Genomic DNA, 328,265 nt, shown 5'->3' with positions numbered 1-328,265 from the left:
CCGGAACACCACCCACAACTCATCCGGCACCAGCCGCTCAACCAGATCCGTCATGCACGGCTCAACGAACGATCACGCCATAAGAAACGGTGTCTAAGAGGGAAGACGCTGCGTCACCTGCGTCACCCGGCTCGGAAACCGACCGCTGACCTGCGGCAACAGCGATGACGCAGACGGCTTGCTCTGCGTCATCCTGCGTCACCTGCGTCACCCGGTGACGCAGCCGATGACGCAGCGGTGACGCAGCCCCGGTCCGCAGCGTCACCCAAAGCCGCAGGTCAGAGCCTCAAGTGACGCAGATGACGCGGTGACGCAGAAATCCGAACCTCGGACAGACACGCGCATCCGCCACCCCTGCAAGGCCCCCAAGCCCACTCCTTCGGTTCCAGGGAGAACTCCGCATGGACACGGCCCCTGTCGACGCGTTCGACAACACCCTCGTACTGCTCACCGTGGAGGAAGCCGCCCGCCGCCTCCGGATCGGCCGCACCGTCTGCTACCGGCTCATCAGCTCCGGAGAGCTGGAATCCATCACCGTCGGCCACCTCCGCAGGGTGCCGGTCGACGCCGTGCCCGAGTTCGTCACCCGCCGCCGCAAGAGGCAGCAACCCACCACCACCGCCACGGCGGCCTGAGGAGCACTCATGGAAGAAGACAAGAACAAGCGCACCCGGCAGCCCAACGGTCGTTCGTCCATCTACGAGGGCAAGGACGGCAAGTGGCACGGTCACGTCACTGTCGGCGTCCGCGACAACGGCAAGCCCGACCGGCGCCACGTCGAACGCAAGACCCGAGCCGAGGTGACGGCCGCTGTACGCGAGTTGGAGAAAGCGCGTGACAGCAAGACCGTGCGAAAGCCAGGTAGGGCATGGACGGTCGAGGCGTGGCTCACGCACTGGATGGAGAACGTCGCGCCCCTCGGCGTCAACGACAACACAATGGTCGGGTACCGCGTAGCCGTCCGGAAGCATCTCATTCCCGGCTTGGGGGCTCACCGTCTCGACAGGCTCAAGCCCGAACACATCGAAGTGTTCTACGCGAACATGCAGGCCAACGGCAGCAAGCCCGGGACCGGCCACCAGGTGCACCGCACCTTCCGCACCGCCCTCAATGAAGCAGTACGGCGAGGGCATCTCGGCAAGAACCCGGTTCAGTTGGCCAAGGCCCCGAAGACGGGTGAGTACGAGGTGGAGCCCTACAGCGTCCAAGAGGTGCAGCGGCTACTCAAGGCCGCTGACCAGCATCGCAACTCCGCACGGTGGGCCGTCGCGCTCGCCCTCGGACTGCGCCAGGGCGAGGTGTTGGGGCTGAAGTGGGAGGACGTGGACCTTGAGGGCGGGTTCCTCGTTGTCCGTCGTAGTCGCCACCGGCCGCAGTACGCCCACGGGTGCGCGGAGCCCTGCGGACGCAAGGCGGCCGGCTACTGCCCGCAGAGGCGACGAACCAACCCGGAGTTGTCCACCACCAAGTCCCGCGCCGACCGTCGCGCGGTTGGCCTCCCCGATCAGCTCGTGGACCTGCTTGGTACACACCTCAGTGCGCAGGGAGCGGAGCGAATGAGGGCCGGGACGCGCTGGGAGGACAACGGGTTGGTCTTCCCGGATGAGTTCGGCCGTAGCCCCTCCCACCGCCGAGACTGGTCTGAGTGGAAGGCTCTTCTGGCAGAGGCGAAAGTCCGAGACGGGCGTTTGCACGACGCGCGTCACACGGCCGCCACTGTGCTACTCATCCTGGGTGTCCCCGAGCGGGCCGTCATGGGCCTCATGGGTTGGTCGACCACTGCCATGGCCGCTCGATACCAGCACATGGTGGATGCCGTGCGGGCCGATGTCGCGAGGCAGGTGGACGGTCTGCTCTGGACGACCGAGGCGGACCGGCCCGACGATGGCGCGGCTGGCGCGCTCGTACCGGCTAACTGAGATGGGACCGAGTCACCAGTTGGTGCACCCAACGGACCTACTAGTGGGCTGCGGCATTGCTCCGCAGCCCACCAATCTGCTGGCCCATTGACATCATTGCGGTACGACTGCTCGCCACGTGCACCGTACTTTCCACGCCGCACGCGGCCTTGATGCGTTCTACTGTCGGGACTGGGCCGAGCAGGAGGCCGCTGTCGGCAGAGGCGAATGCCCGTAATGCCTCCAACAGGAAAATGCTAGAGATCAGTACTAGACTGAACCAGTCGAGCTCTTGAGTGAACGAGCAATCGGCCTCGGTGAGTTGCAGGTGGAAGTAGATGTGACGCCAAGTCAGCGGCCGGTTTTGGCTCCGATCTCCCACCCTTCGCGTCCCCGTCTTGAGGGCGTGGGGCAATCGCAGGTACTCCTCGTCAGGTCTATGCCTGTGCTTAGGAGATGAGTTATATGGCTGTGGGGCCGATGTACTACGGCGCCAGTCAGAATGCTGGCACAAATGAAACCTTCCTAGAGGCGGATCGCTTCGGAGGGAAGGCGTTGGTCGCCTCAAACACCCACAACATCCTCGAACCGCCGGCAACCAATGTGTCGGTTGGTGTAGGCGGAGTCGGGCAGGTGGGGACTGCCGGGTGGAGCTATGGCTGGGGCGTAATGGGCGCCAGTATGAAGGATGGCGGTTTGCAAGCCGGTGTCGTCGGTATGGGATGGGGCGCTGCCAACACTGGCGTCATTGGTGAAGCCCACACTGGGAATGCAGCCTGGGGGGTCTGGGGCAGGAGCAACCAGGGCTACGCAGGGTGGTTTAGTGGCAAGGTACATGTGAGGGATTCGTTGACGAAGGGTTCGGGGGGGTTCAAGATCGATCACCCCCTCGATCCAGAGAACAAGTACCTGGTTCACTCCTTTGTCGAGTCGCCCGACATGCTTAACGTCTACTCTGGCAATGTCGAAACCGATGGCAACGGTGAGGCGGTAGTGATCTTGCCTGGCTATTTTGAGGCGCTCAATCAGGACTTCACCTATCAGCTCACAGGTGTCGGCCAGTTCGCGCAGGCGATCATCGCCGAGGAAATTCGCGACAACAGATTCTCAATTAAGACCGACAAGCCGAACGTCAAGGTTTCGTGGCAAGTTACTGGGGTGCGCCAGGACCCCTACGCCGCCCGGAATCGAATCACTCCGGAAGAAGAAAAGCTTGAGGGGGAGCGAGGGCTGTACTTGCATCCAGAGGCCTACGGCCAATCGCGCAGCCGCGACATTACCTTCGAGCGTGAACGCGCTCACGAGGCAATGAAATCGAACCTGAGACATCAGGGAGCGGAACTCCTTGATTCACATGGCGCAAAACCTTGATCGCATGGCAGTGGCTGGTACGTGGTGGTTCAGCCTCGCTCCCGCGCGAGGTTGGTAAGGCGGCAGTCGCAGCGCTGAAGATCAGGGAGTGGCCAGAAGGGGGCAAGTGAGACGGAAACTGAGACGGTAGGCGGGGAGGGCGGTACCCGACGTGAGTGCCGCCCTTCCGTTCTTCCTGATCAAGGCAGTAGAGGCCGTGGCGGGAATCGAACCCACGTAACTCGCTTTGCAGGCGAGTCCCTGAACCACTCGGGCACACGGCCGGGTCTGAGGGAGCGTGTCGCTCCGTGCCGAACTCGGTGACCCGACCGTAGAGCGGGGCGGGGGAGGGGCTCAAGGGAATCGCGGGGGCCGCAACGGGACTGCCATACGCCGTTCACGAAGCGCCCGAACAGGAGGTCCACACCGCGGGGCGGACCGGTCGTACGACCAAGGTCCCGGCCGCTGCTCCGCCTCCCGACAGGGGTCAAAGCGGGTCGTGGACCTTACGCTGGCCGGCATGACCGTCCTCGAACCGCGCGACACCGGCGTCGCAGACCTCGCTCACCCCTCGTCGGCCGCCGAGCCCGACGACACCACCGTGCTGGGCCGGTCCTACCGGGCGCTCAGCATCGGCATCGTGTCGGTCGTGCTGCTGATCGCCTTCGAGGCGACGGCGGTGGGGACGGCGATGCCGGTCGCGGCGCGGGAACTGGACGGGGTGTCGCTGTACGCGTTCGCGTTCTCCGGGTACTTCACGACCAGCCTGTTCGGGATGGTGCTCGCCGGGCAGTGGTCCGACCGCAGAGGGCCGCTGGGGTCGCTGACCACCGGCATCGCCGCCTTCGCCGCGGGGCTGGTGGTGTCCGGCACCGCGGGCACGATGTGGCTGTTCATCGCCGGGCGGGCCGTGCAGGGGCTCGGCGGCGGGCTGGTGATCGTCGCGCTGTACGTCGTCGTCGGCCGGGCCTATCCGGAGCGGCTGCGCCCGGCGATCATGGCGGCGTTCGCGGCGAGCTGGGTCGTGCCGTCGGTGGTCGGGCCGCTCGCCGCCGGAGCGGTGACCGAGCAGCTCGGCTGGCGGTGGGTGTTCCTCGGGATACCCGTGCTGGTCGTGTTCCCGTTGGCGCTCGCGCTGCCGCAGATACGGCGGCGGGCGGCGGGCGCAGTGGACGGGAAGCCGTCGGCCGCCTTCGACCGGCGCCGGATCCGGCTCGCGCTCGGCATCTCCCTCGGTGCCGGACTGTTCCAGTACGCCGCCCAGGATCTGCGCCCCCTGTCCCTCGTCCCGGCCGCCGCGGGCACGGCGCTGCTCGTGCCGGCCGTCCTCGGACTGCTGCCCCGCGGCACCTGGCGGGCGGCCAGAGGGCTGCCCTCGGTCGTACTGCTGCGCGGGCTGGCGGCCGGGTCCTTCGTCGCCGCCGAGTCCTTCGTACCGCTGATGCTCGTCACCCAGCGGGGCCTGTCGCCGACGCTGGCCGGGTTCTCGCTCGCGGCGGGCGGCGGGACGTGGGCGCTGGGCTCGTGGGTGCAGTCCCGGCCGCGTGTCGAGCCGTACCGGGAGCGGCTCACGACCCTCGGCATGGTGCTGGTCGCGGCCGCCATCGCCGCCGCGCCGAGCGTGCTGATCCCCTCCGTGCCCGCCTGGACCGTCGCCGTCGCCTGGGCGTTCGGCTGCTTCGGGATGGGCCTGGTGATCTCCTCCACCAGCGTGCTGCTGCTCCACCTCTCCGCACCGCAGGAAGCCGGCGCCAACTCCGCCGCCCTCCAGATCTCCGACGGCCTCTCCAACGCCCTGCTGCTCGCGGCCGGGGGTGCCGCCTTCGCCGCGCTCGGCGGCGGTACCGTCGCCCACACCGCCACCACGGCCTCCGCCTCCCATCCGGCGGCCTTCGTCGCGGTCTTCCTGCCGATGGCGGGGGTGGCACTCGCCGGCGCCTGGGTGACCACCCGCCTGCGGGAGCGGTGAAGGGTGAGCGATGCGCCGTGTGCCGTGTGCTGTGTGCTGTGTGCCCTGAGCTGTGAGCTGTGAGCTGTGAGCTGTGTGCCGTCAGCTTGTGTGCTGTGAGCTTTGAGCCCTAAGTCGTTCGCCGAGCCACGTGCCCGCGCCCTACCCTCACGCACATGTACGACGCCATCCCGCACCTCGACCCGGCCACCGCCCGGGACCTCGACGACCTCGCCGACGCCCGCGGCCGCCTGCCGCGGGATCTCGTCGAGGAGGCCGTACGCGGGTATCTGCGCGCCGAGACCGAACGGGTGCGGTCCGTCGGGGAGCGGCTCGCCGTGGCGCACGCCGACCTGCTGAGGAGGCTCGGCGAATGAACCGGACCGACGCGGACACCCGCACCCCCAGCCGCCACCTCACCGTCGCCGAGGTCACCGCCCTCGCCGAGGTCGCCTTCGGCGGCCGCGCGCCCGAAGCCCGTGACCCCGGGCTGCTCGCCTCGGCCGTGCACCGGCCGCGCGCCCGGATGTTCGGCACGGCGGCCTACGACGACCTGTACGCACAGGCCGCCGCCCTGCTGCACGGCCTCGCCGCCAACCACCCCCTGGTCGACGGCAACAAGCGCACCGCCTGGCTCGCCACCGCGACCTTCCTCGCCCTCAACGGCGTCGATCTCGCCGACGTGAACCAGGAAGCGGCGTACGGCCTGGTCATCGACGTGGCCTCGGGCGTGGAGAGTGACGTCGCGGTGATCGCGGGGCGGCTACGGGCGCTGTGACGTGGGTCCCAACCGCCGGTGGCCCGGCCTCGTCCGCGCGTCGGCACCGCCGGGCCGCCGGTAGGGTGGCCCGGTTGTCATACGTAGCCGAGCCGCCCCTGACCCCCACCCGGAGACCGTGACTACCACCGCCGCCGCCAGCTCCAGTTCCTCGCACCACCTTTCACCCGCCTTCCCGGGCCGTGCCCCCTGGGGCACCGCCAGCAAGCTGCGTGCCTGGCAGCAGGGGGCCATGGAGAAGTACGTCCAGGAGCAGCCGCGTGACTTCCTCGCCGTCGCCACCCCCGGCGCCGGCAAGACGACCTTCGCGCTGACGCTCGCCTCGTGGCTGCTGCACCACCATGTCGTGCAGCAGGTGACGGTGGTCGCACCGACCGAGCACCTGAAGAAGCAGTGGGCCGAGGCGGCCGCACGGATAGGGATCAAGCTGGACCCGGAGTACAGCGCGGGTCCGCTGAGCAGGGAGTACCACGGCGTCGCCGTCACCTACGCGGGCGTCGGGGTGCGGCCCATGCTGCACCGCAACCGCGTCGAGCAGCGCAAGACGCTCGTCATCCTCGACGAGATCCACCACGCCGGTGACTCCAAGTCCTGGGGCGAGGCCTGCCTGGAGGCCTTCGAGCCCGCCACCCGGCGCCTCGCGCTCACCGGTACGCCGTTCCGCTCCGACACCAACCCCATCCCCTTCGTGACGTACGAGGAGGGCAACGACGGGATCCGGCGGTCCGCCGCCGACTACACCTACGGGTACGGCAACGCGCTGGCCGATCATGTCGTGCGGCCCGTCATCTTCCTCTCCTACAGCGGCAACATGCGCTGGCGCACGAAGGCGGGCGACGAGATCGCCGCCCGGCTGGGCGAGCCGATGACCAAGGACGCCGTCAGCCAGGCCTGGCGCACCGCGCTCGACCCGCGCGGCGAGTGGATGCCGAGCGTGCTGCGCGCCGCCGACCGGCGGCTCACCGAGGTACGCAAGGGCATCCCGGACGCCGGCGCCCTCGTCATCGCCTCCGACCAGGACTCGGCACGCGCCTACGCCAAGCTGATCCGCGAGATCACCGGCACCAAGGCCACCGTCGTCCTGTCCGACGACACCGGCGCCTCGAAGCGCATCGACGACTTCGCGGCGAGCGAGGACCGCTGGATGGTCGCCGTCCGCATGGTGTCCGAGGGCGTCGACGTGCCGCGGCTCGCGGTCGGGGTGTACGCCACCACCATCTCCACGCCCCTGTTCTTCGCCCAGGCCGTCGGGCGTTTCGTACGGTCGCGGCGGCGCGGCGAGACCGCGTCCGTCTTCCTTCCGACCGTCCCCGACCTGCTCACCTTCGCCAACGAGATGGAGGTGGAGCGGGACCACGCCCTCGACAAGCCGAAGAAGGAGGGCGAGGAGGACCCGTACGCCGAGTCCGAGAAGGAGATGGAGGAGGCGAACAAGGAGCAGGACGAGGACACCGGGGAGCAGGAGCAGTTCTCCTTCGAGGCCCTGGAGTCCGAGGCCGTCTTCGACCGGGTCCTCTACGACGGCGCGGAGTTCGGCATGCAGGCCCACCCGGGCAGCGAGGAGGAGCAGGACTACCTCGGCATCCCGGGACTGCTGGAGCCGGACCAGGTGCAGATGCTGCTCCAGAAGCGGCAGGCCCGGCAGATCGCGCACAGCCGCAAGAAGCCGGACGATGAGGCCGACCTGCTCGAACTGCCCGCCGAGCGGCGGCCGGTCGTCTCCCACAAGGAGATGATGGAGCTGCGCAAGCAGCTCAACACGATGGTCGGCGCGTACGTCCATCAGAGCGGCAAGCCGCACGGGGTCATCCACACCGAGCTGCGGCGGGTGTGCGGCGGGCCGCCCAGCGCCGAGGCGACGGCCGGACAGCTGCGGCAGCGGATCGCCAAGGTGCAGGAGTGGGCCACCCGGATGCGGTGAGGCGCGCGCGGTGCGGTGTGCGCTGTACGTACCGGGACAAACACAGGTAGTCCATACCGGCCAATGACCGGATTCTGGACGGAGCCTTCCGCTGAGCGAACCGGCTTCGCTACTGTCCCGCTACGCACACGCCCCGTGGCAGCGCCGCCGCGGAGCGCAGCCGTGAAGCGACCGCGCCCGGGACATCCGGGCCGTCCTGCCGATCGGCGGCCTCTGAAGCGCGTCACGTACGGGACTCCGGGACGCAACCGCCGCGAAGGGGTCGCCGGCCTCACCACATAAGGAGTGGGCGTCGTGACCGCGGAGACCTCTCAGACGCTCGACCGGGGACTGAAGGTCCTCAAGCTGCTGGCCGACACGGACCACGGGCTGACGGTCACCGAGCTGTCGAACAAACTGGGCGTGAACCGGACTGTCGTGTACCGGCTGCTCGCCACGCTGGAGCAGCACGCGCTCGTACGACGTGATCTGGGCGGGCGGGCCAGGGTGGGGCTGGGTGTGCTGCGGCTGGGCCGTCAGGTGCATCCGCTGGTCCGGGAGGCCGCGTTGCCTGCGCTGCGGTCGCTGGCCGAGGACATCGGGGCGACGGCACACCTGACGCTGGTGGACGGCGCGGAGGCGCTGGCCGTGGCGGTGGTCGAGCCGACGTGGACGGACTATCACGTGGCGTACCGGGCCGGGTTCCGGCACGCGCTGGAGCGGGGGGCCGCGGGCAAGGCGATCCTGTCGGCTCGGCAGCAGCCGGCGAGGGAACCGGGGTACACCCTGACGCACGGCGAGCTCGAGGCCGGGGCGTGCGGGGCGGCCGCGCCGCTGCTGGGTGTGACCGGTGTCGAGGGCAGCGTGGGTGTGGTGATGCTCGCGGACGCGGTACCGGAGCGGGTGGGGCCGCGGGTGGTCGACGCCGCCCGCGAGGTCGCCGAAGCGCTGCGCTGAACCGGCGACCGGGATTCGTACCGGCGGTGCCGCCCGGCGCGGTGGCCTGCCGGAGACGGACGTCGCACGCTGAGCGGCCTACCGGCGCCGGGGCGTTCGCCCCCGCCGCGTTAGATTGATTCCGTGCTCTCTCGTCTCACACGCCTCCAGGCCATCGCCGTCTGCGCCCTGCCCGTCGTGGCCCTGGTCGCCACGGCGGCCCTAGCGCCGCTGCCGTTCTCCGTGACGCAGCCCGGTCTGACGGCCAACGTCCTCGGCGACAACCAGGGCACCCCGGTGATCACCGTCTCCGGTGCGCCGACCCGCGAGACGAGCGGACAGCTGCGGATGACGACGATCGAGGCGACCGGCCCGGACGCGCGCGTCTCGCTGGGGGACGTGATCGACGGCTGGTTCGCCAGGAACCGGGCGATCATGCCGCGTGACTCGGTCTACCCGAGCGGTGAGAGCACCAAGGAGATCGAGCGGCACAACACCGAGCAGATGGAGGAGTCCCAGGACGCGGCGGCCGAGGCGGCGCTGAAGTACCTCGACCTCAGCGACAAGAACGTCAAGGTCACCCTGAAGCTCGCCGACGTCGGCGGGCCCAGCGCGGGCCTGCTGTTCTCCCTGGGGGTCGTCGACAAGCTCGACGGCGACGGCAGCGGCGGCGACCTCACGGGCGGCCGGATCGTGGCCGGTACGGGCACGATCACCGCCGACGGCGAGGTCGGCGCGGTCGGTGGCGTGTCCCTGAAGACGCAGGCCGCGCGGCGGGACGGAGCGACGGTGTTCCTGGTGCCGAAGGACGAGTGCTCCGACGCCAAGTCCGAACTGCCCAAGGGACTGCGGCTGGTTCCGGTGACCACGCTGAAGGGCGCGATCGGCGCGCTGGTCGCGCTGGAGAAGGGGAAGGGCTCGGTCCCGAGCTGCTAGGACCCGGACCGGAGCCGCCCGGACCGGAGCCGCCCGGACCGGAGCTTCCAGGACCGGACAGGCCCCGGCGACCCGGACAGGCCCCGGCGACCCGGACAGGCCCCGGCGACCCGGACAGGCCCCGGCGACCGGACAGGCCCCGGCGACCGGACAGGCCCCGGCGACCGGACAGGCCCCGCCGACCCGCCCGGACCCGCCTACTTCACGAACCCCTCCGCCTTCATCCAGTCCAGCGCCACCTCGTGCGGGTCCTCCCCGTCCACGTCCACCCGCGCGTTCAGCGTCTGCGCCACGGAGTTGTCCAGCTTCCTGGTGATCGGGTCGAGGATGTGCGCGATCGCCGGCCACTTCTTCAGGGCCTTGGAGTTGATCACGGGGGCCGCGTTGTAGTTGGGGAAGAACTTCTTGTCGTCCCGCATCACCACCAGGTTCATGGACTTGATCCGCCCGTCGGTGGTGAACACCTCCCCGTACGTGCAGCTGCCCTTCGCCACCTGGGTGTAGATGATCCCGGCGTCCATCTGTGTGATGTTCCGCGCCGGCACACTCATCCCGTACGCCTTCTCCATGCCCGGCAGCCCGTCCGCGCGGTTGGCGAACTCGCCCTCCACGCAGAGCGTCACGGCGGACGGGTCCTTCTCGGACAGCGCCGCCACCTCGGACAGCGTCGTCGTGCCGTACTTCTTGAAGTTGGCCTGGTTCATCGCCAGCGCGTACGTGTTGTTCAGCCGGGACGGAGGCAGCCAGGTCAGCCCGTGCTTCAGGTCGGCCGCGCGCACCGCCTCCCACTGCTTCAGCGGGTCGGCGATGGGTTTGCTGTTGCCCAGGTAGGTGATCCAGGCGGTGCCCGTGTACTCGTACGCGCCGTCCGCGTCGCCGCCCTTGACGGCCTCGCGGGCGCCGACGGAGCCCTGGATGCCGGTCCGGTCCAGGACGTCCGCGCCGGCCGCCTCGAACGCGATGCCCATGATCGCGCCCAGGATGAGCTGCTCGGTGAACTCCTTCGACGTGACGGTCAGATGCGCGCCGCTGAGCGGCTCGCCCTGTCCGACGGAACCGGGCGACACGTCGTCGACCATGGGGGAGCCGGAGGTCAGACCGCAGCCGGACATCAGCACCAGCGCCCCGGCGACCGCGGCACGGGCACCTCTCACGTCTCCACCTCCAGGCCCCGCGGCCGTAGCAGCAGCTCGGCCAGGGACGCCAGCCAGTCCACGAGCAGGGCCAGGGAGATGGTGAGGATCGCGCCGAGGACCAGCACCGGCATGCGCTGGGTGGTGATCCCGGTCGTGATCAGCGTGCCCAGGCCGCCGCCTCCGCCGAAGGTGGCCAGCGTCGCCGTGCCCACGTTCAGGACCAGGGCGGTCCTCACCCCCGCCAGGATCAGCGGGACCGCCAGCGGCAGTTCCACCCGCGTCAGCACGCCCAGCCCGGACATGCCGATACCGCGGGCCGCCTCGAGCAGCGTGGGGTCGTTGCCGCGCAGACCCGCGATGGTGTTGGACAGCACCGGCAGGATGGCGTAGACGGTGATGCCGATCAGAGCGGCCTTGATGCCGGTGCCGAGCCAGATCACCAGCAGGGCGAGCAGGCCGATCGCCGGGGTGGCCTGTCCCATGTTGGCGAACGTCATCGCCACCGGCGTCGCCTTCCGAAACGACCTCCGGGTCAGCAGAACGCCCAGCGGAATCGCGATGATCAGCACGAAGAAGGTCGAGATCGCGGTCAGTTCGATCTGTCGCCACAGCGCCTTGGACACCTGGCCGTTCGACAGCGCGTTCTCGGAGATCGTGTCCAGGTCGGCCTGCCGGAACCACAGCCAGGTCGCCAGCAGCAGCAGGACGAGGAACGTGGGCAGGAAGGTCAGCTTGCGCCAGGTGAGGTGCCGGCGCGGGCGACGCGCCGGTGGTGGCGCCGCCGCTCCGGTCCCCTCCGCTCCGGTCCCCTCGGAGCCGGTCGCGTGGGCCGCGTCGGTCGCCCCGGTCTCGTTCGTCTCGTGAGTGCTCACGCCTTCGTCTCCCCCTCCTCGCCGCCCTCCTGCTCGGCATGCGTCTGGGCGGCCCGCATCCCCTCCAGTTCGTGCTGTGCCTCCATGGCCTCCAGCCGGTCGGCCTCCAGCATCTCGTGCACGGAGTTCATGAGCGTCTCCATGTCGACGACACCGATGTACTCGCCGCGCCGCCCGGTGACCGCGACCCGCCCCGCGCTGTCCGTCAGCACCGCCTCCAGGGCGTCGCGCAGGGTGGCGTCCCGGGTCACCGTGTCGTGCACCAGCGTGCCGGCGCGGGCCAGTGAGCCCTTGGCGCGCATCATGTCGCCGCGCCGCAGCCACTTGTACGGCCGCCCGCGCTTGTCGAGCAGCAGGATCTCGTTGGTGCCGCTGTCGCGGAGCCGGTGGAAGATCTGCTGGAGCGGGTCGTCGACGGTCGCCGTCGGATAGCCGGTGACCTCCACGTCCCGTACGCGGGTGAGGTTGAGCCGTTTCAGCGCGGCGCCCGCCCCGACGAACCCGGACACGAAGTCGTCCGCCGGGTTGGTGAGGATCGCCTCCGGTGTGTCGAACTGCGCGATGTGCGAGCGTTCGCGCAGGACGGCGATCCGGTCGCCGAGCTTGATGGCCTCGTCGAAGTCGTGGGTGACGAAGACGATCGTCTTGTGCAGCTCGCGCTGGAGCCGGATCAGCTCGTCCTGGAGGTGGTCACGGGTGATCGGGTCCACCGCGCCGAACGGCTCGTCCATCAGCAGGACGGGCGGGTCGGCCGCCAGTGCCCGCGCCACGCCCACGCGCTGCTGCTGGCCGCCGGAGAGCTGGCGCGGATAGCGGCCGTGGAACTCGCCGGGGTCGAGCCCGACCAGGTCGAGCATCTCCTCCACCCGCTCTCTGATCCGCGCCTTGGACCAGCCGAGCATCCTCGGCACGAGGGCGATGTTCTGGGCGACCGTCATGTGCGGGAACAGCCCCGAGGACTGGATGGCGTAGCCGACCTTCCGGCGCAGTTTCACCGGGTCGATGTCGGTGACGTCCTCGCCGTTGATGCGGATGCGGCCGCCGGTCGGCTCGATCAGCCGGTTGATCATCTTCAGGGTGGTCGACTTCCCGCATCCCGACGGGCCGACGAAGATGACCGTCTCGCCCGCCTTGATCTCCATGGTGACGTTGTCGACGGCGGGGTGGGGGCTGCCCGGGTAGCGCTTGGTGAGGTTCTCCAGCTCGATCGTGGCCCCGGCGTTGCTCTTCGCGGACGCCCCGGGCCGCTCGGGCGGCGCGAGCATCTCGGGAGTCTCGGACACCTCAGGTGTCCCGGGCGTCTCAGGCACGGATCCCCCTGGGAATGGTCAGCCGCCCGAGCAGGACGTACGCCGCGTCGAACAGCAGCGCCAGGATGATGATCCCGAGGGTGCCCGCGAGTACCTGGTTGAGCGCGTTCTTGCTGCCCAGGGAGCCGATACCGCGGAAGATCTCGTTGCCGAGGCCGGGTCCGGAGGCGTACGCGGCGATGGCGGCGATGCCCATCAGCATCTGCGTCGAGACCCGGATGCCGGTGAGGATCGGCGGCCAGGCGAGCGGGAGCTCCACCCGTAGCAGGCAGGCCGGCCGCGACATGCCGATGCCGCGCGCCGCGTCCACCAGGGCGGGGTCGACGCCCCGCAGGCCCACGATGGCGTTGCGCACGATCGGCAGCAGCCCGTACAGGGTCAGCGCGATGACGGTGGGCGGCACGCCCAGCCCCACGATCGGGATCAGCAGGCCGATCATGGCCAGCGACGGGATGGTCAGCAGGGTCGAGGCGGACGTGGTGGCGAGGTTGCCGCCCCACTCGCTGCGGTAGGTGACGACGCCGACCAGCACTCCGATCAGGGTCGCCACCACCATGCACTGGAAGACGGCGCTGGCGTGCTGGTAGGCGTCGGTGAGCAGCTGCTGGTGCCGGGTGCTCAGGTACTCCCAGAAGTTCACGCTCGGTCACCCCCTCGCAGGTCAGGTCGTGTCCCCGTGCTCCGCCGCCTGTTCCACCAGCGGGATGATCCGCAGTGGAACGGGGTTCTCCATCACGATCGCGGTGGACGCCCGGACGATCCCATCAAAACCGACAACCAGGTCGATGACGCGCTGGAGATCGGCGTTGGAGCGGGCCACCAGCCGGCACAGCATGTCGCCGCTGCCGGTGGTCGTGTGCAGCTCCAGCACCTCCGGCACGGTCGCCAAGTGCGCCCGTACGTCGGCTCCTTGGCCCTGCCGGATCTGGAGGGTGGCGAAGGCGGTGACGGGGTAGCCGAGGGCCGCCGGATCGACCTGTGGTCCGAAGCCGCGGATGACTCCGTTCGACTGAAGCCGGTCCAGCCGCGCCTGCACGGTGCCCCGGGCGACCCCGAGCCGCCGGGACATCTCCAGCACGCCGATCCGCGGCTCGCGCGCCAGCAGAACGATGATCCGGCCGTCGAGTCGATCGATCGCCATGCCGAAGCCTCCCGGGTGGTCATCATGTACAGAAAGACCGCCGATGCCGGTCTGCCACTGCACAGATTGCCCAGTGGATACGCAAACTATTGCGCACCTTGCAGGGCGGGGCCAGGCTGCCGCTATGACGCAGACCACTGACCAGACCCCCGCCACGACCGCCCGGCAGGACGACCCCTTCCCGGTCAAGGGAATGGACGCGGTCGTCTTCGCCGTGGGCAACGCCAAGCAGGCGGCGCACTACTACTCCACCGCTTTCGGCATGCGCCGGGTGGCCTACTCCGGACCGGAGAACGGCAACCGCGAGACCGCGAGCTACGTCCTGGAGAACGGCTCGGCCCGCTTCGTCCTCACCTCCGTGATCAAGCCCACCACCGCCTGGGGCCACTTCCTCGCCCAGCACGTGGCCGACCACGGCGACGGCGTCATCGACCTCGCCATCGAGGTCCCGGACGCCCGCCGCGCGTACGCCTACGCCATCGAGCACGGCGCCCGCTCGGTCACCGAGCCCTACGAGGTGAAGGACGAGCACGGCACGGTGGTCCTGGCCGCGATCGCGACGTACGGCGAGACCCGCCACACCCTCGTCGACCGCTCCGGCTACGACGGCCCGTACCTCCCCGGCTACGTCGCCGCCGCCCCGATCGTCGAGCCGCCCGCCCAGCGCACCTTCCAGGCCGTCGACCACTGCGTCGGCAACGTGGAGCTCGGCCGGATGAACGAGTGGGTCGGCTTCTACAACAAGGTCATGGGCTTCACGAACATGAAGGAGTTCGTGGGCGACGACATCGCCACCGAGTACAGCGCCCTGATGTCGAAGGTCGTCGCTGACGGCACGCTCAAGGTCAAGTTCCCGATCAACGAGCCCGCGGTCGCCAAGAAGAAGTCCCAGATCGACGAGTACCTGGAGTTCTACGGCGGCGCCGGCGTCCAGCACATCGCGCTCAACACCAACGACATCGTGCGGACGGTACGGACGATGCGCGCCTCCGGGGTGGAGTTCCTGGACACGCCGGACTCCTACTACGACACCCTCGGCGAGTGGGTCGGTGACACCCGTGTCCCCGTCGAGACCCTGCGCGACCTGAAGATCCTGGCCGACCGCGACGAGGACGGCTACCTGCTGCAGATCTTCACCAAGCCGGTCCAGGACCGCCCGACCGTGTTCTTCGAGATCATCGAACGGCACGGCTCGATGGGCTTCGGCAAGGGCAACTTCAAGGCCCTGTTCGAGGCGATCGAGCGGGAGCAGGAGAAGCGCGGCAACCTGTAGTCCCGGCCCCGGCCTGTCCGGCACACCACGCCGGACAGGCCCCGGGCGGGACCCGTACAGGCCCCCGACAGGCCCCGGGCCCGGGCCCGGCCCCTCAGCCCTAGCGCCGGCCCGGCTCCACGTCGGCGGGCATCTCGTCGGCCGGCGGCTCGCCCAGCTGTGTCAGCGCCTCCCGTGCGGCGGGCGCCGCCAGGGGCGAGAAACCGGGGTTGATCCGCAGCGCCTCCTGGAGATGCCGGCGCGCGGTACCGGTCAGGTCCAGCTGCTGTTCGATGGTCCCCGCGTGGTACGCGTACAGCGCGCTGCGCACTCCGCCGCCCGCCGTCTTGTCCGTCGCGATCTTGGCGAAGTCCAGCGCCTCGTCGTCCTCCCCGACCCGGTGCAGCGCCCACCCCAGCGCGTCGGCCACCGCGATCCCCGGCTGCTTGCTCCACTCCTCCCGCAGCCGCTCCACCGCCGCCACCGGATCACCGTGGTCAGCCTCGAACTGCCCGAGCACCAGCTCCTCGTCCGCCCCGCCCGCGGCCGCCTCACCCACCCGCGCCCGCACCCGGTCGTACTGCTCGCGCGCCTCCTGTTCGAGCCCCAGCGACTGGTACAGCTCGCCCAGCTCCAGCGCGTACTGCGGCAACGGCTGCTCGGCCAGCGCCGCCCGGTACGCGGTCAGCGCCTCCCCTGTCCGCCCCAGCGCGGCCAGCACCCGGCCCTGCCCGGCCTGCGCGGTGCGCTGGTCGGGGTCCAGCCGCACCGCCTCCCGGAAGCGCCGCAGCGCCTCCTGAAGGTCCCCGCGCTCCCACGCCAGCTGCCCGGCCCGCTCCTGGTACACCGCCCGCTCCGCCGGGGTCTGCACACCCGCGGCCGCGTCGGCGATGGTGGCCGCCGCGTCCTCGCGCCAGCCCCGGTCCCGGTAGACGGCCGAGGCCCGCGCCTGCACGGCCGGGCCCTTGTGCAGCGCCATCAGCTTGTCGAGCGTGCTCCGGGCCTTCTTGTAGTCGCCGAGGCCCGTGTACGCGTCGATCAGCAGCGGATACGTCGTCCAGTGCTTCGGCGCCTGCTTCAGCGCCTCCTCGCCCCACTCCCGCGCGGCCGGGAAGTCGCGGCGCGCGTTCGCCAGCGCGACCAGCCCGTCCAGGGCCTCCGTGTTGCCCTTCGGGCGCGTCCGCAGCGAGGTGCGCAGCGCCTCCTCGGCCCGGGGGTAGTAGTAGGCCACCTCCGCCGTCCGCCGCCCCTGCTCCACGTACGCCGTCCCGAGCGCGGCCCACGTCAGGGCGTCCTTCGGGTGGACCCGCAGATACGTCTCGCGCTGTCCGATCAGCGTCGTCAGCTCGGGCAGCGTCACCGGCACCCCGCCCAGCACCGCGGCCTGCGCCCGCGCCAGCGCCCGGGCCCGGGCCTGGGCCTGCGCCCCGGGAGCCGGCGCCGGGGGCGCCTTGGCCGGCTGCTCCGCCGGCAGCAGCATCAGCGTCCCGCCCAGCGTGATACAGGCCACGCCCGAGGTGATCAGCAGCCGCCGGACGACACGTCTGCCGGTACCCGGCCGACCGGTCGAGGCCACGGAGGTCATCGGTTGTCCGTCCATGGCGCTCACTGTGCGCCAGTACGACGACCATATTGCGGCAGCCGAAGGGTGCCGCCGACGGGGTTCACACCGATGGCCCCGGGTGCGAACCTGTGATCATGAGCCGTATCGAAGCGCCTCGTGACGAAGTGACCGGCACCCTCGTCGACCGTCTCCGGGACGGGCTGCCCGCCGAGGCGGTCCTCACCGACCCCGACGTCACGGCCTCGTACGCCAACGACATGGCCAGCTTCTGCCCGGCCGGCGCCCCGGCCGTGGTCGTGCTCCCGCGTACGGTCGAACAGGTCCAGCACGTCATGCGCACCGCCACCGAACTGCGCGTCCCGGTCGTCCCGCAGGGCGCCCGCACCGGTCTGTCCGGCGGCGCCAACACCTCGGCCGGCTGTATCGCGCTGTCCCTGACGAGGATGGACCGGATCCTGGAGATCAGCCCGGTCGACCGCATCGCCGTGGTCGAACCCGGCGTCGTCAACGCCACGCTCTCCCGGGCGGTCGGCGAACACGGCCTGTACTACCCTCCCGACCCCTCCAGCTGGGAGACCTGCACGATCGGCGGCAACATCGGCACCGCCTCCGGCGGCCTGTGCTGCGTGAAGTACGGGGTGACCGCCGAGTACGTCCTCGGTCTGGACGTCGTGCTGGCCGACGGCCGACTGATGTCCACCGGCCGCCGCACCGCGAAGGGCGTCGCCGGATACGACCTGACCCGGCTGTTCGTCGGCTCCGAGGGCTCGCTCGGCGTCGTCGTACGCGCCGTCCTGGCCCTGCGGCCGCAGCCGCCGCGGCAACTGGTGCTGGCCGCCGAGTTCGCGTCCGCGGCCGCCGCCTGCGACGCGGTGTGCCGGATCATGGCGGGCGGACACGTGCCGTCGCTCCTCGAACTCATGGACCGTACGACGGTGAAGGCCGTCAACGCCCTCGCCCACATGGGGCTCCCCGAGACCACGGAGGCCCTGCTGCTCGCCGCCTTCGACACCCCCGACCCGGCCGCCGACCTGGCCGCCGTCGGCGCCCTGTGCGAGGCGGCCGGCGCCTCCCAGGTCGTCCCGGCCGACGACGCCGCCGAGTCCGAACTCCTGCTCCAGGCACGCCGGTTGTCGCTGACCGCGCTGGAGGCGGTCAAGGGCACGACGATGATCGACGACGTGTGCGTGCCCCGCTCGAAGCTCGGCGAGATGCTCGCGGGGGTCGAGCGGATCGCCCAGAAGTTCCGGCTGACCATCGGGGTCTGCGCCCACGCGGGCGACGGCAACACGCACCCGACGGTCTGCTTCGACGCGCAGGACCCCGACGAGTCCCGGCGCGCCCGTGAGTCCTTCGACGAGATCATGGCGCTCGGCCTGGAGCTGGGTGGCACGATCACCGGCGAGCACGGCGTGGGCGTGCTGAAGAAGGAGTGGCTGGCGCGCGAGCTGGGACCGGTGGGCCTCGAGATGCAGCGGGCGGTCAAACAGGTCTTCGACCCGCTGGGCCTGCTGAACCCGGGCAAGCTGTTCTGATCCCTCCCGACGGTTCACTCACCGCCCTTGGAGTCCTGGGACTCGTCCGACGGCCACGGATCCCACAGCCACAGGTCGTCCGCGGGCGTCGCCGCGAGCAGATCGGCCAGACCGTCGTCCAGGCCGAGACGCTCGCCCTCGGACCCCGGCGGGACCAGCCGCAGCGTGCGCTCCAGCCAGGCCGACACCTGCGCGGCCGGGGCCTCCAACAGGGCGTCCCCGCCGGGTGAGGTGAGCGCCATCAGCACCACGCTGCGGCCGGCCACCTTCGTCGGCCACACCCGCACGTCCCCGTGCCCGCAGGCCCGGAACACGCCCTCCACCAGCAGCTCACGGGCGAACGTCCACTGCACGGGGTGCTCGGAGTTGATGTGGAAGGCGACATGGACGGCGTACGGATCGTCGCTGTGATAGCACAGGCGGGCCGGGACGGGGATGCTGCGCTCCGGCGACAGGATGAGCCGGAGCTCCAGTTCGCGCTCCACCACGGTGTGTTGCATGGCTGGGGTCCTCTCTCGTGCGGGTCTCCCGCGGGGTCCCTGGTGTGGGCCCGTACGGGTGAGAGAGAGGAGAGCCGGAAGCATTACGCGGGTTCGCGGAACTTTTCTCCGGCCTTCCTTCCGAGCGTGTGAAGTACGTGCACGAGGTTGCCCGGAAAGGGGCGGGTCCGGCGGGACTGGCGGTGTGCGTTGCGCTCGTCTGATAGATGTGGAGGCCCCCATTTGACCCCCGAGCAGATACGGGACGACGGACATGAGCGCCCCAACCCCGGCACCCGGTGACGACAGGCCCCGCGAGGGGTATTACCCGGACCCGTCCATTCCTGGATATGTCCGGTACTGGAACGGTGCCTCCTGGGTACCGGGCACCAGCCGTCCGGCCCCGTCCGGCGGAGCGCCGCTCACGCCGCCGCCCGTCGGAGCGCCGGCGTCCGTGCCTGCGCCGGTCGAGGAGACCGGCCCGCACTTCTTCGACGAGGACCCCGGGCAGCAGCGGCCGGTCACCCCGGCCGAGGCCCAGCACGGCAGCCGTCCCGAGCCCGCGTCCGCCTGGGGCGCCGACCGCTCCCGGCAGTCCGGCTTCGGCGGCGACCAGGACCGCCGGGTCTCCTGGGGCGCGCCGCAGGGTGCCGACCCCCGGGTCGCCGCGGACCGGCCCGAACCGGGCGCGCCCGGGACGCCCGCGGACTCCGGCGACGTCCCCGCCGACGAGGCGTTCGTGTTCCGTCGGCCGACGGCCGGGTCCGGCGCGGCCGAGGGGTCCGGCGCCCCCGCTGATCAGGCCACTCCCGGCGACCCCCGCCCCGGCGGTCCCGCCGGGGACGAGGGCACCATGACCTTCCGCGCCGTCCCCCCGCGCACGGCGCGGCAGGACGGGGCGCGCGGAGCGCTGCCCGGGGGCACGTCCGCGCACGCGAGCGGCGTACCGGGCCCGGCCGGCGGCCCCGGGGCCGCCGGGTTCGGGCCGCAGGGGCCGGTGGGAGCTGGGGGCCAGGCGGGTGCCGCCGGGATGCCGGCGGCCGGTCCGCGGACCCCGGGCGCCGCGCCCGCCGAGGGGTTCGGGGCCGACGGCCACGGTCCACGGGGCCCCGTCGCGACGCCCGCCTCCGGCGCCGGTACCGGAGGCCCCGGTTTCGGTGCCGGGAAGGCCGCCGCGGCCCGTGCGGCGGCACCGGTACAAGCGCAGGCACCGTCGCAGGCGGAGGCCGCCGCTCCCGGCGTCCCCCAGCAGGCCGTTCCGCCCGCCGTCCCGGGCGCCGCGCCGATGATGCCGGTGACCAGCGGGCCGGGCGGCGGTCAGCCGTCCTGGGCACAGCAGGTGCACCGGCTGGCGGGCGCGGACGAGGGCCGGCCCGTGGCGCCCTGGAAGCCGCCGGTCGAGGACGTGTTCCAGGCGGCCGCCCGGCGCCGGGCGGCCGCCCGCCCCGCGGGGGTCGGCAAGCGCCTCGCCGCCCGGCTCGTCGACACGCTGGTCCTCGCGGCCGTCACCTCCGCGGCCGCCGTCCCGCTCGGCACGAAGGCGCTCGACCACGTCAACGAGAAGATCGACACGGCCAAGCTGTCCGGCCGGACCGTCACGGTCTGGCTGCTCGACGGCACGACGGCGGTCTACCTCGGCATCGTCCTCGCCGTGCTGCTCGGCTTCGGCATCCTCTACGAGGCGCTGCCCACCGCCAGGTGGGGCCGCACGCTGGGCAAGAAACTGTTCGGTCTGGAGGTGCGGGACATCGAGGGCCACGAGCCCCCGACCTTCGGCGCGGCCCTGCGCCGCTGGTTCGTCTACAGCGTTCCGGGGCTGCTGGGCATCGGTGTCGTGGGTGTCCTGTGGTGCCTGTTCGACCGGCCGTGGCACCAGTGCTGGCACGACAAGGCCGCGCACACGTTCGTGGCGGACTGACCGTATACGGGGGCGAGCCGCCGAAATCGGTACTCCGGACGGCCGCTCGCCGGATGCGGAGCCGTTGGGTTCGCGGTCGACTCGGGCCATGAGCAGCGAACCGCCCCCGGGCTCCGGTCAGCAGCCACCGGACGACGATCCGTTCAGGAAGCAGCCCCCGCCCGGGCAGGGCGCGGGCTCGCCGTACGACACCCCCCAGGGCGGCCAGGAACCCCCGCCTCCGGGCGGCGGTCAGCCGCCGTACGGCAGCGGCTCCCCGTACGGCAGCCAGCCGCCGCCCTACGGCGGCGACCCGTACGGCGGGGCAGGCCCCTACGGCGCGGGCGGCCCCCAGGGCGGCGGAGGTCCCTACGGCGGCGGCCAGTACCCGGCCGATCCGCTCGCCGGCATGCCCCCGCTCGCGGAGAGCGGCAAGCGCACCCTCGCCCGGATCATCGACCTCATCCTCGTGGGCATCGTCGTCTGGCTGGTCACCTGGCCCCTCGGGGTCCACGAGTACGACGTGAACGCCGACAAGATCTCCTACGGCAAGTCCTTCGTGCAGTCCCTCATCGCCGCCGTGCTCTACATCGCCTACGACACCTTCCTGATCGCCAGGTCGGGACAGACCCTCGGCATGAAGTGGCTCGGCATGCGGGTGGCCAATCTCGACAACGGCGCGACGCCCTCCACCCAGACCTCGCTGGTGCGCGCGGCGGTGCTGTGGATCCCGTTCGCCTTCTGCTGCGCCTGCATCTGGACGATCATCGCGGGCGGCTGGAGCTACTTCGACAAGCCCTACAAGCAGGGTCTGCACGACAAGGCGGCCAAGACGGTGGTGGTCAGCACCCGTTGACGCGACCGGCAGCGCATCCCGTCCCGTAGACGGCAGAAACGGCGGGTCCGTGTGAGCACGGGCCCGCCGACTGTGTGCCGGGGCGCCGGGGCGCCGCGGTGGAGCGGCGCCGCGGTGGAGCGGCGCCGCGGTGGGGCGCTGTCGCGGTGTCGAACCCCGTCAGGGAGCCGTCGGCACCCGCACCTCGACGTCCTCGGGCACCCGGACGGTCTCGGGTGCCTCGACGGCCTCGGGCCCCTCGGCCGCCGCGGCGGCGCGCGGCTTCGGCAGCGGGACCGTCATCGCCACCAGGAGTCCCAGCGCGAGTGCCGCGAGGGCGATGACCGCGATCCCCACACCCGAACTCGTCTGTGACAGCAGCAGCATGGCGAGCGTCGAGAAGATCACGGTGGATGAACCGTAGGCGAGCTGTGCGGCAGTCGGACGAGGCATGGCAATCGTGTCCTCGGATGAGAAAGGGGGGTGAGAGGGGGTATCGGCCTGGCTTTCCGCCGGCTTCCGGGTCTTCCGCCGGTCGACTCTAATCGGCTGCATGCCCGAGCGGAACGAACGGTAAGCGTGACCTGACGAACAGTGCCGGTGCACGGGGGGCGCACGGAGTCATGACGTCCAACAAGTGGACATTCGTACGCGCCTGTTGCGTTACGACCTCGTGTCCGCAATGCGAACGCCTGCTTCACATAATGCAGTTGTCCTGCTCAAGTCAAGGTCTGTCTTTTCTTCTAAACCAGTAGTCAAATGTCGTCACTTGACTACACGCGTATAACCCCGCGCGGACCTTCCATGAACAGGACCCCCCTCCGCGCGCCCGGTTTGCGTCAGGGGAGGACATCAAGTGAGCAGCAGACCATGGACGTTCAGAGCGGCCGCCACGGTCGTCGCCCTCGCGGCGGCCTCGGCGACGTTCTCGACCTTCGCGGTGGCGCAGGCCGCGGAGAACACCCCCGCGGTGGACCGGCACGACCCGCAGCCGGTGAAGAGCAAGGAGCACGACCTCGACGGCCCCCTGAGCAGGACCCAGGAGGCACAGCGCGAGGAGGCTCTCCAGCAGGTCATATCCGGCGAGGCCTCGGTGAAGGACCGGGACGGCTCGAAGGTCGTCCAGCTGAAGGGCCGCAAGGGCGACAGCAAGTACGTCGAGCTCGGCCGTGAGAAGACCGACAAGATCTTCACGATCCTCGTCGAGTTCGGCGACCAGGTCGACAGCCGCTACGGCGGCACGCCCGGCCCGCTGCACAACAAGATAGCCGCGCCGGACCGTGCCAAGGACAACAGCACGGCCTGGCAGGCGGACTACAACCAGAAGCACTTCCAGGACCTGTACTTCGGCGCCGGCAAGAACACCGAGTCGCTGAAGAAGTACTACGAGAAGCAGTCCTCCGGCCGCTACTCGGTCGACGGCGAGGTCACCGACTGGGTCAAGGTGCCCTACAACGAGGCCCGCTACGGCTCCAACAAGGCCTCCACCGGCGCCTGGTACGCGGTGCAGGACGGCGTCAACGCCTGGGTCGCCGAGCGCGAGGCCGCCGGTGACACGGCCGCCGAGATCAAGACGGAGCTGGCCCAGTTCGACCAGTGGGACCGCTACGACTACGACGGCGACGGCAACTTCAACGAGCCGGACGGCTACATCGACCACTTCCAGATCGTGCACGCCGGTGAGGACGAGTCCGCGGGCGGCGGCGCCCAGGGCGAGGACGCGATCTGGGCGCACCGCTGGTACGCCTTCGGCACCGACGCGGGTGCCACCGGTCCGGACAGCAACAAGCTCGGCGGCGCGCAGATCGGCGACACCGGTGTCTGGGTCGGCGACTACACCATCCAGCCGGAGAACGGCGGCCTGGGCGTCTACGCCCACGAGTACGGCCACGACCTCGGCCTGCCCGACGAGTACGACACCGCGGGCGGCGAGAACTCCACCGGTTTCTGGACCCTGATGTCGTCCGGTTCCTGGCTCGGCACCGGCAAGGACGCCATCGGTGACCTGCCCGGCGACATGAACGCCTGGGACAAGCTCCAGCTCGGCTGGCTCGACTACGACGTGGCGAAGGCCGGCAAGCGGTCCTCGCACACGCTGGGCGTCGCGGAGTACAACACCAAGAACCCGCAGGCCCTCGTGGTCACGCTGCCGAAGAAGACGGTCACCACCGACGTCGTCGCCCCGGCGCAGGGTGCCACGCAGTGGTGGAGCGGCAGCGGTGACGACCTGCGCAACACCCTGACCCGCTCGGTCGACCTGACCGGCAAGTCCGCCGCGAGCCTCACCCTCGACGGCTGGTGGGACATCGAGCAGGACTTCGACTACCTCTACACCGAGGTCTCCACCGACGGTGGCGCCAACTGGACGCCGGTCGACGGCACTCTGGCCGACGGCACCGCCGTCCCGCGTGACGGCAGCGGCAAGCCCGCCCTCACCGGCTCGGTGGACGCCTACCAGAAGCTGACGTTCCCGCTCGACGCCTACGCGGGCAAGAAGGTCGACCTGCGCTTCCGCTACCAGACCGACGGCGGTGTGGCGCAGAAGGGCTTCGCGGCCGACGAGATCACGGTGACCGCCGACGGCGCCGCCCTGTTCTCCGACAACGCCGAGTCCGCGGACGCGGCCTGGACGGCTGCGGGCTTCTCCCGCATCGGCGCGTCCATCACGGACGACTACGCGCAGTACTACATCGCCGAGAACCGCCAGTACGTGTCGTACGACAAGCAGTTGAAGACCGGCCCGTACAACTTCGGCTTCTCGACGACCCGTCCGGACTGGGTGGAGCACTACGCGTACCAGAACGGTCTGCTGATCTGGAAGTGGGACACCTCCCAGGCCGACGACAACACCAGCGCGCACCCGGGCACGGGCCTGATCCTGCCGATCGACTCGCACCCGACGCCGCTGAAGTGGTCCGACGGCACGCTGATGCGCAACCGCATCCAGGCCTACGACTCGCCGTTCAGCTGGTACCCGACCGACGCTGTCACGCTGCACCAGGCGGACGTCGCCACCAAGATCAAGTCGAAGCTCGGCGTCCCGGTCTTCGACGACCGCCGGTCGACGTACTACGACGTGTCGAACCCGTACGCCGGTGTCAAGGTCACTGACACCAACACCCGGATCTTGATCGTCCAGGAGCCGCTGAGCGGCTCGACGATCAAGGTCCAGGTTGGACCTTCCGCGAAGTAAGCAGAGTCTTCGCAGGTCAGAAGCGTATCGGCGGCAACCCCTTGGCGGGTTGCCGCCGGTCGTGTTTAGGTGCGTCCTGTGGATTTCTTATTGACACCGACGCTCACGGGGGTGTGACCGCATGGCCGCAGGAGGTTTCTGCAAACTGCCGAACGGCATGGTGGTGGTGGCACTGAATCTGCCCAGCCCCGCCGCCGACGGCTCGACGGGCGTCCGTGTCCTGGTCCACGCCCAGAACCGCGCGCGGGCCCTGACCAGGCTCCGCAACCTGGGCATGCGCGCCGTCTACCTGCGCGGCAACGCGGCTCCGCCGACCCCCGACGAGATCACTGCGGTCCTGCACCATCCCGACGGCCTGATATGGCGCACCTCGCCCGACAGCGCGGTCACCGTGGTGACGGAGCTGTGGCACCCCATCCGCGCCCTGCTGAGACGCCCGGCAGCCCCCGCGTAGGCCCCACGCGGCGGCCCCGCGGTAGCTCCTCGCAGTGGCCTCGCGGGCCGGACCCGATCGCGACCGCCCCGATCCCGATCGCGACCGCCCCGGCCCCGACCACGACCGCCTCGACGACCGGGGCCGAGCCCCGCCCGTGACCGGCCTAGACGACCGGCTTCCCGGTCAGTTCCACGCCCGCCGCCCGCAGCTCCTCCAGTGCCCGCTCGGTGGAGTCCTCGGCCACTCCCGCGGTCAGGTCGAGGAGCACCTGGGTGCGAAAGCCCTCCCGTGCCGCGTCCAGGGCGGTGGCCCGCACACAGTGGTCCGTGGCGATGCCCACCACGTCCACCTCGTCGATCTGCCGAGCCCTGAGCCAGTCGCCCAGGGAGACGCCGTTCTCGTCGGCGCCCTCGAAACCGCTGTACGCCGCCGCGTACGCCCCCTTGTCGAACACGGCGTCGATCGCCCCGGAGGCGACCACGGGCGCGAAGTTCGGGTGGAAACCCACCCCCTCCGTGCCGGCCACGCAGTGCGCCGGCCAGGAGCGGACGAAGTCGGGGTTGTCGGCGAAGTGGCCGCCGGGTGCGATGTGCAGGTCGCGGGTGGCCACCACGTGCCGGTAGCCGGCGGGCGCCTGCCCGATCAGCTCCGTGATCGCGGCGGCGACATCGGCACCTCCGGCCACCGCGAGGCTGCCTCCCTCGCAGAAGTCGTTCTGCACGTCTACGACGATCAAGGCGCGGCGCATGGTCGGTGTCCTTCGGCTATGGGGTCTTCGTGGGGAAGGGGTGCGGGGCCCGGCCGTGAAACTCCGAGCCTAGAGACTTCGGGGGCGATGCGGGAGGGGGCGGTCACGGACGGGGACGAGGGCGGCGAGGGCACTCGCTCTAGCTACCCGACCGCCCGTGGACGTACTCCGTAGGAAGGACGGGTTCCCCGCGCGAGAGCTGGGTGGCCGACAGCGGCAGCCGGGAGCGGACCGCGGCGTGGCGCTCGCGTGCGACGTCCAGGGGCTCGCGGGCGACCACCTCGCCGCTCTTGACCAGCTCGACCAGCAGTTGCCGGTCCGCCAGCTCGCCGGGCACCGCGCCCGTGCCGACGACCTCGGCCTCGGCGATCCCGTGCTCGTCCAGCCGTCGCGCGGCCCACTTGCGGCCGCCGACGGAGGTCTTGCCGCCGGTGGACTTCTTCGCCACCGGCAGCAGCGGCGCCTTCGGGTCGGCGGACTCGGCGCGGGCCACCAGCTTGTAGACCATCGAGCAGGTCGGGTGCCCGGACCCGGTCACCAGCTGCGTACCGACGCCGTACGCGTCCACGGGGGCCGCGGCCAGCGAGGCGATCGCGTACTCGTCCAGGTCGGAGGTCACGATGATCTTGGTGCCGGTCGCGCCCAGCTCGTCCAGCTGGTCGCGCACCCGGTGCGCGACCAGCAGCAGGTCGCCGGAGTCGATGCGCACGGCGCCCAGCTCGGGCCCGGCGACCTCGACGGCCGTACGGACCGCCGCGGCGACGTCGTAGGTGTCCACCAGCAGGGTCGTGCTCCGGCCCAGCGAGGCCACCTGTGCCCGGAACGCGTCCCGCTCGTGGTCGTGCAGCAGGGTGAAGGCGTGCGCGGAGGTGCCGACGGTGGGGATGTTGTAGCGGAAGCCGGCGGCCAGGTCGGAGGTGGAGGCGAAGCCGCCGAGGTACGCGGCGCGCGAGGCGGCGACGGCGGCCAGCTCATGGGTGCGCCGGGCGCCCATCTCGATCAGCGGCCGGTCCCCGGCGGCGGAGGACATCCGGGAGGCCGCGGCCGCGATCGCCGAGTCGTGGTTGAGGATGGAGAGGATCACCGTCTCCAGCAGTACGCACTCGGCGAAGGAGCCCTCGACCCGCATGATCGGGGAGCCCGGGAAGTACACCTCGCCCTCGGGGTAGCCCCAGACGTCACCGGAGAAGCGGTAGGCGGCGAGCCACTCCAGGGTCGCCTCGTCGACGATGGCCTGCTCCTGGAGGAAGCCCAGGACGTCCGTGTCGAAGCGGAAGTTCTCGATCGCGTCCAGGACCCGCCCGGTGCCCGCGACGACGCCGTAGCGCCGGCCGTCCGGCAGCCGCCGGGTGAAGACCTCGAACACGCTGCGCCGCTCGGCGGTGCCGGCCTTCAGGGCCGCCTGGAGCATCGTCAGCTCGTACTGGTCGGTGAAGAGGGCCGTAGAGGGAACGTCCACCGGCAGCCCAAAGTCCGCTACGTCCACCAAAGCTCTCCTCGCCGTGACTCTTCGGACACCCCCGGACGCCGCCGGGGGTCCGGAGGGCTGTCCCCCCGGGTGTGCAGCATGACGACGGATCGTACTCCCATTTCGTCAGTCTGACGATTTAAGGTTCGGGGGCGCTCGGGGCAGGGCGTTTGTGCGGCTGCCCCCCTCGGGTGGCAGCATGGGCTCTGTGACGTCACCCGCACCCCTGGAGATCGAACGCACCGAGTCGGCGGAGGAGGTTTTCGCCGTACCCGAGCCCGACGTCCCCTGGGTCACGATCGTCCACAACGACCCGGTCAACCTCATGAGCTATGTGACGTACGTCTTCCAGTCGTACTTCGGCTACTCCAAGGACAAGGCCACCAAGCTCATGCTCGATGTCCACCACAAGGGCCGGGCGGTCGTCTCCAGCGGCAGTCGCGAGGAGATGGAACGCGACGTGCAGGCCATGCACGGCTACGGTCTGTGGGCCACCCTCCAGCAGGACCGGAAGTAGCGAATCGCCTTCATGCCCGGACACTTCGAACCGCTTCCCGGCGGCGGCGCGGCCGTCGCCCTCGACGACGTCGAGATCTCCATCATCCGGTCGCTGACCGTGCAGCTCCTGGAGCTCATCGGTCCCGGCCCCGCCGAAGGCGCCGCGGACGACCCGCTCGCCGAGCTCTTCGCCGAGGGCCCGAGCGAACCGCCCGCCGACCCGGTCCTCAGAAGGCTCTTCCCGGACGCCTACGGCGACCCGGAGGGTCCCGCGGGTCCGAAGGAGGCCGAGGAGCAGCGGGCCCACTCCGCCGAGTTCCGCCGCTTCACCGAGAACGACCTGCGGGCCGGCAAGCGGGACAACGCCCTCGCGGTGATCCGCACCCTGGACGCGCTGGCCCCCGGCGCCGGTGACAGCGGCGCGGTGCTGGAGTTGTCGCCCGGGGAGTCCCGCCAGTGGCTGAACTCCCTCAACGACCTGCGGCTCGCGATCGGCTCCCGGCTGGAGATCAGCGACGAGGACGACACCGACGTCCTCTACCGCCTGCCGGACGAGGATCCGCGCAAGCCGATGGTGATGGCCTATCTCTGGCTGGGCGGGCTCCAGGAGACTCTCGTTTCCACCCTTATGCCCTGACATATCCGGCAACGTGTTCGCTCAGAGGACACTCAAATCCGGATAACGATCCCGTTACCGGGGCGGCCGACTGTGTCCACTTTGTGCACCCTTTGGTCGCCTCTTCTTGTGCGGTGCGCCACAAACCGCTCAGGTGATCGGCGTTGCGGGCGTGATAAATCTTCACGACCGCCCGGCGAACACCATCCATGTTCCGCCGGGTGCGCCACCGAGCCGACGACCGTCGGCCAGGCACAGCTCCATACATCCGGGGGGATCGCAACCCGATCCGAGGTCGACGAGAGGCCCGGGTCGGCATGGAGAAAGGCGCACCACACATGACCTCTGTGCAGGTCGACAAGGACAACACCCCCGAAGAGGGGTACGAGCGCGGGCTCGGCAGCCGCCAGGTCCAGATGATCGCGATCGGCGGAGCCGTCGGCGTCGGCCTCTTCCTCGGCGCAGGGGCGAACATCGCCAAGGCGGGCCCCAGCCTCATCCTCATGTACGCCCTCGCGGGCGTGATCATCTTCTTCATCATGCGGGCGCTCGGCGAGCTGCTGCTCTACCGCCCGGTCTCGGGCTCGTTCGCGGAGTACTCGCGCGAGTTCCTCGGCCCGTTCTTCGGCTACTTCACCGGCTGGACGTACTGGCTGATGTGGGTCGTCACCGGCATGGCGGAACTCACCGCCGCCGCGATCTACGTCAACTACTGGTTCCCCTCCGTCCCCCAATGGGTGACAGCACTGGTCTTCCTGGTCGTCCTGTTCGTGGCCAACCTGATCTCGGTCAAGCTCTTCGGCGAGATCGAGTTCTGGTTCTCGATGGTCAAGGTCACCGCGCTCATCGGCATGATCGTGATCGGCCTGGGCGTCCTCACCTTCGGCTTCAGCTCCGCCGGTGACACAGCCTCGGTCGCGAACCTCTGGCAGTTCGACGGCTTCTTCCCCAAGGGCATCGGCTCGTCCCTGATGACCCTCCAGGGCGTCATGTTCGCCTACCTCGCCGTCGAACTCGTCGGCGTCACGGCGGGCGAGTCCGAGAACCCGGAGAAGACCCTCCCCAAGGCGATCAACACGCTGCCCTGGCGCATCGCGCTGTTCTACGTCGGCGCCCTCACCGTCATCCTGTGCGTGGTGAAGTGGACCGAGTTCGCCCCCGGCGTCAGCCCCTTCGTCGAGGCCTTCGCGAAGATCGGCATCCCGGCGGGCGCGGGCATCGTCAACTTCGTCGTGCTGACCGCCGCCCTGTCCTCCTGCAACTCCGGCATGTACTCCACGGGCCGCATGCTGCGCACCCTCGCGGACAACGGCGAGGCCCCGAGGGTCTTCAACCGGCTCTCCTCGACGAAGACCCCGGCGATCGGCATCACCGTCTCCATGCTCTTCATGGGCATCGGCGTGGTCCTGAACTACGTCGTCCCCGAGAAGGCCTTCGGCTACGTCACCTCCGTCGCCACCGCGGCCGGCATCTGGACCTGGCTGATGATCCTGATCAGCCACGTCCTCTACCGCCGCGCGGTCGTGGCGGGCCGCCTGCCCGCCTCCTCCTTCCCGGCGCCGGGCGGCGCGGTGTGCTCCTACATCGCCATCGCGTTCCTCCTCTTCGTCACCGGCCTCATCGCCTACGACGCCGACTCCCGGGTCTGCCTCTACGTGATGGCCGGCTGGGCCGCCGCCCTGGCCATCGGCTGGTCGGTGCTCAAGACCCGCAACCCGCAGGTCGCCGAGCGCGGCGAACCGGCACTGGAGAACGCCGGCTGATCACCCCCGAGGACGTCCGGCCGCAGGGAGTGCTCGTGGCACCCCCTCCGGCAGCCGCTCAGGACGTCCGGCATACGGGCCCTGCCGTACCGACCCTCGGTACGGCAGGGCCCGTCTGTTTATCCTGACCGGCATGCTGACCATCACCCAGGACCTGTACGACCGGATCGTCGAACACGCCCGCCAGGACCACCCCGACGAGGCGTGCGGCGTGGTCGCCGGTCCGGTGGGGGAGGGCCGGCCCGAGCGCTTCGTCCCCATGCTGAACGCGGCCCGCTCGCCCACGTTCTACGAGTTCGACTCGCAGGACCTCCTCAGGCTCTACCGCGACCTGGACGACCGCGACGAGGAGCCGGTGATCATCTACCACTCCCACACCGCGACCGAGGCCTACCCCTCCCGCACCGACATCTCCTACGCCAACGAGCCCGGCGCGCACTACGTCCTCGTCTCGACCGCGGACACCGACGACGCGGGCGACTTCCAGTTCCGCTCCTTCCGGATCGTCGAGGGCGAGGTCACGGAGGAGGAGGTCAAGGTCGTGACGGCGTACTGACACCGGGGCCCGGAACACCGGGAGCGGGCCGCCCCGAACCGCGCTGTCTCACTCCCCGGCCGGAACTCGTCCGGAATGTGGGATCACATTCCGGGACCCGGACCGGGAATCGATACGATGAGCCCATGGTTTCCCACGACGTGAGTGACAGGACGCCGGGCACGCTGCTCGTGGCGCGGCTGCACGTCGACCTGTGCAGGCTCGCCAGCGCCATCTGTTGACGCAGACCCCTGCCGCCGTACGGCCGTGAGCCCTCGGCGCCCGACCCGTGTACGGACACCGAGCACGCCCCGCGCCGCCGCGCGCCCACCGACCTGACCACTCCCGACAGGAGCCCTGAGCCATGGCCATCGAGGTCCGCATCCCCACCATCCTCCGCACCTACACCGACGGCGCGAAGGCGGTCGACGCCAACGGGGAGACCCTCGCCGAGCTCTTCGCCGACCTCGACACCCGGCACACGGGTATCCAGGCCCGCATCGTCGACGGCGGCGAACTGCGCCGCTTCGTCAACGTCTACCTCAACGACGAGGACGTCCGCTTCCTCGACGGCATCAACACCAAGCTGTCCGACGGCGACAACGTGACGATCCTGCCGGCCGTCGCCGGCGGCATGGCCTGATCGGCTCCCGGTCACCCATGCGCTACGACTCCCCGCTGGCCGCGGTGGGCAACACCCCTCTGGTGCGCCTGCCGCGGCTGTCGCCGTCCCCCGACGTCCGCATCTGGGCCAAGCTGGAGGACCGCAACCCCACCGGCTCCGTCAAGGACCGCCCGGCCCTGCACATGATCGAGCAGGCGGAGAAGGACGGCCGCCTCACCCCGGGCTGCACCATCCTCGAACCCACCTCCGGCAACACCGGCATCTCCCTCGCCATGGCGGCCAAGCTCAAGGGCTACCGCATGGTGTGCGTGATGCCCGAGAACACCTCGCAGGAACGCCGGGACCTGCTCGGCATGTGGGGCGCGCAGATCATCCCCTCCCCGGCCGCGGGCGGCTCCAACACCGCCGTACGGGTCGCCAAGGAACTGGCCGCCGAACACCCGGACTGGGTGATGCTCTACCAGTACGGCAACCCCGACAACGCCGGCGCCCACTACGCCACCACCGGCCCGGAGATCCTCGCCGACCTCCCCTCCGTCACCCACTTCGTGGCCGGCCTCGGCACGACGGGCACGCTGATGGGAGTCGGCCGCTACCTCCGCGAGCACAAGCCGGACGTACGGATCGTCGCCGCCGAACCGCGCTACGACGACCTGGTCTACGGCCTGCGCAACCTCGACGAGGGCTTCGTCCCCGAGCTCTACGACGCCTCCGTCCTGACCAGCCGCTTCTCCGTCGGCTCGGCGGACGCGGTGACCCGCACCCGCGAGCTGCTCCAGCAGGAGGGCATCTTCGCCGGCGTCTCCACCGGCGCCGCCCTGCACGCCGCGCTCGGCGTCGGCACCAAGGCGGTCAAGGCGGGCGAGAGCGCCGACATCGTGTTCGTGGTGGCCGACGGCGGCTGGAAGTACCTCTCCACCGGCGTCTACACCGCGGCCACCACCGAGGAGGCCATCGCGACCCTCCAGGGCCAGCTCTGGGCCTGAGCCGGGACCGGTCTACGGGCCCTGACGGCCCAAGGGCACGCCCTACGTCGTGAGGTGGCGGACCTGGTCCCACAGGACCGGGTCCACCACACCCACCCGCCGCCGGAAGTCGACCAACGGCACCTGGCGCAGCTCGTCCGTCTCCAGGAAACTCGCCCGCCCCTGCGCGTCCCCGACCGCACCCGGCGGCAGCGGGATCACCCCGGCCCGCTCGTCGTGGTACCTGCTCGTGATCTTCGCGACCGTCGCCCGCCGCCCGCGCACCGACAGCACCAGACACGGCCGGTCCTTGCCCCCCGGCCCGTCCTCGTACGGCACGCTCGCCCACCAGATCTCCGCCGGCCGCGGCCGCCCGGCGACCCCGCGCCGCCCGGGCCGCCCCGGGGGTCGGCTCCTGCGCCGGGGCGGCCGGCCGCTGCGGCCCCAGCCGTCGACGAGCACGGCGACCAGCGCGAGCAGCACCACCGCCGCCAGTGCCAGCCACCATGACGTGTCCATACGACGACGTTACCGGCGTGCATTCACCATCGCGCGCCCTATCCCGCGCCCCTTGCACCGCACTTCCAGCCGAACCGGTGACACCACAGGTGAGTTCGCCCACAACGGCCCCTGGCGGAGGAGCGACCGGGGGTTTTGCGCCTTACGCTCGACGGATCGCACGACCCCCGTCTCCCTGTTTCCCAGCTGTTCCCCGCCAGCGGAGGTTTCTGCTTTATGAAGCTCACCGTCGTCGGCTGCTCGGGGTCGTTCCCGTCCGCGGAATCGGCCTGCTCGAGCTACCTCGTAGAGGCCGACGGCTTCCGGCTGCTGCTCGACATGGGCAACGGTGCCCTGGGCGAGTTGCAGCGCCATTGCGGTCTCTACGACCTCGACGCGATCTTTCTGAGCCATCTGCACGCCGACCACTGCATCGACATGTGCGCCTACTTCGTCGCGCGCTACTACCGCCACGACGGTGGCCGCTGCGACCCGCTCCCGGTCTACGGACCCGAGGGCACCGAACACCGTCTCACCACGGCCTACGCCGACACCCCCACCGCCTCGTCCATGAGCGAGGTCTTCGACTTCCACACCGTCAAGCCGTCCACCTTCGAGGTCGGCCCCTTCACCGTGCACACCGAACGCGTGGCCCACCCCGTGGAGGCGTACGCCATCCGGATCGAGCACGGCGGCCGCTCGCTGACGTACTCCGGTGACACGGGTGCCACCGCGGTGCTGGAGGAACTCGCCCGGGACACCGACCTGTTCCTGTGCGAGGCCGCCTTCACGCACGGCAAGGAGGACATCCCCGACCTCCACCTCAACGGCCGCGAGGCGGGTGAGACGGCGGCCCGGGCCGGTGCCCGCCGCCTCGTCCTGACCCACATCCCGCCGTGGACGGACCCCAGCATCAACCTGGCGGACGCGCGGGCGGTGTACGACGGGCCGGTGGAGCTGGCGGCGCCGAGGGTGTCGTACGAGATATAGCTCGGACACCGGCGACACCGGCGGACACACGAAGGCCCCGCAACCGAGTCGGTCGCGGGGCCTTCGTCATGCCCTGGGAGGGGGACTCACGCCTTCGTGAGGTCCTCGACCTCCTCCTCGGGCTCACGGCCCGGGGTGGGGAGGTTGAACTTGGTGATCGCGAAGCGGAAGACGCTGTAGTAGATCGCGGCGAACACCAGGCCGACCGGGATCATCAACCAGGGCTTGGTGGAGATGCCCCAGTTGATCAGGACGTCGGTGAGGCCGGCCGAGAAGCCGAAGCCCATGTGGATGCCCAACGCCCAGGTCACGGCCATCGACACCGCGGTCAGGACCGCGTGGATGGCGTACAGCACCGGCGCGATGAACATGAACGAGAACTCGATCGGCTCGGTCACACCGGTGACGAACGAGGTCAGGGCCAGCGACATCATCATGCCCAGCACGGCCTTGCGGCGCTCGGGGCGGGCGGAGTGCGCGATGGCCAGGGCGGCGGCCGGCAGACCGAACATCATGATCGGGAAGAAGCCGGTCATGAACAGACCGGCGTTCGGGTCGCCCGCGAAGAAGCGCGGCAGGTCGCCGTGGACGACGGTGCCCGCGGAGTCGGTGAAGTCGCCGATCTGGAACCAGGCGACGGAGTTCACGAACTGGTGCATGCCGATCGGGATCAGGCCGCGGTTGATCAGACCGAACAGGGCCGCGCCGAAGGAGCCCAGGCCGGTCATCCACTCGCCGAAGTCGGTGATGACGTCACCGATGGGCTGCCATCCGAGGACGACCAGGACACCGAGGGCGGTGCCGACGACGGCCGTGATGATCGGCACGAGCCGGCGGCCGTTGAAGAAGCCGAGCCAGTCGACGAGTTGCTTGCGGTGGTAGCGCTGCCACAGCACCGCTGTCAGCAGGCCGAGAATGATGCCGCCGAGCACGCCCGGGTTCTGGAAGGTCGCCGTCTGGGCGGCCTCGTTGCCCTTCTGCCAGAAACCGCCGAAGAGGCCGGTCGCCGTGTACGTGGCGCCGTCGTGGCCGTCCTCGATCGGGAACTGGTGGATCACCGCGTAGTAGGTCAGGAAGCCGACCACGGCGGCCAGGGCCGTCGAGCCGTCGGCCTTCTTGGCGAAGCCGATGGCCACGCCTATGCAGAAGAGCAGGGGCAACCCGAAGGAGCTGTCCAGGAGGGCACCGCCGGCTCCGGCGAAGACCTTCGCGACGTCCGTGGGGAGGTGCAGCTTCTCCTTGACGTCCGGCTGCCCCAGCCGCAGCAGAAGACTCGCCGCCGGCAGCACGGCGATCGGCAGCTGCAGGCTGCGGCCGACCTTCTGCAGGCCCTGGAACAGGCCGGATCCCCGCTTCTTTGCGGGGGCCGCCGGTACGGTGGCGGTGCTCATAGACTTCCTCCATCGGGGGGCATGGTCTACACCACTCAGTGGTGTAGACCTGTTGTACACGATGAAGGCGGTATAAGGAACCCGTCAAATTCGCAACCGGAGCACTACGCGCAGTGCCCCTCGCGCTACCCCCGCGGCGCCCGCCGGCGACCCTCGTCGACCTTCGCCGACCCCTCCGGTCAGACCTTGGTCACGTCCTCCACCTCGTCCTCCGGCTCCCGCCCCGGCGTCTTCAGATCGAACCGCATGATCGCGAAACGGAACACCACGTAATAGAGGACGGCGAAGCACAGCCCGATCGGGATGATCGCCCACGGTTTCGTCGCCAGCTGCCAGTTGATGACGTAGTCGATCAACCCCGCCGAGAACGCGAACCCGTCGTGCACCCCCAGCCCCCACGTCACCGCCATCGACACCCCCGTCAACAGCGCGTGGAACACGTACAGCAGCGGCGCGACGAACAGGAACGAGTACTCCAGCGGCTCGGTGATCCCGGTGACGAACGACGTCAGCGCCACCGACAGCATCAGACCCCCCACCTCCTTGCGCCGGTGCGGCTTCGCGCAGTGCGTGATCGCCAGCGCCGCCGCCGGCAGCGCGAACATCATGATCGGGAAGAAGCCCGAGGTGAACTGCCCCGCGTGCGGATCACCCGCCAGGAACATGTTGATGTCACCGTGCACCACCGTGCCGTCGGGCTCGACGAAGGTGCCGAACTGGAACCAGAGCGGCACGTTCAGGAACTGGTGCAGCCCGATCACCAGCAACGCCCGGTTCGCGACCCCGAAGATGCCCGCACCCCAGGCACCCAGGTCACTCAGCCAGTCGCTGAAGCTCTCCAGCGCGCCACCGATCGGCGGCCAGATCCACAGACACAGAGCCGCGAACACGATCGCCGCGAACGCCATGATGATCGGCACCAGCCGGCGGCCGTTGAAAAAACCCAGCCAGTCCACCAGCCTCGTACGGTGATAGCGCGCCCAGAAGAAGGCCGCCAGCAGCCCCACCACGATCCCGCCGAACACCCCCGGGTTCTGGTACGTGAACGCCGTCACCGACCCGTCCGTCACCTGACAGCCCGTGGCGACCGGCCGCGACCCCGGCGCGCAGTCCTCCGGGAACTGACGCAGCACATTGAAGTAGACGAGGAAACCCGCCACCGCCGCCAGCGCGGTGGACCCGTCGGACTTCTTGGCCATCCCGATCGCCACGCCCACACAGAACAGCAGGGGCAACCCCAGGGAACCGTCCAGCAGCGCGCCACCCGCGCCCTTCATCACCTGCGAGACATCGGTCCAGCCCAGCCCGTCGGCCCCGAACATGTCCGGCTGCCCGAGCCGGTTGAGGATGCCCGCGGCCGGCAGCACGGCGATGGGGAGCTGAAGACTGCGCCCCATCTTCTGCAGGCCCTGGAACAGGGTGTTCCAGCGCCGGCGCGCGGGACCGGCCAAGGCGTCGGCGCTCATCGGGCTCCTCCCGCGGGGACCGGGTTTGGCGACCGTCCGCGAGGTGGTGTAGACCAGTTGACGCACGGTTCCGCTGTCGTGACCGCCATCCTTCGGCACCCACGACACGACCGCTCGCGAAGATGGGCCAACTGTGGGTTACTGCGACAAAGCGGTTCGGATCAGGGAGAAGGAACATGGCCACGAAGGCTGAGAAGATCGTTGCCGGGCTCGGCGGCATCGACAACATCGAAGAGGTCGAAGGCTGCATCACCCGGCTCCGTACCGAGGTCGCCGACCCGGGCCTGGTCGACGACGCCGCGCTCAAGGCCGCCGGCGCCCACGGCGTCGTCAAGATGGGCACCGCCATCCAGGTCGTCATCGGCACCGACGCCGACCCGATCGCCGCGGAGATCGAAGACATGATGTGAGGCACCCCCTCACCACCTGAGGCACCCCCTCACCCGGACAGGGGCCCTTCCCACCATGGGACGGGCCCCCTCCTTATGTACGGCTAGGCTCAGCGCCATGTCTCGAATCGACGGCCGCACCCCCGAACAGCTCCGCCCCGTCACCATCGAACGCGGCTGGAGCAAGCACGCCGAGGGCTCCGTCCTCGTCTCCTTCGGCGACACGAAGGTCTTCTGCACCGCCTCCGTCACCGAAGGCGTCCCCCGCTGGCGCAAGGGCAGCGGCGAGGGCTGGGTCACCGCGGAGTACTCCATGCTGCCCCGCGCCACCAACACCCGCGGCGACCGCGAATCCGTCCGCGGCAAGATCGGCGGCCGCACCCACGAGATCAGCCGCCTCATCGGCCGCTCCCTGCGCGCGGTCATCGACTACAAGGCACTCGGCGAGAACACCATCGTCCTCGACTGCGACGTCCTCCAGGCCGACGGCGGCACCCGCACCGCCGCCATCACCGGCGCCTACGTCGCCCTCGCGGACGCCATCACCTGGGCCCAGGGCCGCAAACTCGTCAAGGCCGGACGACAGCCCCTCACCGGCACCGTCTCCGCCGTCTCCGTCGGCATCGTCGGCGGCGTACCCCTCCTGGACCTCTGCTACGAAGAAGACGTCCGCGCCGAGACCGACATGAACGTCGTCTGCACCGGCGACGGCCGCTTCGTCGAGGTCCAGGGCACCGCCGAGGCCGAGCCCTTCGCCCGCGACGAACTCAACTCCCTCCTCGACCTCGCCGTTTCCGGCTGCGTCGAACTCGCCGCCGTACAGCGCACGGCACTTGATACCGTCCTCGGAAAGTAAAGGGGACACCAAGCAGGCCGGCCCGGACGGGCAACCACACCTCCGACCTCGGCGTCCCTACCTGTACGGGCGCACGGCACACCACCGTGCGCCCGACATCGCAACGGGGGCCCTCGGGCCCGAACAGGGGAGGGAACCACCCATGGGCGCGAGCCGACGCAGAGGTCGCCGTACCGCCATAGCCGCCGTCATCGCGGCCGTCGCACTCACCACCGGCCTGACCACCGGCTGCGACGCCGTCAACAAGGCACTCGACTGCGTCCAGACCGCGGACACCATCGCCGACAGCGTCACCGACCTCCAACAGGCCGTCGAGAACACCTCGAACGACCCGACCCAGCTCGGCGAATCCCTCACCTCCATCGAGAACGACCTCGACCGGATCGGCGACAAGACCGACAACACCGACGTCAACAAGGCGGTCGACGACCTGCGCAAGGCCGTGGGCAACGTCCGCACCGCCGTCGACAACGGCGACAACACCCCCGACCTCAGCCCCGTCACCGACGCCGCCGGCGAACTGACGAAGGTCTGCACACCGTAAGAGACGTCTTACCGGCCACCGGGCGAGGCACCGGACGGGCCCCGGGATACTGGACCCATGACCCGCCTGATCCTCGCCACCCGCAACGCCGGAAAGATCACCGAACTCAGGGCGATCCTCGCCGACGCAGGCCTGCCCCACGACCTCGTCGGCGCGGACGCCTACCCCGACATCCCCGACGTCAAGGAGACCGGCGTCACCTTCGCCGAGAACGCCCTCCTCAAGGCCCACGCGCTGGCCCGGGCGACGGGCCTCCCGGCGGTCGCCGACGACTCCGGCCTGTGCGTCGACGTCCTCAACGGCGCACCCGGCATCTTCTCCGCCCGCTGGGCGGGCCGCCACGGCGACGACCAGGCGAACCTCGACCTCCTCCTCGCCCAGCTCTCCGACATCGCCGACGAACACCGCGCCGCGCACTTCGCCTGCGCGGCGGCCCTCGCCCTGCCGGACGGCACGGAGCGAGTGGTCGAGGGCCGGCTGCGGGGCGTCCTGCGCCACACCCCGTCCGGCACGAACGGCTTCGGCTACGACCCGATCCTCCAGCCGGAGGGCGAGTCACGCACCTGCGCCGAACTGACCCCGCAGGAGAAGAACGCGATCAGCCACCGGGGGAAGGCCTTCCGGGGGCTGGTACCGGTGGTCCGGGAGCTGTTGGGCTGATAAACGCAAGAGGGCCGCCCGGCTGGGCGGCCCTCCGTGTGTGCGGCCGATGGGAGTCGAACCCACATGGGCAAATGCCCCGAGGCACCTAAAACCTCTGCTTATACCATTCAGCAACGGCCGCCGGCCAAGCCATGGTAGCGGGCTGACGGCCGCCGCGCGGAAGCCGCTCTAGCCCGGGCGTCGCAGACGCCCACCTCTGCACCACGTGCTCGTGACCGCGTGGCAGTTAGGGCACAGCAGCCGCAAGTTCTCCCGCCGGTCGTCGCTCCAATCCCCGTTGATGTGATCGACCTCCAGGGTCATGGACTTCCCGAGCCACTCGGGGCCGACGCCGCATTCGGCGCACTCCTCAGGCTCGCCCACTTCCAGGAGGGCTCTGCGCAGCAGGTGGGTTCTCGTCCGACGGCTTCCGTCGTGCTGGATCAGGATGTCCGTGGCGCGCTTGAGCGCCGTGGTGCCTGGTCCGCCCCGCTGATGTGCCTGCCCCAGGAAGTGGGAGGTGTCGGATCCGTCTTCCGCCACCCACTGGCGGAGCAGGCTGCGCAGCCTGTTGTTGTAGGGCTCCATTCCCAGGGCGCGGAGCGCCTCCGCCACGGAGATCGATCCCTCGACCGCGCGGCGCAACTTCTCGGCGGTCGGCCTGGTGGGTGCGGCTCGCGTTCGCCGCCCGCGGGGCATGTGGGAGACGTCGATCCCGAAATGGTCGAAGCGCCGGAAGAGGTGGCGGCGGAGATTGCCGTAGGGACGGGTGCCGAAGAAGGCGATGACTTCCTCGATGTCGGAACACTGCGCGGCCGCTGTCGCCAGCCGTTCCCTGGTGTACCGCGTGCTGACGCTCACGACTCCCGCCCCTTGCCGCGTCCTCGGTAACTGTCCGTCGTCGAATGGCAGTTGGGACACAGGAAGCGCAGGTTCTCGATTCGGTTGTCGCGCCAGTTGCCGTCGACGTGGTCGACTTCAAGCGGTAGTGGTCGCCCTCGCCAGACCGCTTCGATCCCACACAGGGCGCAGCGCTCCGGCATACCCGAAGTCGTCATCGCCCACTTGATTCGGTCGCTCGGGATGCGTCGGGCGTGTCCCTCCGGTTGCTCGACGAGCAGGCCCTCAGGCGTCCGGGGACGCCACGGCTTGCCGCGCCGGGTCGGCTGGCGGAAATGCGAGGTGTCGATCCCGTACGCCTTGATCCTGCGGCTGATGTGCGTGTGATGGCCGCCGACGACCTCGAGCCCGAGGCGGCGCAGCACCTCGCACATGTTCGTCGACACGGAGACCGCTGCCTGGAGTGCTTCCCTGGTCCACCGCACGCCCTCCCGCTCGAAGTGTGACGTGTCCACCCCGAGCTTCCTCATCCGCTCCCGGATGTAGCCGCGCGTGGAACTCTTCGGATCCACCCCCAGGAGCCTTAACGCCTCCGACAGCGTCCGGGCCCCCCGAGCCGCATCCTCCAGCCGCTCCCTCGTGTACGCGCTGGCGACCATCGAAACCCCCTCCGTCCCCGACCACCCGTTCGTGGTCCGTACGGAATAACGAACCGTTGATCGGACAGTCACGTCCGGAACGGGAAGCGGCCCGCGCCGGGATCACTCGGCGCGGGCCGCTCGCAGGCAGCGGGAGGGGGGATTCTCAGATCCCCAGGTCCTTGATGATCTTGGCTACGTGGCCCGTCGCGCGGACGTTGTAGAGGGCGTGTTCGACCTTGCCCTGTTCGTCGACCACGATCGTGGAGCGGATGACGCCCATGTACGTCTTGCCGTAGTTCTTCTTCTCGCCGAAGGCGCCGTACGCGTCGAGGGCCTTCTTGTCCGGGTCCGCGAGGAGCGTGACCTTGAGGGACTCCTTCTCGCGGAACTTGGCCAGCTTCTCCGGCTGGTCGGGGGAGATGCCGATGACGTCGTACCCGGCGCCGGCCAGCAGGTCGAGGTTGTCCGTGAAGTCGCAGGCCTGCTTGGTGCAGCCGGGAGTCAGGGCCGACGGGTAGAAGTAGACGATCACCTTGCGTCCCTGGTGGTCGGCCAGTGACACCTCGTTGCCGTCGGCGTCGGGCAGGGTGAAGGCGGGGGCGGTGTCCCCGGCCTGGAGTCGCTCGCTCATCGGTCTAGCGTAACCGGGGGTCCTGACAGTGCGGGGCGGTGTGAAGCTGACAGACTGTCCGGAACAACGCATCAGCAGACTTCGGAGGCCGTACGGTGGCGGACACGTCGGACACCAGAACCCCGGCGCAGATCGAGGCGGACATCAAGAGCCGCCGCGAGGTGCTGGCCGAGACCCTCGACGAGATCGGTGTGCGGGTGCACCCGAAGACCGTCGTCGGTGATGCCAAGGCCAAGGTCGTCTCCAACATCGATCACACGCTCGGGCGCGCCTACGTCGGTGTCAACCGGGCCGTGAGCGATGTGCGGGCGCGCTTCGTCGACGAGGAGGGCGCGCCGCGCCTGGAGCGGATCGTGCCGGTCGCGCTCGTCGCCGTCGCGCTGGTGGGGCTGCTCGCCGTCGGGGCGAAGCGCCGCAAGGGCTGAGTGGCGGGCGACCCACCCGCGTACGGATCGGCTTCGGGCAGGTAGGTTCAGTGGTGTGAGCGCCAACAGAAACGAGCACAACCCCCATCACGACAAGCTGCCCATCCGGATGCTGCACGATCGCGTACTCGTGCGGCAGGACACCTCCGAGGGTGAGCGACGTTCCGGCGGTGGCATCCTGATTCCCGCCACGGCCGCCGTGGGACGTCGGCTGGCCTGGGCCGAGGTCGTCGCAGTGGGGCAGAACGTACGGACCGTGGAGCCGGGCGACCGGGTGCTGTACGACCCGGAGGACCGTGCCGAGGTCGAGGTGCGGGGTGTGGCGTATGTGCTCATGCGTGAGCGTGACCTGCATGCCGTGGCGGCGGACCGTTTCGAGGGGTCGGAGGATTCGACCGGGTTGTACCTCTGAATCCACGGTGAGAGAGGGCTGGTGACCATCGTCACCGGCCCTTTTTCTGTTCTTTTGCTACGTTGGAGAGGAACCCGACGAGACGCGCCGTACCGGGACGCAGGCAAAGACGACGCAGCCGTATTCGTTCCGTACGTCTCGGAGGTGTCTCATGGCCTGGGTTCTGCTTGTCGTCGCCGGTCTGCTCGAGGTCGGCTGGTCGGTCGGGATGAAGTACACCGACGGATTCACCCGGCTGGTCCCGAGTCTGCTCACAGGATCGGGCATCGTCGCGAGCATGGTGCTGCTGTCGTACGCCGCGAAGTCGCTGCCCATCGGTACCGCGTACGGGGTGTGGGTGGGGATCGGGGCGGCTGGTGCGGCGATGGTCGGCATGGTGGTGCTGGGTGAGCCGGCGACCGCCGCCCGGATCTTCTTCGTGGTGCTGCTGCTGGTCGCCGTGGTGGGGCTGAAGGCGACCTCCGGTCACTGACCGGGGGGCCGGTCACTCCCTGCGGGTGCCGAAGACGCCTGTTCCCAGGGTCGTGCCGTTGGTCGCGCCGCCGTCGGTCGGGCCGCCGTCGGTGGTGCCGCCGTCGTCCGTGCCGCCGTCGGTGGTGCCGCCGTCCGTGGTCGTGCCCTCGTCGCTGCCGCCGCCGTCCGTCGTCCCGCCGTCCGTGGAGCCGCCGTCGTCCGTGCCGCCGTCGGTGGTGCCGCCCTCGTCGCTGCCGCCGTCGTCCGTGCCGCCGTCGGTGGTGTCGCCCTCGTCGGTGCTGCCGCCGTCGGTGTCGCCGTCGGTGGTGGCGCCGCCGTTGTCCTGGCCCGTGCTGTCATGCCGCTCGTGGAAGGGGTCGTCGCCGCGGGGCTGTTGCCGGTCGGCGCCGGGCTGGAGCTGGAGGTCGAAGTCGGTCACCGGCTTGCCCTTGAGGGCGGCCTTGGTGAACTGCGCCCAGATCTCGGTGGGCGCGCCGCCGCCGTTGACGCGCTGGAGGCCCATGGCGCCGTAGAGCGGTTTGTGGGCCGCGGTGACGGGGTCCTGGCCCATGACGGAGACGACGGTGGCCAGTTCGGGGGTGTAGCCGGCGAACCAGGCGGCCGTGTCGTTCTCGGCGGTTCCGGTTTTGCCCGCCGTCGGGCGGCCCGCGGCCTGGGCGGCGGTGGCGGTGCCGTTCTCGACGACGCTGCGCAGGACGGAGGTGGTGGTGTCGGCGGCCTCGCGGCTGACGGCCTGGCGGGGCTTCACCTTGGGCAGCTCCATGACGTCCTGGCCGTCCTTGGTGAGCTTGTCGATCATCGTGTACGTGCCGATCCTGCCGTGGTTGGCAAGGGTCGCGTACGCCTCCGCCATGTCGAGGACGCTGGCGGTGGCGGTGCCCAGCGCGATCGAGGGGTAGGGGTTGAGGTCCTGGGTGGTGGCGGGGATGCCGAGAGCGACGGCGGTTTCCTTGACCTTCTCGGGGACCACGTCGACGGCCATCTGCGCGTACACCGTGTTGACGGACTTGTCGGTGGCGGTGCGCACGGTGATGTTGCCGTAGGAGGTGTGGTCCTCGTTCTCGGGCGCGTAGGTGCCGCCGCTCCAGCCCTGGACGGGGCGTTCGTTGGTGCCGTCGTAGTACGTGTTGGGGGTGATGGTGCGGCCGTCCTGGGTGACGGAGCCGTTCTGCACGGCGGAGGTGAACACGAACGGCTTGAAGGTGGAGCCGACCTGGAAGTCGCCGCGGGTGGCGTTGTTCGTGTACTGCTTGGTGTAGTCGATGCCGCCGTACATCGCGACGACCTTGCCGGTCCTGGGGTCGACGGCGGCGCCGCCGGCGCGGACGTAGGTGTCGACCTTGCGGTTCTTCTTGTCCAGCTTGGACATGAGCTTGTCGTCGACGGCTTTGACGAAGGCGTCCTGCCGGTTCTTCTGGAGCGTGGTGGTGACGCGGTAGCCGCCGGCCTCGAGCTGGTCCGAGGTGACGATCTTGTTGTCCTTCAGGTAGTCCTTGATCGCGTCGACGATGTAGCCGCGCTGTCCGGACATGCCGGCCGCGGCGGCGCTGGCTTCCCTGGGTGTCGGGAACTTCATCCCGGCGCGTGCGGACGCGCTGATCCAGCCCTTGGTGACCATGCCGTCGAGGACGTAGTTCCAGCGGGCCTGGGCGGCGGCCTTGTTCTCGGGGTGGGCGATGACGTCGTACTCGCTGGGCGCGTTGAGCAGGGCGGCGAGGTAGGCGCCCCTGGCGGGGTCGAGGTCCACGGCGTCGACGCCGTAGTAGGCCTGGGCGGCGGCCTGGATGCCGTAGGCGTTGCGGCCGAAGTAGCTGGTGTTGAGGTAGCCCTCGAGGATCTGGTCCTTGCTCTGCGTGCGGTCGAGCTTGATCGAGATGAAGAACTCCTTCACCTTGCGCGTGACGGTCTGCTCCTGCGCGAGGTAGTAGTTCTTGACGTACTGCTGGGTGATGGTGGAGCCGGACTGCTTGCCCTTGCCGGTGGCGGTGTTCCAGCCGGCCCGGACCATCGCCTTGGGGTCGACGGCGGACTCGGTGTAGAAGTCGCGGTCCTCGGCGGCGAGGACGGCGTGCTGGGCGTCCTTGGAGACCTGGGCGAGGGTGACGTTCTCGCGGTTGATCTCGCCGTCGCGGGCGATCTCGGTGCCGTCGGCGTAGAGGTAGACGTTGCTCTGCTTGGTGGCTAGCGCGTTGGCCGGCGGGATCTTGACCAAGGAGTAGCCGAGGAAGAACAGGCCGATCAGCAGCAGTATGCCGAGGACGAAGGTGCCGAGCACCATGCGCCAGGTCGGGAAGATACGGCGCCAGCCGGTGCGTTTGGCCTTCTTCGGCTTCTTCTCCTGCATTACGACCGTTTCGCCACCTTTGTCCGTCTCGTCCGCCCCGCTTCCCGGCGCGGCGGCCGGCTGCGGCTCTCTCGAGGCCACCGTGCCCTGGGTCGGCTGCTGCGGCTGCGGCTGCGGCTCGTCACTCATGTCGTGCACGGACTCCTGTTTCGCGTCGTACGTTCCCGTACGCCCTCGTACGCCTTCTGCGCCCCCTGTTGAAGACTGTCGCACCATGCGTTCCGTTCCCGACAATCGGCACGCGTTGCGCCCGGAAAATGCGTAGAGGTCCGGGTCGGCCGCGCAGTAGGCTCCGTCGCTTCGTGTCGGGGCGGACCTGGAGGGCGGTGAGCGTGGGCACGGGACGGGTGTACGTGGCCGTCGCGGCGGGGGGATTCAGACGGTACGCGACATATCGGGTGGCCACGGCCGCCGGCGTGTTCACGAACACGGTTTTCGGCCTGATCCTGGTCTACACGTATCTGGCGCTGTGGGACGAGAAACCGCACCTCGGCGGCTATGACCAGGCGCAGGCGGTGACCTATGTGTGGCTGGGGCAGGCGTTGTTGTCGACGCTCGCCCTGGGGGGTGGCGGGGTCGAGACCGAGTTGATGGAGCGCATCCGCACGGGTGACATCGCGATCGACCTGTACCGGCCGGTCGATCTGCAACTGTGGTGGCTGTCGGCGGACTTGGGGCGGGCGCTGTTCCAGTTGGTGGGGCGGGGCCTGGTGCCGTTCGCGTTCGGCGCCCTGGTCTTCCCGACCGCGTTGCCGCGGGACGTGGCGTCCTGGGCGGCTTTCCTGGTCGCCGTGGCGCTGGCGATGGTGGTCGGTTTCGGGTTGCGGTTCCTGGTGGCGTTGAGCGCGTTCTGGCTGATGGACGGCACGGGAGCGCAGCAGATGTCGTGGATCGTGGGGTTCTTCTGCTCGGGGATGATCGTGCCGTTGAACGTGTTTCCGGGTGCGCTCGGCGAGGTCGTGCGGGCGTTGCCGTGGTCGTCGCTGCTCCAGGCGCCGGCGGATGTGCTGATGGGGGAGGCCGATCCGTGGTCCACCTTCGCCTTCCAGGCGGTGTGGGCGGTGGCGCTGCTGGGCGCGGGGCGCCTGGTGCAGGCGGCCGCGACGCGCCGGGTGGTGGTGCAGGGTGGCTGAGCCGGGGCGGCTGGCGGAGGGGGTGCGGACGTACCGGCTGATCGCCGGGATGTGGATCCGCTCCACGATGGCCTACCGGGCCTCCTTCGTCATGACGACGGTGGGGAACTTCGCGGCGACCGGGCTGGACTTCGTCGCGATCCTGCTGATGTTCTCCCGGGTGGACGCGCTCGGCGGCTACTCGCTGCCGGAGGTCGCGTTCCTCTACGGCCTGTCCGGGATGGCGTTCGGGCTGGCCGACCTGGCGATCGGGTCGATGGACCGGCTGGGCAGCCGGGTGCGGGACGGCACGCTGGACACGCTGCTGGTGCGGCCGGCGCCGGTCCTCGCGCAGGTGGCCGCCGACCGGTTCGGGCTGCGCAGGCTCGGCCGGGTGATCCAGGGGGCGCTGGTGCTCGGGTACGCGCTGGGGGCGCTCGACATCGACTGGAGCGTGCCGAAGCTGCTGCTGATGCCGGTGATGGTGGTCAGCGGCAGCGCGATCTTCTGCGCGGTGTTCGTCGCGGGTGCGGCCTTCCAGTTCGTGGCGCAGGACGCGTCGGAGGTGCAGAACGCCTTCACGTACGGCGGTACGACGCTGCTGCAGTACCCGCCGACCGTCTTCGCCCAGGAGCTGGTGCGCGGGGTGACCTTCGTGCTGCCGCTGGCCTTCGTCAACTGGCTGCCGGCGAGCTATGTGCTGGGGCGGCCCATGCCGCTCGGGCTGCCGCGCTGGATCGGGTTCGCGGGGCCGCTGGTGGCGGTGGCCTGCTGCGCGCTGGCCGGGCTGGCCTGGCGGGCGGGACTGCGGGCCTATCGGAGTACGGGAAGTTAGGGGTCTTCGGGCATGAACGGCTTGGACGGCTTGGACGGTATGGGTGGCGTGGCCGGTGGGGGCGGCGTGGCCGGTGGGGGCGGCGTCGGCGGAGGGGGCGTCATGGACGGCGTGGCCGGCACTGCCGATGCGGTCGGGGCGGCCGGCGCGGACGGCCGCTTCATCGAACTCGACCGGGTCGAGAAGGTCTTCGACGTGCGCAGGAGGACCGGTTTCCTGCGGCGGGAGCTGCGCCAGGTGCGGGCGGTCGACTCGATCTCCTTCACGGTGGCGCGCGGCGAGATGGTCGGCTACATCGGTCCGAACGGCGCCGGGAAGTCGACCACCATCAAGATGCTGACCGGCATCCTGACGCCCAGCGGGGGCCGGCTGCGGGTCGCCGGCATCGACCCGTCCCGTGAGCGGGCCCGTCTGGCACACCGCATCGGGGTGGTGTTCGGGCAGCGTACGACGCTGTGGTGGGACCTGCCGCTGATCGACTCCTACCGGCTGATGCACCGCATGTACCGCATCCCGGACGCGCGTTACCGCCAGAATCTCGACCGCTGCGTCGAACTCCTGGAGCTGGAAGACCTGTTGGACGTGCCGGTGCGCCAGCTGTCGCTGGGGCAGCGGATGCGCGGCGACATCGCGGCGGCGCTGCTGCACGACCCCGAGGTGCTGTACCTGGACGAGCCGACGATCGGTCTGGACGTCATCTCCAAGGCCAGGGTGCGGGAGTTCCTGCGGGAGCTGAACGCCGAGCGGGGCACGACGGTGCTGCTGACCACGCACGACCTCCAGGACATCGAGCAGCTGTGTTCGCGGGTGATGGTCATCGACCACGGGCGGATGATGTACGACGGTCCGCCGGCGGGGCTGCACGAGGTGGGGGAGAGCGAGCGCACGCTGGTGGTGGACCTGGAGCGGGAGCTGCCGCCGATCGAGGTGGCCGGGGCGCGGGTGGTGAAGGTGGACGGGCCGCGGCAGTGGCTGGCCTTCCCGGCGGCGGAGTCGGCGGCCCCGCTCGTGGCGCGGATCGCGCAGGCGTACCCCCTCGTGGACCTGTCGGTGCGGGAGCCGGACATCGAGGCGGTGATCGCCAAGATGCTGCAATCGCTCGCGGATACCGCCAAATCCCCTGCCGGGCAGGGGCACCGCGTAGTGCCGGGCGCCGGGAACTCGTAGGCTGCTGGGTATGACCGACGATGCCCCGGAGCTGCGTGCCTCCGACGCCGATCGTGAGCGAGTTGCCGAGGTCCTGCGCGACGCTGTCGCGGAGGGCCGCCTCGACATGGAGGAGTTCGAGGAGCGGCTGGAGGCGACCTACAAGGCCCGGACCTACGGCGAACTCGCCCCGATCACCCGGGACCTGCCGGCCGCGGGTGTCACGCCGCCGTCCGTGTCCCTGCTCAAGGAGCCTGAGGGTGACGGGAGTTGGGCCCGGCGGATCGTCGGCGGCGAGGGTTCGTCGGCGTGGGCCGTGGCCGTGATGTCCGGTTTCCAGCGCAAGGGACGCTGGACGGCGCCGAAGCGGTTCAACTGCTTCGCCTTCTGGGGCGGCGGGGAGATCGACCTGCGCGAGGCGGACTTCGCCGACCGCGAGGTGGAGATCAACTGCATCGCGATCATGGGCGGGATGAACGTCGTCGTGCCGCCGGGTGTCGAGGTCGTCGTGCGCGGCATCGGCGTCATGGGCGGCTTCGACCACAGCGAGGCCGGCGTGCGGGGCGATCCGGGGGCGCCGCGGGTGATCGTGACGGGCTTCGCGTTCTGGGGTGGCGTCGGCGTCGAACGCAAGGTGACCCGGGCGGAGCGGCTGCGGCTGAAGGAGGAGCGGCGCCAGGAGAAGCTGGACCGCAGGGCCGCCGCGAAGGAGCTGCGCTCGTCGTTCCGCGACGACATGGAGAGCGCGCACCGCGAGATGCTCGACGGGCACCACGACCTGATGCGGCGGCGGCACGAGGAGCGCCGGGAGCTCCACCGGGAGCGGCAGGAGGAGCGCCGGGACCGGCGTGACGCCCGCCGCGAGGAGCGGGACAGGCGGCGCCACGACGAGTAGTGGCCGACGCCACGACAGGCAGGGGCCCGGCGGGGCCCGTTCACAGCCGGGCCGGTGCCGAACCCTTCAGGTCTGCCAGGTCGACTGCGTCCGCCATCGTCCGGTAGCCCTGGTCGCTGGGGTGGAGATGGTCCCCGGAGTCGTAGTACGGGCGCAGCGCGCGCGGGTCGTAGGGGTCGCGCAGCGCCTTGTCGAAGTCGACGACCGCGTCGTACACCTTCCCCGCCCGGATCTCGGCGTTGACCTCCCGCCGGACCTCCTCGCGGGTGTCCGTGTAGCGGGCGTGCCCGTGAAACGGCATCAGGGTCGCGCCGACGACCTTGATGCCCCGGGCGTGGGCCCGGCCCACCAGGGTGCGCAGGCCGTCGAGGATGGCCTGCGGGTCGGCGCGCCGCTCGCTGCGCAGGATGTCGTTGACGCCGAGGTCGATGACGACGACCTTGACGTTCGGGCGGTCCAGCACGTCCCGCGCGAAGCGGTTCAGGCCGCTGGTGTTGTCGGCGGGGCGCCCCGGCCCGTCGGCGAGGACGCGGTTGCCGCTGATGCCCGCGTTGACGACGCTGTAGCGCGGCACGTCCGCGCCGGACCCGGCGGCCGCGCGCAGCCGGTCCGACAGGACGTCCGTCCAGCGGCGGTTGGCGCCCTCGGTGGAGGTGACGCCGTCGGTCAGCGAGTCGCCCAACGCGACGACCGTGCCGTGGGACTCGTTGCTCAGCACGTCCACGGCGGTCAGGTAGCGCCAGTGGTCGGTCTGTTCGCCGTACGCCGTGGCCGTCACGTCCTGCGTGTGGTCGCCCTCGGCGAGATAGCTGGTCTGGCGCGCGTGCTCGTGGAAGGTGACCGGGCCGGCCGAGGTGGGGGAGTAGGTGGTGACCAGGAGGTCACCGCCCTGCGGGACGGGCAGGAGCACGGCGTCGCTGGTTGTGCGCCCGCCCGCGGGTATGACGACCGAGACGGCGCCCGCGAAGGTGAGCCGCCGCATGGTGGCGGGGACCGCGGCGGCGGTGCCGGCGGCGGCCGCGACGGCGATCGAGCCGTGTGCGACGGTCAGCGGCTGTGTGCCGTAGACGTTGGACAGCGTGATCCGGGCGCGGGTGCCGCCGACGTCCGTGTGCACGACGTTGCGCACCGAGCGGCCCGCCATGCCGTTCGTCTCGGTGTCCGGTTCCGCTCCCGACGGGGCGGTCGACCAGGCGCCCACCCAGACACCGGTCGAGACGGGGGCGGCGGAGTTGAACGGGGCGCCGGCGGGGACGGGAGCCAGGCCGTTCTCCGCGCTCGTGTCGCCGTCGTCGGCCGCCACGGCGGCGTATATGGCGGCGGACAGGGCCACGACCAGGGCGATGATCGCGGACAGCAGGGCACAACCGTGACGCTTGGTCATGCGGTGCGGGTCTCCTCGGGCGTGGGGAGCCCGAGGCTCCGCTGTGATCACCTCATGATGTGTCATGAGGCCGAGCCCGTACCTGGGCCCCCTTTGATACAGACGACGGGAACTCTTGTTCCGTTCCAGGAGTCGGTCACTGAGGGACGAGAAAGGGACAATGGGCCCGAGGGGCCGCGAACGGGTGGAGTGGATGAGTGTGACGAATCCGGACGAACCGATCGAAGAGGGGTCGCGTGCCGCGGGCCGGCGCACGATGACCACCTTCAGCGCCGCCGACGAGGAGAAGCAGCGCGGGGTGCGCAGGATGAAACTCACCGCCACCGGCCTGCTGCTCCTCGTGGCCGTCGTCTACGTCCTCGCCACCTGGGCCCGCCACTCCGGCGCCGGCACCTGGACGTCGTACGTCGCCGCGGCCGCCGAGGCCGGCATGGTGGGCGCGCTCGCCGACTGGTTCGCGGTCACCGCCCTCTTCCGTCACCCCCTCGGTCTGCCCATCCCGCACACCGCGATCATCCCCAACAAGAAGGACCAGCTGGGCGTCTCCCTGGGCGAGTTCGTCGGCGAGAACTTCCTCTCCGAGGACGTCGTACGGCAGCGGCTGCGCGCCGTCGGCATCGGCAGCCGCCTCGGCACCTGGCTGGCCGAGCCCGAGCACGCCGACCGGGTGACGGCGGAGCTGGCCACGGCCCTGCGCGGCGCGCTGACCGTGCTGCGCGACTCCGACGTCCAGGCCGTGGTCGGCGAGGCGATCACCCGGCGGGCCGACGCGCAGGAGATCGCGCCCGGCATAGGGAAGATGCTGGAGAGGGTCGTCGCCGACGGCGGTCACCGGCGGGCGGTCGACCTGGTGGTGGCGCGGGCGCACGACTGGCTGGTGCTGCACAGCGACTCCGTGATGGACGCGGTCCAGGGCGGCGCCCCCGGCTGGACCCCACGGTTCGTCGACAAGAAGGTCGGCGAGCGCGTCTACCGGGAGCTGCTGCGGTTCTGCGCGGAGATGCGCGACATGCCCTCCCACCCGGCCCGCGGCGCCCTCGACCGCTTCCTCACCGACTTCGCCTCCGACCTCCAGTCCGACACCGACACCCGCGCCCGGATCGAGCGGCTCAAGGGTGAGGTGCTGGGCCGCGGCGAGGTCCAGGACCTGATCGCGTCCGCCTGGACCGCCGTACGGTCCATGATCGTGTCGGCGGCGGAGGACGAGCGCAGCGAGCTGCGGCTGCGCGTACGGGCCTCGCTGCTGTCCCTGGGGGCCCGGATGGCCACCGAGCCGAAGGTCCAGGACAAGGTCGACCGCTGGGTGGAGGGCGCGGCGGTGCACGTCGTGACGACGTACCGGGGGGAGATCACCTCTCTGATCACGGACACCGTGGCGAGCTGGGACGCCGGCCACACCACCCGGAAGATCGAGGCCCACATCGGCCGAGACCTGCAGTTCATCCGGATCAACGGCACGGTGGTGGGATCGCTGGCGGGGCTGTTGATCTATGTGGTGTCGCGGGCGCTGGGGGCTTGAGGCAATCGATCGACCTGGTGTTCGAATCGGCTTGAGTTCGCCGGTCCGGGGCACCCGGTCGGGGTTCCGCTCGACGAGGAGGGGGCCCATGGCCACCGCGCAGGCAGCAGCCGGCCGTACCTTCACCACCGACATCCCCGCCCGCCTGGACCGCCTACCGTGGTCACGCTGGCACTGGAGCATCGTCATCGGCCTGGGCACCGTCTGGATCCTCGACGGTCTCGAGGTCACGGTCGTCGGCAACATCGCCAGCCGCCTGTCGGAGCCCGGCAGCGGACTGCCGATCTCCTCCGGACAGGTCACCGGCACCGCGGCCGCGCTCTACGTGGCCGGAGCCTGCGTCGGAGCCCTGTTCTGGGGCCGCCTCACCGACCGCCACGGCCGCAAGAAACTCTTCATGATCACCCTCGCGGTCTATCTGGCGGCCACGGCCCTGACCGCGGTCTCCTTCAGCGCCTGGTGGTTCTTCCTCTTCCGCTTCCTCACCGGCTTCGGCATCGGCGGCGAGTACGCGGCCATCAACTCCGCGATCGACGAGCTGATCCCGTCCTCCTACCGCGGCCGCGTCGACCTCGTCATCAACGGCAGCTTCTGGATCGGCGCGGTCGGCGGCTCACTGCTGTCGATCGTCGCGCTGAACACGGACCTGCTGCCCGAGAACGTGGGCTGGCGGCTGACCTTCGCGCTCGGCGTCGTCCTCGGGCTCGTCATCCTCCTCGTCCGGCGCAGCGTCCCGGAGAGCCCACGCTGGCTGCTGATCCGCGGCCGCGACCGGGAGGCGGAGGAGATCGTCGCCTCCATCGAACAGAAAATCGAGGCGGAGAAGGGTGAGCCGCTCCCCGAACCCGCCGGCGAACTGGTCATCCGGCAGCGCGAGAGCACGAGCTTCGCCGAGATCGCCCACACGGTGTTCTCCGCCTACCGCCGACGGGCCGTGCTCGGCTTCTCCCTCTTCGTCGGCCAGGCTTTCCTCTACAACGCGATCACCTTCGGCTTCGGCACGATCCTGATCAAGTTCTACGACATCCCCGCCGGCGACACCGGCTACTACTTCGCCGTCATCGCGGCCGGCAACTTCGTCGGCCCGCTGCTGCTCGGCAAGCTCTTCGACACCGTGGGCCGCCGGGTGATGATCTCGTCGACGTACCTGCTGTCCGGTGTGCTGCTCTTCGGCACGGCCTGGCTGTTCTCCCGCGGCTCGCTCAGCGCGGTGACCCTCACGGCCTGCTGGTGCGTGGTGCTGTTCTTCGCCTCGGCGGGCGCGTCGAGCGCCTACCTCACGGTCTCCGAGATCTTCCCGATGGAGACCCGGGCGATGTCCATCGCCTTCTTCTACGCCCTCGGCACCGCGGTCGGCGGCATCAGCGGACCGCTGGTCTTCGCCGACCTCACCGGCTCCGGCGTGGTCGGCGACACCGTCCTCGCCTTCCAGATCGGCGCCGGCCTGATGTGTGCGGCCGGCCTGGTCGCCGCGTTCCTCGCGGTGAAGGCGGAACGCCGCTCGCTGGAGGACATCGCGACGCCGCTGTCGGTGGAGAAGGCGCCGACGGCCGAGGCGGTCACGGAATAGAGCCCCTCGTGCCGCCATGGCCGGCCGGCGTACCTCACGCCCCGGTCGTGGACCCCGGCCGGACGATCATCAAGACGGTCACCGCCGCCCACAGCAGGTTGAACACCCCGGTGAACATCGCCAGCCGTACGGTCGCCTCGCGCGTCCCCCGCCCCTCGGCGAGCGCCTCCTGCCGGGGCAGCACCAGCGCGGCGAGCACCACCGCGGCGAGCGCGGTCAACGCGATGGACACGACGAGCCACACGTCACCCAGCACCCCCATGTCGCTCGCCGTGCCGAACCCGAAGACGGGCACGGCGACGCCGACGACGGCGTACACCCGGCAGATCCGGTGCAGCAGCCGGACCGTCTCCACCGCCCGCGTATCGTCCGGCGCGGCCAGGGCCCGCCGCGCGGCGGGCGGGAACATGCTGGCGGCGACGGTGACGGGCCCGATCGCGACGATCGCGGCGAGGACGTGGACGGCGAGGAGGAACTTGGTCACGGGCCGACGGTAGGCGGGGCGCGGAGGGCGCAGAAGTGGCGGTAGTGCCAGGGTCCGACGGATTCTCGCCAACTGCTGTGGCAGGGTGCCGGGGCGACCGGTGCCGGTGGGCGGTGTCGGCGGGAATCCGTCGCAGGCCTACGCTCCTGCCATGCACACCGTGGCCGTACTGGCACTGGACGGGGTCATCCCGTTCGACCTCTCCGTCCCGATCGACGCCTTCGGCTGGGCCCGGCTGCCCGACGGCCGGGAGGCGTACCGGGTACGGGTCTGCTCGGCGTCCGGGTCCCGGGAGGTGAGCGCGGGGGCGTTCACGATGCGGGCGCCCTACGGTCTGGAGGCGCTGGCAGAGGCGGACACGATCATCCTGCCGGGCGTGCAGGAGCCGCCGGACGAGCTGCCGCCCGGTGTCGCGCAGGCCCTGTGCGCGGCCGCGGCGAACGGCACGCGCATCGCCTCGATCTGCGTCGGCGCCTTCCTGTTCGCCGCCACCGGCCTGCTGGACGGACTGCGCGCGACGACCCACTGGATCGCGGCGGGCGACCTGGCCGAGCGGTACCCGAAGGTCACGGTCGACCCCAACGTCCTCTACGTCGACAACGGCCGGTTCCTCACCTCGGCGGGCGCGGCCGCGGCCCTGGACATGTGCCTGCACATGATCCGCCGGGACCACGGCTCGGCCGTCGCCGCGCAGGCCTCCCGCATGTGCGTCATGCCACTGGAACGGGAGGGCGGCCAGGCCCAGTTCATCGTCCAGGACCAGCCGCCGACCCCGGCGGGCGCGACCCTGGAGCCGCTGCTGCGCTGGCTGTCCGACCACTGCGCGCGCGACCTGACCCTGGACGACATCGCGGCCCACGCCGGCATGAGCACCCGCACCCTCAACCGCCGCTTCCGCGAACAGACCGGCACGACGCCCCTGCAGTGGCTGCACCGGGCCCGGGTACGGCACGCACAACACCTGCTGGAGACGACCGCCCACCCGGTCGAACGCATCGCCGCCCAGGCGGGCTTCGGCTCACCGACGGCCTTCCGTGAACGCTTCCGACGCGTGGTCGGGACGAGCCCGGTGGGCTACCGCAGGGCGTTCAGATCGAGCCAGGAGCCGCCGGCGCCGACGCAGGGCGCGCTGTAGTTCGGGCCTTGGCGTCCGGCAGTGGGCCGGGGCGTGCTGTAGTTCAGGCCCTGGCGGCCGGCACTCGCCCGGGGCGTGCTGTAGCTCAGGCCCTGGCGGCTGGCATTCGCCCGGGGACCCTGTAGCTCAGGCCCGGGCCGCCCGCACTCGCTCAGGGGGTTCCGTAGCTCAGGCCCGCCGGTCGGCGACCGCCCAGGACGCCAGCGCGACGGCCCCCGCCACCCCGAACACGGCGGGCCAGGCGCCCACCTTCTTGGCCAGCGGGTGCGACCCGGCGAAGGCGGCGACGTACGCGGCGCCCAGTGCCCCCGCGGCCGGACCGCCGGCCCGCTCCCGCCACTGCCGGGCGGCCGCGACCCCGGCCACGGCCAGTACGGCCCCACCGAGCGGCCGCTTCTTCGTCCACCGCGCCACGCCGTACCCGCCGACAAGCCCACTCGCGGCGACCACGGAACTGGGAACCTTCGCCATGCCTACCTCCTCGTACGTCCCCCGAGGCTAACGCTCGGCCCGAGCCCGGCGGGCCCGACCCCTGGCCCGGAGCTCGGTCACATAGCCCGCGGAGACGGCACACCCGGCACCGGCGAGGGCGAAGCCCACAGCGGCGGGATTGACGTAACCGGGGACGACGTCGTAGGTCCCGCCGTCACTCGTCTCGCACACGAACCCCAGGGGGACGTAGCTCACGGAGTACCCGGAGATCTCGATCCCCCTCTCATGCCGCTCCAGCCACCCCGAGGTACGACAGGGCCGAGCGGGCGCCGAGTCGGTACCCCCGTCCTCCGCCTCCATGAGCGAACCGGCGACGTGAAGCAGCCCCCACGCGTACACGGCGACGGCGGCGGCGCCCGAGAGTGCGGCCAGCGTCCGAAGCGCCATGGTCGGCTCGACGCGCCCCTCGCCGCGCCGGGCCAGGGCGCTACAGACGTACCCGACCAGGCCGAAGACGGTGACGGCGGCGATGACGAGGAACAGCAGGCTCAGAAACCACATCGCGGCCCCCAGGTGTCGGTCGATCGGTGGGTGAGCCGAGTTGAGCACGACGATCAGGGTCTACGTGTGGCGGAGCCCACAGTTCCGGCAACAGTGGGGTCACAGTCCGTGCTCGCCTCGCGTCACGGCCCAGGATGCCACCCGACGCGCCGCCCGGTCGGTCGTCCTGTCGAGGACGTGAGGAACTCACGCCATGCCGCGGCCGACACCGTGACGTGAGGTCCGCCGGCCGCTTTGGAATCCCGCACCAGCACACCTGCGGGTACGAAGGCGGCTTCCACGCATTCTCCTCCCGCGCCGTTGCTGTACGACGAGGTGAACCACGTCGGACGGTCGTGGTTCGTCGGCTCTGCGATGCTCACTGGGCGTATTCCTTCAGGGCGGACTCGATCAGCTGGGTGGAACGCTGAGGACTCAGGGCCGCGGCTCGAAGTCCGTCGAACGCCCTTGTGTACTCGCGAACATGATGCTCGCCCTCCAGGTACACGGCATCGGTGATGCCGTCCCGATACACAAGGTCAGGCGCTTCCTGTGCCGGGAAGCCCAACATGGTGAAGGAGCCCGTGGCGGGGTAGGTGCCCGAGTCGAAGGGGAGGACCTGCAACGTAACGGTCGGCAATGCCGCTGACTCCAGGATGCGTTCGAGCTGGTCACGCATCAGCGCCCGATCCCCGATCACGTGCCGCAGTGCGGCCTCGTGCACGATGAACCAGGCGTCGGGTGCGTCGGCCTGCGACAGCATGGTCTGACGTTCCACGCGTACCCGTACGGCCCTGTCGATGTCCTCGGCGGACAAGTGGGCGCCGGTCGTGTGGAGTTCGCGGATGTAGGGCTCGGTCTGCATCAGGCCCGGGATCAACTCGCACTGGTACTGCCGGAACGTGGATGCGTCCTGCTCCAGGCCGATGTAGATGTTGAACCACTCGGGCACCCCGGCGCCATGCACCTGCCACCAGCCGCGTGTATTGGCCTGTCGGGCAAGTGACTTGAGGAACTCGCGAAGCTCGTCCGGGGTGGTGTAGAAGCGGCACAGAGCGTCGATGTCGGACGGCTGGACCCGACCGGTCCCGGTCTCCATCCGGTTCACCTTGGACCCGCTCCAGTCCAGGGCCGCGCCGACCTGCGCGCAGGTCAGCGCGCTCCTCTCGCGAAGCTTCTTCAGCTCGATCGAGAGACGACGGCGGCGTGCCGTCGGTGAACCAGCCATCTCAACCACCCCTGAAAAGTAGGTGTTCAGTCTCACGCCAAGCCCTGTGTCTGCCAATCACTCGTAAGTGGGAATCCCGTCCTGCACATTGCACGGCGGGATATGCGCACGCCACTCTTGACCGCGACGCAACTCACCGTGAGGGTGCGTGACGCTCCGCTGATCGAGCGGAGTTGGAGCATGCGACGAGAGGGGTCTTCGTGATCCAGGAAGCGTGTATGTCACGGAAGCGGTGGGTGCTGAACTTCACCGCCGAACCCGAGGAAGTGGCAGCCTTGCGACGCATCATGCGGCTGCACTTGGGGGTGTGGGGCCTGCACGAGGTCAGCGACGCAGCCCAACTTTGCGTCAGTGAGCTGGTGTCCAACGTCATTACTCATGTTGGCGTCGGGACCCCGACCATGCTCGCGGTCTCCGTGAACGGCGCTCACCTGCGTATCGAGGTCCACGACCCCGATACCCGCTCTCTCCCTACCCTCGCCGCAGCCAGCTCGGAATCCGAAACGGGTCGCGGGATGGCTCTCGTCGATGCCCTCGCCGACCGCTGGGGTGTCCTGCTGCGCGCTGACCAGAAGGTGATCTGGTGTGAACTATCGACGGTGCTGGGCTCCACGAGCGAACACTGCTGTGGTAGCCCGCCGCCGGCCGCGACCTAGCCTGTGGCGATAGCTGCGTACGTCCAGACGTCGGCGGGCAGTGCATGTTCCAGCTGCCACGTAATAGCCATGGGCTTGCTGCCCGCGTGCTCCACGAACGTTGCCGGCCCCAAGAGCATCCATGGCTGCGGGCCGCCGATGTCATTGTTCTTGTAGCGGCGTACGAAGAGCAGGACATGGCTGCCTTCGGCGACATGATGCTGATAGCGGAGACCTGTGCGGGAGGTCTCGGAAATCTGGTTTTGGGACTCCCAGTGGAAGAGAGTCTCACTCCGAGCGTAGTCGTGATATCGAGTTTGTGGAGAAAAGTCCTTTTCGTCCTTCTCTAGTGTGATGCAGAGAGCGTCGGTCTTGAACGACTCACACCACCGCACACCTTCGCGGAAGTCGCCCGGCATAAAGCCGCCAACGTAGGACTCTCCGAGGGCGGGCAGGATCTCTTCTCGGCTGTAGGAGGCGTGAACGGTGAGAGGGACGCCGCCTCGTCCTCCGATTCCGACTAGCGGGATGGGGACATGTTCGGTGTGGGCGAGGTTGTACGCCAGCACCTGACGCAACTCGCTACGGAATGCGTGTTGTCTGCGCAAGGTCGTGAACCCGGCGTCGTAGCTAGCAAAGTCCTTGCGGGTGATGCCGCCCAGCGGCCATAGCTGGAAGAAGAGCATGCGGGCGTAAGCCTGCCCCTGCGCGTCGAGATCGCTATAGGTAGGGGCGTCGTCTCCCAGCATGCGTGTGTATGCGGCCACCCGGAGCGGGTCGTCCACATGTAGGAAGGAGGAGGCACGCTTGAGAAGTGCTTCTTCGCCCGCAGGTGCCTCCCTCGGCAGGAGGCCAGATCGGCGCAAGAGGCCGGTCCATGAGTTGCCATTGCCTCGGTAGAGCTCTTTGAGATCTCGTCCGCTCTCATACAGGTAGCGGCTGAGCTCCTGCTCGGCGTAGTCGGCTACCTCGCGGGCCAGAACCGTGACATTGACGCCTATCTGTGCCTTGATGTTGGCGATGATGGTCTTCCTGGCCTTCTCCTCCAGGAGGATTTCGCAGCCCGACGGCAAGTGAGGGAAGCCGTGTTCGACGCTGTGTAGAAGCCGCTTTCGGGTCAAGTTGGTCAAGGCCCGGAACTGATTCTCGAAGCGGAACTCCTTGCGATGTTGCCCGATGAAATCCAGCACGGTCAGTACGGCCTTGTCCTCGGTGCGTCGAAGGCCCCGTCCGAGTTGCTGGAGAAACACCGTGGCGCTGGAGGTAGGGCGGAGTAGAAGCAAGGTGTCTACGTCCGGGATGTCGAGTCCCTCGTTGAAGAGATCAACCGAGAAGATGACCTGTAGCGCACCGGACTTGAGATTGGCGAGCGCCTGCTTGCGCTCCTCGGCTGGAGTCCCGCCAGAAAGGGCCACCGCTTGGAAGCCGGCCTTGCGGAAGTACTCCGCCATGAATCGTGCGTGTTCGACCGAAACACAGAAGCCCAGGGCCCGCATGGCAGTCGGATGGGCGACCTTCTCCATCACGGCTTGCACGATCAGTGCTGCACGGTCTCCGTTGCCACCAAGGACCTCGTTCAGGCTGTCTGCATCGTAAGACCCCCGTTCCCACTTCACAGCGGTCAGGTCGGTGTTGTCGCTGATGCCGAAGTAGTGGAATGGACTGAGGAGATCATTCTCCAATGCCTCCCAGAGTCGCATCTCGGCGGCGATCCGGCCGTCGAAAAATTCGTCCTGAATGTTCTTGCCGTCCATGCGCTCAGGTGTGGCGGTCAGTCCCAGAAGCTCCAAAGGCTTGAAATGGGCCAGGATCCTTCGATAGGTAGGCGACGTCCCGTGGTGGAATTCATCAATCACGATCACGTCGAAGTGATCCGGGGCCAGTCGCGCCAGCGCACGGGCGTTCAGAGACTGAACACTCGCGAAAACGTTGGTCCAATGCTCCGGAATTTCTCGGCTATGGAAGGACTCGCCGAAGTTGGCATCTCTGAGGACGTCTTGGTACGTCCGTAGGGATTGCTGCAAGATCTCCCTACGGTGGGCCACGAAGAGGAGCCGCAGATCTCGGCCGTGCTTCTTACGCAGCGCCTTGTAGTCGAGGGCAGCCATCACGGTTTTACCAGTGCCAGTTGCCGCCACCAGGAGGTTCTGATGGCGGTCATGCACTTCCCGCTCTACCTCCAACCGCTCCAGCATGTCTCGCTGATGTGGATACGGCTGTACGTCGAGGCCGGATAGCGTGATCCTGTGCTCGGCTGCTGTTGATGAGCAGGCGCCTCCGGCGATGGCCAGCGCTTCCTCCAGGCGGCTTCCATCTGCGTCAGGATCGTACGTCTCGAAGGAGCGGTCACTCCAATACGCTTCGAAGGTTGCTTCGAACTTTCGCAGCACATCAGGCGTTGCGACGGAGGACAGTCGGACGTTCCATTCCAAACCATCGAGCAGTGCGGACTTGGAGAGGTTGGAGCTGCCAACGTAGGCCGTGTCATAACCGCTCCGGCGACGGAACAGCCATGCCTTTGCATGGAGGCGTGTAGTGCGAGTCTCGTAGTTGACCTTGATTTCGGCGTTGAAATCCTTGATCAACCGGTCCAGAGCGCGCCGCTCAGTCGCGCCGATGTACGTCGTGGTGATTACGCGTATGGGTACTTTTCGTTCATGCGCTGCCTTGAGAGATTGCTCGATGATGCGCAGACCGTGCCACTTGATGAAGGCGCAGAGCAGGTCTACGCGATCCGCCGTGGCGAGCTCGGCGCGTAGTTCAAAGCCGAGACTGGGGTCTTCGGGGGCATTGGTGATGAGCGCGGTGTCGGAGAGCGGTATCGCGGGACGCACGGCAAAGACACCGGGCGCTTCCTGGCGCGTCAGCGCTAGCAGTTGGCGGGGGCCATCGGCGACGAGGTCCACCCACTCCTGCGCCCCTTCGAGGGTGCTGATGGCCTCCAGGATGTGGTTGGCCGCATAGACCCGCTCTTCGGGCTTCAGGTTCTGCAACACGTGCCGCACGGTCCCGGCAACGTGCCGGGCCAGGATGTGGGGAACGGACTCGATTCCCACAGCATCGCTCACGGGGCGCCAGCCGAGCTTGCCCAACTCCTTCAACTGCTGCTCAACGCGCAGGGTGATGAGCTGTTCGTACAAGCCTGCGACAGGCTGTGACATCTCAGTTGGCTCGGTCACGCTGGCTCCCCCGGTTGCTCAGAACTGCACCCATGTGTAACAGAGGCCGCCGACAGCGAGGCGGGGTGATACCGCCGACAAGTCCATGCGCCACAACCGGTCCACTGTGATTACTTATTTAAAGCAAGTGATCTACGGCTGGGTGGGGTGCCTCATGACTCCACCCCGTGACACCCCTCATACCCCCGCCCCGACCCGCACCAGCACAACGCCCCCCGCTCCGGCGGCCAAGCCTCCGCGCGGCCCCGGGCCGCCAGTGTCGTCGCGTACTGGGGGAGCAGGTCGGTGTCCGCCGGGGACGTTCCCTCCGAGGCCGCGAAGGCCTCGTAGGACGGGACCGTGCCCGTGACGATGCCCAGGTTGGGGGTGCCGGAGGCGGACAGTTCCCGCAAGGACGCCTCTATCGTCGCGAGGTGGGTCTCGTGGGACGGGTACTCCTGCGCCAACGCGGGATACGCGGCGACCAGTTCCGTCAGTTCGCCCGTCGGCCAGTGCAGCACCGCCACCGGGAACGGGCGGGACAGCGCCTCGCGGTAGGTGCCCAGTTCGGCTCGGAGGCGGGAGATCTCCGCGGCCAGTTCCGCGGGGTTGTCCGAGCCCAGGGACCAGACGCGCTTGGGGTCGTGGAGTTCGTCCAGGGAGACCGGGGACGAGTGCAGGGTGTCCGCCAGGGCGTCCCACTCGTCGTGCGGTACGCCCAGCATGCGGCGTACCCGGTGGCGGCCGAAGAGGAGGGGGTGGGTGGCGTACGGGGGTTCCGACGTGTCGGCGAGGAGAAGTCCCGCGCCCTCCGTGAACGTCTCCTGCGCAGCCTCCAGCTCGTCGTGGGACTCCAGGGACTCCGCGACGATCACCCAGGGGGCCGGGTCGCGCGGGGCCGCGGTGCGGATGCCGTCGATGATCGCTCGGGCCTCCGCCTCGTGGCCGTACTCCCAGAGGTTCGAGGCCTTCAGGGCCCGGACCAGGAGGGGGTTCTCCAGGGTCTCGTGGGAGTTCAGCAGGCGGTCGTAGAGGGTGGACGCGGCGGGGCGGTCGCCGGCCAGTTCCAGGTGGGCCGCGGCCTGCAACAGCAGGGCTTCCGCGTCCTCGGGATACAGGCCGGCGGTCCGCTCCAGGCGAGCCGCTTCGGCGGTGTGGTCGACGTTCTCGGCAGGCGTGTCGGGGCGCATGGTTGACACCGTACTGCCGGGCCGCGCAAAAAGTGAGATATCTGCAGGCCAGGGACCCAGAGAGCAGGAGACCCGGGGGCGAACGGAGTCGGGGCTAGGCCGTCACTCCGTCCACCTGGATCGTCTGTACCGATTTCGCCGTGAACGGCATGCTCACCGTCTTTCCGCTCAGATGTGTGTCCGAGTGGGGCGTGTAGAGGTCGCCGCCGCCGGTCGTCAGTGTGTTCCAGCGGGGGACCAGGCCGCCGGAGCCGCCCGTCACGGTCGTGAAACGGGACAGGTCGAAGGTCAGCGTCTGGGCGGACGCGTCGGTGTTCGCGGCGACGATCACGAGGCGTCTCGCCGCCGCGTCGTAGGCCGCCACCGCGTTGCTGACGCCCGTGTCGATGATCTTCATCCCGGGGCGGATGTGGCGACTGAACTGGGCCATCACGTAGTACTTCGTCGTCACGGCGCCCGCCGCCAGCGTGTTCGCGTCGTACGCGATCATCGCCCAGTTCGTGGACGGGTCCATGACCTGCCAGTAGACCCACGCGGTCGGGTGCAGCCAGCGGAAGTCGTAGAGCAGGTTGCTCGCCATGGTCAGGCCCGTGCCGTCGCCGTCGCCCGTCTCCGAGTTCCACAGGGCCTTGCCCGACGTCGTCACCACGTCCGTGTACAGCAGGTCCCTACGGCCGCCCGAGCCTTGGTAGCCGTGGACGTTGACCCGGTTCACGTACCCCTTCGTCGTCGAGCTGAAGGAGTTCCAGGTGGTGCGGGCCAGGTCGTAGCTCGTCTCGTCGGAGGCCGAGATCTTCGTGGCCGTCAGGCCCCGCTTGTCCAACTCGCTGCGCAGGTGGGGGAGTACGGCCGACTGGACCGTGGCGTCCAGGTGGCAGCCCTCCTGGGTGCCGGTCGCCGTCCACCAGCTGGAGCTTGGCTCGTTGAAGGGATCCACCGTCGCGAAGTTCACGCCCCAGTTCGCCTTCGCGTACGCCGCCACCGCGGCCAGGTGGGAGGCGTGCCGGCGGTAGTTCCAGGACTGGAGGTTGTTGCCGCCGCCCGCCGCGCCCGACGGGTTGTGGTTCAGGCACATCCACCACATCGGGGAGTTCGCGAACAGTTCGCTCACGGCGCCCCGACGGGTCGCCTTCACCAGCATCGCGCGCTGGGTGGCGTCCGCCGTCCAGTCCCAGGCCGAGGATGTCGGGTCCTCGTTGTTCCAGTCCTGCCAGTAGCCCTCGATCTGCTTGAAGGCGGGGATGTTGGCGGAGGCCGCCATGCTCTCGCCGTTGACGGAGTTCCAGCTGCACGCGCCCAGGTTGTAGCGGGCGATGTTGAGGCCCAGGCCGGGCAGCGTCGTGCCGTTGTACGTCACCGATCCGGTGGTGAAGAACGCGTCGGCGAAGTCGTCCCGGGCGCCGAAGACGTTGGCCCACCAGGCGAGTGAGGTACCCCAACCCTCCCAAGTTCCGTACCCCACCGTGGGGTTGACGGTGATCGTCGCGTCCGCGTGGGCGGTGCCCGTCGTCAGGGTGCCGCCCAGGACTCCGGCCCCCGCCGCAGCCAGCAGGGTTCTGCGTCGGATCATGGCTTCTCCGCTTCCCGCGACGCCGCTCGTCGTCGAACCGGCCTCGTCGCCTGTCCTGTCCATGGCAACAGGAAGCATCGGGTGCGGCGCGCGGGTTGTCGAGGGATCCGACAGCCCTTTCGCCAACCTGTGGAAGAAGTCGTGGCGGGTGTCGACCGGCTACCAGGCGACCGGCAGCGTCCTGGGACCGCGGATCAGTCCCTGGAACTGGAACTCCACCTCCGTCGCGGGTACGGCGAGCCGGATCCCGGGGAAGCGGGTCAGGACCGAGCTGATGATCACCTCGGCCTCCATCCGGGCCATGATGGCGGCCAGGCAGTGGTGCGGGCCGTGCCCGAAGGCGACGTGACCGGCGCCGGTGCGGTCGAAGTCGAGGGCGTCCGGGTCGGGGAAGACGGACGGGTCGCGGTTGGCGGAGACGTAGGCGTTGTAGACCACCTCGCCCGAGCGGATCAGATGACCGCCGACCTTCACGTCCTCGGTGGCGATGCGGGGGATGCCGACGCCGTTGCGGTGGGGGACGTAGCGGAAGAGCTCGTCCACGGCCTTCGGCAGCAGTTCGGGTTCGCGGCGCAGCCGGTCGAGCTGCTCGGGGTGGGTGAGCAGCGCGTACATCATGGAGCCGCTGTTGTTGCGTACGGCGTGGCCCCCGCTGACCTGGATGGCCATGGCGAGGGAGATCGCCTCGGCGTCCGAGATCTCACCGCTCGAGGCGGCCTGCGCCAGGACGCCGGCGAGATCGTCGCGGGGGTCCTCGCGGCGGCGCGCGAGGAGGTCGACGACGCGGGCCCGGGTCGACTCCCGGGCCGCCGCCGCGCGTCCCTCGGAGTCCGCACCCGCGGACAGCAGGTCCTCGCCGGTCCGGGCCCAGAGGTGCCAGTCGCTCTCGTCCACCCCGAGGAAGTCCCGGATCACCGCGATCGGGAAGGGACCGTGCAGGTGCTGCATGAGGTCCGCCGGGGCCCCGGCCCGCTCCATCCCGTCGAGCAGTTCCGCGGCCGTGCGCTCCGCCATCGGGCGCAGCCTCATCATGCTCCTGCCGGTGAACGCCCGGGCGACGACCCGGCGCAGCTGGGCGTGCCGGGGCGCGTCGATGTACTGGAGTCCAGCCGTCTGGGACGCCACCGGCGTCGGCCGCATGGTGGTCACGGACCGGCCGACGAGCGCCGAGCGCGAGAAACGCGGGTCGGAGGTGACGAAGCGGACGTCCTCGTAACGGGTGACCAGCCAGGCGTGTCCCTCGCCGTGCGGCAGCCTGATCCGGGTGACCGGTTCGTCGCGCAGGATCTCGTCCAGGAACGGATCGGGGTCGAGGGCGGGCAGATCGTCCACGGACCAGGACCGCACGGCAGGGGGTGGTTCGGCCGAGGCCGCGGCGGCGGGGTCGGGGTCGAAGGGCATGGCACACCACTCCCGTGCGTCCTGATGTTCCGGGAGCCGTCCGCGCTTTCGGTCCGGCTTCCCGTCCGGGCTTTCCGTCCGGTTTCCGTGCGCCCAGCCTGCATCGGCCCGTGGCCGTCCGCGCGCCCGGCGCCGCCATTCGCGTGGGCCCGGCGAGTCCGCCTTCGCCGTCCGTCGCGTGGGCCCGGCGAGTCCGCCTTCGCCGTCCGTCGCGTGGGCCCGGCGAGTCCGCCTTCGCCGTCCTTCGCGTGGGCCCGGCGAGTTCGCCTTTCGCCGTCCTTCGCGTGGGCTCGGCGGCTTCGTCCTTCGCCGCCCGTCGTATGGGCCTGGCGACTTCGTCCTTCGCCGCTTATCTTGCGGGCGGCCCCGGCGCGCGCTCCACCCACGGGCGCTTCGCCACGGGAGCTCCACTGTGGGCGCTCCACCACGGGCGCTCCGGTGTGCGAAGGAGGCGTTATGCGGATACGGCCCCCTGACCGGGCGCGGGCCCGGGCAGGGATACGAATACGAACGCGCCCCCGTGTCGTCGAGCACCGCACCCGTCGTCGACGTGCCCGGCGCCGGCGGGCACTGTGGGGAGTGGGCGAGGTCCTCGTGACGGCCGGGCTCCTGCTCCTGCTCCTCGTCGTCCACCAGCTGTGGTGGACCAACCGGGAGGCCCGTCAGGGCGCCGACCGGAAGGTGGAGGCGCTGGAACGCGAGTGGGCGACGGAGGACTCCCCGTACGGCGGCGACGGCGACAGCGGCGAGGAAAGCGCCACCGGCCGCGGAACGGCCCCCTCGCCCGCACCGCCGAGCGGAACCGGCCACCACCCCGCCACCCGCCGACAGCCCGCCCCCGCAACCGCGTCGGCCCCCGACTGGTCCCAGGCCTACGCCGTCCTCACCATCCCCCGCCTCCACCTGCGTGTACCCGTCGCCGAGGGCACCAGCAAGCGCGATGTCCTCAACAAGGGGTACGTCGGTCACTACCGGGGCACCCAGCAGCCCGGCCAGGCGGGCAACTTCGCCGTCGCCGGGCACCGCAACACCCACGGCGAGCCGTTCCGGTACGTGAACCGGCTCAGGAAGGGCGACGAGGTCCGGGTGGAGACCGGCAGCGCGGTGTACACGTACACCGTCGACCGGACGCTCCCGCAGACCTCGGCCCGTGACTCGGGGGTCATCCGGGCCGTGCCCCGGAGCCTGACCCGGCCCGCCTACGGTTACCGCAGCCCCGGCTACTACCTCACCCTCACGACGTGCACCCCGGAGTACACCTCCCGGTACCGGCTGGTGGTGTGGGGCACGCTCACCTCCATGCGGCCGCGCTGACCGTTCACTTCCACGCGGTCACGCCGACCGTTCACTTCCGCGCGGTCACGCCGACCGCGCCCAGCACCGCGAGCCCCGCCGGGACCGCGAGGGCGATGTCCGCGCCCTGGGCCAGGTTCTGCGAGGACGTGGCGATCGCGATGGTCAGGGCCACGCCCGCGCAGGAGCCGAGGTAGCGGAACGTCCGCTGCGCGCCGGAACCCATCGCGGGCCGCTCCGGCGGTACGGACTCGACCGACAGCAGCGCCGCCAGGAGTCGCCGCCGCGCGACGAGTACGTCGTCACCGAGCGCGGGACGGCCCTGTGGCCGACGCTGCGGTCGCTCGGCCGGTGGGGGCGTGACCACATCGACGGCTCCCGGTTGCGCGAGTTCCGGCACGCCGAGTGCGGCACGGAGCTCGGTGTGTACGGCGAATGCGCCGCCTGCGCAACCGTCGTACCGGTCCCGGACGTCCTCATGGTGCCGGGACCCGATCTCGGCCCCGACCCGACGGACCCGGTCAGCCGGGTCCTGCTGAAGCCCCGGCGGCTGCTGGAACCCGTCGTCGTCGATCGCGCATGACGGTCGAGGGCCGACGGCCGAGGGCCATCGGTCGACGGCGTCGGTCGACGGCAAGGGTCGAGGAAGGCTCGCGTACGAGAGGAGAGGCAGCGATGATCCGCAGCTGGGCCGCCATGCGCCCCGCCGCCGTGCTGCTGCTCCTGGTCCTGGAGGTCGCGCTGCTGGACGCCGGCAGCCTCTCGGCCACCGTCGCGCTCGCCGCGACCGCCGCGGCCGGGTCCGCCCTCGCCCTCTGCTGTCTCCTCGCCTCGCGCTGCGCGCCCGCCGTGCCGCCCACCCGGGTGCGTACGGCCATCCGCGACCGGGCCCGCCGCACGGCGTTCCTGCCCCAGCGCGATCCTGACGCCCGTGGCCGGCGCAGGCCCCGGGCACCCGGTCGCGCCCTCCCGGCGATCTCCGCGTAGGGCGACTCCTTCTGTCGTAGGTGACCCCGCGCGGGTCGTCATGCCGTCGCACCTTCACCACACCCGGCACGACGAGACCCCCGGAGGGCTCATCCATGTCCGTATTCGCGCGCCTTGTCGAGCAGTTGGCCGATCTGCTCGAACCCCTCTTCCACGCCTCGGCGGCCGCCGCCGCGATCGTCCTGTTCACCGCCCTCGTACGGCTCCTCGTGCATCCCCTGTCCCGGGCCGCGGCTCGTGGCCGACGGGCCGGCGCCGCGCTCCAGCCGCGCATCGCCGAACTGCGGAAGAAGCACGCGAAGAGCCCCGACAAGCTCCAGCAGGCGGTGCTGGAACTGCACGCCGAGGAGAAGGTGTCGCCGCTGTCGGGCTGCCTGCCGAGCCTGCTCCAGCTGCCCGCCTTCTTCCTGCTCTACCACCTGTTCTCCAACCGGACGATCGGCGGCGCCCCCAACGACCTGCTCACCCACCAGTTGTTCGCCGCGCCGCTCGGGGACCGCTGGACCGACGCCCTGGCCGACGGCGGGGTGTTCGGGGCGCCGGGACTCGTCTATCTCGGGCTGTTCGCGCTCGTCACGGCCGTCGCCACCTTCAACTACCGGCGTACGAAGCGGACGGCGGCGGCCGGTCCGCTCGGGGCGGTGGGCGACGGCGAGCAGGTGCCCGGACTCGGCGCGGTCGGCAAGGTCATGCCGTTCATGTCCTTCTTCACGCTCGTCACCGTGGCCGTGATGCCGCTGGCGGCCGCGTTGTACGTGGTGACCAGCACGACGTGGAGCACCCTGGAACGGGCGGCGCTGTACCGCTGAGACGCCCGCGCCCCGGCGGGACCGGCAGGGGTAGGCCGGGGCGCGACCGGGTCCAGTCCGTGAACACGGTATTGCGGACTGGACGCGGAACTTGGAGGATCGACCAGTCCTCCGATGGCTGCACACATCGGCCGGGCGCCCGCGATCGAGGGAGATGGTGACCATGAAGTTGCTGCGAGTCGGTACGCCGGGAGCGGAGCGGCCCGCGCTGCTCGACGACCGTGGGGTCCTGCGGGATCTGTCGGGCATCGTGACCGATGTCGACGGGGCGCTGCTCGCCGACGAGGCGACGCTCGGGCGTATCCGGGCCGCCGCCGCAGCGGGTGAGGCCGATGACGTCGCCGGTGTCGACGCGGCCGGTGACGCCGATGGCGCCGCTGCGCTGCCCGTGCTGGACGCGACCGGGCTGCGGGTCGGGCCGCCGCTCGCGCGGATCGGCAAGGTCGTGTGCATCGGGCTGAACTACCACGACCACGCCCGCGAGACAGGGGCAGAGCCGCCCGCCGAACCCGTCGTCTTCTTCAAGGCGGCCGACACCGTGATCGGGCCGAACGACACGGTGCTCGTGCCGCGCGGCTCCACCAAGACCGACTGGGAGGTGGAGCTGGCCGTCGTCATCGGCCGGACCGCCCGCTATCTGGAGTCGGCGCAGGACGGGCTCGCGCATGTCGCGGGCTACGCGGTGGCGCACGACGTGTCCGAGCGCGAGTTCCAGATCGAGCGGGGCGGGACCTGGGACAAGGGGAAGAACTGCGAGACGTTCAACCCGCTGGGGCCGTGGCTGGTGACCGCCGACGAGGTGCCGGACCCCCAGACCCTCACGCTGCGGCTGTGGGTCAACGGCGAGCTGAAGCAGAACGGCACGACCGCCGAGCAGATCTTCCCCGTGGGCGAAGTGGTGCGGTACGTCAGTCAGTTCATGACCCTGTACCCGGGTGACGTCATCAACACCGGGACTCCGGCCGGGGTCGCCCTGGGGCAGCCCGAGCCGAAGCCGTACCTGCGGGCCGGTGACGTGGTGGAGCTGGAGATCGACGGACTCGGCCGGCAGCGCCAGGAACTGAAGGACGCCTAGCCCGACCGGTCGGCCCGCCCCGACCGGTCAGGCCGGGCCGACCGACCACGTCGGTCCGTTCGGTCAGACCAGTACGGCCGCGAGCCTCCGCCACGCCTCGCGCGGCAGGTCGTCTCCCGAGCCCCCGTCCACCACCTGGATCGCCACGTGGTCCGCGCCCGCCTGGTGGAAGGCGTCGACCCGGTCCCGGATCCGGTCCTCGTCGCCCCACGCGTACAGCGTGTCGACCAGGCGGTCGCTGCCGCCGCCGGCCAGATCGTCCTCGGTGAAGCCGAGGCGCAGGAAGTTGCCGGTGTAGTTGGGGAGCGAGAGATACCGCTCGAGGTGCGCGCGGGCCAGGGCGCGGGCGCGGGACGGGTCGGTCTCCGGGACGACCGCGAACTCCGGGGCCAGCAAGGGCCCTTCACCCAGGAGCTCACGGGCCTGGGAGGTGTGCTCGGGAGTGACGAGGTAGGGGATCGCGCCCGCCGCCCGTTCGCGGGACAGCTCCAGGGTCTTCGGCCCGAGGGCCGCCAGCACCCGGCGCCCGGCGGGCACTCCGACCGCGTCGAGTGCGTTCAGATAGGTGACCAGCGCCGAGTACGGGCGGCGGTACTGCTCGGCGAGCTTCGCGTGGCTCACGCCCAGGCCGAGCAGGAAGCGGCCGGGGTGGGCCGACTCCACCTCCGCGAATCCGGCCGCGCTCGCGTCGGCCTCGTACTGCCAGATGCTCTGGATGCTCGTGCCGACGACGAAACGGGACGTCGCCTCGAGGAGCGGGACGGCGTGCCGGGCGGCGCTGTTGCTGCCCAGCCAGGCGGCCCCGTAGCCGAGTTGTTCCAGTTCCGCGGCCGCCTCGGCGATGTCGCCGCGCCGGGCCGGATCCTCCGAGCGGAGCCCCGCGCTCCAGACGCCGTACCGGCCGATCGTTTCCTTGATGGTGCGCGCGCTGCTCGTCGCCTCGGTCATCGGGTCCGTTCCCTCCGGGTGGGTGTCGTGCCGTGATCGTCGTGCACGTCGGTTCCAACCGGAGGGAGCCGCGCGGTAATCCCGCGGACGGACCATGCGCTCAGGAACCGCGAACTACTCGCTCAGGAACTGCTCCAGCGCCTCCACCACGAACCGGTGGTCCTCCAGCTGCGGCAGCCCGGACACCGTCACCGAGCCGACCACGCCGACCCCCTCGATGTTGATCGGGAAGGAACCGCCGTGTGCCGCGTACGCGTCGGGGTCGAGGCGGGAGGAGTCCTCGAACGTGGTGCCCTTCGCCCGGAACCGGGCGCCGACGAGATAGGACGCCGCGCCGTAGCGTTCGACGACCCGGCGCTTGCGGGCGATCCACGCGTCGTTGTCGGGGGTGGAGCCCGGCAGCGCCGCGTGGAAGAGCTGCTGTCCCGCGCGGTGGATGTCGACGGCGACCGGGGCCTGACGCTCCCGGGCCAGTTCCACCAGCAGCGAGCCGAGGGCCCAGGCGTCGTCGTGGGTGAACCGGCGGAAGACCAGCCGCCGTTCCTGGGCCTCCAGGTCCGCCACGCTCGGGGTGATCTCGGCGGCGAACCTCGGGGTGATCTCGCGTCCGCTCATCACAGGTTCACCGTCACACCGTCGCGGGCCGAACGGCGGGCCGCCTCCAGGACGTCCAGGGCGGCGGCCGCCTCCAGCGCGGTCACCGGGTTCGGGCCGCCGTCGGTGAGCGCCTTCGCCACCGCCGCGTAGTAGGCGGGGTAGTCGCCGGGCAGGGTCGGTACGGGGCTGCCGCCGCCGGTCAGCGGGGACTCCCCGGAACCGACACGGCCCCACAGCGCCTCGGGCTCCGTGCCCCAGCCGGCGCCGGGCCGCTTCCCGTCCCGCAGCTCCGCCTCCTGCGGGTCCAGGCCGTACTTGACGTAGCCCGCCCGCGAGCCCAGTGCCCGAAAGCGCGGGCCGAGCTGGGCGGTCGTGGCGGAGACGTAGAGGTGGGAGCGGACGCCGCCGGCGTGCGTGAGGGCGATGAAGGTGTCGTCGTCCGTCTCGGCGCCCGGCCGGCGGATGTCCGACTCGGCGTACACCTGTGTGACGGGACCGAACAGGACCAGCGCCTGGTCGACGACATGGCTGCCGAGGTCGTAGAGGAGACCTCCGATCTCTGCGGGGTCGCCGGACTCGCGCCAGCCGCCCTTGGGCTGCGGACGCCAGCGCTCGAAGCGCGATTCGAAGCGCCATACGTCGCCCAGCTCGCCCTCGTCGACCAGCTTGCGCAGGGTCAGGAAGTCGTTGTCCCAGCGGCGGTTCTGGAAGACGGAGAGGAGCAGACCGCGCTCCTCGGCGAGGGCCGCCAGCTCGCGCGCCTCGGCCGCCGTGCCGGCGATCGGCTTGTCGACCACGACCGGCAGACCGGCCTTCAGCGCGGTCGTGGCGAGCGGCACGTGCGTCTTGTTCGGGGAGGCGATGACGACCAGTTTGAGGTCGTTGGCGCGGTCGAACAGCTCGTCCGGCGTGGCGGCGACGCGGACGTCCGGGAACTCCGCGCGGGCCTGCTCCTGCCGCTCGGGGTTCGAGGTGACCACGGTGTCGAGGACCAGGCCCTCGGTGGCGGCGATCAGGGGGGCGTGGAAGACGGAGCCGGCCAGGCCGTAGCCGATCAGGCCCACACGGAGGGGAGTACCAGTCGTACCAGTCATGCCCCCCACTTTCGCAACGCTGTTGCCAAAGTGCAAGCGCGGGGGAGAATGGCGGGGTGAACAGGACGAAGAGCGGCAGTGGCGGGGGCGGCGGCGGTCGCGGTGTCGGTGTCTCTGTCGGCGGCAGCGTCGGTGTCGGTGTCGGCGGTACGGGCGCGGTGGCCGGGGCCAACCTGCTCGCCGTGCGCAGCCACAACACCGCGCTGATCCTCGACCTGTTGCGCACGGCGGGCACCGCGGGCGCGGACGGCATCAGCCGGCTCGAACTCGCCGAGCGGACCGGGCTGACCCCGCAGGCCGTCAGCAAGATCACCGCTCGGCTGCGGGCGGAGGGTTTGCTGACCGAGGCGGGGCGGCGCGCGTCGACCGGCGGCAAGCCGCGCACGGTCCTGCGGCTGGTGCCCGAGGCGGGGTACGCGGTCGGCGTGCACCTGGACCGGGACGAGCTGCGGGCCGTGCTGGTCGACCTCGCCGGGAGTGTGGTGGGGGAGCGGGGCGGGCCGCTGGACCTGGGCGCGGGGGCCGATGCCGTGGTGGCGGCGGTGGCGCGGGAGGCGGAGCTGCTGGCGGCGCGCCGGGGTGCCGGGTCCCTGCTCGGGGTCGGCGTGGCCCTGCCGGGGCCCCTCGACCACGCCCACGGCGTGCTGCACCGCGTCACCGGCTTCCCCGAGTGGGACGGGTTCCGGCTGCGGGAAGCGCTCGCCGGGCGGCTCGGGGGCGTACCGGTGGTGGTCGACAAGGACACCAACGCGGCGGCGCTCGGACTGGCCGTCGGCGGCGAGGACGGCTCCTTCGCCTATCTGCATCTGGGCACGGGACTCGGCGCCGGGCTGGTGGTCGGCGGCGACGTGCACCGGGGCGCGCGGACCGGGGCGGGGGAGTTCGGGCACCAGGTCATCCAGCTCGACGGGCCGCCCTGCACCTGCGGCGACCGCGGCTGTATCGAGGCGCTGTGTCTCGGCGCTGTGGCGCGCGGTGATGTCGAGGAGGCGGCACGGGTGCTGGGCGCGGGCGCGGCGAACCTGGTGGGGCTGCTCGACATCGACCAGGTGCTGCTCGGCGGGCGTACCGTCGCCGCGGCGCCGGAGCGGTTCGTGCGCGGGGTGGCGGAGGTGCTCGACGCGCGGGCCCGGCGCGAGGGCGCGGCCGAGGGTGCGGTGCCGGTACGGCTGGCGCCGGGCGGGGCGCGGGCGGTCGCGGAGGGCGCGGCGCAGTTGCTGCTGGGACCGCTGTTCGGACGGGGCGACATCTGAGGGGGGCTCCGGAGGGCGGCTCCTGAGGGGCGCCCCTGGGGGACGTCTCCTGGGGACGCCTCCTGAGGCTGGACGGTTTCCGAGCTCGAAGTGGACGCCACCGAGACCGACGTTTTCCGAGGCGGCAACCGGGGTGCGCCGATCGGACGGAATTGCACACTCGTTCGAGTTCTGTCGCCCTCCGCCCCGGCATGGCGCCGCCACCCGGCGGTCTTCTCCCGGCAGGGTCACTTGACCATGCGACCGTGCACGCCCGCCTCCCTCTGCCTGGCGGCAGCCGCCGCCCTCCTCCCCGGACCCGCGGTGACCGCCTCAGCGGCCTCCGTCGACACCGGCACGGCCTGCGCCGCCGCCGGCGACAGCGCGTTCCCCCTCACCACCCGCATCCACGGCGGCCCCGCCTCCTACGAGGCCGGCGGTGAATACGGCATCTGGTACCTGGACCTCACCAACACCACCGACCGCTCCTGCTCGGGCATCCACCCGGTCGTCGTGCTGGTCGACGGGCAGCACGCCCTGAAGCCGACACAGCCGCGCATGGAGTTCTACGACGGGGTGCGCCCCCTTCCCGTCGCCTTCGAGACGACCGACGAGGCCGAACTGGTCGGCGCCTTCGGTGCGGAGGGCAACGGAGCCGACACCTTCCCCGGCTTCACGGTGGGCCCCCGTGCGACCGTCACCGTGAAGATCCGGCTCGCCCTCACCTCGGACGCCGTGCCCAACCAGGTCACCGTCAACGCCGCCGTGGTCCAACGCCACGAGGACGACGGCGACTGGGTCGGCGAGTCGAACGCCTACAGCTTCCGCATCGAGCCCGAGGCCGACGACGACTCCGATTCCGATTCCGATTCGGACTCCGATTCCGATTCCGACTCGGACACGAACACCGACGAGGACACGAATACGGACGAGGGCACGAATACGGACGAGGGCACGGACTCGGACCCGGGCGCCCACACCGCCCCCACCACCGGTCCCACGGCCGCCCCCACCGCCGGCCGCACTCCCGCCCCCGACTCCCCTTCCGCGCCCTCCACCGCCCTCAACCCCGACGCCTCCCCGCACGCCGCCCTCACGTCCACCCCCACAGGCACCGCTCTCACCGTCCCAGGCACCGCCCCCACCGGCTCCCCCACCGCCGAGGACGATCTCCCCTTCGCCGACCAGCTCGCCGGTACCGGGCTCGGCGTCCAGGGCGCCGTGCTCGCCGCGACCCTCGTCCTGCTGGCGGCCGGTGGCGTGCTGGTGCTGGCGCGCAGGCGGCGCTGAACGCGGGGGGTGAGACGGCCGTTCCCCGAAGATCGGGCCTGTGTCTAGGCTGGGGCTCACGTACCGCGTACGGCAGGAGATCCCGCACATGGCAGACCGCAGGCCCATCGAGTCGTGGCTCACCGACATGGACGGTGTGCTCATCCACGAGGGGGTCCCGATCCCCGGCGCCGACGCCTTCCTCAAGAAACTCCGCGAGTCCGGCAAGCCCTTCCTGGTCCTCACCAACAACTCGATCTACACCCCGCGCGACCTGCACGCCCGGCTGCGGCGCATGGGCCTGGACGTGCCCGTCGAGTCCATCTGGACCTCGGCGCTGGCCACCGCCCAGTTCCTGGACGACCAGCGGCCGGGCGGCACGGCGTACGTCATCGGCGAGGCAGGCCTGACCACCGCGCTGCACGACATCGGTTACATCCTGACCGACCACGAGCCGGACTACGTCGTCCTCGGCGAGACCCGGACGTATTCGTTCGAGGCGATGACGAAGGCCGTGCGGCTGATCCTCGGCGGCGCCCGCTTCATCTGCACCAACCCGGACGAGACCGGCCCGTCCACCGAGGGCCCGCTGCCCGCCACCGGCGCCGTGGCCGCGCTGATCACCAAGGCGACCGGCAAGAACCCGTACTTCGCGGGCAAGCCCAACCCGCTGATGATGCGTACCGGGCTCAACGCGATCGGGGCCCACTCCGAGACCAGCGCGATGATCGGCGACCGCATGGACACCGACGTACTGGCCGGCATGGAGGCCGGCATGCAGACGTTCCTGGTGCTCACCGGCCTGACCCGGCCCGAGCAGGTCGAGGACTTCCCGTACCGGCCGTCCCAGATCGTGGATTCCATCGCGGATCTCGTCGAGCGGATCTGAAACCCCCGGGACCGGCAGGACAACCCGTTCGGAGCAATGCGGCCCCGCAGCGGATGCGGGGCCGCGCCCCCGGGGGGAGCCTCCTGATACCAGGAGGTTTCACGATGGGTTCATGGAAAGTCACTCTCTGCGCCGGATTCGCGGTCGCGGTGACGGCACTGACCTCGGCGGCGTACGCGGCGGACGGAGGGAGCGTCTCCGTGACCCCCTCGTCCGCCGCGCCCGGCGCCGATGTCGCGCTGCGGGTCAGCGGCTGCGAAGGGACGACGGCCACCGCCGTCTCACGGGCGTTCGTCGCGGACGCCCGGCTGGCCGGTGCCGACGGCGCGATGGCCGGAGAGGCCCGGATCCGCACCTCGGCCGGGCCCGGCTCGTACGACGTGCGGATCACCTGTGCCGACTTCCAGGTACAGGGCACGGTCACCGTCTCCGGCGATGGCGCGACGGTACCGTCCGGCGCCGCCTCCCCGATCGCCCCGGTCGCCGCGGGCGGCGGGGGCACCGCGCACTTCGCCTCGGTCGACACCTACACCTACGCGGACGGCCCGGGTACCGCGGACACGGTCACCGGCCTGGTCCTGGCGGGCGTCGCCGCCACCGCCGTGACGCTCCGCAGTGCCCGCCGGAGCCGCCGGACGGGCTGAGCGGCCGTGCCCGACAACGGAGCGCGTTCCTCCGGCGGCGGCCGACTGCTGACCGGGTCGGCCTGGGCGCTGCTGCTGCTCGGACTCTGGCTGTGGGGGCGCGCGGCGACCGACGTACGCCAGGGGACATCCACGCCGGCCACCGGTGACCCGGCGGCCGTCGGCCCGCCGCCCGGTGCCTCGCTGCCGCCCGCGGCCCGGCCACTGCTGCCCGCGCTGCCGCAGCGCATAGACATCCCCGAACTCGGCGTGCGGGCGCCGGTCGTGGCCCGGGGACTGGATCCGCGGGGGGCGATCGAACCGCCGCCCTTCGACCAGGCGGATGCGGTCGGCTGGTACGGGGGCGGGGTGAAGCCGGGGGCGGCCGGAACCGCGCTGATGGTCGGGCACGTCGACACCGAGACCCGGCCCGCCGTCTTCTACAGGCTCAGCACGCTGCGGCCGGGCGAGACGATCGGGGTGGCCCGCGACGACGGCGCGGTCGCCGAGTTCACCGTCGACGACATCCAGGTGGTCGCCCGCGACCACTTCGACGCCCACCAGGCCTACGGCCCCCGCGAGTCCGGGCGGGCCGAACTGCGGCTGATCACCTGCGGCGGCAGCTACGACCGGCTGCGCGGCGGCTACACGGCCAACGTGATCGTCTCGGCGTACCTGTCGGGGACCGCCGGGTGAGCGGCGGGGCGCGACCGTCCGTCGGGACCGGCACGGCGGACCGTGGGGTCACCTGGCCCGGTCGGCGGCCCGCTCCCCCTTGGGACCGCCGACCGGGCCGGTCCTCGACCGCGTGCGCACGGGCTGCGGGAGTAACCCGGCGACCGACGCGGGAGGCTGCGCGAGCCCCGGTGAGCGCGAGGCCGACCGGGGCTCGGGCCGTCCGAGAAGACTGTAGAACGGATGTGCTTCCGGGCCTAGAGGGCGTATGACACCAAGTCCCCGACCAGTGACTCTCCGTCATCCCCGCAGGTGGCCCACGCACTACGGCGGGTCGCGCAACTCGCTGTCGTCCAGGCGCCCTTCGGTGACCGCCCGCGCCACGTCGTCCAGCGGCAGCCGGCGCCGGCGCGCGTACCGCCGCAACGCCGCGAACACGGTGTCGGCGGAGGTTCCCCAGCGCTCGGCGAGCATGCCCTTGGCCCGCTCGATCAGGCCCCGGCCGGACAGGGCCGCCTGCAACTGCGAGGAGAGAGCCCGGTATTGCGCGTACGTGCGCTGGTTCTGCACGCCGACGGCGGCCGCGTCGGCTAGGCACTGGGCGACCGGGAGGTGCTTGTCGCCGTCCGCCGCCACGGAGCCGAACACGTTGAGCGCGCCGAGCGGTGTGCCGCGGCGGCGCAGCGGGACCGCGAAGGTCACGGCGATGTCGTGGTCGAGTGCGGCGGCCGTGAAGTCCGGCCAGCGCGCGTCCGCGTGGGCGGCCCGGACGGAGAGGGGCGCGACCGGCCGCCCGGTGCCGTAGCTCTCCAGACAGGGGCCACCGCCGTGCTGGGCCCGCAGCAGATCGACAGCCACCTCCTGGCGGCGGCTGCTGCCGGCCAGCGACACCGCCCCGCCACCGTCGATCAGCATGATCCCGGCGGCCCGCGCCTCCAGCAGCTCCGCGCAGTGGTCGCAGACCCGTTGGAGATAGTGCGCGGTGTCGAAGCCGTCGGTGAGCGTGTCCGCCGCCTCCACCAGCGCCGCCGCCAGCCGGAGTTCCCTGGTGGTGTCACGCATGGCGGCGCACTCCCTCCCGCTGGGCCGGCCTCCTCGCCGAGGCCCCCGATGGCGCGCGCCTACCCAGCTGCGGCGCCCTGTAACAGCTGTCGGACAAGCCCGCGCGATCTCGTGGGCGTACGGAGACGTATGTCAGGATTGAGACCGGGAAAAACCGCGCAGAACAGTGCACCCGAGGGGGAGTTGGATGTACGGCACGAGGGGGGCGCGGTCTCCGGTACGGGGTGGGATCCTCGCGGTGGCGCTGGGGGCGGCGCTGACCATCGCGGGATGCTCCTCCGGAGGCGGGGACGACGGCGGACCCGGCGGTGGCACGAGCGCCGGAGTCACTCAACGGCCCGAGCGGACCGACCCGTTCTGGGTGAACCCGGACGGCAACGCGGCACAGCAGCTCGCGGCCTACGCGAAAGCCGGGAAGGACGACGAGGCCGAGCAGATCCGCAAGATAGCCGAGCAGCCGACCGGCGAGTGGATCGGCCCGGAGAGTCCGGAGCGGGAGGCCCGCGGTTTCACCGAGGCCGCCGACCGGGCGGGCCGCACGGCACTCCTGGTCCTCTACAACATCCCGCACCGCGACTGCGGGCAGTACTCGCAGGGCGGCGCCGCCGACGGCGACGCCTACCGGAACTGGATCGACGGCGTGGCCAGGGGGATCGGGGACCGTCCCGCCACGGTGGTCCTGGAGCCGGACGCCCTCCTGCACCTGGTGGACGGCTGCACCCCGGAGGAGTTCCACGAGGAGCGCTACGACCTCCTGAAGGGCGCGGTCGGCGCTCTCACGTCCCTGAAGAACACCAAGGTCTATCTCGACGCGGGCAACGCCGGCTGGGGCCACCCGGACCAGGTGGTCGAGCCGTTGCGGTCGGCGGGCGTCGACGGGGCCGACGGCTTCGCGGTCAACGTCTCCAACTTCTACTCCACCCAGGAGTCCCTCGACTACGGCAAGGAGCTGTCGGCGAAGGTCGGCGACAAGCACTTCGTCATCGACACCAGCCGTAACGGCAACGGGCCGTACACGGGCGGCGATCCGGACGAGCGCTGGTGCAACCCGCCGGGCCGGGCCCTGGGCGAACCCCCGACGACCAGCACGGCGGACCCGCTGGTCGACGCCTACCTCTGGGTCAAACGACCGGGAGAGTCGGACGGCGAGTGCAAGGGCGGCCCGAAGGCAGGCCAGTGGTGGCCGGACTACGCCCTGAACCTGGCGAAAGCCTCCAAGTAACCCCACCCCGCGCCCCCTCAGGGGCGCGGGGACCCACGATCCAGGCCCCGCCCTGTTCAGGCGCGCGGACCACCCGCGTAGCCCCGCCCTGTCAGGCGCGCGGACGACCACACGCCAAGCCACGACCTATCAGGGGCGTGGGGAACTGCGCGCCAGGCCACGACGCTCCCGCATCCGACGACGCTCCCGCATCCGACAGAGCTCCGTCCCGACAACACCCGCCCCCGAGAACGCCCCCGCATCGGACAACGCCCCGCCGGCGCAGCCCTAACGCACCTTGACCCACTGCGCCTCGCTCGGCGTTCCCTGATCGTCGTCCACGAACAGCATGTACCACCCCGACTGGACGAGGTTCACGTTCTTCGGCACGGTCACCGTGATCTTGTCGCCGGACGTCCTGAAGTCCAGCGCGATCGACCGCTGGTCGACGTCCGTGACATGCGTCGAGGCGCTCGGCCGGATCAGCCGCACCTTCCTGATCGACGTGGCGTGCTGCGAGGTGAACGTGCCCGTGTCGCCGCGCGAGACGGTCTGCGGGCCCCCGGACAGCGACGGCCGCGAGTCCCGGTAGAGGTACGGCGGTGTGTAGATCTCGATGCGCTGCTCGAACGTGCCCGGCTTGGTGTTGGCCCTGTCGCCGTACAGCGAGTCCGAGCCGAAGAACATCACCCGCCCGTCGGGCAGCAGGATCGACCCCGAGTGGTAGTTGCGGCCCACCAGCGGGTCGGCGACCCGGGTGAAGGTGTTGCTGTCCGGGTGGTAGATCCGCGCCTGGAGGATGTCGGAGTCACCGCGGCCCCGGTAGTCCTCCGAGCCGCCCGACACCAGCACGGTGTCGTCGGGCAGGATGGAGGACTGCGCGTACCGGGTGCCCTTCTCCAGCGTCGGCCCGTCCACGAACGCGGGAGCCGCGTCCTTCAGGTCGATCAGCCGCGTCCTGTTGCTGGACAGCTTGGACTCACCGACCCCCCCGCCGCCGATCACCATGTACGTCTCGTTCTGCGCGGGCGGCAGCAGCACCGTGCCGGACGTCTCCATCCGGTCGGCGTCGCTCAGCCCGGGCAGCTTGACGAACGCGTTGGTGGCGACGTCCCAGATGCCCGGCTCACGGCCCACGTTGTCCGGTCCGTAGCCCGCGTTGGACCCCGAGTAGAAGATCTTGCCGTTCTGCATCAGGAACAGCGCCGGATACGTGGGGAACTGGCGGATCGTCGAGAGGTAGCTCCACTTCTTGGTCTTCGGGTCGAAGGTCTCGTTCTTGCCCGGGACCAGCTGACCGATGTCGTCGAGGCCGGAGACGCTGAGGATCCTGCCGTCGCTCAGGGTGGTGAGCGTCGGGTACCAGCGGGCCTCGTTCATCGGGTCGACCTTGACGTACCTCTCGGCGACCGGGTCGAACTCGTAGGCGTCCCTGATCCCCTGGAAGTCCTTCTTGTCGAGGGCGAGCTTCTGCGCGATGCCGTAGGTGTTGCGCGCGTCGGCCCCTGTCAGACCCGCGATGCCGTAGTTGTCCTGGGTGCCGGTCTGGTACCGGGCGCCGCTCTTCTGCGCCTCCACGTAGATCCGGCCCAGACCGGGGTCGTTGCGCAGGAACTTGCCGGTCTTCGGGTCGAAGACCTTCTTGGCGCGCGGCACGAGCACCGGGTCCTTGGAGACGAAGGTCCTGCCGTTCTCCTTGCCGGTGAACTTCGTGCCCGCGGGCAGCGTGATCGGCTGGTCGGGGTTCTCGTTGTGGACGATCATCAGGCCGCCGGCCTTGGTGACGTCACCCTTCAGCTTCTCGTAGCGCTTGGTGCCGCCCGCGATGAGGATGTTGCCGTCGGCGAGCTGGGTGTGGCCCGTGCAGAACAGGTCGCTCGGGGTGGGCACCTTCTTGATGGTGCCCTTGACCGGGTCCCAGATCCGGCTGTCGAACTTCTTGGCGTCGAAGTTGTCCTGGTTGTTGCCCGATCCCGCCACGAGCAGGACCTTGCCTGTGTGCAGGAGGACCGCGTGGATGGTGTCCTGGCGGTACTCCTCGGGGAACTCCACGATCTGCCAGCGGCCGTTGTCGGCCTTGTACTCCGGTCTGTTGATCGCGTACTCGTGATATTTCTCGGTTCCGACGCGGTACACCCAGGGGCCGTTCATCCCGGCCAGGGCGAGGACCACCGCCGCACCTATCGCGAGTCGACGGGCGCGTCGGCGGCCGGCTCCCTCGTTCATTCCTTACGTCCCCCCAGTCCACCCAGGGCGATCTGCATGGTCTGGTCGCCGCTCGCGTTCGAGGCGGCCCAGGTCGGCCTGGGCGCCGGGCCGTGTGCCGCGTACGGCGTGGGCACCGGCGCGGCGGCCGGAGCCGGAGCCGGCGTCGGCGCCGGGACCGCGTCCTGCGGCTCCGGGGCGGCCTCGGCGGTCCGCTTCCGCGCCTGCCGGAGCGTGTACCGCCAGGCGAAGATCGGCGACGCGGTGATCAGCAGGGCGAACGAGGCCCAGACGAGCATCGCGGGGTGGGAGTGCCCCTGGAGGAAGCCGGCGGCGATCGACCCGGCGAAGACCAGGATGAAGAACAGGTGGATGCGGAACGTGCCGAACAGGGTGTCCGGGCTGGCCGAGTCGCCCTTGGGCGTCACCACGAACCTGCTGCGGCGGCGCAGCACCGTGTCCATCAGCGAGCGGGCGTAGACCGGCGCGGACAGCGCCGACATCACCATGCCGGCGACCCCGCCCGAACCCTCCGGTTCGTGCGGGGAGACGTTGTGCCTCCGGTTCCAGATGTACAGGCCGATCTGGAGTGCGGAGGCGTTGCCGTAGAGCATCAGCCACACGGTCGGGTCGATGTTCACGCCCGAGGCGCCCAGGCCCAGGAACAGCGCGCAGCTCAGGGCCGCGAGGATCCAGTTGAGGGCCGACATCGGGTAGAAGATGATCATCATCGTGTAGTTGAAGAGCTTGCCAGGCGGCAGCGAGAAGAAGCCCTTCCAGTACTGCTTGAGGATCGTCTCGTAGGTGCCCCGGGACCAGCGCAGCTGCTGGGTGAAGAAGTCCGTCCAGGCGTTCGGCCCCTCGCCGACCGCGAGCACGTCGGGCGTGTAGACCGACCGCCACTTGTGGCCGGTGGCCGGGTTGCGGTGCCGGTGGATCTCGAAGCCGGTCGCCATGTCCTCGGTGATCGAGTCGTACAGACCGCCGATCTGCTTCAGCGCCTTGATGCGTACGGCGTTGGAGGTGCCGACGAACATCGGCGCGCCGTAGAAGTTGCCGGCGCGCTGGATCAGCGCGTGGAAGAGGAACTGCTGGGACTCGGCGGCCTTGGTGACGAACGTGTCGTAGTTGCCGTACACCTGCGGGCCGATGACGAAGCCGACGTCCGGGTCGCGGAAGAAGCCGAGCATCCGCTCCAGGTAGTTCGGCAGCGGCACGTGGTCGGTGTCGACGGAGGCGAAGTACTCGTACGCGTCGCCGTGCGCCTCCAGCCAGGCGTTGTAGTTGCCGTGCTTGGTCTTGGCCCGGTGCGCGCCCTTGGGCCGGTTCCACTTCTCGACGCCCTTGCGGGAGAAGTGGTGCACCCCGAGCCGGGCGCAGACCTCCTTGACCTCGGGGTCGTCGCCCTCGTCGAGGAGCCAGACATGCAGCAGACCCCGGTGGCGCAGCCGAACGGCGGCCTCCAGGGTCCTGGTCACCATCTCCAGCGGCTCCTTGCCGGGCACGAAGGAGGTCAGGAAGGCGACTCTGGTGCCGGTCTCGGGCACGACCGGGATCGGGTCGCGGGCGACCAGCGTGGCGTGCGCGTTCGACAGTACGTTCATGCAGCGGAAGAACTCGATCAGACCGATCGAGACGAGCATGACGATGTCGAGCGCGGGCAGCCAGGAGAAGGCGGGGTAGTCGCGCGAGGTCCAGTGCTCCGGCCGCAGCAGCCAGGCCAGCAGGATCAGCGACAGCAGTGGGGCCGCGCCCAGCATGAGGGCAGCCCGGATCCGGTGCGGCTCCTGCGAGAGCAGCGAGCGGTACTGCACCTTGTACGGCTGGTTCGGGTCGGGCTGTGTGAGGGGTCCCGCCAGTCGGCTGTAGTGCTCGTAGTCGTATCTCGGAAGCGTTTTCTTCATCCGGCGGAACTGGCCGGTCGAGTGCGAAGGTGTCCGGAGCTGGGTGGTTTGTGACGGGTCGAAGTTGTGCCGGGCGCCCATCGGCGTCGACGTCATGAGTCATCCCCCCACACGCGGATGACCGCGTGTCTGTCGGTTCCTTGCACCTGCTCCGACCCCCCTCGGCCTGCACAGGTGCTTCAGTGGCGGGGCACAGCTACCGCACAACTCATGAACAGGGAACTGCGCCCTTCCGGTCGCAGGGTGCCCCCCTCGGCACGCCTCCAGGAACGGGGTCCCTCTCCCCGCATCGGCCGCAACCGGCTTCTTGCCCCCCAAGTGCCGCCAATCGACAGCATCTTGAGAAACAGGGTTCTACGGTGTTCGGCATGATCGCAAGATGCGAAACGCGGTGTTTACCGGTCATACGCGTTCATTGTGGCGCCTGTGGGGGAGTTGTGGATCAGTTGTGGACAGTCGGGCGCGAATATTGCCGAAGTGATCCCTTATGGACTCCTCCGCTCGAACCGCGTCGCCGGAACGCACCGCCCGCACGATGTCCCGGTGCTGACGGCAGGTGACCAGCGGATCCTGCGGAACGTCCGCCAGATCGGTGCGGACGCGGTGGAAGGCGTCCCAGAAGGCCTCCAGCACCTCGCGCAACAGCACGTTTCCCAGGCCCCGGTAGAGGGTGGCGTGAAAGGCCCGGTCGGTCTCGGCGAGGCCGGCCCCCCGCTCGGCCTCCTCTTCCATACGGTCGACGAGCGCGTCCAGTTCGGCGAGGTCGGCCTCGGGGATCCGGCCCGCGAGCCGGGAGACCAGTCCCGTCTCCACCGCCTCGCGCAGCTCCAGCAGCTGAAGCAGGCTGTCCTCGCCCCGGTAGTGTCCGGCGACCGTGCGGAAGGCGAGGCCTTCGATCATCGGCGCGAGGGACATGGGTCCGACATACGTGCCGAAGCCGTGCCGGATCTCGACGATGCCCATCGCCTGGAGCGCCTTCAGCGCCTCGCGCACCGAGTTCCGGCTCGCGCCGAGGAACTCCATCAGCTCGGGCTCGGTCGGCAGTGGGGCCCCGGAGGGCAGCCGACCGTCGATGATGAGCTTCTTGATCCGCTCTTGGAGGTCTCGGGCTGCCATGGCCAGAGGGTATCCGGCCAAACAGCGAAAAAGCCCCTCGCTGCTGCGAGGGGCTTCCTCCGTCTGTGCGCCGCCAGGGACTCGAACCCCGGACCCGCTGATTAAGAGTCAGCTGCTCTAACCAACTGAGCTAGCGGCGCGTGCTGACGTCGTTAACTCTACATGACCTGCGGAGGTGCTCCGGACCGCCTCGCGACCACCTCACGGCCGCCTGGTGGCCGCTTTCCGCCCTTCCGCTCCCGTCGCCCGGCCGCCGTACATCATTCGGACCGTCAACATGCGCACCCGGAAGACAGTTGGGAAACTGACGAGGTGATCACGCGCGGGCATTTCCATCTGGAGTGTGAGGGGAATCGCATGGAGACTCCGGTATTCGAGGAATTCGATCCCGCGAGCGACTGCGACTGCCCGGGCTGCGTCCACTGGCGCCGTGTCCTGCCGCGTTCCGCCAACCGCACCATCGGCCACCCGGCCGCCCACCGCGCCCTGGTCGTGGCCGCCGCCGCGTCCGCCGCGCTCGGGGCGGCGGCCACGACACCCGCGCTCGCCGCCCCGCCCGCACCCGGCCGCCCGGGCGTTCCCGCAGGTGACGAGCCCGACACCCCTCAGGGCGGCAAGGCCCCGCTGCACGGCCCGGGCGGCCGGCCGGCCAAGCCCGCGGCCTCGGTCAAGGCCCCCGCGACCACCCGCACGGAGATCATCAACCGGGCGAAGAAATGGATCGACGCGGGAGTGCCGTACAGCATGGAGGCCTACTGGTCCGACGGATACCGGCAGGACTGCTCGGGCTTCGTCTCCATGGCCTGGAAGCTGGCGGGGAACGAATGGACGGGCAGCCTCAACCAGTACGGGGAACGAATCGCCAAGGAGGAGATGCAGCCCGGAGACATTCTGCTGTTCCACAATCCGGCGGACCCGCAGAAAGGCTCGCACGTCGTCCTCTTCGGCGGCTGGACGGACTACACGCACACCTACTACAGCGCCTATGAACAGACGCCCCCGCACGCCCGCCGCCAGTCCACCCCCTACGCCTACTGGAGCCACTCGGAGAAGTACCTCGCCTACCGGTACAAGGGGCTGGCGGCGGACACGGCGGGCCCGCAGCCGGCCACGGGTGGCGCAAAACCGGTCGGGACCGCGACCCCGTACCCGGGAGCGGCGTACTTCGGGCCCGGCGCGGACAACAAGTACGTCACCCTGTTGGGCCAGATGCTGGTGAGCCGGGGCGCCGGCGCCTACTACACCTCCGGTCCCGGCCCCCGTTGGTCCGACGCGGACCGCAAGGCCACCGAGGCGTTCCAGCGGGCCCAGGGCTGGACCGGCGCGGCGGCGGACGGACTGCCGGGCCCGCGCACCTGGGAACTGCTGGCCACCGGCGCCGGCCGGGACATCGGGGTCAAGGCGGCGGGCCCGACCGCGCCGCCCGCCCAGCCCCCGGCCTACCCCGGTCGGGCCATGTTCCGGCCCGGCGCGGACAACTCGTACGTCACCCTGCTCGGCCGGCAGCTGGTGAAGAAAGGGTTCGGCACCTCCTACCCGACCGGGCCGGGGCCGCGCTGGGGCGAGGCGGCCCGGCGCGCCGTCGAGGCGTTCCAGCGCTCCCAGGGCTGGCGGGGCGGCGCCGCCGACGGCTACCCGGGGCCGGAGACCTGGCGTCGGCTCTTCTCGTAGACCGCCGGCGGACCGGCATCCACGCGCAGATCGGCATCCGTCGGTCCGGCATCGACTCGCAGGACGGCAACCGTCGGACCGGTGTCCACTCGCGGACCGGCATCCGTCGGACCGACATCCACTCGCAGACCCACTACTCGCCCACTGTTGTGACGCATCTGGCGCGGAGGCTGGAGGCACGCATGAGCAGTACGACCACGTCACAGACGCCCGAGTCCGAAGGGCCGGGGCCGGCCGAGGGACAGACCCGGCCGGTCCGGCTCATCCAGAACGAGGTGACCACCGAGATCCCTGTCCATCTGTTGTTCCGCGACGAACCCGACCCGGTGTCCGTGCCGCTCGGACCCGCGGTCGTGGGGCGTCGGCAGGGCACCGGTGAGCAGCCGCGGTTCCGGCGTCCGGGGCCGGTGAAGGCGCGCCCGGTGCCCCAGGTCGACCCCGATCTGGTGGAGCGGCCCGGCCGGGTGCTGCCCGGCGCGGTGGGCGTGCTCGCCGGGGCCTGCGGGATGGCCGGGTGCGCGGCCACCTCCTGGTGGGCGGGTCTGCTGCCACCGCTGGCGGCGGAGGCGCTGCGGCTGCCGGCGTCGGCCGGGGCCGGGCTCGGCCCGGCGCAGTGGGCGGCGTACGCCGGGGCCGGGGCGCTCGGGCTGTTCGGGTTCGGCGGCCTGGCCCGGGGCCGGACCGGGCGGGCCTGGGTGCTCGACCTGTTCGGCCGCTACCGGGGCACGGTCCGGCGTACCGGACTGCTGTGGGTCAACCCGCTGCTGCTGCGCCGCCGGGTCGACGTGCGGCTGCGGCACTGGCGCAGCGAGCCGATGCAGGCCGCCGACGGCAACGGGGTCGCGCTGCGGGTGGTGGTGCTGGTGGTGTGGCGGGTGCGGGACACCGCGCGGGCCACGCTCGCGGTCGAGGACCACGAGACCTATCTGCGCGAGTGCGTGGAGGCGGCGCTGGCCCGGGTGGCGGTGGAGCTGCCGGGCGCGGCGCGGGGCTCGATGGACGCGGCCACCGACGCGCTGACCCGTCGGGTGGCGCAGGACGCGGGGCCGGTCGGTCTGGAGGTGTTCTCGGTCCAGCCGGTGCGGGTGGAGTACGCGCCGGAGGTCGCCGCCGCGATGCACCGCCGCCGGATCGCCGCCCTGGACGCCCAGCACCGGGCGAGTGTGCTCACCTCGGTCGTCGACTCGGTGGAGGACACGGTGACCCGGCTGACCATGCGCGGACTGGTCGAACTGGACGACTACGAACGCAAGGCGTTGGTGAAGGACCTGACGGTGGCGTTCTGCGCGGGCAGAGGGGAAGCGGCCCCGTGATTGGTATGGACATGTTCAAGAGGCAGCAATAATCTGAGACTTGGTCTAGACCTGCACGGCTCAGTGAACTTCCCCCACGTTCTCCAGGAGCGGCAGCATGCGCAGAAAGACCAAGTGGTACGCCGCCGTGGTGGGCCTCGCCACCACCGGAGCCATCGTGCTCTCGTCGGGTGGTGCCAGCAGCCACGGCTACACCGACCTGCCCATCAGCAGGCAGAAGCTGTGCCAGAACGGCACGGTGACCAACTGCGGCGACATCCAGTGGGAGCCGCAGAGCGTCGAGGGCCCCAAGGGCTTCCCGGCCGCGGGTCCGGCCGACGGCCGCATCTGCTCCGGCAACAACACGCGGTTCGCCCAGCTCGACAGCCCGAAGACCCCGTCGGGCGGCGCCTGGCCGACCACCAAGGTGACGGGCGGACAGAGCTACACCTTCCGCTGGCAGTTCACCGCGATGCACGCCACGACCGACTTCAAGTACTACGTCACCAAGGCGGGCTGGAACCAGAACCACAACCTGGCCCGCTCCGACCTCAACACCACACCGTTCCTGACGGTGCCCTACAACAACCAGCGTCCGCCGTCCACGCTCTCCCGCAGCGGCACGCTGCCGTCCGGGCTGAGCGGCCACCACGTCATCGTCGCGGTGTGGACGATCGCGGACACGGCCAACGCGTTCTACGCCTGCTCCGACGTCACCTTCTGATCCCCCCACGGGCAGGGTCCGGGTGCGACGGGACCTCTGGTTCCGGCGCACCCGGGTGCGCCCCGACGAGTTCTGAGCGTTCCTTGAGCTGCTCGGGCGCGGCCCGGGGGTAGGTTCCTGGCACGCCCCGCCGATGGCAGGGCGTACCGGAGATCGGGGGATCCCATGGACGTGATGTTCTACGTCGTACCCGGCCTGATCATGGCCGTGACTGTCTTCGCCGCGTACCGCGTGCTGCGCCGCACGGTCCAGCTGCGCATGGCCTGGAACAGCGGTCTGACCGCGGAGGCGCGCTGTCTGCGAGCCTTCACCACGGTGCACGGCGGAACCAACGACAGCTCCGTGCGCACGACCCTGCACCACGTGTACGAGTTCACCGCGCGCGACGGCCGCACCGTCCGCTTCGAGGAGGAGGACGGCCCCGCCACCGTCGTCGAGGGCGACTACATCACCGTGCATTACAAGGAGGGGCCTCGCGAGGTGATCGCCACGGCTCTCGCGCCGCGCAAGGCCAAGCAGGCGGCGGCCACCGTCGCCATGCTCGCGTTGCTCGGCGTGGTCCTCGGGTTCTGCGTCGCCTTCATGGTGACGTACACCCACGCCGCCGCCTCCGCGGGCGACGTCGGCTTCTAGGGCGGGTTCCGGGAGCTTCCCGGCGCACGACCCTCCCCTTCTGACGGTACGTCAATTACCGTGCGCGTTCATGGAGTCCACGAGGGGTACGGTCGCCGAACTCGTAGCGGCGAGGTGGGGCGACCACCGGCCGGGGCTGTGGTTCGAGGAGCGGGTGCTGACCCACCACGAGGTGGCGGCCGGGGCGGCGGCCCGCGCGGCGCTGCTGGCCGAACTGCTCCCACCGGGCGCCGCACCGCATGTGGGCGTCCTGCTCGACAACACCCCGGAGTTCCCGTTGTGGCTGGGCGCGACCGCCCTGGCCGGAGCGGCCGTCGTCGGCGTCAACCCCACCCGCCGGGGGTCCGAACTGGCCCGGGACATCCGGCACACCGAGTGCCGGGTCCTGGTCACCGAACGGGCCCACCTGCACCTTCTCGACGGACTCGAACTCCCCGGCGTGCGCCTGCTGGTGACCGACGGCGAGGCCTACGCCGACCTGCTCACCCCGTACGCGGACGCCCGGCCCGACGCCTCCCGGGCCACCCCGGCCGACCGGGTGCTGCTCTGCTTCACCTCCGGCTCGACCGGCGCCCCCAAGGCCGCGATCTGCTCCCAGGGCCGGCTGGCCGCCGCCGGACGCTCGCTGGTGGACCACTTCCACGTCCGCCCGGACGACGTGCACTACGTCTGCATGCCGATGTTCCACGGCAACGCGGTGATCGCCGACTGGGCGCCCGCGCTGGCGGCCGGGGCGGGGGTGGCGCTGCGGCGGCGCTTCTCGGCGTCGCGGTTCCTGACGGACGTGCGGCGCTACCGGGCGACGTACTTCACGTATGTGGGACGGGCCGTGCAGTACCTTCTCGCCACCGAGGCGCGCCCCGACGACCCGGACAACCCGCTGCGGCTGGGCTTCGGCACGGAGGCGGGCGCGGTGGACGCGGCGGCCTTCGAGCGCCGGTTCGGGGTGCGGCTGGTGGAGGGGTACGGCTCGTCGGAGGGCGGGGCCGCGGTCCAGTGGATGCCGGGAACCCCGACGGGGGCGGTGGGGCGCGCCGCCCGCGGGGGTGACCTCGTCGTCCTGGACCCGGGGACGCACGCGGAGTGCCCGCCGGCCGTCTTCGACCCGGGCGGGCGGCTGCTCAACGGGGACGAGGCGATCGGCGAACTGGTCAACCGCGGGCCGAACCCCTTCGAGGGCTACTGGCGCAACCCCGAGGCGGACCGCGAGCGGCGCCGCGGCGGTGGCTGGTACTGGACCGGCGACCTCTTCTACCGGGACCGGGACGGCTTCCTCTACTTCGCCGGGCGGGCCGACGACCGGCTGCGCGTCGACAGCGAGAACCTCGCCGGCGCCCTGATCGAGAACATCCTCGCCCGGTACGAGGGTGCCGCGGCCGTCGCGGTGTACGCGGTGCCGGATCCGGTCGCCGGGGACCAGGTGATGGCGGCCCTCGCCGGTGACTTCGACCCGCTCGGTTTCGCGGAGTTCCTGCTGGACCAGCCGGACCTGGGGACGAAGATGGCGCCGCGGTTCGTCCGGGTGGTGGAGCGGATGCCGGTGACCGCCACGAACAAGATCCATCGGGTGGGGCTGCGGCGGGAGGGGTTTCGGTGCGCGGACCCGGTGTGGTGGCGTCCACCCGGGGTGGCCGCGTACCGCAGGCTGGACGCCGCTGACCTGGCCGGGCTGGTGGCGGAGTACCGGGCGCGGGGGCGGGAGGAGCTGATAGCGAAGGAGCCCCCCGCTGTCGCGAGGGGCTCCTCATCTGTGCGCCGCCAGGGACTCGAACCCCGGACCCGCTGATTAAGAGTCAGCTGCTCTAACCAACTGAGCTAGCGGCGCATGACTCCCGCCGTCCGCACTCGGCGGGCGACGACGAGGAAAATATTACATGGTCCGCGGGCGTGCTCGTGACCACGGACGGGCCGCCCGGTCCGGGCCCTGGCTCAGATCGCCAGCGACAGCAGCACGGGCGCGGCGTTCCGGTTCAGCGCGTCCGCCGCCTGCCGGAGCCGGTGCGCGTGCTCCAGCGGGAGGGAGACCGCGAGGCAGCCCACTGACGAACCGGCCGTGATCGGGACGGCCGCGCAGACCGTGCCGATCGCGTACTCCTGGAGGTCGAGGACCGGCACCGTGGGCGGCTGCGCCTCCAGACGGGAGAGCAGGAGTTTGTCGCTGGTGATGGTGCGCGAGGTGAGGCGGGCCATCTTGTGCCGGGAGAGGTGGTCGCGCCGGCCGTTGTGGTCGAGCTGGCCGAGCAGGCTCTTGCCGACCGCGGTGGCGTGCGCGGAGAAGCGGAAGTCGACCCATTCGTTGACCGCGGGGGTCGTGGGGCTGTCCGCGTACTGGGTGACCTTGACCTCGCCGTCGACGTACCGGCTGATGTAGACGGCGGCGCCGACGGAGTCGCGCAGCCGGTCCAGGGTGTGCTGGAGCTTCTCGTGCAGGGCCTGCTCGCGCTCGTGGGCGGAGCCCAGCCGGGCGAGGGCGTGGCCGGTGACGTACGCCCCGTCGGTGATCTGCTCGACGTAACCCTCGCGGCGCAGCATGAGCAGGAGCGCGGTCAGTCGCTCCGTGCCCAGGCCGGTCTCGCGGGCGAGCAGGGTGTCGGTGACACCGCTGGCGCGCCGTGCCACCGTCTCCAGGACGCGCAGGGCGTCCTGAGCCGAGTGGTACGGCGCGGTCGGCTCGTGCTTCAGCGCCACGGTGTTTCCCCCCGGTCGCTTCCTGGGCCGTGATCCGGACAACGGATCCCCTCCACGATAACCGCCAAGAGACGGATCGGGAGGGGGTGTTGGCGAGAATGTGGCCCTCCCAACTGCGGCTCTGGCTCTCTGGCATATGCCAGAGTCAGGCCACGGTGTCGAGACCTGGGGTGATGTCGCGTTCACTTCGTGTAATTGCACGCCGGGATTTCCACGCTCTCGGCACCGCGGTCACAGCACCGCGGTCACAGCACCGCGCCGAGGAACTCCCGGGTGCGTTCGTGGTCGGGATCGCCGAAGAGCTTCTCCGGCGGCCCGGACTCGATGACGCGACCCGCGTCGAACATCAGTACCTGGTCGGAGATGTCCCGGGCGAAGTTCATCTCGTGGGTCACGCAGAGCATCGTGATGTCCGTGCTGCCGGCGATGTCCCTGAGCAGGTCGAGGACGCCCGCCACCAGCTCCGGGTCCAGCGCCGAGGTCACCTCGTCGAGCAGGAGCACCTGCGGCCGCATCGCGAGGGCGCGGGCGATCGCCACCCGCTGCTGCTGCCCGCCGGACAGCTGCGTCGGCCGCATGTCGCACTTGTCGGCGAGACCCACCAGGTCGAGCAGCTCGCGGGCGCGTACCTCCGCCTCGTCCCGGGACAGCCCGAGGACGGTGACGGGCGCCTCGGTGAGGTTCCTGAGCACGGTCATGTTCGGGAAGAGGTTGAACTGCTGGAAGACCATCCCGATCTTCTTGCGGACCTCGCGGAGCTGCTTCTCCGGGGCCGGGTGCAGTCGTTCCCCGGCCACCGTGATCGTGCCCTCGTCGGGCTTGGTCAGCGTCATCAGCAGCCGCAGGATCGTCGTCTTGCCGGAGCCGGACGGGCCGATCAGCGTCACGTGCTTGCCTGAGTCGACGGAGAAGTCGAGCCGGTCGAGGACGGTGTTGTCGCCGAACCGCTTGGTGACCTGGTCGAAGCGGATCAGTTCGCTGCCGTCCACCGGCGGATTGCTGTGGGCGTCGGGATCGTTCAGCAGGGGGGTCTCAGCGGACAAGGCGTCGCTCCAGGGCTCGCAGAAGAAGGGAGGCCAGATAGGAAATGAGGATGAAGGCCACGCCGATCACCGTGAGGGGCTCGGTGAACTGGAAGTGCTGCTGGGAGAAGAGCCGGGCCCGGCCGAGCATCTCCAGCACGGTGATCACCATCAGCATCGGCGTGTCCTTGAGCATGGCGATGACGTAGTTGCCGAGGGCCGGCACCACCCGCCGGATCGCCTGCGGAAGGATCACCGCCCGCCAGGTCCTCATGGCCGGCAGGCTGAGCGCCGTCGCCGCCTCCCACTGACCGGCCGGCACGGCCTCGATGCCGGCCCGGTAGACCTGCATCGTGTACGTCGAGTAGTGCAGGCCGATGCCGATCACACCGGTGGCCAGCGCGGAGAGGGTCAGGCCCCACTCGGGCAGCACGTAGAAGAGGAAGAACAACTGCACCAGCAGCGGGGTGTCGCGCACGAACTCCGTGACGACCCCCACCGGCCAGCGCACCCAGCGCGTCGGCGTCCGCATCAGCAGCGCCCACACCAGCCCGAGGGCGAACGAGATCAGCGAGCCGAGCGCCAGCGCTTCCAGGGTGACCACCAGGCCGTCCCAGAAGCGCGGCATGAAGTCCTGTACGGCGTTCCAGTCCCACGTCACGCGGCGACACCTCCGACCCCGGTCGTCTCGGCCCGCTTGAGCTCACGCGCGGCCGCGCCGCGTTGCGGCTCCTTGCCGATTCCTGCTTTCAGCCGGTTCTCCAGCCCGTGCATGAGGCGCGTGAGCAGGAAGGCGATCACGAAGTAGATCAGCAGCACATAGGTGTAGATCTCCGCGCTCTCCTGGAGCGCCAGCCGCACCAGGTTGGCGCTGAACGTCAGGTCGCCCATGCCCATCACGGACACCAGCGCGGTGCCCTTGAGCAGTTCGATCAGCAGGTTGCAGAAGGGCGGGATCATCTCCGGCACCGCCTGCGGCAGCAGGATCAGCCGCATCCGCTGCCAGGGCGTGAAGCCGAGCGCGATGCCGCCCTCCCTCTGGGCCGGATCGACCGCGTTCAGCGCGCCGCGCACGATCTCAGAGCCGTACGCCCCGTAGGTCAGCCCCAGCGCCAGCGTGCCCGCCCACATCGGGACGAGCTGCCAGCCGAAGGCGACCGGCAGCACGAAGAACACCCAGAAGATCATGACGAGGGCCGAGGTCCCGCGGAACACCTCGGTGTAGAGGCCCGCGAGGAAGCGGACGATCCATAGCCGGTGGGTGCGGGCGATGCCGACGGCGAAGGAGACGGCCGCGGCCAGCAGAGCGCCGTAGACCAGCAGTTGGAGCGTGGTGCCTATGCCCTTGAGTACGAGTTCCCAGAGTCCTGGAGTCATCCGCCGCACAGCTCCTTCGCGGTCAGATCGGTCATCTCCGCCTCGGTGAAGCCGAACGGCCGCAGGATGCGGAACAACTCCCCGCTCTTCTTCAGCTTGTGCAGTTCCACGTTGAAGGCGTCCCGCAGCCTCGTCTCGGTCGGCCGGAACGCGAAGGCGCCCCCGTCGACGTGCGGCTTGCCGTCGACCACCGGCGCGAACGCCTTCGTCGCCTCGGCCTTGCTCGACTTCTTGACGACCTCGCGGGTGGTGAGCGCCGTACCGGCGAAGACGTCGACCCGCCCCGCCTCGACCGCGTTGAGTCCGGCGACCTGGTCCGGGACGACGAGGATGTCGCTCTCCTTGTAGCCGGCCTCGACCGCGTACTGGATCTCGGCGTAACCGGTCCCGGTCGCGAACCTCGCCTTCTTCGCGACGACGTCCTTGTACGTGTGCAGGCCCTTCGGATTGCCCTTGCGCACGATGAACGAGTCGAGCATCTGATAGTCCGGGTCGGCGAAGACGACCTGCTCGCAGCGGTCCGCGTTGACGTACATCCCGGCCGCCACGACATCGAACTGCTGCGAGTTCAGGCCCGGAATGAGCGAGCCGAACTCCGTCGGCACCGGCTGGACCCGGTCGATGCCGAGCCGTTTGAACACGGTTCTCGCCAGTTCCGGCGCCTCGCCGGTCAGATCACCGTTCCTGTCGATGTAGCCGAAGGGGATCTCGCCCGCGATACCGAGCCGTACGACACCCTGTGCCCTGAGCCGGTCGAGCAGATCACCCCCCTCGGTGGTGGACGCCGTGGCCACGCGGCTGCAGCCGGCGGCACCCAGCGCGCCGAGTGCCGCGACCCCCGCGAGCAGCGATCTGCGGGTGGGCGAGGCTTTGCGTTCGTCGTTCCCGTGAGGTGGAGCCATGGCCGCGCGGCTACCCGAGACCATGCGACCTATGCGGACGAGTTTCGGTCGCGATCGCGAACGAGGCGCCCTTGACCGGCGCGGGACCATGGAACGCATGGCTGATCGCTACATCGAAATCTCGCTGGTCAAGCGGGGAATCCACTGCACGGCGAAGCTGCTGGACGACCGCGCGCCGATCACCTGCGCGGCCGTATGGAATTCCCTTCCGTTGTCCGCCGACGTTTACCACGCGAAGTACGCGCGCAATGAGATCTACGCCCTTTTCCCGCCTTTCGCGAAAACAGAGCCACCCCTGGAAAATCCGACGGTCACCCCCATCCCGGGAGATCTCTGCTATTTCTCCTTCGCGGGCGCGGAACTGGGTACGAAGGCGTACGGCTACGACGCCGAGGTCCGCCCCGGCACCACGGTCGTCGACCTCGCCCTCTTCTACGAGCGCAACAACCTGCTCCTCAACGGCGACGTGGGCTGGGTGCCCGGCATCGTCTGGGGGCAGGTGGTGGACGGCCTGGAGGCCATGGCGCAGGCGTGCAACGACCTGTGGCGGTCGGGGGCGGCGGGGGAGACGCTCAGCTTCCGGCGGAGCGCAACGACGCCGTGAACCCGGCCTCGTACAGGGCGTGGGCCGCGCGCAGCACCAGGTCGTCGCGGTGCCGGGCGGCCACGATCTGCATCCCCACCGGCAGACCGGCACCGTCCGCCCCCACCGGGACGGTCGCCGCGGGCTGCTGCGTCATGTTGAACGGGTAGGTGAACGGCGTCCACCCCGTCCAGCGGCGGTAGCCGGAGCCGTTCGGCACCTCGACGCCCGCCTCGAACGCGGTGATCGGCAGGGTCGGCGTGACCAGCAGGTCGTACGACTCGTGGAAGCGGCCCATGCGGCGTCCGAGTTCCATCCGGACGTCCACCGCGGCCAGGTAGTCCAGCGCCGACCGGCGGGCCCCCGTGGCGCAGATCTCCCGCAGCCCCGGATCCATCGACTGCCGCTGCCGCGGCCCGAGTCGCTGGGCGACGCGGGCCGCGCCGGTGAACCACAGGGTGTGGAAGGCGTCCACCGGGTCGGTGAAGTCGGGGTCGCGCTCCTCGACGTACGCGCCGAGCCCGGCCAGCCCCTCCACCGCCCCCCGGACCGCCGCCGCGACCGCCGGGGCCACCGCCACCTGCCCGCCCAGACAGGGTGAGTACGCCACTCGCAGCCCGCGCACACCCCCGGCCAGAGCGTCGCTGAAGGACACCCCGGCCGGCCCAAGCGCCGACCAGTCGCGCGCGTCCGGCGCGGAGATCACGTCCAGCAGCACCGCCGCGTCCGCCGCGTCCCGGGTCATCGGCCCGACGTGCGACAGCGTGCCGAACGCGCTCGCCGGGTACAGCGGCACCCGCCCGTACGTCGGCTTCAGCGCGAAGATCCCGCAGAAGGCCGCCGGGATACGCACGCTGCCCCCGCCGTCCGTGCCCAGCGACAGCGGGCCCGCGCCCAGGGCCACGGCGGCCGCGCTGCCGCCGCTGGAGCCGCCCGCGGTGCGCGAGATGTCGTAGGGATTGCGGGTCGTTCCGCTCAGCGGCGAGTCCGTGACGCCCTTCCAGCCGAACTCGGGTGTCGTGGTCTTGCCGACGAAGACCGCGCCCTGCTCCCGCAGCCGGGCCACGGAGGGCGCGTCCTCGTCCCAACTGCCCTCCTCCGCGATGCTCTTCGACCCGCGCAGGGTCGGATGGCCGCGCAGCAGCAGGATGTCCTTCACCGTGACCGGCACGCCGTCCACCGGGCCGCGCGGTTCGCCGCGCCGCCAGCGATCGGCCGACTCCCGGGCCCGGGCGAGCGCCTCGTCCGCGAGCAGCCGCACGAACGCGTTCACCTCCGGCTGGATGCGTTCGGCCCGCTCCAGCACCGCCCGGGTCGCCTCCACGGGGCTGAACTCGCCCTTGCGGAAACCCTCGACGAGTCGTACGGCGGTCAGTTCGGTGAGGTCGGTCGGCTCCGTCATGCACCCTCCTGGCGGCGTCAGTGTCCGGGTACGTATCCGCGTTTCTTGTCGACCACGTTCGACAGGCTCCGGCCCGCCGCCCAGCGCTCGTACAACTCGACGAACTGGGCGCCGAGGTCGTCCCGCCAGCCGACCGTGTCCCCACTCATGTGCGGGGACACGATCAGACCCGGGACCTGCCACAACGGGCTGTCAGGGGTGAGGGGTTCGGACTCGAAGACGTCCAGCGCGGCCCCGGCGATCCAGCGCTTGACGAGCGCCTGGGCGAGCGCGTCCTCGACGACCAGCGGCCCCCGCCCGACGTTCACGAACCGGGCCGAGGGCTGCATCACGCCGAACCGGCGGGTGTCGAACATGCCGCGCGTGTCCTCGGTGAGCGGCGCGGCCGAGATCACCCAGTCGGCGCGGGCCAGCAGCCGGTCCAGGTCCTGGGGGCCGTGGATCCCGGTGCGCGGCACCCGACCGACGACCGCCGTCGTGACGCCGAGCGCCTTCAGCGTGCGGGCGATCGCCCGGCCGATGGGGCCCGACCCGACGACACACGCGCGGGTGCCGGCCAGCCGCTGCCCCTCCCGGTGGCGCCACTCGCGCCGGCCCTGCAACTCCAGGGTGCGCGGCAGGTCCTTGGCCATCGCCAGGACGAGTGCGGCGACGTACTCGGCGATGGGCTGCTCGAAGATGCCGCGCGCGTTCGTCACCACCGTGTCGGACGCGGCGAGTTCCGGGCACATCAGATGGTCCACGCCCGCGCTCGCCGTGTGCACCCAGCGCGGCCGGGGACCCCCGCCCGGCCATGCGTCGCGCACCGCCGTGGAGGTGAAGTCCCACACGAGCAGCACGTCGGCGTCCGGGAGATGCCGGGCGAGCGAGTCCTCGTCGGCGTGCACGATCCGGGCGCGGCCGGTGAGGCGGCCCAGTCGGGGCCGGGGGTCGGCGTCGAGGACAAGGAGCGTGGGGGCGGTCATGGGCAGCCGTTCTTCGCCGGGTGCGAGCGTCTGACATGCGCGGATTGACCACGCTCGCACCCGAACCTACCTTCGTCAACACGGGCGTGCGTACGGTCCGTTGTCCCCTCCTTCCGCACGGTGAGGCAGGTGCCTGCCATGGAGTCCCCGGACATCACCTTTCTCGGTGGCCCGCGTCCGCAACGAGGCGTCGGCGTGGTGGCCCCCTTCGACTTCGCGCTCGACCGCGAACTGTGGCGCTGGGTGCCCGACGACATCTCGCTCCATCTGACCCGGACACCGTTCGTGCCGGTCGAGGTCAGCCTCGACCTGGCGCGCCGGGTCAGCGAACACGAGACGCTGGACGAGGCGGTGCGCACGCTCAACGCCGTCTCGCCCGAGGTCGTCGCCTACGCCTGCACCTCGGGCAGCTTCGTCGGCGGGATCGCCGGTGAGCGCGCGATGTGCGAGGCGATGACCCGGGCGGGCACGGTGCCCTCCGTGACCACGTCCGGCGCGCTCCTGGAGGCGCTCGCGGAGCTCGGCGCGGGGCGGGCGGCGCTGGTCACCCCGTACACCGAGTCCGTGACACGGGCGCTCGAGGAGTACGTCGCCCAGGCGGGCGTCGCGGTGACGGGCTGCGCCTACATGGGGCTGACCCGGCACATCTGGAAGGTCCGGTACCGGGACGTGGCCGACATGGCGCGGCGCGCGGCCCGGGGGCGGGCCGCGGACGTACTGTTCATCTCCTGCACGAACCTGCCGACGTACGACGTCATCCCTCAGCTGGAGGCGGAACTACGCATACCCGTCCTGTCGGCCAACCAGGTAACGATGTGGGCGGCGCTGCGCAGGCTGGGTACCCGAGCCGTGGGGCCGTATCAGGCGCTGCTGGAAGAGTCGGCGCGTGAGTGGCCCGTACTGCCGGAAGAACAGCAGGAAGGCTGGACATGACCGCACTCGGATTCCTCTACCCGGGCCACTCGGCCGAGGACGACTATCCGCGCATCGAGCAGCTCCTGGGCAGCGACATCCGGGTGGACGTCGTCCACACGGACATCGGCGAGGACGCGCACCGGGTGGACGCGCTGCGCGAGATGGGCTCACCTGAGCGGCTCGCGGCGGGCGTCGAGGAGCTGCGGCTGTCGGGGGCCGAGGCGATCGTGTGGGCCTGCACCAGCGGCAGCTTCGTGCACGGCTGGGACGGCGCCCAGGAGCAGGTGCGCGGCCTCGCCCGGGCGGCCGGGATGCCGGCCTCCTCGACCTCCTTCGGCTTCGTGCACGCGGTGCGGGAGCTGGGGGTGCGGCGGATCGCGGTCGGGGCGACCTACCCGGACGACGTGGCGGAGCTGTTCGCGGACTTCCTGCGGGCCGCCGGCGCGGAGGTGGCCGGGGTCCGCGGCGCCGGGATCGTCACCGCGGCCGAGGTCGGTACGTGGGGCGAGGAGGAGCTGTTCGCGCTGGCCAGGGCGGCCGACGAGCCGTCCGCCGAGGCGCTGCTCCTGCCGGACACCGCCCTGCACACGGCCGCGCACCTCCCCGCCCTGGAGAAGGAGCTCGGCAAGCCGGTCCTCACCGCCAACCAGGTCACGGTCTGGGAGGCCCTCCGCCTGGCGGACCGACGCGTGAACGCCCCGACACTGGGGGCACTGTTCACCCGGGAGCCGATCGTGCAGGTGTGAGGGGGGCAAGGCTTGAGTCCGGGCTCCGCGCCGGGTTTCGGGCTGGGTTCGCGCCGGGCCTCGCGTCTGACCCGGGGCGGTTTTCGGGCCGGGTTCCGCGCCGAGCCTCGCGTCTGACCCGGGGCGGTCCTCGGGCCGGGTTCCGCGCCGAGCCTCGCGTCTGACCCGGGGCGGTCCTCGGGCTGGGTTCGCGCCGGGCCTCGCGTCTGACCCGGGGGCGGTCCTCGGGCCGGCTCCGCGCCGAGCCTCGCGTCTGACCCGGGGCGGTCCTCGGGCTGGGTTCCGCGCCGGGCCTCGCGTCTGACCCGGGCCGGTCCTCGGGCCGGGTTCCGCGCCGGGCCCGGCCCTGGGCTTCGGGTCGGATCGAGGGCCGTCCCTCGTGCGCGCCCGGCACTGGACCCGGCGCCGCGTCCGGCCCTGGGTCGGGCTTCGGGCGCGCTGCGGATCGGGCTCGGTGTCGGGCTTCGGCTCGGACCCCTGTGGCGGGCCGCGCGATCGATCCCGTGCCGGGCATCGCCTTCGATCCTGTGCAGGGTCTCGCCTTCGATCCTGTGCCGGGCCTCGCGCCGGGCCGGATCCCTGGTCGGACTGCGGGTCGGGTTCCGGGCCGGATCCCGGACCGCTCGCGATGGCCCCGTCGGTGCGTCGGGCCTTGCTTCTGCCCCCGGGTCGCGCCTCGCGCCGCGCCCCGGCTCGGGCTTCGGCTGGGCCTCCCGCCGAACGCGGGGCCGGGTTTCGGCCGCGCCTCCTGCCTGGCCCGGGGCGGGGCTCCGCCGCCACTCCGAGAGCCTGGCGCTGAGCAGACCCGGAGACCCGGGTACCGCGCCGGGCCGAGACCGACGCCGGCTGAGAGCCGCGCCCTGCGCCGGACCCTTGCGCCCCCGCCCAGAACCGCGCCGTGTCCCGCGCCGCACCCCGCCCCGAAGCGCGCGCCGCACCGCGTCCCGCGCCGTGCCGTGTCCCGCGCCGTGCCGTGTCCCGCGCCGTGCCGTGTCCCGCGCCGCACCGCGTCCCGCGCCGAACCCCGCCCAGAACCGCGCCGCGTCCCGTCCCGCACCGTGCCTCGCGCTGAGCCCCGCCCGAACCGCGCCCCGGCCCCCCTTCCCGCCCCGCCTCCGGGAATAAACGGCGACACCCTCCTGTTAGCGCTGGCACGACAGCGTAGGCCGGAAAACAGGAGGCACTCACCGTGACGGCAGACGAGACCCGGGGCGACGCGCAGGGCATCCGGGGCGAGGCGCGGGGTACCGCCCCCGTGCCCCTCTCCGTACTGGACCTGGTGACCGTGGGCGCGGGCAGCACCGCGACCGACGCCCTGCGCACCAGCGTCGAGCTGGCCCGGCTCGCGGAGTCCCGTGGCTTCCACCGCTACTGGGTCGCCGAGCACCACTCCATGCCGGGCGTCGCCTCCTCCTCGCCCGCGGTGATCCTCGCCCACCTCGCCGCCCACACCGAGCGCATCCGGCTCGGCTCGGGCGGTGTCATGCTGCCCAACCACGCGCCGCTGGTGATCGCCGAGCAGTTCGGCACGCTGGAGGCGATGGCCCCCGGCCGCGTCGACCTCGGCCTCGGCCGCGCCCCCGGCACGGACGGCGCCACCGCGGCCGCCCTGCGCCGCAGCGACCGCCTCGACGAGAGCGCCGACGACTTCCCCCAGCAGCTCGCGGAACTGCTGCGCTTCCTGGACGACGACTTCCCCGACGGCCACCCCTACGCCCGTATCCACGCCATCCCGGGACCGATCCAGGGCAGCTCGCCCGGCGGTGTGCAGTCCCCGAACCGCCCCCCGGTCTGGCTGCTGGGCTCCTCCGGCTTCAGCGCCCGGCTGGCCGCCATGCTCGGCCTGCCCTTCGCCTTCGCGCACCACTTCTCCGCGCAGAACACCGTTCCGGCGCTCGACCTGTACCGGGAGCAGTTCCGCCCGTCCGCCGTCCTCGACGAGCCCTACGCCCTCATCGGGGTCTCCGCGCTCGCCGCGGACGACGAGAAGGAGGCCCGCCGCCAGGTGCGCGCCACCGCCCTGAACATGATCCGGCTGCGCTCCGGCCGTCCCGGGCTCTTCCCCAGCCCGGAGGACGCCGAGGCGTACGAGTTCAGCCCGCTGGAGCAGGAGTTCACCGACTCCTGGGCCGCCAACATCGTCCACGGCACGGTCGACGAGGTCCGCTCCGGCCTGGACGAACTCCAGAAGCGCACCGGCGCCGACGAGTTGATGCTCACGTCCCACGCCCACCGCGGTGAGCTGCGCCTGCGCTCCTACGAACTGATCGCGGACGCCTACGGGTTGCCGACGGCGTAGGACGTCGTCCCCAGCAACTCGTCGATGCGGTCCGGCGGCACCGGCCGGGAGTACAACCACCCCTGGCCGGTGTCGCAGCCGATGTGCCGCAGCCGGGAGGCCTGGGTACGGGTCTCCACGCACTCGGCGGTGACGGTCAGCCCGAGACGATGGGCGAGTTGGATCATCGCCTCGACGACGACCTCGTCGGCGGGGTTCGGACGCTCGCCCGCCTCGTCGTACTGGAAGCCCCGGACGAAGGAGCCGTCCAGCTTCAGCACGGAGACGGGCAGCCGGCTGAGGTAGGCGAGGTTGGAGTAGCCGGTGCCGAAGTCGTCGATGGCGATCCGCACGCCCATGTCGCTCAACGCCTGGAGGGTCTGGAGGGGGCGCCCCGCGGATCCCATCACCGCGGACTCGGTGAGCTCCAACTGAAGCAGGCTCGGCGCGAGTTCCGTCTCGGCGAGGACCTTCGCCACGTCCGCGACCAGGTCGGAGTCCCAGATCTGACGGACGGCCACGTTGACGCTCACGAAGATCGGCGGCTCGTCCGGGTGGTCGAGCTGCCAGCGGCGGGCCTGCCGGCAGGAGGTGGTCAGCGCCCAGCGGCCGAGCTGGACGATCGAGCCGTCCTCCTCGGCCAGTGCGATGAACCGATTCGGCGTCAGCAGGCCGAACTGGGGATGGTTCCAGCGCGCGAGGGCCTCGACCCCGCGCAGCCGGCCGTCCTCCATGCCGACCAGCGGCTGGTACTCCAGGACGAACTCGCCGCGCTCGATGGCGGGCCGCAGCGCGGAGGCCAGGGCCTGCCGGGTCATGCGGTGGGCGTTGCGCTCCGGGTCGAACAGCGTCCAGCGGGACTTGCCGTCGGCTTTCGCCCAGTACAGCGTGGTGTCGGCGGCCTGCATCAGACCGGTGGCCGTGGTCCCGGCCGCGTGCCGTTCCACGACCCCGATCGACGCGGACAGCGACAGCCGCCGGCCGGCCAGGTCGAAGGGGGCCTGGAGGGCCGTCAGCACGGATTCGGCGAGCTCGGCCAGCTGGTCGGTGCCGGTGGAGTCCTCGACCAACAGGGCGAACTCGTCGCCCCCGAGCCGGGCCACCAGCGGCGTGCCGGTCCGGGACAGTCCGGCCGCCTCGGCGACGTGGGTCAGCCGTTCGGCCACGGCGGCCAGCAGCCGGTCGCCGACGCGATGGCCGAGAGTGTCGTTGACCGCCTTGAAGCCGTCCAGGTCCAGATAGCACAGACCGATCCGTCCGGTGCCGCTCTGCTCGTACGACTCCGCCTCCAGCGCGGCCGTCAGGCGCTCGAAGAACAGGGTGCGGTTGGGCAGCCGGGTCACCGGGTCGTGCATCTGCAAGTGCCGCAGTCGGGCCTGGAGTTCACGGCGGGCGCTGATGTCGGCGACGGACAGCAGGACGCCGGGTTCGTCGCCGCTCAGGGGCGCGACGGTGACCTGCACCCACACCGACTGGCCGTCGGGGTGCTTGAGCCGCCGGGTGCAGCGCAGCTTCGCCTGCCGGCCGCGCAGCACCTCGCGGTAGGCGTGCCAGGTACGGGTGTCGGAGGTCAGGTCGACCAGGTCGGCGGCCGGACGTCCGGCGAGCGCCGCCGGGTCGCCGCCGAGCAGGACGCCCAGCATGTCGTTGGCGTCGACGACGAGGCCGTCGCGGTCGACGACGGCCATCGCGAGGGGCGCCGTGGTGAAGACGGAGCGGTACGGCGACTCGCCGCGAGGCGATCCGTCGCGTGGTGATCCACCGCGAGGCGATCCTTCACGGGTCGCCGCGTCGCGAGGCGATCCCTCACGAGGCGACTCGTCGCGAGGCGATCCCCCACGGGGCGCCGTGTCACGGGTCGCCGTGTCGCGAGTCGACCCGCCACGAGGGGGCGCGTCAAGATCACTGTCTGTGACGGCCGACCGATCGAGGTCTGCCGCGGGCGTCGGCCCTTCGGACGTTCCGCTCACCGCTCGCTCCCGCAGTGCACTCGATCTCTGTCCGCGCAGCAAAGTGTGCCGATCATAGAGGGTGGTCCCAAGGCCTTCCAGCCACTGTCCAGTGTCCCCGACGGGGTGCCCTTTCTGACAGATCGTTTCTGCCCGCACCTGGGCGGGTTCTTCGAGTGGCGGACCGCTTGTGACGTTCCGTGAGTACTTCGGGGGTGTCGTTCTTTACCCAGATTCCGGGCCTCTCACTCATCCGGGTCAGATAAACAGGACATAGGACAGCAAAAGTACACAGTCTGGATGCGGCGTCGTCCCGTGAACCGCATCCGGAGGTCCTGTTGCCGCGTCAGCTGCTCCGCAAGGGACTCGGGCGTCGGACCTGCCGGGGCCTCGGCCGGGTGGCGGCACATTCCCGACTGCGCAGTACCGCCGCCGTGTTCACCACGATGTCGGCGCTCGCCGCGACCTCCCTGTTCGGCGGTCCGTCCGTCGCCGAGCCCTTCTCGGTCGAGCCCTGCGAGTTGCAACGCACCGATGCCCACCACTCGGAGGGCCTGGACACCTGGAACGCCGCCTATCCGCGTCCGGTCCACCGGCTGGACGCGGTGATGATCTTCCTGTCCTTCCCGGACTCGGTCCCGCGGACCACACCCGCGCAGCTCGCCGCCGACCACTTCCCGGCCACCAGCCGCTTCTTCGAACGCGCGTCCTACGGCAAGTTCACCCTCCGCCCGCATCCGCTCCAGCGCTGGATCCGGATGCCGAAGCCGTCCACCGCGTACGCCATACGGCGTGACTGGAACGCCGCGGACCGGGCCGCCTACCTGCGTGACGCGCTCGCCGGCGCCGACCCGCAGGTCGACTTCTCGCGCTACGACATCGTCTACTTCGTCGCCGACCCCGACGCGCCCGGCGTCGACTCGGACGCCACGAAGGTCGTCAATCTGGACACCCCCCTGCGGGCGGACGGCACGGACCTGCGCCGGGTGGTGACCGTCTTCGAGCAGCACCCGCCGGACCGCCTGGTGCTCGCGCACGAGACGGGCCACGTCTTCGACCTGCCGGACCTCTACCACCGGCCGGCGGACGGCAAGGGCGACTGGGACACCTACGTCGGCGACTGGGACCTGATGGGCAGCCAGTTCGGACTGGCCCCCGATCTCTTCGCCTGGCACAAGTGGAAGCTGGGGTGGCTGGAACCCCGCCAGGTGATGTGTGTACGGGGTGCCCGTCCGACCCGGCTGACCCTCGAACCCCTCGGCGCGGGCCCCGGCGTCCCGGTCACCGGCGCCGCCGGATCCCCCGCTTTCGGCCTCGGTGACGGCACCAAGCTCGCGGTGGTGCGCACCGGTCCCGACAGCGTCCTCGCCTTCGAGGCGCGCGGCCCGATCGGCAACGACCGCGCGGTCTGCGACGCGGGTGTCCTCGTCTACCGCGTGCAGAGCGGCGCGGCGTCCGGCCGCGGCCCCATCGAGGTGGTCGACGCCCACCCGCGCGGCGAGGCCTGCTGGGAGGACTCGGTCTACCCGCCCCTCGCGGACGCCCTGGTGGGCCTGGGGGAGAGCTTCACGGTACCGGGCGAGAACGTCCGCGTGGACGTGGAGGGGCGCACGCCGTCCGGCGCGTGGACGGTGAAGATCACGACGGGAGTCACGGCGGCCCGGTGAGGCGCCGACGTCCCCGTTCCGCGCCGTGCGCAGACGGGCACACGGACAGACGGGCACACGGACAGGCGGGCATACGACGACGGGGTTCGCGGAAACCGCGAACCCCGTCGCCATCATCATGGTGCGCCGCCAGGGACTCGAACCCCGGACCCGCTGATTAAGAGTCAGCTGCTCTAACCAACTGAGCTAGCGGCGCCTGCTGACGTCGTAGACCTTAGCATCCTGATCGGCGGGAGGAAAAATCGATATCCGCACCGCCGAGCGGGCCGCGCGGACGGCCGCCCAGAGCAGGATCTCGGGGCCCGGCAGCCATGGGTGCCGGGTGTCGGGGGCGACGAGCCAGCGGGCGGCGGACGTGGTCGTGGCGCCTGTCACGGGGGCGAGGGCCGGCACGGTCACCGCGTCGCCGCCGCCGTGGCACAGCAGCGGCGGCACGGACCCCGTACGGCCGTCCGGGCGGCCGTGGGCCCCCCACTCCTCCCACTCCATCAGGGAGGGCAGCCGCTGGGCCGTGCCGGGCGCCGCGAACAGCAGCATCCGCCCCCGGAACGCGGCCACCGGCCCCGAGCCCGGCCCTTCGTCCCACAGCCGGTCGAGCATCCGGCGACCGAAGATCGCGGGGGCGCTGACCACGTCGAAGACGGAGCCGCAGGGCAGGACGACCGGGGCGTCCGGCCGCTCGTGCCACAGTGCGAGGGTGCTGCGCGGATACGTTCCGGCGGAGGCCAGCCAGTCGGCGCCGTCCGCGGTGACTCCCGAGACATCGGAGCGGTCGCGGCCGGGGAACGGCTCATCCTGTGTGCTGCTCATGCCACCTACATCTACCGGGCGTGAGCGAGTGATTCCCGAGGGTTGCGGGAAACCGGGACAGGGAGGGACGGGAGGGGGTATCTTGCCCGCCTGGCATATGCCGTGGAGGTGGTCCGCCCGCGCCGCTCAGACCGGGTCGACGTGTCCCCGGCCCTCGGTGCCGCCCCGCATCAGGTCCCGGCCGAACTCGACCATCTTCTTCGCGTAGTCCTCGGTCCACTCGGCCCGCTCGGCGATGTCCGCGGCCGTGAGCCGGTCGAACCGGCGCGGATCGGCGAGCTGAGCGGCGGCGATCGCCTGGAACTCCACCGCCCGGTCGGTGGCCGCCCGGAACGCGAGGGTCAGCTCCGTGGCCCGGGCCAGCAGCGCCGCCGGATCGTCGATCGACTCCAGGTCGAAGAAGTGCTCCGGGTCGGTCGCCACTTCCGTGGGCTCGAAGAGCAGGGGCGCGGGGCGTAGCCGCGGTTCGGTGCGACGCGGCGTGGGCTCCGCCATGTCTTCTCCTCCTCGTACGGTTGTCGGTGGCACCCCCTGTCAGGAAGTCCACCCTCCATTCTCTCCCCGGGGCGCAAGGGCACACCGGACAGGCGTCACCGCCCCGCACTCTCAAGCCCGCGGGACCGCACGATGTTCCCGCAGTCCGCGCACGGCCGCCAGGTGAGCGGGTGCTCCCGAGGCGCTCACGGCCGCCAGGTGACCGGGCGCTCCCGACGCGCTCACGGCCGCCGGGCCACCCTGCCGTGCATCCGAGGCCGCCCGCTCACGGTCGCCAGCTCACCCGGTGCTCGCTCAGCCGGGCCAGGACCGCGTGGTTCGCCTCCCAGCCGTCCGGGAACTTCACCAGCGTGCCCAGCTGGACCGGTTCCGTCGACGGGTAGTCGTCCAGGAGGTCGCTCACCCCCGCCCGGCACACCACGATGCACGCGTGCCGGTGACGCGAGGCGAGGACGCACAGGCGGCCCGTCTCCAGGTGGAAGGCGGTGGCGTCGGGGCGGCCGGAGAGCGGGTGCAGGACCACCGTGACGTCGAACTCCCTGCCCTGGAGCCGGTTCGCCGTGTCCACGGTGACGTCCGCGACGCCCAGGTCGGCCAGCGCGGCCCGGACCGCCGCGGCCTGGTCCCGGTGCGCCGTGCCGACGGCGATACGGTCGGCCGTGAGGGGAGCGGCGTCGGGCGAGCGTTCCGACGTCGCCGCGCCCCCGCGGTCCAGCAGCCGCCGTACGACCGTGGCCAGCGCGCGCACCGCCTCCGGGTCCGTGCGGGGTGTGTGCCGGGCGGGCAGTTCGAGCAGTCCCCAGCCCGAGAGCGCGGCCTCGTCGATCACCCGGTCCGGGCCCGAGCCGTCCGACGGGACGGCGAACGCGAGCCGGCGGTCGTCGTGACCCGTGCCGCTGCGGAAGGGGGTGTACGGGTAGAACGCGTCCGAGACCAGGGGCGCCGCCGAGGCCGGCAGCCGCCACGAAACCGGCAGGCGGTGCTGCGGCAGCTCCGGGTTGTGGGCCAGCAGGGTCGTCACGGCGGAGGCCGAGGGGTCGTACGACAGCCCCGCCCACTGCTCGCTGCCGACCATCGCGAAGGGGTCCAGCTGCCCGGGGTCGCCCACGAACAGCGCCCGCTCGAACAGTCCGGCCACGGCGAGCAGCGCGTCGGAGCGCATCTGGTAGGCCTCGTCGACGATCGCGTGCCGCCACGGCTCGTCGACCTTGACGTGGGCCCACTTGGCCGCGGTGGAGACGACCACCGGGAGGCCGGTGAGATCCGCCGCCTTCGCCGACTTGCGGACGTTCGGCAGGTCGTCCAGCGCCTTGTCGTACGGGTCGGCGTCGCTGCTGTGCAGCCGGCCGACCGGCAGCTCCGCGTTCTTCTCGGCGAGCCGCGCGACGAGGTCGTCGACCTGGGCGTTGGTCTGCGCGACGACCATCAACGGGCGCCCGGCTTCGGCGAGCTCCAGCGCGGCGCGCACCACGAGCGTGGACTTCCCGGCGCCGGGCGGGGAGTCCACGACGACTCCGCGGTGCGTGCCGTGCAGGGTGTCGCGGAGGATCGAGTCGGTGGCCCGCGCCGCCGCGGCACCAGGGTCGAAGGCGGCCTCGACGGTCACAGCACGTCCTCCTCGGTCACGGGGTCGGCGGCCTCCGGCAGGGTGGCCGTCTCGCCGGGCGGTCCGCCGTGCGTCCACGGCGTGTTCTCCGGGTCGGGCAGCTTCGCGCCGCCGCGCTGCTCGTGCTCGAAGAGCGTGAAGCAGACCGGATCCCCCTTCTCGGGCACGGATCCGGCCTCGGGTTCCTTGCCGCGGCCCATCTTGTCGACCACCCGCAGCACGAGCAGCCCCTCGCCCTCGTACCCGACGAACTCCGCCGCCTGCGGCTTCCCGCCCAGCGAGCGGTGCACCTTGACCCGTTCGCCCAGGTGCGGGCGGTCGTCGGTGCGGACGGTCACCAGCGGGCGCGGACTGGGCCGCTTGCCCTCGCTGTACGCCATGACGACGTCCGTGACCTCGCCCGCGAACGCCTCCCCGGCCAGCCGCCTGCCCGCCATCACCAGCGGGTCGTCGAGCGCCTCCTGGGCCTCCAGCCGGGCCTGTTCCCGCTCGCGCGAGGCGAGCTTGTTGGCCGCGGTCACCGCGTCGTCGCGGCGCGGCTGCGGGGGCTCACCGGCCAGGACGCGGTCGCGGTGGGCGGTGAACGACCAGCGGTCGCGTGTCCACCGCTCCTCGACGTGCGCCCCCTCGGGCAGCGTGCGCAGCAGTTCCAGGCCGTCCCACACCTTCTCCCAGGTGGGCCGGGTGCGGCTGTCGACCAGGGTGCGGATCTCGCGCTCGGCGGTGGTCACTTCACCGAGCCGGTCGTCCGCCTCCAGCCCGTCCTCGGCGGCCGCGAGGGCGGTACGCGCCCGGTCGTAGCGCTCGATCGCGGGCGCGAGCAGTTTGTTGTCGAACGCCGGGTCGGTCGCCGGGCCCGCGGGCGGGCACACCAACTGCCCGCCGCTGTCCCGCGCGAGCTCGGCGCGCAGCGCGGCCTCGGCGCCGGAGACACCCTCCGGCGGGTCGATCCAGGCGAGCAGCGCGCCCAGGTGCTGGTCCTCCAGGCTGGACTGGCCGGTCGCCCAGTGCCGGCCCAGTACCTCGGTCAGGGCCAGCAGCAGCGCGGAGCCGGGCACCCGGGACCGCTCGCCGAAATGGGTCAGCCAGCGCCCCAGCAGCGGTACCCGCGGCGGCGCCGGATGCGGGGTCTCCGGATCCTGCTCGGCGGTGCGGCGGAAGCGCGTCGAGCGCCCCAGCAGTCGTACGAGGTCGATGCCCGCGCGGCTCGGCACGATCAGCTGGGGCGCGTCCGCGCACAGCTCGACCTCGACCTTGACCCGCTTGCCCGTCTCCGGGTCGGTCTCGTTGCGCTCGGCGGCCTCGACGACGTCCGCGTACGCGTCGACGTACGGCAGGACGACGTCGGCCAGTTCGGCCAGGAACGCGAACCGCAGATCGCGGTCGCGCGGCTGCGCCACCACGAGCAGGCGTGGCGCGTCCCGGTCGGTGCCGACCAGCGCGCCGAGCGGGGCACCGGCCTCACCGGCGGTGACGAGCGGCACGAGGACCAGCGGCCGTTGCGACAGATGCCGGTGCCGGACGGTGGCGGTGGGCTGGGCGCGGCCGGTGGAGACGGCCTCCAGCCGGGCGAGGGTGGAGATCAGCGACAAGGTGCCGCCTCCCGGCCCAGAGCCTCGGCGCGCAGCCGGGCCGCCCTGCGCAGCGCCGCCACCGCCGGATCCCGCGGGTCACCGGCCTCGCCGCGGGCCGCCGCGAGGACGTCCTCGACGGTCGACAGAGAGCCCAGGTCGGCCCGCACCGAGCGGCCCAGCGAGGTCACCGCGCCCTCCGCGCGCGAGCGGTCGCGGCAGTGGAACGCCAGCTCGCAGGCGGCCAGGCACTCCGGCGCGTACACGGCGGGGACCGACTCGACGGCGGCCGTGAGTTCCTCGGCGGGCAGCTCGGGAGAGAAGCAGGTGCCCTCGGGGAGGGCGTCGGCGATGTCCTGGACGCGGGTGAGCCGGGCCAGCTGGCGGCTGGTGACCGCGCGCTGCTTGCGCACGTCGACGGCCGAGGCGGTGGGCAGGTTCGAGAAGTCCTTCGGACACACCAGCAGGACGCGGTGGCGCACCCGTGGAGCCGGGTCGAGCCGGGCGGCCACCTCCTCCAGCGCCAGCACGTACACCGCGGCCTGCCGCGCGGCCGCGCCGACCTTCGCCGGGTCCGCCGAACCGTCGAGCATCGGGAAGGACTTGATCTCCACGACCGTCCAGCTGCCGTCCGGGTGCACGACCACCGCGTCCGGTTCCAGGAAGGCCGGGGAGCCCGCCACGTCCAGCGCCAGCATGGGGTGGTCGAGCAGCGTCCAGGTGCCGGGGGCCTCGGCGGCCTCGCGCAGCGCCAGTGCCGTACGCGCCGTGCGGCCTTCCGGTCCGCTCGCCGCGAGGTCGGGGGTGTGGGCCCGCTCGGGCGGCTCGGCCGACCGGTCCAGCCGCTCGTGCGCCAGCCGCAGCAGCTCCGCGCCGCCGTCCGCCTTGACCCGTGCCTCGAACGCGTTGCCGCGGGTGAAGGCGAACTGCGACTGCCCGAAGACCGAGGGCGAGCCCAGCGCGCCCGCCAGCGCCGCCTTGTTCACCCCGGCGCCGTCGAGGATCGCGCGCCGCTTGCACCCGGGGTTGGCGGCGAGCGCCGCGAGGGCGCGCGCGTCCAGCGCCTTGGCCGGTACGTCCGGACCGCGCAGCTCAGCGAGCCGCTGCCGGAGTGCCCTCCCCGGCGTCCGAGGGGGAGGCACCCGGCTCGGCTCCGGGCCCGAACCGCGCATCGCGCTGCCGTGGAAATCGCTCACCCGCGGAAGTCTGGCATCCGGCACTGACAATCGAGGAACCTGCGTCGGCGGAGGCCGTCGAGCCGGACGGGACAGGTGCCCCGCGCTGTGCCTCGAAGCGGGCCCGGAACCGGTCCGCGGCCCGCGTCACCAGTGGTGCCAGCAGCAGTCCGGCGCCCATCACGGCGGCGCCCGCGACCGCGTCGAGGAAGTAGTGGTTGGCGGTGCCCATCACGACGATCGTGGTGAACAGCGGGTAGACGATTCCGGCGGCCTTCGTCGCGCGGGTGCCGCCGAACCGCCAGAGCATGACCCCGCACCACAGCGCCCAGCCCACGTGCAGGCTCGGCATCGCCGCGTACTGGTTCGTCATGCCGCCCAGGCCGCGCGGCGCGCTCGCGTCGCCGCCCCACCAGCCGTACGAGCTGTACTGGGCCATGGTGTCCACGAAGCCGTGGCCCGCCGACAGCAGCCGGGGCGGGCAGGTGGGCAGCAGGGTGAAGCCGATCAGACCGAGGAAGGTGGAGGTCATCAGCCAGGTGCGGGCCGCCCGGTAGTGCACCGCGCGGGAGCGGAACAGCCAGACCAGGAGCACGGGCGTGACCAGGTAGTGCAGCGACGCGTACCAGAAGTCCGCCGGCACCCCGATCCACGCCTCACGGGTGAACAGCCGGTTGAGCGGGTGCTCGGCGTTGAGGTGCAGGATCTTCTCGATGCGCAGGATCGTCACACCGTGGTCGACGGCACTGGAGACGTCGCCGCGCGCGAGGAGGCGGCCGGCGGAGTAGCAGGCGTACACCAGCAGGATCAGCGGCAGCTCGGTCCACCAGCGCAGCCGGGTCCGAGGGGCCGTTTCGATGCGAGGTGTCTCGGTCTGCGACATCCGATCGTCCTCCCCCTTCTTCGTCCCTGCGACGCCTGCTGGCGCGGTCGTGACACTTTACGGCGTATGTGCGCACCCGCTCCGGGCGCCCCCGGCCCTCAAAGACGCAGAGATCGCCCCCCGGGTTGCCCCTGCCCGGGGTGAGCGATGATGGAGGGGTCCCGTTCGAAGATTTCTCCCGGAAAGGTCCCTCATGGCACCGCGCATCCTGCTGGCCCGGCACGGACAGACGGAGTGGTCGCTGTCCGGCAAGCACACCGGCAGGACCGACGTGCCCCTGCTCGAAGAGGGCCGGCGCGGCGCGAAGCTCCTGGGCGAGCGGCTGCACCGGGCGCCGTTCGACGGGCTGCCCGGTGTCGAGGTGCGCACCAGTCCGCTCGTACGCGCGCGTGAGACGTGCGAGCTGGCCGGTTTCGGTGAGCGCGCGCGTGCCTGGGACACGCTCATGGAGTGGGACTACGGAGCGTACGAGGGCATGACCCCGGCCGAGATCCAGGCCGTGCGGCCGGGCTGGCTGATCTGGCGGGACGGTGTGCCCGAGGGCGAGAGTCTCGCCGAGGTGAGCGCGCGGGCGGACGAGGTGGTCGCCTGGGCGCGGGCGGAGGACCGGGACGTGCTGGTGTTCGCCCACGGGCACGTGCTGCGGTCGATCGGTGCCCGGTGGCTGGGGCTGCCGATCGGGTTCGCGGCGCGGATACGGCTGAATCCGACGTCGCTGTCGGTGCTGGGGTGGGCCTACGGGGAGCCGGCGATCGAGGCCTGGAACGACCTGGGGCACCTGGCGGCCGCCTAGGGCGTGTTCGGAAGTGGCGTCGTCCGCCCGGAGGGCGGGGTCCGCGGCGTCCGGTGCGGTGCGTCGCAAGGCGGAGGGGCGTCCGCGTACCGGGCGTACGCGGGCGATCCCGACGACGCGGCGGGGGGCCGTGCCAGGCGTCGCGGGCCGGACGGGACTTTCGGAACACGACCTGGTGCCGTGGCAGGCGACGTTCGCCCGTGCAGGAGCGGCGTCCGGTGCGTGCTCCCGGCGTGCCGGCCGGAAGTCCTCGTACTGGTCGTACGTGGGCTTTCGGCCGGTGCGGCGAGAGGGCGTGCCGGGCGTCGCGACGGGGCCAACGTTGCCTGCCACGGCACTAGCTCGTACCCGGTCCGAGGCAGGGGCGCACGGCCCGGTGCTGCGGCTGGGGTGTGTACCGCGGGATGTGTTCCGCGGCGCTGCGGTGCTGTGGCCGGGGGCGGGTCGCGCGGCCCGGCGCTCGCGGGGTGCCGCCCTCGGCGGCACGACGGTCAGTGGTGACGGCGGTCACGCCTTCCGCGGGAGCGACGCGTGCCGGTCCAGGAATGTCGAGACTCCCGAGGCCCGTCGGTGCGGGAGCAGGACCCGGGCCGTGGCCGCCAGCATCGTCTGGATGCGTGACGACTGGACCTCGTCCAGGAGGTCCAGCACCCGCATCCCCGCCGTCGCCGCCTCGTCGGGGCGGCCGCCGCGGGCCAGGTCGTCCGCGAGCTCGGCCGTGTAGAGGGCGATGTTCCGGGTGAAGTGCGGGTCCTGGAGGTGCGCCGCCCGCGCGGCGTGCCGGGCCGCCCGCTGCCAGTCGCCCAGGGTGGACCAGCACTGTGCCTCCAGGCCCTCCAGCTCGGCCTCTCCGTAGAAGCTCATCCACTCGGGGTCGGCTTCGCAGGGGCCCCGGTCGTAGAGGGCCTGGGCCCGCACCAGTGCCTGTTCGCAGCCGGTGCGGTCGGCGAGACCCGCCCAGCCGCCCGCCTCGCGCAGCGCGAGCAGCGACATCAGGCGTGCGGAGCCCAGCGGGCGTGCCACGCGCTGCGCCGCCTGGGCCGCCCGGACCGCCTCCCGGGGGCGGCCCGCGTCGCGGGCGAGGAAGGCCGTGTTGCAGAAGGCGTGGGCCTCCAGCGCGGGGTCGCCGGTCACCCGGGCGGTGGCGAGCGCCTCCGCGTAGTGCGAGCGGGCGTCGTCGTAGCGGCCCGAGTCATGGGCCAGCCAGCCCACGGAGATGGCCAGTTCACCGGCGCCCGAGTGCAGTCGCTCGGCGGTCGTCTGCCGGGTCGTGTTGGCGTCCAGCAGCGCGTACGCGGTGCGCAGCGGGGCCGCCGCGCGCCGGTAGAGGCCGTCGGCGCCGTGCCGGTCGTCCAGCAGCCGGATGCGGCGGACCGCGTCTTCCAGGGCGCTCGCCTCGCGAACGCCGACGCGCGGGGACGGGCGGCCCGCCGCCGCGGCGTCGTGGGCGAGGCCCAGGGGGGCCAGCGAGACGGCGGCCATGGTGGCGCCCCCGCCGGTCATGAATGCGCGACGCAGCACGTCGCTCTCCTCGTGGTCGTGGTGCGTTTCGTACGGGTCCTGCGGATCGTGCGTGTCCTGCGTCTCATACGGCTCGTACGCCTCGTCCGTCTCACTCGCCCCGTGCGTCGCACTCGTGGCATGCGCCGGGCTCATGGCGTGAACCGGGGGCGCTTCCTCGTCCGGGCGCGCGCCTCGTCCGCGCACGGACGAGCGGGGCGCGAAGCCGAGGTCGGTGAGCGTGCGCCCGGGGTACATGTGCAGGAACACCCGTTCGTACGCGTAGTTGGGGCAGCGGATCTCGCCCGCCTCCACCCGGCCGATGTAGCGCGCGTCGCAGCTGACCTGCTCGCCGATCTCGCGAGCGGCCCGCCGTACCAGCGCGGCGAACTCGGCCGGCGAGCGCTGTCCGCGCAGCCGCCGGAAGGCGAGGTTGGGCCGTGTGGGCCGGTTGGGCTGGGGCAAGGGCACCGTTGACGACGCCATGGCCGGGTCCTCTCGTGCGAACCGACGAACCATGCCGGAATCGGGGCGAGTTGTCCGTGTGACACCCTGTTTCCGGCGGGCAAGAACGTACCTGCTGTGGTCGGCCCACCACGCAGGGTTTAGCTACAAACCGGATATCTCATCCACGATCTGCCATGAACTGCCATCCTTTGCGGCGGACTTCCGCCGTAGCCCTTGACGCCGCGACGCGTTGAACCGCACGGACTGCAAGTGGGTTCTGTGGTGGAGGCCGGGATGGAGACCAGCCGGAGCGTCGATCCTCGTACGCCGCCGACGACGGTGGGGCGCCCGTCGGCCCCGGAGTGTGCGGAGTGTGCGGTGCCGCCGACCGGGGCCGCGGTGTGCGACCTCGTCACGGTGTCGGCCCGGCAGGGGCTGGAGGCGGTCGACATCCTGCGGCGTGGGGCCGGGGACGCGGTGGGACCCGTACTGCACGACGACGGGTGCGACACCCTCGGCTTCCTCGTGCCGTCGGGGACCGCGGCCGCGTGGGACGTCCCCGGCAGCACGTGCACGGAGACCGACGGGCGAGGACTCAGGCTCCACCCGGAGCCGCCGGTCGAGGGCTCGGACTGGCTGCTCCCGCCCGGCGAGGCGGACCTCGCGACCGACCCGGCGGTGCTGCGCCGGGCGCTGGGCGAGGCGGCCCGGCTCATCGAGGCGGCGGACAGCTGCCGCTGAGCGGCACGAGTACCAGGGGCTTGCGACAATGACCCCATGGGAAAGTCCAGGAACCCCCGGCGCCGGCCGGACGCCGACGACGCCGTCGTCGAGGCCGTCGACGGCGGGCTCGCCGAGCTGATACCCGACCGGGACCGGGCGCGGGCCTGGACACTGCTGATCGACGGCGCCCCGCAGTCGCACGTCGACCTCGACGACCCCTCGTACCTCTCCTTCGAGTACCAGCGCCGCCTCGGCCACGTCATCGACCTGGCCGCCCCGCCCGGCAAGCCCGTCCACGCCGTCCATCTCGGCGGCGGCGCCCTCACGCTCGCCCGCTACGTCGCCGCCACCCGCCCCCGTTCCACCCAGCAGGTCGTCGAGCGGGACGCGGCCCTTGTCCAACTGGTGCGCCGAAAACTGCCGTTGGAGCAGAACGCGCGGATACGGGTCCGGTCCACGGACGCCCGGGACGGGCTCGCCAAGGTGCCGGACGGCTGGGCCGACCTCGTCATCGCCGATGTGTTCAGCGGAGCCCGCACCCCCGCCCACCTGACCTCGACCGAGTTCCTCGACGAGGTACGCCGGGCGCTGAAGCCCGGCGGGCTCTACGCCGCCAACCTCGCCGACGGCCCGCCGCTCGCCCATCTGCGCGGCCAGATCGCCACCGTCGCCGCCCGGTTCGCGGGACTCGCCCTCGTCGCCGATCCGACGGTGCTGCGCGGCAAGCGCTTCGGCAACGCGGTGCTCGTCGCCTGCGACCTCCCGCTGCCGGTCACCGAACTGACCCGCCGCGCCGCCTCGGACCCGCACCCGGGGCGGGTCGAACACGGCCGGACGCTCGCCGACTTCACCGGCGGGGCCGTCCCGGTCACGGACGCGGCGGCGGTGGCCTCACCGGCCCCACCGCCGTCCGTCTTCCGTTAGGACCCGTCCCGATACCTGTCCAGGACCGTCCCGATAGCCGTCCAGGAGCCGTCCTGACGCCCGGTCCGGTGGCTCAGTACGTGCCGACCTCCACCCGGGGCGGGCCGTCGTGCCAGGTGCAGAACACCGACACCCGGTCCGCGCCCGAGCTGAACTCCACCCGGATCCAGCTCTCCGTCGTCCACACCTGCATCGACCAGCCGGAGCCGGGCGTCGCCGACACGAGCGTCGCGGAGGTCTCGCCGATGTCGAAGACCGCGCGGCCGCCGTCGGTGTCGTAGCTCTTGACCCGGCCCGTGGCCGTGGCCGAGGGGGTGGGGGACGCGCTGGGGCTCGCGGTCGGTGCCGACTTCGAGGGGGTCGGCGTGGGGGTCTTCGACTCGGCCGACCGGGTCTTCGAAGGGGTCGGCCGACGGGTCGACGAGGCCAGTGGCTTCGACTCCTGCGTGGTCGCGTCGGCCGCCGTGATGGGCAGCGCGCGCGGCGGGTCGTAGGCCGTTCCCGTCATCACCGTGTGGACACCCCACCACGACAGCGTGACCGCCGCGCCCGTGGCGAGCGACCAGGCCAGTACGTGTACGAGTGCTCTGCGCATCGCGGGCCATACTGCCTCACACGTCCCACGGTTCGCACATGCTCGGAGTTATCCACAGGCGCCGGACGGTGCGGCGCCCATGGCGTACGGTGCGGCGCATGGCAAGTGTGCTCGTGGTCGAGGACGACCAGTTCGTACGCTCGGCGCTCATCCGGCACCTGACCGACGCCGCACACATCGTGCGCAGCGTCGGCACCGCGCTGGAGGCGCTGCGCGAGGTCGCCCATTTCCGCTTCGACGTCGTCGTTCTGGACCTCGGCCTGCCCGATCTCGACGGGTCCGAGGCCCTGAAGATGCTGCGCGGGATCACGGACGTCCCCGTGATCATCGCCACCGCCCGGGACGACGAGACGGAGATCGTCCGGCTGTTGAACGCCGGAGCGGACGACTACCTCACCAAGCCGTTCTCGGTCGAGCACCTCTCGGCACGGATGGCCGCGGTCCTGCGCCGGTCCCGGGCCGCGGGCGGCGAGCCCGCGCCGTCCACCGTCCTGCGCGTCGGCGGCCTGACCGTCGACCCGCTGCGCCGCCAGGCCGAACTGGACGGCGTACGGCTCGACCTCACCCGCCGTGAGTTCGACCTGCTCGCCTTCCTGGCCGGGCGGCCCGGTGTCGTCGTCCCCCGCAGGGAGCTGCTCGCCGAGGTCTGGCAGCAGTCGTACGGCGACGACCAGACCATCGACGTCCATCTCTCCTGGCTGCGCCGGAAGCTGGGCGAGACGGCGGCGCGGCCGCGCTATCTGCACACCCTGCGGGGCGTCGGCGTGAAGCTGGAGCCGCCCGGCGCGGACGCGGAGCGGGTCCGATGAGGTGGGCGCTGGTCAGGGTGTGTCTGGCGGTCACCGCGATGGTCGTGGTCGCCTTCGCGGTGCCGCTCGGGCTCGTCATCAAGGAGATGGCCCGGGACCGTGCCTTCTCCAACGCGGAGCGGGAGGCCGCGGCGATCGTCCCCGCCCTGTCCATCACCACGGACCGTGACCAGCTGGAGCGCGTCGTCGCCTCCGCGGGCTCCGACGCCGGGATGGCCGTGCACATACCCGAGGTCGACGGCAAGGCGGCCGTCGACCTGGGACGACAGCGCGCCGCCGACGAGGACATCGCGACCGTACGGAAGCTGGGGCGCGCCTCCACCACCGAGGTGCCCGGCGGCTCCACCCTGCTCCAACCGGTCGCGCTCAGCTCCGGCGCGATGGCCGTCGTCGAGGTGTACGTCCCCGAGTCCGAGGTCAGCAACGGGGTCGGCACCGCCTGGGCGGTGCTCGCCGCGGTCGGCGCCGCGCTGGTCGTCGGCTCGGTGGCGGTCGCCGACCGCCTGGGGGTGCGGATGGTGCAGCCCGCGCAGCGGCTCGTGGAGAGCGCGCACGAACTGGGGGAGGGACAGCTGGGCGCGCGGGTGCCGGAGGAGGGGCCGACCGAACTGCGGCTGGCGGCGGTGGCGTTCAACTCCATGGCCGACCAGGTCGTCCAACTGCTCGCCAACGAGCGGGAGCTGGCGGCCGATCTGTCCCACCGGCTGCGCACACCCCTGACGGTGCTGCGGCTCAACGCCGCCTCGCTCGGTGACGGGCCGGCCGCCGAGCAGACCCGGGCCGCGGTCGCCCAGCTGGAGCGCGAGGTCGACACCATCATCCGCACGGCCCGCGAGGCCAAGCCGCAGACCGCGGCGGCCGGGCCGGGGGCCGGGTGCGACGCGGGCGAGGTGGTGCGGGAGCGGATGGCCTTCTGGTCGGCGCTCGCGGAGGACGAGGGCCGCAAGGTGCGGGTGGCCGGCGTCGACCGCCCGGTGCGCATACCCGTGGCCCGCTCCGACCTGGCCGCAGCGCTCGACGCCCTGCTCGGCAACGTCTTCCGGCACACCCCCGAGGGCACGGCCTTCGCGGTCGACGTGCACAACGGCGAGGACGCGGTGATCGTGCTGGTGTCGGACGCGGGCCCGGGGATCCCGGACCCGGCGGCGGCGATGGCACGCGGGCGGGGCTCGGGCAGCGACGGCTCGACCGGGCTCGGCCTGGACATCGTGCGACGGCTCGCGGAGTCGACGGGCGGGGACGTACGCATCGGCTCGTCCGTGCTCGGCGGCACGGAGGTGCGGATCTGGATCCAGCTGGACGGGCGCGAGCCGGTGCGCAGGGGGCATCGCGGCACCGTACGGCGGCGGAGACGCGGGGCCGGGGTGCGCTGAATCGGTCTCTGCCTTTAACCGTCCCCGATCCCTTCCTTAAGCGCACCCTAAGATCCTCAACAGCCGTCCGGATGAACCGGCTTGTCCGATTCCGGATCGCTAGCGTGCTGCCGCGTCCCAGGTCTGGGAGTCCCCCCGTGAGCAGTGAAGGCAGGCACGTGATGAGCACGCACCGGCGCAGGATCAGTGGCAGGAACAAGGCGATCGGCGGACTGGTCGCCGCGGCCGTGGTCGGCGGTGGCGCGCTCGTCCTCACCGGCACCGCGCAGGCGGCCGGCATCGGCGCCGCGTACACCAGGACCAGTGACTGGTCGACGGGTTACACCGCGCAGTACGTCGTCACGAACACCAGCGGTCAGGCGGAGAAGGACTGGACCCTGGAGTTCGACCTGCCCTCCGGCGCCACGCTCAGCTCCCTCTGGAACGGCGAGTCGAGCGTCAAGGGCATACACGTCACCGTGAAGCCGCCGAAGTGGGACACGGACGGACTGGCGGTCGGCGAGTCGACCACCGTCGGCTTCGTCGTCAACGGCGCGGGCGACCCGACCGGTTGTCTCGTGGACGGCGCGAAGTGCTCCACGGACGACGGCGCGACCCCGGAGCCGAGCGGCCGTCCGACCCGGTCGGCGACCCCCACCCCGTCGGCCACCCCCACTCCCACCCGGACGGCCACGTCGCCCCCGTCCCCGTCCCCGTCCCAGAGCACGGGCACGGGCACCGGAACAGGCACCGGCACGACGGCGGCCGCAGGCTTCGCCCCGTACGTCGACACCTCCCTCTACCCGGCCTTCGACCTGCTCGCGAGCGCCGCCGCGACCGGCGTCAAGGACTACAGCCTCGCCTTCGTCACCGACGGCGGCGGCTGCACCCCGAAGTGGGGCGGTGTCACGGACCTGGCGAGTGACGGGGTCGCCGCGCAGATCGGCGCGCTGCGCGCCAAGGGCGGTGACGTCCGCGTCTCCTTCGGCGGCGCGTCCGGCTCCGAACTGGCCACGACCTGCGCCTCGGCGGACGCGCTGGCGGCGGCGTACGGCAAGGCCGTGGACGCCTACAAGCTCACCAAGGTCGACTTCGATGTCGAGGGCGGCGCGCTGCCCGACACGGCGGCCAACACCCGTCGCGCCCGGGCCATCGCCGAGCTCCAGGCCCAGCACCCGGGCCTGGACGTCTCCTTCACCCTCCCGGTGATGCCCGAAGGCCTGACCCAGGACGGCGTCAACCTCCTGTCCGACGCCAAGTCCAACGGCGTGAAGATCAACACCGTCAACATCATGGCGATGGACTACGGCCCCTCCTACAGCGGCGACATGGGCACCTACGCCGAGCAGGCCGCCACCGCAACCCAGGCCCAGATCAAGAGCGTGCTGGGCCTCTCCGACAGCGCGGCCTGGAAGGCGGTCGCCGTCACCCCGATGATCGGCGTCAACGACGTCGCGTCCGAGATCTTCAAGGTCGACGACGCCACCCAGCTGGTGAACTTCGCCAAGTCCAAGGGCCTGGGCCGGCTGTCCATGTGGTCCGCCACCCGTGACAAGCAGTGCGACGGCGGCACCAGGCCCACCGCGGACGCCACCTGCAGCTCGATCACCCAGGACCGGTTCGCGTTCTCCAAGGCGTTCGGGACGTACAACTAGTCACGCGTTCCACCGGCAGCCGGTCATGCGTTCCACCCGCAGCCGGTCACACGTTCCACCGATGCGCGCACAGCAGGGCGCGGTCCGCCCCCACGGCGGACCGCGCCCCTCGGTCGGACGTCGGCCGCCCCCACGACGGGCCGCGTCCGGCCGGTCAGGAGGCGGACTCGACGCTGGGCAGTGCCCCCGTCCGGGCCGCCTCCCCGTACCAGCGGGCACTCGACTTCGGCGTACGGGCCAGGGTCGAGTAGTCCACGTAGACCGCGCCGAACCGCTTGCCGTAGCCGTAGGCCCACTCGAAGTTGTCCAGCAGGGACCACAGGTAGTAGCCGCGGACGTCCGCGCCGTCGGTGATGGCGCGCCGGACGGCCGAGAGATGGCCGTGCAGGTAGGCGACGCGCTCGGGGTCGTGGACGCGGCCGTCCGGGTCGGGCTTGTCGTCGTAGGCCGCGCCGTTCTCCGTCACGTACAGGGGCAGGCCCGGGGCCTCCCGCGTGTACCGCATGATCAGGTCGTGCAGGCCCGTCGGGTCGATCGTCCAGCCCATCTCCGTGCGCTCGCCCGGGGTCTGGTGGAAGTCGACGTCCTCGGCGCCCGGCCACGGGGAGTGGTCGCTCGCGCCGTGCCCGTCCGCCCGCGCGCCCTGGCCCGTCGGCTGGGCCGCCGACACCAGCGTGGGCGTGTAGTAGTTGAGGCCCAGCGCGTCCAGGGGCTGGTGGATGGCGCGCAGGTCGCCGTCGAGGACGTAGGACCAGTCCGTGATCGACGATGTCGCCGCCAGCAGGGTCTGCGGGTACGCGCCGTGCAGGATCGGCCCGTGGAAGACGCCGTTGGCGAGGTCGTCGATGCGGCGGGCCGCGGCCAGGTCCGCCGGGTCCTGGGTGAGGGGGCGGACCACCGAGGAGTTGAGGCTGATCGCGACCGAGTTGCGGGCCGGCATCACCGAACGGAGTGCGGTCGTTCCCAGGCCGTGTGCCAGGTTCAGGTGGTGCGCGGCCCGCAGGGAGGCTTCCGGGTCCGTGCGGCCGGGGGCGTGCACGCCGGAGCCGTAGCCGAGGAAGGCGCTGCACCAGGGCTCGTTGAGGGTGATCCACTGCTCCACGCGGTCGCCGAGCGCCTCGCCGACGATCCGCGCGTACTCGGCGAAGCGCAGCGCCGTGTCGCGCTCCGGCCAGCCGCCCGCGTCCTCCAGTTCCTGCGGCAGGTCCCAGTGGTAGAGGGTGACGGCCGGCTTGATGCCGTGGGCGAGCAGGTCGTCGACCAGACGGCGGTAGAAGTCCAGGCCGACCTGGACCGCCGGGCCCCGGCCGGTCGGCTGCACCCGTGACCAGGAGATCGAGAAGCGGTAGGCGTTCAGACCGAGGTCGGCCATGAGCGCCACGTCCTCGGGGAAGCGGTGGTAGTGGTCGACAGCGATGTCACCGGTCTCGCCGCCGGCTGTCCTGCCGGGCGTATGGCTGAAGGTGTCCCAGATCGAGGGGGTGCGGCCGCCCTCCCGCACCGCCCCCTCGATCTGGTACGCGGAGGTCGCGGCACCCCAGAGGAAGGCGGACGGGAAGGTCTCGGGCGTAACGGACTCAGACATGGAAGCGCTCCCATGGGAGGTCGGGGCAACCGACGGAAGGAAGAAGGAGGAAGGGAGGGAGGGAGAAAGAGGAGACAGAGGAGACGAGGGAGGGGAGGAGGGGCCGGGGCGGCGGTGGCCCGGCCCCCGGAGGAGGGCGGGGGCGTCAGCCCTTGATCGCGCCCTGCATGATCCCGCCCACGATCTGCTTGCCGAACAACAGGAAGGCGATCAGCAGTGGCAGCGTGCCGAGCAGGGCACCCGCCATGATCACGGCCTGGTCGGGGATGTAGCCGGTGCCCAGCGAGTTCAGGGCGACCTGCACCGTCGGGTTCTGCTGGTTGAGCGCGATGATCGGCCACAGGAAGTCGTTCCAGGCCATCACGAACGTCAGCAGGCCGAGCACCGCCATGGCCGGCCGCGCCGCCGGGAAGACGACGTGCCACACGACCCGCAAACTGCTGGCGCCGTCGACCCGCGCCGCCTCGATCAGCTCGGTGGGCAGCGCCTGCACCAGGTACTGCCGCATGAAGAACGTACCGAAGGCACTGACCAGGGTGGGCAGGATGACCGTCTGCAGCTGGTTCGACCAGCCCAGGTCGCTCATCCACAGATACAGCGGCACGACGGCCAGCTGCGGCGGGATCATCATCGTGCCGATGGTCAGCAGCAGCAGAAGGCCGGAGAACCTGAACCGCAGCTTGGCGAAGGCGAACCCGGCGAGCGTGGAGAAGACGACCGTACCGACGGTGATGGTCCCGGCGACGATCGTGGAGTTGACCATCGCGGTGCCGAGCCCGGCCTGGTCCCACGCGGTCTGGAGGTTCTTGAACAGGTTCCCGCCGAACCACAGCGGCGGCGGTGTCTGCGCCAGCCGCGCGTTGTTGCGCGAGGCGGCGACGGCCGTCCAGACCAGCGGAGCGAGCGAGACCAGCGCGAAGACGGTCAGCACGACATAGGTGACCGGACCCGCGTGCAGCTGCTTGCCCGCGCCGAGCACCCGGCGGCGTCCGGTACCCCGGCCGTCCGGGGTCCCCTTCGCTCCCGTCTTGGGGACAGTCAGTTCAGTGGTGGTCATTGGGATTTCCTCAGCCGTCGGGTGACCAGCAGGTTGATCGCGGCGACGATCAGCAGGATCAGGAACATCGTCCATGCGATCGCCGACGCCTTGCCGAGGTTGCCGATGCCCCAGCCCTGGTCGTACATGTAGAGGCCGAGCGTCTGGTACTGGTGCGCGGAGCCGCCCTTCGAGCCGCTGACCCCGCCGAACAGGAGCGGCTCACCGAACAGCTGCGTCGCGCCGATCGTCGACACGACCACCGTGAACAGGATCGTGGGCCGCAGCATGGGGATCGTCACGTGGCGGAACTGCTGCCAGCGGCCCGCGCCGTCCAGGGCCGCCGACTCGTAGAGGTCGGTGGGGATCGCCTGCATCGCCGCGAGGTAGATCAGCGCGTTGTAGCCGGTCCACCGCCAGATCACGATCGACGAGACGGCGAACTGGCCGCCCCAGTCGGACTCGCGCCAGTTGATCGGGTCGACCCCGACGAAGTGCAGCAGCCAGTTGATCATCCCGCCGTCCCACGAGTACAGCAGCGTGAAGACGAGCGTGGCCGCCGCCACCGAGGTGGCGTACGGGGTGAGCATCACGACCCGCCACACGGTCGAGCCGCGCAGCCGGTAGTTGAGCAGGTGGGCGATACCGATCGCCATGAGCAACTGCGGCACCGTGGAGATCACACCGATGGTGAAGGTGTTCTCCAGGGCGTTCCAGAAGAACTCCGAGGACAACAGGTTCTTGTAGTTGTCCAGCCCGGCCCAGGTCTGGTGATCCAGGCCCGACAGCTGCACGTTGTGCAGCGAGTACCAGGCCGTGTACAGCAGCGGCACGAGCCCGAAGGCCCCGAAGACGATGAAGAAGGGGGCGACGAACGCGTACGGAGACGCCTTCATGTCCCAGCGGTACAGCCGGCTGCGCCAGGAATTCGGGCCCGGCGGCGGCGTACCGCGACCCTGAGCGCCCCGGGCCGCGCCCGGCTGGGAGCCGGGCGCGGCGTCGGCGCTCGTCGCGGGGTGCGAGAGAGCCTCCTTGGAGCTGGTCACTGGCCGAGCACGTCCTTGATCTCCGCCTTGGCCGCGTTCCAGCCCTGCTCGGGAGACTTGCCCTTCTGCTCGACCTGGAGGATGCCCACGTCGGTGATCGCGGTGCCGATCGGCTGGTCCTTGGTGCCGAACGTCTGGACGGGGATGGTCTTCGCCGAGTCGGCGAAGATCTGCGTGATCGGCGCGTCCGAGAAGTACGAGGTCGTCGCGGCCGCCGGCTGCAGGCTGTCGTACGCCGCCGGGGTCGACGGGAAGCTCGCCTGCTTGGCGAAGACCTTCGCCTGCTGCTCGGGCGCGGTCAGCCACTTGGCCAGGGCGATGGCCTCCTTCTGGTGCTTGCCCGCCGTCGGCACGCCGATGAACGAACCACCCCAGTTGGCCGCGGTCGGCGCGGCCGCCACGTCCCACTTGCCCTTGCCGGCGTCACCGGACTTCTCCTGGATGTAGCCCATCATCCAGGCGGGGCAGGCCACCGTCGCGAACGAACCCTTGGCGAAGCCCTGGTCCCATGTCGGGTCGAACTGCTTCAGCTTCGCCGACATGTCGCTGGTCGCCACCGTCATCGCGGCGTCCCAGGACTTCTTCACGCCCGAGGACTTGTCCCAGATGACGCTGCCGTCCTTGTCGTAGTACCGCTCGCTCTCGCCGCCGAGCGCCGCGTTGTAGACCGAGGAGGCGGAGTCCACGAACTTGGTGCCGCTCGGCGCCTTCTTCATGTACTGCTTGCCGAGGTCGACGTACTTGGCCCAGTCGCCCTTCCACTGCGCGGCGAGCTTGGCGCGGTCGGTCTCCAGGCCGGCCTTCTCGAACAGGTCCTTGCGGTAGCAGATCGCCATCGGGCCGATGTCCGTACCGAGCCCGATGGTCTTGCCGTCCTTGGTGGTGGCCTGGGCGAGCTTCCAGTCCAGCCACTGGGACTTGTCGACCTCCTTGCCGAGGTCGACGAACTTGTCGGCCTGGGTCTCGACGGCCTCGGTGACGTTGCCGACCTCGATCGCCTGGATGTCGTCGGTGCCGGAGCCGGCCTGGAGGCGGGTGAGGGTCTTCGGCCAGTACACGTCGGTACGGGTGGTGACGTTCTCCTTGATGGAGATGTCCGGGTGGAGCTTCATGTACTCGTCGTAGAGGCCGGCCTGCTTGTAGCCGAAGACGCCGAAGGTGCCTATGGTCAGGGTGGTCTTGCCGTTGGCGTTTCCACCACCGTTGTTCGAGTCCGACGAGCCGTCGTCCGAGTCACTGGCACAGCCGGCCAGCAGCCCCGTAGTCAGCGCGGCGACGGCGGCGAGGGCCATCAGCCGGCGGGACCGGCGGGTACTCGTGCGCATTGCGTCCTCCTGTTGCCTGACGTGCCGACCCCCCGGCCAACTGCATTGGTGGCGCCCGTTGTTCTCGCTGCGGCTCGGGCGGGGAACGTGCGGGATGTGTATGTGTCAGGTACCGTGGGAGCGCTCCCACAGGTGATGTGTTGAAGAGTCGTCGGTCCGCGCGGGGGTGTCAAGGGACCGGACACGGAGAGATGCGTTCAGTTATCGGCCTGTTAGCTAACCGGAGTTGGCGGAGCGCAAAATGAACAGGTCGGTGCATTTCGGTCCGGCTCGGGGCGAAGGCTGAGATCATCGACGCCGGAGCAGGACTGTTAGATTCCAGGCCAACGTAAGGTCGACGGGGAGGCGGAGCCCATGGCAGGCCACGGAACGCGGAACCGGAGCGGCGGCCGGCCGACCCTCGAAGAGGTCGCCGCGCGTGCCGGGGTCGGCCGCGGCACGGTCTCCCGGGTGATCAACGGTTCGCCCCGGGTCAGCGACGCCACCCGGGCCGCCGTCGAGGCCGCCGTCGCGGAACTCGGCTACGTTCCCAACACCGCGGCCCGCGCCCTCGCCGCCAACCGCACGGACGCGATCGCCCTGGTCGTCCCCGAGCCGGAGACCCGGTTCTTCGCGGAGCCGTACTTCTCGGACATGCTGCGGGGCGTCGGGGCCGCGCTCTCGGACACCGAGATGCAGCTGCTGCTGATCTTCGCGGGCAACGACCGGGAGCGGCGCCGGCTCGCCGAGTACCTGGCCGCGCACCGGGTGGACGGCGTCCTGCTGGTCTCCGTGCACGCCGACGACCCGCTGCCCGACCTGCTGGCCCAGCTGGAGATCCCGGCGGTGATCAGCGGCCCGCGCTCGGCGGCGGAGACGCTGACGTCGGTCGACTCCGACAACTACGGCGGCGCCCGCTCGGCGGTGGAGCATCTGCTGTCCCGGGGGCGCGGCCGCATCGCCCACATCACCGGCCGGCTCGACGTGTACGGCGCCCAGCGGCGTATCGACGGCTATCGGGACGCCCTGCGTGACGCGGGCCACGATCCGGACGAAGGCCTCATCGAGGCGGGTGACTTCACCGAAGGGGGCGGCAGCCGGGCGATGGCGGCGCTCCTCGCCCGTCGCCCCGATCTGGACGCGGTGTTCGCCGCCTCGGACGTGACGGCCGCGGGCGCCCGGCAGGCACTGCGCGAGGCGGGCCGTCGCATCCCGGACGACGTGGCCCTCGTCGGCTACGACGACTCGGCCATCGCCCGGCACATGGAGCCGCCCCTCACCAGCGTCCGCCAGCCCATCCAGGAGATGGGCCGGTCCATGATCGACCTGCTCCTCAACGAGATCGCCGACCGCCGCCCCTCGGTCTCCCGGGGCCTGGAGCGACGCCAGATGGTCCTGGCGACGGAGTTGGTGGCCCGGGCGTCCTCGTGACGGCCCGGCCCGGAGAGCCGCGACCCGACGGCCGGGCTCTGCCCGGAGAACCGCGACCCCCCTTGCCCGGAGATCCGTGACCCGACGGCCATGTCCTGCCCGGAGATCCTCGACCTGACGGCCGAGCTCTGCCCGGAGATCCGCGCCCCCCTTGCCCGGAGATCCGTGACCCGACGGCCCTGTCCTGCCCGGAGATCCGTGACCCGACGGCCTTGTCCTGCCCGGAGATCCTCGACCTGACGGCTTTGTCCTCGTCCGGAGATTCCTTGCGGGGTGGGGTGGGGTGGGGTGGGGTGGGGTGGGGTGGGGTGGGGTGGGGTGGGGCGGGTCTCGGCTATGGCGGCCCAGGTGCGGTGGGCCTGCCAATGCGTCCCGCACCCCGGCGAACGCTTCCCGGGCGCGGGGGAGTTCAGGCGCAGGTGGTGGAGGGTGACACCGGTCGGGTCCCGGTGGCGCCTCCGGACCCCGGCGTGGACCGGTCGGGGTCGCGGCCGGGACCGGTCACCGGCCTGGCGCCGATCTTGGGGGTTCCGTCGTGGACCGGTCGGGTCCCTACGTGGACCGGTCGGGATTTCGGCGTGGACCGGTCGAGGTTCCGGCCGGTCCGTCGGCGGGTCTAAGGCCGGTCCGCGGCGGGCAGGCGCCAGCGGATCTCGCCGTCGTGCACCTCGTCCGTCGGGGCGAGCCCGGCCGCCGACGCGACGGCGGCGGAGGCCCGGTGGTCGGGGTGGATGTGGGCGACGACCGTACGGACGGACCGTTCGTGCAGCCAGGCGACGAGTCCCCGCGCGGCTTCGGAGGCGTATCCGTGGCTCTGCCAGGGTGTGCCGACGACCCAGGCGATCTCCGCGCGGTGCGCTTCGGTGACCGTGGCCTGGACGGTGCCGACCAGACGCTGGTCGTCGCGCCGGCGCAGCACCCAGTTGCACCAGGTGACGGTCGGGTCGGGGGAGCCGGCGACGAGACGCTCGTAGCGGGACCGCAGGGCCTCGGCGGTGTCGGGCGAGCCGCCGATGAAGGCGTGCAGGGCCGGATCGGCCAGGACGCCGGCCATCTCCCGGGCGTGTGCGACGCGCAGGGGAACGAGGTCGAGGCGGGCGGTGCTGACGGGCTCGATGCGCACGATGGTGGAGGTCTCCCGAAAACGCGTCAGCCGGTGACCTTCGTGAGAAGGCCACCGGCTGAACGATCAGGGTGAGTGACGGGACTCGAACCCGCGGCATCCTGGACCACAACCAGGTGCTCTACCAGCTGAGCTACACCCACCATGGACCGGCGGTTGACTTTTCGGTTTCCCCGACCGGCCGAGAAAAAGTGTACAGGGTCCGAAGGGGTGCTCGCGCACGGCTTTTGCGGCGCCCCTCCGAAGGACCCTGCTAGGCCTGCTGAGCAGGCAGGACGTGCTTCGCCGCGATCGTCTTCGCGGTGTCCGAGTCGGGGCCGGGCTGGGGGACGAAGATGGCCTCGCGGTAGTAGCGCAGTTCCGCGATGGACTCACGGATGTCGGCGAGGGCGCGGTGGTTGCCGTTCTTCTCGGGGCTGTTGAAGTACGCCCGCGGGTACCAGCGCCGGGCCAGCTCCTTCACCGAGCTGACGTCCACGATCCGGTAGTGGAGGTAGTCCTCCAGGGTCGGCATGTCGCGGAGCAGGAAGCCGCGGTCGGTACCGACCGAGTTGCCGCACAGCGGAGCCTTGCCGGGTTCCTTGACGTGCTCGCGCACGTACGCCAGGACCTGTGCCTCGGCGTCGGCCAGCGTCGTGCCGCCGGCCAGCTCGTCGAGCAGTCCGGACGTGGTGTGCATCTGGCGCACCACGTCGGGCATCGTCTCCAGTGCTGAGTCCGGCGGACGGATGACGATGTCCACACCTTCGCCGAGCACGTTGAGTTCGGAGTCGGTGACGAGGGCGGCCACCTCGATGAGAGCGTCGTCCGACAGCGAGAGGCCGGTCATCTCGCAGTCGATCCACACCATGCGATCGTTCATGTGTCTAACCTTACGGCGCGCCGCCGCAGGTCGAACCGTTCGTGCGGTGAGCTTGTGGTGGGGAGGATGGGAAGGGCGGGACGAGCCCGGGCTCCGGAACCAGCCGACCCACGCGGCGCGGGGCGGCCGTGACCGGAAATCCCGGCCCTGACCGCCCCGCACCCCGTTCAACCGCTCACTTCACGCCTCGACCGGTCATCACGCCCGGTCACCTCACGTCACGTCGCATCGCGGCACGTTCCTTCCGTCACATCCCGCTCCGCTGTCCGGGCAGGCTGGCCCGGCTCGACAGGTACGGGTCCCGGCCGTTGTCGCCGGGCCCGGACGCCGATGCGGCCAGCGCCGCGGGTGTGCGCCGGGTCTGGGGCGGGACCGGTCCGCTCTCCGGATGCAGCGTGGTCGGCGGACCCGCCTGGACGGGTGCCGTCGGGCCCTCGTTCTCCAGCTGCTTCTCGCTCTGCGGCCGGCGTGCCCGGTACGCGGCCCGGTACGCGGCCGGCGAGGAGCCCAGCTGGCGGCGGAAGTGCCCGCGCAGCGCCACCGGCGAACGGAACCCGCAGCGGCCCGCGACCTCGTCCACCGAGTAGTCCGACGTCTCCAGCAGGCGCTGCGCCTGAAGCACCCGCTGGGTGATCAGCCACTGCAGGGGAGCGCTTCCGGTGAGCGAACGGAACCGGCGGTCGAAGGTGCGCCGGCTCATGTAGGCACGCGCGGCCAGGGTCTCCACGTCGAACTGTTCGTGGAGGTGCTCCAGCGCCCAGGCGACGACCTCGGCGAGCGGGTCGGCGCCGATCTCCTCGGGTAAAGACCGGTCGAGGTAGCGCTCCTGACCGCCACTTCGGCGCGGCGGGACCACCAGACGACGGGCCAGCGCGCCGGCCGCCTCGTTGCCGTGGTCCGTCCGCACGATGTGCAGACAGAGATCGATTCCGGCCGCGGTGCCCGCCGATGTCAGCACATCGCCGTCGTCGACGAACAGTTCGCGTGGATCGACGTGTACCGACGGATAGCGCTTGGCCAGCGTCGGCGCGTACATCCAGTGGGTGGTCGCCGGACGGCCGTCCAGCAGACCCGCGGCCGCCAGGACGAAGGCACCGGTGCACAGCCCGACTATGCGGGCGCCTTCCTCGTGCGCCCGGCGCAGTGCGTCGAGCGCGTCCTCCGGCGGCGGCGAGGTGATCGAACGCCAGGCCGGCACGACGACCGTGCCCGCCCGGGAGATCGCCTCCAGGCCGTGTGGTGCGGTGAGTTCAAGGCCCCCTGTGGTCCGCAGCGGGCCGTCCTCACCTGCGCACACCAGCAGTCGGTAGCGCGGTACGCCGGCGTCCTGGCGGTCGATCCCGAACACCGACAGCGGTATGGAACTCTCGAAGATGGGGCCGCCGCTGAACAGCAGCACCGCAACGATCTCCTTGCGGCGTCGCCCGGAAAGCTTCCGGGCCGTGGCTTCCGGCGCGGCAGCGGAGTCGTGGCTCATACTGCTAAGCCCCCCTCGGTGGTCGCGGCTCCTCGGTTGTGTCGCTCCTGCACGTTTCCCCTCGGTCCTGCACGAGTCCCCCGCCGTAAGACAGTCAAGATCGAATCTACTGTGTCGCACGGTGCCGGCGTGACCAGTTCACCACCCGGCACATTGTCGACATGGCAACTTGGCGTGAAGCATTCGATCACGAAGCGTTGCACTCGTGGGCCGTGCAGGGAAGTGCGCCTTGTCGCAGTGGCCAATCCACGTAGGGTGCGCAGTCCCCCTGAGGCCCTTTCCGTGCAGGTGGAACGGGGGGTAGGGGGTGGTTCCGGTACGGGATGCACAGTCTCAAGAAGTTGGCTGAAAAGAGGCGGGCGCGTGCATAAAAACCGGTCAGCCGACCGGTGTACTCCCTCCCGAGTGCCGCCCGCCTCTGTGCGCCCCCGTTCCACCCCGGTGATGGCGCCCGCGCGAGGGCGCCGACGGTACGCCCTCCTCGGCGCGCAGCCGGGCCGCGCCACGCTCGGACCGGCGCAGCAGGACACGGCAGGCGGACGTGACGGCGGCGAGGCCGAGGGCCGTACCGGTGGCACCCGCGAGCGAGGAGCCGAACCAGAGGAGTACCACCGGGACCAGCACACAGCTGAACGCCGCCCACCGGACCACGTCGGTCACGGTGTCCGGCGTCGGCGGGGTGGCGCGTTGTGCCTCGGGGCCGGAGCTGGGTGAGGGCATGGCGTGCTCCCTGTGACGGTCGTTCACGGGGGTTCAACGCCGGTTCGGGCACGGGGTCACCGAGGGCGGCCGAGTGAATCCTGTGCAAACCTCCTGTACGGGGCAGCAACCATTGCGTTACGGGCGCCCCCTCGTGCATGCTCCGGGGAATCCCGCGGAGCCTGCACGGGATCTGGGCGAAGGAGGCGTGCCGCCGTACCCTTGGGGGTATGGGGTTGGGAAGATGATTCCCGGACACGCCTCCCGTCGCACACTGTCGTCCCCATCCACGAGGATCAAAACGCCGAGACACTCATGGCCGGTCACGAATTCTTCGAACCAGCGGACCGCAAGCGGCCCGTCGCCGATCCCACGGCGGCCGAGCCCCTGGCGGCGGAAGAGCCACGCCACTCGTGCGACCCCGCCTTCAAGCACGGCGTGGTCGTCGGCTTCGACGGCTCCACGTCCAGCGAGCGTGCCCTCGCGTACGCCATCGGCATGGCCCACCGCTCCGGGTCGGGCCTGATCATCGTCCATGTCGCCAACCGGCTGCCCACCACGGTGTGGGCGGGCTGCGAGCCACCGGTCTTCGTGGACGTGCCGGACCACCGGACCGAGGTGCTCGGACTCGAACTCGCCTGCGCCGAGTACCTCGCGGAGGTGCCCTGGATCCTGGTCGAGCGCGGTGGCGACATCTGCCACGAACTCGAAGAGGTGGGGCGGGAGTACGAGGCCGACGCGATCGTCGTCGGGTCCACGCACGGCATCGTCGGACGGATCTTCGGGTCCGTCGCCGGGCGGCTCGCCAAGCGGGCCAAGCGGCCCGTCATCGTCATCCCGTAACGCGCCCCCAGGCTCGGCGAGATGACGGCCGGACGGCATCAACTCCCTTTGTGCGCAGCATAAATCTACTCGCGCGTAGAAAGTGTTTGTGTCCTTGTGAAGGGCATATATCGCTCACCGCGCACCTGCACATGCATGAAGGGAGCCCGCCGTGGACAACGACGTCTCTGCGGGAAGCAACACCACCATCGTCGGCCGACTCGCCCTGGGAATCACCCTGTTGGCGGTCGGACTCGGCTACACGGACCTGATCGACGGCGTGACGGCGGCCGACTCCGTCTCCCTCGCCCACTACGTCGGCGGCGTCGCGCTGTTCGTCGCCGGGCTGCTCGCCCTGCGCGACCGCGACACGGCCGCCGGCACGGCCTACGTGGTCATCGGCGCACTCTGGTTCACCTGGGCCGTCTCGGCCGGCGCCCAGGTCACCGACAACGCCGCGGGACTCTTCCTGCTGCTGTTCGCCCTGGTGGCGCTCAGCCTCACCCTGGCGGGCGGCGACCGGCTCGGCCAGGGCACCTACGGCCTGTTCACCGTCTCGCTCCTGCTGCTGGCCGTATCCCGCTTCGCGGACAGCGGCGCCCTGGCCAAGGCCGGCGGCTGGTTCGCCGTGGCCGCCGGAGCGGTGGCCTGGTACGCGGCGACCGCGGCGCTGGCCCACTGGCCCACCGCACTTCCGCGACGTGCTGCCCCCGGCCGGGGGGTGACGGCCACCGGCTGACCGGCAGCCGCCGCCGGGGCGACGGGCGGCCCCGGCGACAGAGCGGACCCTCACGTGCGGGTGGCACACGTGAGGGTCCGTTCGTTCTGTCGTGACGATTCCGCGGGCCGCGAGGGCGCGGGTTCTACTCCACCGTCACCGACTTGGCGAGGTTGCGGGGCTTGTCGATGTCCCGGCCCAGGGCCTTCGCCGTGTGGTAGGCGAGGAGCTGGAGCGGAATGCCCATCAGGATCGGGTCCAGCTCGTCCTCGTTCTTCGGCACGACGATCGTCTCGTCGGCCTTCTCCTGCTCGCGGTGCGCGACCGCGAGGATCCGGCCACTGCGGGCCTTGATCTCCTCCAGGGCCGCGCGGTTCTTCTCCAGCAGGTCGTCGTCCGGGACGATCGCGACCGTCGGGAGGGCGGGCTCGATCAGCGCCAGCGGACCGTGCTTGAGCTCCGAGGCCGGGTAGGCCTCCGCGTGGATGTAGGAGACCTCCTTGAGCTTCAGCGAGGCCTCACGGGCCACCGGGTAGCCCCGGACCCGGCCGATGAAGAGCATCGAGCGGGCCTCGGCGTACTGCTCGGCCAGCTTCTTGATCTCGTCCTCCCGCTCCAGGATCTCGGAGATCTGGGCCGGCAGCCTGCGCAGCCCCTCGATGATCCGCTTGCCGTCGCGCACCGACAGGTCGCGGGTGCGGCCCAGGTGCAGCGCGAGCAGTGCGAAGGCCACCGTGGTGTTGGTGAAGCACTTGGTGGAGACGACGCAGACCTCGGGACCGGCGTGGACGTAGACGCCGCCGTTCGCCTCGCGGGCGATCGCCGAACCCACGACGTTGACGACACCCAGCACCCGCGCGCCCTTGCGCTTGAGCTCCTGCACGGCCGCCAGCACGTCGTACGTCTCACCGGACTGCGAGACGGCGATGTACAGCGTGTCGGGGTCGACGACGGCGTTGCGGTAGCGGAATTCCGAGGCGGGCTCGGCGTCCGCGGGGATGCGGGCCAGCTCCTCGATCATCTGGGCGCCGATCATGCCCGCGTGGTACGAGGTGCCGCAGCCGAGGATCTTCACCCGGCGCACGGCACGCGCCTCGCGGGCGTCCAGGTTCAGGCCACCGAGGTGGACCGTCGAGAACCGGTCGTCGATGCGGCCGCGCAGCACGCGGTCCACGGCGTCGGGCTGCTCGAAGATCTCCTTGTGCATGTACGTGTCGTGGCCGCCCATGTCGTACGACTCGGCCTCCCACTCCACGGTGGTCGGCTCGGCGGTCGTGCGGGTGCCCTCGGTGGTGTACGTACGGAAGTCGTCCGCCTTGAGGGTGGCCATCTCGCCGTCGTCCAGCGTGACTATCTGCCGGGTGTGGGCGACCAGCGCGGCCACGTCGGAGGCGACGAACATCTCCTTCTCGCCGATGCCGAGGACGACCGGGGAGCCGTTGCGGGCCACCACGATGCGGTCGTTGAAGTCGGCGTGCATCACGGCGATGCCGTACGTGCCCTCGACGACCCGCAGCGCCTCGCGGACCTTGTCCTCCAGCTTTTCCTGCTGGGAGCGCGCGATGAGGTGGACGAGCACCTCGGTGTCGGTCTCGGAGAGGAACTCGACGCCGTCGGCCTCGAGCTTCCTGCGCAGGTCGGAGGCGTTGTCGATGATGCCGTTGTGGACGACGGCGACCTTGTTGTCGCCCGACATGTGCGGGTGCGCGTTGACGTCGGACGGGGCGCCGTGGGTGGCCCAGCGGGTGTGGGCGATGCCCGTGGTGCCCTTGAAGCGCGCCGGGACCTTGGCCTCCAGGTCACGGACCCGGCCCTTGGCCTTGACCATCTTGAGGCCGGCCGTCTTCGGCGAGGTGACGACTATGCCCGCGGAGTCGTAGCCGCGGTACTCCAGGCGCTGGAGGCCTTCCAGGAGGAGGGGGGCGACATCACGCTTACCGATGTATCCGACAATTCCGCACATATATAGGGATTCCTCAGCCGTAGACCATGCGGCGCAGCTGCCTGAGCGAGAGCTCCGGCGGCGCCACCGCCCGGTATTTCAGGTCCGCCTCGATCCGTTCGAAGATCGTCGCGTTCACCAGGCCCTGGGCCTGGAGCTCGCGGTGGCGGCGACGGACGAACTCCTCGGTCGTCTCGTCGAAGTAGGCGAGCACGTCCTGGACCACCCGCAGCGCCTCGCCCCGGTTGAGAGGCGTGGACCGCGTCAGATGATCAACGAGTTCGTCGTGCACCCGGTAGATCCTGGAGTACCGGCGACGGTTTCGCAAGAAACCTGCCCGATTCCGGGCAGAGCCCTGTTGAAACTCTTATGAGGCGCTGTTCGCGAGTTGTCCATCCGGCGTCTTGCGCTCCGTTGCCTTGGGAGACGAGTTTCACTCGCCATGGACATTCCTCGCATGGGAGTACCTGACCGGCTTGCCGAGCGCATGAGCATGGCCGAGCAGCACGAGTACCTGCGCGCCAGATTCTCGCGGCGCACGATGATCAGAGGCGGCGCGGTCACGCTGGGCGCCGTCGCGGGCGGCGCGTTCGTGCCTGGCGCCACCGCCCAGGCCGCCGTGCCGACCCAGGCCTCCGCCCCCGCGACCGAGACGGTCGACGGCGCCCTCGTCGCCCCCTTCGGCCGCCACCTCGCCTACGGCAACGACCCGCGCACCGAGATCAGCGTCTCCTGGCAGGTCCCGACCGCCGTCCGGAAGCCGTTCATCCGCATCGGCGCCCACCCCTGGGACCTCTCCCGCAAGATCGAGGCCGAGGTCCGCACCCTGTACACCCCGGCCGGCGTCGGCGCGAGCGGCGACCACACCCAGTACTACCTGCACGCCGAGCTCACCCACCTGCGTCCGGGCCGCACCTACTACTACGGTGTGGGCCACGCCGGCTTCGACCCCGCCGCGCCGCACCTGCTCGGCACCCTGGGAACCTTCACCACCGCGCCCGCGCACGCCGAGCCGTTCACCTTCACGGCCTTCGGCGACGAGGGCGTCGGCTACCACGGCCTCGCCAACGACAGCCTGCTGCTGGGCCAGAACCCGGCCTTCCACCTGCACGCCGGTGACATCGCCTACGCGGACCCGGCCGGAGCGGGCAAGACCGCCGACACCGGCTTCGACTCGCGCATCTGGGACCAGTTCCTCGCCCAGACCGAGTCCGTCGCCAAGTCCGTCCCGTGGATGCCGGCGTACGGCAACCACGACATGGAGGCCTGGTACTCGCCCAACGGCTACGGCGGCGAGGACGCCCGCTGGAACCTCCCGGACAACGGGCCCGACAAGACGAACCTGCCCGGCGTGTACTCCTTCGTCTACGGCAACACGGCGATCATCTCGCTGGACGCCAACGACGTGTCCTTCGAGATCCCGGCCAACCTCGGCGTCTCCGGCGGCACCCAGACCAAGTGGCTGGAGGCCCAGCTCAAGAAGTACCGGGCCAGCAGGGACGTCGACTTCGTCGTGGTCTTCTTCCACCACTGCGCCTACTGCACCTCCACCGCCCACTCCTCCGAGGGCGGCGTGCGCACCGAGTGGGTGCCGCTGTTCGAGAAGTACACCGTCGACCTGGTGATCAACGGCCACAACCACCAGTACGAGCGCACGGACGTCATCAAGGGCAACGCGGTCGCCAAGAAGCTGCCGATCGGCGGCACCGCCTACCCCGAGACGGAGGGCGTGGTCTACGTGACGGCGGGAGCGGCCGGCCGCAGCCTGTACGCCTTCAGCGCCCCGGACTCGTACGAGGGGCACGTCAACGACGTCGACTCGGTGGCCGCGTTCATCAACACCAAGGACGGCAAGGTCAACGAGACCGTCGCCTGGTCCCGGGTGCGCTACCTCAACTACTCGTTTCTGCGCGTGGACGTCACCCCCGCCTCTCGGGGCCGGCTGGCCACGCTGACGGTGCGCGGCATCGCCGAGACCGGCGCCGAGGTCGACCACTTCACGGTGGCCCGCAGGGCGAAGTAGGACCGGCCGGGCGGGCGGTCCTCACATGCCCTTGAGGATCGCCTGCTTGGCCAGCGTGAACTCCTCGTCCGTCAGGACCCCCGTGCGGTGCAGCTCGCCGAGCTCGCGCAGGCGCCGCAGCAGTGCGTCGTGCCCGTCCTCGGCGGAGGCGGGCACCGGCGGCCGGGTCGTCTCGGGCGCGGACTGCCGTACGTCCGCGGTGGGGGCCGCGGCCGGATGCGGCAGCCGCGCCTGCACGGCCGCCGCGACCAGCGCCATCAGCGGGTCCTTCTTGAAGCCCCACAGCTCCACGGCGTTCGGGTCGTACTTCGGCGGGGCCTTGGTGGGCGCGTTGCGCACGGTGAAGCGCAGATACCCGTTCTCCAGGCCGGCCGCCGGATGCCACTCCACGGCCACGAGGTCGGCGACGGCCAGCGTGCGGGCGCCGGCCGCGGCCTTGGCGTCCTCCGTCTTCCAGTTCCACTCCAGGCGCACCTGGTCGCCGTCGAAGCTCGCGGTGCCGTCCCCGGCGGACACCGACACCGGCACGGACGGGCCGGGCAGCAGGAACTGGGCCACGGGGTCGGACGGCACCTCGTCCAGCAGCAGCGCGTTGCGGACCTCGTCCGTGAAGTACTCGGCGACGCCGTAGCGGTCGGACTCCACGAGCAGCTGGTAGGGGTCGTGCGGCTCGGTGAGCCGGCCACCGGTGGCGTGCAGCAGAGGGTCGGCGCCGTCCCGCAGCCGCAGTCGCAACCGCCCCGACCTGCGGCCCTGTTCGAACGAGACGCCCGCCAACGCGCCCAGCGGGATCACGAGTTCACCCAGGGTTCTGCGCAACAGGCCGACGTTCTTGTCCCGTCCCGGGGTCAGCCGCAGGGCGTCGCCGTCGAAGGCCCAGGTGCCGTCCTTCTGGATGATTTCCGCCATGAAGGGAATTCTTCCACCGGATGCCGACGGGCACCCCGGGGGACCGTACTCCGGGGTGCCCGTCCGTCCGTGCGGGGCCGCTACCGGCCCGCGAGGGGGTTGTCCAGGGTCCCGACCAGCTGAAGCGCGCCGGACGGGTCCGTCAGGTCCACCATCTGCTTGTTGTTGCGCAGCTGGAGCCGGTTGAGGCAGGAGAGGGCGAACTCGGGGGCGAACATGTCGTACTGACGGAATTTGTCGGCCAGCGCGGGGTTCGCCTCCTGGTAGTCACGGGTCACCTCGGCGACCGTGCCCCAGAAGCCGTCCTCCGTCAGGATCCCCTCCGTGGCGAGGTCGGCGGCCAGGAAGCGGAAGAAGCAGTCGAAGACGTCCGTGAAGATGGACAGCAGCTTCTTGTCCTCGGGGACCTCGACCCGGATCCGCCGGACCTCGGGCGGCAGCACCGCGTGCGGGTCCATGACCGCGATCTCCTCGGCGATGTCCTTGTAGATCGCCCGCTGCACGACCCCGTCCTTCAGCACCAGGATCGTGTTCTCGCCGTGCGGCATGAAGACCAGGTCGTAGGCGTAGAAGCTGTGCAGCAGCGGGGTGTAGTACGCCTGGAGGTAGACGCGCAGCCACTGCGTCGGGGTCAGGCCGGACTGCTCGACGAGCGCCCCGGCGACCGACCTGCCCTCGTGGTCGACGTGGACCAGCGAGGCCATGGTGGCCAGCGACTCGCCCTCCTGGAGCGAGGGCACCGGGCTCTCCCGCCACAGCGCGGCGAGCATCTTGCGGTACGCCGAGTAGCGGTCGGTGGCCGCCTCGTACTCCAGGTGCCGGTAGCCCACGGCCGCCCGCTCGCGGATGATCGACAGACCGGCCGACTTCAGCACCGGGTCGTTGTCGATGAGCTGCGCGAGCCAGTCGTTGATCGCCGGGGTGGCCTCCATGTACGCGGCCGAGAGCCCGCGCATGAAGCCCATGTTGAGGACCGACAGGGCCGTCTTCACGTAGTGCTTCTCGGGGTGCGAGGAGTTGAAGAAGGTCCGGATGGACTGCTGGGCCAGGTACTCGTCGTCGCCCTCGCCCAGGCAGACCAGGTGCCGGCGGGCCACCTCGGCGGCGAAGGTGACGGTGAGCTTGTTCCACCACTGCCAGGGGTGGACCGGGATGAGGAGGTAGTCGGCCGGGTCGAGTCCCTGGCCGGTGAGCTGCCCGTGGAAGCGCTCGACGGTCGCCTCGCCCAGCTCCTGGCGGACGAACGACTCGTACTCGATCCCGACGCCCGCCGTGAACGCGGCCCGTGAGCGGTGCGCGGCCAGCCAGACCAGCCGGACCGGGCTCGCCGTCTCGGGGGCGTACGACAGGTACTCGTGGACCCCGAAACCCAGCCGCCCGTTGTTGGCGACGAAGCAGGGGTGGCCCTCGGTCATGCCGGTCTCGATCGCCTGGAAGCCGCCGCGCGCGAGCTCGGCGGCCGGGATCTGCGGCTTGGTGAGCTTGTAGCAGGTGCCGGAGAGGGTGGAGGAGATCTCCTCCAGGTACACCGGGAGGATCTCGTCGCTCAGCCCCAGGGACGCCTTCAGCTCGATGAAGAAGTCCAGCGCGGCCAGCGGCAGGTCGGCGCCGTCGCGCCGGCGGGTGATCGAGCCGGCGTCCACCTGCCAGTGGTCGAGAGCGTGCCGGGTGGCGGCGAAGCGGTAGCTGGTCAGTCCGTCGTCGCTGCGGACGACGTAGCGGTCGCCGTCCGGTTCGGGGCTGATCAGCCGTTCGTGCGTGAACTCGGCGAGGGCCTTGCGGATCAGCAGGCGGTTGGCCTGCTCCCAGCGCTCGGGGGAGAGGTGGGCCACGGCGTCGGCGAGGGTCATGCGGTCACCGCCTTCTCGAACTGCGCGCGGGTGCAGAAGCTCAGCAACGCCTTCTTCTCCGGCTTCTGGATCTCGTGGTCGGGCACGAACCCGACGGCTTCGTTGAGGGCGTGCACGGCCTTGTTGTCGACGTCGGGCTCGACGACGACCCGGGCGGTCGCCGGGTCCTCGAAGAGGTGCGCCATCACAGTCGTGATCACCGCGCGGGTGAAGCCGTGCACGGGCCTGTCCGACGGGGCGACGAGGAAGTGCATGCCGACGTCGCCGGGCTCCGGCTCGTACAGGCCGACCAGCTCGCGGTGGGCCGGGTCGTACTTCTCCATCAGGAAGGCCGGTACGCCGTCGTGCAGACCGAGGAAGGCGTGGTGGTGCTCGTCGGCCGCGATCTCCATGTAGGCGCGCTCGACGTCCTCCAGCCGGGCGTCCTGCATCATCCAGAAGGCCGCCTTGGGATGGGTGACCCAGGTGTGCAGCAGCTCGGCGTCCTTCAGGGGGTCGAGGGGGCGGACGGTGAAGGTGCCGACGCGGGAGGTGCTGAGGGTGTTCATACCGAGAACTCCTGGAACGCGATCTTCTTCTCGACCGGGTAGTACTCGGCGCCGAGCAGCTCACGGATGATGTACGCGTTGCGGTACGCGCCCATGCCCAGGTCGGGTGAGGTGATGCTGTGCGTGTGGACGCCGGCGTTCTGGAGGAAGACGTCCCGGCCCGTCACGTCGATGGCGTAGTTGCGGCCGACGTCGAAGCCGCCGTGCTCGTCGTAGCGCAGCCGGTCGCGGACCGGGGCGAGGAACTCCGGCTCGGCGTACTTGTAGCCGGTGGCCAGGATCAGGCCGTCGGAGTACAGCTCGTAGTCCTTCTCCTGCTCCTCCTGGCGCAGGGAGAGGATGTACGTGCCGTTGTCGTACCGCGCGCCGTGCAGGGCCGAGTTGGTGAGCAGACGGGTGGGGACCGGGCCGCCGAGGTTCTTCTGGTAGAGCAGGTCGAAGATCTCGTTGATCAGGTCACCGTCGATGCCCTTGAACAGGCCCTTCTGTTCGGCGGTGAGGCGGTAGCGGGTGTGTTCCGGCAGCTCGCGGAAGTAGTCGATGTACTCCGGCGAGGTCATCTCCAGCGTGAGCTTGGTGTACTCCAGCGGGAAGAAGCGCGGCGAGCGGGTGACCCAGTTCAGCCGGTAGCCGTGGACGTCTATCTCGCTGAGCAGGTCGTAGTAGATCTCGGCGGCGGACTGGCCGCTGCCGACCAGCGTGATCGACTCCTTGCGCTGCAACTCCGCCTTGTGCCGCATGTAGCGGGAGTTGTGGATGAAGTCGCCGTCCAGGTCCCGGCAGGCCTCGGGCACGTAGGGCGAGGTGCCGGTGCCGAGGACCAGGCGGCGGGCGCGGTAGGTGTCGCCGGCCGTGGTCCGCACGAGGTAGTGCTCGTCCTCGTACGTCACCTCGGTGACCGTCGTGCCGAAGCGGACGCTGGTCAGTTTGTTCGCGGCCCAGCGGCAGTAGTCGTCGTACTCGACCCGCAGGGGATAGAAGTTCTCGCGGATGTAGAACGAGTAGAGCCGGCCCCGCTCCTTGAGGTAGTTCAGGAAGGAGTAGGGGGAGGTCGGGTCGGCGAGGGTGACCAGGTCCGACATGAACGGGGTCTGGAGGTGGGCGCCGTCGAGGAACATGCCCGCGTGCCACTCGAAGTCCGGCTTCGACTCCAGGAAGACGCCGTCGAGTTCGGAGATCGGCTCGGTGAGGCAGGCGAGGCCCAGGTTGAAGGGGCCGAGCCCGATCCCCACGAAGTCGTGCGTCGTCACTCGGGACTCAGGAAGCGCGGTCAAGGGACTCTCCCAGGTACTGCTCGGCGTGGCCGGCGATCAGGTCGAGGACGGCGGCGATGTCGGCCGCCGTGGTCTCGGGGTTGAGCAGGGTGAACTTCAGGTAGTGGCGACCGGCCACCTTGGTGCCCGCGATCACCGCGTCGCCGGAGGCGAACAGGGCCTTGCGGGCGTAGAGGTTGGCGCGGTCGATCTCGGCCGGGTCGGTGACGGCGGCCGGTATGTAGCGGAAGACCAGGGTGGACAGGGACGGCCGGACGACCACGTCGAAGCGCGGGTCGGCGGCCAGCAGCTCCCAGCCCTCGGCCGCGAGGTCGCAGACCTCGTCGAAGAGGCCGCCGATGCCGTCGGCGCCCATCACCCGCAGCGTCATCCACAGCTTGAGCGCGTCGAAGCGGCGGGTGGTCTGGAGGGACTTGTCGACCTGGTTGGGGATACGTTCCTGCACCATGCGGCGCGGGTTGAGGTACTCCGCGTGGTAGGTGGCGTGCCGCAGGGTGGCGGCGTCGCGGACCAGGACGGCGGAGGAACTCACCGGCTGGAAGAAGGACTTGTGGTAGTCGACCGTGACGGAGTCGGCGCGCTCGATGCCGTCGATGCGGCCCCGGTACTTCACCGAGGCGAGCAGGCCGCAGCCGTAGGCGGCGTCGACGTGCATCCACACGCCGTACCGTTCGCACAGCTCGGCGATCTCGGGCAGCGGGTCGATGGAGCCGAAGTCGGTGGTGCCGCCGGTGGCGACGACGGCCATGGGGACGAGGCCGTCCTGCGCGCAGCGCTCCAGTTCCCGGGCGAGCGCGACGGTCTGCATGCGCTTGTCGTGGTCGACGGGGACCGAGACCACGGCGTCCTGGCCCAGGCCGAGCAGTTTCGCGGACTTCTTGACGCTGAAGTGGCTGGCCTCGGAGGCGAAGATGCGCAGTCTGCCGAGCCCGTCGGTCTTGGCCTCCTCGCGCGCCAGCAGCAGCGCCTGGAGGTTGGACTGGCTGCCGCCGGAGGTGAACACGCCGTCGGCGGCCGGGCCGAGGCCGATGCGGGCGGTCGTCCAGTCGATGAGCTTGCGCTCGATGAGGGTGCCGCCGGCCGACTGGTCCCAGGTGTCCAGGGAGGAGTTGACGGCGGAGAGCACCGCCTCGCCGAGCACCGCCGGGATCACCACGGGGCAGTTGAGGTGGGCGAGGTAGCGCGGGTGGTGGAAGTAGATCGCGTCGCGGAGGTAGACCTCTTCGAGCTCGTCCAGGGCGGCCGAGGTGTCGTGCAGCGGCCGGTCCAGGTCGATCCGCTCGATGCGGGGGGTGAGGGCGTCGACCGTGATGCCGGTGAACGGCCGGTCTGTGGTGGCGAGTTTGGCCGCCACCCGCTCGACTCCTTCGGTCACGGAGCGACGGTAGTCCTCCGCGGTGAGGTCATTGAGCAGGTGCGAGCGCATGCGGGGGTCCTCCGGATGGGGAGAGTTCCGTGTGGGACGGGGGCGAGGAGCGGCGAAGTTCCTTCATCAACTTAGGTAAGCCTAACCTAATTGACGACTGGGAGGCACCGCCCCTCCCGTGACCGTGATCACTTACCGCCCGGTCACCCCTCTTCGCGCAGCTGTTCCTCGGTGAGGCCCTGGCGCCAGTAGCCCACGAAGGTGACCCGGCGCCGGTCGATGCGGCGCTCGCCGACGAAGTGGCGCCGCAGCTGCTTCACGCAGCCCGACTCGCCCGCGATCCAGACGTACGGATGCTCTGCGGGTGGGAGTCGGGCCGCACGCAGGGCGCCGAGGGTCATGGGGGACCCCTCGGCGCGGCTCTCGTCCTGGACGAGCCAGGTGATCTCGGCGTCGGCCTGTGTCGTCAGGTCCTGGACGGTGCCCGCGTGGTGCACCTCCAGCCAGACCCGGGCACGCGTGCCGGCCGGCAGGGACTCCAGGATCGCCGCGACGGCCGGCAGTGCGGTCTCGTCGCCCCAGATCAGCACCAGGTCGGTGTCCTCGGGCGGGCGGAAGCGGATCGCGCGGTTGTCCGCGACCGCCGGGCCGAGCAGCCGGACGCGGTCGCCCGCGGCCGCCCGGGACGCCCAGCGGGAGGCAGGTCCCGCGGGGGCGGTCGCGCCCGGCTCCACGCCGTGCAGCACGAAGTCGATGTCGATCTCCGTGGTCTTCCCGAGTGTGTCCCGCCGCAGCGAGCGCAGGGTGTACGAGCGCATCACCGCCCGTACGTCGTCGGGGAGTTCGCGCCAGCCCCGCCACCAGTCGTCGCCCAGTTCCACCGGGACGACGGGCTCGCTCTGGCCGGGGTGCGGCAGGAACAGCGACAGGCTCTGGTCACGTCCGTGCGAGTGGAAGAACGCGAGGTCGGGCCCGCCGAAGGTGATCCGGACCAGAGACGGGCCGAGCCGCCTCGTCCGTACGACCCGGAGGGAGAAGAAACGGAACGGGGCGGCCACGGCCGTCGTCATCAGTGCTCCTGGAGCTCAGGAAGGGGGGCTGTCAGCTGACCTTCTTCGCCTTCTCGAGGGCCTCGGCGAGGTTGTCGAGCAGCGGCACGCACTTGTCGTAGGACAGGATCGGCTCGGGCGAACGCGCGATGACCTGGCCCGCCTTGACCGCGGGCAGCTTCTTCCAGGTGGCCTCGGCGATGTCGGCCGGCTGGATGGTCGAGGAGCGGTCGTCCATCATGATGATGTCGGCCGCGTACTTGTCGACGTTCTCCCAGCTGAGGCTCTCGTACCAGCCGCCGCCCAGCTTCTTGGCGCTCTCCGGGGGCTCGACGAAGTTCACGCCGAGGGACTTGAAGTACTCCAGGTCGATGGAGAGGTTGGTGCCGGAGACGTAGAACAGCTCCGTGCTCGCGGAACCCGCCATCACCTTGATCTCGGGCTTGGCCTTGGCGGCCGCGCGCAGCCGGGCGGCCGCCGTCTCGAAGCGCTTCTTGGCGTCGGCGACCTCGGCGGCCTTCATGTCCGCGCCGAGCGACTCGGCCAGCTCCCACATGCGCTGGAGCGGCTCGATGAGCTGGCGGTCGTAGACCGAGACGCCGACGCTCGGGGCGAGCTTGGCGATCTTGTCCTTGGAGGTCTCCGGGACGTACCAGAGGGTGCCGGCGGTGTCGAACATCGTGGAGATCAGCACGTCCGGCGCCAGGGCCGCGTACTTCTCCACGTTGAACTGGTCCCAGACGTTGCCCAGGATCGTGAGCTTGCTGATGTCCATGTCACCGGCCTGGACGTCGGCCTTGCCGTCCGCGGTCCTGGTCGGGCCGAAGACGCCCTTGACCGAGATGCCGTAGTCGTGGAGGGCGGCGCCGACACCGGTGAACGCGACGATGTTCGCGGGGATCTTGTCGAGCTTCACCGTGGTGCCGCGGTCGTCCTTGAACGTCCAGGGGCCGGACTTGGCGGCAGCGGCCGTCTCCTTGTCCGAGCCACCGCTTTTGGCGTCGTCGTCCCCGCAGGCTGCGAGCGCGGCACCGAGGCCGAGGGCGCCGCCCGCGGCGAGGATGCCGCGGCGAGTGAGGTGGGTGGCTCTGGCGTTGGGCATGGCTACGCTGCTTTCGAACGGGGCGGATCACCGCCGGACAATTCGAAGGTAGGTTAGCCTAACCTCAGCTTGTGTCCAGGGTCGGGGGCGCGTCGCCCGGCCCGACCGGCGGCCGAGGCGGGGGTGCCCCGTCCGCCCCGACCGGCGGGCGGGCGACGGCTGCCGCCCGCCCGCCGGACGGCTCAGCCCACCAGCCCCAACTCCCGGGCGATCAGCATCCGCTGGACCTCGCTCGTGCCCTCGCCGATCTCCAGGATCTTGGAGTCGCGCCACATACGGGCCACCGGGTACTCGTTCATGAAGCCGTAGCCGCCGTGGATCTGGGTGGCGTCACGGGCGTTGTCCACGGCGATCGTGGAGGAGTACAGCTTGGCGAGGGCCGCCTCCTTCTTGAAGGGGTCCCCGGTCACCAGCCGGGAGGCGGCGTCGCGCCAGGCGAGACGGGCCGTGTGGGCCTTCATCTCCATGTCGGCGATCTTGAACTGGATGGCCTGGTTGGCGCCGATCGGCCGGCCGAAGGCGTGCCGTTCCTTCGCGTACTTCACCGACTCGTCCACACAGCCCTGCGCCAGCCCGGTCGCCAGGGCCGCGATGGCGACCCGGCCCTCGTCGAGGATGCGCAGGAACTGCGCGTACCCGCGGCCCTGTTCGCCCAGCAGGTTCGCGGCCGGGACCCGCACGTCCGAGAAGGACAGCTCGCGGGTGTCCGAGGCGTTCCAGCCGACCTTCGAGTAGGGGGCCGCTACCGTGAAGCCGGGGGTGCCGGACGGGACGATGATCGCGGAGATCAGGGGCTTCCCGTCCGGCTTGCGGCCGGTGACCGCGGTGACCGTCACCAGACCCGTGATGTCCGTACCCGAGTTGGTGATGAAGCACTTGCTGCCGTTGATCACCCACTCGTCCGTGTCCGGGTCCAGCCGCGCCGTCGTCCGGGTCGAGCCCGCGTCCGAGCCGCCGTCCGGCTCGGTGAGACCGAACGCGCCGAGGATCTCGCCGGAGCACAGCCGGGGCAGCCACTCCCGCTTCTGGTCCTCCGTGCCGAAGAGGTGGATCGGCATCGCGCCCAGGGAGACCCCGGCCTCCAGGGTGATGGCCACGGACGAGTCGACCCGGGCCAGTTCCTCCAGCACGATGCCCAGGGCGAGGTAGTCGCCGCCCATGCCGCCGTACTCCTCCGGGAAGGGCAGCCCGAACAGGCCCATGCGGCCCATCTCACGGACGATCTCGTACGGGAACTCGTGCCGTTCGTAGAAGTCGCCGATCTTGGGAGCCACGACGTCGTGGGCGAACTCCTCGACTGTGCGGCGGAGTTCGTCGAGTTCGGGGGAGAGCTTGTGGTCCATCGTGTTCACTGCTCCTGGTGGGAGAGGGCTCGTACGGTGCGGGACGGGCTGGGTCGGCCCAGTCGGTCGGCCATCCACACGCTGGTGGCGACGAGACGGCCGAGGTCGACGCCGGTGTCGATGCCGAGGCCCCGCAGCATCCACACGAGGTCTTCGGTGGCGAGGTTGCCGGTCGCGGACTTGGCGTAGGGGCAGCCGCCGAGGCCGCCGGCGGAGGCGTCGACGGTGGTGACGCCCTGCTGGAGCGCGGCCAGGGTGTTGGCGAGGGCCTGGCCGTAGGTGTCGTGGAAGTGCACGCCCAGCACGTCGGCGGGGACACCCTGGGCGTCGAGCGCGGCGAGCAGTTCGCGCACCTGGCCGGGGGTCGCGACCCCGATGGTGTCGCCGAGGCTCAGCTCGTCGCAGCCCATGTCCAGGAGCGCCGTGCAGACCCGGACGACCTGGTGGGCGGGCACCGCCCCCTCCCACGGGTCGCCGAAGCACATGGAGAGATAGCCGCGGACGTGCCCGCCCTCGGCCTTCGCCCGCGCCACCACCGGCGCGAACATCGACAGCGCCTCGTCCACCGTCCGGTTGAGGTTGGCCTTGGCGAAGGACTCGGTGGCGCTGGCGAACACGGCGACCCGGCGCGCGCCGAGCGCCAGCGCCCGTTCCAGGCCGCGTTCGTTGGGCACGAGCACCGGAAGGTCCACCGGCAGCCCGGCGACGAGCGGGAACAGCTGCTCGGCGTCGGCGAGCTGGGGTACCCACTTCGGGTGCACGAAGCTGGTCGCCTCGATCGTGCCCAGGCCGGCGTCGGCCAGCCGGCGCACGAACTCCGCCTTCACCTCGGTCGGCACGGTCGTCTTCTCGTTCTGCAGCCCGTCGCGGGCGCCGACCTCGTGGATCCGCACCCGCGTGGGCAGGCCCGGGGCCGGTACGACCATGGGCAGTGCCTGGACGGTCATTCCGCCTCCTCGTGCGGTGCGACGACGGCGAGCACCTGGTCCATCGCGACCGTCGTGCCCGGCCGGACGTCCAGCTCGGCGACCGTGCCGGCGTGCGGGGCGGAGATGACGTGCTCCATCTTCATCGCCTCGACGACCAGCAGACTCTGACCGGCGCTCACCTCGTCCCCGACGGCCACCTTCACCACGGTGACCGTGCCCGGCATGGGCGCGGTGAGCGAGTCGGCGCCGGAGTGGGCGGCCCGGTCGAGGGACGCGGCGACCGGGTCGTGGTCGCGCACGTGCCAGGCGTCGCCGTCCCGGCCCAGCCAGTCGGCGGCGCGATGGAAGGTGTGGCGGACGCCGTCCAGGGTCACGTGGACCCGGTCCTCGGTGACGGTGTGGGTGCCGCGCGGCACGTACTCCACCGGGTCCTGCACGCGCAGCGGGAAGCCGACCGGCCGGGGCGTCCCGCCCAGCCGCCACCCGCTCGGCACCGAGAACGGATCGGTCCAGCCCTCGTCCTTGGGCCGCAGCGCGTCCAGGCGCACGGCGGCGGCGGCCTCGTAGACCTCCTCGGGCACGTCCGTGCCGACGAGGTCGCCCGCCACCCGCTCGACCAGGCCGGTGTCCAGCTCGCCCGCGACGACCGCCGGATGGGCCAGCAGCCGGCGCAGGAACCCCGCGTTGGTCGGCACGCCCAGCGTGACCGTCTCCGCGAGGGCCGCGCGCAGGCGGCGCAGCGCGGTCGCGCGGTCCGGCCCGTACGCGATCACCTTGGCCAGCATCGGGTCGTAGAGGCTGCCGACCTCGGTGCCCTCGCTGAGCCCCGAGTCGGTGCGCACGCCGTCGCCCTGCGGCTCGACGAGCCGCAGCACCGTGCCGCCCGACGGGAGGAACCCGCGGGAGGGGTCCTCGGCGCAGATGCGGGCCTCGACGGCGTGCCCGGTCAGCCGGACGTCGTCCTGGGTGAACGGCAGCCGTTCGCCCGCCGCCACCCGCAGCTGCCACTCCACCAGGTCCAGGCCGCGACCGGCGCCGGCCGGACCGATGGACACGGCGAGCTCGGTGACCGGGTGCTCCACCTGGAGGCGGGTGTTCATCTCCATGAAGTAGTACGAGGACGGGTCGCTGCCGGGAACGATGAACTCCACCGTGCCCGCGCCCCGGTACCCGCAGGAGCGGGCCGCCTGGACCGCCGCCTCGCCCATCGCCGCTCTGGTCCGCTCGTCCAGGAGCACGCTCGGCGCCTCCTCGACGATCTTCTGGTGCCGGCGCTGGAGCGAGCACTCGCGCTCACCCAGGTGCACCACGTTCCCGTGGGCGTCGGCGAGGACCTGGATCTCGATGTGCCGGGGCCGGTCGATCCAGCGCTCGACGAGCAGGGTGTCGTCGCCGAAGGAGGCGCGGGCCTCGCGGCGGGCGGCGGCGATCTCGTCGGCCAGCGCCGACGCGTCCCGCACCAGCCGCATGCCCTTGCCGCCGCCGCCGGCCGACGGCTTCAGCAGCACCGGCATGCCGATCTCCCGGGCCGCGTCCGCCAGTTCGGCGTCCGTGAGCCCGCTGCCGCTCGATCCGGGCACGACCGGGACACCGGCCTTCTGCACCGTCTCCTTGGCGCGGATCTTGTCGCCCATGAGGGAGATCGCGTCCGCCGGGGGGCCGATGAAGGCCAGTCCCGCGTCGGCGCACGCGCGCGCGAACGCGGCGTTCTCCGCGAGGAAGCCGTATCCGGGGTGCACCGCCTGCGCTCCGGTCCGGGCCGCGGCCGCCAGCAGCCGCTCCACCGACAGATAGCTCTCGGCCGCCGGTGCCGGACCGATCCGGACCGCCGTGTCGGCCTCCCGGACGTGCCGGGCGTCCGCGTCGGCGTCGGAGAAGACGGCCACCGAACGCACGCCCAGCGCGCGCAGCGTCCGCACCACGCGCACGGCGATCTCGCCCCGGTTGGCCACAAGGACTGTGTCGAACATGGTCTGTGGTCCCCTCACATCCGGAAGACGCCGAAGGCGGGCTCGCCCAGGGGCGCGTTGGCACACGCCGTCAGGGCCAGGCCCAGCACCTGCCGGGTCTCCAACGGGTCGATCACGCCGTCGTCCCAGAGCCGGGCCGTGGCGTAGTAGGCGTGGCCCTGGTGCTCGTACTGGGCGCGGATCGGGTCCTTGAAGGACTCCTCCGCCTCCAGGGGCCAGGACTCCCCGCGCGCCTCCAGCTGGTCCCGCTTGACGGTCGCGAGAACGGAGGCGGCCTGCTCCCCGCCCATGACGGAGATCTTGGCGTTCGGCCACATCCACAGGAAGCGGGGCGAGTACGCCCGCCCGCACATGGAGTAGTTGCCCGCGCCGTACGACCCGCCGACCACGACCGTCAGCTTCGGGACCCGGGTGCACGCCACCGCCGTGACCATCTTGGCGCCGTGCTTGGCGATGCCACCCGCCTCGTAGTCCCTGCCCACCATGAAGCCCGAGATGTTCTGGAGGAACACCAGCGGGATGCCGCGCTGGTCGCACAGCTCGATGAAGTGGGCGCCCTTCTGGGCCGACTCGGAGAACAGGATGCCGTTGTTGGCGACGATCCCGACCGGGTGGCCGTGGATCCGGGCGAAGCCGGTGACCAGGGTCTGCCCGAACTCGGACTTGAACTCGGCGAACCGCGACCCGTCGACCACGCGCGCGATGATCTCGCGTGCGTCGTAGGGGGTGCGGGAGTCGACGGGAACGGCGCCGTAGAGCCCGAACGGGTCCACCTTCGGTTCGACGGCCGCGGTGACCTCCCAGGGCAGCGTGCCGCGCGCGGGGAGGGTGGCGGCGATGTTCCGAACGATCCGCAGCGCGTGGGCGTCGTCCTCCGCGAGGTGGTCGGTCACGCCCGACACCCGCGCGTGCACCTCGCCGCCGCCGAGCTCCTCGGCGGTGACGACCTCGCCGGTGGCCGCCTTCACCAGCGGCGGGCCGCCCAGGAAGATCGTGCCCTGGTTCCGGACGATCACGGCCTCGTCGCTCATCGCCGGGACGTACGCCCCGCCGGCCGTGCACGATCCGAGCACGGCCGCGATCTGCGGGATCCCGGCGCCGGACATCCGCGCCTGGTTGTAGAAGATCCGCCCGAAGTGCTCGCGGTCGGGGAAGACCTCGTCCTGCATGGGCAGGAAGGCCCCGCCGGAGTCCACGAGGTAGATGCAGGGCAGACGGTTCTCCAGCGCCACCTCCTGGGCGCGCAGGTGCTTCTTCACCGTCATCGGGTAGTACGTGCCGCCCTTGACGGTGGCGTCGTTGGCGACGATCACGCAGGCGCGGCCGCTCACCCGCCCGATGCCGGCGATGACACCCGCCGCCGGGGCCTGTCCGTCGTACATCCCGTCGGCGGCGAGCGGGGCCAGCTCCAGGAAGGGCGAGCCGGGGTCCAGCAGCGTGTCCACGCGGTCCCGCGGCAGCAGCTTGCCGCGCGCGGTGTGCCGGGCCCGCGCCTTCTCACCGCCGCCCAGCCGGGCCGCGGCCAGCTTCGCGCGCAGTTCCTCCACGAGGACGCGGTGCGCCTCCTCGTTGGCCCGCCAGGCCTCCGACGCGGGGTCTGCCGCGCTCGTCAGCTCCGGTGCCTCTTGCATCCTGCGGTCCCCTCACCCAGCGATCGACTGTTAATGAGCGTTAACCATTTCCTTCAGGTTAACGACCGCTAACCTCCCTGTCTAGAATCGATTGCATGGCCACGAGAACCGACGCCCCCACGCGGCGCGAACAGATCCTCAAGGAGGCCGCCCGGCTGTTCGCCGAGCGCGGGTTCCACGGTGTCGGAGTCGACGAGATAGGCGCCGCGGTCGGCATCAGCGGCCCCGGTCTCTACCGGCACTTCGCGGGCAAGGACGCGATGCTCGCCGAGCTGCTGGTGGGCATCAGCGGTCAGCTGCTGACCGGCGCGAGGCAGCGCCTGAAGGAGGCCGGCGGGATTCCCCCGGAGGCGGTTCTCGACTCGCTCATCGAGGGGCACATCGACTTCGCGCTCGACGACCGCCCCCTCATCACGCTGCACGACCGTGAGCTGGACCGGCTGCGTGACAGCGACCGCAAGCTGGTGCGCCAGCTCCAGCGGCAGTACGTCGAACTGTGGGTCGAGCTCGTCCGCGAGGTGTATCCGGCGCTGGCCGAGCCGGCCGCCCGCTCGGCGGTGCACTCGGTCTTCGGCCTGCTGAACTCGACGCCCCACCTCGGCCGCCCGGGCGCCCTGCCGGGGCGCGCGGTGACGGCGGAGCTGCTGCACCGGATGGCGCGCGGCGCCCTGGCCGCGGCGGCCGGGCCGGAGCAGCCCGAGCAGGCGTGACGAGCGTTACGCTCGAGCCCCTCGACGCCCCTCCCTACCGGCCGGTACGGTTGATCTGAGCAAGCGCTTAGACAGCTGACGACGGCCGAGACGTGGAGGTGGCGGCGTGCGCCGTACGGTGTTCAACGAGGATCACGAGGCGTTCCGGGAGACCCTGCGCGCCTTCATCGAGGCCGAGGTCGTACCGGAGTACGACGCGTGGTTCGCCGCGGGCCAGGCGCCGCGCGACTTCTACTACAAGCTCGCCGAGCTGGGCGTCTTCGGCATCAAGGTCGACGAGGAGTACGGCGGCGCCGGCATCGACTCGTACAAGTTCGAGGCCGTCCTGTACGAGGAGACCGCCCGCGCGGGTGTCTCCTTCGGCGGCTCCGGCGTGCACGTGCTGCTCGGCCTGCCCTACATCAAGCTGCTCGCCACCGACGAGCAGAAGAAGCGGTACCTGCCGAAGTTCGTCTCCGCCGAGGAGATGTGGGCCATCGCGATGACCGAGCCGGGCACCGGCTCCGACCTCGCGGGCATGAAGACCACCGCCAAGCTCTCCGAGGACGGCACGCACTACGTCCTCAACGGCGCCAAGACCTTCATCACCGGCGGTGTGCACGCCGACCGCATGATCGTCTGCGCCCGCACCTCGGCGCCCACCGCCGAGGACCGCCGCCACGGCATCTCCCTCTTCGTGGTGGACACCAAGGCCGAGGGCTACTCGGTCGGCCGCAAGCTCGACAAGCTGGGCCTGAAGACCTCCGACACCGCCGAGCTGGCGTTCGTCGACGTGAAGGTGCCGGTCGAGGACCTCCTCGGCGAGGAGAACAAGGGCTTCTACTACCTCGGCCACAACCTGGCCTCCGAGCGCTGGGGCATCGCCTTCGGCGCCTACGCGCAGGCCAAGGCCGCCGTCCGGTTCGCCAAGGAGTACGTCCAGCAGCGCACCGTCTTCGGCCAGACCGTCGCGTCCTTCCAGAACACCAAGTTCGAGCTGGCCGCCTGCCAGGCCGAGGTGGACGCGGCCGAGGCCGTCGCCGACCGCGCCACGGAGGCCCTCGACGCGGGCGAGCTGACCCCCGCCGAGGCCGCCAGCGCCAAGCTGTTCTGCACCGAGGTCGCGCACCGCGTGATCGACCGCTGCCTCCAGCTGCACGGCGGCTACGGCTTCATGAACGAGTACCCGATAGCCCGCCTGTACGCCGACAACCGCGTCAACCGCATCTACGGCGGCACCAGCGAGATCATGAAGTCGATCATCGCCAAGAACATGGGTCTGTAAGGTCCGCGTAATTACTCGCCGGTAGAAATGGCCGCATGAGTCAGGCTCTTCAGTCGCTCCTCGATCTGCTCGACCTCGAGCAGATCGAGGAGACCATCTTCCGCGGTCAGTCCCGGTCCGCCGTCGTCCCGCGCGTCTTCGGCGGACAGGTCGCGGCCCAGGCGCTGGTCGCCGCCGGGCGGACGGTCCCCGCGGACCGCCTCGCCCACTCCCTGCACGCGTACTTCCTGCGGCAGGGCGACCCCGGCGCGCCCATCGTCTACGACGTCGACCGCATCCGCGACGGCCGTTCCTTCACCACGCGCCGCGTCGTCGCCGTCCAGCACGGCAAACCGATCTTCGGTCTGTCGGCGTCGTTCCAGACGTACGAGGACGGTCTCGACCACCAGGCCCCGATGCCGGCCGCGCCCGACCCCGCCACGCTGCCCACCTCCGAGGAGCGGCTGAGCGGCTACGGCCACCTCGGCGCCGAGGTGGTGGAGAAGTTCCTCGAGGCCCGCGAGGCGATCGACCTGCGGTATGTCGACGAGCCGCCCTTCGGGAAGTTCGGCGAACCGCGCGAGCCGCACTCCCAGGTGTGGTTCCGCACCAACGGCAAGCTCGCCGACGACCCGCTGCTGCACGTCGTCCTCGCCACCTACGTCTCCGACATGACCCTCCTCGACTCGGTCCTGCTCGCGCACGGCCGCGGCGGCTGGGCGGTCGGCGACGTCGTCGGGGCCTCCCTGGACCACGCGATGTGGTTCCACCGCCCGTTCCGGGCCGACGAATGGCTCCTCTACGACCAGGAGTCGCCGTCGGCGCACGGCGGCCGCGGTCTGGGCCAGGCCCGGATCTACACCCAGGACGGACGGCTGGCCATTTCGGTGATTCAGGAGGGCGTGGTGCGCGTGCCTCGGCAAGACTGAGGGGCATGGCGGCAGCGGAGGCACCACAGCAGGACAACGGCGGCGGCGAGAGCACCTTCACGGTGATCGTCGCCGCGCTCGCCAATCTGGGCATCGCCCTCGCCAAGGCGGTCGCCGGCGTGCTCAGCGGCTCCAGCGCGATGCTGTCGGAGGCCGCGCACTCCGTCGCCGACACGGTCACCGAGGTGCTGCTGCTCACCGCCCTCAAGCGCAGCGAGAAACCGGCCGACGAGGACCACCCCCTCGGCTACGGCCCCGAGCGCTACATCTGGGCGATGCTGGCCGCCGTCGCCACCTTCGTCGGCGGCGCGGTCTTCTCGATCTACGACGGCGTGCACACGCTGGTCGCCGGCGAGGAGCTCGGCAACCCCCTGATCTCCTACATCGTCCTCGCTGTCGCCTTCCTCCTGGAGGGTTTCTCCCTGCGCACCGGCGTGCGCCAGGCCCGCGGGGAGGCCGCCCGCATGGCGGTGCCCTTCGCCCGCTACCTCCGGCGCACCGCCGACACCGCCGTGAAGGCCGTCGTCATGGAGGACGCGGCCGCGCTCGTCGGTCTCGTCCTCGCGGCGGGCGGGCTGCTCGGCGGGCAGCTCACCGGCTCGGGCGTCTGGGACGGCGTCGCGTCCCTGCTCATCGGCCTGCTCCTGCTGTGGGTCGCCTGGGTCCTGGGCCGCTCCAACGCCGAGCTCCTGATCGGCCGACCGCTGCCGAAGCCGGTGCGGCAGGGCATCCGCGAGGAGCTGTTGAAGGACGAGCACATCGAGGCCGTACTGGAGCTGACGACCCTGGTGCAGGGGCCGCGGGCGGCGCTGGTCGCCGCCAAGGTCGACTTCCGGGACGTGTCGACCGCGGCCCAGATCGAGTGGGCCTGCGAGCGGGCCGAGCAGCGGCTGCGGACGGCGTTCCCCGTGGTCAGCCGGGTGTACCTGGATCCGACGCCGGGCCCCGCGCAGCGGGCGGCCGCACGAGATGACGAGTTGCGGGTCGGGGATTAGGCTCGATGGGTGAAAGCCACGCACCGCACGGCGTGCCCCACCGACGTGGTCTCCGGTAGCGCGGGACCACAGCCGCAGCTTCCGCCCGTATGACTTCGCGCGGGTGGCCTGAAGGCGTCGGGGGGCGGTCCGTGCCTCTTGTCGGAGCGCGGTGACAACAAGACCGTGCCGCATCCCTGGTGATTGCGGCGGCGGCCATCAATGCTCGTGCGTTCCTCCGGGAACCGCGCGGGAACGATGGAACGAGGTTCTTCCATGCAAGCCCAACGGATCAGGCGTCTTCTCGCGGCGTCGGCTGCCGGCCTGCTGCTGGCCGGTGGTGCCGCGATCGGAGCGGCGGGCACCGCTTCGGCCGCGCCTAGCCATGATGTGAGTTCCTTCGGACGCTACTGCAATGACGGTCGTTACAGCTGGTGGAACTGCAACTACCGCGGCGCCGGCTTCTACAACGGCTACGGCTACGGCAACGGCTGGGGTTATGGCAACGGCAACGTATACGCCGTGTACGGCCTATACGGAAACGGCTACGGCAACGGTTGGGGCGGCTACGGCAACGGCTACGGCTACGGCAACGGATGGAGCGGCTACGGCAACGGTTGGGGTAATGGCTGGGGCGGCGGCGGTTGGGGCGGCGGCGGCCACGGCGGCTGGGGTGGCGGCGGCCACGGCGGCGGCTGGGGCGGGCGCTGACACGACGGTCGCGACCACGCGGCCCCTGCGGTGATGTGCGGCTCCGGGTCCCGGAGCCGCACATCACGGCAGGTCACGCCAGGCCCGCCTCCGCCAGGAGATACGCCGTCAGCGGGTCGTAGTACCTCGGGCTGACGACGTGGTCGTCCAGGGGCACCGCCACCTGGAGGGTGCCTTCCGACTCGGCCAGGAACAGCGCCGGGTCGTTGCAGTCCGCGTAACCGACGGAGTCGATGCCGTGCTGACCGGCGAAGCCCGCCCAGCCGTGGTCCGCGACGACCAGGTCGGGCAGGGCGCGGCCCTCGCGCTCCAGACCCTTGAGGATCGCGCGCATCGGCTCGCCGGAATGGGTGTGCCAGAGGGTCGCGCCGTGCTCCAGCACCGCCACGTCCGCGAACTGCATGACATAGCCCTCGTCGGTCTGCAGCAGCTCCGGGACGACGACGATCTCGCAGCCGGCGGTGCGCAGCGCGGCGGCCGTGGCACGGTGCACGTCGAGCAGCCCACCCGGGTGGCCGGTGGCGAGCAGCACGCGCTGCCGGCCCTCGGCGGCCTTGCGCAGCCGGCCCGCCATCCGCTCCAGCGCGGCCACCGTCAACTCGGGGTCGATGGTGTCCTGGCCGTACCGGTACTCGGCGTCGTCGTTGACGCCGACCCGCTCCGCCATCACCGCGAGCACGTCCTGCTCGTCGGTCCAGCGGTCGCCGAGCTCCAGCCCGAGCCAGAAGTTACGGTCGCCGTTGGCCAGCTTGCGGTAGTGGGAGAGATTGTTCTCGCGGGGCGTGGCGACGTCGCCCGCGATGCGCGTCCGTACGAGATGGTCGACGAGTTCGGCGCGGCTGGGTGTCCCGGATATCGGCATGGTGCCCATTGTGAGGCAGGCGGACGTGCGAGCACCCGACGTCCCGCACGCTGGGACACGCGTCACTCACCCGCTTCACCGCCGGTCCGTCACCACCCGCGCGTCACTGCTGTTTCAGCGCGAACCACAGCTCCATCCGTACGTCCGGGTCGTCCAGGTCCGCCGTCAGCAGCGAGGCACACCGGGCGATCCGCTGCCGCACGGTGTTGCGGTGCACCGCCAGAGCCACCGCCGTGCGGTCCCAACTGCCGTGCAGGGACAGCCAGGTGCGCAGGGTCTCGGTGAGGGCGGGGGTGGCGGCGATCGGGGCGAGAAGGGTGCGGGCGTGCGCGGCGGCCTCGTCGTGCGGGACCAGTTCCGCGAGGCCGGGGCGGTCGCCGTGGCGGACCAGCGGGACGCGGGTGGCGCGGGCGCGGGCCAGGGCGCGCGCCGCCCGGAGGTCGGCGGCCGGCCAGTCCCGTGGCGCGACGGGCGCGCTCACGCCCAGCGTCCAGCCGGGCTGCGCGGCCGGTTCACGGTCGCCGGGCACCAGGATCCGTACGACGCCTTCGGCGAGGTCGACCAGGGCGGACCCGAGGGCCGCGCCCAGCGCGGAGGCGGCCACCGGGTCGGCGGCCTGGGCGTCCGGACGGGCGTGCACGACACTCCAGCGCTCGGCCCCCAGCAGCGGGGCCACCGCCTCGGGCTCGGCGCCCAGCAGCAGTCGGACGAGCGCCGACGAACGGGCCGCCCCCGTGCCGCTCTGGTGCTCGCCGGTGAGCAGGGACAGCAGGACAGCCGCCACCGAGGCGATGGTGTGGTCGCCGGGGTCGCGCTGCGGCGCAGCGACCCCGAGCACGAAGCCCTGCCCCGTGCCGAGGGCGTAGGCCGCGAGGTGCGCCCCGGCGGCGGTGTCGGTGGCGGTGGAGGACGGCCCGTCGGCGACGACCCGTGCGAGCCGGGCGAGCGCCGCTCGCTGCGGGCCGCCGGCCGCCGGGGTGGCGGGCTGCGCGGGTCCGCCTTCGCCGTCCCGGCCGGCGGGCCCGGAAAGCACTGAAAGCCCAGCAGGCCCAGGGGGTCCCGGAGGCCCAGGAGGTCCCGGAGGTTCAGGAGGTTCAGGAGGTCCCGGAGGCCCAGGGGGTCCCGAGGGGCCGGAGAGTCCCGAGAGTTCGGGCTCCTCTCCGCGCAGGCGCCCCGCCGTCGCGAGTTCCGTGCCGTCCGGGCCGTACAGCACCGTCCGGCCGCTCACCCGCTGGGCCAGCTGGCGCAGGACCGAGGGGACCGGGTCCGGGCGGGAGGCCGCGGCGGCCAGGCTCTGCTGGGCCTCGGTGACCCGGCGCAACTCGGCCAGCCGGGCCTGGGCCATCAGCTGCCAGACCGCCCGGGCCACACCCGAGAACGTGGTCTGCACAGGCACCTCCACCAGCGGCAGCTCGTACGCGTCGCAGGCCGCGACCAGCGCCCGCGGCACGGTGTCGTGCACCGGCGCCAGCCCGAAGCCGAGGGCCGCGCCGCCCGCCGCCACGATCCGCGAGACGTAGTCGTCGAAGTAGGTGCCCGACCCGGCCGCCTCCGGGATGTGCACCCCGGCCGTCAGCAGCAGTTCGCCGCCCAGCAGATACGGATACAGGTCGGCCATCTCCGAGGTGTGCACCCAGCGGATCACCAGGCCGGGGTCGGCGGGCCCCGCGATCTGGCGCAGACCCAGGTCCTCGCGGGCCAGCAGGGCCGACAGCGGGACCGGTGGGGTGGGTGGGACTGCTGATGCGGGAGTGTCCGGCATGATGTGCGTTCCCTCCATTCCGAACGGTCGGAATGGATGAAACGTACACTTCGCAGTCGCTTTCCGGCCACCTAGGGTCAGTGCAGACCGGCAGCCCGGGTACGGGCGGATGTCCCCGAGGAACGCTGCCGACCGTCCCCGGTACTGCACGACACGCCACCGAGAGTGCGCGAAGGAGGCCCCACATGGCCGTCGATTACACAGTGATCGTCCTCTATCTGGCCGGCATGCTGGCCATGGGCTGGTGGGGCATGCGCCGCGCCAAGTCGAAGAGCGACTTCCTCGTGGCGGGCCGACGCCTCGGACCGGCGATGTACTCCGGCACCATGGCCGCGATCGTGCTCGGCGGCGCGTCCACCATCGGCGGGGTGGGGCTGGGCTACCAGTACGGGCTGTCCGGCGCCTGGATGGTCTTCACCATCGGCCTGGGGCTCCTCGCCCTGTCCGTCTTCTTCTCCGCCCGTATCGCCCGCCTCAAGGTCTACACCGTCTCCGAGATGCTCGACCTGCGCTACGGCGGCCGGGCGGGCGTCATCTCGGGTCTGGTCATGTGGGCGTACACCCTCATGCTCGCGGTCACCTCGACCATCGCGTACGCCACGATCTTCGACGTCCTGTTCGACATGAACCGGACCGTCGCGATCATCCTGGGCGGCTCGATCGTCGTCGCGTACTCGACGCTCGGCGGCATGTGGTCGATCACGCTGACCGACATGGTGCAGTTCGTGGTGAAGACGATCGGCGTGCTGCTCCTGCTGCTGCCCATCGCGGTCGTCAAGGCCGGCGGCTTCAGCGAGATGAAGGCGAAGCTGCCCACGGCGTACTTCGACCCGCTGGGCATCGGCGGCGAGACCATCTTCACGTACGTGCTGATCTACACCTTCGGCATGCTGATCGGCCAGGACATCTGGCAGCGCGTCTTCACCGCCCGCAACGACCGCACGGCGAAGTGGGGCGGCACGGTCGCCGGCACCTACTGCCTGGTGTACGCCCTCGCCGGCGCCGTCATCGGCACGGCGGCCAAGGTGATGTACCCCAAGCTCGGCAGCCCGGACGACGCTTTCGCGACCATCGTCAAGGACGAGCTGCCCGTCGGCGTCCGGGGCCTGGTGCTGGCCGCCGCGCTCGCCGCCGTGATGTCGACGTCCTCCGGCGCCCTCATCGCCTGCGCCACCGTCGCCAACAACGACATCTGGTCGCGGCTGCGCGGCGGCCTGGGACGGCGGTCCGGGGAAGCGCGCGACGAGGACGCGCACGACGAGGTCAGGGGCAACCGCGTCTTCATCCTGATCATGGGGGTCGCCGTCATCGCCACGGCCATCGCCCTCAACAACGTGGTCGAGGCGCTGACCGTGGCGTACAACCTCCTCGTCGGCGGACTCCTCGTCCCCATCCTCGGCGGGCTGCTGTGGAAGCGCGGCACCGTGCACGGAGCCCTGGCCTCCGTCGTGGTCGGCGGCCTGACCGTGATCGGCCTGATGGCGGCCTACGGCATCCTCGCCAACGAGCCCGTCTACTACGGTCTGCTGGCCTCCCTGGGCGCCTACCTGGTCGTCTCCCTGGCCACCCCGGCCACCGACGCCGCCGTGCTCGCCGCCTGGCGCGACCGGCTGGCGGGCCGTGCTCCCGAACCCGTGTCCGAACCGGTCCCGGCCGCCCAGTAAAGTCGGAGCGCAAGCAGCGCATACGCGACGAAGCGTAGGAAAGAAGGCAGTTCCATGAGCAGCAGCGAGACGCCCCGCGGGCCCGTCGACTCCTCCCGCATCCCGCGGTACGCCGGCCCCGCGACCTTTGCCCGGCTGCCCCGCCTCGACGAGGTCGGCACCGCAGACGTCGCCGTCGTGGGCGTGCCGTTCGACTCGGGCGTCTCGTACCGGCCCGGTGCCCGCTTCGGCGGCAACGCCATCCGGGAGGCGAGCAGGCTCCTGCGCCCCTACAACCCGGCGCAGGACGCCTCTCCCTTCGCGCTCGCCCAGGTCGCGGACGCCGGTGACATAGCGGTGAACCCGTTCAACATCAACGAGGCCGTGGACACCGTGGAGGCGGCCGCCGACGACCTGCTCGGCACGGGCGCCCGTCTCATGACCCTCGGCGGCGACCACACCATCGCGCTGCCCCTGCTGCGCTCCGTGGCCAAGAAGCACGGGCCCGTCGCACTGCTGCACTTCGACGCGCACCTGGACACCTGGGACACCTACTTCGGCGCCGAGTACACCCACGGCACCCCCTTCCGCCGGGCCGTCGAGGAAGGCATCCTCGACACCGAGGCGCTCTCCCACGTCGGCACCCGCGGCCCGCTCTACGGCAAGCAGGACCTCACCGACGACGAGAAGCTCGGCTTCGGCATCGTCACCTCGGCGGACGTCTACCGCCGGGGCGCCGACGAGGTCGCCGACCAGCTGCGCCAGCGCATCGGCGACCGCCCGCTGTACATCTCCATCGACATCGACTGCCTCGACCCAGCCCACGCCCCCGGCACCGGCACCCCCGAGGCGGGCGGCATGACCTCCCGCGAACTGCTGGAGATCCTGCGCGGCCTGGCCTCCTGCCACCTGGTCTCGGCGGACGTCGTCGAGGTGGCGCCCGCGTACGATCACGCCGAGATCACGTCGGTGGCGGCGTCCCACACGGCGTACGAACTGACCACGATCATGTCCCGCCAGATTGCCGAGGCTCGCGCGAAGTGACTCACGACCACGACCTGGAACTCCGTCCCACGCCCGCCCAGACGGAGGCCGCGCTGAACCCTCCCCCCGGCCGCAACGGCGGAGACCTGGTCGTGGAGACCCTGGCCGGGCTCGGCGCGACGACCGTCTTCGGCCTGCCCGGCCAGCACGCCCTCGGCATGTTCGACGCGCTGCGCCGCTCGGATCTGCGCTACATCGGCCTGCGGGTGGAGAACAACGCCGGGTTCGCGGCGGACGCGTACGGCCGGGTCACCGGTGAGGCGGCGCCCCTGCTGCTGTCCACCGGCCCCGGAGCGCTGACCTCGCTCGCCGCGCTCCAGGAGGCGGCCGCGGCCTCCGCCCCCGTGCTGGCGATCAGCAGCCAGATCCCCACCGCGGGCCTCGGCGGCGGCCGGCACGGCTATCTGCACGAACTCCCGGACCAGGCGTCCTCGTTCCGGGGCGTCGTCAAGTCGGTCCACACGGTCCGCGCCGCGTCGCAGATCCCGTCGGCGATCGCGGCCGCCTGGAAGTCGGCGCTGACCGCCCCGCACGGCCCGGTGTGGGTGGAGATCCCGCAGGACGTGCTGCTGGCGCAGACGTCCCTGCCGGTGGTGACGGCGGTCGACGCGACCCCCGACGAGCTGCTGCCGCGCCCCGAACTGACCGCCGTGGCGGCCGATCTGCTCTCGCGTGCCGCCCGCCCGGCGATCATCGCGGGCGGGGGAGTGGTCAGAGCGGACGCCTCCGGCAAGCTGAGGCAGCTGGCCGAGAAGCTGAACGCCCCCGTGGTCACCACCTTCGGCGGCAAGGGCGCCTTCCCCTGGAACCATCCGCTGTCGCTCCAGTCCTGGCTGGAGGACCGGTACACCACGGACCTTCTGGAAGACGCGGACGTCCTGCTGGTGGTGGGCTCGGGTCTGGGTGAACTCTCCTCGAACTACCACACGTTCAAGCCGCGCGGCCGGGTGATCCAGATCGAGGCGGACCTCGGCAAGCTGGAGGCCAACCACCCCGCGCTCGGCATCCACGCGGACGCGCGGATGGCGGTGCAGGCGCTGCTGGAGACGGTGGCGGAACGGGCGGACGACACGGTGCGGGAGCGGGTGCGCACCCTGCTCTCGAAGGTCGCCGAGCGGATCGACGGCCAGGAACTCGCCCTGGAACAGCAGGTGCTGGGATCGGTCCGCCGGGCCCTGCCGGCCGACTCCCCGTCCTTCTGGGACATGACGATTCTCGCCTACTGGGCGTGGTCGGCCTTCGACGCGAAGGCGCCCAACGCGATGCACTCCGCGCAGGGGGCCGGCGGCCTCGGCTACGGCTTCCCCGCGGCCCTCGGCGCGGCCGCCGCCGACCCGACCCGCCCGGTGCTCGCGGTGTCGGGCGACGGCGGCGCCCTGTACTCGATCGCCGAGCTGGCGACGGCCCGGCAGTACGACCTGAACGTCACCTGGCTGATCGTCGACGACGGCGGCTACGGCATCCTGCGCGAGTACATGACCGACGCCTTCGGGCAGGCGACGGCGACCGAGCTGAGCCGCCCGGACTACGTGGCGCTGGCGGAGTCCTTCGGGGTCCCGGGAGTCCGTACGACCCCCGAGAGCCTGGCGGCCGACCTGGCCGAGGCGCTGGCGTCACCGGGGCCGGCGGTGGTCGTCCTCCCGGCGCTGCTGCGCATGTTCGCGCCGACGCACCTCGGCTGAGGCGACGCTTCGAGCCAGGAGCATCATTGGTACGGTCCCGCCATGCCCGAAGCGCATCGAACATCTGATCCGATCACCGCCGCCGACGTGACCCGCGCCGTGCGGCTGGCGGTGAGCGTCCTGCGGGCCGCGGAGGCAGCCGACTGGGACGCCAAGGCGGGCTCCCTGGAGTGGAGTTGCTGGGAGACCGTCGAGCATCTCGCCGACGATCTGTTCTCCTATGCCGCCCAACTCGGCCCCGAGCGACCGCCGTCGGACAGGGAAGTCCCCTTCGTCTGGCGGCGCGCGAAGCCTGGAGGCCCGGCGAACGTCATCTTCGCCGATCGGGACGCCGGGCCGGCCGGGCTGGTGCAGGTGCTGGAGGCCAGTGGTGCTCTGCTGGCGGCCATGGTGCGTACGACGGCGCCGACCGTCAGGTCGCATCACGTCTTCGGTGTGTCCGACCCCGAGGGCTTCGCCGCCATGGGGGTCGTCGAGACGCTGGTGCACCTGCACGATGTCGCCGCGGGGCTCGGTGTCGAATGGGCTCCGGATGCCGGCCTGTGCGATCGGGTCCTGGCCCGGCTCTTTCCGAGCGCCCCGTCCGACACCGACCGGTGGCCCACCCTGCTGTGGGCCACCGGCCGAGGGGAGATCCCGGGGCACGCGCGCCTCACGCGGTGGCGTTGGTACGGCGCTCCCGGGGACGGTGGCGACGCGCGGTAGGCCTCAGCAGGCGCCCGGGCCCACCCCGTCGATCCGGCCGCCGAAGTCGCCGAGGTAGCGCGAGCGCCAGTCGCCGTTGAAGACGTCCCGCTTCTCGACCGGGGACCAGTTGACGAAGCAGGCACGGGTGCTCGCGACGGCGGAACCGACGTGGTCGTGCAGGCGGGGCGGCATGTCGCGGTAACCGCTGCGGGACGTCCACTCCCAGTAGTCGCCGCTGAATCCCTCCCCGCTCCAGAAACACACCGAGCCGTCGGGACAGGCGGGGGGCGCGGCCTGTGCGGAGGCGTTCTGCGCGGGGAGCACCAGGGCGGTCAGCGCGAGGGCGGCGGCCAGGGACCAGGAACGCAGCTTCATGAGCATCTCCAGGAAAGGGAGTTGGGGCACCCCGGCGGAGCTGCCGGGATGCCCCCATGCTCTTGTGCCGGGGCGGTGACACGCCCGAGTCCAAGATCGACTTCACTGGTGTGGGGGAAGTAGTAGGACCGGGCGCCGCGGCAGGGTGATGGCGTCAGCGCCCTGCTCCGGCGCGCCGGACCGGAACTACCAGATCGCCTCGACCCACTCCGGGTGGTCGATGAACGGGTTGCGGTTGTGCTGGTAGGTGTCGTAGATGACCTGGTTGCGCTTCTCCTCGAAGGCGCTCGGCGGGTCCGCCTCGTTCCACGCCTTGAGGACGGAGAGCTTGCCCATGTAGGGGTTGCTGCCGTTGCCCACCTTCTCGTTGGGCTCCAAGTCGGCGAAGCCGTCGTCACCCTCGTAGCGCACGGCCATGTAGAGGATCATGCGGGCCACGTCGCCCCGGTCCGCGGCGCGCGGCTGGAAGGAGTCGGAGTCGACGAGGCTGCCGCCGCCGTTGGTGACCGTGCTGCCGCCGTTGTCGAAGTCCAGGTTGCCCCGGATGCTGTTGACCTGGACGTCCGCGGGGCGCAGGTGGTGCAGGTCCGTGCCCGGACCGGTCACCTCGCCGAAGTCGCCGTGGGACTTGGCCCAGGTGTGCTCGCGGTTCCAGTCGCCGACGTCGCCGCCGTTGAGGGACTTGCTGCGCGAGACGCCGCTGTACAGCAGGATCACGTTGTTGCTGTTGTTCGGGTCCTGGTCGGTGACCTTGAGCGCGTTCCAGACCGCCGAGTACGAGATCTTGCTCTGGCTGCTGATGATCGTGTGCAGCGCGGACTTGAGGCTCGTACCGGTCTTGCCGACCGCGTTCTTGTAGTACGTCGAGTCGTAGGCCGTCGTGGTCGCCGCGGCGGGGGTCGCGGTGAGCGCCGGGGCGGCGAGTCCGACCAGGACGGCTGCGGTGGTGAGCGCCACTGACTTCCAGCGGCGGATCCGTGTCGCCAGCATGTGGGGAGTCCGATCTACGCGGGTTGAATGGAGGCGGCACCCGGGATCGTGACATGCACATGCGGTCATGTAAATGAACCGGACGTGTCGATCGCGTGAGCGGAACCGGCAATCCGCCCTGTGTCTACGTGGGTTGACGTGTCGATGCGGCCCCCGACCGGGTGGTCGGGGGCCGTACGGGTCCGCCGTGGATCAGCTCACGTCCGACGGGTCGAGCCTGTAGAGCGTCGACGCCGACCGGGCGCTCTGGGAGGTCGCGTCCGACTCCGCGTCCGCGTTCGACTCCGCGTTCGACGCCGAACTCGACTCCGACGCCGTGGTCTTGCCGTACTCGCTCTCCTCCACCGCGGTGCCGTGCTTCTGCACCCACGCGGTGACCGCGGCAGAGGCGTTGTTGCCGCCGCCCATGCCTGCGCCGCCGACCTGGATGTAGTGCAACTCGCCCTTCCTCACCAGTTCCTTGAGCTTGGCGACCGTCATGCCGTTGTCGCTGCCGGTGAAGCCGTACATGGAGATGACGGGCTTGCGGGTGCTCAGGATCAGCTGTCCGGCGCTCTGCGAGTTGGACACCGCGAGCAGCCACTTGGCGCCGTCCTGGTGCTTCTCCAGGTAGGCGACCAGCTCGCTGCTGGTGCCGCCGTCCATGCCGCCGCCACTGTCCATGCCTCCGCCGCCTGGCCCGCCGCTCTCACCGCCCGGCGCCGTACCGTTCGCGCCGCCGGGGAAGCCGCCGGTCTGGCCGCCTTCGCCGCCCGGGAAGCCGCCGTTCGCGCCGCCCTGCGGGGCACCGCCCGGCAGCTCGCCGTTCGCACCGCCGCCGGGCGTGGTCCCGCCGCCTTCCTGGCCGGCCGCCTGACCGCCCGGCCCGGTGCCGGCGGGCAGTTCCCCGCCGCCCGGGCCGCCACCGTTGCCGCCGAAGCCGCCCCGACCGCCACCGCCACCGCTCCCGCCGAAGCCGCCGCCGTTCGACGGACCGGCGGTCGGGTTGGTGCCGCCCATGCCGCCGCCGGTGCCGCCCGCACTCGCGGGAACGGCGACCGCGTACGCCGTCGGACCCGCAAGGGCCGCGACCGTCGCGGCGGCCACGGACGCCGTCAGCAGCCGCGCGCGGTTGCCGGAGCGGAACAGGAACAGGCCCACGATCGCCGGCACCATGACCACCGCGACGACCGGCCACAGCCAGGTGTTCCAGTCGGTGGCCCGGCGCAGCAGCACGACCGCCCACACGCCGGTGACCGCGAGCCCGGTGGGCAACACCCACGACCAGCGCGCGTCGCCGCCGCGCAGGGCACGCAGGAGCATGACGCCGCCGCCCCCGCACAGCACCGCGATGCCCGGGGCGACCGCGGTCGTGTAGTACGGGTGCATGGTGCCCTCGGCCATGGCGAACGTCAGGTAGTGCAGGGCCAGCCAGCCGCCCCACAGCACCAGCGCGGCGCGGGTGAGGTCGGTGCGCGGGGCGCGGCCGCACAGCACCAGGCCGCCGACGAGGGCGACCGCCGCGAAGGGGATGAGCCAGGAGATCTGGCCGCCGAGGATGTCGTTGAACAGCCGGCCGAGGCCCGCGGCGCCGGAGAAGCCGCCGCCTCCGCCTCCACCGCCCCCGCCGTTGCCCTCGCCGCCGAGGACCCGGCCGAGGCCGTTGTAGCCCATGATCAGGTCCCACGCGGTGCCGTCCGTCGAACCGCCGATGTAGGGCCGCTCGTCGGCGGGCACGAGTGAGACGGCCGTCGCCCACCAGAAGCTGGAGACGGCCAGGACGACCCCGGCGAGCAACAGGTTCACGATCCGCCTGGCGAGCTTCGGCGTGGCCGCGTACAGATAGGCCGCGAAGACGGCGGGCAGCGCGATGTAGCCCTGGAGCATCTTCGTGTTGAACGCGAGGCCGAAGCAGGCGGCCGAGCCGAGCAGCGGCAGCAGCCTGCCGTTCGTGGTCGCCCGCAGGGCGAGGGCCGCGCCCGACACCATGAGGAACACCAGCAGGGTGTCGGGGTTGTTGTCCCGGTTGATGGCGACCGTGATCGGGGTCAGGGCCAGGACCAGCGCGGCGACCGCCGCCGCGCCGTGGCCCCAGACCCGCTTCACGGAGCTGTGCAGGATCCAGATCGTCGCCAGCGCGACGAGGATCATCGGCAGCATCATCTGCCAGGTGCCGAAGCCGAGGATCCGGCAGGACAGGCCCATGACCATCAGCGCGAACGGTGGCTTGTCGACGGTCATGAAGTTGCCCGCGTCCAGCGAGCCGAAGAACCACGCCTTCCAGCTCCGGGTGCCGCTGAACACGGCCGAGCTGTAGAAGCTGTTCAGGCCGGAGCCGGAGAGGTTCCAGGAGTAGAGCACGGCCACCAGGACCAGGATCGCGATCAGCGCGGGCGGCGACCAGCGGGGCGACTTCTCCGGGGGTGCCGCGGGTGAGGCTTGCGGCGGGTCGGGGGTCACGGTCGGGTGGGGGAGTGGATCGGTGGCAGATGTCACGGCCGCATCGTGCACAGCGGGGGTGGGTGCGGGCTGTGCCCTGCCTGGCCCCTGCCTGTGAATCGGCCGGGGGGCGGGCGCGGTCGGCACACCGTCGCCCGGTCGTCACACAATCGCCGCGCATGCCCGTACAACCATTCGGTCGAACTTGTGAGTCATAGATGCATGACTCACGGGATATCCAGACGCGCGAGAGTAGTAGCGGGGGGCCTTACGGCCGGGGTGCTCATTTCGGGTGTGGCCGCCGCGACGCCCGCCGCCGCGGCGGCACCGGCCGTCGCCTGCACATCGTCGAAGGCGGCCCTGGCCGCCAAGCTCAAGACGGACATCACGGCCGCGCTCGCCCACCGCTCGGGCACCGTCGCCGTCGGCCTCTACGACCGCACCACCAAGACCAACTGCACGCTGCGTGCCGGCAGCGCCTACGACTCGGCCAGCGTCGTCAAGGTCACCGTCCTGGCCACGCTGCTGTGGGACGCGAAGAAGCACAACCGCTATCTGACGAGCACCGAGAACTCGCTCGCCACCGCCATGATCACCAAGTCGGACAACACCGCGACCAGCAAGCTCTGGAAGCAGTTGGGCCTGACGAAGATCAAGGGCTTCCTGACCGCGGCCAAGATGACCCAGACGAAGCCGGGCGCGAACGGCTACTGGGGGCTGACCCAGATCACGGTGACCGACGAGCAGAAGCTGCTCGCTCTCGTCACCGCCAAGAACACGGTGCTCAGCGACAACTCACGGGACTACATCCAGAAGCTGATGGGGAAGGTCGTCTCCTCCCAGCGCTGGGGCACGCCCTACGGAGTGCCCTCCGGTGTCTCCGTGCACGTCAAGAACGGCTGGCTGCAACGCTCCACGCAGGGCTGGCGGGTACACAGCGTCGGCACCTTCAAGGGGCGCGGCCACGACTACACGATCACCGTGCTGACCCACGGCAACAGCACGATGAACTACGGCATCACGACCATCCAGGGCGTCGCGAAGGTCGTGCACAGGGACCTCATGTCCTGAGACGGCGGATCCTTCACGGCGCGGCCCACCGGGCGTCACCGAGCCGTCCTACGGTGACGCCCATGCGTCTGCGAACCGTACTCGCCACCGTCACCGCCTGTCTGGCGGCGGCCACCTCCGTGGCCGCCGCCGGCCCGGCCGGCGCCCGGGAGAACCAGGCCTGTTCGCCGTCCGTCACCATCGACCGCTTCTCCGACGCGCTCGACAAGACGACGTACGACGGCACCTTCGTCGGCAACTTCTCCGCCCTGGCCATGGACCGTTCCGGGCGGCTCGCCGCGCTCTCGGACCGTTCCGCGCTGTTCACCCTGGACGCGCGGACGCTCCGGCCGACGGGCGTGACCGCGCTCGCCGACGAGAACGGCGCGGCGCTCGACTCCGAAGGACTGGTCGTCGACCGTGACGGCACCCGTCTGATCACCTCCGAGACCGAGCCGTCCGTGCGCCGCCACCGAGCCGACGGCACGATCCTCGACCGCCTCCCGGTGCCGGCCTCGCTCCAGGTCGCCCCGGCCGGCCGCGCCGTCTCCAACGGCACCTTCGAGGGGCTGACCCTGCTTCCCGGCGGCCGCACCCTGCTGGCGTCGATGGAGTACCCGCTCGCCGGTGACGGCGCCGGCATCGTCCGCTTCCAGACCTGGCGGCGGACGAAGGGCGACCACTTCCGGCTCGGCGCCCAGTACGCCTACCGCACCGACACCGGCCTCGGCGTCCCCGAGGTGCGGGCGACCCTCGACGGCCGTCTCCTGGTGCTGGAGCGCGGCTTCACCGCCGGCGTCGGCAACACGGTCCGCCTCTACCTGGCCGACCCGCGCCGCGCCACGGACACCAGCGGCGTCGAGAACCTCACGGGCCAGAGCGGCGTGCGGCCGATCAGGAAGACCCTGCTCACCGACATGGTGACCTGCCCGTCACTGGGTGCGACCGCCGAACAGCCGCAGCCGAACCCGCTCCTCGACAACATCGAGGGCATGGTGATCACCGGCCGGTCCCGGGGCCGCCTCGACGTCCTGCTGGTCAGCGACGACAACCAGAACGCGGCGCAGACGACCCGCTTCTACCACCTGCGCGTCCGCACCTGACCACGCTCCGCCCGAATGTTGCGGAGGGATGAAATCCGCTTCGTTCCGTGTTGGTGCCTTCCGGTAGACCAGGACGAACGGAAGGCACCGGCGTGGCAGCGCAACAGGGGGAGAAGCAGGGCTGGGCGCGGAGACTCGCGGGCTACGCCTGGCGCCACCCGGGAGACGTCCTCCTGGCTCTCGGATCCTCCCTGGGCGGCATGGCCGTCACCGCGCTGGTCCCGCTGGTCACCAAGGTGATCATCGACGACGTGATCACCGGCCACAGCCGCGCCATGACCCCCTGGGCCGGCGCCCTGATCGTCGCGGCCGCCCTCGTCTACCTCCTCACCTACGTCCGTCGCTACTACGGCGGACGTCTCGCGCTCGACGTCCAGCACGACCTGCGGACCGAGATGTACGACACGATCACCCGGCTCGACGGCCGCCGCCAGGACGAGCTGTCCACCGGGCAGGTGATCGGCCGGGCCACCAGCGACCTCCAGCTGATCCAGGGTCTGCTCTTCATGCTGCCGATGACCATCGGCAACCTGCTGCTCTTCGTGATCTCCCTCGCGATCATGGCCTGGCTGTCGCTGCCGCTGACCCTGGTCGCCCTCGCCGTGGCCCCCGCGCTCGGCTGGATCGCCCGCCGCAGCCGCGGCAGGCTGCATCCCTCCACCTGGTACGCCCAGGCCCAGGCCGCCGCCGTCGCGGGCGTGGTCGACGGCGCCGTCAGCGGCGTACGCGTGGTGAAGGGCTTCGGGCAGGAGGACCAAGAGACCGGCAAGCTGCGCGAGGTCGGCCGCCGGCTCTTCGCCGGGCGGCTGCGCACCGTCCGGCTGAACTCCAGGTACACCCCGGCGCTCCAGGCCGTGCCCGCCCTCGGCCAGGTCGCGATGCTGGCGCTCGGCGGCTGGCTCGCCGTCGGCGGACACATCACCCTGGGCACCTTCGTCGCCTTCTCCACCTACCTCGCCCAGCTCGTCGGCCCGGTCCGCATGCTGGCCATGGTCCTCACCGTCGCGCAGCAGGCCCGCGCGAGCACCGAACGCGTCCTGGAGCTGATCGACACCGAGCCGACCATCAAGGACGGCACCGCTGAGCTGCCCGCCGACGCGCCCGCGACCGTCGAGTTCGACGACGTCGCGTTCGGCTATGACCAGGCCTCCGGCAGAACCAGCCCGGTGCTGGAGGGCCTCTCCTTCGAGATCCGGGCCGGCGAGACCCTCGCCGTCGTCGGCTCCTCCGGCTCCGGCAAGTCCACCCTCTCCCTGCTCCTGCCGCGCTTCTACGACGTCACCCACGGCGCCGTCCTGATCGGCGGCCACGACGTCCGCGAACTCACCCTCGACTCGCTGCGCGCCGCGATCGGGCTGGTCCCCGAGGACTCCTTCCTCTTCTCCGACACCGTCCGCGCCAACATCGCCTACGGCCGTCCCGACGCGAGCGACGAGCAGATCGAGGCCGCCGCCCGCACCGCCCAGGCGGACCGGTTCATCGCCGAGCTGCCCGACGGCTACGCCACCATGGTCGGCGAGCACGGCCTCACCCTCTCCGGCGGCCAGCGCCAGCGCGTCGCACTCGCCCGCGCGATCCTCACCGACCCGCGCCTGCTCGTCCTCGACGACGCCACGTCCGCGGTGGACGCCCGCGTGGAGCACGAGATCCACGAGGCGCTGGCGCAGGTCATGCGGGGCCGCACCACCCTGCTCATCGCGCACCGCCGCTCCACCCTCAACCTCGCCGACCGCATCGCCGTCCTCGACGGCGGCCGGCTCGCCGACCTCGGCACCCACGAGGAGCTCCAGGAACGCTCGGACCTCTACCGGCGCCTGCTCACCGACCCGGACGAGCTGGGCGGGGTCTCCCCGGGCCACACCCCGCCCGCCGAGCCGCAGGAGGACACCTCGGTCCGCGACGAACTGGACGCCGAGTTCGACGCCGAACGCGGGCTGACCCCCCGCCTGTGGACCGGTGACCGCGAGCCCAAGGACAACGCCCTGGCCGGCATGCCGGCCACCCCCGAACTCCTCGCCCAGGTCGAGGCGCTGCCCCCGGCGGCGGACACCCCGGACATCGACGAGGCGCGCGCGGTGCGCCCGGAGGAGTCGTACGGCCTGAAGCACCTGCTGCGGGGCTTCGGACGGCCGCTGCTGATCAGCCTGGCGCTCGTCGCCGTCGACGCCGGGGTGGGCCTCCTGCTGCCCGTCCTGATCCGGCACGGCATCGACCAGGGCGTCAGCCGGATGGCGCTCGGCGCGGTCTGGGCGGCCTCCCTGCTCGGCCTGCTCACGGTGTTCGTGCAGTGGGCGGCGCAGATCGGCGAGACCCGGATGACGGGACGCACCGGCGAGCGCGTCCTGTACTCCCTGCGCCTGAAGATCTTCGCCCAGCTCCAGCGGCTGGGACTCGACTACTACGAGCGGGAGCTGACCGGCCGGATCATGACGCGGATGACGACCGACGTCGACGCGCTCTCCACGTTCCTCCAGACCGGCCTGGTCACCGCCTTCGTCTCGGTCGTCACCTTCTTCGGCATCATGGGCGTCCTGCTGGTCATCGACGTCCAGCTGGCGCTCGTCGTCTTCGCGACGCTGCCCCCGCTGGTCGTCGCCACCTACTTCTTCCGCCGGGCGAGCGTGAAGGCGTACGAACTGGCCCGCGAGCGCGTGTCGTCGGTCAACGCCGACCTCCAGGAGTCGGTGTCCGGGCTGCGCATCGTGCAGGCCTTCCGGCGGGAGCGGGACGGCGGGCGGCGATTCGCGCAGCGCAGCGACAGCTACCGGCGCGCCCGGATCCGGGGCCAGTGGCTGATCTCCCTCTACTTCCCCTTCGTGCAGTTCCTGTCGTCGGCGGCCGTGGCCGCGGTGCTGATCGCGGGCGCGAGCCGGGTCGACGCGGCCACCCTCACCACGGGCGCCCTGGTCGCCTACCTCCTCTACATCGACCTGTTCTTCGCCCCTGTGCAGCAGCTCTCCCAGGTCTTCGACGGCTACCAGCAGGCGACCGTCTCCCTCGGCCGCATCCAGGAGCTGCTGCGGGAGCCCACGTCCACGAAGGCGGCCGACGAGCCGCTCGCGGTGCGCTCCCTGCGCGGCGAGATCGCCTTCGAGGACGTCAGCTTCGCCTACGGCGACGACGAGACGGCGCTCACCGGCATCGACCTGACGATCCCCGCCGGCCAGACCGTCGCCTTCGTCGGCGAGACCGGGGCCGGCAAGTCGACCCTGGTCAAGCTGGTGGCCCGGTTCTACGACCCGACCGCCGGCCGGGTGACGGTCGACGGCATCGATCTGCGGACGCTCGACATCACCTCGTACCGCCATCGGCTCGGTGTCGTCCCGCAGGAGGCGTACCTCTTCCAGGGCACCGTGCGGGACGCCATCGCCTACGGCCGCCCCGACGCCACCGACGCGCAGGTGGAGGCGGCGGCCCGCGCGGTCGGCGCGCACGAGATGATCGCCACGCTGGAGGGCGGCTATCTGCACGAGGTCGCCGAGCGTGGCCGCAACCTCTCCGCCGGGCAAAGGCAGTTGATCGCGCTGGCGCGCGCGGAGCTGGTCGACCCCGACGTCCTGCTCCTGGACGAGGCGACGGCCGCCCTGGACCTGGCCACCGAGGCACAGGTCAACCAGGCGACGCAGCGGCTCGCGGGCCGCCGTACGACGCTCGTGGTCGCCCACCGGCTGACCACCGCCGCGCGCGCCGACCGGGTCGTGCTGATGGCCCACGGCCGCGTCGCCGAGGACGGCACGCACGACGAACTGCTGGCCCTGGACGGCCAGTACGCGCGGCTGTGGCGGACCTTCGTGGGCGAGCCCGTCCCGACGGTGTAGCGGGGCCCACGCGACGGGTGGCGGGGCCCGGCGCGGGGTGCCCCGAGGCCCGGGGGCGAGGCGCGCGCAACCGTCGTACACCTGTCCTGCGTCCGTACACCAGTACGGTGATGGTCGCGTGACAGGAGGGACGACCGTGGACAGTGGTGCGATACGCCGGCGGCTGGCACTCGGCATGACCGTGCTGGCCGCCTCCGGACTGCTTGCGCTCGCGGCGCCGGGCAGCGCCGACGCGGCCCCCACGCAGTGCGCCGGGCGGAAGGTGAAGACCGTCACCTTCTCGACCGGCGTCGTCCACCTCTACAAGCGCGACGGCTACGTCTGCGCCGTCACCCTCGCCGACCACCCCGGCCGCAGGACGGCGATGTCGGTCAGCGTGCAGGCGCGCGGCACCCGGCCGGTCGTCGACAGCGGGCAGTACACCCTGCGGGCCGGTCCGGTGACCGTGCACGCCGGGCACCGCTGCGTGCGGATCAAGGGCACCGTGGGGCGGGGAACGGTCAGCACGGGCTGGATCCTGTGCTGACGTGGCCGACCCGCCGACCCGCCGAGTCTCAACCCCCTCTGGTGTGAAGGGTGTTGCTGGGATAGCTTCCGGCGCACATCCGTTTCACAGGGAGGGTGCATGCGCAAGGCGCTCAGATGGCTGCTGGCGCTCACCGTGCTCATAGGCACGTTGAGCACGGCCGGGGCGGCCACCGCCGCCGTGCCGGAGGCCACCGGAACGACCGACATCAAGGAGCGGCTGCTCTCCGTACCGGGCATGAGCCTGATCGAGGAGAAGCCGTACGCCGGCTACCGCTACTTCGTCCTCGACTACACCCAGCCGGTCGACCACCGGCACCCGTCCAAGGGCACGTTCCAGCAGCGGATCACCGTGCTGCACAAGGACGTCGGCCGACCGACGGTCTTCTACACCGGCGGCTACAACGTCTCCACCACTCCCAGCCGCCGTGAGCCGACCCAGATCGTGGACGGCAACCAGGTCTCCATGGAGTACCGCTTCTTCACGCCGTCCCGGCCCGACCCGGCCGACTGGTCCAAGCTCGACATCTGGCAGGCGGCGAGCGACCAGCACCGCATCTTCAAGGCGCTGAAGAAGATCTACACCAGGAACTGGATCGCCACCGGCGGCTCCAAGGGCGGCATGACCGCCACCTACTTCGAGCGCTTCTACCCCCACGACATGGACGGCGTGGTCGCCTACGTCGCCCCCAACGACGTCGTGAACGACGAGGACGCCGCCTACGACCGCTTCTTCGCCTCGGTCGGCACCAAGGAGTGCCGCGACCGGCTGAACGCGGTGCAGCGCGAGGCGCTGGTGCGCCGCAAGCCGCTGGAGAGGAAGTACGAGGCGTACGCCGCCGAGAACGGCTACACCTTCACCACCGTCGGCAGCCTGGACCGGGCCTACGAGGCGGTCGTCCTCGACTACGTCTGGGGCTTCTGGCAGTACAGCCTGCTGTCCGACTGCGACACGATCCCGGCGGACGCGGCCACCGCGACCGACGACGAGATCTGGAACTCGGTCGACACGATCTCCGGCTTCTCCTTCTACACGGACCAGGGCCTGGAGCCGTACACGCCGTACTACTACCAGGCGGGCACCCAGCTGGGCGCACCGACGATCCACTTCCCGGCCATCGAGCGGAAGTACGTCCGCTACGGCTACCAGCCGCCCCGGAACTTCGTCCCGCGCGACATCCCGATGCGGTTCGAGCGGGGCGCGATGCGTGACGTGGACGGCTGGGTGGCGCACAACGCGCGGCACATGCTGTTCGTCTACGGCCAGAACGACCCGTGGGGCGCGGAGCGGTTCCGTGTCGGCAAGGGCTCGAAGGACGCGTACGTCTTCACGGCACCCGGTCTGAACCACGGCGCGAACGTGGCCGGTCTGGTCGCCGACGAGAAGGCGCTCGCCACCGCCCGGATCCTCGCGTGGGCCGGTGTCGCGTCCCCCGCCGTGCAGGCGGACGCGGCGGCGGCGAAGCCGCTGGCCGGGTTCGACGCGAAGCTGGACGTCCGGGACGTGGAGCGGGAGCCCGCGCTGCGGCCGTAGGGCGGCGGGGCGGTCAGACCGGGCGGGCGCAGCCCACCGGGTCGGTGCCGCCGAGCCGGACGTAGAGGGCCGTGGACGCCGGGCACTTGACGCGGGCGTCCACGGCCTTCACCACCTTGTACTGGGGTTTCTTCGCCCCCGAGCCGTCGCAGGCCGTCTCGCGCACCTGGCCGGTGCCGGAACCGTAGACGCAGTCGCCGACGATGGTGCGCGGGCCGCCCCCGCCGCCCGGGTCGCCGGGATGCGGCGGTTCCAGGTTGCGCATGCAGGCGTAGCCCTGCCGGATCGTGCCGTCGCCGTCCTCGTCGGAGGCGGCGGCCTGTTCGCTGATGTGCAGCACGAAGTCGGTGGTCGCCGGGCACGGCGGCCCGTCGGTCACCGTGCCGTCGTGGCGGGCCACGACCCGGGCCGCCGCCCGCTCGCCGGAGCACGGCACCTCGGTGAAGCTCGTGGTGCCGAAGGAGCTGCACTCGTCGGCTCCCAGGAACTCGGCGCCGTAGCCGGCCGGCACGCTGGGGCTCGGCCGCGCGCCGAGCCGGCCGTCCTGCGCGCCCGGGTCCCCCGCGCCGCCGGACCCCTGGCATCCCGTCAGCAGGGCGGCGAGCAGCGCCGACAGGGCGCACACCACCGCCACGGACCATCTCCCGCGCATCGCCATCCCCCGGCCACCCCCGTCCAGCGTGACCCGCGACAGCGGGGCACGCCAGACATCCGGGGGTCTTTGCGCCCTTCGGGGGTGGTATGCCGGGCGTGGGGCGTACGCCTAGTACGTCAGCCCGTGCCCGATCGGATACAGCACCTGCGCCGGGTCGCCCGCCCGTGGTACCGGCACCGGCAGCTTCCCGTGCGGCGCCACGTGCCCGGCGATCACCCGCGCGGCCGCGCGCAGTTCGACGTCGGTCCACGAGTACGTCGCCAAGTACGCCTTCACAGCGGGCAGTTGCGCGATGTCGTAGGGGTTGCGGACGGCGATCGCGACGACCGGCTTCCCGGTCGCGAGCAGCTGCTCCACCAGCGTCCGCTGGCCGCCGGCCCCGGTGACGTTGTACGTCCCGACGACGACCGCGTCCGCGTCACCGGCCGCCGCGACGGCCTGGGCGACGACCGCGGCCGAGGGCGCGGTGCCGGTGGACAGCGCCTTCGCCGTGAAGCCCAGTTCGGTGAGAGCGGCCGCGAGGACGCCCGTCGGCGGGCCCGTGGTGCCCGACGGGGACGCCGGGTCGGCGCCGACGACCAGCACCCTGGGGTGGGTGCGGCGGGACAGCGGGAGCACCCGGCCCTCGTTGACCAGCAGCGTCGTCGTCCGCTCGGCGATGCGGTCGGCCGTCGCGAGGTGCGCCGCCGTGCCGACCACGCGGTCCACGCCCGCCCGGCTGACGTACGGCCGCTCGAACAGGCCGAGCTTCGCCTTCAGCCGCAGCACCCGCAGGATCGATTCGTCGAGCCGGGCCTCGGTCAGCTCGCCGCCGCGAACCGCGTCCAGGACGGCGTTCCAGGCGACGTCGAGGGAGGGCGGGTCGAGGAGCTGGTCCACGCCCGCCTTCAGCGCGAGCACCGGCACCCGGTCGTCGCCGTACTTGGTACGCACGCCCTCCATGGTGAGCGCGTCGGTCACCACCACCCCGTCGTAGCCGAGTTCGCCGCGCAGGATGCCGGTCACGATCGGGTGGGAGAGGGTCGCCGGGTCGCCGGAGTCGTCCAGCGCCGGGACCATGATGTGCGCGGTCATGATCGAGTCGATGTCCGCCCGGATCGCCGCCCGGAAGGGCACCGCGTCCAGCTCCTGCCACAGCTCGCGGCTGTGGGTGATGACCGGGAAGCCGAAGTGGCTGTCGACGGCCGTGTCGCCGTGCCCGGGGAAGTGCTTGGCCGTCGCGGCCACGCCCGCCGCCCGGTACCCCTTCACCTCGGCCGTGACCAGGCCCGCCACCGCGTGCGGGTCGGCGCCGAAGGACCGTACGCCGATCACCGGGTTGGCCGGGTTGACGTTCACGTCGGCCACGGGGGAGTAGTCCTGCCGGATGCCGATCGCGCGCAGCTCGGCACCGGAGATCCGGCCGAGCGTACGGGCGTCGGCACGCGAACCGCCCGCCCCGACGGCCATCGCGCCCGGCAGCAGCGTGGCGGGCTTGCCGACGCGGCAGACGATGCCGTGCTCCTGGTCGGTGGAGATGAGGACGGGCAGGCCGCGCGGCTGCTCCAGGGACGCGGCCTGGATGCCGTTCGACAGTTCCGCGATCTGGTGCGGGTCGCGGGTGTTGTGCGCCCAGGCGAAGTAGATGATGCCGCCGACGCGGTACTTGGCGATCAGCTCGGCGGCGGTGCGGACGCCGATCTCGCTGAGGTTGGCGTCGATGTCGGCCTGGTCGGGCGCGGTGGCCGAGTGGCCGTAGACCCGCATGACGAAGAGCTGGCCGACCTTCTCCTCCAGCGTCATACGGGAGAGGAGGGCGTGCAGGTGCCGGTCGTCGCGTTCGGCGGCGTACCCGGGCACGCCGACCGTCAGGGACGCGGTGACACCGGCCGTGGCGGCGAGGACGGTACGTCTGGACGGACGTGCGGTGCTTCCCGTGCTGCGTGAACCACCTGTGTTTCTCGAACTTTCCGTGCTTCCCGCGCTGTTGTCGGGCACGTGCGCTCCCTCCCAAGGAGATCCGCTGAAGGAAACTTCCAAGGAGTCACCAATATCCGGGAAGTTTCTTCCGGTCAAGGGAGTGCACAGTAACCAGCGGGGCGCCGCCATCGGCGCAGTTGGAGGGGGGCGCGCCGATGGCGGCGTGCTGCCGGCCGTGGTACGGCGGAGAGGGGCGTCAGCGTTCGCAGCCAGCAGCGAGGCCGACACCGCACCACGGTGACTCGTCCGGCAGTTCGGTCGTTGGACGCGGGGTGCGAAGGCTGGGTTCCCGCCTGCCGCCCGATTTCCGTAAGTTGGTACGGGTGTGTTCAGCGGGGTGCGTGCGCCGATACGTCCGGCCAGCGGGCCTGGAGCGCGCGCACGGTCTCCGCGATCGCCGGCCGCCGGGCCGCCCCCGTGCGCCACAGCGCGTACAGGCGGCGCACGGGCATCGGGTCCATCGGCACCTCCACGACCCCGTCCGGCAGCGGGCCGCGACCGAGCCGGGGGATGAGGGCGACGCCCAGGCCGGCCGCGACGAGCGCCACGATGGTCGGGTTCTCCTCGGCCTGGTGCACGAGGTCCGGCTCGTGCCCGGCCGCGCGCAGCGTGCGCACGAGCCAGTCGTGGCAGACCCGGCCGGGCGGCTGGCAGATCCACCGCTCGCCGCCCAGCTCCTCCCGCCGCACGTCCGTCCGCCCGGCCAGCGGATGCCCCTCGGGTACGAGCAGATCGCACAGGTCGTCCCCGATGACCGCCTGCTCCACCCCCGCCGGGGCGGGCAGCGGCGCGATGTCCCAGTCGTGCGCCACCGCGAGGTCGACGGCGCCCTTGGCGACCAGGTCGACGGAGAGATGCGGGTCGACCTCGCAGAGCCGGGCGTCCAGCGCGGGGTGCCGCTCGGCCAGGTCGGCGAGCACGGGCGGCAGCAGCCCGCGGGCCGCCGACGCGAAAGCCGCCAGGGTCAGCCGCCCGGCGGGCAGCCCGCGGCGCTCCTCCAGCTCGGTCTCGGCCCGCTCCACGATGGCCATCAACTGCCGTGCGGTGGCGGCCAGCTGATGTGCCTCGGGGGTGAGCCGCACCCCGCGCCCCTCCCGCTCCAGCAGCACGGTCCTGGTCTCCCGCTCCAGCTTGGTGATCTGCTGGGACACGGCTGACGGGGTGTACCCGAGCGCGGCGGCGGCCGCTCCGACCGTGCCGTGCACGGAGACGGCGTGCAGCGCGCGGAGGCGCTGGAGATCGAGCATGACCCCTCCTGGTGCTCGGCGTCGGCCGCTTAGCGTTCCTTAATCCGACCGTGCAGCAATCATCGCTGGTGCTTCATGGTCGTGGGAAGTGATCCTCGACGTATGAAACCCGCGCACCTCGCCCTCGCCGTCGCCGTGGCCGCCGTCTGGGGCGTGAACTTCACGGTCATCGAGATCGGCCTCGACCACTTCCCGCCCCTGCTCTTCTCGGCCCTGAGGTTCCTGGTCGCGGCCGTCCCGGCGGTCTTCTTCGTCGGACGCCCGAAGGTGGCGTGGAAATGGATCGTGGCGGTGGGCCTGGTCCTGGGAGTGGCGAAGTTCGGGCTGCTGTTCGTCGGCATGGACGCCGGAATGCCGGCCGGCCTGTCGTCCCTCGTGCTCCAGATACAGGCGGTGTTCACCGCGCTGATCGCGTTCGCGGTGCTCGGCGAGCGGCCCACCGCGGTCCGCGCGGCGGGCATGCTGGTCGCTCTCGCCGGCATCGGCGTCGCGGCCGTGGACGAGGGCGCCTCGGGCCCGCTCGGCGCCTTCGCGCTGGTCGTCGCGGCCGCGGTCTGCTGGGGCGCCTCGAACGTCCTGACCCGCAAGGCGGCACCCCCGGACGCCCTGAACTTCATGGTGTGGGTGAGCACGGTCCCGGTCCTGCCGCTGCTGGCCCTGTCCCTGCTGCTGGAGGGCCCCGCCCGGGACTACGACGCCCTGGGCGCGCTGGACCGGCAGGGCGTCGGCACGGTCGTGTACGTCGCCTGGGTCACCACGGTCTTCGGCTTCGGAGCCTGGGGCTGGCTGCTGCGCCGTCACCCCGCCTCAACGGTCGCCCCCTTCTCGTTGCTCGTCCCCGTCTTCGGGATGACGTCCGCGGCCCTCTTCCTGGGCGAGTCGGTGAGCCCGCTCAGATGGTGCGCGGCGGCACTGCTGGTCGGTGGGGTCGCGCTGACGTCCGTGGCACCCGCGCGCCCCACCGCGCGGCTGGACGGCGCGCGCCTCGGGAGCCGTCGACCGGTCTCCTGACCTCGGGAAGCGTCGGGCCGGCGGCGTCGCCGACGAGGGTGACGCCGTCCATGAAGCGGCTAGGAGGTGGCGCGGACCCGGGAGAACAGGCGTCCGGCCAGGTCGACGCCCGTCACCGTGCCGCTGTCGTCGCGGCCGAAGAAGCCGCGCTGCCCCTTGAAGGCCCCCTCGGTGATGACGTACTCGTCGCCGTCCCCCGGCAGCAGACCGAAGGGGAACGGCGCGTGGTCCGGCGGGAGCTCGGTGTCGCAGGCGGCGCGCAGCTCCGGCTTGATCCGGACCTCCAGGGTCAGACCGGTGCCGTCCGTGCCGACGGCGAAGGTCATCGCGTCGTTCTCGTACGCGCCGGTGACCTCCCGCGCGCGGGCCGGGTCGTACGGGATCGGCTCGGGGTCGCGGTCGACCACGCCGAGGTACGTCTCCAGTGCCCAGCGGACGATCGTCCGGTTGCAGGGGATGCCGTCCGGACCGGCGTTGGACAGCGCGACCACCGCGAAGTCCCGTTCGGGGACGAGGAGGAGCTCCGCGAACTGGCCGTTCGCCGAGCCGCCGTGGCCGACGGTGCGCACCCCGTCCACCTCGCGCAGGAACCAGGCGATGCCCAGCGCGTCCCCGAGCGAGCTGGCCCGCAGAGCGACCGTCCGCTCCCGCATCCGGTGCAGCGTCCCGGCCGACAGGACCCGCTCACCGCTCTGCGCCCGGCCGTCACCGAGGTGGAAGCGGGCCCAGCGCAACAGGTCCGAGACCGAGGTGACGAGTCCGCCGCCGGGGTTGTTGGCGCGGGTGCCCTTCCAGGGGCGGGCGACGGACAGGGTGCCGTCCGCGTCGAGGTTGTGGCCGACCGCGAAACGCCGGGTCAGTACGTCGTCGGCCCGGTAGAAGCTCTGTGCCAGGCCGAGCGGTTCCAGTACGAGGGAGGCGACGGCCTGTTCGTACGTCAGCCCCGTGACGTTCTCCAGGAGATGCCCCAGCAGGTTGAAGCCGGCCTGGCTGTAGGAGGAGCGGGCGCCGGGCGGGGCGATCAGCTCGTGGCCGGCCAGCTTCGCCACGAAGGAGGCCAGGGCGTCGTCGCCCTCGCCGGTGTCGACGAGGAGGTTCCAGTCCAGGCCGGCCGTGTGGTTGAGCAGCCGCCGCACGGTGACCTGGGCGGCGGCCTCCTCGTCGGCGAGCGCGAACGAGGGGGCGTAGCGGCTCACCGGGGCGTCCAGGTCGACCCTCCCCTCCTCGACCAGCCGCATGAGTGCCGTCGCCGTGTGGGTCTTGGTCACCGAGGCCACCTGGAACAGCGTGTGCTCGTCGACCGGCAGCGGGTTCTCGATGCTGGTGATCCCGTGGGACGCGGTCAGCTCCCGGCCCCCCGCCAGGATCCCGACGGCGACGCCGGGGATGCCGTACCGCCGCGCCGTCGCCCCGGCGATCTCGGCCGCTGTCTCGTATGACATCGCGTTCCCCTTCCGGAGGACTCCCCAGCCGACTTGCACTTTGTTCAAGTCGGTGCGGCACGACTGTAGGGCAGGACTTGAACAAAGTGCAAGCGGGTGTCGTGGATCCGGGCCGGGACGCTCAGCGGGACGTGCTCCGGTCGTAGATCCGCGCCTTGGTTCCTCGAAGGTCTACCGACGGGCCTTCGGCGATTCCCGGATCGTCCCGGGCGCCGCTCACCTCCACCCGGACGCGGGGTACGGCTCGTGGCCCGCGGCGCCGGAGTGGTGCCTCGCGGGCGACGGCGAGTTCAGTCCCCGGCCCCCGGCCCGGTGGCGCCGCGCAGCTCGGGTGTCGAGGCGGCCACCGCCGTCACCGCCGCCAGGCACAGCAGGCCCCCACTGATCAGCGCCGTCGCTCCGGACGTCCAGCCGGCGATCAGGCCGCCGCGCAGATTGCCCAGGTTGGGGCCCGCCTGGCCGACGATCTGCTCAGCGGCCGTGACCCGGCCGAGCAGGGCGTCCGGGGTGCGGGTCTGCACGATGGTGCTGCGCGAGACGACAGCCGTGGTGTCGGCCGCCCCGGCCAGCACCAGCAGGGCGAGCCCCGTCCAGGCGCTGGTGGTCAGACCGAAGAGGACCAGGGCGGCGCCCCAGGTGGCGGACGCGCACAGCATCACCGGCCCCGGGCGCCCCAGGCGCGTGATCGAGCCGGAGAACGCGGAGGTGGCCAGGCCGCCCACGGCGAGGGCGGAGAGGAACAGGCCCAGCGTGCTCGGGTCGTCGCCGAAGCGCTCCGCGTTGACCAGCGGGAACAGACTCACCGGGAACGACAGCACCGTCGCGGCCAGATCGGTGAGCAGGGCGCCGCGCACCGCGCGGTGGCCGGTCAGGAACCGCAGCCCGTCCAGCACCCCGCGCAGTCCCGGCCGGGAGCGCTCGCCCTCGGGCGGCAGCGCGGGCAGCCCGAAGGCGCCGTAGAAGGACAGACCGAAGCTCAGGGCGTCCAGGAGGTAGCAGGCGCCGATGCCCAGCCGGCCGAGCAGCACGCCCGCGAGCGCCGGGCCGAGCAGCATCATCGCCTGGCCGGTGATCTGGTTCAGGGCGAGCCCGGCCGCCACCTGTTCCTTGGGCAGCAGCCGTGGCACGAACACGCCCGCGGCCGGCGCCCCGACCGCCCCGCAGGACGACTGAGCGGCGACCAGGCCGAGCAGCACGACCACCGGCACGTGCCCGTTGAAGCCCTGCACGGCGAGGAGGAGGGAGCAGACCGCCTGGCCGACCGTGGCGAGCAGGAACACCCGGCGGCGGTCGGCCCGGTCCACCCAGGCCCCCGCGAACAGCCCGACCGCGACCATCGGCAGCGCCTGCGCGAGACCGACCGCGCCGCTCCAGACCGTGCTGTGGGTCATGTCCCAGACCTGGTACATGACGGTGACCATGGTCATGACGCCGCCGAGCATGGACACCGTCCGCCCGATCAGCAGCCGCCGGAAGACAGGGGAGGTGCGCAGCGGACGTACGTCGATCAGCGCGTGCGTCAGACTCATGAGGGGGCGACGGGGCCGGGCGGGTTCACGGCCGTGAGGCTAACCGGCCGGGCCGGGCTCCGGCGAACCGATTTCCCCGGACGCCCGCACGACGAGCGGCGCCACCGCCCTACGCCGACTCGTTCAGCAACCGCCCCAGGTGCTCCCGCCCCGCGCCCAGCAGCTCCGGCAGCGGCGCGGCATCCTCGTACCAGCGCTTCTCGTACTCCCAGCACAGCCAGCCGTCCCAGCCGTGCCGGGAGAGCACCTCCACGCACTCGGTGAGCGGCAGGACCCCGGCGCCCAGCGGCAGCGGCGCGGTGTCGTCGGCGGCGGCGATGTCCTTGACCTGGACGTAGCCGAGGTACGGCGCGAGGGCCGCGTACGTCTCCGCGGGCTGCTCGCCGCCCAGCCAGGTGTGCATCACGTCCCACAGCGCCCCCGCCTGCCGGTGGCCGACCGGGCCCAGGATCCGGATCGCGGCGGCCCCGGTGCGGTGCGAGTCGTGGGTCTCCAGCAGGATCCGTACGCCGACGTCGGCGGCGTACTCGGCGGCCGTGCCCAGCCGGCGCGCGGCGACGGCGTCGGCCTCCCGCGGGGACTGTCCGGTGGCGGCGCCCGGGAAGACCCGCACGAAGGGCGCGCCCAGGTCGCGGGCCAGGTCGAGAAGTCCGCGGATCTCGTCGAGCACGGCGGTGTCGTCGCCGGGCGCGGCCACGCGCGCGTACCCCGCCAGACCGAGGATCTCGACGCCCGCCGCCTTGAACCCGGCCGCCACATCGGTCCGTTCGGCGGCGGTGAGGCCCGGATGCACCGGCTCCTCCGGATGCGCGCGCAGCTCCACTCCGTGATAACCGTGCTCGGAGGCCAGTCGCAGCACGTCCGGGAGCGGCAGGCCGGGGACACCGAGGGTGGAGAAGGCCAGCTTCATGTCCATCGACCCTACTCGTCGCCGCCGTCCCGCGCGCCCCCTCGTGCCCCGCTCACCCGGCCGTCCCGCGCAGGTCCAGCCGCCAGTCCTGGCCCACCAGGTCCTTGCCGAAGGAACGGTGCGGGGTCTCGGCGGTGAGGACGAAGCCGTGCCGCCCGTAGACGCGCCGGGCGGCGGCGAGCACGTCGTTGGTCCACAGCACGAGGTCCCGGTAGCCGACCTCGCGCGCGAAGGCGACGACGGCCGTGACCAGCCGGTCCCCGAGCCCCAGGCCGCGCGCGTCCGGCTCGACCAGCAGGAGCCGCAGCCGCGCGGTGCCGGGCGCCTCGTCCCGTACGCACATCACGCAGCCCACCGGCCGCCCGTCGAGCTCGGCGATCCACACCCGTTCCAGGTGCGGGTCGTGGTCCTCGGCGAAGTCGGCGACGATCCTCGCCACCAGCCCCTCGTAGTCGGTGTTCCACCCGTACTCGGCGGCGTACAGCGCCGCGTTGCGCTGCACGATCCAGCCCAGGTCACCGGGTCCCGGCTCGCGCAGGACCACGTCCTCGGCGCGGGGCGGGCGGCGCTCGTCCAGGATGGTCCGGATCGTGCGCATCGCCTCCGCGAGACGCGGACGGTCGCCGGGCGCCACGCTCCCCAGCAGGGAACCGACCGTCTCCCGGGCCCGCTCGTCCAGCAGTTCGGCGGCCTCCCGCCCGTGCGCGGTGAGCGTGACCCGGCGACGGCGCGGATCGTCCTTGGACGGTGCGCGCTCGACGAGCCCGTCCCGCTCGAAGCGGTTCAGGATCCGGCTCAGATAGCCGGAGTCCAGGGAGAGTTCGGCGCGCAGGTCGGCCGCGTCCGTACGACGGGAGTGCGCGAGTTCGTACAGGACGCGGGACTCGGTGAGGGTGTACGGGGCGTACAGGTGGCGGCCGTAGTCGAGGGCGCCGATGACGTTCGTGTAGAAGCGGTTGAAGGAGCGGATGTCCTGGACGCTCATGGCTCGACCCCGGTGATCCGATGGCTGACTCAGTCAGAGATACCTCGAACCGAGCGTAGGCCGCCCACCACGCCACGACCAGCCCCGAGACAGCCTGTCCGCGGTCCGCCCGAGTCGGCACCGGTTCTCGCCGCAGCCCGTCCGTCGTTCCGCTTCAGTCCGTCCGGCGTTGCGATTGGGTCCGTCCGTCGTTCGGCTTCAGTCCGTCTGGCGTTGCGTTTGGGCCCGTCCAGCGTTCCGCTTCAGTCCGTGCGGCGTTGCGATTGGGTCCGTCCGTCGTTCGGCTTCAGTCCGTCCGGCGTTGCGACTGGGCCCGTCCGTCGTTCGGCTTCAGTCCGTCCGGCGTTGCGACTGGGCCCGTCCGTCGTTCCGCCTCAGCCCGTCCGGCGTTGCGACTGGGCCGGCCAGGAGTTCTTCAGCCCGTCCGGCGTTTGAGGACGAGGCCGTTCAGGCCGAAGCGGGGGTCTGGGGGCGGCAGCCCCCAGCGAGACGCCCGCACCAGCGCCGGGGCGAGTCACACCGACGGTACGGTCACCCCCGCGGCACCCCGGAGGACCCCCGCACCATCAGCTCCCCCCGAACCGTCGCGATCTCCCCGGGCGGCGGCTCCTCCCGCCCCATCGCGATCCGCCCGGCCCGCGCACCGGCCTCGGCCAGCGGCAGCCGCACCGTCGTCAGGGACGGCACCGCGTCGATGCTGAAGGGGAGGTCGTCGAAGCCGGCCACCGACACGTCCTCCGGGATCCTCCGCCCGGACTCGCGCAGCGCCGCGCAGGCGCCCAGGGCGACGGAGTCGTTGGCCGCGACGACCGCCGTGAGGGACGGGTCGCGGCGCAGCAGTTCCAGGGTCGCCTCGTGGCCGGAGCGCCGGTCGTAGCGGCCGTGCACGGTCCAGCGCGGGTCCTCGTCGATGCCCGCCGCCGTCAGTGCCGCCCGGTGTCCCTCCAGCCGGTGCCGGGTGGTCGTCCGCTCCTCGGGTCCGGCGATGTAGCCGAGCCGCCGGTGCCCGAGTCCGATCAGGTGGTCGGTCAACTCCCGCCCGCCGCCCCGGTTGTCGAAGGTCAGCGCGACCGCCCCGGTGTCCGGCGCGGGCGGTCGCCCGCACAGCACCACCCGGGTCCCGGCCGCCGCCAGCTTGCGCAGCTTCGCCGCCACGGCCGCCGCGTGCGGCTGGTCCTCCACGGCACCGCCGGTCAGCACCACGGCCGCGGCGCGCTGCCGCTGGAGCAGCGTGAGATAGGTCAGTTCGCGCTCCGGGGAGCCGCCCGTGTTGCAGACGACCGCCAGCCGCTCGCCGCCGGCCCGGCCGCCCGGACCGCCGATCTCGGACTGGATGGCGCTCGCCATGATCCCGAAGAACGGGTCGGCGATGTCGTTGACCAGGATCCCCACCAGGTCGGAGGTGGCGGCGGCGAGCGCGCTGGCCGGTCCGTTCAGCACGTAGTCCAGCTCGTCCACCGCCCGCAGCACCCGTTCCCGGGTGGAGGCCGCCACGGGGTAGTTCCCGTTGAGTACGCGCGACACCGTCGCGGGGGAGACCTGGGCGCGGGCCGCCACGTCCGCCAGGGTCACCGTCATCTCGTTGTCCTCCGGTCGCGCATCGAGTCGCACCTCGCCGTACGTCGTCGCACACACAGACCGTCCGCAGGGCATGTACAGGGAGTGCACAGGCCCACGATCCACAGCGACGGCGTCGTGCGGTCCGAGCAGACCTTACGGCCCCACACCCGAGTTGTTCGCCCCCTCGAACAACTCGAAGTGGACACGGCCTTGTCCGGACCACCGGTCAGAGGCTAGCTTCTCACTACATAGAAAGCGCTTGCTGCGGTTGCCCGTTAACACCAGAATCCGGGCGCTCGGCGCCCACGAAGGGACTGACGTGACACGCAAGACGGTGCGTATCGCCATGAACGGCGTGACCGGTCGCATGGGCTACCGCCAGCACCTGGTCCGCTCCCTGCTGGCCCTCCGTGAGCAGGGCGGGCTCGACCTCGGCGACGGCACCGTGCTGTGGCCGGAACCGATCCTCGTCGGGCGCCGCGAGCACGCGCTGCGCGCGCTCGCCGAGCGCCACGGCCTGGAGCACGTCTCGACGGACCTGGACGCGGTCCTCGCCGACCCGGCCGTGGACATCTACTTCGACGCCCAGGTGACGTCGGCCCGCGAGGAGGCGATCAGGAAGGCGATCACCGCCGGGAAGCACGTCTACACGGAGAAGCCGACCGCCACCGGCCTCGACGGCGCCCTGGAACTGGCCCGCCTGGCCGAGGAGAAGGGCATCAGGCACGGCGTCGTCCAGGACAAGATCTTCCTGCCGGGCCTGCTCAAGCTGAAGCGCCTGATCGACGGCGGCTTCTTCGGCCGGATCCTGTCCGTCCGCGGTGAGTTCGGCTACTGGGTCTTCGAGGGCGACTGGCAGCCCGCGCAGCGCCCCTCGTGGAACTACCGTGCCGAGGACGGCGGCGGCATCGTCGCCGACATGTTCCCGCACTGGGAGTACGTCCTGCACGAGCTCTTCGGCCGGGTCAAGTCCGTCCAGGCCCTCGCCACCACCCACATCCCGCAGCGCTGGGACGAGCAGGGCAAGCCCTACGACGCCAGCGCCGACGACGCCGCGTACGGCATCTTCGAACTCGAAGGCGGCGCGATCGCGCAGATCAACTCGTCCTGGGCGGTCCGCGTCAACCGGGACGAGCTCGTCGAGTTCCAGGTGGACGGCACGGAGGGCTCGGCCGTCGCGGGTCTGCGCAGCTGCCGCGCCCAGCACCGCTCCGCCACTCCCAAGCCGGTCTGGAACCCGGACATCCCCGCCACCGAGGTCTTCCGCGACCAGTGGCAGGAGGTCCCGGACAACGCCGAGTTCGCCAACGGCTTCAAGGCCCAGTGGGAGCTGTTCCTGCGGCACGTCTACGCCGACGCCCCCTACCACTGGGACCTCCTCGCCGGCGCCCGTGGCGTGCAGCTCGCCGAACTGGGCCTGCGGTCCTCGGCCGAGGGCCGCCGCCTCGACGTACCGGAGATCTCGCTGTGACCATCCGGCTCCCCGGCCCGGCGGGCGGACTGCGGACCTACGAGCCCCGCACCGAACCCCTGGACGTCACGCCCGGCATCCCCTTCACCTCCCGTACGGTCTTCTCGGCGGCGCACGTCGTCGCCGACCCGTTCGCCGATGTCGGCCCCGACTCCCCGGCGGCCGTCGACTGGGACGCCACCCTCGCCTTCCGCCGCCATCTGTGGTCCCACGGGCTCGGGGTCGCCGAGGCCATGGACACCGCCCAGCGCGGCATGGGCCTGGACTGGGCGGGCGCGGCCGAGCTGATCCGGCGCAGCGCCGCCGAGGCCAGGTCGGTCGGCGGCCGCATCGCCTGCGGCGTCGGCACCGACCAGCTCACCGGCGGCGGCTCACCGGCCGAGATCCGCCGGGCCTACGAGGAACAGCTCGCCCTGGTCGAGGAGTCGGGCGCCCAGGCGATCCTGATGGCGTCCCGCGCGCTGGCCGCCGCCGCCTCGGGACCCGAGGACTACCTGGAGGTCTACGGCCACCTGCTGCGCCAGGCCGCCGAGCCGGTGATCCTGCACTGGCTGGGCCCGATGTTCGACCCGGCGCTGGAGGGCTACTGGGGGTCGACGGACCTCGACGCGGCCACCGAGACGTTCCTGGACGTCATCGCCGCCCACCCCGGCAAGGTCGACGGCATCAAGGTCTCCCTCCTGGACGCCCGGCGAGAGGTCGACCTGCGCCGCCGGCTGCCCGAGGGCGTCCGCTGCTACACCGGCGACGACTTCCACTATCCCGAGCTGATCGCGGGCGACGAGCGGGGCTTCAGCCACGCCCTGCTCGGTGTCTTCGACCCGCTCGGCCCGCTCGCGGCGGAGGCCGTACGCGTCCTGGACACCGGGGACGTGACGGGATTCCGCGGGCTCCTCGACCCGACCGTCGAGCTGTCCCGCCACCTCTTCCAGGCGCCCACCCGCTTCTACAAGACGGGCGTGGTCCTGCTCGCGTGGCTGGCCGGCCACCAGACCCACTTCACGATGGTCGGCGGCCTGCAGTCGGCCCGCTCCCTCCCGCACCTCGCCCGCGCCTACGAACTCGCCGACGGACTGGGCCTGTTCCCCGACCCGAAGCGGGCGCAGGAGCGGATGCGGACCCTGCTCGCCCTGTACGGAGTGAACCAGTGACCGACGAACTCGCCCGCTTCAGCATCAACCAGATGACGGTCAGGCAGCTGTCGCTGCCCGAACTGGCCGACGCCTGCCGGGAGCTGGGGGTGCCAGGCGTGGGCCTGTGGCGCGAGCCGGTCCAGGCGTACGGCGTGGAGGCGGCGGCGAAGCTGGTCCGCGACGCGGGTCTCGCCGTCACCACCCTGTGCCGGGGCGGCTTCCTCACGGCGATCGACCCGGCCGAACGGGCGGCGGCCCTCGCCGACAACCGTCGCGCCGTCGACGAGGCGGCCACGCTGGGCACGGACACCCTCGTCCTGGTCGGCGGCGGCCTCCCCGCCGGCTCCAGGGACCTGTACGGCGCCCGGGAGCGGATCGCCGACGCCCTCGCGGAACTGGGCCCCTACGCCGAGTCCCATGGCGTCCGCCTCGCGATCGAGGCCCTGCACCCCATGTACGCCTCCGACCGCTGCGTGGTCTCCACCCTCACCCAGGCCCTGGACCTGGCGGAACGCTTCCCCGCGCACCAGGTGGGTGTCACGGTCGACACATACCACGTCTGGTGGGACGACCGGGCGCCCGCCCAGATCGCCCGCGCGGGCGCCGGAGGCCGTATCCACTCCTTCCAGCTCGCCGACTGGACCACCCCCCTGCCCGAGGGCGTCCTCGACGGCCGTGGGCAGCTCGGCGACGGCGCGATCGACCTGCGGGAGTGGAAGGCCCACGTGGACGCGGCCGGCTACACCGGACCCATCGAGGTCGAACTCTTCAACGAGGGCCTGTGGGCACGCGACGGCCGCGAGGTCCTGACGGAGACGGCGCATCGATTCACCGAACACGTGAACCGGGGCACGTGAGTGCCTCGGACCTGAGGACCTGAGGGGCTGCGGGGCTGCGGGGCTGCGGGGCTGCGGGGCTGCGGGGCTGCGGGGCTGCGGGGCGCGGGCCCGGCCGCGCCGGCGGTCGCCGTGCGGGCGCACGGCGACCAGCGGCCCGCTCGGTGGCCGCTCACCACGCTCTGCACGACATCGGGCGGAAAAAAATCCCGGAGACCGTGCAACCCTTCCCGCGCTTGGCGGGTCGTACTTGGCATCAGGACCTTTGGAGGGGGATCTGGGGGGATCGCGGGGGTTCTGATACGGAGGGGAAGAGCCGAGGGGGTCAGGTCGACGGACCGGGCCCCCTCGAAGCTTTCACGCGGGCGACCCCGGCACGGGCGCACCGGCACGAGCGACCCCGGCGCGGGCCACGGCGCCACGAGCGACCCCGGCACACGCGACAGCGGCGACCCCGGCACACGCGACAGCGGTCAGAAGAACACGCCGCAGCGCAGCAGCACGTTCGCGTACGGCCGTGCCTCGCCCGTGCGGACCACCAGCCGGGCGCCCGCCGACAGTTCCTTGAGCCGCTCGTGCGACACCAGCACCAGCCCGGGGAAGTACCCGTCCAGCAGCGCGGCCGCCGCCGGATTCGCCGACCGCACCTCCGTCGCCGCCGTGCCGCCCTCGATCACCAGCTCGGCCATCAGCCCGTCCAGGACCTCGGCGAAGGACGGCACCCCGGCCCGGAACGCCAGGTCCACCACGCGCGGTCCGTCCGGTATCGGCATGCCTGCGTCACACACCAGCACCCCGTCGCCGTGCCCCAACTCGGCCAGCGCCGCCGAGAGATGCCGGTTCAGGATTCCAGCCCGCTTCACCGGGAATCACCTTCCGGCGAGGTTCCGGCCGCGCTGCCCGAGCCGCTCGTCCTGCCGGGGGTCCGGGGGTCTTCCTCCGGAACGGCACGGCAGAGCGCCTCCGCCTCCGCCGCCGTCGGGAACGACTCCTGCGCGCCCCGCTTCGTCACCGCGGCCGCGCCGACCCGGGCCGCGTACGTCGCGGCCTGCGCGAGGGACGAGCCCGTGCCCAGCTTCCAGGCCAGCGCCGCGGTGAACGCGTCACCGGCGCCCGTGGTGTCCACGGCCTCCACCCGCACGGAGGGGATCCGGGTGACACCCTCCGCGTCGGCCACCAGCGCGCCCTCGCCGCCCAGGGTGACGACCACCGAGCGCGGCCCCTTCGCCAGCAGGGCGCGCGCCCAGTCGGCGGGCTCGTCGCCCGCACCGGACCCGCCGAGGATCACCTTCGCCTCGTGCTCGTTCACGATCAGCGGGTCGCACGCCGCCAGCACCTCGTCCGGCAGCGGACGCGGCGGCGACGGGTTCAGCACGAACCGGCTGTCCGGCGCCAGGTTCCGGACCGCCTCGACGACCGTCTCCAGCGGGATCTCCAGCTGCGCCGAGACCACTCGCGAGGCCCGGAACAGGCTTTCCGCGCCCCGGACGTCCGCCGGTGCGAGCTTTCCGTTCGCGCCCGGCGACACCACGATGCTGTTGTCCCCGGACGGGTCCACCGTGATCAGCGCGACCCCGGTCGGCGCACCGCCGGCCAGGACGCCCACCGTGTCCACCCCGGCGGCCCGCTGCGCGTCCAGGAGCAGCCGGCCGTACGCGTCGTCGCCGACCCGGGCCAGCAGCGCCGTACGCGCCCCGAGCCGGGCGGCGGCGACCGCCTGGTTCGCGCCCTTGCCGCCGGGGTGGACGGCCAGGTCGGAACCGAGCACCGTCTCACCGGCCCCCGGCCGTCGCTCGACACCGATCACCAGGTCGGCGTTGGCCGACCCCACGACCAGAAGGTCGTAGTCGTACATGAGATGACTCCCTAAGCACATGGGTTGAGACGGCCGGGCGGCCCCTGGTGAGGGCCGCCCGGCCGGTGGCCGATCCGTCAGCCGGTGAAGCCGGCCACGTTCTCCTTCGTGACCACCTTGACCGGCACCTTCACGGTCGTCTCCACCTTCTTGTCCTGGGCGGCCTTCAGGGCGTTGTCCACCGCGATCCTGCCCAGCTGGCTCGGCTGCTGCGCCACCGACGCGTACAGCGTGCCGTTCTTGACCGCCGTCAGGCCGTCGGGGGTGCCGTCGAAGCCGACCACCGAGACCGACTTGCCGGCCTTGGAGCCCAGCGCCTTGATCGCGCCGAGCGCCATCTCGTCGTTCGCGGCGATGACGCCCTGGACGTCGGGGTGGGCCTGGAGCAGGTTCGACATCACGTCGAGCCCCTTGGTGCGGTCGAAGTCGGCGGGCTGCTGGGCCACGACCTTGATCCCCGGGTAGGCCTTGAGACCTTCGGCGAAGCCCGCGGCGCGCTCCCGGGCGGCGGAGGTGCCCGGCTGCCCCTGGAGAATCACGATCTTGCCCTGACCGCCCAGCTTCTCGGCGATCGTCTTGGCGGCCAGCGCGCCGCCCGCGACGTTGTCGGAGGCGACGAGCGTGTCCGTCTTGGCCTTGTTGACGCCACGGTCGACGGCGACGACCGGGATGTCCGCCTTTTCGGCGGCACGCACGGCGGGGCTCGCCGCGTCCGAGTCCACGGGGTTGACGATGATCGCCTTGTAGCCCGAACTGGTGAAGTTCTGAAGCTGGTTGGCCTGCTGGGAGGCGTCGTTCTGGGCGTCCGTGACCGTCAGGTCCACGCCCAGCTTCTTCGCCTCGGCCTGGGCGCCGGACCGGATCTGCACGAAGAACGGGTTGTTCAGCGTGGACAGGGACAGGCCGACCTTGGGGTTGGATCCGGCCGAGTTGCCGCCGTGCAGGAAGGTGGTGGCGCCCACGATCGCCACCGTGATCACGGCCGCCAGCGCGTAGGTCGTCGCCTGCTTGCCCCTGCCGCCCTGCGAGGCACCGGCCACCGGGGTGGCGCCCGCCTTGCGGCGCAGGGTGTCGAGGAGCACCGCCAGCGCGATGACGACACCGATGACGACCTGCTGCCAGAACGCCGACACGGACAGCAGGTTGAGGCCGTTGCGCAGCACCGCCAGGATCAGCGCGCCGATCAGCGTGCCGGACGCCTTGCCGGTGCCGCCCGCGAGCGAGGCACCGCCGATGACGACGGCGGCGATCGCGTCCAGTTCGTAGCCGGAGGCGGCCTGCGGCTGGGCGGAGGAGAGCCGGGAGGCGAGCACGATGCCCGCGGCGGCGGCGAACAGACCGGAGAGGGCGTAGATGGCGAGCTTCTGCTTGTTCACGCGCAGACCCGACAGGCGGGCGGCCTCCTCGTTGCCGCCGATCGCGTACATGGACCGGCCGATGTACGTCCGGCCGAGCACGACCGCGGCGATGAGACCCATCACGATCATCACGAGGACCGGCACCGGCAGCCAGCCGCCGAGCGTGTCACCGAGGTGCGAGACGGAGGACGGGAAGGGGATCGGCGATCCACCGGAGATCACCAGCGACAGGCCGCGGCCCACCGAGAGCATGGCGAGCGTCGCGATGAACGGAGGCAGTTTCCCGTACGCGATCAGGAAGCCGTTGACCAGGCCGCACACGATGCCCGTGGCGATCGCGAGCAGGACCGCGAGCACCACCGGGACGCCGTGCGAGGTGGCGCTCCAGGCGAGCACGGTCGCCGAGAGCGCGGCCACCGAGCCGACCGACAGGTCGATGCCCGCCGCGACGATCACGAAGGTGACGCCGAAGGCGAGGATGGCGGTGACGGCGGCCTGGACGCCGACGTTGAGCAGGTTGTCCGTGGTCAGGAAGTCCCCGGACAGCGCCGACATGGCGACGACGAGGACGATCAGCGCGGTGAGGGCGCCGTTGTCGAGCAGGAGGCGACGGACCGCCCCGGCGCCGCCGGCGCCTGTCTTGCTCTTGAGCGTGTCAGTGGCCACGGTTGGCCTCCTTCTCGGTCTTGTCGTTGTTCGTGCTGACGGCCAGTGCCATGACCGCGTCCTGGGTGGCCTCGTCGGCCGTGAGTTCGCCGGCGATCCGGCCCTGGGCCATCACCAGCACCCGGTCGCTCATGCCGAGCACCTCCGGCAGGTCGCTGGAGACCATCAGGACGGCGGCACCGGCCGCCGTGAGCTCGTTGATGAGCTGATAGATCTCGACCTTCGCGCCGACGTCGATACCGCGCGTCGGCTCGTCGAGGATCAGGACCTTGGTGTCGGCGAGCAGCCACTTGCCGATGACGACCTTCTGCTGGTTGCCGCCGGAGAGCGTGCGCACGTGCTGGCCGAGACCGGCCATCCGCACCCCGAGCTGCTCGGCGATCCGGGCCGCCGCCTCGCGCTGGCCCTTGAGGTCGACGAGCCCGGCATGGGTCGCCGCCCGCATCGTCACCAGTCCGAGGTTCTCCTCGACGGACGCGTCGAGCACCAGCCCCTGACCCTTGCGGTCCTCGGGGACGAGCCCGATCCCGGCGGTCATGGCGGCGTTGACGTCGTGCCGGCGCAGCTTGGCACCGGCCACCTGCACGGCGCCCTTGTCGTAGGTGTCGGCTCCGAAGACGGCCCGTACGACCTCCGTACGGCCGGCGCCGACCAGCCCCGCGATGCCGACGACCTCGCCCGCGTGCACCTGGAAGCTCACGTCGTGGAAGCCGCCGTCTCGGGTGAGCCCCTCGACCGTGAGCAGCGCGGGGCCCGTGTCGGGCCGCTTCCGCGGGTACTGCTGTTCGATCGAACGCCCCACCATGAGCCGTACGAGTTCGTCCTCGGGCGTGGAGGCCGGGACCTGCCCGACACTCTTGCCGTCGCGGATGACGGTGACGCGGTCTCCCAGAGCGGCGATCTCCTCCAGGTGGTGCGTGATGAACACGATCCCGACGCCGTCCTCGCGCAGCTTGCGCACGATGGCGAAGAGCTTCTCGACCTCCTCGGAGGTGAGCACGGCGGTCGGTTCGTCCATGATGAGCACGCGGGTGTCGAGGCTGAGCGCCTTCGCGATCTCGACCATCTGCAGACGCGCGATGCCGAGCTCACGCACGCGGGCGCGGGGCGACACGTCGACGCCGACCCGTTCGAGCAGTCCGGCCGCGTCCGCCTCCATCCGCTTGCGGTCGATCATCCCGAAGCGGCGTGGCTGCCGCCCCAGGAAGATGTTCTCGGCGACCGTCAGATCGGGAACGAGGTTGAACTCCTGGTAGATGGTGGCGATCCCGAGGCGTTCGGAGTCCTGCGCCCCGTGGATGCGCACCTCCTCGTCGCCGACCAGAATGCGCCCGCCATCGGGGCGGTAGGCGCCGGAGAGCATCTTGATCAGCGTGCTCTTGCCCGCGCCGTTCTCACCGAGCAGCACATGCACCTCGCCCCGGCGCAGGTCGAAGTCGACTCCGTCGAGCGCGACCACACCGGGGAAGGTCTTGCGTATGCCTTCGATGCGCAGCAACTCGTCCGCGTTGCTCACGACTGGCTCCTGTTCGTTACGGGGGACTGCTCCTGGGGAGCCGGCTCGCCGCACGAACGGCGTACGACGAGACGGGCGGTGAGGGCGACGGACTCGGGGGGCCGTCCCTCCATGCGGGCGACGAGCGCGCGCACGGCGGCGCGTCCCAGATCGCCCGTGGGCTGGGCGACCGCGGTGATCGGCGGATCGGTGTGCACGAACCACGGGATGTCGTCGAACGCGGCGAGCGCGATGTCGTCGGGAACCCGCATCCCGCGCGCGCGGACGGCGTCCAGCGCGCCGAGCGCCATCAGGTTGTCCGCGGCGAAGACGACCTCGGGCGGTTCGGCGAGGTCGAGGAAGCCCTCGGTCACCCGTCGTCCGCTCTCGGCCTGGAAGTCGCCCTGGCCTATGTAGGCGTCCTGGAGGGGGAGTCCGTACTCGGCCATGGCCTCCCGGAAGGCCTGGACGCGCTCGCTGCCGGTGGTGGTGGCGGCGGGGCCCGCGATGATTGCGAGCCGGCGGTGTCCGAGCCCGTGCAGATGGGCGACGAGGTCGCGTACGGCCGCGCGTCCGTCCGCCCGGACGACGGGCACGTCCACGCCGGGTATCCACCGGTCCACGAAGACCATCGGCGTCCCCGCGCGCGCGGCGTCCAGCATCAGCGGCGAGCCGCCGTCGGTGGGGGAGACGAGCAGCCCGTCGATCCGGCGGTCCAGCAGGGTCCGTACGTGGTGGTCCTGGAGGTCGGGCCGCTCGTCGGCGTTGCCGATGATGACGCTGTAGCCGAGCGCGCGAGCCTCCTCCTCGACGGAACGGGCCAGCTCGGTGAAGTACGGGTTCATCACATCGCTGATGACCAGGCCGAGAGTGCGGGTCTGATCGGTGCGCAACGACCGGGCGACGGCGTTCGGGCGGTAGCCCAGCGCCGCCACGGCGGCCAGCACGCGAGTGCGTGCGTCGGCGCTGACCGACGGATGGTCGTTCAGCACGCGCGACACCGTGGCTACGGAGACGCCTGCCTCGGCGGCGACATCCTTGATGCTCGCCATCGCCGTTCCACCTCCTCGTGGAATCGATTACATCGACGTGTACGGAGGATTGGAATCGATTACACGCGGGTTAATCAAGACCTCAACCACATGCTGAGACCAGATCGTGATAATTCCCGCTCAGGTGAGCGTGGTCCACGGGCCGCCCGCGCTGTCAGAGCGCGCCGGTACCGTCGGATCATGTCCAATCAGGCGGGGAGCCAGGCGGGGAGCCAGGCGGGGAGCGCGGAGCGGGGCCTGGCCGTGCTCGAAGGCGTCCTGGAGCGCATCACGTACGCCAACGAGGAGAACGGCTACACGGTCGCCCGGGTCGACACCGGCCGAGGTGGCGGCGACCTCCTCACGGTCGTGGGCGCGCTGCTCGGCGCCCAGGTCGGGGAGTCCCTGCGGATGGAGGGCCGCTGGGGCTCGCACCCCCAGTACGGCAAGCAGTTCACGGTGGAGAACTACACGACCGTGCTCCCCGCCACCGTCCAGGGCATCCGCCGCTACCTGGGATCCGGCCTGGTCAAAGGCATCGGTCCGGTCTTCGCCGACCGCATCACCCAGCACTTCGGCATCGACACCCTCCAGATCATCGAGGAGGAGCCCAAGCGGCTCATCGAGGTGCCGGGGCTCGGGCCCAAGCGGACCAGGAAGATCGCCGACGCCTGGGAGGAGCAGAAGGCGATCAAGGAGGTCATGCTCTTCCTCCAGAGCGTCGAGGTCTCGACGTCGATCGCGGTGCGCATCTACAAGAAGTACGGCGACGCCTCGATCTCCGTCGTGAAGAACCAGCCCTACCGGCTGGCCTCCGACGTCTGGGGCATCGGCTTCCTCACCGCCGACCGGATCGCCCAGTCCGTCGGCATCCCGCACGACAGCCCGGACCGCGTCAAGGCGGGTCTGCAGTACGCCCTTTCGCAGTCCGCCGACCAGGGTCACTGCTATCTGCCCGAGGAGCGGCTGATCGCCGACGCGGTCAAGCTCCTCCAGGTCGACACCGGGCTGGTCATCGAGTGCCTCGCCGAACTCGCGGGACCCGCGCAGGACGGCGAAGACCCCGGTGTCGTACGGGAGAAGGTGCCTGGACAGGACGGCGGCGAACCCGTCACCGCGGTCTACCTCGTCCCGTTCCACCGCGCCGAACTCTCCCTCTCCGCCCAGCTGTTGCGCCTGCTGCGTACGGACGCCGACCGGATGCCGGCCTTCCACGACGTGGCCTGGGACAAGGCGCTCGCCTGGCTCAAGGGGCGTACGGGGGCCGAACTCGCCCCCGAGCAGGAGGCCGCGGTCCGGCTGGCGCTCACCGAGAAGGTCGCCGTCCTCACCGGGGGCCCCGGCTGCGGCAAGTCCTTCACGGTCCGCTCGATCGTCGAACTGGCCCGCGCCAAGCGGGCGAAGGTCGTGCTGGCCGCGCCCACCGGCCGGGCCGCCAAGCGCCTGGCCGAGCTCACCGGCGCCGAGGCCTCCACCGTCCACCGGCTGCTGGAGCTCAAGCCCGGCGGGGACGCGGCGTACGACCGGGACCGGCCGCTGGACGCCGACCTCGTGGTGGTCGACGAGGCGTCCATGCTGGACCTGCTGCTGGCCAACAAGCTGGTCAAGGCGGTGCCCCCGGGCGCCCACCTGCTCTTCGTCGGCGACGTCGACCAACTCCCCAGCGTCGGCGCGGGGGAGGTGCTCAGGGACCTCCTGGCCGACGGCAGCCCCGTCCCCGCCGTCCGCCTCACCCGCGTCTTCCGCCAGGCCCAGCAGTCGGGTGTGGTGACGAACGCGCACCGCATCAACTCCGGACAGCACCCGCTCACCGACGGCCTGAAGGACTTCTTCCTGTTCGTCGAGGACGACACGGAGGAGGCCGGCCGGCTCACGGTGGACGTGGCGGCCCGCCGTATTCCCGCCAGGTTCGGGCTCGACCCGCGCCGGGACGTCCAGGTGCTGGCGCCCATGCACCGCGGCCCGGCAGGTGCCGGCGCACTCAACGGCCTGCTCCAGCAGGCGGTCACGCCCGGCCGCCCCGACCTGCCGGAGAAGCGGTTCGGCGGCCGGGTCTTCCGGGTCGGCGACAAGGTCACCCAGATCCGAAACAACTACGAGAAGGGCGCCAACGGCGTCTTCAACGGCACCGTGGGCGTGGTCACCTCGCTCGACCCGGTCGACCAGCGCCTCACCGTGCTGACGGACGAGGACGAGGAGGTGGCGTACGAATTCGACGAACTGGACGAGCTGGCCCACGCCTACGCGGTGACCATCCACCGCTCGCAGGGAAGTGAATATCCCGCCGTGGTGATCCCCGTCACCACCGGTGCATGGATGATGCTCCAGCGGAACCTGCTGTACACGGCGGTCACCCGGGCCAAGAAGCTGGTCGTGCTCGTGGGTTCACGCAAGGCGATCGGCCAGGCGGTGCGCACGGTGTCGGCGGGACGGCGCTGTACGGCGCTGGACTTCAGGCTGGCCGGCTCCTGATGTGCAGGTCGGCCCACCCGGTAGCCCCCGCCGGCCCTGGTGTCCGCCCTGCGTCGACCTCACTCCGGGGCGCCGATCACAAAAAATGATCGATCAAATGAGTCGTGAAGGTCACAGAGCACTTCCAGATGCGCGATGAAGGGGGCACGATGTCCAAGTTGACGGCACTGAGTGCCGCCGATAAGCCCAATGGTCGACCCCGAGTGCACTCTCGTGCGCCAAATGGGGGATGGTAGAGACAGTCAGGGCAACCTCGAAGATGAGGCACAACGTCGGTGAGGGAAGACGTGAGCGACAACTCTGTAGTACTGCGGTACGGCGACGGCGAGTACACCTACCCGGTGATCGACAGCACCGTCGGTGACAAGGGCTTCGACATCGGGAAGCTCCGGGCCCAGACCGGCCTCGTGACTCTGGACAGCGGCTACGGCAACACCGCAGCCTATAAATCCGCGATCACCTACCTCGACGGCGAGGCGGGAATTCTCCGGTACCGCGGCTACCCGATCGAGCAGCTGGCCGAGCGCTCCACCTTCGTGGAGGTCGCCTACCTGCTGATCAACGGCGAGCTGCCGACCGTCGACGAGCTCACCTCGTTCAAGAACGAGATCACGCAGCACACCCTGCTGCACGAGGACGTCAAGAACTTCTACAAGGGCTTCCCGCGGGACGCCCACCCGATGGCCATGCTGTCGTCGGTCGTCTCGGCGCTGTCGACGTTCTACCAGGACAGTCACAACCCGTTCGACGAGAAGCAGCGCAACCTCTCCACGATCCGGCTGCTCGCCAAGCTCCCGACGATCGCGGCGTACGCGTACAAGAAGTCGATCGGCCACCCGTTCGTCTACCCGCGCAACGACCTCGGCTACGTCGAGAACTTCCTGCGCATGACGTTCTCGGTGCCGGCCCAGGAGTACGAGCTCGACCCGGTCGTCGTCTCCGCGCTCGACAAGCTGCTGATCCTGCACGCGGACCACGAGCAGAACTGCTCGACGTCCACGGTCCGCCTGGTCGGTTCCTCGCAGGCGAACATGTTCGCGTCGATCTCGGCCGGCATCAACGCCCTCTGGGGCCCGCTGCACGGCGGCGCCAACCAGTCCGTCCTGGAGATGCTCGAGGGCATCCAGGCCAACGGCGGCGATGTCGACTCCTTCATCCGCAAGGTGAAGAACAAGGAGGACGGCGTCCGCCTGATGGGCTTCGGCCACCGGGTGTACAAGTCCTTCGACCCGCGCGCCAAGATCATCAAGGCCGCGGCGCACGACGTCCTCTCGGCTCTCGGCAAGTCCGACGAGCTGCTGGACATCGCGCTGAAGCTGGAGGAGCACGCGCTCTCCGACGACTACTTCGTCTCGCGCAACCTCTACCCGAACGTGGACTTCTACACCGGCCTGATCTACCGCGCCATGGGCTTCCCGACCGAGATGTTCACGGTCCTGTTCGCCCTCGGCCGGCTGCCGGGCTGGATCGCCCAGTGGCACGAGATGATCAAGGAGCCCGGCTCCCGCATCGGCCGCCCGCGGCAGATCTACACGGGCGTGGTCGAGCGCGACTTCGTTCCGGTCGAGGGGCGCTGAGCCCCACAGGGGCCCGAAGGCTCTGAAGACAGCAGAAGGCGCCCTGCCGCCGGTCCCCCCACGGGCCGGCGTACAGGGCGCCTTCCCATGTCCCGGTGCGGATTCCCCCCACGGGATCCGGCCGGGCGTCTGAAGACAGCGCCTGAATCGCTGCATTGCTGTGTGCGGTTGTTGAACGCGACGAGCAGGACTCGTCGTATTACTGCGTGTGCGGTCTGCCGGGACAACGCACGCTGGGAGGGCCGCTCAAAGCTCCCCGGTGTGCGTGCCCCGGCAACGCATCTCTGAGGAAGTCCCCCAAGACATCCTCAGATGCCAGAAGGCGCCCCCCAAGACGCTTCCTGACATCGCCAACTTAGACCTTCGAATCCCTTCGATGGTTACCTTCGCATCACTGTGATCTGCGTCTCTTGCATATGTCCTATAGATGCGCAAGAGCCCTGATATGCGGATCGGGGCTCGTGCGTAAGGATGATGCGCGAGCCTTGTGAAGAGCTTATGTGAGGCTCGCGCCTGACTCCAGGGGGACCGTCACTTCCGATGGGTCGAACTCCCGGTAACCTCGGGTAACTTCGGCTTGGCTCAGCGGAAGGACCGCAACCGCAGGCTGTTCGTCACGACGAACACCGAGGAGAAGGCCATCGCCGCCCCCGCGATCATCGGGTTCAGCAGCCCGGCGGCGGCCAGCGGCAGCGCCGCCACGTTGTAGCCGAACGCCCACACCAGGTTCCCCCTGATCGTGGACAGCGTCCGCCGGGACAGCCGGATGGCGTCCGCGGCCACCCGCAGATCCCCGCGCACCAGCGTCAGATCGCTCGCCTCGATCGCCGCGTCGGTCCCCGTGCCCATCGCCAGGCCCAGGTCGGCGACGGCGAGCGCGGCCGCGTCGTTGACGCCGTCGCCGACCATGGCGACGGTCCGCCCCTCGCCCTGGAGCCGCCGTACGGCCGCGACCTTGTCCTCGGGCAGCACCTCGGCGATCACCTGGTCGATCCCGACGGTGCGCGCCACGGCCTCGGCCACCGCCCGGTTGTCCCCGGTCAGCAGTACCGGCGTGAGCCCCAGCGCGCGCAGCTCGCGCACCGCCTCGGCGCTGGTCTCCTTGACCGCGTCCGCGACCGCGAGAACCCCGCGGGCCGCTCCGTCCCAGCCGACCACGACGGCCGTACGGCCACCCCTCTCGGCCTCGTCCTTGGCGCGGGCCAGTTCCTCGGGCAGGGTCGCGAAGAGGCGCCCCACGGCCACCTCGAGACCCTCCACGCGTCCGCGTACCCCCCGCCCGGGCACGTTCTCGAAGCGCTCGGCGGCCGGCAGCTCCCCGGCCCGTTCCTCGGCGCCGGCGGCGACCGCCCGGGCGACGGGGTGCTCGGAGGCGTGCTCCAGGGCGCCCGCGAGCCGCAGCAGCTGCTTCTCGTCGGTGCCGTCGGCGACGTACACCTCCTGGAGGGTCATCCGGCCGGTGGTGACCGTCCCCGTCTTGTCCAGGACGACCGTGTCGACGCGTCGCGTGGACTCCAGCACCTCGGGGCCCTTGATCAGGATGCCGAGCTGCGCGCCGCGCCCGGTGCCGACCAGCAGCGCGGTCGGCGTGGCCAGGCCCAGGGCGCACGGGCAGGCGATGATCAGCACCGCGACGGCCGCCGTGAAGGCGGCGCCGGTGTCGCCGGTCGCCACGAGCCAGCAGGCGAAGGTGGCGGCCGCCAGCAGCAGCACCACGGGCACGAAGATCCCGGAGATCCGGTCGGCGAGCCGCTGCACCTCGGCCTTGCCGTTCTGCGCGTCCTCGACCAGCCGCGCCATCCGCGCGAGCTGGGTGTCGGCGCCGACCCGGGTCGCCTCGACGACGAGCCGGCCCCCGGCGTTGACGGTCGCGCCGGTCACCCTGTCCCCGGGCGCCACGTCCACCGGCACCGACTCGCCCGTCAGCATGGACGCGTCCACCGCCGACGCGCCCTCGGTGACCGTCCCGTCGGTCGCGATCTTCTCCCCGGGCCGTACGACGAACCGGTCCCCGACAGCCAGCTGCGCCACCGGTACGCGCACTTCCCGGCCGCCCCGCAGCACGGCCACGTCCTTCGCGCCGAGCTCCAGCAGCGCCCGCAGGGCCGCCCCGGCCCGGCGCTTGGAGCGGGCCTCCAGATAGCGGCCCAGCAGGATGAAGACGGTGACCCCGGCCGCCACCTCGAGGTAGAGCGCCGAGGCGGCGTCCGTACGGGACAGGGTGAACTCGAAGCCGTGCCGCATGCCCGGCATGCCCGCGTGGCCGAAGAACAGCGCCCACACCGACCAGCCGAACGCGGCCAGCGTGCCGACCGACACCAGCGTGTCCATGGTCGCCGCGCCGTGCCGCAGGTTCGTCCAGGCGGCCCGGTGGAAGGGCCACCCGCCCCAGACGGCCACGGGGGCGGCCAGGGTGAGCGAGAGCCACTGCCAGTTGTCGAACTGCCACGCGGGAACCATCGAGAGCAGCACGACGGGGACGGCGAGCGCTGTGGAGACGAGGAGGCGGTGGCGCAGGGCCACGAGCTCGGGGTCCGCCGCCGGTGCCTGCTCCAGCGGCTCGGGCTCCGGCGGGGCCGGTTCCTCGGCCGTGTACCCCGTCTTCACGACGGTCGCGATCAGGTCGGCGACCTGGAGCCCGGCGGGGTAGGTGACCTTCGCCTTCTCCGTCGCGTAGTTGACCGTGGCGGTCACGCCGTCCATGCGGTTGAGCTTCTTCTCGACGCGGGCCGCGCAGGACGCGCAGGTCATCCCGCCGACGATCAGCTCGACCTCGGCGGTGGCGGTGGTCTCCGCCGTGTCGCCGAGAGCGTCTATCGGGGTGTCTGTGACGGTAGTGGTCATGGTGTCCGTACTCCAGAGAACGGAACGGGCCGTGCGGAGCCAGTATCAGCTGGTCGGCACGGCCCGTTCGGGAAAACGTGTACGGGGTGCCGGTCAGGCCCTGGCGACGAGCTCGAAGCCGGCCTCGTCGACGGCGGCGCGCACGGCCTCCTCGTCCAGCGGGGCCGCGGAGACGACGGTGACCTCACCGCTGGAGGCGACGGCCTTCACCGAGGTGACGCCGGGGAGTCCGGAGAGCTCACCGGAGACGGATCCCTCGCAGTGTCCGCAGCTCATCCCGCTGACCTGGTAGACGGCGGTCACGGAACCCGGGGTTTCGGTCTGGGCGGTCATGGCGCTACTCCTCGTCGAGGCGGGTGGGGCCGCTGGGGCCCACGGGGGTTCACACTCTTCACACTATACCCCTAGGGGGTATGAATCCAAGGAAGGTCCGGCGGGTTCGGGCGCGTCGGGGTGCAGGTGGGGGTGGGGCGGGCGGCCGGGGTGCGTCGGGGCGGGCCGGGGCGCGCCAGGGGAGTCGTCCGCCGGTGGCGGTGGCGGTGGCGGTGGCGGTGGCGGTGGCGGATCCGGCGGGCGGCGTCACGTGTGTGGTGTCGGTGTGGCGTCGTGGCGTCCCGAGGTGGGGGTGGCCGTGCGGTGCGCCTGGGTGGCGCGGCAGGTCAGCAGGTCAGCCGTTCGGCGGCCGGTCGGTCGGTCAGCCGGTCGGTCGGTCAGCGGGTTGCGGTCGCGGTGTGGCCGGGGCGGCCGAGCCGGTCGCCGACCAGCGGGGCGAGGTAGCGGCTCAGGGCGTTCTTCAGCTCCTGGACGTACGCGTCGCGCTCGGCGCCCTCGTGGGCCAGGATCAGCTCCAGGCCCGCCTTGTACATGCCCAGGCACATGTGTGCCGTGCGGGCCAGGTCGGCGGGGGGCGCCTCGGGCAGGAACGAGGAGAGCAGACCCTCTATCCGGCTGAGCAGCGTGGCGTGCAGCGCGTCGTGCTCCTCGGCGATCAGGCCGGGGATGTCGGGACCGTGCATCAGGGCGAAGAACACCGGATGGTCGCAGTTGAAGGCGATGAAGCGGTCGACGGCGGCGCCGACGGCCTCGTCCAGCGGGGTCGCGGGGTCGACCGGGGCGAGCGCCTCGCCGTACGTCTCGCGCATCTCGTGCATGAGCCGGTCGCCGAGTTCGATGGCGATCGCTTCCTTGTTCGGGAAGAACTGGTAGAGCGTGCCGGGCGAGACGCCCGCCTCACGGGCGATGGCGTTGGTGCTGGCGGCCGTGTAGCCGGTCGCGCAGAAGACGGTGGCGGCGGCCTCGAGCAGTTGGGCGACGCGGCGCTCGCCGCGCGCCTGCCGGCGGCGCGGCTGCCCCTGTGCGGGGGGCTTCTCCTGCTCCGGGTGGTCGGACTTGTCGGGCACGCGATATCCCCAGCTTTCGGCATGCGATTGACAAACGCGAGCGGCCGCTCGCATTCTGGGTAAACGCGAGCGATCTCTCGTGTTTGTCAGTCTATGGCAATGACCGACCCATGCTCCTGCCTGCGTACAGCACGGATCACGGATCACGGTGAAGGGGACACCGCACAATGACCGAAGTCAACAGTCCACCCCGCGTCGGAGGATGGACGCGCTTCGTGACCGCGCGCCCACGGCTGTCGCTGCTGGCGGCCCTGGTGCTCACCGTGCTCGCCGTGCTGGCGGGCAGCGGGGTCGCCGACCGGCTGGGCAGCGGCGGCTGGGAGGACCCGGACGCGCAGTCGACGTACGCGACGAAGGCGCTGGAGCGCGAGTTCCCCGGCTCCCAGCCCAACTTCCTGCTGCTGCTCGACACGGGCGGGGCCTCCGTGGACGATCCGGCCGTCGTCGCCGAGGCGAACCGTCTCACCGCGCGCCTGGCCGAGGAGAAGGGCGTGACCGGCGTCGGCTCCTACTGGCAGGCCGACCCCTCGGCGGCGCCCGCGCTGCGCGCGAAGGACGGCCACGAGGCGCTGATCGCCGCCCGCATCACGGGCGACGAGAAGACGATGGGCGACACCCTGGACCGCATCGAGCCGTCCTACCGGGGGACCCAGGGCCCGGTGGAGGTGAAGGTCGGCGGCATCGTCGCCGTCCGGCACGAGATGCAGACGATCATCCGCGAGGACCTGACCCGGGCCGAGATGATCGCCCTGCCCATCACCCTGGTGCTGCTGGTGATGGTCTTCGGCAGCGCGGTCGCGGCCCTGCTGCCGCTCGGCATCGGCATCATCGCGATCCTCGGCACCAACGCGGTGCTGCGCGGCATCTCCGAGTTCACCGACGTCTCGGTCTTCGCGATGAACCTCACCACGGCCCTCGGCCTGGGACTGGCCATCGACTACGCCCTGTTCGTCGTCCGCCGCTTCCGCGAGGAACTGTCCAGCGGCGCCGAACCGCTGACCGCCGTCGCCACCACGCTGCGCACGGCGGGCCGCACGGTCCTGTTCTCCGCGCTGACGGTCGCCGTGTCCCTGGCCGCGATGCTCGTCTTCCCGCAGTACTTCCTGCGCTCGTTCGCCTACGCCGGCATCGCGGTGGTGCTGCTGGCCGCCGCGGCCGCCCTGATCCTGCTCCCGGCGGCGCTGGTCCTGCTCGGCCACCGGGTGGACGCGCTCGACCTGCGCCGTCTGCTGCGCCGCGGACGGCCCCCTAAGGTCTCGGGCGAGGAGGGCACGGCCTGGGCGCGCACGGCGACCCTGGTCATGCGTCGGGCCCCGTTCTTCGCGCTGGCGACCACGGCCGTCCTCGTCCTGCTCGGACTGCCCTTCCTCGGCGTGCGGTTCGGCACCGCCGACGACCGCCAGCTGCCTTCCACCGCCGAGTCCCACGTCGTGCAGCAGCACATCCGCGACGACTTCCCGGGCAGCCCCGGCGGCGGCCTGGAGGTGCTGGCCGAGGGTGACGCGACCCAGGCGCAGTACGCCGCCTACAAGGCGCGGATGTCCGCCCTGCCGGAGGTGGCGGGCGTGGACGGCCCCCTGGTGCGCGGTGACTCGGCGTACTTCACGGTCCTGCCGAAGGGCGAAGCCGTCGACGACGCGGCCCAGCGACTGGTCGGCGACCTGCGCGCCCTGGACGCCCCCTTCGACACCAAGGTGACCGGCACGGCCGCGGTCCTGGTCGACTCCAAGCACGCGATCGCCGAACGCCTGCCCTGGGCGGCCGTGTTCATCACGGTGGTCACCCTGTTCCTGGTCTTCCTGCTCACCGGCAGCGTGCTCATACCGATCCAGGCCGTGCTGCTGAACGCGCTCAGCCTGACGGCGATGTTCGGCGCGGTGGTCTGGGTCTTCCAGGACGGCCATCTCTCCGGCCTGCTCGGCTTCACCAGCCCCGGTTCCATCGAGACCACCCTGCCCGTCCTGATGTTCTGCGTGGCCTTCGGCCTCTCCATGGACTACGGCGTGTTCCTGCTGTCCCGCATCAAGGAGGAGTACGACCGCAGCGGCGACCACCGCGAGGCGGTCCGGCACGGCCTTCAGCGCACCGGCGGCCTGATCACCGCGGCCGCGGTGATCCTCGCCGTGGTGATGGTCGCGATCGGCACCTCCCGCGTGACCAACACGAAGATGCTCGGCCTGGGCATCGCGCTGGCGGTGCTGATGGACGCGATGGTCGTCCGCAGCCTGCTGGTTCCGGCGATCATGCGGCTCACGGGCCGCGCGACCTGGTGGGCCCCGGCCCCGCTGCGCAGGTTCCATCGCCGGTTCGGGCTGAGCGAGGGGGAGCCGGCGGCGGTCACGGAGACCGACCGGGAGCGGGACAGGGCCGGAGTGCCCGGATAGCGTTCCGCCGAGGGCGCGGGTTGATCCCCGGAGTGGCCGGCTCCGGGGCCCGTACCCGGCGGAGGCGAGGACGGACGCATGCGAGCTGTGGTGTTCGAACGGTACGGGGAGCCGGCCGAGGTGCGGGAGGTGGCCGACCCGCGGCCCGCGGAGCACGGGGTGGTGGTGCGGGTGGCGGCCACCGGGCTGTGCCGCAGCGACTGGCACGGCTGGCAGGGACACGACCCGGACATCACCCTCCCGCACGTCCCGGGGCATGAACTGGCCGGTGTGGTGGAGGCGGTGGGGCCCCGGGTGACCGCCTGGCGCCCCGGCGACCGGGTCACCGTGCCGTTCGTCTGCGCCTGCGGCACCTGCCCGGCCTGCGCGGCGGGCGACCAGCAGGTGTGCGAGCAACAGACCCAGCCGGGCTTCACCCACTGGGGTTCCTTCGCCCAGTACGTGGCCCTGGACCACGCCGACGTGAACCTCGTCGCCGTCCCCGACGGGATGTCCTTCGCGACCGCGGCCGCCCTCGGCTGCCGGTTCGCCACGGCGTTCCGTGCGGTCGTACGGCAGGGCCGGGTGGCGGCGGGGGAGTGGGTCGCGGTGCACGGCTGCGGCGGCGTCGGCCTGTCGGCGGTGATGATCGCGGCGGCGTCCGGGGCGCGGGTGGTGGCCGTCGACGTGGCACCGCAGGCGCTGGACCTGGCGCGGAAGTTCGGCGCGGCGGAGTGCGTGGACGCCACCCGCACGGCGGACACGGCGGCGGCGATCCGCGCGCTCACCGGCGGCGGCGCCCATCTCTCCCTGGACGCCCTCGGCTCCCCGGCGACCTGCGCGGCCTCCGTGAACTGCCTGCGCCGCCGCGGCCGGCACATCCAGGTCGGCCTGCTGCCCTCACCGGACGGCACGACCCCCGTCCCCATGGCCCGCGCCGTCGGCCTGGAGCTGGAACTGCTCGGCAGCCACGGCATGCCGGCGCACGGCTACGCCGCGATGCTGGAGCTCGTCGGCGCGGGTGTCCTGCGCCCCGACCTGCTGGTGACGTCGACCATCCCGCTGGACGCGGTGCCGGACGCGCTGGCCGCGATGGGGACGGCACCCGGGGCCGGGGTCACGGTCATCGACCCGTGGAGCTGACCGCGCGGTCCTCGGGCCGGCCCCGGTGGACGGCCCACTCCCGGTCGAGAACCCCCATGATCACCTCGTCCACCCATTCGCCGTCCCGCAGCGCGGCCTCCCGCCGCGCCCCCTCCACCACGAATCCGGCCTTCTCATAGACGCGCCGGGCCCGGTGGTTGTTGCCGTACAGCTCCAACTGGACCCGGTGCAGACCTAGTTGCTCGAAGGCGTAGCCGACGATCAGCCGGGTGGCCTCGGTGCCCAGGCCGCGGCCGCGACCTCGCGGGCCCACCAGGGTGCGGAAGGTGCAGCCGCGGGCCTGCGGGTCCCACTCGTACAGGACGACCTCGCCGACGAGTTCGCCGGTGGCCCGGTCGGTGACGGCGAGGTCGAGCCGGTCGGGCTGCTCGGCCCGGCTGCCGTACCAGGAGCGCACCCGGTCGAGGGTGAGTTCGCTGTTCGGCGTGAAGGTGAAGCGGACGACCTCGGGGTCGCCGATGATCTCCCACATGGTGTCGGCGTCGTCCTTGGTGAAGGGTCGCAGCACGGTCCTCGCACCGGTGAGCACGGGTTTGACGGAGAAGTCCATACGACGCACTGTGCCCCACGCGAGGGTGGGGCACAGAAGGGTTTTTCGGGGTGCGGGCTCGCCCCCGGCCGCTCAGTCCGGCCGGCGGCCCCGGTTCCCGGGCCGGGACGCGACCCACGCGCGGACGGTCTCGGCGTACCAGTAGGGCTTGCCGCTCTCCACGTGGTCGGGCGGCGGCAGCAGTCCGTGCTTGCGATAGGACCGTACGGTGTCCGGCTGCACCTTGATGTGCGCCGCGATCTCCTTGTACGACCAGAGCCTTCGGTCGGTCATGAGTTGCACCTCCCTGCGCGCGCCGCAGCGGCGGCCGGGGCCGGCCGTCGGGGGAGCCGGGCGCGGCGCTGGCGATCACCAGCGTGTGTCCCATGAACGACACAGAGTGAGGGCGGGGCCTTGCCTGTCGACCGGGTGTGACACGAAACCCGCGTACACGCGACATCTGTGACAGAAGGGAGGCCTTTGTGACAGACCCAACGCACAACCACCCTTCGTCAGGGGCGCGGGGAACTGCGCGACAAGCCACCCGCGACCCGCGCCCGCCCGACTCCCCGTCAGGGGTGCGGGGAACTGCGCGACAAGCCACCCGCGACCCGCGCCCGCTCGACTCCCCGTCAGGGGCGCGGGGAACTGCGCGACAAGCCACCCGCGACCCGCACAGGCCCACTCGCGGAACCCCGCAGACGAGAAGCCGCCCCACCCCCGGAGGGTTACGCCCCGCAAGACCTCAGGAACGCCCGCGTCCGCTGAGCGATCGGCAGCGGCCGATCCGGCTCGCACGGGTACATGTCCTGCTCGACGATCGCGAAGAGGTCCACGTCCAGCCTCTGCGCCGCCTCCAGCACCGGCCCCAGCGCGGGCACCCCGGACGGCGGTTCGCACATCACCCCGCGGGCCACGGCCGGCCCGAACGGGATCTCCTGCGCCCGCACCTCCGCCAGGATCTCCGGGTCGACCTGCTTCAGGTGCAGATAGCCGATGCGCTCGCCGTACGTCTCGATCAGCTTGACGCTGTCGCCGCCGCAGTACGCGTAGTGCCCGGTGTCCAGGCACAGCGACACCAGGTCGGAGTCCGTGCCGTCGAGGAAGCGGACGACGTTCTCCTCGCTGTCGATGTGGGTGTCGGCGTGCGGGTGGACGACGATCTCCAGCCCGTACCGCTCGCGCACCTCCCGGCCCAGCCGCTCGGTCTGCGAGGTGAGATCACGCCACTGCCCCGGCGTCAGCGTGTCCGGCTCCAGCACCTCGCCGGTCTTGTCGTCCCGCCAGAAGGACGGGATGACGACCAGGTGCCGGGCGCCCATCGCCTGGGTCAGGGCGGCGATGTCGGACACGTGGGCCCAGGTCTTGTCCCAGACGTCCGGCCCGTGGTGCAGCCCCGTGAACACCGTGCCGGCCGACACCTTCAGGCCGCGCCGCGCGGTCTCCTCGGCGAGTACGGCGGGGTCGCTCGGCAGATAGCCGTACGGACCCAGTTCGATCCACTCGTAGCCGGCGTCGGCGACCTCGTCGAGGAAGCGCTGCCAGGGCACCTGCTGCGGGTCGTCCGGGAACCAGACGCCCCACGAGTCGGGCGCCGAACCGATGCGGATACGGGAGAGTGAGGACTGAGGTGACGACGAAGTCATGGCCGTCAGCGTGCGGTCCCCGGCAAGGGGGTGTCAAGCTCTGGTCCGAATGTCTGGACAAAACATTGACAGGGCTCGGGGTCCGGCATTAGAACCGGTGGAAGTCGAAGCGAAGGGAACCCGATGGCGTACGACCTGATCACCATGGGGCGGATCGGAGTGGACCTCTATCCGCTGCAGGCGGGTGTCCCCCTGGCCCAGGTGTCGGCCTTCGGGAAGTTCCTCGGCGGTTCCGCCACGAACGTGGCCGTCGCCGCGGCCCGGCTCGGCCGGCGGACGGCCGTGATCACCCGGACCGGTGACGACCCGTTCGGCGCCTATCTGCACGAGGCGCTGCGCGGCTTCGGCGTCGACGACCGCTGGGTCACCCCGGTCCCCGGGCTGCCGACCCCGGTCACCTTCTGCGAGGTCTTCCCACCGGACGACTTCCCGCTGTACTTCTACCGGCAGCCCAAGGCGCCCGACCTGGAGATCCACGCCCACGAACTCGACCTCGACGCGGTCCGCGAGGCGAGCGTCTTCTGGGTCACCGGCACCGGCCTGAGCGAGGAGCCCAGCCGGACGGCGACGCTCGCGGCCCTCGCCCACCGCGCCAAGGCCGGCACGACGGTCTTCGACCTCGACTGGCGCCCCATGTTCTGGAGCGATCCCGACACCGCCCGCCCCTTCTACGCCGAGGCCCTGCGCCACACCACCGTCGCCGTCGGCAACCTCGACGAGGTGGAGGTCGCCACCGGGGTGCGCGAGCCGCACGCCGCCGCCCGCGCCCTGCTGGCGGCCGGCGTCGAACTCGCCGTCGTCAAGCAGGGCCCGAAGGGCGTCCTCGCAGTCAACCGCGAGGGTGAGTCCGCCGAGGTCCCCCCGCTGCCGGTGAACGTCCTCAACGGCCTGGGCGCCGGCGACGCCTTCGGCGGCTCGCTGTGCCACGGCCTGCTCAACGGCTGGGACCTGGAGAAGACCATGCGCTACGCCAACGCGGCCGGCGCCATCGTCGCCTCCCGCCTGGAGTGCTCCTCCGCGATGCCGACGCCTGACGAGGTCGACGCGGCTCTCGCCGCCGGAGCGGTGCTGTGAGGGCGGGCCACGTCGGAGGGGTCCGGCACGAGGGCGGCTCCGGAGCCGGCCTCGCGCGCGTGGACGTCGCCGAACTCGTCCGCGTCCGCACCCAGCACCCCGAGGCGATCGCCGAGGCCGCCGCCCGCCGCCACCGCAGGTCGCTGCTCGGTGACAACGGCCGGCTGATGATCGTCGCCGCCGACCACCCGGCCCGCGGCGCCCTCGGCGTCGGCGACCGCCGCCTCGCCATGGCCAACCGCGCCGACCTGCTGGAACGCCTGTGCCTGGCACTGTCCCGCCCCGGCGTGGACGGGGTCCTCGCCACCGCCGACATACTCGACGACCTGCTGCTGCTCGGCGCCCTCGACCACAAGGTCGTCATGGGCTCCATGAACCGCGGCGGCCTCCAGGGCGCCTCCTTCGAGCTCGACGACCGCTTCACCGGCCACCGCCCCGAGGACATCCACCGCCTCGGCTTCGACGCGGGCAAGCTGCTGCTGCGCATCGACTACGACGACCCGGGCTCCCTCACCACGCTGGAGTCCACCGCCCGCGCCATCGACGCGATGGCCGAGCGCAGGCTCCCGGTCTTCGTCGAGCCGTTCATCAGCCGGCGCGGACCGGACGGACGGCTGCGCAACGACCTGAGCGCGGACGCGGTCACCAGGTCCATCGCCATCGCCTCCGGCCTGGGCGGCAGTTCGGCCTACACCTGGCTGAAGGTGCCGGTCACCGAGAACCCCGACGACATGGCCCAGGTCATGGAGACCTCCACGCTGCCCGCCGTCCTCCTCGGCGGCGAGGTCGGCGGTTCGGTCGAGGAGCAGGTCGCCGCCTACGAGAAGTGGCGCGGCGCGCTCCGACTCCCCACCGTGCGCGGCCTGGTCGTCGGCCGCTCGTTGCTGTACCCGGCGGACGGCGATGTGGCCGCCGCCGTGGACACCGCCGTAGGACTGCTGTGAGGGCCGCATGACCAGCACCGACCTGCACCTGCCCCGAGGTGCCACCGCGAACGCCTGGTACGCCGTCGACATCGACCCCGAGCGGGCCGGCTGGACGCACAGCAGCCTGCGCATCGTGGAGTTGTCACCGGGCGGTACGCATGCGTTCACCGCGGGGGACAGTGAATGGATCATTCTTCCGCTGGAAGGCGGATGTACCGTACAAATTGAGCACGACGAGTTCCAACTCCTGGGCAGGGACAGCGTGTTCGGCGGGGTCACCGACTTCGCCTACGTGCCCCGGGACACCCAGGCACAGATCGCCTCCGGCGCGGGAGGCCGCTTCGCCCTGGCAGGAGCGAAGTGCGAGCGACGACTCCCCGCCCGCTACGGCCCCGCGCCGGAGGTCCCCGTCGAGCAGCGCGGCAGCGGAGGCTGCGCCCGCCAGGTGCGCAACTTCGCCTCCGCCGACGCGTTCGACTGCGACCGGCTCATCGCCGTCGAGGTCGTCACACCCGGCGGCAACTGGTCCTCGTACCCGCCGCACAAGCACGACGAGCACCGGCCCGGCGAGGAGTCGCAGCTCGAGGAGATCTACTACTTCGAGATCGACGGCCCGAACGGTTTCGGCTATCAGCGCGTATTCCCCTCACGCGCGGGCGGATCCGACGTCCTCGCGGAGGTCCGCTCCGGCGACGCCGTCCTCGTTCCCGACGGATGGCACGGCCCGTCCATCGCCCAGCCCGGTCACGCCATGTACTACCTCAACGTCATGGCCGGTCCGGGCGGGACGCGGGAGTGGCGGATCTGCTTCCACCCGGACCACGTAGAAAGCACAGGGGGTTACCGATGACCTCGACGACTTCGACGACGAGGCTCACGGTCGCGCAGGCGCTCGTGCGTTTCCTGTCCGCCCAGTACACCGAGCGGGACGGGCACCGGCAGCGGCTGATCGGCGCGACCTGGGGCATCTTCGGCCACGGAAACGTCGCCGGTGTCGGCCAGGCGCTCGTCGAGTACGCCGACGACATGCCCTACTTCCAGGGCCGCAACGAGCAGTCCATGGTGCACGCGGCGGTCGGCTACGCCCGCCAGTCGAACCGGCTGTCGACGCACGCCGTGACCACCTCCATCGGACCGGGCGCGACCAACCTCGTCACCGGTGCCGCGCTCGCCACGATCAACCATCTGCCGGTGCTGCTCCTGCCCGGCGACGTCTTCGCGACCCGCGCCGCCGACCCGGTCCTCCAGCAGCTGGAGGTGCCGTACGCGGGCGATGTGTCGGTCAACGACTGTCTGCGCCCGGTGTCGAAGTACTTCGACCGGATCACCCGCCCCGAGGCGCTGATCCCGGCCGCCCTCCAGGCGATGCGGGTGCTCACCGACCCGGTGGAGACGGGCGCGGTCACGCTCGCCCTGCCGCAGGACGTGCAGGCCGAGGCGTACGACTGGCCGGCCGAGTTCCTGGCCGAGCGCACCTGGGTGGTCCGCCGTCCGGGCGCCGACCCGACCGAGCTCGCCGAGGCGGTCCAGGTGATCCGCGCCGCCCGGCGGCCGCTGCTGGTCGCGGGCGGCGGTGTGCATCACAGCCGGGCCGAGGAGGCGCTCGCGGAGTTCGCCGCGGCCACCCGCATCCCGGTCGCCTCCACCCAGGCGGGCAAGGGCTCCCTGCGCTACGACCATCCGCAGGACGTCGGCGGCATCGGCCACACCGGCACGGCGACCGCCGACGAACTCGCCCGCACGGCCGACCTGGTGATCGGCGTGGGGACCCGGTACACCGACTTCACCACCGCCTCCCACACCTTGTTCACGGGCGACGGCGTGCGTTTCCTCAACCTCAACATCGCCGCCTACGACGGCCACAAGCTCGGCGGCCTGCCCCTGATCGCGGACGCCCGCAGCGGCCTCCAGCAGCTGGCCGAGGCCCTGGCCCTGCACGGGCACGGGGTCGGCGACGGGTACGCCGCCGAGTACGGCGAGGACAAGGAGCGCTGGGAGCAGCGCGTCGACGCCTGCTACGAGGCCGACGAGCCGGACATACGGCCCACGCAGCCGCAGGTGCTGGGGGCCCTGGACGCCCTCGTCGACGACACGGACGTGATCATCAACGCGGCCGGCTCCCTCCCCGGGGACCTGCACAAGATGTGGCGCGCCCGCTCGCGCGACCAGTACCACCTGGAGTACGGCTACTCCTGCATGGGCTACGAGATCCCGGCCGCGATCGGCGTGAAGCTCGCGGCGCCCGACCGCCCGGTGTGGGCGCTGGTCGGCGACGGCACGTATCTGATGATGCCGACGGAGATCGTCACGGCCGTGCAGGAGGGCATCGCGATCAAGCTGCTGCTCGTGCAGAACCACGGCTACGCGTCCATCGGCGGTCTGTCGGAGTCGGTCGGCGGCGAGCGGTTCGGCACCGCCTACCGCTACCGGTCCGGCGAGGGCACGTACACCGGGGCGCCGCTGCCCGTCGACCTCGCCGCCAACGCGGCCAGCCTCGGCATGCGGGTGCTGCGCGCCAAGACCGTCCGCGAACTGCGCGCGGCGCTCGCCGAGGCGCGGGCCGCCGACACTCCCACATGTGTCTACGTGGAGACCGAAACCGCAGACACAGTGTCGGGCGCGCCTCCGGCGCAGGCCTGGTGGGATGTACCCGTGGCCGCGACCGCGACCCGATCGTCGGCGGTCAAGGCACGTGAGCTGTACGAACGGCACGTCTCCACCCGACGCCGCCATCTGTGAAGGAGCAACTGGGCATGACGAAGATCGTCAACCACTGGATCGGCGGCAAGACCGTCGAAGGCGCGTCGGGTACGTTCGGGCCGGTCACCGACCCGGCGACCGGCGCGGTCACCACGAAGGTCGCGTTCGCGACGGTCGACGAGGTGGACGCCGCCGTCGCCGCCGCGAAGGACGCCTGGGCGACCTGGGGCACCTCGTCGCTGGCCAGGCGGACCGCGATCCTGTTCAAGTTCCGCGCCCTGCTGGACGCGCACCGCGACGAGATCGCCGAGCTGATCACCGCCGAGCACGGCAAGGTCCACTCGGACGCGCTGGGCGAGGTCGCGCGCGGTCTGGAGATCGTCGAGCTGGCGTGCGGGATCACCGTGCAGCTGAAGGGCGAGCTGTCGACCGAGGTGGCCTCCCGGGTCGACGTGTCCTCGATCCGGCAGCCGCTGGGCGTCGTCGCGGGCATCACGCCGTTCAACTTCCCGGCGATGGTCCCGATGTGGATGTTCCCGATCGCCATCGCGTGCGGCAACACGTTCGTGCTGAAGCCGTCCGAGAAGGACCCGTCGGTCTCGCTGAAGCTCGCCGAGCTGCTCGCCGAGGCGGGCCTGCCGGACGGCGTGTTCAACGTCGTGCACGGTGACAAGGTGGCCGTCGACCGTCTTCTGGAGCACCCGGACGTCAAGGCCGTGTCCTTCGTCGGCTCGACCCCGATCGCCCGCTACATCCACACCACGGCCTCCGCGAACGGCAAGCGCGTCCAGGCTCTGGGCGGCGCCAAGAACCACATGCTGGTCCTGCCGGACGCCGACCTGGACGCGGCCGCCGACGCCGCCGTGTCGGCCGCCTACGGCTCCGCCGGCGAGCGCTGCATGGCCATCTCCGCCGTCGTCGCGGTCGGCTCGGTCGGCGACGAGCTGGTGGCGAAGATCCGCGAGCGCGCCGAGAAGATCAAGATCGGCCCCGGCAACGACCCGGCCTCCGAGATGGGCCCGCTCATCACGAAGGCGCACCGCGACAAGGTGGCCTCGTACGTCGAGGGCGCGGCGGCCGAGGGCGCCGAGGTCGTGCTCGACGGCACCGGATACACCGTGGACGGCTTCGAGGACGGCCACTGGATCGGTATCTCGCTGCTCGACCGGGTGCCGACCGCCGCGAAGGCCTACCAGGAGGAGATCTTCGGCCCGGTGCTGTGCGTGCTGCGCGCCGACACCTACGAGGAGGGCGTCGCCCTCATCAACGCCTCGCCGTTCGGCAACGGCACCGCGATCTTCACCCGGGACGGCGGTGCCGCCCGCCGCTTCCAGCTGGAGATCGAGGCGGGCATGGTCGGCGTGAACGTGCCGATCCCGGTGCCCGTGGGCTACCACTCGTTCGGTGGATGGAAGGACTCGCTCTTCGGCGACCACCACATCTACGGCAACGACGGCACGCACTTCTACACCCGCGGCAAGGTCGTCACCACGCGCTGGCCCGACCCGTCCGAGGCCCCGGCGGGCGTCGACCTGGGCTTCCCGCGCAACCACTGACCGCGGCCCGGCCGTAGGGCCCGCGATGCCCCGTCTCCCCGTGCCGGGAGGGCGGGGCATCGCCGGGCCGGGCTCAGCTCTGCTGCTCCTGGGCCTTCTTGATCGCCTCGGTGAGGTCACCGGTCTGCGCGGCCGGCGGCGCCTCGACCTCGGCCGTGGCGCCGAACTTCTCGAAGTCCATGGTGACCGTGGCCGTCCCGAACTTCTGCTTCATGCGCACCGGCAGGTCCTTGTCGCCGACCCACACGTCCATGGTGACGGAGGCGGCGCCGCCGGTGGCGGAGCCGAAGAGGTTGTCGGTGTTGCCGTAGGCCTCCTTGAACTTCCCCATGTGCGCCTTGTCGACCACGGCCCGGTAGTGGGTCGTGCTCTGCCCGTCGACAGTTTCCTTGCCGAGGTCCTCGACGTCGTTGGCGTACTTGAGGCCCTTCATGGACGCCGAGGGGCTGCCGGCGGAGCTGCCGCTGAGCGCCTGCGAGCCCTTCTCGCCGAAGACGGCCGACGCGTCGACCTTCATCCACTCCTTGCCCTTGAGGGGGCCGGTGGCCTGCGGGTCGACGTCGTAGTAGTAGGCGCCGTCCACGAACAGCATGCGGATCGTCGGGGACGTCGTCAGCTGCTGCATCTGCGCGGCCTGGGCGTCCATCTCGACGTCGAAGGCGTACCCGTCGCCCCAGCTGTACGTGCCCTCCATGGTGACCGGCTTGCCCGTGCCCAGGTCGGTGGACATCTTCACCTCGGCCGAGCCGACCTGCTCGGTGCGGTCGGTCGCCCGGGTGAGCGCCGCCATGATCTTGTCGGTGTTGCCGGCGACCCCGTCGGCCGCCTTCTTGGCCGTCTCTCCCGCGCCGCACGCGGAGGTCGCCATCAGCGCGGCGGCCGTGAACCCCACCCAGGCCGCTGTGTACCGCAGCTTCATCTGTCCCCACCCGTAACTGTGATTCGACTGTGCTGCGGACTCTAGTGGTACCTACTGACATTCTCGCGACCGTATTTGCGGTACGGATACGTAAACCGGACGTTTCTCTCGTCCGCATTCCGGACGCCTTCACGTTTTTTTTGACGCGACCGCTGCGATTCTCGTACGGACGTCAGGCGGGCAACGGGCTGGCCCAAGTCATGTATTCGCGATCAATCGCCGCTTCGGGCCACGAATTCCGAAGGTAAACAGCTATTGACGCGCCGGTTTTCGTCGGGGTTCCATGCGGCATCGGGAGCGACCGAAGAGATGAACGACCCAAGCCGCCGGAGGCGATAGCGCTCCCGCCCGCAGCACCTCGCACAAGTCGATCGGAACCGCCGCATGACCGACACGCTCCGCCCTGTCGCCACCGCCGTCGCAGAGGCCCCGGACAGCAGTCCCCGGACACTGAAGCGTTCCATCGGAGTCGTCGGCGGCACGCTGCTCACGCTCTCCTGCGTGACGCCGGCCTCCACGCTCTTCGTGGTCGTTCCCGATCTGTTCGGCTCGCTCGGCACGGCCACCGCCCTGACGATCGCCATCGGCTCCCTGCTCTGTATCGCCGTGGCGTTCTGCTACTCGGAACTGGGCACCCTCATCCCCAGCGCCGGCGGTGAGTACGCCATGGTGTCGACGATGGCCGGCCGCCTCGCCGGCTGGCTGGTCTTCGTGCTGTCCCTGCTGGTCGTCATGATCGTCCCGCCGGTGATCGCGATGGGCACCGCCGACTACCTCGCGCCGATCGTCCACCTCGACCCCTCCCTGGCGGGCGCCGGTGTGATGCTCCTCGCCACTCTGGCCGGCCTGCTCGACCTGCGCGCCAACGCCTGGATCACCGGAATCTTCCTGGTCCTGGAGGTCATCGCGGCGGCCGTCGTGGCGGTCCTGGGCTTCGCCCACAGCGAGCGCGGCGCGGGCAGCCTGGTGTCGATGCAGGTGGCGGGCGCGCACGGGCACACGGACACCGTGACGGCCATGCTGGTCGTCTCCGGCCTCGCCATCGCCCTCTTCGTCACCCAGGGCTTCTCGACCGCCGTCTACCTCTCCGAGGAGCTGGAGAACCCGCGCCGCAACGTCGCCCGCACGGTCCTGGCCACCCTCGCCATCTCCACGGTCATCATCCTGGTCCCGGTCGTCGCGATCACCATGGGCGCCTCCGACCTGTCGACCCTGACCGGCGGCGACATCAGCTCCATGGTCACCGCCTGGTCGAACTCCGCCGTCGGCACCTTCGTCAGCCTCTGCGTGGCCCTCGCGATCATCAACGCGGGCATCGTCATGGTCATCCAGAACTCGCGGGTGCTGTTCGCCTCGGCCCGCGACAAGGCCTGGCCCGAGCCCGTCAACAAGGGCCTCTCGCGGCTCGGCCGCTTCGGCTCGCCCTGGGTCGCCACCCTGCTCGTCGGTGTCCCCGGCGCCCTGCTCTGCTTCGTCAACCTGGACACCCTGTACGGCGTGACCGGCGTGTCGGTGACGGCCATGTACCTGCTCGTCGCGATCGCCGCCCTGCTCGCCCGCCGCGGCGCGCACCGGCACACGCCCGCCTGGCGCATGCCGCTGTGGCCCGCCATGCCCGTCCTGCTGATCGTGGTCCTCGCCTACGTCCTCAGCCGCCAGGAGACGAGCTACCTCCTGTGGACCGGCGGCATCACCGCCGTCGCCACTCTCTACTGGGCCTTCTACCTGCGCCCGCGCCGCGACACCCGCTGGCTGGTGTCCATCCCGGAGGACGCGCGCGCCTGAGCCCGGCGCGGCGGCTCAGCCCGGCGCGGCTCCCTCGAAGTCCCACGTCACCACCGCGCACGTCCCGTCGTCCTCGCCACCCGCGCTGCGGTAGGTGGCGAGGGCGACGTCGTTCCCGGTGTCGATCAGCACCCACATGCCGTAGCAGCCGAGTTCACGCCCCAGGGCCGCCAGCCGCCCGATCAGCGCCCGCCCGATCCCCCGGCGCCGGTACGGCCGGGCGACCGCGAGCTCGTACAGGAACATCTCGGCGCCCTTGTCGGGATGGACGGTCTCCACTCCGCTGACGAAGCCCACGGGCGCGACCGTGCCCTCCTCGTAGGCGAGCAGGAGATGGTGTCCGGCGGCGGTCAGGAACCGCTCGGCCCACTCGGTGCGGACGGGATGGTCGAAGAGGTGCTCTGCGGCGGCGACTTCGGCGACGGTGGCGGCCCGGCGAATCGCGTACTGGTCGGAGTTCACCGACGGTTCGTACCACGACTGCGGTACGGAACCACCCGCCTCTACGCCCGGGGGAGGGGCGGGCGCTCCGCCCCGGGGCTGCTTCGGATGTCGGTCGCGGCCCGTACCGTTGACGCATGGATCTTCGACTGCCCGTGCTGCGAGGGCCGCGGAAGCCACGGCGGCTGCCGGCCGCCGTGGCCGCCGTCGCCGTGCTCGCCGGTGCCGGGACATGGACGGCCGTCGCCTCCGACGCCGCGCCCGCGGTGCACCGCACCGACCGGGTCATGGCCGTCGACGGGGTGCGCCTGGACACCTCGTACTTCACCTCCTCGGCGTCCGGCCGCCGTCCGGCCGTCCTGCTGGCGCACGGCTTCGGCGGCAGCAAGGACGACGTCCGGCAGCAGGCGGAGGACCTGGCGAGCGACGGATACGCGGTACTGACCTGGTCGGCGCGCGGCTTCGGCAGGTCGACCGGCAGGATCGGGCTGAACGCCCCCGGGGGCGAGGTCGCCGACGTCTCGAAACTGATCGACTGGCTGGCGCGGCAGCCCCAGGTCCGGCTCGACAAGGCCGGTGACCCGCGCGTCGGCGTCGCGGGCGGCTCCTACGGCGGCGCGATCTCGCTGCTGGCCGCCGGACACGACGACCGGGTGGACGCCATCGCCCCGGCCATCACGTACTGGAACCTCGCCGACGCCCTGTTCCCCGACGGAGTGTTCAAGAAGCTGTGGACCGGCGTCTTCTTCAACGCCGGCGGCGGCTGCGACCGGTTCGAGACCGCGCTGTGCACGATGTACCAGCGCGTCGCCGAATCGGGGACCCCGGACAGCGCGGCCCGCGCGCTGCTGGAGGAGCGCTCCCCGTCCGCCGTCGCCGGCCGCATCAAGGTGCCCACCCTCCTGGTGCAGGGCCAGACCGACTCCCTCTTCCCGCTCGGCCAGGCCGACGCGGCCGCGCGGGCGATCCACGCAGGCGGCGCCCCCGTCGACGTCGACTGGATCGCGGGCGGCCATGACGGCGGCGACCTGGAGGGCGGTCGGGTCCGGGCCCGCGTGACGGCCTGGTTCGACCGCTACCTCAAGGGCGACAAGGGCGCGGACACCGGCCCCGCCTTCCGCGTCACCCGTACCGGAGGCGTCGACTCCACCGACGGCGCGGCCCGACTGCGCGGCGCGAGCGGCACCAGCTACCCCGGCCTGGAGAGCCACGAACGCTCGGTCGCGCTCACCGGACCTGAGCAGCGCTTCGACAACCCGGCGGGCGCCAGTCCGCCCGCGATCTCCGCCCTGCCGGGCCTCGGCACCGGCGGGCTCGCCCAGCTGTCGGCCCTGGGAGTCGGGGTGTCGTTCGACTTCCCCGGCCAGTACGCCTCGTTCGACTCGGCACCGGTGACCGACGACCTGACCATCACCGGCTCCCCGACCGCGACCGTCCACGTCACCTCGACCCGCGACGACGCCGTGCTGTTCGCCAAGGTCTACGACGTCGGCCCGAACGGCACCCAGCAGGTGCTGCCCGCGCAGCTCGTGACACCGATCCGGGTCGAGGGCGCCAGGTCCGGCAAGGACGTGGCGATCACCCTCCCGGCGATCGACCACCAGGTCCAGAAGGGCCACCGGCTCCGCCTGGTCCTCGCCTCGACCGACCTCGGATACGCCTCTCCGGCGGCCCCGGCGACGTACACCGTCTCCCTGAAGGGAGACCTGAGGGTACCGACCGCGCCCGCCGTGACGACCGCGGCCGCGACGCTGCCCGCATGGGTCTGGTGGCTGCCCCTGGCCGGTGCGGCCCTCGCCCTCGCCCTGCTGCTGACGGCCCGCGGGCGCACCACCACCCCCGCTCCCGACCCCGAACTGGCCGACGTCCCCCTCCAGATCACCGACCTCGGCAAGCGGTACGCGAAGTCGAGCGACCGGTACGCGGTCAAGGACCTGTCCTTCCAGGTGGAGAAGGGCCAGGTGCTGGGCCTGCTGGGCCCGAACGGCGCGGGCAAGACGACCACCCTGCGCATGCTGATGGGCCTGATCACCCCCGACCACGGCGAGATCCGCGTCTTCGGCCACGCGATCCGGCCCGGCGCGCCGGTGCTGTCCCGGGTCGGCGCCTTCGTCGAGGGCGCGGGCTTCCTGCCGCACCTGTCGGGCCGCGAGAACCTCGAGCTGTACTGGGCGGCGACCGGCCGGCCGGCCGAGGACGCCCACCTGGACGAGGCCCTGGCGATCGCCGGACTGGGCGACGCGCTCGCCCGCGCGGTGCGCACCTACTCGCAGGGCATGCGCCAGCGCCTCGCCATCGCCCAGGCCATGCTCGGCCTGCCGGACCTGCTCATCCTCGACGAACCGACCAACGGTCTCGACCCGCCCCAGATCCGCGAGATGCGCGAGGTGATGATCCGGTACGCGGCCGCAGGACGCACGGTGATCGTCTCCAGCCATCTGCTGGCGGAGGTCGAGCAGTCCTGCACCCACCTCGTGGTCATGGACCGTGGCCGGCTCGTGCAGGCCGGCCGGGTCGGCGAGATCGTCGGCTCCGGCGACACCCTGCTCGTCGGCACCGCCGGACCCGTCGAGGAGCCGGTCGTCGAGAAGGTGGCCGCGCTGCCCGGCGTCGCCTCGGCCGTACGCACCGACGACGGACTCCTGGTCCGGCTCGACGCGGACGGCAGCGCCCGGCGCCTGGTCGCCGAACTCGTCCGGCTCGACGTGCCGGTGGAGTCGGTCGGCCCGCACCGCAGGCTCGAAGACGCCTTTCTCACCCTGATCGGTGGTTCCGCATGAGCACGCTCACCGGGCACACGGAGCCCGTGGAGGTCGCCTCCGGCTACCGGGCGCACCGCACCCTGCCGTTGCGGGTCGAGCTGGTCCGCCAGCTCAAGCGGCGCCGCACGCTGGTCATGGCCGGCATCCTCGCCGCCCTGCCCTTCGTCCTGGCCGTCGCCTTCGCCATCGGCGGCGAACCGGGCGGCCGGGGCAACCAGGTCACCCTGATGGACACGGCCACCGCGTCCGGCGCCAACTTCGCCGCGGTGAACCTGTTCGTCTCCGCGGGCTTCCTGCTGGTGATCCCGGTGGCCCTGTTCTGCGGGGACACGGTGGCCTCGGAGGCCGGCTGGTCGTCCCTGCGCTATCTCCTGGCGGCTCCGGTGCCCCGCGGCCGCCTGCTGTGGTCCAAGCTCGTGGTCGGACTCGGCCTCAGCCTGACCGCGATGGTGCTGCTGCCGCTGGTCGCCCTCGCGGTCGGCACGGCCGCCTACGGCTGGGGCCCGCTGGAGATCCCCACCGGCGGCGAACTCGACGCCGGCACCGCCGCGCAGCGCCTCCTGGTGGTCGTGGCGTACGTCTTCGTCTCCCAACTGGTCACCGCCGGACTGGCGTTCTGGCTGTCGACGAAGACGGACGCCCCGCTCGGCGCGGTCGGCGGCGCGGTCGGCCTGACCATCGTCGGCAACGTCCTGGACGCCGTCACCGCCCTCGGCGACTGGCGCGACTTCCTGCCCGCGCACTGGCAGTTCGCCTGGGCGGACGCCGTGCAGCCGCGCCCGGAGTGGTCGGGCATGATCCAGGGGACGGCGATCTCATTGACGTACGCCCTGGTGCTGTTCGCCCTGGCCTTCCGGGGTTTCGCCCGCAAGGACGTGGTGTCCTAGGGCGTGTTCGGAAGTAGCGTCGTCCGCCCGGCGGGCCGGACGGGACTTTCGAAACACGCCCTAGCTGTGCTGTCCCGACAGGTTGGTGACGCGGCTGGCTGGGGTGTGGCCGCTGATTCCGGTGTGGGGTCGGTGGTAGTTGTACCAGTCCAGCCAGTCGGGGAAGGCTGCTTGTCGTTCGCTGTCTGAGGTGTAGGGCCGCTGGTAGGCCCACTCCTCGAGCAGGGTGCGGTGGAAGCGTTCGACCTTGCCGTTGGTCTGTGGCCGCCAGGGGCGGGTCCAGCGGGGGCTGATGCCCAGGTCGTGGCAGGTCTGACGCCAGGTGTTCTTGGTGTAGGCCCAGGCGTTGTCGGTCAGGACCCGCTCGACGGTGATGCCGTGGGCGCCGAACCAGGCCGTGGCGCGGGCCAGGAAGCCGGCGCAGGTGGCGGCCTTCTCGTCGGGGAGGTCTTCGGTGTAGGCCAGGCGGGAGTGGTCGTCCAGGGCGGTGTGCAGGTAGGCGAGTCCGACGCCGGTGCGGTTTTTGCGCCCGGCTGCCCGGCCGAGGGCTTTGTGGCCGCCGCCGTCGGGGATGCGGCCGAGTTTCTTGACGTCGATGTGGACCAGTTCGCCGGGGCGGGCGCGTTCGTAGCGGCGAACGGGTTCGCCGGTGGCCCGGTCGCAGGCGGCCAGAGCGGGCAGGTGGTGACGGGTCAGAATCCGGTGGGCGGTGGATGCGGTGATGCCGCAGCGAGCTGCCAGACGGACGGGCCCGATCCGGTGTTCGCGGCGCAGGCGGACGACCTGGGCCTCGATGGCGGCCGGGGTGCGGCGTGGCTGGTGGTGCGGGCGGCTGGAGCGGTCGTGCAGGCCCGCGGCGCCCAGTTGCCGGTAGCGGCCGGCCCAGCGTGCGGCGGTGGTGTGGCTGACCTGGAAACGTTCCGCGGCTCGGCGCAGCGGCCAGCCGTCGTCGACGACACACCGGGCCAGACGCAGCCTGCCGGTCGGCGTCAACGGGGCATTACGGTGGGACACGAGGGCCTCCTGAGTACCGGTGGAGATGTCGCAGTCCACACCGAACCCAGAAGGCCCTCACTTGTTCAAGCACCCAGCACGCGTGTCACCAACGTTCCGGGACAGCACACCTAGCACCCCCCAGCCGTACCCCGTGACCTGCCGGCGCCGGTGCCGGTGCCGGTGCTCGGGCCGGCCTCGCCGGCCGGCCCGCTGTGGACACGTGCCGGCGGCGGATCCGAAATCCCCTTCGGCGGCGTGACCCGGAGCTGACGACGTGTCGGCAGTCCCGGAGAGCAGGAGACGTCGAGCCGTCGCGACCTCTCCCGGGCAGCCGGGGCGGCTCGGCTCGCCCGTCCGGCATACCCGGCGGGCGGTCCGGGACAGGGCGTACTAGCGTCATCCGCGTCGCTCCAGCCATGACCAGAAAGTGACGACAACGGGGGAGTGTGTGAGCACCGCCGGTTCAGCGCAGGCAGGTTTTCCCGACCCCTGGAACAGCGCCGCGTGGGCGGACGCGGTCGGTGCGGGGGAGGGCGACCTGTCACTGCGCGACGGCGAGGGCTGGTGCATGCCTCTCGACGTCGAGAGGTGGTCCGGGCGACCGGACACCGGGGACCGGTCGGTGGTGGAGCGGTGCGCGGGCAAGGTGCTGGACATCGGCTGCGGTGGCGGGCGGTTCGTCGAAGCCCTGGCCTCGCGCGGGCACGACGTGCTCGGGATCGATGTGTGCCCCTCGGCCGTGATCTCGACGGTCTGCCGGGGCGGCGCCGCACGAAGCGGGTCCGTGTTCGATCCGCTGCCCGAGGAAGGCGCATGGGACACGGCACTGCTCATCGACGGGAACATCGGCATCGGCGGTGACCCCCGCCTGCTCCTGCGACGCGTCCGGGATCTCGTGAGCGACCAGGGACTGCTGATCGCGGAGACTTCCCGAGCCGACGTGGACGAACGCCGCCGGGTCCGCATCCACGCCGGGCGGCGGGCGGTGAGCCCCGACTTCCCCTGGGCCACCGTCGGCACCCACACGTTGACCCGGTACGCCGGCCTGTCCGGCTGGACGGTCGCCGAGCAGTGGATCACCACCTCGGTGGAGCGTCACTTCGTCGCCCTGCGCGCTCGCGCCTGAGCCCGGGCCGCCTTCCGTCGGGGCCGCAGACGCAGCCAGGTCCGCACGATCAGCACGAGGGCCGAGGCGAGGAACAGGGCCGCGGTGATGAGGAGCCAGCGGGGCAGGAACACCTCCGCGGACAGGCCGGTGGCCGGCGTGTAGTGGCCGTCCTGGCGCAGGATCAGCGGCCACCACACCAGGAACAGGGTTCCCGCGACGAACGCCGGCACGCGGACGTGGTTGACGCTCGGCCGGTGGGTGCCGCCGCCCGGCTCCTGCCTGCCACGGAACAGCCACTGAGTGCCGCGGTCGGTCACCGAGTAGCAGGGCAGCAGGACCAGGTCGTGCAGGAGCGCGGCCCCGACGAACCAGATGACCACGCCGAGGGTGTCGCCGTTCAGCAGCCTGATCCCCGCGTAGACGGCGAGGGCGAAGGAGGCGAGGACGAGCAGCAGATGGAGGGGGGAAGCGCCGTAGCGGTTGCGCAAGGCCGTGGCCCGGCCGCTCGCGGAGTGGTTCACGCGCGCTCTCCGAACGTGAGGCGGTGAACCCACTTGGTGTTGTGCACCCCTGGGGCGGCCGGGAGGATCACGCGGGCGGGATAGCCGTGGTCCGGTGAGAGGACTGCTCCATTGACGCGCAGCGCGAGCAGGGAACGGTGATCGCGGGTCTGGTTGGCCGCCAGCATGACCGAGGTGAACGCTCCGCCGCGCTGGACCGACTCCACCAGAGCCGGCGGGGTGTCCGTGCCGAGTCCGACGAGGGCGGCGAGATCCGTGAGGCGGATGCCGCTCCACCGCTGGTTCGGGGTGGACCAGCCTTCCACGCAGGCGATCGGCAGCTCCGCATCGCTCTGGGGCATCGCGAGGAGCATCTCGCGGGTCAGGACGACCTGCCGTCCACCGCCGCGGACGGTCAGCCGCCAGGCCGGGCCGATGTCACTCGGGCGGATCCCGACCGAGGCCGCGGTCTTGTTGATCGGGAAGCCGTTCGGCCCCGTGCCGGGGTCCCGGCCGTGCGGGGCGAGCAGGGCCGTCCGGCGCCACCAGCCGCCGACGCTCTGCCCGGCCGTCACCGCGAACAGCGCGAGCGACCCCGCTCCGACCATGGCGACCGCGCCCCGACGGGAGATCGTCGGGGATGACGGACGCGGTGACACGAGGCCTGCCGCCGTGTCCGAGTCGGGTTCCGGCTGGAAGCCGCGCCCGGCCCGTACGGCGCGCACCGCGCGGGGGAACCGGGCGGCGACGTGCACGACGAAGGCGCCGATGAACACCCACGCGCCGTAGAAGTGCAGGGGGTAGAAGGAGCCGGGGAAGACGTAGTCCAGCTGAATGTTCAGGATTCCGGTGACGAAGGTGAATCCGGCACCGCCCACGAGCAGCAGCAGCGACAGCCGCTCGAGAGCGTGAGCGGCCGAGCGTACCGGGGGCCATTCGAACAGTTTCGGGATGACCGACCACAGCTTCGCCAGGAGCACCGGGACCAGGACCACGCCCAGCACGGTGTGGACACCCTGCGTCAGCCGGTAGATCCAGTACGGCGATGTCGGCCAGGTGAACAGGTAGAAGCCCAGCAGGCCCTTGTCCGGCGTCGGGTCGTTGCGCGGGTCGAGGTCCGGGTTGTAGGACGCGTACGACAACAGGCCGGTCACGAACAGCAGTGTGACGCCGACCAGCAGGACCAGCCCGAACACCCCGGTCAGCCAGGGCCCCCGCAACGGACTGCGCCAGAACCCCGGACGGGCCGGCCCCGGCGGTGGACCCGCCGAGCGTGCCCGGTCCACGGCGCCGCGCAGCCGGTCGAGCGACGTCACACGGGGCAGAGCCGACGGCTTCGGTGCAACCGCGTCCGGCGGCCGCGCGGATCCGGCGTTCGGCCGGTCCCGCCCGCCGTTCGGCCGGTCTCGCCCGCCGTCGCCCGCCTCCATCCGGAACACCTCCACCATGCGCGAAAGCCACTTGACGGACATCGCTCGTGGGAGAACATTTCGTATCCGGGGCCCGGAAGGCTTCCGCGACACGCGCGATGCGGCGCCCAGGTCGACGGAAGGTCACCCACCGGTCTCGACGGGCCCCCGCCGTGCCCTCTTCGAGATTCATCCGCAACGCTCCATGACGCACGTTCCGGCACCCTCCGCCGTCACAGTCGCAGAAGGCCGTCGTCCACGGACGCCGGCGTCGACGACCGTAGGGGGCACGGCAGATGGGGACCTACCGAACTCGGCGGCTGCGCGGCGCGCTGCTCGCTCTCGCCGCCACCGGAGCACTGCTCACCGGTTGCGGCGCCGCCGGCGACGACAGCAGCGCGGACGGTGCGAACAAGGCCGAAGGAGGCCTGCCGGCACCCGCGCCCGCGCAGTCGCAGGGCGGCGGCGAACAGGGGCGGGACGACGGCAGCGACAGCGACGAGTCCCGGGACTTCGCCCCCGCACCCGACTACCTCTCCACCTTCGCGCTCGACGTCGACACCGCGTCGTACGGCTACGCACGCCGCTCCCTCGCCGACGGCCGCCGCCCGGACCCGTCGACGATCCGCCCGGAGGAGTTCGTCAACAGCTTCCGCCAGGACTACGAACGCCCCGACGGCAACGGCTTCTCGGTCACCGTCGACGGCGCCCGCACCGACCAGGACGGGTGGTCCCTCGTCCGCGTCGGACTCGCCACCCGTTCGGCCGGGGACACGGCCGAACGTCCGCCCGCCGCGCTCACCTTCGTCATCGACGTCTCGGGCTCCATGGACGAGCCGGGTCGCCTGGACCTCGCCCAGGAGTCCCTCGGCGTGATGACGGACGAGCTGCGCGACGACGACTCCGTCGCGATCGTCACCTTCAGCGACGAGGCCCGGCCCGTCCTGCCGATGACCCGGCTCGGCGGCCATCGCGGCCGGGTCCACCGGGCGGTCGACGGCCTGGAGGCGCTGGAGTCCACCAACCTCGGCGCGGGCCTGCGCACCGGCTACGCCACCGCCGTCGAGGGCCTGCGCGAGGGCGCGACCAACCGGGTCGTCCTGATCTCCGACGCGCTCGCCAACGAGGGCGACACCGACCCGGACTCCATCCTGGAACGGATCTCCACCGCCCGCCGTGAACACGGCATCACGCTCTTCGGCGTCGGTGTCGGCAGCGACTACGGCGACGCCCTGATGGAGCGCCTGGCCGACAAGGGCGACGGCCACACGGTGTACGTCTCGGACGAGGACGAGGCCCGCAAGGTGTTCCGTGATCAGCTCCCGCGGAACATCGACCTCACCGCCCGCGACGCCAAGGCCCAGGTCGCCTTCGACCCGCACACGGTCGCCCGATTCCGTCTCGTCGGCTACGACGACCGGCGGGTCGCCGACGAGGACTTCCGCGACGACCGTGTCGACGGGGGAGAGGTCGGGCCCGGCCACACGGTGACCGCCCTGTACGCCGTCCGCACCCGGCCCGGCGCCGACGGCCACCTCGCCACCGCGACGGTGCGCTGGCTCGACCCCGAGACCCGCGCACCGCACGAGGAGTCCGGCCGGTTGGAGACGGGCTCCCTCGGCCGCTCCGTGTGGAGTGCCGGCCCCCGCTTCCAGGTGACCGCGGTCGCCGCCTACTTCGCCGACGCCCTGCGCGCGGGGGACGACCGCTGGAGTTCCCTGCCCGGCGCCCCTTCCCTGGACGAGCTGGCCAGGCGCTCCGCCCGGCTGGCGTCGATCACCGAGGACGACGACGTGGCACAGCTCGGCACGGCCATCGCGTCGGCGGCCCGCCTCGACGAGTAGCGCGCGGCGCGGACGGCCGGGCGCCGCGCACGCAGAACGGCGGGCCACCGGAGGACCGGTGACCCGCCGCGCGCGGAGTGAACGACTCAGTTGTTGTTCTGGCCGTTGCCCGACAGCGCCGAGATGTCGTCCAGGATGTGCGACAGCGGCTCGTCACCCTTGGCCTGGGTCGAGTTCTCGACGCACTGCTGGTTCTGCGGGGAGGACAGGACGTTGATGTCCTGGACGGCGATCGGGGCGGCGCCGAGGAGCGAGCCCAGGTTGGCCTTGAGCGGCAGGCCGACGCAGGGCTTGTTCAGCGAGCCCTGGACGAGCGAGAGCTGCGGGCTCATGTCGCCGAAGGTCGCCGAGTTGCCGAACGCCTGCGAGGCGCCGTTGCCGCTCGCGGAGTTGGTGCCGTCGTTGCCGATGGCCAGCGCCTGCGGCGCGGCCGCGGCCGAGACACCGGCGACGGAGGCGGCGATAGCCGCGGTTGCCCACAGCTTCTTCATGGTCTTTCCCTTCGAAAGGCGGACTCCGGGGGGCGGAGCTGCATGATCGTCAACTGTCCGGACCGGGTGAGGGTTGCGATGAGTACTCCGTTCGGCCCAGCGCAGTCCGATGAGGCGACGAGCGCCCGCGCGCTCATCCGGTCGCTCTTCGTCCGGACCTCGCTCGCACCTCGAACCGTCGCTCCTCCATGCAGAGTTGAGCTCGACACTCGGAACCGCCGGAACGCGCGAGGCACTTGGCCACTCCACGCACAACAGAAGAGCGGGCCGCCCGGAGTTCGGCGGCCCGCTGGTCGGAGCCGGGAGGATCAGCCCCTGGGCTCAGTGCAGGAGCCCGCTGTCACGAGGTGGGGCTCAGCGGTTGCCGGTGCCGTTGCCCGCGAGGACCGCGATGTCGTCCAGGATGTGCGACAGCGGCTCGTCACCCTTGGCCTGGGTGGAGTTCTCGACGCACTGCTGGTTCTGCGGGGAGGACAGGACGTTGATGTCCTGGACGGCGATCGGGACGGCGCCGGCGACCGAGCCCAGGTTGGCCTTGGCCGGCAGGCCGATGCAGGGCTTGTTCAGCGAGCCCTGGATGAGCGCCATCTGGGGGCTCATGTTGCCGTACGTCGCCGAGTTGCCGAACGCCTGGTGAGCGCCGTTGCCGCTGGCGGACGAAGTGCCGTCGTTGCCGATGGCCAGCGCCTGCGGCGCGGCCGCGGCGGAGACACCGACCACGGAAGCGGCGACCGCGGCAGAGGCCAGAACCTTCTTGATCACTTACTAGTCCCTTCTGAGGAAACGCCCGTCCACCGGAGCGCTATCGGCTCAACTGGCCACGCCGCGCTTGGTTGCTGCCCTTCACCCCGATGGCCTAAGCGTGTCGGGACTTCCCACCCGATGGGTGAAGGATCGCAATCAATCCGCAACCGATCACCGTGAATCCGGTTGATGCGGGGGCAGGAACACACGTCTTGGCGAAAGCCGGGAAAGGAAACGAAATGCTGAAGAAGGCAATGGCTGCGGCGGCGCTGGCCGCCTCCGTCGTCGGCACATCCGCGGCGGTCGCCCCGCAGGCGCTTGCCATCGGCAACGACGGCACCAACTCCGCCAGCGGCAACAAGGCCACCTCGAAGTTCGGCAACTCTGTGACCAGGGGCGACCTGAGCCCCCAGGCCAGCCTGGCGCAGGGCTCGCTGAACAAGCTCTGTGTCGGTCTGCCGGTCAAGGCCAACCTGGGCTCGGTCGGCGGCGCCGTCCCGATCGCCGTCCAGGACATCAATGTCCTCTCGGCGCCGCAGAACCAGCAGTGCGCGGAGAACTCCACCCAGGCCAAGGGCGACGAGCCGCTGTCGCACATCGTGGACGACATCTCGGTTCTCACGGGCAACGGCACGGGCAACGGCTGATTCCCCGCTGATTCCCGGCTGATTTCCGTCCGGGGCGGCGCCCGAGACGCCGCGTCTGATTCTCGTTCAAGAAATAGCTCGGGCCGCCCGGTTCCTTCCGCGGGCTGTCCGAGCTTTTTCGCGTGTGCTCTGCCGAAACCCTTCCCCCCCACTCAGGCGAACCGTTTCCGCCCGCGTGTATGCCGAGTGCCGCTTCTCTGAATGCGTTCGAGTGAATTCCCCGGCGGCCCACGTTCCGGAGTTTCTCCGGCCGTCTATCTCTCGTTTGCAGCCTGCGAGTCATGTGCGAGCCGTTCCGACTGCGCTCGCTCGGTTTCGACCGTCACAGGAGCATGACCGCGGAGAAGGGAAATTCCATGAAGAAGACCGCTGCTGTCGTCGCGGGTCTGATCCTGGCGCTGGGCGGGGCCGCTCCGGCCTTCGCCGACGCCGACGCCGACGCCGCCGCTTTCGGCTCCCCGGGTGTCCTGTCCGGCAACGTGATCCAGTTCCCGATCCACATCCCGGTCAACCTGTGCGGCAACACCGTCAACGTGATCGCCGCGCTGAACCCGACAGCGGCCAACGCCTGCGCCAGCGACTGACGACGCAGGCAGCTCAGCCACTCGGCTGTCTCAAGGCCGGCCCTGGACCAAGGCGCTTTGTTCCAGGGCCGGCCTTTTTCCCACGCCCCTTCGAGCAGGAAGACCACGAGATTGCGCCAGACCCTGAGCAGGGGAATGGTCGCGGCAGCGGCCGCGACAAGCATTCTGTCGCTGTACGGCACTTCTGCCGTCGCCGACACGCACGCGAACGGGACCGGAGCCGGATCACCTGGGGCCGTGTCCGGCAGCAGCCTCTCCGCCCCGGTCGAGGTTCCGGTCAACGCCTGTGGCGACACGGTCGACGTGACCGCCGCGTTCAACCCGTCGTTCGGCTCCTGCGTCCGCGCTGCGGCCGCGCACCGGTCGGAGTCGTACGGCGACGACGACCTCGGGTACGGGACCGCTGACGACTCCGGCTACGGAGCCGACAAGGACTCGGGTTACGGAGAGCAGAGCGGGTACGGGGATCACACCACCCCGCCTTCGCATGATTCCGGGTACGGGGATCAGACCACCCCGCCTTCGCATGATTCCGGGTACGGGGATCAGACCACCCCGCCGCCGTCCGACTCCGGGTACGGGGATCAGACCACCCCGCCTTCGCACGATTCCGGGTACGGGGACCAGGCCACCCCGCCTTCGCATGATTCCGGGTACGGGGACCAGGCCACCCCGCCGCCGTCCGACTCCGGGTACGGGGATCACACCACCCCGCCGCCGCACGACTCCGAGTACGGGGCTGACGCGGATTCGGGTTACGGAGACCAGGGTGGGTACGGGGATCACACCACCCCGCCGCCGCACGACTCCGAGTATGGGGCTGACGCGGATTCGGATCACGGAGACCAGGGCGGGTACGGGGACCAGACCACCCCGCCTCCGTCCGACTCCGGGTACGGGGATCACACCACTCCGCCTCCGCATGGTGGTGGCGAGACGCCTTCGCCTCACTCCGGGTACGGAGATGACGACGACTCGGATCACGGAGATGAGGGCGGGTACGGGGATCACACCACCCCGCCTCCGTCCGACTCCGGGTACGGGGATCACACCACTCCGCCTCCGCATGGTGGTGGCGAGACGCCTCCGCCTCACTCCGGGTACGGAGATGACGACGACTCGGATCACGGAGATGAGGGCGGGTACGGGGATCACACCACCCCGCCTCCGCATGGTGGTGGCGAGACGCCTCCGCCTCACTCCGGGTACGGAGATGACGACGACTCGGATCACGGAGATGAGGGCGGGTACGGGGATCACACCACCCCGCCTCCGCATGGTGGTGGCGAGACGCCTCCGCCTCACTCCGGGTACGGAGATGACGACGACTCGGGCTACGGGGATGAGGGCGGGTACGGGGACCACACCACCCCGCCCGGTGGGCCGCCGCCCAGCCTGCCGGACACCGGGAGTGAGGCCATGCTCGCCGCTTCCGGCATCAGCGCCGCGCTCATCGCGGGCGGAGCGGTTCTGTACCGGCGGGGCAGGGGCAGGGTCGCGTCCCGGCGGTGACGTGCCGGGTGCCGGACGGGTGGTTCCGTCCGGCACCCGTGTCCAGCCCGTACGCCGTTCGCCGTCAGCGTCGTACGGCGTCCACCATGTTCCGGCCCGGCGCCGGGACCGGCGCACCGCCCGGCCCCGTGTGCAGCCGTCGCCGTACGCCCCGTACGAGCGTGCCCGCCGTGAAGGTGGCGCCGTGCACGAAGCGCATCGCCGGGCCGAAGTCGGCGGCCGTCACCAGGCCCGCCAGGAACAGCCCGGGGTGCGAGGACTCGAAGTCCCCCCGACCGCCGGCGCGCCGTCGGCCCCCGTGGCCAGCGTCCCGCGCAGCCCGTCGGCGAGCAGCCCGAGCCGGTCGCGGGTCGCCCGGAACCCCGTGGCGGCGATGACGTGTTCGGTCTCCAGCGGGCGTAACCGCGCCCGCCGGTTCCAGCCGGACCCCGCCCGGCACCGCGTGCGCCGCCGCCACCTCGTGGCCGAGCAGCACCTCAACGGACCGCTCGACCCGGTCCCGTACCCACCAGGCGCCCGCCGGGCCGAGTGCCGTGCCCGCGATCCGCGCCCGCGTCCGCTCCGGGAGGCGGCGGTAGAGGCCGGGGCGCTCGGCGTAGAACCAGTTGCGCCAGCCGCAGCCCAGGCCGCTGTGCGGGGAACGCGCCGACTGCCACCAGGGGCGCGCCCAGGGCGGTGGCACGTCGTTCCAGCACAGCCGGCCGGCCCGCGCCAGCACCCGTACCCGGGTGCCCTGTTCGGCGAGCAGCGCCGCTGTCTCCAGGGCCGCCTGGCCGCCGCCGAGCACCGTGACGTCCTTGTTCCGGAAACGGCCGAGGTCGCTGTGGTGGCTGCTGTGCGAGACGAGACCGGGGGCGAGGCCGCGCAGCGCGGACGGGATCTCGACGAAGGGCAGTACGCCGATCGCGAGCGCGACCGTACGGGCGTGCAGCACCTCCCCGTCGTCGGTGACCACCTCGAAGCCGCCGGGTTGGGCCGCCACGTGGACGATCGCGCGCTCGTCCACCGCCGGCACGGCATGCCGGGCGAACCACAGGCCGTACTCCGCGAACATCTCCACCGGGATCGGTTGCCCGTGACGCGCCGTCACCCCCTGCCCGGCGCAGTACACGTCGAGCCGCCGACGGCCGTCCGGGTCGGACAGGTGGGAGGCCCACGGCTCCGACTTCAGGAACATGCCGCGGGGCATGTGGTCGCGCCAGGACGCCATGGGCCGGCCGAAGACGCGCAGCGTCAGCCCGGCGGCGGCGGCGTGGGACGCGATGGACAGGCCGTACGGGCCCGCGCCCACCACCAGCAGGTCGTACATCAACGGCTGCCCGCTCTCTCGTCGTCGGTCGGTTCGGTCACGGCCGACACACCGGGCACGCTCGGCACAGCGGCCGGCACAGCGGCCGGCACAGCGGCCGGCACACCGGTCGTCCCGGCGGTCATCGACGGGAGGGAGGGCGCGGACGCCTGGCGCACCACGCGCGGCCGTACCTCCGTGTCGCGCTTCGCGCACAGCCCCCGCAGCCGGCCCAGCAGCCGGCGTGAGACATGGCGGCACCACAGTCTCCACATCGCCCGCCCGGGGCCGGGATCGTCCGGCGCGTACCACGCCAGCTCCCGGCGCGCCGGTGACGATCCGCGAAGCGCGGCCAGCGGCGCGTAGTTCTCCACCACGAATTCCCGTTCGGGCCGCGGCGCTCCGTCCGGCAGTGGACGGTGGGTCAGGTCCAGGTGCAGGGCGCGGACGACGTCCAGCCCGGCGGTGTCGGAGAACAGCCGGAACTGGGCGCCGGGGCGCGGATTGAAGTCGAGCAGGTGGTAGCGGCCGGTCGTGCCGCAGCGACGGAAGTCCAGGTCGAGGATGCCGCGGTAGCCGAGCTCTCCGGTGAGCCGCTCGGCGAGCGCCTGCACCTGGGGGTTGGGGGTCCACCGGCCCACCGCCGTGAGGCCCGCGCCGCGCGGCCAGGAGCACAGCTTGCGGCCGGGGCCGCCGCCGCGAACGGCACCGGTACGGTCGGCGTACCCGTGGAAGAACCAGTCGCGGTCCGGGCCCGGCGGCAGGAACTCCTGGAGCAGCAGCCGGCTGCCCGCCTCCTCGGCGCGCAGAAACAGCTCGCGGGCCTCCTGGGTGGAGCGCACCATCACCGTGCTGCGCAGACCGCGGCCCGCGGGCAGCAGCCAGGGCCGGCTCCACTTCGCGACCACCGGCAGCCCCAGCTGCCAGGCGGCCCCGGCGGCCTGCGCCGCGCTCTCCGGAATCACGGTGGCCGGGTGCGGTACGTCCACCGCGGCGCACACGGCGGCCAGTTCCGCCTTGTCCGCCACCCGCTCGGCCAGCACACCGGGTTGCCGCGGCAGCAGATACGCGGGCTCCAGATCCTCGCGCAGCCGGCCCACCGCGACGGCGCCGGCGTCGTCCATCGGGATCAGCACGGCGGGACGGGCGATCCCGGCCGCCACCTGACGCAATGTCATGGCGAGCTCGGTCAGGGACGCGCCCGGCGGGGGCGGTGGGTGCAGCCGGGTCACGAAGCGCGACCTGCGTACCGGGCTTCCGACGGAGTCGGCGACCACGTGCACGTCCACGCCGGCCCTGCCGAGTGAGCGCACGGCGCCGAGCGTGCCGTGGTGAAACGGATTCCGGTCGACCCGCAGCAGAACGGCGGGGACGCGGATGTCGAGCAACGACACGGACTTCTTTCCTTAGCGTCGGTTCACCCGTGCGCCGGAGCGGATCACCCGAAGGACCCCACCGCACTGGCCGAGTTCATCTTCATATGACTGAGTGTCAGTAATCGGAACGTCGGAATGTCAGAGAAGGCGCCAGACGTCAGCACGCGAATGGAGAAAGGAGCAGGCATGGCCCCACAGCAGCGACACGCCCGGTCCAGGCGGCTGGCCGTCATCGCGGCCACGGTCGCCGCGTCGGCCGCCCTGGCCTCGGGTCCTGGATTCGCCGCGGGCGCGGGGGTGGTGCGGGTCGGCGATCCGCCCGCTCCTACGCCCACCGTCCCGGCCGCCGCGGCGACCACCCCGGCCCCCGCCGTGACCGAGCCGACCGTCCCGCCGGCACCGGCAGTCCCGCCCCAACCCGTCGTCCCGCCCCAACCCGTCGTCCCGTCCGAGCCGGCGGTCCCGTCCACATCGGCCGTCCCGTCCACCCCGGCAGTCGTCACGACCCCGATGCCGGCGGAGACGACGAAGCCCGCGGAGGCGGGGAAGCCCGACGAGGCCGAGAAGGACGTCCCCGCCTTCGGCGCCTACCTCGAGTACGACGCCGGTGGTGTGGCCCGGATGGCCGAACTCGGACGCTGGCTGGGCGGCGCGGACCTGCGCGTCGGGCACACCTATCTGCCGGGGGACCGGTGGCAGAACATCGAGGGCGACGTCGACTTCCTCGACGCGTGGGCGCGCTGGCGCAACGAGAAGGACGACCGGATGTTCGTCCTCAACGTCCCCATGCAGGAGGGCAACGAGGCGGGCGTCTCCGACACGAAGGTGGGGCTGCTGCTGCGGGAGGGTGCCGCCGGGGCGTTCGATCACCACTTCCACGCCCTCGCCGAGCGACTGGTGAAGCTGAAGGCGCCGGACACGGTGATCGTGCTCGGCTGGGAGATGAACGGCATCACGTACACCCATCGCTGCGGGCCGGACCCGGAGGCCTGGAAGAAGTACTGGAACAGGATCGTCACCACCATGCGTTCGGTGCCGGGCCAGAAATTCCGGTTCGACTTCGCGCCGAGCCGGGGCCAGGACGCCGTTCCCTGGACGGAGTGCTATCCGGGGGACGACACGGTCGACATCATCGGCATGGATTCCTACGACCAGCCGTCCGGGCTGACGTTCGAGGAACAGGTGAATGAGCCCTACGGTCTGCAGAGACACGTGGACTTCGCCAAAGCCCATGGCAAACCCATTTCCTATCCGGAATGGGGACTCTTCGGCAACGGTGACAACGCCGACTACGTGCGTCGCATGATCACCTGGATGAATGAGCACCGGCCGCTGTACAACACGCTGACCGACTACTGCCCGCACGGCGTGTGGCAGTGCTCGGCCAACCCCGAGTCGTCCGCGGTCTACCGTGCCCTCCTCTCCAAGCCCACCGAACCGAGCACGCCGCCGACCGAACCCCCGACCACGCCGGCCGAACCCACCACTCCGCCGCCCACGGCGACCTGTTCGCCGCTGGATCTCGGCGACTGGGTCGAGTACTGGCTCGGCGGGAAGCTGTGTCTGCGGTTCGACTGGTGGTCGCACACCCGGTAGCGCCTCCGGGTGGCGGCGGGCCAGGTCAGGACCTGTCGCCACCGTCGCGCTCCCGCAGGCGGCTCAGCAGTTCCTTGCCGCGCCGCCGGGCGGCCACGTCGCACACCACCGCCGACATCAGCGCGGCCGTGCGCCGCCGGGCGAGCAGCAGCCGCTGGTTGACGACCGGTTCCGGACGCCAGTGGTGCTTGTACGGCTCGTTGCCGCGCAGCAGGCTCAGCGTGCCGCGCCCGCCCCCTCGCGTGTGTTCGGAGCACGCGTCGAGCAGCATCACCGCCACGTCCGCCTTGCGTTCGCGCAGCCGTGGATGGGCACCGTAGAGATAGCCGCCCGCCAGCCGCCGCGACAACAGCGTCAGATCCACGGCGACCACGTCGTCGTCGAGCCGGAACTCGGTGACCACCGCGTTCCCGGAACGCACCATCGGACCCACCGACCGCACCAGATGCTCGCAGAACCGCGTCTGGAGGTGCTCGGACGTCACCTTCCGCCCCTGCCACTGGAGCCGGTGCAGTTCGAGCAGCCGCCGCAGCGCCGGATCCACCTCGTCCGGCCGGACGACCTGCCGCTCCACACCCAGCGCGGTCAGCTTGCGCAGTTTGGCGCGCACCCGCTGGGCCTTCGCCGCCGGCAGCCGGGCGACCAGCTCGTCCATCGGCACGGCGGGCAGCTCCAGGCACAGCGAGTCGTTCTCCCGGCGCCGCGGCCCGCGCCAGCGGTCGTAGACCCGCTCGACCGCGCCGCCGGGCCGCACCTCGCGGAAGTCGATCAGCGCGGTGCGGGCGGCCGCCGCGAGCCCCTCGGTGAGCGCGGCCACGGCCTCCTCGCCGCGCTCGTCGTCGACCAGCACGTCCCCGTAGTCGGAGATCGCCCCGCCGAGCGGCACCAGCGCGGGCACCGGACGGCGTACGGCCATCAGCGGGGCGACGGCGACGAGTTCGGCGCCGTCGCGCACCAGCAGCAGCCGCAGCCGGCCCGGCCTGCCGTACGACAGCCACCACGAGTACAGCCAGGCGTGACTCTGGAAGGGCGTCGCCGCCTGGCACCGCTCGTACAGCCGCCCCCAGGCCGGAGCCAGCGCGGCGAAGGAGCCCTCGTCGGTGACCAGGTCGGTGGTGTACGTGGGTCTCACCCCCGTTCGTGCCGTCACAACTGCCCGTGCACGTCGGCGGCGAGAGCCGGTCCGGGCACGGAGGCGGACCGTGCCGTGCCCCGATCGGCCCGCCGCGGCCGGACCAGCGCCAGCAGCCCGCCCAGCAGCCCGCCCGCGCTCGCGCCCACCAGACCGGTCACCGCGGGCGACGCCGAGGACGGCGCGGTCGGCCGGACCGCCCGCGCGAACTGCTGGAGCTCGACATGGGTGGAGTTCTTGTTGTCGTTGGCGTGCCGGGTCAGCGCCCGGGAGACCGCGTTGGCCATGTCGGTGGCCTGGTCCGGGCGCGAGGAGGTGGCCGTGACGGAGACCATCGGGGCGTCCGGCGAGGTCGCCGTGCGCACGCTCGACTGGAGGGTCTTCACCGGCACGCCCGCCGACACCTGCGCCTGCCCGAGCACCGCGAGCTGCGTGGCGACCCGCCCGTACGCCTGCGCGAAACCGAGCGCGGACGCCGGATCGGACTTCTCGGTCGGTACGACGACGACGTAGGCCGTGGCCGTGTACGACGGCGGTTCGAGCAGCCCGTACGCGCCGCCGAGCAGGCCGCCGGCCACGGCGCCGGACGCGAGGAGGGACCAGGCCGGCAGGGCCCGGGTGCGGGACAGGGGGGAGGCCGGACGGTGTGGTCCGGTCGGGTTCTCGGTCATGAGGAACTGGCTCCCTGGGGTGACGGGGACTGCGGGGACGGGGAGGAGAGCGACGGGTCGGTGCGGGAGACGGCCGCCGCGTAGACGCCCATGAGCCGGGCGGCACTGCGGCTGATGCTGTAGTGATGGGCGGCGTCCGGGGCGATGCGCGGCTGGGGGCCCCGGGCGCGGGCCGCGGCCAGCGCCCGGGTGAAGGCCTCCGGGCCGCCCGTCACACGCAGGGCGCCGGGCGCGGTGCGCGGGGGCAGGTCCTCGATCGCCGGGCAGGACGCGTAGAGCACGGGCAGCCCGCAGGCGAGGGCCTCCACGATCGCCAGGCCGAAGGCCTCCTCCGGGGACGGCGAGGCGAGCAGGTCCATCGCGGCGGTCAGCGAGGGCAGGTCGGGGCCGGGGGTGCCGTCGGGCACGTAGGGGCGTTCGCCGGTGAACAGCACCCGGTCCGCCACCCCGGCCTCGTGCGCGGTGCGGCGCAGGACGCTCTCCTCGGGGCCGCCGCCGACCAGCAGCAGCCAGTAGTCGCCGGGGAGTCCGGCGAGGGCGCGGACCAGGACGTCGAAGCGTTTGCCGGCGGTGAGCCGGCCGATGCCGCCGACGACGTAGGCGCCTTCGGGCAGGCCGAGCCGCTGGCGGGTGCGCAGCCGCTGGACCGGGTCGAAGCGGAAGCGGGCCAGGTCGATGCCGTTGGGAACGATCTCGATGCGCGGGGCGGGCACGCCCCAGTGCTTCAGACGGTCGGCGACCGTGGGGGAGACGGCGACGGTCGTGGAGCCGAGGCGCTCCCCGGCGAGGTACAGGGCACGGACCCCGGACGTCAGTCTCCGGCCCTCCATCTGGGAGTCGCCCAGGGAGTGTTCGGTGGCGACGATCGCGCGGACGCCCGCGAGCCGGGCGGCGAGCCGGCCGTACAGACAGGCGCGGTAGAGGTGGGTGTGCACGAGGTCGTAACGGCCCCTGCGGATGAGCCGGACCAGGCGGGGCAGGGCCCCCAGGTCGCGGTTGCCGGTCATGCCCAGGTGGACCACGCGCACCCCGTCGGCGAGCAGCCCGTCGGCGACCGCGCCGGGGTTGGTGAGCGTCACGACGTCGCAGTCCACGGGGAGATGGCGCAGCAGGAGCCGCAGCTGCTGCTCGGCGCCGCCGACACCGAGGCCGGTGATGATGTGCAGGGCCTTCATCACAGCCCCTCGACGGGCCGGCGGCGCAGCCGGTGCAGCCGGTGCTTGAGGAACAGCCGTACGGCGTTGTCGTTCTGGCCGATGTGGACCCGGGGCAGGGCCAGCCGGCCGCCCAGCGGACCGGGGTCGATCGCGCAGGCGTAGGCGTATCCGGCGTCCCGTACGGCGTCGACCGCGCGCCGGTCGATCGTGCCGTACGGATAGCAGAAGCCGTCGACGGGCGCACCGCTCAACTCCGAGAGCAGCGCTCTGCTCTCGATGGTCTCGCGCTTCAGGGTGAGGTCGTCCGCCTCGGTCAGGTCGACGTGGGTCATGCCGTGCGAGCCGATCTCGACGCCCTCGTCGGCGGCGTGCCGGATGCCGGCGGCGGTCAGCAGCGGTTTGCGCGGGCCGAGCGGGTCCCAGGCGTTGTCGCCGCCGAGCCGGCCCGGCAGGACGAAGAGGGTGGCGCCGAAGTCCATGCGGCGCAGCACGGGAAGGGCGTGGTCGACGAAGTCGGCGTACCCGTCGTCGAAGGTGAGCCCGACCAGGCCCCGCCCCCTGCCGCGGGTCCGCGCGGCGAGCAGCGCGGCCATGGACACACCCCGCAGACCGCGTCGGGCGAGCCACTTCAGCTGCCGCTCCAGCCGGTCCGGCGTGACGGTGACGCGGTAGGGGTCGTCGGAGCAGTCGCCGACGGAGTGGTACATCGCGATGAACGGGACGGACCCCGTCTCGGCGGGGTCGGCTGGATCAACGGAAGAGGCCATGAGCAAGCCTTCGGGTCGCGGAACGTACGGATCTCAGTGCGGGGGCGAAGCCCTCGGTGTGCAGGGCCAGGCCGATCAGGACGAAGACGCAGACCACGGTCAGCGAGCCCATCGCGAGGCCGGCCACCGCGGAGTGCGGCCGGTTCGCCACGAACAGGCCGGCCGCCGTGGCGACGACCGCGGCGCGGGCCGGCTTGCTCAGCTCGCGCAGGACGCGCCGGGTGCGGATCGGGACGCTGCGCGGGCCCATTCCGGCGAGCAGCAGCGCGGCCGTGACGGTGATCCCGGCGGCGTTGGCGGCGGCGATGCCGGTCACGCCCCAGGGGCCCACCGCCCACGCGCCGATCCAGGAGGTGGCGATGACACCGCCGGCCATCGCGCCGACCGGGTACCAACTGGGCCGTCCCGCCGAGAAGTACGAGCGGACCAGGGCTCCCACCAGAGTCTGGCCGAGCAGGCCGAGCGCGTACACGCGTATGACGTCCGCCGTCGCCGCGGTGTCCCGCGCCGTGAACGCGCCGCGCTGGAAGAGCAGTTCGACCAGCTGGGGGGCGCAGGCCACGACGGTGGCGGTGCCCAGGAGCACCATGCACGCGGCCAGCGACAGGTCCCGTTCCACCCGGCTGCGGGCTCGCTCGGTGTCTCCCTCGGCCAGCGCCCGCGCGACCACCGGGAAGGTGACCGTGCACAGCATCAGCGACAGCGTCATCGGGATCTGGGCCACCTTCTGGGCGTAGTTCAGGTGCGAGATGGCACCTGCCGGGAGGGTGGAGGCGAGGAAGCGCTCGACGAGGACCTGGGACTGGCGGCACAGGGCGAAGAGCAGGACGGTCGCGACGAGGGCGAGGTCCATCGGCCGGGCGTCGGACGCGGACTCCGGGACACCGGTTCTCGGGACGCCGGCTCTCGGGACACCGGCCCTCGCGGCGTGGGCCCCCGCCTTCCTCCGTCTCTTCCGTCTCCGCCGCAACTGCTTCCGCAGCGAGGGCACTTGGGTGAGCACCATCAGACAGCCGCCGACCGCGACCCCGGCCGCAGCCGAGCGCACCCCCCAGCGCCCGCCGAGAACGAACATCCCCGTGATGATCCCGGAGTTGTAGGCGACGTAGATCGCGGCCGGCGCCAGGAAACGGCGGTGTGCCCGCAGGGCCGCGCTGCAGTATCCGGCGAGCCCGAAGCTCAGCACACAGGTCGCGGTCAGCCGGGTGCAGTCGACGGCGAGGGCCGGGTCCGGCAGGCCGGGGGCGAGGGCCTCGACGAGGTAGGGGGCGGTGCCGATCAGCAGGGCCGACACCGCGACGAACGCCAGCGACAGCCGGGGCAGGGTGGTGGCGACCAGGGAACGCACCGGGTCGCCAGGCACGCCCTGCGCCCGCCGCGCCAGTGCCATGCTGAACGCCGGGATCAAGGCGAACGCCAGCCCGTCCTCGATGAGCAGCGTGGCCGCGAACTCCGGCACGGTCCACGCGACCAGGAAGGCGTCCGTCTCGCTGCCCGCCCCGAACAGCCGGGCCAGCGCCTGGTCGCGCACCAGGCCGAGCAGCGACCCGGCGATCGACAGGGCCGCGGTGACGAGCGCCGCCCTGGCGAGGAACCGCCGGGAGACGGCGGCGTTGTCGGTGCCGTCCCCGGCCGGCCGCGCGGACCGGGGCGGCGGTACGGTCACCGCCCCGTCGGTGGCGGCCCGGGGCGGCCGGGAAGGCGTCACCGTCATCGGGCCCCGGCCTCCTCGGTGTCCCGGTGCCCGGGTACCGGCATCCCCGCCGCGGCGTCCTCGCGCTCGCCCGCGGCCAGCGCCCACCGGGCCACCAGCCCGAAGCAGACGGCGGTGAGCACGGTGGAGGGGCCGCCGATGTCGGCGTACGCGAAGTCGACGAGCTGCCACACCAGCAACCCGCAGGCGACGAGCGCGCAGTCCAGGCCCGGACCGGCGCGCCGAACCCGCAGCAGCCCCCGCAGCGCGCACACCAGCAGTGCCAGCCAGCTCCCGGCGAGCGTCAGCAGCCCGATCAGGCCCTGCTCGGCGAGCAGCAGCAGATACATGTTGTGCGGGGACAGCAGCGGCTGCCTGCGGAAGGCGGCGCCCGCGCCCTCCGTGTCGCTGCCGGACGACAGCGCCAGCGAGGCGTGGGCGTCCCGGTGATCGGGGAAGCCCTTCAGTCCCACGCCGGTCAGCGGGTGTTCGCGCCACATGCCGGCCGCGGCCGCCCACATGGTGTAGCGGTCGGTGACCGACTGGTCGGGGGCGTTCGTCACCTGCGTGATGCTGTTGACGCGTTCCTGGAGCATGGCCGAACCGACCCCGAAACCGCCCACCAGGATCACGCCCGCGGCGGCGGCCACGGCGGCCACCTTCAGCGCACGCCGCATCCCGGCGAGGACCAGCTGCACCGTGCAGGTCGCGGCCGTGGCGATCCACGCCCCACGGCTGAAGGACAGCGCCAGCGGCAGCAGCAGCGCCGACGCGCAGGCGGCGGCGACCACCCGCTGCCGCAGCGGCGTGCGCCCGAGCGCGAGGCCGAGCGCGCACACCAGCCCGAAGGAGACGACGGTCGCCATGCCCATCACGTCCTGCGGCCCGAAGGTGCCGACGGCCCGGATCTCCTCCCCTTGGTAGGAGGCGCCGGTCCCGGTGACGTACTGGTGCACGCCGACCGCCCCCTGCCATCCGGCGAGCACCACGAACGACCAGGCCAGCAGCCGGAAGTCGGACCGGCCGCGCACCAGCAGCACGACGGCCGCCGGAACGAGGACGAAGATCTGGAGGTAGCGGCCGAGACCGGTGATCCCGGCCCCCGGCGAGGACGCCCCCATCGCGGCTAGCGCGAGCCCGACGACCGGCAGCCCCAGCACGAGGGCGGCGGTGCCCGACAGGGGGCGCCGCCGCTGCCGTACGAGCCGGACCACGCAGAACAGGACCACCAGCGCGGAGACCGCGTCGGCCGGACCGGCCCCGCCCTCGCCGCCGGGGGAGAGGGGCAGGCCGAGCAGGGCGACCACGGCCACCACGGGCAGGACCGGGGACAGCCTGGCGAAGCGGGGCGGTGGCGGGGAGAGCGTGACGGAGCGGGACGGCGGGGCGAGGCTCATCGTCGTCAGCTCCCCGTCGGACGCACGAGTGAGGCGGCGGTGCGCAGCAGGATGCAGACGTCCTGCCACAGCGACCAGTTGTCGATGTAGGCGTTGTCGAAGCGGGCACGGTCCTCGATCGAGGTGTCGCCACGCAGCCCGTTGATCTGGGCCAGCCCGGTGATCCCGGTCTGCATCCGGTGACGGGCCGCGTAGCCGGGGTGGTGCTGGCTGAACTGGGCGACGAAGTAAGGGCGTTCGGGGCGCGGGCCGACCAGGCTCATGTCGCCCCAGAAGACGTTCCACAGCTGGAGCAGCTCGTCCAGCGAGGTCTGGCGCAGGAAGCGGCAGAACGGGCTCATCTCGCGTTCGCCCGCCACGCTCCACCGGGTGGCGGCCTCGTGCTCGTCGACCGGGCGGTGCGTGCGGAACTTCAGCAGGGTGAAGGGGCGCCCGTCCTTGCCGATCCGCTCCTGCCGGAAGACCACCCCCGGCCCGCCGGTGATCCGCAGTACTACTGCGCACACCAGCAGGAGCGGGCTGACCAGCAGCAGCGCGGCCCCGGACAGCAGCACGTCCAGCACCCGCTTGCCGAGACTGCCCGGCCGCCGCACCCCCATGTCCAGCCGCCGGCAGGAGAAGCCCGCGAGCTGGTCCCGGGTCGCGTACGACGGGGGGTCCGCGTCGATCTCCCACACCGTGCAGCCCGACTCGGCGAGCGCCCGCAGCAGGGGGCCCTGCGCGGTGCGTACCGAGGGGTGGACGGCGAGCACGTCGCGCACCCCGTTCTGGATGAGCGCCCGCTGCACCTCCTGGCCGGAGGTCAGCACCGGCAGCCCCCCGGCGCCCTCGGGCCGCTCGGCCACGATCCCCACCGGTCGCACCCCGCACCGCGGGTGGCGCAGCACGGCCGCGGCCACCCGCTGCGCGGCCGCCGCGGGGCCGATGACCAGCGCGGTGCGCGGCCGGCGCAGCAGCGCGGCGCGCCGCCGCCCGTGCACGATCCCGCGCCCCGCGCAGTCCGCCGCCGCCTGGAGCAGTAAACCGAGCACGAGCGTGCGCGCGGACAGCGCGTACTGCGGCGTGTACGCGGCCACGAGCGCCGCCAGGGTCAGCCAGCCCACCGCGATCCGCCCGCAGACGGCGGGCAGTTCGTCGAGCACGCCCGGCACGGGCCGGTTGCGCGCGGGGCGCAGCAGTATGGTGGCGGCCACCAGCAGCGCCACCACGAGCGGCCGTCGCTGGGCCGGGGTGAGCGCCAGGACGGCGACGAGCGCGGCGGCGAGATCCGCGAGCAGCAGCGGAAGCGGTGAGGCGGGCCGTGCCGGGGGACGGCGGGCCGGGAACCGGAAGCCGGCGCCGCCCCCGCGCGGCGGCATGACCGAAACGGGCGAGAATCCGTGGTCCCGTGGCAGCGCGCCGGGGGAGGGGACGGTACTTTCCGCAGTCACGGGTGGATGGACTCCCTGTACTCGGTGGGCACGACGCGCCCTGTTGCCTGGTCCGGCTCGCCGCCGAGCAGGTCGTGGTAGAGGGCCGCGACGGCCGCGGCCGTGTGCCGCACGTCGTGCGTGGCCAGGACGTGCCGGCGCCCTCGGTGGCCGAGCGACTCGCGCAGCGGCGGGTCGAGCAGCAGCCCGCCCACGGCCGTGGCCAGCGCCCCCGGGTCGCCGGGCGGGACGAGACAGTGCCCGGCGAGCGCGGCCGGCAGGCTCTCCCGGGCGCCGTCCACGTCCGTCACCAGCACCGGACGGCCGCAGGCCATCGCCTCCAGCGGGGCCAGCGCCATGCCCTCCCAGCGCGAGGGCAGGACCACCAGGTCGGCGGCCTGGTACCAGGGCACGGGGTCGGTGACGGCCCCCGCGAACAGCACGGACCGCGGTGCGCGGGCGCGCAGGCGGTCGCCCTCCGGCCCGGCGCCGACCAGCACGAGCCGGGCGGCGGGCACCCGCCGCAGCACGGCGTCCCAGGCGTCCAGCAGGACGTCCTGGCCCTTCTGCCGGCACAGCCGCCCGACACAGACGACCAGCGGCGCGCGCGGATCGCCGTCCCCGCCGTCCCCGCCGTCCGCGCTGTCCCCGCCGTCCACACCGAGCGCGGCCCGTACGGTGTCGGCGGTGGCGGGTCGGAAGCGGATCGGGTCGATCCCGTTGGGGATCACCGACCACCGCCCGGTGATACCGGCGCGCTCACCGGTCGCGCGCTCCGCCTCGCTCACACACACCACCCGCGATGCCCAACGCGCCCCCCACCGCTCCCACTTCGACGCCAGCGCCGAGGTGACGCCGCCGACCGCCTCGAACGACCAGGCGTGCGGCTGGAACACGGTCGGGATCCGTCCCCGCACGGCGATCCGCCCGGCGAGCCCGGCCTTCGCGCTGTGCGCGTGCACCAGGTCGGGCCGGACCTCCCCGAGCACCCGAGCGAGCCCGCGCACCTCCGCGAGCAGCGTCGGACCGGGCGAACGTGTGGCCCGCCAGTTCCGTACGTCGGCGCCCGACGCGCCCAGCACGGCGGACAGTTCGCTGTCCGGGCAGGCGACCGCGACCCGCAGACCGGCCGTGAGCTGGGCCCGCACCAGATGCGTCACGACCTGGGCGACTCCCCCGTCCACGGGCTGGGTGAGGTGGAGGACCCGTGGCCGGGCGTCGGTTGCTGGCAGGTGCATTGCGCGGTTTTCCTCGCTCACGGGTGGCGCTCGGGACGTGCGGGAACGCGCCGTCTCACTGCCGGGCGTCGACGGCGACGAAAAGCGCCCCGGACCACGCCGCGTCCCGCTGGGAAACGAGCCGGACCGTCAGCTGGTCACCACCTCGCTGCAAACCCCTGGCCAGATCGAACACGTCGGAGTCGTGGCCGAGGGTGTTCACATGGGCCGGCACCCGCTCCGCCGTGGCCTCGGCAGGCTCGCTGATCGTGGAGTTCGGCACGTCGTCCCCGGGATCGGCCGGGTCACCGAGCACGGTTGCGGCCCCGGAAGCCGTCGAGAGCGTGAGCGAATCACCCGTACGGCCGCGGTCGCCGTCGTACGCCACCGGACCCGCCTGGCCGCCGGTGCCGCGCGGGAAGCGCGGCCCGGACAGCCGGATCCCCTGCGTCGTAAGGGAGTTCAGCGGGTCGAAGCCGTCCCGGAGCAGGTGCCGCAACGGCTCGGCCGCGCGCTCGTACGCCACCACCAGCGTCCAGCCGCCCCAGGCCCCGGCCGCCGACCTGCCCGTCGCCCCATTGACCCGCGCCACGGTGTACAGCCCCGAACCGCTCTCCCGCACCAGCCGGGTGACGTCCGCGGAGGCCCGGAAGTCGTCGGCGTCCCCGTCCGCCCGGTGACCCACGACCGTGTCCGCGAGCACCTCCTCGTACTGGCCGCCGGGCTCCGCGACCAGCACCCGTTCGTTGTCCCTCGGCGGCTTCTGCTCACCGACGCGCAGGCCGCCGCTCCAGTACAGCCGGGCGTACGTCGCCCGGGCGCCGGCGGGCAGCCGGACCTCCGCGCGCGAGGAGTTGTAGGTGTTCGGGTCGCTGTCGACGTCGATGCCGGACATGTCGAAGTCGCCGTAGACCGCGGTCCCGCCTCGGAGCGCCTGGTACCGCTGGGCGAACGAGAGGCGCGTCGCCTCCGGCGCGGGCGATGCGGCGGTGCCGGGTGCCCAGATCGTCGCGAGAGTCGGAGCGCTCACCGTCGCACGGCGCAGCAGCGGACCCAGGGAATGGCGCATGACCGGCGGTGGCCCTTTCGAGGAGGTTCGTCGACCAGGGGATCAGCGGAATCGGCTGCTCGTAACGGCGCGTGGGAAGGTCCGCAACTCTAACCACTATCCGTATTAATCAGCAGAAACCGGACAAGTGTGTCGGAATCGTGAAGCCCTCCTTCGGTGGGATCACTCCAATGGCCGCACACCCCGCGGGTGCCCGGCGCGTTGACACAGCGCCGGTGCATCCCCGCCCGGCTGTTTGTGTCAACCCCCCCAAGGAGCACCTCTCCATGTCGCGTATCGCGAAGGGCCTGGCCCTGACCTCTGTTGCCGCCGCGGCCGTCGCCGGGACGGCCGGCATCGCCGCCGCCGACAGCGACGCGCACGGCGCCGCTGCCCACTCCCCGGGCGTACTGTCGGGCAACGTCCTGCAGGCTCCGGTCCACATCCCGGTCAACGTCTGCGGCAACACCGTCAACATCATCGGGCTGCTGAACCCGGCTTTCGGCAACACCTGCTTCAACGACTGACGTCGGACGCACCCCCTGCGACCGGCCGCTCTCGGGACGGAGAGCGGCCGGTTCCGCGTGCCCGGGGTTCCTGCGCCGGTTCCTTCGTGGGTGCCATCGCCGCGGTCCAGCGTCTTCGCGGGTGCCCTCAAGTGGTCCGTGGTTCGTCGCGGGTTCCTTCGCGGGTCCGTGCCGGTGCTCGTGTTGCCCCGAACAGGGGGAGGGGGGCCCGGCCCGGCGGAGGGCCTCGGCGGGCCTCTCACCAGCGATGATGTCGATGGAGTGGCGATGGGTCGGTGACCGTTGGCACTCTCGCGGTTGCAGGGTGCGACGCACGATTCCACGGTGGATGCGAGTCCCGATGCACCACGAAAGGAACCTCCATGCGTGGCCTGCCCGTCCGGCGTATCGCCTCCACCGCAATCTGCGCCACCCTTGTCCTCGGCATCGCCGCACCGACCGCCATCGCAGCCGACGCCGACGCGGCCCGTGAGCGCACCCAAGCGGCGTCCCGAGCGCCTGTCCCCGGCGCGGACGCGCTTCTCGCCCAGGCCAAGGCGCTGGGTGACCTGGGTACCGTGCTCACCCCCGTCACCGACCTGCTCACCGCCGCGCTCAAGGCGGACGCCGGCCAGCTGTCCCCCGAGGAGGCGACCAAGCTCGTCGACGCGGTGAAGGCCGCCATCGCCAAGATCACCGCGTCGGCGCCGGTCTCCCCGCCCGCGCTCCCGGTGACCCCGCCCGCGGTGGCCGTCCCCGCCACCCCGGCCCTGCCCGCCGTGCCGACGCCGCCCTCGCTGAACCGCGGCGCGGACGCCAAGCCCGGCGCACCTGCTCCGGCGCGCGCCGCCGACGTCGCGGGCGACGCGCTCGCCGCCCTCCAGAAGGCGGTCGACAAGCTGCTGGCGGCCGTGACCTCCGGCGACGTCTCCCAGGTCGCCCCCGCGGCCACCGCCGTCGTCACGGGTCTGGTCGACCTGCTCGCCGCGACCCTGCTGGGCGGCGGCCTGCCGGCGCCTGACCTGGCCGGCCTGCCGACGCTGCCGAGCCTGCCCGCCGCCGCCCCGGCCCTGCCGGTGGAGGCGCCGGCTGTGCCCGCCGCCCCGGCCCTGCCGGCGGAGGCACCGGCTCTGCCCGCCGCCGCCCCGGCCCTGCCGACGGGGAGCCTGCTGCCCGCCAAGTAGCCCTCGCGGCGCCACCGCACCGCCGCACAGTCCCATCCGGCCGCTGTGCCGTTCGTGTCGGCTGTCCGGGCCGCTGCGCCGGTCGTCCGGCTGTCGTGTCGGCTGTCCCGGCCGCCGTCGATCGTGTCGGCCGTCGTGTCGGCTGTGGGGCCGTCGTGTCCGCCGATCCGGCGGCCGCGGTCGGCCCCTCCGTTTCCCGGGAGGATCCATCCCCTCCTCTCCTCGGGAGGGTTCATCCGAGTAGGGGTGCAGGAAGTTTCTGCGCCCGGGGTTTCCGCCCCGGTCAGGGCTCGTTAGGCACGGCGTCAGAATTCCCTGAGGTGACCTGAGTCGCCGAAGAGAGGAACAGGATGAAGTCCCTGAAGGCTGCCGCTGTCGTTGCCGGGTCCATGGTCCTCGCCGGCGCCGCCGCGCCCGCGTTCGCCCACAACACCGCCGACCTCACGCCCACCAGCCTCAACGGCGCCGTCGACACGCTCACCAAGGGCCCCCTCGGCGTGCACGACGTGATGCCGCTCCAGCACCAGTCAAACGCCCTCGACACCGAGAACAAGGGCTCCGCGCTCAATACGGTGAAGGGCGCGACCACCGCCCTGAACTCCCACAACCCGCTGCTCGGCGGCCTGCCGCTGCAGGGCTGACACGCCTCGGGGGCCGTGGCCCAGCGCAGGGGACCGGCCCCCGGCCCGCTGTTCGAGGCGCGTCCCCCGCCGCGTCCCTCGATCGTGTGGAGCAACCCCGGGCCGTCGTCCGGTCGGGTGAGAACGTGCCCGGCGGCCCTCCGCGGCGTCGGTAGGGTCGCGCGGTGACTTCAACCTCAAGCGAAATCCGCCCCCTTCGCGTCGCCGACCTCGGCACGCTCGTCGTGATCCCCTGGAGCGGCGAGACCTCCGACGGCGGCGACATGCCCTATCTGCTCGCCTACTCGCTCGGGGACGCGGCGGACGGCCCCGAGGCCGCGACGGCCGCCGTGACACGGCTGCTGAACGACAACGGCCTGCGCGTCGGCGGCGACCTGGTCGACGGCAACGTCAAGCCGAGCATCCCGGTCAGCCTGCTCGTCGAGTCCGGTCATGCCGTCGTCGCCATGCCCCCGCACCTCAACGCCCAGTGCACCCCGCCGCCGGAGTGGCTGGAGGCGGTCGCCGCCCGCGGCTACGCCTACTTCGTGTTCACCACCCGCCCCTGGCCCGAGGCCGCGCCCGGCGCGCCCATCACCCCGGAGGCGCTGGCCGCGTTCGCCGGTGCGGACGAGACCCTGAACGCGGCGGCACACATCGTCGTCCCGGCCCGCAGCCTGCGCGTCTGACGGCGAGGACCGGTTCGGGACCGGGCTCGGGGCGCGGCTCTGGGGCCGCCCGGTGGCGCCCGTTCCCCTGTCGTACTACTACGGCGTTCGGGGGAATCTTGAGCTGATGTCGTTTTCCGGCTCGTTACTCGGTACGCACGCAGAGCACCCCGACATGTGAAAGGTCCCGTACCGGAGATGAAGTCGACCACCCGAGGAACCCTGGCCGCCGTGATCACGTGTGTGGCGGCCGCGGCCGGCGCCGCCGCGACCCCCGCCGCCGCGGTCGGCATGGTCCCCGTTCCCGTCCCGCTGGACGGCGTGGAGAAGTCGCTCGGCCTGGAGCTGCCCAAGGTCGCCGGGGAGCTGCCGCTGCCCATGCCGGGCGCGCCCGAAGGACCGCGGTACGTCGAGGGCCGGCTCATCCCGGAGCATGTGGTCCCGCGGCTTCCCCTCGACGCCGGACTCCCCGGCGCGGACCTGCGCGCACCGCTGCCGCACATCCTCGGCAGCGGCTACGACCACCTCGGCATGGACGCGCCCTCCTCCAACCTGCGCACGCTGGGCCCCGGCCTCTCCCTGGACGCCCCGCTCACCGCGCCGAACCCCGACAGGTTCGGCCTCCCGGACACGCAGCTGCCCCAGGCGGGCCTGCTGACCCCGGTACTGCGGACGGTGCCGGGAGCGGACCTGGGCATGGGGTCCGGTCGGTAGGAAACGTGCGGTGCGGGGCTCGGGCGCGGGGCCCGCGGATCCCGGGCCCGGGCCCGATGCCGGACTTGGTGCCGGTGCCGATCTCCGTTCGCAGCGTGCGGCCATGTGGACCGCGGATCGGCGGCGCGAGTGACCAGGTGGGCCGCCGGACGGTTACGTCTACCGACAACCGAACCCGGACCGAGGAGCACAGCATGGTCGTCAGTGTGGGCGGCAGTGTGGCAGTGGGCGCCGAGCGCGCGGCGGCGAGACCCGGACCGCGAACACGACGAGGTCTGCTGCGTGGGCTGCTGGCCTGCGCCGCGGCCGTCGCGCTCACTCCCCTCGTCGCGGCCTCCCGGCCCCCGCGGTCCGTGGACGGCGTGGACGTCGACGGCGTGGCCTTCGACGAGACCTACCATGGCCGCCGCATTCAGGGCGTCCAGCTCTCCGGCGGCCAGCACATCAGCGCCGTCGGCGCCTCCACCCTGGGCACCGCCACCGAAGGCTCCGCCGAGTGGCAGGTCACCGTGGACGGCCGCCCGCTGCACCTGATGCGCCGGGCCGACGGCAGCTGGCTGAGCCTGGTCGACCACTACCGCTCGTACGCCACCCCGCTGGAGGCGGCACGCGCCGCGGTCGACGAGCTGGGCCCGGGGCAGCAGTTGCGCGAGACGGGTCCGGCCCACGGGAGCCACTCGGAGATGGCGCGCATGGGGCTCATGGGGGCGATGGGGGGCCGGCATGGTCTACACGCGTAAGGACGTCAGCACGCTGACGGCCGCCGAGAAACGGCGGTTCGTGAAGGCGATGCTGGAGGTCAAACGACGCGGCGAGTACGACGAGTTCGTGCGGATGCACATCGAGTACTACGTCGCCGACGGCGATGACGCCCTGCGTACGGCCCACATGGCGCCGTCCTTCCTGCCCTGGCACCGCCGCTTCCTGCTGGAGCTGGAGCGGGCGCTGCGCCGGGTGGACTCGTCGGTGACCGTGCCGTACTGGGACTGGACGCGTGACCGTTCGACGACGTCGGCGCCCTGGACCAAGGACCTCCTCGGCGGCAACGGGCGGCTTTCGGACCGCCAGGTGACGACGGGCCCGTTCGCCTACGCGGCGGGCAACTGGACGATCCGGGAGGGCGTGACCGACGGCGAGTACCTCGCCCGGGACCTCGGGCGCGCCCGGGCGCCGCTCACCCTGCCCACGCGCGGCGATGTGGAGTGGGCGATGTCCGACCCCGTCTACGACGTCTCGCCCTGGGACTCGACGGTCACGAAGGGCTTCCGCAACAAGCTGGAGGGGTGGGGGACCGGAAGCGGTGACGCCTCCTGGCGCAACCACAACCGGGTGCACCGCTGGGTCGGCGGGGCCATGCTCGGCGGGGCGTCCGTCAACGACCCGGTCTTCTGGCTGCACCACGCTTTCGTCGACCTGCTGTGGTCCCGCTGGCAGGCCCGGCACAGGCAACACCGCTACCTGCCGGCCAACCCCCCCGGCCCCGGTACCCCGCAGCACGGCCGGATCGTCGCCCGGACCCAGAAGCTGCCGCCGTGGGACGTGACACCGGACGCGCTGGAGGACCACAGCCGGGTGTACCGGTACGCGTAGCCGGGCGGCCGCCTGCACGGGAGCTCCGCAGGCGGCCGGTCCCGTACACGGGGAGAGCCCCGGCGCTCTGGGTGCCGGGGCTCTCCGTTCCCTGTGACCGTTCCCGACAGCCTCGGGTCGGGGACCGTCGGGCCGGCGGGCGGTGGGTCAGCTGCCGTAGCCGTAGCCCGAGTCGTCGCCGTGCTTGTCGTGGCCACCGTTGTTGACACAGGTGTTGGCGAACGCCGGGTTGAGCAGGCCGACCACGTTGACCGTGTTTCCGCACACATTGACCGGGATGTTGACCGGCGCCTGGATGACGTTGCCGGACAGCACGCCGGGCGAACCGACCGCCGCACCCTCGGCACCCGCGTCCGCCATGGCCAGGCCGGCGCCACCGAGCGCCATGGCACCGGTGCCGAGGGCGACGACGGCTGCCTTCGTGATGCGAGACATACGTTCTCCTTATTACTGGGTGAGCATGAGTGCGACGGCCGGACTGGGCGCCGCACTTCCCGTTCAACGCGGCGGTCCGAGGCTGGTCACGGCGACAGCGGAGCGGATCACTCTTTCTGAACGAGAGTCAGGCCCGCGCGGAGCAACGAGCCACCGGTTCCGCGTAATTCACTCGGCCCGCGCCGGGAACGCCACTAGCCTCCCGCCATGCCTACCAACGGACCTGACCGACTCGACCAATCCGACCGGCCCGACCGGCCCGACCCGTCCGAGGATTTCGGCCGTGTCGATACGTGCGGTCGCCGACCGGAGCAACTGATCCGTCTGTTCGCCGAGGAGAGCCGCGTGCGCGTCTTCGCGGCGGTGGCGCTAGGGGCGGGCACGGCCGAGCAGGTCGCCGCGGTGGCGGGTCTGTCCGCGAAGGAGACCGCCGGAGCGCTGCACCGGCTGCGCGTGCAGGGAGTGGTGGCGGCCGGGGAGGACGAGACCCTCGGGGTGGCGTACGGCCTGTTCCGGGAACTGGCGAGAACGGGTCGGGAGGAGCGGGAGCGAGAACGGGAGCGGGAGCGGCCGGGGTCTTGGCCGTCGGAGTCGGCCGACGGGGTTCCCGGCGCGGGCGACGAGCGGGCCGACATGGTCCTGCGGACCTTCGTACGCGACGGGCGGCTGGTACGGCTCCCCGCCCGGTGGAGCCGCAAGAAGCTGGTGCTGCGCCACATCGCCGAGCAGACCTTCGAACCCGGTGTCGCGTACCCCGAGCGGGTCGTCAACGACAGGCTGCGGGCGTGGTGCGACGACGGCGACGTCGACCATGTGACGCTCCGGCGCTATCTGGTGGACCTGGGCCACCTGGACCGGAGCGAGGGGATCTACCGGTGGACGGGGCGGACCGAGGCGGCGCGGGCCGAGATGGCTCGGACTGAGGCGACGCGGGCCGAGGCGGGGCGGGCCGAGGCGCGGCGGACCGAGGCGGGGCGGGCCGAGAGCGGCCGACCGGTACCGTCCGCCTGACCGAGTCCGGTCACGGCAGTCGGCGTAGGGGAGCGCCCGCCAGGTACGCCTGGATGTTCTCGACCGTCTGGCCGTAGTACGTACGGTAGTTGGCCTGCGACACATAGCCGAGGTGCGGAGTGGCGAGGAGTCGCGGCGCCGTGCGGACGGGGTGGTCGGCGGGGAGGGGCTCGATGTCGAAGACGTCGATGCCGGCACCGGCGATCCGGCCCTCGCGCAGGGCGGCCAGCAGGGCGTCCTGGTCGACGATGGCCGCGCGCGAGGTGTTGACGAGATAGGCCGTCGGCTTGAGGAGGGCGAGCTCGGCGGGTCCGAGCAGGCCCCGGGTGCGCTCACCGAGGGCGAGGTGGACGGAGACGAAGTCGGCGGTGGCCAGCAACTCCTCCTTGGAGGGGGCGAGTTCCACGCCGACCTCGTCGGCGCGCTCCTTCGTGAGGTGACTGCTCCACGCGCTGACGTGCATGCCGAAGGCGAGCCCGATCTGCGCGACCCGGCTGCCGATCCTGCCGAGCCCCAGCAGGCCGAGCCGGCGGCCGTGCAGATCGGCGCCGACGGTGGACTGCCAGGGCCCGCCCGAACGCAGGGCGTCGTTCTCCTCGACGATGCCACGGGCGAGGCCGAGCAGCAGCGCCCAGGTCAGTTCGACGGGCGGGGTGGAGGAACTGGCCGTACCGCACACGGTGACGCCGTGTGCCTCGGCCGCGGCGTAGTCGATGACGCTGTTGCGCATGCCGGAGGCGATGAGCAGCTTCAGCCGCGGCAGCCGGGCGAGCAGTGATCCGCGGAACGGCACGCGTTCCCGCAGGGTCACCACGATGTCGAAGTCGGCGAGGGCGGCTGCCAGGGCGTCCTCGCCGTCGAGGTGGGTGCGGAAGGGGACGACTTCCACGTCGTCGGCGAGCGGTGACCAGTCGGCTAGTGCGGTCGCCGCGTCCTGGTAGTCGTCGAGGACGGCACAGCGAAGCCGCACGTGATCTCCTCAGCGGTCGGTCGTCGGTCTTGGGGCGTCAGTAGTAGTGCCGCATGATGTCGGTGGCCCAGTCCGGCTGGGTGGTGGCACCCTGCGGTCCGAACTCGTCCATGTACGGCTTGAGGTCGAGGACGGGGGTCCCGTCCACGGCGTCCAGTCCCTGTACGCGCACGTCGAGTCCGTCGACCCGCAACAGGCGGCACCGGGAGACGCCGAGCCGGTTGGGACGGTTCTTACCGCGCTGGGCGAAGATGCCGACCAGGGGCCACTCGGGGTTTCCGCGCGGCCGGCGGGCACCGGTCTCGATCCGCTCCGCCGGGACGCGGTCGAAGTGGTAGACGACCTCCAGGTGCGAGAAGGCGTCGAGCCCGGAGAGCGCGTCGGGGCCGAACTGCTCGCCGTCCAGCCGGATGACGGCCGTCTCCATACCCCATTCGTCGTCACGGACCTCGGCGCGACCGCCGACGACACGGGCGACCGGGACCACGGCCACGTGTTCGAGAGTGCTCTCCTCGGACATGGGCACACCTTTCGGCTCGGTGACCGGCAGATCACCGGCCACCGTATCCGAGGCCCCTGGGCACCCCGCGCTCAGGGAGCGCCCGCGGGACGGGCACCCCGTCGCTCAGGGAACGTCCGCGGGAGGGACGGCCCGCGGAGCCGGGTAGCACGGAGTCCGGCGCGGTCGGTCAAGCCGTCACAGATGCCGAACGGCGTACCGCCACAGATGCCATCAAGGCGGGTTGGCCGCCATCCGGCAGGCTCCGTTCGCGGCGCCGCCCGGCACACCGGCCCCGGTCAGGGCGCTCACACAGCCCTGCAGGTCACGGTGCACACCCTGGGTGCACGCCGTTCTGACGGCGTCCGAGACTTCGACACCCGCTTTCTGGACCATGTTCGTGCAGGCCGGGATGTCCGCTTGGGCGGCGGGGGCGGCGAAGGCCACGCCCCCGACTCCGAGCGTCAGACCGGTGAGGACACCAGCGATACGCGCCGCCACCTGCATGGGAGACACCTGCTCTCCGGGGTTGGTCGGGGATTCGCGAATTCGACGCACCGCGCAGCAGAGGCGACCGCGCAAAACCGTGGACCCGGGCAGGCACCCGTCGGCTCGGCAGGACAGCCCCTTCCCCGTCCGAGACTAGAACAGCCCACCCGCGCGCGCACTCCGACCGCGCATGGCCCGCAGTCGGCTGTCCGCGCCTTCGTGAGTCCAGGTGCTGCGAGTGCGAATTCTCGCACCTACGGATACTCCGTCTGTATGGATTTCAGGATCCGCCATTTTGTCGAGCTCTGCGTTTCATCGCGCCGCGCTCCTCGCCGCCTACCCTGTGAGCGGTTCGGTGAGCGCCCTCAGGGCGGCGGGAGGAATGACCGTCTCGACCGGGCGCTCCTGCTGCCCGCCCGCTCATGGCCAGGAAATCCAAGCAGTGCAAATCGAAGCAGTGCAAATCCAAGCAGTGTTCATCAGGAGTGGAGCCAACGCATGAGCGAGGACAAGAATTTCGCCGGGTTGCCTCGGCGTCAATTCGTCGCACTCACCGGTGCCGCCGGCGCGGCGGCGCTCCTGGCCGGTGCGGGAGCAGTCTCGAGTGCGGCCGCGGCAGCCCTCCCCACGCACGGAGAAACCTCGTCCGACCCGTGTCCCTGCACGCCTCCCGACTCAGGGCCGGGCGCAGAGGCGAGCCCTTGCCCCCCTGCGCAGCTCCAGTCCGTCTGCGGTCATCCCAGTGACAGGGATCCGCTGTGGAACGATGTCCAGTACTGCACGAATGGGACACCGCCACCGGCACCGCAGCGCGCGCCTGACTGCTTGAAAACAACGTCAAATTACGTCGTGTTGCACGGCAAGCCCGAGAATCAGCACAATTATCTGCTGTGCCCCAGTTGTCGAATCACGGGTATCGAATGCCCGTTTCTCGAGTCCGCTTCGGCGGCGAACTACTGGAACGATGCGTGGGAGAACGCAAAGCACGGGGGGAGCGTCCCCGTGAATTACAGCAATATCGGATTGGGGATCAACTCGAAGTCCGCCCGGCGCTTCGATCAACTGCATATCCACATGGCCGGCGTGCGAGACAGTACGCAGAAGCGACTGCAGGACCTCGAAACGGCGGGCCGTGTCGCCGCCCACCCGGCGCAATGGAACGATTCGCACTACCAGGTACCCATCACGGGTTCCCAAGGGGATCGCACGTACCGGGCGCTCGTTCTGACCAGCCTTGGTCGGAATCTTTTCTCCCTCCTGAATCAGTATGTGGTGACGCCGTCCAATCTGGACATGGCGGAGCAAACGTTGATCGTGGTGCCGAAGATGACGAATGGGGTCTTCGCCGACCGCTTCTATGTCCTGAGCAGCGATACGTCGATCCACGGCGGCACGAGAACGTGTGACTTCCTGCTCGTGTATGCCTGACGCTCCGCGCCGAGCACTTCGACACGTATGCGATACGGCCACCTGCGAAAAACCCGGTGACAGCCGGACGGCCCCGGAACCTTCCCTTGATCGTCGGGGGAGTGTCCGGGGCGTTCGCCGTGTCGCAAGGGACCGGCTCTGACCGTGACAGGGTGCTCCACGGACGCCGAGCGCGACAGAGCGGCGCCTTCGACACGTTTTCGACAGGGGGCGCCAACGTCCACTGGCTACGGCCGCTCCCGCCGGGTATCCGGCTGAGCATGCTCGCTCTGATCTATACCTCGCACAGCGCGGCAACCAGCGGTGGGGGCCTTCGTGGGAGCCGTTCTCATCGTGCCGGCGGTGGGTTGGCACATCCGGATGAATCTCACCTGAGGCGCGATCCGGATCTTCGGAGTTCGGCGGTCCGCGGATGTCGAGAACGTGCCGCCGGCTCCGTCCCAGGGACATCAGCGGCCACCACCGGCCGCACGAGGAAGAAGGAGAGACCGGCATGGCGATTCAGCGGATGGACAACGTCGGCATCGTCGTCGAGGACATGGACGCCGCCATCGCGTTCTTCGTGGAACTCGGTATGGAGCTGGAGGGCAGGGCGGAGGTCGAGGGCCTCGTCGCCGACCAGTGCACCGGACTCGACGGCGTCCGCTGTGACATCGCGATGGTCCGGACCCCGGACGGTCACAGCCGGCTCGAGCTGGCGAAGTACCGCAGCCCCGCGGCGATCAGCGCCGGGCCGCGCAACCGGCCGCACAACATTCTGGGCACGCACCGCGTCATGTTCGCCGTCGACGACATCGAGGACACCGTTGCCCGTCTGCGCCCTCACGGCGCCGAACTCGTGGGCGAGATCGCCCGGTTCGAGGACAGTTATCTGCTCTGCTACCTCCGCGGCCCGGAGGGCATCATCGTCGGACTGGCCGAGCAACTGCGCTGAGAAGGACGAACCGCACCATGCGGCCGAACGGAAGCCATGAGATGGAGCAGTGCCTCGCCCGGCTGGGGTGATGCCGCAAGCCACGGTTCACCCAGGCGTGTTGCCGGGTCCGTGCGGGCCGCCTGCATCAAGTAGGGGGCCGCATAGGCGGCAACCCGGCGGTCAGCGGCTTCTGGACGTCAGTCCGAGTACTGCCTACGGCAGGGCAGGCCCCTCGTTCGCGTGGCTGACGACAGCCCGGCCCGCGTAGTCGCGAAGCCACCGGGTGCGGCGGACACACTGCTGGAGGCGGGCAGGGAACCCACCGACCTTTCCCGGCGCCGCTCGCCGCGCCGCCCCCGGCGCCGCTCGCCGCGCCGCCCCCGGCGCCGCTCGCCGCGCCGCTCGCCGGGCTGCGCGGCGTGCCCGGCCGCCATCCCGATCGGGACTGAGCGGCGGCGGCTCAGCGGTGAGCGATGCCGCCCGGCGCCGAGGGTGACTCCCTGGCGTGCGCCCCGGGGCCGGTGGGGCGCGAAAGCGACGTACGCCCATCTTCTATGACGTCGGTCACAGCACTCCGTCAATCAACCGGCATGCTTAGTAGACGCGACTTGGCGGACATCTGAGGATTTGTCCGTCTTGGCCCTGATGTGGATCCTGCCGTGCGTCCCGTAATTCCGCCCGGGCGGCCCGCGCGCCCACTGCCCCGTGGTGTAAGGCTTCTGACGGCGCGACAGCTTTCCCGCCTGCCGCCAGGCGCGGACCGGAGGCCCGCGAACTGCCCTGGCGAGGTCCCGGGACCTACGAGGCGTCGTAGTGGCGAGACCCTTTGCGCTCCCTGTCGAGCCGTTCTAAGAATGTCGACCCACAGGACGTCGCTGCAGTTCGGAACCTGTGTTCACGCAGGTCGACCGCGCACCGGGTGCTCGGCGTCACCGAGTGAGTAGGAGCCCCCCACATGAAGTCGTCCCGAACGTCCGCGAGACTCCTCGCCCTCGCTCTCGGCCTGGGTCTGGCCTCCAGCGTGCTGGGCGTGGCGGTGCCGGCGAGCGCCCAGACGGCCGCCACCCCGTCCGCTTCCGCCGGTACCTCCGTGGCGCGGTACGACAGGTCGGTCGAGGAGGCCGCGAACAACAAGGCGTTCTTCGAGGCCGTCCTCAAGTCGGTCGCCGAGAAACGCGCCGCCCAGCCCGGCGCGCAGGCGGTGACCGTCTACTACGACGCCTCCCGGGCACCGAGCTTCCGTTCGCAGATATCGAGCGCGGCCTCGATCTGGAACAGCTCCGAGTCCAACGTCAAGCTCCAGGAGGCTTCGGGCAGTGCCGACTTCTCCTACTACGAGGGCAACGACCCTCGCGGGTCCCACGCCTCCACCGACGGCCACGGAAGCGGCTACGTCTTCCTCGACTACGCCCAGAACCAGCAGAGCGACTCGGTCCGCGTCGTCACCCACGAGACCGGGCACGTGCTGGGCCTGCCGGACGACTACAGCGGGCCGTGCAGTGAGCTGATGTCGGGCGGCGGCCCCGGCCCGTCCTGCACCAACCGCTACCCGAACGCCACCGAGCGCTCGCGTGTCGACCAGCTGTGGGCCACCGGACTCGCGCAGGCCCCGGGCACGGTGAACCAGCCCGCTGACCCCCCGAGCGCTGCACCGCCGGTCGGGACCGCGACGCCGGGCAACGGTGCGGGACGTCCGCTCCGCGGTCCGTCCTGGAGTTGGCGCGGGTGATCTTCGACGTCCGCCCTGGACGGGTCCGATTCAGATGAGGCGCGCACGCGATCCGGCGCCGTGTCCTGCGGACCGATCCCCCCAAGGGGACGGAGGCGACGGCTGTCGCCAAGACCGGACACGTCTTCGAGTCGCCCACGGGGCGGCGGGTGTACGACAACCGGCACACGCGCCTGACGAAGTGGCTCAACGACGGGATCCCGCCCGCGCGGGTGGCGGAGTGGGCCGGAAACAGCGTGCCGGTGCTGCTGGCCACTTACGCGCGGCGTGTCGAGGGGCAGCTGCCTGACTGGGAACGGCGCCTGGAAGCCGCGGGCGGCCTCGCCGAGCGGGGCCGACGCGGACTGAGGCTCAGCGCCGAGAACTTCGACACGTGTTCGACACGGCCACCCGCTAAAACCCGGTGACAGCCGGACGGCCCCGGAACTTCCCCTTGATCGTCGGGGGAGTGCCCGGGGCTTCGTCGTGTCGTGTGGGACCGGCCCTGGAACAGCAAAAAAGCCCTCCCGAGGGGAGGGCGAGGCGTGGCGCCCCCGGCAGGACTCGAACCTGCGGCCAAGCGCTTAGAAGGCGCCTGCTCTATCCACTGAGCTACGGGGGCCTGGTGTGGTGGCCTCGTCGGTGGTGGCCCAGGTGCGGGCCGACCCATGACGATGCCGGGGACAAGGATAGGGCTCCCGGATCCTTGTCCCTATTGCTTCGCCTCCGTGGCTCGATGTGGAGGTTCAGTGAAGCGGTCCTGATAATCGCAGGCAGGTACGAATCGTGCATCGCTTTTGGGGCCTCGCGCACCGGGTGTTGTGCACTCGTTATGCCTGAGCTGTGCCCATGTCCCGGTCGTACCTTCCGTCCCTTGTGTTCTATCGGCGCGCAGACATGCCCATATGCTTCAGAAATCCCCTAAAATTGGGCATTCTTCGCATGTGGTGACCTTGGACGTACGGCCTCAGCTGCTCGACGCACTCTCCGCCCTGCGCGACCGTGTCGCCGCCGCACGCTTCCCGCTGCCCCTGGCGGGGGCCCCGCGCGCGCGTGCCAACCGCGACGAACTGCTCGCCCAGCTCGACGACTACTTGGTGCCCCGGTTGAGGGAGCCCGAAGCGCCCTTGCTGGCCGTCATCGGGGGATCCACCGGGGCCGGCAAATCGACGCTCGTCAACTCACTCGTAGGACGCCGGGTCAGTGAAGCGGGGGTGCTGCGGCCCACGACCCGCACTCCCGTCCTGGTGTGCCATCCGGAGGACCATCACTGGTTCAGCGGGATGCGCGTCCTACCCGACCTCACGCGCGTGTGGGTGCCCCATCAGGACCCCGGGGACGAACTGCTGGTGTCCGGGGAGGACGGCAAACGCGTCCTGCGCATCGAGACCGCCGACACCCTGCCGCGCGGCCTCGCCCTCCTCGACGCACCCGACATCGACTCCCTGATGGCGGACAACCGCGTACTCGCCGCCGAACTCCTCTGCGCCGCGGACATCTGGGTCATGGTCACGACGGCCGCCCGCTACGCCGACGCCGTGCCGTGGCACCTGCTGCGCACCGCCAAGGAGTACCGCGCCACGCTCGTGACCGTGCTGGACCGGGTGCCCCACCAGGTCATCTCCGAGGTGTCGCGGCAGTACGGCGCCCTGCTCACCAAGGCCGGACTCGGCCACGTACCCCGTTTCACCGTGCCTGAGCTGCCCGAGTCGGCCTGGGGCGGTGGGCTGCTTCCGGCGACCGCCGTGGCGGCCCTGCGTACCTGGCTCATCCAGCACGCCCAGGATCCGGCCTCCCGGCAGGACGCCATGGCCGGCACGGCCCACGGCGTCCTCGACTCCCTCAGGTCGCGGATGCCCGAACTCGCCGGCGCCACCGCCGCACAGCACGCGGCGGCGCTCCGGCTCACCGCCGCCGTCGACGGGGCGTACGACAGCGAGTACACGCGCGTACGGGGGCGGTTGCAGGGCGGTGCGGTACTCGCGGGGGGTGCCCTGAAGCGGTGGCGTGCCTTCCCGCTCGACTGCACCGCGAGCGAACTCCTCGACGCCCTCGCGGAGAGCCTCGGCTCACTCCTCTTGTGCGCCGTCACCGCGGCGGACGAGCGCATCGACGACGCCTGGCGGCGGGAACCCGCGGCGGGCGCACCCGAACTGGCCGGACGAGATCAGTCGCCGGAGAGCGCCGAGCACCGGATCGGGATGGCCGTACGGCGCTGGCGACGGGAGCTCGTGGAGTACGCCGAGGAAGAGGTACGTGCCCTCGACCGCGGCACCGCCCCCGACCCCGAGGTGATCTCCGCCCTGGTCGCCACCGCCCTGCTGGGCGGCCGCAGGGCGCGGTCCGCGGGCGAGGGCCTCGCGGAGCGGCTCGGAGCGCACGGCGCGCTGCGGCTGCGCGACCGGGGCGGGCGACTGCTCTCCGATCACGTGGACCGGGTGCTGCAAACCGAACGCGAGCGCCGCCTCGCGCCCCTGGACGGGCTCGACATCCAGGTGGAGCCCCAGGCCGAACTCATCGCCGCGCTGTCCGTACTGCAGAAGGAGAGGTGACCGGTGACCGCCGTCACTGACCAGGACCACACGGAACATGCCGATCACGGCGGGGAGGCGGCCCCCAAGGGCGACCACGCCGAAAACCGGGCCCCTGGGGAGGGCGATCACGAAACCGGCCTCCCCGCGGAGGGGTCTTCCGCCGGACAGCCCCCGCGGCAGTCCTCCGAAGAGGACTCCGAAAGGGACCCCGGCGAGGACGCCGGGGAGGGCCGTTCGGAGGAAGTTCGCGCTCGTCAGGGAGGTGACGCCGACTGGGACGACCGTTGCGAGGGGCGACGGGAGAATGCGGACCGGGCCGATCAGGTGAATGGCGCGGGTCGAGTGGACCGTACGGATGACACGGATCGCTCGGATCGCACGGATCGTACGGACCGCTCAGATCGCTCGGACCGAGCCGACCGCACCGATCGCGAGGACCGAAGCGACCGGAGCGACCGAAGTGACCGAAGTGACCGAAGTGATCGCGAGGACCATGCCGATCGCGAGGACCGTGCCGAGTCCGCCGGTGCCTGGGACGACGGACTGATCGCGCGGCGGGTGACCGAGGAAGGTGCTGCCGAGGCTGCTGCCGCGGCCGCTGCTGCCACCGCCGAGAGCCGGAAGCAGACGCCGCTGATCGCCGCCCCCCTCGCGTACGACGGACCGCTGCGCTCACGCCTCGACGCGCTGCGGGAGCTCGTGGGTCTCTCCCGCACCCGGCTCGACAGCAAGACGCTCGCAGAGGCCGGCCGGGTCCTGGACGAGGCGGCGGCCCGGCGCAGGCTCTCCGGGCAGCACACGGTCGTCGCCATCGCGGGTGCCACCGGCAGCGGCAAGTCGCAGCTGTTCAACACGCTCGCCGGTGTGACGATCTCGGAGACGGGCGTACGGCGGCCGACCACCGCCGCCCCCATCGTGTGCAGCTGGAGCGACGGCGCGTCGCACCTCATCGACCGGCTCGGCATCCCCGGGCGGCTGCGGCGGCGCCCGCTGCAGAGCGCCGAGGCGGAGGCGCAGTTGCGCGGGCTGGTCCTGGTCGACCTGCCCGACCACGACTCGGCGGCGGTGCAGCACCGTGAGCAGGTGGACCGCGTCCTGGCGCTCGTCGACGCGGTCATCTGGGTGGTCGACCCGGAGAAGTACGCCGACGCCGTACTTCACGAGCGCTACCTGCGGCCCATGGCAGGCCACGCGGAGGTCATGTTCGTCGTCCTCAACCAGGTCGACCGGCTGCCCGGAGAAGCCGCCGAGCTGGTCCTCGACGATCTGCGGCGGCTGCTCGACGAGGACGGGATCGCCCTCGGGGAGTACGGCGAACCGGGCGCGACCGTGCTCGCGCTGTCCGCGCTGACCGGGGACGGCGTCGGCGACCTGCGCGAAGTGCTCGGCCAGTTCGTGACGGAGCGCGGGGCGGCGGCCCGTCGCATCTCGGCCGACGTCGACGCGGCCGCGGCCGGGCTGCGACCGGTGTACGCGACGGGACGGCGTATCGGGCTCAGTGAGGAGTCGCGCGACGAGTTCACCGCCAGGCTGGCCGACGCGGTGGGTGCCACGGCGGCGGGCGAGGCGGCCGAGCGCGCGTGGCTGCGCAACGCCAACCGCGCGTGCGGGACACCGTGGCTGCGGCTGTGGCGCTGGTGCCAGGCGCGCTCCGGACCTCTCACCGGGCGGCTTCCGCTGCGGACGCAGGCCGACGAGGAGGCCACGGCGCGCCAGCGCGTCGAACAGGCGGTGCGGATGGTCTCCGACCGGGCGTCGGCCGGGCTGCCCACACCGTGGGCGCAGGCGGTGCGTGAGGCGGCCGTACGAGGATCCCAGGGTCTGCCCGAGGCGCTGGACGAGCTGGCGGCGCGGGCCGGGCTGCCTCCCGGGCGGCCGCCGCGGCCGGGCTGGTGGCCGGCTGCCGTTCTGACGCAGGCGGCGATGACGCTGCTGCAGATCGTCGGCGGGCTGTGGCTGGTGGGGCAGATCGTCGGGGTCATGGCGCCGAATCTGGGTGTGCCCGTGCTGCTGATGGTGGCCGGCATCGTCGGCGGTCCGCTGGTCGAGTGGAGCTGCCGGATGGCGGCGCGCGGACCGGCGAAACGGTACGGGCTGGAAGCGGAGCGGCGATTGCGGGAGGCGGCCGCGGGCTGCGGGCGGGCCAGGGTGCTGGATCCGGTGGCCGCGGAGCTGCTGCGGTACCGGGAGGTGCGGGAACAGTACGCCCGGGTCGTGGGGGTGGGGGCCGCGGCGCGGTGAGGCCGCGGCCGTCATCGACGGCGAGGGGCGCGAACACGCCGAGGCGCGCCGTCACGGCGTGAGGGGAGGCGGGTCACCCGTCCGGGTGGTGGGGTTTTCCCCAGGCGGGCGGTGGTCCACAGGGCTCGGCGGGCTCGTCCCGGCGGAGGCAGTCTGGCTTCGCGGCGATCGCGACGGACGTGGTCGTCACGGCAGCGGCGGTGCGCGAGTGATCGCGGCCGGCGCGGCAGACGCAGCCGTACGGGACGGGCCCGTACGTGTGCCCGCCCGGGGGTGAGCGCCCGGGTGAGGGAGGGGTTCGCGATGAACGAGACGATCGTGTGCACGGTGGGCAACGTGGCCACGCAGCCGGTGTACCGGGAACTGGCGTCGGGACCGTCCGCGCGGTTCCGGCTCGCGGTGACCTCGCGCTACTGGGACCGCGAGAAGAGCGCCTGGACCGACGGGCACACCAACTTCTTCACGGTGTGGGCCAATCGCCAGCTCGCCACGAACGCGGCGGCGTCGCTGTCGGTGGGCGAGCCCGTGATCGTGCAGGGACGGTTGAAGGTGCGCACCGAGGTGCGCGACGGGCAGAGCCGGACGTCGGCGGACATCGACGCGGTGTCGATCGGCCACGATCTCGCGCGGGGCACCTCCGCCTTCCGGCGCTCCGGCAGGCCGGAGACGGGAGGGGCGGCCGCCGCGTCGTCGCGGCCGGAGCCCGATTGGGAGACCCCGCCGGCCGACGAGGCCGAGGCGGATGCCACCCAACAGGAGCCGGAACCGGTCGTGGTGACGTGATGTCGGGCGTCACCCCGAGCTGACCGGACTACGGCGTGTCGATGAACAGGCCTGGAAGCCACCCCTGGCGCCCCGGTTGATTTGTCGATAAGCCCTGCTCGGGGACGGCCTCGGCGATAACGATTCCGAGTCGGATCTCTTGTCTGACGATATGACGGGGAAAGGCGGCGCGCCGCTTCCTTAGGATGCCGAACAGAGCTCTTGAGGCTCCTGATTCTGCTGGTGGGACCGGTACCCCCACGTCAACCGGTCCTGCTCGAAGGGGAATTCTGTGTTTTCTTCGCTCTCCGCGCTGTCCCTGCGTCGCCGGCGAGGGGCGGCCCGCCTCGCCGCCGCGACACTGGTGTCCGGGTTCGTCGCCGCCGGTGCGGTGGCCGTCGCGGGACCGGCCGTCGCCGTGGAGACGTCGCAGAACCAGGGCGGGGCGATCGCCACCATGGGCAGCCTGAAGACGTACGGCGGCGCCGTGATCCACGGCGCCGACGGGGACCAGCAGGTGTCGGCGGGCCTGTTCGAGATGTCCGTGGACGGCGGCGGCACGCTTCAGACGTACTGCGTCGATCTCCACAACCCCACGCAGCGGGACGCCAAGTACCACGAGACGCCGTGGAGCGGCACGTCCCTGGGCGCCAACAAGGGCGCCGGCCGGATCCGCTGGATCCTGGAGAACTCCTACCCGCAGGTCAACGACCTCGCGGCGCTCGCCGACGAGGCCGGTATCGACGGCGGCCTCACCGAGCAGGACGCGGCGGTCGGCACCCAGGTGGCCATCTGGCGCTACTCGGACGACGCCGACGTGGACGCCGTCGACCCGCAGGCCGAGAAGCTCGCCGCCTATCTCCAGGAGGCGGCCCGGACCGTCGCGGAGCCCAAGGCGTCGCTGACCCTCGACCCGCCCGCGGTCTCCGGTCGCCCCGGCGGCCTGCTCGGCCCGGTGACGGTCCACACCGACGCGGACAGCGTGACGGTGACTCCGCCGGCGGACTCGGCGATGAGCGGGGTACGGATCGTCGGCAAGGACGGCAAGGTCGTCACGTCCGCGCGGGAGGGCAGCCAGCTGTTCTTCGACGTGCCCGAGGACGCCACGGACGGGACGGCCGAACTGACCGTGCAGGCTTCGACCACCGTCCCGGTGGGCCGCGCCCTCACCTCCGAGAGCAGGAGCCAGACGCAGATCCTGGCCGGTTCCAGCGAGTCGACGGTCTCGGCGACCGCGAGCGCGGCCTGGGCGACGCGGGGCGCCATACCGGCGCTCTCGGCGGTGAAGAACTGCGCCAGGAGCGGTGTGGACATCACCACGGCCAACGAGGGCGACGAGGACTTCACCTTCGAGCTGATGGGGATCGAGCACAGCATCCCGGCGGGGGCGTCGCAGACGGTCACGATCCCGTTGCAGGAAGACCAGGCCTACGACTTCACGATCACCGGCCCGGCCGGCTTCGAGAAGCGATTCACCGGCGTCCTGGACTGCAAGACCCAGAGCGGCGCCGACGGCCTCACCGCGCAGACCCTCAGCGAGCCGAGCCCCGCCACGGTCGGCGGCAGCGCCACCGGCACGAACCTCGCCGAGACCGGCGGCTCCAGCGCGACCCCGCTGATCGCCGGAGTGGCCATCGGCCTGGTCGTCATCGGCGGCGCGGCCCTGCTCCTCTTGGGCAGAAAGCAGACGCCGACACAGCAGTGAGGCGGACCCCTGCTCCTCCACCCTCACGCGCTCGGCCCGATCCGGGCCCCTCATAGAAGGTGAGGGAACGGCTACGACGACGAGTGACAGGTCGGCGGGGTGTCGGGCCTTGGTTGCCGAACTCTTCATGCGGGTGCCGGGTGTGTGCCGCAGCCGTGCCGCACCGGAGGGTCGACCATGGCCGACGATGGTTCGCCGCAGTCGAGAAGCGCGCCGAGCCGGGGACTCTCCGAACTCGGCGTGATCCGTGTACCTTCGCCACCCCGTACAGCCGCCCTGGCGCTGGGCCGTCCCTGGGCGGTGCGGGGGCGCTCGACAGCGACCGTCGGCGACGACCGTGACAGGTCGGCTACCAGCGCGGTCGGTGAACGGCCAGGTCACGGGCGCCTGGCGGAACGGGTTTCCCCCCAGAGGTGGCAGTCAGGCAAGATGGGGTGTATCTGCCCTCTGCCCACTGCCAGACTTTCAAGCTGCCGGACGGTTTCTCTTGGCTGAGTACATCTACACCATGCGCAAGACGCGCAAGGCACACGGCGACAAGGTGATCCTTGACGACGTCTCGCTGAACTTCCTGCCCGGCGCGAAGATCGGTGTGGTCGGCCCGAACGGCGCCGGTAAGTCGACCGTCCTGAAGATCATGGCGGGCCTCGAGCACCCCTCGAACGGCGACGCGTTCCTCGCGCCCGGCTACAGCGTCGGCATCCTGCTCCAGGAGCCCCCGCTGAACGAGGCGAAGACGGTCCTGGAGAACGTCCAGGAGGGCGTCTCCGAGGTCAAGGGCAAGCTCGACCGGTTCAACGAGATCGCCGAGCAGATGGCGACCGACTACTCGGACGCGCTGCTCGAGGAGATGGGCAAGCTCCAGGAGGACCTGGACCACGCCAACGCCTGGGACCTCGACGCCCAGCTGGAGCAGGCCATGGACGCCCTGGGCTGCCCGCCCGGCGACTGGCCGGTCAACAACCTCTCCGGTGGTGAGAAGCGCCGCGTCGCGCTGTGCAAGCTCCTGCTGGAGCAGCCCGACCTGCTGCTGCTCGACGAGCCCACCAACCACCTCGACGCCGAATCCGTGAACTGGCTGGAGCAGCACCTCGCCAAGTACGCGGGCACCGTCGTGGCCATCACCCACGACCGGTACTTCCTGGACAACGTCGCCGAGTGGATCCTCGAACTCGACCGCGGCCGCGCCTACCCCTACGAGGGCAACTACTCCACGTACCTGGAGACCAAGACGACCCGTCTCAAGGTCGAGGGGCAGAAGGACGCCAAGCGGCAGAAGCGGCTCAAGGAAGAGCTGGAGTGGGTGCGCTCCAACGCCAAGGGGCGCCAGGCCAAGTCCAAGGCCCGGCTCGCCCGGTACGAGGAGATGGCCGCCGAGGCCGACAAGATGCGGAAGCTGGACTTCGAGGAGATCCAGATCCCGCCGGGTCCGCGGCTGGGCAGCGTGGTCGTCGAGGTCAACAACCTCAACAAGGCGTTCGGCGAGAAGGTCCTCATCGAGGACCTGAGCTTCACCCTCCCGCGCAACGGCATCGTCGGCGTCATCGGCCCGAACGGCGCCGGCAAGACCACGCTCTTCAAGATGATCCAGGGCCTCGAGGAGCCGGACTCCGGCTCGATCAAGGTCGGCGAGACCGTCAAGATCTCCTACGTCGACCAGAGCCGCGAGAACATCGACCCCAAGAAGACCCTGTGGGCCGTGGTCTCCGACGAGCTCGACTACATCAACGTGGGCCAGGTGGAAATGCCCTCGCGGGCGTACGTCTCCGCCTTCGGCTTCAAGGGCCCGGACCAGCAGAAGCCCGCCGGCATCCTGTCCGGCGGTGAGCGCAACCGCCTCAACCTCGCGCTCACCCTCAAGCAGGGCGGCAACCTGCTGCTCCTCGACGAACCGACCAACGACCTCGACGTCGAGACGCTCTCCTCGCTGGAGAACGCGCTGCTGGAGTTCCCCGGCTGCGCCGTGGTCGTCTCCCACGACCGGTGGTTCCTCGACCGGGTCGCCACGCACATCCTCGCCTACGAGGGCGAGTCCAAGTGGTTCTGGTTCGAGGGCAACTTCGATTCCTACGAGAAGAACAAGATCGAGCGGCTCGGGCCGGACGCCGCGCGTCCGCACCGTGCCACCTACAAGAAGCTGACCCGGGGCTGATCGACCTTGCGGCACATCTACCGCTGCCCGCTGCGCTGGGCGGACATGGACGCGTACGGCCACGTCAACAACGTGGTCTTCCTCCGCTACCTGGAGGAAGCCCGTATCGACTTCCTCTTCCGTCCGGACAAGGACTTCCAGCAGGGGTCGGTGGTGGCGCGCCACGAGATCGACTACAAGCGGCAGCTCGTCCACCGGCACTCGCCGGTGGAGATCGAGCTGTGGGTCACCCAGATAAGAGCGGCGTCGTTCACGATCACCTACGAGGTCAAGGACCCGGACCAGGTCTACGTCCGGGCCTCGACGGTGATCGTGCCGTTCGACTTCGACAAGCAGCGGCCGCGGCGGATCACGGCGGAGGAGCGGGAGTTCCTGCAGGAGTACATGGACGAGCACGAGAACGCCGATGAGGGGGAGGCCGTCGCCGCATGACGGTGCTCCACCTCGCCGACGAAGGGGAGGCGGCGGACCTCGCGGCCTTCCTCTCCAGGCTGCTCCACTACGACCGTTCGGCCGCGGTGCGTCTCCAGGCGGCCGGCACCGCACTCGCCGTGTTCGGCCGGCCGCCGTCCTTCGAGGTGCTGGTGATCCGCGCGGTGCGGCTGGCCAAGCCGTACGAGAACGGCCTCGACGTCACGCTCGACGTGACCGTGTCCGCCGGTGAACTCCTCGAATCGGTGGACGAGAAGGCGGCCACGGCCGCCGTCCCGGGCGCGGTGACCGGACCGCCGTGGGCGGGAGTGCTGCCGCCGCGCGGCGGATGGCTGGCCGAGACCGGGCTGCCCGCGCCGGACGCCCTGCGCGGGCTGGTGGCCGCCGCCGTCGCCGAGTTCCGTTCCCGTACGGCGGAGCTGCCGGACGATCGGCGTACCCGCGCCGAACTCGACCGCACAGGGCGGGAGATCTGGTCCCGGACGGTGGGGAACACCCGGCTCCCCGTGCGGGTCGTGCACGCGGCGCAGTCGCTGGGCTTCCTGCGGGCCGCGCAGGAGTCCGGCGAGCCGGAGTCCAGGCTGTACTCGTCGGGGGCGTGGCTGCGGCTGCGCACGCCGTACGGGTCGGTCGCCGTGCGGACCGCGGGGCTCGGGGCGCTGGGCGTCAGCGTCCGCTGACCTGCCCGAACGAGAGAACCCTGGCCGTGCTGAGCAGGACCGGGGCTTGAGAGGAATGTGGCCGGATTCCGGCGTCGGACGACCGGAATCCGTGCGTCACACCGTGTGGATCACTCCGCCGTGTTCACCATCGAGGCGGCCGCGTACGTCAGGTAGTTCCACAGCGTCGTCTCGTGTTCCTCGGACAGGCCTAGGTCGTCGACGGCGTCCCGCATGTGCCGCAGCCAGGCGTCGTGCGCGGCCCGGTCGACGGTGAACGGGGCGTGGCGCATCCGCAGGCGAGGGTGGCCGCGGTTGTTGCTGTAGGTCGTGGGACCGCCCCAGTACTGCATCAGGAACAGCCTGAGGCGCTCCTCGGCCGGGCCCAGGTCCTCTTCCGGGTACATGGGCCGCAGGATCGGGTCCTCGGCGACGCCCTCGTAGAAACGGTGGACGAGCCGACGGAAGGTCTCCTCCCCGCCGACCTGCTCGTAGAAGGTCTGCTCCTGAAGCGTGCCGCGCCGAATCTCATTCACGTACCCCATGGTCTCAGACGGGATGACCGAGGACTCAAGGCCTAGGACCTCACGTCACCGCACCCTGGTCAGCCGCTTCGTCCGCCGCGCGCAGGTTCGCCTCACGCCCCGTCCCGCAGGACAGTGGAGCTATGAGCACGCGGGCGCTCGACAAGGAACTGGCCGGCCTCGCCGCCTCGGCGCGGGCCACGATGGTGCGCGGGATCGAGGCGAGCGGGGCCTTCGACGCGGATCCGGCGTGGAAGGAGGCGTTCGAGGCGGTCCCACGGCACCTCTTCGTGCCGTACTACTACGTCGGTGTCCTGGGCGGCCACGAACGCTGCTGGGGCGAGAGCCCCGACCCGGGCGCCCGGGAGCGCTGGCTGCGCGGCGCCTACGCCGACGCCCCGCTCGCCACCCGGATGCGCGACGGCGACCTGGTGTCCTCCAGCAGCCAGCCGTCCCTCATGGCGCTCATGCTGGCCGACCTGCGGGTCACGGACGGCGACCGGGTGCTGGAGATCGGCGCCGGCACCGGATACAACGCGGCGCTGCTGTCGTACCGCCTGGGCGACGACCTGGTCACCACCGTCGACCTGTACCCGGAGATCACCGAGTCGGCCCGCCGGCATCTGGCGGACGCCGGGTACCACCCCGCCGTCGTCACCGGTGACGGCGCTCGCGGAGTCCCCGAGCGCGCCCCGTTCGACCGGATCATCGCCACCTGCACGCTGGCCTCGGTCCCGCGCGCCTGGGTCGCCCAGTGCCGGCCGGGCGCCCGGATCCTGGCGCCGCTGGCCACCGGCCTCATCGCGCTGACGGTACGCGACACCGGGTACGCCGAGGGCCGCTTCCTGCACACGCCCGCCTACTTCGTGCCGCTGCGCGGCGAGGGCCGTCCGGAGCCGGAGCAGCCGCCGCTCGGCGGGGTGCCGCACCGGGCCCGGGACCACGAACTGTTCCGGTTCCTGCTCACCCTGAGCCGCGGCAGCCTCGAACCGCAGGAGGCCTACACGCTGTGGGAGCGCGAGGACGCACCGCAGCGCGAGCGGTACGGCGTCACGGTCGGCCAGGAGCGCGAGTGGGCGTGGCTGGACGATCCGGAGGGGCCGTACGTGTGGCCCCTCCCCGGCTGACGGTTTCCCGCCGGACGGCTACCCGAGGGACGGCTCCCCGTCTGTCGGCCATCCGTCCGACGGCCCCCGGTGGGCCGACCGTCCCCGGTGGGCCCACCGTCCCCGCTCCGGTCCGACTAGCCGCGCCGGATGGTGATCGTCGTCCAGGCGCCCACGTGCACCTGGTCGCCGTCCTGGAGCGGCACCGGCACGAAGGGCTGGATGGGCTCCTCGGAGCCGTTGACCGTCGTGCCGTTCGTCGAGTTCTGGTCGACGACCGCCCAGGTGCCGTCGGGCTGCTGCACCAGTACGGCGTGCTGGTGCGAGACGCCCGGGTCCTCCGGCGGCACCGACAGGTCGACGTCGGGGGTCTCGCCGGTGGAGTGGCGTCGGCGGCCGATGGTGAGCTGGTTGCCGGTGAGCGCGCGCTGCTGCTCGGGCGAGTACGCGGGCAGGTTCAGGCCCGCGGCCTCGGGGCCGGAGCGCTGCATCATCGCCATGAAGTACGCGCGGTCCGGGCCGATGGTCGCCGTCCACGTCGTCGGCTGCTGCTGGTAGGCGGGGCCGGGCGGCGGGGCCTGGGTCGCACCGGGCTGCGGGTAGCCGTACCCACCGCCGGGCGCACCGGGACCGCCGGGGCCGCCGCCAGGACCGGGGCCCGACGGCGGGGAGATCACCCAGTCGTCGTCACCGCCGCCGAAGGACTGACCGCCCTGCTGAGGGCCGCCCTGCTGAGGACCGCCCTGCTGCCGGCGGCCCGTCTCCTGCGGGAACATCGGCGGGGCCTGCGGGCCGGACTGCTGGAACGCCTGCGGAGCCCCGCTGGTCGCACCAGGACCGGCCCCGGGACCCCCGGGACCGGAACCAGGACCCCCGGGACCGTAGCCCCCGGGACCGGGACCGTTGGGCGGCGTGGGGCCGGGCGGTGGCGGCACCGGCCGCGAAGGGTCCGTACCGAACACGGACGGGCCGGAGGGACCGGGCCGGCCGGAAGGACCGGGGAAGCCCGACGCGCCCTGCGAGCCGGGCTGTCCGGGCTGTCCCGGCGTCCCGGGACGGCGCGAGGGGTCCGCGCCGAACGGCGCAGCCGACGGGTCGCCGCCGAAGGGCGGGATCGGCTCGGCCGGCCGGTTCACCTGCGAGGGCCGGGAGCTCTGGTAGTCGAACGAGTCACCGCCGCCGAAGGACGGTCCGGGAGCGCCGGGACCACCCGGTCCGCCGGGGGCCCCGGGCGGCTGCTGGAAACGCACGGCGGGGCCGGGCGCCGGCGGACGCGGGGCGGCCGGGGTGTACGAGGTCGCGGTGTTGGTGAGGAAGTTCCACCGGCACTCCTCGCAGAACGGCGCACCGCCCTCTCGGGGCGTACGGCACTGCGGGCAGAGCTCGGGCTCGTGGTTCGGTACGGCGGACAGATGCCGGCCGCCGGGACCCTGCTGGCCGCCGGAACCGGGCGGCGGGGGCGGGAAGCCGTAGCCGCCGCCGGGCGGCGGCGGTGGCGGAGGCACGGCACCGGCCATGCGGTGACCGCAGACCTCGCACCAGTCGTCGGAACCCGACTGATGTCCGTTCGGGCAGGTCGGCATGTCGGCGCTTCCCCCTCTCCTGTTCCGGCCGCTCTGACCGGATTTACTCCAACCCCAGAAGGGGTCGGGCTCGCTGCTTCCAGTGTCCTGCTAGGTCACTTCTTTACACGAACAGTCTTTGTGGACCGTGTTTCGAGAGTCATCTCGTCGGCCTCAGCGACTTTTGCCTTCAATCGCACAGTACCTGTCGTCGCGTCGACCACGTCCACCACCTTCGCAAGCAGTTTCGCAGTATCCGCGTTCCCGGAGGCACTCGCGAGCTGAACGGCCCGGCCCAGTTTGGCCGTTGCTCCATCGAAATCGCCCGCTTTGCGAAGGTCCAGGCCCTGTTGGATGGCCTGGGCCAGTTCCGCCTGGCCCGTGTAGTGCGCGACCTGCGGGTTGATCGACGTCGAGGCCGTCATGTCGTCGGTCCACACGGCTCGTACGAGCCCCTGCGCGCCCAGGTTCTGGACGCTGCCGTCGGGTTGCGGGACGACCAGGGAGACGCGGGCGGCCAGCATCTCCTGGCCGATGTTCGCGGCCGGGACCTCGACGCAGACGTGGTAGTCGCGGGACTCGTCGCCCCAGGATCCGGTGGGGTAGTCCCCGGCCCGCGGCCCGGCCTCGGACCTGCGGTCGGTCAACTCCGCGACGGTGGGCGCGACCTGCTTGACGTACTTGATGGAGGTGCCGACCGGGGTCCACAGGCGCAGCGCGACGTCGGCGACCTCCTTGCCCATGGCCGTCTCCATCATCCGCGTGAAGTCGGAGGCGAGCCCGGCCGGATCGGCGACGATGTCGGCCGTGCCGAGCAGGGCGGAGGCGATGCCTGTGACTTCTTTCACTTCCCAGTCGGTGCCGACACCGCGGGCGTCACAGGTGAAGCGCCCGGCGCAGTGGTCCAGGGACGCCTTGAGGTCCTGCGCCGACTCGTGTTCGTTGCGGCCGTCGGTGAGCAGGATGCCGTGGCGTATCGCGACGTCGGCCGAGGACAGCAGGCGCTCGGCGAGCCGCAGCCAGGTGCCGATCGCCGTACCGCCGCCGGCGCTCAGCTTGCGCAGTGCCTGTTTGGCCTGGTCGCGGGTGGTGGCGTCGGCCACCGCGAGGCGGCCGCCGCCCGGATAGACCTCCTTGGCCACATGTGTGCCGCCGATCACCGCGAAGTGCACGCCGTCGCGCAGGGTGTCGATCGCCGCGGCCGTGGCGTCACGGGCGTTGCGCATCTTCGTCGGCGGGTAGTCCATCGAGCCCGAACAGTCGACCATGATCGCCACGCCCGCGGACGGGCCCTGCCCCGGCGCGTACAGGTGCGGCGCCGCGACCGCGGTCCCGACCGTTCCGCCGCCCGTGGCGGTCACCGTGACGATCGCGTTGACCTCGCGGCCGCCCTCCGGAAGGTACTCGTTCTGGTAGACGTCCACCGAGAACTGCGGCACGTTCGACTTAGAGAAATTGGCCATACCTGCTCAAATCCCCCTTGGAACCCCCACGGTTGTGGGGCGATGGCTCGGTACGGACCGGTCCCCTCCGGTCCGTCGATGCTTGTGTGCGTTCTGCCCCGTTCGCGGCCTCAGGCCGATCCTGCCCCGGGCGGTGGCGCGGGGAACGGCAGTACGGCCACTGTTACGTTGTCGTGGCCCCCGCCGTCCAGGGCGTGGCCGACCAGGACCCGGGCGCTGTGCAGCGGGCGTACGGCGGCGTCGAGCGGGACCACCTCGGCCATCTCCTCGGCCGCCTCCGCGTAGTTCCACAGGCCGTCCGTGCACACCACCACCACGCCCGGCCGGTCGGGCTTGAAGGACGCGGTGTGCGGCTCCAGTTCGTAGGCGTCCGCGCCGAGCCAGCCGGTGATGGCGTGGGCGCGTTCGTCGGCGTAGGCCTCCGCCTCGTTCATCAGGCCCGCGGCGACCATCTGCGCGGCCCACGAGTCGTCCTCGGTGAGCCGTGCCGGGGGTGTACTGCGGTCGGCCGGCACCCAGTAGACGCGGCTGTCGCCGACCCAGCCGACGATCAGCAGACCCGTGGTGACCACGGCGCCGACCAGGGTGCAGGCGGGCGCGTTCTGGTGCGGGGCGTGTTCGCGGGCGGTCTCCGGTTCCCGGGCCAGCGCGTTGACCGCGTGCGAGGCGGCGACGATCGCGTCGTGCATCGCCTGCTGCGGGTGCGTGCCGTGCGGCAGGGCGGTCAGCAGGGACTCGCTCGCCGCGCGGGAGGCGGCGAGCGAGGCGTCGTCCGGGCGGGTCGCCGAGGAGACGCCGTCGCAGACGATCGCGACCAGCGCGGGGGTCCCGTCGGGCAGCGCGCTCTCGCGGACGGCGAACGCGTCCTCGTTGCGGTGATGGCGCAGACCGCGGTCGCTGACGGCCGCGATCGGGCCCGACTCCTGCTCCATGTGATCGCGTTCACGCGGCTGGGCGTGCCCGCAGACCTCGCAGTAGCCGTCGTCGTCGACCCGGCCGGCCCGGCAGGCGACGCACACCCTGGCCTCCTCGGCCGCCGCCGCGAGCTCGGCGGCCACCCGGGGGTCGGGCGCCTGGAGGGCGTACTCGTCGGGCTCGGGCGGCCGGTCGAACCGTACGCCGGTGGCGGGCGAGACCGGGGAGCCGGACTGCGTTGGGACCGCGGCCACCGCTGCGGCGGGCGCCGCGGCCACCGGGGTGCCGGGCTTCGTGGCCGGCTGGTTCGCCGGCTGCGAAGCCGCGCCGTTCATCGTGAGCGTCGGGTGGTCGTCCGGCTGCGGCGGTACGGCGGACAGGTCGTATCCGCACGCGCCGCAGAACCGGTCGCCGGACTCGAGCGGCTCCGCGCAGCTCGGACACCGCGACAAGGCGGCCTGCTGGGGCATCTGCGACATCAACTACACCCACGTCCGGGGGCGGTAACGATTGGCACGTTCCACCAGGTCGATCCTTTCATCGCCGCCGGTCGCCAGCCGGGCCAGCGTGCGGTACGAGCGCTCCAGGCCGAACCTGAGGCCACGTTCGTCCAGGCCACTGCCGAGCAGCGCCCGTTCCCCGGCGGCGGTCGGGGCGGAAGTCCGGCCCCCGGAGAGTATCCAGTCCAGGGCGCAGCCGAGCACCTCCGTGGACAACTGCTCCCGCCGCGTCGGATCCAGACCATACGCGTCCAGCGCCTCGATCTGCGCGGCGGCGGCGGTCAGATCCTCCAGGAACGGGGCGTCCGAGGCCGTCGCCGTCCGCTGCCGCAGCCGTGCGCGCACCGCCGCCACCCGGGCGGCCGTGTAGTGGATGGACGACTCCGGCACCGACTCCAGCGTCCGTACGGCGCCCCTCCGGTCCCCGGCCGCGAGCTGGACGCGGGCCAGGCCGAACGCGGCGCTCACATAGCTGGGGTCGGTCGACCACACCAGCCGGTAGTACTCGGCCGCGTTGTCCAGCTGTCCCAGCACCTCCGCGCACAGGCCGAGGGCCAGCTTGGGCGCGGGTTCCCCGGGGAAGGCGTCGTAGATCGCGTCGAAGGCGAGCGCGGCGCCCTCGTGGTCGCCGGTCACCAGCGCGGCCGCGCCCCGGTACCAGACCACACGCCAGTCGTCCTGGCGCTCCTTCTCCAGCGCGCCCAGGGCGTTCAGCGCCGTCGCCGCGTCGCCGTTCTCCAGCCAGGCCCGGATCATCCGCAGCCGCGTCTCGACGGACGGGGCGGGCGCGGCCGACAGGGCGCTGATCAGCTCGGCGGGCGCGGAGGTCATCAGGCCGGCCAGGAAGCCGGCGTTGGGGTCGGAGGGGTCGACGTGGGGGACGGGCAGGGCGAGCGCCGCGGCGGGCGCGGCGACCGGCTTGACGAGACCGGGCGGGGGAGCGGACGCCGGACCGGGCACGAGGTCGGTACCGGAACCGGGCGACAGCGCCGCTCCCGCGCCGGCCGGCAGCGCCGCTCCCGCGCCGGGCGAGGAGGCGGCGGGTGCGGGGGACCGCCGTACCGGGGCCGTCCTGGCTCCCAGCCGGGACACGTCCCCGTTCATCCGTGGGAACAACTCCGCGTCGGTCACCTTCAGTTCGGGCCCGAACAGGGTCGACAGGGCAGGTCGGGCCTGTCCCGTCTGGAGGGATACGACCTCCCGCAGGACGCCCGTCAGCTGCTCCGCCATCTCCTGCGCGGAGGCGAACCGGCGCGCCGGGTCGGGGTCGGTCGCGCGCACCAGCAGCCGGTAGAAGGACTCGTACTGGCGGAAGACCTCGATGTTGTCGGGGTCGGGCAGGGAGTCCACGAAGACGCTCGTGTAGCCCTGGAAGTCGAAGGTGAGGACGGCGAGCGTACGGCCCACGGTGTACAGGTCGCTGGCCACCGACGGGCCCACGTCGGCCACCTCGGGCGCCTGGTAGCCCACCGTGCCGTAGATGGCCGACTCCTCGTCGTCCAGTCTGCGCACCGCGCCCATGTCGATCAGCTTGAGCTGGTCCTCGGTCTGGATCGCGTTGTCGACCTTGAAGTCGCAGTACAGCAGGTTACGGCTGTGCAGATGCCCGAGGGCCTCCAGCGCCTCGATGCCGTACGCGCACGCCTGCTCCACCGGCAGCGGGTCGCGCTTGCCCCCGGCCGTGCGGCGGTCGTTGGCGATCTCCTTCAGCGACTTGCCGCCGACGTACTCCATGACGATGTACCCGTCCAGCGAACCCGTCCGCTGGTCGAGGTGCTCCACGAAGTTGTAGATCCGCACGATGTTGGAGTGCTCGATCTCGGCGAGGAAGCGGCGCTCGGCGACCGCGGCGGCCAACGCGTCCTCGTCACCGGTGTCCAGCAGGCCCTTCAGCACCACCCACCGGTCCGACACCGCGCGGTCCACTGCCAGGTAGACCCAGCCCAGCCCGCCGTGCGCGAGACAGCCCATGACCTCGTACTGGCCGTGCACGATGTCACCGGTCTGCAGCTTCGGCACGAACGAGTACGGGTGGCCGCACTTCGTGCAGAAGCCCTCCGTGCGCCCCACCCGCTCACCGCGCGAGCGGCCCACCGGCGCACCGCAGTCGGAGCGCGAGCAGAACCGCTTGCGCTCGGGCACCTCCGGGTTCTCCAGGACCATCGCGTGCGGGTCGGGCCGCGGCACCTGCGGGACCGTGACCAGCCCGGCGCCGAGCCGGCTGCGGGTGGAGCCGCCCGTGCTGGAACCGGAGCTGCGCACCGACACCGAGCGGCCGGTGGAGCGGCCCGACACCGAGCGCGAGAGCCGTCCGGACACCGAACGGCGCGACTTCGACGACTGCGACGACGTGCGCGCACTGCGGCCGCTGCGCGCGCTGGCGCGTGAACTGCCGCTGCCCGCCGAGCCCTTGCCGCTGCCGCTGACCCCGCTGGGCAGGGAGCCGACCAGGCCTCCCGCCGAGACGACCGGCGCGAGACCGCAGGTGTCGCAGTAGATCTCGCCCCCGCCCACGTCCTCGTACGACCCCTCGCAGCCCGGCCGCTGACATGCCTGACCCGCCTGACTCATGGCTACTGCTCCCCCCTACGGTCCTGAGGTCCGCCCTGCTCCGGCACGCGGGGCGTGCTGAGCAGGTCGACGGCCGCGTGCTGGTAGCGCAGCACGGCCTGTTCGGCGACGCGCAGATCGCAGGGCGCGCTCCACAGCATGCGGCGGGCCGCGTCGTACCGCTCGATCAGGAACGGGTCCTCCGCCAGGCCGTGCCGGGCGACCTTCGCCTTGTACGCGTCGAGGCGGCCGCGCAGCTCCGCGCGGACCGCCAGGGGCGCGGTGACCGCGGTCAGCGACTCGCGGGCGCGCAGGAGTTCGTCCTCCGCCTTCTGCTCCAGGGACTCCAGGAGCGGCGACAGACGGTGCCACTGGGCGTGCCTGCGGTACTCGGCGGCCGTCGCCAGCTGTTCCTGGAGCACGGTCGGCGGTCCGCTGACCACCGGCACCTCCGTGGCGGCGATCTTCGCGAGGACCTCGCCGCGCGCGGTGCGCGCCTCGGCGAGCGTGCGGTCCGCGCGGGAGAGCACGTCACGCAGCCGCACCAGCCGCTGTTCGGCGTCCTGGCGCACGGTCAGCACGGCGTCGATCTCCCGGCGCACGTCCTCCAGCGCCCGTGCCTCCCGGTCGTACACCGTCGTGTCGGGCCGGCCGCCGCCCGGCGCCGAACTGCCCTGCGCAGGCACCCAGAAGGCGAGCGGGTCGGACACCACCCTTTCGCGCAGCGCCGTCAGGACGCGCGTGATGCGCTCCAGGTCGTCGCCCGCCGGGTGCTCGCCGGGGCGCACGCCCACGGAGTGCGCGAGCCGACGGGTGCGCTGGAGCTCCGCGGCCAGTAAATCTATCCGGGCGGGCAGCGCCGACCAGACCGCGTCGGAGGTGACGACCATGTCCAGCGAGGACGCGTACAACTGGTTCATCCGCTCCACCAGCGTGACGAGCGAGAAGCTCTGGCTGAGCCGGCCCGAGCCGGACAGCGTCGGCGCGTTGGCCGTGGCCGTCGCGCTGCCGGCGACCGTGACGGACTCGCCGCGCAGCAGCTCGGTCAGCTCCACCAGGTCCTCGCGGCTGGACCAGCGGCGGCGGGCGCGGATGTCACGCGCCGAGCGCAGCGCGTCCGTGTAGGCGTCGAAGTACGCCCACAGCAGGGTGATCGACGCCTCCGCGGACGCCCAGCGCTCCCGGGTGGTGCCCGTGAGCGTGGCGCCTTCGAGGAGTCTGCGGCCCGCGTGGTCCTGGAGGGCGAGGAGGGAGGTCTCGATCGCCTCGTGCTCCGCGTCGAGCCGCGCCAGCGCACGGTCCACCTCGTCCCGGTCCATCACCGGCCCGGCGGGGTCCGTGACGCCCATCGATCACCTCTCGCTGCTGAATCGGGTTTCGGGGTCGTTCTGTTCGTGATCCTTCTGGCCTTCGTCGACGTACGGTCAGCTCGTGCGCAGGTACTGCGGTGCCGACGGCTCGGACGCCGTCGCGTCCTTCCCCAGTGTCGCCGACAGCCAGGTGTCGTAGGAGGCCTGCCAGCCGTCGCCGCGGTAGTCCACCAGGATCTTGTTGACCCGGCGCACCAGGTCGTCGGCGTCCTTCTTCATCGCCACGCCGTAGTACTCGGTGGTGAAGGCGGCGCCCTTCAGTTCGAGCGTGGGGTCCTGGGCGGCCTGGCTCGCGGCCAGCGCGCCGTCGGTGACCACCGCGTCGACCTCGCCGAGCTGGAGCCGCACCAGGCAGTCGAGCTGGTTGGGAACGGTGGTGGAGATGTCCACGGAGGAGGCGAGCCGCCCCGCTTTCCTGTCCTCGTCCAGCTTGGCGTACGCGGTGGAGCCCGCCGCCGTGCAGATCCGCTTCTTCGCCAGCGTGGGGTTGTAGCCCGTGATCGTCGACGACTTGGGCGCCAGGACCTGCTGGCCGGTCTTGAAGTAGGGCGCGGAGAACGCCACGTCCGCGAGCCGGGCGCAGTTGATGGTCATGGTGCGCACCACCATGTCGACCCGGCCGTCCTTGATCGCCGGTATGCGCTCGTTGGTGGGGATGGCCTTGAACTGGATCGCGTCCGGGTCGCCGAGGATGTCCTGGGCGATCCGGTGGACCAGGTCGATGTCGAAGCCCTCCAGCTCGGAGCCCTGGTTGTTGGGGTCCCGGTAGCCCCAGCGGTAGCTGTTCTGGTCGACGCCGACGATCAGTTTGCGCTTCTCGCCCGTGCGGTTCTTGATGGCCTCGATGGTGGCGCCGTCCGCACCCGACGGCGACAGGGTCTGCTTCTCCGGGGCGTCGCAGTCCTCGGCCCGTACCGGGCTGCCGTCGGCGACGCCCTGGCCGCCCAGGCCCGCGCTGCCGTCGCCGTGCGACCGGGCCAGCGGCAGCAGCAGCACGAAGGCCAGGGCCAGGGCGCAGACGACCGCCATGGCGCCCACCCCACCCCAGCCCTTCAGGCCGGCCCGCACTCGTCGCACATGCATCGTCACGCCCCCTTTCACCGGTACTCCGAAAGCCTGCGTCCGATGCCGAGCACCGCGCCCGTCGCGCCCAGCACGGCCAGGACGGCGGCGCCCAGCGGCAGTCCGGTCATGGCGCCCAGGCCGTCGCCGGCCGCCTGCCGGAACTCGCTCTGCTCGTGGGTGATCGCGTGGGCGAGGTTGGTGTCGACGCTGTCGAAGCACTCGCCGGTCGCGCCCTTGCCGCCGATCACCTGGTCGAGAGCCTGCTGGTAGTTGCCGTTCTCGTCCTGGTCGCGGGCGGCGGTGTGGCGCTTCTTCCACTCCGTCATGTTGGCGACGGCCGAGGTGACCGGCTCGGCGCCGTTCTTGTCGTCGGCGAGCTTCTCCGCCGCGGCCAGGCCCTTGCCGAGGGCGTCCATGTCCTCGGTGAAGTCGTGGTCGTAGGCGTCGACCTGCTCGGTGCCGACCTTGACCGTCTCGGCGCCGCGCGCCACCAGGGTGAGGTTCTCGTTGCCCCGGGCCTTGAGGGAGGCGATCCGGGCGTCGTGCAGCACGTTCAGCGAGCGGACGCCGTGGTCGTAGGAGTCGGTCAGCTCCGCCCGGGCCACGGTGTGGCCGACGACCAGCCAGAGCAGGACGACCGTCGCGGTGGCCGTGGCGGCGACCAGGCCGTGGTTCAGCACCCGGTTCGTGCGCCGGTAGTTGCGGTGCTGGGCCCAGGCGAGCGCGGCGAGGACGAGGACGCCGAGGGCGATCGCCGCCCACGGGTAGGGCGTGGCCTTCGCGTAGTCGTCGCTCAGGCGCCGGTTCTCCTTGGTGTAGAGGTCCTGCGCGGCCGGCAGCATCTCGTGCTGCATCTTCTCGTTGGCGTAACGCAGGTAGGCGCCGCCCACCGGGAAACCCTGCCGGTTGTAGGTGCGCGCGCGCTCGACCAGGCCCTTGTACTCCGGCAGCAGCGTGTTGAGCTTGGCTATGGTCGCCGCCGCGGGCGAGCCCGGGTCGGAGTTGGCGGCGGCCGTGACGAGCTTGGCGGCGGCCGTGTCGATGTCCGCCTCGTACCGGTCGCGGGACGCGGCCGTCTCCTGGCCGCCGGCCAGGAAGCCGCTGGAGGCCGCGGTGTTGGCGTCGGCGAGCGAGCGGTAGATGTCGGCCGCGGCGGAGGTGAGGGGCTGGCTCTTGTGCAGGACGTCGTCGGCCGCGGCCGTGCGGTCGGTCATCTGCCAGGCGGTGACGGCGCCGAACGCGACGACCAGGAGGGCCAGGAGCGCGCCGATGACACGCAGCCGACCGGGTTCGGTGGTCGCCGCGGCGCGCAGCCGGTCGACGCCCTCCGCGAACGCGGTTCTGCGGGGCGGTGCGGGGTCGGAGGCGGCCAGGTCGGGCGGGCCGGGGCGGCCGGCTCCGGGCTGCGGTGGGACCACCGGCATCGCCGGCACGCCCGAACTCGGTGGTGCCGCGCTGCTCTTCGGTGCTTGAGTCACTGCTGACCTCCCCCGTGGTCATCCGTCGACGCAAGTATCGCTGCCGGGACCGACATCCGCACCGGGCTTCGCTGGATCTTGATCGGATCGCAGCGGAAGCCGGTGGGGCGCCGGAACGCTGTCCGACCCCCTGCCCATGAATACGCTGCGGCAATCTGTTCGGTTCCCGGCCCGTGGACCGGCGGGAACCGTCTGCCTCACGGCACGTAGAACGCCCGCAGCCTCTCCTGCGCCCCCGCCGTCACGCCCTCCCGGTCCAGCCCCAGCAGTGCCGCCCCCAGCACCGGCGGCGCCGTCACCACCGTCGGCACCGCCTTGGGGGCCCGGGCGGCGAGCAGGTCCCGTACCGCGTCGTCCAGTCGGGCGTGGCCGGCCGCGAGGACGCCACCGCCCAGCAGGACCGGCGTCTCCTCGTCCAGCAGGTCGAGCCGGGTCAGGGCGACCGTGGCCATGACCACGATCTCCTCGGCCAGCCGGTCGACGACCGCGTGGGCCACCGGGTCGCCCGCGGCAGCCGTGGCGAAGAGCACCGGGGTCAGCTCGTGGCGGCGGTGGTGGGGCACGTGCTCCAGGTGCAGTGCCTCGATCAGCGCGTACATCGAGTCGAGGCCGAAGTGCGCGGGCAGCGTCCGGGCCAGTGCCGAGGGGGCGCCGCGGCCGTCCTCCGCGCGGGCCGCGTGCCACAGGGCCTCCTCGGCCAGATGCCAGCCGCCGCCCCAGTCGCCGGAGATCTTGCCGATCGCCGGGAAGCGGGCGGTGCGGCCGTCGGGGCGCATGCCGACGCAGTTGATGCCCGCGCCGCACACCACGGCGACGCCCCTCGGTTCGGCCGCGCCCGCCCGCAGGATGGCGAAGGTGTCGTTGCGGACCTCCACGGTCGTGCCCCACGCGCGCGCGTGCAGCGCGGCCGCCAGCTGCTCCTCCTCCACCGGGAGGTCGGCGTTGGCCAGGCAGGCCGAGACGTGGGCGACGGAGGTGACGCCCGCCGCCGCGTACGCCCGCTCGACCGCCTCCGCCAGCGCGTCCACCGCCGCCGTCACCCCCACGGCGGGCGGCCGGAACCCGCCGCCGCGGGCCGTGGCGAGGACGTTTCCGTCGGCCGCCACGACCGCGACGTCGGTCTTGCTGTTGCCGGCGTCGATGGCGAGGACGCATGCGGTCAGGCCCACGCGAGGTGCTCCCGGTTGTGTGCGATCAGCTGGTCGGTGAGGGTCTCGGCGTACTCGTACTGCCCGACCAGGGGATGGGCGAGCAGGGCTTCGAAGACGCGGTCGCGGCTGCCGTGCAGGGCGGCCTTCAGGGCCAGGTCCTCGTAGGCCGTCACGTGCGCCGTCAGGCCCGCGTACAGCGGGTCGACCGGCGGGACGGGCAGCGGGGTCGCCCCCTTCGGGCCCACCGCCGCCTGCACCTCGATCACCGCGTCCGCGGGGAGGAAGGGGAGTGTGCCGTTGTTGTACGTGTTGACCACCTGGTACGGGCTTCCGGCCCCGCTCAGCAGCGCCGCCGCGAGGTCCACCGCGGCCTCGGAGTAGTAGGCGCCGCCGCGCTTGGCGAGCAGCTCCGGCTTCTCGTCCAGGGCCGGGTCGCCGTACATCGCCAGCAGTTCCCGTTCCATCGCGGCCACCTCGGCCGCCCGCGACGGCTTCGTGCGCAGTTCCCGTACGACCTCGTCGTGCGCGTAGTAGTAGCGCAGGTAGTACGACGGGACCACGCCCAACCGGTCCAGGACGGGGCGGGGCAGGCGCAGGTCGGCGGCGATCGTGTCGCCGTGCGCGGCCAGCAGGGCGGGCAGCACGTTCTCGCCCTCGGGTCCGTGCAGACGGACCGCGGTCTCCCAGGTCAGGTGGTTGAGGCCGACGTGGTCGAGGTGGATGTCGGCGGGCGTGACGCCGAGCAGCGCGGCGAACTTCCGCTGGAGGCCGATCGCCACGTTGCACAGGCCGACCGCCTTGTGCCCGGCCTGGAGCAGGGCGCGGGTGACGATGCCGACCGGGTTGGTGAAGTCGATGATCCAGGCGTTCGGGTTGGCCCGGCGGACCCGCTCGGCGATGTCCAGGACCACCGGCACCGTGCGCAGTGCCTTGGCCAGGCCGCCCGCGCCGGTCGTCTCCTGGCCGATGCAGCCGCATTCCAGGGGCCAGGTCTCGTCCTGCTCGCGGGCCGCCTGTCCGCCGACGCGCAGCTGGAGGAGGACCGCCTCCGCGCCGTCGACGCCCGCGTCGAGGTCGGCGGTGGTGACGATGCGGCCGGGGTGGCCCTGCTTCGCGAAGATCCGCCGGGCCAGGCCGCCGACCAGCTCCAGCCGGTCCGCGGCCGGGTCGACCAGGACCAGTTCCTCGATGGGCAGGGTGTCGCGCAGCCGGGCGAAGCCGTCGATGAGTTCGGGTGTGTAGGTCGAGCCGCCGCCGACCACGGTGAGTTTCATACTTGGTTCAACCCTTCACTCCGGTGAGCGTGACGCCCTCGACGAACGCCTTCTGGGCGAAGAAGAACACGAGGATCACGGGGGCCATGACCAGCACCGTGGCGGCCATGGTGAGGTTCCAGTCGGTGTGGTGGGCGCCCTTGAACGACTCCAGGCCGTAGGACAGGGTCCAGGCGCCGGGATTCTCGGACGCGTAGATCTGCGGGCCGAAGTAGTCGTTCCAGGCGTAGAAGAACTGGAAGAGCGCCACGGCCGCGATGCCCGGCTTCGCCATCGGGACGATGACCTTCAGCAGGGTGCGCAGGTCGCCGCAGCCGTCCACCTTGGCCGCGTCGACGTACTCGTTCGGGATCGTGGTGAGGAACTGGCGCAGCAGGAAGATGGAGAACGCGTCGCCGAACGCCATCGGGACGATCAGCGGCCACAGCGTGCCCGAGAGCCCCAGCTGCTTCGCCCAGAAGAGGTACATCGGGATGATGACGACCTGTGGGGGAAGCATCATCATCGAGATCACCAGCATGAGCGCCAGGTTCCGGCCGCGGAAGCGGAACTTGGCCAGCGCGTACGCCACCGGGATCGACGACACGACCGTCAGGACGGTGCCGAGACCGGCGTAGATCAGGGTGTTCTTCCACCAGGTCAGGAAGCCGGGGGTGTCGAAGACCTTCTTGTAGTTGGCCCATTCCCAGGTGTGCGGGATCAGGTCCCGGCTCAGTGCCTGGGTGTCGCTCATCAACGAGGTCAGGAAGACGAAGACGAAGGGCAGGACGAAGAAGAGGGCGGCCGCGATGCCGAGGGAGTGCACGGCGATCCACTCCAGGAGCGCCCGGCGCCGGGCGGTGCGCTCGGCGGGCGTGACGGGCTCCTTCAACTCCACTGGTTTGTCCAGTACTTGGGCCATGGTCAGTCACCTGCCTGGATGAGACCGCCCCGGCGTCGCATCAGGAACGCGGTGAACACCATCGACAGGGCGAAAAGGACGAGTGCCACCACGCACGCGGAACCGTAGTCGAAGCGCTGGAAGCCGAGGTTGTAGACGAGCTGGGGGAGGGTGAGGGTCGACTTGTCCGGGTAGCCGGGCTCGAACTGGGTGCCCGCGCCCTGGATGACGCCCGAGGCGACCTTCCCCGCGATCAGCGGCTGCGTGTAGTACTGCATGGTCTGGATCACGCCGGTGACCACCGCGAACATCACGATCGGGGCGATGTTCGGGAGCGTGACGAAGCGGAAGCGCTGCCACGCCGACGCTCCGTCCAGCTCGGCCGCCTCGTACTGCTCCGTCGGCACGTCCAGCAGCGCCGCCATGAAGATGACCATCAGGTCGCCGATGCCCCACAGGGCGAGCAGGGTGAGCGCCGGCTTGGACCAGGCGGGATCGTTGAACCAGCCGGGCGCCGGGATGCCGATCTTCTCCAAGAGCGAGTTGACCGGGCCCGTACCGGGGTTGAGGAGGAAGGCGAAGGACATGGTGGCCGCGACGGGCGGGGCCAGGTAGGGCAGGTAGAAGAGGGTGCGGAAGACACCCGTAGCCGTCTTGATCTTCGTGATGAGCAGGCCGACGCCCAGTCCGAAGACCACGCGCAGGCTCACCATGACGAGGACCAGCCACAGGGTGTTGCGCAGGGCGGGCCAGAAGAGGGGGTAGTTCTCGAAGACGTACGTCCAGTTCTTCGTTCCGCTCCACGTCGGCGGCTTGAAGCCGTCGTAGTGCATGAACGAGAAGTAGACCGTCGAGATCAGCGGGTACGCGAAGAAGACCGCGAAGCCGATCAGCCAGGGCGAGAGGAAGGCGAGGTTGCGAAGGGCCGCGCGGCGGTGCTTCGACGCCAGGGTGACGGTGCTCATCGCCGTGCTACTTCGCCTGCGCGATGTCCGTGTCGATCTGCTTGGCCGTCGCGGCCAGGCCCGACGCGAGATCCTTCGCCTTGCCGCTCTCGTAGTCGTAGCCGAACTGCTGGATCGTCACCAGGTACACACCGCCGTTGATGGAGGCGGGCGTGGTGGTCGAGTTCGGGTTGCCCGCGATGTCGAGGAAGGTCTTGAACCGCGGGTCGTACTTCAGCTTCGGCGACTTCAGCGCCTCCAGCGTGGAGGGCACGTTGTGGATGGCGTTGGAGAAGCCCACGACCGCGTCCGTGTCGGTGGTCATGTACTTCACCAGTTCCCAGGCCGCGTTCTGCTTCTTGCTGTTGGCTGCTATGCCGGCGATCGTGCCGGTGATGTAGCCCTTGCCGTACTGGTCGGCCCGGTCGTCGGGCACGGGCAGCGGGGCGACGCCGATCTCGAAGTCCGGCTTGGCGTCCACGGCCATGCCCAGCCGCCACTCACCGTCGAGCTGCATCGCGACCTGGCCGGTGTGGAAGGGGTGCTTGGGGCCCCACTCGTCGCCCAGCGTGGAGCGGAACTTCTCCAGCTTCTGGAATCCGCCGAGTTCGTCGACGAGCTTCTTCTGCAGGGTGAAACCGGCCGTGAAGGCGGGGTCCTTGGCGAGGTTCGACTTGCCGCTGCTGTCGAAGTACGTCGGCGAGAACTGCCCGAAGTAGTGCTCGGTCGTCGACTCCCAGCCGTGGTAGTTCGGCATGAACCCGAGCTGCGTGTACGAGTCGCCCTTGGCGATCGTCAGCTTCTTCGCGTCGGCCTCGAACTCGGACCAGGTGCGCGGCGGGCTCTTGATGCCGGCCTTCGCGAACGCCGTCTTGTTGTAGTAGAGCCCGTACGCGTCACCCAGCAGCGGTGCCGCGCAGCGGTCGCCGTCGAACTGGGTGTACTCGTTCATCGCCTTCGGGAACGTCGTCTCGGGGTCGATGCCGGACTTCTTGAAGAAGGGGTTGAGGTCGACCAGCGCGCCCGAGGAACAGAACTTGCCCACGTTGTTCGTGGTGAAGGAGGAGATCACGTCGGGTGCCTTGTCGCCGCCCGCCCGCAGCGACTGGTTGATCTTGTCGTCGGTCATGTTGCCGACGACGTTGACGTGGATGTTGGGGTGCGCTTTCTCGAAGCCGTCGACCAGCGTCTGCACGGCCTTGACCTCGGAGGGCGCGCTCCAGGCGTGCCAGAAGTTGATGGTGGTGTCCTTCGACGCGTCGTCGCTCGCGCCGGAGCCGCTCTGGCCGGTACAGGCGGTGGTGAGGAGGATCGCGGACGCCGTGAGGGCGAGAGCTGCCTTGCGTGCCACTTCGGGCATGACTTCGGGCATGACGGTGTCTCCCTGGGACGGGGCGGGGTGAGAGAAGGACGAGGTGGGGCCTGGGGATCAGCGCGAGGTGTCGAAGATCTCGTCGCGGGTGGCTGCCAGCGCGCTCTCCAACGCGCCGCGCAGCACGGGGTGTTCGGTGACGTCGCCGACGAGGAGCCGGGGCCGGGCGGCGGCCAGCTCCTCCAGTTCGGCCTGGACCAGGGCGCGCAGCACCTCGCCGCCGGCGGTGAGCGAGACGCCGCTGAGGACGACGAGTTCGGGGTCGAGGACGGAGACGAGGGAGGCCAGACCGGTGGCGAGCCGGGTCGCGTACGTCTGGAGCAGCTGCCGGTGGGGGCCGTCGTCGGCCTCGGCCGCGCGGGCGACGAGGGCGGCGGCGACCTCGGCGTACGGGCCGGTCGGAATCTCCGTGATGCCCAGTTCCCGGGCCAGTCGGGGGACGGCCTGGGAACCGGCCAGCTCCTGGTAGCCGCCGCTGTTGGCCTTCGTCACCTGACGGACCAGGGGTGCGCCGGGCACCGGCAGGAAGCCGACCTCGCCGGCGCCGCCGGTCCAGCCGCGGTGCAGCCGACCGCCGAGGACGAGGGCGGCGCCGAGGCCGCCCTCGTTCCACAGCAGGACGAAGTCCGCGTGCCCCCGGGCCGCGCCCAGGCGCTGTTCGGCCACGGCGACGAGGTTGACGTCGTTCTCGTACTCGACCGGCATGGGCAGGGCGGCGGCGAGTTCGTCGAGGAGGGCGGGGGCGTGCCAGCCGGGCAGGTGGGAGGCGTAGCGCAGCCGGCCGGTGTTGGGGTCGAAGGCGCCGGGGGTGCCGATGACGAGCCGGCGGACGTCGTCGCGGGCGAGGCCGGCCGCCTTCACGGCGCCGTCGAGGGCGTCGGTGACCTGCTGGACGACGGGCTTCGCCGGCCGCCTGCCGGGGGTGGGCAGTTCGTAGGCGCCGACCGTGCGGCCGGTGATGTCGGCGACGGCGGCGTGGATGCGTTCGGGGGTGACGTCGAGTCCGGCGGCGTACGCGGCGGCCGGGTTGACCTCGTACAGCTGGGCGCTGGGTCCGGGCCGTCCTTCGCTGGTGCCGGTGGCGAGCACGAGTCCGGCCGCCTCGAGGCGGGCCAGCAGCTGGGACGCGGTCGGCTTGGACAGGCCGGTGAGCTTGCCGATCCGGGTGCGCGACAGCGGCCCGTGCTCCAGCAGGAGGTCGAGCGCGGCACGGTCGTTCATGGCGCGCAGGACGCGCGGAGTGCCCGGCGTACCGGCGGTTCCTGCCATGGGATCGACACCTGCCCTTCGACTGAGCCGCTTCCCCGCGATCTGACGGGGACGTCCCCCGGAAGATCACTGTTAGGAAGGTTTCCTATTCGGTGGCAGGAACGTAAGCCCGTGGGGAAGGGGGCGTCAAGAGATCCCGTACCCGAGGCAACGCACTCGTTACCTGCGGGGGGCGGTGGGTTGGCGCTGTGCCGTGACTACGGCAGGAACGGGGCCGTGTCCAGGGTGGGGTACGGCGCCGGGAGGGGGAGGGGCTCGCCGAGGCCGACCTTGGTCTCGTCGTCGTAGCGCGCCCCGGTGGGGTCGTCGCCGGGGAGGACGGGAGGGGTGTGGCAATGGGCCGTCTTGGCGTCGCGGTCGACCAGGACGTAGCCGGGGATGCCGGCGGCGGCGTAGGTCCGCAGCTTGGGTCCGGTGTCCGCCCAGTGGTTCGTCGAGGTCACTTCGCCGACCAGGGCGATCATGTCGGCCGGATACCAGCCTTTGTGAACCTTGCGGTACGACTCGTCGAGTTCGGAGGCTTGGCGGCGCCGAACGTAGAAGTCCGGAATGAGCAGGGCCATGGTGCTGCCGTCCTTGTGGGCCGCACGGTAGCCGTTGCCCATGCCCGCCAGGTCGAATCCGGCATCGAAGAACTGGACCGCGAGCTGGAAGGCGCCGTCGTCGTGCATGTCGTTCGGCTGCGGCGGCACGATGACCGTCCCCTCGACGTACTCGGGTCGAATCGGCACCGGCGATGCTGCTTCGATCGCGATCAACAGGTCGATGGGGTCCACGTGCGTCATCACCGGCTCCAGGATCGGTTCGGCGCTCATCGCTCGGTCTCCTCGTCACGCTGCTGCCAGGCCAAGCCCGCGCCGGGTGCCCCGGCAGAACGATGGGGCACCCCGCGCGCTCCCCGCGCCAAAATGCCCAGACCGTTCACTCGAACGAGCGTGCTGAAGCGTTTTGCTCTCCGGCACGCGAGAGGGGCGGCACCCGGGGAACTCCGGGCGCCGCCCCTCTCGCGTACCGCCTACTTGGTAGGAGCCGGCGACCGCGGCTGGGCGAGCGGTGTCGCCGCCGCCGACTGCGGGGACTCCGCGTTGGCGAAGACCGACGGGGCCGCGACCGCGGCGGTCGGATCGACGGGGTCCTCCTCCAGAGGGGCGGTCGCGCCGCCCACGATGCGGATGTCGGCCGCGTCGAAGGCCCGCTTGACCCGCCAGCGCAGCTCGCGCTCCACCGCCAGGGACTTGCCGGGCATCGTCTTCGCCGAGACGCGGACCACCATGGAGTCCAGCAGCACGCTGTCCAGGCCCAGCACCTCGATCGGGCTCCACAGGAGCTCGTTCCAGGGCTCTTCCTTGCTCATCTTCTCGGCGACCTCGTCGAGGGTGGCCTTCACCCGGTCCAGGTCCTCCGAGGCGCGCACGGTCACGTCGACGCCGGCCGTCGCCCAGCCCTGCGAGAGGTTGCCGATCCGCTTGACCTCGCCGTTGCGGACGTACCAGATCTCACCGTTGGCACCGCGCAGCTTGGTCACCCGCAGGCCGACCTCGATGACCTCGCCGGAGGCCACCCCCGCGTCGATCTGGTCGCCGACCCCGTACTGGTCCTCCAGGATCATGAACACGCCGGAGAGGAAGTCCGTCACCAGGTTGCGGGCGCCGAAACCGATCGCCACACCCGCGACACCGGCGGAGGCCAGCAGCGGGGCGAGGTTGATCTCGAAGGTGGCCAGCACCATCAGGGCGGCCGTGCCGAGGATGAGGAAGCTCGCCACCGAACGCAGCACCGAGCCGATCGCCTGCGAGCGCTGCCTGCGCCGCTCGGTGTTGGCCAGCAGCCCGCCCAGCGCCGTGCCGTCGACCGACTCCACGGTCCTCGTCATCCGGTCGATCAGCTTGGTGATCGCGCGCTGCACCACCACTCTGAGCACCGCCGCGATCACCAGGATCAGCAGGACCCGCAGGCCGATCGCGAGCCACGTCGACCAGTTCTGCTCGACCCAGCTCGCCGCGTTCGTGGCGCCCTCCTGGGCGTCCTGGAGGGACGGGACGGTCACGGTCGGCGACTCCGAGGGAGTCGGCGACGGCGACGAACCGGCGGCCAGTAGGACGGCGGGCAAGGACACGGCAGATACCTCCAGGTGCTGCGCTGCTCCGTTTGGTCCGGCGGTCAAGGGCGACACGCGCTTCAAGGTCACGGAAGGGTCACCGGACGGACAGAACCACCACACTAACGGGGCATTGTGTGTGGCTCGGCGCGATGCGCGAAGGAGAGACGGTACTCACCCGCGCTTGAACAGGGCGTGGTCCTGGGGATGAATCAGGATGTGGTCGAAAACACTCCCAGCCCGTTACCGGGACATGGTGGCGCGTTCACCAGGCATGAGGGGACACTGACCACAGATCGTCCCGGCGCGAGCCACGCGCCGCCGACGCACAAGGAGGCATCCGTGCCGCATGTCCTGGTCCTCAACGCGTCGTACGAGCCACTCGGCGTCGTACCGCTCCGCCGCGCGCTCATCCTCGTCCTCGAGAACAAGGCCGTCTGCCTCGAGGAATCCGGCGCCTTCATGCACAGCGCGACCGTCACAGTCCCCGCACCCAGCGTGGTCCGGCTCAAGCGATTCGTCCGGGTTCCCTATCGGGGTCCCGTTCCGCTCACCCGTCGTGCGCTCTTCGCCCGTGACGGGGGCCGGTGCATGTACTGCGGTGGCGTCGCAACCAGCGTCGACCACGTCATCCCGCGCAGCCGCGGGGGCAAGCACGTCTGGGACAACGTGGTGGCCTCCTGCCGCCGCTGCAACCACGTGAAGGCCGACCGGCACCTCTTCGAGATCGGCTGGCGCCTGCGCCACAAACCCGCCCCGCCCACCGGTCTCGCCTGGCGCATCATCGGGACCGGGCACCGGGACCCACGCTGGCTGCCCTACTTGCAACCGTTCGGCGCGGACGACGCCCTGGCCCGGATCGACGGCATCTCCGCCTGAGACGATCCGGGCCTTCGCATTGCCGCGGACGACCGGGTACCGGCCCCGGGGGTCCCCTGTGCCCCCGGGGCGGGACACTCACGCGTGGCGCAGCTCCGCGGGACGCACCGAGCGGCGGAGCAGCGGCAGCGAGGTGGCCGCCGCCAGCAGGCAGCAGGCGTACACCGCCGGCGGGACCAGCAGGGCCGCGTACGGCACGGGGGACGTGCCGTGGTCGGCGGTGGCGGAGGCGTACCAGACGCCGATCGCCATGCCCCCGGCGCCCGCCAGCAGGACCGCCGGCGCGAGCGGCAGCGCGGTTTCCAGCAGCAGCGCCCGGCCCAGTACGCCCCGCGGTACTCCGGCCGCGGTCTGCGCCGCCAGGCCACGGCGGCGGGTGGCCAGGGACTCGGCGGTACCGACGGCCAGCGCGCCCGACACGATCGCGAGCCCGACGAGGACGCCGACGGCCGTGAGGTCGAGCCCCGTCGTGTAGAAGGCCATGTCCGCACCGAGCTGATGGCCGTGGCGCATCTGGCGCAGATCGGAGAGCAGGCCCTGCCGTACCCCGACGAAGCCCGTGCCCACGACCGTCACCAGCAGCACGGCCGCATGGGTGCGGGCCGCGGCCCACGGGTCGTCGCGCAGCCGCTCCGCCGCGATCAGCGCCGCCGTCGACCGGGCACGGGGTGCGAGCAGCCGGCCGGTGAGCCCGGACACCGCTCCTGCCAGCCACACCGCGCCCGCGCCGACGGCCACCACCAGGCTCAGCAGCATCAGCGGCACCCGCCCGGCCTCTCCTCGGGCCGGCCCGCCCGAAGCGGTACCGCCCAACGCGGCCACCGCCAGCACGACCACCAGCAGCAGGCCGCCCAGGAACAGCAGCCCCGGCCCCCGCCCGGAGGTGGGGCGCACCCGGCGCACCCAGCCCAGCGGCGAGGTCACCACCCGGCGCAGTGCCAGCGCCCCCGCCGCCGCGCCCAGTACCGGCACACCCGGCGCGACCAGCGCGAATCCGACCCAGGTCAGGGCGGTCGGCTCGGTCCACAGCCGCAGCAGGCCCCACATGGATCCGCCCGTGGCGAGCACGGAGCCCAGCAGACAGGCGAGCCCCGTCTCCAGCGCCGCGATCCGTCGCACCTGCCCCGGCGTGGCCCCGGCCAGCCGCAGCCCTGCCAGCCGCCGGTCGCGGTGCAGCGCCCCGATCAGGGCGCACTGGCCCAGGAAGCCGAGCACCGGTACCAGCAGGAGCAGCAGGCCGGCGATCACCCCGGCGCGCTCGCCGGGCTGGTCGAGGAGCCCGTTCCCGACGGTGAACCGGTACTGGCCCCGGACGGAGGCCAGGACCACCGCCGCGAGCAAAAAGCCCGTCGCCAGCGCCGCCCCGGCCGCGGTCAGCCCGACCCGCCACCACTCCCGCCGGTCGGACCCCCGGGTGAGCTCCCAGGCCAGCCGGATGTCGGTCCTCACGAGGTCACCTCCGCGGCGAGCGTCGCGCCGTCACTCAGCCGCACCTCGCGGTCCGCGTAGGCCGCCGTCCGGGCGTCGTGCGTGATCAGCAGGACCGCCGTGCCGGAGTCGCGGGCCGTGTGCGCCAGGGCCGTCATGACCTGCTCGCCGGCGAGGGAGTCCAGCGCTCCCGTGGGCTCGTCCGCGAAGACCGCCTTCGGCCCGGTGACCAGGGCACGGGCCAGGGCGACCCGCTGGGCCTGGCCGCCGCTGAGCTCGCCCGGCCGCAGCTCCTGCTGCCCGCGCGCCCCGAACCGCTCCAGCCACTCCCCGGCCCGCTCCCGGGCCGCGGCCCGCGTGGTCCCGGCCAGCAGCAGCGGCAGCGCCACGTTGTCGACCGCCGTCAGCTCCGGGATCAGCTGCCCGAACTGGAAGACCACGCCGAAGTCGGTGCGGCGCAGCTCGCTCAGCCGCTTCTCGGGCAGCAGGTCGAGCCGCTGTCCGCCGTACGTCACCGAGCCCCGGTCCGGACGCACGATGCCGGCCAGGCAGTGCAGCAGCGTCGACTTCCCGCTGCCGCTCGCGCCGGTCACGGCGAGGATCTCGCCGGCCCGCACGTCCACCGAGGCGCCGCGCAGCGCCTCGTTCCTGCCGTGCGCCTTGACCAGGTCACAAGCCTGGATAAGTGGCACGGGTGCCTCCCCCTTGGTGTTCACGGTGCATCGACCTCCGCGGTCAGAGTGGTCAGCCGGGCCGCTGTCGTGATCATCCAGCGGAGGTCGGCGTCGAGGTGGTTGAGGGCGAAGTCCGCCGACAGCACGGTCGCCAGATCGGCGCCCGGGTCGGTCTTGAGGGCGGTCAGCCCGCGCATCCGCTCCATGTGGGCGGCGCGCTGCGCCCCGAGGTACGCGGCCGGGTCGCCGCCGGCCAGGATCGAGACGACGACCTTGGCGAAGATCTCGTTCGTCACGAAGGGCGCGGGCGGCGCGATCTCCCCGGCCCACGCGGCCAGCTCGCGCGCGCCCCGCTCCGTCGAGCGGTACGTCGTACGCTCCGGGCCGCCGTCGGATGCGGTCCCCTCCACCTCCGCGAGACCGTCGCGGACCAGGCGCTGGAGGGTCGTGTAGACCTGCCCGTAGGCCAGCGGACGGGCCTGCGGGAAACGTTCGTCGTGGCGTCGCTTGAGGTCGTAGCCATGGCTCGGCCCTCCGGCGAGCAGGCCCAGCAGGATGTGGCGGGTGCTCATGGCGATCATTATGCACTCGATATATGTACTGAGTGAATAGCTGGCTGAGCGATGTCTGCCGGACGGGCGGCGGAACGCCCGCGAGGGCCGGGATCCCGGTGCGGAATGTGACGACATGCGCCTTGCCCGCGACCCGGACGTCTGCGGTCGCGTTCGCTGGGTAGGGCTGCGGTAGCCCGTAATCGACAAAATTCCGCGTCATCCGCACCCGCACCGACACGTGCCGCGTCACCCGCACCCGACAGGTTCCGCGTCACCCGTACCCGACAAGGAGACCCCCGTGGCCGCACCCGCCCCCACCCGTCCGCTGCTCCCCGCCCCCTCCAAACGTGAGGTCGGCCGCGCCTTCAGCGCGGAGCCGACCTACACCGAGGCCCCGCTGACCAGCGAGCCCCCGCTGCCCGACGCGGAGCCCCTGACCAGCGAGCCGCCCCTCGCCGCCGCGGACTCCGACGTCACGAGGCCGTAGATGACCGCACCCCGGTCGGCCGCGCCCCTCACCGAGGACCTGTCCAGGCTCGCCGCACTGCACGGCGTCGCCACCTCCTACAGCCCCTCCCCGGACCGCACGGTCGCGGCCTCGGCCGCCGCGGTCGCCGCCGCCCTGGCCGCCCTCGGCGTGGACGCCGGCACCCCTGAGGCCGCCCGCGCCGCGCTCGCCGCCCGGGAAGGCGAACTGCGCGAACGGCTGCTGCCGCCCACCGTGGTCCTCTGGAGCGGCGCCACCTCGCAGGCCCTCGCCGCCCTGCCCGAGGGCACCCGGCTGCGCATCGAGACCGAGCAGGGCGAGACCCGCGCCGCCGCCGAACAACTCCCGCCGGGCATCCACCGGTTGACCGCCACGGCACCCGACGGCCGGACGGCACAGGCGCATCTCGTCGTCGCCCCGCCCCGCCTGCCCACGCCCCGAGGACGCTCGTACGGCCTCCTCGTCCAGCTCTACTCCCTCCTCTCGCAGCGCTCCTGGGGCATGGGCGACCTCGGTGACCTCGACGAACTCACCGCCTGGGCCGGACGCGCGCTCGGCGCCGGATTCGTCCAGGTCAACCCGCTGCACGCGGCCGTCCCCGGGCCGCCCGCCGACCCGTCCCCCTACCGGCCCTCCTCGCGCCGCTTCTCCGACCCGGTCCATCTGCGGGTCGAGGACGTGCCCGAGTTCGCCTACGTGGAGGACCGAGAGCGGCTGCGCTCGCTGCTGGAGCGGGCCGCCCGGCTGCGCGAGACGGTGCTGGAGAAGGGGGCGCTGATCGACCGGGACGCCGTGTGGGAGCTCAAGCGGGAGGCGCTGGAGCTGGTCGCGGACGTACCGCTCGGGCCCGGCCGGCGCGCCGCCTACCGCGACTTCCTCGCCGAACAGGGCGAGGCCCTGGAGGACCACGCCACCTGGTACGCCCTCGCGGAGGTGCACGGCTCGGACTGGAGCCGCTGGCCGGCCGGGCTGCGCGACCCCCGCTCGGCGCAGACCGCCCGCGCCCGCGCCGAACTCATGGACCGCGTCGACTTCCACAGCCGCCTCGCCTGGCTCACCGACGCCCAGCTCACCGCCGCCCAGCGCACCGCGCGCGAGGCCGGCATGCCGGTCGGGCTCGTGCACGACCTGGCGGTCGGGGTGCACCCCGGGGGCGCCGACGCCTGGGCGCAGCAGGAGTACTTCGCCGCCGGCATGTCGGTGGGCGCCCCACCGGACGCCTTCAACGCCCACGGTCAGGACTGGGGTCTGCCGCCCTGGCGCCCGGACCGCCTCGCCGAGTCCGGCTACGCCCCCTACCGCCGCCTCCTGCGCGCCCTGTTCCGCCACGCCGGCGCCCTGCGCATCGACCACGTCATGGGCCTGTTCCGGCTCTGGTGGGTCCCGCAGGGACTTCCGCCGACGGAGGGCACCTACGTCCGCTACGACGCCGAGGCCATGCTCGCCGTCCTGGTCCTGGAGGCCTCCCGGGCCGGAGCGGTGGTGATCGGCGAGGATCTGGGCACCGTGGAGGCCGGGGTGCGCGAGGCGCTGCGCGAACGCGGGGTGCTCGGCACCTCGGTGCTGTGGTTCGAGCGGGACTGGGACGGCGACGGCCGCCCCCTGCCCCCCGAACGCTGGCGCTCCGACTGCCTGGCCACCGCCACCACCCACGATCTGCCGCCCACCGCCTCCCGCCTGACCGGGGACCACGTCGAACTCCGCGACAGCCTGGGCCTGTTGGCCCGCCCGCTGGCGGAGGAGCGGGCCGAGGCGGCCGCCGACACGGGGGAGTGGCTCGCCCTGCTCGCCCGGCTCGGCCTGTTGCGGAGCTCCGGTGGTGGCGTCGACGCCGCCTCGGAGGAGGCCGAGGTCCAGGCCGTCCACCGCTTCCTGTTGCGCACCCCCGCCCGGCTGATCGGCGTCTGGCTGCCCGACGGCGTCGGCGACCGGCGGCCGCAGAACCTCCCCGGCACCTGGGACCAGTACCCGAACTGGCGCCTGCCGATCGCCGACGGTGAGGGCCGTCCGGTGACGCTGGAGGAACTGGCCGCCTCACCGCGGGTGCACGCCCTGATGGACGCGGTACGGGAGGCCCGGAGCGGACGGACGAGGAACGCCCCGGACCCGGGGCGCGCAGCGGGGAACGGCGAGGCGACGGCCGCGGCAACGCACGAGGTGGTGGCTGAGCCGGCTGGTGATGCGGCTGGTGATGCGGTGGGTGATGCGGTGGGTGATGCGGTGGGGGAGGGGCGTTGAGTGGCTTCGCGGATCGGTGCTCGCACCTCGTACGGCACCCCGGGCGCGCGGTCACGTCGGGCGTTCGCTACTTTTGCACCGTGGACAAGAAGAACGCCCTGCGCGCCGGCGCCCTGGCTGCCGGTACGACGCTGATGATGCTGCTCATGTCGTCCCCCGCGCTCGCGCTCGCCCGCGACGACGGCGACGACCCCGGTCCGGGCCTGAGCGTCATCGAGACGCTGGGCCTCTACGTCCTGGCCCCGCTGGTGGTGTTCGGGGTGATCACGGGTCTGGTGATGGTTCTCGACAGGTCGACGGACCGTCGGCCGAAGGCCGGCACGAAGGCCAAGCTGGCCGCGAAGGCCTGACCAGGCGCGACGCGTGATCCCGCACGGAGTCTGACGCGGGATCCTGAACAGAGTTCTTCGAGGGCGCCGTCCTCGCCGCACGTACCGGCCGCTGCCGTACGTGGGTGAGGACGGCGCCCTCGGCGTGTTTCCGGGGCCGGTTTCCGGGATCGGGATCGAGGCCGGGGACCAGATATCGGGGTCGGGGGACCAGACATCGGGGTCGGGGACCAGGGATCGGGGACCAGCGGGGTCGCGGTCCAGGGATCGGGGACCAGCGGGGTCGGGGACCAGGGATCGGCGTCGAGGGCGGGCCGGGGTGGGGCCGGGGTGACAGGGCCTAGGCCGACGGGTGCGGCGCGGTCAGATACCGCTGCACGGTGGGGGCCAGCCAGGCCAGGATCTCCTCGCGGGTGAGCTCGACGGCCGGCGGGAAGCGCAGCACGTAACGGGCGAGCGCGAGCCCGAGGAGCTGGGCCGAGGCCAGTGCGGCCCGGGAGGGAACCTGCTCGGGGTCCGGGCAGACCATACGGGCGACCGGCAGGAGCTGCTCCCGGAAGATGCCCTGCATACGTTCCGCGCCGGACCCGTTGGTGACGCCGACCCGCAGCAGAGCCGTGAGCACCTCGTTCTCCTCCCACATGTCCAGGAAGTGGGTCACGAGCACCCGCCCGGCCTCGTCGCGGGGGAGGGCGTCCAGGTCGGGCAGCTTGAGGTCGACGGAGACGGCCGCCGCGAAAAGGCCCTCCTTGTTGCCGAAGTAGCGCATCACCATCGAGGGGTCGATGTCGGCGTCCTTGGCGATGGCGCGGATGGTGGCTCGCTCGTAGCCGTCCGCGGCGAAGCGCTCGCGTGCGGCGTCGAGGATGGCGGTACGCGTGGCGTCGGAGCGGCGGGGAGCGGCTGCGGGCTTGCTGTCGGGCATGTCAACGAGCGTAGGCCAACATCTGTTTGCCAACAAGGGTTGGCCGATCGGAGTCGTTGAAGGTTCATAGGTCGCGACGGGTCAACGACGGTTGGCCAACAATTGTTTGCCAACGCGTGTTGACTGCCTCGTGACGGCCATTCTATCGTTGCCAACAAGCGTTGACCAACAGCTGTTGGCCAACGGCTGTCGACCAGAGCTCGTATGTACCCCAGGAGGCCAAGATGAACGGCACCGCCGACACCACCTCCCGCCCCGTGATCGTCGTCGGCTCCGGCCCTACCGGCCTTCTCCTCGCCGGAGACCTCGCCGCCGCCGGGGTGCAGGTCACGCTCATCGAGAAGCGCCCGCACAAGATCAGCAACCTTTCCCGCGCCTTCGTCCTGCACGCCCGCACCCTGGAGCAGCTCGACGCCCGCGGCCTGGCCGACGAGATCGAGGCCGTCGGCCGCCCCCTCGACCGCCTGCGTCTCTTCGGCCGCCTCACCATCGCCCTCGACGCCCTCCCCTCCCGCTTCAACCACCTCCTGGTGATCCCGCAGTACGAGGTGGAGAAGGTCCTGGAGCGCCGCGCGGTCGCCGCCGGGGTGGACTTCCGGTACGAGACCGAGGTCACCGGGCTGGCCCAGGACGCGGCCGGAGTGACGGTCCAGGTGCGTGGTCCCGGCGACGAGGTCGCGGAGCTGCGGGCGGCGTACGTCGTCGGCAGCGACGGGATGCGCAGCGCCGTGCGGGACGCGATCGGGCTGCCCTTCCCCGGTCGGTCGGTCATCCGTTCCGTCGTCCTCGCGGACGTGCGGCTGGCCGAGGAGCCCGAGGACCTGCTCACGGTGAACACCGCGGGCGACGCCTTCGCCTTCATCGCGCCCTTCGGTGATGGCTATCACCGCGTGATCGGCTGGAACCGTGCCCGCGACGTGCCCGACCACGAGCCCCTCGACCTGGACGAGGTCAAGGAGATCGCCCGGCTCGCCCTCGGACGCGACTACGGCATGCACGACGCCCGCTGGATGTCCCGCTTCCACAGCGACGAGCGCCAGGCGCCCGCCTACCGGGTCGGCCGGGTCTTCCTCGCCGGTGACGCCGCCCATGTGCACACCCCGGCCGGCGGCCAGGGCATGAACACCGGCCTCCAGGACGCGGCCAACCTGAGCTGGAAGCTCGCCCAGGTGGTCAACGGCCACGCGGGTCCGGAGCTGCTCGACACCTACCAGGCGGAACGGCACCCGGTCGGCAAGTCGGTTTTGCGCAGCAGCGGCGGTATCGTCCGCCTCGCCATGGCCAAGCGGCCCTGGACGCTGGCGCTGCGCGCGGCGCTCACCACCTTCCTCGACGTCGTCGGCCCGGCCCGCCGCAAGGCGCTCGGTCAGGTCACCGGCATCGGCTACCGGTACGCGACGCCCAAGGGCGCCCACCGCCTCACCGGCACGCGCGTCCCCGATGTCGCCCTCGCCGACGGCACCCGCCTCTACGAGGTTCTGCGCGGCGGCCGGTTCGTGCTGATCACGCCGGAGGTGTGCGAGGAGCGGAACGCCCGCAAGGACCGGCTGGCCCTGGCTCGTTGGGCGAGTGACCGCCGTACGGCACTGCTGGTGCGGCCCGACGGATACGTCGCCTGGGCGGCCGACTCCGCCGACCCGGCGGCGATCGAGAGTGCGCTCGCGGCGCACGTCGGCGAGTGCGGCGAGCGCGGTCAGGGAGCCGCGTGGAGTTAGGCCTCCGGTCCCTGTGTCCCGGCGAGCAGTTCCCGCAGTAGGTCGGCCAGTCGGCCGGCCTGCTCGGCGTCGAGGGCCGACAGGGCCTCCGTCTGGACCGCGAGGCCCGCGCCGACCGCCTCGTCGATCAGCTCCAGTCCTTTCCCGGTCAGCGTCACCTGAAGGCCCCGGCGGTCGTGCGGGTCGGGGGAGCGGCGCAGCAGTCCGGCCCGTTCCAGTTTGTCGAGGCGGCCGGTCATGCCGCCGGTGGTGAGCATGAGCGTGGACGAGAGCTGCCGTGGGGAGAGGGTGTAGGGCTCGTCGGCGCGACGCAGGGTCGCCAGGACGTCGAACTCGCCGCGGGAGATCCCGAACCGCGTGTACGCCTTCTCCATCCGGTCGCCCATCGTGCGCGAGAGCCGGAAGACGCGTCCGAACACCTCCATCGCGGCGGTGTCGAGGTCGGGCCGTACGGCGGCCCACTGGCCGACGATCGCGTCGACGGCGTCCTTGCGCTGCTCCGGGCGTGCACTCATGCGCCGAGTATCCGGCCCGGGCCGGTCACCCGCAAGAAAGTAGCTTGGCTGAAAGTAGATTGAATGAAAGTAGCTTAGGGCTAAGCTACTTTCCATCGACCTACTTGAAGGGTGTGCGTCCCATGGCCGTCGAGCGCCCCGCCCCCGCCCCCGCCGTGTCCCACGCGGCACAGACAGCTCTCACCGCCCTCACCGCCCTCGCCCCGGTCTCCTGGGGCACCACCTACGCCGTCACCACCGAGTTCCTCCCGCCCGACCGGCCCCTGTTCACCGGCCTGATGCGCGCGCTGCCGGCCGGGCTGCTCCTGCTCGCCCTCGCTCGGGTGCTGCCGCGCGGCACCTGGTGGTGGAAGGCGGCGGTGCTCGGCGCGCTGAACATAGGCGCCTTCTTCCCGCTGCTGTTCCTGTCCGCCTACCGGCTGCCGGGCGGCATGGCCGCGGTCGTCGGCTCGGTCGGCCCGCTGTTCGTCGCCGGGCTCGGGACGGTGTTGCTGGGGCAGCGGCCGACGGTACGGACGCTGCTCACCGGGTTCGTGGCCGCACTCGGGGTCAGCCTGGTCGTGCTGCGGGCGGCGGGGGCGCTGGACACGCTCGGTGTGCTGGCGGCGCTCGCCTCCACCGCGTCCATGTCCACCGGCACGGTGCTCACCAAGAGGTGGGGCCGCCCCGACGGCGTGGGCCCGCTCGCGCTCACCGGCTGGCAGCTGACCGCGGGCGGCCTGCTCATCGCCCCGGCGGCCCTGCTCGTCGAGGGGGCGCCACCGGCGCTGGACGGCCGTGCCGTCGGCGGCTACCTCTACCTCGCTCTGGCCAACACGGCGCTCGCGTACTGGCTGTGGTTCCGCGGCATCGGCCGTCTCACCGCCACCCAGGTGACCTTTCTCGGACCGCTGTCCCCGCTGACCGCCGCGGTCGTCGGCTGGGCGGCGCTCGGCCAGACGCTCACGCCGGTGCAGCTCGCGGGCATGGTGCTGGCGTTCGGGGCGACGGTGGCCGGGCAGATCGCGCCGAGGGGGGCGAGAGAGGCGAGGGAAGCGAGGAGGGAGAGGAGGGAGACGAGGGAGACGAGGGGGAGGAGGGGGAGGAGGCCACCCCGTGCCGGTCGGCTCCGCCGGGGCAGGTCGGCGACGACGCGGTGGCGAAGCCGCGCCCTTGACACTCCTGTTCGCCGGCGCGACTCTTGCCTGCTGTGTCAAGTGCCTTGCGTGACAAGCGAGTTGGGTCGAAAGGATGTCTGTTGTATCCGTCCGTCGGGGAACTGGAGCGGCAGGCCCGTACCTTGGCGGTGGCGGCGCCCGGGGTACTGCGACTGCGCGCCGTCGGTGAGAGCCGGGCCGGGCGTCCGCTGTGGCTGCTGTCCGCCGGGCGTGGCGACCGGCAGATCCTGACCGTCGGCGGCGCGCACGCCAACGAACCCGTGGGCGGGGCCTCCGCACTCCGTCTGGCCCGGCTGCTCGCGCGCACACCGCGCGTGCTCGAACGGCTCGGCTGCACCTGGCACTTCCTGTTCTGCCTCGACCCCGACGGCGCCCACCTCGCGCAGGGCTGGACGCCCCGGGAGCCGGAGCCGTCGTTGGAGGAGTGTCACCGCCACTTCTACCGGCCCGCGTTCGCGCGTCAGCCGGAGTCGCTGCCCGCGCCGGGCGAGGAGCGGGAACCACTGCCCGAGTCGGCGGCGCTGGTACGGCTGCTGGACGAGCTCAGGCCCGTCGCGCAGTTCACCCTGCACGGAATCGAGTTCGGCGGCGCCTTCGCGATGCTGACGCGGGAGGTCGCCGGTGCCGCCCGCGCCTTCCGGGAGACGGCGGCACGCCTGCGCGTCCCGCTCGACGACCACCCCTGCGACGGCCCCGACTGGCACCCGGACCCGCCCGGCGTCCTGCTGCTCCCCGGCCACGGCGGGGGGAGCGAACGCGATCCCAGCGGCTTCGTCGCCGGAAGCACCTGGCTGCACCCGCTGCGGCACGGCACCCTGACCGCCCTCGTCGAGGCGCCCGCCTGGGCCGTTCCCGCGGTGAGCGACGCCCGCCCCGCCCCCGACCCGGAACGGGAGGTCGCCCGGGTCGGCGAACTGCTGCTGGCCCGCACCCGGGAACTCGAGGCCGTACTGTCCGACGGCCGGGCCGCGGCCGTCCCCGTCGCGGAGGACCTGACGCCCCTGCACGACGCAGCCCGGGAGCTCCTCGACGTGGCGCCGTCGATCGTCGACACCTGGACGACGGAGGAACGCGGCGGTTCCCGGGGCCACTTCGCGACCCTCGGCACGGCCGCCCGCCGCATCCCGCTGCGGATCGCCGCCATGACCCGCCGCACCCTCGCCCGCACCGACCCCCGTACGGCCGAGGCGCTCGGCGACCTGGTGCGGGAGTGGTGCCAGGAGCTCGCCAAGACGTACGAACTGCGCTGGGTGCCCGTCTCCGCGCAGACCGGCCTGCACGTACGGACGATGATCGACATCGCCCGCCGGGTATGCCCGGAGGGCGGGTGACCGACCCGGTCACCCGCCCTCCGTCCCTGCCTGCCAGAACCGGTCATGGCCAGTCAGGACCGGTCATGACCAGCCGCTATGGGCCACTACCCCCTAGGACGCGGCCGCGTCCGCCGCCTGCGCCCGCAGCGCGCGCTCGACGCCCGAGCGGGACTCCGAGATCAGCCGGCGCAGGGCCGCGCCGGGCTCGGCGGCGGCCAGCCACTCGTCCGTCCTGCTCAGGGTCTCCTCGGAGACCTGGATCGACGGATACAGGCCGACCGCGATCTGCTGGGCCATCTCGTGCGAACGGGAGTCCCAGACACCCCTGACCGCCTCGAAGAACTTCTCGGTGTACGGGGCGAGCAGCTCGCGCTGGTCCGTCTGGACGAAGCCGCCGATGACGGCCTCCTGGAGGGAGTTCGGCAGCTTGTCGGACTCGACGACCGACGCCCAGGCCTCCGCCTTGGCCTCCTCGGTCGGGCGGGCGGCGCGGGCGGTCGCCGCGTGGCGCTCACCCGCGGCCGTCCTGTCCCGCTCGTACTCGGTCGCGATCTCCGACTCGTCGAACCGGCCGACCGAGGCGAGACGCTCTACGAACGCCCAGCGCAGCTCCGTGTCGACGGCCAGGCCCTCGACCGCCTTCGAACCGTCCAGCAGCGATTCCAGCAGGTCCAGCTGCTCCGGCGTACGGGCCGTCGCCGCGAACGCCCGGGTCCAGGCCAGCTGGTGGTCCCCGCCCGGCGTGGCCGACTGGAGGTGCGCAAGCGTCGCCTCCGTCCAGCGGGTCAGCAGCGCCTCGCGGGCCGTCGGGTCGGCGTACAGGTCGATCGCCAGCTTCACCTGGCGGTGCAGTGACTGCACGACACCGATGTCGGACTCCTTGCCGATGCCGGACAGCACCAGGGACAGGTAGTCGCGGGTGGCGAGTTCGCCGTCACGGGTCATGTCCCAGGCCGACGCCCAGCACAGGGCGCGAGGCAGTGACGCCTCGAAGTCGCCCAGGTGCTCCGTCACGAAGGCCAGGGACTCCTCGTCCAGGCGGACCTTCGCGTACGACAGGTCGTCGTCGTTGAGCAGGATCACGGCCGGGCGACGCCTGCCGGCCAGCTGCGGTACGGCCGTCAGCTCGCCGTCGACGTCCAGCTCGACGCGCTCGGAGCGCACCAGCTTGCCGGTGTCGCCGTCGAGGTCGTACAGGCCGATCGCGATCCGGTGCGGGCGCAGGATCGGCTCGCCCTTGGCGCCGGCGGGGAGCGCCGGGGCCTCCTGCCGGACGGCGAAGGAGGTGATCACCCCGCTCGCGTCCGTCTCGACCTCGGGACGCAGGATGTTGATGCCCGCCGTCTCCAGCCACTTCTTCGACCAGGTCTTCAGATCGCGGCCGGAGGTCTCCTCCAGGGCGCCGAGCAGGTCGGACAGGCGCGTGTTGCCGTACGCGTGGCGCTTGAAGTACGCCTGCACGCCCGCGAAGAACTCGTCCATGCCGACGTACGCGACGAGCTGCTTCAGGACGCTCGCGCCCTTGGCGTACGTGATGCCGTCGAAGTTGACGAGGACGTCGTCGAGGTCGTTGATCTCGGCCATGATCGGGTGGGTGGACGGCAGCTGGTCCTGCCGGTACGCCCACGTCTTCATGGAGTTGGCGAACGTGGTCCAGGAGTGCGGCCACCGGGAGCCCGGCGCGTACGCCTGGCAGGCGATGGACGTGTAGGTGGCGAACGACTCGTTCAGCCACAGGTCGTTCCACCACTCCATGGTGACCAGGTCGCCGAACCACATGTGGGCCAGCTCGTGCAGGATCGTCTCCGCACGCACCTCGTACGCCGCGTCGGTCACCTTCGAGCGGAAGACGTACTGGTCGCGGATGGTCACCGCGCCCGCGTTCTCCATCGCGCCCGCGTTGAACTCCGGCACGAACAGCTGGTCGTACTTCTTGAAGGGGTACGCGTAGTCGAACTTCTCCTGGAACCAGTCGAAGCCCTGCCGGGTCACCTCGAAGATCGCGTCCGAGTCGAGGAACTCGGCGAGCGAGGGACGGCAGTAGATGCCGAGCGGCACCGTCTGCCCGTCCTTCTCGTACACGCTGTGCACCGAGTGGTACGGGCCGACGATCAGCGCCGTGATGTACGTCGAGATGCGCGGTGTCGGCTCGAAGGCCCAGACGTCGTCCTTCGGCTCGGGCGTCGGCGAGTTGGAGATGACGGTCCAGCCACCCGGCGCCTTCACGGTGAACCGGAAGGTGGCCTTCAGGTCCGGCTGCTCGAACGAGGCGAAGACGCGGCGGGCGTCCGGCACCTCGAACTGGGTGTACAGGTAGGCCTGCTGGTCGACCGGGTCGACGAACCGGTGCAGACCCTCGCCGGTGTTGGTGTACGCGCAGTCGGCGACGACCCGCAGCACGTTGCGGCCGGCGAGCAGGCCGGGCAGCGTGATCCGGGAGTCGGCGAAGACCTCGGCCGGGTCGAGCTCGTCACCGTTGAGCGTGACCTCGTGGACGGCCGGGGCCACCAGGTCGATGAAGGACTCCGTGTCTCCTTCGGCGACGTCGAAGCGCACCGTGGTCACGGACCGGTAGGTACCGCCCTCCTGAGCGCCGGAGAGGTCGAGATCGATCTCGTACGAGTCAACGGTCAGCAGCTTCGCCCGCTGCTGCGCCTCTTCGCGAGTCAGGTTTGTGCCAGGCACGCGGTCATCTCCTCGTTATGTGTGGGTTGCGTCATCCTTCCACGGGACCCGCACGGAACGCGATGTCCAAAACCCGCCGGTGAGCGGCGCGGACTCGCGCGAGCCTGGAGGACATGACGACGGACACGACCGCGGAAGCGGTGCACCTGAGGAAAACGGCCTACCCGGTACGGCCCATCGACCCGCGGGCCCTGCGGGAACTGCGCGCCGTCGACGACGCGGGACGGCCGACGGTCGCCGTGACGGACGAGGAGGGCGGTGCCCCGCTGCGCTGCTGTCTGCGCCGCAGCGCGCCCGGCGAGCGGATCGCTCTCGTCTCGTACGCCCCGCTGCGCCGCTGGGCCGCCGAAACGGGCGTCGATCCGGGGGCCTACGACGAACAGGGCCCCGTCTTCGTCCACGCGCGGGAGTGCGAGGGGCCGGCGGGGGACGGGTATCCGTTCGCGAACGCCCGTCGTACGGTCCGCCGGTACTCCGCCGCCGGACACATCCTGGGCGGAGGCCTGGTGACGGAACCGGACGGGTTCGACACGGCCTTCGACGAGGCGTTCGCGGACCCGGCCGTGGCCCTGGTCCACGTGCGGGCCGTCGAGTACGGCTGCTTCCTCTACGAGGTGCGGCGGCCCTGAACCGTGCCGGCGGCCGACGGCGGGCGGCCCACGGCCGCGGACACGCGCCAGGGGCGGTCCCTCCCCGACGAAGTCGAGGGTGACCGCCCCTGGCGCGGAGCGTCCTACCGGCCGGCCGTCAGTTCGGCCGCCACCAGCTCCGCGATCTGCACGGCGTTCAGCGCCGCGCCCTTGCGGAGGTTGTCGTTGGAGACGAACAGGGCCAGGCCGTTGTCGACCGTCTCGTCGGTGCGGATCCGGCCGACGTACGAGGCGTCCTGGCCGGCCGCCTGGAGCGGGGTCGGGATCTCGGAGAGGGCCACGCCCGGGGCGCCGGCCAGCAGCTCCGTCGCGCGCTCCACGCCGATCGGGCGGGCGAAGCGGGCGTGGACCTGGAGGGAGTGCCCGGAGAAGACCGGGACGCGCACGCACGTGCCGGAGACCTTCAGCTCCGGGATCTCCAGGATCTTGCGGGACTCGTGACGGAGCTTCTGCTCCTCGTCCGTCTCGTTCAGACCGTCGTCGACGACGGACCCGGCGAGCGGGATCACGTTGAAGGCGATGGGGCGCTTGTAGACCTGCGGCTCGGGGAAGTCCACCGCCGCGCCGTCATGGGTGAGCCTGTCGGCGTCGGCGACCACCTTCTGCGCCTGCCCGTGCAGCTCCGCCACGCCCGCGACGCCCGAGCCGGACACCGCCTGGTAGGTGGCGACGACCAGCGCCTCCAGACCGGCCTCCTCGTGCAGCGGCCTGAGGACCGGCATCGCGGCCATCGTCGTGCAGTTCGGGTTGGCGATGATGCCCTTGGGGCGGTCGGCGATCGCGTGCGGGTTCACCTCGGACACCACCAGCGGTACGTCCGGGTCCCGGCGCCAGGCGGAGGAGTTGTCGATCACCACGGCGCCCTGCGAGGCGACCTTCTCGGCCAGCGCCTTCGAGGTCGCGCCGCCCGCGGAGAAGAGCACGATGTCCAGGCCGGAGTAGTCGGCGACCGCCGCGTCCTCCACCGTCACGCCGTCCAGGACCGTCCCCGCCGAACGGGCCGACGCGAACAGACGCAGCTCGCTGACCGGGAAGTCCCGCTCCTTGAGGATCCTGCGCATGACCGTGCCGACCTGACCGGTGGCTCCGACGATTCCGACCCTCACGGCGACTCCCTCTGCGTGCGTTTGCTCGTGTGTGACTGACCGGGGCATTTCCATCATGGGGCCGCCCCCGGCCCGTGTGTCCAGTTCTTTCCCCGGCGCGCCCGCCGAAGTGGACGCGACGGCCCCGCGGCCGATGGCGATCCTGCCTACCGAACCTCCGCTGAGCTGGAGAAATTCCCCCGGCGAGGGCCCCGCGCCGCAAGCTGTGCTGCTCCGGCCCCTGCCCCCGGCCGCCACACCCACACGATGATGTGACGTACGCCTCTGCCCGCCCGCGGACACCGGGCCGAACGTTTCGGCCCCCGCCGGCGTCCTAGGGGAAACGTGCTGAGGGGGTGGCTTGTGCTGCGCAGAAAGGCCCGGCGCGTCCGGGGGGCGGACGCCGCGACCGGCGACGACCCGCTGGACGCGGCCCAGGAACGCCGGGTGCGGGCGGTGCTCGCGCTGGGCGGGGTACCGCAGGCGGACCTGCCGGACGGCGTGCAGCAGGTCCGCCTGCGACTGCTGGAGCGGGCCGCGAGCGGGCGGGAGGCGCCGCGCGACGTGTCGGCGTGGGCGGCGGTCGTCGCCTCCAACCTCGCCATGGACTGGCACCGCGCCAAACGCCGCCAGGAACGCATCGGAGAGCGCCTGGCCTCCCTGCGGCAGCCCGAACCCCATTCCGGCGAGGACACCAGCCTGCTCTCCCTCGCCGTCGCCCGGGGCCTGGACGAGCTGCCCGACGCGCAGCGGCAGGTCCTGGTCCTGCGTTTCTACGCCGATCTGCCGGTCCGTTCGATCGCCGACGAACTCGGCATACCCGAGGGCACGGTCAAGAGCAGGCTGCACACGGCGGTACGGGCCCTGCGCGCCCGCCTGCACGAGGACGAGGTGGTGTGACATGACCGCCGAACACGACGGCCACGACGCCCGTGAAGCGGGCCGGGAAGCCCTGCTGGCCGCGATCACCGGCGACCCGCTCTCCGAGCGCGCCCGCACGGACCCCGCCTTCCTGGCGGCTCACCGCGCCGCGACGGCCGACGTGGCGCTGCTGCGGGAACAGCTGAGCCTCATCGCGGACGCCTTGACCGCGCCCGACTCCGATCCCGCGCCCGACTCCGATCCCGCGCCCGCGCTCGACCCCGCCCCGGTGTCCGCACCCGCGTCGCCCCGGCCGTCCGGGACCCGGCCCAGGCACAGGCCCCGGCCCCGCAGGCTCACCGTCGCCTTCCGTGCCGTCGCCGTCGCGGCCGCCGGGGTGATGGTGGTCGGCCTGGGCTGGCTGGTCGTGCGGGTCGGGAGCACTGCGGGCGAGGGCTCCGCCGCCTCGGACAGCGCCGCAGGGTCGGACGACAAGGCGGCCGAGGCGAGCGCCGGAGCGCGTCTGGAGAACCCGGACTACCTCGCGTGCGCCCGGCTCGTCGTCGAGGGTGACGTCGAGGACGTGGAGCCGGTCCCGGGCACCACTCAGCGGCGCGTCACGCTGCGGGTGACCCGTTCCTACAAACCGGACAAGGCCCAGGCCGAGATCAGGTTCCTGCTTCAGCCGGAGGTCGGCCAGGATCTCCGCGCGGGTGAACACGCCCTCGTCGTCGTGCCGCAGCACTCCGCCTACGCCGACGCCTGGATCACCGGAGACGACGCCGTGGCCCGGGAACGGGACGGCGTCGTCCGCGCCCTGCCCGGCTCACGCACCCTCGGCTGCGAGTGACCACGAGCGCCGCACCCGGCGTATGCGCCGCACCCGGCGTACGCGCCGCACCCGGCGTACGTGCCGCACCCGGCGTACGTGCCGCACCCGGCGTACGTGCCGCACCCGGCGTACGTGCCGCACCCGGCGTACGTGCCGCACCCGGCACATGCGCCGCACCCGGCACATGCGCCGCCCGCGGCGTGTGAGCGCATGAGAAAGGGGCGGGCGCCCGTACGGACGCCCGCCCCCGCTGTCGTGCCGGAGGTTACGGCGTGACCTTCTCGATCTTCACGCTCGCGACGCCCGCGACGGTGCCGCGCGCGTTCACCAGCTGGGCCTGGCCGAAGAACTCGCGTCCTTCGGGGGCCGGGGCCAGCGCGGTGACCGAACCGGAGAGCGTCGCCGACGCACCCGTGCCGAGCTTCACCGGCGCGGACGCGTCGACGCTGACGGAGCCCAGGGCGGCGGAGAAGAAGATGTCCTGGTAGTCGTAGTCGGTCGAGCCGGCCGGGACGGAGTAGCCCACGACCTCGATGGTGTACGTGCCGGCGGCCGGCGAGGCGAGGGAGACCGCCTCCTCCGAGTCGCCGTCGGCGGACTGGCCGACCTGGGTGCCGGCCGCGTCGTAGACCGTCAGGTCGAGGTCGGCGGACGTGTCGGAGACCTTGCCGATGGCGACGTCCAGCGACTTGGCGCCCGCGGGCACCTCCACCGTGGTGATCTGCTTCTCACCCTCCTTGATGGCGGGGCGGGCCGACTTGGACGAGCCGAGGGGCCCGCCCACCAGCGTGCCGTCGAGGGCCGCGAAGTTGTTCGTGACCTTCCAGGAGGCGGCGGACGGGACGCCCACCTTGGCCTCGGGCACGGTCACGGTCGCCGGGTCGAAGGCCGCGCCGAGCACGGCGACGTCGAGCTTGTAGGGGTTGTCGAGCAGCGGCGACGTACGGCGCGACTCGACGTCGATCTCCCACACACCCGGCTGCGGGTCGGCGTACGCGCGCACGTCGGGCTTGCAGCCGTTGCCGTCGAGGTAGTTGTTGTAGCAGTACGGGGTACCGGTGTTGTCGACCGGCGTGCCGTACGGGTGGATGGCCAGGAACCGGGTCTGGCTCTTGTCCTTCAGCCCGCCGATCGCGACCTCCAGCGACTTGGCGCCCGCGGGCACGGTCACGAAGTACGACTGCGAGCTGTTGCGCTGGACGGTGTTCGACGCGGAGTAGGTGTACTTCACCGGCGCCGAGACCACGACCGTGGTGAGGATCTGCTTGTCGAGGCCCTCGGTCTTCGGGTCGTCGAGCTCCAGGACGGCGCTCTTGATGCCCGCGGACTTCGGCGCGGCCTGGACCTTGACGGTCACCGGCTGGTTCAGCGGCAGCTTCACCTCGTCGGAGCCGACGATCCGGAAGGTGCCACCGGCGTTGTTCTCGAAGTGCAGCTCGTGCCGGATCGCCTTGTCCGCACCGGACGTACGGGTGAGGGTGATGTCGTACGTCTTCTTCTCGCCCGCCTTGAGGCCGCCCTCGCGGTCGTAGAGGCCGGTGCCGAAGCCCGGCGTCTTCAGCGCGAAGTCGATCGCCGTGTCGACCGGGGCCTTCACGGTGTAGTCGTGGGCGGTGGCGCCGTCCTTGATGGCGTCCCAGGCGTCCACGATGTTGATGCTGCCCGCGCCCTCCTCGTACGCCTGCACATTCTTGATGTGGTCGGCGGTCGAGGTCAGGGCCGTGCGCAGGGTGGCCGGGGTGAGGGCGATGCCCTTCTGCTTCGCGGCGGACAGCAGCAGCGCGGAGGCGCCGGCGGCCTGCGGGGACGCCATCGACGTGCCCTGGAGCATGGAGTAGCCGGCCGGCAGCGAGTAGCCCGCCTCGGCGACCGGGGAGCCCGGCAGCCAGGTCTGGGTGGTGTTGATCGCGGCGCCGGGGGCGACGAGGGTCGGCGTGAAGCCGCCGTCCTCACGCGGACCGCGCGAGGAGAAGGGCAGCAGCGCGTACTTCGTCGTCACGGCCGAGCCGTAGTTGGCGGCCCAGGTCTCCTTGGAGATGCCCGCGCCGACCGAGATGACCTTGTCGGCCAGGCCGGGGTCGCCGATGGTGTTCGCGCCGGGGCCGGAGTTGCCCGCGGAGATCACCAGCTGGACGCCGTAGGTGTCGATGAGGCGCGTGTAGAGCGCGGCGCGCGCGTTGTTGCCGTCGTTCAGCGCCGGGAGGCCGCCGATCGACATGTTGACGATGTCGACACCGCGGTTGACGACCAGGTCGATCATGCCCTCGGTGAGCGCCACGTTGGTGCAGCCGCCGGTCCAGGTGCAGGCACGGGACGAGACGATCTTCGCGCCCGGGGCCGCGCCGTTCATCCGGCCGCCGAACAGACCGTTGGCGGCGGTGATGCCGGCGACGTGCGTGCCGTGCTCGGACTCGATGACGCCGATGTTGACGAAGTCGACCTTCTTGCCGACCCAGTCGCCGCCGTAGGGGTCCATCGGCACGTCCTTGCGGATCTGCACGACGAACGGCTGGCGCTCGACGACGTCGGTCGCCGGGTTGTCGGTACCGAAGTAGCCGACCTGGTAACCGTCCTTGTACGGCTTCAGCGGCGTGTCGTCGGTGAAGTCGAAGTTGTTGTTCAGGTCGACGCGGACCGTACCGGCCGTCGCGTCGTACAGGATGCCCCAGGAGTCGGTGGTGTCACCGTCGCGGTTGGCGTCACCGGCCGCGTCGCCGCCGGTGGTGTACGACTCCTTGAACGAGCTGACCTGGAAGGAGCCCGCGGGCGCCGTCCAGGTGCGGCCACCGTAGGTGAAGGAGGTCCCGGAGACCGGGGTGACCATCGGGCGCCAGGTGTTGTCGCTGTCGACGATCGGGTCGGTCGACGTCACCCAGTCGACGATCTTGCGCTCGCCGGTGGTGGTCTTCTGGAGCGCCGGGTGACCCAGGTCCACGCCCGAGTCGAGGATGCCGATGGTGACCCCGCGGCCGTCCGCCTTCGGGTGGTCCTGCACGAAGTCGACGGCGCCCGTCTCGAAGGACGGGTTGTAAGGGTTCTCTGCGGGGGTGTTCTTGCCCGGAGCCGGGTAAGTGGCCTTGCCCGCGGCGGACTTCGCACCCTGGGCGGTGTCCGCGCTCGGCGTCGGGTCGTCGAGCTGGATCTCCTGCCGCAGGTCGATGGCCTGCACGGAGGACAGCTTCGCGGCGGCGGCGATGGCCGAGTCCGCCGCGCCCGTCGGGACGGTGGCCCGGACGTAGCCGAGCTTGTCGTAGGTGCGGCCCACGGAGCCGCCCTTGACCGCGTCCAGCTTGTCGGCGACCTGCTCGGTCTGGCCGGGCGCGGTCGCGACCATCAGCGTGACGGTCTTGTCGCCGTCCGCCTTGGCCGCGGCGAGGGCGTCGGCGTCGTCGGAGCCGAGCTTCTTGTCGGCGGACTTGACGCCCGGGTCGGCCGTGGCCGGTGCCTGGCCGGCGGAGAAGGCCATGGGGATCGGTCCGGCCGCGGAGAGCGCGGCCACCAGACCGGCGGCCACGGCTATGCGGACCACGCGTCTCGCGCCGGGTATCGGTTCACGCTGGGGGGTGAGGGTCATCGGCATCCCTTGTAGGTAAAGGAACGAGCGTGGAGCGACCGGACCCGTTCGGCCCTGGTCGCGATCGTCCGGATTGCGGCCCCGGACGATCGCTCAGCTTTACCCAGGAGGCAGGAGTTTGGGGAGGGTTGACCGAAACGATATGGATGTATGGGGAAAACCCGCGATGGACTTTAGGTGCGTAGCGGGCACCCTGTGACATTCCTGTGACCGTAGGTCGGATGAACTACGCGCGTAGTGTCCTTATTGGTGGGCGAGTGATCACGTCTCCGGCTAACGTCCCGGTGTGCGAAAGAAGTTGAGGGTGGCGGCCTACGCCGTCTGCGTCCGGGACGGACAGATCCTGCTGGCCCGCTCACCCGCCCCCGACGGGCCCCCGGAGTGGGTTCTGCCCGGCGGTGGCATGGAGCACGGCGAGGACCCCTACGACACCGTGCTGCGCGAGGTGACGGAGGAGACCGGCTACCGCATCGAGGTCACCGGCCTGCTGGGCATGCACTCCGTGCGCCACACCCTGGGCCGGGAGGGCCTGCGCCGCGCCACCGACCATCACGGCGTACGGATCGTCTACGAGGGCCGGGTGGTCGGCGGCGACCTGCGCAACGAGGTCGGCGGCTCCACGGACCTCGCCGCCTGGCAGCACCTAGACGCCGTGCCCGGCCTGAACCGCGTCCCGCTGGTCGACGTGGCCCTGGGGCTGTGGCGAGAGCGCCCGGTCGCGGGCCGCTTCACCGACGTGCGGGAGTAGGGCCGCTTCACCGACGCGCGTCAGTGGGGACGCCTCGCGGGCGCGCCGGAGTGGGGACGGCTCGCGACGGGCGCAGGCGTGGGGACGCCTCGCGGAGGCGGGCGCGCGGACGCCGCACGGCGGGTGTGGGCGCGAGCGCGGAGGCGCCCAGCAGGGGCGCGGAAATAGGTGCACTACCCCAGAAAATGAACACGCAGTGACCGTCTCCCGGCCATCCGGCGAGCGGCTCCGGGCGCCCCGGGTGGCCCAAGATCCACGTACGGCGATCGGTGCCGCGCGTTGCGGCCTGGTTCACGCACAGGCCACCCCCAGTGCCAAGCATCCGGTACGAGCGGGCAGTTCGCGCCCAGCGGCAGCCCGCGACCACTGCCGACGCGTTCGCACTCGGGGAGACGCGCCATGTCGCGCACACGCTCTGTCACCACGTCCACGCCGGGGGTCAACCGGCGCACCGTCCTCGCCGTCACCGCGGCCGCCTCCGTCTCGGCGGGCGTCGGCTACGCCCTGCGGCCCACCGACAGCCAGGCCGCGCCCGCCACGCACGCCCCGGCCGCCTCGTCCCGTGCCGTGACCTCCGCTCCCCTCGCCCCGTACACCAGGGGCACCACCCTCGCGACCGTCGCCGCCGCGCGCACGAGCTCCAACTACCGCCGCCTCGGCGACGGACCCGGCTGGCAGCGTGTCGTCCGGGACGACCTGGCCGCGCCCAAGGCGGGCCGCGCCGAACGCCGTACCGCGCTCGCGGCCTTCGTGCAGCTCACCGACCTGCACCTGATCGACAGCCAGCACCCCCTGCGGCTGGAGTTCTTCCGTTCGGCGGACGTCGCCCGCTGGCGGCCGCACGAGGCGCTGACCGTGCACGGCGCCGTCTCCCTCGTCGAGCGCGTCAACGCGCTGCGCGGCGCCCCCGTCACCGGTTCGCCGCTGCACTTCGCGATGACCACCGGCGACAACACCGACAACAACGCCCGCACCGAGCTGGAGTGGTTCCTGACCGTCATGAGCGGTGGCCGCATCACCCCCGACTCCGGTGATCCGCGGCACTACGAGGGCGTCCAGAACAGTGGCCTCAAGCTGTACTGGCAGCCCGACCACGCCGTGCGCGACGCCGACAAGCAGCGCGGCTTCCCGCACCTTGAGGGGTTCCTCGCCGCCGCGACCCGCGAGCTGCACAGCCCCGGCCTCAACCTGCCCTGGTACTCGACCGTCGGCAACCACGACGCCCTGCCGCTCGGCTGCTACGCGCACGGCGACCCCTACCTCGCCGAGTACGCGGTCGGCGGCAAGAAGCTCATGACCCTGGCCCCGGCCGAGGTGGAGAAGCTGGAGCGGACCATCTCGCAGGCCAAGGACCCCAAGGGTGTGGCCTTCCGTGACCTCCTCAAGGCGCACACCCGCGACATGCGCTCGGTCACCCCGGACGAGCGCCGCGCCCCCTACACCCCCGCCGACTACCTCAAGGCCCACCTCGACGCGGCCCACACCGGACCAGGGCCGGTCGGGCACGGCTACTCCTCCGCGAACCTGTTGGCCGGCACCCAGTACTACAGCTTCCGCATCGCCGACGACGTGCTCGGCATCAGCCTCGACACCACCGACCCCGGGGGCCACTACAACGGCTCGATCGGCACCGCCCAGTTGAAGTGGCTGGAGCGGACCCTGCGCGACAACGAGGGCTCCTACGCGATCGTCTTCAGCCACCACACCAGCGGCACGATGTCGAACACCCGCCCCGACCCGGCCCGCCCGCACGAGGCCCGGCACGGCGGTGCCGAGGTCGTCTCCCTGCTCGGCCGCCACCGGAGCGTCCTGGCCTGGGTGAACGGCCACATCCACAAGAACGTCATCACCTCGCACACGTCCTCCGCCGGGCACTCCTTCTGGGAGATCTCCACCGCCTCCCACGTCGACCACCCCCAGCTCGCCCGGGTCGTCGAGCTGGCCGACAACAAGGACGGAACCCTCTCCCTCTTCACCACCCTGATCGAGTCCGCCGCCCCGCACCGCACGGACTTCACCGACCTCTCCCAGACCGGCCTCGCGGCCCTCTACCGCGAACTGGCCTTCAACACCCCCGGTGCCCGCGCCGACAAGGCCGGCGAGGCCCGCGACCGCAACACCGAACTGCTGCTGAAGAAGGGCTGAAAGCCGCTCGACCGCCGTAAGCCGGGCAACCCCCGCCCCCCGCCCCGGGTCCCTCCCCTCGACCGAGCCCGACCAGGGCCGGCCGAGGAGCGCAGGGCGGAGGGGGAAGAACATGTCGGTACGTTCGCGACGTTCGGTACGTGCGGTGAGTTCAGTGCGTTCGGTACGCAAGGTCCTGGTCGGGGTGACGGCCGTGGCGTTCTCGACGGCGGCGCTGACGGTACCCGCGGTGGCGGCCGCTCCCGCCGCGGGCGGTCATCACGACGCGACCCGCCGGGCCGTCGAGGCCGCCGTCGCCGACGGCGTGCCCGGTGTCACGGCGACCGCGCAGGACGGGCGGAAGGTCTGGTCGACGACGGCCGGCGTGGGCGACCTCCGTACGGGCGGGCCGCGCTCGGCGGCCGACCGTTACCGCGTCGGCAGCATCACCAAGACCTTCGTGGCCACCGTGCTGCTCCAGCTGGAGGCCGAGGGCCGGCTGTCGCTGGACGACACGGTGGAGAAGTGGCTGCCCGGCGTGGTCCACGGGCACGGCCACGACGGCCGCCGGATCACCGTCCGCCGGCTCCTCAACCACACCAGCGGCATCTTCGACTACACGGCGGACGAGGACTTCGCCCGCACCTACTTCCTGAAGGACGGCTTCGACCGGCACCGCTACGACACGAAGAGGCCGGCCGACCTGGTCGCGATCGCGATGTCCCACCGTCCCGACTTCGCCCCCGGTGCCTCCTGGAACTACTCCAACACCAACTACGTCCTGGCGGGCATGGTGATCGAGAGCGTGACCGGCCGCTCGTACGCGACCGAGATCCGCGACCGCGTCATCGCCCCCCTCGGCCTGACCGCCACCTCCGTCCCCGGCACCCGGGTCACCGTCCCGCGGCCCAGCAGCCGCGCCTACTCGAAGCTGGCCCGGGCGACCACGGGCCCGACCTACGACGTCACGAGGCTGAACCCCTCCCTGGCCTCCTCGGCGGGTGAGATGATCTCCGACTCGGCCGATCTGAACCGCTTCTACCGGGCCCTGCTCGGCGGCCGGCTGCTCCCGCCGAAGCAGCTGAAGGAGATGCGGACCACCGTGAAGGCGCAGGGCATCCCCGACGCCGGCTACGGCCTCGGCCTCATCGACCGTGAGCTGGAGTGCGGTGTCCACGTCTGGGGTCACGACGGCGGAATCCATGGCTCCACCTCTTCGGCGGTGACGACCGCGGACGGCCGCCGTTCCCTGGCGTTCAACTTCAACGGGGACTGGTCCGGGGACGGTGACGCGGTGATCGAGGCGGAGTTCTGCCGTGATTGACGGGTAAGAACGGGCCGCGAAGGTGTGTAAGTGAGCAGACACAGACACGAAGCGCCATGTTCACGCGGATGCAATGTCCGTATCGCCTCATATCGGCTAACCCGCACTTCACGGGGATGGCTTGATATGTGTGCAAGGCGGGTGGTCATATGCGTACCGGACGCGGACTACGGGTCCTGTCGGTCTACGAGGGTTTCTTCTCCGGCGGTGCCCGGATTCTGCACACCGACGTGGTGCTGGGGCTGCGCGAGGGCGGTCAGTACCACCGGGTGCTGAGCATCCACGGGGAGGTGCACCGTGAGGCCACCCGGCAGCGGATGGAGGACGACGCCTGCTACCGGGCGTTGACGGCGGCCGGGGTGGCCGTGGGTTCCCTCGGCCACCCCGTCGACCCCAGGGACGATTCGGCCGTTTTCAGCGGCCCGCAGCTGGCCGAAACCGCCCGGGCCATGGCGGACGCCGATGTGATCCTGTCGCTCAAGGAGCAGCCCCTCGCCCTGCTCAACCAGGCGGGCCTGCCGCGCCGCCCGGTCGTGGTCTCCCTGCACCGCTCGGACCCCGAGAACCAGGGCCCCGCCCTGGACGAGCTGAAGGCAGCCATCGCCGACGGCACGGTCGCCGCCTGTGTCTGCTGCGCCGAGTCGACCCGGAACGCGTACGAGGCCGCCGGGGTGCCCGGGGAACTGCTGCACGTGATCCCGAACGGGGTGGATCTGCTCCGCTTCCGGCCCGACGCGGCCCGGCGGGTCGCGCTGCGCGCGGAGCTCGGCATCCCGGACGCGGCGCCGGTGATCGTCTTCGCCGCCCGGTACGCGGCGATGAAGAACGTCCCGCTGTTCCTGCGGGCCGCCCGCGCCTGGCTGCGCGACCGGCCCGACGGGCACGTGCTGATGTGCGGTGCGGGCATGACCGCGGTCAATCCGGAGCTCGCGGCGGACCTCGCGGACGCCTTCGGGGACGAGTGCCCCCCGGCCGGGCGGATGCACCTGCTGGGCGTGCGGCGCGACATGGAGGTCGTGTACGCCGGTGCCGACGTGGTCGCGCTGACCTCCGGCTGGGGCGAGGCGGCGCCGCTGTGCCTGATCGAGGGCATGATGTGCGGCGCCGTGCCGGTGACCACCGACGTCGGCGACAGCGCGGCGATCGTGGCCGGGCTCGGGTTCGTCACCCCGCCGGACCCGGAGGCCGTCGCCGGGTCCTGGCACGACGCGGTCACCGGCCGCCCCGCCCTCGCGGCGGCCCTCACCGCCAGTCGTGAGCGGTTCAGCCGTACGCGCATGATCGCGTCGTACGCCGAACTGATCGACCACGTGCACGCGGCGGCGGCCCGGTCGTCCCTGCCGGAGACGCTGTAGGGCCGGCGCGGACGGTCAGGGCGACAGGTCCGCGCGCGGGTCGATCGCCCAGTGACGGGTGTGCAGCACCCGGCCGGCGAACGTCACCTCGCCCTGCCCGAGCGGCCGGAAGCCGAGCGAGCGGCAGATGCCGTTCGAGGGTCCGTTTCCGGTCGCCGGGAAGGCGTGCACGACTCCCCAGCGGTTCTCGTCGCGGGCCTGTTCGAGCAGGATGCGGACGGCGCGCTTGCCCACGCCCCGGCCCTGGAACTCGGGCAGGACCATCCAGCCGATCTCGGACAGCGGGCCCTCGCCGGGGTCGTGGGACCAGAGGGCCACACTGCCGGCCACCACCTCGGGGGTGCCGGGATCGGGGACGATCATCCTGATCCAGGAGAGGTCGGCGGCCGCCTCCCGGGCGTCCCGGCGGACCTTGTCCTCGATGCCCTCGCGCGGCAGCGGACCGCCGAGCTCGGCCATCATCACCGGATCACACCGCATCCGGACGTAGGCGTCGACATCGTCCGGGGTGACGTTGCGCAGCCGCACGGGGCCTCCTCGTTCGGTCCGTCGTCAGTCCGACGATCGTTCCGGCCCGACGATCGTTCCGGTCCGCCGGTCCGCCGGTCCGCCGGTCCGCCGGTCCGCCGGTCCGCCGGTCCGCCGGTCCGCCGGTCCGCCGGTCCGCCGGTCCGCGGGTACGGGCGGCGGTGCCTCGTTGCGCGGGGCGAGCGGGCGGGCGACGCGATCGTAGTCGGCGGCGGCCGACGAGTGCGGTCGCAGTCATAGTCACAGCCGCAGTCACGGCCGCAGTCATAGTCGCAGCCGCAGCCGCGGTCGTGTTCACGGGTCCTGTCGCACGAGGAGGGGCCGCCGGTCCGGTTCCGGCGGCCCCTCCTCTCCCCTCCTGCCGTGCGACCCCTGTCCGTCACTACCGGGGCAGCACCACGACATGCGCGGCGGGCTCGCGGTCCCCGGACGCCATCAGGGCCGTACGGACCACCGCCGCCTGCTGTTCCATCGCCTCCCGGAGCTTCTTCGGGGTGACGTAGACCACCGTGATGCCCAGCCGCTCCAGGTGCTCGCGCTTGCGGGCGTACTCGGACCACAGCGCGTCCTCGTCCTGGCGCGGGGCCCGGGTGTCCAGCTCCATCGCCACCGCCTGCTCGGGCCAGTAGGCGTCCAGGCCGCCCAGATGCGGGCCTCCCGGCAGCCGCAGGTCCACGTTCCACACGGGGTCGGGCAGGCCGTACTCCCGGACCATCCGGTACAGGCGGTCCTCCGCGAACGCGCGGCCCTCGGCCAGCAGCGAGTCCACGGCGTCCACGACGTGCGGGCGGCCCAGCAGCTTCGCCTGGGTCAACTCGCTGACGACGGCAGCCGGTTCGCAGTGTCCGCCGCGTACCGCCTCGGTCAGCAGCCGACGGACGGTCTCCGCGTCCGAGAGCTCCGCCACCGCGTCGGCCAGGGCGCGCGGGACGGGCGCCACCGGCAGGCCCGTGACCTGCTGCGGGGTGGGGAGGGCGGGGGTGCGCACGATCCGCACGCAGCCGGTCGAACGCAGCCGGCGCAGTCGCGGGACCAGGACGTCGATCCGCTCCAGGGACGTCAGCGGGGGAGCGGAGGTGAGGCCGTGCAGGGCCAGAGCCGCCAGGCCCGTGATCATCGCCTCGGCGTACACCGGGCGGTGCGGGCCGCCGGCGTTCGGCTGGACCGGCACCGCGGGCCGCGACACCTCGCGGGCCGCGTACATCAGTACGCCGTGCAGCCGCTCCTCGCTGGTCGGCGGACCGGGGTGGAGCAGGTACACGTTCGGCAGGAGCTGCTGCCAGGGGCCGCCGTCGCGGCACTGCTCGTTGGTCTCCGAGGGCGAGACGCCGTGTGCGCGGAGCTGGCCGCCCGTCAGGACCCGGCGGTGCACACCGGAGGGGTGATGCACGGGGCGGGGGGAGAGCGGGGGGACCGGGGGGAGCGGGGTGTTGTGGTTCATGACCGGGAGATTCCCGCGTCCGATCCGCCCTTTAACCGCTGTTACACGCTCGTCGACAAATCCGGACAAGATGGCGCTAAAGGACGAGTGTTCGGATGCCGAGTAGGCACGGAAAACCCCTGGTCCGTTCGGGTCGGACCAGGGGTTACGGCTGCTATTGCCTGAATTCCGTAACGGCTACGGAGCGCACAATCCCTGGGGTGGGATCAGCCGGCCGCCGCCGCGTCGCACGCCTGTCCACGCAACGCCCGTGCCAGGTCGTCCCGCGACTCCAGCACCAGCCGGCGCAGCGCCGGAGCCGCCTTCTCGTGCGCCGACAGCCACGCGTCGGCGGCGTCCAGCGTCGCCTGGGAGTCCTGGAGGGACGGGAACAGACCGCGCACCACGTCCATGCCGATCTGGATCGAGCGCTGCGACCACACCCGGTCGATGACGGCGAAGTACTTCTCCGTGTACGGCGCGAGCAGGTCCCGCCGCGAGGGCTGGTCGAAGCCCGCGATCGTGGCCTCGACCAGCGCGTTGGACAGCGCGTCCGACTCGACCACCTGCGCCCAGGCCTGCGCCTTGACCGCCGCCGAGGGGCGCGCGGCGAGACAGCGGACCTGGTGGCGCTTGCCGGACGCCGTGTCGTCGCGGGCCAGTTCGGCCGCGAGGACCGCCTCGTCCGCCGCACCGTGCGCCGCCAGCGGCTCCAGGAACGCCCAGCGCAGCTCCTGGTCGACCGTCAGCCCGTCGATCTTCGCCGTCCCCTCCAGCAGCCCCTGGAGCAGCTGGAGATCGGCCGGACCGGACGCCACCGTCGCGAAGAACCGCGCCCACGCCAGCTGGTGCTCACTGCCCGGCTCGGCCAGCCGCAGTTCCGTCAGCGCGCCCTCCGCGAGCAGCCGCTCGCCGGTCTCCCGCCACTGCGGCGCCACATAGTGGACCAGCGCCGAGCCGGCCCACGCGTGCAGCATCTGGAGCACGCCGATGTCCGACTCGCGCCCCGCGAACCGCAGCACCAGGTCGACGAAGTCCCGCGCCGGCAGCAGCGCGTCCCGGGTCAGGTTCCACAGTGCCGACCAGCACAGGGCGCGGGCCAGCGGGTCGGTGATGTCGCCGAGGTGCTCGCGCAGCGCCGCCAGCGAGGTGTCGTCGAAGCGGATCTTGCAGTAGGTCAGGTCGTCGTCGTTGACGAGGACCAGCTCCGGAGCCTGCGCGCCGGCCAGCTCCGCGACTACCGTACGCGGGCCGTCGACGTCCGCCTCCGCGCGCGCGTACCGCTCCAGGGCGCCGTCCGCCGTGCGCCGGTACAGGCCGATCGCCACCCGGTGCGGGCGCAGCTCGGGGTGGGACTCGGCGGCCTCCTGCAGCACGGCCAGCTCCGTGATCCGGCCCTCGGCGTCCAGCAGCACCTGCGGGGTCAGGGAGTTGACCCCGGCCGTCTGGAGCCAGGACCGGGCCCAGGCGGCCATGTCCCGGCCGCTGGTCTCCTCCAGCACCGACAGCAGGTCGCCCAGCCGGGTGTTGCCGTAGGCGTTGCGCTTGAAGTAGCGCCGGGCGCCCTCCAGGAACGCGTCCTGGCCGACGTACGCCACCAGCTGCTTCAGGACGCTCGCGCCCTTGGCGTAGGTGATGCCGTCGAAGTTGAGCTTGGCGTCCTGGAGGTCGCGGATGTCCGCGGTGATCGGATGCGTGGAGGGCAACTGGTCCGCGCGGTAGGCCCAGGCCTTGCGGCGGTTGGCGAAGGTGATCCAGGCGTCGGTGAAGCGGGTCGCGCCGACGTTGGCGAACGTGCCCATGAAGTCGGCGAACGACTCCTTCAGCCACAGGTCGTCCCACCACACCATGGTGACCAGGTCGCCGAACCACATGTGCGCCATCTCGTGCAGGATCACGTTGGCGCGGCTCTCGTACGAGGCCTGCGTCACCTTCCCGCGGAAGATGAACTCCTCCCGGAAGGTCACCAGCCCCGGGTTCTCCATCGCGCCCAGGTTGTACTCGGGCACGAACGCCTGGTCGTACTTCCCGAACGGGTACGGGTAGTCGAAGTGGTCGTGGAAGAAGTCCAGGCCCTGCTTGGTGACGAGGAAGATGTCGTCCGCGTCGAAGTAGGGCGCCAGGCCCTTGCGGCACAGGGCGCCGAGGGGGATCTCCAGCGTCGAGCCGTCGGCGAACGTGCGGGAGTACGAGTCCGTCACGTAGTGGTACGGGCCCGCCGTCACGCACGTGATGTACGTCGAGATCGGCTTGGTCTCGGCGAACCGCCAGACCCCGTCGGAGAGTTCCCCGGCCCCGTTGCTCCACACGACCCACCCCTCCGGCGCCCGCACCTCGAAGCGGAACGGGGCCTTGAGGTCGGGCTGCTCGAAGTTGGCGAAGACCCGACGGGAGTCGGCCGGCTCGTACTGGGTGTACAGGTACACCTCGCCGTCCTCGGGGTCTACGAAGCGGTGCATGCCCTCGCCGGTGCGGGAGTAGGCGCACTGCGCGTCGACGACGAGCTCGTTGTCCGCGGCGAGTTCCTCCAGCAGGATCCGCGACCCGTCGAAGACCGTCCCCGGGTCGAGGTCCCTGCCGTTCAGTGAGACGGCCGTCACCTCCGGCGCGACCAGGTCCGCGAAGCTCGACGCACCCGGCTCGTCGCAGCGGAAGCGGATCGTGGTCACCGAGCGGAAGGTGCGCGGCTCCTCGTCCCCGTCGCCGAGGGCGGACCGCAGGTCGAGGGACACGTCATACCCGTCGACGGACAGCAGGGCGGCCCGCTCCCGGGCCTCGTCGCGGGTCAGATTCTCACCGGGCACGGGCGGCACTCCCTCTGGACATGTCGGACACGTCTGTATACGTCACGGATGCGACGGATTGGATACGTCTTGGATGCGGCGGAACAGGACCGATCCTGCCATGCGCCCCTGACGCCGGGCATCCGGGAATGGGGTGGTGGAGGTCGGTGTTGCGACTGCCAAAGACCGCATCCCTAGGAGAGCCATGTCCGACACCGCGACCGCTTCCGCCAAGACCCCCGTCGACTTCTGGTTCGATCCGCTGTGCCCCTGGGCCTGGATGACGTCCCGGTGGGTGCTGGAGGTGGAGAAGGTCCGCGACATCGAGGTCCGCTGGCACATCATGAGCCTGGCGGTACTGAACGAGAACCGGCTGGACGAACTGCCGGAGGAATACCGCGAGATGCTCGCCACCAAGGCGTGGAAGCCGGTACGTGTGGTGACCGCGGCCTGGCAGAAGCACGGCGCCGACGTCCTCGGCCCGCTCTACACCGCCCTCGGCACCCGCATCCACAACAACGAGGAGGGCCCCACCCTGGAGGCCGTCGCCGGCGCGCTCGCGGACGTCGGCCTGCCCGCCGACCTGATCGAGTACGCCGACCAGGAGGACTTCGAGTTCGACGCCGAGCTGCGCGCCTCCCACAAGGAGGGCATCGAGAAGGTCGGCCAGGACGTCGGCACCCCGGTCATCGCCGTCCCCGGCCCCGACGGCGAGCAGATCGCCTTCTTCGGCCCGGTCGTCACCCCCGCCCCCCAGGGCGAGGAGGCCGCCCGCCTCTGGGACGGCACCCTCGCGGTCGCCTCGGTCCCGGGCTTCTACGAGATCAAGCGCACCCGCACCAAGGGCCCCGACTTCAGCAACCTCTGAGCGGCGGCGGCCGCCATGTGACGGTCACTCCGCCTCGGGCGGGGCGGGCACACGGAACTTCTCCGGCAGGCTCGCCCCGTCCCGCTTGGCGTACCAGCGCTGGAAGCGGAGGCAGCCGACGGCGGTGCAGCGCCAGTAGTCGTGCACGTACGGCACCTCGACGATGGATCTGACGGCGTCCTTCTCCTCGTCCGTCAGCGGCCTGAAGTCCTGCATGTCGCCACAGTTGCGGCAGTCCAGGTACTTGGTGGACACACGTGCCTCCGTCCCGTCGCCCTTCCCCTGTCACCGGACCTCTCGTATCACCGGGACGGGGGCGCGCGCCACGGCACGCGAAGACCCCCGCGAGTCACGTCCTCGCGGGGGTCTCCTTCTTTCCGCCCGCCTGCGTGAAAGGTGAGAAGACGATCACGAGGCAGGACGACACACGGCAACCCTTATTGCACATTGATTGCAACTACACGTTAGCAACAAAAAGGCCCTCACGGGTGCGGCGTGAGGGCCTTTCGGATGGTGGAGCGCGGTCAGCTCCGGGCGCGCGCCCGCTGCCAGGCGTAGCCGACGGCCGCGAGGGCCAGCGTCATCCCGCCCGTCGAGTACAGCTGCACCCGGGTGCCGGGCTCGCGGGCCATCAGTACGAAGATCGCCACCATGCCGGCCAGCGCGATCCACGTCAGCACGGGAAACGCCCACATCCGCACGACCAGCTTCTGCGGTGCCTCCCGCTCCAGCCTGCCGCGCAGCCGCAGCTGCGAGACGGCGATGAAGATCCAGACGACCAGGATGACCGCGCCGATCATGTTCAGCAGCCAGGGGAAGACGTCGTCGGGCCGCCAGTAGCTGAGCACCACGCAGACGAAACCGAAGACGCAGGAGGTGAGGACGGCGACCCGTGGCACCCCGCCGGACACCTTCGCCAGCGACTTCGGGCCCTGCCCGCGCGCCACCAGCGAGTACGCGATGCGCGAGGAGCCGTAGACGTTGGCGTTCATCGCGCTCAGCAGCGCCACCAGCACGACCACGTTCATCAGTTGGCCGGCGCCCGGGATGCCGAGGTGGTCGAGGGCGGCGACGTACGGGCCCTTGTCCACGACCTCCTTCGCGTCCCAGGGGACGAGAGTGACGATCAGTGCCATCGATCCGACGTAGAACAGCGCGATGCGCCACATCGCCGTTCGGACCGCGCTCGCCACGCCCCTGACCGGGTCCTCCGACTCGGCGGCGGCGATGGTGACCGTCTCCAGGCCGCCGTAGGCGAAGACCGACGCGAGCAGGCCGATGACCAGGCCCTCGCCGCCGTGCGGGAGGAAGTCGGTGAGGTTCGAGGCGCCCGGGGAGTCGGTGCCCGGCAGGACACCGGCCACGGCCAGTACGCCCAGCACCAGGAACAGGCTGATCGCGCCGACCTTCAGGGCCGCGAACCAGAACTCGAACTCACCGAAGTTCTTCACGGCGGCCAGGTTCGCCCCGCAGAAGACGACCATGAAGAGGGCCACCCAGGCCCACTCCGGCGTGCCCGGCAGCCAGCCGGTGACGATCTTCGCGGCGCCGATGCCCTCCAGGCCGACGGCCGTGCACAGCAGGACCCAGAAGGACCAGCCGGCGGTGAACCCGGCCCAGGGGCCGATCGCCCGCTCGGCGTGCGCGGAGAAGGAGCCCGAGGACGGGTACGCGGCGGACATCTCGCCGAGCATCCGCATCACCAGCATCACGAGGAGACCGGACAGGGCGTAGGCGATCACGATCGACGGCCCGGCCGCGGCTATACCCGCGCCGGAGCCGACGAACAGGCCCGCGCCGATCACGCCGCCGAGGGCGATCATCGACAGGTGACGCTGCTTGAGGCCGTGGGAGAGGGAGGCGCTCTCCTGCTGCGGAGCTGCCTCCGTGGTGGTACTGGGCATGGGCGCGGCTCGTCCAGTGCGATAGGCGGGCAAAAACGCCCACAGTCTGGGCAGGCCGTCCGCCGACACGAAGAAGCCGCCCAGTATCCGGACAGCTGCTGTACGCAGGGTGAATCACCGGTTACGGCATGGGGGGTGGACGGGGGGCTGACGCTCTTCGGCTGACCGGCTGACCGGCTGACCGGCTGACCGGCTGACCGGCTGACCGGAAGGCCGGAGAGGGCCGGGGTCGGGCGGCGCCCCGCCTTGCCCACGTCCGGGTTGGCGAAACCCTACAGGCGCCCGTCGTACCACCCCCGTTGCCCATGCCACCCGACCTCAGTGACCGGCATCACGTCGTACCACGCGTAACCGGCTTCCTTTGTGCGAAGCCCACCAAGGCCTTGATCCCCCCTTTGTCGAACGCTGACGGTGATCACCCCGCGACCACTGGGATAGCGTCACGATGTCCCTCGCTGCCCTCACCCCGCGGAGTCCCCATGAGCACCGCCGCCGCCACTGCCACCGCCCGGCCCGGGCAGGTCCTCGCCGACCTGCTCCCCGCGTCCCGCGTCCGGGACATCGCTCTCGTGCTCGGCGGCGCCGCGCTCACCGGCCTCGCGGCCCAGCTCTCGGTCCCCGTCCCGGGCTCCCCGGTGCCGGTCACCGGCCAGACCTTCGCGGCTCTGCTGGTCGGCACCTCCCTCGGCGCCGGCCGCGGCTTCCTCGCCCTCGCCCTGTACGCCCTGGCGGGCGTCGCGGGCGTGCCGTGGTTCGCGGAGGGCACCTCCGGCTCCGCCGCGCCGTCCTTCGGCTACGTCATCGGCATGCTGCTCGCGTCCACCGTCGTGGGCGCCCTGGCCCGTCGCGGCGCCGACCGCTCCGTCCTGCGCACGGCGGGCACGATGCTGCTCGGCGAGGCGATCATCTACGCCGTCGGCGTCCCCTACCTGGCCCTCGCCACCGGCATGTCCGCCACCGCCGCGATCGCGGCCGGCCTCACCCCGTTCCTGATCGGCGACGCCCTGAAGGCGGCCCTGGCGATGGGCGCGCTGCCCGCCGCCTGGAAGATCGCCAAGCGCTGACGTCGTTGGCGTCGCGGTCGCGGTCGCGGTCGCGGTCGCGGTCGCCTAGCCGCTGACGCCGTTCGCGGGAAGAGACGCGCCGGGGGCCGGGGTGCGTGGCGCACCCC

General features: G+C 71.5%; 282 protein-coding genes, 7 tRNA genes, 6 pseudogenes and 1 riboswitch. Of the genes and pseudogenes, 141 read left to right on the top strand and 154 right to left on the bottom strand.

The window, feature by feature from the left end:
• The first annotated feature begins 401 nt into the window (after positions 1–401).
• From ACFV0T_RS06525 to ACFV0T_RS06515, 3 genes are all read left to right on the top strand, one after another.
• Positions 402–635, top strand: a complete 234-nt coding sequence (locus ACFV0T_RS06525; protein WP_385775091.1) for a helix-turn-helix domain-containing protein — start codon at positions 402–404, stop codon at positions 633–635.
• 9 nt (positions 636–644) lie between these two features.
• A complete protein-coding gene (locus tag ACFV0T_RS06520; protein WP_385775089.1) occupies positions 645–1,919 on the top strand; it encodes a tyrosine-type recombinase/integrase in 1,275 nt (424 codons plus the stop codon).
• 444 nt (positions 1,920–2,363) lie between these two features.
• Positions 2,364–3,269 carry a hypothetical protein gene (locus ACFV0T_RS06515; RefSeq protein ID WP_385775087.1) on the top strand — a complete coding sequence of 302 codons (906 nt, stop codon included), beginning with the start codon at positions 2,364–2,366 and terminating at the stop codon, positions 3,267–3,269.
• Positions 3,270–3,460: 191 nt separating this feature from the next.
• Here ACFV0T_RS06515 and ACFV0T_RS06510 read toward each other — a convergent pair.
• A tRNA-Cys gene (locus ACFV0T_RS06510) sits at positions 3,461–3,532 on the bottom strand.
• Positions 3,533–3,768: 236 nt separating this feature from the next.
• On the opposite strand from ACFV0T_RS06510, the gene ACFV0T_RS06505 reads away from it, so the two are divergent.
• From ACFV0T_RS06505 to ACFV0T_RS06480, 6 genes are all read left to right on the top strand, one after another.
• A complete protein-coding gene (locus ACFV0T_RS06505; RefSeq protein WP_385775085.1) occupies positions 3,769–5,217 on the top strand; it encodes an MFS transporter in 1,449 nt (482 codons plus the stop codon).
• A gap of 155 nt (positions 5,218–5,372) precedes the next feature.
• Complete coding sequence (locus ACFV0T_RS06500; RefSeq protein ID WP_385775083.1) at positions 5,373–5,573, top strand: hypothetical protein; 201 nt, start codon at positions 5,373–5,375, stop codon at positions 5,571–5,573.
• Entirely contained in the window at positions 5,570–5,974 is a 405-nt protein-coding gene (locus ACFV0T_RS06495) for a type II toxin-antitoxin system death-on-curing family toxin (RefSeq protein ID WP_385775081.1), read from the top strand. Before ACFV0T_RS06500 ends, ACFV0T_RS06495 begins: the two co-directional genes overlap by 4 nt.
• A gap of 118 nt (positions 5,975–6,092) precedes the next feature.
• The gene (locus ACFV0T_RS06490) at positions 6,093–7,895 is read left to right on the top strand and encodes a DEAD/DEAH box helicase (RefSeq protein ID WP_385775079.1); all 1,803 of its coding nucleotides are present in this window, start codon (positions 6,093–6,095) and stop codon (positions 7,893–7,895) included.
• A 294-nt stretch (positions 7,896–8,189) separates the two neighbouring features.
• Positions 8,190–8,831, top strand: coding sequence for an IclR family transcriptional regulator (locus tag ACFV0T_RS06485; protein WP_385775077.1), 642 nt, complete (start codon positions 8,190–8,192; stop codon positions 8,829–8,831).
• A gap of 123 nt (positions 8,832–8,954) precedes the next feature.
• Positions 8,955–9,746: a S16 family serine protease gene (locus ACFV0T_RS06480; protein WP_385775075.1), complete on the top strand. Its 792-nt coding sequence runs from the start codon at positions 8,955–8,957 to the stop codon at positions 9,744–9,746.
• 197 nt (positions 9,747–9,943) lie between these two features.
• Here the strand turns inward: ACFV0T_RS06480 and ACFV0T_RS06475 are convergent, their stop codons facing one another.
• Genes ACFV0T_RS06475 through ACFV0T_RS06455 form a run of 5 tightly spaced genes read right to left on the bottom strand, consistent with a single transcriptional unit; the run spans position 9,944 to position 14,205 of the window.
• Positions 9,944–10,858, bottom strand: coding sequence for a glycine betaine ABC transporter substrate-binding protein (locus ACFV0T_RS06475; RefSeq protein ID WP_385775126.1), 915 nt, complete (start codon positions 10,856–10,858; stop codon positions 9,944–9,946).
• A gap of 38 nt (positions 10,859–10,896) precedes the next feature.
• Positions 10,897–11,754, bottom strand: coding sequence for an ABC transporter permease (locus ACFV0T_RS06470; RefSeq protein WP_385775073.1), 858 nt, complete (start codon positions 11,752–11,754; stop codon positions 10,897–10,899).
• Positions 11,751–13,019 (bottom strand): betaine/proline/choline family ABC transporter ATP-binding protein, encoded by a 1,269-nt coding sequence (locus tag ACFV0T_RS06465; protein WP_385775124.1) that lies wholly within the window; start codon positions 13,017–13,019, stop codon positions 11,751–11,753. The genes ACFV0T_RS06470 and ACFV0T_RS06465 overlap by 4 nt, the downstream gene beginning before the upstream one ends.
• A gap of 37 nt (positions 13,020–13,056) precedes the next feature.
• Positions 13,057–13,704 (bottom strand): ABC transporter permease, encoded by a 648-nt coding sequence (locus ACFV0T_RS06460; RefSeq protein WP_385775070.1) that lies wholly within the window; start codon positions 13,702–13,704, stop codon positions 13,057–13,059.
• A gap of 21 nt (positions 13,705–13,725) precedes the next feature.
• Complete coding sequence (locus tag ACFV0T_RS06455; protein ID WP_385775068.1) at positions 13,726–14,205, bottom strand: Lrp/AsnC family transcriptional regulator; 480 nt, start codon at positions 14,203–14,205, stop codon at positions 13,726–13,728.
• Between the two features lie 124 nt (positions 14,206–14,329).
• Here ACFV0T_RS06455 and hppD point away from each other — a divergent pair, with 124 nt between their 5' ends.
• Entirely contained in the window at positions 14,330–15,478 is a 1,149-nt protein-coding gene (hppD, locus tag ACFV0T_RS06450; protein ID WP_385775066.1) for a 4-hydroxyphenylpyruvate dioxygenase, read from the top strand.
• 100 nt (positions 15,479–15,578) lie between these two features.
• Here hppD and ACFV0T_RS06445 read toward each other — a convergent pair whose 3' ends face one another.
• Positions 15,579–17,057 (bottom strand): tetratricopeptide repeat protein, encoded by a 1,479-nt coding sequence (locus ACFV0T_RS06445; protein WP_385775064.1) that lies wholly within the window; start codon positions 17,055–17,057, stop codon positions 15,579–15,581.
• Positions 17,058–17,149: 92 nt separating this feature from the next.
• Between ACFV0T_RS06445 and ACFV0T_RS06440 the strand changes: the two genes are divergently transcribed.
• Positions 17,150–18,556 (top strand): FAD-binding oxidoreductase, encoded by a 1,407-nt coding sequence (locus ACFV0T_RS06440; protein ID WP_385775062.1) that lies wholly within the window; start codon positions 17,150–17,152, stop codon positions 18,554–18,556.
• A 14-nt stretch (positions 18,557–18,570) separates the two neighbouring features.
• Here ACFV0T_RS06440 and ACFV0T_RS06435 read toward each other — a convergent pair whose 3' ends face one another.
• Complete coding sequence (locus ACFV0T_RS06435; RefSeq protein ID WP_385775060.1) at positions 18,571–19,056, bottom strand: SsgA family sporulation/cell division regulator; 486 nt, start codon at positions 19,054–19,056, stop codon at positions 18,571–18,573.
• A 253-nt stretch (positions 19,057–19,309) separates the two neighbouring features.
• Here ACFV0T_RS06435 and ACFV0T_RS06430 point away from each other — a divergent pair, with 253 nt between their 5' ends.
• Both ACFV0T_RS06430 and ACFV0T_RS06425 read left to right on the top strand, forming a co-directional pair.
• Positions 19,310–20,953, top strand: a complete 1,644-nt coding sequence (locus tag ACFV0T_RS06430) for an RDD family protein (protein WP_385775058.1) — start codon at positions 19,310–19,312, stop codon at positions 20,951–20,953.
• An 88-nt stretch (positions 20,954–21,041) separates the two neighbouring features.
• Positions 21,042–21,788, top strand: coding sequence for an RDD family protein (locus ACFV0T_RS06425; protein ID WP_385775056.1), 747 nt, complete (start codon positions 21,042–21,044; stop codon positions 21,786–21,788).
• Between the two features lie 159 nt (positions 21,789–21,947).
• On the opposite strand, the gene ACFV0T_RS06420 is transcribed toward ACFV0T_RS06425, so the two are convergent.
• A complete protein-coding gene (locus ACFV0T_RS06420; protein WP_385775054.1) occupies positions 21,948–22,220 on the bottom strand; it encodes a hypothetical protein in 273 nt (90 codons plus the stop codon).
• Positions 22,221–22,623: 403 nt separating this feature from the next.
• Between ACFV0T_RS06420 and ACFV0T_RS06415 the strand changes: the two genes are divergently transcribed.
• Together ACFV0T_RS06415 and ACFV0T_RS06410 are read left to right on the top strand one after the other, a co-directional pair.
• Complete coding sequence (locus ACFV0T_RS06415; RefSeq protein WP_385775052.1) at positions 22,624–24,960, top strand: immune inhibitor A domain-containing protein; 2,337 nt, start codon at positions 22,624–22,626, stop codon at positions 24,958–24,960.
• A 121-nt stretch (positions 24,961–25,081) separates the two neighbouring features.
• A complete protein-coding gene (locus ACFV0T_RS06410) occupies positions 25,082–25,414 on the top strand; it encodes a hypothetical protein (RefSeq protein WP_385775050.1) in 333 nt (110 codons plus the stop codon).
• Between the two features lie 145 nt (positions 25,415–25,559).
• Here ACFV0T_RS06410 and ACFV0T_RS06405 read toward each other — a convergent pair whose 3' ends face one another.
• The gene (locus tag ACFV0T_RS06405; protein ID WP_385775048.1) at positions 25,560–26,144 is read right to left on the bottom strand and encodes an isochorismatase family protein; all 585 of its coding nucleotides are present in this window, start codon (positions 26,142–26,144) and stop codon (positions 25,560–25,562) included.
• Between the two features lie 139 nt (positions 26,145–26,283).
• Entirely contained in the window at positions 26,284–27,630 is a 1,347-nt protein-coding gene (locus ACFV0T_RS06400) for a nicotinate phosphoribosyltransferase (protein ID WP_385775046.1), read from the bottom strand.
• A gap of 181 nt (positions 27,631–27,811) precedes the next feature.
• On the opposite strand from ACFV0T_RS06400, the gene clpS reads away from it, so the two are divergent.
• The 7 genes from clpS (at position 27,812) to ACFV0T_RS06365 (ending at position 32,635) form a co-directional block, all read left to right on the top strand.
• A complete protein-coding gene (gene clpS, locus ACFV0T_RS06395) occupies positions 27,812–28,129 on the top strand; it encodes an ATP-dependent Clp protease adapter ClpS (protein WP_031102986.1) in 318 nt (105 codons plus the stop codon).
• 12 nt (positions 28,130–28,141) lie between these two features.
• The gene (locus ACFV0T_RS06390; protein WP_385775044.1) at positions 28,142–28,747 is read left to right on the top strand and encodes a DUF2017 domain-containing protein; all 606 of its coding nucleotides are present in this window, start codon (positions 28,142–28,144) and stop codon (positions 28,745–28,747) included.
• A 317-nt stretch (positions 28,748–29,064) separates the two neighbouring features.
• Positions 29,065–30,489: an amino acid permease gene (locus ACFV0T_RS06385; RefSeq protein ID WP_385775042.1), complete on the top strand. Its 1,425-nt coding sequence runs from the start codon at positions 29,065–29,067 to the stop codon at positions 30,487–30,489.
• Positions 30,490–30,622: 133 nt separating this feature from the next.
• The gene (locus ACFV0T_RS06380; RefSeq protein ID WP_385775040.1) at positions 30,623–31,045 is read left to right on the top strand and encodes a Mov34/MPN/PAD-1 family protein; all 423 of its coding nucleotides are present in this window, start codon (positions 30,623–30,625) and stop codon (positions 31,043–31,045) included.
• A gap of 125 nt (positions 31,046–31,170) precedes the next feature.
• A complete protein-coding gene (locus ACFV0T_RS06375) occupies positions 31,171–31,266 on the top strand; it encodes a putative leader peptide (protein ID WP_385775038.1) in 96 nt (31 codons plus the stop codon).
• A 122-nt stretch (positions 31,267–31,388) separates the two neighbouring features.
• Positions 31,389–31,667 carry a MoaD/ThiS family protein gene (locus ACFV0T_RS06370; RefSeq protein WP_385775035.1) on the top strand — a complete coding sequence of 93 codons (279 nt, stop codon included), beginning with the start codon at positions 31,389–31,391 and terminating at the stop codon, positions 31,665–31,667.
• Positions 31,668–31,684: 17 nt separating this feature from the next.
• Positions 31,685–32,635 (top strand): PLP-dependent cysteine synthase family protein, encoded by a 951-nt coding sequence (locus ACFV0T_RS06365; RefSeq protein WP_385775033.1) that lies wholly within the window; start codon positions 31,685–31,687, stop codon positions 32,633–32,635.
• A 42-nt stretch (positions 32,636–32,677) separates the two neighbouring features.
• Here ACFV0T_RS06365 and ACFV0T_RS06360 read toward each other — a convergent pair whose 3' ends face one another.
• A complete protein-coding gene (locus tag ACFV0T_RS06360; protein WP_385775031.1) occupies positions 32,678–33,133 on the bottom strand; it encodes a type II toxin-antitoxin system PemK/MazF family toxin in 456 nt (151 codons plus the stop codon).
• Positions 33,134–33,349: 216 nt separating this feature from the next.
• Here ACFV0T_RS06360 and ACFV0T_RS06355 point away from each other — a divergent pair, with 216 nt between their 5' ends.
• Positions 33,350–34,102, top strand: coding sequence for an MBL fold metallo-hydrolase (locus tag ACFV0T_RS06355; protein ID WP_385775029.1), 753 nt, complete (start codon positions 33,350–33,352; stop codon positions 34,100–34,102).
• Between the two features lie 86 nt (positions 34,103–34,188).
• On the opposite strand, the gene ACFV0T_RS06350 is transcribed toward ACFV0T_RS06355, so the two are convergent.
• Both ACFV0T_RS06350 and ACFV0T_RS06345 read right to left on the bottom strand, forming a co-directional pair.
• Positions 34,189–35,493, bottom strand: a complete 1,305-nt coding sequence (locus ACFV0T_RS06350; protein WP_385775027.1) for a PTS transporter subunit EIIC — start codon at positions 35,491–35,493, stop codon at positions 34,189–34,191.
• A gap of 179 nt (positions 35,494–35,672) precedes the next feature.
• The gene (locus ACFV0T_RS06345; RefSeq protein WP_385775025.1) at positions 35,673–36,959 is read right to left on the bottom strand and encodes a PTS transporter subunit EIIC; all 1,287 of its coding nucleotides are present in this window, start codon (positions 36,957–36,959) and stop codon (positions 35,673–35,675) included.
• A 176-nt stretch (positions 36,960–37,135) separates the two neighbouring features.
• On the opposite strand from ACFV0T_RS06345, the gene ACFV0T_RS06340 reads away from it, so the two are divergent.
• The 4 genes from ACFV0T_RS06340 (at position 37,136) to rdgB (ending at position 39,408) form a co-directional block, all read left to right on the top strand.
• On the top strand, positions 37,136–37,369 hold the full coding sequence (locus ACFV0T_RS06340) for a glucose PTS transporter subunit EIIB (RefSeq protein ID WP_385775023.1): 234 nt from the start codon (positions 37,136–37,138) through the stop codon (positions 37,367–37,369).
• A gap of 97 nt (positions 37,370–37,466) precedes the next feature.
• A complete protein-coding gene (rph, locus tag ACFV0T_RS06335) occupies positions 37,467–38,204 on the top strand; it encodes a ribonuclease PH (protein ID WP_385775021.1) in 738 nt (245 codons plus the stop codon).
• Between the two features lie 142 nt (positions 38,205–38,346).
• Entirely contained in the window at positions 38,347–38,748 is a 402-nt protein-coding gene (locus ACFV0T_RS06330) for a hypothetical protein (protein WP_385775019.1), read from the top strand.
• Positions 38,749–38,805: 57 nt separating this feature from the next.
• Positions 38,806–39,408 carry an RdgB/HAM1 family non-canonical purine NTP pyrophosphatase gene (rdgB, locus tag ACFV0T_RS06325; protein ID WP_385775017.1) on the top strand — a complete coding sequence of 201 codons (603 nt, stop codon included), beginning with the start codon at positions 38,806–38,808 and terminating at the stop codon, positions 39,406–39,408.
• Between the two features lie 41 nt (positions 39,409–39,449).
• Here the strand turns inward: rdgB and ACFV0T_RS06320 are convergent.
• The 4 genes from ACFV0T_RS06320 to bcp form a co-directional block, all read right to left on the bottom strand.
• Positions 39,450–39,532 (bottom strand) — tRNA-Leu (locus ACFV0T_RS06320).
• 47 nt (positions 39,533–39,579) lie between these two features.
• Entirely contained in the window at positions 39,580–40,251 is a 672-nt protein-coding gene (locus ACFV0T_RS06315) for an HNH endonuclease (protein ID WP_385775015.1), read from the bottom strand.
• A complete protein-coding gene (locus tag ACFV0T_RS06310; RefSeq protein ID WP_385775013.1) occupies positions 40,248–40,889 on the bottom strand; it encodes an HNH endonuclease signature motif containing protein in 642 nt (213 codons plus the stop codon). Before ACFV0T_RS06310 ends, ACFV0T_RS06315 begins: the two co-directional genes overlap by 4 nt.
• A gap of 145 nt (positions 40,890–41,034) precedes the next feature.
• Positions 41,035–41,502, bottom strand: coding sequence for a thioredoxin-dependent thiol peroxidase (gene bcp, locus ACFV0T_RS06305; protein ID WP_385775011.1), 468 nt, complete (start codon positions 41,500–41,502; stop codon positions 41,035–41,037).
• Positions 41,503–41,597: 95 nt separating this feature from the next.
• Here bcp and ACFV0T_RS06300 point away from each other — a divergent pair, with 95 nt between their 5' ends.
• From ACFV0T_RS06300 to sugE, 3 genes are all read left to right on the top strand, one after another.
• A complete protein-coding gene (locus ACFV0T_RS06300) occupies positions 41,598–41,927 on the top strand; it encodes a DUF3618 domain-containing protein (protein ID WP_385775009.1) in 330 nt (109 codons plus the stop codon).
• Between the two features lie 55 nt (positions 41,928–41,982).
• Positions 41,983–42,339 carry a GroES family chaperonin gene (locus ACFV0T_RS06295; protein WP_385775007.1) on the top strand — a complete coding sequence of 119 codons (357 nt, stop codon included), beginning with the start codon at positions 41,983–41,985 and terminating at the stop codon, positions 42,337–42,339.
• 45 nt (positions 42,340–42,384) lie between these two features.
• A riboswitch (guanidine-III (ykkC-III) riboswitch) is annotated at positions 42,385–42,458 on the top strand.
• A 32-nt stretch (positions 42,459–42,490) separates the two neighbouring features.
• Positions 42,491–42,811 carry a quaternary ammonium compound efflux SMR transporter SugE gene (sugE, locus tag ACFV0T_RS06290; RefSeq protein ID WP_385775004.1) on the top strand — a complete coding sequence of 107 codons (321 nt, stop codon included), beginning with the start codon at positions 42,491–42,493 and terminating at the stop codon, positions 42,809–42,811.
• A 12-nt stretch (positions 42,812–42,823) separates the two neighbouring features.
• Here sugE and ACFV0T_RS06285 read toward each other — a convergent pair whose 3' ends face one another.
• Complete coding sequence (locus ACFV0T_RS06285; RefSeq protein ID WP_385775002.1) at positions 42,824–45,286, bottom strand: transglycosylase domain-containing protein; 2,463 nt, start codon at positions 45,284–45,286, stop codon at positions 42,824–42,826.
• Between the two features lie 203 nt (positions 45,287–45,489).
• Here ACFV0T_RS06285 and ACFV0T_RS06280 point away from each other — a divergent pair, with 203 nt between their 5' ends.
• From ACFV0T_RS06280 to ACFV0T_RS06265, 4 genes are all read left to right on the top strand, one after another.
• Positions 45,490–46,290 carry an ABC transporter permease gene (locus ACFV0T_RS06280; protein WP_385775122.1) on the top strand — a complete coding sequence of 267 codons (801 nt, stop codon included), beginning with the start codon at positions 45,490–45,492 and terminating at the stop codon, positions 46,288–46,290.
• A 49-nt stretch (positions 46,291–46,339) separates the two neighbouring features.
• A complete protein-coding gene (locus ACFV0T_RS06275) occupies positions 46,340–47,104 on the top strand; it encodes an ABC transporter permease (protein ID WP_385775120.1) in 765 nt (254 codons plus the stop codon).
• Between the two features lie 102 nt (positions 47,105–47,206).
• A complete protein-coding gene (locus tag ACFV0T_RS06270; protein ID WP_385775118.1) occupies positions 47,207–48,271 on the top strand; it encodes an ATP-binding cassette domain-containing protein in 1,065 nt (354 codons plus the stop codon).
• A gap of 10 nt (positions 48,272–48,281) precedes the next feature.
• The gene (locus ACFV0T_RS06265; protein WP_385775001.1) at positions 48,282–49,145 is read left to right on the top strand and encodes a DUF1707 domain-containing protein; all 864 of its coding nucleotides are present in this window, start codon (positions 48,282–48,284) and stop codon (positions 49,143–49,145) included.
• Positions 49,146–49,185: 40 nt separating this feature from the next.
• Here ACFV0T_RS06265 and ACFV0T_RS06260 read toward each other — a convergent pair whose 3' ends face one another.
• Positions 49,186–50,529: an SGNH/GDSL hydrolase family protein gene (locus ACFV0T_RS06260; RefSeq protein WP_385774999.1), complete on the bottom strand. Its 1,344-nt coding sequence runs from the start codon at positions 50,527–50,529 to the stop codon at positions 49,186–49,188.
• A gap of 193 nt (positions 50,530–50,722) precedes the next feature.
• On the opposite strand from ACFV0T_RS06260, the gene ACFV0T_RS06255 reads away from it, so the two are divergent.
• On the top strand, positions 50,723–52,048 hold the full coding sequence (locus tag ACFV0T_RS06255; RefSeq protein WP_385774996.1) for a DUF445 domain-containing protein: 1,326 nt from the start codon (positions 50,723–50,725) through the stop codon (positions 52,046–52,048).
• An 88-nt stretch (positions 52,049–52,136) separates the two neighbouring features.
• On the top strand, positions 52,137–53,618 hold the full coding sequence (locus ACFV0T_RS06250) for an MFS transporter (RefSeq protein WP_385774993.1): 1,482 nt from the start codon (positions 52,137–52,139) through the stop codon (positions 53,616–53,618).
• Between the two features lie 34 nt (positions 53,619–53,652).
• On the opposite strand, the gene ACFV0T_RS06245 is transcribed toward ACFV0T_RS06250, so the two are convergent.
• A complete protein-coding gene (locus ACFV0T_RS06245) occupies positions 53,653–54,102 on the bottom strand; it encodes a hypothetical protein (protein WP_385774991.1) in 450 nt (149 codons plus the stop codon).
• 151 nt (positions 54,103–54,253) lie between these two features.
• Here ACFV0T_RS06245 and ACFV0T_RS06240 point away from each other — a divergent pair, with 151 nt between their 5' ends.
• A complete protein-coding gene (locus ACFV0T_RS06240) occupies positions 54,254–55,237 on the top strand; it encodes a GlxA family transcriptional regulator (protein WP_385774989.1) in 984 nt (327 codons plus the stop codon).
• 168 nt (positions 55,238–55,405) lie between these two features.
• Here ACFV0T_RS06240 and ACFV0T_RS06235 read toward each other — a convergent pair whose 3' ends face one another.
• From ACFV0T_RS06235 to ACFV0T_RS06220, 4 genes are all read right to left on the bottom strand, one after another.
• Complete coding sequence (locus tag ACFV0T_RS06235; RefSeq protein ID WP_385774988.1) at positions 55,406–55,708, bottom strand: hypothetical protein; 303 nt, start codon at positions 55,706–55,708, stop codon at positions 55,406–55,408.
• Positions 55,709–55,735: 27 nt separating this feature from the next.
• Positions 55,736–56,230, bottom strand: a complete 495-nt coding sequence (locus tag ACFV0T_RS06230) for a hypothetical protein (RefSeq protein WP_385774987.1) — start codon at positions 56,228–56,230, stop codon at positions 55,736–55,738.
• Between the two features lie 122 nt (positions 56,231–56,352).
• Positions 56,353–56,592 (bottom strand): DUF397 domain-containing protein, encoded by a 240-nt coding sequence (locus ACFV0T_RS06225; protein ID WP_385774985.1) that lies wholly within the window; start codon positions 56,590–56,592, stop codon positions 56,353–56,355.
• The gene (locus tag ACFV0T_RS06220; RefSeq protein WP_385775115.1) at positions 56,589–57,437 is read right to left on the bottom strand and encodes a helix-turn-helix domain-containing protein; all 849 of its coding nucleotides are present in this window, start codon (positions 57,435–57,437) and stop codon (positions 56,589–56,591) included. Before ACFV0T_RS06220 ends, ACFV0T_RS06225 begins: the two co-directional genes overlap by 4 nt.
• A 218-nt stretch (positions 57,438–57,655) precedes the next feature.
• Between ACFV0T_RS06220 and ACFV0T_RS06215 the strand changes: the two are divergent.
• A pseudogene (locus ACFV0T_RS06215) lies at positions 57,656–58,060 on the top strand (ATP-binding protein); the annotation flags it as partial.
• 29 nt (positions 58,061–58,089) lie between these two features.
• Here ACFV0T_RS06215 and ACFV0T_RS06210 read toward each other — a convergent pair.
• The 4 genes from ACFV0T_RS06210 to ACFV0T_RS06195 form a co-directional block, all read right to left on the bottom strand.
• Positions 58,090–61,233 carry a DUF3427 domain-containing protein gene (locus ACFV0T_RS06210; protein WP_385775113.1) on the bottom strand — a complete coding sequence of 1,048 codons (3,144 nt, stop codon included), beginning with the start codon at positions 61,231–61,233 and terminating at the stop codon, positions 58,090–58,092.
• Between the two features lie 170 nt (positions 61,234–61,403).
• Positions 61,404–62,420: an SEC-C domain-containing protein gene (locus ACFV0T_RS06205; protein ID WP_385774983.1), complete on the bottom strand. Its 1,017-nt coding sequence runs from the start codon at positions 62,418–62,420 to the stop codon at positions 61,404–61,406.
• Between the two features lie 94 nt (positions 62,421–62,514).
• Complete coding sequence (locus ACFV0T_RS06200) at positions 62,515–63,990, bottom strand: beta-1,6-galactanase (protein ID WP_385774982.1); 1,476 nt, start codon at positions 63,988–63,990, stop codon at positions 62,515–62,517.
• Between the two features lie 159 nt (positions 63,991–64,149).
• Positions 64,150–65,391: a cytochrome P450 gene (locus tag ACFV0T_RS06195; protein WP_385774980.1), complete on the bottom strand. Its 1,242-nt coding sequence runs from the start codon at positions 65,389–65,391 to the stop codon at positions 64,150–64,152.
• A 456-nt stretch (positions 65,392–65,847) separates the two neighbouring features.
• Between ACFV0T_RS06195 and ACFV0T_RS06190 the strand changes: the two genes are divergently transcribed.
• Positions 65,848–66,705, top strand: coding sequence for a class E sortase (locus tag ACFV0T_RS06190; RefSeq protein WP_385774976.1), 858 nt, complete (start codon positions 65,848–65,850; stop codon positions 66,703–66,705).
• Positions 66,706–66,736: 31 nt separating this feature from the next.
• On the opposite strand, the pseudogene ACFV0T_RS06185 reads toward ACFV0T_RS06190, so the two are convergent.
• Positions 66,737–66,949: pseudogene (locus ACFV0T_RS06185) on the bottom strand (MFS transporter); the annotation flags it as partial.
• Here ACFV0T_RS06185 and ACFV0T_RS06180 point away from each other — a divergent pair.
• The 4 genes and pseudogenes from ACFV0T_RS06180 to ACFV0T_RS06165 form a co-directional block, all read left to right on the top strand.
• Positions 66,950–67,267: pseudogene (locus ACFV0T_RS06180) on the top strand (winged helix-turn-helix transcriptional regulator); the annotation flags it as partial.
• Between the two features lie 92 nt (positions 67,268–67,359).
• Positions 67,360–67,671, top strand: a complete 312-nt coding sequence (locus tag ACFV0T_RS06175) for a DUF6412 domain-containing protein (RefSeq protein WP_385774974.1) — start codon at positions 67,360–67,362, stop codon at positions 67,669–67,671.
• 95 nt (positions 67,672–67,766) lie between these two features.
• Entirely contained in the window at positions 67,767–68,480 is a 714-nt protein-coding gene (locus ACFV0T_RS06170) for a YidC/Oxa1 family membrane protein insertase (RefSeq protein WP_385774972.1), read from the top strand.
• A 163-nt stretch (positions 68,481–68,643) separates the two neighbouring features.
• Entirely contained in the window at positions 68,644–69,555 is a 912-nt protein-coding gene (locus ACFV0T_RS06165; protein ID WP_385774970.1) for a fumarylacetoacetate hydrolase family protein, read from the top strand.
• Between the two features lie 63 nt (positions 69,556–69,618).
• Here ACFV0T_RS06165 and ACFV0T_RS06160 read toward each other — a convergent pair whose 3' ends face one another.
• The 3 genes from ACFV0T_RS06160 to ACFV0T_RS06150 all read right to left on the bottom strand — a co-directional run bounded on the left by ACFV0T_RS06160 (position 69,619) and on the right by ACFV0T_RS06150 (position 72,194).
• Positions 69,619–70,503, bottom strand: a complete 885-nt coding sequence (locus ACFV0T_RS06160; protein WP_385774968.1) for an LLM class F420-dependent oxidoreductase — start codon at positions 70,501–70,503, stop codon at positions 69,619–69,621.
• A gap of 114 nt (positions 70,504–70,617) precedes the next feature.
• Positions 70,618–71,118, bottom strand: coding sequence for a heme-degrading domain-containing protein (locus tag ACFV0T_RS06155; protein ID WP_385774966.1), 501 nt, complete (start codon positions 71,116–71,118; stop codon positions 70,618–70,620).
• Complete coding sequence (locus tag ACFV0T_RS06150; protein ID WP_385774964.1) at positions 71,118–72,194, bottom strand: Gfo/Idh/MocA family oxidoreductase; 1,077 nt, start codon at positions 72,192–72,194, stop codon at positions 71,118–71,120. Before ACFV0T_RS06150 ends, ACFV0T_RS06155 begins: the two co-directional genes overlap by 1 nt.
• 56 nt (positions 72,195–72,250) lie before the next feature.
• Between ACFV0T_RS06150 and ACFV0T_RS06145 the strand changes: the two genes are divergently transcribed.
• The 5 genes from ACFV0T_RS06145 to ACFV0T_RS06125 all read left to right on the top strand — a co-directional run bounded on the left by ACFV0T_RS06145 (position 72,251) and on the right by ACFV0T_RS06125 (position 76,903).
• The gene (locus ACFV0T_RS06145) at positions 72,251–73,447 is read left to right on the top strand and encodes an ROK family protein (protein ID WP_385774962.1); all 1,197 of its coding nucleotides are present in this window, start codon (positions 72,251–72,253) and stop codon (positions 73,445–73,447) included.
• A 303-nt stretch (positions 73,448–73,750) separates the two neighbouring features.
• The gene (locus tag ACFV0T_RS06140) at positions 73,751–74,716 is read left to right on the top strand and encodes a hypothetical protein (protein WP_385774960.1); all 966 of its coding nucleotides are present in this window, start codon (positions 73,751–73,753) and stop codon (positions 74,714–74,716) included.
• An 88-nt stretch (positions 74,717–74,804) separates the two neighbouring features.
• Complete coding sequence (locus ACFV0T_RS06135) at positions 74,805–75,584, top strand: HAD-IIA family hydrolase (RefSeq protein WP_385774958.1); 780 nt, start codon at positions 74,805–74,807, stop codon at positions 75,582–75,584.
• Between the two features lie 104 nt (positions 75,585–75,688).
• The gene (locus ACFV0T_RS06130) at positions 75,689–76,228 is read left to right on the top strand and encodes a hypothetical protein (RefSeq protein WP_385774956.1); all 540 of its coding nucleotides are present in this window, start codon (positions 75,689–75,691) and stop codon (positions 76,226–76,228) included.
• Between the two features lie 6 nt (positions 76,229–76,234).
• On the top strand, positions 76,235–76,903 hold the full coding sequence (locus ACFV0T_RS06125) for a class F sortase (protein ID WP_385774954.1): 669 nt from the start codon (positions 76,235–76,237) through the stop codon (positions 76,901–76,903).
• Between the two features lie 303 nt (positions 76,904–77,206).
• Here ACFV0T_RS06125 and ACFV0T_RS06120 read toward each other — a convergent pair whose 3' ends face one another.
• Positions 77,207–77,944 (bottom strand): ANTAR domain-containing protein, encoded by a 738-nt coding sequence (locus ACFV0T_RS06120; RefSeq protein WP_385774952.1) that lies wholly within the window; start codon positions 77,942–77,944, stop codon positions 77,207–77,209.
• A gap of 187 nt (positions 77,945–78,131) precedes the next feature.
• Here ACFV0T_RS06120 and ACFV0T_RS06115 point away from each other — a divergent pair, with 187 nt between their 5' ends.
• On the top strand, positions 78,132–79,166 hold the full coding sequence (locus ACFV0T_RS06115) for a glycoside hydrolase family 6 protein (RefSeq protein ID WP_385774949.1): 1,035 nt from the start codon (positions 78,132–78,134) through the stop codon (positions 79,164–79,166).
• A 267-nt stretch (positions 79,167–79,433) separates the two neighbouring features.
• On the opposite strand, the gene ACFV0T_RS06110 is transcribed toward ACFV0T_RS06115, so the two are convergent.
• The 4 genes from ACFV0T_RS06110 to ACFV0T_RS06095 form a co-directional block, all read right to left on the bottom strand.
• Complete coding sequence (locus ACFV0T_RS06110) at positions 79,434–81,371, bottom strand: galactose oxidase-like domain-containing protein (protein ID WP_385774947.1); 1,938 nt, start codon at positions 81,369–81,371, stop codon at positions 79,434–79,436.
• The gene (locus ACFV0T_RS06105) at positions 81,368–83,350 is read right to left on the bottom strand and encodes a glycosyltransferase family 2 protein (protein ID WP_385774944.1); all 1,983 of its coding nucleotides are present in this window, start codon (positions 83,348–83,350) and stop codon (positions 81,368–81,370) included. The genes ACFV0T_RS06110 and ACFV0T_RS06105 overlap by 4 nt, the downstream gene beginning before the upstream one ends.
• Positions 83,351–83,656: 306 nt before the next feature.
• Positions 83,657–84,370 carry a FadR/GntR family transcriptional regulator gene (locus ACFV0T_RS06100; RefSeq protein WP_385774941.1) on the bottom strand — a complete coding sequence of 238 codons (714 nt, stop codon included), beginning with the start codon at positions 84,368–84,370 and terminating at the stop codon, positions 83,657–83,659.
• A gap of 66 nt (positions 84,371–84,436) precedes the next feature.
• Positions 84,437–84,510, bottom strand: a tRNA-Lys gene (locus tag ACFV0T_RS06095).
• A gap of 217 nt (positions 84,511–84,727) precedes the next feature.
• On the opposite strand from ACFV0T_RS06095, the gene ACFV0T_RS06090 reads away from it, so the two are divergent.
• The 5 genes from ACFV0T_RS06090 to ACFV0T_RS06070 all read left to right on the top strand — a co-directional run bounded on the left by ACFV0T_RS06090 (position 84,728) and on the right by ACFV0T_RS06070 (position 90,476).
• A complete protein-coding gene (locus ACFV0T_RS06090) occupies positions 84,728–86,041 on the top strand; it encodes a peptidoglycan-binding protein (RefSeq protein WP_385774939.1) in 1,314 nt (437 codons plus the stop codon).
• Between the two features lie 182 nt (positions 86,042–86,223).
• A complete protein-coding gene (locus ACFV0T_RS06085) occupies positions 86,224–87,354 on the top strand; it encodes an SPFH domain-containing protein (protein WP_385774937.1) in 1,131 nt (376 codons plus the stop codon).
• Between the two features lie 97 nt (positions 87,355–87,451).
• Positions 87,452–88,057, top strand: a complete 606-nt coding sequence (locus tag ACFV0T_RS06080; protein WP_385774935.1) for a lytic polysaccharide monooxygenase — start codon at positions 87,452–87,454, stop codon at positions 88,055–88,057.
• Positions 88,058–88,222: 165 nt separating this feature from the next.
• Positions 88,223–88,690, top strand: a complete 468-nt coding sequence (locus ACFV0T_RS06075; protein ID WP_385774933.1) for a hypothetical protein — start codon at positions 88,223–88,225, stop codon at positions 88,688–88,690.
• A gap of 70 nt (positions 88,691–88,760) precedes the next feature.
• Positions 88,761–90,476 carry an AMP-binding protein gene (locus tag ACFV0T_RS06070; protein WP_385774931.1) on the top strand — a complete coding sequence of 572 codons (1,716 nt, stop codon included), beginning with the start codon at positions 88,761–88,763 and terminating at the stop codon, positions 90,474–90,476.
• Here ACFV0T_RS06070 and ACFV0T_RS06065 read toward each other — a convergent pair.
• The 6 genes from ACFV0T_RS06065 to ehuB all read right to left on the bottom strand — a co-directional run bounded on the left by ACFV0T_RS06065 (position 90,442) and on the right by ehuB (position 94,679).
• Positions 90,442–90,515 (bottom strand) — tRNA-Lys (locus ACFV0T_RS06065). The two genes, ACFV0T_RS06070 and ACFV0T_RS06065, sit on opposite strands and share 35 nt — an antisense overlap.
• A 104-nt stretch (positions 90,516–90,619) precedes the next feature.
• The gene (locus ACFV0T_RS06060; protein ID WP_385774929.1) at positions 90,620–91,378 is read right to left on the bottom strand and encodes an IclR family transcriptional regulator; all 759 of its coding nucleotides are present in this window, start codon (positions 91,376–91,378) and stop codon (positions 90,620–90,622) included.
• Between the two features lie 245 nt (positions 91,379–91,623).
• Positions 91,624–92,400, bottom strand: coding sequence for an ectoine/hydroxyectoine ABC transporter ATP-binding protein EhuA (ehuA, locus tag ACFV0T_RS06055; protein WP_385775111.1), 777 nt, complete (start codon positions 92,398–92,400; stop codon positions 91,624–91,626).
• 10 nt (positions 92,401–92,410) lie between these two features.
• Positions 92,411–93,061 carry an ectoine/hydroxyectoine ABC transporter permease subunit EhuD gene (gene ehuD, locus ACFV0T_RS06050; RefSeq protein ID WP_385774927.1) on the bottom strand — a complete coding sequence of 217 codons (651 nt, stop codon included), beginning with the start codon at positions 93,059–93,061 and terminating at the stop codon, positions 92,411–92,413.
• The gene (ehuC, locus tag ACFV0T_RS06045) at positions 93,058–93,777 is read right to left on the bottom strand and encodes an ectoine/hydroxyectoine ABC transporter permease subunit EhuC (protein WP_385774925.1); all 720 of its coding nucleotides are present in this window, start codon (positions 93,775–93,777) and stop codon (positions 93,058–93,060) included. Before ehuC ends, ehuD begins: the two co-directional genes overlap by 4 nt.
• A complete protein-coding gene (ehuB, locus tag ACFV0T_RS06040; RefSeq protein WP_385774923.1) occupies positions 93,774–94,679 on the bottom strand; it encodes an ectoine/hydroxyectoine ABC transporter substrate-binding protein EhuB in 906 nt (301 codons plus the stop codon). Before ehuB ends, ehuC begins: the two co-directional genes overlap by 4 nt.
• 97 nt (positions 94,680–94,776) lie before the next feature.
• Between ehuB and ACFV0T_RS06035 the strand changes: the two genes are divergently transcribed.
• Positions 94,777–95,283 (top strand): DUF3830 family protein, encoded by a 507-nt coding sequence (locus ACFV0T_RS06035; protein WP_385774922.1) that lies wholly within the window; start codon positions 94,777–94,779, stop codon positions 95,281–95,283.
• Here the strand turns inward: ACFV0T_RS06035 and ACFV0T_RS06030 are convergent.
• Positions 95,252–96,664: an amidase gene (locus tag ACFV0T_RS06030; protein ID WP_385774920.1), complete on the bottom strand. Its 1,413-nt coding sequence runs from the start codon at positions 96,662–96,664 to the stop codon at positions 95,252–95,254. The two genes, ACFV0T_RS06035 and ACFV0T_RS06030, sit on opposite strands and share 32 nt — an antisense overlap.
• 17 nt (positions 96,665–96,681) lie before the next feature.
• Positions 96,682–97,629 carry a D-2-hydroxyacid dehydrogenase gene (locus ACFV0T_RS06025; protein WP_385774918.1) on the bottom strand — a complete coding sequence of 316 codons (948 nt, stop codon included), beginning with the start codon at positions 97,627–97,629 and terminating at the stop codon, positions 96,682–96,684.
• 138 nt (positions 97,630–97,767) lie between these two features.
• Here ACFV0T_RS06025 and ACFV0T_RS06020 point away from each other — a divergent pair, with 138 nt between their 5' ends.
• The 3 genes from ACFV0T_RS06020 (at position 97,768) to ACFV0T_RS06010 (ending at position 101,589) form a co-directional block, all read left to right on the top strand.
• A complete protein-coding gene (locus ACFV0T_RS06020) occupies positions 97,768–98,562 on the top strand; it encodes an aspartate/glutamate racemase family protein (protein WP_385774916.1) in 795 nt (264 codons plus the stop codon).
• Entirely contained in the window at positions 98,559–99,290 is a 732-nt protein-coding gene (locus ACFV0T_RS06015) for an aspartate/glutamate racemase family protein (RefSeq protein ID WP_385774914.1), read from the top strand. The genes ACFV0T_RS06020 and ACFV0T_RS06015 overlap by 4 nt, the downstream gene beginning before the upstream one ends.
• Before the next feature lie 1,189 nt (positions 99,291–100,479).
• Positions 100,480–101,589, top strand: coding sequence for an LLM class flavin-dependent oxidoreductase (locus ACFV0T_RS06010; RefSeq protein ID WP_385774912.1), 1,110 nt, complete (start codon positions 100,480–100,482; stop codon positions 101,587–101,589).
• Here the strand turns inward: ACFV0T_RS06010 and ACFV0T_RS06005 are convergent.
• Positions 101,568–103,538 (bottom strand): putative bifunctional diguanylate cyclase/phosphodiesterase, encoded by a 1,971-nt coding sequence (locus tag ACFV0T_RS06005; RefSeq protein ID WP_385774910.1) that lies wholly within the window; start codon positions 103,536–103,538, stop codon positions 101,568–101,570. The two genes, ACFV0T_RS06010 and ACFV0T_RS06005, sit on opposite strands and share 22 nt — an antisense overlap.
• 317 nt (positions 103,539–103,855) lie before the next feature.
• On the opposite strand from ACFV0T_RS06005, the gene ACFV0T_RS06000 reads away from it, so the two are divergent.
• Positions 103,856–105,184, top strand: a complete 1,329-nt coding sequence (locus tag ACFV0T_RS06000) for a M6 family metalloprotease domain-containing protein (RefSeq protein WP_385774908.1) — start codon at positions 103,856–103,858, stop codon at positions 105,182–105,184.
• A 119-nt stretch (positions 105,185–105,303) separates the two neighbouring features.
• Here ACFV0T_RS06000 and ACFV0T_RS05995 read toward each other — a convergent pair.
• The 7 genes from ACFV0T_RS05995 to ACFV0T_RS05965 all read right to left on the bottom strand — a co-directional run bounded on the left by ACFV0T_RS05995 (position 105,304) and on the right by ACFV0T_RS05965 (position 111,724).
• Positions 105,304–105,380 (bottom strand) — tRNA-Lys (locus ACFV0T_RS05995).
• Positions 105,371–105,994, bottom strand: coding sequence for a bifunctional DNA primase/polymerase (locus ACFV0T_RS05990; protein ID WP_385774905.1), 624 nt, complete (start codon positions 105,992–105,994; stop codon positions 105,371–105,373). The genes ACFV0T_RS05995 and ACFV0T_RS05990 overlap by 10 nt, the downstream gene beginning before the upstream one ends.
• Before the next feature lie 126 nt (positions 105,995–106,120).
• Positions 106,121–106,489 (bottom strand): hypothetical protein, encoded by a 369-nt coding sequence (locus tag ACFV0T_RS05985; RefSeq protein WP_385774903.1) that lies wholly within the window; start codon positions 106,487–106,489, stop codon positions 106,121–106,123.
• Positions 106,490–106,754: 265 nt separating this feature from the next.
• A complete protein-coding gene (locus ACFV0T_RS05980) occupies positions 106,755–108,095 on the bottom strand; it encodes an AAA domain-containing protein (protein ID WP_385774901.1) in 1,341 nt (446 codons plus the stop codon).
• A complete protein-coding gene (locus ACFV0T_RS05975; protein ID WP_385774899.1) occupies positions 108,092–109,687 on the bottom strand; it encodes a hypothetical protein in 1,596 nt (531 codons plus the stop codon). The genes ACFV0T_RS05980 and ACFV0T_RS05975 overlap by 4 nt, the downstream gene beginning before the upstream one ends.
• Positions 109,678–110,808: a hypothetical protein gene (locus ACFV0T_RS05970; protein ID WP_385775109.1), complete on the bottom strand. Its 1,131-nt coding sequence runs from the start codon at positions 110,806–110,808 to the stop codon at positions 109,678–109,680. The genes ACFV0T_RS05975 and ACFV0T_RS05970 overlap by 10 nt, the downstream gene beginning before the upstream one ends.
• On the bottom strand, positions 110,759–111,724 hold the full coding sequence (locus ACFV0T_RS05965; protein ID WP_385774897.1) for a phosphatase PAP2 family protein: 966 nt from the start codon (positions 111,722–111,724) through the stop codon (positions 110,759–110,761). The genes ACFV0T_RS05970 and ACFV0T_RS05965 overlap by 50 nt, the downstream gene beginning before the upstream one ends.
• 193 nt (positions 111,725–111,917) lie before the next feature.
• Between ACFV0T_RS05965 and ACFV0T_RS05960 the strand changes: the two genes are divergently transcribed.
• Positions 111,918–112,517: a histidine phosphatase family protein gene (locus tag ACFV0T_RS05960; protein ID WP_385774895.1), complete on the top strand. Its 600-nt coding sequence runs from the start codon at positions 111,918–111,920 to the stop codon at positions 112,515–112,517.
• Between the two features lie 507 nt (positions 112,518–113,024).
• On the opposite strand, the gene ACFV0T_RS05955 is transcribed toward ACFV0T_RS05960, so the two are convergent.
• Positions 113,025–114,503 (bottom strand): hypothetical protein, encoded by a 1,479-nt coding sequence (locus ACFV0T_RS05955; RefSeq protein ID WP_385774893.1) that lies wholly within the window; start codon positions 114,501–114,503, stop codon positions 113,025–113,027.
• Between the two features lie 255 nt (positions 114,504–114,758).
• Here ACFV0T_RS05955 and ACFV0T_RS05950 point away from each other — a divergent pair, with 255 nt between their 5' ends.
• Positions 114,759–115,205 carry a hypothetical protein gene (locus tag ACFV0T_RS05950; RefSeq protein ID WP_385774891.1) on the top strand — a complete coding sequence of 149 codons (447 nt, stop codon included), beginning with the start codon at positions 114,759–114,761 and terminating at the stop codon, positions 115,203–115,205.
• 36 nt (positions 115,206–115,241) lie between these two features.
• Complete coding sequence (locus ACFV0T_RS05945) at positions 115,242–116,111, top strand: spermidine synthase (RefSeq protein ID WP_385774889.1); 870 nt, start codon at positions 115,242–115,244, stop codon at positions 116,109–116,111.
• Between the two features lie 73 nt (positions 116,112–116,184).
• Here the strand turns inward: ACFV0T_RS05945 and ACFV0T_RS05940 are convergent, their stop codons facing one another.
• The gene (locus ACFV0T_RS05940) at positions 116,185–116,706 is read right to left on the bottom strand and encodes a hypothetical protein (RefSeq protein WP_385774887.1); all 522 of its coding nucleotides are present in this window, start codon (positions 116,704–116,706) and stop codon (positions 116,185–116,187) included.
• Between the two features lie 98 nt (positions 116,707–116,804).
• On the opposite strand from ACFV0T_RS05940, the gene ACFV0T_RS05935 reads away from it, so the two are divergent.
• The 3 genes from ACFV0T_RS05935 (at position 116,805) to ACFV0T_RS05925 (ending at position 120,522) form a co-directional block, all read left to right on the top strand.
• A complete protein-coding gene (locus ACFV0T_RS05935) occupies positions 116,805–117,515 on the top strand; it encodes a response regulator transcription factor (protein ID WP_385774885.1) in 711 nt (236 codons plus the stop codon).
• Positions 117,512–118,888 (top strand): ATP-binding protein, encoded by a 1,377-nt coding sequence (locus tag ACFV0T_RS05930; protein WP_385774883.1) that lies wholly within the window; start codon positions 117,512–117,514, stop codon positions 118,886–118,888. The genes ACFV0T_RS05935 and ACFV0T_RS05930 overlap by 4 nt, the downstream gene beginning before the upstream one ends.
• A 161-nt stretch (positions 118,889–119,049) precedes the next feature.
• Positions 119,050–120,522 carry a cellulose binding domain-containing protein gene (locus ACFV0T_RS05925; protein ID WP_385775107.1) on the top strand — a complete coding sequence of 491 codons (1,473 nt, stop codon included), beginning with the start codon at positions 119,050–119,052 and terminating at the stop codon, positions 120,520–120,522.
• A gap of 154 nt (positions 120,523–120,676) precedes the next feature.
• Here the strand turns inward: ACFV0T_RS05925 and ACFV0T_RS05920 are convergent, their stop codons facing one another.
• The 4 genes from ACFV0T_RS05920 to ACFV0T_RS05905 form a co-directional block, all read right to left on the bottom strand.
• The gene (locus ACFV0T_RS05920) at positions 120,677–122,107 is read right to left on the bottom strand and encodes a GH1 family beta-glucosidase (RefSeq protein WP_385774881.1); all 1,431 of its coding nucleotides are present in this window, start codon (positions 122,105–122,107) and stop codon (positions 120,677–120,679) included.
• A gap of 145 nt (positions 122,108–122,252) precedes the next feature.
• Positions 122,253–123,164: a carbohydrate ABC transporter permease gene (locus ACFV0T_RS05915; protein WP_385774879.1), complete on the bottom strand. Its 912-nt coding sequence runs from the start codon at positions 123,162–123,164 to the stop codon at positions 122,253–122,255.
• On the bottom strand, positions 123,161–124,189 hold the full coding sequence (locus ACFV0T_RS05910; protein ID WP_385774877.1) for a carbohydrate ABC transporter permease: 1,029 nt from the start codon (positions 124,187–124,189) through the stop codon (positions 123,161–123,163). Before ACFV0T_RS05910 ends, ACFV0T_RS05915 begins: the two co-directional genes overlap by 4 nt.
• Positions 124,186–125,514 (bottom strand): ABC transporter substrate-binding protein, encoded by a 1,329-nt coding sequence (locus ACFV0T_RS05905; protein WP_385774875.1) that lies wholly within the window; start codon positions 125,512–125,514, stop codon positions 124,186–124,188. Before ACFV0T_RS05905 ends, ACFV0T_RS05910 begins: the two co-directional genes overlap by 4 nt.
• 354 nt (positions 125,515–125,868) lie before the next feature.
• Here ACFV0T_RS05905 and ACFV0T_RS05900 point away from each other — a divergent pair, with 354 nt between their 5' ends.
• Positions 125,869–126,924 (top strand): LacI family DNA-binding transcriptional regulator, encoded by a 1,056-nt coding sequence (locus ACFV0T_RS05900; protein ID WP_385774873.1) that lies wholly within the window; start codon positions 125,869–125,871, stop codon positions 126,922–126,924.
• A 616-nt stretch (positions 126,925–127,540) separates the two neighbouring features.
• On the opposite strand, the gene ACFV0T_RS05895 is transcribed toward ACFV0T_RS05900, so the two are convergent.
• The 5 genes from ACFV0T_RS05895 to ACFV0T_RS05875 all read right to left on the bottom strand — a co-directional run bounded on the left by ACFV0T_RS05895 (position 127,541) and on the right by ACFV0T_RS05875 (position 131,106).
• Positions 127,541–128,047 carry a GNAT family N-acetyltransferase gene (locus ACFV0T_RS05895; RefSeq protein WP_385774871.1) on the bottom strand — a complete coding sequence of 169 codons (507 nt, stop codon included), beginning with the start codon at positions 128,045–128,047 and terminating at the stop codon, positions 127,541–127,543.
• 70 nt (positions 128,048–128,117) lie between these two features.
• Positions 128,118–128,190 (bottom strand) — tRNA-His (locus ACFV0T_RS05890).
• 110 nt (positions 128,191–128,300) lie between these two features.
• Positions 128,301–128,909 carry an oligoribonuclease gene (gene orn, locus ACFV0T_RS05885; protein WP_385774869.1) on the bottom strand — a complete coding sequence of 203 codons (609 nt, stop codon included), beginning with the start codon at positions 128,907–128,909 and terminating at the stop codon, positions 128,301–128,303.
• Positions 128,910–129,156: 247 nt separating this feature from the next.
• Entirely contained in the window at positions 129,157–130,386 is a 1,230-nt protein-coding gene (locus tag ACFV0T_RS05880) for a helix-turn-helix domain-containing protein (RefSeq protein WP_385774867.1), read from the bottom strand.
• 378 nt (positions 130,387–130,764) lie between these two features.
• Positions 130,765–131,106 carry a hypothetical protein gene (locus ACFV0T_RS05875; RefSeq protein WP_385774865.1) on the bottom strand — a complete coding sequence of 114 codons (342 nt, stop codon included), beginning with the start codon at positions 131,104–131,106 and terminating at the stop codon, positions 130,765–130,767.
• A 294-nt stretch (positions 131,107–131,400) separates the two neighbouring features.
• Here ACFV0T_RS05875 and ACFV0T_RS05870 point away from each other — a divergent pair, with 294 nt between their 5' ends.
• Positions 131,401–131,928: a universal stress protein gene (locus ACFV0T_RS05870; protein WP_069764167.1), complete on the top strand. Its 528-nt coding sequence runs from the start codon at positions 131,401–131,403 to the stop codon at positions 131,926–131,928.
• A 151-nt stretch (positions 131,929–132,079) separates the two neighbouring features.
• Positions 132,080–132,646, top strand: a complete 567-nt coding sequence (locus tag ACFV0T_RS05865) for a GPR1/FUN34/YaaH family transporter (RefSeq protein ID WP_385774863.1) — start codon at positions 132,080–132,082, stop codon at positions 132,644–132,646.
• Positions 132,647–132,770: 124 nt separating this feature from the next.
• On the opposite strand, the gene glmS is transcribed toward ACFV0T_RS05865, so the two are convergent.
• Both glmS and ACFV0T_RS05855 read right to left on the bottom strand, forming a co-directional pair.
• Entirely contained in the window at positions 132,771–134,588 is a 1,818-nt protein-coding gene (glmS, locus tag ACFV0T_RS05860) for a glutamine--fructose-6-phosphate transaminase (isomerizing) (RefSeq protein WP_385774861.1), read from the bottom strand.
• 13 nt (positions 134,589–134,601) lie between these two features.
• A complete protein-coding gene (locus ACFV0T_RS05855; protein WP_385774859.1) occupies positions 134,602–134,859 on the bottom strand; it encodes a hypothetical protein in 258 nt (85 codons plus the stop codon).
• A 165-nt stretch (positions 134,860–135,024) separates the two neighbouring features.
• On the opposite strand from ACFV0T_RS05855, the gene ACFV0T_RS05850 reads away from it, so the two are divergent.
• Positions 135,025–136,590: a fibronectin type III domain-containing protein gene (locus ACFV0T_RS05850; RefSeq protein ID WP_385774857.1), complete on the top strand. Its 1,566-nt coding sequence runs from the start codon at positions 135,025–135,027 to the stop codon at positions 136,588–136,590.
• Positions 136,591–136,611: 21 nt separating this feature from the next.
• Here ACFV0T_RS05850 and ACFV0T_RS05845 read toward each other — a convergent pair whose 3' ends face one another.
• The 11 genes from ACFV0T_RS05845 to ACFV0T_RS05795 all read right to left on the bottom strand — a co-directional run bounded on the left by ACFV0T_RS05845 (position 136,612) and on the right by ACFV0T_RS05795 (position 150,561).
• Positions 136,612–137,499: a DUF4429 domain-containing protein gene (locus ACFV0T_RS05845; protein ID WP_385774855.1), complete on the bottom strand. Its 888-nt coding sequence runs from the start codon at positions 137,497–137,499 to the stop codon at positions 136,612–136,614.
• 80 nt (positions 137,500–137,579) lie between these two features.
• Positions 137,580–139,349, bottom strand: a complete 1,770-nt coding sequence (locus ACFV0T_RS05840; RefSeq protein ID WP_385774853.1) for an IucA/IucC family protein — start codon at positions 139,347–139,349, stop codon at positions 137,580–137,582.
• Positions 139,346–139,897 (bottom strand): GNAT family N-acetyltransferase, encoded by a 552-nt coding sequence (locus ACFV0T_RS05835; RefSeq protein WP_385774851.1) that lies wholly within the window; start codon positions 139,895–139,897, stop codon positions 139,346–139,348. Before ACFV0T_RS05835 ends, ACFV0T_RS05840 begins: the two co-directional genes overlap by 4 nt.
• Entirely contained in the window at positions 139,894–141,171 is a 1,278-nt protein-coding gene (locus ACFV0T_RS05830; RefSeq protein WP_385774849.1) for a lysine N(6)-hydroxylase/L-ornithine N(5)-oxygenase family protein, read from the bottom strand. The genes ACFV0T_RS05835 and ACFV0T_RS05830 overlap by 4 nt, the downstream gene beginning before the upstream one ends.
• Positions 141,155–142,597 (bottom strand): lysine decarboxylase DesA, encoded by a 1,443-nt coding sequence (desA, locus tag ACFV0T_RS05825; protein WP_385774847.1) that lies wholly within the window; start codon positions 142,595–142,597, stop codon positions 141,155–141,157. Before desA ends, ACFV0T_RS05830 begins: the two co-directional genes overlap by 17 nt.
• Positions 142,598–142,740: 143 nt before the next feature.
• Entirely contained in the window at positions 142,741–143,607 is an 867-nt protein-coding gene (locus ACFV0T_RS05820; RefSeq protein ID WP_385774845.1) for a siderophore-interacting protein, read from the bottom strand.
• Positions 143,608–143,638: 31 nt separating this feature from the next.
• Positions 143,639–144,688 carry an ABC transporter substrate-binding protein gene (locus ACFV0T_RS05815; protein ID WP_385774843.1) on the bottom strand — a complete coding sequence of 350 codons (1,050 nt, stop codon included), beginning with the start codon at positions 144,686–144,688 and terminating at the stop codon, positions 143,639–143,641.
• Between the two features lie 182 nt (positions 144,689–144,870).
• Positions 144,871–146,031, bottom strand: a complete 1,161-nt coding sequence (locus ACFV0T_RS05810) for an acyl-CoA dehydrogenase family protein (protein ID WP_385774841.1) — start codon at positions 146,029–146,031, stop codon at positions 144,871–144,873.
• A 5-nt stretch (positions 146,032–146,036) separates the two neighbouring features.
• The gene (locus tag ACFV0T_RS05805) at positions 146,037–146,978 is read right to left on the bottom strand and encodes a hydroxymethylglutaryl-CoA lyase (RefSeq protein ID WP_385774840.1); all 942 of its coding nucleotides are present in this window, start codon (positions 146,976–146,978) and stop codon (positions 146,037–146,039) included.
• Complete coding sequence (locus ACFV0T_RS05800; RefSeq protein ID WP_385774838.1) at positions 146,975–148,930, bottom strand: acetyl/propionyl/methylcrotonyl-CoA carboxylase subunit alpha; 1,956 nt, start codon at positions 148,928–148,930, stop codon at positions 146,975–146,977. The genes ACFV0T_RS05805 and ACFV0T_RS05800 overlap by 4 nt, the downstream gene beginning before the upstream one ends.
• 14 nt (positions 148,931–148,944) lie before the next feature.
• Positions 148,945–150,561, bottom strand: a complete 1,617-nt coding sequence (locus tag ACFV0T_RS05795; RefSeq protein WP_385774836.1) for a carboxyl transferase domain-containing protein — start codon at positions 150,559–150,561, stop codon at positions 148,945–148,947.
• A 95-nt stretch (positions 150,562–150,656) separates the two neighbouring features.
• Here ACFV0T_RS05795 and ACFV0T_RS05790 point away from each other — a divergent pair, with 95 nt between their 5' ends.
• The 5 genes from ACFV0T_RS05790 to ACFV0T_RS05770 all read left to right on the top strand — a co-directional run bounded on the left by ACFV0T_RS05790 (position 150,657) and on the right by ACFV0T_RS05770 (position 155,128).
• Positions 150,657–151,271 carry a TetR/AcrR family transcriptional regulator gene (locus ACFV0T_RS05790; RefSeq protein ID WP_385774834.1) on the top strand — a complete coding sequence of 205 codons (615 nt, stop codon included), beginning with the start codon at positions 150,657–150,659 and terminating at the stop codon, positions 151,269–151,271.
• Between the two features lie 106 nt (positions 151,272–151,377).
• Positions 151,378–152,535, top strand: coding sequence for an acyl-CoA dehydrogenase family protein (locus tag ACFV0T_RS05785; protein ID WP_385774832.1), 1,158 nt, complete (start codon positions 151,378–151,380; stop codon positions 152,533–152,535).
• Positions 152,536–152,570: 35 nt separating this feature from the next.
• Positions 152,571–153,443: an acyl-CoA thioesterase gene (locus ACFV0T_RS05780; RefSeq protein ID WP_385774830.1), complete on the top strand. Its 873-nt coding sequence runs from the start codon at positions 152,571–152,573 to the stop codon at positions 153,441–153,443.
• A gap of 5 nt (positions 153,444–153,448) precedes the next feature.
• Positions 153,449–154,438 (top strand): cation diffusion facilitator family transporter, encoded by a 990-nt coding sequence (locus ACFV0T_RS05775; protein ID WP_385774828.1) that lies wholly within the window; start codon positions 153,449–153,451, stop codon positions 154,436–154,438.
• Positions 154,439–154,807: 369 nt separating this feature from the next.
• Positions 154,808–155,128, top strand: a complete 321-nt coding sequence (locus tag ACFV0T_RS05770; protein ID WP_385774825.1) for a hypothetical protein — start codon at positions 154,808–154,810, stop codon at positions 155,126–155,128.
• Between the two features lie 73 nt (positions 155,129–155,201).
• Here ACFV0T_RS05770 and ACFV0T_RS05765 read toward each other — a convergent pair whose 3' ends face one another.
• Complete coding sequence (locus ACFV0T_RS05765) at positions 155,202–155,990, bottom strand: phosphatase (RefSeq protein ID WP_385774822.1); 789 nt, start codon at positions 155,988–155,990, stop codon at positions 155,202–155,204.
• 103 nt (positions 155,991–156,093) lie between these two features.
• Positions 156,094–157,770, bottom strand: coding sequence for a PucR family transcriptional regulator ligand-binding domain-containing protein (locus ACFV0T_RS05760; RefSeq protein ID WP_385774820.1), 1,677 nt, complete (start codon positions 157,768–157,770; stop codon positions 156,094–156,096).
• A gap of 167 nt (positions 157,771–157,937) precedes the next feature.
• On the opposite strand from ACFV0T_RS05760, the gene ACFV0T_RS05755 reads away from it, so the two are divergent.
• The 4 genes from ACFV0T_RS05755 to ACFV0T_RS05740 are packed head-to-tail and all read left to right on the top strand — an operon-like array spanning position 157,938 to position 162,826.
• A complete protein-coding gene (locus ACFV0T_RS05755; RefSeq protein WP_385774818.1) occupies positions 157,938–159,416 on the top strand; it encodes a sodium:solute symporter in 1,479 nt (492 codons plus the stop codon).
• Positions 159,417–159,470: 54 nt separating this feature from the next.
• Positions 159,471–160,439 (top strand): agmatinase, encoded by a 969-nt coding sequence (gene speB / locus ACFV0T_RS05750; RefSeq protein ID WP_385774816.1) that lies wholly within the window; start codon positions 159,471–159,473, stop codon positions 160,437–160,439.
• Positions 160,436–162,121, top strand: a complete 1,686-nt coding sequence (locus tag ACFV0T_RS05745; protein ID WP_385774813.1) for a thiamine pyrophosphate-binding protein — start codon at positions 160,436–160,438, stop codon at positions 162,119–162,121. The genes speB and ACFV0T_RS05745 overlap by 4 nt, the downstream gene beginning before the upstream one ends.
• Positions 162,122–162,163: 42 nt before the next feature.
• Positions 162,164–162,826, top strand: a complete 663-nt coding sequence (locus tag ACFV0T_RS05740; RefSeq protein WP_385774811.1) for a hypothetical protein — start codon at positions 162,164–162,166, stop codon at positions 162,824–162,826.
• 3 nt (positions 162,827–162,829) lie between these two features.
• Here ACFV0T_RS05740 and ACFV0T_RS05735 read toward each other — a convergent pair whose 3' ends face one another.
• The 3 genes from ACFV0T_RS05735 to ACFV0T_RS05725 form a co-directional block, all read right to left on the bottom strand.
• On the bottom strand, positions 162,830–163,189 hold the full coding sequence (locus tag ACFV0T_RS05735; RefSeq protein ID WP_385775105.1) for a peptidase inhibitor family I36 protein: 360 nt from the start codon (positions 163,187–163,189) through the stop codon (positions 162,830–162,832).
• A gap of 180 nt (positions 163,190–163,369) precedes the next feature.
• Positions 163,370–164,173 (bottom strand): endonuclease I family protein, encoded by an 804-nt coding sequence (locus tag ACFV0T_RS05730; RefSeq protein ID WP_385774809.1) that lies wholly within the window; start codon positions 164,171–164,173, stop codon positions 163,370–163,372.
• Between the two features lie 192 nt (positions 164,174–164,365).
• Entirely contained in the window at positions 164,366–166,648 is a 2,283-nt protein-coding gene (locus ACFV0T_RS05725) for an ArnT family glycosyltransferase (RefSeq protein WP_385774807.1), read from the bottom strand.
• A 165-nt stretch (positions 166,649–166,813) separates the two neighbouring features.
• Between ACFV0T_RS05725 and ACFV0T_RS05720 the strand changes: the two genes are divergently transcribed.
• The 5 genes from ACFV0T_RS05720 to ACFV0T_RS05700 all read left to right on the top strand — a co-directional run bounded on the left by ACFV0T_RS05720 (position 166,814) and on the right by ACFV0T_RS05700 (position 174,621).
• Positions 166,814–167,662 carry a serine hydrolase gene (locus ACFV0T_RS05720; RefSeq protein WP_385774805.1) on the top strand — a complete coding sequence of 283 codons (849 nt, stop codon included), beginning with the start codon at positions 166,814–166,816 and terminating at the stop codon, positions 167,660–167,662.
• Positions 167,663–167,724: 62 nt separating this feature from the next.
• The gene (locus ACFV0T_RS05715) at positions 167,725–168,744 is read left to right on the top strand and encodes an esterase-like activity of phytase family protein (protein WP_385774803.1); all 1,020 of its coding nucleotides are present in this window, start codon (positions 167,725–167,727) and stop codon (positions 168,742–168,744) included.
• Between the two features lie 92 nt (positions 168,745–168,836).
• Positions 168,837–172,562, top strand: a complete 3,726-nt coding sequence (locus ACFV0T_RS05710; protein WP_385774801.1) for an ABC transporter ATP-binding protein — start codon at positions 168,837–168,839, stop codon at positions 172,560–172,562.
• Between the two features lie 136 nt (positions 172,563–172,698).
• Entirely contained in the window at positions 172,699–173,088 is a 390-nt protein-coding gene (locus ACFV0T_RS05705; RefSeq protein ID WP_385774799.1) for a hypothetical protein, read from the top strand.
• A 99-nt stretch (positions 173,089–173,187) separates the two neighbouring features.
• Entirely contained in the window at positions 173,188–174,621 is a 1,434-nt protein-coding gene (locus ACFV0T_RS05700) for a S28 family serine protease (RefSeq protein WP_385774797.1), read from the top strand.
• 13 nt (positions 174,622–174,634) lie between these two features.
• Here the strand turns inward: ACFV0T_RS05700 and ACFV0T_RS05695 are convergent, their stop codons facing one another.
• The 3 genes from ACFV0T_RS05695 to ACFV0T_RS05685 form a co-directional block, all read right to left on the bottom strand.
• Positions 174,635–175,273 carry a hypothetical protein gene (locus tag ACFV0T_RS05695; protein ID WP_385774795.1) on the bottom strand — a complete coding sequence of 213 codons (639 nt, stop codon included), beginning with the start codon at positions 175,271–175,273 and terminating at the stop codon, positions 174,635–174,637.
• A 111-nt stretch (positions 175,274–175,384) separates the two neighbouring features.
• Entirely contained in the window at positions 175,385–177,253 is a 1,869-nt protein-coding gene (locus ACFV0T_RS05690) for a glycoside hydrolase family 3 protein (RefSeq protein WP_385774793.1), read from the bottom strand.
• Positions 177,254–177,564: 311 nt separating this feature from the next.
• Entirely contained in the window at positions 177,565–178,482 is a 918-nt protein-coding gene (locus ACFV0T_RS05685) for a LysR family transcriptional regulator (protein WP_385774791.1), read from the bottom strand.
• A gap of 102 nt (positions 178,483–178,584) precedes the next feature.
• Between ACFV0T_RS05685 and ACFV0T_RS05680 the strand changes: the two genes are divergently transcribed.
• On the top strand, positions 178,585–179,493 hold the full coding sequence (locus ACFV0T_RS05680) for an EamA family transporter (RefSeq protein WP_385774789.1): 909 nt from the start codon (positions 178,585–178,587) through the stop codon (positions 179,491–179,493).
• 59 nt (positions 179,494–179,552) lie between these two features.
• On the opposite strand, the gene ACFV0T_RS05675 is transcribed toward ACFV0T_RS05680, so the two are convergent.
• The 5 genes from ACFV0T_RS05675 to ACFV0T_RS05655 all read right to left on the bottom strand — a co-directional run bounded on the left by ACFV0T_RS05675 (position 179,553) and on the right by ACFV0T_RS05655 (position 185,937).
• The gene (locus tag ACFV0T_RS05675; protein WP_385774787.1) at positions 179,553–180,935 is read right to left on the bottom strand and encodes a serine hydrolase domain-containing protein; all 1,383 of its coding nucleotides are present in this window, start codon (positions 180,933–180,935) and stop codon (positions 179,553–179,555) included.
• A gap of 290 nt (positions 180,936–181,225) precedes the next feature.
• The gene (locus ACFV0T_RS05670; RefSeq protein WP_385774785.1) at positions 181,226–182,464 is read right to left on the bottom strand and encodes an MFS transporter; all 1,239 of its coding nucleotides are present in this window, start codon (positions 182,462–182,464) and stop codon (positions 181,226–181,228) included.
• A 109-nt stretch (positions 182,465–182,573) separates the two neighbouring features.
• Positions 182,574–183,374: a sugar phosphate isomerase/epimerase family protein gene (locus ACFV0T_RS05665; protein WP_385775103.1), complete on the bottom strand. Its 801-nt coding sequence runs from the start codon at positions 183,372–183,374 to the stop codon at positions 182,574–182,576.
• A 52-nt stretch (positions 183,375–183,426) separates the two neighbouring features.
• Complete coding sequence (locus tag ACFV0T_RS05660; RefSeq protein ID WP_385774783.1) at positions 183,427–184,359, bottom strand: GNAT family N-acetyltransferase; 933 nt, start codon at positions 184,357–184,359, stop codon at positions 183,427–183,429.
• A gap of 531 nt (positions 184,360–184,890) precedes the next feature.
• Positions 184,891–185,937, bottom strand: a complete 1,047-nt coding sequence (locus ACFV0T_RS05655; protein WP_385774781.1) for a LacI family DNA-binding transcriptional regulator — start codon at positions 185,935–185,937, stop codon at positions 184,891–184,893.
• A gap of 301 nt (positions 185,938–186,238) precedes the next feature.
• Here ACFV0T_RS05655 and ACFV0T_RS05650 point away from each other — a divergent pair, with 301 nt between their 5' ends.
• The 3 genes from ACFV0T_RS05650 to ACFV0T_RS05640 are packed head-to-tail and all read left to right on the top strand — an operon-like array spanning position 186,239 to position 189,380.
• Positions 186,239–187,390 (top strand): Gfo/Idh/MocA family protein, encoded by a 1,152-nt coding sequence (locus tag ACFV0T_RS05650; RefSeq protein WP_385774779.1) that lies wholly within the window; start codon positions 186,239–186,241, stop codon positions 187,388–187,390.
• Positions 187,387–188,541 carry a dihydrodipicolinate synthase family protein gene (locus tag ACFV0T_RS05645; protein WP_385774776.1) on the top strand — a complete coding sequence of 385 codons (1,155 nt, stop codon included), beginning with the start codon at positions 187,387–187,389 and terminating at the stop codon, positions 188,539–188,541. Before ACFV0T_RS05650 ends, ACFV0T_RS05645 begins: the two co-directional genes overlap by 4 nt.
• A gap of 32 nt (positions 188,542–188,573) precedes the next feature.
• Complete coding sequence (locus tag ACFV0T_RS05640) at positions 188,574–189,380, top strand: sugar phosphate isomerase/epimerase family protein (RefSeq protein WP_385775101.1); 807 nt, start codon at positions 188,574–188,576, stop codon at positions 189,378–189,380.
• A gap of 452 nt (positions 189,381–189,832) precedes the next feature.
• On the opposite strand, the gene rbsD is transcribed toward ACFV0T_RS05640, so the two are convergent.
• The 5 genes from rbsD to ACFV0T_RS05615 all read right to left on the bottom strand — a co-directional run bounded on the left by rbsD (position 189,833) and on the right by ACFV0T_RS05615 (position 195,785).
• A complete protein-coding gene (rbsD, locus tag ACFV0T_RS05635; RefSeq protein ID WP_385774774.1) occupies positions 189,833–190,222 on the bottom strand; it encodes a D-ribose pyranase in 390 nt (129 codons plus the stop codon).
• Positions 190,219–191,214, bottom strand: coding sequence for a ribokinase (locus ACFV0T_RS05630; RefSeq protein ID WP_385774772.1), 996 nt, complete (start codon positions 191,212–191,214; stop codon positions 190,219–190,221). The genes rbsD and ACFV0T_RS05630 overlap by 4 nt, the downstream gene beginning before the upstream one ends.
• 77 nt (positions 191,215–191,291) lie before the next feature.
• Complete coding sequence (locus tag ACFV0T_RS05625) at positions 191,292–193,238, bottom strand: substrate-binding domain-containing protein (RefSeq protein WP_385774770.1); 1,947 nt, start codon at positions 193,236–193,238, stop codon at positions 191,292–191,294.
• Positions 193,228–194,754: a sugar ABC transporter ATP-binding protein gene (locus tag ACFV0T_RS05620; RefSeq protein ID WP_385774769.1), complete on the bottom strand. Its 1,527-nt coding sequence runs from the start codon at positions 194,752–194,754 to the stop codon at positions 193,228–193,230. Before ACFV0T_RS05620 ends, ACFV0T_RS05625 begins: the two co-directional genes overlap by 11 nt.
• A complete protein-coding gene (locus ACFV0T_RS05615) occupies positions 194,751–195,785 on the bottom strand; it encodes a LacI family DNA-binding transcriptional regulator (protein ID WP_385774767.1) in 1,035 nt (344 codons plus the stop codon). Before ACFV0T_RS05615 ends, ACFV0T_RS05620 begins: the two co-directional genes overlap by 4 nt.
• Positions 195,786–195,965: 180 nt before the next feature.
• Between ACFV0T_RS05615 and ACFV0T_RS05610 the strand changes: the two genes are divergently transcribed.
• Positions 195,966–198,236 carry an ATP-dependent RecD-like DNA helicase gene (locus tag ACFV0T_RS05610; RefSeq protein ID WP_385774765.1) on the top strand — a complete coding sequence of 757 codons (2,271 nt, stop codon included), beginning with the start codon at positions 195,966–195,968 and terminating at the stop codon, positions 198,234–198,236.
• A gap of 287 nt (positions 198,237–198,523) precedes the next feature.
• Positions 198,524–199,813, top strand: coding sequence for a citrate synthase (locus ACFV0T_RS05605; protein ID WP_385774763.1), 1,290 nt, complete (start codon positions 198,524–198,526; stop codon positions 199,811–199,813).
• Positions 199,814–200,395: 582 nt separating this feature from the next.
• Here the strand turns inward: ACFV0T_RS05605 and ACFV0T_RS05600 are convergent.
• The 3 genes from ACFV0T_RS05600 to ACFV0T_RS05590 all read right to left on the bottom strand — a co-directional run bounded on the left by ACFV0T_RS05600 (position 200,396) and on the right by ACFV0T_RS05590 (position 204,057).
• Complete coding sequence (locus ACFV0T_RS05600; protein WP_385774761.1) at positions 200,396–202,657, bottom strand: heavy metal translocating P-type ATPase; 2,262 nt, start codon at positions 202,655–202,657, stop codon at positions 200,396–200,398.
• Positions 202,658–202,750: 93 nt separating this feature from the next.
• On the bottom strand, positions 202,751–202,990 hold the full coding sequence (locus tag ACFV0T_RS05595; RefSeq protein WP_385774759.1) for a heavy-metal-associated domain-containing protein: 240 nt from the start codon (positions 202,988–202,990) through the stop codon (positions 202,751–202,753).
• A gap of 377 nt (positions 202,991–203,367) precedes the next feature.
• The gene (locus ACFV0T_RS05590; RefSeq protein WP_385774757.1) at positions 203,368–204,057 is read right to left on the bottom strand and encodes a TetR/AcrR family transcriptional regulator; all 690 of its coding nucleotides are present in this window, start codon (positions 204,055–204,057) and stop codon (positions 203,368–203,370) included.
• A 167-nt stretch (positions 204,058–204,224) separates the two neighbouring features.
• Here ACFV0T_RS05590 and ACFV0T_RS05585 point away from each other — a divergent pair, with 167 nt between their 5' ends.
• Complete coding sequence (locus tag ACFV0T_RS05585; RefSeq protein WP_385774755.1) at positions 204,225–206,441, top strand: MMPL family transporter; 2,217 nt, start codon at positions 204,225–204,227, stop codon at positions 206,439–206,441.
• A gap of 78 nt (positions 206,442–206,519) precedes the next feature.
• Positions 206,520–207,563, top strand: a complete 1,044-nt coding sequence (locus tag ACFV0T_RS05580; RefSeq protein ID WP_385774752.1) for a zinc-dependent alcohol dehydrogenase family protein — start codon at positions 206,520–206,522, stop codon at positions 207,561–207,563.
• On the opposite strand, the gene ACFV0T_RS05575 is transcribed toward ACFV0T_RS05580, so the two are convergent.
• From ACFV0T_RS05575 to ACFV0T_RS05565, 3 genes are all read right to left on the bottom strand, one after another.
• Entirely contained in the window at positions 207,544–208,134 is a 591-nt protein-coding gene (locus tag ACFV0T_RS05575) for a GNAT family N-acetyltransferase (RefSeq protein WP_385774750.1), read from the bottom strand. The genes ACFV0T_RS05580 and ACFV0T_RS05575 overlap by 20 nt on opposite strands.
• Positions 208,135–208,206: 72 nt before the next feature.
• A complete protein-coding gene (locus tag ACFV0T_RS05570) occupies positions 208,207–208,407 on the bottom strand; it encodes a helix-turn-helix transcriptional regulator (protein WP_385774748.1) in 201 nt (66 codons plus the stop codon).
• Positions 208,408–208,841: 434 nt separating this feature from the next.
• On the bottom strand, positions 208,842–209,759 hold the full coding sequence (locus tag ACFV0T_RS05565) for a sugar phosphate isomerase/epimerase family protein (RefSeq protein ID WP_385774746.1): 918 nt from the start codon (positions 209,757–209,759) through the stop codon (positions 208,842–208,844).
• Between the two features lie 123 nt (positions 209,760–209,882).
• On the opposite strand from ACFV0T_RS05565, the gene iolC reads away from it, so the two are divergent.
• Genes iolC through mmsA form a run of 5 tightly spaced genes read left to right on the top strand, consistent with a single transcriptional unit; the run spans position 209,883 to position 216,015 of the window.
• Positions 209,883–210,833, top strand: a complete 951-nt coding sequence (gene iolC, locus ACFV0T_RS05560) for a 5-dehydro-2-deoxygluconokinase (RefSeq protein WP_385774744.1) — start codon at positions 209,883–209,885, stop codon at positions 210,831–210,833.
• 59 nt (positions 210,834–210,892) lie between these two features.
• Positions 210,893–211,777, top strand: a complete 885-nt coding sequence (locus tag ACFV0T_RS05555) for a deoxyribose-phosphate aldolase (RefSeq protein ID WP_385775099.1) — start codon at positions 210,893–210,895, stop codon at positions 211,775–211,777.
• Between the two features lie 7 nt (positions 211,778–211,784).
• Positions 211,785–212,609, top strand: a complete 825-nt coding sequence (iolB, locus tag ACFV0T_RS05550) for a 5-deoxy-glucuronate isomerase (RefSeq protein ID WP_385774742.1) — start codon at positions 211,785–211,787, stop codon at positions 212,607–212,609.
• Positions 212,606–214,498 (top strand): 3D-(3,5/4)-trihydroxycyclohexane-1,2-dione acylhydrolase (decyclizing), encoded by a 1,893-nt coding sequence (gene iolD / locus ACFV0T_RS05545; RefSeq protein WP_385774740.1) that lies wholly within the window; start codon positions 212,606–212,608, stop codon positions 214,496–214,498. Before iolB ends, iolD begins: the two co-directional genes overlap by 4 nt.
• A gap of 14 nt (positions 214,499–214,512) precedes the next feature.
• On the top strand, positions 214,513–216,015 hold the full coding sequence (gene mmsA / locus ACFV0T_RS05540; protein WP_385774738.1) for a CoA-acylating methylmalonate-semialdehyde dehydrogenase: 1,503 nt from the start codon (positions 214,513–214,515) through the stop codon (positions 216,013–216,015).
• Positions 216,016–216,088: 73 nt separating this feature from the next.
• On the opposite strand, the gene ACFV0T_RS05535 is transcribed toward mmsA, so the two are convergent.
• Complete coding sequence (locus ACFV0T_RS05535; protein WP_385774736.1) at positions 216,089–216,934, bottom strand: hypothetical protein; 846 nt, start codon at positions 216,932–216,934, stop codon at positions 216,089–216,091.
• A 384-nt stretch (positions 216,935–217,318) separates the two neighbouring features.
• On the opposite strand from ACFV0T_RS05535, the gene ACFV0T_RS05530 reads away from it, so the two are divergent.
• On the top strand, positions 217,319–218,719 hold the full coding sequence (locus ACFV0T_RS05530) for an APC family permease (protein ID WP_385774734.1): 1,401 nt from the start codon (positions 217,319–217,321) through the stop codon (positions 218,717–218,719).
• A 15-nt stretch (positions 218,720–218,734) separates the two neighbouring features.
• On the opposite strand, the gene ACFV0T_RS05525 is transcribed toward ACFV0T_RS05530, so the two are convergent.
• Complete coding sequence (locus ACFV0T_RS05525; protein ID WP_385774732.1) at positions 218,735–219,181, bottom strand: GNAT family N-acetyltransferase; 447 nt, start codon at positions 219,179–219,181, stop codon at positions 218,735–218,737.
• A 116-nt stretch (positions 219,182–219,297) separates the two neighbouring features.
• Between ACFV0T_RS05525 and ACFV0T_RS05520 the strand changes: the two genes are divergently transcribed.
• Together ACFV0T_RS05520 and ACFV0T_RS05515 are read left to right on the top strand one after the other, a co-directional pair.
• A complete protein-coding gene (locus tag ACFV0T_RS05520) occupies positions 219,298–221,940 on the top strand; it encodes an alpha/beta fold hydrolase (protein ID WP_385774730.1) in 2,643 nt (880 codons plus the stop codon).
• Positions 221,937–222,809, top strand: coding sequence for an ABC transporter permease (locus ACFV0T_RS05515; protein WP_385774728.1), 873 nt, complete (start codon positions 221,937–221,939; stop codon positions 222,807–222,809). The genes ACFV0T_RS05520 and ACFV0T_RS05515 overlap by 4 nt, the downstream gene beginning before the upstream one ends.
• A gap of 60 nt (positions 222,810–222,869) precedes the next feature.
• Here the strand turns inward: ACFV0T_RS05515 and ACFV0T_RS05510 are convergent, their stop codons facing one another.
• Positions 222,870–223,823 carry an IS481 family transposase gene (locus ACFV0T_RS05510; RefSeq protein ID WP_385774726.1) on the bottom strand — a complete coding sequence of 318 codons (954 nt, stop codon included), beginning with the start codon at positions 223,821–223,823 and terminating at the stop codon, positions 222,870–222,872.
• A 430-nt stretch (positions 223,824–224,253) separates the two neighbouring features.
• Here ACFV0T_RS05510 and ACFV0T_RS05505 point away from each other — a divergent pair, with 430 nt between their 5' ends.
• Entirely contained in the window at positions 224,254–224,931 is a 678-nt protein-coding gene (locus ACFV0T_RS05505; RefSeq protein WP_385774724.1) for a class I SAM-dependent methyltransferase, read from the top strand.
• On the opposite strand, the gene ACFV0T_RS05500 is transcribed toward ACFV0T_RS05505, so the two are convergent.
• Together ACFV0T_RS05500 and ACFV0T_RS05495 are read right to left on the bottom strand one after the other, a co-directional pair.
• Entirely contained in the window at positions 224,901–225,434 is a 534-nt protein-coding gene (locus ACFV0T_RS05500) for a hypothetical protein (RefSeq protein WP_385774722.1), read from the bottom strand. The genes ACFV0T_RS05505 and ACFV0T_RS05500 overlap by 31 nt on opposite strands.
• Positions 225,431–226,729: a molybdopterin-dependent oxidoreductase gene (locus ACFV0T_RS05495; RefSeq protein ID WP_385774720.1), complete on the bottom strand. Its 1,299-nt coding sequence runs from the start codon at positions 226,727–226,729 to the stop codon at positions 225,431–225,433. Before ACFV0T_RS05495 ends, ACFV0T_RS05500 begins: the two co-directional genes overlap by 4 nt.
• Positions 226,730–227,118: 389 nt before the next feature.
• Here ACFV0T_RS05495 and ACFV0T_RS05490 point away from each other — a divergent pair, with 389 nt between their 5' ends.
• A complete protein-coding gene (locus tag ACFV0T_RS05490; RefSeq protein ID WP_385774718.1) occupies positions 227,119–228,666 on the top strand; it encodes a von Willebrand factor type A domain-containing protein in 1,548 nt (515 codons plus the stop codon).
• Positions 228,667–228,752: 86 nt separating this feature from the next.
• On the opposite strand, the gene ACFV0T_RS05485 is transcribed toward ACFV0T_RS05490, so the two are convergent.
• Both ACFV0T_RS05485 and ACFV0T_RS05480 read right to left on the bottom strand, forming a co-directional pair.
• On the bottom strand, positions 228,753–229,157 hold the full coding sequence (locus ACFV0T_RS05485) for a rodlin (protein WP_385774716.1): 405 nt from the start codon (positions 229,155–229,157) through the stop codon (positions 228,753–228,755).
• Between the two features lie 354 nt (positions 229,158–229,511).
• Positions 229,512–229,919, bottom strand: a complete 408-nt coding sequence (locus tag ACFV0T_RS05480) for a rodlin (RefSeq protein WP_385774713.1) — start codon at positions 229,917–229,919, stop codon at positions 229,512–229,514.
• Positions 229,920–230,140: 221 nt separating this feature from the next.
• Here ACFV0T_RS05480 and ACFV0T_RS05475 point away from each other — a divergent pair, with 221 nt between their 5' ends.
• The 3 genes from ACFV0T_RS05475 to ACFV0T_RS05465 all read left to right on the top strand — a co-directional run bounded on the left by ACFV0T_RS05475 (position 230,141) and on the right by ACFV0T_RS05465 (position 232,644).
• Positions 230,141–230,548: a rodlin gene (locus tag ACFV0T_RS05475; protein ID WP_385774710.1), complete on the top strand. Its 408-nt coding sequence runs from the start codon at positions 230,141–230,143 to the stop codon at positions 230,546–230,548.
• Between the two features lie 356 nt (positions 230,549–230,904).
• Positions 230,905–231,132 carry a chaplin gene (locus ACFV0T_RS05470; protein WP_385774709.1) on the top strand — a complete coding sequence of 76 codons (228 nt, stop codon included), beginning with the start codon at positions 230,905–230,907 and terminating at the stop codon, positions 231,130–231,132.
• A 135-nt stretch (positions 231,133–231,267) separates the two neighbouring features.
• Entirely contained in the window at positions 231,268–232,644 is a 1,377-nt protein-coding gene (locus tag ACFV0T_RS05465; protein ID WP_385775097.1) for a chaplin family protein, read from the top strand.
• 64 nt (positions 232,645–232,708) lie between these two features.
• On the opposite strand, the pseudogene ACFV0T_RS05460 reads toward ACFV0T_RS05465, so the two are convergent.
• Together ACFV0T_RS05460 and ACFV0T_RS05455 are read right to left on the bottom strand one after the other, a co-directional pair.
• Positions 232,709–233,953: pseudogene (locus ACFV0T_RS05460) on the bottom strand (NAD(P)-binding domain-containing protein).
• Positions 233,953–235,326, bottom strand: coding sequence for an ATP-grasp domain-containing protein (locus ACFV0T_RS05455; RefSeq protein WP_385774708.1), 1,374 nt, complete (start codon positions 235,324–235,326; stop codon positions 233,953–233,955). The pseudogene ACFV0T_RS05460 and the gene ACFV0T_RS05455 overlap by 1 nt, the downstream one beginning before the upstream one ends.
• A gap of 168 nt (positions 235,327–235,494) precedes the next feature.
• Here ACFV0T_RS05455 and ACFV0T_RS05450 point away from each other — a divergent pair, with 168 nt between their 5' ends.
• Positions 235,495–236,904, top strand: coding sequence for a glycoside hydrolase family 26 protein (locus tag ACFV0T_RS05450; RefSeq protein ID WP_385774706.1), 1,410 nt, complete (start codon positions 235,495–235,497; stop codon positions 236,902–236,904).
• Positions 236,905–236,929: 25 nt separating this feature from the next.
• On the opposite strand, the gene ACFV0T_RS05445 is transcribed toward ACFV0T_RS05450, so the two are convergent.
• From ACFV0T_RS05445 to ACFV0T_RS05405, 9 genes are read right to left on the bottom strand one after another with little or no spacing between them, the layout of a single operon-like run.
• A complete protein-coding gene (locus ACFV0T_RS05445; protein ID WP_385774704.1) occupies positions 236,930–238,036 on the bottom strand; it encodes a GNAT family N-acetyltransferase in 1,107 nt (368 codons plus the stop codon).
• Between the two features lie 14 nt (positions 238,037–238,050).
• Positions 238,051–238,707 carry a lipopolysaccharide biosynthesis protein gene (locus ACFV0T_RS05440; protein WP_385774702.1) on the bottom strand — a complete coding sequence of 219 codons (657 nt, stop codon included), beginning with the start codon at positions 238,705–238,707 and terminating at the stop codon, positions 238,051–238,053.
• A complete protein-coding gene (locus ACFV0T_RS05435; RefSeq protein ID WP_385774700.1) occupies positions 238,704–239,882 on the bottom strand; it encodes a glycosyltransferase in 1,179 nt (392 codons plus the stop codon). The genes ACFV0T_RS05440 and ACFV0T_RS05435 overlap by 4 nt, the downstream gene beginning before the upstream one ends.
• Complete coding sequence (locus ACFV0T_RS05430; protein WP_385774698.1) at positions 239,882–240,631, bottom strand: polysaccharide deacetylase family protein; 750 nt, start codon at positions 240,629–240,631, stop codon at positions 239,882–239,884. The genes ACFV0T_RS05435 and ACFV0T_RS05430 overlap by 1 nt, the downstream gene beginning before the upstream one ends.
• Positions 240,615–242,345, bottom strand: coding sequence for a murein biosynthesis integral membrane protein MurJ (gene murJ, locus ACFV0T_RS05425; protein ID WP_385774696.1), 1,731 nt, complete (start codon positions 242,343–242,345; stop codon positions 240,615–240,617). The genes ACFV0T_RS05430 and murJ overlap by 17 nt, the downstream gene beginning before the upstream one ends.
• Positions 242,342–243,721: an O-antigen ligase family protein gene (locus ACFV0T_RS05420; RefSeq protein ID WP_385774694.1), complete on the bottom strand. Its 1,380-nt coding sequence runs from the start codon at positions 243,719–243,721 to the stop codon at positions 242,342–242,344. Before ACFV0T_RS05420 ends, murJ begins: the two co-directional genes overlap by 4 nt.
• Before the next feature lie 5 nt (positions 243,722–243,726).
• Complete coding sequence (locus ACFV0T_RS05415) at positions 243,727–245,151, bottom strand: exopolysaccharide biosynthesis polyprenyl glycosylphosphotransferase (protein WP_385774692.1); 1,425 nt, start codon at positions 245,149–245,151, stop codon at positions 243,727–243,729.
• The gene (locus ACFV0T_RS05410; protein ID WP_385774690.1) at positions 245,148–246,368 is read right to left on the bottom strand and encodes a glycosyltransferase; all 1,221 of its coding nucleotides are present in this window, start codon (positions 246,366–246,368) and stop codon (positions 245,148–245,150) included. The genes ACFV0T_RS05415 and ACFV0T_RS05410 overlap by 4 nt, the downstream gene beginning before the upstream one ends.
• A 55-nt stretch (positions 246,369–246,423) precedes the next feature.
• Positions 246,424–247,416: a DUF3344 domain-containing protein gene (locus ACFV0T_RS05405; protein WP_385774688.1), complete on the bottom strand. Its 993-nt coding sequence runs from the start codon at positions 247,414–247,416 to the stop codon at positions 246,424–246,426.
• Between the two features lie 266 nt (positions 247,417–247,682).
• On the opposite strand from ACFV0T_RS05405, the gene chpG reads away from it, so the two are divergent.
• The 7 genes from chpG (at position 247,683) to ACFV0T_RS05370 (ending at position 252,677) form a co-directional block, all read left to right on the top strand.
• Positions 247,683–247,922: a chaplin ChpG gene (chpG, locus tag ACFV0T_RS05400; RefSeq protein ID WP_385774686.1), complete on the top strand. Its 240-nt coding sequence runs from the start codon at positions 247,683–247,685 to the stop codon at positions 247,920–247,922.
• A 362-nt stretch (positions 247,923–248,284) separates the two neighbouring features.
• Entirely contained in the window at positions 248,285–249,085 is an 801-nt protein-coding gene (locus ACFV0T_RS05395) for a hypothetical protein (RefSeq protein ID WP_385774684.1), read from the top strand.
• Positions 249,086–249,435: 350 nt separating this feature from the next.
• Positions 249,436–249,726 (top strand): hypothetical protein, encoded by a 291-nt coding sequence (locus tag ACFV0T_RS05390; protein ID WP_385774682.1) that lies wholly within the window; start codon positions 249,436–249,438, stop codon positions 249,724–249,726.
• A gap of 164 nt (positions 249,727–249,890) precedes the next feature.
• Positions 249,891–250,394 carry a DUF5949 family protein gene (locus tag ACFV0T_RS05385; RefSeq protein WP_385774680.1) on the top strand — a complete coding sequence of 168 codons (504 nt, stop codon included), beginning with the start codon at positions 249,891–249,893 and terminating at the stop codon, positions 250,392–250,394.
• Positions 250,395–250,571: 177 nt separating this feature from the next.
• Positions 250,572–251,087 (top strand): hypothetical protein, encoded by a 516-nt coding sequence (locus ACFV0T_RS05380; RefSeq protein WP_385774678.1) that lies wholly within the window; start codon positions 250,572–250,574, stop codon positions 251,085–251,087.
• 194 nt (positions 251,088–251,281) lie between these two features.
• Complete coding sequence (locus ACFV0T_RS05375) at positions 251,282–251,827, top strand: tyrosinase family oxidase copper chaperone (RefSeq protein ID WP_385774676.1); 546 nt, start codon at positions 251,282–251,284, stop codon at positions 251,825–251,827.
• Positions 251,811–252,677, top strand: coding sequence for a tyrosinase family protein (locus tag ACFV0T_RS05370; protein WP_385774674.1), 867 nt, complete (start codon positions 251,811–251,813; stop codon positions 252,675–252,677). Before ACFV0T_RS05375 ends, ACFV0T_RS05370 begins: the two co-directional genes overlap by 17 nt.
• A gap of 147 nt (positions 252,678–252,824) precedes the next feature.
• Here ACFV0T_RS05370 and ACFV0T_RS05365 read toward each other — a convergent pair whose 3' ends face one another.
• A complete protein-coding gene (locus ACFV0T_RS05365; RefSeq protein WP_385774672.1) occupies positions 252,825–253,112 on the bottom strand; it encodes a chaplin in 288 nt (95 codons plus the stop codon).
• Between the two features lie 207 nt (positions 253,113–253,319).
• On the opposite strand from ACFV0T_RS05365, the gene ACFV0T_RS05360 reads away from it, so the two are divergent.
• Positions 253,320–254,123: a DUF2087 domain-containing protein gene (locus ACFV0T_RS05360; RefSeq protein ID WP_385774670.1), complete on the top strand. Its 804-nt coding sequence runs from the start codon at positions 253,320–253,322 to the stop codon at positions 254,121–254,123.
• Between the two features lie 10 nt (positions 254,124–254,133).
• Here ACFV0T_RS05360 and ACFV0T_RS05355 read toward each other — a convergent pair whose 3' ends face one another.
• The 3 genes from ACFV0T_RS05355 to ACFV0T_RS05345 all read right to left on the bottom strand — a co-directional run bounded on the left by ACFV0T_RS05355 (position 254,134) and on the right by ACFV0T_RS05345 (position 256,099).
• A complete protein-coding gene (locus ACFV0T_RS05355; protein WP_385774668.1) occupies positions 254,134–255,093 on the bottom strand; it encodes a D-2-hydroxyacid dehydrogenase family protein in 960 nt (319 codons plus the stop codon).
• Between the two features lie 37 nt (positions 255,094–255,130).
• Entirely contained in the window at positions 255,131–255,613 is a 483-nt protein-coding gene (locus ACFV0T_RS05350) for an SAM-dependent methyltransferase (RefSeq protein WP_385774666.1), read from the bottom strand.
• A gap of 213 nt (positions 255,614–255,826) precedes the next feature.
• Complete coding sequence (locus tag ACFV0T_RS05345) at positions 255,827–256,099, bottom strand: hypothetical protein (protein WP_385774664.1); 273 nt, start codon at positions 256,097–256,099, stop codon at positions 255,827–255,829.
• Between the two features lie 480 nt (positions 256,100–256,579).
• On the opposite strand from ACFV0T_RS05345, the gene ACFV0T_RS05340 reads away from it, so the two are divergent.
• The 4 genes and pseudogenes from ACFV0T_RS05340 (at position 256,580) to ACFV0T_RS05325 (ending at position 260,561) form a co-directional block, all read left to right on the top strand.
• Complete coding sequence (locus ACFV0T_RS05340) at positions 256,580–257,509, top strand: CDP-diacylglycerol diphosphatase (protein WP_385774662.1); 930 nt, start codon at positions 256,580–256,582, stop codon at positions 257,507–257,509.
• A 493-nt stretch (positions 257,510–258,002) separates the two neighbouring features.
• Positions 258,003–258,443 (top strand): VOC family protein, encoded by a 441-nt coding sequence (locus ACFV0T_RS05335; protein WP_359451757.1) that lies wholly within the window; start codon positions 258,003–258,005, stop codon positions 258,441–258,443.
• Positions 258,444–259,380: 937 nt separating this feature from the next.
• Positions 259,381–260,034: pseudogene (snpA, locus tag ACFV0T_RS05330) on the top strand (snapalysin); the annotation flags it as partial.
• A gap of 269 nt (positions 260,035–260,303) precedes the next feature.
• Entirely contained in the window at positions 260,304–260,561 is a 258-nt protein-coding gene (locus tag ACFV0T_RS05325) for a hypothetical protein (protein WP_385774659.1), read from the top strand.
• 118 nt (positions 260,562–260,679) lie between these two features.
• On the opposite strand, the gene ACFV0T_RS05320 is transcribed toward ACFV0T_RS05325, so the two are convergent.
• Positions 260,680–260,755 (bottom strand) — tRNA-Arg (locus ACFV0T_RS05320).
• Positions 260,756–261,077: 322 nt separating this feature from the next.
• Here ACFV0T_RS05320 and ACFV0T_RS05315 point away from each other — a divergent pair.
• The 7 genes from ACFV0T_RS05315 to ACFV0T_RS05285 all read left to right on the top strand — a co-directional run bounded on the left by ACFV0T_RS05315 (position 261,078) and on the right by ACFV0T_RS05285 (position 270,639).
• On the top strand, positions 261,078–262,685 hold the full coding sequence (locus ACFV0T_RS05315) for a dynamin family protein (RefSeq protein WP_385774657.1): 1,608 nt from the start codon (positions 261,078–261,080) through the stop codon (positions 262,683–262,685).
• Between the two features lie 540 nt (positions 262,686–263,225).
• Positions 263,226–264,908, top strand: coding sequence for a GTPase (locus ACFV0T_RS05310; RefSeq protein ID WP_385774655.1), 1,683 nt, complete (start codon positions 263,226–263,228; stop codon positions 264,906–264,908).
• 303 nt (positions 264,909–265,211) lie between these two features.
• On the top strand, positions 265,212–265,691 hold the full coding sequence (locus ACFV0T_RS05305; protein ID WP_385774653.1) for a single-stranded DNA-binding protein: 480 nt from the start codon (positions 265,212–265,214) through the stop codon (positions 265,689–265,691).
• Positions 265,692–265,962: 271 nt separating this feature from the next.
• Positions 265,963–267,375, top strand: coding sequence for a TQXA domain-containing protein (locus ACFV0T_RS05300; protein WP_385774651.1), 1,413 nt, complete (start codon positions 265,963–265,965; stop codon positions 267,373–267,375).
• A 487-nt stretch (positions 267,376–267,862) separates the two neighbouring features.
• Positions 267,863–269,527 (top strand): energy-dependent translational throttle protein EttA, encoded by a 1,665-nt coding sequence (ettA, locus tag ACFV0T_RS05295; RefSeq protein ID WP_385774649.1) that lies wholly within the window; start codon positions 267,863–267,865, stop codon positions 269,525–269,527.
• Positions 269,528–269,533: 6 nt separating this feature from the next.
• Positions 269,534–269,959 (top strand): acyl-CoA thioesterase, encoded by a 426-nt coding sequence (locus tag ACFV0T_RS05290; protein WP_385774647.1) that lies wholly within the window; start codon positions 269,534–269,536, stop codon positions 269,957–269,959.
• The gene (locus tag ACFV0T_RS05285; protein WP_385774645.1) at positions 269,956–270,639 is read left to right on the top strand and encodes a hypothetical protein; all 684 of its coding nucleotides are present in this window, start codon (positions 269,956–269,958) and stop codon (positions 270,637–270,639) included. The genes ACFV0T_RS05290 and ACFV0T_RS05285 overlap by 4 nt, the downstream gene beginning before the upstream one ends.
• A 110-nt stretch (positions 270,640–270,749) precedes the next feature.
• Here the strand turns inward: ACFV0T_RS05285 and ACFV0T_RS05280 are convergent, their stop codons facing one another.
• Positions 270,750–271,163 (bottom strand): globin, encoded by a 414-nt coding sequence (locus ACFV0T_RS05280; RefSeq protein ID WP_385774643.1) that lies wholly within the window; start codon positions 271,161–271,163, stop codon positions 270,750–270,752.
• 122 nt (positions 271,164–271,285) lie between these two features.
• On the opposite strand from ACFV0T_RS05280, the gene ACFV0T_RS05275 reads away from it, so the two are divergent.
• Positions 271,286–272,269, top strand: coding sequence for a methyltransferase domain-containing protein (locus tag ACFV0T_RS05275; protein ID WP_385774641.1), 984 nt, complete (start codon positions 271,286–271,288; stop codon positions 272,267–272,269).
• Positions 272,270–272,385: 116 nt separating this feature from the next.
• Here ACFV0T_RS05275 and ACFV0T_RS05270 read toward each other — a convergent pair whose 3' ends face one another.
• The 15 genes from ACFV0T_RS05270 to ACFV0T_RS05200 form a co-directional block, all read right to left on the bottom strand.
• On the bottom strand, positions 272,386–273,831 hold the full coding sequence (locus tag ACFV0T_RS05270; RefSeq protein ID WP_385774639.1) for an FHA domain-containing protein: 1,446 nt from the start codon (positions 273,829–273,831) through the stop codon (positions 272,386–272,388).
• Between the two features lie 95 nt (positions 273,832–273,926).
• Positions 273,927–275,273 (bottom strand): VWA domain-containing protein, encoded by a 1,347-nt coding sequence (locus ACFV0T_RS05265; protein WP_385774637.1) that lies wholly within the window; start codon positions 275,271–275,273, stop codon positions 273,927–273,929.
• Between the two features lie 110 nt (positions 275,274–275,383).
• Positions 275,384–276,670 (bottom strand): PP2C family serine/threonine-protein phosphatase, encoded by a 1,287-nt coding sequence (locus ACFV0T_RS05260; RefSeq protein WP_385774634.1) that lies wholly within the window; start codon positions 276,668–276,670, stop codon positions 275,384–275,386.
• Positions 276,671–279,259 carry a tetratricopeptide repeat protein gene (locus ACFV0T_RS05255; RefSeq protein ID WP_385774632.1) on the bottom strand — a complete coding sequence of 863 codons (2,589 nt, stop codon included), beginning with the start codon at positions 279,257–279,259 and terminating at the stop codon, positions 276,671–276,673.
• A gap of 2 nt (positions 279,260–279,261) precedes the next feature.
• Positions 279,262–280,587 carry a hypothetical protein gene (locus ACFV0T_RS05250; protein ID WP_385774630.1) on the bottom strand — a complete coding sequence of 442 codons (1,326 nt, stop codon included), beginning with the start codon at positions 280,585–280,587 and terminating at the stop codon, positions 279,262–279,264.
• Positions 280,588–280,662: 75 nt separating this feature from the next.
• Entirely contained in the window at positions 280,663–281,691 is a 1,029-nt protein-coding gene (locus tag ACFV0T_RS05245) for a glutamate ABC transporter substrate-binding protein (protein ID WP_385774628.1), read from the bottom strand.
• Positions 281,692–281,705: 14 nt separating this feature from the next.
• The gene (locus ACFV0T_RS05240; protein WP_385775095.1) at positions 281,706–283,097 is read right to left on the bottom strand and encodes a hypothetical protein; all 1,392 of its coding nucleotides are present in this window, start codon (positions 283,095–283,097) and stop codon (positions 281,706–281,708) included.
• Between the two features lie 251 nt (positions 283,098–283,348).
• Complete coding sequence (locus ACFV0T_RS05235) at positions 283,349–284,320, bottom strand: N-acetylglucosamine kinase (RefSeq protein ID WP_385774626.1); 972 nt, start codon at positions 284,318–284,320, stop codon at positions 283,349–283,351.
• A complete protein-coding gene (locus tag ACFV0T_RS05230) occupies positions 284,311–285,576 on the bottom strand; it encodes a 6-phospho-beta-glucosidase (protein ID WP_385774624.1) in 1,266 nt (421 codons plus the stop codon). The genes ACFV0T_RS05235 and ACFV0T_RS05230 overlap by 10 nt, the downstream gene beginning before the upstream one ends.
• A 7-nt stretch (positions 285,577–285,583) precedes the next feature.
• Positions 285,584–286,477: a carbohydrate ABC transporter permease gene (locus ACFV0T_RS05225; RefSeq protein ID WP_385774622.1), complete on the bottom strand. Its 894-nt coding sequence runs from the start codon at positions 286,475–286,477 to the stop codon at positions 285,584–285,586.
• Positions 286,478–286,479: 2 nt separating this feature from the next.
• Entirely contained in the window at positions 286,480–287,421 is a 942-nt protein-coding gene (locus ACFV0T_RS05220) for a carbohydrate ABC transporter permease (protein WP_385774620.1), read from the bottom strand.
• A gap of 7 nt (positions 287,422–287,428) precedes the next feature.
• Positions 287,429–288,760, bottom strand: a complete 1,332-nt coding sequence (locus tag ACFV0T_RS05215) for an ABC transporter substrate-binding protein (RefSeq protein WP_385775093.1) — start codon at positions 288,758–288,760, stop codon at positions 287,429–287,431.
• A gap of 69 nt (positions 288,761–288,829) precedes the next feature.
• Positions 288,830–290,041 (bottom strand): ROK family protein, encoded by a 1,212-nt coding sequence (locus ACFV0T_RS05210; protein WP_385774618.1) that lies wholly within the window; start codon positions 290,039–290,041, stop codon positions 288,830–288,832.
• Between the two features lie 197 nt (positions 290,042–290,238).
• Positions 290,239–290,856, bottom strand: coding sequence for a Uma2 family endonuclease (locus tag ACFV0T_RS05205; RefSeq protein ID WP_385774616.1), 618 nt, complete (start codon positions 290,854–290,856; stop codon positions 290,239–290,241).
• Between the two features lie 200 nt (positions 290,857–291,056).
• Entirely contained in the window at positions 291,057–292,157 is a 1,101-nt protein-coding gene (locus ACFV0T_RS05200) for a mechanosensitive ion channel family protein (RefSeq protein WP_385774614.1), read from the bottom strand.
• A 324-nt stretch (positions 292,158–292,481) separates the two neighbouring features.
• On the opposite strand from ACFV0T_RS05200, the gene ACFV0T_RS05195 reads away from it, so the two are divergent.
• Positions 292,482–293,018, top strand: coding sequence for an HNH endonuclease (locus ACFV0T_RS05195; RefSeq protein ID WP_385774612.1), 537 nt, complete (start codon positions 292,482–292,484; stop codon positions 293,016–293,018).
• Positions 293,019–293,096: 78 nt separating this feature from the next.
• Here the strand turns inward: ACFV0T_RS05195 and ACFV0T_RS05190 are convergent, their stop codons facing one another.
• Genes ACFV0T_RS05190 through ACFV0T_RS05180 form a run of 3 tightly spaced genes read right to left on the bottom strand, consistent with a single transcriptional unit; the run spans position 293,097 to position 295,692 of the window.
• Positions 293,097–294,467 carry an FtsX-like permease family protein gene (locus tag ACFV0T_RS05190; RefSeq protein ID WP_385774610.1) on the bottom strand — a complete coding sequence of 457 codons (1,371 nt, stop codon included), beginning with the start codon at positions 294,465–294,467 and terminating at the stop codon, positions 293,097–293,099.
• On the bottom strand, positions 294,464–295,162 hold the full coding sequence (locus ACFV0T_RS05185; protein WP_385774609.1) for an ABC transporter ATP-binding protein: 699 nt from the start codon (positions 295,160–295,162) through the stop codon (positions 294,464–294,466). Before ACFV0T_RS05185 ends, ACFV0T_RS05190 begins: the two co-directional genes overlap by 4 nt.
• Entirely contained in the window at positions 295,159–295,692 is a 534-nt protein-coding gene (locus ACFV0T_RS05180) for a PadR family transcriptional regulator (RefSeq protein WP_385774607.1), read from the bottom strand. The genes ACFV0T_RS05185 and ACFV0T_RS05180 overlap by 4 nt, the downstream gene beginning before the upstream one ends.
• Before the next feature lie 280 nt (positions 295,693–295,972).
• On the opposite strand from ACFV0T_RS05180, the gene ACFV0T_RS05175 reads away from it, so the two are divergent.
• From ACFV0T_RS05175 to ACFV0T_RS05165, 3 genes are all read left to right on the top strand, one after another.
• The gene (locus ACFV0T_RS05175) at positions 295,973–296,161 is read left to right on the top strand and encodes a hypothetical protein (RefSeq protein WP_385775127.1); all 189 of its coding nucleotides are present in this window, start codon (positions 295,973–295,975) and stop codon (positions 296,159–296,161) included.
• Complete coding sequence (malQ, locus tag ACFV0T_RS05170) at positions 296,162–298,399, top strand: 4-alpha-glucanotransferase (protein WP_385774605.1); 2,238 nt, start codon at positions 296,162–296,164, stop codon at positions 298,397–298,399.
• Positions 298,400–298,479: 80 nt separating this feature from the next.
• On the top strand, positions 298,480–298,749 hold the full coding sequence (locus tag ACFV0T_RS05165; protein ID WP_385774603.1) for a hypothetical protein: 270 nt from the start codon (positions 298,480–298,482) through the stop codon (positions 298,747–298,749).
• Positions 298,750–299,068: 319 nt separating this feature from the next.
• On the opposite strand, the gene ACFV0T_RS05160 is transcribed toward ACFV0T_RS05165, so the two are convergent.
• Positions 299,069–299,653 (bottom strand): TetR family transcriptional regulator, encoded by a 585-nt coding sequence (locus ACFV0T_RS05160; protein WP_385774601.1) that lies wholly within the window; start codon positions 299,651–299,653, stop codon positions 299,069–299,071.
• A gap of 224 nt (positions 299,654–299,877) precedes the next feature.
• Here ACFV0T_RS05160 and ACFV0T_RS05155 point away from each other — a divergent pair, with 224 nt between their 5' ends.
• Complete coding sequence (locus ACFV0T_RS05155; RefSeq protein ID WP_385774600.1) at positions 299,878–301,368, top strand: FAD-dependent monooxygenase; 1,491 nt, start codon at positions 299,878–299,880, stop codon at positions 301,366–301,368.
• Here ACFV0T_RS05155 and ACFV0T_RS05150 read toward each other — a convergent pair.
• Positions 301,365–301,883, bottom strand: coding sequence for a MarR family winged helix-turn-helix transcriptional regulator (locus tag ACFV0T_RS05150; protein ID WP_385774597.1), 519 nt, complete (start codon positions 301,881–301,883; stop codon positions 301,365–301,367). The genes ACFV0T_RS05155 and ACFV0T_RS05150 overlap by 4 nt on opposite strands.
• Before the next feature lie 122 nt (positions 301,884–302,005).
• Here ACFV0T_RS05150 and ACFV0T_RS05145 point away from each other — a divergent pair.
• Together ACFV0T_RS05145 and ACFV0T_RS05140 are read left to right on the top strand one after the other, a co-directional pair.
• Positions 302,006–302,908 (top strand): annotated as a pseudogene (locus tag ACFV0T_RS05145) (EamA family transporter); the annotation flags it as partial.
• Between the two features lie 260 nt (positions 302,909–303,168).
• Positions 303,169–304,371, top strand: a complete 1,203-nt coding sequence (locus tag ACFV0T_RS05140) for a M14 family zinc carboxypeptidase (RefSeq protein ID WP_385774595.1) — start codon at positions 303,169–303,171, stop codon at positions 304,369–304,371.
• Between the two features lie 93 nt (positions 304,372–304,464).
• Here the strand turns inward: ACFV0T_RS05140 and pepN (ACFV0T_RS05135) are convergent, their stop codons facing one another.
• Positions 304,465–307,038 carry an aminopeptidase N gene (gene pepN, locus ACFV0T_RS05135; protein WP_385774593.1) on the bottom strand — a complete coding sequence of 858 codons (2,574 nt, stop codon included), beginning with the start codon at positions 307,036–307,038 and terminating at the stop codon, positions 304,465–304,467.
• Between the two features lie 113 nt (positions 307,039–307,151).
• On the opposite strand from pepN (ACFV0T_RS05135), the gene ACFV0T_RS05130 reads away from it, so the two are divergent.
• Entirely contained in the window at positions 307,152–307,667 is a 516-nt protein-coding gene (locus ACFV0T_RS05130) for a DUF1203 domain-containing protein (RefSeq protein WP_385774591.1), read from the top strand.
• 104 nt (positions 307,668–307,771) lie between these two features.
• Here the strand turns inward: ACFV0T_RS05130 and ACFV0T_RS05125 are convergent, their stop codons facing one another.
• The gene (locus tag ACFV0T_RS05125; protein WP_385774589.1) at positions 307,772–308,794 is read right to left on the bottom strand and encodes an aspartate-semialdehyde dehydrogenase; all 1,023 of its coding nucleotides are present in this window, start codon (positions 308,792–308,794) and stop codon (positions 307,772–307,774) included.
• Positions 308,795–309,136: 342 nt separating this feature from the next.
• Between ACFV0T_RS05125 and ACFV0T_RS05120 the strand changes: the two genes are divergently transcribed.
• Positions 309,137–309,673 carry a sigma-70 family RNA polymerase sigma factor gene (locus ACFV0T_RS05120; RefSeq protein ID WP_385774587.1) on the top strand — a complete coding sequence of 179 codons (537 nt, stop codon included), beginning with the start codon at positions 309,137–309,139 and terminating at the stop codon, positions 309,671–309,673.
• 1 nt (position 309,674) lies between these two features.
• The gene (locus ACFV0T_RS05115; RefSeq protein WP_385774584.1) at positions 309,675–310,484 is read left to right on the top strand and encodes a hypothetical protein; all 810 of its coding nucleotides are present in this window, start codon (positions 309,675–309,677) and stop codon (positions 310,482–310,484) included.
• Positions 310,485–310,731: 247 nt separating this feature from the next.
• Here the strand turns inward: ACFV0T_RS05115 and ACFV0T_RS05110 are convergent, their stop codons facing one another.
• Positions 310,732–314,040: a S8 family serine peptidase gene (locus ACFV0T_RS05110; RefSeq protein WP_385774582.1), complete on the bottom strand. Its 3,309-nt coding sequence runs from the start codon at positions 314,038–314,040 to the stop codon at positions 310,732–310,734.
• Positions 314,041–314,326: 286 nt separating this feature from the next.
• Here ACFV0T_RS05110 and ACFV0T_RS05105 point away from each other — a divergent pair, with 286 nt between their 5' ends.
• From ACFV0T_RS05105 to ACFV0T_RS05090, 4 genes are all read left to right on the top strand, one after another.
• Positions 314,327–314,788 (top strand): NUDIX hydrolase, encoded by a 462-nt coding sequence (locus ACFV0T_RS05105; RefSeq protein ID WP_385774579.1) that lies wholly within the window; start codon positions 314,327–314,329, stop codon positions 314,786–314,788.
• A gap of 399 nt (positions 314,789–315,187) precedes the next feature.
• Positions 315,188–316,933, top strand: coding sequence for a TIGR03767 family metallophosphoesterase (locus ACFV0T_RS05100; RefSeq protein ID WP_385774577.1), 1,746 nt, complete (start codon positions 315,188–315,190; stop codon positions 316,931–316,933).
• A gap of 112 nt (positions 316,934–317,045) precedes the next feature.
• On the top strand, positions 317,046–318,236 hold the full coding sequence (locus tag ACFV0T_RS05095; protein ID WP_385774575.1) for a serine hydrolase domain-containing protein: 1,191 nt from the start codon (positions 317,046–317,048) through the stop codon (positions 318,234–318,236).
• 149 nt (positions 318,237–318,385) lie between these two features.
• The gene (locus tag ACFV0T_RS05090) at positions 318,386–319,591 is read left to right on the top strand and encodes a glycosyltransferase (protein ID WP_385774573.1); all 1,206 of its coding nucleotides are present in this window, start codon (positions 318,386–318,388) and stop codon (positions 319,589–319,591) included.
• Between the two features lie 15 nt (positions 319,592–319,606).
• On the opposite strand, the gene ACFV0T_RS05085 is transcribed toward ACFV0T_RS05090, so the two are convergent.
• From ACFV0T_RS05085 to pepN (ACFV0T_RS05075), 3 genes are all read right to left on the bottom strand, one after another.
• Positions 319,607–320,119: a GNAT family N-acetyltransferase gene (locus ACFV0T_RS05085; RefSeq protein ID WP_385774571.1), complete on the bottom strand. Its 513-nt coding sequence runs from the start codon at positions 320,117–320,119 to the stop codon at positions 319,607–319,609.
• Positions 320,120–320,501: 382 nt separating this feature from the next.
• Positions 320,502–321,560, bottom strand: coding sequence for a hypothetical protein (locus tag ACFV0T_RS05080; RefSeq protein ID WP_385774569.1), 1,059 nt, complete (start codon positions 321,558–321,560; stop codon positions 320,502–320,504).
• A gap of 206 nt (positions 321,561–321,766) precedes the next feature.
• Positions 321,767–324,343: an aminopeptidase N gene (gene pepN / locus ACFV0T_RS05075; RefSeq protein WP_385774567.1), complete on the bottom strand. Its 2,577-nt coding sequence runs from the start codon at positions 324,341–324,343 to the stop codon at positions 321,767–321,769.
• A 184-nt stretch (positions 324,344–324,527) separates the two neighbouring features.
• Here pepN (ACFV0T_RS05075) and ACFV0T_RS05070 point away from each other — a divergent pair, with 184 nt between their 5' ends.
• Entirely contained in the window at positions 324,528–325,190 is a 663-nt protein-coding gene (locus ACFV0T_RS05070) for a DsbA family protein (RefSeq protein ID WP_385774564.1), read from the top strand.
• Between the two features lie 24 nt (positions 325,191–325,214).
• Here the strand turns inward: ACFV0T_RS05070 and ACFV0T_RS05065 are convergent, their stop codons facing one another.
• Together ACFV0T_RS05065 and ACFV0T_RS05060 are read right to left on the bottom strand one after the other, a co-directional pair.
• Positions 325,215–325,445 carry a hypothetical protein gene (locus tag ACFV0T_RS05065; RefSeq protein ID WP_385774562.1) on the bottom strand — a complete coding sequence of 77 codons (231 nt, stop codon included), beginning with the start codon at positions 325,443–325,445 and terminating at the stop codon, positions 325,215–325,217.
• Between the two features lie 269 nt (positions 325,446–325,714).
• Positions 325,715–327,094, bottom strand: a complete 1,380-nt coding sequence (locus ACFV0T_RS05060) for an amino acid permease (protein WP_385774559.1) — start codon at positions 327,092–327,094, stop codon at positions 325,715–325,717.
• A 479-nt stretch (positions 327,095–327,573) separates the two neighbouring features.
• On the opposite strand from ACFV0T_RS05060, the gene ACFV0T_RS05055 reads away from it, so the two are divergent.
• Positions 327,574–328,158 carry a biotin transporter BioY gene (locus ACFV0T_RS05055; RefSeq protein WP_385774557.1) on the top strand — a complete coding sequence of 195 codons (585 nt, stop codon included), beginning with the start codon at positions 327,574–327,576 and terminating at the stop codon, positions 328,156–328,158.
• The last annotated feature ends 107 nt before the right edge of the window (positions 328,159–328,265 follow it).

It is taken from the genome of Streptomyces sp. NPDC059582 (genome assembly GCF_042735715.1).
Classification (GTDB): Bacteria; Actinomycetota; Actinomycetes; order Streptomycetales; family Streptomycetaceae; genus Streptomyces.
The sequence above is the reverse complement of the archived record's forward strand: the minus strand, read 5'-3'. Positions and strand labels throughout refer to the sequence as shown.

Coding starts and splice junctions, on each gene's coding strand:
- ACFV0T_RS05960 (WP_385774895.1), top strand. CDS start 111,918: ATGGCACCGCGCATCCTGCTGGCCCGGCACGGACAGACGGAGTGGTCG.
- clpS (WP_031102986.1), top strand. CDS start 27,812: ATGGGCTCTGTGACGTCACCCGCACCCCTGGAGATCGAACGCACCGAG.
- ACFV0T_RS06155 (WP_385774966.1), bottom strand. CDS start 71,118: ATGAGCGGACGCGAGATCACCCCGAGGTTCGCCGCCGAGATCACCCCG.
- ACFV0T_RS05440 (WP_385774702.1), bottom strand. CDS start 238,707: ATGACCGAGAACCCGACCGGACCACACCGTCCGGCCTCCCCCCTGTCC.
- ACFV0T_RS06365 (WP_385775033.1), top strand. CDS start 31,685: ATGCGCTACGACTCCCCGCTGGCCGCGGTGGGCAACACCCCTCTGGTG.
- ACFV0T_RS06515 (WP_385775087.1), top strand. CDS start 2,364: ATGGCTGTGGGGCCGATGTACTACGGCGCCAGTCAGAATGCTGGCACA.
- ACFV0T_RS05100 (WP_385774577.1), top strand. CDS start 315,188: ATGTCGCGCACACGCTCTGTCACCACGTCCACGCCGGGGGTCAACCGG.
- ACFV0T_RS05730 (WP_385774809.1), bottom strand. CDS start 164,173: ATGCTGGCGACACGGATCCGCCGCTGGAAGTCAGTGGCGCTCACCACC.
- ACFV0T_RS06350 (WP_385775027.1), bottom strand. CDS start 35,493: ATGAGCACCGCCACCGTACCGGCGGCCCCCGCAAAGAAGCGGGGATCC.
- ACFV0T_RS05950 (WP_385774891.1), top strand. CDS start 114,759: ATGGAGACCAGCCGGAGCGTCGATCCTCGTACGCCGCCGACGACGGTG.
- ACFV0T_RS05485 (WP_385774716.1), bottom strand. CDS start 229,157: ATGAAGAAGCTGTGGGCAACCGCGGCTATCGCCGCCTCCGTCGCCGGT.
- ACFV0T_RS05760 (WP_385774820.1), bottom strand. CDS start 157,770: ATGGAGGGAACGCACATCATGCCGGACACTCCCGCATCAGCAGTCCCA.
- ACFV0T_RS06455 (WP_385775068.1), bottom strand. CDS start 14,205: ATGGCGATCGATCGACTCGACGGCCGGATCATCGTTCTGCTGGCGCGC.
- ACFV0T_RS05805 (WP_385774840.1), bottom strand. CDS start 146,978: ATGACCGTCCAGGCACTGCCCATGGTCGTACCGGCCCCGGGCCTGCCC.
- ACFV0T_RS05660 (WP_385774783.1), bottom strand. CDS start 184,359: ATGAGCGTCCAGGACATCCGCTCCTTCAACCGCTTCTACACGAACGTC.
- ACFV0T_RS05985 (WP_385774903.1), bottom strand. CDS start 106,489: ATGGCGGAGCCCACGCCGCGTCGCACCGAACCGCGGCTACGCCCCGCG.
- ACFV0T_RS06445 (WP_385775064.1), bottom strand. CDS start 17,057: ATGGACGGACAACCGATGACCTCCGTGGCCTCGACCGGTCGGCCGGGT.
- ACFV0T_RS05520 (WP_385774730.1), top strand. CDS start 219,298: ATGGATCTTCGACTGCCCGTGCTGCGAGGGCCGCGGAAGCCACGGCGG.
- ACFV0T_RS06100 (WP_385774941.1), bottom strand. CDS start 84,370: ATGGCAGCCCGAGACCTCCAAGAGCGGATCAAGAAGCTCATCATCGAC.
- ACFV0T_RS05735 (WP_385775105.1), bottom strand. CDS start 163,189: ATGCTCATGAAGCTGCGTTCCTGGTCCCTGGCCGCCGCCCTCGCGCTG.
- ACFV0T_RS05130 (WP_385774591.1), top strand. CDS start 307,152: ATGACGACGGACACGACCGCGGAAGCGGTGCACCTGAGGAAAACGGCC.
- ACFV0T_RS06265 (WP_385775001.1), top strand. CDS start 48,282: ATGACCGACGATGCCCCGGAGCTGCGTGCCTCCGACGCCGATCGTGAG.
- ACFV0T_RS06150 (WP_385774964.1), bottom strand. CDS start 72,194: ATGACTGGTACGACTGGTACTCCCCTCCGTGTGGGCCTGATCGGCTAC.
- ACFV0T_RS05780 (WP_385774830.1), top strand. CDS start 152,571: ATGAGTCAGGCTCTTCAGTCGCTCCTCGATCTGCTCGACCTCGAGCAG.
- ACFV0T_RS05565 (WP_385774746.1), bottom strand. CDS start 209,759: ATGACTTCGTCGTCACCTCAGTCCTCACTCTCCCGTATCCGCATCGGT.
- ACFV0T_RS05595 (WP_385774759.1), bottom strand. CDS start 202,990: ATGACCGCCCAGACCGAAACCCCGGGTTCCGTGACCGCCGTCTACCAG.
- ACFV0T_RS05275 (WP_385774641.1), top strand. CDS start 271,286: ATGAGCACGCGGGCGCTCGACAAGGAACTGGCCGGCCTCGCCGCCTCG.
- ACFV0T_RS06195 (WP_385774980.1), bottom strand. CDS start 65,391: ATGCCCTTCGACCCCGACCCCGCCGCCGCGGCCTCGGCCGAACCACCC.
- ACFV0T_RS05465 (WP_385775097.1), top strand. CDS start 231,268: ATGGTCGCGGCAGCGGCCGCGACAAGCATTCTGTCGCTGTACGGCACT.
- ACFV0T_RS05695 (WP_385774795.1), bottom strand. CDS start 175,273: ATGCGCGGGAGATGGTCCGTGGCGGTGGTGTGCGCCCTGTCGGCGCTG.
- ACFV0T_RS05915 (WP_385774879.1), bottom strand. CDS start 123,164: ATGACCACCACTGAACTGACTGTCCCCAAGACGGGAGCGAAGGGGACC.
- rdgB (WP_385775017.1), top strand. CDS start 38,806: ATGACCCGCCTGATCCTCGCCACCCGCAACGCCGGAAAGATCACCGAA.
- ACFV0T_RS06240 (WP_385774989.1), top strand. CDS start 54,254: ATGCACACCGTGGCCGTACTGGCACTGGACGGGGTCATCCCGTTCGAC.
- ACFV0T_RS06285 (WP_385775002.1), bottom strand. CDS start 45,286: ATGAGTGACGAGCCGCAGCCGCAGCCGCAGCAGCCGACCCAGGGCACG.
- ACFV0T_RS06375 (WP_385775038.1), top strand. CDS start 31,171: ATGGTTTCCCACGACGTGAGTGACAGGACGCCGGGCACGCTGCTCGTG.
- ACFV0T_RS05395 (WP_385774684.1), top strand. CDS start 248,285: ATGCGTGGCCTGCCCGTCCGGCGTATCGCCTCCACCGCAATCTGCGCC.
- ACFV0T_RS06170 (WP_385774972.1), top strand. CDS start 67,767: ATGTCCGTATTCGCGCGCCTTGTCGAGCAGTTGGCCGATCTGCTCGAA.
- desA (WP_385774847.1), bottom strand. CDS start 142,597: ATGCGCTCGCACCTGCTCAATGACCTCACCGCGGAGGACTACCGTCGC.
- ACFV0T_RS05945 (WP_385774889.1), top strand. CDS start 115,242: ATGGGAAAGTCCAGGAACCCCCGGCGCCGGCCGGACGCCGACGACGCC.
- ACFV0T_RS05475 (WP_385774710.1), top strand. CDS start 230,141: ATGCTGAAGAAGGCAATGGCTGCGGCGGCGCTGGCCGCCTCCGTCGTC.
- ACFV0T_RS05430 (WP_385774698.1), bottom strand. CDS start 240,631: ATGGCCTCTTCCGTTGATCCAGCCGACCCCGCCGAGACGGGGTCCGTC.
- ACFV0T_RS05630 (WP_385774772.1), bottom strand. CDS start 191,214: ATGTACGACTACGACCTTCTGGTCGTGGGGTCGGCCAACGCCGACCTG.
- ACFV0T_RS05845 (WP_385774855.1), bottom strand. CDS start 137,499: ATGGCGGAAATCATCCAGAAGGACGGCACCTGGGCCTTCGACGGCGAC.
- ACFV0T_RS05410 (WP_385774690.1), bottom strand. CDS start 246,368: ATGCACCTGCCAGCAACCGACGCCCGGCCACGGGTCCTCCACCTCACC.
- ACFV0T_RS05665 (WP_385775103.1), bottom strand. CDS start 183,374: ATGAAGCTGGCCTTCTCCACCCTCGGTGTCCCCGGCCTGCCGCTCCCG.
- ACFV0T_RS06030 (WP_385774920.1), bottom strand. CDS start 96,664: ATGACGGAGCCGACCGACCTCACCGAACTGACCGCCGTACGACTCGTC.
- ACFV0T_RS05685 (WP_385774791.1), bottom strand. CDS start 178,482: ATGCTCGATCTCCAGCGCCTCCGCGCGCTGCACGCCGTCTCCGTGCAC.
- ACFV0T_RS06020 (WP_385774916.1), top strand. CDS start 97,768: ATGGAGTCCCCGGACATCACCTTTCTCGGTGGCCCGCGTCCGCAACGA.
- ACFV0T_RS05470 (WP_385774709.1), top strand. CDS start 230,905: ATGAAGAAGACCGCTGCTGTCGTCGCGGGTCTGATCCTGGCGCTGGGC.
- ACFV0T_RS05305 (WP_385774653.1), top strand. CDS start 265,212: ATGAACGAGACGATCGTGTGCACGGTGGGCAACGTGGCCACGCAGCCG.
- ACFV0T_RS05370 (WP_385774674.1), top strand. CDS start 251,811: ATGGTCTACACGCGTAAGGACGTCAGCACGCTGACGGCCGCCGAGAAA.
- ACFV0T_RS06420 (WP_385775054.1), bottom strand. CDS start 22,220: ATGCCTCGTCCGACTGCCGCACAGCTCGCCTACGGTTCATCCACCGTG.
- ACFV0T_RS06340 (WP_385775023.1), top strand. CDS start 37,136: ATGGCCACGAAGGCTGAGAAGATCGTTGCCGGGCTCGGCGGCATCGAC.
- ACFV0T_RS05640 (WP_385775101.1), top strand. CDS start 188,574: ATGACGGTCAGGCAGCTGTCGCTGCCCGAACTGGCCGACGCCTGCCGG.
- ACFV0T_RS05255 (WP_385774632.1), bottom strand. CDS start 279,259: ATGAGTCAGGCGGGTCAGGCATGTCAGCGGCCGGGCTGCGAGGGGTCG.
- ACFV0T_RS05230 (WP_385774624.1), bottom strand. CDS start 285,576: ATGAAACTCACCGTGGTCGGCGGCGGCTCGACCTACACACCCGAACTC.
- ACFV0T_RS06405 (WP_385775048.1), bottom strand. CDS start 26,144: ATGCGCCGCGCCTTGATCGTCGTAGACGTGCAGAACGACTTCTGCGAG.
- ACFV0T_RS05680 (WP_385774789.1), top strand. CDS start 178,585: ATGAAACCCGCGCACCTCGCCCTCGCCGTCGCCGTGGCCGCCGTCTGG.
- ACFV0T_RS05375 (WP_385774676.1), top strand. CDS start 251,282: ATGGTCGTCAGTGTGGGCGGCAGTGTGGCAGTGGGCGCCGAGCGCGCG.
- ACFV0T_RS05360 (WP_385774670.1), top strand. CDS start 253,320: ATGCCTACCAACGGACCTGACCGACTCGACCAATCCGACCGGCCCGAC.
- ACFV0T_RS06025 (WP_385774918.1), bottom strand. CDS start 97,629: ATGACCGCCCCCACGCTCCTTGTCCTCGACGCCGACCCCCGGCCCCGA.
- ACFV0T_RS05060 (WP_385774559.1), bottom strand. CDS start 327,094: ATGCCCAGTACCACCACGGAGGCAGCTCCGCAGCAGGAGAGCGCCTCC.
- ACFV0T_RS05095 (WP_385774575.1), top strand. CDS start 317,046: ATGTCGGTACGTTCGCGACGTTCGGTACGTGCGGTGAGTTCAGTGCGT.
- ACFV0T_RS06115 (WP_385774949.1), top strand. CDS start 78,132: ATGTACGGCACGAGGGGGGCGCGGTCTCCGGTACGGGGTGGGATCCTC.
- ACFV0T_RS05350 (WP_385774666.1), bottom strand. CDS start 255,613: ATGTCCGAGGAGAGCACTCTCGAACACGTGGCCGTGGTCCCGGTCGCC.
- ACFV0T_RS05575 (WP_385774750.1), bottom strand. CDS start 208,134: ATGGACTTCTCCGTCAAACCCGTGCTCACCGGTGCGAGGACCGTGCTG.
- ACFV0T_RS05615 (WP_385774767.1), bottom strand. CDS start 195,785: ATGGCGAGCATCAAGGATGTCGCCGCCGAGGCAGGCGTCTCCGTAGCC.
- ACFV0T_RS05755 (WP_385774818.1), top strand. CDS start 157,938: ATGGCCGTCGATTACACAGTGATCGTCCTCTATCTGGCCGGCATGCTG.
- ACFV0T_RS05900 (WP_385774873.1), top strand. CDS start 125,869: ATGGCAGGCCACGGAACGCGGAACCGGAGCGGCGGCCGGCCGACCCTC.
- ACFV0T_RS05840 (WP_385774853.1), bottom strand. CDS start 139,349: ATGACCCTCGCCGACGCCGTGGCCCACCTCTCCCCCGAGCGCTGGGAG.
- ACFV0T_RS05775 (WP_385774828.1), top strand. CDS start 153,449: ATGGCGGCAGCGGAGGCACCACAGCAGGACAACGGCGGCGGCGAGAGC.
- ACFV0T_RS05815 (WP_385774843.1), bottom strand. CDS start 144,688: ATGCCCAACGCCAGAGCCACCCACCTCACTCGCCGCGGCATCCTCGCC.
- ACFV0T_RS06035 (WP_385774922.1), top strand. CDS start 94,777: ATGGCTGATCGCTACATCGAAATCTCGCTGGTCAAGCGGGGAATCCAC.
- ACFV0T_RS06230 (WP_385774987.1), bottom strand. CDS start 56,230: ATGTGGTTTCTGAGCCTGCTGTTCCTCGTCATCGCCGCCGTCACCGTC.
- ACFV0T_RS06015 (WP_385774914.1), top strand. CDS start 98,559: ATGACCGCACTCGGATTCCTCTACCCGGGCCACTCGGCCGAGGACGAC.
- ACFV0T_RS05765 (WP_385774822.1), bottom strand. CDS start 155,990: ATGCCGATATCCGGGACACCCAGCCGCGCCGAACTCGTCGACCATCTC.
- ACFV0T_RS06175 (WP_385774974.1), top strand. CDS start 67,360: ATGATCCGCAGCTGGGCCGCCATGCGCCCCGCCGCCGTGCTGCTGCTC.
- ACFV0T_RS05835 (WP_385774851.1), bottom strand. CDS start 139,897: ATGAACACCCTCAGCACCTCCCGCGTCGGCACCTTCACCGTCCGCCCC.
- ACFV0T_RS06190 (WP_385774976.1), top strand. CDS start 65,848: ATGCGGATACGGCCCCCTGACCGGGCGCGGGCCCGGGCAGGGATACGA.
- ACFV0T_RS05250 (WP_385774630.1), bottom strand. CDS start 280,587: ATGGGCGTCACGGACCCCGCCGGGCCGGTGATGGACCGGGACGAGGTG.
- ACFV0T_RS06135 (WP_385774958.1), top strand. CDS start 74,805: ATGGCAGACCGCAGGCCCATCGAGTCGTGGCTCACCGACATGGACGGT.
- ACFV0T_RS06120 (WP_385774952.1), bottom strand. CDS start 77,944: ATGCGTGACACCACCAGGGAACTCCGGCTGGCGGCGGCGCTGGTGGAG.
- ACFV0T_RS06425 (WP_385775056.1), top strand. CDS start 21,042: ATGAGCAGCGAACCGCCCCCGGGCTCCGGTCAGCAGCCACCGGACGAC.
- ACFV0T_RS05420 (WP_385774694.1), bottom strand. CDS start 243,721: ATGAGCCTCGCCCCGCCGTCCCGCTCCGTCACGCTCTCCCCGCCACCG.
- ACFV0T_RS05920 (WP_385774881.1), bottom strand. CDS start 122,107: ATGTCTGAGTCCGTTACGCCCGAGACCTTCCCGTCCGCCTTCCTCTGG.
- ACFV0T_RS05205 (WP_385774616.1), bottom strand. CDS start 290,856: ATGAGCGCCGAACCGATCCTGGAGCCGGTGATGACGCACGTGGACCCC.
- ACFV0T_RS05390 (WP_385774682.1), top strand. CDS start 249,436: ATGAAGTCCCTGAAGGCTGCCGCTGTCGTTGCCGGGTCCATGGTCCTC.
- ACFV0T_RS05875 (WP_385774865.1), bottom strand. CDS start 131,106: ATGCCCTCACCCAGCTCCGGCCCCGAGGCACAACGCGCCACCCCGCCG.
- ehuC (WP_385774925.1), bottom strand. CDS start 93,777: ATGACTCCAGGACTCTGGGAACTCGTACTCAAGGGCATAGGCACCACG.
- ACFV0T_RS05225 (WP_385774622.1), bottom strand. CDS start 286,477: ATGGCCCAAGTACTGGACAAACCAGTGGAGTTGAAGGAGCCCGTCACG.
- ACFV0T_RS05210 (WP_385774618.1), bottom strand. CDS start 290,041: ATGGCAGGAACCGCCGGTACGCCGGGCACTCCGCGCGTCCTGCGCGCC.
- ACFV0T_RS05965 (WP_385774897.1), bottom strand. CDS start 111,724: ATGTCGCAGACCGAGACACCTCGCATCGAAACGGCCCCTCGGACCCGG.
- ACFV0T_RS05490 (WP_385774718.1), top strand. CDS start 227,119: ATGGGGACCTACCGAACTCGGCGGCTGCGCGGCGCGCTGCTCGCTCTC.
- hppD (WP_385775066.1), top strand. CDS start 14,330: ATGACGCAGACCACTGACCAGACCCCCGCCACGACCGCCCGGCAGGAC.
- ACFV0T_RS05535 (WP_385774736.1), bottom strand. CDS start 216,934: ATGAAGCTGCGGTACACAGCGGCCTGGGTGGGGTTCACGGCCGCCGCG.
- orn (WP_385774869.1), bottom strand. CDS start 128,909: ATGAACGATCGCATGGTGTGGATCGACTGCGAGATGACCGGCCTCTCG.
- ACFV0T_RS05795 (WP_385774836.1), bottom strand. CDS start 150,561: ATGCAAGAGGCACCGGAGCTGACGAGCGCGGCAGACCCCGCGTCGGAG.
- ACFV0T_RS05365 (WP_385774672.1), bottom strand. CDS start 253,112: ATGTCTCGCATCACGAAGGCAGCCGTCGTCGCCCTCGGCACCGGTGCC.
- ACFV0T_RS06275 (WP_385775120.1), top strand. CDS start 46,340: ATGTGGATCCGCTCCACGATGGCCTACCGGGCCTCCTTCGTCATGACG.
- ACFV0T_RS06505 (WP_385775085.1), top strand. CDS start 3,769: ATGACCGTCCTCGAACCGCGCGACACCGGCGTCGCAGACCTCGCTCAC.
- ACFV0T_RS05880 (WP_385774867.1), bottom strand. CDS start 130,386: ATGAGCCACGACTCCGCTGCCGCGCCGGAAGCCACGGCCCGGAAGCTT.
- ACFV0T_RS06430 (WP_385775058.1), top strand. CDS start 19,310: ATGAGCGCCCCAACCCCGGCACCCGGTGACGACAGGCCCCGCGAGGGG.
- ACFV0T_RS05155 (WP_385774600.1), top strand. CDS start 299,878: ATGAACGGCACCGCCGACACCACCTCCCGCCCCGTGATCGTCGTCGGC.
- ACFV0T_RS05115 (WP_385774584.1), top strand. CDS start 309,675: ATGACCGCCGAACACGACGGCCACGACGCCCGTGAAGCGGGCCGGGAA.
- ACFV0T_RS06235 (WP_385774988.1), bottom strand. CDS start 55,708: ATGGCGAAGGTTCCCAGTTCCGTGGTCGCCGCGAGTGGGCTTGTCGGC.
- bcp (WP_385775011.1), bottom strand. CDS start 41,502: ATGAGCGAGCGACTCCAGGCCGGGGACACCGCCCCCGCCTTCACCCTG.
- ACFV0T_RS05265 (WP_385774637.1), bottom strand. CDS start 275,273: ATGGCCAATTTCTCTAAGTCGAACGTGCCGCAGTTCTCGGTGGACGTC.
- ACFV0T_RS06525 (WP_385775091.1), top strand. CDS start 402: ATGGACACGGCCCCTGTCGACGCGTTCGACAACACCCTCGTACTGCTC.
- ACFV0T_RS05280 (WP_385774643.1), bottom strand. CDS start 271,163: ATGGGGTACGTGAATGAGATTCGGCGCGGCACGCTTCAGGAGCAGACC.
- ACFV0T_RS05435 (WP_385774700.1), bottom strand. CDS start 239,882: ATGAAGGCCCTGCACATCATCACCGGCCTCGGTGTCGGCGGCGCCGAG.
- ACFV0T_RS05405 (WP_385774688.1), bottom strand. CDS start 247,416: ATGCGCCATTCCCTGGGTCCGCTGCTGCGCCGTGCGACGGTGAGCGCT.
- ACFV0T_RS05655 (WP_385774781.1), bottom strand. CDS start 185,937: ATGACGGTGACCCTGGCGGACGTGGCGGCCCGCGCCCAGGTCTCCCCC.
- ACFV0T_RS05055 (WP_385774557.1), top strand. CDS start 327,574: ATGAGCACCGCCGCCGCCACTGCCACCGCCCGGCCCGGGCAGGTCCTC.
- ACFV0T_RS06250 (WP_385774993.1), top strand. CDS start 52,137: ATGGCCACCGCGCAGGCAGCAGCCGGCCGTACCTTCACCACCGACATC.
- ACFV0T_RS06500 (WP_385775083.1), top strand. CDS start 5,373: ATGTACGACGCCATCCCGCACCTCGACCCGGCCACCGCCCGGGACCTC.
- iolD (WP_385774740.1), top strand. CDS start 212,606: ATGACCTCGACGACTTCGACGACGAGGCTCACGGTCGCGCAGGCGCTC.
- ACFV0T_RS06270 (WP_385775118.1), top strand. CDS start 47,207: ATGGACGGCGTGGCCGGCACTGCCGATGCGGTCGGGGCGGCCGGCGCG.
- ACFV0T_RS05925 (WP_385775107.1), top strand. CDS start 119,050: ATGAGCACGCACCGGCGCAGGATCAGTGGCAGGAACAAGGCGATCGGC.
- speB (WP_385774816.1), top strand. CDS start 159,471: ATGAGCAGCAGCGAGACGCCCCGCGGGCCCGTCGACTCCTCCCGCATC.
- ACFV0T_RS05870 (WP_069764167.1), top strand. CDS start 131,401: ATGGCCGGTCACGAATTCTTCGAACCAGCGGACCGCAAGCGGCCCGTC.
- ACFV0T_RS06205 (WP_385774983.1), bottom strand. CDS start 62,420: ATGCGCCCCGACACGCCTGCCGAGAACGTCGACCACACCGCCGAAGCG.
- ACFV0T_RS06360 (WP_385775031.1), bottom strand. CDS start 33,133: ATGGACACGTCATGGTGGCTGGCACTGGCGGCGGTGGTGCTGCTCGCG.
- ACFV0T_RS05270 (WP_385774639.1), bottom strand. CDS start 273,831: ATGCCGACCTGCCCGAACGGACATCAGTCGGGTTCCGACGACTGGTGC.
- ACFV0T_RS05570 (WP_385774748.1), bottom strand. CDS start 208,407: ATGACCGACCGAAGGCTCTGGTCGTACAAGGAGATCGCGGCGCACATC.
- ACFV0T_RS06110 (WP_385774947.1), bottom strand. CDS start 81,371: ATGAACGAGGGAGCCGGCCGCCGACGCGCCCGTCGACTCGCGATAGGT.
- ACFV0T_RS05610 (WP_385774765.1), top strand. CDS start 195,966: ATGTCCAATCAGGCGGGGAGCCAGGCGGGGAGCCAGGCGGGGAGCGCG.
- ACFV0T_RS06070 (WP_385774931.1), top strand. CDS start 88,761: ATGGAGTCCACGAGGGGTACGGTCGCCGAACTCGTAGCGGCGAGGTGG.
- ACFV0T_RS06130 (WP_385774956.1), top strand. CDS start 75,689: ATGGGTTCATGGAAAGTCACTCTCTGCGCCGGATTCGCGGTCGCGGTG.
- ACFV0T_RS05580 (WP_385774752.1), top strand. CDS start 206,520: ATGCGAGCTGTGGTGTTCGAACGGTACGGGGAGCCGGCCGAGGTGCGG.
- ACFV0T_RS05070 (WP_385774564.1), top strand. CDS start 324,528: ATGTCCGACACCGCGACCGCTTCCGCCAAGACCCCCGTCGACTTCTGG.
- ACFV0T_RS06085 (WP_385774937.1), top strand. CDS start 86,224: ATGAGCAGTACGACCACGTCACAGACGCCCGAGTCCGAAGGGCCGGGG.
- ACFV0T_RS05345 (WP_385774664.1), bottom strand. CDS start 256,099: ATGCAGGTGGCGGCGCGTATCGCTGGTGTCCTCACCGGTCTGACGCTC.
- ACFV0T_RS05585 (WP_385774755.1), top strand. CDS start 204,225: ATGACCGAAGTCAACAGTCCACCCCGCGTCGGAGGATGGACGCGCTTC.
- rph (WP_385775021.1), top strand. CDS start 37,467: ATGTCTCGAATCGACGGCCGCACCCCCGAACAGCTCCGCCCCGTCACC.
- ACFV0T_RS06090 (WP_385774939.1), top strand. CDS start 84,728: ATGGAGACTCCGGTATTCGAGGAATTCGATCCCGCGAGCGACTGCGAC.
- ACFV0T_RS06310 (WP_385775013.1), bottom strand. CDS start 40,889: ATGGTCGCCAGCGCGTACACGAGGGAGCGGCTGGAGGATGCGGCTCGG.
- ACFV0T_RS05720 (WP_385774805.1), top strand. CDS start 166,814: ATGACTCACGGGATATCCAGACGCGCGAGAGTAGTAGCGGGGGGCCTT.
- ACFV0T_RS05820 (WP_385774845.1), bottom strand. CDS start 143,607: ATGACGACGGCCGTGGCCGCCCCGTTCCGTTTCTTCTCCCTCCGGGTC.
- ehuB (WP_385774923.1), bottom strand. CDS start 94,679: ATGGCTCCACCTCACGGGAACGACGAACGCAAAGCCTCGCCCACCCGC.
- iolC (WP_385774744.1), top strand. CDS start 209,883: ATGGCGTACGACCTGATCACCATGGGGCGGATCGGAGTGGACCTCTAT.
- ACFV0T_RS05700 (WP_385774797.1), top strand. CDS start 173,188: ATGCGCAAGGCGCTCAGATGGCTGCTGGCGCTCACCGTGCTCATAGGC.
- ACFV0T_RS05905 (WP_385774875.1), bottom strand. CDS start 125,514: ATGCGCACGAGTACCCGCCGGTCCCGCCGGCTGATGGCCCTCGCCGCC.
- ACFV0T_RS06435 (WP_385775060.1), bottom strand. CDS start 19,056: ATGCAACACACCGTGGTGGAGCGCGAACTGGAGCTCCGGCTCATCCTG.
- ACFV0T_RS06410 (WP_385775050.1), top strand. CDS start 25,082: ATGGCCGCAGGAGGTTTCTGCAAACTGCCGAACGGCATGGTGGTGGTG.
- ACFV0T_RS06495 (WP_385775081.1), top strand. CDS start 5,570: ATGAACCGGACCGACGCGGACACCCGCACCCCCAGCCGCCACCTCACC.
- ACFV0T_RS05215 (WP_385775093.1), bottom strand. CDS start 288,760: ATGCCCGAAGTGGCACGCAAGGCAGCTCTCGCCCTCACGGCGTCCGCG.
- chpG (WP_385774686.1), top strand. CDS start 247,683: ATGTCGCGTATCGCGAAGGGCCTGGCCCTGACCTCTGTTGCCGCCGCG.
- ACFV0T_RS05670 (WP_385774785.1), bottom strand. CDS start 182,464: ATGAGTCTGACGCACGCGCTGATCGACGTACGTCCGCTGCGCACCTCC.
- ACFV0T_RS05515 (WP_385774728.1), top strand. CDS start 221,937: ATGAGCACGCTCACCGGGCACACGGAGCCCGTGGAGGTCGCCTCCGGC.
- ACFV0T_RS05990 (WP_385774905.1), bottom strand. CDS start 105,994: ATGAGCAGCACACAGGATGAGCCGTTCCCCGGCCGCGACCGCTCCGAT.
- ACFV0T_RS06255 (WP_385774996.1), top strand. CDS start 50,723: ATGAGTGTGACGAATCCGGACGAACCGATCGAAGAGGGGTCGCGTGCC.
- ACFV0T_RS05240 (WP_385775095.1), bottom strand. CDS start 283,097: ATGCCGGTGGTCCCACCGCAGCCCGGAGCCGGCCGCCCCGGCCCGCCC.
- ACFV0T_RS06465 (WP_385775124.1), bottom strand. CDS start 13,019: ATGCTCGCGCCGCCCGAGCGGCCCGGGGCGTCCGCGAAGAGCAACGCC.
- ACFV0T_RS05675 (WP_385774787.1), bottom strand. CDS start 180,935: ATGTCATACGAGACAGCGGCCGAGATCGCCGGGGCGACGGCGCGGCGG.
- ACFV0T_RS05220 (WP_385774620.1), bottom strand. CDS start 287,421: ATGAGCACCGTCACCCTGGCGTCGAAGCACCGCCGCGCGGCCCTTCGC.
- ACFV0T_RS06355 (WP_385775029.1), top strand. CDS start 33,350: ATGAAGCTCACCGTCGTCGGCTGCTCGGGGTCGTTCCCGTCCGCGGAA.
- ACFV0T_RS06370 (WP_385775035.1), top strand. CDS start 31,389: ATGGCCATCGAGGTCCGCATCCCCACCATCCTCCGCACCTACACCGAC.
- murJ (WP_385774696.1), bottom strand. CDS start 242,345: ATGACGGTGACGCCTTCCCGGCCGCCCCGGGCCGCCACCGACGGGGCG.
- ACFV0T_RS05740 (WP_385774811.1), top strand. CDS start 162,164: ATGCCCGAAGCGCATCGAACATCTGATCCGATCACCGCCGCCGACGTG.
- ACFV0T_RS05080 (WP_385774569.1), bottom strand. CDS start 321,560: ATGAACCACAACACCCCGCTCCCCCCGGTCCCCCCGCTCTCCCCCCGC.
- ACFV0T_RS05380 (WP_385774678.1), top strand. CDS start 250,572: ATGAAGTCGACCACCCGAGGAACCCTGGCCGCCGTGATCACGTGTGTG.
- ACFV0T_RS06210 (WP_385775113.1), bottom strand. CDS start 61,233: ATGTCACAGCCTGTCGCAGGCTTGTACGAACAGCTCATCACCCTGCGC.
- ACFV0T_RS06075 (WP_385774933.1), top strand. CDS start 88,223: ATGGACGTGATGTTCTACGTCGTACCCGGCCTGATCATGGCCGTGACT.
- ACFV0T_RS05600 (WP_385774761.1), bottom strand. CDS start 202,657: ATGACCACTACCGTCACAGACACCCCGATAGACGCTCTCGGCGACACG.
- ACFV0T_RS05340 (WP_385774662.1), top strand. CDS start 256,580: ATGAGCGAGGACAAGAATTTCGCCGGGTTGCCTCGGCGTCAATTCGTC.
- iolB (WP_385774742.1), top strand. CDS start 211,785: ATGACCAGCACCGACCTGCACCTGCCCCGAGGTGCCACCGCGAACGCC.
- ACFV0T_RS05715 (WP_385774803.1), top strand. CDS start 167,725: ATGCGTCTGCGAACCGTACTCGCCACCGTCACCGCCTGTCTGGCGGCG.
- ACFV0T_RS05800 (WP_385774838.1), bottom strand. CDS start 148,930: ATGTTCGACACAGTCCTTGTGGCCAACCGGGGCGAGATCGCCGTGCGC.
- ACFV0T_RS05935 (WP_385774885.1), top strand. CDS start 116,805: ATGGCAAGTGTGCTCGTGGTCGAGGACGACCAGTTCGTACGCTCGGCG.
- ACFV0T_RS05930 (WP_385774883.1), top strand. CDS start 117,512: ATGAGGTGGGCGCTGGTCAGGGTGTGTCTGGCGGTCACCGCGATGGTC.
- ACFV0T_RS06220 (WP_385775115.1), bottom strand. CDS start 57,437: ATGGCTGGTTCACCGACGGCACGCCGCCGTCGTCTCTCGATCGAGCTG.
- ACFV0T_RS05150 (WP_385774597.1), bottom strand. CDS start 301,883: ATGAGTGCACGCCCGGAGCAGCGCAAGGACGCCGTCGACGCGATCGTC.
- ACFV0T_RS05850 (WP_385774857.1), top strand. CDS start 135,025: ATGGGAGTACCTGACCGGCTTGCCGAGCGCATGAGCATGGCCGAGCAG.
- ACFV0T_RS06160 (WP_385774968.1), bottom strand. CDS start 70,503: ATGACCGAGGCGACGAGCAGCGCGCGCACCATCAAGGAAACGATCGGC.
- ACFV0T_RS06330 (WP_385775019.1), top strand. CDS start 38,347: ATGGGCGCGAGCCGACGCAGAGGTCGCCGTACCGCCATAGCCGCCGTC.
- ACFV0T_RS06390 (WP_385775044.1), top strand. CDS start 28,142: ATGCCCGGACACTTCGAACCGCTTCCCGGCGGCGGCGCGGCCGTCGCC.
- ACFV0T_RS05940 (WP_385774887.1), bottom strand. CDS start 116,706: ATGCGCAGAGCACTCGTACACGTACTGGCCTGGTCGCTCGCCACGGGC.
- mmsA (WP_385774738.1), top strand. CDS start 214,513: ATGACGAAGATCGTCAACCACTGGATCGGCGGCAAGACCGTCGAAGGC.
- ACFV0T_RS05285 (WP_385774645.1), top strand. CDS start 269,956: ATGACGGTGCTCCACCTCGCCGACGAAGGGGAGGCGGCGGACCTCGCG.
- ACFV0T_RS06260 (WP_385774999.1), bottom strand. CDS start 50,529: ATGACCAAGCGTCACGGTTGTGCCCTGCTGTCCGCGATCATCGCCCTG.
- ACFV0T_RS06345 (WP_385775025.1), bottom strand. CDS start 36,959: ATGAGCGCCGACGCCTTGGCCGGTCCCGCGCGCCGGCGCTGGAACACC.
- ACFV0T_RS05530 (WP_385774734.1), top strand. CDS start 217,319: ATGACCGACACGCTCCGCCCTGTCGCCACCGCCGTCGCAGAGGCCCCG.
- ACFV0T_RS05160 (WP_385774601.1), bottom strand. CDS start 299,653: ATGCCCGACAGCAAGCCCGCAGCCGCTCCCCGCCGCTCCGACGCCACG.
- ACFV0T_RS05090 (WP_385774573.1), top strand. CDS start 318,386: ATGCGTACCGGACGCGGACTACGGGTCCTGTCGGTCTACGAGGGTTTC.
- ACFV0T_RS05810 (WP_385774841.1), bottom strand. CDS start 146,031: ATGGACCACAAGCTCTCCCCCGAACTCGACGAACTCCGCCGCACAGTC.
- glmS (WP_385774861.1), bottom strand. CDS start 134,588: ATGTGCGGAATTGTCGGATACATCGGTAAGCGTGATGTCGCCCCCCTC.
- ACFV0T_RS06105 (WP_385774944.1), bottom strand. CDS start 83,350: ATGACGTCGACGCCGATGGGCGCCCGGCACAACTTCGACCCGTCACAA.
- ACFV0T_RS06080 (WP_385774935.1), top strand. CDS start 87,452: ATGCGCAGAAAGACCAAGTGGTACGCCGCCGTGGTGGGCCTCGCCACC.
- sugE (WP_385775004.1), top strand. CDS start 42,491: ATGGCCTGGGTTCTGCTTGTCGTCGCCGGTCTGCTCGAGGTCGGCTGG.
- ACFV0T_RS06200 (WP_385774982.1), bottom strand. CDS start 63,990: ATGATCCGACGCAGAACCCTGCTGGCTGCGGCGGGGGCCGGAGTCCTG.
- malQ (WP_385774605.1), top strand. CDS start 296,162: ATGACCGCACCCCGGTCGGCCGCGCCCCTCACCGAGGACCTGTCCAGG.
- ACFV0T_RS05790 (WP_385774834.1), top strand. CDS start 150,657: ATGGCCACGAGAACCGACGCCCCCACGCGGCGCGAACAGATCCTCAAG.
- ACFV0T_RS05335 (WP_359451757.1), top strand. CDS start 258,003: ATGGCGATTCAGCGGATGGACAACGTCGGCATCGTCGTCGAGGACATG.
- ACFV0T_RS05110 (WP_385774582.1), bottom strand. CDS start 314,040: ATGACCCTCACCCCCCAGCGTGAACCGATACCCGGCGCGAGACGCGTG.
- ACFV0T_RS06520 (WP_385775089.1), top strand. CDS start 645: ATGGAAGAAGACAAGAACAAGCGCACCCGGCAGCCCAACGGTCGTTCG.
- ACFV0T_RS06165 (WP_385774970.1), top strand. CDS start 68,644: ATGAAGTTGCTGCGAGTCGGTACGCCGGGAGCGGAGCGGCCCGCGCTG.
- ACFV0T_RS06385 (WP_385775042.1), top strand. CDS start 29,065: ATGACCTCTGTGCAGGTCGACAAGGACAACACCCCCGAAGAGGGGTAC.
- ACFV0T_RS06475 (WP_385775126.1), bottom strand. CDS start 10,858: ATGTCCGGCTGCGGTCTGACCTCCGGCTCCCCCATGGTCGACGACGTG.
- ACFV0T_RS05450 (WP_385774706.1), top strand. CDS start 235,495: ATGGCCCCACAGCAGCGACACGCCCGGTCCAGGCGGCTGGCCGTCATC.
- ACFV0T_RS06380 (WP_385775040.1), top strand. CDS start 30,623: ATGCTGACCATCACCCAGGACCTGTACGACCGGATCGTCGAACACGCC.
- ACFV0T_RS05180 (WP_385774607.1), bottom strand. CDS start 295,692: ATGAGCACCCGCCACATCCTGCTGGGCCTGCTCGCCGGAGGGCCGAGC.
- ACFV0T_RS05955 (WP_385774893.1), bottom strand. CDS start 114,503: ATGGCGTCGTCAACGGTGCCCTTGCCCCAGCCCAACCGGCCCACACGG.
- ACFV0T_RS05245 (WP_385774628.1), bottom strand. CDS start 281,691: ATGCATGTGCGACGAGTGCGGGCCGGCCTGAAGGGCTGGGGTGGGGTG.